Raw genomic sequence first — 461,373 nt, forward strand, 5'->3', positions numbered from 1 at the left:
GAGGGCTGGGTTCGGGCAGCGGATTGAGTGGCAGCGCCGGTTTGAACAGCAGCGGCCAGGTCGGGATGTCCCAAAGCGGGCTTCAAAGCACGGCAACTTCGGACGACGAGCCGGAACAAGACGCGGACGCCAGCAGTGACAGCGGTGCCGAAGACAGCAGCTCATCGGCCACTGCGGCCTCGGGTAATGGGCAGAAAGGCCTCGACTCAACCACCCGCATTTCGGCGCAGAAAAGCAGCAACCAATTGCTGGTGCGTACGCGCCCGGCGCAGTGGAAGGAGATCGAAGCAGCGATCAAGCGCCTGGACAATGCGCCGCTGCAAGTGCAGATCGAAACGCGGATTCTCGAAGTCAAGCTGACCGGCGAGCTGGATCAGGGGGTTCAGTGGTACCTCGGCCGGCTGGCCGGCAACTCCACCAGCACCACCGTCGCCAACACCGCCGGCAGTCAAGGTGCGTTCGGTGGCGGCGGGGCCGGTCTCGGGGCCACTGATTCGCTGTTCTATTCCTTTGTCAGCACCAACCTGCAAGTGGCGATTCATGCCCTGGAAACCAACGGCCGCACCCAGGTGCTGTCGGCGCCGTCGCTGGTGGTGATGAACAACGAAAACGCGCAGATTCAGGTTGGCGACAACATCCCCATCAGTCAGACGACGGTCAACACCGGCGTCTCGAACACCACCCTGAGCAGCGTCGAGTACCTGCAGACCGGCGTGATCCTCAATGTCGTGCCGCGCATCAACCCGGGCGGGCTGGTGTACATGGACATTCAGCAGCAGGTCAGCGACGCCGACGGCACGGTGACGGTGAACGGCAACCCGCGCATTTCGACGCGCTCGGTGTCGACCCAGGTGGCGGCGCAAAGCGGGCAGACCGTGTTGCTCGGCGGGCTGATCAAGCAGGACAACAGTGACAGCGTCAGCGCCGTGCCCTATCTGGGCCGGGTGCCCGGGCTGGGCTGGTTGTTCGGCAATCGCAGCAGATCCAAAGACCGCACCGAGTTGCTGGTGCTGATCACCCCGCGGGTCATCAACAGCAGCAGCCAGGCGCGCCAGGTCACCGACGATTATCGTCAGCAGATGCAGCTGTTGAACGGCGCCGGTGCCCCACAAGCCCTGCGCTAGACGCTTGCAAAGGTGTAACAAAGTTTTCCGGGGCGCGGGGTGTGGGCGTTAATATGGGCGGGAACGCTTGCGAACGGGTGGCTCGGACCTCCCGCTTTCGCCCACTTCCCACCCGGGCGCCATCACCGGCCCCCACACGGAAAACCAACAATGATCTTGAGAGTGACTGGGGTGGTGATGGCGATTTTCGCCATTGCCTTGTTGTACATGGGTGCGCAACTGGTGGCCGCCGGCGGCTCGGCGGCGTACTCGATTATCGCCCTGGCGGTATTGGCCTCGGCGGTGCTGATGATGCTGAAAAAGAAGTCGGCGCTGACGGTGTATGCGCTGCTGATGTGGGCGATTCTGATCTGGATCCTCTACGAGGTCGGCTTCGACAAATGGCAGTGGATTCCGCGCGGCGACCTGTTCGCGCTGCTGGGTCTCTGGCTGGCGCTGCCGTGGGTGGTGCGTCCGCTGTACAGGGCGCAGAACCCGGGCGACACGCGCCGCTTCCACCCGTTTCTGGGTGGCACCGTGGGCGTGATGATGCTGATCGTGCTGGCGGTGATGTTCTACGACCCGTACCCGGTGGCGAGCAAGATCGACACCCCGCAGGCAGCGCGCAGCACGGGCGAAGCCGGCAATGACTGGGTCGCTTACGGCGGCACCAACGACGGTCAGCGTTTCTCCAGCCTCGACCAGATCAATGCGGGCAACGTGAAGAAGCTCTCGGTGGCGTGGGAATACCACACCGGCGATCTGCGCGATGCCGCCAAAGACGCCGGTGAGTACACCTTCGAAGCCACGCCGTTGAAGGTCAACAACCGGGTCTATGTCTGCACCGCACACAACGAAGTGCACGCGCTGAACCCTGAAACCGGCACGCTGGACTGGAAGTGGGCGCCGGAGAAGAACCGCTCCTACCTGCAGCAGCATCAGACCTGCCGTGGGGTCAGTTACTACGCGCCGGCCGCAACGGCTGCGGTCGGTGCCTCGCCGAGCCAGTGCGCCAAACGCATCCTCACCGCCACGACTGACGCGAAGCTGGTAGCCCTCGACGCCGACAGCGGCAAACTGTGCAGCGATTTCGGCAACAACGGCGTGGTCGATCTCAGCGCTAACATGGGCGAGATCCGTCCCCATGCACTGATGCAGACCGCCGCGCCGCTGATCGCCGGCGACTTGGTCATCGTCGGCGGTTCGGTGATGGACAACGGCTACAACGACGGCAACCCGTCGGGTGTGATCCGTGCCTACAACGCCGTGACCGGTAAGCTGGTGTGGAATTTCGATCCGGCCCATCCTGAGGTGACCCAACCGATCGCAGCCGACCAGAACTACCCGCAGGACACGCCAGTGGCATGGGGCACGCTGAGCGCCGACATGAAAAATGGCCTGGTGTTTGTGCCGTTCGGCAACGCCTCGCCGGACGAACTCGGCATCAACCGTGATCCGAACAGCAACACGGAAAAATTCCGTGACACGCTGGTGGCGCTGGACCTGAACACCGGTGCGTTCAAGTGGAAATTCCAGTCCTCGAACAACGACCTCTGGGACCGAGATAACCCGTCGCAGCCGACCTTGATGGACGTGGGCAAGGAGGGCAGCCAGCAACCGGCTCTGCTGTTGCCGACCAAAGTGGGCAACATCTTTGTGCTGAACCGGCTGACCGGCGAACCGATTTTCCCGGTCGATCAGGTCAAGGTGTCGACCCAGGGCGGCGTGCCGGGCGAGCATTTCGCGCCGACCCAGCCGGTGTCGAAGATCAATTTCATCCCGGAACCGCTGAGCGAGAAGTCGATGTGGGGCCTGACGCCGTTCGATCAGATGTCCTGCCGCACGACCTTCAACACGCTGCGCTACGACGGCAATCCATGGACGCCGAGTACCGAGCAGGGGTCGCTGATCTTCCCGGGCAACATCGGGGCGTTCAACTGGGGCTCAGTGGCGGTCGACCCGGATCGGCAGATTCTGATCGCCGCGCCGGTGCGTCTGGCCTACACCTATCACCTGATCAAGCGCACCCCGGAAACCGCCGAGAAACGGCTGTTCACCCAGGACGGCACGCCGTACTGGAACGAGAACTTCAACGGCGACTACGCGATTCGCATCAAGCAGTTCGCCTCGGCGCTGGGCGTACCGTGCATTGCGCCACCGTGGGGCCGCATGGTCGGGGTTGACCTGACCACCGGCAAAACCGAGTGGATGCGCCGGACCGGCACCACTCAGAACCTCAAGACCTCGTTCCTGCCGGGCCGCTTCCCTATCGGCTTCCCGATGGGCATGGTCGCCCACGGCGGTCCGCTGGTGACGGCAGGCGGCGTGGTGTTCCATGGTGCCACGGCGGACAACTTCATCCGCGCGTACGACATCAACACCGGCGACGTGCTCTGGGAGACGGAGCTGCCCGCGGGCGGCCAGGCGACGCCTTCGACCTACCTGGGCAGCGACGGCAAGCAATACGTCGTCATCTCGGCCGGCGGGCACGGCTCGCTCGGTACCACGTTGGGTGACAGCGTGATTGCGTTTCGTCTGGACTGATTTGACTGATGTGTGAGAAAGGCCGTGACGCCGTTGTGCGTCACGGCCTTTTTGTGATGGCATCCCGCAAATTCTTGGGTGCTCACACCGGCCTGTTCCCGGCTGAAGCCGGTCCTACTAGGGATATGCGGTCACCCTGTAGGACTGGCTTTAGCCGGGAACGCGGCGGATGTCACACCGCTGAATATGTGCCGCTCACACTGTCCTGTTCCCGGCTGAAGCCGGTCCTACCAGAGATATTCGGTCCTACCATGCCGCATATGTCGCATCACCAAGCAGCGGCGCTCCCGCAAAGCAACCGCATTCAGCCCTAAAAAACGATGTCCCGGTAGAACGCTTTCAGCGTATCAACGAACTCTTCGGACAATTTTGTCCGCGTCTGGGCCGGGGCCCACATGACGTAGGTGGGGAAGAGTATCTGCGGCACGAACGGGCGGATGACGATATCGCGATGGCGATAATCCCGGGCCACCAGCGGGTGGGCGAGGGTGATGCCCATGCCCAGTGCCACCATCTCGCAATTGATCGCGCTGTACTGCGCCTCCACGGTCATGACCCGTTCCACGCCCGCCTGCTCGAACAGGCCGTCGACCAGCGCACGGGTGCCGTCGCCGTGGCACAGCGAAACGAAGGTTTCGCCCTCCAGGTCGGTGAAGGTGATCTCTTTTTGGCTTGCCAATGGATGAGCCGCCGGCAGCACGCAGACCGCCGCCACTTCGCTGAGCATCTCGATCTGCTGGCTGTCGACATCGCCGGGGTGCACCACAATCCCCACGTCGCAGAACTGGGACTTCACCCACTGCTCCACAGTGGGCGAGGAGTTCACGTGGAGGGACACGGTCAGCTCCGGTCGCGTCTCGGTGAACGCTTTCAGCACCCGGGGAATCATGCTCAGCCCGGTCGACGGCACCGCCGCCACCCGCAAGCGCCCCGTGCCGAGGTTGCGGATGTTCTTCGCCGACAGCTTGAGGCTGTCCAGCCCGACATAGGCGCGCTCGACCTCCTGAAAAAACGCCTGCCCCTCCTGGGTCGGAATCAACCTCACGCCGGCGCGCTTGAACAGGGTCAGCCCGGTGCTCAGTTCCAGCTGGGCGATCAGCCGGCTGATGTTGGGCTGAGAGGTAAACAGCACCTCCGCGGCAGCGGTCATGGAGCCCAGGCGCATGACGCTGCGGAAGGCTTCGATCTGTCTCAGGTTCACGGCGCGCTCCATATCAAATATGAATAACTAAGGCGGATATCCGTATTTGACCATATGGAGGGGCCGTCGCAATACTCGAACCAGCCACCCATAGCGCACATGAAGATGCGCCACCCCGCGATGGATTCGCCGGGAGCATGCACGCTGCATGCACGGCCTCGGTTCACGCCGAAGCGACTGACGCATTGTTCGATCTGCCCCACGCACTTCGGAGATAGTCTGTGAATAGCCTTGACCTTCCCTCAGCAGCACGACCGTTTCGTCCCTTCCATCGCAATGCCGTGGCTATTGCCCTGACGCTCGCAGCAATGGGTAGCACGCCGGCCTTCGCCGAGACCACGCTGTACGTGGCCGGGGTCGGCGGCTCTACCGAGCAGATGTACAAGAACCGCGTCATCCCGGCCTTCGAAAAACAGCACAACGTCAAAGTCGTCTACGTCGCCGGCAACTCCACGGAGACCCTGGCCAAGCTGCAGGCGCAGAAGGGCCGTCAGCAGATCAACGTCGCGATGATGGACGACGGCCCGATGTACCAGGCGTTGCAGATGGGCCTGTGCGAAAAGCTCAGCGACGCGCCGGTCTACAAGGACCTTTATCCGCTGGCCCGGCTGAGCCCCGAAGCCACGGGGATTGGCGTGGTGGCCACCGGCATCGGCTACAACGAAGACGCGTTCAAGAAACGCGGCTGGGCGGCACCGGATTCCTGGGAAAACCTCACCGACCCGCGCTTCAAGCAACTGCTCGGCATGCCGCCGGTGACCAATACCTACGGCCTGCACACGCTGGTGGAAATGGCCCGGCTGAGGGGCGGCGGCGAAAAAACATCGACCCCGGCTTCAAGGCGCTCAAGGATGAAATCGGCCCCAACGTGCTGGCGTGGGTGTCGGCGCCGGGCGAGATGGACGGCATGATGCAGAACGGCGACATCGTCATGGCGGTGTACGGCAGCGGTCGGGCCGTGGCGTTGCAGGGCACCGGCTTCCCGCTCAAATTCATCTACCCGAAGGAAGGCGGCATCGCACTGCAGGTCGCCGCGTGCAGCGTGACCCCCAACGCGCAATCCGAACTGGCCCAGGCGTTCATTCAGTACGTGCTGTCACCTGAAGTGCAGGAAATCCAGGCGCGGGAGAATGGTTTTGCGCCGGTGAACCAGACCGTCAAGCTGCCGGACGACGTCGCCGCGCGCATGCCGTACGGGCCGGAGAAGGTCAACGCGCTGATCAAGGTCGATTGGGAAACCATCAACCAGCAGCGCAGCGAGTGGACCACGCGCTGGAACCGCACCGTCGAGCGATAGCGTCACCGATCCCTTTCGCTGATCGACAGTCGCTGATCGACGCTCGCGCCGATCTTCCCCAGCATCCTTCTGGAGACGCAGGTTCGCCTGCGTGGCACGCCCATGGCATTTCTTACCCTTGAAGGCATCGTCAAGACCTACGGCACGTTCAGGGCCATTGACGGTTTGAACCTGGAAGTCCGGCATGGCGAGTTCATCGCCTTGCTCGGCCCGTCCGGGTGCGGCAAGACCACCACGCTGCAATCCATCGCAGGCTTCGTGCAGCCCACCGAAGGCCGGATCGTTCTCGACGGCCGTGACATCACCCACGTGCGCCCCGAACAGCGCGGGCTGGGCATCGTCTTCCAGAGCTATGCGTTGTTTCCGCACATGACCGTGGCGCAGAACATCAGCTTCGGCCTGGAAATGCGCGGCGTGCCCAAGGCCGAGCGCAGCAAGCGGGTCGACGAGGCACTGGACCTGGTGCGGCTGGCCGGCCTCGGTGAGCGCTACCCGAAAGCGCTTTCGGGCGGCCAGCGCCAGCGGGTGGCGATTGCCCGCGCCCTGGCGATCCGGCCGAACCTGCTGCTGCTCGACGAGCCGATGTCCAACCTTGACGCCAAGCTGCGCGAAGAGATGCACATCGAACTGCGGGCGATTCAGCGCGAGCTGGGCATCACCACCATTCTGGTGACCCACGATCAGGTCGAAGCGATGACCATGAGCGACCGCATCGCGGTCATGCAGAAGGGCCGCATCGTGCAGATCGACACGCCGTTCGAAGCCTACGAGCGGCCCCATTCGCCCTTCGCGTCGGCGTTCCTCGGCAAGACCAACGCCTTTGCCGGCGCGGTGCAATTGCGCAACGACCGATGCTGCCACGTGCAGGTCCACGACACGCTGATGCACGTGCCCCACGAAGACCGCGCCCTGGGCAACGACGTCAACGTCTACATTCGCCCGGAGAAAATCCGTCTGGTGGCGCTGGGCAGCGGGCGGTTTTCCGGGCGCGTCCGGCTGCGGGTGTTCCTCGGCAACCTGTGGTTGATGGCGGTGGAAAGCCGCCTGGGGCTGGTGCACATGACCCTGCCGAACCTCGGCACGCCGCCGCCGGAGGAGGGCAGCGAGGTCGGGCTGGACTGGTCCGACGATGACCTGCGTCTGCTGGACCGGGAGGTCGCCCATGGCCAGGTATGACGCCGAACGGGTGGGCGTGGCGCCCTGGCTACTCAGCGGGCCGGCGTTACTGGTGTTCATCGCGCTGCTGCTGGCGCCCTTGCTGCTGACCGCCGTGCTGTCGTTGAACCTGTTCAGCGACACCGAGGGCGTGGTGCCGAGCTACAGCCTTGGCAATTACCTGGAGGTGTTCAAGGACGATTACTTTCACGAGATTTTCCTGCGCACCGGCGGCATGGCGCTGGCCGTCACGGTTTTGTGCGTGCTGCTGGGCATTCCGGAAACCATCATCATTGCGCGCATGGCACCGCGCTGGCGGTCGCTGTTCCTGCTGGTGGTGCTGGGGCCGCTGCTGATTTCCGTGGTGGTGCGGACCCTGGGCTGGGCGATTCTGCTGGGCAACAACGGCCTGATCAACGATGCCTTGCAAGCCCTGGGCATCACCGATCAACCGGTGAAAATGCTGTTCACCCAGCTCGGTGTAATCATTGCGCTGACCCATGTGCTGGTGCCGTTCATGGTCATTGCGGTCTGGGCAACCCTGCAACGGCTGGACCTTCAGGTCGAATGGGCGGGCCTGTCCCTCGGCGCGTCGCGGCTGACGGTGTTCCGCCGGATCATCCTGCCGCAGATCATGCCCGGCGTTTTGTCCGGCTCGATCATCGTCTTCGCCCTGGCCGCTTCGGCCTTCGCCACCCCGGCGATCATCGGCGGTCGGCGCCTGAAAGTGGTGGCCACGGCCGCTTACGACGAGTTCCTCGGCACCCTCAACTGGCCCCTCGGCGCGGCCATCGCGATGCTCCTGCTGCTGGCGAATCTGATCATCATTCTGGGTTGCAGCAAACTGGCCGAGCGCCGGTTCAAGCAAGTCTTCGAGTAGCCGACCATGCACAAGAACGGATTTTTCTCGCTGCTGTTCCATGCCCTGTTCGTCACCTTCATCGTCGCGCCGCTGGTGGTGGTGATGGCCATGGCGTTCACCAGCAAGGGCTACCTGTCGCTGCCCACTGACGGCCTGTCACTGCGCTGGTTTCGGGCTCTGGCGGACAACCAGGAAATGCTCGACGCCTTCGCCTTGTCGATCAAACTCGGCCTGGCCTCGGCGACCATTGCTGCACTGCTGGCGATTCCGGCGGCGCTGGCCATCAGCCGTTATGACTTTCCCGGCCGCGGCGCGGTGACCGGGTTTCTACTGTCGCCGCTGATGATTCCGTCGGTGGTGCTGGGCATCGCGTTCCTGCGCTTCTTTTCCCTGGCACAGATCGGCGGCTCGTTCTGGGCACTGACCCTGACCCATGTGATTGTCGTGCTGCCCTATGCGCTGCGCCTGACGCTGGCCTCCACCATCGGTCTTGAGCGCGACATCGAGCAAGCGGCGCTGTCCCTGGGCGCCAGTCGCTGGACGGCGTTTTACCGGGTGGTGCTGCCGCGGATTCGCACCGGTGTGGTCGGCGGCTGGATGCTCGCATTCATCCAGAGCTTCGACGAACTGACCATGACCGTGTTCGTCGCAACCCCCGGTACCACCACGCTGCCGGTCGCGATGTACAACCAGATTTCCCAGACCATCGACCCTCTTATCACGGCGGTTTCAACGGTGCTGATCGTCGGCACCTTGCTGCTGATGCTGATATTGGACCGAATGGTCGGATTGGACCGGGTGTTGATCGGAGAAGGCAAATGAGCCAGGGCACACAGAGGGACATTCAGTCGGACGTGATCGTCATCGGCGGAGGGCTGGTGGGCACGGCAGTCGCTTACGGCCTGGCCCGCAGCGGCGCCGACACCGTGGTGCTGGACCAGGGCGACGATGCGTTTCGCGCTTCACGGGGCAATTTCGGGCTGGTCTGGGTCCAGGGCAAAGGCCACGACTTGCCGGACTATTCGCGCTGGACGCAGTCGTCAGCGACCCGCTGGCCTGACTTCGCTCGAGCGCTGATGGCCGACAGCGGCGTGGACGTGCAGCTCCACCAGCCCGGTGGCTTCCATATGTGCTTCAACGACGAGGAGTTGATCGAGCGGCAATCGCGTCTGCAAACCCTGCAGGACGCCCTTGGCGATTACCCGTTCCAGATGCTCGACGCCGCTGAGCTCAAAGCGCGCCTGCCGTTGATCGGCCCGACTGTGGTGGGCGCCAGCTACACCCCACTGGACGGCCACGTCAATCCATTGAAGCTGTTGCGCGCGCTGCACACCTCGGCCCAGGCCAAAGGGGCGCGGTTTTACGGCGGCATTCAGGTGGATGACATCGACGGCGCCACCGGTGAGTTCTGCGTCACCGCCGGCCATCAACGCTTCATCGCGCCAAGAGTGGTGCTCGCTGCCGGACTGGGCAATCCAGGGCTGGCCCGGCAAGTCGGCCTGCACGCGCCGGTGGCGCCCAATCGTGGCCAGGTCCTGGTGAGCGAGCGGGTCCGGCCGTTTCTCGACCACCCGACGGTCCATGTCCGGCAAACCGACGAAGGCACCGTTCAGCTGGGCGATTCCATGGAGGAGGTGGGTTACGACGACAGCACCTCCACCCAGGTGCTCGAAGCCATCGCCCGGCGTGGGGTCGCGACGTTTCCGCTGTTGCGGGAGGTGCGGCTTATCCGTGCCTGGGCGGCGCTGCGCGTCCTGAGCCCAGACGGCTTCCCCATTTATCAGCAATCGGCCAGCCACCCCGGCGCCTTCGTGGTGACCTGCCACAGTGGCGTGACCCTGGCCGCTGCCCACGCCCTGCGCATCGCGCCGTGGGTGATGGGTGGCGCCATGCCTGACGAGCTCGGCGCGTTCGCCGGCGAACGTTTCCTGACTGACAAGGGGTTTTCCCATGCGCACTGATCCGCTGTTTCAACCGGTCACGAGTGAAGTCAGGTCGACGCGAACTGTCAGCCTCAGCTTCAACGATCAAGCCTTTGAGGTGCCGGCGGGCATCAGCGTCGCGGCGGCACTGCTCATGTCGGGCATCAACCGTTTTCGCGCGACACCGGTGAGCGAATCGCCCCGGGCGCCGTATTGCATGATGGGCGTGTGCTTCGAGTGCCTGGTGGACATCGACGGCGTGCCCAATCGCCAGAGCTGCCTGATCGAAGTGGCGGAGGGCATGCGCATCCGCTCCCAGGAAGGCGCACGGGACCTGATTTTTCAGGCCGGCAACGTGCAAACCGGCAATGAGCAAACCGCCAGTGTGCAGACCGTCGAGGTGCAGTCATGAATGATCATTTTGGCGGTGGCGTGGACGCTGTGGACGTGGTCGTCGTGGGCGCAGGTGCCGCCGGCATGGCAGGCGCCGTGGCCCTGGCCGGGCTCGGGTTGCAGGTGGTGTTGCTGGACGAGCAGGGCAGCCCGGGCGGTCAGATCTATCGCGGCATCACCCTCGCGCCGCTGTCCAGACGAGACCTGCTCGGCGCGGATTACGCCCATGGCAACGTGCTGGCTCAGGCCCTGGCGTCCTCATCGGTGCGCTATGAAAAAGGCGCGGCAGTCTGGCAAGTGACCCGGGATCACCAGGTCAGCTACTTGCGTGAAGGACGTCTGCGCACGCTGCAGGCCAAGGCGGTGTTGCTTGCGACCGGGGCGATGGAACGGCCGTTTCCGATTCCGGGCTGGACCTTGCCCGGCGTGATGAGCGCAGGCGCCGCGCAGATTCTGCTGAAAAGCGCAGGGCTCGCCCCGACCGAGCCGGTGGTACTGGCCGGGTGCGGCCCGCTGTTGTACCTGCTGGGCTGGCAATACCTGCGCGCGGGCGTGCCGATCAAGGCCTTGGTCGACACCACGCGCCCCGAAGATTACTGGCGCGCACGGCGGCATCTGTTCGCAGCGTTGCGTGCCTGGCCGTATTTGCGCAAGGGCCTGGAGCTGATGCGCAGTCTGCGCAGCGCGCGCATCCCGCACCACACCGGCGCCGAGCAACTGGCGATCGAGGGTGACGAAGCCGCCACTGCGTTGACCTTCACCGTGGGCGGCCAGGCTCAGCGTATCGCCGCGCGCTGCATACTGCTGCATCAAGGCGTAGTGCCGAACATTCAATTCAGTCAGTCGTTGCGTGCACGGCATCATTGGGATGTGGACCAACTGTGCTTCAGCCCTGTGATCGATCCCTGGGGTGAGCTTGACGTGCCGGGGGTGTTCGTCGCCGGTGACGGTGCCGGCATCGGCGGGGCTCAGGCCGCGGCCCTGCAGGGCGAGTTGGCGGCGCTGGGCATTGCCCGACGGCTGGGCACGCTGGATGCGAGTCAGCGTGATCAGCGAGCCGATGCATTGCGCGAGAAGCTGGCGTTGAACCTGCGCATCCGGCCGTTTCTCGATGCGCTGTATCAGCCGAAGGAAGCCAACCGCATCCCCGCCGATGAGGTCATCGTCTGCCGGTGCGAGGAAGTCACGGCGGGGGACCTGCGCAAGTTTGTCGCCCTGGGCTGCGCCGGCCCCAACCAGGCCAAATCGTTTGGGCGCTGTGGCATGGGTCCCTGTCAGGGCAGGATGTGCGGACTGACGGTGACGGAAGTGATCGCCCAGGCTCGCGGCGTGTCGGCGGCCCAAGTGGGTTACTACCGCATTCGTCCGCCGATCAAGCCCATCACCCTGGGGGAACTGGCCGGTGAGTGAGGCGCGGGCAAGGCACAGCGACGTGCTGGTGATAGGCGGCGGCATCCATGGATTGAGCACCGCACTGCATCTGGCCCAGGGCGGTGTTGAGGTCACGGTGGTCGAGGCTGATTACTGCGGCCGTCATGCCTCCGGGGTCAACGCCGGCGGGGTTCGAACCCTGGGCCGTCACGAGGCGGAAATCCCGCTGGCGCTGTCGTCCCGCGAACTCTGGCACGACCTTGCGCAGACCCTGGGCGATGACGGCGGCTTTGTGCCCAGCGGCCAGCTCAAACTCGCGGAAACCCCCGCCGAACTCGACGAGTGCCGCCAGCGCGTCGAGCACTTGCGGCGACTGGGCTTCACCCACGAAGTGCTGATCGACGCTCAACAGGTGTTCGAGATCATTCCGACTGTCGCCCGGCATGTGGTGGGCGGCATCTGGGTTAAGGATGACGGCTACGCCATTCCCTACAAAACCGTGACGAGCTTTCGGCTGGCCGCAGAGAAGCTCGGCGTGAAAGTGCTTGAAACGACGCCGGCCCAGCGCATCGAGCAACGCGGCAGTGGCTGGCAGGTCACCACGCCCGCTGGAGTTTTCAGTGCCGGGCATCTGGTGATCACCGCCGGCGCCTGGGCGCGGGAGTTGGCAGAACAAGTCGGCGAATCAGTGCCGGCACACCCCGAAGGCCTGATGCTGATGGTGACCCACCGCGTCGCGCCGTTCTGCGCGCCAGTGCTGGGGGCGACCGGTCGCTCTCTGTCGTTCAAGCAATTCGCCAACGGCACGGTGGTGATTGGCGGCAAGCTGATTGGCAGCGTGGATTTCCCGGCGCGCCATGGTGAGGTCGATCTGGCGCGCCTGGGCATCAGCGCGAGGACCGTCACCGACCTGTTTCCCCACCTCAAACACCTGGGCGTCAATCGGGTCTGGGCCGGTGTTGAGGCCTTTACCGCTGACGACTTGCCGGTGATTGGTGCGAGCCGCAAGGCCAGTAACCTCAGTTACTCGTTCGGATTCTGCGGCAGTGGTTTCCAGATGGGCCCCGGTACCGGCAAGCGCCTGGCCCAGCAGATCCTCGGCGAGCACTCGGACATTTCGCTGGAGGCGTTCGACATAGGACGTTTTGATACCGCAAGGCTCGATGAGCCGCGTTCAAGCGGCTCCCACATCCCGACACACTTACCTTTAGTTGCCCGTTAATGCCTCACACCCTCCCAACACATCAGGAGTTCACATGCTGGAAATCAATCGTATCGAAACCAACCAACGCATGAGCCGTGTCGTGCAGTGCAATGGCTTTACCTTCCTCGGCGGCCAGACCGCAACGGACCGCTCCCTCGACATCAAAGGGCAGACAGCGCAAGTGCTGGAGAAAATCGACAACTACCTGGCCAAGGCCGGCCTGGACAAGACGCGGATTCTCACCGCCCAGGTCTGGCTCTCGGACATCGCGGCGAATTTCGCTGGCATGAATGAAGTCTGGGACGCTTGGGCACCGGAAGGGCACGCACCCGCACGGGCCACCGTGGAATCACGTCTGGCAGCGCCGGATTTGCTGGTGGAAATCACGGTGGTTGCGGCGGGCTGAATCAGCTGCTGCAGGAATGAACTGCGCCGGGCCGGGGCTTGCCTCCGACCCGGCGTTGCCGCTCAAGGGCTGACAGACGCTTCGGCGGAGTTGGTGACGAGGTGGTTTTTGGTGGTGCGACGCTGTTGCGTGATCAGCACCTGAGGCACCGATGAACAGTGGTATTTGATGCCTTTCCTCGTCGGCATCAGCGCGACGCTCTCCATGCATTCTGCGCGGGTCGAATACGCCGTCGGCTGGTTCTCGTCCAGACATCCTTCCGCACCGGAACACATACTCATTACAACCACAAAAATGCTCTTCATTGCTCACATTCCTTTCAGGCAATCACGGCGCGGGACAGCGGGTGTGAAGCGATTTTGAGGGGTGGTAATGGCAGAAGGCAATGGCGGTTCAATGCATTTCGTCGGGAATATGACGCTTTTGGACTTTTTGTGGATTAGCACGTCGTTTGGTAGTCGGTAAATTGACGCCACGTTTTTTAAAAGGGTGTTATGTGTTTAAACCTGCAGCCAGTTCTTCGACGGATCCAGAGCATTAAGCACGTCAGATCCCTTCAGAAATCTTTAAACTTCAGCCAGTTTTTACGCCGAGGAAGGGGCTCGCATGCAGCGCATCATGATTGTGGGGCAGCCGGGGTCTGGCAAAAGCACGTTGGCCCGGAGATTGGGCCAGCTGACCGGGATTCCCGTCGTTCACATCGACACCATTCATTGGCAACCTCGGTGGGTCGAGCGGAGCGCGGCGGAGAAGACTCGCCTGTGTCTTGAGGTTGAAGCCCGCGATCAGTGGATTTTTGAAGGGGGACACTCGACCACGTGGGGCCACCGCGTTGGCCGGGCGGATCTATTGGTATGGATTGATCGCTCTACAGCGCTGCGATTCTGGCGCGTGCTGGTCCGCGCCGTGAGGCACCGGGGACGGACTCGGCCAGACCTTCCCGAGGATTGCCCGGAGCAGCTTGGCAAACTTGGGGCGTTATTCCGGTTCATGTGGACGACCCGCAAGGTGTCGCGGGCAAAGATGCAGAAACTCGCAGCAACGGCGCCACCGGGATGCCGAGTAGTCCGACTGCGCTCAAACCGACAGACCCGCAGGTTTCTCGCAACGATAGAGGCAGGGGCTGCTTACTCTCTCAATGGGTTCTGATTTATGCGCGCAGCGGCGGGTATTCAGTGCCGAACCGCGCAGCGAACCACAGGTGCGCACGCGCCTGGTTGTCGCGTAAGGCCAGATCGATGAGGGCGGAGGCGGTCAGGTTCCATTTCCGAACAGGGATTCATGAGCATCGCTCACTGCTGTTTGTCACAGGGCCCTGTAGTACATCGGTAACGCGTGAATTAGGTTGAAGGCTAAACCTCTTTCACCCAGGAGCTCGCCCATGAACGCAGTTGCAGCACTCTCGACACTGGTGATGATGCTGATGGTCGCCAACGCTCAGGCGGACGGCAGCACGCCCGCCATGACCCTCGTCCCGAACGGCTCGCAAGCTTCGATTCTCGGGAGCCCGGCGATGTTTGTCGGCACGGTGCGCATCGATCCATTGGTCTCCGCGAATGAGCCGTCCCGGGTCTCGGCGGCCTATGTCACGTTCGGGCCCGGCGCGCGTTCCGCCTGGCACACGCACCCGTTGGGGCAAACGCTGGTGGTGACCGCAGGCACGGGCTGGGTGCAGCAGCAAGGCGGCGAGAAACAGGTGATTCGTCCGGGGGACGTCATCTGGACGCCGCCGGGCGTCAAGCATTGGCACGGCGCCACGGCACAGACAGGCATGACCCACATGGCGATCCAGGAATTCCTCGATGGCAAGAATGTGGAATGGATGGAGCCCGTTTCCGATGCCCAGTACAAGGCCTCCCGATGATCTTCACCCGACACGCATTGACTGCTGAGCGATGCTCAGCTCACTTATGACCTGCGCTCATCCAAAGAACGCGGCGAACACGGATATACTCCGCTCAATCCGCGTGTTCGGGATCAACCCGTCCCTTGCCGTTCGAGACGCCCTTGCGTAGGTAAATGATGCAACTCACCCGTGCCAACCTCGCCGATTTCATGTACTTCCTGGCCGTCGCCCGGCATTTGAGTTTCAGCCGTGCGGGATTGGAAGTCGGCATCAGCCCGTCGGCCCTTAGTCATGCGATCAAGGCGCTGGAAGCCAGGCTTGGCGTGCGCTTGTTGAACCGGACCACCCGCAATGTCACCTTGACCGCTGCCGGTCAGGAGCTGCTGGCGTCGATTCGTGAACCCATCGACCGCATCGACCAGGCGATGGACGTGCTCAACCGCTATCGGGACGAGCCGACGGGGAGGATCAGGCTGAATGTGTTCAGCGATGCCGCGCTGTTGCTGCTGGCGCCGGTATTACCGCTGTTCGGTGAGCGTTACCCGGACATCGAAGTGGATATTTCGATCTCCAACAGCATGGTCGATGTCGTGGAAGGCGGCTTCGACGCCGGCATGCGCTTTGGCGCAACGGTGCCTGAAGGGATGATCGCGCACCGCCTGTCCCCGGACGTGCGCTGGGTGGTCGCCGGCACGCCCGACTACCTGCGCAAATGGGGCACTCCCGTTCACCCTGAAGACCTGAAGCAACATCGCTGCCTCAAGTTCAAGGTCGGCACCGGCAAGATATACGACTGGGAGTTCGAAAAAGAAGGCGTTCAGCTCGCGGTCCCGGTGTTCGGTGGCGTGATTCTCGACGAGACGCGGATGGCGATTGCACTGGCCTGCGAGGGCAGTGGACTGATATACGCCGCTGAACCTATCCTCGCGCCTTACGTGAAAAGCGGTTCCCTTGAGTTGGTGCTTGAGGACTGGGCGAGCGTGAGTCCGGGGTTCCATATCTACTATTCCAGCTATCGCCAGCAACCGCTGGGGCTGCGCCTCCTGATCGACATGATCCGGGATATTGCCCCGCTGGGGTGATCCGCTACGGCTCAGACCGGGACGCCTGACGCTTTCCCGGCTAAAGCCGGTCCCACAGGGGGCTCCCGATTCTCTTCATTAATGAGCAATGCTCATCACCGCATCACACGCACCCCGATAGGCGAGGGCTGACGTCGCCTGTACCGTGACGCCACTCAATCCATCAAAACCGGCGCTCGTCGCACATCACCCTGGCGTGAGGCGATTGCACGGGCCGGACACGTGTCGAGGGCATCAATGCGTACTGCTGAGCTACAAAGAGCCGAGCCTGAAATAGCCAGGCCTGATCGAGGTGTTTGGAGCGCCGTAGGGGCAATGGCCATGTGTGTGGCCATGCTCATTTCATCCGAATTCATGCCGGTCAGCCTGCTGACACCGATTGCCTCGGACCTCGGCGCGACCCAGGGGATGGCCGGCCAGGCGATCTCGATTTCGGGACTATTTGCCGTCTTCACCAGCCTGTTCATGTCGGTCATCGCCGGGCGCATTGATCGTCGGTACGTGTTGATCGGCTTGACCAGTCTGATGCTGGCCTCGCTGATCCTGATTGCCGAAGCGCCGAGCTTCCTGGTCCTGATGATTGCGCGCGCCGTGCTGGGGATCGCCATCGGCGGGTTCTGGGCACTGTCCACGGCGACCGTCATGCGGCTCGTTCCTTCCGATACCGTGCCCAAGGCCCTCGGCATCATTTTCACCGGCAACGCCATCGCCACGGCATTTGCGGCACCCATCGGCAGCTACCTGGGCGGCATCATCGGCTGGAGAGGCGTGTTCTGGGGGCTGGTCCCGCTGGTGCTGATCAACCTGCTGTGGCAGTGGATCAGCCTTCCGTCGATGCCGCCCAAGTCGGCGGGCTCGGTCCGTCAACTGTTCGCGCTGCTGCGTCGTCGCCACGTGGCGTTCGGCATGATGGCGGTGATGTTGACCTTCGCCGGTGCGTTCTCTGCGTTCACCTACTTTCGCCCGTTCCTTGAAACCTACACGCACGCGACCACCCCGCAGCTGTCGCTGTTCCTGCTCGGGCTCGGTGTCGCGGGTTTTGCCGGCACCTATGCGGGTACGGCGCTGGTGAATGAGCGGATGTATGCGCTGTTGCGCTGGCTGCCATTGCTGCTGGCAACGGTGACGCTGTTGATGCTGCTGTTCGGCCACCTCAAGCCTGGCGTCGCCGTGGCGATGATTTGCTGGGGCGGGCTGAACGCCGCGATTCCAGTGGCCTGGTCGACCTGGCTCAGCAAAAGCGTCAGTGATGACCCGGAAAGTGGCGGCGGCTTGCTGGTTGCGGCGATCCAGCTGTCGATCATGGTCGGTGGCGCTTTGGGTGGCTTGCTGCTGGATCACGTGTCCATTGCCGCGACATTCATTGGCGCCGCCGCATTGCTGGTGCTGGGCGCCTTGATCGTCGGTAACGGCACTCGCTTGCGCGGCTGAATGCGGCTTCGAAGCCCAGCCCGACCGCAGCACAACAGACCTTCACAGACAGGCACATCATGCGCATGGAAAACAGAACAGCCCGACTCTTCAGGCAGGGCGTTGGCGGGTTATTGGCTATTTTGGGTGTCGCCATGACGCTGGGCGGTGCCGTGTTGCTCAGTGACGGCGGATCTGCGTGGTACGGGGTGGCAGGCATCGTCTGGGTCATCTGTGCCATCGGCGTGTGCCGGCGCGACCATCGCGTCATCCCGCTCTACGGCGTTTTATTGGCCGCGACGGTGGCGTGGAGTGTCTGGGAAGCGGGGTTTGACGGTTGGCAGTTACTGCCACGGCTCGGACTGCCTGTGCTGCTGGCCGTTCTGCTGGTCGCCAGCACCGTGGGGCTTCGAGCTCCGCGCCGATCGGCATGGCTCGGCTCGCTGGCGGTGTTACTGGTGAGCGTGGCGGTGGGCGCTGTGCTGCATGGCCAGTCGGTCGAGGCACCTGACCCGCTGCTGCGTGCAGGCGTATCGAGCAGCTATCCCCCGGCAAACGGCATGACCGAGGCGGCCGCTCGCCAGGATTGGCCCGTTTTCGGCAATGATCAGGGCGGCACACGGTTCAGCCCGCTGACGCAGATCACCCCCGACAACGTTCAGCAATTGCAAGTCGCCTGGGAAGCTGAGACAGGCCCTATGGGGCCGGGACCGGAAGGTGGTCTGGAAGTGGTGCCGATCATGGTCGGCGATACGCTTTATGCGTGTAACGATCAGAATCGCGTCACTGCGCTTGATGCGGAAACCGGCAAAGAGCGCTGGCATCAGGACATTTCAGGGGGCACGGCGGCATCCGGCAAACCCTGCCGAGGCGTCGCTTTTTACCAGGTGCCTGATGCCGAAGGACCCTGCGCTCAACGGATCATCGCACCTAATCAGATGCCCGGGCTGGTGGCCCTTGATGCGCGTACCGGCGAGTTCTGCGAGCACTTCGGCGACAAGGGTTTCGTCGACCTGCGAGAGGGCATCAAGGCCTACCCCCACGGCCTGTATTACGTCAGCTCGGCGCCGCAGATCATTCGCGGCAAGGTGGTCGTCGGTGGCGGAATTCCGGACGGTCAGTACTGGGGCGGGCCGTCCGGAGTCATCCGCGCTTTCGATGCAGAGACCGGCCAACTGGCATGGGCCTACGACTCCGAGCAACCTGATCGTAAGGGTGCTCCGCCCAGTGGCGAGGTTTACACACCGTCCTCACCGAACAGCTGGGCACCGATCAGCGCCGATGAAACCCTCGGCCTGGTCTATCTGCCCATGGGCAATGCAACCCCCGACAACTTTGGCGGTTTGCGTCGGCCGGGTGACGATCAGGTCTCCAGCTCGGTCATTGCGCTGGACGCTGAAACCGGTCGGTTGCGCTGGCATTTCCAGACCACCCATCACGACATCTGGGATTACGACGTGCCGGCTCAGCCGACGCTGGTGGATTTGCCCGTGGACGGCGTCATCCGCCATGCGCTGATTCAGGCGACCAAGCGAGGCGAGGTCTTCGTTCTCGATCGAGAGACGGGCACACCGATTGCGCCCGTTCAAGAGCAGCCAGTGCCTCAGGGCGGGATAGCAGAGGGCGAGCGGTTGTCGGCGACTCAGCCTGCGTCGATCGGCCTGCCCGCGTTTCGCCAGCCGACGCTGCAGGAACGTGACATGTGGGGCATTACCCCGCTGGACCAGATGCTGTGCCGGATTCAGTTTCGCCAGTCTCGTTACGAGGGGCACATGACGCCGATTACCCTGGGCAAGCCCGTGCTGATCGCGCCAGGTTCAGCTGGAGGGATCAATTGGGGCGGTGTGTCGGTGGACCTCGACCATGGCGTGATGGTCGTCAACTGGCTGCGAATGGTGGACCGCGTTGAACTGGTCAGCCGGGAGGAGGCGGTTGAGCGCAAGTTCAGGCTGTCGGACGGCCAGAGCCCGGGCGGTGATGCCCAGCGGCCCATGCTCAACACGCCTTACGGCGCCTACGGCACCACTTTCCTGTCCGCACTCGGCACGCCCTGCAATGCGCCACCGTGGGGGCTGATTTCGGCAGTGGACCTGGCCAGCGGCAAACTGCTCTGGTCCAGGCCGCTGGGGACGGCAAGAGACACCGGCCCGTTGGGCATTCCGTCGATGTTGCCCGTGACGGTGGGTACGCCAATGACCGGCGGCTCGGTCAGCACTCGCAGTGGTCTGATCTTCATTGCGGCGACCGCCGAGCGCACGATTCGCGCACTGGATGTGCACAGCGGTGAAGAACTCTGGTCGGCGCGTCTGCCCGGGGCGGCAATGCCACCCCGGTGACCTATATTGGTCCCCACAGCGGCAGGCAGTTCGTGGTGATTGCGGCAGGGGGCAAGAAGTCGCTCAAAACGCGGTTGAGCAACAAGATTGTGGCGTTCGCATTGCCGGCGCCCAAACCCTGAGACGGTAGCGTGGCACCCACACATTTGCTGGGTGCCACGCTCGACGGGTTCAGTTCCTAGTGCCTGCCGGACCGATTGGCTGGATTGGCTGATTAAAGGCAAGGCACCTTGCCGGCTTGAGCCACCGCAACGCCTCGACTGTCCAGCAGCGACACCTTGACCTCTGCATCCGCTCGGCTCTGTACCAATGTGTAGCGCTCATCGGCCGCAAATCCGTCGTAGTCCAGCGTTGCCGTGCAGCGACGATGACTGTTCTGATACCCGATCATCACAATCCCCAGTTCCATCGAATGCCTGCCTGGCGAAACAATGAAGCGATTCAAACTGTTGGCCTGATTTCCGTCGAGACGTCTTGCGATCATGTCGTCTCCTGCATGGGCCTCAATGTCGACGATGGACTTTCCAGGTTCAGCGCGCGGTGTTCCAGTGGTACAGCCGGCTATCGCCGCGACAGACAATAAGGCTGTCGCAAAAGTAAGTAATTTCATGGGGTGCCCGTTCATTAGTTGGTTAATGTCTTTAAATATTTAACGCGCACAACGCTTCGCCCGCGGCGCTCGACATGACGGCAGGCACAGTCACTCAAGAATCGCAACGTGAGTGCTTTGGTTATAAAACCGATATCCACCCGTGGGCCGTCAAAAAGCGCAGCCGTTTGAGCAAAATTGTCTGACGTTATTGTGTTGAAAAAGTGATGCGTACAGCATCGCTGCCAAAGACGCGGGCCAGTTCGGCGGAATTTTCGATGCGGCCCAAACGAGTGTACGAATAGGGCGATGAGAAAGTAGCGTAGAACGCGACCAGCGTGCGTGACCCGTACAGCATCAGATCGCCGCTGTGGATCGTGCCGGGGCGAATCGTACTTGTCGGCAGCGATGTCGGCAGTTCGGCGTGCTTCTCGTTGTTGTTCAGGTCAGGCATGTCGATGGAGAATGGGAGCAGGGCGGCAAATGCCCGTGCCGCTTGTGTATCCGCCAGGGTGATCGCGAAGCGCGTGTCGCGAACCGTCATCCAGATACGGGATTCCGGAAGCTGCGCGGTGGCTGACGTGGCCGCGGGAGCAGGGGCCACGGGGGTCGCAGGCGAGGCATTGCTTTCGCTCAACGCTGTCAGGCCCAACAGAAGTCCGAAGGCCCGCGTCAGTCCCCTTGCGCCCCCGACATGAGCTTGGGTGAAGAGGGCGAATCGTTTGTCGCGCATCCTGTGGGCACCTTATGCAGTGGGGTTATTCGGAGAAAGTTGATCAGCCGTGATGGAGTAAGTGGTCAGCGATCTCAATACTTTCGCGTCCAATCCCCATCGGATACCTGCTGTCACAACACTCTACGTCGAGGTATTGGCCTGAACCATACGGCTCTCCAGAATGCTTTCATGAACAAACTTCACCAATGCCGGAAAGTTGCAGGGCAGAGCGCGCCAGTTGCCCTGGGAGGCGCGTTTCAATCTCCAGACATTTATATAAGTCTTAATCAGGATGTGAACGACGGTCGATCTTTGCCGAGCCTCCATCCCATCATCCTGCCAATGCGATAGCAGGGAGCTCGGGCACTTTGCGCATCGTGCCGCAACAAAAAAGTCTAGGATTTTGCACGTTCGAATTACGCTCAATCGGGTCATCGTGGCCGGCGGTTACAAGCAGCGCAGGCATCTTCAGCGTCACGCGACGGTCATAAACCGGACGGAAGGCAGAGGGGAATGACTCAAGTTGTGACGCACTGGGCAGATAACCGTGATGTCAGTTACATACGCAAGTTTGTTCAAGGATCGAACCCATGACCCAGCGTCAATCCATTCGCATTGCCCCTTCTCTTCATCCGCGTGTTCTCTGGTTCGCTTTGATTCCGGTCGTGCCTGCCGTTGCATGGATACTCGCCCAGTCCACCTCTCTCCCTAACCTCATCGCGTGCGCGGCGCTGGTTCTGATCGGCCTCGGCGCAGGTGCCTGGAGTGCTGCTTCCCAGCGTGACGTGGTGCTGCGAGCCACGGCTCGGGCGCAGGCGGAGCAGTCAGAGGCGGACGCGGCGAGCAACGGCATGACCTCGGGCGTACAACTCAATGAGGTGTTGCTGGGCGCCATGCCGATCTGGGCCCGGCAGGTGGAAAGCTCTCGGTATCAGACCGAAGAAGCGATTGTGAATCTGACCAACCGTTTCATCGGCATCGCCGCGCGATTGCAGGAAACGGTTCAGGCGTCCCAGCGCGCTGCCGGCGAACTCGACGGGCAAACCGCAGACGGGGCGCTTGAAGTGCTGTCACTCAGCGAAAGCGATTTAAGCCAGGTGATCAATTCGCTCAAGGCCGCTCAGACCAGCCGTGACCAGACCCTGGCCCAGGTGCGCGGCCTCACGGCCTACACCGGCGAACTGCGCACCATGGCCGCGGACGTAGCGGCGATCGCCGCGCAAACAAACCTCCTGGCCCTCAACGCAGCCATTGAAGCAGCCCGTGCCGGTGAAGCCGGTCGCGGCTTTGCCGTGGTGGCCGACGCAGTGCGCAGCCTGTCGAGCAAATCCAGTGAAACTGGCCAGCAGATGTCGGCCAAGGTCGACATCATCAATAACGGCATCACGCAGTTGGTGCACGCCGCATCGAGCAGCGCCGATCAGGACAGCCAATCGGTGGCCGCGTCAGAAAACAGCATTCAAGTCGTGCTCGAGCGCTTCCATAACATCACCGGTCGCCTGGCCGAATCGGCGGACCTGCTCAAGCAGGAAAGCCGGGGCATTGGCGATGAGATGACGGAGGTGCTGGTCGACCTGCAATTCCAGGACCGTGTGAGCCAGATCCTCAGCCACGTGCGGGACAACATGGAAGATTTGCATGGCCACCTGCTCCAGGCGAACGAGACCCCGGACCAGGCGACGTCCCTTGATGCCCGCCAATGGCTGGCGCGCATGGACGCCACCTACGCCACTGACGAGCAGCGGCGCACCCATCGTGGCGAGACGCCCGTGCAGCAGAACTCTCAAGACATCACCTTCTTTTAGGAGCTCATCATGGCGAAGAATGTATTAGTGGTCGACGACTCCAGCAGCGTGCGGCAAGTGGTAGGCATTGCCTTGAAAAGCGCCGGTTACGACGTGATCGAGGCGTGCGACGGCAAGGATGCGCTGGGCAAGCTCACCGGGCAGAAAGTGCACCTGATCATCAGCGACGTGAACATGCCCAACATGGACGGCATCACCTTCGTCAAAGAGGTCAAGAAACTGGCGAGCTACAGGTTCACGCCGATCATCATGCTGACCACCGAATCCCAGGAATCGAAAAAGGCCGAGGGGCAGGCGGCGGGCGCCAAAGCGTGGGTGGTGAAGCCGTTTCAGCCCGCACAGATGCTGGCAGCCGTGTCGAAACTGATACTGCCCTGAATCCTTGCGCGGAGGAGGCTGCGATGCCGATCACCCTCGAAACACTCGACGACAGCACCTGCGTCAGCATTGACGGGGAGCTGACGATCTACACCGTCGCCGAGTTGGCGGGCGCGCTGTTGCCGCAGATGGGCGGCGCGCCACGCCTGATGCTGGACCTCTCGCAGGTCACAGAAATGGATGGCGCGGGGCTGCAGTTGCTCGCGGTCATCCAGCGTGAAGCCGAGAACGCTGGCACCGCCTTAAGTGTCACCGGCCAGAGCCTGGCGGTCACGCAGGCCCTTGAGCTGTGTCGCAAAGCGGCCTCATAGCCAGGCCGCCGCGCCAGCCACAGCCACAGCCACGTTCATTGCACGTTCATTGATAGACAAGGAAGGTTCAGGTGAGCATCAATCTCGACCAGGCATTGCAGACATTCATCGTCGAGGCCCACGAACTGTTGCAGGTCATGGAGCAATCCCTGCTGCAACTGGAAACTGAACCTGACGACCAGGATGCCATAGGTGCGATTTTTCGTGCCGCGCACACCATCAAGGGTTCGGCAGGCCTGTTCGGCCTGCACCCGGTGGTCAGCTTCACGCACATTGTCGAGGACGTACTCGACCGACTGCGCGATGGCAGTGTGGCAGTCGACTCTCGGCTGATCGCGGTGCTGCTCAAGTGCGGCGATCATATGCTGGAGCTGATCAACGTTGTCGCCAGTCGCGGAGAGACCCTTGAGCCAGCGGCCCTGGAGCGTGAAGCGGCGTTGCGCGAGGCGTTGAGCCGCTATCAGGCGGCGCACCCTGTCCCCGATGCCAGCGCTCAAAACACTAAAGAAGAGGGCGTTGATGGCGGCGCAGACACGTCCGCCGAGGTGCTCTGGCAGATCTCCCTGCGCTTCGGCGTGGACGTGTTTCGCAATGGGATGGACCCGCTGTCGTTCCTGCGCTACCTGGAAACCCTGGGGCAGATAACACAGGTCACGACCCTCACCGACACTATTCCGGCACTGGACAGCTGGGACCCGGAAAGCTGCTATCTGGGTTTCGAGATCGACCTGCGCTCGACGGCCAGCCACGCCACCCTCAACGAAGTGTTCGACTTTGTGCGGGACGACTGTGAGGTGCGCATCGAGGCGATCGACGAAGCGCCCCACAGCGCTGTGGCCATCGGCAGCGAGCTGGTTGCTCAGGCCGAGCAGGGCCCACTGACTGCTTCGGTGCAGCGTCTGCCGGCGGCCAGTGAGCCGAAAGCCAGGGACGGCAACTACGTGCGCGTCAATGCCGACAAGCTGGACGAACTGATCAACCTGGTTGGCGAACTGGTGATAGCGAGCGCGGGTGCCAGCCTGTTGGCCCGTTCCTGTCACAACGACCCGCTGCAAGAGGCGACGTCAACGGTATCGGGACTGGTGGAGGAGATCCTCGATGGCGCACTGCACCTGCGCATGATTCCCATCGGCGACACGTTCAACCGCTTCCGCCGGGTGGTGCGCGACATCAGTCAGGAGCTGGGCAAGGACATCGAGCTGAGCATCAGCGGTGCCGAAACCGAACTGGACAAGACTGTCGTCGAGAAAATCGGCGACCCGTTGATGCACCTGCTGCGCAACGCCATGGACCACGGCATCGAAAGCGCCGATGCCCGGCGCGCTGCCGGCAAGGCGGGGAAGGGCCATCTGAGCCTGAATGCCTACCACGACTCGGGGAGCATCGTCATTGAAATCGCCGACGACGGCAACGGACTCAACCGCGAACGAATCCTGGAGAAGGCTCAAGAGCGCGGACTGGTCGCCAGCGGTGCAGTGCTCTCCGATCAGGAGATCTACAACCTGATCTTCGAGCCGGGTTTCTCCACCGCCGAGGCGGTGACCAATCTGTCGGGCCGTGGCGTCGGCATGGACGTGGTCAAGCGCAACATCACGCTGCTGCGCGGCACCGTCGATCTGGACAGTCGCCCGGGGCAGGGCACCGTGGTGCGCATTCGTTTGCCCCTGACCCTGGCGATCATCAATGGGTTTCTGGTCGGCATCGATACATCCACCTACGTGATTCCGCTGGACATGGTTCAGGAATGCATCGAACTGGACGAACACCAGCGCCAGTCAAGCCGTGACAAGGGCTATCTGGACCTGCGTGGCGAGGTGCTGCCGCTGGTGGACCTGCGCGACCACTTCAGCCACGAAGGCAGCGCCGGCCGACGCCAGAATGTGGTGGTGGTGCGCTACGCCGAGCACAAGGCCGGGCTGGTCGTCGATGACCTGCACGGAGAGTTTCAGACCGTGATCAAACCGTTGGGCAAGTTGTTTAGCGCACTGCGCGGCATCAGCGGCTCGACCATATTGGGCAGTGGCGCGGTGGCCCTGATCCTCGACATACCGGCATTGCTCAATCAAATCGTACAACTGGAAGCCCGCACGACCCAGGCGCCTTATTCGCCGACCGTTGTCGCTCGCTGACGTATTTGCAACACCATGGAGGTTTCACGATGAAATGGTTCTACGATCTAAAGATTTCCACCAAATTGATCAGCTCATTCCTGGTGGTCCTGGCGCTCACTGCCGCAATGGGCGTCTTCGCCATTCATCAGCTAGGGGGCGTCAACCAGGCTGCTCAGGACATCCGGGGCAACTGGATGCCCTCCATGCGCGCAGCGGCAGGCATGCGTTTTTTTGCCGCCAGCTATCGCCTGAAAGAAAATCGCTCCATCGGTACCGATGTCGCCGAAGAGAAGGCCCAGGCCGAGCGGGAAGCCACCGAAGCCCGCCAGCAGTTTGAAACCCGCATGGGCACCTATGAGAATCTGCTCTCGAACGAGGAAGATCGTCAGCTCCTGGCGGCGGCGAAAGGCGCTTGGGCTACCTACCTCGCAACCAGCAATCAGCTGTTCGAACTGTCCCGGCAGAACCAGGAGGACCAGGCGCGCAGCTTGCTCAGGGGTGAGTCGAAGGTGCGTTTCGAAGACGTGACCAACCGCCTGCAGAAAATGGTCGAGCTCAATGACGCCGGGGCGACGGCTGCCGGTGACAAGGGCTCTGCGCTGTACGAAGGCGCCCGCTGGGCGATCATTGCGGCGCTGATCGCTGCGTTAGTGATCGGCCTGGGCCTGGCCGTGTTCATCGCGCGCATCATCTCGCGTCCGCTGAGACAAGCCGCCACCGCCGCCGAGCAATTGGCTGAAGGTAACCTCAGTACGCCTATCGAACCGGGGACGAAAGATGAAACCGGCATGGTGCTCAACGCCATGCGCAACATGGTCGGCAAGCTGGGACACATCATCGGCGAAGTGCGCAACGCCGCTGACAACCTGGCCAGCGCCTCCGAGCAGGTCAGCGCCACCGCGCAATCGATGAGCCAAGCGACCAGTGAACAGGCCGCCAGCGTTGAGGAAACCAGTGCCTCGATCGAGCAGATGAGCGCCAGCATCAACCAGAACACCGAAAACGCCAAAGTGACCGATGGCATGGCCAGCAAGGCCGCCAAGGAAGCCACCGAAGGTGGCGATTCGGTGCAGCAGACCGTCGTCGCGATGAAGAAAATCGCCCAGCGCATCAGCATCATCGATGATATCGCCTACCAGACCAACCTGCTGGCCCTCAACGCCGCTATCGAGGCCGCTCGGGCCGGTGAGCATGGCAAGGGTTTCGCGGTGGTCGCGGCCGAAGTGCGCAAGCTGGCCGAACGCAGCCAGGTCGCCGCCCAGGAAATCGGCGAGCTGTCTTCCAGCAGTGTCGACATGGCGGAAAAGGCCGGCAAGTTGCTCGGTGAGATGGTGCCGTCCATCAACAAGACCAGCGACCTGGTGCAGGAAATCAGCGCGGCCTCCGAGGAGCAGGCCGCCGGCGTCGCGCAGATCAATACGGCGATGACCCAGCTCAACCAGGTGACTCAGCAGAATGCGTCGAGCAGCGAGGAGCTGGCCGCCACCGCCGAAGAAATGAGCAGTCAGGCCGAACAGCTGCAACAGGCCATGAGTTTCTTCGTGCTTGATTCAACGCCACGGCCCGCCACTCAAAGCAGCAGCGCAGACAACGCCGGCAGCAAGCCGAGCCATCAGCCGCCACGGGTAAAACCGCAGCCGCCGCGCAAAGCGTTTGCGTACAGCATGGCCAGCGCCCCGGACGAATCGGAATTCACCCGCTTCTGATCACAAAGCATCGATGCGGGATTACAGGGAGAACGACATGGGCGCAGTGATGACCACTCGGCACACCGCGGTTGCGGTGGATGAGGACGCGCAGTACCTGACCTTCATGCTCGGCGGCGAAATGTTTGCCATCGGCATTCTGGGCATCAAGGAAATTATCGAATACGGCAGCCTGACCGTGGTGCCCATGATGCCTGCGTTTGTGCGCGGGGTGATCAATCTGCGCGGCGCGGTGGTGCCGGTGGTTGATCTGTCGGCGCGCTTCGGACGGGCCAATTCCGCAATCACCCGGCGCTCCTGCGTCATCATCATTGAGGCGAGCACCGACGAGGGGCAGGCGCAGGACATCGGTTTGCTGGTCGACACCGTGTCTGCGGTGCAGGAGATTCCGTCCACACAGATTGAGCCGCCGCCCAGCTTTGGCGCGCGTATTCGATCCGATTTCATCAGCGGCATGGCCAAGGTCGATGGCAAGTTCGTGATTGTGCTGGACGTGGACAACGTGCTGTCCATCGATGAGATGTCCAGCCTTGCCGAAGCCGGTCAGGCGCCGGCCCTTGATCTCGACCCACGTTGAGGCCCGAACATGGCAGACACCGCTACCATTGATGATCGTGAGTTCGGTCAGTTCCAGAGCTGGCTGTATCGCGCGGCCGGCATCAACCTGTCGCCCGCCAAGAAAGCACTCGTGGCAGGGCGCCTGTTCAAGCGCCTCAAGCATTACGAACTGCAGAGCTATGGCGAGTACTTCAAGCTGATCATGAAGGACGAACGCAAGGGCGAACTGCAGGTTGCCCTTGATTTGCTGACCACCAACGAGACCTATTTCTTTCGCGAGCCCAAGCACTTCGACTTCCTGCGTCAACAGGTGCTGCCCAAAGCCGCGCCGGGCAAGGTGTTTCGGGTATGGAGTGCGGCCAGTTCCTCAGGTGAAGAGCCCTACAGCCTGGCGATGACCCTGGCCGAAGGCCTGGGGACCACGCCCTGGGAAGTGGTCGGCTCGGACATCAGCACCCAAGTGCTGGCAAAAGCGCGCAGCGGCCACTACGCCATGGGCCGTGCCGAGACGTTGCCTCAGCCGCTGCTGGTCAAGTACTGCCTGAAAGGCATCGGTCGCCAGGAGGGCACCTTTCTGGTCGACAAGGCATTGCGCAGCCGCGTCAATTTTGTCCAGGTCAACCTCAACGAAGCGCTGCCCGCCCTGGGTGAGTTCGAGGTGATCTTCTTGCGCAATGTGATGATTTATTTCGACCAGCCAACCAAGACCCAGGTCGTCGCACGCATGCTGCCGCTGCTTAAACCGGGCGGCTACTTGATCATCAGTCACTCGGAAAGCCTCAACGGTGTTAACGACACCTTGAAGCTGGTGGCGCCCTCGATTTATCGCAAGCCATGAAAATGCCTGTCGGCGCCGCCGAAGTGGTATTGGCCCCGGGCCAGGTCAGTTTCGCGACGCGTCCGACGCGCTTGCGCACGCTGCTCGGTTCCTGCGTGGCGATCACCTTCTGGCATCCTCAGCGGCTGATCGGCGGCATGTGTCACTTCATGCTGCCAGGACGCCTGCGTCACGATCAGCCGCTGGACGGCCGATATGGCGACGAGGCGCTGGAGTTGCTGCTCAGACACGCCCTTATCAACGGTACTCAGGTTCAGGATTACCAGATCAAGCTGTTCGGCGGCGGCAGGATGTTTCCCGATCAGCCGCGCGACCTGCGCACGCAAGATGTGGCCAGCCTGAATATTCGCGCAGCGCTGGACCTGGCCGAGCGTTACCACCTGCACCTGACAGCTCAGGACATGGGCAGCACCGGTCACCGCACGATCATGTTCGACCTGTGGAACGGCAACGTCTGGGTTCGGCACCAACCAATGGGAACACTTCAACACGATGCCTACCAAAAAAATCAGCGTTCTGCTGGTCGATGACTCGGCCGTGGTGCGCCAGGTGCTGATGGCCATCCTCAGCGACACACCCGACATCCATGTCATGGGCGCGGCGTCCGACCCGATCTTCGCCATGGACAAGCTCGCCCGGGAATGGCCCGACGTGATCGTGCTGGACGTGGAAATGCCACGGATGGACGGGATCACCTTTCTAAAGAAAATCATGAGCGAGCGGCCGACGCCAGTGGTGATCTGCTCCTCGCTGACTCAGAAAGGCGCTGAAACCTCTCTGCAAGCGCTGTCGGCAGGGGCTGTGGAAATCATCACCAAGCCCACGACCGGATTGAAGAATTTCCTGATCGAATCGGCAGCAGAGCTCGTTGCAGCGATACGTGCTGCTGCACATTCCAACGTCAGAAACCTGGGAAAGCGCAGCGCCAGCCCGGCGCCGTTAGCCGCGCCGACAGGCAAGCTGACTGCCGATGCCATCCTCCCGGCCGCCAGTGGCCACGCCATGGCACAGACCACCGAACGCATCGTCGCCATCGGCACCTCCACCGGCGGAACCCAGGCGCTGGAAGCCGTGCTCAAGGCTCTGCCAAGGGTCTGCCCGGGCATTGTGATCGTGCAGCACATGCCCGAGAAGTTCACGGCCTCCTTTGCCGAGCGGCTCAACAGCATCTGTGCGATCGAGGTGCGCGAAGCACATAACAACGACCGCATCCTGCCCGGCCTGGCGCTGATAGCCCCCGGTGGCAAGCATCTGATGGTCACCCGCAGTGGCGCTTATTATCACGCCCAAGTGATCGACGGGCCGCAGGTGAATCGCCATCGACCTTCAGTGGATGTGCTGTTTCGGTCGGTGGCCAAGTTCGCCGGCAAGAACGCCACCGGGATTATCATGACCGGCATGGGCGACGACGGCGCGCGCGGTCTCAAGGAGATGCTCGACGCCGGCGCCGCCACCGTAGCCCAGGATGAGGCGAGCTGCGTCGTGTTCGGCATGCCCAAGGAGGCCATCAAGCTCAACGCTGCCCAGCGGATCATGCCGCTGGAGCATATTCATCAGGCGATAATGAACGGCTAGCCTGGCCGCCGGCCTTCAGCTTACGGCCAGGCAATGACCAATCACGATCGCTCTTTCATGGGCAGACGCTTGACCGAGTACGCCCGCTTTTCGTCCTCGGAGTTGTAGTAGACGTTCTGCGTCGTGCTGAGGCTGTTATGGCGCAGATCGACTTGCAGATCCTTCATGTCGCGGTGCGGCGCGTCGAAGGTCGCCGAGGTGTGCCGCAGCCAGTGCAAGGATGCCGCGCGCAGGCGGCCGACGTCTTCATCGGGCCAATGCTCGGCTTGCATGCGCTGCAACGCGCGATCAAACACCTCCTGCAGCAGCACGCGGATATGCCGGTCCGACAGCCCGGCGCGACCGCGCTGAGTGGCGATCAGCGGCGTGCTTTCACGGAAGCCGGGCAGGGGAGACAGCCCCTGATGCAGGCGCCAGCGCTTGAGGTAGTTTTCGACATAATCGTCGCGCACGCTGATTTTGCCGGCTTTATTGCCTTTGCCCACCACGTGGTACCACCAGTTGCCGGCGCTGTCCTTGCGTAGATCGCCCATGGTCGGTTTCCAGTTGTCGCGGCCCACCAGATCGGACACCCGCAGGTACATGGCAAAGATCGTCGCCACGATAAACAGCGTGCGCTCGTACTTGGTGTCTTCGGCGGCCAGCAACTCGGCGGTCTCCAGCACGAAATCCCACTGCAGCGAGGTCAGGATGCGCGTGTCCTGATTATCGGTGTTGCGCTCCTTGTATTTGCTCTTTTGCTTCACCGCGCGAAACGGGTTCTGCTCGCAGAAACCTTCGTCGATCGCGTGCTGGAAAAAACTGCCGCATACGGCGAAGATCTGCGCGATAGAGCCTTGGGCCAGCCTGTAGGTGTCTTGAAGGGCGGGCCGGTTCTCTTCCTGCGCGCGCTTGCGTTCTTCCTTGGCGACGGTCTGACTGAACGGCCGCCAGTCGGGGTTGAGCATGTACGTGTCCGTCGCGGTTTTCTTGTGTGCACCCAGGCGGGTGAAGCGGGATTTGACCACCGGACCGACCCAGGCGGGGTCAGGCGCCAGGCAAAATTCCATGAAGCTCTCGGCCTGGGTGCGGCGCATGGCGAGGAGGGGCGTTCTGGATTTGAGCAGGGTCCAGAGCAGCAATCGCTCGACGTGGGTGCGGTAGGAATTAAACGTGGATTCATTGCCGGCGTAGGATTTGAGAAAGCTGCGCACGGCGCGGTAGCCTTCGATGGCCTGAGTCTCGGCGGGGAACTGCTCGAGGTATTCACGGATCGCGGGAAGCTCTTCCTTTAAGGAGCTGAAGTTGAGCTCGCCAAACTTCGCGTAGGTTTCGAACAAGGGATGAGGTGACGAGGGCGCGGGCATGGGAATTCCCTTGATGGCAACGCGGAAGGTGCCGGCATGATCATGCAGGACAGGCCCAGATGCAATATCCGGGTCTGACAGTTATCGGATATTGCATTCGTGGGTTGGGGTGTGTTAGCGGGGTTGCCTGGATCTATCGATGGGTTTGGTGGACTGGTCTGGGGCTTACACGCTAATTCGGGCGATATCTTTGCTCGGGCGGCCTGTGCCACTGCGCGCTTGGGCGAGTTTTAGCCCATAAGCATGGCGATTTTGAGGATTATCAGCCGGTGTTACGAATGCGCCGATGCTCTGCAGGGCTTGATCTACGTGGGTTTCAGGGCAACTTCGGCGTTGGCGACCCCTTGAAGAGCATTGGGGATTTGCCAGTTACCGGGGTTGGGTGGCTGAACACTGGAGGCGTCCTGGTTCAGACCTCGGGCGGCTGCATCTGGTGCGGGGTTCCAGGCACTGGTTTCCAAGGGCTGCTGTTCAAGATTCTGCGGATGAGCTTTAAGTGTCGTTGACATGCAGTCGTAGGTATTGAGATCCGCGCCGCGTGACATGGGATCAGTGGTGCGTGCGTTGGCGCCGCTTAGAGATCGACGCGTGCTGGATGCGCGCACTCGGCCGCATGTTGCTCAAAGCGGATTCAAACGCGTCGTTAACTTTGCGCGGTGTGGTGTGGTGTGCAGGCGAGGCTTGATCACAGTTGTTGGATCAGCAAGCTTGGAGCAAGCGGTGAGCCGCCAGCATTCAAGACGAGCCTTGATGTCAGCATGGCGCATGGCGTCATAAAGACAGGGTCAATGAGATCGACAGCCATAGCATTCAATTCTCGCTCATGCCGCCCCAGCAACGTAATACCCTGTTACGCATAATGTATATTATGTTAAATTATGTGTCAGCGTGTCGATTCTTTGTATGTCAGCGTTTCGTAATTCCTGGACTAAAATTTTTTAACCTTGGACGCTTCATTCGAAAGAAATTTCAAGGGCTTACCCTCGTCTGTCCAATTTGTGCGTCTCTGGATCGTTTTTCTGATTCCGGACGCTTCGTTTGATGAAGCCTGCGATGCTAGTCGATCCTTATCAGACACCATACTCCTTTTAAGATCTGTCAAGCGCCCTCTCATCGGCAACACATCAGCTCCCCCAAATCCAATCCAAACCCAATCTCGTCGGCTAGAAAATCCATACGGATCTCCGCGGCCGATTCCAAAACCATAACCATCACGACCAGCCAGTTTTGACCAACCAGCCGCGAACGAACACACACACAACCGACCCAGCGCCACGAAGTGCGAAATCCAACACCACAGCTCACCGCGGCAATCCCGTTAAGCCGGCCAAATCCTCCCGCTGAACTACGCTGAACCCGAGACCCATCCGAGCCATAAATCCTGAACCTGCGGAACCTCCTGAATCGCCCATGACACAGACGTTGAACCCGTTCCCCATTTTCCCGACGATGTCGGTGTTCGTGCGCTGCATAAACGAAGGCTTGGATTTCCCGGCCAACATCCATGTCCTGCATCGCCTATCCCAAGTGGATCAATCCAGTCGCCCAGTCGAAATGTGCCGTCACGCGGCGGACTTCATCCTGGAGTCTATGCAAACCAGACAAAACCCTTGGGCTGGCCGATACCTCGATTACACGGCCGTGCTCCAGACTGCGCTCAACTGGAGCTTCCTCGTAGACCGGCAGCCCATTAGCGACTGGGATCAGGACACCTTCACGCGCTTTTTGCACTTTATTAAGCTGCCGGACGCTAACTGGATCACCTCACATGCCGCCGGCGACCGATTCCAGTCTCAGGGTCAGCCAGTGCTCATCGAGCAGCCCATAAACCCCAAATGGCGCCCGTGCGTACGGGCCGATCGCGAAACCACAATTGTCAGCACCGTGATGCGCCAGGTTCATCGCATTACCTACCGTTTCCTGGTCTATTTAGCGCGCATCGGCATCCGAAACCAACCTGCGCCTGTCATTAGCAACATGCCTGAAACCCCACCAGATAAAGGCCTGCAAACGGCAAACTTGTCCTCTCAAGAGATGGATTGGCTATTCGCACACCTCGAAAATCAGAATGGGCTGAGCTCTTCACGGGGTCGGGGCATCAATGATTGAGCGTGTAGCTCGTGGAAATCGCATGATGCGGTCTCAGCGGAAGGAATTGCCACCACTCCCCTGCCCTCTAATCGCTGCGGAGCGCCTGCGCGCAACGCAAGCACGACCCAGCAGGATCAGGTGCGACCAGCGATGTTGGAGAAGACACTGGGAAGCCTTGAAGGCCGTGTGATCGTCATCCCGCCAGTGCTGCTGGATTGACCACAGAGAAGTCTCAGCCGGTCAGGGGTTTATCTGCCGGCTGCATATAAGAATGGCGCGACCAACCCTAACTGCGCTGGTGGTGCTGTCGAGCCCAAAGGTCGCTGGGTGTGCGGCCGCTATCGCTCACGGTACTATTGTGACGCACCAGAGCGGCCTTTAGCAGCGTTCGAACCTGCTGAATTTCGAGCGCCATGTGATAGTGGTGCCCACTATGATGGTCAGACCAACTCAATGGTAAACGCCCGTTGAGTGACGCAAAGATACGCTCCACCTGACCTCCTTTCTGGTGCCGAATGGAGGGCTGCAAACTCACATACAACCGCTTACCCATCTCCTTCAGTGAATCGTTCATGTCTCCCCTACCTGGCGTTCTTAGCGTGTGTCGCCAATTGAGCATGGGGGGATCGCGCGCTTGCGTAACCAGCCACCACCGCCCCTATCCACGATAGTGGCGAGATGATACCTTCCGGCCTCAGTTCGCCATCCGACCCAGCGGTTAAAGTGCTTTTGACCTATCGTCCCGTCTTGCTTCTCAACGCTGCACTGTCTTTCGCGCTGTCCAGCGCGTTTGCCAGTGGCGCCGAAGTGTGCCCGTCCCGTCATCCGATCGCGCATCAACTGTTCGCGTCAACGGCATCCTCCGGTGCGGTAGATGCCGGCCAATTCCTCGAGCAACATGTGGCCAGTGCGGTAGTTTTCTGCACGCCGCAGCAAGATGGGGCGAAGGCGGCAGGCCCAGCTTTAAAGCCAGAAGCGCAGCCAGAATCGGATGGCTATGGCTATACAGGTGTCGTTCGTGCAATTGCCATTCTGCTGGATGCATTGGCAAAAATTTTGGCTAGCGTCGCATGGCCGATCGCAGCAGTTGTAGTCGCCTACTATTTCAAAAAAGAGATCGCCTCGCTGCTAGGTCGACTAAAGCGGTTGAAAGCAGGCAATTCCGAGGCAGAGTTCGGGGAGTTGCTGCGTGAAGCTGTAGCCACCGCCGATCCCGCCATCAATCCCGATGCGCCAGATGAACCGGTCAAACCTGCCGATGCTGAAGAGGCCGCTATTCACCCGCGAGGGAGTGTGATAAGTGCCTGGATCAAGGTCGAAAACGCTCTGTTCAGGCTTTACAGGCTCTGCGGCCCTCTAATGCCTGAGACAAAGTGGGCTCACAAAGGGTTGCGCCCGAGCGATCTCATCATGCTCAGTGAGCTGGTGAAGATTGGTGTCTTACCATCGTCACTCAATCAGACCTATAAAACATTGCGCATGATGCGAGCGAAAGCCGCTCACGAAGAAGAGTTTGAAGCGTCACCGGAAGATGTCGTTGGCTTCACGAATCTTGCGCAGCAGCTTGTGACAACATTTGACGAAGCGGGAAGAAGAGCCTAACTCCCCTGCAATCTCGGTCATGCGCCGCCCTTGACTCCATGAGCCCAAACCTGGCGGCAGTTTCTTATCACGACCTCAAGTTTTTGAGTGCTGGATTGTGTAAATCCACTTCCCACTACGCATGCCCTCAAATGATCGATAAGATGAGCAGCATCTCATTTGCGCGAACCAGGTATGGCACGGCCTCCAAGGACTAAGGCAGCAAAAGCTCCCGCTTCGAAATCTGAAATCCGGCAGAAACAGGTCGCGAGTCCTATTTCTACTGGCGGGCGGGGCATTACCTTTGAACACCGTGTTCAAGCAGTGCGGCTGCTTGCGATGTGCCTTGGCGACAACTGCGCAGGGCTGCGTGAGGGTTTCGTCATTGGCGGCTTGCTGTTCCAAGCCAGGTTGTTTGGACACAATACTGACGACTTGGTTATTAATGCAATTTCACCAAGCACGGGCCAGAAAGCAACGATCAGGATGCAGATGAAGCGCTCGCCCAGGGCGATCATCAGCAACGAGGCGTTCAAAGAAGCTATAGGTCTAGCTTGGCTCGATTTCAAAGCGCCCGCATTCCAGCGGGGCATCGACGATAGTCTTATCGTTTATCACGTAGCCAGCTCTTCGCACATGGATAGCGCTGTCGAAGTCGTACGACTCGCGTTCGGTTCGCTTTCACCCGACACTTGGTATACCCGAGTGCACGCTGAGGGCGCCAGCAATGAGCGCAGCAGAGCGGCGTATGCGGCCATCAAGGCGGCGGCCGAATACTACAACAAAGCACCGGTTGCCGGCGAAGACCTGCGACAGTTTGCGCTGCATCTTAAGTTCATCCCTCAAGATCTCGATTCGGATCGTAGCCAAGAGGTTGGATACCAGAGGCAATTTATTGAGCACGCGTTACCCCATAAGGACAGCGGCGCTGTGTGGGCGAAGTTGGTTGCTGTTTGTTCTGAGCTCAATGGCACCGGCGCGGAAATCGACCTGAGCTCCCTGCCCTTGCATCTTGATGGGCTGGCCCAGGAATTCAGCACCGCGCGGCTCATGCGTGAAGCTGTCCGAGACTTGAATCTGGGCGGCGTAAACATCAGTCAAGAACGTAAGAATCAGCTTGCACCGCTTGCGGACTACTTGGCCCCCCTTTTCTCCGGCAGTGCCCGTACCAGCCGAACGCTGCTCGCTGATGAGCTCCCGACGGTCAGTCAGACGTCGGAGAGCACCCTCGCCTCCCGCCAGCTCGACCGTGTCAGCAAATTGCACAACGATCATCGTTACCTTGATGCGCTGGCGCAGTTGGAGCTCATCGAAGAGGATCTCACTACATTTGATGACCACCAAAAGGCCCGGTGGTACTTCCTAAGGGGGATGTGTTTCTGGCATTTAGCTGATGACGATAAAGCCTCGGCAGATCTTGAGATGGCCGCCAGTCTCTATCAGGACGATGAGCGCATCGTTGCTGGGCACGTACGGGCCTACATGCTCAAGGACGATGTGCAGTCCGCGATTGAGGTTGGACAGGCGGCAATCGTGCGCTTTCCGGAGTCCTACTCTGTCTGGGTTGCGCTGACCAACGCAAGGCTTCTGAACAAGGAGCAACTGGCAATTGAAGATCTGCCTGAGGCATTTCGTGACAAGTCTGGGGCTTGGCAGATGCTGGCCAGTTCCATGGCTGGAGCTGGTGATGATGAAGGTGCTATCGCCACTATTCTGAAGGCGATGGAGCAATCTGACAGCTCGATCTTCATACTCGAAAGCTATCTACGGTTCGTCCTTAGATTGGCGACAGACAACCCTTTCCATGTGAACACCCGATCGCAACCCTCAGATCGGCGTGAGCTCATCCTCGACGCTATATCGAGGTTCGACGATCGCGAGGGAGTGCTCTGGGCTGAGCAGAGTCCCAGGACAAAGACTGAAGTCGTCTTTCACCTTGCGTATGCGTACCTGTTGGTAGGACAGCCAGCTGAAGCGCTGAGCATGATCGAAGCTGGCAGACAGCGTGGTGTGACTGAGGACGGGCTTACGGTGCGAGTGGAGCTGGAGGCGCTCTGCGATCTTCAACGCCACGCTGAGGCGGTAGCTAGAGTCGCAGATCGGATCGACCAGCTTCCGGACGATGCAAGAGTGATTTTCGCGCAGGCATGCTTGATCGCGAATAACGTGGACATGCTCACCGCGGCTTACAACGCCCAGCTCAGTCAGCCTGAGACGGACGACTCCCGCAGAGCGATTCGCATCCTCCGGCATATGCACTGGGAGCTGCTGCTACGCAACGACCAGCATGGGGTGATTCGTGGTGAGCTGACACAGCTGGGCATCACCCCCAGACGTGCACTATTTCGGACGGGGTATTTGCAGCACGCGCTTACGCCAACGATGAGGCACTGCGGCTTGCATATGAAAGTCGCGTTGCCCAACTTGCGCCTCAAAACAACGATCTTCTGGATCTGTCCATCGCATCGCAGTGGATGCTGTACGCACGGCGGTACGATGACGCGATCGCCATGCTTGAGCGCATTCTCCCGCTCGACTCCTTTAGCCCGATGCATGTGGATTTGCTCCACTGCTATGCGTTCAGGGATCAACGAGCAAAGGTTCGAGACCTTTTGGAGTCTTTACCGAGTGAATGGCGACACTCTGCAGATGCCCGCCATGTGGCATTGAGTGTGTATGGTGAGGCCGGCGACTGGTCAAAGATGCGCGAGATCGCCGAGTTGCTCGTTGATGAAAGCCCGACCGATGCTGCCGGCTGGCTCTTGTTCATCCAGGTTCTGGCAAACGAAAATCCAGGCTTAATGGAGGATTACGTCGCCAAGCTACCAGTATCGCTCAGCGGTACCGCTTCAGAGCTGTTGAAGCTTGCCAACGTTGAGCTGAGCCTAGGGCTGCTGGAATCCGGTCTCGACCGCGTTTACCGAACCATGCGGTTGCATAGCGGTGATGTTGATGCCGCAGCTGGCCACGTATCTCTCATGGTCATGGCGACGAATACAAGTGAGGGTATTCAAGCACTCCCCCTTTTATTGCGATCGGCACCTCTGCGGAGCTCGAAGACAGCGTTGGCAAGACCGGTTACCTCTCGATCGACTTCAACTCAGAGCTACCACCAGCGGCGTCGGGTGAGTTCATCACCGCGGATTCATCGCGGGCATCTTCGCTGCTTGGTCTGAAAGTCGGTGATACGACGTCAGTTAGCAGCGTAGTGGGTGAACAAACGCTTAGGGTGAAGCGCATTGTTACTATCCACCGGCGCCTGCTTGACCTCTCTTACGAGCGGATCTCGAATTCTGTCGTTCCGAGCAAGACGCTTGTAGCGATGACCATCCCAACCCGAGAAAACGGCGATTTGGATGTTTCTTTCTTCGTCGACCAGATTGAGCAAAAGAAGGCTCAGAGCCTCAGTACCATCAGCTTGTACGACCAGCACCAGGCCACCTTGGGTCTCCTGGCTCGCTTGCTGGGTGTAGATGTTATTGATCTCGTGAGGGGGTGGCCCGATGAGGGATCACTTCTCCACGTTGCGTCGGGGGCGGCTCTCCGGAGATCTTGCCGGTGGATACAACCCAGGGTCAGTCATGGGTCATCGACTTGTCGATGCTGGTCGAGCTTGCGACGCTCGGAGTACTCGATGTTCTGGAGCTATTTCCTCGGCTGTACGTGACCACCGCTACCAAACAACTGCTGGATGCGAAGTTGGAAACTCTAGTCGGCTACCGCAAGAGCGGCACGCTCTTTTCTCGCGACGGGCAGCTCGGCATGCAAGAGCAAACTGAGGAGGCCTGGCGTGAGGAGCGTCAGTTTTTCGAATCAATTGGGGAAACTATCAAAGCCTTCAGCCAGGTGGTACCAGCATACGGGCCACCTGAGCAATCTGAGCAACTGCAGATGCTCAAGGACATCTTGGGCCACGAAGACTATGCAGTCCTGCTCGCGTGCCAGGAGCATGGCGCAGGACTTCTGTCATTGGATGCCAGGCTGCGCGACATTGCGAGCTTGATAGGTGTCGATGGCGCAACAGTTCAGATGGTGCTGCATGAAGCGTTACGGAAGGACAGCTTGGCGCCAGACGAGTACTCACGTGCCGTCATGCGGCTGGTCATGGCAAGGCGCAGCTTTGTTTCGGTTCGAGCTGTAGATCTCATCGTCATGATGAGTCAGGGAGAGGCATTCGCCAACCTCGGCATCAACCGCCTGCGCAACTATCTTGCTGAGTCGCAGTTGGCGTTTCGGACAGCGGTACCAGTCATCGTGGACTTCGTGTGTGGAATGTTCATGCAGCACCGCTGCAGCCTTGGCGTGATGCTTCAGTTGATTGAGTACAGCTTTGAGCCATTATTCAGGCATCCACACCGCCAGGAACATTTCTGCCAATCAGCGCTTAAGCAGATCTTCCTCAAATTCCACAGGTTCAGAATCAGCCCCAGGGCGCGTCGAGCTATTGAGCGAAGTATGCAGGTGGCTGAACAGCGAGCCGAGCGCCCATGCAAACATGTGAAGCTGGACGCGGAAATTATCTATGGCTACGTAGCACCGTTTTGGTCGGCCGTCGCCCCCTCAACACTGGATGCTATCCACGCACTTCCCCAGCGCGCGGTGCCTGCACTGGCTTCAGATGGGCAACAAACAGCCGAGCGTCACCAGGGCGTTTAGCTACGATCGCAAGGGCCCTAACTTAGGTGTAGGCCTGATTCAAAGAAATCAATTGCGATCAGCCGAATCAATGGGAACCCCTAAGCTCAATCGCAATTAGACAGCGGTGACGCCATGACGCAAGATTTTCACCAACGATTTACACAGCAGGGATATGTGCCTAAGGCGGAAGATCGACATCATTTGCTGCGGGCGCTCAGAGCGTTGATTGGGACTGGCGGGCCCTCCTCTCGATTTCGGCGCATTTTCGAATCGCTGATCGATGCAGCCGGTGACGCAAAAGATGAGGTTGTACTGCGGGAAGCCATCGGGTTCGTCGATGCGATTCTACGGGCATGCTCGGAAGACGACGCGTGCCTTGTTCTCTATTCGACTTCGAACGCTTGGGCGGAGCTCAGACGTGCCGAGGCAAAGCCAGAGAATGCAGAAAACCTCGACCACCCTGCTCTACTCAAAGAGCTTTATTTTCTGCATGCGGCGATCCAGCACCCAGGCTTCAAATTGCTGACCCCGGGGCTTCGTGCTCGCGTCTACTGCAACCTCGGCAACGCGCTCAGTGCATGCGGTCGACTCATCGAGGCTTTCGCCGAATGGCGCAATGCTTTGGATGAGATTCCTATCCATGGCATGGCACTTGGTAATCTCGGCATTGGTTTGGTTACTTACGGGCTCGCGCTTTATGATCCTGACCACACCTTTTGGTTTTTCGTTCATGGGCGGCGCAGCTTGGAGTCGGCCATCGCAGGTGGGGTCGGACGTGACGGGGCAACTTATCCCGAGGCCATTGAGTACTTCAAACGGTATCAAGCGTGGGTGGCCGATCAAGTCGACGATGAGAGCGACTCTGAGCTGCTGGAGCACAGTCTTGGACGTTCCAAAGAAGAACGTCGGTATCGTCAGTGGTGCCTGGATGCCCAGCTCTTTCTGAATCCCATGAATGACCTGGGCGCTCTTCCGGTCGCGAGTTACGACGTGTTGAGGCTACCCAACCATAACGCCCAGGTAGGGATCACCTACCTGGGTTTTTACAACCAGCTCAAGCAGGAATACGGCTACGCCCGGCACTGTTTTTACCAAGGAGAACACTCCCAGTCGCTGCATTTAGCTGACAAGGGTATGGCGCTCGCTCTCAATTACGACTACGCCTTGTACGGAATGGGACTGGAGCAAATCAAGACCGCCTTCCGAAGTGCCTACTCGCTTATGGACAAGGTTGCGTACTTCGTCAATTCGTATTGGAAGCTCGGCATACCTGAGCATGCTGTGAACTTCAGGACACTGTGGTTCAAACCTGCCGCGCACGGGACTCCGCGGTTTATCCGGGATGAGCTCAAGACCACCAAAAACACTCCCTTGCGAGCCCTATACTGGGTATCGCAGGACATTCACTCCAAGGTGCTCAAAGACGTCGCTCGACCCGACGCGCAGGCGTTAGATCAACTGAGAAATCACCTCGAACACAAGTACGCCAAGATCGTCGATGAATTCCATTGGATTGGAACGCCATCTGAGCACACGACCGACCATTTGGCGTTTGTGATCGATCGAGAGGACATTGTAGCCAAGACCCTCCTGCTCCTGAAGCTTTCCCGTGCGGCCCTCATCTACCTGTGTCTTGCCATGCATTACCAGGAGAGCCAAGCTGAGAAAGATGTTGAGTCGTTGATTGTCGAGTTGCCAGTGGATGATTATCCAGATGACCTCAAGACATGACACGACGCGAGCACTAGGGCCACAGCGTCATGCTTTCTCGCCCTCACCTTCGCCCGATAGGTCGGTATCGGTATCGGTATCGGTATCGGTATCGGTATTGGCACTCTGCTGTAACGCCTCGCTCTGCGCCAGCTGTCCCCAATAAGACATCGCTACCCACTTAAGCGTGAACCACCATGCGTACACGACGCTCACCGAGTAGAAATCGCCGTCGTCGATCAAGCCGTGGGCGAAGTCATTCCTCAGATTCGGCCCGAAAGAACTGCAAAACAGGGCTTTGAGCTCAAACACGACGTCTTGGCCAAACACCTTGTCTACACCCGCAACATCCAACAACGTGCTGAGGCCGTTCTCGTTCACGACGTCATTGCGATCGGTGTTGGAAGTGTTCAGCCCAGCAGCCTTCATGTGGTACCGAACGATATTTTCCACTTGAGGTATCAGGAAATGTACCGCCATTCCAAACTCACCGACTGTCCCCCAATACAGACCCTTGCCGACCATGGCCACGCGCTCGGGCGGCACAAGTGCGGAAGCCTTGGCCAGGCCAATCAGATCGTGTTCCTTGAAACCGTGCTCACGCTGCAGTAGTCGGAGTCCGGGAAGGATCAAGCCATGAACTGTCAGGTCTCGTATGAACTCGTGGCCCTTCACCATTTCTGCCCAGATTCGTTCTTCGTTCGACTCCGCCGGTATCGAGCCCATGGACATCCTGGCTGCCTTGGCTATAACCCTCCCCGTCCTATCGATATGGGTCAAGCAATCTAAAGCACTCAAGATTCCAGCCTTCAGCGTTCGCATGGCCCCTTCGCGCGCCTCCCTGATGCTTGCGAAAGGATGCAGGGTGGTGAAGGTGCGTAACGCGTCAATGCCATCCTTTCCGGAGATTTGTTCCAAGGCCATGTTGACCATTTTCGTGATGTCCACGGGTGGACTTGAAACCACAACCATCTTTTCGACAGTAAGACTGCCTGCCTCCGCAATCTGATTGCGAAGATGTTCATAGACGCCCGCAATACCTAGCTCGTTGCGAAACTTTTGCGGCACTAGTCGATAGATCTGAAGGGCCTTCGCGAGATGGTTCATCGCGATGAGGGGCTGCGCATTACTACCATCATTCCTGACTTGAGCCTCATTCTCCCAGGTCTGCGCGACGGCAATCACCATGCGAGCTGCCATGATCTGATTCTTGGCAAGGCGGTAGGCGTCCGACGCGAGCTCGAAGCAGTGCCGAGCCCTGAACAGCTCACCGTTGCGCTCGAATGCTTGACCCGCTCGCTCTAGTTTCTCAGGAAGATCCGCAGCCAGGGCATGGGCAAGGCGGTGCTCTAGAACAGTCTCAGCGAGGTGCGCTAGAAGCGAAGATGGCGTTTGGAATTCATGCTCCAGCGCGTTGAAAAGGACGTCAGTAAGCTGCTCGACAGCAGCTCTCCCGCCGTTGCCTAAACTTTTGGCAAGCATGAGGGCTCGCTCCCAACATTCTTGTCCGCCACTGCACCAGAGATCGTCGGTCAGCGAAGCCGTCTGATAACCCTCAATCGCGGACAGCGCATAGTTCACCCTGTTCCTATCGGGATTTAGCCAGAGGATTTCCGCCAGGCGGGCTTTTATCAGACCCGTTTCGAGATCATCGATCAGCAGTTTTGAGAACTCGTACTCGTCGGCCGTCAGGTCAGAAATATCGAACGAGCGCCTGTCAGGAAACACTGCGAACGGCCTCAAGGGTTCCTGATGATTCGAGGGATTGAGCATCATGGAGCAGAGGTCGGACAGGAGCCAGAGCACGCGCGCTTTTTCGTGGTCACTTGCCTGCATCTGTATGCGGGCACCGTCCGCTAGCACGCGCGAGATATCGTGGTAGCTGGGGCGGCTGTCACGCAGCAGCGTGCTCAACTCCAATGACCTGAATGCTTCAATCGTAAGAGGCGTGGCGTCCGGGTACCGATAGTATTCTTCAGGCACTGCAGATCCTCAGGTGGTTCGAAGTTCAGGTGTTAAAGCCGATCATACTAGCCCGCGGAGGTGCATGACTGGCCCCAGTGAGGTGCGCGTCCTGCACCGAGCCGCGCCGGATGCGAGACACCTGCTGATCACCCCGATCCGCCGCCTGCAACCCTTGGCGACAATGCCCGACATTAGGTCTAGCGTTGTGGCAATGTCTACTCTGCACGACCAACCCGCCGACCGCGGGCTCGACCGAAGCAAGCGATGGCGTTGTCCTGCATGTCGAGCAACTATGCGACCTTCAGTCGCCTGCATTCACTACTGGGCCGACGTGCGCCATGTCTTCGTCCTCAGCCTCGGGGGCGGTCGAATCAAAGTACTCTTCGTCCATATTGTCGAACTCGAATTCACTGTCGATCTCATCATCCGAGTCGAAATCAACGGCCTGCGCCGCGTCAACCTTAAGCTGGAATATCGGAGGTAGTCGGGCTTCTTTGTCGTAAAAGCTGATGTCCGCATCCAGCAGTGCCTCGAAGCACGGATCGGCTTTTATGAACGCGACATTTGAATTTCTGAGCCACTTCCGGCGGCCTCCTTCATAGGCCAGCAACCAGTTATTCCCCTTGAGCGCCTGCACTGTGACAGGTAGGCCTGGCAGAGCCGCAAGATTCACGTCACCGTCGACCAAGTCGGAGTGAATCAGATCTAGTGCGATGAGCGAGCAAACCGAGTTCTCCATCTGAAGCACCTCAAGGATCAGCGGTGCATCGAGGTGGATGCCGAGCTCCTTGCAAAGCCACAGGAGCCAGGCGGTCTCACTGTGGTGATTCGCCGCGGCGGCTGACCCCAAAAGGTTTCGGCTGAAGGCGCCCAGTGCGCTCATGTTCAACGGGTAATCGTATAGATGGTAAGTCGCAAGAATTTGGGTAATGACCTGCAGGGTGTTCGGGAATCCATACCCGCATTTAAGGATGTAAGCTTCGGCGATCGCCCAGTTGGATTGCTTTACGATGGTGGAGGACAGCTGCTTGAGGCCATATTTGACCAAGCTCTCGTCCTTGAACCTTGATTCAAGCGAGAACAACATCTCGAAGTAGTGGTGGATGTCGTCTTTCTGTTGACGCTTTCTCGCTGAGACGGTCAGCTTCTTCAGACTGTATTTCCAGGATTCCTGGACGAGCTCTCGCACCTCGACGATCTTCGTCTTGGAGGCATTGATCTGGAGCTCGTAGGCACTGACGCATTTGATGATGATCGCCAGCGCCTTCTCGGCCTCCTCCCGTTTATTGAAGAAGAAAGTGAAGTCGTCGACATAGCGAAATCCCTTCGGCCATTCACCTAACTCGGCGCGGATGGCCTCATCAATCGACACTCCGATGATCTCCGCAATGATGTGGGAGGTGTCGGGGCCGATTGGCAAACCAATCGTTTGGCCATCCTGTGTCCCCATGCAACGGCCATCGAGGATATTGCCAAAAAATTCGGCTGTCTTTTTAGTCTTGTTCGCTTTCGCAACCGGCTTGGTGTGCAACGCCCACGGAATGGTGTGGGTATACACCGTGGGGAAATAGCTCGATATGTCGGTGACCAGCGCGTAGCGCGACCCTGCCGATTGGCACACCCGCGCCTCATACAAGTCGCTGAACTTTGTCAGTTTGATTGCTCTGAGGCTACCGTCGGTGCCGGGGATGCTGCGAGAGATTTTGCTTTTATCGTAATGCGCCTGGATCTGAGGCCAATACTCACAGATGTCCTTGGCCAATGCATAGAAACTGACGGGATTGGGAATCGAGGTGGTTCGCCTGCTGTAGGACGATCTTGCGACCGAGAATTTCTCAGCCTGAGATGCGCCAGCCTGTTTTCCCGTCGCTGCGTCCCATACAGCCTTGATCTGCTCGATCTTGTCGGCGAGTGGCTTGGTGCCGAATCCAACCGGTAGCTGGATCGGGAAATATCCTTTGGCAAGCAGATCCTGCAACTGCATAACGTTCCTTCGCTTTGTATGTGTGGCTGATCATGTGTTCTTGGCGTATGCGGCACACTGACACCGCCGTACTACGGCGCCAAGCCCTGACTAAGCGTATTGAGGTCTAACGAGAGGTGAAGGTGTTGCGTTCAGAACGATGGACAAGCAGTACGTGGCCGTCCTGAGGTTCGCGACCTGGTCGTTGAGTGTTTCGAGCGACTTGAGGCCATGGAAGAGGTTGTTTCGCAGTCTGTAGATAATGATGAGCGTAGCGAGGAGCACATCATTTGGTTCATCGTTCTTCCCCAGCAGAACACTTTCTACCAGAGGCCTGCGATCTCGGGCACGAAACTCCAGCCTGTCGAATCTGGGCAGTATGCCCTCTTCACTCGTATACCGAGATCGCCAGAAGGCCAAGCATCCGCAAACCTTCTGATGTTGCTCGGCACTCGGTCGATAACGATCCGCAACGCTTTCGAAGGCGGGAACATTCCCCTCATTGCGGCACAAATTACCCTCGAAAAAATTCCACATCGTAGTGAAGTCTGCGATGGAATGCTGAGTCTCCGGGGTAAGCCGCGAGCCGCCCGCGGTGTTATCGGAGAACCACTGTGCGGCGTTGAACTCGGCGGGAACAGCCATGGATAAATTCCTTTTAATATCGAACGTGAAATTCGAGTGGTCTCGTAGATCCATCACACGAGCTGCTGTCGTATGCGCCAAATAGCCTGTCGATTGCGCCACTGCCTAGAGAGCAATGCTTAGGGTTTCAGATGTAGCAAGCTACTTGATGTTGTGCTTGCTGACCACCTCGCCAGCCCAATAGTGATACGCATCGTTGCCATCTCCCCTGCTCTGTGCAGCAAGCTTGTTCAGGAACTCCCACACCCGATTGCTGAGGCCTAAGTCACCGGAGCGATCAAGAAACACTCTCGGATCATCCACCTGAATGGTTCCCTTTGGGGTTTTCAGTCGCGCCAAGGGCTCTGCACCACTTTGTGCCCAAAGGACATTCGCCGCCTGGCCCGCAGCTTTCCGGTTTGCCCCCTTGGATTGAGGGTCACCATGTCGGCGAGCCGGTATACCCATCAAATCGTCGTATAGCGCCTGGAATGTGCGGGATGCCATCGTCATCGCGTCCGACTCAAACGAGCACTCTAAGCGCTGGGCAAACAGTTGCAATTCATATAACCGATGCGTTGTCGCAGCCCCCAGTTCGCCCTTTATCTTGAGGTCTGCCAGTGGGCCAGACTTACGGTACGGGCCTTCTGAGAGCGCTTCTTTTTCCCAGCGTGCTGTCGCATCGGCGATGTCGGCATCTTCGACCGGGCTCGCCATTTCCCAGAGAGCGTCAAACCAAGACCAAGCTTTCTTGGCTGCCATATTGCTGGGTTCGAGGAAGACACCGGCTTCCCGCCATTCGCCTATGGAAGTCGTAATCCCAAGGGCTGCTTCTGACAAATTGGATGAGCCCAAGAACGAGCCTTGATCAGACACCACTACCTTGGCGTGCAAGGAATCAAGATAGCGGACGCTGACATTGGCATTCGACCGTATTTTCTCGATCACATGGGGGTTCGTGCCTGGGTGGCCCAGGTTGCAGATGATCTTGCCGCTACCATGTCTGGGAATGAGGGTTTCGGCGCCTTTTCCCCAAAATGCGACTGCAATGCCGTAATCGTCTTCAGCGTTGTGGATCAAGCGCTTGATCGTGTCCAAAATTTCATTGGTATCTGAAAGGAAGGTCGTGCGTTCCATCTACTGAATCCCTTGTTGAACATTCGCTGGGCACAACTCTAGGTGATCAGCCTGCTATGCGTCGCTCAGGTCTGTCCACTCTGCGTGCTAGAAAACCCGTTATGATCACCTCTGAATTCGAGATCGCCGAGTCCAAACGTCGCACCAGCAGGGAGCTGTTCGATCATGCCATCCGCCCACTACTTTCCTCGCAAACTGCACCTCCAACTGAGCGATGGTGAGGATCGTTTGCGGACTTTAGACGAAGACGACCTGCTTGCGATTCAGGGCGCGAAAGTCATTCTCGGTGAGCCTGGAATGGGTAAGAGTCAGCTGATTGAAGAGTTGGGACGGCGTTTGAACGTCAAGGTGATTTCAGCGCGCAGGTTCATGGCTAGCGACAACCCAAGCCGCTTCGTCACCCCAGGAAAACTTCTGATGATCGATGGCTTGGACGAGGCTGCAGCGGTTCGTGATGGCCATGCCGTTGATCTCGTGTTTGGCAAGCTGGACGACGCAGGGTGTCCGGATTTCATCATTTGCTGCCGATCGAGGGAATGGCAATCACGCAGCGAAGTAGCCCTTAAAAAGATCTACGGTGCTGAGCCAAGCATCCTCATACTTGATCCATTCTCACGCTGGGAAGCCGACCAGTTTCTTCGTCAGCGATATCCGCAGATTGATGTGGATCATGTCCTAGAGCACCTCGCTGATCAGGGGCTTACCGAGCTCTATCAGAGCCCCCTCACACTCGATCTCATGGGGCAGGTAGCTAGTGCTGATGCGGCCCTTCCGTCTACCCGGGCAGGATTGTTCGAGCGCGTTTGCACCCTCCTCTGGCCGGAACATGACACGGATCGAGCCCATGAGGCGCTCGGACAGCTGTCGATGGCACAGGCTCTATCGGCTGCCGGTGCGGTCAGTGCCGGATTGATCCTGGCCGGGGCAGATGCGATAAGCCTTGCTAACCCTGGCCAAGTGCTGGATGGCGATATCCGGCTTGCCGAATTGACTGATCTGCCAGAGGCGGGGGCAGCACGAGCCGTATTCTCGTCCAAGTTGTTTTTGACGGTGGGGCCTGGTCGCGCGAAGCCCGTCCACCGAGTATTGGCTGAGTATCTCGGAGCACGATGGCTGGCGGATCGCGCCAGGACGACGCGTATTCAAAAACGGTTGCTTGCCCAGTTCCAACACGGTGACAGCGTACCCGCGAACCTGCGAGGCCTTCATGCTTGGCTAGCCTTCCACAGCGCACCGATGGCAGGAACCATCATCGATGCGGATCCTTACGGCGTCCTGCGCTATGGTGAAACCTCCCAATTTACCGCCGAGCAAGCACACCGGCTTCTCAACGCCCTCGATCAGCTTTCAGCCCGCGACCCCTTTTTCAGATCACGAGACGGTGGCAGCCATCGAGCGGCCGGATTGATGCATGTGGATCTGAAAACCAGGATCGAACAGATCATTGCGGCTGAGAATGGCAACGCGCAGCTGCGCTCGCTCTTGATCGAGGGGCTTGTCGATACCCCGCTAGTAGTAGAGCTGCACCCCGTTCTGGAACAGGTCATTTTCTCACCCAGATACCACTATCGGGATCGAGAAAACGCTGCCCGAGCGATGACGAGAAGCCGTGACCATGACTTCTGGCGCAACACCATCGTGTCGCTGCAGGCAGCATGTACGGAAGCATCGTTTACGTTAGCGCAGTTCGTTATCGAGGAAATTGACTGCGATGTTCCTGACGTCATCCTGGTCAGCAATATCCTTGCATGTTCGGGGCTTTTGGTTTGCCCAGCTAACCAAGATCACCAGCAGCTCAGCATTGCTCTTGATGGCCCTCAGATCCTTCTGCGGCTGGATGCAACCAAGCTTGTCGCGGTGCTCAATCTAATGACCGAACATGTTGTAGATGTGCAGATTGGTGACGGTGTGAACCCCGGGCCTGTCATCGATTTCATCGGGTTACTCATAGCCTCCGCTATCACTGAGAAAATCGTCCAACCTCAAGACGCGGCACTGGTGTGGAGGTGGCTTTCTACGCGAGGACTGCGAGATCAGTACGGCACCGAGGAGCAAAGAATGCTCAGCGAAGTGCTCAATGAGCATCACACGCTGCGTCGAGCTGTTCAGCAGCACGTGCTGTTCGCTATGGACGTGCAGAGATCGGTCTGGGAACGGCATTGTGATCTTGAAGAATGTTTACTCGGCCTTCGAGAGCATAAGGACGATCTGACTTGGTTTCTTGAGCAGCATGCCACCCAAGACATTGCCGACCCGAAAGCCCGAGAAGCATGGCGCGACTTAATGCTTGTTCCAGCAAGCAGGCCTGCGTTCAGCGAAAAAGTGAGAGCTGCCAGCCGCCTCTTTCAGCGTAATGACGCAGAGCTGGAAGCCTACATCTACAACCTGGAACACCCGCCAAAGCCGGACTATCAGGTCAGACGGGAGGAAAAAGATGCGCGGTTGGCCGCAGAATTCCAAGCGCAGTATGCGCGTGAACGTGAGAAGTACCTCCAGAATCTTTCCTCCCTTTTGAGCGGAGAGCTTAGGGAAATATTGCCTGCTGCAAGTTTCTACCTTGGACACCGCTACGTCTACGGCAAGGCTGTCGCCGGCGAAACGGCGCTTGTTCAATGGCTGGGCCAAGACCTTGCCGAAGTCGCACTGCATGGGTTCGAGGCGGTTCTCCATCGCGATAACCTACCGTCACTCGCCGACGTAGCGCAAAGCGTTGCAAAAAGTCCTATCTGGAATTATTGCTTCCCCATCCTGGCTGGCTTGCTGGTCAGGTTGAGAGGCGGACGTGACTTCACCGCCATCCCTGAGCCTGTCATCCAGGTGGGGCTAGCTGTCTGCTTGCACAACCAGCTTAACCTGGCAGTCGACGATCTTGGCTCGCTGCGCCGTCAACTTGAGCTGCGCCTGTTTGGTGCTGAGGATGAGGGCAGCGAGTCATCAGGCGATTCCCGTCGGAGCGCGTTTATCAGCGGCTGCCTTGAGCCCAGTGTCGCCGCAGGCAACGCCCACATTGCTGCCTTGCACATTCTTTTCTCAGAGCTCCCCTGGCGTGCAAGTGCAATGGAGTTGGCTGCCAAGTGGGTGTCAGAGCATACGAGCATGGCGGAAAGCGTGGAGGCTGCCCTTCTCTACCACCTCATTGATTCAGACCAGGCGGGCGAACTGGCCGCTATTGCCCGGGCGCGTGCTGTGGGAGAATTTGGAAGCGAGACCCGGATGCTCAGATGGAGAGCGATTGATTTTCTGATCCGTTTCCAAGAGGTGGAGCATGAGCTGGTCGGCCTCAGCGTTTCGCATCCGCAATTTCTATGGGCAATCATTAACTGCTTGCCTACCAAGCGCCCGGGGCTAACCCCGGTACTCGACACTGAACGCACGAAGTGGATCATCGAGCATTTTCGATGTGCCTGGCCGCGCCACACTATGCCAAGATCGAGCGATGGCAGCCAAGCCCCCTATGAAGCCTCGGCATTCATGTTGTCGATGATCGGTGCGCTCGCCCGTGACACCCGCGCGCCGGCGATTGAAGCCCTGCGAGAGCTGATCGCGCAGCCCGCGGACAGCTACAGCCTGGATCTGTTGCACATGGCTGCAGAGCAGGGTCAGAAACGAATCGAAGAACAATCCGAACCCCTGCAGCCAGAAGCTTTGATGGCGCTGCTCGTCGACGACCCTCCAAGCAGTATCGGTGACCTTCGAGCGCTCGTCCTACACGAACTTTCGGTGATCCAGCAAAGGCTGTCGGGCGATGATCTCGATCTGGTCAGCATGTTCTGGAATGACTCAGGGTTGCCCTACATCGAGAACACATGTCGTGATCGGCTAGCAATGATACTGAGTGCCGAAATGCGTCATTACGGAATTCAGATGTTGACTGAAGTAGACATGCCGAAGTCGAAACGCGCTGACTTCGCATTCATCTGTGGTGACCTGCAGTTGCCCATGGAGGTTAAGGGGCAGTGGCATGACGAAGTTTGGGAAGGAGCCCAGACCCAACTGCAGGAGAAATACCTGATCGACTGGCGCTCCCAAGGCTGTGGGATTTACTGCGTGTTGTGGTTTGGGTCGCTGGCATCCAGTTCGGGTAAAGGACTGCAAGCTCCACCTCCGAGCATCACTACCCCAAGTACAACCTGCGATATGGGCATGGCACTGACTCAATCCCTACCAGAAGCATCCAGACCTCACATTGACGTGGTTGTCATGGATTTCACGGCCGGAAGAACGTTAGCGACTCTTTGCACCTGATGCTCGGGGGTGATCATCCGAGCGACGTGGCAATATCAGTAAAGCTGCTCCGCACGGCACTCAGACGTCATAAGAGCAACCTGTTGCTCTATGGGCTCACCGTCTTTGCAACCGCTGCCACATGCCATACGGGGTTGGGCAGTCCCGCATGACGATCAGGACCGATCAGACATTGAGTGCGGTTGTATGGCCGTCGAAGTGGATGGGTGGACGATCACTTTTTACAAGGAGGCTGGCGGTTTGCGTTTCTGCGAGAGCTGTTACAGTCCAGACGGCCGTGCCTAGACGTTCACATCGAGGCAGCCATACAGCACGAATCCCGTCGAGCTGCTGAGCGTTTGGGAGCATCAAGCGCTTCAGCGATTGCTTGCCGCGGCGTGAAGAGAGCCCGACGCATGTCGGTGTCGGCGGTTATTTCCCGGCTTAGTCCTGCGTGAGATGTCTGCACACAGGTCAACATCCCATTAGACATAGGATTGCTAAAATTGATAAACCAAGCCCAGCGTGCTTTTGATGCCTGGAACGTGTTGGTCGATTGCGCTAGAAATCGTCGCACGATCTCATACGGAGAATTAGCAAGCGCCATTGGAATACACCATCGCCCCATCCGGTGTGTGCTTGGATTGATCCAGGAGCATTGCTTGGTTGAGAAGCTCCAGCCGTTGACGATTCTAGTCACTGACAGGAAAGGGGTCATTGGTGCAGGCTTTTCGGCATATGACCTCAGCCGGCGCCAGGAAGGCCAGGAGGCAGTGTTCGAATTTCCATGGCAGACGATTGATAATCCTTTTACCTTCGCCGCCGACGGAAACCGATATGACAGTCTGATAGTGGATCTTTCGAATGATCCGAGCACTTCCGGCGATGTCATGCGGTTGGTGAAATCGCGGGGCATGGCTCAAGTCATGTTCAGAGATGCGTTGCTGCGGTGTTACGAGTTTAGCTGTGCATTCACCGGAACCACCTTTGTGGAGGCCTTGGAGGCATGCCACATCGTTCCTTGGGCGGTTTGTGAGCCAGAAGAGCGTTTGGATGTGCGAAACGGGATTCTGCTCAACAGCCTCCACCATTCACTCTTCGACAAAGACTGGATCACCATCGATTTAGAATACCGCATCCACTTTTCCGATCCAGAGATGACCGCAGAGCCATACACTGCTTTCGACAAACTGATATCCGTCGAACTGCATGGCCAGAAGATGCGCTTGCCGAAAAATCTGAAATTGGCACCAAGTGCGGACTTCATCCAAAGACACCATAGCGACCGTGGATGGGATCTGCCTTAGCTGCACTGATGACCGCGCCCCATCCATACAAGGCCCGAGCCAGCCTGGCGTTGGCGGCTGGCATCAGGTCGCCGTGTAGCCGGGGGATGTGCTCGGGGCCGATGCCTCCGTTGCCGCCAACGAGGCCTGCGCCCTGCTCCACCCATCGTCGGGCCCAACCCAGACAGGCATCGGAACCGAGATCCTAGCGGTAGTACAACCGCGAGGTAGTTTGGCGCCCCGGATCAAAGGTGAAGCGCGGGTTTGGGCTCGCGATCGCCCTGGACAGAAGGAACGCGAACGCGCAGCGCAATCATCAACGCAGCCAGCAGCATCAGCACGGCTGCCGCGACGAATACGCCTGCACTGCCACCGAGGTTGAACATTGCGCCGCCCGCAGCGGCGCCGGTGGCAATGGCTGACTGCACAGATGCTACGACCATGCCTCCGGCGCTTTCCGCCTGATCAGGGACCGCGCTGGCGACCCAGTTAGACCACGCCACCGGCACACCACCAAAGCCCAAGCCCCAGATCGCCAGCAGTACCGCCTGCCCCGGCACCGAGGCCGGCAACAGTACCAACGCCAGCGCTGCAACGCCGACCAGCGCGGGCATGAGCACCAGGGTGGCCAGTGGGTTTCGTTCCAGCAACTTACCGGCCAACAGCGTGCCGACGAAATTCGCCGCACCGAACCCCAGCAACATCAGTGACAGCCCTTGGGGGCCGATGCCGGTCGTCCCTTCAAGGAACGGCCGCACGTAGGTGAACATCGCGAAGTGCCCGCTGTGCACGAGCACGCAACCGAACATGCCCATGGCGATGCCCGGACGCCGCAACACCTCGTAAATGGTGCGAAGTCTGGCTGGCCGGCGCGGCGCGAGCTGCGGAAGCGTGAACGACTGAAAAGCCAGGGTCACCATGCCTACCGCCGCCGCTGCAAAGAACGCGCTGCGCCAGCCATACAGCCCACCCAGGTAGCTGCCCAGCGGCACCGCCACTACCGTGCCGATGGCAATGCCGCTGAAAATGATCGACAGCGCCCGAGGCAACAACGCACTCGGCACCAGTCGCATCGCCACTGCCGCCGCCATGCTCCAGAACCCGCCAAGGGCGATGCCCAGCAAAATGCGCATCAATAACAGCACCACGAAGCTGGAGGATACGGCGACCAACAAGTTGGAGGCGACCATCAACGTTGAAAAACTCAGCAACACCCAACGTCGGTCGATGCTGCGGGTCAGGCCTGGCACCAGCAGCCCGGCGAACAGCGCCACCACGGCTGTCACTGTTACCGCCTGGCCAGCCAGCGCTTCAGACACGCCCAGGTCGGTCGCCATCAGCGTCAACAAGCTGGCCGGAAGGTACTCGGCGGTCAATAACCCGAACACGCCCATCGCCAACGAGAAGACGGCCATCCACGCGGGTGTCGCAGGCGCCACGTCCGCGCCGATGCCCGGCTGGGGGTCGGATGCGGCGTTACATACACAGTCAGTCATTTGCAGGATCTCCCGATCGTCATTGGGAGACAGAGTCTAGGCGCCGAAAACCGGATGATCTATGATCCTCGGTCTCAACCTTTTGACCGAAACACCTGAATGATGCCTGCAGATCAGTTTGCTCTCTCCTCCGACCTCATCAACGAACTGCTGCGTGGCATGCGCCTGCGCGGCGTCGAGTACCGTCGTATCCAGACGGGTCCTGCCTTCGGTCTGGGTTTCGCGGAAACACCCGGGCACGCCTGGTTCCACTTCCTGGCCGTCGGTCATGCAGTGCTGCAAATGGAGGACGGCAGCACCTACGCGCTGTCTGCCGGCAACGCCGTGTTCATCTCCCATGGCGCGGCCCATCGGCTGCTTTCCCATACGGACGCGCCTGTTCAAGACATCGATCGTCTGGATGGTGCTCCCTTGGGTGACACCGTCAGTGCAGTGGATACCGGAACCGATGCCAGCGCCACGCCGAGCACCCTTTTGTTCAGTGGTTGCATGGAGTTCGAACTGGGCAGCATCCATGGCCTTGGCCGGCTGATGCCGGGCCTGATGGTGATTGATGCCGGCGGCCAGCGTTACCCCGGGCTGGTGCCGATACTGAGCACCATGGAGCGCGAGGTCAGTGCGGCCCGTGTCGGCTTCGCCGGTATCCTCGCACGCTTGGCTGACGTGGTGGCTGCCATGATCGTCCGCGGCTGGGTCGAGTGCGCCTGCGGAAATGCCTCTGGCCTCGTTGCCGCCTTGCGTGATCCACGCGTGGCCGGTGCACTGCTGGCGGTTCATCAACAACCGGGACGCGAGTGGACCGTCGCGCAGTTGGCAGAGCGCTGCAATACCTCGCGCTCGGTTTTCGCGGACCGCTTCCAGGTCACGATCGGCATGACGCCGCTGCGCTACGTCACTGAATTGCGAATGCGCCTGGCGAGCCAGTGGCTGAGCCTCGAAGGGCTGCCGATTGAAGAGGTGGCACAACGTCTGGGCTACACCTCCCAGGCTGCGTTCAGTCGTGCGTTCAAGCGCGTTACGGGCAAAACACCTGGATTGAGTCGCAAGGTGAAACGGCCCGCGATGGCTTGAACCCCGAGCGCCCATTGCGGCGCCGCGCTGGCCACACAATCAATTACGCCTGATCTGATTCAACAAGGTGACGAGTCCCCTTCCCTCTGATGCGTAACGTTCCGCTGCTACATATGAAGCAACGGAATTTCCTGGCAAGCCTTTCTGAAGGTCAACCTGACCGGCGCATCTAGAAGCGGTACGACACGCCAGTGGTCACGTTGATCGGATCGCCCGGATAGAAGTTTGCCGAGTCCTCGCCCTTGGCATCGTAGGCCGTGTTGGACGCCGTCGCGTAACGCTCGTTGGTCAGGTTGCGGGCGTCGACGAAGACCTCCCACTGGCGGTTCGGCGCCTCGTAACCGAATTTGGCGCCCCACAGGGTGTACGACGGTGCGCCCAGCGAGTTGGCAAAGTCGACGTAGTAACTCGATGCCGAGCGCGCATTCAACTGCGCATAGAAGCCTGCGGCCTGGCGGTATTCAAGCTCGGCCTGATAGACCTGACGCGGCAGGCCGGGCAGCTCGTTGTCACCAAAGGTGGCGTCGTGGCGGTAGTGGAAATCGTTGTAGGTGAAGGCCTGGCGCAGGGTCACGGTGTCGCCGCCCTGTCCTTCCCACAACAACGCGTTGAGTCCCGCTTCGATCCCTTGGTGAAGGGTTGCGCTGCCGTTGGAGGTCGCCACCAGCTGATCCTGGGTGGCGGTGGCCTGGCGCACCACGACAGAGAGCAATTCTTTCTGCACCCACGACCGGTACAGCGTCAGGCTGCCATCGAAAATCCCATGGCCACCGCGAATCCCGAACTCTACGGTGTTGGCTTTTTGCGGGCGTACGTCGCGCAGGTAAGGTGTGCCGGTGCTGCCCAGTTGCCAGGTAACCGGCGGATCGATGGAGCGGCTGACGTTGCCGAACAGCTCGAATTCCGGTGTCAGCGCGTAGCGCAGGCCGATACGGGGCGCGACGTCACGCTCTTCGTATTCCACGCTATTGGGAAACGCCGTGGTGTTGACCCCGGTGGTGTATTCGATGTCGGCTTTGCGCTTGATGTCGATGAACGACAGCCCCGAGGACAGCCACAGGTCATCGGTCAGCTGCAGCTCGTTGCCCAGGGAGAACACGGTGTCGCGCGAGCCGGTGTAGTTGGCTTCCTGCTGCTTGATTTTCGTCGCCTTGCTATGGGATTTCACGTCGGCGAGGTAAGCGCGCGTGGTGCTGAAGGTCACGGTGCTGTCGCTGTTCAGGCCCAGAAAAGTGTCGCCGGTGCGCAGGTAGCGCAGGGTCAGGTTGATGTCCTTGGAGCGCCAGTCCTGGGGCGTAGCCGAGTAACGCCAGCCGTTGTAGAGCGGATAGTCGTTGTAGCCCAGTCCGACTTCAAGCCTGGCGTTGTCGTCGAAGGTGTAAGTGGTCTTGCTGCCCAGCAGTGTGGTGCCGTCCTTCTTGCGACCGAACGGTACAGCGTTGCTGGTGGGGTCGTGCTTGATCTGGTACTTGGTCAGCGTGTTGCCCTGGCTCAGGGTCTCCTCCCGGTAACGCAGAAAGAAACGCGTCTCCAGTTTCGGATTAAAGACATAGCCGAAGTTGGCGACGATGCCCTGCCCTTTGTTTGCAGTATCGTCCTGATAACCGTCCCGTTCGTTGTGCTGCAGGCTGACGTAATAATCGGCATTGCCCTCGACGCCTCCGGTACTCAACACCTGTTTGCGATAGCCGTAACTCCCGGCTTCGAAGCGCGCGTAATTGCCGGGATCGGTGCGTCCGGTCTTGCTGACAAAGTTGATCGCGCCGCCCAGGGACAACGCCGAATAGTTAAACGCATTGGCGCCGTACAGCACTTCCGTGTGATCGACCCCGGCCATGTCGAGCATGTCTTCCTGCGTACCGCCGGGCCCGGTGAGCGGCAAACCGTCGAAGAGGAATTTTATGCCCAGTACATAGCCTTGATAAAACGTGTTCAGGCCTGAACCACGAATCGAAATCTTGTTGGCGGCTGAACCGCTGGTGGCCTGGGCAAAGACACCCGGTTGCAGCGCCAGTACATCCTCGGCATTGGAGGCACGGCCTTTTTCAATTTCGTGGTTGTCGATGACCGCCGTCTTGCCCGGCACCTTCGCCAATTGTCTTTCGGCTTTCTGCGCCTCACTGGCCTGAGTGCCGGTCACGGTCACGGTGGAAAGTCGAGGGGCCTGGGCATTCGGGTCATCAGCGGCGAGTGAAGTGCCGTGGACCAGCATCAGCAATACGCCCAGGCTGGAAGCCGTGGCCAGTGAATCAAAACGCAGAGCGCTTACATCAAACTTCTGCAGCATCGGGATACTTGCTCCAATGGGTCATAGACAGGGGAGCATCTATTCGTATAGTTGCGCTCTCGAGACACTTAGCAGAGTTCGTGCCACCGGTTATTTGGCTGTTTTCAGTGCGGCTTTATTAAGTAACCCCGTAACGCAACGGGCATTTTGTGTTTCCACTGTCGGATCAACAACAGTTGCCAGGAAGCGCGCATCCCCCCACAACCCTCTGAATAGACACCTGCCCTGTTTCTGATATAGCTGAAAAGCAGCTGCTCATAACAGCGACTGTTTGCCTGCCAACAGCTCAACGACAAAACGTGTATTCCTCATACTTTCATGCCAGCCCGCCGTGGAAAAAATGCCCGGTTTGCAGGTGTTCACTAATTGGTATGGCTCTTGCTCTAGTCTCGGGTGTGACATCAAAGGCATGCGGAGAATCTCTTCCGTCACCTGCCGTTAATAACGGAACCCGAGTTCCGGTTTTGTTAAACATCCAGGAGTAAATCAATGGCCAATGCCCAAACAGCGAGCGCACTGGATGTGCTCTGGCGCCAGGCGCCGGGCGGCGAGTTGCTCGACCTGGGTCGGGTCTATCGAGGGCCTTTGGCGCTGTCGAGGCTGCACACCACGCCCGGGCGCATCCTGAGTCGCCGCGAAGCGGTACTGCTCGGTGTCTTCGCGCTGGTGCTGCATGGTGCTGTCATCTATTGGGTCAACAGTTCATCGACGCCGCCGTTGCCTGTCGTGCCGCCGGAAATCCCGCCGATGACCATCGAGTTTTCCCAGCCCGCGCCGCCGGTTGTTGAACCACCACCGCCCGCCCCCATCCCTGAGCCCGCCGTTGAGCCGCCACCGCCGGTCGAGGACGAGCTGGCCGTGAAGCCGGCGCCGCCCAAGCCGGTCCCGAAGCCGACCCCTAAGCCAAAACCAGTGGTCAAGCCGGTGCCCAGGCCGGTGGCCAAACCTGTGGAGCCGTCGCCGCCACTTGCGCCACCACCGCCGGTCGCTGCCCCGGCTCCGCCTGCACCACCGGCGCCCGCCCCCGTGACACCGGCCTCGGCCAACGCCGGCTATCTGCACAATCCGGCCCCGGAATACCCGGCCCTGGCCATGCGCCGCAATTGGCAAGGTACCGTTTTGCTGCGCGTGCACGTGCTGGCCACCGGCAAGCCCGGCGAGATCCAGATTCAGAAAAGCAGCGGTCGCGATCAGCTCGACGACGCGGCGCTGGCCGCCGTCAAGCGCTGGAGTTTTGCGCCAGCCAAACAGGGCAACAACCCGGTCGATGGCTGGGTCAGCGTGCCGATCGATTTCAAATTGCAATAAACCCTGATTTCGCTTCACCACACTGCGGGCTACCTGACCAAAGGCGCATCGCTACACGATTTGAACGCCTTGTTGGAGTACTCACATGAACCTTATCGCTTCGCCTTTCGAATCCATTGAACACGCGGTCATCTGGCTGCTGATCGTTTTTTCCGTTGCCACCTGGGGACTGGCCCTGCTCAAGGGTGTTCAGTTCGCCCGGCTCAAGGGGCAAGACAAGAAATTCCACAAGCAGTTCTGGGCCGCATCCAGCCTGGATTCCGCGGCGGAACTGGCACAGACCCAACCAGGCGCGGCAGCCCGTGTCGCCCTGGCAGGCTACGCCGCAATTCAGGTGGCGGAAGGCGGTCAGGCCGCTGACCTGAGCCAGGCGATCAATCATCAGGACCGTCTGGAACGCGCGCTGCGCCAGCAGATTGTCCGTGAACGCCGCTCGCTGGAAACCGGCCTTGCGATTCTGGCCAGTATCGGCAGCACCTCGCCCTTCATCGGCCTGTTCGGTACGGTCTGGGGCATCATGTCGGCGCTCAAGGGCATTAGCGCTGCAGGTTCGGCAAGCCTTGAAACAGTCGCCGGGCCGATCGGTGCCGCGCTGGTGGCCACAGGCGTGGGTATCGCCGTGGCCGTGCCGGCGGTGCTGGTTTACAACTATTACCTGCGCCGCCTGAAGCTGACCGCCGCTGACCTGGACGACTTCGCCCATGACTTCTACAGCCTGGCGCAGAAACATGCGTTCCGCGTGCTGCTGCATCCGGTGCTGAACAAGTCGGGCGCTACTGCCACAGCCCAGAAAGTGAAGGAGGCGTCCTGAAATGGCTTTCTCAACCCAGGATAGCGATGAAGTGCTGAGCGAGATCAACGTCACGCCGTTGGTGGACGTGATGCTGGTGCTGTTGGTGGTGTTCATCGTCACAGCGCCCCTGTTGACCAACTCGATCCCGATCAACCTGCCCAAGACCGAATCCGTCGCACCGGTGGAGCAGAAGGATCCATTGGTGGTGAGCATCGACGACAAGGGCAAGCTGTTCATCAACAAAGACGAGATCCAGCCGGATCTGCTGGAAACCAACCTCAAGGCCGCCAAGGACAAGAACGTCGACGTGCGCGTGCAACTGCAAGCCGACAACGGCGTGAATTACGGCGAAGTGGCGCGAGCGATGGCATCGATTGAAAAGGCCGGGATTACCAAGTTGTCAGTGATCACCGCGAAATAGATGATCGGACCCTGGATGGACCTGTGCGAGTGAGCTCGCTCACAAAAGCGCCAGTACAGACGATGCTATAGATCGCCTGTACTGGCGCACTGGTGAGCACACTCACTCCCATCAAACAAAAAATAGTTCTCTGATTTCGTTACACCATTCAACAAACCTTTACCAAGTCCAGCCCGGTTCTGAGGCAACGATGCGGTGTGCGTTACCCACCGCATCGCTGCAACCGCCCCCGTCAGACCGCCTCCTGCTGCAATGCATCGCTGAACTGGCGATTCCACAACCGCGCATATTGCCCGCCCAGCAGCAAGAGCTGTTGATGGTTGCCGTCCTCGATCACCCTGCCCTTGTCGAACACCAGAATCCGGTCCAGATGCGCGACCGTCGAGAGACGGTGCGCCACCACCAACACGGTTTTGTCTTCCATGATTTCGTCCAGCTTGTCCTGAATGAAGCGTTCGGTAATCGAGTCCAGACTCGACGTGGCTTCATCCATCACCAGGATCGGTGCGTTCTTGAGCAGTACCCGTGCGATGGCGATGCGCTGACGCTGGCCACCCGAGAGCTTGACCCCGCGTTCGCCCACCAGCGACTCGTCACCGTGTTCCATGCTGTCGATGAACTCGCTGGCGCCCGCGCGATGAATCGCTTCGGCCACCTCCTCCATCGACGCATCCAGACGACCGTAGTGAATGTTTTCGCGAATGCTGCGGTGGAAGAGCCCCGGCTCCTGGGGAATCAGGCCGATTTGCTGATGCAACGAGTGCTGCGTGACATTGCGCACGTCCACGCCATCGATCAGCACCCCGCCCTTCTGCACGTCGTACAGCCGCAGCAGCAGACTCAACAGGGTTGATTTGCCCGAACCCGAAGCGCCCACCAGACCGACTTTCTGCCCCGCCGGAATGACGATGTTCAAGTGCTCGAAGATCGGCTGGTCGGTGCCATAGCTGAAACCGACGTCACGAAATTCGAGATCTCCGCGCTTGACCTGCAGCGCCTTGGCACCCGGTCGGTCGATGACCTCATGGGGCCGAATCAAGGTGTGCACCCCGTTCGAAATGTTGCCGGTGGCTTCGAAAAATTCGAGAAAGCGACGGGACAGATTGCCCACATCGCTGATGATCAGCAGCGACAGGCTGGTGGCCATGACGAACGCGGCAATGTCGATGCGATGACTGCGCCACAGGTACAGCGCCAGCATCAACAGGCCCAGTTTCAGCAACACCCCGCAGCTGGTCTGGAACCACCGGATCTTCTCCATGTAGCCCAGCGAGCGATAGGCCGCGGCGACCTCCTTGTCCAGAAACGTGCCCAGGTAGTTGTGCTCGAACGCGTGCCGGGCGAACAGGCGGATGTTGGCCAGGTTCGACACCGCATCCACCACCTTGCCGGAACTGATGCTGCGCGCGGCCGAGTACTGCTGAGCCAGCGGGTGGCTGCGACGCGCCAGCAGGTAACACACGGCGATGAACAACGCCGACCAACCCGCCATGAACACCGCCAGCAGGGGTGAGGCCGTCCACAACAGCACCGTCGCCAGGCTCAGCGTCACCAGCAAGGGAATCAGATCAAACAGCAAGATGCTCAGCGTCTGGTTTACTCCCATCGCGACCTCGGAGACGCGGTGCGCCAGGGCGCCGGCAAACTCGTTGCTGATGAACCGATGGGAGTGCTGCTGCAAGTAGGCAAACACCACGTGGGTCACCGTCCGGCGCTGCAACGGCAGTACGTGAATGTGGCACCCGGCCGCCGCGCGGGTGAACAGCACCTCGCACACCAGCAGCAAGGCAAAGGCCGTCAACGGCCAGCGCAACACCTCGAAGGCGTGTTCGGCGTCCAGCCCGTTACTGACCGTGCGAGTGATTTGCCCCAGCCCCCATGGAATCAGGATCGAGCACACCACTGCCGCGATTTGCAGCAGCAGAATCGCGACGTACCAGCCCTTGAAGTTGCCAATGAAAAATCGGACGAAGGCCGCCGGCGTGGACGGCAGATGTTCCACCCTCCAGCTGAGTAACCGGCGATCACGGGGTGCAAAGGGTGAGAAAGATGAGCTCATGACAGATAGCATTCCTGAATGACGCCTGTGGCCGCGCAGCTTTCAGGCAAAAATGGGTGATGGCCGCTGGATCCTCGGGGAAGATCACCGGCTGCGTGCTGCATAAACCGAAGCGCCCGCCTGGGGCGCCAGTTTGCGGTAGACCAGACCCGACACGGCGCACAGCAACCCCGCCAGGCCCATCACCAGCGCCACGTCGCCTTCAGCAACCGTCGCGTGCCCGCGAACCGACATGATCAGGCCGAGCAAGGCTGCGGCGATGCCCACTGACAGGCTCATGGTCAGTTGAATGGTCATGGCCGACAGGCTGCTGGCGGCGCTCGATTGCCCGGGCGGCACGTCGGCATAGGTCAGTGCGCCGAGGGTACTGAATTGCAACGAGCGAATGATGCCGCTGGTGAACAGCACCGCAACGACGATCCAGTACGGGGTGGAAATGCTGAACATGCCGCAGGCGGCCAGCGTCAGTCCCGTCAATACGGCGTTGCCGATCAGGGTTCGCCGGAAGCCCAAGCGGCTGACGATACGCACCGCCAGCAGTTTCATCAGGAATGCCCCCGCGCCACCGACAAAGCTCAATAATCCGGCCTCCAGCGGGTTGAGTCCGAAGCACAGCTGAAACAGCAGCACCAGCAGAAAAGGCTGGGACGCGCTGCCGATGCGCATCAGATTGCCGCCCCAGAAGGTCACGCCGAATGTGGGGATTCGCAGCAGGGAAAGGTCAATCAACGGGTGGGCCGCGCGCCGGGCATGCCAGACGTACAAACAGGCGGCAACGACGCCAAAGCCGATCAATAGCAGCGCCCCGTTGCGTGGCAGCAAGCCATGGCCCAACGCCTCGAAACCGAACACCAGCCCACCCAGTCCCGCCGCGCTGAGCAGCAGACCCGGGACGTCCAGTACCTCTCCCGGCGTGCCGGGGTAATCCGGGATATAGCGCAGGACGAGCGCCACACCGAGAACGCCGATGGGCAGGTTGATCAGAAAAATCCAGTGCCACGACAGGAACGTGACCAGCACGCCACCCAGGGGCGGCCCCAGGATCGGCCCGATCAATGCCGGGATCGTCAGGTACGACATGGCGCGCAGCAGATTTTCCCGGGCCGACCAGCGCAGCAGGATCACCTGCCCCACCGGCACCATCATCGCCCCTGCCGCGCCTTGGGCCATGCGCGCCATCGACAGCTGAAACAGCGAGCTCGAACAGGCACAGCCGACCGACGCCAGCGTGAACAGCACGATGGCGCTGATGAACACCCGCCTGGGCCCGAAACGATCGGCCGCCCATCCGCTGACTGGTACGAACAGCGCCACCGCCAGCAGATACAGCGACACCACCAGGTTCATGCGCACACTGGGCTCACCGAAATCCCGCGCCATCTGCGGCAATGCCGTGAGCACCGCAGTCGCGTCGATCAGCTCCATGAACAGCGCGCAGCCGATGATCATGGGGATGCGGCGCAGGTTGGAGGGGTCGGGCATTCGCTGACGCGTCGGATCAGACCCGCAGAGTCGCGGTTGACGGAGCTGATGCCTTGATCAATGCCCATGGCCTGCCCGAGGTCTCGTCTGGATAAACATGTGCACTCACGCTGCTTTCGCGGCCCCCTTCAAAACAACCCGGACTTCGGCGGTGGCGTGCCCTTGAGTTGCCAGGCGCCGACCGCTGCAGCTTTCCAGTGCCGAGGATTGTGGTTGGCAACCGTGCGCGCATTGCGCCAGTGCCGATCCAGGTTATGGGCGCGACCGGTCGTCGAGGCGCCGCCGACATCAAAGATCAATTCTGCGGCTTTCAGCGCGGATTCCGCTGCGATGTATTGCGCCTGCGCCACATCGACAGCGGCCTGATCCACTGCGTCGGCATCAAGATCGGCAGCCCATGCCCGATCAATGGATTCGGCAGCTCGCAGCACCACCGCTTCGGCGGTAAACGCCCGGGCAGAAATATCGCCCACACTGAGTTCGACATACGGGTCGTCAACCGAGCGGCTGGCTGTGCTGTGCTTGATCGGGCGGGCGTGCTGATTGGCGAACGTCACGGCATCGTTCAAGGCGTTGCGCGCGATGCCTGCCTGCACCGAAGCCAGGAACACCTGCAGGAACGGCGTCACAATCGTGCGCTTCCCTCCTCGACCGTGCGCGTGCGGATTTCTTCGGGCCTGACCAGCACGTCGTGCAGGTGCGTGGTACCGCTCGCCGTCAGGCGCTGGCCCATGGCGTCGAAGTCATCCAGCAGCTCAAGCCCCTTGCGATCACGGGGCAAAATGAACGAGACCGGCTGGTCGTCTTCGTCCAGTGCCACCGCACTGACCCAGTCGGCGTACAACGAACCGGTGCTGTAGTACTTGCTGCCGGAGGCCCGGTAGTTCTCGCCATCACGCACGATGCGCGCGCTGATCGATCCGTTGGCGCCGCCGACTTCCCAACCCGCATTGCCCACGACGGCGCCTTGCAGATAGCGCTCGAACCAGCGTTCACGCTCGCCTTCCGCGCCCTCGGCACGAGAGGCCAGCAGCCCCTCGATGAAGCCAAAACCGGGCCGCAGCGCCTGGGCCACGTTGGAGTCCGCCGAGGCGATGCGAATCAACAGCGCGATCACGTCCTTGACCGAGCCGCCCGCTCCGCCGTATCGGGTCGGAATCCGGGTGGTGAACAGCCCGGCGCTGGCGATCTGCGCCACGGCGTCATAAGGCAATTGCCGGTCGCGCTCGCGCTGTGCGGCGCCGGCCGCGATCTGCGGCAGCAACGCGTCGGCGCGGCGATTGAGTTCTTCCACCGAAGTGACAGGCGTTTTGGGTACAGCAGACAACGTGCTCATGGCAGTTCCTTGTTCAGCATCGAACTTAAATGGCGATTTTCCACAGCCGGGATTCATCAAACAGCAGCACCGCGCTTTCCGGTTCCAGTGGCGGCACCACCAGCTCGCTGCCCGCGCCCGGCAAACGCGGTACCGCACCCAGCAAGCGTTGGGTGTATTCGTGTTGCGGGAGCTCAAAGAGGGTCTCGACCTCAGCGCTTTCCACTACCTTGCCGTGACGCATCACCAGCACCTCGTCGCTGACGTGGCGAATCACCCCCAGATCATGGGAAATGAACAGATACGCCAGCCCCAGCGAGGCTTGTAGATCGGCCAGCAAGTCGAGGACCTGGGCCTGGACCGACACGTCCAGCGCCGACACCGGTTCGTCGCAGATGATGACTTTCGGGTTGCTGGCAATTGCCCGGGCGATGGCCACCCGCTGGCGTTGTCCACCCGACAGCTGCAACGGCCGACGGCTCGCCAGATCAGCCGGCAGGCGGACCTGCTGCAACAGCTGGGCAATACGCGGGCGCTGCTGCTCGAACGCAATGCCGGCAACGTCCAGGGCGTCGGCGAGAATCTGTCCGACACTCCAGCGCGGATCAAAGGAGCTCAACGGGTCCTGATAAATCACACTGATGTCGCGACGGTGCAGGCGCCGCGTCTTCTCCGCCACCCGTGCGTGGCCGGCGCCGGTCCAGGGGACGTCGAGGAACTGCACGTCACCGGCGTCGGGCTCCAGCAGGCCGAGTGCAATCCGCGCCACAGTCGTCTTGCCCGAACCGGATTCACCGACAATGCCCAGCGTGCGGCCGGCGCGCAGCTCGAAGCTGACACCATCGACCACCTGACGCGACTGCTGGTCCGGACCGACATAACGCTTGCCCAGCCCGGAGGCCTTGAGCAGCACCGGCGAATCGGCACCGGGACGTGGTTGCGCAACCAGGGTGCTGCGCTCGGGAGAAAGCCGTGTACCGCGAGCGTGCTCGGCGGGTACGGCGTCGAGCAGCGAACGGGTGTAGGCGTGTCGAGGATGGCGCAGGACCTGTTCCATCGGCCCCTGCTCGACCACTTCGCCCCGGTGCAGCACCAGCACCTCGTCGGCCAGTTGCGCAACGACCGCCAGATCATGGCTGATGATCAGCAGTGAATCGCCGCGGGCCTTGATCTGCTGCAACACCTCAAGAATCTGCGCCTGCACGGTGGCGTCCAGTGCGGTGGTCGGCTCATCGGCGATGACCAGACCGGGATCAAGCGCCAGGGCGCTGGCGATCAACGCGCGCTGACGCAAGCCGCCGGAGAGCTGATCAGGCCGCTGGCGGGCACGTAATGCCGGTTCCGGCACACCCACGGTCTGCAACAGCTCGATCACCCGTTCGTTGCGACTGCGCCGGTCACCCCAGCGGTGGGTTTCCAGCACCTCAAGAATCTCCTTGCCCACAGGGCGCAACGGGTCCAGCGAAACCAGCGCGTCCTGCAACACGAATCCGATGTCCTTGCCGCGCAGGTCGCGCCAGCCGCGCTCCGACAGACTCAACAAGTCCTGTCCCGCGTAACTCAACCTGCGCGCCGTCACCCGGGCGCCTTCACCGGCCAGGCCGATCAAGCTGCGGGCCGTGACGCTTTTGCCGGAACCGGATTCGCCCACCAGCGCCAGGGTCTTGCCCGGCTCCAGGGTGAATGACAGGTTACGCACCACCGACTGCCCGGCGAACTCGACGGACAGCCCTTCAACGATCAAGCGTTTCTGGTCGCTCATGAAAGACGCCCCTCCAGACGTTGTTGCAGGTAACGGCCCGCGACCGTGGTGGACAGTGTGGTGAGGACGATGAACAGCCCGGGGAAGAACGTCAGCCACCAGGCGTTGGCGATGAAGTCACGTCCCATGGACAACATGGTTCCCCACTCGGGCGCCGGCGGACGTGCGCCGAGACCGAGAAAGCTCAGGGCCGACGCCCAGACGATGGCCTGGCCGACGCCCATGGTCAGGGTCACGATCAGCGGGCGCATGGCATTGGGCAGCAGCTGACGAGTGATGATGCGCAATGGCGGATGTCCCAGCGCCCTGGCTGACTCGATGTAGCCGGCGTTGCGCACCGCCAGCACTTGGCCGCGCACCATCCGCGCATAGCCCGGCGCGCCCCCAAGACCTGTGGCGACGATCAACGGCCCGATGCCGCTGCCGAAGATCGCGACGAACAGCAGCGCCAGAATCAGACTGGGAAACGCGAACAGCACTTCCAGCAACCAGCCGACGCCTCGATCCATACGCGCACCGCCCAGGCCACCGAGCAGGCCGAGGACGATGGCGATGCTCATGGCAATGGCGGTTGCCGCCAGGCCGATGAACAGCGATTGCCGCGTGCCGTAAATCACGCGGGAAAAGATGTCGCGCCCCGACTGGTCGGTGCCGAACCAGTGGCTCCAACTGGGCGGATGAAACGCGTCGCGGGGGACGATGGCCAGCGGGTCGCTGTGGGCGAACAGCTGCGGGACCAATGCCGCAATGATCACCAGCAGCAGAAAAGTGACCGCCAGCAGCGGCCCGGGACGCAGTGTGCTGCGCGTACGCTGAACCCTGCGCGCAGCCAACGGGGCTTCCAGTGTCAGTTCACTCATACCGAATTCCCTTGTTGACGAGGGTCGACCCACAGGTACAGCAGGTCGACGAGCATGTTGGCCAGTACGTAACCGGCGGCGACCACCAGGCTGATGCCGATGGTCAGCGGCAAGTCCTGAGCCTGCACGGCCTGGAACAGTTGGCGACCCAGACCCTTGCGGGAAAAGATCACCTCGATCACCACCGCCCCGCTGATCAACGCGCCGATGGCCCAGCCCGACAACGAAATCCCCGGCAGCACGGCGTGACGCAACGCGTGCTTGAAGCGCACATTGAAATCGCTGAGGCCTCGGGTTCTGGCGGTCAGTACAAAAGGTTGCTCAAGGGTCAGTTCAAGGGATTCGCGGGTGACCTGGGCGATGAATCCCGCCAGCGGAATGGCCAGGGCAAACGACGGCAACACCAGCGTTCGCCAGCCATCGCTGCCCGCAGGCGGGAACAGCCGCAGGCCGAAGGCGAACACCGCCAGCAGCAGGATGCCGAGCCAGAAGTGCGGCAACGCGGCAGACAGGGTTTCCGCCAGCGAGGCCAGGCTGCCGACCCAGCGTCGACGGCCGGCCGTCAGCACAGTCAGCGCCAATACCAGAATCCAGGCCAGCGCCAGAGACGTGAGGGTCAGTTGAAGGGTCGGCCAGGATTGCTCGGCGAGCACCCGCGTCACCGGCAGATGCTGGGAATAGGAAACCCCCAGGTCGCCCTGCACAAGACGCCCCAGATACAAGGCGTATTGCACCGGCAGTGGCTTGTCCAGACCGTACTCTCGGGTGGCTTCAGCGATGGTTTCAGGCGTGGGGTTGCCACTGGGTCCGCCGAGGATCGCTTGCACCGGATCGCCCGGCATCAGCCGCAAGGCAAAGAAGGTCAGCGTGGCGACGGCCCATAGCACCAGAATGCCGCCGCCCAGACGCCACAGTGCGCGCCTCCCCTGTTGCTGCAAACGCTCGCGCCGTGGATGGACCAGTTCGCGGGCAACTGTCGGATTCGTCATTTGTTCACCCATGCGTCATAGAGGTAAGTCACGGCCAACGAAGGCTCCAGGCGCACGCCCTGAGTGGTTTTGTAGATCCCCAGCCGCGTGCTCTGCGGGTACGTGGTCAGTTGCAGGTACTGGCTCGACGCGATCTGCTGCGCCTTGTAGTACAGGGCACGGCGCTGCTCGGCGTCCTGAGTGGCCAGTGCCTGCTGAATCAGGCTGTCGAACGCCGGATCACTGAAGCCTGCGGTGTTCTGGTGATAGCCGCCGACGCCTGCCGGACGAATGAACTCACTGCCAAAAATGATCCGTAGCACGTCGGCGGTGTTGGTGTTCCAGTAGCCCAGGCGAATGTCATAGTCCCAATCCGCCTGGCGTTTGGTCGCCAGCACATCGCTCATCTGGTCGACGATCAAGTCGAACCCGGCCTGCCGGGTGGTCGCCTGCACCTGTTCCCACAGTGTGTATTCGGAAGGTGGCGTGCGGTTGCCCATGACCACGTGAACCTGCAGGCGCTTGCCGTTTTTGGTGCGGTAGCCGTCACTGTCACGCTGGGTCCAGCCCGCCTGATCAAGCAATTGCGCGGCCTTGGCCGGGTCGTAATCCTGGGCGTGCTGGAAGTCCGGGCTGTAGAAGCGTGTCGCCGGGCTCAGCGGCCCGCCTGCTCTAGGAAACTCGTTGAAGTACACGCTCTTCAATGCGCCGTCGATGTCGGCGCTGCGGACGAAGGCTTCGCGCACCTTTATGTCGTCGAAAGGCGCTCGCGTAATGTTCAGCGTGCCGTTGGTGGGGTTGCCCGGGCGCTGGGCGATGATCAGTGTCAGATCTGGATTACGTCGCGCGGCCTCATGGGATTCGGGCGGCAGCGCCTCGATCACGTCCACCTCGCCTGCCTGCAGCGAGGCAAAACGCACGGACGGCTCCTGAATGAATTTCCAGACAATACGGTCGAGCCACGCGGGCCCCTGATGCCTGGCGGTAGGCGGCGCCGAGTTGTAATCGGGATTGCGCACCAGCTCGACCTGACTCTGCCGATCCCAACGCACGACCTTGAACGGGCCAGTGCCCACCGGGCTTTCACAGTTCACATCGCGAGGCCGCTGCAAGGCAGTGGGTGATTCGATGCCGAGAAAACCCTGGGCCAGCACTTCGAGAAACGCAGCATACGGGCTGGCCAGATGGACCACCGCTGTGTCGTCGTCGATCACGTCCGTGCTGCGGTACTGGCGAATGTAGCCGCCTGCGGTGCTGGACTGGGTTTTCGGATTGGCCATGTGATCGAGGTTGGCCTTGACCGCCGCCGCGTTGAACGGCGTGCCATCGGTAAAATGCACGTCGTTGCGCAGATGGAAGGTGTACGTCAGGCCGTCGTCGGACACCTCCCAGCGTTTGGCCAGCCAGGGACCGATGCGCCCGTCAGCGTCCATCGACACCAGCGAATCGAGATACTGTTGCGCGACGAACACTTGGGGCATGTCACCACCGACATGGGGGTCCAGGCAGGTCGGCTCGCGGTCAGTGGCGTACACCAGCGTACCGCCACTGACGGGCTGATCGCTGTGGGCAACCGTCGATGTGCTCTGGCCGCAGCCAACCAGTACGCCACACAGTGCAGCGAGACCGACTATAGAGCTGTGGGTGAGCAACGATCGCGATCGTGTGCCGGGAAGTCGCAAATACGGGGCGGGTTCTCGCATGGGTCCTGATGCCTTTAGTCCGGGAACAGGGCTATTGCACAAGGCATGCCGGGTTTTCCGGCGAATAAACACGGGTTCAAACGGGGAGTCGCAGGTGTTGGAAACGACAATCTGTGCAGTCACTGTTGGCGAGCCAACAGTCATCCTGGAAACCTCAGCGGTCTGGCCGGCTGACTCAGGGCTGCCGGGTCGCGATAGCGAGCACCGAAGTGGTCGTTCGGCAAGCGCGCCTGGCCCTCGCCAAAGAGACGTTCGCGCAGGGTCTCGCCGTCGTTGTAGCGTTCGCGGAAACGGCCGCGGCGGCGCAGTTCGGGGATCACCAGTTCTATGAAATCCCGCGCGGTTTCGAACGACAGGTACTGCCGCAGGTTGATGCCGTCGATGCCATCGACATCCAGCCATTTCTCGATTTCATCGGCGACCACGCTCGGCGTCCCCGCGACGAAGAAGCGCTCGCGGTTGAAGCCTTCGAGCTGGGCCAGCACCGAACCGACAGTGGACTGCGGTTTGAAACGCGCCAGACTCTGCCAGCCTTTGATCTGTCGTTCGATCAGATCACTGATCAGCACATCCCGAGGGTACGCGGTCAGGTCGACGGCTGACTGCGCGTGAGCCAGGGACGCCTCGACGCTCATCAGCTTGCGGTAGCTGTCGAGCTTGTTGCTGACCTCATCATCGGTCCGGCCCACGATGACCCCGGCCATGACGATGAATTTTAGCCCCGCCGGATCACGCTCGTGAGCAATCGCCTTCTGCCGCATGGCCCGGATATTGGCCTGCACCGCTGCCGTATCCATGCCGCCGGTAAACACCACCTCCGCATGGCGCCCCGCAAACTCGATGCCGGCGGGCGAGCCGGTAGCCTGAAACAGCACCGGCGTGCGCTGGCGCGAAGGCTGGCACAGGTGCGGCCCGGCCACCTTGAAGTGCTCGCCGACGTGATCGATGTAGCGCACTTTTTCCGGATCGGTGAAGACCCGCCGCTCGCGGTCCTGAATCACCGCATCATCGTCCCACGAGCCTTCCCACAGCTTGTACAGCACGTCCAGGTACTCGTCGGCGATCTCATAGCGGTGATCGTGAACCACCTCGGTGTCATGACCGAAATTGCGCGCGGCGTTGGGCAGATACGAAGTCACGATGTTCCAGCCCACTCGCCCCTTGGTCAGGTGGTCAAGGGTGCTCATGCGCCGGGCAAATGCGAACGGCGGCTCGTAAGTAGTCGAAAACGTAGCGCCGAATCCGAGGTTTTTCGTCACGGCCGCCATCGCCGGGATCACCAGCAGCGGGTCATTGCTGGGAATCTGCATGCCTTCGCGCAATGACGTTTCCGGGCCATCGCGGAACGTGTCGTAGGTGCCAATCACATCAGCCAGAAACACACCGTCGAACGTCCCGTATTCGAGCAACTGCGCAAGCTCGGTCCAGTAATCCAGGTCGTTGAAGCGATGACGATTGTTCTCCGGGTGTACCCACAGGCCATGGACGATGTGGCTGACACAATTCATCTCGAACAGGTTGACGTGCAACTGCTTGGTCACCGCGGGCACTCCTCTCTAAACACACTTCTTAAACACTCAGGCCACGGCCTCGGATGGCAATTTGCAGATAGACCTCGGCGCGCTCGCGCTGCTCTTCCAGCGTAGGAATCGCATTGATCAGCGCGCGGGTGTAGGCATGGGCCGGGCGATCGAACACTGCACGCACGGGGCCAGACTCCACGACCTCGCCATCCTTCATCACCAGGACTCGCTCGCTGACATGATTGATCACGCCCAGATCGTGGGAGATGAACAGGCAGGCGAGCCCCAGACGCCGCTTCAGATCGTCGAGCAGCTCAAGGATCTGCGCTTGCACGGAGACGTCCAGCGCCGACACCGGCTCATCACAAATGAGGATTTCAGGGGCCGATGCCAGGGCTCTGGCAATCGCAATACGTTGACGCTGGCCACCGGAGAGTTCGATGGGGCGACGTGTGAGCGCGCTGGCGTCAAGTCGCACCAGCTCCAGCAGTTGCAGCGCCCTGCTCCGCCATTCACCTCGGGGCAAACCCGCCACCGAGAGCGCCTCGAACAACACCCGCTGCACCGTGTAACGCGGATCGAACGAGTTCAGCGGGTCCTGAAACACCACCTGAACCGCTCGGCGTGCCTGACGTTTTTGCCCGGCATCCAGTGTCGACCATTGCTGCCCGGCCACCCACACGTCGCCCGCATCGGCGCTTTCCAGGCCAAGAATCAGTCGGGTCAAGGTGGTCTTGCCCGAACCGGACTCGCCCACGACACCCAGTGTTTCGCCGCGGCGCAATTGCAACCACACCTGGTTGAGCACGGTACGACGGCGACCGTCCGGGCCGACGAAGGATTTGCTCAGGGAGCGAGCCTCCAGCAGGACCTCGCCCTGAGCGTGGGGCTCGGGTTCGACGGCCGCCAGCGGCCGGCGCTGGGGTCTGAAATGCACCGCACGAGCCGCCCGCAGCAGCAACTGCGTGTAAGGATGCTGCGGGTCCTGCAGCACTTGCTCGCTGGTGCCTTGCTCGACGATCACGCCATGGCGCATCACGGCAACCCGGTCGGCCAGGCGCGACACCACCGACAGGTCGTGGCTGACCATCAACAGCGCGTTGTCCTCCCCTCGCAGGCTTTCCAGCAGCGTGATCACTTGGGCCTGAACCGTGGCGTCGAGCGCCGTGGTGGGTTCGTCGGCGATGATCAGGCGCGGGTTGCAGGCAATGGCCGACGCAATCAGTGCCCGCTGCCGCAGTCCGCCGGACAGTTGCCACGGGTACTGGCTGGCGCGCAGTTCGGGCTCGGGAATGCCGACGTCGCGCAGCAGCTCAAGCACGCGAACGCGCCGGGCTTCAGCCGCCAGACCGGTGTGCAACTGCAGCGGCTCTTCGACCTCGGCACCGACCCGACGCAATGGGTCCAGCGCGCCGAGGGCATCCTGCATGACAAAACCGATACTGGCGCCACGCAAGCGCTGCCAGGAGCGCTCGTCCAGACGCCGCAGATCGATGCCCTGAAACGCCAGCCTGGCCGCCTGAACCTGCGCGCCCTTGCCTGTCAGCCCGGCCAGGGTTCGCGCCGTCACGCTTTTACCGGACCCGGATTCACCCACCAGTGCGAGGCATTCGCCACGATGGATTTGCAGGCTGACCCCGTGCAGCACGGGCTCGGCGGTGCCAAAGCGTACGGTCAGGTCGCGGATATCAACTAATGGCCCCGGTGACGGGATGTTCGCACTCATAGGGGTTTTCCTTCGCTGCGCCGTAGCAGTTCACGGCCGATGGCACTGATGGAAACGACGGTCAAGGTGATGCTCAGGGCGGGCCAGGCCACCAGCCATGGCGCGTTGGCCAGAAAGCTGCGACCGATGGCCATCATGCCGCCCCACTCCGGCGCCGGAGGTGGCGCGCCGAAACCCAGAAAGCTCAATGCGGCGCCTGCCGTGATGGTGCCACCAATGCCGATGGTGGCCAGAATCAACACCGGTTTGAACGCATTGGGCAGGATGTGCCGGAGCACCATCGCCAGATACGACTGCCCCAGCGTGATGGCCGCTTCGACGTAGCCGGCGTTGCGCACGTTCAGCGTCTGCGCCCTCACCAGGCGCGCGTATCGGGGCACACCGGCGATGCCCACGGCGAGAATCAGGTTGGCCGCGCCCTGTCCGAAGAAGGTGATGATGACCAGCGCCAGTAACAGGTCAGGGAAAGCCAGCAGCACGTCGACGCCACGCATGACGCCGGCATCCAGCCAGCGAGGGCCGAGGCCTGAAACCAGCCCCAGCAGTGTGCCCCAGGCCAGGCCCAGCCCCGTGGCGGCCAGCCCCATGAACAGCGATGAGCGCACGCCGTAGATCAATCGGCTCAAGACATCGCGACCGTTTTCATCGGTGCCGAGCCAGTGCAGCGCGTTGGGCTGCTGGAAAGCCAGCCGTGCCGAGGCGTCCAGCGGATCGTAAGGTGCGATCAAGTGCGGCAGGGCCGCCGCCAGCAGCAACAGCGCAACAAAAATCCCGCCGCCCACAGCCCCGGACGCAACCGCGTGAGACCGGCAAGGCCCAATGGACGCGACCCGCCGACGCCCGTCGCAGGGCCTACGATGACCGTTTCAATTGCCTGAGACATTCACAGCCTCCTTGCGGCTGACCCTCTGATTGATAACCGGCTGCACTTCACGGCGCCGGATTCGGCACACGCTGATGAACCGCCTGGATCTGCGCCTTGATCTCATCGCTGAGGGTCACGTCCAGCGCGCCGAGGTTTTCGCGCAGTTGCGCCAGGGTGGTCTGGCCGGTCAACGCGCTCGCTACAAACGGCTTGTCGATGACGCAGGCCAGCGCCAGTTGCGCCGGGGCCAGGCCATGCTGTCGAGCGATCTGCACGTAACCGGCAATGGCTTCCTGGGCCGACGCGCTGTCGTAGCGATTGAAGGTGCGGTACACCGCTGACAGCCGCGAACCTTCCGGCAATGCGCCGTTGAGGTACTTGCCGGTCAGTGCACCAAACGCCAGTGGCGAATAAGCCAGCAGCGAGACGCCTTCGCGGTGGCTGAACTCCGACAGACCGCCCTCGAACAATCTGTTCAACAGGCTGTAGGGGTTCTGCACGCTGACAATGCGAGGCAGGCCCAGACGCTCGCTCTGCTTGAGAAATTCGGCCACGCCCCACGGGGTTTCGTTGGACACACCGATGTGACGCACCTTGCCTGCCTTGACCTGATCGGCCAGCACCGACAGCGTTTCTTCGATGGCGACGGCGTCCGCGTCCTCCTGATAGGGGTATTCACGCTGGCCAAAAATGTTGGTTTTGCGATCCGGCCAGTGCAGTTGATACAGGTCCAGATAATCGGTTTTCAGCCGCGTCAGGCTGCCGTCCAGTGCTTCGACGATGTTGCGTCGATCGTGGTGACTCAAACCGTCGCGAATGTGTGCCTGCCCCTTCGGATCCCGCGCAGGCCCGGCGATCTTGCTGGCGAGTACCACGTCAGCCCGCCTACCGCTGCCGGCAAGCCATGTGCCGATGTAACGCTCGGTGGTACGCCAGGTTTCGGCCCTGGTGGGCGTGGGGTACATCTCGGCGGTGTCGATGAGGTTGATGCCTTGGGCCAGCGCCAGATCCAGTTGCTGATGCGCATCGCGCTCGCTGTTCTGATGCCCCCAGGTCATGGTGCCCAGTCCCAGAACGCTGACCTCGATATCGCTGTTGCCCAGCTTGCGGTAACGCATGATCGATCCTTTTTCAAGACGGCAACGCCACGGGTCAGGCCCGCAGCGCGTACTGATTGGCCGGAAACGGCAGGCCTAGGTGCTCGCGCAAGGTGCTGCCGGTGTACGCATGACGGAACACGCCGCGCTTCTGCAGCAGCGGCACGACTTCGTCGACGAAGATCTCGACGCCGGACGGAAACATGTCCGGCATGATGTTGAAGCCGTCGGCGGCATGGGCCAGGAACCAGTGGGTCAGCGTGTCGGCGACCTGCTCCGGTGTGCCGACCAGCAGCCGATGACCGACCAGGATGCGCCGCGACAGCTGGCGGATGCTGAGGTTTTCCCGGCGAGCCAGATTCAGCTGCGCTTCCAGAAAGCCTTGGGATCCGCGCTCAAAATCAGCGACCGAACCGATGCGCTCCCACGGCAACGGCGCATCAGGGTCCAACTCGCTGGCGGAGATCCCGATGCGCCCCGCGACCTGCTCCAGCAGGCCGTGCTCGCCGTTCCAGGCGTTGAGCGCATCAAATCGCGCATGGGCCTCGGCCTCAGTGCTGCCGATGACGGTGGACAGGCCCGGCATGATCTTCAGGTGTTCGGGATTGCGTCCCCAGCCGGCAGCGCGCTCTTTCATCTCCTGATAGAACAGCTGGCCGTCCTCAAGCGTGGTCTGGGTGGTGAAAATCGCATCGGCGTAACGTGAGCCCAAGGCCTTGCCGCCCTCCGAAGAACCGGCCTGAACCAGCACCGGACGTCCCTGGGGTGAACGCGGCACGTTGAGCGGCCCTTTGACCGAGAAGTGCTTGCCGACGAAGTCAATGGTGTGGACCTTTGTCGGTTCGGCAAACCGCCCCGAGCGAGCGTCGCCAATGATGGCGTCATCCTCCCAGCTGTCCCACAGCTTGACCGTGACGTCGATGAACTCGTCGGCCCGGGCATAACGATCAACGTGCAACGGCGCACCGGCCAGTCCGAAGTTCTGCGCCGCCGCATCCCCCGCGTTGGTGACGACGTTCCAGGCTGCGCGCCCGCCGCTGATATGGTCCAGCGACGCAAAACGGCGGGCGAGGTTGAACGGATCGTTGTACGTGCTGGACGCCGTGGCGATCACGCCGATGTGTTGGGTAGCCAGAGCGACTGCGGTCAGCAACACGGTCGGCTCAAGGCGTCCAGCCGGCTGTTTTGAGACATCGCCTGCCAGCGCCGGGCCGTCTGCGAGAAAAATCGCGTCCAGACAGCCACGTTCGGAAATGCGCGCGATATTGCGGTAGTACTCCACGTCCAGATAAGCGTTGGCAGGCACCTCGGCGCTGCGCCACGCACCCGAGTGCGCGCCGAAGCCCAGGATGTTCATGCCGATGCTCATCTGCCCTTCGCGGCTGTTTTTGCCCGTGGCGGTACTCATACGGCACTCGCTTCGTCACGGGCACCGCTGGCCTGCGTGTCGGCGTCGGCCGCGTGCAGGCTGCGCCACGCGGCGTTAGGGGTGATGTCGTTGAGGTAGAAATTGCCCAGCGCACGTTCGCGGAAAATCGCCGGATTGTGTGATGCCAGCGTACGGGCATTGCGCCAGTGGCGGTCAAAACGGCGGGTCTCGCTGGTGGCCGAAGCACCGCCCACCTCGAACAACAGCGTGGTCGCCTCCAGAACCTGTTCAAGCACGATCTGCTGCGCCTGATAGGTCCGAATCTCGGCTTCGGTGTAATGCTGCTCAATGGCGTAACCCCCTGCTCCGCCTCGTACACGTCCTGAAGCACCTGCGCGACAGCCAGCACCTGTGTACGGGCTGAGTAAGCCAGGCTCGACAGACGGCCGATCACCCGCTGCACCAGCGGGTCGTCCTTGGGGCTGGATTGCCCCGGAATCCCGAAGGCACGCGTGCGGCCTCTGACAAACTCGGTGGCGTCGCGCAGGACGGCGTCGGCGATGCCGGTCAGGGTCGCCAGATGAAACAGTTGGTAGAACGCAGTGAGGTAGGACTCGGCGCGTAATTCGTCTTTCTTGAAGCGGCGCAGGATGTGTTGCTCCGGCACCTTCACCTCGCTGAAGCGCGTGGTGCCACTGCCCGTGAGGCGCTGGCCGAAACCATCCCAGTCGTCCTCGACCGTCACGCCGGTCGTATCAGTGGGCACCGAGACGCTGACGAAGTCATCGCCATCCAGGGCCACGGCGGCGATCCAGTCGGCGTACAACGTGCCGGTGCAGTAATACTTCTCGCCATTGAGCCGCCAGCCCGCTGCACGGTTACCCGGTTCAATCGCCGTGAGTGTCACCGAGTTGCGGGTGGTGTCGCTGCGCTCGGCCATGGCGGCGCCCCACAGCTGGCCGTCGGCAACCTTGGCCAGCCAGTCATCCTGAGACTTCTCATTGCGCGCAGACAGCCGGCCTTCGACGAAACCGAAGTGCGCACGCACGATCTGCGGCAAGTTGGAGTCGGCCTTACCCAACGCGATCACCAGCTCGAACAACTGCGGGAGGCTTGCGCCCAGGCCGCCCTGCGCAAGCGGCACCCGCAGCGCACCGAAGCCGGCGTCACGCAACCACTGCACGGCTTCGAAGGCGAGTTCGCGCGTCTGTTCACGGGCGACAGCGGTCTCGGCAATACGGGCAAACACGTCGGCAAAACGCTGATGCAGGGAGTGAAACGTCACATCAGGGGGTATCGAGGAACTCATGGTTTTTCCTTCTTCGTTAACGCTTGCACTGGATCGGCCACCTCCCGGTAACGCGCTCATTCCTGAGCCGCCCGGGGGTCGATCCAGCGGTTGATCAGATCCACGGCCAGGTTGACCACCACGTACACCGCAGCGGCCAGCAAAGTCACACCGAGCACCATCGGAACGTCTTTGTTGCTCGTGGCATCGAGCATCAGGCGACCGATGCCTTGCCGGGCGAACAGCAGCTCGATGACCACCGCCCCGCCCAGCAGGCTGGCGAAGATGAACCCGGCCAGCGTCACCAGCGGCACCAGGGCATGACGCAAGGCGTGACGCAGGCGCACAGCGATGTCGGAGAGGCCGCGTGCCCGGGCCATGGCGATGAAAGGTTGCTCAAGGGTGTCTTCCAGCGATTGACGCAGCAGTTGAGTCAGCACCGCCGCCACCGGCAATGCGAGCGCCACCGATGGCAGAATCAGCGAGCGCCAGCCCACCGATCCGGAAGGCGGCAGCCAGTGCCAATGGAACGAAAACACCAGCAACAGCAGGATGCCGATCACGAAGGACGGCGCTGAGGAGATCACCAGTTCGCTGCCCGACGCGACCGAGCGAACCCAGCGTGAGCGATGGGCAGTGAGGATCGCGCAGACCAGTGCCAACACCACCGCAAGTACGGCGGCGCTGATCGACAACTGAATGGTCGCGCCGATCTGCTCCGAGATCGCCTGCAACACCGGAATACGCAAGCGGTAGGACTCACCCAGATCACCATGGGCCAGACGCGCGATGTAATGGCCGTACTGCACGATCAATGGATCATCCAGCCCGTACTCGGCACGCACCCTGGCCAGCAGTTCCGGAGTGGGCAGCGCTTCCGGGCCACCCAGAATCGCCAGCGCCGTGTCGCCGCCGCTGAAGTTGACCGCCAGAAAAGTCAGCGTCGCAGCGCCCCACAGCACGCCGACGCCTGCCAGCAGCCGCAGGGAAATACGTTTGAGCGTGCTCATGGTTGACCCCTGTCCAGCCAGAGGCTGGTGAATAACGGCACGTTGTGGGAAGTGTCGAAAATCACGCCCTTGACCTGACGCCCGTAGGCGGTCAGCACCTGACTCTCCACCGAAGGCACGGCTGGCACGGTTTCGGTCAGGCGTTTCTGCGCCTCGGCATACAGCGCCTGCAACTCAACCGGGTCCCGTGAGCGGCGTGCCGCACTGAGCACCCGGTCCAGCTCGGCATCGCGGAACTTGCCCGCGTTCTGGCCGATTAACGTTGGGGTACTGATCGATTGGCTGTGATAGAGCACAAACAGACCGTCCGGCGTGTTGGTGTGCCAGTAACCGGCTGCCAGCGCCTGAAACTTGCCGGCGTACCGGCGTTCAGTCACCCGGGACAGCGGCAGCATCTCGATCGGCATAGCAAAGCCGATCTTTTTCAGGTCCGCCTGAATGGCCACCGACACGCTGGCCGGGAACGCCGGGTTGTCGTAGGTCAGTAACGTGGCGCTGAGGCGCTGCCCGTCTCGAGTCCGGTAACCCTGGGCATCGCGTCCGGTCCAGCCAGCCTGATCGAGCAGCGCATTGGCGGCATTGACGTCATAGGCCAGCGCGTCGTTGTTCGGTTGATAGAAACGTGTGTTGGCGGCGAGGAAATCAGCCTTGCCGATGAACTCGCCGAAGCCCGAGATCCATGCCAGTCCTTCGCGGTCGATGGCTTTGGCGACGGCGCGACGCACCAGCACGTCATTGAACGGCGCCTGCTCGACGTTGAAGGTCATGCTGCGGCTCGGGTTGCCCTTGCGAATGCGGCTGCGCATGACCAATTCGGGATTGGCGCGAATGGCCGCAGCGTTCTGCGCCGGGGCATCCAGAGCAAAATCCGACTGCCCGGACTCAAGCGCGGTGAACCGAATCATCGCCTCGGGGACATAGCTCAGCTCGATGCGATCCAGATAAGCCTCGCCCTGATGGCGCGTAACCGGCGGCGCCCAGTGATAACCGGAGCGTTTAACGAAGACCGCGCCCTGATCGCGCTTGTAGCTTTCCAACAAGAACGGGCCACTGCCGACAGGATGCTCGGCGATCGTCCTGGGCGCTTCGCGAATCTGTTTAGGCGAGACCATTCCCAGCCAGGACTGCGCCAGTACGTCGAGGAACGGCGTGTAGGGCTCACGCAGATGGGCTTCGAACGTGTATTTGTCGATGACCTTGCCGTCGAGATACGGCGCGATGTACGCAGCGGCCAACGGTGATTTGGTTGCCGGATCGCGCATATGCTCCAGGTTGGTCTGCAGCGCGACGGCATTGAATTTCTCGCCGTCACTGAAGGTCACGTCGTCGCGCAGATGAAAGGTGTAGGTTTTGCCGTCCTCGGACACCTCCCAGGACTTCGCCAGCCATGGACTGATGTTGCCCTGCTCGTCCTGATACACCAGGCAGTCGAACAGGATTCGGCCCATCCACTGGATGTTGCCGTTGGACAAGGCATGAATATCGAAACTGCCGGCGTCCGAGGCTGCCGACACGCGCAATGTTCCGCCGCTGCGACCTGGCGATTGCTCATGAAAGTCGGAAGCCGAATAGGTGATGACACCGTTATTCACGTTGCCGTCGGCGTGGGGGGCGCCAGGTTGCGGAGCTGTCGGGGGCGAACAGGCGGCGATCGCCATATATAAGCAAATAATGCCCGTCAGTTTAAAAATGGCTGTCAATGAAGCTTCCTTGAAAGAACTCACTTGAAAAAGTTAGCGAACGCGAAGACGGTGTAACTTCATCAACGGTTATGCAGTGAACATGCCAGCGCTAGTAAATACACCCATTAAGTCGTTAGCCAGGCATCGCACAACCCAGGCCGGACAGGACAATTAAGGGTGCGCAATGCCGCCAGCCGGCCAATACAGTTCCAGTCTCGGAGTCCCCTTACCAAGCCCGCACCTGCAGGAAGCCTGAACATTAATGACACATGCTTATAACCTTATATCGGTACCGACGCTGCTCATTGTCCGCGCACTAACAGACTGCTCATTCGCTGTTGCTTTTCAAACACACAGGGATAAATACCCCGGAGAACAGCACAACTAACCGGCCCTGTTGAAAATCCAACACCTGTTCAGAACTAAGTTCACCCATGCACAGCGCAATGACCGAAGCCCGCCGCGCAACTGCCTGTTTTATGGAATAAAAACATTGGCACAGAAACTGCTGAGAGCGAATCAGGCATGACTATACGAATAGAAAGCTGGCACACATTTATCTATTCATAAGGAAACACATTAGATGCATTCGGTATTTCGGGGAGAGTTACACACGTTGCCGCTGGCGATCCGCCGTGCAACGTTGCTGACCACAGTGGGGCTGGGGTCGGCATTACTGTGGTCAGGGGCCGCGCTGGCAGACGATGTGGTGCAGTCAACGTCTGCCGATCCCGCCCAGACGCCACGCCTGAATACCGTGACGGTTCAGGGCGCGAAGATCACGCCGGCAGAAGCCGCGAAAAGTCAGCTCGATGAGGTGCCGGGCGGCACCAGCGTTGTTGACAGCGAGCAGGTCGCCAAGGGACGTACCGCGACGTTGCAGGACACTCTGGCGTATCAGCCCGGTGTATTCGTGCAGTCCACCGGCGGCAACGACGCGGCGAAGATTTCCATCCGTGGCTCCGGCGCCAATACCTCGCCGGGCTATTTCCGCGAGGGCATCAAGTTTCTCTTCAACGGCCTGCCAATCACAGGGCCTGGCGGTACGCCGTACGAGTTCCTCAACGGCTCCGGCGTCAACTACACCGAGATCCTGCGTGGCGCCAACGCCTTCCAGTACGGCGCATTGAGCCTGGGTGGTGCGATCAACTTCGTCAACCAGACCGGCTACACAGCGCCCGGCCTGCGCGTGCGCGCCGAAACCGGCAGCTATGGCTACAACAAGCAGAGCGTCAGCGTGGGCGGCGTAGAAGGCGACTTCGATTACTACCTCAACGCCGACAACTATCGTAGCGACGGTTACCGCGATTACAGCCTGTCGAAGAGCCAGGGCATCGTCGCCAACTTCGGTTATAAATTCAGCCCCAAGCTTGAAACCGAGCTGATGCTGCGTTACCGAGACGAGTACCACAACGACCCGAGCGCCACCACGCTCGATGCGGTCAAGCACCACACCCGCGACGCCAGCGCCACCGCGGCCAGCAGCGGCGCCGGCAGCCGTCGCCCAGGCAGCGTCTGGGCCGGGAGCAAGACCACCTACACCTTCGATGACGACTCCAGACTGTCGGTCGGCCTCTCCTACTATGAGTACGCCCACAACAACAGCCCGAACAGCCCGAGCAATCCGAGCTACTGGGACTGGCATGACCTGAGCTTCGTGCTTGGCTATGACCGCATCGACAAACTCTTCGGCCATGAAAGCCGCACCAGCCTGGCGTTCACGTCCACCGAACACCTCAAGGGCGAGGTCAACTCCGCCTTCGCCAACAAGCAGACCCGCAAGTTCGTCGACTACGGCTCTTCGTTCGATCACGTGTTCTCGTTCGGCAATGACCTGGAGCTGGTCGACGGCCTCTGGCTTACCAGCGGTGTGTCGGCCATCAACGTGCGTCGCCACGCGAACGTGAAAGAGACGCTGGTGGCGAACACCACCGCCTATCCCACCGATGTGACCTACGACAACTGGAGTCTGGCACCGCGCATCGGCGTGCGCTACGAGTTCACCCCTGAGCTGCAAGTGTTCGCCAACTTCAGCCGATCCATCGATCCGCCAGCTTCATGGGAATACTCAGGTTCAGGGCCGACATCGCCTTACGTGCGGCCGCTGGTTGAGCAGAAAGCCAATACCGTGGAAATCGGCGTCAAAGGCTCATCCGGCATCTTTGACGGCAGTCTGGCGATCTACCGTTCGTGGGTCCGCGACGAATTGCTCAACGTTCAGTTGATTCCTGCGACCTCCACGGCGGCGGCGGTCACAGGCGCCTTCAACGCCACACCTACCATCCACCAGGGCATCGAGGCCGGCCTGAATACCCGGTTGTGGGAAAGTGAGTCCGGTGAAAAAGTCACCTGGCGTCAGGTCTACACCTACAACGACTTCTACTACCGCCACGACCCGACCTTTGGCGACAACCAACTGCCGGGAATCCCTAAGCACATCTACCAAGGCGAAGTGCAATACCAGCACCCTCAAGGTTTCTACACCGGCGTGAACGTGCAGTCCGCCTCCCGCACCGCAGTTGATTACGCCAATACGTTCTATGCGCCTTCCTACACCATCTTCGGCGCGAACGTTGGCTACGAAACGCCGAAGAAAGACTGGAAAGTGTCGCTGGACTTGAAAAACCTGGCGAACAAGAAGTACGTCACCGCCGTCCAGCCGCTCTACAACGCTGCGGGTCAGGACACCGCTTCGCTGTATCCGGGCGACGGCATCGGCGCTTACGTGGGCGTGGAGTTCCGCTACTAGCCGTCTGATCCTGGACGACGACAGGGCCTGCGTGGTCCTGTCCGTCTTTTAAGGCAATACCTGAATACTGATTGCAGGAGAGATGATTCGTGACACAGAACATCTACGACACCGCCCGATTCTTCGAGGGCTACAGCCAGTTACCGCGCTCGGTGGAGGGGCTGAAGGGCGCTCCGGAGTGGCCTGCCGTACGCGCGTTGCTGCCAGGCGTGAGCGAAAAAAGCTGGTCGATCTGGGCTGCGGGTATGGCTGGTTTGCCCGCTGGGCTGTGGAGCACGGCGCCCGGCACGTGCTGGGGCTCGACGTCTCCGAAAAGATGCTGCAACGCGCCGCTGCCGATGGCGACGATCCGCGCATCACCTACCGCCGGGCCGATCTGGAACAGCTGCAACTGCCCAGCGCAGGCTTCGACCTCGCGTACAGTTCCCTTGCCTTCCATTACATCGTCGACCTGCCCGGCTTGCTGCGCACTCTGCACGACGCCCTAGTCCCTGGCGGCAAACTGGTGTTCTCCATCGAACACCCGATCTTCATGGCCTCGCTGCACCCGGGCTGGGTCGTTGATGATCAAGGCCACACCTCCTGGCGTCTCGACCACTATCAGGTTGAAGGCCCTCGCACCACCCACTGGCTTGCCGAAGGTGTCATCAAACAGCACCGCACGTTGGGAACATTGCTGAACCTGCTGATCAAGACCGGCTTCACCCTCGACCATGTCAATGAGTGGGGACCTTCGGCCGAGGATCTTCAGCAACGTCCGACCCTGGCCGATGAACTGCACCGCCCGATGATGCTGATCATTGCGGCCAGTCGCTGAGTTATTCGACGTCCAGCGCGCTCAGTTGCTCGATCTGCTCGTACAGTTCAAAGCTGTCCCGTCCACCCGCTCCCTTTCGAATCATCCGCGCAAGGTTGGTCAGGCGGCGTTGATCAGGGTTTCAGCTGAGGTTCGGAAGGATTCACGTCGCGCCGCGCAGATAAACCAGTGTGTCGCACACGCCGTACCGCCCCGAGGTTCGTGCATCAGGAATCGTCTGAATGAGCTCGAAACCGACCGCCTCGGCCAGTCGCTGACTCGCCAGGTTGGCCGAGGACGTGGTCAGCCGCAGCGTGTGCCCGGAAAGCTTCGATACCAACGCCCTCAGTGCCTCTTTCATCAACCCCTGATTGGCGTGTACCTGACTGACCCAGTAACCGATTTCGTAGCCCGCAGCCCCACCGGCCATGGGCCGGAGTCCGACACATCCGACAACCGCGGGCGCTTCGCCTCGGTCCAGCAGAAAGTACTTTTTTCCGCGGTGGCGTCAGCGAAATCATCACGGGCGCGCTGTAGGGTTGCCTGTGTATCGAGCAAGGTCCAGTGAGGTTTGGCCCAGAGCAGAAAGTCCCGATGCAATTCGTAACTGGCATTAAACGTTATGAAGAATTCATCAGCGCATCTCAATACTGCCAGACGCGTCGGACACTTTTACAACCCTCCAGAGCATTTCATCCTCAAGGTGGAAACGGTAGAACTTCCGACTCTTGTGGTAATGAACCCTGAAACGCTGATTGAAGATTTACGCGACTGAGTCGCGAATAACACATACTGATGAATTGCTGTTTGAATCAAGACAGTTGCACGGATAGGCACAAAGTTTCGCCCCCTCCGCGAGACCACCTTGCAGCCAACTGAAGTGACGCTCGTGAACCTCCGCCGGGCGGATTTTCGCCTCCGGGTCACCGGCCAGGCCCGCCCTTGAGCCTCTGCCCTGATCAGGGGAGCACCCACTGGATATGCCAAAACGGCAGTTCTTTATGCAATTACAGAAGTTGCAGCGGATTTTATATTGCGTTTCAATCTAAGCAATTCTTCCTTGCGACAGATCTTTGGATGCATTTATGACCGTTGCTGAAGTGGGTGGATTACATCGTCACTTGCTGCTCAGTGCGCGGCGTGCAAAAGCCGCTCCCCTGCAATCATTATTCCCCGCGCCTGAACAGGACGTAAGTTACGTTGACCTTCTGGAAATAAACGGGGAAGCGTTGCACCTGCTTCAGGGGGACGAGCAAACGATGCGACCTTAGTTGTGCATTAAATAATCAAGAATTCTGGTGAATACAATGGCAAAACATATTCAAATTCTGGACGGCGGCATGGGCAGGGAACTGTCGCGCAACGGTGCGCCGTTCCGCCAGCCGGAGTGGTCGGCGCTGGCGCTGATTGAGGCCCCGGAATATGTGCGGCAGGCCCATGACGCGTTTATTCACGCCGGCGCCCACGTCATTTCTACCAACAGCTATGCCGTGGTGCCGTTTCACATTGGCGAGCCACGCTTTCAAGAAAACGGTGCTTCGCTGGCACGTCTGGCAGGATCGATAGCACGGGCTGCGGCTGCCGCCAGCGTCAATCCCGTGCGCGTCGCGGGCTCTCTCCCTCCCCGCTCGGTTCCTACCGTCCTGATCTCTTCGAGCCCGTAGAGGCAGCCAGGATCCTGCGCGTACTGATTGAGGCCCTGAGTGAACATGTCGATCTGTGGTTGGCCGAAACGCAAAGCTCCATCGCTGAAGTGCGGCTGGTGGCTGAGTTGTTGAAGGATGATCCGCGACCGCGCTGGTTCTCCTTCACCCTCGACGATGCCCTTGATACAGAGGGCAAGGCCCGGCTGAGATCCGGTGAGCGCATCCGGGATGCCGTGGTCGCTGCGAGCGAACTCAACGCAGCCGCCGTCCTCTTCAACTGCAGCCCGCCGGAAGTCATGAGCGCGGCCCTGCTTGAAGCGGCGGCCCACAGCGAACTGCCGCTGGGGGTTTACGCCAATGCCTTCGAGCCATCGGACAACAAGCGCGGTGCCAATGAGGGGATCAGTGAACTGCGTCGGGATACTCAGCCACCCAACTATCTACGCTGGGCAAAAGAATGGGTTGATCAGGGCGCCAGTCTCGTAGGCGGCTGCTGCGGCATAGGCCCTGAACACATTGCAGCGCTGTCGGCTGCCTTTGACCTCGCTGACTCTTCAACCGAATCACTGGATGCCCGGCATGATTGATCGTCGTTCTTTTATCAAGGGCACTGGGGCGATCGCCATGACCGCCGCGATGACTTCTTCGTGGTCACTGTCGAGCGCCTTTGCCGACGAGCCTTCACCTCCCAAAAAGGGCGGACACCTGATTATCGGACTGGACAACGCCTCCACCACCGATCGGCTGGACCCGGCGTTCTGGTTTGAAAGCTGGATGTATTTCACCGGGAGCCAGCTATTCAACGCTCTGGTCGAGATCGACGACAAGGGCGAAATCGTACCGTCACTCGCCGAGTCCTGGTCGAGCAGCGAGGGCGGCCGCAAATGGGTGCTCAACATCCGCAAAAGCGTGCAGTTCCATGACGGCCGCTCTTTGAGCGCGAAAGACGTGATCTGGTCGCTCAACCATCATCGCGACGAAAAATCGTCCTCCCCGGTCAAGGGTTATCTGGAGCCTGTCACCGGCCTTGCGGCCACCGGCGAGCATGAGGTCACGATCACGCTGGGAGAGCCCAACGTCGAGTTTATTTCCCTGCTGTCGGCGGTGCATTTTGTCATCACCGCAGAGAACGAAGCGTTTGAAAAAGGCATCGGCACCGGCGCTTTTATCCTCGAGAGTTTCCAGCCCGGCGTTCGCATGCTGGTCAAGCGCAACCCCAATCACTGGAACCCCGAGCGCGGCCATGTGGACTCGGTCGAGACGTTGGCCATGAACGATTCGACAGCCAGGGTGGCTGCGTTGATCAGCGGCTCGGTGCAGATCATCAATCGGGTCAATCCACGCATCGTCGGACGAATCGAGAAAATGCCTTCGATCCAGCTGGTTCGCGACAAGGACAGCCAGATATTCACGTTGCCCGGGCTGGCCAACCTTGCGCCCTTCACTTCGCTGGATGGGCGTCTCGCACTGAAATACGCCGTTGATCGACAGCAGATGATCGACACGGTGCTGGGAGGCTATGCCTCGCTGGGCAACGACAATCCGGTCTTTCCTTCAAGCAAGTATTTCTCTAGGGACATTCCTCAGCGGCCTTACGACCCTGACCGAGCGCGGTTCCATTGGCAAAAGGCAGGCTTCGATGGCCCGCTGGTGCTCTCTGCTGCAGATGCCGGTTTCCCCGGCGCGGTGGACGCTGCCCAGCTGTATCAGCAATCGGCGAAAAAAGCGGGCATTGTGCTTAACGTCGAGCGGGTGCCAGACGACGCTTTCTGGACCGACACCTGGCTGAAAAAACCGTTTTGCACGTCCAACTGGGGTGCCCGCCCTACCGCCGATGCGCTGCTGTCTCTGGTGTTTACCAGTAACGCCCCATGGAATGAATCGGCCTGGCGAGTGCCCGCCTTCGACCAGTTGGTGAAGGCGGCGCGTGGGGAAACCGACGAGGTCAAGCGCCGACAGATCTACCACGACGTCCAGGTGATGCTGGTCGATCAAGGCAGCGAAATCATTCCGCTGTACGCCGATGCGCTTTCAGCAACGCGCAAAAACGTGCGGGGCTTTACGTCGGTGCCGGGCGTGCCGCTTAGCGGCAACCGTGCCGCCGAGAAAGTCTGGCTGGAAGGATAATGTTCATGGCGTTGACACTGCCGTTTTTCGGTCGCGCAACCGGGCGAAACCGTTTGACCAGCATGATTGCCCGGCGTCTGGTCGCCGGGCTGCTGATGCTGTTGGCGATCTCGTTGTTGATCTTCGCGGGCCTGAACTTGCTGCCCGGTGACACCGCCACGGCGATTCTTGGCCAGTCCGCCACACCCGCGGCGGTCCAGGCGCTGAAATTGCAACTGGGCCTGGACCAACCCGCAGGTTGGCGTTATCTGCATTGGCTCGGCGGCGTGGTGCAGGGAGATTTCGGCGTCAGCCTGACGTCCCGTGAAAACATCTCCGTCGCCTTGTGGGAGCGGCTGAAAAACACCCTGTTACTGGCCGGCAGTACCGCGCTTGTGGCAGTACCTGTGGCCTTGACCATTGGCTTCGTTTCTGTCCGTTTTCACGGTGGCTGGGTCGATAACCTGCTGAATCTGCTCACCCGCGCAGCCGTGGCCTTGCCTGAGTTCTTCTCGGGCTATCTGCTGATTTTCATTTTTTCGATGAGCCTCGCCTGGCTGCCCAGCAACAGCAGCGTGCAAGTGGATATGCCGCTGTCTGCGCGGCTGATGGCGATCACCCTGCCGGTGCTGACGCTGGTTCTGGCAGTGTTGGGCCACATGAGCAACATGACCCGTGCCGCGCTGCTCAGTGCCCAGCGCAGCAGTTATATCGATACCGCGATCCTCAAGGGGCTCTCGCCCATGCGGGTGCTGTGGCGCCACGTATTGCCCAATGCCTGGGGACCGATCATCAACGTGATCGTGCTCAACATGGCGTACCTGATGGTGGGCGTGGTGATCGTGGAAAACGTCTTTGTCTACCCGGGCCTGGGTCAATACATGGTCGACAGCATCAGCAAGCGTGACATTCCCGTCGTGCAGGGGTGCGCGCTGGTGCTGTCAGCCGTTTACATCCTGCTCAATCTTTTCGCCGATGCAGTCGCCCTTCTGACCAATCCGCGCATCCGCCACGGAACATAGTCCATGCCCGCGTTAAAAATTTCCCATCTGCCCGGCATTGTCGGTCTGATCCTGTTCATGGCCATCGGACTTTTTGCGCCCTGGCTTTCTCCCCACGCGCCTGACCAAGTGATCGGTATGGCCTGGGATGTGCCGTCGGCCCTCGCGCCGTTGGGCACCGACAATCTTGGTCGAGATTTGCTTTCCCGGCTGATCTGGGGCACCCGCACGTCGCTGTCGGTGACGGCCGTGGCGGCGCTTATCGCGTTCCTCGCAGGTACCACATTGGGATTCATCGCCGGCGTATGCGGTGGCTGGATCGACCAATTGATCTCTCGTGTCAACGATGTACTGATGGCGATCCCGACGCTGATACTGGCGCTGGTCATTCTGGCGACGCTGCCCAAGACCCTCGGGGTGATCATTCTTGTGCTCGGGGTGCTGGAAGCCACCCGCATTCTTCGGGTGGCCCGCGCACTCGCGGCAGACATCGGCGCCATGGAATTCATCGAGGTGGCGCGCCTGCGTGGCGAAGGGCTGGTCTGGATCCTGCTGCGGGAGATTTTGCCCAATGCACTGCCAATATTGATCGCCGAATTCGCCATGCGATTTGTCTTCATTCTGCTGTTTCTTTCTGCGTTGTCTTTCCTGGGGCTGGGCATTCAACCGCCTACCGCGGACTGGGGCGGGCTGGCGCGCGATAACAAAGATGGCATTCTGTTCGGGATCTGGGCTGCGCTCATACCGGGCGCCGCTATCGCCATACTGGCGCTGTGTATCAATACGCTGGCTGACTGGCTGCTCGGCGCTAATACCCGTGCCTGGGGAGCCCGCCATCATGCTTGACTCTCCAGGCACCATTGCGCCGCCGCTGCTGGCTGTTGAGGAGCTCCATATCGTCGCCATCGGCAAGCCACAACGGACACTGGTCGAGGGTATTTCCTTCACCCTCAACGCCGGCGAAGTGCTCGGTTTGATTGGTGAGTCCGGAGCAGGAAAGTCCACCATCGGGCAGGCGATACTGGGTCATCAGCGCGAAGGCATGGCCGTCACCGGTGGACGGATTCTGTTCGCGGGCCAGGACCTGCTGCGCTTGTCTGAAGCGCAACTGCGCCGGATTCGCGGCAAGCGTATTGCCTACGTCGCACAGTCTGCCGGCGCGGCCTTCAACCCGGCGCTCACCCTCGGCGAGCAAGTGGTCGAAGCCGCCAGGGTGCACGGACTGATGGATGCACAGGCCGCCAGGGAAAAAGCACTGGAATTGTTCCGACGGTTCTCTCTGCCCGATCCTGAACAGTTTTTTCTGCGCTATCCCCATCAGGTGTCAGGGGGCAGTTGCAACGTGCGATGATCGCCATGGCATTGTGCAGCGGGCCTGATCTGATTGTGTTCGATGAGCCCACGACCGCGCTGGACGTCATCACGCAGTTGGGGATTCTTCAGGCCATCGCCGGGGTGATTCGCGAGGCCGGCGTCGCGGCAATCTACATCAGTCACGATCTGGCGGTGGTCGCTCAGTTGGCTGACCACATCATGGTGTTGCGCCATGGACGACGGGTGGAGTACGGCACGACCGGCCAGATTCTGCATGCTCCCGATCACGCCTACACCCGTGACTTGCTCGGCGCCGAGCGTGCAGGCAATCGCCCGCAGACAGTGCAATCCGAGACAGCTACGCTGTTGACGATTCAGTCCCTCAACGCCAAGTATCACCATCAACCGGTTTTGCACGGTATCTGCCTGGATCTGGCGAAGGGTCGTACATTGGCGCTCATTGGAGAGTCGGGATCCGGCAAGTCCACGCTCGGCAAAGTGGTCTGCGGGTTACTGGCGGCTGACGCAGGCTCGATGAAGCTTGACGGCATGACGCTGCCCTCCACGCTGCGCCAGCGCACCCGAGACCATCTGCAGCGAATACAGATGATTCATCAGATACCCGATAACGCGCTCAATCCCAAACTGCTGATTGGTGACCAGGTGGACCGCGCACTGCGCACTTTCACCACGCTGAACCGAGATCAGCGCCAACGACGTGTCATGGCGCTGCTGGACCGGGTCGGGCTGGACGGGACAATTGCGCAACGTTATCCCCACGCGCTTTCCGGCGGGCAGAAACAGCGCGTCTGCATCGCGCGAGCGCTCGCAGCGGAGCCCGAGTTGATCGTCTGTGATGAGCCGACCTCGGCGCTGGACCCTCTAGTTGCGCGCGACGTATTGGCTCTGTTGCGGCAACTGCAACAGGATACGGGCGTGTCGTATCTGTTCATCACCCACGACCTTCACGTTGTGAAAGAGATTGCCCATGATGTGGCGGTGTTGTGCGAGGGGCGCATCATCCGCCAGGGCCGGGTTGATGAAGCGCTCAGTGCCCCGCTCGATGACTACACCCGGCGCTTGATCGAGGCGGTACCGCAACTAAGGCAGGACTGGCTGGCCGAGATGGCCGGCTAAACGGCGTCGTCCGTGTCGAAGGCTGCCTCCCTCCCCGCTGCGCGCGTATTGACTCAGCCATGCCATCCGACGGGCGCGCAGGGTCGTCGCTGATCCGGCGTGTGCACACGCGAACCTTCCCGCGCGATGTGCGGGAATAACGCCGCTTTTGCAAGGCGCGCGCTGCGTCGAAATATGCGAAAGACCCGTCAGGCAGTTCTCCTGACTGACAGCGTCGGAGGCAGGCAGATCCAGACTTAAAAGGGACGCCCCTATCGGAACGTCCCTTTCTCCTCACTCAACGGCGAAAGAGACGGTCTAGAATCAGCAAAGCAATCCCACCAATTGCCACTGCAGCGACTGGTTTTTCTTTAACAAACGCAGAGACGCTGTCCATGGCATCGCCATAGGCCTGGGTCAACTGACCGGAAGCCTGGCGACCGGTACCTTCCGCCTCCAGCGTCGAATCACCAAACAGTTTCCCTACTGCGCTCTGTGCTTTGCCGGCCACCTGCTCTACAACGCCTTCTACCTGTTCGCTCTTCATGATTCACCAAACCTTCGTGTGTGAGTGACCCAGGATCAGCCTGGGAATGGGGCAACGTGCGCAGAATTAGGGGCCAGGGGCAGTGATTAGTTCAGCGACGATCAGCCTCCGGGCTCCTGCGCATGACGGCTAACCGATTCTGCGCCTGTAACCGCCATGGGCTTAGACGTCCCAAGTGCTCGCCTCGCCAGACGATCAAGCCAACGCTGACAACCATTTAGAACCACGGTGCGCCACAAGAGTCTGTCCTTACACACCCTTAAGCCTCATCGAGAATTTCATGATCATCGTTCATCATCTCAATAACTCCCGTTCGCAGCGCATCCTCTGGTTACTGGAAGAACTCGCCCTTCCCTACGAGATCAAGCACTACCAACGAGACCCCAAAACCAACCTGGCGCCCCCAGAGCTGAAAGCCATAAACCCGCTGGGGAAATCCCCGGTGATTCAGGATGGCCCTCATGTACTGATCGAGTCCGGCGCTATCGTCGATTATCTGATCCGCCGCCACGGCAACGGCCGTTTGCAACCTGATCCGGCCACCGCAACCTACGACGAATACGTGCAGTGGCTTCATTTCGCAGAAGGGTCGGCCATGCTGCCGCTGATGCTCCACCTGTATGTCGGGCGTCTTGGGGAAGCCGGCAAGCCGCTGCACCCGCGAATCGAATCTGAACTGGCCAACTATCTGGGGTATCTGGAAACCGCATTGAAACTTACCCCGTACTTGTTGGGCGAAGAAATCAGCGGCGCGGACATCCAGATGAGCTTTATTGGTGAGTTTGCGAAGTCCCAAGGCATGCTTCAGGACTACCCTGGCCTCTCCGCGTGGATCGACCGGTTCCAGGCGCGGCCGGCCTATATCAGTGCGATCGAAAAAGGCGGTGATTACAAGTTCGCAAGCTGAGTACTAAACACGCAGGCTTGCTAGCCCCGCCCTGGAAAGCGTCTCCAGACGCTTCATGGCTCACGTCAGGGCGCAATCGCAGTCATAAAAAAGCCGTCTCACGACGGCTGTTTCAGCTTCACCGGGTCATTTAACCAACCAGTTCTCAACCTCGTCGCCGAACTGGCCTTTCCAGGCTTTCAAAAGCTTGTGGTTGCCGCCTTTGGTTTCTACGACCTCACCTGTCAACGGGTTTTTATAAACCTTCATCGCTCGGGCCTTACGTGTTTTTTCTCGGCAGCCACTGGAGCAGACTGCCGACCGCTGGATCCCTGAGGATCGAGAATGCCGACTATCTCTTTCAAGCTGAAGCCGTACTCATCGAGGAGGTCACGCAGTTTGGTTTCAAATTCGATTTCTTTCTTCAAGCCGCTATCATTTTTCAGGGTTTCAAGTTCGGCGAGCTGGGCGGCGAGCTGCTGTTCAAGTTTGCGGAATTCAGCAAGGCGGGACATTTAAATCTCCAAGGTCGTTTTGATATGGCCGATGTTAGCCGAACGCCGGTCATCAGTCATTCGCCTGGTTTCCTTAATCACTCCGCCGAACGGCGGGCGCCGCAACAGTGATATCGCCCGGCTGGCTGCCACGACTGTTTTCTCAGCGCGGCATCGCTAAACCGGTGGGCGATGGTTTGAATGCCTGCAACTCCGTTGCGGCAGCTGTGGCTAGCGACGCAGCACGCACACCTGAATCAGACTCTGCAAACCTGCTCCTCTCAAGGATTCACATGACCGACGTGACTATTACGCAAAGCGAGGATGGGAGTATCTAGCGTCATTTCATGCCTGGGGCAAAGAGCATTCGCCCATGCAGCGCTTGCTTTAGGCTTTCCCTGCAACAATGTTTTCCCGTCACAGGCATCGGTCATTCAGGTCATTGGGGCGATCTGAATCGCCCCGGATTTAATAGACACCTCGAATGAGATTGAAGATGTGTCTAAGTGTTATCCCTTCGGGTAAAGTGTCGCCGCCCGATAATTGGATTCGGGCTTTAGTCAATGGAGTTTTACGTGAAGTCCTTTAGCAAAATCATCGCTTCTGCAGTGTGTGGTCTGGTTCTGGCGGGTTGCACCGGCACCGCCATGAAGACTCAGCAATATGACAGGAGCCAGTACACCGTCGTTGGCCATAGTGAGGCAAGCGCCACTGGCCTGATGCTTTTCGGCCTGATCCCGATTCGTCAGAACGACCGTTTTGTCCGCGCTCAGAGTTACGCCATCCAGGCCAAAGGTGGCGATGCGCTGATCAATACTCAAGTGCAGGAAAAGTGGTTCTGGGCCTGGGTTCTGAATGGCTACACCACGACTGTATCCGGTGACGTGATCAAACTGAAAGCCGCTCAATAAGTAGCCTTCGGTTCAAGAGAGCCCGGTTCGCCGGGCTTTTCTGTTTCCAGCGTCTGGAATGTCTCTCGCTCATCAACGTATCAGGCGCTTTGAGCAATAGAAGCAGTGTGATTGAAAGCTTCCAGCTCACGTACAAGTGGCAGTACCTGTTTACCGAAATAAGCGACTTCCTCCTGAAAGTGCAGAAATGCGGAGAGCACCAGGTCCACGCCCACGGCTTTCAACGCCACAATGCGCTCGGCAATCTGCCTGGGCGTTCCAATCAGGTTTGTTTTAAACCCGTCGTTATATTGAATCAGGTCTTCAAAGGTGGACTTGGCCCAGTTCCCCTCGCCTTCAGGACTGGCCTTGCCGGCCTGTTTTGCCGCATCGCCAAACGCATTCACGGCTTCAGGGTCGGCCTGATCGATGATTTCCTGTAGCACCGCGCGTGCTTGCTCTTCGGTTTCGCGAGCGATGATGAACGCGTTGACGCCGATCTTCACTGAATGCCCGTTGGCCGCTGCCTTAGCGCGAATATCATCCACCTGGGCCTTGATGCCTTCTAGCGTATTGCCGTTGGTGAAGTACCAGTCGGACACCCGCGCAGCCATGTCGCGGGCGGCGCGGGAGCTGCCGCCCTGAAAGATTTCAGGATGGGGTTGCTGGATGGGCTTCGGGCGCAGTGTGTAATTGTGGAAGCGGTAGAAATCACCTTTGAAGGTGAAATTATCTGTTGTCCAGATGCCTTTCAACGCCTGGATGAACTCTTCCGAACGACGGTAGCGCTCGTCATGCTCCAGCCATGGCTCACCAATGGCTTGAAATTCACCCTTGAACCAGCCACTGACGATGTTGATCGCCACGCGGCCTGCCGTCAGTTGGTCTATTGTCGCCAGCTGCTTGGCGACAACGGCGGGCGTCCAGGGACCGGGAAGGATGGCCGCGATCACCTTGAGTTTCTCGGTCGCCGCCAACAACGCATGACTGAACGCGACGGACTCGTGTTGGTTATCGGCGCCGTATCCGGCCGTGAAACGGATTTGCGTGAGCCCGTACTCGAAGCCCGACTGCTCGGCAATTTGTGCCAGCTTGCGGTTGTACTCGATGCCCCAGTCGGTGCGCTGCTCGATTTTACTGACGATCAAGCCACCGCTGACGTTAGGTACCCAGTAAGCGAATTTAATTGCGTTCTGACTCATCTACCGATCTCCAGACAGAGCAAGGGAGCCGCCTGGCGTGGTCGCCAGGTACGGTTTGAACACCTTCCTGAAGTGGAAATAGCAGCAACTGTGCCAGCTAATAATTCACATAAATTTCAGCGAGTTAACCCGCCGGCAAAGTATTTATCGAAAGCCTGGCAAACAACGTTTTGCTGGATACGTGTTGCCAGGCAAACAGTTGGACAGTCCATCCAATAGCAGCGACCAGGCTGTTCAGTGGGCTTGGGGGCCATCATCTGTTGCTCAGCCGGCGCGGCGTTGGGTGTCTTCCTGAGCCTCGGCCTTTTCCAGCCCTTTGACGACGTTGCTCAAATTGATCAGCGTCATCCAGCGGACCTGATCGCCCTTGCCGATGCTCACCAGGCTGCGCATGCGGTCATTGACCGACCCCCTGATGCTCGCGCTTCGCTCCCACCCTTCGGGATGCTCGGAGGCCGGGTGGGTGAAGGTTTCAATGGAGTCAGTACGGTTGACCACCAGCCCGAAGTTATTAACCTCGCCTTTAACCAATAGCACCCGTTCCAGGGCATTGCCGGGAGGCGTGGTGCCTTCTACCAGACTGCTCAGGCAGACCAGCGGAATTTGCTCGCCGCGCAAATTGAAACTGCCCAGCAAATGGGTGTCCGGTTGCGCAAACCGGACAAAGTGCTCGGGCATATCAAGGATTTCCAACACTTGATCAAGCGGCACCACAAACTGCTGCGCCGCCTGGAATAGCAGGCACGTCTGGTTCATCTGCGCGAGGCGATCGCCTAGCGCGTCCTGCTTGGCGGGCCGGTCTGATAGATCCTGGCGAAACTGAGCGTCTCCGAGCGTTCCAGCAAATCGCAATGTTCAAGCAACAATGCCTGGTCTCCGTTCTCCAGCCCGACAACACCGGCAAACATCCCGGGCTCTCGTAATCCATAGCGGGGCAGCGGCAGGATTTCATGGGCACGCTTGCGCACGATCGAGATCATTCGGTCATAGACCAGACCGATGCGATAGCCTTCTACCGAGGTCAACACCAGCAATTGATTCTGGGGCTGCGCCATTGCCGGACGATCAATGCCCAATATCCGGTTCAGGCTCAAGGCAGGCACATCAACCCCGCGCCGGTTCACGACGCCCAGGCAATAATCGCCCCCAGCTTGCTCGGCAGCATGTCCGGGCGGTCGACCAGTTCGGTAATGGCTTTCGCGTCCACGGCGTAGCGCTTTCCTTCGCACTCGAACAACAGCAAGTGACGCAGCGCCTGGGATTGGTCCTGCACTTGTACTGGATGGGCGACATCGCCCGAGTGCGCAGTCAACACCTGCGGCAAGCCACACAACGCGTTCAGGTCGAGCCGGTAAATCATTCGTTCATGTTCCAGCATCACGAGTTCTGGCAGCAGCGCAACCGCGGTGCCCTCCCCGCCAAGACGGCACAGGTTTCGCGCCTCGACTTTCATCACGTCACTGACGCCGCTGACCGCAATGCCCAGGCGTCGGCCTTGATGATTGACGATGGCAACCATCTCCAGCGGATCGTGCCGGGACGCATCGTGCTCGCCGAGCAGCGAGCGCAGCTCGATCAGTGGCAGCGCCTTCCCGCGCAGGCTGAACATGCCGAGCAATGCCCCGCCTTGCAGCGGATGGGGCTGCAGCCGGGTGGGCCAGTTGATCACCTGCTCCAGTGCCTGAGCTTCAATCGCAACTTCCAGAGCGCCCAGCTTGATTACCCCAAACGCCACGGCGTCGCTCATAGCGTTTCAACCTGGCCTGGGGCGCTCAAGCCCTTGCCCAACCCGGTCGCCAGCTTGATACGGTTGAGCTCGCCGATCAGTTCAGCGACCCGCTCAGCCAGATGATGCTGTTCTTGCGTCGCCGCGCCGATGGTCGTCATCGCGCCATTGGTCTTTTCCACCCCGGCAACGATGCGCTCGAACGCGCTCCCTGCGCTGCGGGAGATCTCGCTGCCGGAGTTAATGCGGCGGACCGTCTCCTGGATCAATTTGTTGATCTTGGTGGTGGCTTGCGAAGACTTTTCAGCGAGCTTGCGCACTTCGTCGGCTACCACTGAAAAGCCCAGGCCATGCTCACCCGCCCTCGCCGCTTCAATCGCGGCGTTGAACGCGAGCATGTTGGTCTGACCGGCGATCGTGCTGATCACCTCGATGATTTCCTGAATGTCTTCTGCCGATTTGCCGATGGTGTCCATCGCCGCAGACGCCTCGCTGAGGGTCTGGGAACCGCGCTGGGCTTCATCCTGGGTGATGCGCGCCTGATCGTTGGCGTCGCCAGTGGTTTTGACCACTTCGTCGATGGCCTGCATCAGACGCGTGACGGACTCATCCATCGCCTGGGTCTTGGCTTCAATAGCTTCTTCCAGCTCGACCTGAGCGGTAATGTCGGTGGCGAATTTGACCACCTTGTAGGGTTGCCCCACCGCATTGAACACTGGGTTGTACGTCGCCTGAATCCAGATTTTCTGACCGTACTTGCTGATGCGCATGAAGCGCCCGGTGAAAAACTTGCCGCTGCTCAGCGCGCCCCAGAATTCACGATAAGGCGTGGTCTTGACGTACTCGGGTTCGCAAAACAGCGAGTGATGGCGGTTCTTCAATTCCTCCATCCGGTAACCGACCAGATCAAGGAAGTTGGCGTTGGCCGAGAGGATATTGCCGCTCAGGTCGAACTCGATCACGCCCTGGGCGCGGTTAATGGCGTTGACCTTGCCTTCGTGCTCCATTGTGCGAACTTTGGTATCCGTTACGTCGGTGGCGAACTTGACGATCTTGTAGGCCTGGCCCTGGGCATCAAGGATCGGATTATAGGACGCCTGAATCCAGACATCCCGACCGTCCTTGCTCAGCCGCTTGTACTCGTTGGCGTCGTACTCGCCCTTGCTCAGCTTCTCCCAGAATTCGCGGTATGCCAAAGACGCGGCGTATTCGGGTTCACAAAACATCCGGTGGTGCTGGCCCACGACTTCGTCCAGCGTGTAGCCCAAGGCCGAGAGGAACTTGCTGTTGGCGGTCAACACATAGCCTTCAGGGCTGAATTCGATCAACGCCTGTGAACGCTCGATCGCCTCGATTTTGCTTTCCCATTCGGCATTGCGATTGCGCACTTCGGTGACATCGCTGGCAAATTTCACGATTTTGAAAGGCTTGCCATTGTTGTCCATCACCGGGTTGTAGGTAGCCTGCAGCCAGATCTGCCGTCCGTCCTTGGCCTGACGCTGGTACTGGCCGGCATCGAACTTGCCGGTGCCCAGCTTCTCCCAAAACATCAGGTATTCCTTGCTGGTCGCATAGTCGGGCATGCAAAACAGCCGGTGATGGCGCCCACGAATTTCTTCGAGGTCGTAACCCATGCACTCGAGAAAGTTCTGGTTGGCATACAGCACGTTCCCTTGCAGATCGAATTCGATCACGGCCTGGGAACGGTCGATAGCGCTGAGGAGGGAGTTCAGGTCTGCGCCGGTCTGGGCAAGTTCGGCAGTCGAATTGGAGTTATTGTTCATGGGGCAGGTCCGCAAAAAATGATGTTGAGTGGGCGGGGCTCCTTCCCTGAAAAGCGTTCGGCGACCGCGGTTCACTGTTCGTGAGACGCCTCATACAGAGGCGCGCTCGGGCCGGGCGCAAGTGTTCTCGTCTTGTAATGGTGACGTTTCAGATAATCAATCGGCAGCCGCTGCGATAAACTTTAGGCAAGGTTGTACATTTATTTAATCTTGTACAATTTTGAACCTTCGGTGCGAAATCAAGTCCCTGCTGAAGACCTTCGGTTTGCCCGTTCAGCCCGTGGTAGTGTCGTCGCTACCGCCGCGCCTTTGAGCGACATTCCCTGCGGGTCGGCGCACTGCCAGGGCATGGCGAGACCATGGGAAAGCCTGCCTTGGTGATCGCCGTCTGACGCGCAAATCGTTCCCACATTGCCCTGTTGAACTTCGTCGACACGCCGATACCGAAAGTGCTACCGGCTTGCAGGTGCAGCAGTTCTCCCACCTAGCCGCTCCAGGTTCACGATGGTTACGCGTGTCGAATAACCCCCTGGCACTTCGTCCCCTTTTTTCAGGTAATGCACATGGCCGCCAAGGCTCACCTCGGTTTGAAGAATCATGAAGTTTTGGGTCATTTTCTCGACGCTGCTTCCCACCTGACCGGGGCGACGGGCGCCATCCTGATAGTGCGAGACGAAGAGCAGTGGTGCACGGTGGCCACCTACGGTACTGCGCCGGAGGTGCGCGCAGACGACATCACCGGCGGCTGGTTAAAGATGGTGTTGTCCTACGGTGACGTCGTCGACGTTGGCGAGGCCATGCCCGCTGACGCTGCGCTGCCTGCCGGGCTGGATCGAGTGGTCAACGAGTCGCTGGTCTGCGTCGCCATTCGGGATGGAGACGCTGCCCTGACCGGTGCGGTCTTGATGACGATCCCGCTCCCCCACAAGCGACTAAGCGCCGCGCATATCTATGGCGTGCAAACCCATGCAGCCGACCTCTATGACTCCCTCAAGAGGGACCCCACACCTGCGGCCAGCGGATCAGCCGTCATCGAGCGCCTGCGCTTGCTGGAGTCGGTGGTGGTCAACGCGAAGGACGCCATCCTGATCACCGAAGCAGAACCGATCGATTTGCCCGGACCGCGCATCGTGTATTGCAATCCGGCGTTTCTCACCACTACCGGTTTCAGCCTCGAAGAAGTCATGGGAAAGACGCCGCGGATCCTGCAATGCCCTGAGACTGACCGTGCCACGCTGCAGCAAATCAGGGACGCGCTGCAGCGCTGGGATCCCGTCGAGGTCGAACTGATCAACACGCGTCGTGACGGGACCAAGTTCTGGGTGCAGCTCAGTATCGTGCCGGTGGCCAACGAGAAAGGCTGGTTCACTCATTGGGTTTCAGTACAGCGCGACATCACAGAGCGTAAAGACGCAGAACAGAATTTTCGCCAGGCCCAGCTTGATCGCGAGGAGCGCGTGGCGCTTGAGTCGCGGCTGATCGAGCGGGAGCGTATTCAGGACGAACTCTCCTACGCGGCATTCCACGACGAGTTGACGAGGCTCAAGAATCGCGGGTATTTCATGGCTCGCATCCATTCGGCGTTGAGCAGAGGGAACGCCGGTAATCCCGGTGCGGCCACGGTGTTGTACCTGGACCTGGACCGATTCAAGTATGTCAACGACGGCATGGGGCATCATGCGGGCGACAGCTTGCTCAAAAGCGTGGCAGAGCGCCTGAGCGAGTGCATTGAGCCCACGGCGGTGATCGCCCGCATCGGGGGCGACGAGTTCGCGATATTGCTGACCGACGAAGGCCATCAGGCGCAGGCGATCGAGACCGCCAAGCGCGTGACCCACGCCCTCAGCTTGCCGACCGCCATCGACGGGCAACAGCTTTTTATCTCCTGCAGCATCGGGATCGCGACGCTGGACGTTCAGCACACCACCGCCGAAGACCTGATCCGGGATGCGGACGTGGCCATGTACGCCGCGAAAAAGAAAGGCCGTGGCAGCTGGGCCGTCTTCGACCTCTCCATGCGCCAGGCATCCATCGACCTGCTGGTGATGCAGAATGCGCTCAAGCACGCGATCACTCGCGATGAGTTCTACCTGGTGTATCAGCCGATATTCTCCATCACCACTGAAGCGGTGGTGGGCGTGGAAGCATTGGTAAGGTGGCGCCACCCGACCCTGGGGATCGTCGCACCTGATGTGTTCATCAGCGTGGCTGAAGACATTGGCGTCATTTGCGATCTGGGTCAGTGGGTCATGCGCAACGCCTGTCGCGAGGTCAAGCGGTGGGGTGACGCTACCGGTCCGGCCGGTATCAAGCTGAACGTGAATGTGTCAGGGGTCGAGCTCAACCGCAAAGACTTCGCCCTTCAGGTCGCCGGGATTATTGCAGAGACCGGATTCGATGCCCGCGCCTTGCAGATCGAAATCACCGAGTCAGTATTCCTGCATGAGCCGGAAATCGTTGCCAAGACCCTCGAAGACCTTCGCGCCCAGGGTATCCGGATTGCGCTGGACGACTTCGGAACGGGCTACAGCTCCCTCGGCTACATCGACCGCTACCCCATTGACGCCATCAAGATAGATCGGTCTTTTGTCACCCGCATGATGAAACATGAACGCAGCGTCGCCATCGTCAAAAGTATCCTGTCCCTTGGCGAAGCGCTGGATCTGGCGATTGTCGCCGAGGGCGTCGAGACCCCTGGCCAGATGGACCAGCTCAGGGAATTGGGCTGTCCTTATGCTCAAGGCTTTCTGCTCAGCCCGCCAGTACTGGCCGAGGATGTTCTGACACTGCTGGTTACGAACAGGCGATGACAAGCCGCCTGGCAATCGCAGAACCGATGCCGCCGGTCGACGCGGTGACCCGTGCGCGTTTTATATTCGGTTGAATGTTCATTTCCACTCCGTCACATCAGGTTGATGAGACGCAAGTCACCCTGGTGGAGCTGCCACGAATTGCACAGTTGGGGTGGAGCTTCTCATCATCAGCGGGCGATAAGGCCCGTTCCAGAGCCTTTTGCCAGCATCTACCGTTCGTCACTCGCGGCAAATCTCTTTGAACGGCAGGTCGGTACGGTCGTACTAAAACTGGCGAACTATCCGTATCTGCATCTCAATGTTCTGGAGAACCCATGAAAGCGATTATTTACAACGGTCCTTATGACGTCAGCGTTCAGAACGTTCCCGATGCCAAAATCGAAAAAGCAACCGATGTCCTGGTCCGCATCACCACGACCAACATTTGTGGTTCCGACCTGCACATGTACGAAGGCCGCACCAGCTTTGAAACAGGCCGGATTCTGGGTCACGAAAACATGGGCGAAGTCATCGAAGTCGGTGCCGGAGTCGATCGCGTGAAAGTGGGCGATATGGTCTGCCTGCCGTTCAACATCGGTTGCGGCTTCTGCGATAACTGCGAGCGCGGCCTGACCGGTTACTGCCTGACCGTCAACCCTGGCAGTGCCGGTGGCGCCTATGGTTTTGCCGAGATGGGGCCTTACGAGGGCGGCCAGGCCGAACTGTTGCGCGTGCCGTATGGCGACTTCAACTGCCTGGTGCTGCCTGAAGATGCCAAGGAAAAAGAAGACGATTACGTCATGCTGTCGGACATTCTTCCCACCGGCTGGCACGCGACAGAATTGTCCGGCCTGCTGCCGGGTGAAAGCATCGCGATCTACGGCGCAGGCCCGGTCGGCCTGATGGCTGCCCATTCGGCGATGATCAAAGGCGCCTCGCAAGTCTTCGTGGTCGACAACCATCCAGACCGTCTGGCCCTGGCGGCCAAGCTGGGCGCCACGCCGATCAACACGGCGCAGAGCCAGGCCGTGGAGCAGATCATGAACCTGACCCACGGCAAAGGCACGGACCGTGGCTGCGAATGCGTGGGTTATCAGTGCTGCGACAAGCACGGCCACGAAGCCAATCACGAGACCATGAATAACCTCGTTGCCTCCACCAAGCCAACCGGCGGTATCGGTGTCGTGGGTGTCTTTGTGCCACAGGATCCGAACGCCGCCAGCGATCTGGCGAAAGAAGGCAAGATGGCCTTCGACTTCGGCTCTTTCTGGTTCAAGGGTCAGCAGATTCGTACCGGCCAGGCCAACGTCAAGGCGTATAACCGTCGCCTCGCTGAGCTGATTCACCATGACCGTGCCAAGCCATCGCAGATCATTTCCCACAGCCTGAAGTTGTCCGAAGGTCCGGACGCCTACAAGCACTTCGATCAGCGCGACGACGGCTGGACCAAAGTCGTGCTCAAGCCATCGGCGTAACGCTGCCGGGTAATACGTCAACGCAGCGCGTAGACAGGCCATCGGGACTGGAGGGGATTTTCCCCTTCGGTCCCGAACTGCGTTTATGGGTATAGAAACTGCCGTATTCGAGTCATTCACCTCGGTGCCTGCTACGGCAAAGCGACTTCACGCACTTTGTCGATCTCTGCGATCACCTGCCTCGTTGCATGTTCGATCAGCCCTTCGTTTCGGCACAGCACCCAGCCGTTATCCGATATCGCCCGCTCAAACGCTTCAGTGCAAGCGGTGTGCTCCTCCAGCGTATGGATCACCGTACTGCTTAACCCACGCCGGCGTGCGGCTGCCCTCGCCCATGAAATCCCGGCCGCAGTGACGACACCGACATGCACGTCCGGCACTCGCACGTCCTGGTCAATGTTCAACTGCAGGATCTCTGCGAACGGGACCATCCGGCGAAACGCGGCGTCAGACGGGTACCAGCGATCGATCAGGATGATGCTGTCGGCTGGCTGTTGAGTCAGCACATGCCGGGAGATCCAGCCACGGCTGGCCGCCAGACGCTCACACACCTCCCATTCCAGATCGCGATCGGGCTGTCTGGCCAGCCGGTTAACGAGGGCCATTGTTTCACCCCGCTGGGGATCACGTTTGCTCTCACACAACCGGATTACTTTCTGGCCGTCAGCCCTCAGTGACTGGGTGACGGCCTCCAGCAGCGTCGTCTTACCGACACCCTTTGGCCCATCCAGAGACACAAACAGCGGACGACTCATGCGTCAAACAGCGAGGGCTTCGTCAACGGCCGCAGTCAGCCGTGGATCATCGGCAGTCACATCCGGGGCAAAGCGACCAATCACCGTGCCATTGCGCCCGATCAGGAACTTCTCGAAATTCCACAGGACCTCGGTGCCTGCGCCGCTTTCGATACCGTAGCCCTTGAGGCGTTCACGGAACGGGCCGTCGCCGGTGGCAGCGGGCTGGGCGGCCGTCAGTTCACGGTAGAGGGGATGGGTGTCGTCGCCGGCGACGGAGATTTTCGAGAACAGCGGGAAGTGCACGTCATAGGTAGTCGAGCAAAAGGACTGGATGTCGCTGTCGCTGCCCGGCTCCTGTTCCTTGAAGTTGTTGGCCGGAAAACCCAGCACCTCGAGCCCGGCGTCCTTCTTGCTCTGGTAAAGGCTTTCGAGCCCCTCGTATTGCGGCGTCAGACCGCATTTGGAGGCCACATTCACCACCAGCAGCACTTTACCCTTGTACTGGCCCAGGCTGGCTGGCGAGCCATCGATTTGCTTGAGGGGAATGTCGTACAGAGAATCGGTCATGGTGGGCTCCTTCGTTACTGAGTTGGCTATCGCCGGGTGAGTGGTCCGTGATCGAGGATCAGTGGTCGGACTGCACGGACACCTTAAAGCATGCGGCCAATGATTCGGTCATGATTTCCGCTTTCGTCCCAAGACAGTGGCCTCCAAGGGATCATCACAGTGCGGCCTTTACCCTTGTTCGATTACACGCAGACCACCGTTCGGCGTCCAGGCAAGATTCTTCGATCAACGGTACGAACCTATGTGCGAAGATGGCAGTCTGACATCACAATTCCCTTTCTGGCCCAGTGAGGCCTGACATGAATGACCTGCACCGCCGCAACCCTTGTCGCCTGCCTGTATTGCTAATGATCGCAGTGTCCACTGTGATTGGCCTGTCCGTCCTGTGGGAATTCAAGCTCGAAGGCTGGGTCATGCACTGGCTCGCCCTGCCCTACGACGCTGACTTTGAAGACGCCGAAAGGTGGCGTTTCGTCCTGACCTCGACCGGATTTTCGCTGCTTTCACTGATCGTCCCGACCATTCTGCTCAGACGCCTGATTGCCAACGCCCAGTCGAGCTTCCGTCGACTGAAGCAGGCGCAGGCGCAGACAGAAACCCTGGCCACCTATGACTCGTTGAGCGGTCTGGTCAATCGACGTATTTTCATGAACATGGTGCGCAATCAGCTCGGTTTGCGGCGGCCTGCGGCGGTCATGCTCATCGATCTTGACCATTTCAAGGCCGTCAATGATCAGCACGGTCACGCAGCCGGCGACCTTGTGCTATTCGAGATAGCCCGCAGGCTGGAATCCATCGCCGACGATAACGGCGGGGTGGCGGTGCGTCTGGGCGGTGATGAGTTTTGCCTGCTGTTTCTCAACTTCAAACACCAGACTGAGCTGTGCCAGATCGCAGAGGCCGTGGTCGTTCAGCTCAGTGCGCCGTTGTCTTCCGCGGTCGAGCCCTCGGCACTGGGCGCCACCATCGGCATTTCGAGGTCATGGACAGATGCGCAAGAGGCGTCAGCCTTGCTGCACTGCGCTGATACGGCAATGTACCGGGGCAAGAAAAGCGGGCGCTCGACCTTCAACTTCTATGACAGCGAATACGAACGGCAGCGCCAGGCCCAGGCCGACCTCGAACTGGCGCTGAAGCGGGCGGTTGAAGAAGACGAAATCGTGCCCTACTTTCAGCCGATCGTGGCGCTCCCTTCGCAGGAGGTCGTGGGTTTCGAGGTGCTCGCACGCTGGCTGAAACCCGACGGCAGCACCAGCACGCCGGCGGAGTTCATCCCTGTGCTCGAGCGCCTGGGGCTGATCCCCGTCATGACCCGCTCGCTGATCAGGCAAGCCTGTTGCGCCGCCAACCGCTGGGACGACCGCTTGCGCCTCTCAATGAATGTCAGCGCGACCATGGTCACCGACGTGCTGTTTCCCGATCAGTTGCTGAACCAGCTGCGGGAAGAACATTTTGCGTTTCATCGCTTCGAAGTCGAAATCACCGAGGAGGCCCTTGTCGGCAATCTCGACGCGGCACAGCGGAACCTGAGCAAGTTGCATGATCACGGCATCACGGTCGCGCTGGATGACTTCGGCATCGGCTACTCGAGTCTTTATCACCTGACCCGCCTCTCGATCGACAAGATCAAAATAGACCGGTCGTTCTTTGAACCCGGGCAGACCGATCACTTGCCCATGGTCGAAGCGATTCTGGGCATGGCCCGCAGCCTGAAAATGCAAGTGACGGCCGAAGGGGTCGAGGAATTTCACCTGCCTCATCTGCCGTCGTGGCTGGCGAACAGCGGATGCAATTACGCCCAGGGCTACCTTTATGGCCGTCCGAAGCCGGCCTCGAGCCTGTTCTGCTACACGCATTCGTCTTTTGTGCAGCAAGCATGCTGAGGGTTCGCCAGCATTTCCCGTGTCGACATCGTCCGCCCGCGCGACCGGGTCATGGGGCTCAGTCATCGCGGCTTGAAATGCACTGAACGCTGAACCCGGCACTGACTCCAAACCTTGTCCCGACGCCCACGGCCACCGTGCCGCGTCGGCAGGCATTCGAATCATCTGCCCACCCAAGGAATTCCCATGACCGATCCACGTAACGTCGCCCACGACAAAAAAGTGCAGCAAGAGAAAAAGAACCATGGCGAAGAAGTCGCGCCGGATGCCGTGCACGCCCCCAGCCAGGCATGAAGCCTGCGCTCAAGCACGACGACGATGAGACCGAGCAAGACGAACAGGCGTGAATCAGGCACTGACCTGAGCTGAGATCCAGCGTCTGGCGGCGCTGACGAACGTCAGCCGCCGCCGCACAGACCCCCGCCGGCCCAATCCTGCGAATTCCGTACCGCCCAAGCCACGTGAATCCGCGTCCCTGCAAGCCGTCACGTCAATTTGCGGCAGGTCAGATTCCCGCAGGCAGGCCCGCTCAACTGCTCGCCCGTTTCCAGACTGAACACCGAAAAGTGCAGCGGACAGGCGATCGTCCGTCGGTTGTGATTGACGGTCCCGTGCTCCAGCCAGCCCTCGCGGTGCGGGCACAGACTGGGCACTTCGTAGAGGTCGTCCCCGGCCTGAATCACGAAGGTCGCCGGCCTCACTGCCACTTCCCCTTCGTCAAGCATGGGCAACGCCCTCGCCGATTTTGATCGACTGAGCCTTGTACACCGCCTGATCGAATGCATGGTTGGTGATCAACCGCCCCATGCAGATGCCTTGCCAGGCATTGGCGTGGTTCAGTTGCTTGTCGTTGTCCATCGCTTTGAGCAGCCGCTGACCTTCAAGGGCATGGAAGACGTCGATGTGCACATGTTCGCTGTAATAGGTATGGGCTTTGATCCCGAGTCTGTCACACAGCGTGGTGTAGCAACCGAAGAAGAACGGCACCACCGTCTCGAAGTAAGTGATGACGCCAGCGAAATACGACGGATCCTGGGCACGCATGGTCAGCCAGCAGAACATGTTGGGAAACGTGCAGCCTGCCTCGGCGTTCGCTTGAATATTGCTTTCCAGATCCGTCGGCATGCCCAGCTCATCCAGCAGCACCTGATAGAGCGTGGTGTGCGAACGCTTGATGTTCCCCGAGCCGAATTCGTCGATCATCATCCGCAGCATGGGCATCTGTGCCTCAAGGCTCAGACGCGGCATGAGGTGATAAAACACCTGGGCTTCGGTGAGACCGTCGAGGGCGAACTCCTGCACGAGGATCTTGAATTCGTCCAGGCTCATATGTTCGGCCACGTAGCGCGCCGTCTCAGGCTCCTCTGCCTTGTCCTGATCCACCAGCGCCGCGAGCATGGCGCGCAGTTCGCCCAGATTGGCCGGCTGCTGCTCGGTCATGCTGTCGCGGATCGCAGCGTCAAGCCATTGCTGCTCGAACTGCAGCAGCTCGGCGGGGATGGGCTGAAGCTTCTCGATCAGTGCCCGGTTTGCGCGAAACAGCGATTTCTGGGAAACGGTCATCTGGCGTACTCCGCACTGACTGACTCGAAAGCAACGCGCTCGTGAGCACTCTGTTTCTGCGTCGTGAGCGACGAACGCAGGACACCGCGAGCCGCCAGTTCGCGCTTCACGTGTGCGTACCAGTCATCCTCACCCAGGCAGAATGTGTCATTCAGCCGGGCCACGATGGCTGCAACGTCTGGCTGCTGTGCGAGGCAGGCCACCCGGCACAGGGCCGGCTCGAGGTTGGCAAGGGAGACAACGTTTCCATCGCTGATCAACGCGCCGGCCAGCTCCCGCTCCCAACCGATGAAGTAATCCACGCCCTCCCCCGAATCCGGTCGATCTGCGCCTGCGTCCGCGCCTGGCTCGGCGAGTCCTTGAGGCCGGTCACACGCTCCAGCCGAGCAATTTTCAACAGCGTGTCGAAGCTCTTTTCATTACCCGACAGCGCCGATTCGTTGTAGACCAACAGGTCCAGCGGGGTGCGGCTGTGAATGGCCTGGTAGTGGGCCAGAATGTGCGCCTGACTGATGCCTTCGGCAAAGGGTGACGTCACGATGATTTCCCTGGCGCCAAGCTCCCCCGCGAGTTCGGCCCGTTCAATCACCTCCTCAGTGGTGGGAAGCTCGATACCGACCACGACCCGATGGGTGTGGCCGGCAAACTCGAGGGTGTATCTGAGCATGTCCGTCCACTGCGCGGCGGACAGGTTCCAGCCTTCGCCCGAGGTCAGACACGGGATGAACCCGTCAACCACCGGCGCGCAGGCACGAACGAGCTGCTTCACGCTTTGCCGGCAGACATTGGCGTGTGCGTCGAGCGGCGTCACCAGGGGCACCAGCACTTGATGTCTAGACATGCTGGTAATCCTCTTCGGCAATGACCAGGTCAAGGGACGCGTCATACAGCCGCTGCAAACCCTCCGGAAATACATTGGCGGCGGACGCGGCATCGAATGCAGCCAGGTGCGGTTTCAGCGCCGCGCAGTCCTGGTAATCGCGGTCATGGGTGTAAAACAGACAGTTGGCCTCAAGCACCTGCGCCGCTTGCAGGCGCTTTTCCGCAGGCAGCCCTGACAGCTCCGGGCTGCTCGCCGCCCGGGTGAGCGCCGCGTTGCTGTAACCCGCGCGCAGAATATTCATGTCGGAGTGCAGGACGTCCATGAAGGGGTAGTACACGTCCTGAAGCTCGCGGGCTTTCTTCCAGATAATGGCATCGCAGACGCCAATCTGGCTGAAGCTCATGCGCACTTCGCTGTGATAGCGCCGGGTGAAGAACCCCAGCGACTTGGCGCGGATGTCGGCATTTTGGTGATGCATGCCCATGAATACCGTCGCATCAATCATCGGCGCCTCTTCAAGCATCGTAAGCCTCCAGCGCCTGGCGGATAACCTGCAGAGCCGCTTCAAAAGCGTCAGGGTCACGGGCCAGGGCCAGGCGCACAAAAGAGCGGCCTTGCTCCGGATGACTCCAGAAGAAATAGCGACCGGGCAAGACGTAGGCCTGATGGGTCAGCAGGTAGGCTTGCAGGTCATCGCCCGAGAGGTCATCGCGCTGGATTTCAAACCAGGCGACGCTGGTTTCAATGGCCGGCTCGATGTAACGCAGCATCGTGCCCTCAAGGTATTCCCGTGCCACGCTGCGGTTGGTCTGCAGCACGTCGCGAACGGAGGCAAAGCCATCGGCTTCGCTGTCGTTGATGTACTCGGTGACGACTTGAAGAATGAAGGGCGAAACGTTGAGCAGCACGCTGGTGACGATGCTGTAGATCTCCGGGTTCAAGCGGCGACTGCTCATCAATGTCGCGCATTTGGTGTCCTGCAGCGGCCAGGTTTTGCCGGTGTCTTCCATCACCAGGTAATCGGTGCCGATCTCATCGAGGATGGCGTAGGCGTCGACACGTTGACCGCCGGCCACCTTCAGAAACGAGGCGAAGCAGAAGTCCAGAATCAGGATCTTGTCGTGATCGCGGCAGTATTTTGCGACTTCGATGAAGGTTTCCGGGCCCTCGGCGAACATGGACGTGCCGGTCGGATTGTTCGGGTCGACCAGAAAAATCGCGTCGACCGACGATGCGGTTTTCTCCAGCAGCCGGTAGACCTGGGTAGGGTCAGCCAGGATCGCCTCCGGCAGCGGGGTCATCGGCACTTCCATGTGCTTGAGCAGATCGTGCAGGTTGTCGAAGCAGGGTTCGATCAGGGCGACGCTCATGTCGTGCTTGCGCAGAAAGGTGGCGGTGATGTGCATCGCCACCGAGGCGGCGTACACCAGGTAAATCTCATCGCTGCGCTTGAGCGCATGGTGCTGACCGTGAAACTGAAAAAATGCCTTGATGAACGCTTGCTCACTCTCGTATTGGGTCAGCGTCTGCGCGCGTTGCCACAACTGGGGGAGCTTTCGGACGATGTCGGCCTGGGTGCGGCTCTGGTTCTGGTGGGTGTGGGCATCGGCAAGGTTGTGCCGGGTTTTGAGGGCGGTAATTTCGTGCTGAGTAATGTCTTCCAGGACACGTGCTTCATGCGTACTGACGGGCTGGGCAGAGAACGTCATGAGGGATCCCTCTCATTGTGGGTGTGTTATCAGGGCTGCCCGGCAATCATTCTGTATTCCTTTTCGCCCCGAAACTGTACCTAGGTACAGGCAACGCTTGCCCGCGCAGCCTTGCCCGGTGCACCGATGCCAGTGCGCCAGTGCAGAAGGCGCACCGGCACCCCGTCACGCGAATCCCAGGCGGGACGCCGCAAAGACCGCCTGCTTGGCGGTGTCGACCTCAAGCTTGCGCACGATGTTGGCCATGTGGAACTTGACCGTGCGCACACGGATGTCACAGATGCAGGCGATCTCGCTGTAGGACTTGCCGAGGGATACCCAGCCGAGAATCGTGTGCTCGCGGACAGTGAGTGGCGGCTCTGCGGTGTTCTGCGACATCGCGCCCGGGTTCATGTCGCTGTGAAACGCCACCAATGCCAGTTGCAGCGTGCCTTTGATGTGCTGGATCTGGTGGTGGAAGTGCGGACTCTGCTCGCGGTTGACCAGACTCAACAGCCCCATGCGCTGTTGCGGATCGTGGACGACGAAGGTGTAGCCGTCCTGCATCGAGAACTCTCGGGTGAGCTGCTCGAATGCGCCCTGCCCTTGCACGGGCTTGCGCCGGTAGGCTTCGGTCCAGTGAAAAGGCGCGACGCTTTGCACGCCGTGGGAAATGATCGGATCGACGCGGTGCAGTGCCTCGCCGCAGTATTTGCGCTGCCAGGCAATGGAGAAGCTGGACAGGAAGTTCGACAGGCCAAAGGTGCGCTTGTCGATGGTGGCGTAGGTGAACGGGCAGTCTATTTCAGAGGGCAGATGCTCGATCAGGGTGGCCAGGTTTGGATCCTGGCCCGGCCTGACGAAAAGCGGAGCGTTGAAATGCATGATCAGCATCTTCTTTTTGTTGGCATCAGGCGGATGGGGTTCAGCGTTCCTGGCGAGAGGCTGCCAGCCCTCGCTTGACGGCCGGGCGCTGCTCGATGGTTTGCAACCAGGCGCGCACCGCCGGGAACAGCGAAATGTCCAGGTCCAGTTCTTCATAGGTGCGCAGCCAGGTGAACAGGGCAATGTCGGCAATGGTGTAGCGCTGGCCGGCAATGTACTCGCGATCGGCAAGTTGACTGTTCACCAGCGCGTAGAGCCGCAGCGACTCTTTACGGTAGCGATCCAGCGCCTGGTCGTTGGCGATCGTGCTGGCATGGCGGAACCACCACAGCTGTCCGAGCATCGGCCCCACGCTTGCGATCTGGAAACTCAGCCATTGCTGGACCTGAAGGCGTTCTGCCGGGGTCTCGCCACCCAGTGCAGCGTGCTGATCTGCCAGATAGGTCAGGATCACTGCCGATTCAAACAGCGTCACGCGTTTTTCGTTATCGATCAGGACCGGGATTTTTCCGTTCGGGTTGAGGGCCAGGAAGCCAGAGGCTTTCTGCTCGCCCTTGTTCAGATCGACATGGGTCAGGGTGTAGTCGAGGCCGAGTTCTTCGAGGGCGATGGGGATTTTCTGACCGTTGGGAGTGTCGGCCGTGTACAGGTGCAGCGAGGCAGTATTCATCAAAGGTTCCGTCCTTGTGGTTGCATTTGCAATGAGTCTGCATTATTCCTTTAGCACCCCGCAAGACAGTCACAGGAGTTTCATCTTCATGGATAGCCTTCGTTTACAGCGCACCGCCAGGACCGAATCGGCGGCCCAGGCGTGCATCGAGCTCATTGAGCACAGCCACCTGTCGGGAGTGGTCACCCAGAGTTCTCCGCTCTTTACCGTTGTCGATCTGATCAAGCGCCTTGAGAGCGATCAGCGCACCCGCGGCCAATTCTGGAAGGTCAACGACCGTGCCCACGAGCCATCCACCGGCACGGCGATCAGTGCGTGGCCGCTGTGGTTCAGCGAACCGGCGCGCAACGATGAGCGGCCGTTGTTCTACATGACTCAGTCAGCCACCTCCGCGCACCTCTCGATGCTCACGTCCCAGACCGGGCAGCGGGGTATTGTGCTCAATGACATTGAGTCTTCCCCCTCGCGCTGGGCAAAAGGTGCTCACCCGTGGTTGCCGTTGTGGCTGGCCTCCAATCGGCACTGCATCCCTTTCGACCCCGCCAGTGGCGATGAAGCCAGGGCAATACTTATCGGCGCGCTTGACGAACTCTATGTGCAAGGGGCGCCCGGCTTCTGCTACATGACGCTGCACGATGAAAGCGGCGATGGGCTGGCGTGTGATCGGACCCAGGCGTTTATGGGGATGTACCGGCTGGACAACCCGACCCCTGCGGCACAGCACGTTCGGTTGCTTGGCGCAGGACTCATGCTGCGGGAGGTGCAAGCCGCCGCGCAGATCCTGCACGATGACTGGGGCATCGCCGCCGAAGTGTGGAGCTGCCCCAGCTACACCAAGCTGGCGCGGGACGCGGAACGCCAGTCCCGGCATAAACGCCTTCTGCGCGGCGAGGCACCGAGGACCAGCCATCTGCAGGACTGCCTCGGCAGCTCGCAAACACCGGTGGTTGCCGTGACCGGGTACGCGGAGTTCGTCGCGGCACAACTGGCGGCCCATGTGCGGGGACCTTTCACCGCGCTGGGCGCCGACAGCCTGGAACCCCATCAACGCCTGGACCGGCACTGGATCGCGATGACGGCCCTGCGCGAACTGGCGAATCTCGAGCAGATCAGCACTGCGCTTGTCAGCAAGGCGCTGGAACGTTACCGGCTGGTCTGAGAGATTTTTCGGGACTCGCGGGCGTTGCGGCTGGCATTTTCCAGCGCGTCCGCAAACAGGCGTTTCTGATCGTCATCGAACTCCACCAGAAACAGTTCTTCGACGGCCTGCTTGTAGACCTGCCAGATCCGCTTGCGCAGAACCCGGCCGGCGTCGGTGATCCGGGCGATGGCGCCGCGCCCGTCCTCGAGGGACTTCTCCCGGGTGACCAACCCTTCCTTCTCCAGACGGTCAACCAGCCGGGTGAGGTTGTAGCGTTCGATGGCCATGACGTCAGCGAGTTCGTGCATCCTCCTGGCGCCGTCCTGCCCGCTTTCGATACCCCAGAGCGCGTCATACCAGTCGTACGGCGGCAGCTGTTCTTCGGCCAGCCGCCGCTCGATTTCCTTGATCAGGCAGCGGTGCGCCCGAATGAAGTTGTACCAGAGGTCTGGCGATGGGGTGGCCATGGTATCTCCAAATCCTAGGGTTGATTGCAGTTGCAATCATAGCGGCAATGACGCTAGATTCAATTGCAATTGCAACGATGAGCGGGTTGAACAACGGCCCGCTGATGCCATTTTCAGGAGATGTAATGATGGAACAGAGCTACCTGCTTCGCGACGAGGATCCACAAGAAACCCGCGAATGGATTGACTCGATCGCATCCGTCGTCGAGGCAGAAGGCCGCCCCAGGGCCCACTTCCTGATCGACCAATTGCTCGATTTCGACGTTTCTGTTCATGGTGACTTCCATGGACGCGTCACCACGCCGTACGTGAACACCATTCCCCCCGAGCGCGAGTTGCCTTACCCGGGCGACCTCGGCATCGAAAAGCGCCTCAACGCCTTCATCCGCTGGAACGCCCTGACCATGGTCCTGCGGGCCGGCAAGCATTCCGGCGTGGGTGGTCACATCGCCACGTACGCATCGGCGGCAGTGCTCTACGACGTCGGCTTCGATCATTTTTTCCGCGGCCGGACAGACACCTTCGCCGGCGATCTGGTGTATATCCAGGGCCACTCGGCGCCGGGCATCTACGGCCGGGCCTTTACCGAGGGCCGTCTCACCGAGGCGCAGCTCGATAACTTCCGCCGGGAAACCGATCGCGACGGTGTGTCGTCCTATCCCCACCCCCGCCTGATGCCCGACTTCTGGCAATTCCCGACCGTGTCCATGGGCCTGGGCCCGATCACGGCTGCCTACCAGGCGCGCTTCATGCGTTATCTGGAAAACCGTGGCCTCAAGGAGCATCAGGGCCGCAAGGTCTGGGCGTTTCTGGGCGACGGCGAAATGGACCAGCCGGAATCCCTGGCCGCCATCTCCCTCGCCGGGCGCGAAAAGCTCGACAACATCATTTTCGTCGTCAACTGCAACCTGCAACGTCTTGACGGACCGGTGCGCGGGAACAGCAAAGTCATCCAGGAATTTGAAAGCCTGTACCGGGCCGCCGGCTGGAACGTGATCAAGGTGATCTGGGGGGTGGCTGGGACGAACTGCTGGCCAAGGACAAATCGGGCCTGTTGCGCCAGCGCATGATGGAATGCGTCGACGGCGAGTACCAGACGTACAAGTCACAGAACGGCGCTTATGTGCGCGAGCACTTCTTCGGCAAATACCCCGAGCTTGTGGAACTGGTCAGCGACATGACCGACGACCAGATCTGGAAACTCACTCGTGGCGGCCACGACCCGGTCAAGGTTTACAACGCCTATGCCGCGGCATCCCGCAAGACCGGCCGGCCCACGGTGATCCTCGCCAAAACGGTGAAGGGCTTCGGCATGGGCGAAGCGGGCGAAGGCCAGAACATCAACCATCAACTGAAAAAAATGGGCGGCGACGCGGTCAAGGCATTCCGCGACCGTTTCGGGCTTGAGCTGAGCGATGACCTGCTGGGCGAAATGCCTTACCTGCGACCGGACGAAGACAGCGTCGAAGCCCGGTATCTTCGCGCCCGACGCGCGAGCCTCGGGGGCAGATTCCCGCCCGGCACGCCCAGGTCGAGCCGTTGCAGATCCCGCCGTTGGCGGCGCTGGAGGTGCAACTGAAAAGCACCGGTGACCGTTCCATCTCCACCACCATGGCCTTCGTGCGGATCCTCGCCACGCTGCTGAAGGACCCGAACATCGGCAAGCTCATCGTCCCCATCGTGCCTGACGAGTCGCGCACCTTCGGCATGGAAAACCTGTTCCGCCAGATCGGCATTCATTCCCACGTCGGCCAGCTCTACACGCCGCAGGATGCCGGCACGCTGTCCTACTACAAGGAAAGCACTGACGGGCAAATCATGCAGGAAGGTCTGAACGAGTCCGGGGCGACGTCATCCTGGATCGCGGCCAGTACCTCCTACGCCAACCATGGCGTAATGACCCTGCCGTTCTACATCTTCTATTCGATGTTCGGCTTCCAGCGGGTCGGTGATCTGCTCTGGGCCGCAGGGGACGCGCGGGCTCGGGGCTTTTTGCTCGGCGCAACCTCCGGGCGTACCACCCTGATGGGTGAAGGCTTGCAGCACGACGACGGTCACAGCCACGTGATGTCGGCCACCGTGCCGTGCTGCGTTTCCTACGACCCGACGTATGCCTACGAATTGGCGGTCATCGTCCACGACGGCATGCGCCGGATGTACGTCGATCAGGAGGACATCTACTACTACATCACCCTGCTCAACGAGAACTACCCGCACCCCGAACTGCCCGAAGGCGCCGAACAAGGCATTCTCAAGGGCCTGTATCGACTGCCGATCGAACACGAGGCCCAGTCCGGTCGCCACGTTCAGCTGATGGGCAGTGGCTCGATCCTCCCCGAAGTCATCGCAGCGGCGGAGATCCTTGCCAGCGAGTACCAGGTGAGCAGCGACGTCTGGTCGGCAACCAGCCTCACCGAGGTTCGCCGTGAAGCGCAGCAGGCCGAACGCTGGAACCTGCTGCATCCGCTGGAAGAGCCGAAAGTGCCGTATCTGACCGAGGTGCTTGAGGGGCACCCCGGCCCGGTGGTGGTCGCGACGGACTACATGAAAATCCACGCAGACCAGATCCGTCCGTGGATCGGCAACCGTCGCTTCGTGGCACTGGGCACCGATGGTTTCGGGCAGTCGGACACCCGCGAAGCGCTGCGCCGGCACTTCGAAGTGGACCGTCAGTTTGTCGTGCTGGCAGCGCTGAAAGCCTTGGCTGACGAGGGCGCAATCGACCGGCAAGTGGTCGCCCGCGCGCTGGCCGAGATGCAGATTGACGTTGAGAAAGTCGATCCGATTACCGTGTGATTCGACACCGCGATAGACAAAGAGCCAGGCCATCCGCCTGGCTTTTCGTCGCATGCACAGGCCGCCTCCTTGACCCCGTGCATCAGTCAGCCCGGCCTTGAATAAGTCGACCTCAGCTGACCTTGATCACCACCTTGCCAAACGGCCCGCGCGCCAGATGTTCGTACGCCTCACGGGCCTGCTCGAACGGGTAGACATGGTCGATGACCGGACGAATATGGTGGGTGTCGAGGAAAGCATTCATGCGGTCGAACGAAGAACGTGGCGCCACGGCAATCCCGCGAAGGGTGGTCTGACGGAAGATCAGCGGCATCAGGTTCAGCGCGGTGGTTTGCCCGGTCAGGAAACCGATCTGGGCAATCTTGCCACCCACTTTTGTCGCCTGAACGGACGCGTTGACGCCCTCCCCGCCGGCCACATCCAGCAGCAGGTCCACGCCTTTGCCGTCGGTGAGTTTCAGCACTTCTGCCGCCCAGTCCGGGGTCTTGCGGTAGTTCACGCCCGCCATTGCGCCGAGCTTGATAACCGCGTCCAGATTGTCGTCGCGGCTGGAAGTGACGATGACCTTGGCGCCCAGTGCCATGGCGATCTGTGCGGCGAAGATCGACACGCCGCCGGTGCCTTGCACCAACACCGTCTGGCCAGGCTCGATCTGGCCGTAATCCACCAGCGAGTACCAGGCGGTCAACGCGGCGATAGGCAGTGTCGACGCCTCTTCGTCGGTCATGTCATCCGGCGCACGCACCGCGCTGTCTTCGTGAATGATCATGAATTCCGCCAGCCCGCCGGGCAGTGGCGAGCCAAAGCAGTAGTCGGGTTCGTCGGAGGCGGGCATGCCGTCGAGCCAGCGCGAGTACAGGTGCGAATTGACCCGGTCGCCGACCGCAAAGCGGCTGACGCCCTCGCCCACGGCGACCACCGTGCCGACAGCGTCGCTCACCGGAATCAGGGGCTTGGGCACCGTGTGCGGTTCGTAGATTCCGTCAACGATGGCTTTGTCGCGGAAGTTCAGGGACACCGCGCCCACCTTGACCAGCAGCTCGCCGGCCTTGGGGGTTGGCGTTGCGGTTTCACCCTGCTGCAGGTGGTCGAGGCCGAAATCTTTCAGAAGCCAGGCTTTCATGGTGTATCTCCGTTGAAGTGTTTCCCAGAAGGCCGGGGTCGGCCGTTTGTGTGCTGGGGGCATTGTTTCTGTTATGAGCGCAGGGATAAATGCCCGGCAACGCACAGGATTGTTATCCTGATGCGCAACAATCATCGCGATTTCCAAGGAGCGAACCGATGGACCTTTTGCAGTCGATGCAGGTGTTCGCGAGGCTGGCGGAGCTCGGCAGCTTCACCAAAGTGGCCGAAGCCACTCAGTTGGGCCGCCCGCACATCACCCGATCGATTCAGACGCTGGAGGCTTCCCTCGGCGTGCGCCTATTTCAACGCACCACGCGCACGGTGAAGCTGACGGCCGAAGGCGAGCAGTTTTACGAACGGGTCAAAGGCATCCTCGCCGACATCTCGGACACCACGTCAATGTTCGACCGCAGCGGCGTCACCCTGCAAGGGCGACTTCGGGTGGACATCCCCACGGCGTTCTCCCAACGCAGTTTCATCGAAAGCCTGAAGGGATTCACGGGCGCGTTTCCCGCCATCGAACTGGTGGTGGGCGTCACGGATCGAGCGGTAGATCTGGTGGCTGAGGGCGTTGATTGTGTGTTGCGGATTGGCGAGTTGCGGGACTCAAGCATGGTTGCCCGACAGATCGGTACGGTAGAAATGGTCACCTGCGCGGCGCCTTCCTATCTCGACACATGGGGTAGGCCTACAACGCTCGGCGATCTGACCCAGCATCAGGGCGTCGATTTTCTCTCGGGACAGAGCAACCGGCCCCTGCCCTGGTATTTCCAGGACGGCGGCGAGGATCGGCCTTACCCGAGTCGCGGGGCCATTACGGTCAACGAGTCCAACGCCTATGTTCACTGCGGCCTGGCAGGCTTCGGCATCATCCAGGCGCCCGGCATCACCGTGGATGCGTTTCTCGCCAGCGGTGAACTGATCGAAGTACTGCAGCCTTTTCGTCCGGCCCGGCGCAAGGTGTCAGTGCTTTATCCCAGCCGGACGCACCTCGCGCCCCAGGTGCATGCCTTTGCCGACTGGTTGCGTGAACACTTTCCCGCGTTGCATCCCAAATGGTTCAAGGCTGACTGACACAACCTACACGCCGGGTACGCCGTCGGGCGTGGCCTTGGGTTCATGGCCGCGCGGTAAGGGTCGAGGGAGAGAACGACTAAGACGCCTTCGACGTATTCAAGTTGAACAACGTCGCCGCCGTGCCGCTTCGATAGTCCGACGGCGTCTGCTTCATCTCGTAACGGAAGTGTCGATTGAAGTTCGACAGGTTGATGTAGCCCACTTCAAAGCAGACATCGGCGATGGACATCCGCGTCTGCAGCAACAAGCGGCAGGCCCTCTGGATGCGCAGCTTGCGCATCAGGTCGATGAACCCATGCCCGGTGGCGCGCTTGAAGAATCGTGAAAACCCCGGCTCGCTCATGTGCAGGCGCTCGGCAATCACTGAGAGCCGGATATCGCCGGTGAGCTCCCGCTGCAGGTAGTCGAATGCCCGGTGGACCCGCTCGGCGCTTTTCGCATCGAGGGTCGGTGCGTAACACGAACTCGCCAACGTCCGGGCTTCCCTGTCACACGCTCCGCTCAGGGTATGGAGCAGCTCAAGAAACAGCAGCAAGCGCTGTAATCCGTTCGCCGAGCCTATGCGTTCAAGCAGGTCGGCGGCCCGCAGCGCGGTCTCGCCGGTGAATTCCAGCCCACGGCGGGCACGATCAAACAAACCCTGCAATTCACCCAGCTCAGGCATCGTCTCGCGCAGCGCCAGCAAGGTGGCACCGTCGAACTGAAGTACGACGTCACGGCCTTGCAGGTGCTCCCCGGCGCCAGATCGCCCATCCAGTCATGGGGTAAATCGGGACCAATGAGCGCCACATGGCCGGGGCCGAAGGCGCCGATGTAATCGCCCGCCACCAGTTTGCCGCTGCCTTTGCGGATCAGATGAATTTCGTATTCAGGGTGATGATTCCAGCGCGCGAGCGCATAGGGATAGTCGTGTTCGTACCAGCGAAAACTCTGCTGGGGCGCCGGCAGGATGATCTCCAGTTCGGCAGGCAACTGCTCGAATAAGGCGGTTCGGCTTTCAGGCATGGTCTGCCCCTTTTTTGTCGTTGTTGGCGCGTGCATCGACGCACCATACGCCCATTGCATCATCCTGCTCCACCTCGCCTGTCGCTGCGCGATGATACTTTTAGCCGGACGCAGGGCTGGGCTGCACGGTTAAAAAAGCATCAGTGGGACATCCTCAGCGTGTTTGTTGCAGCGCGTGCGAGCTGCTGTAATCGGCACGCCACTGCCCCGAAGTGAGACGTCAGAGGGACCGGCAGTGCTGAAAAACAACAATAACGATTCCGCGCCACCGGCGTGGAGTGGAGATCACCATGAAGATCACCCATCACGCGCTGCTGCTGGCTGCCGGCCTGTCTCTGGCTGGGGTCAGCCATGCTGCCGAGACCATCACCATCGCGACGGTCAACAACAACGACATGATCCGCATGCAGCGGCTCTCCAGGGTATTCGAAGAGCAGCACCCCGACATCAAACTCAACTGGGTGGTGCTCGAAGAAAACGTCCTGCGCCAGCGGCTGACGACTGACATCGCAACCCAGGGCGGCCAGTTCGATGTGTTGACCATCGGCACCTACGAGACGCCATTGTGGGGCGCAAAAAACTGGTTGGAGCCGATGAAGGACCTGCCCGCCAGCTACGACCTCGACGACATCATCCCCTCCGTGCGCCAGGGCCTGTCGGTCAACGACACGCTCTATGCGTTGCCCTTCTACGGCGAGAGCACGGTGACCTACTACCGGACCGACCTGTTCAAACAAGCCGGGCTGAGCATGCCCGAGCACCCGACCTGGACCCAACTCGGGGCGTTTGCCGCCAAACTGCATCACCCGGATCAGGGTCAGTACGGCATGTGCCTGCGAGGCAAGGCCGGCTGGGGCGAGAACATGGCCTTGCTGACAACGATGGCCAACGCCTTCGGCGCCCGCTGGTTCGACGAGCAATGGCGACCCGAGCTGACCAGCCCCGAGTGGAAGGCCGCTGCCGATTTCTACGTCAACACGCTGAAAAACTATGGGCCGCCCGGCGTCTCAAGTAACGGTTTCAACGAAACCCTCGCCCTGTTCAACAGCGGCAAATGCGCGATCTGGGTCGATGCCAGCGTGGCGGGCTCGTTCACCACCGACAAGGAACAGAGCCGGGTCGTGGACAGCGTGGGCTTCGCGCCAGCACCCGTTGAAGTGACCGACAAGGGTTCGTCCTGGCTGTACGCCTGGTCTCTGGCAATCCCGGCAACCTCCCAACACAAAGACGCCGCCAAGGCCTTCACCACCTGGGCGACCTCCAAGGAATACATCCAGCTCGTGGCGCAAAAAGACGGCATCACCAACGTGCCGCCCGGCACTCGCACCTCCACCTACAGCGACGCCTACCTCAAGGCTGCGCCGTTCGCCAAAGTGACACTGGAGATGATGAAGCACGCCGATCCGACGCACCCGTCGGCCAAGCCTGTGCCCTATGTTGGCATTCAGTACGTGACCATCCCGGAATTCCAGGCCATCGGCACGTCGGTGGGCAAGCTCTTCTCCGCCGCACTCACCGGCCAGACCTCCGTCGAGCAGGCACTGGCTGCCGCGCAGTCGACGACGGAGCGGGAAATGAAGCGCGCTGGCTACCCAAAGAAATAAACCCACCGCCGACGGATGTCGGCCGGTTCTCACCGCATAACGGATGACTCTTCCCATGAAACGACTCGAAGGTAAAAGCGCGCTGATCACCGGCTCGGCCCGCGGTATCGGGCGGGCCTACGCCGAAGCCTACATTCGCGAGGGCGCGACGGTCGCCATCGCCGACATCAACCTGGAGCGCGCGACCCAGACGGCCACCGAACTGGGGGCCAGTGCCTACGCGGTGAGGATGGATGTCACCGATCAATCGTCCATTGACGCGGCCATGGCGGCCGTCATCGCCACCACCGGTAAGCTGGATATTTTGGTCAACAACGCCGCGCTGTTTGATCTCGCGCCCATTACGGACATCACCCGCGAGAGCTACGAGCGGCTGTTCTCCATCAATGTGGCCGGCACGTTGTTCACCCTTCAGGCGGCGGCGAAGCAGATGATCGCCCAGGGTCATGGCGGCAAGATCATCAACATGGCGAGCCAGGCCGGGCGGCGCGGCGAGGCACTGGTGGGCGTCTACTGCGCGACCAAGGCCGCAGTCATCAGCCTGACCCAGTCCGCCGGGTTGAACCTGATCAAACACCGGATCAACGTCAACGCGATCGCACCGGGCGTGGTTGATGGCGAGCATTGGGACGGCGTCGACGCGCTGTTTGCCAGACACGAGAACCGGCCGCTGGGGGAGAAGAAAAGGCTCGTCGGCGAAGAAGTGCCCTACGGTCGCATGGGCACCGCCGAGGACCTGACCGGCATGGCGATCTTTCTCGCGTCAGCGGAGAGCGATTATGTCGTCGCCCAGACCTACAACGTCGACGGTGGCAACTGGATGAGTTGAGGCCGGGGAAAACGTGGGTCGCTGATCCATCGGGTCAGTCAGTGGGAACGGCTCGCCCCACTGATGGGCCGCACACGGGACTAACCGGATTGAGCTAACCGCCGTATGATTCCCGTTCAACGAATAGCGGCGCAGGCGACCTAACCATCAACGATTCAACGATTCCCTCAACAGCCAACCCTCCGAACGTAGGCCCCGACGTGCGCTTCGAGTGCGTCGGCTGCGGCGCCTGCTGCCGCGGCCGCTTCGTCCCCTTGACCCTGAGTGAAGCAGTGACCTGGCTAAAACGCGGCCATTCTGTCGGGGTTTTGCTTGAGGCGTTTGATGAGTCGCTCTGGCCGGTCGGATCGCCCGAGTACGCCTACAACGCCGGGCGATCCGCGCCGGTCACCGGCGGTTCGGGCACCCTGCGGGTAACGGTGATTCTGGCGGCTAATGCCTTGCCTGAGTGCCCGAACCTTCAGCAGAACGGGCTCTGTTCGGTGTACCTGGAGCGTCCGCTGGTGTGCCGGATCTACCCGATGGAGATCAGTCCTTTCATTGAGCTGAAACCCCAAGCCAAAGACTGCCCGCCCGAAGCCTGGCAGCAGGGTAGCCTGCTGGCGTCGGATCAGGGGCTGGCGATGCTGGTCCAGCAATCGCGCCAGTCCGACCGCGAGGATGCCCGGCGCAAGGTGGCGATATGCGAAAGCCTTGGTCTGACCGTCGCCGGCTGGAAAGGCAACGGTCTGGTGACTCACCAGCCTTCGGTCGAGACCTTGCTTGCTGCGTGCGAAGGTGCCGAAGTCAATGCTGGCGCTGCTGCGCAGCCGTGGCAGATCAAGGCAGAAGAGCCGGCGTTGAGGGATTATCTCCATACCCAGTCCGTGCCCCTGGCTGACTCACCGACCGACGATTACATCTTCCACCCACTACCCCGCTGAACGGCCGCCGCTGAACCGCTTGCAGCTTGCCGCTGGCCGCTTCAGCCTATCACCCGCGCATACACCGACCGGTCCACATTCCCGCCGGACAGGATCACCCCGACCTTCTTTCCTGCCATGGCCTGGCGTTCCTGAATGAGCGCCGCCAGTGCAGCGGCGCCTGCACCCTCCGCGAGGTTATGGGTGTCGGTGTAATAGACGCGCATGGCCTCGGCGATTTCTTCCTCGCTGACAGCAACGATGCGCTCTGCACCTGCTCGATAGATCGCGAAGGCGGCAGGAATGGGCTGGCGCACGGCAAGGCCGTCGGCAAAGGTGTTCGCCGACGAGGTCTGCAAAAGGGTGCCTTCTTCGAACGACCACTTGGCAGCCGCTGCTTCGGTGGACACCACGCCGACCACCTTTGTCTGCAGGCCCAACGCGTCGCGGGCCGCAATAACGCCGCAAATCCCCGACCCGCAGCCGATCGGCACGTAAACCGTGTCCAGCTCCGGCACAGCCATGAACAACTCCAGCGCATACGTGGCCACGCCCTTGAGCAACTCGATGTGGAAAGGCGGGACCAGATAGTGCCCATGCACGTCCGCCAGCCGCGCGGCCTCTTCCCGGGCTTCGTCGAAATCCCGGCCGCACTCGATCACGGTGCCGCCGAGGGCGCGCATGGCGTGGTTCTTTTCCGGCGAATTGCCTTCCGGCACCACGATCGACGCACTCAAGCCCAATGCCGTGGCGGCCAGCGCCAGACTCTGACCATGATTGCCGCGCGTCGCGGTGACGATGCCTTTGACGGCCGGGTAAGTGCGCTTGAGCCAGTGCATGAAGGTAATCCCGCCGCGCACTTTGAAGGCGCCGGTGGGCGTGTGGTTTTCATGTTTGACCCAGACCGTGATGTTCAGCCGCTCGGCCAGTAACGGCCAGGCATATTGAGCGGTCGGCGGCATGACCGCATACACCTGGCGAGCGGCCTGTTCGATATCGTCGCGTGTCAGTCCGTGCATGGCCGTATCCTCGAAAATTTGGCTCAGTTTAGGCTGAGCCCCACCGCGCCGGCTTTCAAAAAACTGACCTGACTTTTTGCCGCCCACTTCATTAGTATCAATGCCATGAACCTGACAACACGCCCACCTCGCCCGCTCCCCCTGAACCGGTTCGCCGTGTCGAGGCAGGCCCGTGGATGATTGAATTGCTCCCCGCCGCCGGTTACGCCACTCGTTACGTGGCGGCTCAGGCAGCGATTGGTTTCGCCTTCGAAAGCCAGCGCGGGCTGCACGCCATCGGCAGCGATCGGGTGCAGCCTTTCGACGCGCTGCCCAACGGCCTCGCGTTCGTGCCCGCCGGTTGCGACGTGTTGTCCCAGTCACCCACGGGCGGTGAATACCTGCGGCTGCTGCGCACGGACGAGCTTGCGCTGACGGGCGACCATGCGTTTAACAACCGCATCGATGCACAGGCGATTCCCTTGGCGATGAAGCTGCGCGCCGCGTTGCTGCAGTCCTCGCCTGCGGACGACTGGGAGGGTTGGGCGCTGGCGCTGGCTGAACGGGTCGGTGACCGAAGCCCCTACGACACGCCGCTGCAAGGCTCGATCAACGGCAGCCGGATGCGCAGGCTGGATGAGTTCATCGACGCGGGCATCGACGGGCCGCTGGGGGTGCACGCCATGGCGGATATGCTGGGGTTGTCCGAGGGGTATTTCATTCGGGCCTTCAAAAACACCACGGGCAAAAGTCCGCACAGTTACCTGATCGACAGGCGCCTGGCCAAGGCACGAACCCTGATGCGCGACTCAAACGCGAGACTGGCAGAGATCGCCCCTGCCTGCGGCTTCAGCTCCCAGGCCCATATGGCGACCGCTTTCCGGCTCCGTTTGGGCACGAGCCCGGCGAAATTGCGCAGTCAGTGGGGGTGATGACTCATCTTCCAGTCACCAGCCGTACCGCTGCAGAACCGCACTGACAACGGGATGGCGGTCAACCGTCGCTAAAGACGAGTGAAATCCGGGCCGAGCCCTCTGCAAATGATCCCGCGTCCCGCTCCACTGGCTGACTACGACAGCCAGCATTTCAACCGCGCCAGGTGCCTGTGGATGCCAGGTCACCGGGTTGTCAAACACATCGCTGAAAACCTCCCACTGACTGTGCAATTTGCCCCGGGCGCCTGCGACCAAGCTGTCCAGTTGATCGGGATCGGCGTCAGGCAGCCACCGTTCCGGGTAGTCGATCAGGCCAATGGAGGCATAGCAGTTGGTGGTGATGTACGCCAGCGCACGGAGTTGTTGGGCACGTTCAAGAACGTCGTGAGCCAAAAGGCCGGACAACGGAAATGCCAGGCCGAGATGGGTGAGGATGGCCGCGCTCTCCGTCAGCACGCCACCGCCGGGGATGACCAGGGTCGGCACCTGCATCAACGGATTCAAGCGTTTCAACTCGTCCTGCCCGGCGCCCGCTTCCCACGAACTGGCGGGCACCAGGCGGTATTCGGCGCCGCACAGGGTAAGTGCCATCTCGATGGCGGCCGAGCCGGATCTCTCGGCCCCAAATAACGTGAACATGCGTTTCCCTCTGTCATCAGGCTTTATGGGCATGCCGGCGCTGCCATTCATCAGCCACATCGCCCAGGGTTTTGCGGGTGTCGTTGCGTATCCAGGCCATGAAGTCGCGGTCGAATTTAAAGGCCGGTCCGCACTGCCCGGTCATGAAGCGGCGCACGTTCTGGGTGTTGCGGTAATCCTGAGTCACAGGGGTGTTTCGGGAAAGCGGATCGCTGTGCCAGTCGAAAGCCATGGGATAAGTCCGAAAGGGTTGTCCTACGCATTCTAGCGGCGAAACCTGAGTTGCCATGACCGTCCATAAGTGCGCAGGAAGAAACCGTCACGGGATGGCAACAATCTGGTATTAAAGTGCCATCACCTTCTGCCGGAAGCACCCATTGATCCCTCGATCGTTGTCCTCGCTCCGTTTCATTCAATCGCTATTGGTACTTCTCTGCGCGGCGACCTTGCTGTTCCTGTGGGGACTGCATTACCAGCAAAAAGCCTCGTCTCGCGAGGAGGCGCTGGCAGCCAAGGCGGCCGAGCATTTGAACCTGGCCACCATCGCTGCCGAAAACCTGCGTCAGTTGGTCGACAGGGCCCAGGCCATCGGCGGGGTTGCCCGCAGCGATATGCAGGCGTTGGGCGTGCAGCATCAAGGCCTGGTGCGGATGTTGGCTGAGGACCCGGTTTTCAAACGCATGAGCCTGTATGCCGTCGACGGCCAGTTGATCTCTGCCAGCCACAGCGATGAGCCCGCCCAATTACCTTCTCTGTGGCTCACCCAGTTGCAGGATCACTCGGCCCGGTACGGTTTCAAGGCGCTTCTACCCTCTTCCCTCGGCCCACAGACAACGTCCCTTGGCCCCAGCTGGCGTCTGCCATTCCTCTTGCCGCTTACCGATCCGTTCACCGGCAGGCTGGATAACGTCCTCTTGATCCAACTGGACATCGGCTACCTCGCGGCCCTGTTCGAGCATATCGATCTGGGCCAGAGCGGGATGATGCGGCTGATCGATAACATCGGCCGAGAGCGCGTGCGGATCAGCAGCAGCGGCGTGGTGTTCTCCGGGGCGCCGATGACGCCCGAGCTGCCGGGTGACGGCCCGGTGGCGGGAATGCTGCCTCAACATTCCCCGGCCGGGCTTTTTCAAAGCCTGTACCTCCGCGTGCCACAGCGGGGTTTCAGCGTTGTCGTGAGCCAGGCGGAGGACGAAATCCTTGCGTCCTCCCTGCTCGCCTCGCGGCAGCAATTCTGGCTGAACCTGTCCATGACCGTGCTGATTCTGGGCGCCCTGTTCTGGACCTTGCGGGTGCTGCGCAAGCGTCAGGAAGCCTTCACCGCCCTTGAAGACGCCCAGCTCATCAATCAGCAACTGATCAGCCGGCTGGAGGACGAACATCGGCGCAGCAGCCATGCCGCTGCGACGGATCACCTGAGTGGCCTGCACAACCGTCGCCAGTTCATGGAGCTGACCACGCAAGTTCTCGCCAGACAGCGCGGCAGGCGGCGCTTGCTGGCCATCCTGTTCATCGACATGGATCGCTTCAAATCAATCAACGACTCGCTGGGGCACAAGGTCGGCGACATGTTGCTTCAGGCTGTCGCGGGGCGCATCTCCCGCATGCTTGAACCCGGCGATGAAGCGGCGAGGTTCGGCGGTGACGAATTCGTCATCCTGCTGGCCGGCGAGCGCAGTGAAGAACAGATTGATGGCTGGGCGCGGGCGCTGGTCGACAAGTTGTCGGCGGTGTACTCACTCAACGACCATGAAGTCACGACCAGCCCCAGCGTCGGCGTCAGCATTTGCCCCCGGGACGGTCAGGACGTCGAAGAGCTCATTCGCGGCGCGGACGCGGCGATGTACTCCGCCAAGCGCGCCGGTCGCGGCCAGTACCGCTTCTTTGACCCGTCGCTGAACGTCGTCGACGTCGAGGAATTCATGTTGGAACAGGCCTTCAGCCATGCGTTTAGCCATCACCAGTTCGTTCTGCACTATCAGCCGCAGATCAGGCTCGACACCCTGCAGGTCGAGGGTTATGAAGCGCTGGTGCGATGGCAGCATCCAGAGTTCGGGCTGCTGTATCCGGACCGCTTCATTTCGATGGCGGAGCGCAACGGTTTCATCGTCGGCCTCGGCTGGGAAGTGTTGCGCCTGAGCTGCGAGGACCTGATGCGCTGGCACGCCGAGGGCCGGGCGCTGAAGATCGCCGTCAACGTTTCCGCGATCCAGCTGCATCAGGCGGACTACAGCGACAGGTTCCTGCGGGAGCTGGCAATACGGGGCATTGCCCCGCAGTTTCTGGAGGTGGAGATCACCGAAACCTCCCTGCTCGACCCCGAAGGCCTGGCCGTTGAGCACCTCCAGCGGCTGCGCCTGGCGGGCGTGCGCATCAGCCTCGATGATTTCGGCAGCGGCTACGCAGGCTTCGCGCATCTGCAACTGTTGCCGTTGAACAAGCTGAAGATCGACCGCGCGTTGATCGCCCCACTGTCCAACAGTCCCGATGACAACCCGATCGTTTCCTCCACCATCATCCTGGCCAAGCGTCTGGGGCTTGAAGTGGTGGCCGAGGGCGTGGAAACCCGGGAGCAAGTCGTGTGCCTGAAGCTGGCCGGCTGTGACATCGTCCAGGGCTACCATTTCAGCCGGCCCCTCAGCGTCGCACAGTTGCAAGAGTACCCACCCTTCATGAACCTGGTAGGCGAAGCATGCGTGCAGTGAAAATTCTGGCGGTTCTGCTGGCGAGCGTGATGCTGATCGAGCCGGCGTATGGCCAATGTTCGCAGCAGAGCCTGCGCATCGCCGTGATTCCTAAGAAAAGCATGGAGGTGCTGCTGCGCGAGCAGCGACCGCTGATAGAACACCTGCGTCGGGCGACGGGCATCCCGGTGGAGATCGTGCCCTCGTCTTCTTACGAAAGCGTGGTCGATGCCATCGTATCGGGCGGGGTGGACCTGGCCTGGCTCGGGCCGGCTTCCTACATCCTGGCGTATCAACGTGATCCGCGCATCGAACCGTTCGCCAGCCTGACCATCGCCAAAGGCTTCTTCACCCCTGCCGGTCAGCATTATCAGGCCTTGCTCGTGGCCCGCCAGGACGTGGCCCGGCAAACCGAAGGTCTGCGCGGCAAGCGGGTGGCGCTCACGGACCCCGCCAGTACCTCGGGCAGCATCATCCCCAACGCGGAGTTCTCCGCGCGGATCGGCATGCCCCTGCCGCAGTTTTTCAGCTCGGTGGTGTACTCCGGCTCACACGACAAGTCGCTGGACGCAGTGCTGGACCGCAAGGTCGAGGCCGCCTTCGTGTCCAGTGTCCGGGTGGATGAATACCTCAACAGAGGCGTGATCAGCCGCGAAACCCTGAGCGTGTTGTGGCACTCGGAGCCCATCTACTATGACCCGTTCGTCTTCCGTGGCGCGCTCTGCGCCGACATCAAGGCCAGGATACGCGACGCGATGCTGGTGAATAACCAAGGCTTGCGCGGCTTTCTTGATTCCCAGGAAGCCTCGGGAATCGTCCCGGTCGGCCACGCGCAATACGCTCCGTTGCTGCAGAAGATGCAGCAGATCGCGCCGGCGCAGTGATGGACTTCGCCGGGTACAGACTGTTTATCGTGTAATGCTCACCCTTCACGCCCTGACCAGAATCGCGCTCGAAATCAAATCGAAAAGATGGTCGGCCCGGGCCGCGAGGGCGGGCTGATCGTTCACCTAGGTCAGCGCCCCGACAAGGGCGAACAGGTCGGCACCGCCGCGTGCAGTCAGCGGGATCAACGCGAATGTGGGACTGGCTTTAGCCGGGAAGGCGTCGGTGGTTCCACTGCAAGATTTAGGGTGTTAGCGCTGGCCTCTTCCCGGCTGAAGCCGGTCCTACTGTGCGTGGCATTTGAGTGAGGAGGATTTATCGGTTGAAAGGGTGTCCAAGCCCGTAAGCGCAAATTGATCATATAAAAAGCCCCGCGCCGATACAGTACGCAACCGATCTGTCCCCCTGGAGGCCCAATGAATCCGGACACGACCCTGAGCGACGACGCGGGATCCCCGCCCCAGCAGGACTGGTTTTCCAACGAGCACCGCGGGCGCATCGACGAGCTGATCGCCAAGCTCAAAACCAGTGACACCAAAGAAAGCGTCTCGCGCTACCACGCCATGGCCGAAGGCTATTTGCTGGGCCTGCTGGACAGCTACCACGTCAGCACAGAGCACCACGATGCCGTTCGCCAATACCTGCACAACCTGGCGATAGCGCGGTTGAAGGCCGTGAAACCCAGGCTGCGCAAATGATCCGGCGTGAGCAGCCTGGGCGAATGAGCCTGCGCCGCTCAACCGATGATGATCGTCCCCGCCGCAATGACCACGCACGACAGGATCTTCCGCGCCGTGAGCGACTCGCCCAAAAACAGATACCCCAGCAATGCCGCAAACAGCACGCTGGTTTCACGAAGGGCCGACACCGCCCCCATGGGCGCCAGGGTCATGGCATAGATGACGATGCCGTAAGCCAGCAGCGACACCACGCCCCCGCCTAACGACGTCACCAGTCCAGGCCGGACGCTCACCAGACTGCGAACGTCGCGCAGACAAACGTACGTGATCGGCATCAACACCCCCACAACGCGCACATCCAGGCGGTGTAGGCCATCGGCGCACCGGACAGGCGCCCGCCAATCCCGTCCGTCACGCTATAGGCGGCGATGAAACATCCGGTGCCCAAGGCATACGGCAGGTTAGCGACGTGCAGCTTTCGGCCTTTGAAGGCGAGGGAAATAATGCCTGCGGAGACCAGCGCGATGCCGATCATCGTGCCGGTCTGCACCACCTCCCCGCAAAGATCGACGCGCACAGGGTGATCAGCACCGGCGAAGAGCCCCGTGAGATCGGGTAAGTCTGGCCGAGGTCGCCGCTGCGGTAGGTGCGCACCAGAAACAGGTTGTAACCCACATGCAGGAGCGCCGAGAGGCCAGCGTAGAACCAGCTTTCCTGCGCCGGTGCCGGCATGAAGAAAGCCCCGATCGTGCTGACGATGGCCACCGCCACGCACATGATGGTCATCGACCAGAGCTTGTCGGTGCCGCCACGCAACAAGGCGTTCCAGCTGGCGTGCAGCAAGGCAGCGAAGAGGATCAACAGGATGATGTAAGTAGGCATGTCGGATTCTAGGCAGTGGCTCATTCGAAATTAAAGCGAAGGCTTTTCATCCGATCATGAATAAATCCTCATGGGTCAATCGTAGGAAATTCCGGCTGCGGTTGATTCTTCGAGCAGCCAGTCGCGGAAACTGGCCACGTGGGGCTGGGTTTCCACCCCCTTCGGGCACACGAAGTAATAGGCAACCGGCGAGGGAAACGGCACCTCGAACAACCTGATCAAACTGCCGTCGCGCAGCTCTTTTTCCACGTGCCCGCTGCGAACGAGGGCAATGCCCTGCCCCAGCAAAGCCGCTTCCACGGTCATGTTGGTGTCGGGAAAACGCACGCTTTCCTTCAGCGAGGTCACGCCAAGGCCTATGTTTTGAAACCACACTTCCCAATTCGGCACTAGGTCGGAGCCGTCCCGCGCCAGCAGCGGATAGCGCAACAGCTCCGCCGGTTCCCGGGGTAGGCCGAAGCGCTTGAGCAGGTCAGGGCTCGCCACCGGAAAAATGTGCTCTCTGAACATGAATTCCGAATGCAGCGCGGGGTAATTGCCGCCGCCCAGACGGATCGCGACGTCCGCCTCGCCACTGGCGAAGTTGATCGTGGTGTCTGTACCGTCCAGGGAGACGAGGATTTCCGGGTGGCGTTCGGCCAGAGTGGGCAAGCGCGGCAACAGCCATTTCAGCGCGAAGGAGTAGGTCGTGCTGACCTTGAGCCTGACGCGGCCGTTCTCTTCGCGAAGGTCTGCAAGCGTCGCCTCCAGGTTCATGAAAAACGTCCTGACGATCGGCGCCAGCGCCGCTCCGGCGGGCGTCAGTCTCAGCGTCTTGCCGCGCTGAAACAGCTGCACGCCCCAGATGTCTTCGAGATTTTTCAATTGGTGACTCACCGCACTTTGGGTCACGTGCAGCTCCTCGGACGCCGAGGTAAATGTCCCGTGACGGGTGGCGACTTCGAAGGCACGCAAGGTAGCGGTGGGTGGCAGGTCTCTCATTTAACCGAGCCTCTACAAGCAGAGCGGCAGCCGCTCCGATCATGAATGACGGCTCATGGTAGAGGATTTGTTCAGCGAGTGGGTGCAGTGCATCAGCCTACCTGCCCTGCTCCGCTTTGAGGCTTGATCGCAGGCGAGCGCACCACCAGGGAGCAACCGCAGACAGGCCAAAGCCGGTAAAGGCCGACACCGCAGGGGAGCGTTCTCTTGGCACGCTTATTTCATGGTTAAAACAAACGGCAAGCCGGACCCCGGTCCTTAAGTCTCGTCCACATACGCGCCTCGAATGCGCCAGGTATCGAAGCCTGATCGACCCCTACCGGGTTGATCGGGCTTTTTTATGGATGCTGTTCATGCCGAACCTTTTGACCCCCGACCTGCGCCCCACCGTTCACGTTGGCTTCCTGCTCTCGACCGAAGGCACCTATCGGCGCATGGGCCGCAGTGCCCTGCTCGGGTTGCAGGACGCGCTGGCCGAGGTCAACGCCGACGGCCAGCGCAACGTGAAACTGGAAGCCATTTACGTCGACCCCCAAGGCGATCCGGCACGCTACAGCAGTGGCATCGCGCAGCTGCTGGGTGCGGGCATCAGACACATCTTCGGCACCACGCTGTCGGCCAGCCGCAAGGAAATCATCCCGGACCTGGACCAGCACGGCGCGCTGCTCTGGTATTCAAGCCCGTACGAAGGCTACGAAAGCAGCGAGAACGCGCTGTACCTCGGCGGATGCCCGAACCAGACGCTGCTCCCGCTGTTGCGCTACGCCCTCGGCCAGTTTGGTCGGCGGGCTTTTTTGCTCGGCTCTAACTATGTGTGGGGCTGGGAAAGCAACCGTATCGCCCGGGAAGTGCTGGAAGCCAACGGCGCTGAGGTGCTCGGGGAAAAATACTGGCACCTGGGCGCGACCGGCTTCGACACGCTGATTGAGGGGCTCATTCAAGACCCGCCAGCGTTTGTGCTGAACAACCTGGTGGGCGAGTCGTCCTACGCCTTTTTGCAGCAACTGGACCGTGCGTGCCAGCGCGAAGGCCTGCGCCTGCCGGTGCTCAGTTGCAACCTGACCGAAGCGGAGCTCGATGGCGTGGGCCCGATGCAGGCATTGCGCCTGCTGTCCTGCGGGCCGTTTTTCGAAACCCTCAACCCGGCGTTTTGCGAGGGCCAGCAGCGCCATGGCCCGCGCACCTGTTCGCATTACTACACCAGCGCCTACACGGCGTTGAGGGTGTTCGCCGATGCCTTGCACGCCAGCGATGATGCATCGCCCAAGGCGATTTGCGAGCACCTTTACCGACACCCGGTTGCCAGCGTCCTCGGCACTGTCAGCCTGTCGGCGCGCAATCATCACAGCGCGCTGGCCAGTCATATTGCCGAACTGCGCGGGGGACGCTTCGAAGTCGTGCACTCGGCGCCCCACCCGATCGCCGCCGACCCCTATCTCACTGTTACGGATGTACACGCCGACGTGGTCGACCGACACGCCACCGCGGCGCCGCGCTTGAGGATCGTCAAATGAACACACGCGCCTTTCCTGCTTTCGACCAGGGACACCTGCTGCTGATCGACTGCGATGAACGCAGTCAGGCCAACCTGGGCAAGAGCCTGCACCGCCTGGGGATTCACTCGCAGGTGCTCGCTCACGACGGACCGTGCGACACCCAAGGCTGTTTCGCCGCCATTCTCGAAATCGAGCATTTCGCCAGTCCGCTGGCCGTCGAGGCGCTGAATGAGGCCAGCATTCCCATCGTTGCGCTGACGGCTCACGAAACCCTGTCGCAGATCCAGCGCGCACTGCAGCTCGGCGCCACGGCGTTGCTCAACAAACCCATCAGCCAGGGCTCGGTCTACACCACGCTGATGATGGCGGTGGGACTGCGCGACCGTCAGCGCGCCGATGCCGAACAGCTCAACGAGCTGCAGCAGCGGCTGGCACTGCGTCCGCTCATGGCCCAGGCCCTGGCGCGCTTGATGGTAAGTCAGCGTGTCAACGAGGCGACGGCGTACGAGCGTTTGCGCAGCCTGTCGATGCAGCTCAACCGGCCGATCGAAACACTGTGCGTCGACCTCCTCGCGGCGCGGGACGAGGACCGCGCATGACCACCCTCAAGGCCCTGTTGCGTCGGCCGGCGGTGGCGGTTTCGCTGCTGTTTATCGTCACCGTGGTGCTGCTCGCGGCGCTGGCCCCGTGGATAAGCCCCTTCGATCCCGATGAGCAATTCGTCGAAGGCCTGACCCTGGAAGGCGCGCCCATGGCTCCGGCGACGCCGTACTGGATGGGCACCGACCTGCTCGGCCGTGACCTGCTGTCGCGGTTGATCTTCGGCGCGCGCACCTCGCTGTTCATCGGTGTGCTGGCCAACGGGCTGGCGGTGCTGATCGGCACGCTGGTGGGCCTGACCGCCGGCTTTGTGCGCGGCTGGCTGGGCAGCGTGTTGATGCGCCTGACCGACCTGATGATGGCCTTCCCGGCTTTGCTGCTGGCAATTGCCCTCTCGGCGATTTTCCAGCCCAGCGTGTGGATCGTTGCCATGGTCATCGCGATGGTCAACTGGGTGCAGATCGCCCGGGTGATCTATGCCGAAACCGTGGCGCTCAGTGCGCGTGATTTCGTTGCCGTGGAGCGCACCCTGGGCGCCAGCTCCCTGCGCATTCTGTTCTCGCACCTGTTGCCCCATCTGCTGCCGACCATTCTGGTGTGGGCGACGCTGGGGATTTCCACCACCGTTTTGCTGGAAGCCACCTTGTCGTACCTGGGCGTGGGGGTACAACCGCCGACGCCGAGCTGGGGCAACATCATTTTTGAAAGCCAGACCTACTTCACCTCGGCGCCGTGGCTGGTATTCATTCCGGGGCAGCGATCATCCTGCTGTCCCTGGCGTTCAACCTGGTCGGTGACGCCCTGCGCGACGAACTCGACCCCACACTCAAGGGGCGTCGCTGATGCTGCCGTTCATTTGCCGCCGGGTGGGTTACGCGCTGCTGATTCTGCTCGGCGTGACCTTCATCACCTACCTGTTGCTGTTCCTGCTGCCGGCCGACCCCGCGCGGCAGATCGCCGGGCGCAGCGCCACGCCTGAGGTGGTCGCGGCGATTCGGGCGCAACTGGGGCTGGACCTGCCCTTCTATCAGCAATACCTGGGTTACCTGGGCAACCTGCTCCACGGCGACCTCGGTCGCTCCTATATCCAGCGCACCGCCGTGAGTGAACTGATCGGCGCGCGACTGCGCCCGTCCCTGGAACTCATGGCGGCGGGCATCGGCTTCGAGCTGTTGATCGGCATCAGCTTGGGCATGCTCGCGGCGCTCAAGCGCGACAGCTTCGCTGACAAATTGCTCATGGCGTTTTCCTTCGTCGGTGTGTCGGCGCCGCAGTTCATCGCCGCCATGCTGTTTCTGTACTTCTTCGCCGTGCAACTGGGCTGGTTCCCGCTGGGGGCTATGGCGGCGCTACCCACCTGATGCTGCCGGCGCTGACCCTCGGACTGCTCGGCAGTGGCTGGTACTCGCGCATGGTTCGCTCTTCGATGATCGAAGTGCTGCACCAGGATTTCATCCGCACGGCGCGGGCCAAGGGCCTGAGCCGGGCGCGGATCGTGTTCGTGCACGTACTGCCCAACGCGATCGTCCCGGTGATCCCGATGATCGGCATCGACATCGGGGTGTTCATGGGCGGGCTGGTGGTGGTCGAGTCGGTGTTCGGCTGGCCGGGCATCGGTCAGCTCGCCTGGCAGTCGATCCAGCAAGTCGACATTCCGGTCATCGTCGGCGTCACCACACTGTCGGCGGTGGCCATCGTGCTGGGCAACCTGCTGGCGGATCTGGCGATCCCGCTGGTGGACCCGCGCATCGACATCAAGCAGCACTGAATCCATCAACACAACGGGGCACAACAATGAAGATCAACGCGCTGACCCTGGCCGTGGCGGCCACGCTGTTTACCACGCCACTGTGGGCCGACACGCCGAAAAGCGGCGGCGATGTGGTGGTGACCTACCAGAACGATGTCGCGACGCTGGACCCGGCGATTGGCTACGACTGGCAGAACTGGTCGATGATCAAAAGCCTGTTCGGCCGTCTGATGGACTACAAGCCTGGCACCACCGAGCTGGTGAAAAGCCTGGCCGAGGACTACAGCATTTCCCCGGACGGGCTGGTCTACAGCTTCACTTTGGTCGAGGGCGTGAAATTCCAGAACGGCCGTGAACTGGTCGCCAATGACGTCAAGTACTCCCTGGAGCGCACCGTCAACCCGAAAACCCAGAGCCCGGGCGCCGGTTTCTTCAGCTCCATCGTCGGTTACGAAGACGTGACCGGCGGCAAAAGCACGACCCTCAGCGGCATCAAGGTGGTCGACGACCAACACCTGACCATCACCCTGAGCGCACCGAACGCCACCTTCCTGCACATCATGGCGATCAACTTTGCCTCGGTCGTGCCCAAGGAAGCGGTGGAGCAATGGGGCGCCGACTTCGGCAAGCACCCGGTGGGCAGCGGCGCGTTCAGCCTGGCCGAGTGGAAACTGGGGCAGAAGCTCGAGCTGGTGAAAAACCCGAATTACTTCCAGAAGGGCCTGCCCTACGTCGACAAGATCACTTTCGAGATTGGCCAGGACCCGACCGTTGCGCTGCTGCGCCTGAACAAGGGTGAAGTGGACATTGCCGGCGACGGCGTGCCGCCCGCGCAATTCCTGCAGTTCAAGAACGACCCGGCCTCCAAACAATTGCTGGTCACCGGCAATCAGCTGCAGACCGGCTACGTGACGCTGAAAACCACCCTGCCGCCGTTCGACAACCTCAAGGTGCGCCAGGCCATCAACATGGCCATCAGCAAGGAACGCATCGTGCGCATCATCAACGGCCGCGCGGTCCCGGCGAACCAGCCGTTGCCACCGGCGATGCCCGGTTATGACACCCAGTACAAGGGACTGCCCTACGACGTCGAAGGCGCGAAAAAGCTGCTGGCCGATGCCGGTCTGGCCAAGGGTTTCGACACCGAGCTGTACGTGATGAACACCGACCCGCAGCCGCGCATTGCCCAGTCGATCCAGCAAGACCTGGCCAAGGTCGGCATCCGCGTGCAGATCAAGTCCCTGGCCCAAGCCAACGTGATTGCCGCCGGCAGCTCCAAGGATCAGGCGCCGATGGTGTGGTCCGGCGGCATGGCCTGGATCGCCGACTTCCCGGACCCGTCGAACTTCTACGGCCCGATTCTCGGTTGCACCGGCGCGGTCGAAGGCGGCTGGAACTGGTCGTTGTACTGCAACAAGGCGCTGGACGAACGCGCCGCCAAAGCCGACGCCATGGCCCGCCCGGAACAGCAGGCCGAGCGCACCGAAGCGTGGAAGAAGATCTTCACCGACGCCATGGCCGACGCGCCGTGGGTGCCGATCTTTAACGAGCAACGCTTCACCGTGCGCTCCAAGCGCATGGGCGGCGACGACGCGCTGTACGTCGATCCGGTCCACGTGCCGGTCAACTATGACTACATCTGGGTGAAGTGATTTGCGCTGGCCTGTGCCGGATCACGAGCATGGAACGGGCCATTGCGTCTTACCCCTTAAACGAGGACCGCATCCATGTGCCAGAACTGCCTGGTCAAGACCATCCACAGCGTCAACAGCCACTTCGGCTGGGACCACAGCTTCACCCCCGTCGAGCGCGTGGCGCCCGGCACCACCTTGCAGATGAACTGCCGGGATTCGTCCAACGGCTATTTCACTGCGCAATCGCAAGTGGCCGACGTCAGCGTGATGCCCTTTGACCAGATCAACCCGGTCACCGGGCCAATCTACGTGGAAGGCGCAGAGCCTGGCGACATCCTGAAGATCACCCTGGACAGCTTCAAGCCCGGGGGCTTCGGCTGGACCGCCAACATCCCCGGCTTCGGCCTGCTCGCCGACCAGTTTCAGGCGCCCGCCCTGGCCCTGTGGCATTACGACACGCAAACCCTCGCCCCCGCCGCCTTCGGTGATTTCGCCAAGGTGCCGCTCAAGCCGTTCGCCGGTACGGTCGGCGTAGCGCCGGCCGAAGCAGGCCTGCATTCCATCGTGCCGCCGCGTCGGGTCGGCGGCAATCTGGACATCCGCGACCTCGCGGCCGGCAGCGTCTTGTACCTGCCGGTGGAAGTGGCCGGCGCGCTGTTTTCCATCGGCGATACCCACGCGGCCCAAGGCGATGGCGAGGTCTGTGGCACCGCCATCGAAAGCGCCATGGACGTGGTGGTCAAGCTCGACCTGATCAAGCAAACGCCCTTGGCCACGCCGCGTTTCAGCACCCCCGGCCCAGTGACGGGGCACCTCGACAGCGCCGGGTACGAGGCCTTCACCGGCATCGGTCCGGACCTGATGCAGGCCGCGCGCCAAGCCGTCGCCAACACCATCGACTGGCTGTGCCGCGAGCACCGCATGCCGGCGGAGCAGGCTTACATGCTGTGCTCGGTGTGCGGGGATTTGCGCATCAGCGAAATCGTCGACCTGCCCAACTGGGTGGTGTCGTTCTACTTCCCGAAAGTGGTGTTCCAGTGAAACCAGACGATCAGCCGAGTCTCTCGGTGGAGCGGCTGAGCATCGACGTCGGCGGCGGTGCCTCACGGCGTCGGGTGGTCGAGGAGCTGAGCTTCGCGCTTTACCCGCGCCGTACCCTGTGCATCGCGGGTGAATCCGGCAGCGGCAAATCGCTGTCGTCTCTGGCGATCATGGGGCTGTTGCCCAAGGCGGCCAGCGTCCCCAGCGGCGCCATTCTCTTCGACGACCGCGACCTGCTGAGCCTGCCGGAGCGCGAGCTGCAACGCCTGCGCGGCAAGCGCATCGGTATGATTTTTCAGGAGCCGATGACATCGCTGAATCCGCTGCTGACCGTTGGCCAGCAACTGGCGGAAACCCTGCGCCGGCATGAAGCACTGAATCGCAGCGAGATTCGGCAGCGCTGCCGGGCCATGCTCGACGCCGTGCGCATGCCCCAAGTGGACAAGCGCCTGACCCAGTACCCCCATGAGCTGTCCGGCGGCATGCGCCAGCGGGTGATGATCGCCATGGCGATGCTCTGCCAGCCGGAAATCCTCATCGCCGACGAGCCGACCACTGCGCTGGACGTGACCATTCAGGCGCAGATCCTTGAGCTGATGCGCGAGTTGCAGCAGCAGTTCGCGACCAGCCTGTTGCTGATCACCCACGACATGGGCGTGGTCGCCGAAATGGCCGATGAAGTGGTGGTGATGAATCAGGGCCGCATGGAAGAGCGCGGCTCCCTGCATCAGGTCTTCACTGATGCGCAGGCGCCGTATACCCGCAAACTGCTGGCCGCCGTGCCGGTGCTGGGCAGTGCGCCGCCGCCTGATGTAATGACCGAACAGCCAGTGGTGCTCGCGGTCAAGGACCTCAGCGTGCGCTTCCCTCTGCGCCACGGCTGGTTCGAAGCGCCGCGCACGGTGCACGCGGTCGAGGGCGTGAGCTTCGAGCTGCGTCAGGGCGAAACACTGGGGCTGGTGGGCGAAAGCGGCTGCGGCAAGTCCACCACCGGCAAAGCCTTGATGAACATGCTCAGCTATCAGGGCAGCGTGAAATTGCTGGGGCAGGAACTCAACGGTTTGCAGGGTGACGCATTGCAGCGGGTGCGCCGCGACGTGCAGATGGTGTTTCAGGACCCGTACGCGGCGCTCAATCCGCGCAAGACCGTCTTCGATCTGGTGGGCGAGCCGTTGCTGATTCACGACAAGATGCCCGAGCCCCAGCGGCGCGAGCGTGTCGCGCAATTGCTGCAACAGGTCGACCTCCCCGGGACACCCTGGAACGCTATCCCCATCAGTTTTCCGGCGGGCAACGCCAACGCATCTGCATTGCCCGGGCGCTGGCGTTGAATCCCAAAGTGATCATCGCGGATGAATCGGTCTCGGCGCTGGACGTGTCGGTTCAGGCTCAAGTGCTGGAGCTGCTGGAACGGCTGCGCGCCGAGCATGGATTGAGCTACCTGTTCATCTCCCACGACATGGCCGTGGTCGAGCGCATCTGCCATCGCGTGGCGGTGATGTATGGCGGCCGCATCGTTGAAATCGGTGCGCGCGATCAGGTACTGCACAACCCGCAACACCCCTACACCCGACGTTTGCTGGCTGCAGTGCCTGTTCCCGAAGTGGGCCGGCGAAGGGATTTCAAGAGCCTGCTCAAGGAGCTGGAACGGCCTGACCCGATCAAGGCAGCGGATTTTGTTGCGCCGGTGCAGAGTTTTTCGGCGGTGTCCGCGGATCACTGGGTCGCGGTGGAGTGAGCGCCGGGCAGCACGCGCCAGCAGGAGTCGGCTTGCTGCCAATCCGGATGTTTGTGTGGCCATCCCTAGCCCATGCCTTGATCGGTGTCAGAACTTGAAGCGTCCCACCAATCCATTGAGCTGACCGGAAATGTCGGTCAAACGACCCGAGCCCGCCTGCGCCGTGTGGGCGAATTCTTCGACCAGTTGCGCGTCAGTGTGGATCTGGGCGATGTGGCGGTTGATCTCTTCGGCCACCTGATGCTGCTCCTCGGCAGCGGTGGCGATCTGGGTGTTTTGATCACGGATGGAGTCCACGGACGTGCGGATCTTGTCGAAGCTGTCCCGGGCCTGCTGGATGCACTCGACGCTGCTGTTGGAGACCTCCAGACTGCCGCGCATCTGCACCGTCACCTCTTGGGTACGCCTGGCCAAGTCGCCGAGCAGGCTGTCGATCTCGCCGGTGGAATCGGCGGTGCGTCTTGCGAGGGCGCGAACTTCGTCGGCGACCACCGCGAAACCCCGGCCCTGATCCCCGGCACGCGCTGCTTCGATCGCCGCGTTGAGTGCCAACAGGTTGGTCTGCTCAGCGATCGAGCGGATGGTGTCGAGAATGCCGTTGATGTTCTTGCTGTCCTGCTCAAGCAGCTGCATGGTCTCGGTGGACTGTTGCAGCTCCTTGCTCAGTTTCAAGACGCTGCCGTTGGCTTCGCTGATGTGTTGCTGCCCGGCGTGTACGTCGCGATAACCTGCGTCGGCGCTGGACGCTGCCTGGCTGCAGGAACGCGCCACTTCGTTCGCCGTGGCGACCATTTCGTTGAACGCGGTGCTCACCAGTTCAACCGCCTCGCGTTGACGCCCGGCCGCCTCGTCCATGTTGCGCGCGACTTCGCGGGTGTCCGCCGCTGCGCTCTGCAGGTCCGAGGAGGCGCCGCCAATGCGCTGCATCAGTTGCGCGATCATGCCGAGAAACTGGTTGAACCACCCCGCCAATGTGGCCGTTTCATCCTTGCCGTGAACCTTGAGCTGGCGCGTCAGATCGCCCTCGCCTTCGGCGATTTCCTGCAAGCCATCGGCCACACCCCGGATCGGGCGCACGATCACCCCGGCGAAGGTGGCACCGACGATGGCGAAAATGATTGCCAGCGCGGCGGCGATCCCGGCGATCAACCAGGTCAGGCTGGAGGCCTTCGCCATCACTTCGTCGCGCTCGATCAGACCGATGAAGCGCCAGCCAAGCCCTTTCGAACTGATCACGTTAGCCATATAGACCTTGCCGTCTATTTCAATCTGCGTCGCGCCATCGTCGGCCTTGGCAAGCTCGGCATAGTTGCCGCCCAGACCGGTCAGCGGCTTGAAGTTATGCCCGGCGTTGCTCGGGTCGACCAGCACGTTGCCGTTGGCCTCCACCAGCATCAGGTAGCCGCTGTCCCCCAGTTTGATGTTCTTGACCAGCTCGGTGAGTTGCTTGAGGGACACGTCCAGACCGACTACCCCAACGACGGCGCCGCTGGTATCGGAAACCGTGTGAACGGTGCCGATCAGCGACACGTCGTCCGGCGCCCAGTAATAGGCGCCGGTGCGCACGGTGGTGCCCGGTGCGGCGATGGCGGCCTTGTACCACGGGCGCTCGCGGGGATCATACTTGCTGATCTTGGGATCATCCGGCCAGCTGGCGTAGCCGCCGTCACTCAAGCCCAACGACAGGTACGCCGTGGTCGGATGGGTTTTGGCGAAGCCGTCGAAAATTTCCAGCAGGCGGCGGTTGTTGTCGGTGAGTGGAAGCTGCGCAGCGTCGGCGCCCGAGTAATTTTTGAGGTCCTTGGCCGACACGATCCGCGGATCTTTCGCCAGGTAATCGACGTTCTGGCTGATGGCGTCGAAGAACTGCGTCATGCCGTTATCAATCTGCCGGATCTCGCGGCCACTGCTGTCCACGAAATTCGCTTCGGCGGCTTCGCGCGCGTTAAACACCACCAACCCCGCCACCACCAGCACCGGAACACAGGCGATGGCTGCGAAGCCCCACGTCAGCTTCTGTTTGATGTTCATGAGACCTTCCGCATCGGTTTTAAGCGTTATTGGGCAGAAATGAAGGCGAGCGTGGTGTTTTAGTTATGCAAGTGTTCCACGGTTACTTGAGTTCTATCGGCTGTTCGCCGGTGAACCTGAGGCGCGAACACCAAGAAGCGCTGTACGACCGCTATGACTGTGTTGCTTACTGGCGAATCCGGGCGGTCATTGCCTCCGGCGGGTCAGCACCCGCCAAGCGCGCCTGCAACAACGGGACTCAGTCATGGCGATCAGATACATCCGCAGCCTGACCGGCCGAAGACGCACCGTCGTCGCGAACCGGCACCTTGGTTTCGTCTTGGCCTTTGTGGCCGGGGCCATCAACGCCGGGGGTTTTCTGGCCGTGCAGCAGTACACGTCGCACATGACCGGGATCGTCTCGGCAATGGCTGACAATACGGTTCTGGGTGCGTATGACCTGTTGCTGCGTGGCGCCAGCGCCCTGCTCTCTTTCATCGCCGGCGCGGCCTGTTCGGCCATTATGGTCAATTATTCCCGTCGTAGACGTCTGCACAGCGCCTTCGCGCTGCCCCTGTTGTTCGAGGCATTTTTACTGCTCTGCTTCGGTTTTCTGGGCGCCAGGCTGGCGGCAGTGGACGGATTGATCGTGTCGCTGACGGTCATGCTGCTGTGTTTCATCATGGGCCTGCAAAACGCTTTGATCACCAAGGTTTCCAAGGCTGAAATCAGAACCACGCACATTACCGGTATCGTCACCGACATCGGTATTGAGCTCGGCAAGCTCTTCTACTGGAATGGCGCCACACCGTCGAAGCAGCCGCGAGTGCTTGCCAACCGGCCGCGCCTCACGTTATTGACCGTACTGGCACTGAGCTTTTTCGTCGGCGGTGTGGCAGGTGCGTACGGGTTCAAACTCGTCGGGTACATCGCTACTGTGCCGCTCTCGCTGGTGCTTGGCGTGTTGGCCGTTGTACCCGCGCTGGACGATGTGCGCCGGTATGTCCGCCGTGCGTTGCGCGAGTGATCCGTTGTTGATCATGATTGAGCACCTCCGCCCTACTCCAAAGGAAATTGCGATGCCACCCGGCAAACGTGAACTGGCGCGAATTGAACGCCGGCTAATCGCCACGCTGACCGAAGCGTGCGAAACAGCAAAAGGTGAAATCAAAGGCTTCACCTGGCTGACCCATAGGGCTGACCTGGACGCATTGGCTAAAACCCTGAAAGTGATCTGGGTGTTCGACACGCTGGCGGACAGACAGCTTGCCGAGGTTGAATCGAAGGCGCGCATTTTTGAGCTGACAGCCACCGCGTTGAATGAAGCCTGCATTGATCTGACGCTCTCGGATCGTAATGTCCGCTTTGACTCCGAGGAAGAATGCCAGCGCGCTCAGGATGGCCATTGGCAGAAGCGACTGGCTAAGGATCACTGACGGGACGAAGGATATCGAAAATCCGCGCACCGCTGTGTGCCAGCTCGGCAGCGATCTTGCGCACGGGAATAGGCTGAAGGGCGTGATCGTTGCGAAATTCATTAGCTCAAATCTACGTCACGCTATATCCCTGCTTGACCTTAAGCCTTCTCGACCTGAGACCGCAGATCAATCGCTGGGCGCTTTTACGAAGCTGACCCTTTCCCACAGTAAACTGACCACTGCGCACACCGTGAACGCGCACAGCACGCTTTACCTCGGGTGAAAGCTTGGTCATCCCGTTCGCCCAGCTAGGTATAACGACAAGGTATCAGGTGCCTGACTTGATCTTGGTCCAGGCCCGCGTGCGCGCGCGTTCGGCGTCACGCCCCAGAGGCTTGAGCGTATAGAGCGTGGCCATCGCAGCCTCGGTGGGGTACAGGTTGGGATTGTTGCGAATGGCCGGATCAACCTGTTCGGTAGCGTCTTTGTTGGGATTGGGGTAGCCGACAAAATCGCTGATTGGCGCAATCACCTGCGGCTGCAGCAGGTAGTTGATAAATGTGTAGGCGTCTTGTGGGTTCTTGGCACCCTTGGGAATGGCGAGCATGTCAAACCAGATAGGTGCGCCTTCCTTGGGCAGGCGCATGTCCACGGTCACGCCGTTCTTGGCCTCTTTGGCGCGGTTGGCGGCCTGGGAAAAGCTGCCGGAGTATCCGACCGCGACGCAGATGTCACCGTTGGCGATATCCGCCATATATTTGGAGGAATGGAAGTAGGTGATATAGGGGCGGATTTTCATCAACAGCGCTTCGGCCTTCACATAGTCCTTGGGGTTCATGCTGTTGGGGTCCAGGCCCAAGTGCTGCAAAGCCAGGGGCAGGATTTCGGAGGGCGAGTCCAGCAGCGCTACACCGCAGGACTTGAGCTTGCTGATGTTTTCTTCCTTGAAAATCAGGTCCCAGCTGTCCACTGGGGCATCGGCACCCAGCGCGGCCTTGACTTTGTCCGGGTTGAAGCCGATTAGGATGGTGCCGTACATGTAAGGCACGGCGAATTTATTGCCCGGATCGTTGGCCTCGATCAGCCTCATCAGCTTGGGATCAAGGTGGTTCCAGTTCGGCAATTGGCTGCGGTCCAGCGGCTGGAATATACCGGCTTCGATCTGCTTGGCCAGGAACACGTTGGATGGCACTACCACGTCATACCCTGAGTTGCCGGTGAGCAGCTTGGCTTCCAGAGCTTCGTTAGTGTCGAAGATGTCGTACACCAATTTGAGGCCGGGATTCTGCGCCTTGAAGTCCTCCAGCGCCTTTGGGGTGATGTAGTCGAACCAGTTGTAGACCCGCAGGGTTCTCTCTTCGGCATGAGCCATGCCGCTGATAACGGCAGCGCAGAGGATAAGTGACTTGAACATGTTCATTGGCCGGCCCCTTCAAAACCTTCGAGAACGTTGACGGCATTGATGCCGATTTCTTCCACCGCGTAGCCGCCTTCCATCACGAACAGCGTAGGTTTACCCAAGCGGGAGATGCGTGCGCCCATCGCCAGATAATCCTTGCTGTCGAGTTTGAATTTTGAGATCGGATCGTCCTTGAATGTATCCACGCCCAAGGAGACGACGATAACGTCGGCGCCATAACGATCAATTTCTGTGCAGGCTTGCTCGAGCGCCGCGCTCCAGGTTTCCCAGCCGGAACCGGCCGGCAGTGGGTAGTTGAAGTTAAAGCCGGCACCTGCGCCCTCACCCGACTCGTCGGCATAGCCCAGGAAAAACGGAAACTCCGCTTCTGGGTGGCCGTGGATCGAGGTAAACAGCACATCGCTGCGCCCATAGAAAATCGACTGAGTGCCGTTGCCGTGGTGGTAGTCCACGTCCAGAATCGCGACCTTTTTGTGGTCCTGATCAAGAAAGGCCTGGGCGGCAATAGCGGCGTTGTTCAGGTAGCAATAACCGCCCATCAAGTCGCCCGCTGCGTGGTGTCCCGGCGGACGGCACAGGGCGAAAGCACTGTGGGCACCTTGCTGAATCGCTTGTTGGGCGCTAAGCGCGACCTGCGCCGCCGAGTAGGCTGCCTGCCACGTGCCGGCGGTGATTGGCGCTCCGCCGTCGAAGCTGTAATAACCGAGTTGACCATGCAGGCTTTCGGGTAATACGCGGCGCAGGGTGCGGGCGGGCCACGTGTAGGGCAGGAGGTCGCCTTCCTGACCGAATTCGGTCCAGCGCGCCCAGGCACCCTTGAAGAAATCGAGGTACTCACGGCTATGAACGCGTTGCAGCGGTTCCAGACCAAAGTCCTGCGGCGCCTGTACCTCGCCAAGTTGACGGTCCTTGACCCGTTGTAATACATGATCGGCGCGTGAGGGCATTTCGAAGCAGGGCATCAACTGCCCGTCCATCAGCTCACAGCGGCCGTGGTGCAGGTGGTGATCATCCGAGTAGATTGTCAGCATTTTTTGTTCTCCGCAGGCTGTATCGGTGAATACAGTCTTGCGCCGGGCGCGGTTTATGAGAACGGCAAGTGCGGCCAAAAGGGGATAAATATGGCCAGATTCTCTGTCCGTAATTCGCCCCTTAATGAGGCGTCATGCGCGAAATTGGCTCGGCGCCACGCCACTCCAGCGCACAAAGGCGTGCCGAAAACTTGCGGTCTCGCTGAAACCCAGAGCCTCGGCGATCCGGTAGATGGGCCACCGGTCTTCGGCCAGCAGTTGCTTGGCGCGTTCGAAACGAAGTTCGTCGAGCAGTTCCTGATAGCTGCAGCCCAGGTCGTGCAGGTGTCGACGCAAGGTGCGCGCCGAGCAGTTCATCTCTCGGGCCAGCATTTCCAGCCCGGGCGCGGCATGCAGTTGTGCAGCCAGCAATAGCCGGATTCGCCCCAGCCAGGCCTCGCGCCCGGTGAATTCAGTGTTCTGTTTTCGGCAGCGCTCGGTCATGGCCTGATGTGTTACCGCGTCAGCCAGCGGTAAAGGCTGGGCGAGCCAGCGTTTATCAAAAGCAAATGCATTGACGGTAGCCTGGAACTGCAACGGACAATCGAAACATTCGGCGTAGCGAGTCTGATAGTCCGGCGCATCGTGCTCAAAGCGAGCGCCCAGCAAGGGCAGTGGGTGGCCGAGCAGGTCGTCGCAAATGACCTTCAGCGACCCCAGGCACAGCTCGACATTGAAGGCGATCAGTGCCGGATTCTCGCGATAATCGCCCGCAGTGAACCATATACGTTCGCCGTCCTCCTCCAGACTCAGCTCGAACAGTGTTCCCAGCAACGCGGGATAACGCAGGGCCAGCCGTAACGCGTCACCGAAAGTGGCACTGGTAAGCAAGGCATAGCCGAGCATGCCGTAGGACGAGACATGCATACGCTGCCCCACGATCAGGCCAATGTCGCGCTGCAGAGCCACGGCATTGGCGCACACCTGCATCTCCTGATGCGTGGCAATGCGCGTGTCGGCGCGGTTCAAGTCTGCTGCGCCTATGCCACTGCCGGCCAGCAGCGCCTCGGCCGACCAGCCTTGCGCCTTGAACGTGCTCAGGACCAGCGAGACAGCATTGAGGGTGGTGAGATGTGAGTGCAGCATGGGGACTTCCTGCAAGGCGAGGAATACGAGAAGGGCAAGTTATGTGCCGGGATCCAGCCCAGTTAATTTTGCTTCGGTGACCGGCTGTTCGACCCTGTGCCGGCTCGACATCCCTCGCCCGTTCCGGCCTGCAATAGCTCGGCGCTCTGCCATGCCGCCTGGACGCTGACCCCGTCCATCGCAGCTCAGGCATGCTACCTTCACCCCGCCATTGATCACCGTGTCCTCCATGGAGAATGTCCCGTGCTGATTGCCCACCTTTCCGATTTGCATATCAGGCCGCAAGGCATGCTTTATCAGGGGCTGGTTGATTCAAACACGATGTGCGAACAGGCCATTGCACACCTGAACAGGCTTTTGCCGCGACCCGATGTCGTGATTATCACCGGCGACCTGGTGGATGAGGGACTACCGCAAGAGTATGCAATGGCGCGTGAACTGCTGGCCGGGATCGAGCAGCCGTTGTTGATGATTCCCGGGAACCATGATGACCGAACATTAATGGGTTCTACCTTTTCCCAGCCGTATCTCTCTTCAACGGCAGGCCCGTGGCACTTCGTCGCCGATGACCTCGGACCGGTACGGATCATTGGTGTCGATGTGACCGTACCCCTGGAACACCACGGCGACATGACCGAGGCGGCTGGGGCCTGGCTCGATGCGGCACTTGCCCAGGAGCCGACGCGCCCGACTCTGGTCATGCTGCACCAGCCACCGTTCCTCAGTGGCATTCCTTACATCGATACGTATGCCTGCCGGAACTCGGAGCGGCTGCGCGAAGTGGTGCAACGCTATCCGGCGATCGAACGGGTGGTGTGCGGACACATTCACCGCTCGATGCAATTACGTTTTGGCGGCACAGTCCTCTGCACTGCGCCCAGCACAACGACTGCCATCGGGTTGGCCCTGGATGCAGAGGCTAAAGAGGCGTCGTATGTGGAGCCGCCGGCGTTACTCCTGCATCACTGGAAGGTGGATACCGGTCTGATTACCCACTGGGTGCCCATCGGCACATTCCGCGGGCCACTGTCGTTTGCTTGAGCGCAGGAGTGTGGCGGGAAATAGATGGGGTGAGTGCCTGCATCGGGTTGGTGCGGGTGACGGGGAGCTATCGACCCATTGCAGCCTCTCGCGAAAGGCAGCAATCGGCCAGAAGCGGGCCTTAACTGACGTAGCCTTGGTGGTGTGACTTGCAGTGCCGGGTCAGATCGAAGCGTAGATGCCTGGCATTGTGACAAATGGACGTTCAAACAGACCTGGAGTGACAGTAGTGCTCAATCATCTTTATAGGTTTCGCCCTGTCAGTAGCCTGCTTGGCGGTAACAGAGAAAGCGAGCTGGAGGGGTGCTATATCTATTTCTCGCCACCGGAAAAGCTCAACGACCCACTGGAAGGACACCGAGAGGTCATATGGAAAGGGGATTCGGTCGTATGGGAGAATTTCTTCCAGCATTTCATGGATTGCTTACTCATTCGAAATACTCAGTACTTTACTGGTGAGTTTGAAGCTTTAGATTTTCCGATATATCCAAATTATGAAGTTCAAGCAGTGCCACCTGAAAATTACAAAGAGATTGCCGATCTTGTATCAAGATTTTTTGACTACCCAAATGTAAAGAGACATATCGCAGTTTTGGCATTTAAGGAGCGAGAAGTGAATCAAAATGAGCTAATGCTGCACCTGCGGTCGATTCAGTCCTTTGCAATGCATATTATTTCTGAAGTATTAGTGTCCTACAATCTTGTTGAAAAAGGCTACGGTATAAATGGCGCATCGCATGAAGAGCTGCTGACAGTTTCAACCAATCTTTTAAACTATTTCGAAGGCCTAGGTGATGAGCTGTTAGAAGCTGAATTCGATAGTTCTGCATTGGCATTTTTAAGAAGTGATGATCTGGTAAAAGGTTATGCTAGGTCGAAAATAGGCGAGTCAAAAAATTGGACAAGGCTTTGCATAGATTTTCCGGAAGAGTTTTTGGCCTCAAGGATCAGACTCACAACTTCTGAATGGTTTGTAAGCTGTTTCATGGAGAATTGTGAGAACTCGGCAATCTGGGGTACGTATGGCAATAACCATCAGGGTGTTTGTCTTAAATTTAAAGTGAACAATGATGAAGGGCAGCCTGGAATCTCGCTCATGAAGCCCGGATTAAAGCAGGGCATAAAGTGGTGGACTCAAACCAAATTTCACTTCAGTAAAGTCTCCCATACAGAAAAAAGCCCTGATCTTGATTTCTTTTGCAGCCTAGCTGGATATGGCGCTCAAGAAGTTATAGATAAATGGTATACCGACAAAAGCGGAAATTTAAGTTCGCGAAAAATAGATGTTTTCGAGAATCAAGTGCAATGGCATGCTAATTATCACAGAGACAATTTTAAAAGCCTTACGGTAAAAACAAGGCACTGGTCGAATGAGCAAGAGTACAGGCTAATTTTAAAATCTCAGTTTAACTCCTATATTAACGAAGATGATAGAAAGCTTCGTTATACCTTTGATGATCTGGACGGTATTATATTCGGGATAAAAACCGCTGATTCAGACAAGTATAAGCTTATCGAAATGATAGAGAGGATGTGTCAGACAAGAAACCGTGAAGAATTCACATTTTACCAGTCTTTCTATGATTCTTCCGCTGATGCCATTCTTTATCGGCCAGTTGCTCACGTTGGCAAACACGGTGTTAGAACGCATAGGGACTGAGCACCGGTCCAGGCTGACCCCGGTTTGATGAGAAACGGCGATTGCTCAGAGCGATCTCATCGAGGCTGGAACAAGATCTAAAAACCTCTCGTCTTTCGATCTTCCATTCCCTTTCCAATCGCCACCCCAACGAACGTTGACCCCTACTTTCAGGACGGGCCGGAGTCGGCCATTAGCGGACACTAAGGCCGTACGTGAAACCTGAGACGACTCATACAACGCCTTAGATCAGCCAAAGCAGAGAGTTTCTAGCACCCTAGATTAAACCCGTTGACTTGGCGGTATTGATTTCGACCCATGCAGCAAAGGCGTCAATGAATTTTTTCAAGAACTGAGTAGTTCCGTCGTCATTCAAATTTCCGCCTGGCCCCAGTAGCCTTGTCGCCCCACCGATATACGCTTCCGGCTGCTGCAAAAGTGGCATGTCCAGAAATACCATAGACTGACGTAAATGATGGTTAGCACCGAAGCCGCCGCTGGCACCGGGCGATACGCTTACGATAGCTGCGGGTTTGCCTGCCCACACAGACTCGCCGTAAGGGCGAGAACCAATATCAATGGCGTTCTTCAATACACCAGGAACTGACCTGTTGTATTCGGGAGTGAAAAACAGTACTCCATCTTTCGACGCCATATTTTGGCGAAAACGAGTCCAGGCTTCAGGGGCACTCTTACCGTTTTCTTCCAAGTCTTGGTTAAACAGATTCAGTTCATTGATCTCGACTATTTCTAATAAAAGGCTCGGTGGCGCAAGCGCGATTACTTCTTGAGCAAATAGGCGGTTCAACGACTCTTTGCGCAGGCTGCCGACAATGACGGCAATCTTTTTAGGCGACATGATGGGACCTTGATTTAAGTGGCTTTAAAGGGGGTAATCAATTTGAAAAGAACAAAAAAACGGACGTCGAACGGTGGCCGAACGATGAGGACTGCCCCACCGCCTGGTCATGTGGGTCTGCCCTATACTTTGGCGGCGCCGTTGACAACCAGGTGATGACCGGAAATCCAAGCTGCATCGTCACTTGCCAGGAAAAGCACGGCGCCTTCGACATCGGCGACAGAGCCCAAGCGCGCAAATGGCGACAACTGTGCCAATGCCTGATAGTCATTTTCCTGAAGGTTTGCGATGACACCGGCGTCACGTAGCGGCCCCGGTACCACACCGTTCACCGTGACGTTACGCTTGCCCATTTCCTGCGCGAGACATTCAACGTAAAGCCGGCCGGCGGCTTTGCTTCCGGCATACGCGGTGAAGCCTGCGTTCGGTACGATCGTCGTAGTGGACGAAATCACGATGATGCGTCCACCATCGGTAACATGGCGCGCACTTTCGCGTAGCGTATAGAAGGTGCCAAACACATTGGTTTTGGTGACAGCCTCGAACATCGCGTTATCGATTTCCGTGATCGGTGTGTCGATAAGCTCCCGCCCGGCATTGGCCACGACAATATCGATGCGCCCAAATCGAGCCAGCACTGCTGCGAATATGGCTTTGACAGCGTCCGGGTCGCTGATGTCTCCCCCGATGGCCATTGCTTGAGCGCCCTCAGCAACGAGAGCCTCGACGTTTCGGTCGGCTGCGGCAGCGTCAGTGTTGTACGTCAACGCAACGGAAGCCCCCTCTCTGGCAAAACGACGTGCCAGGGATAATCCGAGCCCGCGCGATGCGCCGGTAATCAGTACAACTTTGTTGGTCATTCGCATGATCAGATTCCGTTGATGCTGCGTTCTGTAGAGGTTGCGTTGCCCTGCCACTGGACAAGTTCCTGCTCGACTTTGGCCATTTTTGCACGCATTCCGCCCATCGCATCGGCACCCAAGGCCGCGTGTACGGGTGGATGATCCGCCTCCATCAGGTTGATAATCGCCAAAGCCCCTTTTCCTGGAACATTCGGCTGCTTACCTTGCAGACCACCTATAGCTACACGGAACTTACCGACGGGTGTGCCTTCATAGTCATCGATTTTTTGCTCGACGTAAGCCAGTGAGCGACCCGCAAATTGGGTCTCGAATACACCGATGGTCAACACAGTCGTGGCGATGTTAAAGGGTGCAAGTTCACCTGCCAGTGCTTCCCCCAGGATGTCAGTAGCGCCCTTAGCGGCCGAGTACACGCCCATGCCCGGGTAGCCAATGAAGCCACCGATTGCGGAGAATTGAATGATGTGCCCGCTGCGCTGCTTGCGCATCGCAGGGGTTACAGCGCGAATGATGTTCAGGCCGCCAAAGAAATTCAGATCGAATACACGCCGCGCTTCTCGATCCGTCATTTCTTCAACTGCACCCACTGTGCCAGCACCCGCACAGTTGGCGACAATGTCGATACGTCCAAAGTGGTCCAGCACCTGGGCCACACCCGTTTTGACCGCCACATCGTCTGTCACGTCTACCAAAACGCCCATGCCCTGCGCAGCATGTTTACCGTTATAGAAATCCACTTCTTCTTGCTTGCGAAAGGTGGCTGCGACTAGCGCACCTTTTTCCAGCAGTTGATGCACTAACTCGCGCCCCAATCCCGATGAGGCACCAGTAACGAGGACGACTTTGCCATTTATTGATTTCATTCTCTGCTCCGGGGTTTGGCTATTCACCGGATGTTAGGTATTGGGCCTCCCCCAACAAGCCGGTTTGGCCAGATTCAACTTCCCGCTCATTGGACGCTCCTTCCCAGCGAAACATTGCCAAATAACCACATAGTTCTAGACGGTACCCTTGGAACTCTTCAAGATTAAAAATTGCCTTCCTATGATTGGGCCATACGTGAATCGGCTGGACCTGAACGATCTATTTATTTTTGTCAATGTGGTCGATCGCGGTGGGTTTACTGCCGCAGTTGCAAGTACCGGTATGCCCAAGTCAACGCTTAGCCACCGCATGCAACAATTGGAGGGCGAATTAGGTGTGCGTTTGCTCAGCCGAACGTCGCGTCGCTTCGGTATGACCGAGGCAGGAGAAGAGTTTTACCAGCACGCGCTGGCCGCGCTGCGAGAAGCGGAGATGGCAGAAATGTCAGTGCGTCAGCGGTTGTTGGAGCCCGTCGGGACCATCCGGTGTACCGCTGGAGTCGCGACCATGAATTTCGCCATGGCGGGCATGATCGCTGACTTCCTTCGTGTCTATCCCAAGATCAATATGGTCGCTCATGCAGCCGATCGAACCATCGATATTGTTGGCGAAAATTACGACGTCGCCATCCGGGCGCATGAGGCTCCATTGCCGGACTCCGATCTTGTCCAGCGCATGCTCGGGGTCGCTCCCTGGTTTCTGTTCGCCGGATCAAGCTATCTGGCCGAACATGGCGCACCGGCCACGCCAGCGGAGCTAAGCAGCCACGCCTCGATTTTCTTTGCGCGAGCTAATGCCCCCATGAACTGGCGGTTGCGCCATGTCACTTTATCGATCGAAGAAATTGCTGTGCCCATCATGCCGCGGCTGCAAAGCGAGGACATGCTCAGCCTGCAACATGCAGCTATCAGCGGGCTTGGGATTGTGGCCCTGCCGAGTTACATCGCGCGGGCGGCCGTTGCGCGTGGTGAGCTTCATCGAGTTCTGCCCGAATGGATAGCTGGCGATGCCAGGATCACTGCACTGGTACCTTCCCGCAAAGGATTACTGCCGTCAGTACGTGTTTTCTTGGATCACTTGGCTTCGGAGTTTCCCAAGATCCTCTAGCTGTAAAGCCATCCTTAATACGCTGGGCAAATCGTTGCAGCGGCTTCTCCGTGAATACAGCACATTTTTTTACCGAATACAGCAACTACGGCGGCACTACCGAGCGGTTAGGCGCCGAAGATAGGGGAGTTCTCGACGTCCATTCCACCGGACACAGATTCCAGAAACCCCGTCTTGCTGGGTCAGGTACGCGTTCCTACCATGGTTTCTTGCCTCTCATCCTCGACGGCACTAACGATACCTGATCTGGAATCTATGACTTTGACAATCACACGACGCGGCGCGATAGCTTTGGGAGCACAGGCAGTGCTGGTTGCAATGACGGCAGGCGCTGCTACGTTTGCCTCTAGTGCAACGCGCAGCTCCAGTAAAACTAAAGAGACCCCTCGGACTGGCAAGCAGTTTGACGTGGTGATCGTCGGTGGTGGATCTGCCGGTGCCGTCCTTGCAGCACGTCTCAGTGCCGACCCGCTGCGCAGTGTGCTGCTGCTCGACGCAGGTCCCGACTTTGCGCCCGACCGGTATCCAGCAGTGCTGACGAACGCCGACCTAGTTGCCGCCTCTCCCGAATACGACTGGCATTACCATAGTGACGACTCAGCTCGGATAGGTCACGACATAGCCATCCCACGCGGCCGAGTGATCGGTGGTAGCTCCGCGGTCAATGCTGCTGTGGCGATGCGTGCGCGTCCTGCCGACTTTGCGCGCTGGGCCGGACGCGGAATCGAAGGTTGGGCTTGGCCGGAAGTTCTGTCCGCCTACCGAGCGATGGAAAACACGCCAACTGGCGAAGATGCATGGCATGGCCGTACCGGCCCATTTCCAGTGCGTCAGCGCACTGCTGCGCAGAATACTATCTCAATGCGTGCTTTCGTGGCGGCTGCCGAGTCAGTTGGACTGCCGCTCGTGGATGACTTCAACGGCGCGCGCCAGCACGGCGTAGGTCCCTACCCGTTGAATGTCATCAACGGCACCCGAATCAATACCGGCATGGCTTACCTGAGTGCAGACGTGCGGGCTCGCGCCAACCTCACTATCCGCGGCCACGCTGAAGCCGACCGCGTCCTGATAGAACGAGAACGCGCCATAGGTGTATTGCTAGTAGACGGCGAGATAGTTCCAGCCGGCGAAGTAATCTTGTCGGCCGGTGCCATAGGCAGCCCCGCTATCCTGCTACGCTCCGGTATCGGCCCACAAGGCCATCTTCGCGAGATGGGAATCGCCACCGTCGCTGATCTACCGGTAGGTGAACGGTTGCAAGAACATCCGTTTTTCTTCAACGTCTACGCGCTGAAGACCTCCGCAATTGCTATGACCCCAGCCGGCGGCGCCATCGCCTGGACTCGTTCGCAACACGCCGCACCGGACGATCTGGACTTACATATCTCCGGTACACACCTGATCGACCCAAAGGCAAGCCCTACCGGCGGTGCGATAGTGCTGGCATGCGCCGTCACATTACCTAAATCCAACGGTAGCGTACGCTTGACCAGCCGTGACCCCCGAGTTGCGCCGAACATTCGGTACAACTTTTTTGAACAGGAAAATGACTTGGATCGCATGGTCGAAGCTGTAGAACTGTCTCGCAAGATTGGCCGCAGTGTACCGTTTGCTGACTTGGTTGACCATGAAATGACACCGGGTAGCAGCGTACTTGAAGGCAAGGCTTTGCGACAAAACATCGTAAACAATGTCGCCGGCTATCAGCACCCCACGTCGAGCGTGCCGATGGGCGCGGACGGTGACAAGGCCGCCGTAGTCAACAATTGGGGCGCGGTGCGAGGTATCGCGGCACTGCGTGTTGTGGATGCCTCTATCATCCCGGATATCCCATCGGTGGCGACAAATCTTACTACTATCATGCTAGCCGAACGCATTGGTGCCCACCTGACTCGATAATTTCGCCGAACGCAGCGTAAAACTGGAGCATCAATGATTGGATCGCTAAAGCCGAACTCTGCAATAAGAACCATAATCTGAAATTGAATAAAATATACGGAGACCGTTGAGCAAACGCCGTCAATAGACGATAAATTGCAAATTAGAAGTTTGGCCGAAACAGCGCCGCAACTGCGGCGCGAGCCAAGAATGGTTTATTTTTATGTCGGACATATCTATTGCTTATAAAAAAGAGCCAAACTACAGAAAGACTATTTATAATTACCCTAAGTATCACACATATAGCTATAACCATTAAATAAGATAAATAAAGCCAGGAAGTTAATGCCTTACATTAAGAGAATTGAAATCTTAGAGAACTATAGAGAAGAGAATAATTTCCCCTTCTATTTGCCTTCAATTCAATCAATTGGCAAAATCGAGCTTCATCCCGTGATAAATTTTTTCGTTGGAGAAAACGGTAGCGGTAAGTCAACCCTCTTAGAGGCTATTGCAGTTTCATGTGGCTTTAATCATGAGGGAGGCAGTAAGAATTTCAAGTTTTCTTCCAGCGATGAAAAATCCCTACTGTCCAAGGCATTGCGCTTGTCACGCACAGCAAAGCGACCTCGAGATGGCTATTTTTATCGCGCAGAAAGTTTTTATAATGTAATTACAGAGATGAATAAGTTGGATTGCGGACCTGGCGGGCCAGCTATTAAGGACTCATACGGGGGAAACGATCTTCATACGAGGTCTCATGGGGAGGCTTTTATGGATCTGATTTTACATCGATTCGGAGGAAACGGATTGTATTTACTAGACGAGCCTGAATCTGCGCTATCTCCCCAACGCCAATTATCTCTGCTGGTACGTATAGCGGAACTCGCAAAACAAAATTCGCAGTTCATAATTGCAACTCACTCACCAATTTTAATTGCTTACCCGGGCGCCAGAATTTGGGAGTTTACCAATAGTGGATTGGTAGAGAAGGAATATTCAGAAACTGAAAACTACCTAATTATGAAAAGTTACTTTGCTAACCCTGAAAGCTTTATGAGCAAACTATTTGATGAAAAGCATGATTTTTAGTTGGTTCAGGCACTGAAGAACATCGATGGCTAGAGCGTTTATCAAGATCGCTGGCGCAAAAAAATGAATTGTTGCCGATCGCGGCTTAATAAGTACGACGGCATTATTGCCTTGTTTAGCGTAGATCGAGATGCCGCCGATTTGAGGAGAATGGCCACTTCTTGCCGAAAGCGGTAGCCTGGTACGGCAGGTTTCGGCTAGAAGCGCACTCGACAGTTAGCCGCTGATGTCTCTACGCTGATCGATCTGGTGAAAGCACACCACTAAAAGGAGCAGTCATGTTGGTAGTTGCCGTTGATCGAGATAGCGTTCATGCGGGAGATGATCTGGAAAGTCATGCAATATCGATCACATTCGATCAATCAGCAACACTGCGCACCTTGATCGAAGTGATACAAGATATGGACTACCTACCTCGTATCAGTGGAGGCAAGGCCACTTGGGTTGTTTATTCATCTGGCAAACCATTAGGTGTTTTAGCCCAGCAATGGCCAGAACCTAAATTGGTCGTGCGCCCCGAGAGCATCGTGGATCAATATTTCGGAAATATCGAGCCTCGCCTACTTTTCAGATATTGGTGTCAGGCAGATCCAGATGAGGTCTTTTCGGATGCCCAGGCCGGAAATGAACTGCCATCACGATTTTAGGATGGGCAGGAGGCATTGCTTTAAATCAATGCGAGATTACTGCTGTGGGTCGAGAGCCGCCTCCCGTGAACGACTGCTTCTGGCCGTTAGCAGCCAGTCGCACCCCTTCGCCTTCGAGCCGAAGCTGACATTAACGACAGCAGCACCAGCCAAAGCCCGGGGACCGCCCTGTAGCGTGCCGCCTGGTCGAAGCCCATCAGCAGTTGTACTCGCCCAAGTAGGTGATAGTGCCAGTGCTTTCCGGCAAGCGCGTTACGGGCTCAACCTGGGATGAACGCGAACGACGGTCGTGCCACATAGCGTCCCGATTCGTGCCAATCATTATGAAATGGGTGAACGGGGCACACTTGGCGATCGCCTCGGCCCGCTCAGCCGGGCTGCTTATGTGAGAAACGACTCTTTCGAGCCCACCTGGCAGCTCCACGAAGTCGGAATCTATATTGAACTCAAGCTCGTCGGCCATTCGCCAAGTTGGGTTGCGATCTTCCCAGTCACTGTATTCGGCGGCGGAGGCCGTTGCGGGAGGCTTTGGCTCCCATTGCTCGAAGGCGTATAACTTGGCCTCTTCATCACTGGCAAAATTCGCACCGAACAGGTGAAAGCCCCAAGGCTTTTTATCCATGAACCACGTCTCGCCACGAAGAAAATCGGAACACTACACGTTGCCAAGCCCAATGGCATCACTCTCCTGCGCCAGGCTACTTACCCCAAAGCCTCTGATACTGGGCAAATGGCATTGAGGTCTACTTACTTAAAAACGAATTGGCGATTCCGGTACGCGTTACTCAAGCAAGTAGCGAAGGAAGCCCCATGGCAGCTGGGAATGAACTCAGATTCGAGCGCTTCCTCCACCAAGCGCACGCCGCTATCGACCGATAACCGTCTCTCGCGAACCACTGCCATTGACCCAACACAGACGTCACCGAGTCCCTTTTTTAGGATTTGAATAGCGACTTAACCTTAAGCCAGCTCACTGTTTTTGATGTTTGCGATAGGCCCGAGCAGTGAGAAGTCAAACTCCTTCATGGGCTGATTCATCAACAGCCGGTTCGGGTAATCAGGATTAGCCAGCGCGCTTTTTCCCAGTGCAACGATGTCAGCGCCGTCATTGAGAACGTGCTCGGCATGCTGAGGGTTGTCCAGCCCGCCATTGGCGACTATGGCGACCCCTGGAGCATATCGACGGGCCAGGCTGACCAGGCTGGGGCCGCTCTCGCTGAACGCAGGCTCCCACGCTTTGTGTTCTGTGACATGAATGTACTGGATACCTGCGTCTTCCAGTGATCCAAAAATGGTCTCGGCGGCAGCTTCGCCTTCAGCCCATTTGTGTGCGTAATCGTTGACCTTGCCCTGTGAAATTCGAACACCCACGCGAGCGCCCCCTACCACTGCTCTTACGGCCTTGATCACCTCAAGAGTCAGGGCAATTCGATTGCGCACGCTTGCGCCCCAGCGGTCTGTTCGCAGGTTCGTATAGTCAGTGAGGAATTGATCAAGCAGATAGCCGTTGGCGCCATGAATTTCTACGCCATCGAACCCTGCGCTTCCGACTGCCAATCTTGCGGCATTGGCGAATCCTTCAATCGCATCGGCGATGTCTTCATCGGTCATGACCCTGGGTACGGCGTATTGGCCCTCGCCATAGTAGAACTTCATCTGCTCACCTTTGGGACGTATGGCAGAAGGGCCGACCTTCTCGCTCAGGAAACGGTTTCCCTGACTCAAGGCCCCCGCGTGCATGAGTTGCGCGAAGATCAGGCCTTGATGGCGATGTACCCGACTGGTAACGGCTCGCCAGGCCAAGGCTTGTTCAGCATCAGTGATACCAGGTTGAAACCGATAGCCTTGAGCGAATTTCTGGTCGGTGTAGATCCCTTCAGTGATCACCAGCCCAAAACCGCCTTTGGCAAAGCGTTCGTAGTATCGTCCCATCGTCTCCGAGGCACTGCCATGTTCAGTTGCGCTGACGCGAGTCATGGGTGCAACAGCGAGCCGGTTCTTTAATTTCAAGTCGCCGATGTCGAACGTGTCCAGGATCTTCTTGCCGGGCGTGTTCATTGATTGGACCTTCGTTGGCCAGAGATTCATTTCCAAGGCCTTATGCTGGGTGACGATATCCCTGATCAGGTGAAGGTATAAGACGGCCAGGGAGATAAGGCGGCGTAACGCTGAGAGATATAATCGATGCAGATTCAGGATGTTGAAGTGTTCGCTGCGGTGGCAACCGCCAGCAGCCTTTCAGGGGCGGCGAGACGACTTGGGCTGTCAGCCATGACAGTGTCCCGACGACTTGCCTCTCTGGAAAAAGAATTAGGGGTGCGGCTTGTTCAAAGAACGACCCGCTCTGCGTCCCTCACGCCCGAGGGAGAAGTATTGTTACCGTTCGCCAGAAGCATGCTGGAGGCTAACGAGGCAGCGCGCGCCACATTGAAAGCGAATGCCGGAGCGGCCAGCGGCCTACTGAGAGTCACCGCTCCCACCGTGTTCGGCCAGGAGATGATCATGCCGTTGATCCCCCGGCTGCTTGCAGAAAACCCGGCGCTGCAGGTTGACCTGACACTCTCTGATCGCATCGTAGACATCGTGGGCCTGGGTATCGACGTCGCGATCCGCATAGCGACACTCAGCGATTCCGGGTTGGTAGCCCGCGCGCTTGCTCCGAACCCACGGGTCATCTGCGCCAGTCCTGGCTATCTCGCCAGGCAGGGTACGCCAACCCACCTTGAAGACCTTAAGCGTCATCAATGCATCGGCCTGCATGGCATGCCTTATTGGCCATTTGTCCATCAGGGAGAAGAGGTATCCATCCGTGCCGAAGCATCGTTCTCGGCCAATAGTGTCGAGTCCGTCAGAGCGGCCAGCAAATTGGGACTCGGTCTGGCCATGCTGACTTACTGGGACGTACGCACCGCCCTCGCGGAGGGCAGTCTGGTCCTCGTCGAGCTGGAAGATGGGGTGCCTGAGCAACTGTCCATAGCAGCAGTACTTCCTACTCGTCAGTACGTACCCAACCGGGTGCGCGTGCTGCTTGAACATCTTGAACAGGCGCTGAAGTCTGGGTGACTCAAGACGATCTGCACCGAATGCGATCATGGTGCTTTGTATCCATTGGGCCTATGCGGCTTAGTGGATCCAATGAAGTTAACTATTTATTTATGCAGACGGTGCTTTAGATCCTCGCTCTTCAGCCGATTGATTTAGATTGCCGAGCTTAATCTGGCTTGAAAGGCCTTTGAGTGAAAAGTCAGTCACCATCTGGAGTGCACCCGTGACGTTACGCCTAACCTGCAAAGCCATTATTATTGCGCTGTCTTTTGGGCTGTCAAATGTGGCTGTCTCTGAAGATCTTAAGGTCTACAATTTTTCGCCTGTCAATCAATACAATCTTAATCTCTCAGCCAGTTTCTGGAACCCGATCATACGGTATGTGTCCGAAAAAAGTGGCGTGAATCTCACGCTGAAATTAGGGCGTACATCCTCTGACACAACCAGTTATGTGCTCGCACAAGAAGTTGATTTCGCTTTCACCAATCATCTCTTTAGCCCTGAGCGCGACAAAATGGGCTGGAAGGTATTTGGTCGCCGTGACGCGCCTCCCCTTGAAGGACAAATCGTGGTCCCTGCCGATTCGCCCATCCATAGCCTTTCTGAACTGGAAGGCAAAGAGGTTGTGTACCCCGGGCCCGAAGCGTTCATTGCTTATAAAGTCACCAGCTCGGAATTGGTAAAGAAAGGAATACATACGTCTACGGTATTTGCAGGAAACATGGACGGCGCCTTCAGCCAGCTGCTCAGCGGCAAGGCACAGGCGATGGGGGTCAACTCACAGCTTGTCAGCGGCTACACGGAGCGAGAAGGTAGGTCGTTCCGCGTATTGTGGAATTCGTCCTCGTTCAATGATTTAGCCCTCATGGTCTCCCCTCGTATTTCACAAAAAGAGCTTGATGCGGTAGCCAACGCATTTTTCAACATGCAGTACGACAAAGACGGCAGCAAGATTCTTCATGAGGCGACCGAGTTGGTCCATGCACCCGCACCGATTACCTTTATTCCTGCTACGGCAGCGGATTACGCTTCCTATCGTGATTTTTACAGCGGCTTGCCGGCAAACCTCAAGTAAATAATCTGACATTAGCTGAAGAGGCTATTAATGACTTTCTTTAAAAGCCTGCTGCCCAAATCACTGACGTCGCAAATATTGGGGATGCTGTCTATTCTGATAGTGGTGTTCCTTACGGCCGGGCTGGGTCTTTTTTATAAAAATCAGCTTCTTCAGCATATCGAGGAAATCCAAGACACCGCCAACATGCTGATAGAGGTTGCCGCACAGGCCGTGGAGGAAAGTGTCGTCATCGGCGATTACGACACCATCAAAAGAACCCTTGAAAAGACCCTGGCTCGCTCGCCGTTTCAATCCGCCATGTTTATTGACCTGTCGGGTGGCGTCATTCGCCTGCAGGCGCCCAGTGCGCCGGTTGGCAGAGCCCCCGCGTGGATAGAGGCCGAGGTTGCTGCACGATTATTCGATGTCAACCGACCGATAACGATCGGTGGAAAAGATTATGGCGTGATGCGCCTGTCATTCAACGCCGAGAAAATAGCGACCGAACTTTGTAATTTGGTGGTGCAAGCTACCGTGCTGGCAGTGCTTTTTTTGCTCACAAGTTTGTTGTTGATGGGATGGGTGATCAAGCGTTCGCTCGCCCACCTGGACAAGCTTCACTCCTATGAAGCGGAAATCGCGTCCGGCGCAGTGGCAGCAGAAGCCATGCTGGTCGCGGATGCGCCCGTCGAAATACAGGAGGCAATCAAAGCGGTAAACCGTACTGCGGCGAATATGCGTAATCACTTTGGTCAGCGCATCGAATCGTTGATGAACACCCTGGTGCAGCATAAAAACGCCCTGGACGAGGTTTCAATCGTCTGCGAATGTTCGCCCTCCGGTCGCATCACCTATGTCAACGAACGATTCGTAACCAGCTCACAGCGTTCCCGCGCCGAGCTTTTAGAGTTGACGATTGATCAAGTCTGGAACGGCATGTCTTCAGCCACTCAGCCGTGGCAGTGGGCGCCTGAACGTGAAGTGTGGAACGGTGAGGTCAGGCTTACAGGTCAGGCCGGTACTGAGCAATGGCATCAACGCACCATCATCCCTATTCTCGATGACAGGGGCGGCGTTGAAAAATATATCTGCATCGACATCGATATCACCGATCGAAAAGAGTTTGAGGTAGCGATTCTGGATAACGCCAGAAGGCAACACCTGATCGCCTTGTTTGGCCAGCAGGCATTGACAGAGGAAAACGTCAGCGCCCTGGGTGAACTGGCCGCACTGACAGCGGCGCAAGGGTTGAGCATGAGTAAGGCCGCTTTATTAGTCGTTGATCGCGTGAGTCACGGGGTCATCCTCAACGCCGAGACGGGCTTGACCAACATTGATACCCGCGATAGCGAGACGAATGAGTTCTTGAGCGGTATGGGTTCTTCTGCCGGGCTCGATATTTCCGATACGCCGGATGCGAAATACAAATTGCTGTCGGTTGACACAGTGGGAGCTGAGCCCATCAGAAGCCGTGTTGAGGTCGATATACCTTGCGGGGATGCTTCTAAAGGTGTGCTCGGGGTTTACGCCACCACAGGGCACGCCTTTACACCTGAAGACGTTAGCTACCTCCAAACGTTGGCAAACCTGCTGGCAGCTGCGCTTGAACGGGATGACGCAAAGAAAAGGCTTACCTATCTGGCCGAAAATGATTCGCTTACACATCTGCCCAATCGCTGGTTCCTGAATAATTACCTGCACGCTGCAATCAGCCGCTCTGCATCCGCGCCCTCTGCAATAAGCGTCATGTTCATCGATTTGGACAGATTCAAAACCGTAAACGACACCATGGGGCATTCCGTAGGGGATGAGTTGCTCATCCAGGCGAGCCGGCGCCTGGAAGAATACCTCGATGACGACAGCCTGGTTGCGCGGCTGGGGGGCGATGAATTTTCGGTTGTGGTGACACAGCCTGTTTATTCGGCAAGCTCCATCAAATCGCTTGCGACCCATGTTGTCGACGCTTTGGCAAAACCCTTTAATCTTCGTGGCCAGGATATATTCGTCTCAGCGAGCGTTGGCATCGCTACTTATCCCTTTGACGGGGATGACGCTGGCGTCATCCTCAAGCACGCTGATACCGCCATGTACCATGCAAAAAAGAGCGGTCGTAATAATTTCAAGTTTTACACTGCCGAGATGAATCAAAGTGCCGTCAAGCGTTTGCAAACTGAAACGCTGTTGCGGGGCGCGCTTGATCGCGACGAGTTCATTCTGCACTTTCAGCCCAAGGTCAGCCTCACCGATGGCAGCATCAGTGGTCTGGAAGCTTTACTGAGGTGGGATCATCCAGAGCTCGGCCTGGTTTCTCCCGCTGATTTTATCCCTATGCTTGAAGACACCGGCCTGATCATTCCCGTGGGCGAATGGGTCATCCGGAAAGTCTGTGAAATCCTGAAAGGTTGGGAAGATAACAATCTCGGGGTGGTCCCGATCGCCATCAACCTTTCAGCCAGGCAGCTTCAGGTAAAAGGGCTGGCTAAAATCGTCAGGCATATCCTGGAAGAATACGGTATCAACCCCGCTCTTTTAGAGTTCGAGCTCACGGAATCCGTGCTGATGATTGAACCCGAGTCGGCAGTTGAAATACTTCGAGAGATAAAGTCATATGGCATAGGGCTTTCGGTGGATGATTTCGGAACGGGTTATTCCAGCTTGGCCTACTTGAAGCGATTCCCTATCGACACGCTCAAAATCGATAGAATGTTTATAAAAGACATCACAAGCAATCATGAAGACGCGGCGATCACCCGAGCGGTCATCGTATTGGCACACGAATTGGATTTAAACGTCATTGCGGAAGGTGTCGAAACATTCGACCAGCTAGAGCTGCTTGTGAAACATGGTTGCGATCAAATTCAGGGTTACCTTTTCAGTAAGCCCGTCACGAGTGATGAGTGTGCCGCCATGATTAAATCTTCACGCACGTTGGCTATAACATTTTCAGAACCTGATTTTGCCTGAGTCAGTCTCTGCCGCATTTGCACGGGCACCAAGGACGGGCAGCGGCGCTTGAACCCAGGGTGAATCTCTTCCCCGGCGCCTCCCCCTCTAGAACCATCGCAGCGCTGGCGAACACCATTGGGGTCGCGACGCGGCCCGGTTATTGGCACACTGTGCGGCATTCGCCTGAACACACAGCGCCTAACCTCTATCCGGACGTCACATGACACCCAACGCAGAACTCTATAACCCTTCCACTGAATACGCCGACAAGCTGATTTCGCGGATTGGCCAAACACCTTCGTGGATCGCCAAGCGTATCGGGGTCACTGACAAGCGCATCCGCTACATCCTGGATGGCGAAAGAACCGTCAAGGGCGAAACGACGCCCATTCAGATGACCTACACCGAGCAGTTCGCCCTTGAGTGCCTTGTCCAGGAGGCCATCGCCCTCAAGCGGTAACCATTCCGGGCTGCCGCGAGGCTACAAGCCTTCCAGCAGCCCGTCGGCGCGAAGCAGATCAACGATCACGTGCTCATCCACCGCATAGACACCCCGCGAAGCCTTCCACACCAGGTTCTTTTCCTGCAGGGCAATCAGCGCTTGCTGCACGCCCGGCACTTCAACCTTGATGTCGCTTTCCGGGATGCCCGCCTGCTTCATGGCTGTGGCGTACAACGCCATGGTGGGCGCCTCGAACGGGGCGAAGTTATCGCCCATGCTGCCCATGACGCGAATCACGGCCGACTGGATCGGGGTGAGGCTGTGGATCACCTTCTTGAGGTTCGCATTCAATTCATCCGCCTGTGCCCGAACAAGCTCGGCAAACCGCTCACGTACGTTTTCAGGGTCGATGAAAAAATCGAAGCGAATGGCATCAGCCGCTGCGCCAAGCAATTCGGGACGATAGCCGCTTTCTTTGAACAGCTGGAACACTTCTGCCGGATCGAGCGGGGATGGCAGATCGATATTGGCGCACAGCCAGTCGATGTAGTTCTGATCGAGCGTCGGAAACGGCACCATTGATGCCCCGAAGAACGCCTGGTCCTTGCTGTTGCGCAGCATGGCCAGCTTGTCCCGGTTCGAGCCGGTGCAAACGATTCGCAGGCCGTGGTGCCGGGAGCTGTTGAGTTCGTCCCTCGCCGCTTTGAGCGCGAACAGCGCCGCCACACCCGCCTCGGTGGTAATCGCGTGCTGCGCTTCATCGATCATCAGAACGATGAGCTTCTGCGATTCGTCGGAGAGCGCCACCAGCGCTGTGGTGAGGTCGATGTCCTTGCCGAGGCCGATTTTATCCAGACTGAAATTCAAGCCGCCAACAGCCACCTTGTCTATCCCGGAAGCCTTGGCCAGCCGTGTGATGAAGCCATCGTTTCGACCAACCGCTTCGCGGATGGCTTCCACGATGACAAGGCCGGGGTCTTTGGTCAGGTCTTGCCAGAGGTCGGCGTACAGCACGATCGCGCCCGCTTTTTCCAGCGCAGGGCGCAGGTCTTCGCGGGCGAAGGTGGATTTTCCTGTACGCCGGGGCGCTGCCAGGAAGACGCCGGAGCTGGCCGAGCTGCCCACGGATATCTGCATGATCAGCTTGGAAAGTCGGGTGGCCAACTCGGGGCGGTGATAGAAGATTTCAGGCATTTGTAGACCTCAAGCACAGCTCTATAGGCAATTATAGAGCGACTATAGTCCAATTATAGATATGGGTGAAATATACGTTTATAGGTGATTATAGATCGACTATAGAGTGATTATAGGAAACCGCGTTTCAGTCGGGCGCCGCCGGGCGAAAGCGTTGGGACAAGCCAAGGGATCAGGCGTGCCTAATCGATCAACCCCTGCGCGTCATAAAACGGGTACGGCCCCGGATAATCACCGAACACGCCGTTGTGGGTAACAAGGCCCTCCTCCGCATCCCAGCGATGCAGCAGGTAGCCTGCCGGTTCGAGGTTGAAATGCGCCGGAGCGTCATCGCGCAGGTCGAGCACAATCTGGTGCGAGGTGCCCGGGCAGGTGCAACTGATGCTACCGGCGAAGCGTCGTTGCATCGGTCGATGCAGATGCCCGCACAAGACCCGCTCGACCTGCGGGTGGCGTCCAACGACTTCTTCCAGCGCAGCACCGTTGATGAACGCTTCGCGGTCCATGTGGCCGATGCCGGTGACAAAGGGCGGGTGGTGCATGATCAGCAGGGTCGGCACGGCGGGACGTCGACCGAGCACTTCATCCAGCCAGGCCATCTGACTGTCCAGCACTTGCCCGCCGTGGGCGCCGGGGATCGTCGAGTCCAGACCGATCAGCCTCACCGGATGGGCTTCGATCACCCAGTCCAGTGGTGCTTCGGCCGAGATCGGCAGGTACACGTGGTCGGCAAATTCGGCCAGCAGGTGCTCGCGGACGTCGTGATTACCGGGCACCAGATAGTACGGCATGCTCAGGCGCGCCAGCTCGGGGTGCAGGACGGCGTATTCATCCGGGCGACCGAAGTCCACCAGATCGCCACTGATTACCACGATGTCCGGGCGCGGCTGACTGGCGTTCAAATGATCGACTGCGCGGCGCAAGGCGCCGAGGGTGTCGACCACGCCATAGGTCAGTTTGTTGCCAGCCTTGAGGTGCAGATCGCTGATCTGTGCGATGAGAAACGGGGCTTTCGACATTCAACTTATCCAGACAAAAATTACGGGTGCAGGGCGAATAGCGCCCGCGGCTCGATGGCCAAGGCAATGTGATCGCCCGGCGCGTGAATGACGCTGTCGGCGCTGTCCACCAGCAACGGTTGCGCCGCGCCGACCTCAATCAACAAGCGGCTTTGCGCCCCCTGAAAGAACTGCCCCAGCAGACGCCCGTGCAGGTGCCCTTCGCTGCTCACCACCCGCAGATGCTCGGGCCGGCAATACACCATTGTTGGCTCGCCCGCCTCCCCCCATGGGAGTACGCCGCCGCTTACCTTAAGGCCGCTGGCGGTACGCCCGGCCACTGTGAATGCGTTGAGATTGCCAACGAAACCGGCCACGAACGGATTCGCCGGTTGCTGATAGATTTCCCGCGGGGTGCCGAGCTGGGCGATGCGCCCTTGCTGCATGACCAGAATCCGGTCCCCCAGGGCCATGGCTTCGCCCTGATCGTGGGTGACGAACACCGAGGTGATGCCCAATCCGCGCAACAGCTGATCGAGTTCGCTGCGCAAGCGTTCACGCAGTTGCGCGTCCAGTGCGGCAAGGGGCTCGTCGAGCAGCAGGACTTTTGGCCGTGGGGCCAGGGCTCGGGCCAATGCCACCCGCTGACGCTGCCCGCCCGACAGCTCATGAATGCCGCGTTTGGCGTGTTCCTGCAGGCCGACCAGTTCCAGCAGTTCGGCGCAGCGCTTGTTGCGCTCGGCGACGGCCATACCGCGCACCTTCAGGCCATACGCGATGTTGCCTTCCACCGTGAGGTTGGGGAACAGTGCGTAGTTCTGAAAAACCATGCCGACATCACGACGCTCAATGGGCAGACGAGTGACGTCCTGATCGCCGAAGAACACCTGGCCGACGTCCGGCCGCTCCAGTCCGGCGATCATCCGCAGCGTGGTGGTTTTCCCGCAACCGGACGGGCCGAGGATGGCCAGGGTCTCCCCGCCTCGATGGTCAGGTTGAGGTCGTGAACGGCGACAGTGCCGTCGGCGAAAGCCTTGCGGCAGCCGATCAGGCGCAGCGTGGTTCCAGTCATCTTTGCTCTCCACGGGAAAGGCGTGCGCTGATGGCCTGCAACGCCACCAGCAGCGGCACGATCATCAACAGAAATATCAGGGTGTAGGCACTGGCGACTTCCAGCCGCGCCGAGGCGTAACTGTCCGCCAGACCCACCGGCAGGGTTTTGGTCATGGGCGTGTGCAGCATCCACGTCAGGTTGAATTCGCCCAGGGACAGCGTGACCACCATCAGCACGCCGGCAAGAATCCCCGCCCGGCAGTTCGGCACCACGACGCTGAAAAAACGGCCAAAAGGCCCGGCACCCAGGCTGGCGGCGGCCTCCTCCAGCGTCGGCAGGTGTTGACGCTGCATCACTGCCATCACCGGCCGCACCAGAAACGGCAGGGTGAACAGCACGTGGCCGACGAGGATGAACAGCCAACTGCTGCGGAGACTGCCGAACTGGCCGTAGGTCAGCAACAGGGCCAGGGCACTGGCGAGGCCGGGCATGGCGACGGGCAAGACCATCAATTCCTCGAAGGCGCGACTGAAGCGGTTGTTCATCCGCACCAGCGCATAGGCTGCCGGGACGCCGATCACACAGACGCACACCGCGCAGGCCAGGGCTAGTTGCAGGGACAGCCACACCGTCGGCGAGTACGCCTGCCAGACCTGGACGATCCAGTCGAAGGTCAGTCCGCTGGACACGCCCTGAAAATAATTGCGGGTCAGCCCGGCCACCAGCGACATCAGCACCGGCACCAACATGAAGGCGCAGACCAGCAGCGTGAACAGCAGCTGCGCGACGAACAGCGAAGAACGCTTCACAGGACCGTCCTCGATGGCTTGACCATGCGCCGCGCCAGCAGCAACACCGCCCAGGTCAGCGCGCCGAGCACCACCGACAGCGCAGCGGCGACGGTGAAGTTGGCGTAGTTGGTGAACACGTTGTAGATCGCCACGGGGGTGACATTCAGCTGGGTGCCGAGGGTGAACGCCGTGCCGAACGCGCCCATGGACGTGGCGAAACAGATCGCGCCACAGGACACCAGCGCCGGCGCCAGCCCGGGAATAATCACGTCACACACCACCCGCCAGTGCCCGGCGCCGAGGGAATGGGCGGCTTCTTCCAGGCTGCGGTCGAGGCTTTCGCAGGCCGCCATCACCGTGAGAATCACCCGCGGAATCGAGAAATACAGGTAACCGAGGAACAGCCCCGCCAGGGAATAGGCAAACACCCAACGCTCACTGGCCAGTTTCAGGCCCAGCATCGCAAAGAGCCCCTGCCGCCCTGCCAGCAAAATCACCAGAAAGCCCACCACCACGCCGGGAAACGCCAGCGGAAAAGTCAGCAGCGCCACCAGTGTCGAGCGTCCGAAAAAGCGCTGACGGGCGAGAAACACGCCGGTAATGCCGCCGACCAGCAGCGCGGCGAAAGTGACCACCGCGGCAAGCACGCAGGTTTGCGCCAGGCTGCCGAGGTATTGCGGGCTGCTGAGCACTTGCCAATAACCGCTGCCGGCGCCGTCCCGCTGCTGCCCGCCGAGCACTATCAGGTGCGCCAACGGCAACAGCCAGAACGCTGCCAACACGGCCGCCGCGGGTGCCAGGGCCCAGGCGGCCGTTGGGCGCAGACGCCATTTCGGCGCCCCGCGGGCGGCGGCGTCCTGTGCCTTCAAAACCGTGCTGCTCACTTATTCGACCTCGCTCAAGTAACGCGCGGCGAAGGCTTCCTGCACGGCGGCCATGTGCTGGTAATCCACCACGCCGGCGCGGGCGTAATCGCTGTCCGGCAGAAACTGCGCGGCGACGTCTGCCGGCATCTTCATGGCGCGCACAGGGCGCAGATACGCCTTCGCCCACAGCGCCTGGCCCTGCTCGGAGAGCACGAAATCCAGCACCTTCTCGGCGTTGGCTTGATGGGGGGCGTTGGCGACCAGGCTCATCACGTAAGGGACGCTGATGCTGCCCTCTTTCGGGATGACGAAGGCGACGTTAGCTTTGTCCTTGTAGCGGGCGCGGTAGGCGTTGAAGTCGTAGTCCACCAAAATCGGCAATTCGCCGGAGAGCACCCGCGCGTAAGCGGTTTGCTTGGGGACGATCGGGGCGTTCTTCGCCAGTTTCTGGAAGTAGTCGATGGCCGGCGCGAAGTTATCCAGGGTGCCGCCCATGGCCTGGTTGATCGCCACGGCGGAGACGTAGCCGACGAACGCGCTGGACGGGTCGAGGTAACCGACCATGCCTTTGTATTCGGGTTTGAGCAGATCAGCCCAGCTCTGCGGGACCGGCAAGCCGCCCAGTGCATCGACGTTGACCATGATGCCGAGGGTGCCGGAGTGGATCGCGAACCAGTGGCCTTCCGGGTCTTTCAGGCCTGCGGAAATCTGCTCCCAGCCTTTGGGTTTGTAGGTGCCGACGACGCCGGCTTTCTGCGCCTGCAAACCGAAGGTCACGCCGTAATACACCACGTCCGCCACCGGAGCGGCTTTTTCCGCTACGAGCTGCGCCAGGGACTGGCCGGAGTTCTTGTTGTCCAGCGGCACCTGCACGCCGGTGCTGTCGGCGATGGCCTTGAGCTGGGTGCCCCAGTCCGCCCATTCCGGCGGGCAGTTGTAGCAGATCGCGGTTTCGGCGGCCTGGGTCAGGCTGGCTACGCCACACAGCAGCAATGCCGCCAGGGTTTTACTAAAGCGGATCATGGAGCGTCTCCTTGTGAGGCTGAGTACTTTCGCCCGGCCGGATGTGGCACGGCAGGCAATGGGAAGTCGGGGCGGCACCGGCAATCTGCGCCAGCAATTGATCGATGACAGTGGTCGCCAGCGCGGCGATGGGCTGGACCACGCTGCACAAGGTCGGGTGCATCTGGGTGCCGATGGCAATTCCGTCGAAACCGATGATCGACAGTTGCTGCGGGACAGCCCATCCGTGGCGGCGCAGCTCGGCGATCAGACTGATCGCCAGCAAATCGTTGGAGCAGACCAGTGCCGTCAGCGCCTGAGGGCCGCTCAACAACGGCGCGAGGGCGCTGAAATCAGCCTCGGTGTGGCTGGGCATCTCGATGATGGCCATGGCGTTCAAGCGGTGTTCAGCCATGGCGTCGCAGTAGCCCGCGTAACGCTGCCGCGCCCGGTCGGACTGCAGCGTCGGCCCCGCCACCATGCCGATGCGGCGATGACCGGCGTCCAGCAGATAACGCGTGGCGAGGGCCATGCCGGCACGGTTGTCTACCGAGACCGCGCTGTATTCAGTGCTGCCGGGCTGGTGATAAGCGAGGACAAAGGGCGTGTCTTCGGTGCTGAGGCTTTGCAGGACGCGATTGCTGTGGGCGTCGGTGACCGTCAGCACCAGACCGTCGACCCGTTGGCGCAGCAACTCTTCGACCACCGCGCTTTCCCGTTCGGCGCTGTAATCGGTGGTCGCCAGCAGCAGGTTGTAGCCGCGCAACCGCGCGGCGCGCTCCATGGCTTGGAATTGTTCGGCGAACACCGGGTTCAGCAGGCTCGGTACGACCACCCCAATGAGCTGGGTGGTTTGCAGGCGCAGCTGGCGGCCCAGCAGATTGGGGCGAAAACCCAGTTCCCGCGCGGCGGCGAATACTTGGTCTCGGGTGGTGGGACGCACTACGTCGGGGGAGGCGAAACACCGGGCGGCGGTCGCACGGGACACCCCGGCCACCCGTGCTACGTCTTTTAAGTCGCTCATGTTCACTCGCTTGAGATCGATCTCATTGGCGAGGACATTACGGCGTCAATGTGGCATTTCAGGGGCTGGGGTGTGACAGATTGGAGTCAGTGGGTGCGGCGGCATTGACTGTACCCACTTGCATGGGACTGGCTGCGGACCCGTTGTGGGACCGGCTTTAGCCGGGAAGGTGTCAGGTGTCACACCGCAAATCCACGGGTGTTTGGACTGGCCTCTTCCCGGCTGAAGCCGGTCCCACTAATAGAAAGCATGCATCCCGTGAAATCAGGCGTCGGACAACACCACATGGTCCATCGGCGCCGCCACACCCACGACTTTGATCTCAGCCGCATTGGGTGCCGCACTGAACGCAAAGTCGTCGGCGTGCAGGCTGTGGCTGTAATCCCCCGCCAGGGTGACCTGGAATTTCTGGCCCGCGCTGTCCGCTTCATTACTGCGCACGTAGGTGCGGTCGCTGTTGGCGTTGTAGCTGACCTGCAAGGAGCCGTCGCGACCGTTGCCCAGGCCGGTGAAACCCAGCGCGGAGACGTCCAGGATGTCGTGGCCGGTGGTGAAGTCGGTGATCAGGTCTGCCGCGCCAACGTAGCTGTCGCTGATGTGATCGAAGCGGAAAGTATCCGCCCCGGAACCGCCAGTGAGTCGGTCGCTGCCAGCACCGCCGACCAGCAAATCATCGCCGACGCTGCCAGCGAGCACGTCATTGCCCGCCATGCCGAACAAGGTGTCGTTGCCCCAGTCGCCATACAGCGTATCGGCGCCCGCCGTGCCGGTGGCGTTCACCGAAGTCAGCGGTTGGGAGGAATCGACACGGGTGTCGTCCGGGTTGGCGAACAGCACATTGCTGGCGGTCAGGTCGTAGAGGTGATTCCCGTTGATCAGAATTTCGAAGCGGTTGCCGTCGGCATCAGGCTCCAGCGACTTCAGCGCCGTTTGATCGCCTGCCAGATTCAGCACGACTTTAAGCGTGCCGTCGTAACCGTTGCCCAGCCCTTTGAAACCCAGCGCCGTGAGATCGAGGCGATCATGGCCGTTGCTGTTGAAATCCGTGATCACATCACGTTGGGCGTAGCTGCCGCTGGCGTCGTTGCGCAGGCTGTCGCTGACGCGGGTGTAGACGAAGGTATCGGCGCCGGCCCCACCCGTCAGCGTGTCACCACCGCTGCCACCGAGCAGGCGATCTGCGCCACCGTCGCCGGACAGGTTGTCGCGCCCTGCGCCGCCGATCAGCACATCATCGGCGGCCGTGCCGAGAAGCTTGTCGTCACTGGACGTGCCGGTAATCGACGAGAAGAAATTCGCCGCGCCCAACGTGCTCAGGTGGTTGCCGTCGAGTGCCAACTGGAAGCGGTTGCCAGCAGCGTCCGCGTCCAGGCTGGAGAGATAGGTGATGTCGGTGCCAGCGTTATAGGTCGCCTTGAGCGTACCGTTGTGGCCATTGCCCAAGCCGGACAATCCCAACAGTGTCAGGTCGAGACGGTCACTGGCATCGTCGAAGTCGGTGATGCGATCAGTGAACGACGTCGTCGCTGTGCGGTAGCTGTCACTGACCGAGCTGAACCGGAACACGTCGCTGCCCGTGCCACCGCTGAGGCGGTCCGCGCCTGCGCCGCCATGAATCACGTCGTCACCTGCGCCGCCATCGATGCGATCGCGGCCTGCGCCGCCGCTGATGAGTTCGTCCGAGCGGCTGCCGATCAATGTGTCCGCGCCGGCACTGCCGCGTACGATCAGCACATCGCTGTTGTTATAGACCTGGCTTTGGTTTCCCGCCGCACTGATGTCCCCGGCATGGGTGCCATTGATGACATTACCGAAGATCACACTGCCCTCGACGCTCGCCGCGTCAGACGGCACCTCGGCCACGCCAAAGGTCGATCCGGCGCTGCCAGTGATCAGGTTGTCGTAGACGAAATTCTGCGTGCCGTTCTCGCTGCCCAGGTTGCGGATCGCCACTTCCGGCACGTCGTTGCTCTGCGCGTTGGCGTGGATGACGTTGTCGGACACTTCGATGTGCGTGGTGCCTTGCAGATTGACGCCCGACCCGCCGTTGTCATGGATGTCGAGGCGATACACGCCGCCGTATTCGATGCCGCGCATGTGCACGCCATCGCCGCCGTTGCCATAGACGTCGCCGCCGATGACGCTGAAAAAGCCCGTATCGACGCCACTTTCTTCATGGACGTGAATGCCGTCGCCAGCGTTTCCGGAAGCGAGGCTGTCGGTCAGCGACAGCGCCACGCCGCCCAGGCCTACATTGATGCCGTTGCCGCCATTGTCCAGCGCGCGGTTGTCCTGGAAGGTCAATGCGGGGAGCGACCCGCCCAGTGCGAAACCGTCGGAACTGTTGCCCGTGGCCGTGCTGTTGCGCACCGTCAAATGCACCGACGCGCCGGTCAGGTCGAAACCGCTGCCGCTGAAGTTGGTGGCGGTGACGCCATCGATCACCAAGTTGGTGCTGCTCGCCCCTGACTGCGACCAGCCACTGACCTGCCCGCCGCCGCTGACCTGATTGCCATCCAGCGAGAGATTGCTGACGGTCGCGTCTCGAACGGTGCTGCCTGCTACCACGCCCAGCAGAGAGGCGGTATTCAACCCGGCGCCATCGGCCAGCTTGAGCACGCTGTCACCGGCACCATCCCCGGTGAGCGTGACGTTGCTTTTCAGCGCCAGGGCGTTGCCCGAACCATCGCTGTCCGACACAAGCCAGGTGCCGCCAGGGATGTAAACCTTGCCCCCACCCGCAGCGCTTGCGGCATCAATTGCCTTCTGGATGGCGACCGTATCGTCAGTGACGGAGTCGCCCTTGGCGCCATAATTACGGATATCAAAAGTGGGGCTGATGCTCATGCGCTGCTCCTGCCTGGAATACTGACGACCTGTGAACCCGTTGTCGCAACCGGTTCGGCGAACAGGTTGGACCGGCGGATTTCCTGATTGTTAGTACCTTTCCATGGGCTTTCGTCGGATGGACAGCACGATCGGCGATAACGAGGGTTGTTCAGCCCGCCGGCCCCATTAATGCAACTGCATCTGTGCCAGCGGCAATACGCATCGGCGACGCAGGCTCATTCGCTGCACGCCAGATCGCCTCGGCGACGTCCTGGGCCTCGGTTACCAGGGTCGAGTGCGACCATTCGCTGAACACGTGTTGAGCCAGATCGGCGTAGGCGTCCGGAATGCTGCCCTGCATGCGCGGCTGTGCATTTTTGCCGAAATCGGTCCCCGGTGCGCGGCCCGGCAATACCAGATGGACACGAACGTTAAACGGCTCAAGCTCCAGCGCCAGGGATTCGGTGAACGCATTCACCGCCGCCTTGCTCGCCGTGTACACGCTAAGCAATGGCAGGGATTTGAGGGTCACGCTGGAGGTGACGTTGATGACGACCCCCGCGTTGCGCCCGCGGAACTGCGGCAGCACGGCCTGAGTCATCGCCATGGTGCCAAAGGTATTGGTCTCGAACATGCTGCGGACCTTGTCCATCGAGCAGCCTTCAAGAGCGCCCAGCAGTCCGATGCCGGCGTTATTGACCAGCACATTGATCGGCCCTGCAGCGTCGATCGCCTTCTGGATGCTGTCTGGGTCGGTGACGTCTAGCGCAAGCACGCGCAGATGCTCGGACGCTTTGAAAAGCGCTGCATCGGCCGTGCGCATGGTCGCGATCACCTTCCAGTTTCGGTCGAGGAAATATTGGGCGGTAACCAGGCCGAAGCCCGATGAGCAGCCGGTGATCAGAATGGTTTTCATGGGTGTGTCTCCATCGCGTGATTGACAGTGACGCCACGATAAGCTGTGGTAACCGGACTTAATATCATCCCCCGTCCGCTTTTCTTTAGCAGGAGTCCGGCATGTTCGATCCGCTCGCTGAGGTCGTCACCCTGCTGCAACCCAGTGCCTCGCTGTCCAAAATCGTGAGCGGCGCAGGGGCATGGCGGGTCCAGCGCTCGGTGCACGGCCAGCCGTTTTACTGCGCGATCCTGCAAGGGGGATCTCGGCTTTCGGCGGCCGGACATTCGCCGATCACCCTGCAGGCGGGCGACTTTGTGTTGATCCCGGCAGCTTACGATTTCGAGATGATGAGCCTTCAGCCGCTGGCAGACGGCGACGGCGAGCGCGCTCCTCTCGAGGTCCGTCCTCGGGACATACGTGTCGGCCCGCTGGACGTGCCCGTCGACGTTCAGTTGTTGGTCGGTCACTGCACATTCGGATCGCCGGACGCTGCTTTATTGGTCTCGCTGCTCCCGCAACTGATTCATGTGCGCGGCGAGCCCCGGCTTACGACGCTGGTGGAGTTGGTGACCGAGGAAGCCCGCGTTCAGCGGCCAGCGAGGGACGTGATCCTCGCCCATTTGCTGGAAGTGCTGTTCATAGAGGCGCTGCGCTGCACCGCCACCGAAGCTGCGCCACCGGGGTTGCTGCGCGGGCTGAGTGACGAGCGCGTCGCGATGGCGCTAAGGCAGATGCACGAGCACCCGGGCAGGCCGTGGACCGTGGAAGAACTGGCCAGGGAATCTGCCCTTTCACGCTCGACGTTCTTTGAGCGTTTTCAGAACGCATTGGGCATGCCACCCATGGCGTATCTGTTAGCGTGGAGGATGGCGCTGGCGAAGAAACTGCTGCGTGAGCGCGTGGAGGACATTGCCGGGATTGCACAGCGCGTGGGTTACGGCTCGGTAAGTGCGTTCAGCGTGGCATTCACCCGCTACACAGGGCGCGCGCGGGGGCGGTATTCGCGGGAAGGCAACGTGGGATGACTGACCCTGCGCGAACTTACTAACATTCGTCACTCCAGCCACTTAATGCGGGCACTCTCCGATGAACAGCTATCTGGCGCAGGCACACAATAATCGATGGTCGAACCGGCGCCTGCTCTCGGCATGCCTGGGGTTGAGCAATGAAGAATACCTGGCGCCGCGAACAGGTTTTTTCCCTCAATTGAGCTGACGCTGCGGCACATACTGGATGTCGATCAGTTCTACCTGGCCGCGCTGACGTTTGATCTGGAAGGTCAACGAAAGGATCTGCCCGGGCATCTGTCGCTGCAGGAAATCGTCCAGCTCCAAACGGAAACGGACGACCGACTTGTTACGTATTGCGAAGGTCTGGATGAGCACGCGCTTTGTCGTCGAGCGGGTGTGGTGCGGGCGACGGGCATTATTCCGGGACGCGTGGATCGCCTGTTGCTACATCTGTTCCAGCACCAGATTCACCATCGTGGGCAGGTTCACACCATGCTGTCCGGTACCCGCGTACCGCCGCCACAACTGGACGAGTTTTATCTGGATGGGGATTTGCCCTTGAGGGCATGGGACAAGCCACTTCCCGGCTGAAGCCGGTCCCACATGTTCACTGCGTACATTCAGTGACACTGGCGATGGACGCATTGTAGGACCGGCTTCAGCCGGGAAGGCGTGAGCCGGCGCGCCATCATGTGATGGCCAAACAAGCCGCTCCTGTCGCCAACTTACTTATGTCCCTTAGCCGGGACCATCTGTTTGATCGTGCCGGTGGGAATGTCGATCAGGGCATATTTGTCCTCAAGCTGCACCCATTGCTGGTTTTTGTCCGGCGCGCTCAAATGACGTGCTTTCCAGTCTTTCAGCGCCAGGCTCGGACGTTGGTACTGGTCAGGGGCGTTGTCGCCTTCCTTAATTTCCTTGACCCCTGCACCTGGGCGATCCATCGTCACGCTTGGCTGTTCGGCAGCGTAGGAAAAGCTGCTGACTGCGCAGACTGCGGTGAACAGCAGATGAGGGAGGTATTTCTTTCCGAGCATGATCAGGTCCTCTGGCAAACGAGTGCCGCTAATTGAGTAGAGATTGACGGTGCATCCGTCATGCTCTGACCGGGGCTGATTCCCAGGAGTTCGATCGGATCACCGGCCCATACGCTCGCAACGGCTTTCGTGGCGCTGCCCAGCGGGGCAACAGCAGATGCCAAAAGCTGACGATCAACAATATCCGGGAGCCAGTGGCAGGGCGCTTGTTCTCTGCCCACTGTATGTGGCATCAATATCGCTGCACTGCTTGCACGGAAAACCCGCATGGACAGCCCCACGTTCCAGACTCCCCGACTGACACTCGCCCCGCTGCGGTTAACCGATGCGCCCGTCATTCAACAGTTGTTTCCCCAGTGGGAGGTGGTCCGGTATCTGGACAGCCATGTGCCATGGCCCTATCCCGACGACGGCGCGCTGACCTACCTCCGCGACATTGCGCTTCCTGCCATTATAGAGGGGCGCGAATGGCACTGGACCCTACGCCTGACACCAGAGCCGGCGCGGGTGATCGGCTGCATCAGCCTGCACGATCAGCCCGAGAACCATCGGGGTTTCAGGCTGGCGCCGCCATGGAGAGGTCACGGTTATATGCAGGAGGCGTGCGAAGTGATCAACGCCTTCTGGTTCGAAACCCTGCAGCGGCCAGTCATGCAGGTGCCCAAAGCCGCTGACAACGCGGCGTCGAGAAAGATCTCCGAGCGCGAGGGCATGCGCATGATCAACCGCCGGGACGGCCACTTTGTGTCTGGCCCGATGGTTCAGGAGCTCTGGGAGTTGACGCGCGATGAGTGGCTGGCGATCAAAGCACGGACCTCGGGATGATGCAGCAGGGACTGATTTTCAGGGACAGTTCCTTGATTGCCTGTTGACCTGCCCCGTCTCAATCCCTAGGGTAGCCGGCCTTCTTCGCCCCCTCAGGAACCCCATGTCCAACCGCAGCAAACTCCCGTCCACCGTCTACCTTCTGGGCCTGACGATCTTCTCGCTGGTGACGGCCGAATTCATGGTCGCTGGCATGATGCCGGCGCTGGCCGATGCGTTTTCGGTCAGCCTCGCCCAGGTCGGCAACCTCATCGCCTTCTACGCCCTGGGCATGGCCATCGGCGGTCCGCTCGTGACCGTCCTGCTGCTGTCCAGAGGCATCAGCAACAAACGCTCGTTGATCGCGCTGCTTATCTGTTACGTGGTGGCCGGCGCCATTGCAGCCGCCGCCCAAACTTATCTGGTGCTTGCCGCTGCTCGCGTGGTCATGGGCATCTCCAGTGCCGTGTGCATTGGTCTGTGCATGACGGTGTGCGCAGCCCTCGTCACACCGGAACGACGCGGTCGCGCGGTTTCAGTCGTCCTTGCGGGGCTGATGCTGTCCCCCGTCGTGGGCGTGCCGCTGACCACTTGGGTCGAGCAACACTTCGGCTGGCGTGCGAGCGCCTGGCTTGTGGTAGTGCTGGCGATGCTCTGCACGGTGCTGGCGAGCAAACGCCTGCCCGCGAGCGCCAATGGCAGCGAACCGCCCCTGCGCCAACAAGTCGCGGACATGAAGAATTCGCCCCTCTGGGCGGCGTACGTCACCAGCGGGCTGATCATCGGCGCGACCTTTGCCGCATTCAGCTACTGCACGCCCATCCTGATTCAGGAAGTCGGCGTCGCGCCGAAATTCGTTGCGCCGTTGCTGGCGCTGTATGGCGTCGCGAACGTGTTGGGCAACTGGGTGGTGGGCCGACTGGCGGATCGCTACATGATGGCGATCGTCGGTTGGGGCCTGGCAATCATGGTGCTGGCGTTGTCGGGCTTTGCCCTGGCCGGGCATCACCTGTGGCTGAACCTGATGTGCTTCCTCGCCCTCGGGCTGACCGGTGTGGCGCTGAACCCTGCGATGGTCGCGCGGGTCATGAAAGCGGCCGAGCCCGGCGCGCTGGTCAACATCATGCACACCTCGGTCATCACCGCCGGACTGGCGTTCGGCAGCTGGGCGGGCGGTGTGACAATCGATGCGGGCCTGGGATTGCGATCGCCGCTCTGGGTCGGTGCGGCCATGGCCCTGGCAGGCTTGCTGAGCCTGGTGCGGCCGATAGCGATGCGTCGCAGCCAGGCGTTGTGCGACTGAAGGCGTCATCACTGACGTCGGTGTATTGCGAGGTGACGTGTCCTTCAGGGCACGTCACCAGCGCCAATGCCCAACAGCGGGCAGACTTGCGCGGCCCGCTCGGCCAACAGATTGCGCAGTGCGTGCATTTGCCCAATCCGCTCGTCCAGCAACGCGATTTTCTCGGCGAATAATCGCGCCAGCAGGTCGCTGGAGACCTGCTCGCTGTTCCATAGTAGCGGCAGGTTTTCGCCGATTTCCTTGAGCGAAAACCCCAGCTGTTGCGCCAGCTTGATGTACCCCACCAGCTGCAGCGTCTCCTGCGGATAATGCCGATAGCCATTGGCACTGCGTTGAGGCTTGATCAGGCCTTTCTCTTCATAAAACCGCAATGCATCCACGGACACCCCCGCACGCACTGCCACTTCGCCTATTTTCATGACGTTCAATGCTCACGTTGACTCTGGACCTAAGACCAGGCTTTAGCCTGCGGGCTCAACTGTGAGGGAAGATCATGATCAGCGCAAAGACCAACAGACGCATCGTCAGAAGCAGCGCCTTTTACGATTTGATAATGACGACGGGGTTCATGACGCCCTGGACGGCCGCGTGGGTTTTCAGTGCCTTATCCGCGCTGTCGACCGTTTTGGCACTGGAGCGGCCGGTGCCTGTGCTGGACATCAGTGCGATGCTGTTCGCCAACCTACTCGGCAGCGTGGTCGTGGTCTGGTCGCTCTGGCGCCTGGCGCAACCGAGCCGCCGGGTGGGTTTGTATGACGCGCTGGCGCGAACGCTGTTCGCCACCTGGCAGCTTTACGCGGTTGCCCAGGGCGCAAGTGCTCTGATTCTCGGGTTTACGGTGTTTGAGGTGCTGTTCGCCGTCGCGCAAGTGTGGCCGATCAGCGCTGTTCGGCAGGTTCATCCAAGGGCAGGTCAAGCGGCATCGGGCGCAGGCTAAGGCGCCAGCGTCGCTGCAATGATCTGCCCCACCGCTTGCAATCGCTCACTGACACCTCCCCGGCAGCGAGCCGACAATAAAACGATGTCCACAGTGGGCAGCGCGGGCAGATTGAGACCGGTGACCTCCAGCATGTCGGCCTCGATGATCGCGGAGGCATTGAGGCATGCCACGCCCAGCCCCGCCACCACCGCAGCCTGAAGCCCGGCCACACCGGAGGCCATATGAGCGACGACGTGGGCAATGCCGTGTGCGTCCAATGCGTTGCGTGCCAGCCTGTGCAGCGAGCAGGTTTCAGGCAGCAGCGCGAGTTCGATAATTCTGTCTTTAGGCGGAAGTGGCTTGCTGCGGGCGGCCACCCACATCAACGATTCCGTGCGCAGCACTTGGGCTTCTTCGGATGATGAGGAAGGCGACCCCGTCGTGCGCAGGATGATCGCCAGATCCAGCGCGCCGCTACCGTGGGCATCGGCGATGACGTCGCTTTTGTCGATCTGGGTGCGCATCCGCAAACCGGGGTATTGCTCAGCGATGCGCGCCAATAAAGTCGCCAGCTGGCTCGGCCGGACGTAATCGGAAATACCGATGTGGACCTCGCCCTCAAGGGGCACGCGGTGCATGTCTCGCCAGGCCGCATCCGACAACGCCAGTATCTGGCGAGCATGGCCAATCAGGCGCTGACCTGCCGCGGTGGGGCGTACCCCTGCTTGCTGCGCACCAGAAGCTGTTCACCCGCGGCTTCCTCCAGCTTGTTGAGCTGTTCGCTCAGCGCCGACTGCGATCGATACCGGAGGGGCACCGCTGCCGTAAGACTGCCCGCATCCACCGCAGCGACGAGGGTCTTCAACTGTTCGATGTCAAATCCGTGCATGTCGATCTACCGGAATACCTGATGATATCCGACGGATCTTACTGCTATTCCGATATGAACAGAGCGAGCAATCTCAATGCTCGCACTCACATAGAGGAACGCTGCCGTGCCATTCGTAAGAATATCGCTGCTCAAAGGCAAAACCCCTGCCCAACTTCGCGCCATCGCTGATGGGGTTCACCACGCGCTTGTCGAGACCTACAGCGTGCCGCCAGACGACCGATTTCAGGTCATCGATCAATACGAGAAAGGCCTGTTTTTCTATGACCCTGGTTTTCTAAACGTCAAGCGCACAGATGACGTGGTGTTCATACACATCCTCGCCAACCGATGGCGCGACACGCCGACAAGGCAGGCGCTTTACCGCGCCATCGCCGATCAACTCACTGCCCGCCCCGGCATGCGCCGCGAGGACATCCAGGTGTTCATCTCGAATAACGATAAGCATGACTGGTCATTCGGCAACGGCATCGCTTCCTATGTGCCGGAGGCTGATGCCTGAGATCACGCAGGATCAGTCTTCGCCAATGATCTGCCCGGCAAGCTCCGCAAATGCGCGAAGCCGGTCCATCTGCCGCATGTCGTGGTGGTAACCCATCCAGATGTCACGCCCGGGCGGCGCCTGTCCAACGTCCAGCCGCCTGAGCGCGGGGCTCTGATCTCCCAGGGCGCGCGGCAGTACGCAAATGCCAAGGCCAAGGGCGCACATCCGGGCTTGCACGGTTCGGCTGCTGCTGGTGAACACGACCGGCGCCTGCGGGTACAAACCTCGCAGCCAGACGACGTCCGGGTAATGGGATTGCGCGGTGTCCATGGTGATTAGCCCGACGCCTTCGCCATGCATGCCCGGAGAGAACGGCTGCTGGGCGCCCACGTATAGACCGTAGTTCAGCGTGGTCAAGCGACGCTGGACGATGTCCGGCTCGGTGAAAGGGACGATCCGAAACGCGATGTCCGCTTCCCTGCGTGTCAGGTCGGACAGCCGTTGTCCGGCAATCAGTTCGGGCACGATCAGGGGGTGGCGCCGGAGCAGCTCGGCCAGCACAGGCCCGAGCACGTAGCCGGCAAACCAGTCCGCCGAGGAGATCCGCAGCAGGCCTTCGAACTGTTCGCTTTCGCCGGCGATGCGCCGTTCGATCGTCAGCGCGCTGCGCTCCATCTCCTGGGCCAGCTCGAAGATGCGCTCACCGCTGTCGGTCAACACCAGGCCGGTTGACGTACGACGAAAAAACACCTCGCCACTGCTCTGTTCCAGCACATGCAGGCGCCGCCCGACGGTGGGGTGGCTGACGCCCAACAGCTTTGCAGCAGCCCCCAGTGAACCGCCGCGGGCGACCGCCAGAAAGACGCGCAGGTCATTCCAGTCCATGGCGTACCTCGTACAAAAGTGAACGCCGAAGATGCAGCAATGGCAGTCCCTAAGCAACTGCACGACTCGCACAATGGCGCCTCGAGCAAAACCGCCATAGGCAGAGGGGCATTGATGAACATCGGGTTTATCGGAGTGGGAACCATGGGTCGGGTGATGATCCTGCGGCTGATGGCGGCAGGTCATCTCGTGAGTGCCTGGAACCGTAGCCCTCAGGCGCTGGCAGATCTTGAGGGCGTGATCGCACTGACTGACCCCGCGCTGGCTTTTGAGCAGGAAGTGGTCATCAGCATGCTCGCCGATGATCGGGCGGTGCGGCAGGTGCTGCAGTCTTCCGATGCGCTGGCGCGTGGCGGCAAGGGCTGCATTCACATTGTGATGTCAACGCTGTCACCTGCCTTGATCAACGAACTGCAAGCCAGTCACGAGCAGGCAGGCATCGAGTTGGTCGCGGCCCCGATGTTCGGCGTGCCGGCGGCCGTGGCTCAGGGTGAGGCGAACATCCTCGCGTCCGGCGCCGCTGACGCAATCGAGAAGATCCAGCCGCTGCTGGATGTGCTCGGAAAAAGACCTGGCGGATGGGCGACCGGCCTGTGCAGGCCTGCATCGCCAAGATCGCCGGCAACATGATGATCACCCAGGCCATTGAATCCCTGGGCGAAGCGACACGCCTGGTAGAGGCCTACGGTCTACCCCTTCGGCGTTCGTTGAAACCGTCACTCAAACCCTGTTCGCCTGCCCGAGTTACCAGCGCTATGGGCATTACGTCGCCAACCGCGTGCACGAGCCCGGCTTCAAGCTGTCCCTGGGCCTGAAAGATGTGGACTTGGCGCTGAGGGCCGCCGAAGCCGTTGCCCTGGAGCTGCCTGCCGCAAGGGTGGTACGCGCGGGCATGTCAGCGGCGATCACCCAGGGCCTGGGCGATCGAGACTGGTCCGCCTTCGCCACCATCGAGCAACCCCGCCCGTTGGGCACCCAACCGATACGCTACCGAGGAAACACCATGACCATTGAAATGCTCGCTGCGCGGCTTGAAGCGCTGGAAAGCCGCGCGGCGATCGAATCGCTCATTTCCGGCTACGCCAACGCCTACGACCTGATGGACATCGACCTGTTGCGCAGCCTCTGGCACGCCGACGCGACGCTGGAACTGCCGGATTTCGGCGTTGGACGAAACCTTGAAGAGATCGCCGCCATGGCGCACACCAGTTGGATCAAGTTGCCGCATATGCATCACTGGATGTCCAATCCCATGATTCAGATTCAGGGGACGATGGCGACCGCAACAGTCGCAGCAGACTGCCTGTTTCATGATCGCGAAAAGGGTCCGGTACAGGTCAGCGGCCTTTACCACGACCGCTTCGAGCGGCGCGACGATCAGTGGCGATTCAGCGCCCGTCGTTTCGAATTGCACTTCCTGACGCCGCTGCTCAACTGGACGCCGATCGCGGGTTCGGAGACGTTCGAGCGCGTCTGAAACCGCTCTGCCTGAACAGCGCATCACGCCTTGCAGCGGCGATGCGCTCCTCGATTGATTGACCTCTTTTTATCCGATCGCAGCGCCGCCGTTGCGTATGGAGGTTTGCCCATGTTCGTGAAGAATACGTTGTCGCCTGATCCGCGCCGCTGGGCGATGTTTTTGATTCTGCTGGTCGGTGCCTTTCTGCCGCCGCTGGATTTTTTATCGTCAACGTCGCGCTGCCATCGATCAGGCAGGACTTGAGTGCCGGCGCTCCCGCTGAGCAACTGGTCATCTCCGCCTATGCCGGGCTCTATGCGGTGACCCTGATCACCGGTGGAAGGCTCGGTGACATCTATGGCCGTGGCCGGGTGTTTTTCATCGGTCTGACTGGCTTCGCGGGGGCGTCATTGTTGTGCGGGCTGGCCTGGTCGCCCTGGTCGCTGATCGCAGGACGCGTATTGCAGGGCATAACAGCCGCTGTGATGGCGCCACAGGCACTGGCATCGGTGCAGGCCATCTTCCCGGATTCGGAAAAGCCCCTTGCGCTCAGTCTGTACGGTGCGGTGTTCGGACTGGCGTCTGTCATCGGGCAGGCTTTGGGCGGGATTCTGATTTCGCTGAACCTGTTCGACCTGGGCTGGCGGGTGATTTTCCTCGTTAACCTGCCAGTTGCCGCGCTGGTTGTGCTGTTCGGCATACCCGTACTCAAAGAGATCCGCGCACGAAACCCCATCAAACTGGATCTGGGTGGCGTGGCCCTTTCGATCCTGACCCTGGCCGCGCTGATCGTGCCGCTGATCGAAGGGCGAGAAGCAGGATGGCCGCTGTGGGCCTGGGTTTCATTGTTGGCAGTGCCGCTGTTGGCGTGGATGTTCTGGCGCTACGAAGCGCGACTGAGTGATGCTGGCGGCTCGCCACTGCTGGACCCCCACGCTTTGAATGTTCCGGGATTGGGTCGCGCACTCGTCATCGCGCTGCTGTTTTACACGATCGCCCCGTTTTTCCTGCTGTTCTCGATCTACCTGCAAGGCGCGCTCGGCACATCGGCACTGAGCGCGGGGCTGGTGTTTCTGCCTTTCGGCGCCGGATTTCTGCTCGGGCCGCTCTTGGCGCCCGCTTGCAAACGGGCGCTCGGCGTGTACGTCAATGCAACGGGTATGGGCATGGAGTCGGCCGGCTTTATCGGCATGATGTGGCTGCTCAGTGCGACGCCGGCCGGCGTGTACCCGGTGCCGGCACTGCTTGCCGCCCTTCTGTTCACGATCGGCTTTGGACAGGGGCTCGCGCTGCCTACGCTCATGCGCATGGTGACGGGCCGCGTGGCACCGGCGTATTCGGGCATGATCGCCGGGGTCGCCAGCTCGACGTTGCAAATCAGCACAGCGTTGAGCGTTGCAGTGATCGGCGGGGTGTTCTACACGATCCTGGATGGACGCACTGACCCGGCAGCCATCACCCACGCCTTCATCATCGCGCTATCGTGCATCGCGCTCTGCCTGGGCGCCGGGGTGCTGCTGAGTATCACGCTGGTGCGCGAGCCGGCGTTGCCCGACGGGAAGACCGCCCCCGGTCAACCGGTTAAGCGGTGCAAATCTTAATGAGCCCCAACCACTTGCCCGGCAACCCTCTCACCCTGCACAAACCCATGGGCCCGCGCACGAAACGCAATCGCCAGACTGATCAGCAGCACCAGCACCATCACCCACGCGAAGGCCCCCGCGCCCCAGTGACCGAGCAGCACGCCACCCAGAAGCCCGCCGCCGGCAATCGCGCTGTTCCAGACGACCACGTTCATCGACAGGGCCACGTCGGCGCCCTCGCCAGCGGCGTCAGCCAGCGCGGTTTGCAGCAGTGTGGCGGCGCCGCCGAAGGTCAGGCCCCAGACGAAGACACCGAGGTAAATCGCCGGGGCAGAGGCCGAGAACATCCCGAAGAACACCGAAACCCCGGCGAAGGTGGCGAGGCTCAGCAACACCGCAGTGCGAAGATGACGATCGACCAGACGCCCTCCGACCCAGATGCCCATCAGTGCGGCAATGCCGAACACCAGCAGCACCAGATCGACATGGGCACCCAACCCGGCCAGGGAAACAAAAGGCGCGACGTAGGTGTAGAGAATGTTGTGGGCGAGCATCCAGGTCAGCACCACGCCGAGCACGGGACGCACGCCCGGCGTGAACAGGACCTGACGCAGCGGCATGCGCTGGGAGGACGATTGACCCGGATAGTCTGGCACTTTGACCAGCACCCAGGCGATCAACACCAGGGTCAGTCCGGACATCACGGCAAACGACATCCGCCAGCCGATCGCTCCGCCCAGCCAGGTGCCGAGGGGTACGCCCAGTGACAATGCGATTGGCGTCCCCACCATCGCCACTGCCATGGCGCGGCCCTGTGAAGCGGGCTCGACCATGCGCCGCGCGTAGCCGCCAATGAGGCTCCAGGCCAGTCCCGCTGAAACCCCTGCGAAAAATCGCGCAATCAGGGTCAGCCAGTACACCGAAGACAGCGCCGTGATGGAATTGAACAGCAGAAACCCGATGACGGTGAGCAGCAGCACCGTTCTGCGCCGCCAACTGCGCGTGGCAATGGTCAGCGGGATGGCGGCCAGCAACGATCCCAGGGCATACACCGTGACCATCTGCCCTGCCAGTGACGCCGATATGCCAAGGCCCTCGCCTATCTCCGGCAACAACCCCGCCGGCAGCGTCTCCGTGACGATGCAGATAAAGCCGGTCATCGCCAGCGCCAGCAGCGCCCCGTACGGCAGTTTTGTGGCCTTTCCCTCATGGGACATCGTTCGATCCTCCGACTAATATACTGATCGGTAGCAATCTAAAGAGCCCAAGCCGGGTAGTCAATCACTTATGTATCGACTAGTATTTATCTCACTTGAAAGGAGGGTCATATGGCTCAGATGGGACGACCGCGCACGTTCGACCGTGACGTGGCAATCACCCAGGCGCTGCATCTGTTTTGGGAACATGGCTATGACGCAACGTCACTCAGCCAGCTCAAGGCGAGCATCGGCGGCGGCATTACCGCGCCGAGCTTCTACGCGGCATTTGGCTCAAAGCAGGCGCTGTTCAATGAAGTCATGCAGCGCTACCTGAACACCCACGGACGCGTGACCGACAGTTTGTTCGACACCGCTCTTGCCCCCAGGGAAGCGATCGAGCGCACGCTGCGGTGCTCGGCAAAAATGCAGTGCGAGGCGGGTCATCCCAAGGGCTGCCTGGTGTCACTGGGTTTTCTGAGCGCATCCACCGAAGAAAGCAAAACCATTTCCCAGCCGCTGGCGGATGCTCGAGCCTTGAACCGCGCGGCCATTGTCGCGTGCATCGAACGAGCCATCGCCGCGGGAGAACTGCCCGCAACGGTGGCGCCAGCCGCGCTGGCCACGGTGTTCGACAGCTTCATGCTGGGCATGTCGGTATTGGCCCGCGACGGCGCGACGTTTGAAACACTGGACGCTGCAATTACGCACGTCATGGGCGTATGGGACGGGCTGCGCATCGACGCTCCGATGAAAGACCCGGCTGCGATTTGATCCCTGGCAATCCTGGGTTTGCTCTCCCGCTCAGGGTTAACCGAAACGCGCCAGTGCCGCATCAATGAATCGGCGCAGCTTGGCCGTTCGCTGCCGGCTGCCGGTGTACAGCATATGCAGGGGCCGACTCGGCGCCTCATAGTCAGGCAACACTCGAACCAGCTCGCCGCTGCGCAAGGCGGGCTCCAGGAATATCAGCGGGCCGAGCACGATGCCGAAACCGTCCAGCGCGGCCGAAAGCAGCGCGCGGCTCTCGTTGACCCTCAATCGACTCACCACCTGAACCCGCTCCACCTTTGACCCTTTGCAGAAGACCCACTCGCGGTCAGTCGGCCGCGACCACCAGGCATACCCCAGACACTCATGATTGCTCAGGTCCTGCGGACATTGCGGCACGCCGCGTTCTGCCAGATAGCCAGGCGCTGCGCAAGCGACCAGTTGATAAGGCGCCAACGGCCGGGCGGTGAGGCTGGACACGTCCAGCGGGCCGATCCTGAACGCGATGTCGAACCCCTCCTCCACCAGATCCACGAAGCGATCGGTCAGCTGCAGATCGATTTCAATCTCGGGGTGCAGCCGCAGGAATGTCGTGACGAATGGCATCAGGCGAGAGGAGCCGAAGGTGATGGGCGCGCTGATTTTCAGCTTGCCGCGCGGGGTGTCATTCATCATCTCCCCGAGAGAGTCGGCCGCCTTTGCTTCACTGAGAATGTGTCTGCAACGCTCCAGATACGCCTGGCCCAGTTCGGTCAGGCTCTGGCGCCGCGTGGTGCGGTTCAGCAGTCGCGCGCCGAGTCGATGCTCGAGCGCGGCAACGTGCTTTGCGACCATCTGCGGCGACAACTCCAGACGCTCGGCCGCTTTGACGTAGGAGCCGCATTCCGCCGCTGTGACAAAGGCCTCCATGCTGCTGAGACGGTCCATGATTCAACACTCCTGGTGGCGAGACTAAGCGCCTGATGATTATTTATCTGCGGCTGGTTCGCAATCATCATGGCCGCTTCCAGCACACCATCGGAGTCATCACATGCGCATTGGCATCATCGGAGCAGGCTTTATCGGGCAGGCAGTGGCGCAACGGTTCATCGCGGCAGGCCATGAAGTCATGCTCAGCAATTCACGTGGCCCACAGACCCTGAACGACCTGCTCGTCCAGATACCCGGCGTTCAGGTCGGCACGATCGAAGACGCTGCTGCCTTCGGCGATGTGGTCCTCGTGGCCATTCCCTTCAACCGCTACCCAACCCTGCCGGCCGAATGGCTTGCGGGCAAAACGGTGCTGGACGCCAACAACTACTACCCCGACCGAGACGGCCCTGTCCCGGCGCTGGACAGGTTTGAGACCACCACCAGCAGGCTGATCGCCGAGCATTTGCCTGGCGCCAGAGTGGTCAAGGTGTTCAACGCGATCCTGGCCGATGACCTTGACCGCGATGCTCGCCCGAATACGGCACACGACCGACGCGCACTGCCGGTGGCCGCCGATGACGCTGGGGCGAAGACGCTGGCCATACAGCTGCTGGATGAGGTGGGATTCGACGCGGTTGACGCCGGTAATCTTGACGACAGCTGGCGATTCGAACGGGCCAAACCGGCTTACTGCATTCCGTTGAACAAGGAGGCGCTGAAGACCGCACTGGCCACGGCTGAAAGGCACATTGAATTGCCCCATGGGTCGTGGCGCCATTGAGTGGCGTCATCCCGCAAAGGCCCTCCAGAAACGCGCCACCGTCCGGTAACATGCGTGCCTGGACTCGCCGTTTATTGCCTCGGGAAGGGACGTGATGATTGATCTCTCGGTTTGGCCTGCCGGCTGGCACTGGTTTCGGGAAGATAAGGTGGCGATTGCCCGCGCAGAAAATCCCATGGGCCATTCCGCTGAATAAGGAGCCTCACCATGGCTGCCATTATCGACTATTCGGACACACTTCATCGCCAGGCCGTGATCGAACTCTGGGACGCCGTATTCGGCTACGAAACCGCCCATAACTCGCCCGGCCTTGCCATCGACAAAAAGCTGGCTGTACCGGACGGCCTCTTTTTTGTTGCCCTGACGGACAATGAGGTGGTGGGGACCGTTCTGGCCGGCTACGACGGTCATCGCGGATGGCTGTATGCGGTGGCGGTGCACCCCGCTCATCGCAGAAAAAGCGTAGGCATGCAGTTGGTTCGTCATGCAGAGGAGGCCCTGACAGTGCGGGGGTGCATGAAAATCAACCTGCAGATCGTCAGCACCAATGCAAGCGTCCAGGCGTTCTATGAGTCCATGGGTTACTCAACCGAACCGCGTATCAGCATGGGCAAGAAAATCGACTCGAATATCACCCATTGATGCGTTCGACGCAGCGGCGTCCTTGCCCTGCCCCGTTGTCTGCGCGCCTGGTCGGGAGCGCAGAGCTTAGCGACCTTACTGAGCCGGATGCGCCTTCAGCCAATTCTTCATCTGCGTAATTTCCGCCGCCTGGGCCGCCACAATCTTGCGCGCCAGCTCCAGCATCTCTGGATCCTTGCCGTATTTCAGCTCTATCTTGGCCATCTCCACCGCGCCTTCGTGGTGCGGCAGCATGCCGGCCGCAAACGCCACGTCGGGGTCGTCGCTCATCATGCCGTGGTGCATGTCGTTTTTCATGGCGCCCATCGATTGCTGGTAAGCCTCATGCATCTGTTTGACGTCTTCCGCCTGGTCGGCCCTGACGGCGGTGACGGAAAGCAGAGCAATGACGCTGACAACGGCGGCAATCTTTTTCATGACGAAGCATCCTGGATGAGGGTAGAGACGAAGGCGTCAGGCTAGACCTTTCCATTGCGGCAAGGTCAAGCGCATTCTCCAATGCCGTTTTACGCTGTCCGCTCAAAGCCCGAATGCGTCCTTGAGCAGCGCCGAAAGCTGTTTGGGTTTACGCCCCAGAACGTCTTCGAGGTCGGTGCTGGTCTGGTCGAAGGCGCCGCCTTCGATGGCCGAGTACCAGCCGGCGATAAATCGGGCGACGTGTGGCGGCCAGCCTTCACGCTCACGGGCCTGGACGAAGGCGGCCGATGAGATCGGTTCATAGGCGATCATCTTGCCGGTCAGCCCGGACAACGCTTCGGCGATCTCAGTGAAGGACCAGGGACTGCCGCTGTTCAGCAGATAACTGCGATTGCCATGGGCGCTCTGCCTGAGCAGGACGGCACCGGCTTCAGCCAGCTCCTGATAACAGGCCAGCGCAATTCGGCCGTTGCCGGCGGGGGCTGCGAAGCCGGTATTGGCCGCAGTGGCGCCGATGAACATCGGCAAATCGTTGGCATACAACGGATGCCGCAGCACGGTGTACGCCAGGCCTGACTGCATCAGCAATTGCTCAGTGGCGATGTCGCTGTCGGTGACGCCCTCGATCGGAAACCGCACGTCGTCCAACCGCTGGATGGCGGTGTACATCATGTGGTCGACGCCGGCGCGGCGTGCGGCATCAATGACGTTCTTGTGCTGCGCGACGCGGTCGGTGAAGGCCACGGCCGAAACCATGTAAACCTTTTCGATACCCTGGAAGGCGTTTACCAAAGCGCCGTAATCCGTGTAATCGCCGTAACGCACCTCGACGCCCCGCGCGGTCAAAGCCTGCGCTTTGCCCGGATCCCGTGCCAGCCCCACGACGTCGCCGGCCTCACCCCGTTGCAAAAGCGCATTCACGACTGCGTTGCCCAGTCGGCCCGTAGCCCCTGTTACCAGAATCTTGCCCATTGGAATTCACCTTTTGGCGTTGAGAGAGCGCTCACTGTGCACGCTCACAGGCGGATGAGTTAGTCCGGTATGGGTAGAATCAGCTTCAACCAAACGTTGGAGACCCTCATGGAAACCTTGGGCAATCTGGAGTCGTTCGTGCGTGCTGCACAGTTCGGGAGTTTCTCCGAGGCCGCCCGGCGCATGGGCGTTTCTGCGGCAGCGGTGAGCAAGAATGTGGCGCGTCTTGAAAGCAACCTGGGCGCCCGACTCTTTCAGCGCAACACCCGCAGCCTGACGCTGACCGAAGCCGGCGAAGCCTTCTACGCGCAAATCGGCGACAGCCTGGAGACCATTCAGGCGGCGGTCGCGCAGGTGGGTGACACTCGCAACGTCCCGGCCGGTCGCCTGCGGATCAACGTGGCGCCCTCCTTCGCCTACGATTACTTGTTGCCGTTGCTCAAGCCCTTCAAGGAAAAATACCCGGCCGTCATCCCCGACTGGCACCTGACGCTGGCCCGCGCTGACTTGGTCGGCGACGGATTCGACGTGGCCATCGGCGGCGGCATGGAGCTGTCCCCCGGCGTTGTCGCGCGGGAACTGGCGAAGCTGCATCTGGTGGCCGTGGCCTCACCCGACTGGCTTGAAGGCCGCAAGCTGCCACAAACCCCGGCGGATCTGCAGGGGCAACCGGGGGTGGTCACGCGCTCGACCGACACCGGCAGATTGCGCGCCTGGACCCTGAGAAATACTGCGGGTGAAACCTTTGACCTGACACTCGACCCGGCTGCGATCATGAACGACCCCGAAGCCCTGTGCGGTTGCGCGCGAATGGGCATGGGCGCAGCGCTGGTGCCGATGGAGCGCGCCTGGCCCTGGCTGCAGACCGGTGAACTGGTGCGGCTGCTGCCTGAGTGGTACGTGGAGCTGGGTGCGGTCTCTGTCTACTTTTCCGCCCGTAAAGCCTTGCCCGCCAAGACGCGGGTGTTCGTGGACTTTCTGGTCGAGCATTTTCGCACCACGATGGGCAGCCGATTTCGAGGCGACTGAGCCGGATTAGCGCCCCCGGCCCTGACTCGGCAGAGGTCACCGCCGCCGACTGCATTGCGTCGCGGAACTGATTGATTCCATCGAATCCCAACCGCTCGGTTCCCGATCCCGCTGGCAGAACAATGGCAAACGTCCTCGTATGGGGAACTGAAAGAGGGTTACCAAGTGACGCCCGGGGCTGCTACCCCTCATTGGTAATTATCCAGTTTCAGACGGTCCATTACCCCGCGCTTTAGCACGCTGGTCGTCTGCATTTCACACTTTACGGTCCTGAACAAATAGCCTTTCGCAGTCTGTTCCGCCAAGACCGCATGACAGTCGTCGATCCGAGCCACCCAGGCATCGCGAGTCCAACCGGGTATTGCACAATCTCTGGGATGGAGGTGGAAGGATGAGAAAAACAGGGTTTCCTGAAGCGCTCCCTCCCCATGGCGCACGTTATATTCAAGAAAATACATCGCAATAGTGGCGGTGAGGGTGGACCCCGCGAAGATAACTGAGCAAATGCCCCCTACCCGCCTGGCGAATCGTTCCCGGTGCCGGAACCTTTATCTTGCCGTCCGAGTCTTTTCTGGAAGCCGAATTGCATTCTGCCAGCATGCAGCGTAAAACGCTGGCCGCCGATACTGCTGGATCAGCCGGCCCGCGCAGTACCGGATGGCGCATGACGCCCCTCCGACCTCAGGTCATCACGTTTACGTTTGCAGGTGGACACTTGAAGCATTTGACCCGGGAAGCCCTTGAGGCTGAAGTCATGCAGTTGCGGTCGGCATTAAAGATAAGTGAAGCCCTGAGGTTGGCAAGCCATGACACCGGCACGCCATTGAACACCGTCGCGGATGCCCTCGACCCTACGGCCGAGCGCGCAGCCGAAGAGGTGGCCGAGCAGGCGATCAAAGACGCGCAAACGCGCTACCGCCTCGCGGTCAAAGCCACCAACGATGCGATCTGGGACTGGGACCTCAAAGAAAACCACGTCCTGTGGAATGACGCGCTGGAACGGGTCTACGGGCATCCGCTCGCCACGGGTGCTACGACCGGCGACTGGTGGATCGCACAGATTCATCCCGATGACAGGCACCGCATCGTCACCTCGATCCATGACGTGATAGACGGCAGGCAGACCGGCTGGAGTGACGAGTACCGATTTCGCCGGGTGGACGGCTCCTACGCCCAGGTCCTCGACCGCGGGCACGTCATCCGCGACGTTCAAGGCAACGCCGTGCGCATGATCGGCGCGATGCTGGACCTCACGCCGATCCGCGACACCGAGGCGGCACTGCGTCAAAGCGAGGAGCGTTTCAGGACCATTCTGGAAACCATCGAAGCCGCGTTCGCCATTGTTCAGGTCAAGTTCGATGAAAATGACTACCCCGTCGACTATCGCTTCGTTGAAGCCAACCCGGCGTTCGAGCGTGAGGCTGGCGTCAACTTGCGCGGGAAATGGGTCAGGGAATTTGCCCCGGACCTGGAGCAATTCTGGTTCGACACCTACGGACGCGTTGCCAAGACCCGTGTGCCGGCCACCTTCGAAAGCTACGCCAAGGCCTTTCAACGCTGGTTTGACGTGCGCGCCGTGCCCGTCGGCGATCCCGACGAATGTCAGATTGCAATCATTTTCAACGACGTGACCGGGCGGCGTGATGCCGAAGAGCGTCTGCGCCAGAGCGAAGCCGTCGCCCGCGCGAACGTGGAGCGGGTGCAACTGGCCCTGGCCGCCGGGGCCATTTTCGGCACCTGGCACTGGGACTTGCCCAGCGACAGCTTCACCGTCGACGACGCGTTCGCCCGAGCGTTTGGCCTTGACCCGCTGCTGGGCCACGAAGGGCTTTGCCTGGAGCAGGTGGTTGAAACCGTGCACCCTGATGACCGCGAGGGTCTGATGACGGCGATCGACGAAGCCATTCGTCGCGGCGGGGCCTACGCCCATCAATACCGGGTCCGTCGGGCGGACGGCAAATACTACTGGATCGAGGCCAACGGGCGCGTCAACTTCAGCGATGAAGGCGTTCCCCTCAGTTTTCCGGGCGTGCTGATTGATGTCGAGGAGCGGCGTTCGGTCGAAGCCCAGCGCGACCTGGCCACCGCCGCCCTGCGGACCCTCAATGAAACCCTTGAACAGCGCGTGGCGGAACGCACCGCGGCGTTGATGCAGACCGAGGAAAAGCTGCGCCAGTCACAAAAAATGGAAGCCGTGGGGCAACTCACGGGCGGCCTCGCCCACGATTTCAATAACTTGCTTGCGGGCATCTCGGGCTCGCTGGAATTGTTGAGTGCGCGGTTTGCTCAAGGCCGCCTCACGGATGTCGATCGCTACCTGGCGACCGCCCAAAGCGCGACCCGGCGGGCGGCTGCCCTGACTCACCGCCTGCTGGCGTTCTCCCGTCGCCAGACGCTGGATCCTCGGCCCACCGAGGTGAATGCGCTGGTAGAAGGCATGACCGAGCTGATCCAGCGTACCGTCGGCCCCAGCATTGACGTGCAGACCATTGCCTCGCCTGATCGCTGTGTTGCGCTGGTCGATGCGAGTCAGCTTGAGAACGCACTGCTGAATCTTTGCATCAACTCCCGGGATGCGATGCACGAGGGCGGCAGTATTACCATCGAAACCGGTCATCAAGTCGTGGAGACCGGGGACGCCGCAACGCTGGAAGTGACTGAGGGCGAATACCTGACCCTTAGCGTGACCGACACCGGAACCGGTATGCCTGCGAGCATCGTGGCGAAGGCGTTCGACCCCTTCTTCACCACCAAACCCATCGGCCAGGGGACGGGGCTGGGGCTGTCAATGATTTACGGTTTCGCCAAGCAATCCGGCGGGCAGGTTCGCATCACGTCTGTGGTCGGACAAGGGGCGACGCTGTGCATCTATCTCCCGCGCTACCACGGGAATGCCGGCTGCCATGAAGCGCACCTGCCGGATGCCGCCACTCAGACTGCAAGCATTGGTGAAACGATCCTGGTTGTGGACGATGAACCCGCGGTGCGCATGCTGGTGACTGAGGTGCTAAGCGAGCTTGGCTATTCCGTCATGGAGGCAGCGGACAGTGCCAGCGGACTGAAACTGCTTCGCTCGGACGTGCGAGTGGACATGCTCGTCACCGATGTCGGTTTGCCCGGCGGGATGAACGGCCGTCAGATGGCGGATGCGGCGCGCGAACTGCGCCCGGGATTGAGGACGCTGTTCATCACCGGCTACGCGGAAAGCGCAGCCATCGGTGCCAATCAGCTGGCGCCCGGCATGCATGTGCTGACCAAGCCCTTTGCCATTGACACACTGGCGGCGCGTGTCCGCGAGCTGATCAACACGCCGGTCTGATATTCAGTCCGGCGGCATTACCCCTCGATGACCCGAAGACGGCCACACCTCGCTGTTTTTCCGAGACGCGGCCCATGCCCGTGGTCAGATTTGAAACCTGGCGCGGCATGGGACGGATTTGTTTCGCTTCCAGAGATTGACAGCCTGCTAAAACGCTCGCTATACCTACAGCGTTGTACGACAACAGACGATCACAACCGATAACCCCAATAATAAAAAGTGATGCCATGATCCCGAACGAGTCTACCCACCCGCAGAGCATTACCCAGGCGGCCACCCGGTCCGTGGGCAAATACCGCTGGACAATCTGCGCGCTGCTGTTTTTCGCAACCACAGTCAATTACCTCGACCGTCAGGTGCTCAGCCTGCTGGCACCGGAGCTGTCCACGACGTTTGGCTGGAGCAACACCGACTATGCCAACATCGCCTCGGTGTTCCAGTTCGTCTATGCCATCTCGATGATTTTCGCCGGTCGTCTGGTCGACAGGATTGGCACCAAAACCGCTTTCGTGGTGGCCATCAGTATCTGGTCCACCGGCGCGGTCATGCACGCGTTTGCGGTGCCACTGGGACAAGGCATTGCCGCGATCACCACCGCTCTGGGATTCGCCGCCATTCCGGTGTCGATCGCAGGCTTCATGCTGGCGCGCGCCGTGCTGGCGGTTGGCGAGGCCGGCAACTTTCCGATTGCGATCAAAGCGGTCGCCGAATACTTCCCGAAAAAGAGCGCTCGTTCGCCACCGGCATCTTCAACTCCGGCGCCAACGTTGGCGCGATCACGGCGCCCATTTGCGTGCCCCTTATCGCGGCATTCTGGGGCTGGGAATCAGCGTTCATCGTGGTCGGCCTGCTGGGTTTCGTCTGGCTGGGCGTGTGGATTTCGCTGTATGAAAAACCAAGTCAGCAAAAACGCCTGACGGCCGAGGAACTGGCCTACATCCGCAGCGATGAGGTCGAGCCAGTCAAGGCGACCACCCTGCCGGGCGCGCCTGCCGCCAAGGTCTCCTGGTTCAAATTACTCACCTATCGCCAGACGTGGGCCTTCGCCTTCGGCAAGTTCATGACCGACGGCGTGTGGTGGTTTTTCCTGTTCTGGCTGCCGACCTACCTGTCGGCGCAGTACGGGATGAAAGGCCAGGCCATCGTGCTGCCGCTGTTCGTGCTGTACAGCATGACCATGGTCGGCAGCATTGGCGGCGGCTGGTTCCCGAGCTACTTCATGGCGCGCGGTGACAAGCCCTATGACGGCCGCATGAAAGCCATGCTGGTGATTGCGCTCTTCCCGCTGGTGGTGCTGCTGGCGCAACCGTTCGGCTACATCAGCTTTTGGGTGCCCGTCCTGTTGATCGGCATCGGCGCGTCCGCGCACCAGGCGTGGTCCTGCAACATCTTCACCACCGTCTCCGACATGTTTCCGCAGAAAACCGTGGCGTCGGTGGTCGGCATCGGTGGCATGGCGGGCGGGCTGGGCGGCGTGGTCATGACCAAGATCGGCGGCTGGGTGTTCGACTACTACAAGTCGATCAACGACATTCACACCGGCTACATGATCATGTTCGCGATCTGCGCCCTCGCCTACCTGGTGGCGTGGAGTGTGATGAAGACGCTGGTACCGCGCCACAAAGAGATCACTGACCTTTAACCTGCCGGAAGAAGCCAGGCCCCGGCATCAGCCGGGGTTGAGGCATCAGCCGGGGTTGAGGCAATAATGAGGTACCGGTTTTAGCCGGAAAAGCGTCAGACGTCACACCGCAACAGTGATGGCGCTTGCACTGGCCTCTTCCCGGCTGAAGCCGGTCCTACGAAACCGCGTGAGGTCAGTGAGATCGAGCGTGTACTCGACTGTGGGACCGGCTTCAGCCGGGAAAGCGTCAGGCGCCACACCGCAAAAATGCGGGTGATTTCACTGGCCTCTTCCCGGCTGAAGCCGGTCCTACGAAACCGCATGAGGTCAGTGAGATTGAGCGTGAACTCGACTGTGGGACCGGCGTTAGACGGGAAAGCGTCAGGCGCCACACTGCAAAAGTGATGGCGCTTGTACTGGCCTGTTCCCGGCTGAAGCCGGTCCTACGAAACCGCGTGAGGTCAGTGAGACTAAGCGTGAACTTGAATGTGGGACCGGCTTTAGCCGGGAAAGCGTCAGGCGCCACGCCGCAAAAATGCGGGTGATTTCACTGGCCTCTTCCCGGCTAAAGCCGCTCCCACTGGCCTGGTGCAGGCCGAACGATCTCAGGGTCATCCCCCATCAAAAAATACTGTCAACCACCCCGCCATCCACCCGCAGCGCTGCGCCGGTGGTGGACGACGCCTGCTCGGAGCTGACGTAGATAATCATGTTGGCGATTTCGTCTACATGGGAGGCGCGCCGGATGATCGAGGAACCGCGATGGGCCACGACGAAATCCGCCGCCACTTGCTCCAGACTTTTTCCGGAGCTCTCTACTTCAGGCTTGAGCATCTCGGCGACGCCTTCTGACAGCGTCGGCCCGGGCAGGACCGAGTTCACCGTCACGCCGGTGCCGGCCAGGCGCTTGGCCAGGCCTCGGGAGATCGCCAGTTGCGCGGTTTTGCTGAAGCCGTAATGGATCATGTCTGACGGAATGTTGATCGCCGACTCCGACGAGATGAACACGATCCGCCCCCATTTGCGCTCTACCATTCCGGGCGCGTAGGCCCGGGAGATGCGCACGCCGGACATCACGTTGGTGTCGAAGAACCGCTGCCATTCGCTGTCGGGGATCTCGAAGAAGTCCTGAGGGTTGAAGATGCCCATGTTGTTGATGACGACGTCGAAGTCAGGATGGTGCGCCAGCAGCTGCTGACAGGCGCCCTCCTCGCTTAGATCGCCGGCAAAACCGGTGGCGTTCTCTGCCAACGGGCCCAGCCGCTGCAACGCCGCGTCGACAGTGCCCTGGCTTCGCCCGTTGATTACCACGTGTCCACCGTCTTCAAGAAAGCCCTTGGCTGCAGCGAAGCCGATGCCGCTGGTTGAACCGGTGACCAGAACGTGACGGCCCGTAAAATCGATTTTCATCTCATTAACCTCTGCAGTGCACTGAGTGGAAAGGACGTTTCTGTACAACGTATGAACCCGCAGTAAAGAGGCAAATGACGACAACCGCGAGCCATTGTCATTTTTCGCGTCGGACGGGTCAGCTGCCCACGACCAGCTGCCCCTCATCGCCCTGTTCGACAGCGACGTCCTGTCGGGACTGATCAAGCAAATCGTTCAGCGCAGCGTGCAGCTTTTGCAGAGCCCCTTCCTTATCCACCCACCAGTCGGTGGACCACAGCCTCAGCAGGTTCCAGCCCAGACCGGTGAGTATCGCCCCGCGGACTTTGTCCCGATCCCGAGCAGTGGCCGCGCTGTGATACGTGGCGCCGTCGCACTCGACACCCGCCAGGTAATCGCCGGGGCGATCCGGGTGAACGATGCCCAGATCGATGCGGAACCGTGACACGCCGATCTGCGGAACCACCTGCCAGCCTAGACGCCTCAGCCCTTCGGCGACGGCTTCTTCAAACGGCGAGTCATAACCGCCGACCGAGCCTTGAATCGCCTCGGCCAGCGCCTTCGGCCCACGCTGGGCGAACTCGATGAAATGCTTCAAATCGCGCACGGCGCGCGCATTGGTGCGGTTGAGGTCGATCATCGACGGCTCGAACGAGGTGAACACCAGCATTTCCCGCCGCGAACGGGTGATGGCGACGTTGAGCCTGCGCCAGCCGCCGTCCTTGTTGAGCGGCCCGAAGTTCATCGACATCACCGGCGCACCCGGTTCAGTGGGGCCGTATCCGATGCCGAGCATGATCAGGTCACGCTCGTCGCCCTGGACCGTTTCCAGATTCTTGACCACCACCGGCTCGGTCTGGGTGTCCTGGAAGAACGGCTCGATCTGCGGGTATTGCTTGCGGGCCGCGTCCAGCAGGTCGTTGATCAGCTTCTGCTGATCCGAGTTGAGTGTGATGATGCCGATGGAATACCCCGCTGCCACGAACGCAGGGTCGGTGAGGCGCTTGACGGTTTCATCGACGATGGCCTGGGCTTCGGCCTGGTTGTAACGCCCCTTGCCTTTCGCATACACGCCCTCGACCTTGCGCCATTCGACCGCACTGGCGCGGGTTTCCGCCGCCGGGAAAGTGATCAGGTTGCTGTCGTAGTAACGGTGGTTGGAGAAGGCAATCAGGCTTTCATGGCGACTGCGGTAGTGCCAGCTCAGACTGTGGCTCGGCACCCCTGCCCCCAGGCATTCGTCGAGGATGCTTTCCATGTCTTCGGCGGTGTCGTCGTCACCCGCGTTCGGGCCACGGTTAAAGAAGTTGGTCGGCGGCATTTGCCGAGGGTCACCGGCGATGATCACCTGCCTGCCCCGGGCAATCGAACCGATGGCGTCCCACGGCGCGATCTGTGAGGCCTCGTCGAAGATCACCAGATCGAACGGCGGCTGATCGGCGGGCAGAAACTGCGCAATCGACAACGGGCTCATGAGCATGCACGGCGCCAGGCAATTCAGCGCATCGCCCATCTCGATCGCCAGCTGGCGGACCGGTTTGTGTCGCCGAGACTTCTGCAACTCATGCTTGAGAATCGCAAAGCCGCTGCTTTTGGGGATGTCGTTCTTGGACGGAATCAGGCCGCAGAGTCTGGCGCGGATATAGCGCACCGTCAGCTTCGCCAGTTCGTCGTCCAGGCGCACGAAGGTGCTGATGTCGCTCATGTGCTCGGCCGTGACGAAATTACGCAGCAACGGTTCGCCGTCGATGCCTTGGGTCGCGAACCAATGGGCATAGGCCGTGACGAAGGTCTGCTCGGTGGCAGACGGCAACAGGCTGCCGATTTCCAGCGCCTCAGCCAGACGGGCAAGGCCTGCTTGCGCCGCCTGTTGGCGCACCCGGCACCAGTCGCACCACGCCTTGAGCTGTTCTTCCTGCTGCTGGATGGCGAGTGACGTCGCCCTAAGTGTCGCCACGCTCGGGGGCACTTCAGTACTTGTGCGCGCCAGCCCGGTGAACAACCCCGTGGCCGCCTCAACACGGGACAACGCCTGTTGCAAGGTTAAGCAGGCGGAAGCGAGTGGTCCATTCGACGCCAACATGTCGTTCGCGTCGATCACCAGACGCGCAACGGCGCCGCGCAAGGCAACCAGGTGTTCGGGGGATTCGGCCAACCCGATCAGCGTTTTGCGCAAATGCTCGGCCAGTGCCACGGCCTGCAGCGTGCGCACCGGGTCGCTCTTCAGGCCTTGCCAGCCAGGGATCGACTGCATGTCGCTGGCCAACCTGTCCAGCTCCACGAGCTGAGCCTGGAGGCGCTCAAAAATGGCGAGGTCGCCGACGGTGTCCGGCAGGCCCGCCGCGCCCCCAGGGAGGCGAGTGTCTTCGCGACCTTTTTCTTGGCGATCGTCCCCAGGAACCAAAACTTGCCCTCGGCTTCCTGCCATTCATTGCGCATTTGCGCGACCGGTACACGACGGCACGCCTCGTCGGCGTAATCCAGTGACAGGGTTTCTTCCAGCTCCCGATAGCTCTCGAGCAACTGGCAACTGCGCCGGGCCGCTTCGATACGTGCGGCAGCATCGGGGGCAAAGGCAAATGACAGGTTCAGGCCATGGGTTTCAAGGGTCAGGGCGATCAGCTCATTCAGTTGCCGAACCTGATCCACTTCAGCCACAGGCAGCGGCACGTGAGTCAGTGCCAGCAGCCGTTCGCTGGCCGCATCCAACTCATCAAGGGCCTGGGGCACCTCGCGGGCAACGCTGGCGATTTGAGCCTGCCAGGCGTTCGACCATTGGGTCTGCGCGAGAGCGCCAAACGCGCCGGACAGCTCGCGAGCGGCAGTGCCATTGAGGCCAAGGCGACGGGCGAGATCCAGCAAGCCGGCGTACTCGGCTCCATCGTGTTGCGTGCCGGTTTGCCAGGCCAGCCTTGGCGTCTGCGCACTGTGGTCGCGCACCACCCGACCGATCGACTGGTGCAGGGTCAAGCCGTTATCCCAACGTCGGTGAAGCACATCGACCAACTGATTGAGCCGTGAGCGCAGGGTCTGCAAGCGCGCGGCTTCCCGCTCCCATTCCTCGGCGCTCAACGCCTCACTCACGTCCCAGGCGCGGTCCAGTTGCTTGAGCACTTCAACCTTCGACGCCTTGCTGGAATGCAGCTCCAGACAGAATTCGCCAAGGCCCTTTTCCGCCAGGCGCCGAAACACCACGTCAAGGGCCGCGCGTTTCTCGGCCACGAACAGCACACGGCGGCCCAGGGCCAGGTTATGGGCAATCATGTTGGCGATGGTCTGGGATTTGCCGGTGCCGGGCGGGCCGTCCATGACAAAGCTGTGGGTGTTGGCCGATGCCACGACCGCCGCCACTTGCGAAGAGTCAGCTGGCAACGGCGCGAACAGCTGCGCAGGCGTGACGGTCGCATCCAGACGGTCGGGCCGGGGAATTCGGCGGAACCGGCAAAGCCTTCTCCTGCGGCGTCCGGGTCTAGCAGATGCTTGACCAAGGGGCTCTGCAGCAGCTGCGCCGTGTTGGCGTTCAGGTCTTTCCACATCAGGTATTTGGCGAACGAAAAGGTGCCCAGCACCAGTTCGGTGCTCACCTCGAAACCGGGAATATCGCGCACAGCCCGGCGCACCGTGTTCCAGATGCCGGCCACATCAATGCCGCTGCCATCGCTGGGCAGCTCACCGTCCAGCCCGGGGATCACCAGTTCGAAATCGTGGCGCAGCAATTCAAGCAAGGTCAGATTGAAACGCGGCTCCTCGTCGAGGAGGCTCAGCGTGACCCCGGACATGGCGCTTTTGCGCTCGAGTTTCACCGGCAGCAAAACCAGCGGGGCGGAATAGGTTTTCGGGTCGTCGGCGCTTTTCTTCCATTTCAGGAAGCCGATGGCCAGGAACAGCGTGTTGGCGCCGCCCTCCTCCAGATCGCTGCGGGCCTTGCGGAACAGATCAATCAGTGTGGCTTCCAGCTTGACCTTCTCCAGACTGGCAAGGACCTCGCCGCGTGCCAGCGCCTGACGGGCCACTTCGTCGACCAGACTTTCGTTGTTCTGCTGTTCATACAGGGCCTCATCGCGGCCGCTGCTTTTCAGATCAGGGACGGCCAGCACGCGGATGCGCTGGCCGCTGGAGAGCAGGTCTTCAAGGGCTGCCGGATCTGGGCACAGCAGACGCACACCCTTGGCGCTGTCCGGCAGGTGCAGCAGACGGTTGCGCGTGGTCAGGTCGAGCAACTTGCGCTGCCAAAGCGTCAGCTTTCCCGCAGGGCCCTCGGCGTCTTCATTGATCTCGACATCGAAGCCCGGCAGCGACGGCGCTTCCTCCAGCCCTTCCGCCACGGGCGGTGCTTCGTCCATCCCATCGACTGCACCGACGGCTGACACCAGCGCCATCGGACGAATCTTCTGCATCCGGGCGCGATGCACATCGATGGCCATGATGAACTGCTCATCGTTGAGCTCCCGTTCAGCGGCGGCCACCGCCCGGGAAAAACTCGGCGCGGGCATCTGGGTCGCCAGGGTCGTCTCGAACACCAGCATTTCTTTCAGATCGAGACGCTTGCGCACGGCCGATGCTTCATCGGTCAGCAACTGGGAAAACTCCTGAGGCTGCAACCAGACGCCGGCGAACGCGTGCCCCTTGGTCATGACCAGCAGGGCATTGAGTCCAGCCTGCTCCAGCGCGGCCGCAAACAGCAGCGCGGTATCGAGACAGGTCGCCACGCCGTTTTCCAGCACCACGCTCGGCGGTCTGATCTTCTGGCCTTGCTGCTCGAAGCTCGCCGGTGGCAACGCATAACTCAGTTGAAAGCTACACACCGCCGACCAGATGGCCGAAGCCAGCTCCCAGGTGCGCGTGCGCGATTTGCTTTCGTAGCCGTCGATGCCGTCTTTCTTGCCGGCACGGCGCAGCACTTGAGACGCGGCTTTGAGCACCCGGTCCACCGCAGGGTCATTGGGCATGCAAAACGCGGCGAGCAGTTCCGGCATGGCGCTCAAGCCGCCCCATTCGGTCCGGGCAAGCAGCTCGGTGGGGACGCGTTGCTCGACGAGGACGTTCTCGCCCTGGGACACGCGCATCACCACGTCGGCGTTGAGGCTTTCCGTCAGGCCGGCCAGGTAAGCGGCGTTCAGCTTGATGTCGCGATCGGAAATGCTGAGGCGATCACCGGGGTGGATACGGTCAATGTTCCAGCTTCGGCTTTCTACAAAATCCGGGTCGGTGCTCAGCGTCAGCACCAGGTCTTCGAGGGTGGTTTCTTCCTGGTTCCAGAGGCTCAATTCGCGGACAAGAGGAACGGCATTCTGGTGGGAGGCGAAGCCGATCTTGCGGGCGATCAGCGCGTCAATCTTGATGTTCATTCACAGGATCCTGAAACTACGAGCGCCGGCCCCATGCGGAGCGCGCCAAATGGCGCCTATAGTCCACGAGTAAGCGATGGTTGTGAATGTGTTTATCGATGTATCGGACCACCCGGCGCACGCTGGCGCCTTGCGGAAGGCCGAGCGCGGACTGGCAGCACGGCTTTAACCGGGAAGGCGTAGGTGGTCACTGCGCAAATCGATGGCGCCCGCAACGCCCTCTTCCTGGATGAAGCCGGTCCTGCCGACATCATGCGTCGTCGCACCGCACTTACTCCGCGAGCATGACCCTATTGCGCCCCTCCTGCTTGCCTTCATACAAGCGCTGATCCGCCCGGTTCAGCGCATCCCGGAAGGCCTCGCCATCCTTGAGAATGGCCACCGCAAGGGTCGCCGTCAGGGTCAGGCTCACCTGCCTGATCTCGCCGGCTTGCTCGCTGATGCGCATGAGTATCCGCTCGGCGATCAGCCGGGCTTCTTCGAAGGTGGTGTTGGGCATCAGCACCAGAAACTCTTCGCCGCCCCAGCGCGCGGCGATGTCGGTGGTACGCACGCACCCGGCGATGACGTCGGCCACCTGCTGCAACACCACGTCGCCCATGTCGTGGCCGTGCTGGTCGTTGATCTGTTTGAAATGATCTATGTCAATCAGCACCAGTGCCGTAGGGACCTCGCGTCGCCCGCCGCCCAGCTGGCGCAGGCGCTGCAGCACGCGCCGCCGGGTATAGAGGTTGGTCAGGCTGTCGCGGTGGGCGGAGTGGTAAAGGTTCATGTGCATCGACAGGTTGAAGCGCACCGACAATGCCGTGGCGTGCAGCAACAACGCCGTCGCGGTCAGCGCGTTGGCCGCACCGAACAGGTCCTGGACGTTTTCGCTGATGCTGACGACGGGCACTTTGTTGCGCATGAGGTACCCGCCCACCGTCACGACAAGCACCGCAGCGCTCAGGCAGCCGCGGCGCACCGGTGATGAATGAAAGCCGAAGGCAATGATCGGGACAATGCAGAACACATAGAGGTGGAAGTTGCTGTCCCAGCCGAGCCTCCAGGTGGCGATGGCGGCGTGGGCGATGATTTCGATGCAGATGAGCATGCCGGCGCATCGATACAGCCGGCGCTTGATTGCCAGCAGACACGAAATGTAGGCCATGACGCTCGCCGCGTTGGTGACCCACATCACGGGCAGGTCCACGATCAGGAACAACCCCAGCAGCAGCACGTGTATCGCGAACGCGATCTGCACGATCGGGATGATGTGTTTCCAGTATTCAACGGTGGCTTCGCGAGTGACCTGAGTGCGGTCATCGGCGGTAAGGGTATTCATCAGGCTGTCTCGGAAAAAATAAGTACGGTGGTATAGAAGGTAGCTAAGGACAGCGTCCGGGGTGACGCCATATCGCGACTGGGAATAGCGTTGATTCCAATTTAATCTGCTTGCAGACCTTTGAATCTTCAGCATTTTTAAAATTTAGGCATTTTGCCATCATTTTATTTTTCGCCCGTATAAAACTAATTAAAAAGCGCGAAGGTCATTGAAGTAAGCGCAAGGATTCTTGCGTTCAGTCAATGACTAAAGGAACTGCCGCCATGATTCGCGATGACCGAGTAACACCCGCTGGCTACGACGATCCCGTCTACCGAGGCACTGCTGTTGCCCCTTTGCTCAAACGTATTTCCTGGGGCGCCATTCTGGCCGGTGTGGTTCTCGCGCTCGTGGTCTCGCTGATGCTCAGCTTGCTGGGCACCGCCATCGGCAGCGCCAGCATTGATCCGCTGCAGGAAGCCGACCCGCTGGCGGGCATGGGCAAAGGCACCGGCATCTGGCTGGGTGTGAGTATGGTCATTTCCCTGTTCGTTGGGGGCTGGGCCGCCGGCCGGCTGGCCCATCGTGAGGGCGCCTTCCACGGTATTCTGGTGTGGGCCAGTGTTTCGCTGATCAGCGTTTACCTGGTGTCCAGCGCCGTGACCGGCGTCGTGCGAGGCGGTTTGAATCTGGCCGGCAGCGGCCTGTCGGCGGTGGGCAACGGTATCGCGCAAGTGGCCCCGGCCGTCGGCGGCAAGATTCAGGAGCAGCTGCGCGCTCAGGGCATCGACTTCAATCTGGACGATATCCAGGGTGAAATCGAACAAGCCATGCGTCAGACCGGCAAGCCCGAGCTGGACCCTAACCAGGTCAAGCAGGACGTCGCCACCACCCAGCAAGACGCTAAAAACACTGCACAACGCAGCGCGCAAGACCCACAACAGGCCGACGAGCAGCTGAGCGGCCTGCTCGACCGTCTGAAAGCCAAGGGCGACCAGGCGTGGGACGCCGCTGACCGTCAGGCGTTCGTCAACCTGATCAAGGCCCGTGGCAACAAGACCGACGCCGAAGCCAACCAGATCGTCGATCAGGCCCAGGCCAGCTACCGCCAGGCGTATGCCAAATATCAAGAGCTGAAAACCCAGGCCGAACAGAAAGCCCGTGAGGCGGCTGACGTCGCGGCGAAAAACATTTCCCGCGCCGCCTGGATCCTGCTGATCACTCTTGTGGTTTCTGCCCTGGTGGCAGCCGGTGCCGGTGCAATGGGTCGTCGTACCCAACCGGCAGCGAAAATCGTCGGCGCGGTCTAAGCGTCGCGCGTCACGCAAAAATGGCCCGATCCTGTGATCGGGCCATTTTCGTTGCGCGGGCCACTCTCCCCGTCCATCGGCAATTGCGAGGCTCAATCCTGAGACAGAATGCACCGCAGCAACCCCGGGAAGCGGATATCCAGCTCATCGGTGCGCAGGGAATTCATGTGCGTGGTGCCGACGTTGCGCGTGTGCACCAGGCCGGCGTCGCGCAAGACCCGGAAGTGATGGGACATGCTGGACTTCGGCCGACCGCCGTCGAGCTCGCCGCATGTGGCCTCGGCCACCGAGGAAAGACAGCGAACGATTTCGAGGCGTACGGGGTCACTTAATGCGTAAAGCAAACGCTCAAGTGTGAGTTCGGTCGGTAACGGATGTTTGAAGGCGCGCATGCCGCGCATCATAGCGAGGGGTTTCATTCTTCGCCATATTTCGAATACTATCGAACAAGCGAATTCAATCATCAGGAGTATTTCATGTCTGCATTGTTCGAACCCTTCACGCTGAAGGACGTGACCCTGCGTAACCGCATTGCCATCCCTCCAATGTGCCAGTACACGGCGGACGACGGCGTCATCAACGAGTGGCACCACGTTCACCTCGCGAGCATGGCCCGCGGTGGTGCGGGCCTGGTGGTCGTCGAAGCCACTGCCGTATCCCCTGAAGGCCGCATCACCCCGGGTTGCGCCGGCATCTGGAGCGACGAGCACGCCAAGGCGTTCATTCCTGCGGTGCAGGCGATCAAGGCAGCCGGCTCGGTTCCGGGCATCCAGATCGCCCACGCCGGCCGCAAAGCCAGCGCCAATCGCCCATGGGAAGGTGACGACCACATGGCCGCCGATGATGCCCGTGGCTGGCAGACCATCGCGCCCTCGGCCATCGCCTTCGGCGCCAACCTGCCGAAAGTCCCGCAGGAAATGACCCTGGACGACATCGCCCGGGTCAAGCAGGACTTCGTCGACGCTGCACGCCGTGCCCGTGAAGTCGGCTTTGAGTGGATCGAACTGCACTTCGCCCACGGTTACCTGGGCCAGAGTTTCTTTTCCGAACACTCCAATCAGCGCACCGATGCTTACGGTGGCAGCTTCGACAACCGCAGCCGCTTCCTGCTGGAAACCCTCGCCGCCGTGCGTGAAGTCTGGCCGGAAAACCTGCCGTTGACCGCGCGCTTCGGTGTGATCGAATACGACGGCCGTGACGAGCAAACCCTCACCGAATCCATCGAACTGGCGCGGCGCTTCAAGGCCGGCGGTCTTGATCTGCTGAGCGTCAGCGTCGGTTTCACCATCCCGGAAACCAACATCCCATGGGGCCCGGCCTTCATGGGCCCGATCGCCGAACGCGTACGCCGTGAAGCCGATATCCCGGTGACCTCGGCATGGGGCTTTGGTGATCCGAAGCTGGCTCAAGCCGCCGTGCAGAACGGTCAGCTGGACCTGGTGTCGATTGGCCGTGCTCATCTGGCAGATCCGCATTGGGCTTATTTCGCCGCCAAAGAACTGGGCGTCGAGAAAGCCTCGTGGACCCTGCCCGCGCCTTACGCGCACTGGCTGGAACGCTACCGTTAAGCGTGACGCGATACAAAATGCCGCCCATTGAGGCGGCATTTTTATTTGTCGGCGGCACTGGGTACTATCCGCTGCCGGCCGCCCGTGGGTGCGCCCTGCCCGATTTGAATTTCCTGCCAGGACCTGACGATGATCAGAGAGTTGAAAACCTTCGTCTGCGTCGCGCGCCGAGGCACCTTCGCGGCGGCCGGACGTGAGGTCGGGCTGACGCAATCGGCGGTCAGCGCGCAAATCAAGAACCTCGAGGATACCTTGGGCGTCGCCCTCTTCGATCGCACCGGCCGCGCCGCCAACCTCAACGCTGCCGGGCAACGCGCCGTGGCACTGGCCGACGAAATACTGCAGTTGTTCGGGCGCATGGGCAGCCCCGACAGCGCCAATGATTTCCGCGGCGCGCTGCGCATCGGTGCCATTAGCACGGCGCAGACCGGCATTCTTCCGCAAGCCCTGGTATTGCTGCGCAGCAAAGCGCCGTACATCGAAGCCAGCCTGGTGCCGGGGGTGTCGCTGAACCTGCTCAGTCAAGTGGACGCCGGCGAGCTCGACCTGGCGATCATGATCAAGCCGCCGTTCTCCCTGCCTAAAGAGCTGCACGCCGAGGTCATCGCCAAAGAACCCTTTGTGCTGATCATGCCGGCGAACACACAAGGCGACGACCCGCGGCAGATACTCAGCGACAACCCCTTCATTCGCTACGACCAGCGCTCGTTCGGCGGGCGCCGGGTCACGCAGTTTCTGCGCGAGCGCAAGCTTGAGGTGCAGCAAACCCTGGAGCTCGACGAACTGGACGCTATCGTCAAGATGGTCCGCGCCGGGCTCGGCGTGTCGCTGGTGCCCATGGCCGGGTTATGGCTGGAGCATGCGGAAGACGTGCGGATCATCGATCTGGGCGAGATGACGTTCTTCCGCGAAATCGTGCTGGTGAGCAAGTACCTGCAGCGGGACACGCCGCTGCTGGATCTGTTTCGCCGTTGCGTCATCGATGCCCTGGAACACCCGGCGGGCTGACCGCCACCTGGCAGCCGCTTATTTGGCGAAAAGCTGGCTCATGTCTTTGAACGCCTTGAATTCCAGCGCGTTGCCGCACGGGTCGAACAGAAACATGGTGGCCTGCTCGCCCACCTGGCCCTGAAAGCGGATGTAGGGTTCGATCACGAACTTCGTTTCGCGGGTGCGCAGACGCTCCGCCAGCGCCTCCCATTCTGCCCAATGCAGGATGATGCCGAAATGCGGGACCGGCACGTCGTGGCCGTCCACTGCATTGGAATGCACGGATTCCTGAGAGGTGGTTTTCGGGTGCTCGTGGATGACCAGTTGATGGCCGTAGAAGTCGAAATCGACCCATTGCTCGCTGGAGCGGCCTTCCGAGAGACCGAACACGTCGCCGTAGAAGTGGCGCGCGGCGGCGAGGTCATAGACAGGAATGGCGAGGTGAAATGGCGAGAGGCTCATGTGCGGGTCCTTGGTCTGGAGGAATACGGGTGGATTGTTGACTTAAACCACCCAAGGCTAAAGCGGATATTTTATCTGCTGAGCCCCGGGAATTTTGATCAATCGCGTCCGCCCTCGAGCGTTTCCGACACCTCGCTTCGGCCTTGATAACTGTCTCCAACTTATTGGGGCGCTTCTGAGGCTCACGCGAGTGAACGGAGCAATTCTCGACCGATTGTCTGATTCCATTCATATAAGGCCTCTTTTTGCCGCAAAGGCATCCATCTATCGCAGCGCCCGCCGATAGACCGGCAGACACAGCGTAATTCTTTCCCCGCAATTGCTTGAAGGCCCGTACGGCATGACAAAATCCCTGAAATTCAGCCACAAGATTCTGCTAGCGGCCTCGCTGGTGGTAATCGCCGCATTTACCTTGTTCACCCTCTACAACGATTATCTGCAACGTAATGCCATCCGGGATCAGTTAAGGGAAAGTCTGAACCAGATGGGCGAAAGTACGGCCGGTAATATTCAGAACTGGATGTCGGGACGCATCCTGCTCGTGGAAAACGTCGCCGAGGGCGCTGCCGTCTCGCCGTCGCCTGAAGTATTCAACCGCCTGCTCGGTCAGCCGACGCTGATCTCGACGTTCATGAGCATCTATCTGGGCAAGGCCGATGGCTCGTTCGTGACGCAGCCGCCCGACGACATGCCCGGCGATTACGACCCGCGCACCCGTCCGTGGTACACCGATGCACTGAAAGCCGGCAAGACCACGTTGACCGAACCCTACCTGGACGCCGTGACCAAGGGCCTGATCGTGACGATCGCCACGCCGGTCAAAGGCGCTTCCGGCATCGCCGGGGTCGCGGGCGGCGACCTGAGTCTGGACGTGTTGGTGAAAATGATTGGCGCGCTGCGCCTGCAGAACGACGGCCATGCCTTCCTGGTCGATGCCAATGGCCGCATTCTGGTGCATCCGGACACCTCGCTGGTGATGAAAACCCTGGCCGAGGTCTACCCGAGCGCGACGCCGCGTTTGTCCAGGGACATCAGCGAAAGCGAGCACGCCGGCAGGACCGAAATCATTACCTTTGCCCACGTTGACGGTCTGCCGTCGGTCAACTGGTACGTCGGCATCGCCGTGGACAAAAGCCAGGCCTACGCGGCACTGGGGGATTTCCGTAACTCGGCCATCGTCGCCACGATCATCGCCGTGGTCCTGATCATCCTGCTGCTGGGCGTGCTGCTCAACGTGCTGATGCGTCCGCTGAACACAATGGGCCGCGCCATGCACGACATCGCGGCAGGCGAAGGCGATCTGACCAAACGCCTGGAAATCCTCAGCCAGGACGAGTTTGGTTACCTGGGCAACGGCTTCAACCTGTTCGTGGAGCGGATCCATGACTCGATGCGCGAAGTGGCCTCCTCCACCGTGCAACTCAACGAAGTCGCGCTGCGCGTGGTCAGCGCGTCGAACTCTTCGATGCTCAACTCTGACCAGCAAGCCAACCGCACCAGCAGCGTCGCGGCGGCCATTAATGAACTGGGTGCTGCGGCCCAGGAGATCGCGCAGAACGCCGCCATGGCGTCCGGGCATTCCAGCGACGCGCGCAATATGGCGTCCAGTGGTCAGGCCGTGGTCGGTCAGAACATTCAGGCAATGAATCGCTTGTCGACCCGCATCAGCGGCGCCAGCGAGCAGATCGAACAGCTCAACACCAAGACCGCCAACATCGGCCAGATCCTTGAAGTGATCACGGGCATCTCCCAGCAGACCAATCTGCTGGCGCTCAACGCGGCCATCGAAGCGGCGCGCGCCGGGGAAGCGGGACGCGGGTTTGCCGTGGTCGCTGACGAGGTCCGCAGTCTGGCCCACCGCACCCAAGAGTCAGCGAGCCAGGTTCAGAAAATGATCGAAGAGCTGCAGCACGGCGCCCGGGAAGCGGTGGCGATCATGAATGACAGTCAGCGTGAGAGCCATGAAAGCGTGAGCATTGCCAATCAGGCCGGCACCAGCCTTGAAAGCGTGACGGTGCGGATCGGCGAGATCGACGCGATGAACCAGTCGGTCGCCACGGCCACCGAGGAACAGACCTCAGTGGTCGAAGCAATCAACGTGGACATCACCGAGATCAACACGCTGAACCAGGAAGGTGTGGAAAACCTGCAAGCCACCTTGCGCGCCTGTTCCGACCTGGAACGTCAGTCGGTGCGCTTGACGCAGCTGGTGGGCAGTTTCCGTATCTGAGGTCCGACGGGGCGCAGTTCATCGCAAATCCGACGCTTGATCGGGCAGTCCTTGCGAAAACAGCGCTCCGACGAAATGATGGCACTAAGACATCACTTGCGATGTCATAGTCCGGTCACCCCACCCTTTTGGTGCAACATGCTTTCCTTTGTCATTGATCGACCCGGTCCCAACGACGCGCAACTTCTCGCCGAGGTCGATCGCACCATCCTGTCGCGTTTCCGCAGTCTGCGGTTCAGTACCGAACTGGAGAGCCGTTACGAAGTCGAGACGCTCGAGCAACGCCGCCAATTTCTGACCGCCGTGGGCATCGGCGGCATCCTCATCTACAACCTGTTCATGGTCAGCGACTGGCTGAGCCTGAACGACATGTTTACCTACGTGGCGCTGGGCCGTGTCTGCCTGATGACGCCGATCTTTATGATTCTGCTGATCATCGCGCGGCGCGCCACTACCCGACAGGTCGTCGAGATAACGGCAGCCATCGGCACCGTGACGTGTTCGGTGATGCCGCTGGTGGCAATGATTTACAGCGAAAGCCCGTTCCGCTTGCACTACCAGCTGGGGATGCTGCTGATCATGGTGTATTGCACGGTGATCCAGCAGGTGCCAGTGCGCTGCGCAGCGGTGGCCATGGCCTGCATGCTGGTCATCCAGTTGGTAACGACTTATCTCGCAGACTTCGCCGACTACAAAATCTGGCAGGCCAACGCGCTGCTGTTCTTCTCTGCTGGCGCGCTGCTGATGATGGCGTCGTGGTTTCTGGAGCACGGCAGTCGGTTGAGCTACCTGTTTGCATTACGCGGGCGGCTGCTGCGCGCGCAGCTGGTGGAACTGGCGCGCATCGATTCACTGACGCAATTGTTCAACCGGCGTTTTCAGGGCGAGGTGCTGGCGTCACTGTGGAGCCGCGCGGCGCAGACGCCCATGAACGTCGCGGTCATCCTGCTGGACATTGATCACTTCAAATCCTACAACGACAACTACGGGCACCTGCAGGGCGACACTTGCCTGCGGCTGCTCAGTGGCGTAATCCAGCGCACCGCGCAGAAAGCCGAGGCCCTGACCTTCCGCTTTGGCGGCGAAGAAATCCTCGTGCTCATGACCCACGCCCACCCGGCCCAGGCCAGGGCGCTGGCGGAAAACCTCCGTGCAGCGGTCGCCGCGCTGAACGTTCCCCACCCGGTGCTGGGCGATGGAGCCAGGGTCACCATCAGCCTCGGTCTCGCCATTGCCAGCGCAACGCACACCAGCGCCGAAGTGCTCATCGCCATGGCCGACAAGGCGCTCTATGCCGCCAAAGGCGAAGGCCGTGACTGCCTGCGCTGCGCTCCTGCTGAAGTAGCCTAACGAGCCCTGCCAGCAAACCGCGGTCCCGACTGAACGACTGCGAACACCCTGTGGGACCGGCTTTAGCCGGGAAGACGTCGGGATTCATTTCGCTAAATCTGCGGTGCGCACCCGGGCCTCTTCCCGGCTGAAGCCGGTCCCACTAAAAAGCACCGCGTGCATCCAGAGTCACTGGCTGAACGCGAACGCTGTGGGGCCGAGATCCACCCTCATGCTCGCCAAAGTGCCAGAAAACCACAACCCTCCAAACGTCAAATAGGTGACACCACAAACAACCCAAATGTGCCGACCGTCACAAAACGACGGTTTCCCGACGTACGGCTACAACTTTTCCGTTCCGCTAGGTCATACCTGCGTGCACGCCGATTGGAAATTGGCACGCAGCGAGACCCCAGCCTGTGACCGGAGATAAGTACATGATTTTTAACGTCCAAAATTTTGGCGCCAAAGGAGATGGCGTTTCTGACGACACCGCGGCCATTCAACAAGCGATTGATGCGGCGGCGGCTGCCGGCGGAGGACAGGTTTATGTACCCCCGGGACCTACATCGTGTCAGGCGGAGAGGAACCTTCGGACGGTTGCCTCATGCTCAAGAGCAACGTCTACATGTACGGCGACGGCATGGGCGTCTCGAACATCAAGGTGGCCGACGGTTCGGATACCAAAATCACCGGCATCATCCGTTCCGCCTATGGCGAAGAAACCCACGACTTCGGCCTGAGCAACCTGACCCTCGACGGCAACCGGGATAACACCACAGGCAAGATCGACGGCTGGTTCAACGGCTACATCCCCGGCAAGGAGGGCTACGACTCCAACGTCACCCTTGACGGCGTGGAGATCAAGGACTGCTCCGGTTACGGCTTCGACCCCCACGAACAGACCGTCAACATGGTCATCAAGAACAGCGTGTCCCATGGCAACGGCCTGGACGGCTTCGTCGCTGACTTCCTGAGCGACAGCACCTTCGAAAACAACATCGCCTACGACAACGATCGCCACGGCTTCAACGTGGTCACCAGCAGCCACGATTTCACCCTGAGCAACAACGTAGCCTATGGCAATGGCGGCGGCGGCATCGTGGTGCAGCGCGGCAGCGAGAATATCCCTTCGCCGAACAACATCACCATCACCGGCGGCGAGGTCTACGGCAATGGCGCCGAAGGTGTGCTGATCAAGCTGTCCAGCGAGGTCACCATGACCGGCGTCGATATCCACGACAACGCCAGCGCCGGTGTGCGCATCTACGGCAGCAACAACGTCGACGTGATCAACAACACGTTGAGCAACAACGCACTGGGCGGCGGCGTACCGGAAATCATCATTCAATCCTACGACGACACCAACGGCGTTTCGGGCAAGTATTTCAACGGCAGCGACAACACCATCCAGGGCAACACCATCAACGGCAGCGCCCTGTCGACCTATGGCGTGGCCGAGCGCAACGAAGACGGCACCGACCGTAACGCCATCATCGGCAACACCATCAGCCACACCACCAAGGGCGACACCCTGTTGTATGGCGATGGCAGCTACGTCAGCGCGACCGTGCCCGTGGTGGCGGTTCAAGGCACCGACGGCAATGACACCCTGACGGGCGGCGACGCCAACGAGATTTTCTACGCCGGCGCGGGCAATGACACCGTCAACGGCGGTGGCGGCAGCGACATCCTCATCGGCGGGGCCGGGATCGACAAGCTGACCGGCGGCGCAGGCGCGGACATTTTCCGCTTCACCAGCGAAACCGACAGCTACCGCACCGCGACCACCAGCTTTGATGACACCATCACCGACTTCGACCCGACCCAGGACAAGATCGACCTCGCCGGTCTGGGCTTCACCGGCCTGGGCAACGGCCGTGGCGGCACCTTGCAGATCAGCTACAGCGCCAGCAACGACCGCACCTACATCAAGGATTACGATGCCGACGCCAACGGCAATCGCTTCGAACTGATCCTCGCGGGCAATCTGGTCAGCGCCCTGACCGCCGACAACTTCATCTTCAATCGAACCCTTACGGGCACGACCGGCAATGATTCGCTGCAGGGCACTGACGGGGCCGACACACTGTTGGGCCTTGCCGGCACTGACAGCCTGGCCGGCGGCGGTGGTGACGATCGTCTCGACGGTGGCGCCGGGCAAGACACCCTGAGTGGTGGCGCCGGCGCTGACACCTTCGTGTTCTCCAGCCGCACCGACAGCTACCGCAACTACAACGCCGGCGGCGCGAATCTGGGCGACGTGATCACCGACTTCGACGTCACCGCCGACAAGATCGACCTGTCCAAGCTGGGCTTCACCGGCCTTGCCGACGGCATGAACAACACCGTGTACGCGGTGCTCAACGACGCCGGCGACAAGACCTACATCAAGTCGTTGACCGCCGATGCCGAGGGCAATCGTTTTGAAGTCGCGCTCGTGGGCAACTACCTCGACAAACTGACCAGCGCCAACTTCGTGTTCGCCACTGCGCCGACGGTGAATCAGGCGCCCGTGGTGGCCAATCCGTTGTTGGACCAGAACGCCACCGAAAACACGCCGTTCAGCTACGTCGTGCCCGGCACCAGCTTCACCGACCCGGACAACGACACCCTCAGCTACACCGCGACCCTGGCCGACGGAACGGCCCTGCCGGCCTGGCTGATCTTCGACGCCGCAACCCGCACCTTCAGCGGCACCCCGGGCAACACCGCCTCGGGCACCTACGCGATCAAAATCACTGCAAGCGATGGGAGCAACGCCACTGTCAGCGACAGCTTCACCCTCGCCGTGCAGGACGTCCCTGTGACGCCGGGCGTCATCAACGGCACGCCGAACAACGACACGCTGACCGGCACCACCGGCAACGACCAACTCTTCGGCGGCGCGGGCAACGACACCCTGAATGGCGGCGACGGCAACGACGTCCTCATCGGTGGCGCCGGCGCCGACAAACTCACCGGCGGCGCAGGGTCGGACGTGTTCCGCTTCACCTCCACCCAGGACAGCTATCGCACGGCGACCACCAGCGCCAGCGACCAGATCCTCGATTTCGACGTGGCCGCCGACAAGATCGACCTCTCGGGTCTGGGTTACACAGGGCTGGGCAACGGCCTGAATGGCACGCTGCAAGTGACCTACAACGCCAGCACCAACCGCACCTACGTCAAAGACAACGTGGCGGACGCCAGCGGCAACCGTTTCGAGCTGTCGCTTGCGGGCAACCTGGCCGGCAGCCTCAACGCCAGCCATTTCGTCTTCGCCAATCAAAACGTGCCCAGCAACGTGGCGCCGGTGGTGGTGATTCCGCTGCTGGACCAGAACGCGACGGAAAACTCGCCATTTACCTACGCGGTCACCAGCAACAGCTTCTCCGACGGTAACAACGACACGCTGACTTACACCGCGACCCTGGCCGACGGCAGCGCCCTGCCCGACTGGCTCACCTTCGACAGCACCCTCCTGACCTTCAGCGGCACGCCCACCGGCACCGCCTCCGGCAATTACACACTGCTGATCAAAGCGACTGATCCGTCGGGCGCGTCAGTCAGTGACAGCTTTGCCCTGGCCGTGGCCGACGCCCCGGCCAGCACCATCACCGGCACTGACAATGCAGAAACCATCGCCGGCACGGTGGGCGCGGACCTGATCCTCGGCCTGGGCGGCAACGACACCATTCGCGCCGGCGCAGGCCCGGACATCGTCGACGGCGGCGCAGGACGCGACTCGCTGTACGGCGGCGACGGTGCCGACACCTTCCGCTACACCAGCGTGCAGGACAGCTACCGGGACTACAACACCGGCGGCGTCACGGCCACCGACACGATCTACGACTTTACCCACGGCGTGGACAAGATCGACGTATCGACCCTGGGGTTCCTCGGGCTGGGCGACGGCAGCAACGGCACGCTTTACCTGAGCCTGAATGCCGCCGGCGACAAGACGTACATCAAATCAAGCGTGCCCGACGCTGACGGTCACCGCTTCGAGATCGCCCTGAGCGGCAACTACCTGAACACCCTCACGGCCGACGACTTCGTGTTCGGCTCGCGGGCTGACCAGGACATTCTGTTCCTGCCGACCCTCGGTCAATCCAACGCACGTCTGCTGCGCATGACCGAAGACGATAGCCAGTCCGGCACCACCATGCTGGTCGACGGCCTGAGCAAGTACACCACGTACGACGTGCGCAGCCAGTTCAACGATGCGGACGGCAATGGCATCGACATCGCGGTGGGCGGCAGCACGGTCAACGGCATGTCGACCCTCGGCGCCGAAGAATTGAAGCTGTGCTGGTGGCTGACCGACATCGACCAACCGGGCCCGGCCCTGTTGCGCGCCGTGGCCCTGTTGAACGACCAACTCACCGAGCTTAAGTCGATCGACAACGTGACCATGGGCATCATCTGGGGCCAGGGCGAGGAAGCGGCGCAGGAAATCGCCCGCGCTTCGGACAAGGAAGCGGCCGCGGCGGCGTATAAGGCGGCGACCTTGTCGGTGTTCGATTACCTGCACGCACAGTTCGGCAACTTCAACGTGTACATGATGGAAACCGGTCACTACGACCAGGACGCAGCCCGCGCCCGCGGCTTCTCGGAAGAGAAGATCGCCGGCATCGTCGAGGGCGTCGGCTATGTTCGCGCCACCCAGGAAGCGATTGCCGCCCAGCGTGACGACGTGAAGATTGCGGTGGATTACACCGACCTGCCCCTGCGCCACGAAGTCGACCCGCTGGTCTACCCCGATGACGTCTGGCACCTGCACGAAGAATCTGCCGAGATCGTCGGTCAGCGTCTGGCCGACTACATCGCCGACGACCTGGGCTTCAAGGGTGACCCGAGCGACAACAACAGCGTGCAGGCGATCTTCGACGGTGCGCAGAACGAAGGCGGCATGATCTTCGGCACCGACCAGGCCGACACCCTGGTGGGCTCGTCCGGCAATGACACGCTGGACGGCGACCTCGGCGCCGACAGCATGAGCGGTGGCGACGGCAACGACATTTACATCGTCGATAACGCCTTCGACAGCGTCACTGAAAGCAGCGACTCGCCGTCGCAGATCGACACCGTGCAGGCGTCGGTCAGCTGGACCCTTGGCGCGAATCTGGAAAACCTGGTGCTCACCGGCGTTTCAGCCATCGACGGCAATGGCAACGAGCTGCGCAACTTCATCACCGGCAACGCGGCGGCCAACGTGATCGACGGCGCAGGCGGTGCCGACAGCATGAGCGGCGGCAATGGCAACGACACGTACTACGTCGACAACAGCGGCGACAGTGTGATCGAAACCAACGCTGATCGCGTCTCGGGCGGCATCGACAGCGTGCACAGCACTCTGGCGACGTTCACCCTGGGCGCCAACGTCGAAAACCTGTACATCGACAGTGCCGATGCGGCCAATGGCATCGGTAACGCGCTGGACAACGTACTGTTCGCCGGCATCGGCAACAACGTGCTGGACGGTCGCGACGGCAACGATACGGTGTCCTACTTCAGCGCGCAGGCCGGTATCACCGCCACCCTGTCGACCTCGGCCCAACAGAACACCGGCGGCTCGGGCCTGGACACGCTGAAGAGCGTCGAAAACCTGATCGGCAGCGCATTCGCCGACAGCCTGACGGGCAACAGCGGCGCCAACGTGCTCAACGGCGGTGCGGGCAACGACACGCTGATCGGCGGTTCGGGCAACGACCGTTTGATCGGCGGTGCAGGCACCGATTCGCTGACCGGCGGCACCGGCGCAGACACCTATGTCTTCGACTCCGTTGCCGACATGGGCGTCGGTGCGTTGCGCGACGTGATCAATGGCTTCAAGAGCGCCGAGGGCGATCTGCTCGACTTCAGCGCCCTGGACGCCAACCCGCAGACACCGGGCATCGACGCATTTACCTTCATCGGCAGCAACGCCTTTGACAGCAACGACGCGACCGGGCAACTGCGCTTCGCCGACGGGATCCTCTACGGCAGCGTCAACGCCGATGCGACCCCGGACTTCGAAATCCAGCTGGTCGGCGTCAAAGAGCTGCACGTGACTGACTTCGTTGCCTGATTGATCGCCTGAAAACCAGACGGCCTCCGCAATGGAGGCCTTTTTTTATTGATAGCGCACCTACCGGCCTCTTCCCGGCTAAACCTGGTCCCACTGAAAGCATCGCGTGCATCCAACCTAAATGGCTGAAACTCGGACGCTGGGTCAGCATTTACCGTGTAGGACCGGCTTCAGCCGGGAAAGCGTCAGCACGCACACCGCAAAATGGAGGGTGTACACACCGGCCCCTTCCCGGCTAAAACCGGTCCCACCCACGGCATCGCGTGCATCCAACATGACTCGCTGAACCCTGCCCCACTCACAGCATCGCGGGCATCAACCGCCTTTTTTGCGCTGTTGCCAGGCAGCTGCCAGCCCGCTGAGGCAGATGATTGCGATGCCGGCCTGGGCGGCAAGTGATGGCGAGTGGTTGAAGACGATGTAGCCCCACAGCCCGGCGAAGACGATCTGACAGTAGCCGAACGGCGCCAGCATGGCCGGCGCGGCGAAGCGGAACGCTTGGGTCAGCATCAGGTGCGCGACCATGCCGCAGGTGCCCAGCGCCAGCATGAACGGAATGTGCTTCCACTCCGGTGACTGCCAGAAGAACGGCACGATCGCGCTCATCAACAGGCTGTTGAACAGGCCGGCGAAAAAGTTGCTGGTGGTCGGGCTGTCGTGGGCCGCGACCAGACGGGTCAGCAACTGGTAGCAGGCGAAACAGAACGCCGAGCCCAACGGCAGCAGCACCGCTGGCCGGAACAGCTCGCCCCCGGGGTGGACGATGACCAGCACCCCGCTGAAGCCCACCAGCACGGCGATCCATTGCCCGCGGCTGACCGTCTCCTTGAGCAGTGGCACCGACAGCGCCGTGACCAGCAGCGGCGCGAGGAAGTTGACCGCCGTCGCTTCGGCAATCGGAATGAACATCAGGCCGCTGGTGAACAGCAGGCTCGTGCCCAGCAGGCACACCGCGCGCAACGCCTGCAAACCCGGGCGCTTGGTGCGCAACACACGCAACCCCGATGACGGCATGAAAATGCACGCCATCAGCCCGGTGTGCACCACGTAGCGCACCCAGACCACCATCATGATCGGGTAGATACCGGAGAGGTACTTGGACAGGGTGTCGTGACTGGAAAACAGAAAGGTCGCAAACAGAATCAGTGCGATGCCTTTCAACGGCTGGTTGACGCCGGAGAGCGGCGTGCTGGTGGTGCTCATCTGCGTTCCTTTGGCCTTGCGTGAATGCGGGTCTGTCCCTTGCCGTGTCGAGCGCCGGCTTTCGTTCGAGGAGCCCAGCCTCAGCAAGAATATAGAACCCGTCGCCGGAGCACCAAGCAAACATGACCAGGCAGGTGTTTTTCTGACTGCCTGGGTCAGGCCTTTCCGCTTGCCCGGATTTGCCGCAGACTGCCGCTCTCGTTGGCTCGGAAACGGACGCTCAGTGGACCGCATTCAGGAAATGACCCTTTTCGCCGCCGTCGCCGAAGGCCCCAGCTTCGCGGCCGTGTCGCGCAACCTGAACGTGTCCACGGCGACGGTGACCCGCGCCGTCGCGCAGCTGGAGGCTCGGCTCGGCACCTTGCTGATCGTGCGCACCACCCGCCAGTTGCGCCTGACCGAAGCCGGCGTGCGCTTCGCCGACGATTGCCGGCGCCTGCTGGCCGATCTGCACGAAGCCGAAAACGCCGCCGCCGGCATTCATGGGACGCCGCGCGGGTTACTGACCGTTACCGCGCCGCAGGTCTTCGGCGACCTGCACGTCACGCCGATCATGACCGACTACTTGACTCAGCACCCTCAGGTGCAGATCCGGGGCCTGTTGATGGACCGGATCGCCGGGCAACTGGAGGAAGGCATTGACGTGTCCGTGCGCATCGGCGACCTACCCGATTCGTCGATGACCGCCATTCAGGTCGGCACCGTCCGCCGCATGGTCTGCGCCTCCCCGCCTATATCGCCGTCCATGGCTCGCCGCAGCATCCCGGCGACCTCATCGAGCGCGAAACCGTTTCCGTGATGATCACCGGCCGCAGCCCCGACTGGACCTTCCGGATCGAAGGCCAGCATCAGGAAGTGAAAGTCAGGTCGCGGTTGTCGATGACGTCCTTCACCGCCTCCATTCATGCGGCGGTCGATGGCTGGGGCCTGACCCAGGTGCCCTCCTATCAGATCCGCCGACACTTGCAGGCGGGCACGTTGTGCGCCGTGCTCGAAGATTTCGAGGTCAGGCCGATGCCGGTGTACGTGGTCTACGTCGAAGGGCGACGGGGGTCATCCAAAGTGCGCTCGTTCGTTGATTTCTGCGTCCAGCGGTTGCGCGCTGATCTGGAGTACAGCGCCGGGCCGGGCTGATGATTCCTGGACCGAGGGCCGACTGAGGCGCCATCAGCTCCGATGATGGGCGCTATCGACAGCCACCATTTCTGCCGCTGAACACCGCTGCCTAAGATGGCCCCATCAGCGAGCCTCTCCCCCGCGCTCGCACTTCACCTGGATGCGAGCACGCCATCATGAAATTTCCCCTGTTTGTTGCCCTTTCCCTGGTCAGCCTTTTTGCGTCTGCCAATGAACCCGTCACATCCGCTGCGCCCGCTGTAACGGCCGAGCAAAGCGCTCAGTACGATTACAGCGAAGACCTCGACATCGCCAAAGTGGTGCGTATCACCAGCGCCAGCAACCCTGCCAACCCCTGCGCTCCGGTCAAGGCGCAGATGGAATACGTCGACAGCAAAGGCGTCACCCACAAGCTGGAATACACCCGCCTGGGCGATGCCTGCGAGCACAGCTGATGGATGGCGGCACGAACCCCACCTCTGCCGACTTGTTGAAATAGGTTTAGAGTGGTCGCGCTGGCTCCGTCATCCTTCGCCACAGAAACATAAGGAACGGGGCGCTTTCCATCAATGACCTGAAGGAAGACTCGCGTGAATCCATCGTCTCACCCAGCGAACATTGCCGAACTGATCGTCGCCGCCATGGGCGCCGGTCAGAAAATCACTGACATTCTCCCTGAATACGTCCCCGCCGATGCGGCCAGTGCCTACGCGCTCCAGCGCGAGATTCTGCGTCTGCGCGACACCACTGTGGGCGGGTGGAAGGTCGGCGCCAAATCGCCGACCGGGCCCATCAACGGTGCGCTGCTGCCGGACGACGGTATTTTCGCCAGCGGCAGTCAGGTCGAGTGCGTCGACTACCCTTCGCCGATTCTGGAGCTGGAAATCGCTTTTCGTCTTGGCCGCGAATTCACCCCTCGCGAAGAGGCGTATTCGGATGAAGAAGTGCTGAACAGCATCGCGACGATGGGCGCGACCATTGAAGTGGTGTCGAGCCGTTTCGCGGCCTGGCCGAAGATCGAGCCGTTGCTGGCTTTGGGCGACCTGCTCAACCATGGCGCGCTGATCATCGGCGAATTCATCCCATACGACGCCAGCTTCCCTTTCGTTGAGCCGGCGCTGAGCTTCACGTATGGCGATGAAGACATCGTGCCGGGCGACGGCGCAAATCCGGCCGGCGACCCGCGGCGTTTGCTGCCGTGGCTGGTCAATCACCACACACAGAATGGCTTGAGCGTGACGCCGGAGATGGTGGTCACCACCGGTTCCTACACCGGGATGTACAAGACCAGCGGGCCGGGCCTGGCGGTCGGGCAGATTCGCGGACTGCCGGCGGTGTCGGTGGAGTTGATTTAGGTTTCTCGCTCACCATTGGTGGGACCGGCTTTAGCCGGGAAGACGTCGGTGCATCCAACCTACCTTCAGCGCCAGTTACGGCCCCTTCCCGGCTAAAGCCGGTCCCACTAAATGCATCGTGTGCTTTCTGGGCTGTTCCCGGCAGAAGCCGGTCCTACCGACCGCGACGACGTGTGGGACCGGCTTTAGCCGGGAAGCTTTTGGGTCGAGCGCAGGGATCACGGCTCACCCCTGCCGCCAGTACCCCGGCCGGTTGTACACCTCCTTCAGAAACGCGATAAAGAACCGGACTTTCGCCGGCAGGTAATGCTGTTGCGGGTACACGCCCTGGATGTCGTAACTGGGCAAGGCGAACTCATCCAGCACGGTGAGCAGCGCGCCGCTTTCAATCTCGTTCTGAATCTCCCACGTCGAACGCCAGCTCAGGCCCAGCCCGCGCTTGGCCCAGTCATACAGCAGCTCGCCATCGTTGCAGTACAGATTGCCTGCCACCTTGATCGCCACCGGCTTGCCCTCGCGCTGAAACGTCCAGCCGCGATGCTGGCCGCCCTGCAGGTTGAACGACAGGCAATTGTGCTGCGCCAGATCCTCAAGCACCTGGGGAAATCCATGCTCGGCGAAATACGCCGGCGAGCCACAGACCACGCGTTTGTTGGCGTACAGCCTGATAGCGACGTAGTTCGGGTCCAGCACCTCGCCGATGCGGATGCTCATGTCATAGCCCTCGCGCACCAGATCCACCACGTTGTCGGTGAGGTTGAACGAGAGCTGCAAGTCCGGGAACCGCGCCTGGAATTCCGGCGCATGGGGCGCGACGTGCTGACGGCCGAACCCGGCCGGTGCCGACACCACCAAGTGCCCACGCACGCTGCTTTCGTTCTCGCTGATGCTGGCGTCCAGTTCCTCGAACGACTGCAGCACCAGCTTGGCGTTTTCCAGATACGACTCCCCCGCATCGGTCAGGGTCAGGCCCCGCGTCGAGCGATGGATCAGCTTCACCCCCAGCCGATCTTCCAGCGCACTCAGTCGCCGGCCCATGATCACTGGCGTCACGCCCTCCACCAGCGCCGCGGCGGCAAAACTGCCACGGGTGGCCACCAGGACGTAACTGCGCAATTCCGTATAGCGATCCATTCGATACTCCAGATACCGATAGAACGGATAAAAACAGCCATTCACAAAAGATCGGATTCAAATCAGGCTGTTTACGTACAAAAACTATCGAGTTCAGGAGACTAACAAATGACCGTCATGAGAGCCATCGAAGCCGCCGTTCTGGTGATGCGTCGCGAAGGCGTCGACACCGCCTTCGGTATTCCGGGCGCTGCGATCAACCCGCTGTACGCCGCCTTCAAGAAAATCGGCGGCGTCGATCACGTGCTGGCGCGCCACGTCGAAGGCGCTTCGCACATGGCCGAGGGTTACACCCGCGCCATCGCCGGCAACATCGGCGTGTGCATCGGCACCTCGGGCCCGGCCGGCACCGACATGATCACCGGTCTCTACTCAGCCTCCGCCGACTCGATTCCGATTCTGTGCATCACCGGCCAGGCGCCGCGCGCTCGGATGCACAAGGAAGACTTCCAGGCCGTGGACATCGCCAGCATCGCCGCGCCGGTGGCCAAGTGGGCGACCACGGTCATGGAGCCGGGCCAGGTGCCGTATGTGTTCCAGAAAGCCTTTCAGTTGATGCGCAGCGGTCGACCCGGTCCGGTACTGATCGACCTGCCGTTCGATGTGCAGATGGCCGAGATCGAATTCGACATCGACGCCTACGAACCGCTGCCGGTGGTCAAGCCCCAGGCGAGCCGCAAGCAAATCGAAAAAGCCCTGGCGATGCTCAACGCCTCGGAACGTCCGCTGATCGTCGCCGGTGGCGGCATCATCAATGCCGATGCCTCGGACGCGCTGGTTGAATTCGCCGAGCTGACCGGTATTCCGGTGATTCCGACGCTGATGGGCTGGGGCACGATCCCCGATGACCACCCACAAATGGCCGGCATGGTCGGGCTGCAGACCTCTCACCGCTACGGCAACGCGACCATGCTGGAGTCCGATCTGGTCCTCGGCATCGGCAATCGCTGGGCCAACCGCCACACCGGCACGGTGTCGGTGTACAGCGAAGGGCGCACCTTCATCCACGTCGACATCGAACCGACGCAGATCGGCCGTGTGCTGACGCCGGATCTGGGCATCGTTTCCGACGCCGGCGCCGCGCTGGCGATGTTCATTGAAGTGGCACGCGAGTGGCACACCGCCGGCAAGCTGAAGGACCGCAGCCACTGGCTTGCGAGCTGCCAGAAACGCAAGCGCACGCTGCAGCGCAAGACCCACTACGAGAACATCCCGGTCAAGCCGCAGCGGGTGTACGAAGAAATGAATCAGTACTTCGGCAAGGACACCTGCTACATCAGCACCATCGGCCTGTCGCAGATCGCCGGCGCGCAATTCCTCCACGTCTACAAGCCGCGGCACTGGATCAATTGCGGTCAGGCCGGGCCGCTGGGCTGGACCATTCCGGCGGCACTGGGCGTGGTCAAGGCGGACCCGAACCGCCAGGTTGTCGCGCTGTCAGGGGATTACGATTTCCAGTTCATGATCGAAGAGCTCGCCGTCGGTGCGCAGTTCAAGCTGCCGTACATCCACGTGGTGGTGAACAACTCCTACCTCGGGCTTATCCGTCAGGCCCAGCGCAATTTCGACATCGACTACTGCGTGCAGCTCGCGTTCGACAACATCAATGCGCCTGAGCTGGAAGGCTATGGGGTCGATCACGTCGCGGTTGCCGAAGGCCTGGGCTGCAAGGCCATCCGCGTGCTTGACCCGGCGCACCTGCAGGCCGCCTTCGCCGAAGCATCGAGCCTTATGCAGCAGTACCGCGTGCCAGTGGTGGTGGAGATCATTCTCGAGCGCGTCACCAACATTGCTATGGGCACCGAGATCAACGCCATCAACGAGTTCGAGTCCCTGGCCGAGAGCCGCGCCGACGCTCCCACCGCCATCAGCCTGCTGGACTGATCGCCCCCGGTTATCCGAGAAAAAGAGCCCAGAACAAGAAGGAGTACGTCATGCCACGTTTATGCGCCAACCTGTCGATGCTGTTCACTGAACTGGAATTTCTGCAACGTTTCGAAGCCGCCGCCGACGCCGGGTTCAGTGGCGTCGAGTACCTGTTCCCCTATGACTTCAGCTCAGCGCAGATCAAGGCCGAGCTGGACCGCAACCGGCTGACTCAGGTGCTGTTCAACCTGCCAGCCGGGGACTGGGCCAAGGGCGAGCGCGGCATCGCCTGTCACCCCGATCGGGTCGAGGAGTTCTATGCCGGCGTTGACCTGGCCATCGCCTACGCCAAGGTCCTGGGCAACACCCAGATCAATTGCCTGGCGGGGATCAAGCCCCAGGGGTTCGACGACGGGCTGATCGAGAAGACCTTCGTCGACAACCTCAAATACGCCGCCGACCGCCTGCAAGCCCAGGGCATCGATCTGGTCATGGAAATGATCAACACCCTGGACATTCCCCGGTTCTATCTGAACACCACCGCCCAGGCGCTGGCGATTCGCGAGAAGGTCGGCAGCCGCAATCTGTCGCTGCAATACGACATCTACCACATGCAAATCATGGAAGGCGACCTGGCCCGCACCCTTGAAAACCACCTGCCGGCGATCCGTCACGTGCAACTGGCCGACAACCCCGGCCGGCACGAACCGGGCACGGGCGAAATCAACTACGGCTTTCTGTTCAAGCACCTGGACCGGCTGGGTTACCGCGGTTGGGTCGGCTGTGAGTATAAGCCGCTGACCACCACCGAAGCGGGGCTTGGGTGGCTGAAAACCCATAATTTGATCTGACACCGATTCTTGTAGGAGTGAGCTTGCTCGCGATGCTGTGGGCTGTTGACGATGCGCTGGCTGATAAATCGCAATCGCGAGCAAGCTCACTCCTACAGGAAGAAATATTGAGGCATGTACACAACCCGTCTGCCTCCTCCAAACAAGGGAAAAAATCTCATGGCTAACATCGGATTCATCGGCACCGGCATCATGGGTCTGCCCATGGCAGAAAACCTGCAGAAAGCAGGTCATCAACTGATTCTCTCCCGGCACTTCATTGCCCCGCCCGCGTCCCTGGTGGACGGCGGCGCGACCGTGCTGGCCAACCCGCGGGAAGTGGCACAGGAAGCGGAATTCGTCATCGTCATGCTGCCGGACACCCCTCAGGTCAACGACGTGCTGTTCGGCGAAAACGGTCTGAGCGAAGGCACCGGTGCCGGCAAAGTGGTCATCGACATGAGTTCGATCTCCCCTTCGGCAACCAAAGCCTTCGCTGAGAAGATCAACGCCACCGGCGCGCAGTACCTCGACGCGCCGGTATCGGGCGGCGAAGTGGGTGCCAAGGCCGCTACGCTGAGCATCATGGTCGGCGGCGAACAGGCCACTTTCGAGCGCGCCCTGCCGCTGTTCCAGACCATGGGCAAGAACATCACCCTGGTCGGCGGCAACGGTGACGGCCAGACCGCCAAGGTCGCCAACCAGATCATCGTCGCGCTGAACATCCAGGCCGTGGCTGAAGCCCTGCTGTTTGCGTCGAAAAACGGCGCCGACCCGGCCAAGGTGCGAGAGGCATTGATGGGCGGGTTTGCTTCGTCGAAGATTCTCGAGGTGCATGGCGAGCGGATGATCAAGGGGACGTTCAACCCGGGCTTTCGGATCGCGCTGCATCAGAAGGATTTGAATCTGGCGCTTGAAGGCGCGCGGGAGTTGGGGTTGAACCTGCCCAACACGGCCAACGCCCAGCAAGTGTTCAGCACCTGCGCGGCCTTGGGCGGGAGTGGCTGGGATCACTCTGGGCTGATCAAGGGGCTGGAACACATGGCGAATTTTTCGATTCGCGGGGATCACAGGCCTGACTGACTGGCACTGAAAGGTGTGTTGTACGTACCGGCCCCTTCCCGGCTGAAGCCGGTCCTACACGTGGACGCGATACGTTTGTAGGACCGGCTTTAGCCGGGAAGAGGCCATCCGATCAGAAAATATTGATCGGGTAATCCGCAATCAAACGAAATTCCTTCACGTCGCCATCAGGCTGATCGCCGTTGGCGGTGTGCCAGGCCTGACGCATGCGCAGGGACAAGTCCTTGGCCGGGCCGGACTGCACCACATACTTCGCTTCGAGGTTGGTTTCGTGATGGTCGCCGTCATCGCCATAACCGGTGTAAGTGCTGTTCGACGGGATATGGGATCCATCGATGTCGTCACCGTGGATATAACGGACCATGAAACTCAAACCCGGCGCGCCGTAACTCGCCATGTTCAGGTCATACCGTGCCTGCCATGATTTTTCGCCCGGACCGTTGAAGTCGGAATACTGAACCGAGTTGGCCAGCAGTATCGAATCACCGGTGTCGCCCGCGCCGTTATTACCGAAGGCCACATAATCGAACGGCGTGTCGCCATGCACTTTTTGATACGCCAAAGTCACCGTGTGGGCGGTCAGGAAAGAATACGCAGCGGCCAGCGACCAGGTCGTGTTGCTGATATCGCCCGCCTTGGCGGCACCGCTGTCGTTGGTGCGATAGATATTGAAATCGAAGTTCAACGACTGCTGATCAGAGATCGGCAAGGTGTAGTTGGCATTGCCGTAGTACTGATGCCAGACATCTTTGAGGTCCGAGCCGTAAAGGCTGACCGACAGATTATCGGTGAGTGCGTATTTACCGCCGGCGTAGTCAATGCTGCTGGCTTCGACGTTGGCATACGCCGCCCAGATGCCGTGATCATTGTTGGTGGTGACCGGGCCGTTGCTGCCGGTGAAGTGGCCGCCGTCGAGTTCCAGATTGGCAATGTCGCTGCTCAGCAGGTTGAAGCCGGTCGCGGTTTGCGGAAACAGTCGGGAACCGCCCGCACCAAACACCGGCGCCTGGGGCTGCAGATTGCCGTAACGCAATTCGGTTTTCGAGATGCGCATCTTCAGCGCCCCGCCGGCCGTGCCGTATTCATCCTGCGGATTGCCATGGCTGTCCACCGGCAGGTTGCCAGTGCCGGTGGTCCCGCCGCCGCCATCAAGCTTCAGGCCCCAATAACCGTAAGCATCAACGCCAAAACCCACGGTGCCCTGGGTGAAGCCGGAGCTGAAATTACCCAGCACACCCTGGGTCCAGTCCTTGCTGTCGTCCTTGCTGTTCTTGTTGTCCCGGTTGAAATAGTAGTTCTTCAGGTGAACGGTCAGACTGCTGTCGTCGACGAAGCCCTTGGCCTCCGATTGATCACTGACAACCCCTGCCGTTGCCAATTGACTGACACCCAGCGAAACCGCCAGCGTCATCAGATTCCATTTCACGAAAGTCATTGCTATCCCCTGTCTCGATTAAGGCCCAGCGCGCGCGCCCCTTGAATACGGGGCACTGGTTCAAACTCACACGATGATTCAGCACTGGAGCGGGCGTTGCGGCAGATGGAAAAGAAACACACATGCCAGTGACTGGACGGCTGTTCCAGCCAAAGGAGCACATTGATTATTGTTGATGACCGCTCTGCTCAGGGTATACCACGCACTTGAGGGCCGAAAATCTTGTAGCACTATCCGACCGACGGGATTCCCAACACGTCTTGATAGTCACTATCAATTTTCGTAATAGTTGAAAACTTTACGCCGGTGTTACCGTCGTCGGCGATGAAGAACACGAATCAATTGCCGGATGACTCCGCAGCGTCTTGCAATCGAATCATGCTCCGCTTCATCATTCCTTTGGTAAGACTTTTAGCCACCTCACGTCAGTGCGGTGGCTTTTTTCGTCCCTTCACCATGCGCGGGTCCACCGACTTCGAATGAACGCGCAATCGGGTAAAAATTCCATCGAAAAGTACCGGCGGGCGCTATTGCGTTCATAGTAAAAATAACTCACCGGTCTCAATAAAACTCCGATATAAAGCGCACCAAGTAATAGCGTTCTAATATCACGAACGCTTTCATTTCAGGTGCATGCCATGTTTAAAAACCTATCAATTGCCAAGCGCCTGGGATTGGGCTTTGGGCTTGTTCTCGCGCTGATGATCCTCGTCACACTGGTCGGCGTTAACCGGGTTCATTTGATGGAATCCGCCCTGACTGACGTCAGTGAGGACGCCACCGTCAAACAGCGTTACGCGATCAATTTCCGCGGCAGCGTGCACGACAGGGCCATTGCCCTGCGCGATGCCGTGCTGGTGCGCAACGACGCCGGCCTCGCCACTCACCTGCGTGACATCGAGCGCCTTGACGGCCTGTATCAGGCCTCCGCCGCGCCCATGGACCGCATCTACCAGGCCAAGGGCGCGTCGCCCCGTGAGCAAGAGCTGCTGGCCAACATCAAGACGGCCGAACGCACTGCGCTGAGCGCGACCGAAAAACTGCTGAAGCTGCGCCAGCAAGGCGAGATCGATCAGGCCCAGACGCTGCTGATGGAGCAGGTGTCCGGCGCCTACAAGGATTGGCTCGCCCGCATCAACGCATTGATCGACCTTGAAGAAGCGTCCATTGGCGGGCACATCACTTCGGTGCGGGTCACCGCCGCGCAATTCGCTTCACTGATGTTGCTGTCCACCGGCATCGCCGTGGTGTTGGGCATCATCGCCTCGTTGCTGATCATCCGCAGCCTCAAGTCGACTCTCGGCGCCGAACCTCACCAGGTTGCGGCCTCGATCCGTCGTCTGGCGGCCGGTGAGCTGACGGACAAGATCGAAACGGCCTACCCCGACAGCGTGATGGGCGCGTTGAAAGCGACCAACCTGCACTTGTCGGCCACCATCACCGAAGTGCGCTCGGCCGCTGCGGCGTTGACCCACTCCTCCGCCCAGCTGTTGTCCAGTTCCGACAGCAACAGCGAGCAGATGCGCCTGCAGGCCAGCGAAACCCAACAGATGGCGACGGCGATCAATCAGATGGCCGCCACCGTGAAAGAAGTGGCGGGCTACGCTGATCAGGCGGCGAATGCCACCCAGACGGCCGACAACGAAGTTGAAAACGGCAAGCGCGTGGTTGAAGGCACCGCCCAGGCGATGGACCAGCTGGCGCGCAAACTGGAAAGCGCCGCTGACTCGGTGGGCCAGGTGTCCAGCGACAGCCGCGCCATCGAAAACGTGGTGGCGGTGATCAACTCCATCGCTGAACGCACCAACCTGCTGGCGCTCAACGCTGCCATCGAAGCCGCCCGTGCCGGTGAAGCAGGCCGCGGTTTCGCGGTGGTCGCCGACGAGGTTCGATCCCTGGCCAACCGCACCCAGGAGTCGACCCAGGAAATCCGTGACATGGTCGGTCAGTTGCAGACCGGTGCGGTGAAGACCGCCGACCTGATGCGGGAAAGCCGTGAAATGGCCCAGCGCACCGTCGAGCAGACCCACGAAGCGCAAACCGCGCTGGTGAAAATCCGCCACGAGGTCGGCGCGCTCAACGACATGAACGCGCAGATCGCCAGCGCCGCCGCGCAGCAACGGGCGGTGGCCGATGACGTCAGCGTCAACATCAACCGCATCCACGAATCGGCGCTGGAAACCGCCGTCGGCTCCAATCAGGTGGCGCGTTCAAGCCGCGAGCTGTCGTCCCTGGCCGACGTGCTGACCGACCGCGTGAGCTTCTTCAAGGTCTGACCCTGCAGGGCCGCGTCGCGCAGGCGGCGTGGCCCTTTACGCCATCCCCCGCGCCTTGTTTTCCGCGTTCAAGACGTCTTGATTCTGACGCCGCACCCGGCTTAATCGCTGGAGTCCCTCTGCACTTTCTGGTCTAGTAGTGATCCGATCATCGCAAGTCGACCGTCGTCGATGCCGTCATCCATTCGCTGCAACTGCCGCCCAAGCAAAGGTCCCGCCGATGTCTGCCCAACGTTTCAAACACGCCCTCTCCTGCCTGTCCCTGCTGGCCTGTCTGACCTCCACGGCTGCCTTCGCCCACGCCCATCTTGAAAGCCAGCAGCCCGCTGCCGACAGCGAAGTAAGCGCGCCCAAAGAGCTGCGCCTGGTCTTCTCCGAAGGCGTCGAAGACACATTCACCAAAGTCGTGATCAGCCTGGACGCGCCTGATACGCCGACTGAAATCATCCAGACGCGCAGCGTCGAAACCGATCCCAACGACAAGAAAGTCCTGATCGTGACCCCGGCCACGCCGATGGCGGCGGGCAAATACAAGGTGGAATGGCACGCCGTGTCGGTGGACACCCACAAGAGTGAAGGCACCTACCGCTTTCAGGTGACGCCATAACCCCATGCACGAAGGAATGATCCTGTGCCGCTTCCTCCACTTCGGCGCAGTGCTGTTGCTGTTCGGGGTCGGCGCGTTTCGCAGCCTGTTGTTCGTCCCGTACCTGCTGGCTATTGAGGCCAGCCCAGGAGGACCTCGGCTGAGTCGGCTGCTCGTCTGGCTCGCCGCTGTTGCGCTGGCGAGCGCGCTGGCCTGGCTGATGCTGACGGCTGCTTACCTGAGCAGCGACTGGGACGGCGCGATCAATCCGTCCACCGTCGGGGGGTGCTGGGCAACACCTGGTTCGGGCACGTGTGGGTTATTCATCTGCTGCTGAACGCGCTGGTGGTCATCCTCCACCTCCGGGTCAAGCCAGGCATTTTGCTGGTCCTCAACACGCTGTTGCTGCTGACCCTGGCGCCGGTCGGCCACGGCGCGGTGTTCGATGGGCTGAAAGGCCAACTGTTGATCCTCAACCAGATGCTGCATTTGCTCGGCGTCGGCACCTGGCTCGGCGGATTACTGATGCTGGCCGTGCTGCTGAAGGATGATCATTGCGTCGACCTCGCAGCCGTATTGCGGCGTTTCAGCGGCATCGGCTACGGGCTGGTGGCGGTCATCATCGCCACGGGCCTGATCAACGTTCGTGCCCTCAGCGGCGGGTTCTGGCCTGAGCCTGCATTTGCCGGGTTTGGCCTGGTGCTCGCCGTGAAAGTAACGATGGTGTTGGGCATGCTGGTGCTGGCGGCACTGAACCGGCAATTGGCCAAGGCGGATAATCTTCCGGTGAGGCGCCTGAGGCTGAGCGTGTTGCTGGAAGGCCTGCTCGGCGCAGGTGCGCTGGCGGCGGTCTCGTTGCTCGGCACCTTGCCGCCGATGCTGGGCTGACGTTCAAAGCAAGAGTTTGAGCGCAAGACTCGGAGTGTCGTCCGCCATCGACGCCGCTACCCTACAGGCCATTGAACCGTCAGAGAGCCGCCGAAAATGAGCCGTCAGCCGAGCCGTCCGTCCGCCGAAAACGTCGAGCTCGATCCGCGCTGGAACGCCGTGTTGTCACGGGACGCCAACGCTGACGGGGAGTTCGTCTACGGCGTTCGCACCACGGGCGTTTACTGCCGGCCGAGCAGCAGCGCACGCTTGCCCCGCCCGGAAAACGTGGTGTTCTTTGCGACCGCCACCGAGGCCGAAGCCGCCGGGTTCCGCCCGAGCAAGCGCGCCACCGCCGATCGCACCGGTCTGGCCGAGCAGCATGCAGCCGTGGTCGCCGGGGCCTGCCGACTGATCGCCGAAGCAGAGTTGCTGCCGACCCTCACCGAGCTGGCCGCCCACGCCGACATGAGCCCCTGGCATTTCCACCGCGTCTTCAAAGCCGTCACCGGCCTGACACCCAAGGGCTACGCCAACGCGCACCGCGCTGGCAAGGTGCGCAGCAAACTGAAGGACAGCGGGCGCATCACCGACGCGATGTATGACGCCGGTTTCAATTCCAACAGCCGTTTTTACGAAGCCAGTGCCGGACTGCTGGGCATGAAGCCAACGGATTACCGCAGGGGCGGCGCCACGCTGGAGATCCGTTTTGCCGTCGGCGAGTGCTTTCTCGGTGCGATTCTGGTGGCCCAGAGTCCGTGCGGCGTGTGCGCCATTCTGCTCGGCGATGACCCCAACCGATTGGTGCAAGACCTGCAGGATCAGTTTCACAGCGCCACGCTGATTGGCGGCGATGCCGAGTTCGAGCGGCTGATGGCTGAGGTGGTGGGGTTTATCGAGGCGCCGAAGCTGGGCCTGAACCTGCCCCTGGATTTGCAGGGCACGGCGTTTCAGCAGCGGGTGTGGCAGGCCCTGGCGCAGATCCCGCCGGGCACGACCGCGAGCTACGCACAAATCGCCCAACGGATCGGTGCGCCGACGGCCAGTCGTGCGGTCGCCCTGGCCTGCGGGGCAAACCGCATTGCCGTGGCCATTCCCTGTCACCGGGTGGTGCGCAGCGACGGCGCGTTGTCGGGTTATCGTTGGGGTGTCGAACGCAAGCGCGCGTTGCTCACGCGTGAAGGTCAAGAAACGGAACCACAGCATTCACGCTGAGCTATTTTGATCGGTTTCAGCCCAGCTCAAACTTCAGTTCCGCTGCTTTCACGATCCTATCGATCCTCGCGGGTGTGCCACAGACGCAGCAGATAGATTGTGGAATTGGCTATCTCGTAGCGCATCTCGTAGTGGCCGATCTGGATTCTGCGCACATCCCTCGGTTCAAATTCTTCAAGGCGTTCGCCGATGCGTGGATTGACGAGCAGCGTAGTCGGTGCCGCCGTGAGTTGCTGCACGGTTCGTGCGGCGGCAGGCTGATTGGCCGCTGCCAGAAACTCATAGAGCCGGGCAATGTCGGAAAGCGCCTTGCTCGTCCACTTCAGTTCCATCAGCGTGGAACCGGCAACGGCGTGTCGGTGCTAAGGCTATCGGCCCAGGCCTGAACGGTCTGGTGGTCAATTACGTGACCAGCATCAACATCAGCCAATGCCTCCCGAGTCAGGCGACTGCGCTCTTCTTCCTGATCTATCCAGGCGGACAGGGCCTGTTTGACGATCCAGTTTTTGGAGCGTTCCAGCCGCTCCGCCATCAAATCGACTTTTTGTGCCAACGCCTCAGGAACGTGAGCCGTCACCGATCGGGTCTTTGCGGAAGTTGCCATGATAGGAAGGTCCTGACTGGAGACTGATTTAAAGTTAATCATAGTGAGTCATTAAAAATCGTCAAGAACAGGGTCAGCTGTCGGATTGCGCTGCACGCCATCCGTTAGTCGTTTCCGGCTAAAGCCGGCCCACCAGAGAAGCAAAGCATGCAAACGCCGGTAACAGCTTCTCGCTTGAGAAACCCTGACAGCGGCGTAAGGTCCCTGCACCGGACCTCACAAGGAGCATGGACGTGCCTTCGACTCTTCAAGCAGCGATAACCGACACCGCCCCCTCATTCTGGTTGATCGCCGACCAGCTCAACGCACGCAACGAAACCGAACGGCTGGACTACATACGCTCGGGCTTCCCGCCCGGCTGGGTCAAGGTGCTGCGTAACGCCTTCCACCTGAGCAACAGCCAGCTTGAGGCGCTGCTCGCGACCTCGCTCTCCACCCTGGAACGCCGCCAGCGTCAGCAACGGCCGCTGGACATTGTCGGCTCCGAACGCCTCGATCGGGTTGCCGCGCTCGCCACCCACGCCGCCGAACTCTTCGAAGACCAGAACACCGCCCGCCGCTGGATGGTGGCGCCAAACCGCGCGCTCAACGGGCAGACGCCGATTGCCCTGTGCGAAACCGAAATCGGCGCGCGGCAGGCACGCCGGGTGCTCAGCGCCCTGCAGCACGGCGGGGTCGTCTGATGCAGGCCTGGAGGATCAGCAAAGACAGTGCCGCGAACGATCTGTCCGGCCTGGGTGCCGCGCAGTTCGGCGGGCGCTGGAATCATGCCGACCAGCCTGCCGTCTACCTGGCGCTGAGCGCATCAGGCTGCGCGCTGGACACGCTCATTCAGTGCGCGAGCCTGCCGCAGCCGGGTTTCCAGCTCGTTCACCTGCAGTTGCCGGATGACCCGGCGCTGTATTGGCAGCCGGCCCTCGCCCAATTGCCGCCTGGGTGGGACGTCACGCCGGCGGACCGAACCAGCATGGACTTCGGCAGCGTCTGGCTGGAACGGCGCGAGCAGCTCGGACTCATCGTGCCCTCCGCGATCATCACCCACACGCGCAACCTGCTGCTCAATCCCCGTCACCCTGCCATGGCGCAGGTCAGGGTGCTCGACGTGCGCCCTTTCACCTGCGGCTGATCAGCGCTGGGTGTCGACCACGATTCTGCCGCGCACCTGCCCATCCATGAGCTGGTGCGCGGTTTCAACGACTTCACTCAAACCGATCTCTCGGCTGATCAACGGCAGCAGCGAGACATCGAGATCCCGGGCCAGACGCGCCCAGGCATCGATGCGGCCCTGGCGCGGGCGCATGACACTGTCGATACCGGCCAGCGTCACGCCGCGCAGTATGAACGGCGCCACCGACGCCGGAAAATCCATCCCCTGGGCCAGGCCGCAGGTTGCCACCGTGCCCCAATACCGTGTGCTGGCGCAGATATTGGCGAGCGTGTGACTGCCCACCGAATCGATCGCCCCGGCCCAGCGCTCTTTGGCCAGCGGGCGGCCCGGCTCGGCAAGGGTCGCGCGGTCGATGATTTCAGCGGCACCGAGGGACGTCAGGTATTCCCTCTCGCTCACGCGGCCGGTGGAGGCCACGACGCGATAACCGAGCTTGGCCAGCAACGCGATGGCGAAACTGCCGACACCGCCGTTGGCCCCGGTCACCAGCACCTCGCCCTTGTCCGGCGTCACGCCGTTTTTCTCCAGCGCCATGATCGCCAGCATCGCGGTGTACCCGGCCGTGCCGATGGCCATGGCCTGCGCTGGCGTAAAGGCGCTCGGCAGCGGGATCAGCCATTTGCCCTTCACCCGCGCCCGTTGCGCCAGGCCACCCCAATGGCCCTCGCCAACGCCCCAGCCGTTAAGCACTACTTGATCGCCTGGCTTGAAGTCCGGATCGCTGCTGTCCTCGACCGTGCCGGCCAGGTCCACCCCGGGCACCATCGGAAACTGTCGTACGATCGGCCCTTTGCCGGTGATCGCCAAGCCGTCCTTGTAATTCAGCGTGCTGTGACTGACACGCACCGTAACGTTGCCTTCGGGCAACTGAGCGTCGTCTATGTCCGTCAGCTCGGCGCGGTAGCCATTGTCGTCTTTGTTGATCAGGATGCCTTTGAACATGTCACTCACTCCTATTTAGACCGCTCGTCTATAAACAGATCTGAAGACATCAGCGCGGCAAGCCGCGCAGAAATCCGATAATGAAGGTGTTGAGCGGTTGCTCGTTCTGCACCAGTCGAGCCCGCAGCACAGCGCCCTCCCAGCCGATCCAGAAATACGCCGCCAGCTCTGAACAATCAGTGCGCGCAGGCAGTTCGCCTGCTGTGATGGCCGCCTTGAAGCACACCGTCAGGCGCGCCTGCCAGTCGAGGAAAACCTTTTCCAGCGCCTCGCGGAAGCCCGCTGGCAGGACGCTCACTTCCTGGCCCATGTTGCCGACCAGGCAGCCGCGGCGGAAATCGTGGCGGGCGATATTGACCTTCGACTCCTGAACGAACCCGGCCAGCCGTTCCAGCGGCGACAAGGTTTCATCCAGCAGCCAGCGATCCAGGCGCCGGGCGAAATAGCCGGCGTAGCTGTCGAGCACCGCGAGGCCGAAGACCTCTTTGCTGGCGAAGTAATGATAGAAAGAGCCTTTGGGCACGCCGACGCGCTTGAGGATGCCGTCAATGCCCGTGGCCATGAAGCCCTGCTCGGTCAGCACCTCGACCCCGCAGCGGATCAGCGCTTCGCGGGTGTCGAAGTCATCGGGGCGTGCCACTTTGGGTGGGCGGCCGGGGCGTCTGGGTTTTGCAATGATGTCGTTCATGGGGTTGCATATTAGACCGAGCGTCTATTAAATCAACCGCAACTTTTCAAGTGCTGCTATTCAGCAGCCTTTTCGCTATGGAGACTCTGCCGATGATCGCCTGGCCCGACACCCGCCTGCTCAAACTGCTGGACATTGAACTGCCCATCCTGCAAGCACCCATGGCCGGTGCGTCCGGCTCAGCCATGGCCGTTGCGGTGGGTAAAGCCGGCGGCCTGCCCTCGCTGCCGTGCGCCATGCTGACCCGGGCGCAGATTCGAGAAGAAGTGGCGCGAATACGCGCGGGCACCCATGCGCCGCTGAACCTGAATTTCTTCTGTCACTCGACGCCGCCCGCCGACCCGCAGGCGGATGCAGACTGGAAAAACCTGCTCAAGCCCTACTACGACGAATGGGGCGCCGACTTCGATGCTCCCACCCCCACCTCCAACCGCGCGCCGTTTGATGAGACGGCGTGCGCCTTGATCGAAGAGCTGCGCCCTGAAGTGGTCAGCTTTCATTTCGGCCTCCCGGATGCCGCGTTGCTGGCGCGAGTGAAGGCAACTGGCGCGAAGGTACTTTCCTCGGCGACCACCGTGGAAGAAGCCGTGTGGCTCGAAGCACGGGGGTGCGATGCGATCATCGCGATGGGCTACGAGGCCGGCGGCCATCGCGGCATGTTCCTCAGCGATCAGTTGCACACCCAGGTCGGAACGATGGCGCTGGTGCCGCAGATCGTCGATGCCGTGACGGTGCCGGTTATCGCCGCCGGTGGCATTGCCGACAGTCGCGGTATTGCCGCGGCGTTCATGCTGGGCGCGTCAGCGGTTCAAATCGGTACCGCCTACCTGTTCGCTCCGGAAGCCAAGACGTCGATGCTGCATCAGGCGGCACTGAGCCGCGCCCGGGACAGCCAGACCGCCATCACCAATATTTTCACCGGCCGCCCGGCCCGGGGTATTGTCAACCGCATCATGCGGGAGATAGGGCCCATGTCCGATACCGCGCCAGCGTTTCCACGGCGGGCGGCGCGCTGATGCCGTTGCGCAGCAAGGCTGAAGCCCGGGGTGACGACGGTTTCATGAATCTTTGGGCGGGTCAGGCAGTGGGCATCAAACACACGCTGTCGGCCGAAGAACTCACCCGAACGCTGGCCATCGGCGCCCTTGAGCGGCTGGCCGGGCGCTGAGCCAGCGATTCAAAACCCTGACGCGGCAAGTTCCGGCTATCGCACGGAGAAAAGTCGCTATATATTTCGCTGCATAGCGTTTGACCGGAGCACGGTTGGCGTTCCTTCCTTATTTCGTTCGCTAGCCCGGAGCCGTTCCATGCGCGCCGTTTCAAACCGCTTCACCCTCACCTCACTGGCCGTCGCCTTTGTCGCGCTGTCCTCGGGCACAGCGTTTGCCGATGAAGTCCAGGTGGCTGTCGCCGCCAATTTCACCGCGCCGATCCAGGCCATCGCCACGGATTTTGAAAAGGATACGGGCCATAAACTCGTGGCCTCGTTCGGCGCCACCGGCCAGTTCTACACCCAGATCAAAAATGGTGCGCCGTTCGAAGTGTTCCTCGCCGCCGATGACACCACCCCGGCCAAACTGGAAAGCGAAAACGAGACCGTGAAAGGCTCGCGCTTCACCTACGCGGTGGGCACCCTGGCGCTGTGGTCGGCGGAAGACGGCTATGTCGATGACAAGGGCCAAGTGCTGAAAGACGGCAAATTCCAACATCTGTCCATTGCCAACCCGAAAGCTGCTCCGTATGGCCTCGCCGCCACCCAGACCCTCGACAAACTGGGCCTGACCGACGCAACCAAAAGCAAGATCGTCGAAGGCCAAAGCATCGCCCAGGCCTACCAATTCGTGCAGACCGGCAACGCCGAACTGGGTTTCGTCGCCCTCTCCCAGGTGTTCAAGGATGGCAAGCTGACCGGTGGCTCGGCGTGGATCGTGCCGGCCAACCTGCATGAGCCCATCAAGCAGGACGCCGTGATCCTCAACAAAGGCAAAGACAACGCCGCCGCCAAGGCGCTGATGGAATACCTCAAGGGCCCGAAAGCCGCCGCGATCATCAAGTCCTACGGGTATCAGCTGTAAATGCTGCTGGGCAGCGCCGACCTCGCGGCCATCTGGCTGACGCTGAAACTGGCGTCCCTGACCACTGTGATTCTGCTGATCGTCGGCACGCCCATCGCGCTGTGGCTGGCTCACACCCGCTCATGGCTCAAAGGCCCTATCGGCGCGGTGGTGGCGCTGCCTCTGGTGCTGCCACCCACGGTGATCGGCTTTTATCTGTTGCTGCTACTCGGGCCGAACGGCGCGATCGGGCAGCTGACCCAAAGCCTCGGGCTCGGCACCCTGACCTTCAGTTTCACAGGGTTGGTGATCGGCTCGGTGCTGTATTCCCTGCCGTTCGTGGTGCAGCCCTTGCAGAACGCTTTCGCCGCCATCGGCCCTCGCCCCCTTGAAGTGGCGGCGACGCTGCGCGCAGGCCCGTGGGACACCTTCTTCTCGGTGATCCTGCCGCTGGCCCGTCCGGGTTTCATCACCGGGGCGATTCTGGGTTTCGCTCACACCGTGGGTGAGTTTGGCGTGGTGCTGATGATCGGCGGCAACATCCCGGAGAGAACCCGCGTCGTGTCCACGCAAATCTACAACCACGTTGAAGCGATGGAATATGCCCAAGCCCACTGGCTCGCCGGGGCGATGCTGGTGTTTTCCTTTGTGGTGCTGCTGGCGCTGTACTCCAGCGGCAAGGCCCGCTCGGCGTGGAGCGGCGCATGAGTTCGATGATCGATGTCCGACTGAAGGTGGATTACGCCGAGTTCGCCCTCGACGTCGACCTCAATCTGCCCGGTCGCGGGGTCACGGCGCTGTATGGCCATTCCGGTTCCGGCAAGACCACCTGCCTGCGTTGCATCGCAGGACTGGAAAAGGCGGCCGACGGGTATATCCGTGTCAACGGCGAGGTCTGGCAGGACAGCGCCAACAACGTCTTTCTTCCCCCACACAAACGCTCTCTGGGATACGTGTTCCAGGAAGCCAGCCTGTTTCCGCACCTCGACGTCGAGGGCAATCTGCGCTTCGGCCTCAAGCGCATTCCTGAACGGGACAGGCGCATTACGTTGCAGCAGGCGACCTCGCTGTTGGGCATCGATCATCTGCTCCAACGCGCGCCCGACAAACTGTCCGGCGGCGAGCGTCAGCGGGTCGGCATCGCCCGCGCGTTGCTGACCAGCCCGCGCCTGCTGCTGATGGACGAACCCCTGGCGGCGCTGGACGCGCAGCGCAAAAGCGAAATCCTGCCGTACCTCGAACGCCTCCACGACGAGCTGGATATTCCGCTGATCTACGTGAGTCACGCCCAGGATGAAGTGGCCAGGCTGGCCGACCATCTGGTATTGCTCAGCGACGGCAAAGCGCTGGCCAGCGGCCCCATCGGCGAAACACTGGCGCGGCTGGATCTGCCGCTGGCGATGGGCGACGACGCGGGCGTGGTGATCGAGGGAAGCGTGCAGGCTTACGACGCGGCCTATCAACTCATCACCGTCCGTTTGCCGCGCAGCGACCTGGAGTATCCGCGTCGCCCACTCCGCGTTGCTGCCTGGCAAGCCGCTTCGGCTCAAGGTGCAGGCGCGGGATGTGAGCCTCAGCCTGCAGCCGGACGCGCAAAGCAGCATACTCAATCGCCTGCCGGTGACGGTCATCGATGAGGTCGCCGCCGACAACACCGCCCATGTGCTGGTGCGCCTGGATGCCGACGGCTCGCCGCTGCTGGCGCGGATCACCCGGTATTCAAGGGATCAGCTGCAACTGGCGCCCGGGCAACGGCTCTGGGCGCAGATCAAGTCGGTGGCGCTGCTGGCGTAGTCCCGGCCCATCACCCATCGCACCCATCAGGCACACATTTATTCGGCACGACTGCGCAGCGCAACGGTCAATGCAAAAAGACCCGCATTCAGGACTGCCTTTCATGCCGGACACAATCCACAGCGAAGACCTGCCCAAAGATCTGCATTACGTCGACGACAGCCAGCCCGGATTTACCCGCAAGATCCTGCGCCGCAAGTTCGCCTACTTCGACACCGACGGCCAGCGCATCCGCGACGAAGACGAGATCAAGCGCATCAATGCGCTGGTCATCCCGCCGGCGTACACCGACGTGTGGATCTGTGCTGATCGCCAAGGCCATCTGCAAGCCACCGGCCGCGACGCGCGCGGGCGCAAGCAGTACCGCTACCACCCGCGCTGGCGCGAGATTCGCGACGAGAACAAATATTCGCGGATGATCGCCTTCGGCAAGGCCCTGCCCAAAGTGCGCAAACAGCTGGAAACCCAGCTGGCGAAACCTGGCATGGGCCGCGAGAAGGTCATGGCGGCGGTGCTGTCGTTGCTGGACCAGACGCTGATCCGGATCGGCAACAGCCAGTACGCCCGGGACAACCGCTCCTACGGCCTGACCACGCTGCGCAATAAGCACGTCGACGTGAAGGGCAGCAAGATCTTCTTCGAGTTTCGCGGCAAGAGTGGTGTCGAGCACCGCCTCAGCGTCACCGACCGGCGCCTGGCGAACATCATCAAGCGCTGCATGGAATTGCCAGGCCAGAATCTTTTTCAATATCTGGACGACGACGGCCAACGGCACACCGTTTCCTCCCACGACATCAACCAGTACCTGCACACACTGACCGGCGCCGACTTCACCGCCAAGGACTACCGGACCTGGGCCGGCAGCGCGATGGCGCTGGCGACCCTGCGCAAGTTGCACTGGGAACCGGAAGCGGACGCGAAGAAACACGTCGTGTCCATGGTCAAGGAAGTCGCTCGATTGCTGGGCAACACGCCGGCCGTCTGCCGCAAGTGCTACATCCACCCCGCCGTGCTGGAAGCCTTTGCGATGGGCGAACTGGCCAAGCTGCCGCGCATCCGCCAGCGCAAGGGTCTGCGTCTGGAGGAAGTGGCGCTGGCCGGTTTCCTTCAGGGCCTGCAGGCCGCCGAGGTCATTCGTGAAGCATCCGAAGAATTGACAGGAGAAACAGCATGACCGCACACGACGCTCATATCCCCGGCGAAAAACTCAACGACCCGGACGCGCGCCCTGCCGACGTGGCCGACGACCGCGACCGCACCGACGACGTACGTGAAGACGAGCCGCTGACCGGCGGCGACAACGATGACGCCGGGCACACCCCCAAGGTGCCTCTCGCCGAGTAAACCCGTTCTTGCATTTCAGGATTCAAAGGCCTCACCCATGACCACACCGCCGTACCTGCCAGACGACACCCGCCCTTCTTCCTTCACCGTAGATGCCAACCGCCCCGGATTCGTCCGGGTCCGCGGTGCCCGTGAGCACAACCTCAAGGACGTGGACGTCGACATCCCCCGCGATGCACTGGTGGTGTTCACCGGCGTCTCGGGGTCCGGCAAATCCTCGCTGGCGTTTTCCACTCTGTACGCCGAAGCCCAACGCCGGTACTTCGAATCCGTCGCACCCTACGCCCGGCGCCTCATCGATCAAGTCGGCGTGCCCGACGTCGACTCGATCGAAGGTCTGCCGCCCGCCGTCGCGCTGCAGCAACAACGCGGCACGCCGAGCACGCGCTCCTCCGTCGGCAGCGTGACGACCCTGTCCAGCCTGATCCGCATGCTCTATTCCCGCGCGGGAACTTATCCGCCGGGCCAGCCCATGCTCTACGCCGAAGACTTTTCGCCCAACCTGCCCCAGGGCGCCTGCCCCGAGTGCCACGGCCTGGGCCGGGTCTATGAGATTCCCGAAGAGCTGATGGTGCCGGACGATTCCCTGACCATCCGCCAGCGCGCCATTGCTGCCTGGCCCTCGGCATGGGGCGGCCAGAACCAGCGCGACATCCTGGTCACCCTGGGCTACGACGTCGATAGGCCTTGGCGCGACCTGCCGAAAAAAGACCGGGACTGGATTCTGTTCACCGACGAACAGCCCAACGTGCCGGTCTACGCCGGCCTGACGCCTGAAGAGACGCGTCTGGCGATCAAGCGCAAGCTCGAGCCCAGCTACCAGGGCACCTTCACCGGCGCCCGTCGCTACGTGCAGCACACCTTTGCCACTACCCAAAGCGCGCTGATGAAAAAGCGCGTCTCGCGGTTCATGCGCGGCAGCCCGTGCCCGCTGTGCGACGGCAAACGCCTGAAGCGCGAAGCACTGTCGGTGACGTTTGCTGGCCTGGATATCGGCGAGTTGTCGCAGATGCCGCTGCTGCGGTTGGCGGAAGTCCTGCGCCCGGTGGCTGCGGGCGTCTTCGCGGATGAAGATCGCGACACCGCCGTGCTGGATCGCGAACAGCGGGCGAAAGCGAAAAACAAGCGGGTCAGCAAAGGCGGCTCGGCCCACGATGCCGCACCCGACGTGCGCGCCACGCCGAACCTGTCCGTCGAGAAGCGCCTCGCCGCTCAGCGCATCGCTCAGGATTTGCTGGCACGGGTCAGCACCCTCACCGAACTGGGGCTCGGTTACCTGGCGCTGGATCGCAGCACGCCGTCGCTGTCGTCCGGTGAACTGCAGCGTCTGCGCCTGGCGACACAATTGGGCTCGCAGCTGTTTGGTGTGATCTACGTGCTGGACGAGCCCTCTGCAGGCCTGCACCCGGCGGACAGCGAAGCGCTGTTCACGGCGTTGCAGCAACTCAAGGCGTCCGGAAACTCGCTGTTCGTTGTCGAGCACGATCTTGAAACCATGCGCCGCGCCGACTGGCTGATCGACGTCGGCCCTGCCGCCGGCGAGCATGGCGGACATGTGCTGTACAGCGGCCCTCCCGCAGGTCTGGCCGAAATCGAAGCCTCGCAAACGGGTCGTCATCTTTTCGCCGAGCATTCCGCACTGAGTTCGACAAGAAGGCAGCCGACCGACTGGCTGCGCCTGGAAGGCATCACCCGCAACAACCTCAATGAGCTGAGCGCTGAATTCCCGCTGGGCTGCTTCACCTCGGTGACCGGCATCTCCGGCTCGGGCAAGTCCAGCCTAGTCAGCCAGGCATTGCTGGAGCTGGTGGGCGCAGAGTTGGGGCGCCCGGTCGCGGAAGTCGAAGCGGAAGAATCCAGCCTGGAAGACGACGCACCGCAACCCACCGGCGGCCACATCGCCGGTGGCATGAGCGTGGTCAAGCGGCTGGTGCAGGTTGACCAGAAACCCATCGGCCGCACCCCGCGCTCCAATCTGGCGACCTACACCGGGCTGTTCGACAACGTGCGCAAACTGTTCGCCGCGACGCCCGACGCGCAGAAGGCCGGCTACGACGCCGGGCAGTTCTCGTTCAACGTCGCCAAAGGCCGCTGCCCGGTGTGCGAAGGCGAAGGGTTCGTCAGCGTGGAATTGCTCTTCATGCCCAGCGTCTACGCGCCCTGCCCGACCTGCCATGGTGCGCGCTATAACCCTGACACCTTGGCGATCAAGTGGAATGGGTTGAATATCGCCGACGTGTTGCATCTGACGGTTGAACAAGCGGTGGACGTCTTCGCCGAACAACCCGGCGTGCTGCGCTCGCTGACTGTGCTGCGTGATATTGGTCTGGGCTATCTGCGCCTCGGTCAGCCTGCGACTGAACTGTCCGGCGGTGAGGCCCAACGCATCAAACTGGCAACGGAGCTACAGCGCAGTCAACGCGGCGCCACGTTGTACGTGCTCGACGAGCCGACCACGGGGCTGCACCCCACTGATGTGGATCGGCTGCTGACGCAGTTGAATGCGTTGGTGGATGCGGGGCACAGCGTGATTGTGGTGGAGCATGAAATGCGCGTGGTTGCCCAGAGTGACTGGGTGATCGACATCGGCCCGGGCGCTGGGGACAAGGGCGGGAATGTGGTGGCGTGCGGTACGCCTGAGGTGGTTGCCGAGGTGGCAGAGAGCCGGACGGCGCCGTTTTTGCGAAAGGTGTTGGGTGGTGAGGCTTGAGGGCCGGCACTGTCCATTGCCCGCGCACGGCAATCAATAGATGAGGAAATTTATGGACAACCCAGAAATTGGTGCCTTTGTCGCCGGTTGGTCCGCGACGGGCTCTCAAGGCTCATTTGCCTGGCTTGTCACCCAGGACTGCGAACATCAGGTGCAGGCGTTGATGCCGAACCTGGGACCCGGCTTCCGACGCGTCGGCGACAGCGTCATCCACGAAACCGCCGTGGTGGAGACAGGTGCGGTGCTCAAAGGCCCGGTCATCATCGGAGAACGATCGTTCGTAGCGGCGGGGGCTTACTTGCGTGGCGGCGTTTACCTCGGCAACGACTGCATTGTTGGCCCAAGCTGCGAAATCAAAAGCAGTTTCATGCTGGCCGCGAGCAAGCTGGCCCACTTCAACTTTGTCGGCGACTCCATCATCGGTGAGCGGGTGAATATCGAGGCAGGTGCAATCGTCGCCAATTACCGTAACGAACTGGACGGTGCCCCGATCAGAATTCTCTATGAAGACTGGGTCATCGAGACCGGCGTGAGGAAATTCGGCGCATTGATTGGTGACGGCTGCAAGATTGGCGCGAACGCAGTGATTGCTCCCGGAGCGATACTCCGGCCAGGCACCTTGGTGCCGCGTCTGGCCCTGATTGATCAGTACGCCGCCCTGTAGGAGCCGGCTTGCTGGCGAACACGGTGGTTGAGATCAACCCCCGTGGCATCTAAATGGGGGACTAGATTTGAAAACGCCTAGTTCGGCCTCGCGGGGGAGCGGTGTTGCCACTAAGTTAGGCGAAGGGATTGCGGCAATTTTTGGAGGTTGAGGAAACATAAACACAAAAAAGGCGCTTCGGATTGCTCCGCAAGCGCCTGCTTTAAAATGGTGCCCCGTGCTGGAGTCGAACCGATCGGCCAAGAACCAGTGTTTTAAAGACCACCCCACGTATCCACTCGGCCAGATGAAAAAAGGAACAGTGACGGCCGCCACTGCAAACAAGGGGATTGAAGTGATTTCAACCCAGCAACTCGAGGCTCAAAAGTCCCTCAAGTGGCTCTGCCAAAATAAGAAGCTCTTTGCTCGAAGGGCTTTGTGCTGAGGGTGCTGAAATTTGTAGTCAATTCACAGTCCGGGCAAAAAAATACCCGCACAGGGCGGGCATAATTAATTAAGTGGTGTTAAGTCCGGATTACCGACCTCTGCATGCGATGTCGCAGCTTTTCAAGCGGACTTTCAATCAGATAAAACATTAACGCACCAACAGCTATGGACACCAGTATGGAAACAACCGTCCACGGAATGCTGTCGGCGCGCCCTACAACAATGACGTAAAAAACAAATATATGAATCAAGTATATAGAATAGCTCCATGCGCCGAGCTTTTTGAGAAACACACTTCGCAAAAGTGAACCGATAAAACCTTTACCATCAGCAAGGGCTATCACAAATACCGCCCACAACAACGAGTAAATGACAAACTTATTCATCAGCCAGTTATCTATGGGCATGCCGAAGATGACGTTTCTTGGAACCGGAAAACTCAAAGTAATAAGCAGAATCACCGCACCACCTAAAATCGTGGATAACCTACCAATAATTTTATCTCTAAATTCAGAGTGAGCAATGGCGCAGGACGAGCCTATGGTGAAGCTTGAGATATACCATCGCGTATCCAAACTATTCTCAGGGGTAAGCCAAAAAGGCCAGATGGCTTGCTCGCCAGCGATAAGCGCTAATGTGACAACCATGCATATCGCCAACCCGAATCTCTGGTAGAGAAATATTAGCAGTGATGCGATAAAAGGAAGTGCGAGGTAGAATTTGAACTCGACTGGTATAGTCCATAGATGCCCAGCCATAGACTGAAAGCTTACCACCCGAAAAACGTCATGCATTGAAGTAATGCCAAGCATTCCCGCGGAATAATATATGAGAACCGAGATCAGGAACAAAGGTAGAATCCTGAGCACCCTCCCAAGCGCATATTCAAATAATGACCTTACGCTGAAGCCCGACCTCGCAAATTTAGCAGTGAGCAGAAATGCACTCAGAACAAAGAATAACCAGACACCTATCTTCCCCGTCCCTGACAAATACACACCAACCGAACTGTGGAATATCTGTACGCTATGGATAACTATTACAATGAGACATGCGAGGCCTCTTATGCCATCGGCTCCTTCAAATCGTTTCTGCATTGCCACCCCTCTAGTCCGGAGCGCACAAACTACCATTATGCAGAACGAAACTCTCGCATTATCGTAATTTGGCTAAAGTGTCGCGTTCAGCGTTGATAGAGGCCACGGCTGCTGGCGCGGCGGCGATTTCAGGCATTGCTGGCGTGATGGGCCAGGTCGGCGACGATGGCCAGGAAGCCTGCGTAGCGACCTTCCCGAGCGCGCGATACGAGCCGGATGCCGAACTGAGGGATCAGATGATCCAACACACCATTGATGTAACTGAGGGCCACATCAAGGCGTGTGAGGCGGAACACTTCCAGTCCGAACCGTGTCCATCCTCTGGTACATCTCAGCACTGACGTTTTCGTCGAGGTAATAATTTAGGTCAATCCGACAGGAAGCCCGCGTTTAGGCAAGGTTTTCAAGCGCTGCCTTAACCATCGGCTCAGTGGCTAGATTGGACGGTGCCGTCATGTTTTATCCTCGGCGTAGATGCTCGCGCTGATGATCGCCCCTCCCCAGCACCGCCGGCCGATGCAGATCCGCACTGGGTTACCGTTGGGGGGCGTGTTGTTGGCGGACCCGAAGGCATAGGCAGTCAGGTTTTCGGGGGCACCGCTTTGCTTTACTCCGGACAATCGGGGGCTGAGCAGCTGAATCACACCGCTCCCTGACACTATCGGGACGATGCGAAGCTCGCGGGTGCCACCGAGCTCATAGCTGTTAGCAGATTCGTTTTTGCGGTTGCGAAAGATGGCGAAGCGCATGCCTATACGGTCAAGGCGTTTGATTTCCTGATAGAACCCTTCAAGCGTGGCCTTCAAAGCTCTGAAAGCCTCCCATACCTAGCCGGAGTCGATCTGCCTGAGGTGCCCCGGCCAAATTTCCCGGCACGCACCGTGGCCATGACGGAAAATTACATCAGGAACCGGAAAGGCAAGAAAATCACCTCCACAAAGTGAATTGCGGAAAGAATGCTCGATTGCGGAAATTCAGAAACAAAAAAGGCGCTTCGGATTACTCCGTAAGCGCCTGATTCTAATTGGTGCCCCGAGCCGGAGTCGAACCGGCACATCCTTTCGGACGACGGATTTTAAGTCCGGTGTGTCTACCAATTTCACCATCAGGGCGGTAGCACATATCAACCTTGACCTTCGCGCGTCGTATCGCGAGGCCAGCCGACAAGAGTGGGGAATATATACACCCCGGGGCCTGGAGGCAAGTTCAAAGCTTTCGGATTCAATTGGTTACGTTTGTTTGTCGTCGCAAACTCGATAGGTTGTCTATGCTCTCTCCCCACACAGGGCGACCCGCTGTGCGGCTGTCTTGCTACTTTCTTCGAAGAATCAAATGAGGTGTCTATGAAATCCGCTTTGTGGCTTGGCCTGATTGGAGCATTTACGGTGAGCGCTCAGGCGGCGTCGCTCAATGTCCCGATGAACCTGGTGAGCGCTGACGGCGCCCCACAGCCTGTTGGCGAGGTGACCATCAGCGAGACCGCTTACGGGTTGGTGTTTACCCCCGAGCTAAAATCGCTGCCCGCCGGGATTCATGGTTTTCATGTGCACGAAAAGGCGAGTTGCGATTCGGGCATGAAAGACGGCAAAAAAGTCGCGGCACTCGCAGCAGGCGGCCATTTTGACCCGGCCAGCACCGGCAAGCATCTGGGGCCATACGGCGAGGGCCACCTGGGTGATCTGCCGGCGGTCTACGTCAACGCCGATGGGGTGGCCAACTATCCAGTGCTCGCACCCCGCCTGAAGAAGATTTCCGAGATCAAAGGTCACGCGCTCATGATCCATGTCGGCGGCGACAACCACTCCGACAAGCCTATGCCATTGGGCGGTGGCGGTGATCGCATGGCGTGCGGCGTCATCTGATCGAGCTCACGCGCCCTTGGCGGCAACTGACCGGGTGGCGAAGAAGAGTGGATGGGATGCGGGCTATCGTTTCTCAACGTGTTGCGGAAGCGATGGTTGGAGTTGCGGAAGTGATTCACCAAACGCCACCCACAAAAAAACCCGTAAGACGTTGATCTTACGGGCTTTAAATGTGGAGGCCGAGGTCGGAATCGAACCGGCGTAAGCGGATTTGCAATCCGCGGCATAACCATTTTGCTACTCGGCCTCAAACGCTCAACGATCCAACCACTACCGCTAAACGCATACAAACTGGAGCGGGAAACGAGACTCGAACTCGCGACCCCGACCTTGGCAAGGTCGTGCTCTACCAACTGAGCTATTCCCGCTTTGTGTGGGCGCCATTCTATACACTCAAATGACCCCGTCAACCCCTTGATTTAAAAATACTTATTTTTCATCGGTGGTCGTGCGCAGATGCGGCCATGCGGCCCGCAGGTACTGCACCATCGACCACAGCGTCAGGCCCGCCGCGATCATCAATAGCACGTAACCCAACACAACCCAAAAGGTGAACGCAGGCGGATTGGCCAGCAGAATGACCAGCGCGAGCATCTGCGCAGCGGTTTTCCATTTGCCTAGATTCGATACGGCCACTTGTGCCCGAGCACCCAGTTCAGCCATCCACTCGCGCAAGGCGGAGATGACGATCTCGCGCCCGATGATCACGGCAGCTGGCAGGGTCAGCCAGAGGTTGGCGTGAGCTTGCACCAGCAATACCAGCGCAACGGCCACCATCAGTTTGTCGGCCACCGGATCGAGAAAGGCCCCGAACGGCGTGCTTTGCTCCAGGCGTCTGGCCAGGTATCCGTCCAGCCAATCGGTCGCGGCTGCCAGTGCGAATACCGAACTGGCGGCCATGTAGCTCCAGTGGTACGGCAGATAGAACAACAGAATGAAGATCGGAATCAGCAGGACACGTAATACGGTGATCAGATTAGGGATATTCATCGGCACAACTGGCTACGAGGTGAGCGAGCATTCTACTCGCTGTGCAGGTTTGCATAAATCGACTCTGCGAGCTTTTTGCTGATTCCCGGCGCCTTGGCGATTTCTTCGATGCTGGCCCGGGACAACTCCTGGAGTCCTCCGAAGTGCTTGAGCAGATCGCGACGACGGGTCGGGCCTACGCCTGCCACCCCTTCCAGGGTTGAAGTGCGACGGGTTTTGCCACGCCGCGCACGGTGCCCGGTGATCGCGAACCGGTGCGCCTCGTCGCGGATTTGCTGGATCAGGTGCAGCGCGGGGGAATCGCCCTTGAGGGTGAACTCATGGGCCGCGTCATTCAAGTACAGCGTCTCGAAACCGGCTTTGCGCGTAGCGCCCTTGGCAACACCCAATAAAATGAGATCGGGTATGGCCAGCTCGTTCATCACGTCACGGGCCATGCTCAACTGGCCCTTGCCGCCATCCACCAGCAGGATGTCCGGCAATTTGCCTTCGCCGTCCTTGATTCTGCTGAAGCGACGGGTGAGCGCCTGGTGCATGGCGGCGTAGTCATCTCCCGCCGTAACGCCTTCGATGTTGTAGCGGCGGTAATCAGATTTGATCGGACCCTCGGGACCGAATACCACGCACGACGCTACCGTTGCTTCGCCACTGGAATGGCTGATGTCATAGCATTCCAGGCGCTGCGGCGGCTCATCCAGCTTAAGCACTTGAGCCAATGCTTCAAAGCGTGCGGTGACGTGCTGACGATTAGCGAGCCGCGCCATCAGCGCTTGCTCCGCATTGGTCACGGCCAGTTGCTGCCAGCGCGCGCGGGTGCCACGCACCCGGTGGCTGATAACGATTTCACGGCCGCGCGAAGCATCGATCGCGTCGATCAGCGCCGGAAAATCCTCGCTGACCACGTTGACGATGACTTCGCCCGGCAATTCGCGCTCGCCGCCGCCCAGGAAATACTGGGCCAGGAAGGCAGACATGACTTCGCCCACCTCCTCCTCGATCCCGACCTGGGGAAGAAATTCTTGCTGCCCAGCACTCGCCCGCCACGCACGCTGATCAAGTGCACGCAGGCGCCGCCCGGATTGACGAACGCCGCCACCACGTCAACGTCGCCGGTGCCGCCGTCCATGCTCTGCTGGTCCTGCACACGACGCAGCAGACCAATCTGGTCACGCAGCTCGGCGGCGTGCTCGAAATCCAGATTCATCGCCGACTTTTCCATCAGCGCGTTCAGCTCGTCGGTGAGGGCGTTGCTGCGCCCCTCAAGAAACATCACCGAGTGACGCACGTCCTCGTTGTAGACCTGAGGCTCGACGAGGTTCACGCAGGGCGCCTTGCAGCGCTTGATCTGATACTGCAGGCAAGGCCGGTTGCGGTTCTTGTAGAAGCTGTCTTCGCACTGACGAACATGGAAGGTCTTCTGCAGAATGCTCAGGCTTTCGCGAATCGCACCGGCGCTAGGGTAAGGCCCGAAGTAGCGGCCCTTGGCCTTTTTGGCACCACGATGAATGCTCAGCCGGGGAAATTCGCCGTCGGACAGGTGCACATACGGGTAGGACTTGTCGTCGCGCAACAGGATGTTGTACGGCGGACGCGACTCCTTGATCAGGGTTTGTTCCAGCAGCAACGCCTCGGTTTCGTTGGCGGTGATGGTGGTTTCAACCTGAGCGATCCGCGCGACCAGCGCCCCGGTTTTCGGGGCATGGCCGGTCTTGCGGAAATAGCTGGCGAGGCGTTTCTTTAAATTCTTGGCCTTGCCGACGTACAGCAGTTTGCCGTCGATATCGAACATTCGATATACGCCGGGGCGGCCACTGCAGGTGGACAGAAAAGCACTGGGATCAAACGGTTGAGTCATTTATGCGCTGGCGTCGACCATGCCGTGACGAACGGCCAGCAGGGCCAGCTCAACGTCACTGCTGATCGACAGCTTCTCGAATATGCGGTACCGGTAGGTATTCACGGTTTTGGGAGACAGGCAGAGCTTGTCGGAAATTGTCTGCACTTTCTGGCAGCCGACAATCATAAGGGCAATCTGGATTTCCCGCTCGGACAAGAGGTCGAACGGCGAATTGCTGGTCTGCGGCTGGAACGACTTGAGCGCCAGTTGCTGGGCGATCTGCGGGCTGATGTAGCGCTGCCCCGCGAACACCAGGCGAATGGCCTGAACCATTTCGGTCAGACCAGCGCCTTTGGTCATGTATCCCGCCGCGCCGGCTTGCAGCAGCCGTGTGGGAAACGGGTCTTCTTCGCACACCGTCACCGCCACCACCTTCATGTCGGGGTGGCTGCGGATGAGTTTGCGCGTGGCTTCCAGCCCGCCGATGCCGGGCATCTTGACGTCCATCAGCACGACATCGGGTTTCAGCTCGCGGGCCTTCTGCAACGACTCTTCGCCGGACTCGGCCTGTCCCACCACCTGCAAGCCTTCAATGTCGGCCAGCATGCGCGTGATACCTGTCCGAACCAGATCGTGGTCATCGACAACCAGCACCCTAATCAAGCAGACACCTCACCGAGCAATTCATGACAACTACCCGCCACGTTAACAAAAAGAAAGTAAGCGACCTGCTCTGGAGCACTGCTTGTGCATGTGTGCCAGATGATCTGTAACAGTGCCGACAAACTATCATCATCGACCCGAAAACTTGATAAAAATCTTCAAACGCCTGACCGCTGCATCGCTCGAATTGCCCTATGATTTTTTGTCTGGGGCGTAGCTGCTCTGGTATTCCGCCAGGGTGGTAGTCAACCGGCAGATGGCATCCTGCTCTTCCTTGCCCAGCGTGCGATAACTGCCCACCATCCACTCCTCGTTTTCGCTCAGACCGACGATGGGCACCGGCGTACGGGAACCCGTCAGCACGTACAACACGTCAACACCGCGAGGGGCGACGCGGGCAAGATAATCGGCCTTGGGGGTGCGTTCACCGTTTTCGTACTTGCCCTGAGCGTTGGCTTCCACGCCACCTATTTCACCGAATGCGCGCTGTGAGAGCCCCAAGCGCTCGCGCTCTTCCCTAATTCGGGCACCTATTCCACTCATTTGAATGCATAGCCTTGTTGACACCACTCTTTTGAGCGATAGAATCGAAATAATTTGAACGAACTTGAACGGTTTTGAACTATGCCCGGAATCCGTACCGCCGCACAAGCCAAGGCATGGCTGGAACAGCAAGGCAAATCCGTTCAAGAGTTTGCCAGGGAGCACAACGTGGACCCGGCGACAACCTATCAAGTGTTATCCGGGCGCAAGAAGGGGCGCCGGGGCGAGTCGCACAAAGTCGCGGTGCTGCTGGGCATGAAGATCGGCGTGATACCCCATGAAGCCGGGTCTTCGGAAGTGCCCGAGGACTGAATTGGCTTGTTGCCGCTTTAAGCATTGCTTCTTATAGGGCCCCGATCGCTACCATTGCAATTTCCAATTGAAGAACCCGACGGGTCTGAAGTAAGCTCGGCGGCATTCCACGGAGACAGACCATGTTGCCTTCCTTTTCCACCCAGCTGTTCAGCGCCGCCGACGGTTCACGTCTGGCTGAGCGTGCGGCTGCCTGGAATGCGACGACGTCTAACGCTCCTGCTTCTTATTTTTATGGGTATTGGTTTAGCCACTGGCGCGCCTGATACCCACACGGCGCCCTGAACTTCGGGACGCCCACCAGAGATAACTCTCACCCCCGGTCGGCTTCCCGACCGGGGGTTTTGTTTTTCTGGGCCACACGTTTTTGACTGATTGATTCGAGGAGCAACACATGAACCGCAACCACTATTACCGCAACGACACCGATTTCGCCTGGCGATTTAGCAACCTCCGTTCGGGACAGCCTGCCGCCTCCGATCGGTTACTGACAGGTGGCATCGCCCTGCTCACAGCCAATCCGGCCAATTGTCGAACACCCCAGTAGGTCCGCGCGGGAATACCCGCCGACCAGGAAGCCAGCACATGAATTCGCCCGTCGTCAGCAATACCCTCATCGATCTGCCGTCCGGCGCCGTCATCCTGGATGACCGCCGCCCTGCCCCGAAACGCCTGCCCACTCCGTTCGCGCTGAAACATCAGCTGCCGCTGGATGCTGCCCAGACCGCCCAGGTCGCGGCCCACCGCCAGTCGATCCGCGCCATTCTCAATGGTGAAGATTCGCGCCTGCTGGTCGTTGTCGGGCCGTGCTCGATCCACGATCCCTTGGCCGCCCTCGAATACGCCGAGCGCCTGGCGCGCCTGGCCGCCGAAGTCAGCGACCAGATGCTGCTGGTGATGCGCGCTTATGTCGAGAAGCCCCGCACCACGGTTGGCTGGAAAGGCCTCGCATACGACCCCGCGCTGGATGGCAGTGACGACATGGCCGAGGGCCTGGCCCTGTCGCGGCAACTGATGCGTGAAATGGTCCGGCTCGGCCTGCCGATCGCCACAGAGCTGCTGCAGCCGATGGCGGCGGGTTACTTCGATGACGTCCTGAGTTGGGTGGCGATTGGCGCAAGGACAACCGAATCGCAGATCCATCGGGAAATGGCCAGCGGCCTCGGCGTGCCCACGGGCTTCAAGAATGGCACCGACGGCGGCATTTCCGTCGCGTGCGACGCCATTCGCTCGGCGGCCCACGCCCACCGCCATTTCGGCATGGACTCCCAGGGCCACCCGGCGATTGTCGAGACGTCGGGCAATCCAGACACCCACATCGTGCTGCGCGGCGGTCACGGCGGTCCCAACTACGACGCGGCGAGCGTTGCAGCGGTGAATGCCAGCCTGGCGAAGCACCGCATGGCCGCCCGCATCATGGTCGATTGCAGTCACGCCAACAGTGGCAAGGATCCGCTGCGTCAACCGGCCGTGTTCAACGACGTGCTGCAGCAGCGACTGGCCGGCGAGCGAACGCTGATCGGCATGATGCTGGAGAGCCATCTGTTCGAAGGCTGCCAGCCGCTGAGTGCTTCCCTTAAATACGGTGTGTCGGTGACGGACGCGTGCCTGGGTTGGGCGTCCACCGAGCACCTGCTGCGCGATGCCGTGAACAAACTGCGCTACAGGTAACTCATGCAGTCACGTGTCCAGCCGCTTTTCCAGTAACGTCTGCAAACAGGAAGCCGGTGCCGGCCATGTCGCCGGCTTCCCGCCTAATCGTCGTCGCCATCAGCGGCGGCCCGTGGCAGCGAAGACGCCCGTCGTGGGAAAGCGCCCGGCGCGTCGGGTGTATTTGCACCGCAGCGCCAGCGCCTTTTCCAGCCTCTCCGGAACATAAGGCCTGGAGCGTTGCAACGCTCCCCACAGCCTGCAGTCACCGGCGCAGGGCCACACCCGCTACCCTCCCTCCGCGCAAGACTTTCGCTGGTTAAGCTCGATCCTTCTTTTCTATCCAAGGAGTGATCGACATGTACAAGGAAGTCACCACCAAGTACCCCCTCTTGCTGGTCCACGGTTTGTTCGGTTTCGACCGGATCGGCAACGCTGAAATGTTCCATGCCATCCCCCAGGCATTGGAGAAAGCTGGCTGCAGGGTTCACGTGCCGGCGTTGTCTGGCGTCCACGACAACGAAACCCGCGGCGAGCAGTTGATTGATCAAATCGAACGCTTCCTACGCCGCACCGGTTATCTTAAGGTCAACCTGATCGGACACAGCCAGGGCGCATTGACCTCACGTTATGCTGCCGCGCTGCGCCCCGACATCGTGGCGTCGGTCACTTCCGTGAGCGGCCCCAATCACGGCTCGGAGGTAGCAGATCGGGTGCGCCGGGCGCTGACGCCCGGGGAGATGCCTGAAGCCGTGGCTTCGCGGATGACCGCAGGTTTCGCTCACTTCCTTGCGCTGCTGAGCGGCAACCCGGACCTTCCCCAAGACCCGGTTCAGGCGCTGGATGCGCTGACGACCGAGGGCGTCGCGGCGTTCAACCGCAAGTATCCCCAAGGGCTGCCATCGACGTGGGGCGGCGAAGGCGCTGAACGGGTCAACGGCGTTCACTATTACTCGTGGAGCGGCTGCATCGACGGCTCATTGTTTTCCGAAGGCCGCAATGCCTTAGACCCGCTGCACCTGGCGTTGCGCAGTTACGCGCTGCTGTTTGAGAAGGAGGCTGCATCCAATGACGGTCTGGTCGGCCGTTTCAGCTCCCACTTGGGAAAGGTGATCCGCTCCGACTACCCGATGGATCATGTGGACTCAATCAACCAGAGCGCGGGCCTGGTGCGCAAGCAGGTCGATCCGGTGAAGCTGTACGTGGACCACGCCGCTCTGCTGTTCAGCAAAGGTCTTTAACCGACGATGTCATCTGTCACGACCGGACAAAGGCGCCTGAACTTTCTCGGGAAACGTGGCCCTTATTCCGGTACGCTCGTTTCTTTTTTCACAGGAGTCACCCAAAATGGCCAAAGCCACTGCCCGCCACATCCTCGTATCCAGCGAAGAGAAGTGCAACGAACTCAAAGCGCAGATCGAAGGCGGCGCTGATTTCGCCGAAGTCGCAAAATCCAACTCCAGCTGCCCGTCCAGCCGTCAAGGTGGCGACCTGGGCTCCTTCGGCCCGGGTCAAATGGTCAAGGAATTCGACACCGTGGTGTTCAGCGCACCGGTGAACGTGGTCCAGGGCCCGGTGAAAACCCAGTTCGGTTATCACCTGCTGGAAGTGACCAGCCGCCAGGACTGATCCTGCGCGCTGCTGCACCAACGGCCCGCCCTTGAAAGCGGGCCGTTTGTTTATCGAATCCTTGCTCCAGAGCTGTATTGTCCGGTTACAAAGACTCCGGCTTTGCGGTACCTTGCCACCGGGGTAATCAATAAAAAACCGGACCGGCCACCCGCGCCGTCATGACCTTCAACCCTGATATCGCTCGCCAATATCAGTCAGGATTCGTGCAATGCGTTTTGTTTTGTCATCGCTGATGGTCGCAACACTCGTCTTCGTTTCTGGTTTTCAGGTTTTGTCCGCCGCCCCGCAACACGCGCTGACCGTTTACGGTGAGGCGCCGCGCTATCCGGCGAATTTCGGACACTTCGATTACGTCAATGCCGACGCCCCGAAAGGCGGCAGCATGCGCCGCTCTGCCCAGGAGATCGGCCAGTTCGATCACATCATGCCCTACCTCGACAAAGGCACCGGCGTCGCTCAAGTCAATGGCTTGCTGTACTCGCCACTGGCGGTGAAGTCGCTGGACGAGCCGTACACCGTTTACGGCTTGATCGCAGAAAAGATGGAGCGCGCCCCCGACGGCCTGTCATTGCGTTTCTATCTGAGCCCTAAAGCAAAATTCTCCGACGGCTCGGCCATCACCGCCGAAGACGTGCGTTTCACCTATAACCTGCTGATGACCCAAGGCAGCCTGTCGTACCGCACCGAGTTTCAGGACGTCAAAGGCGTCGAAGTCGAGTCGCCGACGCAAATCCGGTTTGATTTCAAGAGCAACGAAAGCCGCACCCTGCCGCTGGATCTCGCCTCGCTGCCGGTGTTCCCCGAGCATTGGTGGAAGGATCGCGACTTCGCCAACGGCGGCGGCTTCGAGATCCCGGTGGGCAGCGGCCCGTATCGCATCGGCAAGGTCGACCCGGGTCGCAGCATCACCTTCGAACGCAACCCTGACTGGTGGGGCAAGGACCTCCCCGTCAATCGCGGCCAGTACAACTTCGATCATTTCAGCGTCGAGTATTTCGGCGACACCGATGTCGCCCGTCAGGTGCTGCGCGGTGGCGGTTACGACTACAACCGCGAGTATTCCGCCACCGGTTATTCCATCGGTTACGACAGCCCGGCCTTGACCGAGGGCCGCCTGCAGCGGGCGCACCTGGCCAAGGGCGCGGTGCAGAGTTCTCAGGGTTTCATCTTCAATCTCGACCGTCCAAAGTTTCAGGACCGTCGCGTGCGTCAGGCGCTGGCAATGCTGTGGGACTTCGAATGGACCAACAAACAGATGATGCGCAACGTCTATGTGCGTCAGAACAGCTACTTCTCCAACAGTGATCTGGCGGCCACGGCGTTGCCGACCGAGTCCGAGTTGAAGATCCTTGAACCGCTGCGCGGTCAGGTGCCGCCCGAAGTCTTCACGACCGTATTCAAAACCCCGAAAACAGATGGCAGCGGTTTCATTCGCGACAAACAGCTGCAGGCCCTGGCGCTGCTCGAAGAGGCAGGCTGGATGCCCCAGGGCGACAAGCTGGTCAACGCCCAGGGCGAGCCGTTGAGCTTTACCTTTCTCAACGGCCAGAGCGGCTTCGAGAAAATCCTGCTGCCGTACAAGCGCAATCTGGCGCAGATCGGCATCGATTTCGAAATTCGCCGCATAGACTCGGCGCAGTACCTGAACCGGGTCATGGCCCGCGATTACGACATGATCGTCACCGGCTACGGCGTCTCGACCTCCCCCGGCATGGAGCTGTACAACAACTTCGGCTCGAAAGTCGCCACCGATTCCGGCTCCAGCAACTACATGGTCCTGCGCGACCCGGCCGTCGACACGCTGATCGAGGGCCTGGCCAAAGCCGACAGCAAACCCGCGATGGTCGATTACGCCCATGCCCTCGACCGGGTGCTGCAGTGGGGTTTCTACTGGATTCCCAACTATTACCCACCCGGCTCGTCCACCGTGTGGTGGAATCGCTTCGGCATTCCCAAGGTACAAGCCAGCAATAGCGAGGCCATCGACACTTGGTGGGAAGTCAGCCCCCAGGCGCTTACCAACGAAGCGTTCGCCCAACAACGGGGCGCTTCGGCCATTCCTTCGGAGGTCAAGTAATGCTCGGCTACCTGATGAGGCGCCTGCTGCTGATCATTCCGACGCTGCTGTGCATTCTGCTGGTCAACTTCTTCATCGTGCAGGCCGCGCCGGGCGGGCCGGTCGAGCAAGCCATCGCCAAGCTGCAAGGCGTGGCCGGCGGCACCATCGGCGCCGGCCATACCGAAACCATGAATGCGGGTCAGTCCCGGGCCAGCCGCGGCCTCGACCCCAAGCTGATCAAGGAAATCGAGCGCCAGTACGGCTTCGACAAGCCCCTGCATGAGCGCTTGTGGCTGATGCTGAAGAATTACGCGCAACTGGATTTCGGCAACAGCTTCTTTCGCGGCGCCAAGGTCACGGACCTGATCCTGCAAAAGATGCCCGTCTCCATTTCGTTGGGGCTGTGGGCAACGTTGATTACCTACCTGGTGTCGATCCCCCTGGGCATCCGCAAGGCGGTCAAGCACGGCAGCCACTTCGACATCTGGAGCAGCACGGCCATCATCATCGGCTACGCGATGCCGGCTTTTCTGTTCGCCATGCTGTTGGTGGTGCTGTTCGCCGGCGGCACGTCGCTGAGCTGGTTCCCGGTGCGCGGGCTGGTGTCCGAGAACTTCGATCAACTGAGCACCCTGGGCAAGATCGCCGACTACTTCTGGCACCTGGTGTTGCCGGTGACCTCCCTGGTGATTGGCGGCTTCGCGACGCTGACCATTCTGACCAAAAACTCCTTCTTGAACGAAGTCACCCGCCAGTACGTGGTGACCGCCCGGGCCAAGGGATTGAGTGAGCGACGGGTGCTTTACGGCCACGTGTTCCGCAACGCCATGTTGCTGATCGTGGCGGGCATTCCCCAGGCGTTCATCAGCGTGTTCTTTGCCGGTTCGTTGATGATCGAAGTGATCTTCTCCCTCGATGGTCTCGGCCGCATGAGTTACGAAGCCGCGGTGTCCCGGGACTACCCGGTGGTGTTCGGTTCGCTGTTCATCTTCACGCTGTTCGGGTTGCTGATTAAGCTGGTCGGGGACATCTGCTACACCCTGGTCGACCCCCGGATCGACTTCAGCGCGAGGAATGCGTGATGCGCAGACTGTCTCCCGTGGCACGCCGTCGCTTCGAGCGCTTTCGCAATAACCGCCGGGGCTGGTGGTCCTTGTGGCTGTTCTGCGGGCTGTTCGTCCTCAGCCTGTGCGGCGAGCTGATTGCCAACGACAAACCCTTGGTGCTGAGTTATCAGCACGAGCTGTACTTCCCCGCCTTCAAGCGCCACACCGAGCAGGAATTCGGCGGCCAGCTGCCGTTTCAGCCGGATTACCGCAGCGATTACGTGCGCCAGCTGATCAGCAAGGGCGACGGCTGGATGCTGTTTCCGCCGATCCCGTTCAGCGATGACACGCCCAACTATGACCTGAACAAACCCGCACCAAGCCCGCCCTCCTCGATCAACTGGCTGGGCACCGACGATCAGGCTCGGGACGTGCTCGCCCGGGTCATTTTCGGCGCGCGGGTGTCGATTCTGTTTGCCCTGGCGCTGACCTTCATCAGTGCGCTTATCGGCATCGCCGCCGGCGCATTGCAGGGCTACTACGGCGGCTGGGTGGATTTGATCGGTCAGCGTCTGCTGGAAGTCTGGTCCGGTCTGCCGGTGCTGTACCTCCTGATCATTCTGTCGGGCTTCGTCGAGCCTAACTTCTGGTGGCTGCTGGGGATCATGGCGCTGTTTTCATGGCTGGCGCTGGTGGACGTGGTGCGCGCCGAATTCCTGCGCGGGCGCAATCTGGAATACGTCAAAGCGGCGCGGGCGCTGGGACTGAGTGATCGCAAGGTGATCCTGCGGCACATCCTGCCCAACGCGATGAACGCCACCCTGAGTTACCTGCCGTTCATCCTCACCGGGGCGATTTCCACGCTCACCGCGCTGGATTTCCTCGGCTTCGGCATGCCCGCCGGCAGCGCGTCACTGGGCGAGCTGATCGCCCAGGGCAAGCAGAACCTGCAGGCGCCATGGCTCGGTTTCACGGCATTTTTCACACTGGCGCTGATTCTGTCGCTGCTGGTGTTTATTGGCGAGGCCCTGCGGGATGCCTTCGACCCGAGGTCCTGACATGTCCGAAAACCTGATCGAAATCCGCGACCTCTCGGTGTCGTTCAACGGCCACACCGTGGTCAAGCACCTGAGCCTGGACATCCCGGCCGGCGAGTGCCTGGCGTTGGTTGGTGAATCGGGCTCGGGCAAATCGGTGACCGCCCACTCGATTCTGCAACTGCTGCCCCAGGCCGGCACACTGAGCACCGGCAGCATTCGTTATCGCGGCAAAGAGTTGCTTGGGGCCGATGGCAACGTCATGCGCGAGCTGCGCGGCAATCAGATCGCGATGATCTTTCAGGAGCCGATGACCTCGCTGAACCCGTTGCACACAGTGTCCCGGCAGATCGGCGAAACCTTGCTGCTGCACAAGGGGCTGGCGGGCAAGGCGGCCCAGGCGCGGATCATCGAGCTGCTGGAGCTGGTCGGCATTCAACACCCGAAAAAGCGCCTGAAAGCCTACCCCCACGAGTTGTCCGGTGGCCAGCGCCAGCGGGTAATGATCGCCATGGCCCTGGCCTGCGAGCCGGAACTGCTGATTGCCGATGAGCCCACCACGGCGCTGGACGTGACCGTGCAGCGCAAGATCCTGCTGCTGCTCAAACAGCTGCAGCAACGGTTGAACATGTCGCTGCTGCTGATCAGCCACGACCTGAATCTGGTGCACAGCATCGCCCAGCGGGTGTGCGTCATGCGCGCCGGGGAGATCGTCGAGCAGTCCAATTGCCAGCTGTTGTTCAAGAACCCGCAACACCCTTACAGCCGCCTGCTGCTGGACGCGGAACCGGCGGGCGAACCGTTGCCCCGCGACACTCGCGAGAAGGTGCTGGAGGTCGATAACCTGCGGGTCTGGTTCTCCCTCGGCGGCGGGATTTTCAACCGGCACCACGAATACCTGAAAGCCGTCGACGACATCAGCCTGAGCATCGAGCGCGGCAAAACCCTGGGAATCGTCGGCGAATCCGGCTCGGGCAAGTCGACACTTGGTCAGGCCATCCTGCGCTTGCTGGAGTCCCGTGGCAGTATCCGCTTCAAGGGTCATGCGCTGGACAGCCTCAATCAGAAGCAGATGCGCCCGTGGCGCAAGCAGATGCAGGTGGTTTTTCAGGACCCTTACGGCAGCCTCAGCCCGCGTATGTCGGTGGCGCAGATCATCAGCGAGGGCCTGGAAGTTCACAGCGACCTGGACAAGGCCAGCTGTGAGGCCGAAGTGATTCGCGCGCTGGAGGAAGTCGGCATCGACCCGTCGAGCCGGCACCGCTATCCCCACGAATTCTCCGGTGGCCAGCGTCAACGTATCGCCATTGCCCGCGCCCTTGTGCTCAAACCTGCCTTGATATTGCTCGACGAACCGACCTCTGCACTGGATCGCACCGTGCAGAAACAGGTTGTCGCGTTGTTGCGTCAGTTGCAGGAACGTCATGGCCTGACTTATCTGTTCATCAGCCACGACCTGGCCGTGGTTAAGGCGCTGGCCCATGACCTGATCGTGGTCAAGGACGGCAAGGTGGTCGAGCGCGGCGCGAGCCACGACGTATTCGATGCGCCGCAGCACCCCTACACCCGGGAATTGCTGGCGGCGGCGCATCCCGGTTTCAATTGAAGCTCGTCCGAACCAGTAGTCTGTGCGGCCAGATGCCGAGAAACAGGATTGACGGAACCGCTCATGAAAGACAGTGAGAGCCTGAAGGACTACCGACGCGTTCGGCGACTGGCGATCCGTTCGCTCTTCGAGATCATCGAGCAGTCCAGCGAAGGCACGGTCATCGTCGACCGGGACGCCCGCATCGTCTGGATCAACGAGCGTTACGCACGCCGCTTTGGCCTCGAAGACCCGGGCCGAGCGGTGGGCCAGCCCTGTGAGCAGGTGATTCCCGGCAGCCTGCTGCGGCAGGTGGCGAGCAACGGCCAGCCTATTCTGCTGGACATGATGGACACGGCGAAGGACCCGCTGGTGGTCATGCGCCTGCCAATCCACGACGACGGCGGCGCGGTGATCGGCGCCATCGGTTTCGCGCTGTTCGATGAGTTGCAGGCCTTGTCGCCGCTGCTCAAGCGCTATTCCAGCATGCAGCAGGAACTGGCTTCGACTCGCTCGCTGCTGCGCGCACGCCAGGCCAAATACAGCTTCGCCCACTTCATCGGCACCAGTGCCGCCAGCCTGGAAGTCAAACGCCGCGCACGGCGTAGCGCCAGCACCGATTCCCCGGTGTTGCTGCTGGGTGAGACCGGCACCGGCAAAGAGCTGCTCGCCCACGCGGTGCACAACAGCTCGCCGCGGGCACACAAACCCTTTATCAGCATCAACAGCGCGGCGATTCCCGAGGCGTTGCTGGAGGCGGAGTTCTTCGGCACGGCCCCGGGTGCGTTCACCGGCGCCGACCGCAAGGGGCGCAACGGCAAATTGCACCTGGCCGAGGGCGGCACGCTGTTCCTCGACGAAATCGGCGACATGCCCCTCCCGCTGCAGAGCAAGCTGCTGCGGGTGCTGCAGGAAAAGGAATACGAGCCGGTGGGCTCCAACGAGATGGTCAAAAGCGATGTGCGGCTGATCGCGGCGACCTCCACGGACCTCGAAGCGGCGATCAAACGGGGCGAGTTTCGCGCCGACCTGTATTACCGACTGAGCGTGCTGCCGATCCGTGTACCACCGCTGCGCGAGCGGCTGGATGATATTCCGGCGCTGACGGAGGCGATTCTCGAAGACCTTCACAGCCAGCACGAACTGGCGCCTTCAGCCATGGCCGCCCTCGCGCAACATGCCTGGCCGGGCAACATTCGCGAGCTGCGCAATGTGCTCGAACGCGCGGCGCTGCTCAGCGACGATCTGCAACTCAACCCCGACGACATTCTCGTTGCCATCGGCACGCTGGTGCCGGTGACCAGTCCGCCGGCAACCGGACCTTCGGCATCCAATGATCAGACCTACAGCGAGGCACGGCAGCATTTCGACCGGGAGCTCATTCAGGCGAAGCTGGCGCAGTGTGCGGGTAACGTGATCCTCGCGGCCCGGCAATTGGGGCTGGGCCGTTCGACGCTGTACAAAAAGATGGCGGCATTGGGGATCGCCGAGTCTCAATAGAGAGAATGCCTGTCTACGAATCTGGAATGAACCTCAGCTAGCCCGATCCAGAGCGGTTGCGAGGCAGGGCAACTGGTGTTTCATACGCCCGATTGCACAGGAGTGGTCTCATTTTCTGGACAGAGCAGACGCTTCGCTCCCACACCAACAACCAAATGCGTTAAGAATCAGGCAGTTAGCGTAATGGCATGAAACTGGCTATACCTCCTGTTGCGCGGCCTCGCCGCACCCAAAATAAAAACAACAGGAGACACTCGATGAGTGTGATCATCGCTTTAGCGGCGCTTACGCTGCTGATGCTGGCTGCCTACCGGGGTTACAGCGTCATCCTCTTTGCCCCCATCGCGGCCCTCGGCGCCGTGCTGCTCACCGACCCATCAGCCGTGGCGCCCGCCTTCACCGGCGTGTTCATGGACAAGATGGTCGGCTTCGTCAAACTCTACTTTCCGGTGTTTCTGCTGGGTGCCGTGTTCGGCAAGCTGATTGAGCTGTCGGGCTTCTCGCGCTCCATCGTGGCGGCTGCCATTCGCTTGCTTGGCACCCGCCAGGCGATGCTGGTGATCGTGCTGGTCTGCGCGCTGCTGACCTACGGCGGCGTGTCGCTATTCGTGGTGGTGTTTGCGGTCTACCCGTTCGCCGCCGAGATGTTCCGTCAAAGCAACATCCCCAAACGGCTGATTCCGGCGACCATCGCCCTGGGCGCGTTTTCGTTCACCATGGACGCCCTGCCCGGCACACCGCAGATCCAGAACATCATCCCCTCAACTTTCTTCAACACCACGGCGTGGGCGGCGCCTTGGCTGGGGCTGATCGGCACAGCGTTCGTGTTCAGCGTCGGCATGCTGTTTCTGCAGCGCCAGCGCAACCGGGCCCAGCGTGCCGGCGAAGGTTATGGCACCGAACTGCGCAACGAACCGGACACTCCGGACGATATCGCACTGCCCAACCCGTGGATCGCGTTGGCGCCGCTGTTGCTGGTCGGGATCATGAACCTGCTGTTCACCCAGTGGATTCCCCAGTGGTATGGCAAGACCCACACCCTCGCGCTGCCGGGTATGGCGACGCCGGTGCAGACCGACATCGCCAAAATTACCGCGATCTGGGCCGTGGAGGCGGCGTTGCTGGTGGGCATTCTCTTCGTGCTGCTGTTCGCCTTCCGCACGGTGAAATCGAAGCTGGCCGAGGGTAGCAAAGGTGCGGTCAGCGGTGCCCTGCTGGCGGCGATGAACACCGCGTCGGAATACGGTTTTGGCGCTGTGATTGCTTCGTTGCCCGGATTTCTGGTGCTGGCGGACGGTCTGAAAAGCATTCCCAACCCGCTGGTCAACGAAGCGATTACCGTGACGCTGCTCGCCGGGATCACCGGCTCGGCGTCCGGGGGCATGAGCATTGCCCTGGCGGCGATGTCCGACAGCTTTATCGCGGCGGCCCACGCGGCGAACATTCCGCTGGAGGTGTTGCACCGGGTCGCGGCCATGGCCAGCGGCGGCATGGACACGCTGCCGCACAACGGCGCGGTCATCACCTTGCTGGCGGTCACCGGCCTGACTCACCGGGAGGCCTACAAGGACATCTTCGGCATCACCATTATCAAGACCCTGGCGGTGTTCGTGGTGATCGGGGTTTTCTATGCAACCGGCATCGTATGAGGAAATGAACATGAGTCTGCAAGGCAAAACGGCACTGGTCACCGGCTCCACCAGCGGCATCGGCCTGGGCATCGCGCTGACGCTGGCCAAGGCCGGCGCAAATCTGCTGCTCAACGGTTTCGGCGATGCGTCGGCGGTGATCGAGCAGATCAAGCAGTACGGCGGCAAAGTCGGCCACCACCCGGCGGACGTCAGCGATGTCGCGCAGATCGCCGACATGATGGCCTACGCCGAACGTGAATTCGGCGGCGTCGACATTCTGGTGAACAACGCCGGGATTCAGCACGTCGACGCGGTGGAGGATTTCCCCGTCGAGAGCTGGGACAAGATCATTGCCATCAACCTGTCGTCGGTGTTCCACAGCACACGGTTGTGCCTGCCGGGCATGCGTGCCAAGGGATGGGGGCGAATCGTGAACATTGCGTCTGTGCATGGCCTGGTGGGGTCGACGGGCAAGGCGGCGTATGTGGCGGCCAAGCATGGCGTCATTGGTCTAACCAAGGTGGTCGGGCTTGAGACGGCCGGCAGTAATGTCACCTGCAATGCCATCTGCCCGGGCTGGGTGCTGACGCCACTGGTGCAGAAGCAGATCGATGATCGGGCTGCGCAGACGGGCGACGTGGAGCAGGCAAAACATGACTTGCTGGCGGAGAAGCAGCCATCGCTGGAATTCGTGACGCCTTCGCAGCTGGGTGAGCTGACCCTGTTTCTGTGCAGCGAAGCCGGGGCGCAGGTGCGTGGCGCGGCGTGGAATATTGATGGGGGTGGCTGGCGCGGTAGGTCCAGTAGGACCGGCTTTAGCCGGGAAAGCGTCGGTCGCTACACCCCGAAATGTGTGTTGCTCAAACCGGCCCCTTCCCGGCTGAAGCCGGTCCCACCATGGTGCGCGGACATTTTGTGGGACTGGCTTTAGCCGGGAAGGCGTCGGTTGTTACACCTCAAAGTGTGTGGTGTTCATAACGGCCTCTTCCCGGCTGAAGCCGGTCCTACAAGGGTAAGCAGGTATCTGTAGGACTGGCTTTAGCCGGGAAGGCGTCGGTTGTTACACCTCAAGTGTGTGGTGTTCATAACGGCCTCTTCCCGGCTGAAGCCGGTCCTACATGGGAAAGCGTCGGTGATGACACCGCAAGTCATCGCCTCGGAGACCTCAACTCCCCGGCTCGTCCCGCTCGTCCACCAGCCCCCAATCCTTGACGTCCACCTGCGCGGCCGGCTGGGGCGCGCGCGGCGCCGTAGCGATGGTGGATGGCCCGTCCTCGCTGTGCAATTTCAAACGCAGGCGCACATTGTTGGCCGAGTCGGCGTTCTTGAGGGCTTCGTCTTCGGTGATCGCGCCTTCGACCGCCAGGTCATACAGCGCGTTGTCGAAGGTCTGCATGCCGAGGTTGGTGGACTTCTCCATGATGCCCTTGAGCTCGGTCAGCTCGTTGCGGTGGATCAAATCACGAATCGTCGGCGTGCCCAGCATCACCTCCACTGCCGCACGGCGTTTACCGTCGGTGGTCTTGACCAGCCGCTGGGAGACGAACGCCTTGAGGTTGTTGCCCAGGTCATGCAGCAACTGCGGGCGGCGCTCTTCAGGGAAGAAATTGATGATGCGGTCCAGCGCCTGGTTGGCGTTGTTGGCGTGCAATGTCGAGATCGCCAGGTGGCCGGTGTCGGCAAACGCCAGGGCGTGCTCCATGGTCTCGCGGTCGCGGATCTCGCCGATCAGGATCACGTCCGGCGCCTGACGCAAGGTGTTCTTCAGGGCCGCGTGAAAGCTCCGGGTGTCGACGCCCACTTCGCGCTGATTGATGATCGATCGCTTGTGTTTGTGGATGAACTCCACCGGGTCTTCGATGGTGATGATGTGGCCGCTGGCGTGGCGGTTGCGATGATCGATCAAAGCCGCCAGCGAGGTGGACTTACCTGAACCGGTGGCGCCGACGAACAGCACCAGACCGTGCTTCTCCATGATCACGTCGAGCAGGATCGGCGGCAGGTGCAGGTCTTCGAATTTGGGGATGTCGAGCTTGATGTTGCGCGCCACGATCGACACTTCGTTGCGCTGCTTGAAGATGTTGATCCGGAAACGCCCGACGCCGGACAGGGAAAAGGCCAGGTTCATCTCCAGCTCGCGTTCGAAATCCACGCGCTGCTCGGCGTCCATGATGCCGTTGGCAATCACCGCGACGTCACCGGGCTTGAACGCTTCGGTGCCCAGCGGCTTGAGCACGCCATTGAACTTGGCGCAGGGGGCGCGCCCGTGGACAGGTAAAGGTCCGATCCATCCTGGGTGGCAAGCACCTTCAACAACGCCGGAAAATCCATAAGGCAACACCGCACAAGAGGTTTGAGGAGACTGCAGGCCTACAGTGTGTCGACCTTCGGCCGGTTTCAACGTTCGGGCTGTTTGACTGGCCGGGTCGGGCGTGTCTCAGTGCCGATTTACACGTTCGTCCGGCCAAGGTGTGGGAAATTACCCGAAATCGCGTAGCAAAGGCATAATGCGCGGCTTTTTTATCGAGACGTCCGGACCATCATGAAAGCCCAAGCCCGCCATATTCTGGTCAAGACCGCTGAAGAAGCCGAGCAACTGAAGCAGCGCATTGCCAAAGGCGAGGCCTTTGACGTGCTGGCGAAGAAGTATTCGACCTGCCCGAGCGGCAAGCGCGGCGGCGATCTGGGTGAGGTGCGCCCGGGCCAGATGGTCGGCGCGATTGACCAGGTGATCTTCAAAAAGCCGCTGCGGACCGTGCACGGGCCGGTCAAGAGCAAATTCGGGTATCACCTGGTGCAGGTGTTTTATCGGGATTAATCAGTATTCGCTGGAATTTTGTGGTGGTCACACTGGCCCCTTCCCGGCTGAAGCCGGTCCCACAAGGGGTCCGCATTCCTTCAGTCAATCCCACTGAACGCGCGCGATTCTTTAGTGGGACCGGCTTTAGCCGGGAAGAGGCCGGTGGGCTCGCCATCAATGTCCCGCTCAAACCGGCATCACACTCCTCGGGATCAATGCCCCCGGGTGCTGAATCACCAGGCTCGCCAACTGGTGTCCGGCGTCGGCCGCATCTTTTGGACTGCCGCCGCGCAAACGCCGAGCCAGATACGCCGCGCTGAACGAATCCCCCGCCGCCGTGGTGTCGATGACTTTCTGCACGGTATGCGCAGGCACCTCATAACGCCGGTCGTCGACACTCACGAGACAGCTCTGCGCCCCGCGCTTGACCACCACCTCGCTGACGCCCATGGCCCGATAGGTCTGCAGAATCTGATCGCCGTCGCTGTAGTCGAACAGCGCCTGCTCGTCCTCCTCGGTCAACAGCGCCAGGTCCACTTCGTGCATCACCGCGCGATACGCCTGGCGCGCCTGCTCGATGCTGCGCCACAAGCGCGGGCGGTAGTTGTTGTCGAATACCACCCGGGCGCCACGGTCGCGGGCATCGCCGAGGGTCGACAACAACCGCCCCCTGCCCACCTCACCCAGAACCGCCAGGGTAATGCCGCTGAAATACAGCACGTCGTAATCCGGCAACGCGGCCAGCACCGGCTCGGCCGCCGGCGTGGTGAAGCATTCGCGCACCGCCGCCTCGTTGCGCCAATACAGGAATCGCCGCTCGCCGCTGGCATCGGTCTGAATGCAATACAGCCCCGGCAGCCGCCCCGGCAGACGCTGTACCCGACTCAGACCAATGCCCTCATCGGTCCAGACCTGGCACATGGCGTCGCTGAAACTGTCGTCGCCCAGCGCCGTGACGTAATCCACCTGCGCAGCCGAACCCAATAGCCGCGACAGGTACACCGCCGTGTTCAGCGTGTCGCCGCCGAAGCTCTGCTTAAGCGTGCCATTGGCGTGCTGTTGCAACTCGATCATGCATTCGCCGATCAAGGCGACGCGCGGGTAGCTGTGACTGACCATTTCACTCATCGCAGACTCCTGTCAGAAGCAGGTATCAAAGGATTCGATGACGCACAGATCATCGCCTACCAGGCACCCCGTGCGCCATTTGTCGAAGGTCAGGCACGGGTGCGAGGTGCCGAACGAGATGATATCGCCGACCTTCAACTCGCAGCCCGGCGCAACGGTCATGAACGCGTGCTGGTCCATCACCGCCGTGACGGTGCAAGCGCTGACGTCCTCGCCACTGGCCGGCACCACGCCGGGCGCGTAGCGTTTGATCGGTTTCGGCATGCCGGCGTCGAACGCCACGTCGCGCTTGCCCATGGCGATCACCGCAAAACCCGGCTCCGGCATCGATTGCACGTGGGCCCAGACCTCCATCGCCGGACGCAAACCTTCGCTCAGGTCGTGGCGTCGGTCGAGCACGCAGCACTGCGCGTCTTTGTAGATGCCGTGGTCGTGGACCACGTAACTGCCGGGGCGCAACACGCTCAGAAACCGTTCGCGCACCTGTTGCTTGTCGAACTCTTCGGCGATCAGGTCGTACCAGGCCGAACCCGAGGCGGTGACGATCGGGCGATCCAGGGCAAACGCGCCCTTGTCCTGCAGCGTCACGGCCAGCCGCACCAGCGACGTGGCGAACGCACGAATGCCGCTCACCGCCTGGTCGCCATGAATCACGCCCTCGTAGCCCTCGATGCCGGTCAGCTTCAGCGCCGGTTGTGCAGCAATCGAGTCGGCCAGGGCCATGACCTCGGCTTCGCTGCGGCAACCGCAACGTCCACCGACCACGCCGTACTCGATCATCACATTCAGGCTCAGGCCCTTGGCGGCGAAGAACTCGCCCAGCGCCTTGACGTTGTCCGGGTGATCGACCATGCAGTGAAAGTCGAACATGGAGTCAGTGAGCATCTCGGCGATGATCGCCATGTTCGGCGCGCCGACCAGTTGATTGGCCATCAGCACCCGACGCACGCCATGGGCGTAGGCCGCACGGGTCTGCACCGCAGTCGCCAGGGTCATGCCCCACGCGCCGTGCTGCAACTGCCGCAGAAACAACGCCGGGACCATGCTGGTCTTGCCATGGGGCGCCAGTTCGGCGCCGCTGTCGCTGACGAACTTCTGCATCCAGCGCAGGTTGTGCTCCAGCGCCGTGTCGTGGATCACCAGCGCGGGCAGGCTGACGTCGCGCACCAGGTGGTGGCCCGGTTGGGTGGCGCCTTTTTCAATCGCGGCAATGCTCATGGTTTTCTCCTTAATTTCTTGTTCGTGTGCATGACACGTGTGCAGGTTCGGCGATGCTATTCAATGACGCGCCGGGCCAGGCCGTTGGCGCTGTCGGTCAATACGCGCCGGTAATGATCGTAATGGGCAGTGGCGTCGGCGCGTGGGGCGACGATGCACAGGGTTGCGATGCAGATGCCCTGTCTGTCCCGCACCGGCGCAGCGAAGCAATGGGTGAAGGTGTCGGCAATGCTGTCGAAGGAAAAGAAGCCTTCGTCGTGGGCCTTGCGGATCTCGGCGAGAAAGGTCTCGATCGGCAGGCGCTTGCCATCTGGAAGGATGAAATCCTCGTCGTCGATCAGGTCGATGATCGCCTGATCGGTGAGGTGCCCGAGCAGCAGACGCCCCGAGGCCGTCCACGGAATCGGCGCGTCCTCGCCGATGTCGGACGAAATGCGAAAATGCCGTGCGCCCTCCTTCATCAGCGCGACGGTGTATTTGCGGCCGTTGAGCAGGCACATCTGCGCGGTTTCCCGGGTCTGCTCGACGATCTCCCCAGGCTGACTTCGGCCTCGCGGGTGAAATCGAAATGACGCAGATGCGCCTGCCCGAGGAAGTACAGCTGCCGGCCCAGGTACACGTGGCCGTCCTTGCCGACGGTTTCGAGGATGCGCCGCTCCAGCAGCGAACTGACCAGCTCATACACCGTCGATTTCGGGCTGCCGATGCCGCTGGCGATCTCGTTGGGCCGCATCGGCGTGCCGGTTTCCTTGAGAAAATCGAGAATATCGAACGCTCGGTCTAAACCACGGGCCCGGCGTTTGATGTCTTCGGTCATAAGAGCGGCTCCAGGCTATAAGGAAGTTTCAAGCGGCAAGCTTCAAGCGGCAAGCGTTCGATCACCGCTGTATCGACTTGCAGCTTGCAGCTTAAAGCTTACCGCTCGCCTCACTTGCGCTTATAGGCAATGCAATCGATTTCGACCTTGCAGTCGACCATCATGTTGGCCTGCACGCAGGCACGGGCCGGTGCGTGTTCCGGGGAGAAGTACTCGCCGAAAACTTTGTTGAAGCTCCAGAAATCACGCGGGTCTTCCAGCCACACGCCCACGCGCACGACGTCTTCCAGGCCGTAGCCGGCTTCGGTCAGGATGGCCACCAGGTTCTGCATGGCCTTGTGGGTCTGCTCGATGATCCCGCCGTTGATGATCTCACCGTTTTCGGCCGGCACCTGACCCGACACATGCAGCCAGCCATCGGCTTCAACGGCGCGGGCGAAAGGACGTGGCTGACCGCCACCTGCGGTACTGCCGGCACCGTAACGAGTAATGCTCATGAAAATCTCCTTTGATTGAGCGTCTTAAAAACGAATGTTCTTGAGGAATTCAGCCAGACGCGCTGACTTGGGTTGTTCGAATAATGCCTTGGGCGGGCCCTGCTCTTCGATGCGGCCCTGGTTCATGAAGACGATTTGATCGGATACCTCGTAGGCGAAGCGCATCTCGTGGGTCACCAGCAACATGGTCATGCCCTCTTCGGCCAGGCCCTTGATCACGCTGAGCACCTCACCGACCAGCTCGGGGTCCAGCGCCGACGTGACCTCGTCGAACAGCATCAGGCTCGGGTTCATGGCAATGGCCCGGGCAATCGCCACGCGCTGCTGCTGGCCGCCGGACAACTGACCGGGAAAGTGATTGCGCCGCTCCAGCAGGCCGACGCGCTCCAGCCACTTTTCGGCCAGCGCGATGGCTTGATCCTTGGGCAGCTTCTTCACCTTGAGCAAACCGAGGGTAACGTTCTGCAGCGCGGTCAGGTGCGGGAACAGGTTGAACTGCTGAAACGCCATCCCGGTCATCGCCCGATGCTGGGCGATGAGCTTTTCCGGATGACGCACGCGCTTGCCACTGACGTCGCTGTAGCCGATGTCCTGACCTTCGAGACGAATGTGACCGCCCTGAAACTCTTCCAGCAGGTTGACGCAACGAAGCAGCGTGGTCTTGCCCGAGCCACTGGAGCCGATCAACGTGACCACGTTGCCTTTGTTCATCTTCAGGTCGACGCCCTTGAGGACTTCAACCGGGCCATAGGATTTGTGCAGCCCTTCGATGCTCAACAGAGCCGGGGCGGCAGGTGCGGTTTGAGTCTGTGTCATGGCAAGGCCACCCGTTTTTCGATTTGCCGCCCAAGAAGCTCGATGGCGTAGTTGATGACGAAGAAAAGAAAGCCGGCGAACAGGTAAAACTCGAGGGTCATGAAGTTGCGCGCGATGACCTGCTGGGTGCTGAGCAGCAACTCGGCCACGCCGATCACCGAGAGCAGGGTCGAGGCCTTGACGATCTCCGTCGACGAATTGACCCAGGTCGGCAATATCTGCCGCAGCGCTTGAGGCAACAGTACATAACTGAGGGATTGACGGAACGTCAGGCCGATGGCCTTACCGGCTTCAAGCTGCCCGCGCGGGATGGCCTGCAGGGCACCGCGCACGATCTCGGCGACGTGGGAACCGCAAAACAGTGTCAGCCCCAGCGCACCGGCCTGGAACGCGCCGATCTGCCAGCCCAGCGCTGGCGCCATATAGAAGCAGGCCAGCACCAGGACAAACACGGGGGTGCCGCGAATCAGGTCGACGTAGGCGCGAAACGGCAGGCGTGCCCACCATTTGCCGTAGGTCAGGATCAGCCCGGCAAACACGCCTATCACCGTGCCGAACACGATCGCAAGGCCGGCGCACTGCACGCTGGTGAGAAACCCCGCCCACAGCGCTTCCCGGGCAATCCACAATTCATGCAACCAACTGGGTTGTTCGTACATGGTCCGGGCCTCCTAGCGGCGAATCGCCAGACGCTGCTCGAGGTAACGCAGCAGCATGGCAATGAGGTAACAGGCCGCGACGTACAGCGCCGTGGTGACCAGCCAGGTTTCAATCACCCGGTAGCTCTCGACGTTGATCTTGCGCGCATAATAGGTCAGTTCCGGCACCGCGATGGCGGCGGCCAGGGACGTGTCCTTGAACAGCGAAATGAAGTTGTTCGACAGCGCCGGCAGCACGTTGCGCAACATGACCGGAACGACGATGTACGCACGCACCTGCCATTCGCCGAGGCCGATCGCCAGCCCTGCTTCGCGCTGGCCCTTGTGAATGCTCAAGAGACCTGCGCGGAACACCTCGGTCAGGTACGCCCCTGCATACAGCGACAGGGTGATGATGAACGACGGGATCTTGTCCAGACGAATACCCAGCCCTGGCAAGGCGAAGTAGATGAGCAGGATCAGCACCAGAATCGGCGTGTTGCGCACCACGGTGACGTAAATCGACGCCACGATACGCAGGGCGCGGTAGCGGGACAGCATCGCGAATGCGGCCAGCATGCCGATGACGCAACCGATGGCGATGGAGATCAGAGCCAGTTCCAGGCCGAGCCCCAGCCCTGCCAGCAGACTGGGGAAATCCCGCCAGACTGCTGCAAAATTCAGCTGATAATTCATGGTCAGCAGTACCTGGGGCGGGACGGCGCCACGGCCGCCCTCGCCCCCTTCAGTGAGCGTCGCACGCGGCGCGGATTATTTGTATTCCATCGGGAAACCGATCGCAGGTGTCGGCAGGTCCACGCCGAACCACTTCTTGAACGACTCGGCATACATCGGGAATTCAACCCCGGTCATGGCTTCATGGAGCGCGGTGTTGACGAAGTTCAGCCAGTCCTGATCGCCACGCTTGACGGCGCACGCGTAAGTTTGCGGGCTCCAGGCGAACGCGGGCGAACGATAACGACCCGGGTTCTGCACCATCAGGTAGTTCACTGATGACTGATCGGTGGCGGCCGCATCGGCACGACCGGAATTGATAGCCTGGTACATCAGATCGACGCTGTCGTACTGGTCGACTTTCGCCTTGGGCAGCGCCTGATGCACCAGCTCTTCGGCGTAGACGTTCTGCAGCACCGCCACAGTGACACCGTCGCCGGCGCCTTTCAGGTCGTCGATCTCCTTGTACTTGCTGTTGGTCGGCAGGAGCAGCGCCACGCCTTCGCGGTAGTAAGGCAGGGTGAAGGCCACCTGCTGGGCGCGGCTGGCAGTAACGGTGATGAACTGGCAGCTCATGTCGACTTTGTCGGTGAGCAAGTTCGGAATCCGCGCGTCCGAAGACTGCACGACGAACTCGACCTTGCTTGGGTCGTTGAACAGTCCCTTGGCGACGATGCGCCCGATGTCGATATCAAAACCCTGCAACTTGCCGTCTGCACCCTGGAAGTGCCAGGGCGCATTGGTGCTCCCTGTGCCCACGATCAAATGGCCACGTTGCAGAACGCTGTCGAGCTTGCTGTCAGCGGCGTAAGCCGTCGTTGTAAACGTCGCTGCCGTTATCAAGGCCAATGCACAAGCTTTCAAAGAAAGGGATCCGCGCCGCATGAGAGAAACTCCGCCGGTTGTGTTTATTCCGCTATAGCGGAACGCTGTGTGCCACACCGGAATAGACAGCAGAAAGTGTGCCACAGAGTCAGGCATTAAAAGAAGGCGGAAAAAATCCCGGTATTTTCAGTCACATGGGCTCGGGGCAGGTGTGTACGGGTTGAAGCCGCACGCGAGGCAACAGGATTCAGCGCTACGGATCACCCCACGGATTGAGAATTGGGCCCCATCGACGGGCACCCTGCGCCAAGAGCGCGCATTACGGTCTACATCGCGTGACCGTTCATCGTGCCAACGGCACGATTCCCTTGAAAGCAACCCTAAGCACCGCATCAGCTCAGTAGTGGCACTTTGGATCAATCCGGGACACCGCCCAGCGTGACGCGGCATGCCGTTGGGCCGGTTACTCCGAAACTCCACCTATACCCGCTATGGTTTTCCTATGACCGGCCGATTTATCTGGGGTCAAGGGAACATTGGCACCGTTACTGCTTCAAACGTCTTTATGAAAGTTTTATGACAACCGTATGAACATGCACGGACGGCAGGCGCTTTTACGAGTTGTAGGGTGGAGGAACGCCAATGAAAGAACGAGCCACAGTCATCTGCCGCAGAGACAACCAGATTCTCTACGTGCGCAAACCCAAATCTCGCTGGAATCTGCCGGGTGGCAAGGTCGAGGCCGACGAGTCACCTGCGCAAGCTGCGGCACGCGAGCTACGTGAAGAAACGGGGCTGATCCTGGAAGACCTGGCGTACATCAGCCGGTTTGAGGGCGGCGCGGTGATGCATCACGTCTTCGAAGTCTCAGTGACAATGATCGCCACTCCCGCACCGCACAATGAAATCGCCGACTGCAAATGGTTTACCACTGAGGAGTTGGGCGGCCAAAAGTCAGGCCGTCAGCGAAGTCGATCGTGAAGGCGTTTTTGACCAACGCAATTTATTAAGTGTTGTTGAGAGGCGTTCACAGGTTTTTCACATCGGGGGCGGTAATCTTCACTTGCTCCTCCAAGACTGACTTTAAGCCCGCACCCCCATCGCGGGCTTTTTCTTGTCCAGAATTCCTCGATCTGCCCCTCTTTCTGCGCGACGTGATCTATAAAGAATTCTGACGGTCGGACTTAATTTCGGGATCCAAACGCCGACATCAAGTCATGGGCCTATTCACGGAGCGGCAGATGTTTAATTCCAAAATCAAAAAGCAGGTGACCACTCTGAGTTCAGAGCTCGTCACGCTCAAAAATTTCCATGACGCCCTCATGCAGGAAATGCTGTCGCTGACGGTGGATTCCGACCTGCGCATCACGGATGCGAACGGCAAGTTCTGCGCAGCCATCGGTTACTCCCAGGATGAACTGGTCGGCCACCCCATGGCCGCGTTTGTCCCTTCCTATGTAGCGACCATGCCATGCTTTCGCAACTTCAGGGCGGCAGCGACCAGCGGCACGGCAGTGACCGACGACTACCGCTTCGTCAGCAAAAGCGGTTCGCTGATCTGGATTCACGCCACGTGGTCGCCGTTGAAAGATGAGCAAGGTCGCCTCGTCGCCCTCAAATGCCTGGCAACCAACGTCACCACCGAAATCAACAAGGCGCGGGAAAACGAGTCGTTCATCAATGCCCTGCTGCGCTCGACCGCAGTCATTGAGTTCGACCTTGGCGGTCACGTGCTTAAAGCCAACCAATCCTTTCTCAAGGAAATGGGCTATAGCCAGGATCAGATCCTCGGCAAACACCACAGCCTGTTCTGTGACCCGAAGTTTGCAGGCACCGATGAGTACAAAACCTTCTGGAAACGCCTGAACAACGGCGAGTTCGTCGCCGACCGCTTCAAGCGCATCAACAGCCGCGGCGAAGAGGTCTGGCTCGAAGCGACCTACAACCCGGTGCACGACACCCAGGGCGAGCTTTATAAGGTGGTCAAATTTGCCACCGTGATCACGGATCAAGTCCACCGCGAGGCGGAAATCAACGTGGCGGCTGGCACTGCCTTCGAGATTTCCCAGCGCACTGACGTCTCGGCACAGCGCGGGGCAGCGGTGATCAACAACACTGTCGAAACCATGAACGGCATCGCCGACCAGATGCTCTCCGCCTCCCACGGCATGGAAGCCCTGGGCAAACAGTCGTTGCTGATCAGCACCATCGTGCAAACCATCGGCGGCATCGCCCAACAGACCAACCTCCTGGCCCTCAATGCCGCCATCGAAGCCGCCCGGGCCGGTGAACAAGGCCGTGGCTTTGCCGTCGTGGCCGATGAAGTGCGTCAGCTGGCAGGGCGCACCAGCACGGCGACCGAGGAGATCGTCGCGGTGGTGCAGCAAAACCAGAAACTGGTGGATGAGGTGGTCAAGGACATGGGCAGCACGCGGGCTCAGGCCGAACAGGGCCTGTCGCTGGCGAACCAGGCCGGTAGCGTGATCGTGGAAATTCAGGAAGGGGCGCGGCAGGTCGTAGGGGCGGTACAGCGATTTAGCCACCAGCTCTGACGTCGGCCGCCCTCGCCTCGTGCCCGGGTGCCCCATGGCAAATGGTCGCAGCGCGCTGAGCGGGAGATACGCTTGCCCTACAAAATGCTAATCTGCGCGACAGATGTGGCCCCATCCGGTATGCCACCCCACGTTGACATGGAGCCGACAATGGCTTTGGATTCCCTGCTCTGCCCGGATTTGCTGACCATTGCAGAGCGTTCGGCGATTGCCGAGGTTGAAGCGACCACAAACATCCTCAAGCTGGTGACGCGGCTGACCGGCATGCGCTTTGCGGGCATCGCCAAGTTCACCGACTCCGAATGGGTCGCTTGCGCGGTCTATGACGAGATTCACATCGGTATCCAGGAGGGCGAAGTCCTGGAGCTGGAAACGACCCTGTGCAACGAGCTGATCGAAAACCCGCAGGCGCTGATCATCCCCAGCATCAGCAGAAGCGAGCGCTATGCAGGTCGCCCGGTGGTCAAGAAATACGCCATCGAAAGCTATATCGGCGTGCCGATCAGCCTGCCGGACGGCCAGCTGTTCGGGGCGCTGTGCCTGCTGGATTCCAAAGCCAGCTCTTTCGACAACCCGGACCTCGTCGAGACACTGGGTCTGTTCTCCCGTCTCATCGGCTGCATCGTGTTCTCCCATCATTCAACGGTGAACAAAGTCAGGACTCAGGTCGAGCACGCCTGATCAGGTGATGCTCACCGGGCGAGCGGCGGTTAGGTGGATAACCAAGACGGTGTTACACTGCCGCGCCTTGAATTAGCCTGCGCTGCTTGAGCCTTTCGTGGGGTCGCGGCGCGCGGCCAGACCTTTCCGTCTTCCGGCGCACAGCAAGCGTGGCCGATGCATGTCGGTCACCCGCTGAACCCTATCGGACGCTGCTCCCGTTCACCCATCTTCATCAGGTCATGTCCCCGTCACCGGTGACGTGCAGGCTGCTGGTTGGATCACGAGCAATCGCCACCAGGCGTCGAAGGCCATCGCCAGTCAGCCCTTTGTAAACAATCCAGGATAAGCAATTGATTTCCACAGCTAACATCACCATGCAGTTTGGCGCCAAGCCGCTGTTCGAGAACGTTTCGGTCAAATTCGGCGGTGGCAATCGCTACGGCCTCATCGGCGCCAATGGCTGTGGCAAGTCCACCTTCATGAAGATCCTGGGCGGCGATCTGGAGCCGTCCGGCGGCCAGGTGATGCTCGAGCCGAACGTGCGTCTGGGTAAATTGCGCCAGGACCAGTTCGCCTACGAAGACTTCACCGTCATCGACACCGTGATCATGGGTCACGAAGAGCTGTGGAAGGTCAAGGCCGAGCGCGATCGCATTTACTCGCTGCCGGAAATGACCGAAGAAGACGGCATGGCCGTGGCTGAGCTGGAAACCGAATTCGCTGAAATGGACGGCTACACTGCCGAGTCCCGTGCCGGCGAGCTGTTGCTCGGTCTGGGCATCGGCATCGAGCAGCACTTCGGCCCGATGAGCGAAGTCTCCCTGGCTGGAAGTTGCGCGTCTTGCTGGCCCAGGCGCTGTTCTCCGATCCTGAAGTGTTGTTGCTCGACGAACCGACCAACCACCTGGACATCAACACCATTCGCTGGCTGGAAAACATCCTGACCCAGCGCTCCAGCCTGATGATCATCATTTCCCACGACCGTCACTTCCTCAACAGCGTGTGCACCCACATGGCTGACCTGGATTATGGCGAGCTGCGCCTGTTCCCGGGCAACTACGACGAGTACATGACCGTGGCAACCCAGTCCCGCGAGCAGTTGCTGTCGGACAACGCCAAGAAGAAAGCCCAGATTTCCGAGCTGCAGTCGTTCGTCAGCCGCTTTTCGGCCAACGCCTCCAAAGCCAAGCAGGCCACTTCCCGCGCCAAGGCGATCGACAAGATTCAGCTGGCCGAGGTCAAGCCTTCGAGCCGCGTGAGCCCGTTCATCCGCTTTGATCAGAACAAGAAGCTGCACCGCCAGGCGGTCATCATTGACCAAATGGCCAAAGGCTTCGACGGCAAGCCGCTGTTCAAGAACTTCAGCTTCCAGGTTGAAGCGGGCGAGCGCGTTGCGATCATCGGCCCGAACGGTATCGGTAAAACCACCCTGCTGCGCACCCTGGTCAATGAACTGACCCCGGACGCCGGCACCATCAAGTGGACCGATGCGGCAGAACTGGGTTACTACGCCCAGGACCACGCCCACGACTTCGAAGACGATGTCACCCTGTTCGACTGGATGGGGCAATGGACTCAAGGTGAGCAGGTCATTCGTGGCACCCTGGGCCGCATGCTGTTTTCCAACGACGAGATCCTGAAATCGGTCAAAGTCATTTCCGGTGGTGAGCAAGGTCGCATGCTGTTCGGCAAGCTGATCCTGCAGAAGCCGAACGTGCTGATCATGGACGAACCGACCAACCACCTGGACATGGAGTCGATCGAGGCGCTGAACCTGGCGCTGGAGAACTACCCGGGCACGCTGATCTTCGTCAGCCACGACCGCGAGTTCGTATCGTCCCTGGCCACCCGCATCATCGAGCTGAGCCCAAGTGGCGTGACCGACTTCAGCGGCACCTACGACGATTACCTGCGCAGCCAGGGCGTCGCGTTCTGATCAGGGCAATCCGCTGACAGAGTGAAGCTGACACCAGGGAGCCCCGTCCACCGTGACGGGGCTTTTTTGTGACAGTGGGACATGCTTTGGCCGGGAAGACGCCAGGCCAGGCGCCGCCAATCCTGCGGTGTGACCTCCGACGCTTTCCCGGCTGAAGCCAGTCCTACGAAGGCAAATGCGAACACTCGTAGGACAGGCTTCAGCCGGGAACGGGCAAGTCCGGCCGCCGTCCGACCCCGGATAAAAACCGTTAGCCAGCTTTCATTTCCCGACCCCACGGGTGATGATGCGGCACTCCCACCGCTCCAGCGAAGAGTCCCCATGTCTGCCGCCCTGCCGCCCGATACGCCTGCCAACTCGCCTGTCAGCGACGCCAGTTCGATGGCGATCACGCTGCAAATCGTCTCCATCGTCATCTATACCTTCATCGCCTTCCTGTGCATTGGTTTGCCCATCGCAGTGATGCCCGGCTACGTGCACAACCAGTTGGGCTTCAGCGCGGTGGTCGCGGGGCTGGTAATCGGCGCGCAGTACCTCGCGACGCTGCTGAGCCGTCCGGTGGCCGGACGCATCTGCGACACCATCGGCACCAAGCGCGCCATCGTGTACGGGCTGTCCGGCATCGCGCTGAGCGGCGTGCTCACCCTGGCGGCGATCCTGCTGGAACGCTTCGCCGGGGTCAGCCTGACGATTCTGATCATCGCTCGCCTGTTCCTCGGTGCGTCCCAAGGCTTGATCGGCGTGGGCACCATCAGTTGGTGCATCGGCCAGGTCGGTTCGGAACACACCGCCCGTTCGATCTCATGGAACGGCATCGCTTCCTACGGCGCCATTGCGATTGGCGCACCGCTGGGGGTGGTGATGGTCGGCGCGCTGGGGTTTGCCAGCCTGGGCGTGGTGCTGTTTTTGCTGGCAGCCGGGGCGCTGCTGTTGATCCGCAAGAAACCGGCGATCCCGGTCGTGCGAGGCGAGCGTATGCCGTTCTTCTCGGTGTTTGGTCGAGTGGCGCCGTTTGGCCTGAGCCTGACCCTGTCCTCCATCGGCTACGGCACGCTGACTACGTTCATCACGTTGTTTTACGTGGCCCGCGGCTGGGAAGGCGCGGCCTGGTGCCTGACGGTATTCGGCATCTGCTTCATCGTCGCGCGCCTGCTGTTCATCAACGCAATCAACCGTTTTGGCGGCTTTCGCTCGGCGATCGTCTGCATCACGGTCGAAACCCTGGGTCTGTTGCTGCTGTGGCTGGCGCCTGACACCACCTTCGCCTTGATCGGCGCAGGCCTGACCGGGTTTGGTCTGTCGCTGGTCTATCCGGCGCTGGGCGTCGAAGCCATCAAGCAAGTGCCCAACAGCAGTCGCGGTGCCGGCCTCAGTGCCTATGCGGTGTTCTTCGACCTGGCGCTGGCCATTGCCGGCCCGCTGATGGGTGCGGTGGCGTTGGGCATGGGGTATGGCTGGATTTTCTTCTTCGCGGCGTTGCTTTCGGTGGCAGCATTGACGCTGGCGGTGGTGCTGTCGCGCTGGGCACCGGTCGACACGCGGGTCTAGCGAGCGCAGCGCCTCAAAGCTTCCCGGCTGAAGCCGGTCCTACAGAGGGAAGAGGCCGGCGATCCTGCAGCAGGTCTCAATGCCCGGACATCCCCCGGCCAGAGCGCGTCCACCTAAAAGCTGAACTGCCGCCTCGCCTCCCGGTCGGAATATCACATCCCCCGAACAGGAGTGAGGGCGTGACCCCCGATCCCGCTGGCTCGAACGCTACCCCTCCGGACTCGGCCACGTTGCGCGAAGTCCACAAACTGCGCGTGCTGACCGTGAACACCCACAAGGGCTTCACCGCACTGAACCGGCGTTTTATCCTGCCGGAGTTGCGTGAAGCCGTGCGCAGCACCGGTGCCGACCTGGTGTTTCTCCAGGAAGTCCTCGGCGGCCACGACCGCCACGCCGCCAAGTACGAAGACTGGCCCGACACGCCGCACTACGAGTTTCTCGCCGACAGCATGTGGACGGACTTCGCCTATGGGCGCAACGCGGTCTACCCTGACGGCCATCACGGCAATGCGTTGTTGTCCAAGTATCCGATCCTGCATTACCGCAACCTGGACATATCGATCACCGGGCCGGAACGTCGTGGCTTGCTGCACTGTGTGTTGCAGGTGCCAGGGCATGCGGAAGTCCACGCGATCTGCGTGCACCTCAGCCTGCTGGAAAGCCACCGCCAGTTGCAGCTGAATCTGCTGTGCGACCTGCTCGACTCATTGCCCGAAGACGCTCCGGTGGTCATTGCCGGTGACTTCAACGATTGGCAGTTGCAGGGCAACAAGCGTCTTCAGCGCTGCGGCTACCTGCACGAGGTCTTCGAGCGCAGTCAGGGGCGGTTGGCCAAGACCTACCCGGCGCGCTTCCCGATGCTGCGCCTGGACCGCATTTACCTGCGCAACGCCACCAGCCACCATCCGAAAATTCTCGGCACGCGCCCGTGGACGCATTTGTCGGATCACCTGCCGCTGGCGGTGGAAGTGCATCTGTAGCAGCGCGCGCTTGTCACCACCGCCGTTGGTCTGCAGGCGGACCTTTGGGTTAAACCATTGCATGAACGACCCATCACATTTAAGGCGAGGCACAGGCTTCGCCTTCTCAATAACAAGAGGTCTGCGATCATGGCTAACACCGGAAAGTCGAACCCTGGCAATTTTGCGAACGATAAAGAAAAAGCGTCCGAAGCCGGCAAGAAAGGCGGACAGGCTTCAGGCAGTGGCAATGCCGGAAGCGATATGAAGAGAGAATCGGGTGCAGGCGCGAGCGGCACTGGCAAGAAAGGCGGCTCAGGCGGCAAGTCGTAGTGGGGTGCAGGTGAGTCAAGCGAGCGAGGGCCTGGGCTCTCGCTCCTTTGTTTGATCAGCGGTTAAACAAGCGACGTGCGCCTCATGGCAGGCGCACATTGCCAGCGATACCCTCCCCTCATTTATCCGGATTGATCAGCGGCACCGTTGCGTCCCGATCAAACTGGGAACCGGGATCTTCATTGCCCGGATCCAGGTCGGCGTCGAATCCTGTCTCTTCTTCACCCGGCTGAGGCGCGGGGCGCGGCGGAACGGGTGCAGCGTCAGGCGTATGGGATTGCATGGCTGTTACCTCTCGTTTCAATGGGGCCAACACTAGAATCAGAGGGCTCAACAACGACCCGGTTCAATGGATCGAGCTTAGCTGGCGCTGACGGTCCAGTGCACGGCATCCTCGGCAAACTGAAGTTGCTCGACACGGTGGGCAATGCCGCAGGCCAGCGAATCTTCGGCACGGATCACTTTCTCCTCCGCCGACAGGCAGCGCCCGATGTCCAGCGGGTGCACGGCGCTCACGGTCTCGCTTTCGTAAATATTCACGTAGCGCTGCAGGTCGTTGTCCAGGCTGCGCAGGTATTCGCGCATGCGTGAGTGATCCACCGAGCTCTGGTTGAAGTACCAGCTCATGGGATGGATCAGAAAACGCGAGTGGGGGCAGACGATCCGCTCTTGAGCCGCCAGGTAGATAACAATGCCCATGGATTCGATGTTGCCGCTGTTCAGTGCGCGGATCGGCACTTTCAGGGACTTCAGGAAGTTGTACAGGGTGAATCCCAGCGCAGTGCTGCCGCCGGCGGTCGACAGATTCAGCAGCAACCCGGTCGCGCCCTTGCCGAGGGCTTCGAGGCAGCGATCACGAAAATGCTCGGTGCTGGCCTGATCGACCCCGCAGTGGAAATGAATGATGTGCTCGCTCATCGGCGGCCTCGCTGTGCAGTCACCCTGAAACATGGCGCCGCTGAAGATGAATGGTCGATATTCGGGCCTCTTCCCGGCTGAAGCCGGTCCTAGCAAGAACCCCGGCGCCTTCGTAGGACCGGCTTCAGCCGGGAAGGCGTGGGACGCCACTCCGCAAATACAGGCTCTGGGCAACCCTCAAATCTGTGCCCTCGACGTATCTATCTGAAATGTTGAAATTCGCACGCGTGGCTAACGTTGCATGGGCTGAGGATAGCCGCTCGCCGTGCATGTGAAAGTAAGACACCGCCCATGACCAAGAACCCCTGGGGCAATCAACAGTCAGTAAAGAAGCTTCGCCGGTTTCATCATGCTCGATGAGGGTCATGAACCGCGCGCCATCCAACACGCCCCACCGCACAGGACACCCCCATGAGTCTGCACGACAAGATCATCGGCCGCCTCGGCTTCGGCTCCGCGCCGCTGGGCAACATGTTCCGCACCATCGACGAAGAGGAAGCGGCGGCCACCGTTCAATCGGCCTGGGACCAGGGCATTCGTTATTTTGACACCGCACCGATCTACGGCGCCGGCCTGTCCGAACAGCGTCTGGGCAAGGCCCTCGCCGGCGTTGCCCGCGACCAGTACACCCTGAGCACCAAAGTCGGCCGGCTGATTTCCGACGAGATCGACACCGAGACCCGCAGCGGTCCGTTCGCTGAAGGCCTGAAAAACAAGATCGTCACTGATTACTCCGCTGATGCCACGCTGCGTTCCATTGAAGCGAGCCTGAAACGCCTGAACACCGATCGGCTGGACATCGTGTTTGTTCACGACGTCGCCCAGGACGCCCACGGCGATGCCTGGATCGAGCATTTCAACATCGCTCGCACCGGCGCTTTCCGTGCCCTCACCCGACTGCGCGAAGAAGGCGTGATCAAGGCCTGGGGCCTTGGCGTCAACCGCGTCGAGCCGTGCGAACTGACCCTGGACCTGGAAGAAGCCCAGCCCGATGGTTTCCTGCTCGCCGGCCGTTATTCGCTGCTCGACCATGACCAGCCGCTGCAACGGCTGTTCGACAAGGCCCGTCAGCACAACGCCGAATTCGTCGTCGGCGGGCCTTACAGCTCCGGCGTGTTGGTGGGCGGCAAGCATTTCGAGTATCAGGAAGCGTCGCCGGCGATGCTCGACAAGGTGGCGCACATTCAGGAGATCGCCCGGCAGTATCAAGTGGACATCAAGTCGGCGGCGTTGCAGTTCGTCCTCGCCAACCCGCTGGTGGCAGCGGTGATTCCGGGTGCCAGCCGGCCATCACGGATCATCGAAGACGTCACCGCGCTCAACGCCCAGGTGCCGGATGGTTTCTGGCAGGCCATGCGCGATCAGGGCTTCATTGCCCTGCAGGCGCCAGTCCCGGGCAAAGACTGATATCGTGGGCAACGACGCCGGGCCAGACGCCCGGCCTTGTTTCCCGCGCGAGATCTGTCCATGCGAATTCTGATCGTCAACGTCAACACCACCGAATCCATGACCGAGACCATCGCCGAGCAGGCCCGCAGCGTGGCCTCGCTTGGCACCGAGATCATCGGCCTGACCCCGCGCTTCGGCGCCGAGTCGGTGGAAGGCAATTTCGAAAGTTACCTGGCGGCCATTGCGGTGATGGACCGGGTGATGTCCTACGAAGGGCCTTACGATGCGGTGATTCAAGCCGGCTACGGCGAGCACGGCCGCGAGGGCTTGCAGGAATTGCTCGACGTGCCGGTGGTGGACATTACCGAAGCCGCGGCGAGCCTGGCGATGCTGCTGGGGCATAAATACGCCGTGGTCACGACGCTGGACCGCACCGTGCCGCTGATCGAAGACCGTTTGAAGCTGGCCGGCGTGTACGAGCGCTGCGCGTCGGTGCGGGCCAGTGGCATGAGCGTGCTGGAGCTGGAAGAATCGCCCGAGCGTGCGGTCGAAGCCATCGTTGAGCAGGCCATCGAAGCGGTGACCCGCGACAAGGGCGAAGTGATCTGCCTGGGCTGCGGCGGCATGGCCGGGCTGGATCAACTCATCCGCGACCGCGCCGGCGTGCCCGTGGTGGATGGCGTGACCGCCGCGGTGGCGCTGGCGGAATCGCTGGTGCGTCTGGGGTTGAAGACCTCGAAAGTGCGGACCTACGCCACGCCTCGGCCGAAGAAGATCGTCGGTTGGCCGTTTAAGCTGTAGGCAGCCCCTCTGGACTTACGAAGAGCGCGCAGACAACACGAACCCTTGTAGGAGTGAGCTTGCTCGCGAAGACTGCATCCCGGCCACTGAAGATTTAGCGGATGTGCCGGCCTCTTCGCGAGCAAGCTCACTCCCACAGGTATTAGCCTCTGCCACACCACCGCCGCATTCGCCTCCACCCGCCGAATCGTTTAGTATCCCCGCCGCCGGTTTCCACTCGGAATTAATAGGGAATCCCCAGGCGCGCTGCGCGCTGAAACGGAACTGTCCCCGCAACTGTAGGCGCTGAGCCCTGCTTCCTGTTTGCCACTGGGTGACCCCGGGAAGGCCGAAGCATGGCGATGATGCGCCAGTCAGGAGACCTGCCGGCCAGCATATTCATTCACCGGCGGGGTGTCCGGGGAAGGACTCCCGTTCGCGCGTCGCTCGCGCACGCTGTGCTCGCCCTCATCTTAGGGCGCCCGTCGGGTGGACTTTCCAGCGCCTGCTTCGCCAAGCACTCAGGCTTTCTGGAGATCGCTGTTCATGCCGCTGCGCCGCCTCGCTGCCCTGCTCGTCACGCTGACCTTGCCCACCGCCGGTGTCGCGGCGTCGACGGCCTACCCTTTGACCGTGGACAATTGCGGCGAACCGCTGACCTTCACCCACGCCCCGCAGAAAACCGTCACCATCGGCCAGGCCGCCACCGAGATGCTCTACGCCCTCGGCCTGGGCCCCAACGTGATCGGCACTTCGCTGTGGTTCAATCCCGTGCTGCCCCAGTACCAAACCCTCAACGACGGCATCGAGCGCCTGGCCGACAACGCGCCGAGTTTTGAATCAGTGATCGGCAAACGCCCGGATTTCGTCCCGGTGCAGTTTGAATGGATGGTCGGGCCTCAGGGCGCCGTCGGCACCCGCGAGCAGTTTCGCGATCTGGGCATCCCGACCTACATCCTGCCGTCCGATTGCGAGGGCAAGAACAACCGGGTGGGCGCCGACGGCACGCGCCTCGAAGCCTTCCGCATCGACACCCTGTACAAAAGCCTGCGTCAGCTGGCGCAGATCTTCGATGTGCAGGACCGTGGCGAGCACTTGATCACGGGTTACCAAACCCGGCTGGCCCAGGCGGTGACGCAGGCGAAAGCCCATGCCAATCCGCCCGTCTCGGCGGTGTTCTGGTTTTCCAGCCCGGACATCAACGTCGACCCTTATGTCGCCGGGCGCAAGGGCATCCCCAACTTCATGCTCGACACCCTCGGCATGCGCAACGTCATCGACTCCGATGAGGAATGGCCGACCGTGGGCTGGGAAACCATCGCCAAGGCCAACCCGACGGTGCTGGTCATCGCGCGCATGGACCGCCGCCGCTTCCCGGCCGACGATCACGAGAAGAAGCTGGCGTTTCTCCGCTCTGACCCGGTCACCCGCAATATGGACGCGGTGAAAAACAATCGCATCGTGATCATGGACGCCAGCGCCATGGAGTCCAGCGTGCGGCTGTTTGACGGCATCGAGCAACTGGCTCAGGCCACTCAAGCGCAATGACGTCATTCAGCATGCCCCGGTCGAGCGTCGTCCGAATCTTCGGCCACGGTGCCTGGGCCCTCGCGTTGATGGCGTTGGCGGTGCTGGCGGGCGTGGCGATCGGCGAGACGTCGATCAGCCTGCCGGTGATCGTCCAGGTGCTGGCCAACAAGCTGTGGTCCGCGGGTTTTCCTCTCGACCCGATCGACGAGGGCATCGTCTGGAATTACCGTCTGACTCGGGCCATCGTTGCCGCCACCTGCGGCGCAGGGCTGGCGGTGTCGGGCGTGGTCTTGCAATCGCTTCTACGCAATCCGCTGGCCGATCCCTACTTGCTGGGCATTTCCGCCGGCGCGTCGACCGGCGCAGTGTTGGTGGCGATCATCGGCATCGGCGCCGGTACGATTTCTCTCTCGACCGGCGCGTTTGCCGGTGCGATCGCCGCGTTCGCGCTGGTCGCCCTGCTCGCCCGCTCCTCCCGTGGTCAGACCGCTGCCGGCCAGATCATTCTGGCGGGTATCGCCGGGTCGCAGCTGTTCAACGCCCTGACGTCTTTCCTGATCACCAAGTCGGCCAATGCCGAACAGGCGCGCGGGATCATGTTCTGGTTGCTGGGCAATCTCAGCGGCGTGCGCTGGTCGTCGGTGGCGCTGTCAGTGCCGGTCGTGTTGCTCGGCTTGCTGGTGTGCCTGTGGCATCGGCGCGCGCTGGATGCGTTCACCTTTGGCACCGATTCAGCCGCATCGCTGGGCATTCCGGTGCGCCGGGTGCAGGCCGTGCTGATCCTCACTGCCGCGCTGATGACGGCGGTGATGGTGTCGATTGTCGGCTCCATCGGCTTCGTCGGTTTGGTGATTCCCCATGCGGTGCGCCTGGTGGCCGGCGTGCGCCATGCACGGTTGCTGCCCTTGAGCGCCCTGATCGGCGCGCTGTTCATGATCGCCGCCGATGTGCTGTCGCGCACGCTGATCAAGGGTCAGGTGTTGCCGATCGGGGTGATCACTGCGCTGGTGGGCGCGCCGGTGTTTGCCATGATTCTGGTCCGCGGGAATCGTCCTCGATGAATGCCCGTCAGGAGGTGCCCGGCGCCATGCTCGAAGGCAGTGACCTGAGTTATTGGGTCAAGGGCGCGCCACTGCTCAGTGGCGTGAGCCTGGCGATTCGGCCGGGGAAAACCTGGGGATCGTCGGGCCGAATGGCTCGGGGAAGTCAACGCTGTTGAAGTTGCTGGCGGGGATTCAGACGCCGTCTCAGGGCGAAGTTCGCCTGGGCGGGAAGCGCTTGTCGGCGCTGAGCCGGCGGGACATTGCGCGGCAGGTGGCGGTGGTGGAGCAGCACGCGCAGACCGGCGATTCGATCAGTCTGTTGCAGGCGGTTGAGCTGGGGCGTACGCCGTGGCTGTCGGCGCTGGCGCCGTGGGGCGAGATGGATGACGGGATTGTGGCGAAGGCAATTGCGGATGTGAGTTTGCAGCCTCTGGTGCATCGGTCGTGGCATACGTTGTCGGGTGGGGAGCAGCAGCGCGGGCATATTGCGCGGGCTTTGGCGCAGCGGCCGCAGGTGTTGTTGCTGGATGAGCCGACGAATCATCTGGATATCCAGCAGCAGTTGTCGATTTTGCAGTTGGTGCAGGATTTGCCGGTGACGACGGTGGTGGCGTTGCATGATTTGAATCAGGCGTTGGGCTGTGATCGTCTGGCGGTGATGGATGGCGGGCGGTTGGTGGCGCTGGGTTCGCCGTTTGAGGTGTTGTCGCCGGAGCTGTTGGGTGACGTTTTTGGGGTGCGGGGGCATTGGTTGGTTGATCCGTTTGACGGGGCTCGTATGTTGCGGCTGCGGGCGCCAGGATCAACGGCGTCGGCCTAACGGCCTCGTTTTCGCCTTCGGCGAGTTACTTGGAAAAGCACCCCAAGTAACCAAGGGTGCTTGCTCTCGGTTTGGCCCGACTCCGTCGGGTTCCCTCACTCCGACGACGCTCCGTGGGCCCGCGCCGAACGGACATCCATGTCCTGACGGCGCTCTCGCCGCATCCATGCGGCTCGGCCCACTCCGCGTCGTCTACGATCGGCCTGCACCAAAGTCGCGATTGGCGGTGTCTGGACCTTCTGCGCATGAAGATCAACAGCAGATCAAGAGCAGATCAAGAGCTTCCCGACTGAAGCCGGTCCCACTGACTGCACGCGTTGCTTTTTAGTGGGACCGGCTTTAGCCGGGAAGAGGCCGGTTCAGGCGCTCGAGGATTTCCGGCCTGAACGGTATTTGTGGGAGCGAGCTTGCTCGCGAATGCGGTATCTCAAACACCCCCGATCATGCAGCCCCACCCCCAACCTCAATACCGCGGCTTCACCGCCTTCCACTCCGGTTTGTATTTCTGCATCTGCCGCACATCGTCCCGCTGGCGAATGCCGCACGTTAGAAACTGGTCGTTGAGTTTGCCCAGCTGGTCGTAGTCCAGTTCCAGCCCCAGCCCGGGCTCGCGGGTGAGGTGGACGCAGCCGTCGACGATGGGAAGTTTGCCGCCTTTGATGACTTCTTCGTCCGGTTCTTGCCATGGGTAGTGGGTGTCGCAGGCGAAGTCGAGATTGGGGACGGCGGCGGCGACGTGGGTCATGGCCATGAGGCTGATGCCCAGGTGGGAGTTGGAGTGCATGGAGACGCCGAGGCCGAAGGTGTCGCACATTTTTGCCAGCGCCTGGGTGTCGCGCAGGCCGCCCCAGTAATGGTGGTCGGCGAGGACGATTTGCACGCTGTTCAGCGCGACGCTGCGGCGGAATTCGTCGAAGTCGGTGACGACCATGTTGGTGGCCAGCGGCAGGCCGGTGCGTTTGTGCAGTTCGGCCATGCCTTCCAGCCCGGGGGTCGGGTCTTCGTAGTATTGCAGGTCGTCGCCGAGCAGTTCGGCCATGCGGATCGAGGTCTCCAGCGACCAGTTGCCGTTGGGGTCGATGCGCAGCGGATACCCCGGGAATGCCTTTTTCAACGCCTTGATGCACGCCACTTCGTGCTCCGGGTCCAGCGCGCCGGCTTTCAGTTTGATGCTTTTGAAGCCGTAGGCTTCGATCATCCGCCGTGCCTGGGCGACGATCTGTTCTTCGCTCAGCGCTTCTCCCCAGCTGTCCGGCGCGTAGGGCGAGTCGGCGTGTTGGGCGTATTTGAAGAACAGGTACGCACTGAACGGCACGCGGTCGCGAACGGCACCGCCGAGCAAATCAACCAGCGGCAGGTTCATCGAGCGCGCCTGCACATCCAGGAACGCGACTTCGAACGCCGAATAGGCATTGCTCACCGCTTTGCTGGCGTGGGAGCCCGGCGCCAATTCGGCCCCGGCGACAGACGCAGGCTTGCTGGCCGCCACGGTCGCTTTGACCACCGCGCGCAGGTGGTTGAGGTTGAACGGGTCCATGCCGATCAACTGGCTCTGCAACTGCTGCTGGATCGCCAGCGCAGGTGCATCGCCGTAGCTTTCGCCCAGGCCGAGGTAGCCGTTGTCGGTTTCCACTTCAATGATCGAGCGCAGGGCAAAGGGCTCGTGGATGCCGCTGGCGTTGAGCAACGGCGGATCGCGGAAGGCAATCGGGGTAACGGTGACGCGTGTGATTTTCAAATGACTTCTCCCGGTCAATCAGGGTGTGAGCTTAGGGTTTCAGGCTTGGAGTTGAGCTGAGCGAGGTCGCTGTACGAAGGGTTGCAGCGTCTTCAGGCTTGGGGCGGTGCGGGTCGCCTTTGGGCGTGGTGCGGGCGAAAAGATCACCACCGCCGCCACCAGCGAGGTCAGCGCCAGACCGTACATGCCGCCTTGAATGGAGCCGGTTTTCTGCTCCAGAAAACCGAACGCCGTGGGCGCCACGAAGCCGCCGAGGTTGCCGATGGAGTTAATCAGCGCGATGACAGCCGCGGCGATGCGCGCGTCCAGATACCCCTGGGGAATCGGCCAGAACAGCGCCGAAGCTGCCTTGAAACCGATGGCCGCAAAACAGATGGCGACGAAGGCAAAGATCGGCCCGCCGACGGTGGACATGAACATCCCGCAAGCGGCAATCACCAGGGTGACCGCGACCCACGCCTGTTGATGCTTGAAGCGAGCGGCCAGCGCGGCGAAGCCGTACATGGCGATGATCGAGATGATCCACGGGATCGAGTTGAACAGGCCGACTTCGAAATCGGTGAGGCTGCCCATCTTCTTGATCATGCTCGGCAGCCAGAACGTCGCGCCGTAGATGGTCAGGGCCACGGAAAAGTAGATGAAGCAAAAGAGCATGATCTGTCGGTCGGCGAGCAGCTTGAAGATGGACGGTTTGATCACCTGAGCCGCTTCACGGGCGCGTTGTTCCGCGTCGATCGCGCTGATCAGTGCGCCCTTCTCTTCTTCGCTCAGCCATTTGGCTTCGCGGGGATGGGACTGCAGCCAGAACCAGACGAATCCGCACAGGGCGATGGAAGCAAAGCCTTCAATGATGAACATCCACTGCCAGCCGTGCAGGTTCATGCCGCTGACGCCGAGCAACGCACCGGACACCGGCCCGGAGATCACCGACGCAATTGCCGAGCCGCTGAGAAAGATGGCCATGGCCTTGCCGCGTTCGCTCGAAGGCAGCCACTGGGTGAAGTAATAAATGATGCCCGGGAAAAACCCCGCTTCCGCCGCGCCGAGGATGAAGCGCAGCACATAGAAACTGGTTTCACCGCGCACGAAGGCCATGGCCATCGCCGCAGCGCCCCAGGTGAACATGATGCGCGTCAGCCAGGCGCGAGCGCCGAAGCGTTGCAGGAGCATGTTCGACGGGACTTCGAACAGCGCGTAGCCGACGAAAAACAACCCGGCACCGAGACCGTACGCCGCAGCGCCGATGCCCAGATCGGTTTCCATGTGGCTACGGACGAAGCCGATGTTGACCCGGTCGATGTAGTTGACGATGAACATGATGACGAACAACGGCAACACATGACGGTTTACTTTTGTGGCCGCGCGGGCCAGTACGGTGGGATCGGCGCCGCCGATGGGTTCAGAGGTGGGAACTGTGCGATTCAAGGTGCGACTCCCGGTCTTTGTATTTTTTGTGGGATAGCGAGGAATGAGCCGATCATGGACCGTGGCATTGTTCCCGTCTAATCTAGATTGACTGTTGATTGATACCCGGAATAGATCAATGTTCGAGCTTGCCCAGCTGCGCTGCTTCACCACCGTCGCCACCGAACTTAACTTTCGCCGCGCCGCCGAACGCCTGAACATGACCCAGCCGCCGCTCAGTCGGCAGATCCAGTTGCTTGAGCATTCGCTGGGCGTTCAGCTGTTCAACCGCAACACCCGCAGCGTCGCGTTGACCGCGGCGGGCCGGGCGTTTTTTATCGAAGCGCAGACGCTGCTGGAACGTGCACATCAGGCGGCCATCGCGGCGCGACGCTTTGCCGAGGGTGACATCGGCTCGGTGACCATCAGTTTCGTCGGCAGCGCGGTGTACGAGTTTTTGCCGCGGGTCATCGCCGAAGCCCGGCAGAACCAGCCCCACGTAAAAATCTCCCTGACTGAACTCAATACCTACCAGCAGCACGAAGCCCTGCGCGCCCGGCGCATCGATCTGGGCATCGTGCGGGCGCCGCTGCTGCAGCCCGGTTATGAGACCGAATGCCTGGTCCGCGAGCCGTTCGTGCTGGCGGTGCCCAGCAGTCACCCGCTGGCCAGCGCACAGAACATCAGCGTGCAAGACCTCGACGCGCAGCCCTTCCTGATGTACTCGCACTCGGCGTACCCGCCGTTCAACGAACTGCTCACCGGCATGTTTCGCTCGGCGCAAGTGGCGCCCGAGTACGTGCAGTGGCTGGGGTCGTCGCTGACCATTCTGGCGCTGGTGAATGCCGGCATGGGCCTGGCGCTGGTGCCGCGCTGCGCCGCCAATGTGGTGTTCAAGGGCGTGACGTTCCGCGATATCGATCTGGGTGAAGGGGTGCAGAGCGAGCTGCACCTGGTCTGGCGCTCAGACAACGACAACCCGGCGTGTCAGATGCTGCTGGAGGCGATTCGCGCGGCGGTGAAAGCCGAAGCGCGCGCCGCACAGTAGGACCGGCTTTAGCCGGGAAGGCGTCAGTGGTTACACCGCGCCTCACCCGACTCAACCCTCAGGTGCGCTGGGCGGCTGCCGACACATCCAGCGGCGCTGCATCCTCCGGCGTGGTCGAAAACGGCTCGATCTTGCCGACGATGAACAGGTAGCTGAACGCCCCCAGCAGGGCAAATGCTCCGGCGGTCAGCAGCGGCGCGGTGAACGAACCGTTGCCGATCACCAGCATGAAGCCGGTGAAGGTGGTGATGAAAATGCCGGCGGTGTTCGACGCGAAGTTCTGTATCCCGCCGATCGACGCAACGTGGGCCGGAGACGGCGCCACATCAGCCGGCAGGCACCAGATGCTCGCGCCGGCAAACGCAAGGCTGGCATAGGCCAGGCTGAAAAAGCCGAGCATCGCCCAGGTACTGTCGACAAACACCGACAGGGAAATACTCGACGACATCAGCATGCCGCCGACGATGCAGGTCTTGCGCGCTGCGGTCAGGCTCCAGCCCCGGCGATACAGCGCGTCGGAAGTCAGCCCGCCGATCCAGCCGCCGACGATGGACGCCACCGCCGGGATAGTGCCCAGCGTGCCCAGTGATTTCAGCGAGAACCCGCGTTCGGTGACCAGGTAAGTCGGAAACCAGGTGATGAAGAAATAGATCACAAAGTTCAGGCAGAAGAAGCCCAGCATCATTCCCCACAAGGTGCGATGACGAAACAGCGACGCCCATCTGACCTTCGGCCGCGCAGCCAGAGTCGCTGCCTTGCCCGCTTCATGCTGCTCGATGGCGGCCACGGCCTGTGGCTCTTTGTAGATCAGGAACCACCCCACGACCCAGATCAGGCCCACCGCGCCGGTGATGATGAACGATGCCCGCCAGCCCCAGAATTCGATGATCAACGCCACCAGCGGAATGGACAGCGCCGAACCGACCCGCGAGCCGCTGTCGAAAATACTGGTGGCAAAGCCGCGCTCTTTGATGTCGAACCACTGGCTGACGATTTTCGCGCAGGACGGATACGCCCCCGCCTCTCCCACGCCGAGCATCAGCCGGCAACCGAACATCGACGCCAGGCTGCTGGCCGCCGCCGTGGCCGCCGTGAACAGCGACCACCAGGCGACCGCGAGGGGCAGCGCGATGCGGGCACCGACCTTGTCGACGAACCAGCCAAAGGGCATTTGCATGAGTGCGTAGGTCCAGAAGAAACCGCTGAGCAGCAGGCCCATTTGCCCTGAGCCAAGACCGAGTTCTTTCTGGATATAGGGGGCGGCAACCGCGAGGTTGGCCCTGTCGATGTAGTTGATGGCCACCGCGAGGAAGCACAGAAAAATTACCAACCAGCGCCCTTTCTGCATGGCGAGTCCTCCTAATTATTTTTATGAGTAAGACGTCGTTAGAGCTTCGTCTAGCGCCCAGTCCCTGATCTGCGCGCTGTTCACTGATGGATTGAGCATCCCTCAAAGACCGCAGAATTGGCCTGACCAAATATCCGAATGCAGCGGATACTAGACCCGCAAATCGGGTTAGGGAAATCGAAAAAGCGATTTATTTGCCGAAATACGGCTCGACGGTCGGGATTTGCATAATTTGGCCTGACCAATCTATGCTGCTGCGCACGCCACCCGGGGCCGCCTCTAGTGAAGCACTGCCGCCCTGGAGCGGCCCGCTCCCCATAACAACAAGGACTGCGCAATGAAAATGACCTTCCGTTGGTACGGCGACAGCGATCCCGTCACCCTGCCCTACATCCGCCAGATCCCCGGTATGACCGGCGTGGTCTCGGCCATCTACGACATCCCGGTGGGCGAGGTCTGGCCGCTGGAGAAGATCGCCGCCCTCAAGGCTACGGTGAATGCCCACGGGCTTGAGCTGGAGGTCATCGAGAGCGTGCCGGTCCACGAGGACATCAAACGCGGTTTGCCTTCCCGCGATCAGTTGATCGACAACTATGGCCAGACCCTGCGCAACTTGGCGGCCTGCGGGATCAAGGTGGTCTGCTACAACTTCATGCCAGTGTTCGACTGGACCCGCTCGACTCTGGCCATGGAGCTGCCGGACGGTTCGACCACCCTGGCGTTCGACGTGGCGGTGATCGAGCAGGCCAATCTCGATAACGGCATCAGCCTGCCCGGCTGGGACGTCAGCTATGAGCCGGACGTCCTGCGCGCGCTGATCAACGAATACGCGCAGGTCGATGAAGCCACGCTGCGAGAACGGCTGGCGTACTTTCTCGAGCGGATCATTCCGGTGGCCAAGGATGCGGGCATCAAGATGGCCCTGCATCCGGATGACCCGCCGCGCTCGATGTTCGGCATGCCGCGGGTGGTGAAGAACCGCGAAGACCTGGCGCGCATTCTGGCGATGGTCGATGACCCGGCCAATGGCTTGACCCTGTGTTCAGGTTCACTTGGCGCGGATCTGGGTAACGATATCCCGTCGCTGGTCCGGGAATTCGGGGGTCAGGGACGCATTCACTTCGCCCATCTGCGCAATGTGAAGGTCAACGAAGCCGGTGATTTTTTGAGACCGCACACCGCTCCGAAGACGGCTCGCTGGACATGGCCGAGATCGTCAAGGCCTACGTCGAGACCGGCTTCGAGGGTTATTACCGTCCCGACCACGGACGGATGATCTGGGGCGAAACCGGCAAACCGGGCTACGGCCTGTACGACCGCGCGCTGGGGGCAGTGTATTTGAACGGGTTGTGGGAAGGGATTCGCAAGACGATGGTGTGAGGCTGAGGACCTTTGAACAGCACCGTCTTGCGGCGGCCGACTGTTAACGCAACTCCGCTTCCATGCCATCGAGCCACCGCGCTTCTGAACGTCGCAGGTGTTCGCGCATGGCGGTCTGGGCGCCGATCAGGTCACGGGTCTGGACGGCGTGCAGAATGGCTTCGTGCTCGGCCACCGCCATGGCCCAGGTTTCGCGGGTTTCGGAGTGTTCGCTGACGTGGGCGGTGAGCGGGCTGTAACGCTCTTCGAACAGGGAGGTGATGATGCGCACCAAGGTCGAGTTGCCGCTCATTTTCGCCAACCGCTGGTGGAATTTGCGGTCGTCGTCCAGCGCCGGCACTCCTTTAAGCGCACCCTCGCGCATCTTGTCGATGCACCCCTGCAGGTAGCGAAAGTCAGCCTTGCTGCCGTGCAGGCAAGCCAGCATCACGCTCTCACCTTCGATCAACGCCCGGGCCTGCATCAACTCTGACGGGCTTTCTCCCAACGTACGGGTTTTGCCTTTGACGCCGAGCAGGTGCTCACAGACGTAGATCCCGGAGCCCATGCGGATTTCGACGCTGCCTTCGATTTCGAGAGCGATGAGGGCTTCGCGCAGAGACGGACGAGAGACGCCGAGCAACTGGGCCAGATCGCGCTCCGGGGGCAGCCGCGCGCCGGGGGCGATGCCATGCTTGCGGATGTGCTCGCGCAATCGGTCGGCAGTGATCTGGTACAGGCGGCGTTCGGGTGCTGGATTTGGCGCGGTCATCAATCACGTTCCATCAAGATGCGCCGGAGGATATCACAGGCGTTGGGGCGCCTTGTGGCGTGGCCAGAGATGCGGTCATGACTGAATGCACGCGAGCGTTTAGTGGGACCGGCTTCAGCCGGGAAGAGGCCAGTGCGTCCACCCTCGATTTTGCGGTGTGACCACCGACGCCTTCCCGGCTAAAGCCGGTCCCACTATTTAGGGCGCGGTGTGTCAGTTTGATGGACGCAGATCTTCGCGCGCGGCGCTCAACTGGATGCAAGCGGTCCCACTATGGATTCTCGGTGTGTCAGCTGGGGATCAATCGACCAACGCTCCGCCAAGCTGCGGCTGCTCAAACCCCGCAATTAAACGTCCCATCTCCACTACCGGCAAAAACCTGCGGCGTTTCTTCTCCTCGTGGTTCTGCGCAATGTCGGCAATCCGGTGCTGCAAAAACGGGTTGAGAAACCGATCGCGAACGATGGTTAGATAATCCCGCGCCTGATCCAGCTGGCCCTTCGCTGCAAACACCGGCAGCACCTCCCGCTCCCACAGTTCCTCCAGGCTCTCACGCAGCCCTGGGTCGTTCATCGCTTGGAACACCGTCTCGTCCGCCGGCCGGCCATCCTTCAACCAGCGCTCGGCCAGCCAGGTGTGCCCGAGGTTGAGCATGAACAATTTGAACTGCTCGTACTGTTCCAGTTGATCCGTCACCACCACGCAAGGGTGCGTACACGGCAGCACCAGCCCCGGCTGCCGCTCAATCGCCCAGATCGCGTACGGCTCGGCAATGGCGCCAACCGGTTGAATGGGCTGCGAGACGATGCGATCAACCAGGGAATTCGCCCAGCGGCAGGTGCCTCGCAGATAGTGGGCAAAGCCGACGTCGATGCCCCACTCCGCCGCCAGTTGACTGATAAGGTCGCGCAGCACGTCGCCATTGCGCGACACCAGCTCACAGGGGAACAGCGACAACGCTGCATCAGGATCCACCTGCCAGCGGTCATGGAGCAACACCAGCAGTTTCGCCGGAAAACTCCGGGGCGTCAGGGCATCAGCGGCCAGGCAAGACGCCGTGTCCGCCGCGTCCAGCACGTAACCGTTGTCGCCGGTGTTGGAAATCACCACCTTCACGTCGTGCCGCATCGCCTGACGAATCACTGACCAATCGGGGTCGGCGTGCAGCGCCCCGGCAATCGAGGTCGACCAATACTCTTCATCTACTGTTCGGCCGTCTTCCATGCCCTGAATGCGCACCGGATACCCCAAGCCGCTGGCCAGCGCCTGCACCCGCCGGGCACTGTCCGCGCTGGATGTGGTTTGCACGACAGTCATTCTGCCCAGCGCTTCGCCCTTTTCAAGCGCCTGGGAAATGAACAGATCGACGTGGGCCTGAAGAAAACGGCTGGTGCCAAATTGCAAGATCGGGGTAAACGGGGTCGCACGCATGCCCGCGCCTCCTAGCATTCGACGATGGCTTTGACGACCCGCTGCGCCGGGTCGAGCAGCGTGGTGAAGCGTTCGGTCACTTCGCTCAGGGCCATGCGATGAGTGTTGAGCGCTGCGTCGGGGATCAGGCCGTCGCGCAGGCATTGCTCGACGTAGCGGAAGTCCTCGACCGTGGCGTTACGGCTGCCCATCAGTGTCGCTTCGCGCTTGTGAAATTCAGGGTCGGAGAAGCTGATGGTGTCGCGAACGATGGACACCAGCACGTATTTGCCGCCGTGGGCGATGAACTCGAAACCGCGCTCCATGGCCTTGGCGTTGCCGGTGGCGTCGTACACCACATCGAAGAACTCGCCCTGGGTCAGTTGCTCCAGTTGCTGCTTGTCGTCCGCGCCGATCAGCACGGCCGAGTCGATCTGCAGGTGCTGCTTGCAGAACGTCAGACGGTCCTCACGGGTGTCGAGCACGGTGACTTTCGCCCCGCGCAGGCGGGAGAAAATCGCCACCGCCATGCCGATCGGGCCGGTGCCAACCACCAGCGCGCGCTGGCCGGATTGCACGTCCGAGCGACGCACCGCGTGGGCGCCAATGGACAGAAATTCGATCATGGCCGCCTGATCCAGCGTCACACCGTCGGCCTTGAGCACGAAGCCGTGGGGCAAGCTCAGGTATTCAGTGAACGCGCCGTCGCGGTGGACGCCCAGCACTTGAATGCGCACGCAGCAATTGGTCTTGCCCTGGCGACAGGCGATGCAGTCGCCACAGGACAGATACGGCATCACATACACCACGTCGCCAGGCTCAAGCCCGCTGCCCGCCTCGCTTTGCTCGACGATGCCGGAGAACTCGTGGCCCATGACCCGGGGGTATTCGAGGAACGGCTGGTTGCCGTTGAAGATATGCAGGTCGGTGCCGCAGACGCCTACCCGCTTGATGCGGACCAGGGTTTCGCCAGGGGCGCGTTCGGGTTTCGGACGGTCAAGGGCCAGGAGGGATCCGGGTTTTTCGCAGACGACGGTGAGCATCTTCTTTCTCCAGACCAGGCACGCCGGCGCAACTGGGAGGGCCGAAGCCGTTTGTTGCCGGGCAATGATCTTGTTGTTGTGAGGTGGCTGATGAATGCTGAAAGCGCGGGCCGCAGCTGAATGGCTCGCCCTGCGGCTCAGGAAAAACTACACAGCCGCCCGATCATTGGCAAGACCAATCAACGAATCAAGCTATTGGCCTTACCAGATTCATGATTCGATGTTCCGGCGCGAACGCCCGTGCTACCGCTGTAAATCCCTACAGCCGATGGTTATGATCGGAGCCCATGACCTCCCCATTGCCGATCCGCTCGCCCTGCCCGCCCGGCGCCTGTCAATGCGACCGCGACCAACTGTTGGCGCTGGACGGAGCAGATGTGCGCATCCTTCGCCTGACCCGCCAGGAAGAGAAACGCCTGCTCGATCGCCTGGAAAATATCGCCAGCCTGGAAGATCTGCAGCGCCTGCAAACGCGAATGTTCGACCAACTCGGCATCCGCCTGGACATCGCTCCCGGCTTCAATGAGGTGCGCAGCATGCGCGGCATGGTCATCGACATCGCCGCACTGCCCGGCATGTGCCGCAAGACCCGCGCCGCCATCCCCGCCGCCATCCGCCGCGGGCTGGAAAAGAACCCCGAAATCGCCTGGCGCTTGCTCAACGCCCACGACTTGTTGCGGGATGCCTGATCGCGGTGACCTGCCCGCAGGCTCTCTCACTGCAGAACCTGCATCACTACGGCCTTACTTCTCCCAGTCCGCCTTTTCGATCTTCAACCCGTGCAGACCGTTGTAGACAGCGCGTTTGGGCTGCTCCCAACCTTGCAGCAACGCCGCATCAAGGTCGTAAACCTCGACACCCAGCGGCCGGCAAACGGTCAGCGGGTCCTGGGCATCCGGGCCCCACATTGGCAGTGAAAGGTCACCGCCGGGGCACGTTGACAACGCGCACAGCAGGTCGATCTCGGCGAAAAATTCCAGGTAATCCCCCTGTTTGGCCGGGCAGGCTTTCATGAAATACAGGTCGTCGTGATTCAAGCCGGTGCACTGGAAGATGTTCAGCACGTCGTGGACGTCAAATTCGGTCAGGCCATGGGGCAGAACTGCCCGAGTCAGATTCGAATGGCAGTGATGGTGAAAGTCTTCGCCGGTGAGCATTTTGTTCACATAGGGATCGCAGCGGGTGCCGAGCAAGTCATGCAGCCGCCCGCCGTGCTCGTCGATGCCATAGCTGGCGAGGCTGTCGTCGGTGATGGTGACCATCGGCCGCAGGAACGGCAGGTTCGACCACAGACGGTCGTGGGTCGTGACATGGGCGCCCTGCAGTTGCCGGGTGCGCGCGGCCCACATGCGTTCGCGCGGATCATCGGCGCTCCAGACGTTGAAGTCGCCCACTTGTGGGCCCACCGGGGTGGTCACGCGGAACACCTGTCCGGCCTTGACCTTCCACGCCCGGCCAGTGCGGATAGGCACTTCGAATTGCTCGACCAGGGTGCGGCTGTCCTGCGCGTCGCGAATGCGTTGATAAAAGGCGGTGTCGACCTGCAGGGCCGAGCCTTTGCTGACCTGATAAGCAGCGGGATAGTCTTTGTACATGGGGGCTCCGGGCGAGTAGGTTTTCAGCTGAAGCATTGAGCACAGCACAGCCCGTGCCAAGGGATGTGTGGCATTCAACACGCACAGTCACGAGCCGTTATTTGGAATTTAATTTCCATCTGTACAAGTAATAGAACTGCGACTAGCATTGCGACAGCCTGACAGAGGCCCCGAATCGACCTCAACAAGACCTCATCCAGAGGCGCCAGGGGATTCACATGCTCGACCGCGCCAGACGTTTTTCCATCAAGCAGATCGCGACTCAGGCCGGCGTGAGCAAAGCGACGGTCGATCGCGTCCTGCACCAGCGCGGCAGCGTGCATTACCAAACCCACCGCCGCATTCATCAAGCCCTCGAAGAACTCGAAGCCCAGGAAAAGTCAGGGCCTGCGGTGGGCCGCACCTTTCATATCGATGTCATCCTCCACACACCCAAGCGCTTCAGCGATGCAGTGCAGGAGGCGATTCTCGCGCAGCTCGGCAATCTGGCGCCGTTTCGTGTCTTTCCGCGTTTTCACCTGTATCAGGCCATCAGCACGCAGCAGATGCACGACCTGATCCTGCGTTGCGTCGGCAAAGGCAGTCAGGGCCTGATCATCAAGGCCGCAGATGAGTTACCGATCAACGAGGCAGTGAATCAGGCCACGGCAGCGGGTGTGCCGGTGGTGACATTTGTTTCCGACCTGCCCCAGAGTGAGCGCATCGGTTACATCGGTATGGACAATCGCACCGCCGGGCAAACGGCGGCGTACCTGATGTCGCGCTGGTTGGCCGAGGAAGCGCAAGACGTGGCCGTGGTGATCAGCAGTGAGCTGTTTCGGGGCGAGGAAGAACGGGAAATGGGTTTCCGCACCTGGCTGCGCAGCCGTGCGGCGCACCTGCGCGTGGTCGACGTCACCGGAGGGTTTGGGGTGCATGAGCCGACCTTTGAAAACGTGACTCGGGCGCTGCGGGACAATCCGGCGATCAAGGCCATTTACAGCGTCGGCGGCGGCAACCGAGCCATCGTCGAAGCCTTCGCCGCACTCGATCGGCCCCTGGAGGTGTTCATCGGTCACGACCTCGATCAGGAAAACCGGCAACTGCTGGCGGAAGAAAAGATGGCCGCGATCATCGATCACAACCTCCACGTGGACGCCCGCAACGCGTTTCTGCACATCCTGCAGTTTCATCGCCTGTGGAAGGCGATGCCGATTCCCGTGTCCCACGTGCAGGTGGTGACACCGTTCAACTTGACCCACTGACGCGCAGTCGCGCCTTTACGCCGATCACCCCATAACAACAATCCCGGAGATCCACCCATGCTACGCATTGCTGTCCTCGGCGCAGGCCGTATCGCCAACATTCACGCGGCCAACGTGGCTGCCAACCCCGACGTGCAACTCGTGCTGATCGCTGATCCATGGCGCGAAGGCGTCGACACCCTGGCCAAGAGGTTGGGTTGCGCGGCGGCCTACGATTGCGCCGAGGCCATTGCCCGGGACGATGTGGACGCGATTGTCATCGGCACGCCGACCGACACCCACATCGACCTGATGCTGCGGGCGGTTAAGCTGGGCAAACCGGTGCTGTGCGAGAAACCCATTGACCTGGATTTCGCCAAAGCCGCCCGCGCAGTGGAAGAGATCGAGCGCCTGAACGGCAAAGTGATGCTGGGTTTCAACCGCCGTTTCGACCCGGACACCTTGCAGATGCGCAAAGCCATTACACGGGGGACATCGGCGAGGTGCGCCAGGTGATCATTACCAGCCGTGATCCGGGGCTGGCGCCGGTGGAATACCTGACCCACTCCGGCGGCATCTTCCGCGACATGACCATCCATGATTTCGACACCGCACGCACACTGCTCGGCGAAGAACCCATCGAAGTGATCGCCATCGCCAGCCGACTGGTGGAGCCCGCGCTCGCCCAGATCGACGACTACGACAGCGTGATGGTCCTGCTGCGCACCGCCTCAGGCAAACAGTGCCACATCAATTGCTGCCGCGAGGCCGTGTACGGCTACGATCAGCGCCTGGAAGTGTTCGGTTCCAAGGGGATGATCCTCAACGACAACCATCGCCCGAGCACGGTGCGCAGCTACAGCGCCACGCAAACCGAAGTGCGCGAGCCGCTGGAGAACTTCTTCCTCGAGCGTTATGCCGCTTCGTATCGCATCGAGCTGAACCAGTTCATTGACGCGGTACGCGGCAACCAGCCCCTGCCGACCAACGCCCGCGATGGCTTGAAAGCTTTGCATCTGGCGAACTGCGCCATTGAGTCGATCAAGACTGGGCGGGCGGTGAAGGTGGAAATCTGAGTCGCGGAGGCACTTGTCGCCCGAACTCAGGATCGGGCAGGTGAACATTCTGTAGAGGATTGCCCGTCGTCAAGACGCCACGGTATCGCGGAGCAGATGCAGTCCATGTGGGCGTGAGCTTGCTCACGAAGAGAGCATTCCAGTCGCTAAAGATTCTGCGGATGGACTGCCCTTTTCGCGAGCAAGCTCGCGCCCACACTGTTTATCACCGGTAGCTCGGCGATAACGTCATGTTCGATGTGTCCCTGCCCATCACTTGAAATCCCGACTGCGCACGTCGAGCCCGGTGAGCATCGGCGTGAGGTCGAACAATCGCTGGGCGATGACGTGGCGCACGCCCTTCTGGTATTCGAACTTGCCGAACACCTGCATCAACTGCGACCCCACCAACACCTTGCGCTGACGCTCGGCCAGATCACGCCAGACCACGACGTTGATCATGCCGTGTTCGTCTTCCAGGGTGACAAAGGTCACGCCGCTGGCGGTACCGGGCCGTTGTCGACCGACGACAAGACCGGCGACGCTGAAGCTCCGACCATGTTCTTCATCCAGCAAATCCTTAGAACTGCGAAAACGCTTCGCGGCGAGTTTATGGCGCAGCAGGGCCAACGGGTGTGGGCCGAGGGTGGTGCCGAGGGTGTCGTAATCGGCTGCAAGGTCCTGGGCGACACTCGGCAACGGCAGCGCGACCTGGGCCTCTTCGCCAAAACAGTCATCGCCGAACAACGGCCGTTGCATCTCGACGCCGGCGATCTCCCAGCGCGCCCGATGCCGATGCCCCACCAGGCCTCGCAATGCACCGGAATCCGCCAGCGCAGCACGGGCCCGATTGTCCAGTTCGGCGCGAATGCACAGGTCGGTTACGTCTTTGAAATCCCGTACGCCGCGCGCCTGTTCGATGCGTCTGGCATCCTCCTCGCGGAAGCCGCGAATCATGCGCAGGCCCATGCGGATCGCCAGGTTCTGGTTGTACTCCCGGCCAGCCACCGGCTCCAGCGAACAGTCCCAGTCGCTGTAACGCACGTCCACCGGATGCACGTCGATGTGGTGGCGCCGGGCGTCTTGCAGCAATTGATCAGGGCTGTAAAAGCCCATCGGCCAGCTGTTGATCAGCGCACAGGTAAACGCCGCCGGCTCGTGGCACTTGAGCCAGCAACTGGCGTAGGTCAACAGCGCGAAACTGGCGGCGTGGGATTCCGGGAAGCCATAGCTGCCGAAGCCCTTGATCTGTTCGAAAATCCGCTGGATGAACTCGTCGGGGTAGCCCTTTTCCTTCATGCGCTCGCTGAGGCGAATGCGATGGGGCTCGAGACCGCCGTGGCGTTTCCAGGCGGCCATGGAACGGCGCAGTTGATCCGCCTCCCCGGGGAATAATCGGCAGCGACGATCGCCAGCTGCATGACCTGCTCCTGAAACAGCGGCACGCCCAACGTGCGCTCGAACACCACTTTCAGTTCTTCGGACGGGTACGTCACTGCCTCTTCGCCGTTCTTGCGGCGCAGGTACGGATGCACCATGCCGCCCTGAATGGGCCCGGGGCGGACGATGGCCACTTCGATCACCAAGTCATAGAAGGTATTGGGCTTCAAGCGTGGCAGCATGGACATCTGCGCCCGCGACTCGATCTGGAAGACGCCGATGGTGTCGGCGCGGGTGATCATGTCGTAGGTCGGTTTGTCCTCGGAAGGAATGGTCGCGATGGTCAGATCGTAACCACGATAGCCCCTGACCAGATCGAAGGTCCGGCGCAGCGCGCTGAGCATGCCCAAGGCCAGGATATCGACCTTGAGCAGGCCCACCAGATCGAGGTCGTCCTTGTCCCATTGAATAATGGTGCGGTCCGCCATGGCGGCGTTTTCCACCGGCACCAGGGTTTCCAGCGGGTGCTCGGAAATCACGAAACCGCCGGGGTGCTGGGACAAATGCCGCGGGAAGCCGATGAGTTCGCCGGTCAGCGTCAGCACCCGCCGCAGGATCTGACTGTCGGGTTCGAAACCGCATTCGCGCAGGCGTTCGGCGGGCGGCATGCTGTCGCTCCAGCGGCTGAAACAGTCGGCCAAAGCGTTGATCTGATCGGGGGCAAACCGAGGACGCGCGCCACATCGCGGACCGCTCCCGCACCGTGGTAGGTACTGGCAACGGCGGTCAGCGCCGCCCTGCCCCTTCCGTATCGACGGAACACGTATTGCAGGACTTCCTCCCGCCGTTCGTGCTCGAAATCGACGTCGATGTCCGGGGGCTCGTCGCGCTCTTCGGAGATGAAACGCTCGAACAGCAGATTGCTTTTTGACGGGTCCAGTTCGGTGATGCCCAGGGCGAAACACACTGTGGAGTTGGCCGCCGAGCCTCGGCCCTGGCAAAGAATGTGCTGGTCGCGGGCGAAGCTGACGATGTCATGCACCGTAAGGAAGTAACTCTCGTAGCGCTTGGCCGCAATCACCTTCAGCTCTTTTTCGATGTTGCTGCGGGCGACCTCCGGCACGCCTTGAGGCCAGCGACGGCTTGCGCCCTGCTCGGTCAGATGCCGCAGCCAAGTGCTGGGGGACTGGTCAGGCGGTACCAGTTCATGGGGGTATTCGTAGCGCAATTCACTGAGGTCGAAGGTGCAGCGCCGGGCGATGTTTACGGTTTCGATCAGCAGGCTTGCCGGATACACCTCGCCGAGCACCGACAGCGGCCGCAGATGCCGCTCACCGTTGGCAAACAGCCGATGCCCTGCCTCGGCCACGGTGGTGTGGTGGCGAACGGCGCTCATGGTGTCCTGCAAGGCCCGACGACCGCGAGCGTGCATGTGCACGTCGCCGCTTGCGACGGCTGGAATCGCCAGGGCCCGTGCCATACCGAGCAGAGTGTTAAGGCGCTTTCGATCATCCGGACCGCAATGCAACTCGACGCTCAGCCACAGATTCTGCTGAAAAATCCCACGCAGCCATGCGCCTTGTTCCCGCCGCGTCGGAACGTCCTGATCAAGATCCGGCAGCCAGAGCGCCAAAAGCCCCGAGAGCGGCGGCTGGAAGTCCTCGCGCAGCAAACGGTATTCGCCTTTCTTGCTTCGACGCCGACCCTGGGTGATCAAGCGACACAAGGCTTGGTAACCGGCAAGATTCTCCACCAGCAAGACGATTTTCGGCCCGTTCTCGACAGTGATTTCGCTGCCGATGATCAGCGGCAGTTCACATTCCTTCGCCGCCTGCCACGCCCGCACAATGCCCGCCAGGGTGCATTCATCGGTAATCGCCAGCGCTTGATAGCCGTGCAGCCTGGCGCGCTCGAACAGCTCCTTCGCACTCGACGCCCCGCGCTGAAAGCTGAAGTTCGATAGGCAATGCAGCTCGGCGTATCCCCGCTCATGCGAACCAGCCGTGCAGCAACAGGTTGCTGTCACCGACGCTGCGGTACGCCCAGCCGCGCTGGCCATTGCGGGTTTCGACGAGGTAGTAGTCGCGGCGCACGTCGCCGCCGTCCCACCAGCCCGACTCGATGCGCTCCGGCCCGGCCAACACGCGCAGGCCGGGCTCGGTCAGTAACTCCGGCTCAGGCAACAGCCAGCCGGGGCGTGGCACTTTAAGGGTCAGCGCCAGCGGTTTGCTGGGGGATGCTGACAGCGAGGCGTGTTCCGGGCGATGGTCGGCATTGAAACCCAGCCCTGCGACCGCTTCATCTCCAAGCCGGGCACGCAGGCGTTCGCGCAGCTGCTCCCAGGGCATGGTCTGCTGCGGACGGTCGTCGAACAGCTCGCGGTGAGTGGGCACAAACGCCGGCAGGTCCTTGGCCTGCAATCTGAGTGCGCGCACCGGCGAAGGCACTTCGACTTGCTCCAGACGGCCACGCGCCAGCTCGAACAGCATGTTGGCTTCGCGCTCGGCGCTGAGCAGGCCGACGGGAATCTGCGTGTCCGGCGCAACGCTGCCAACGCTCGGCACGTGCTCCAGATGAATCACGAAACGCTGAACGCCGCTGTCGCGCCCGGCCAGAAACACCGCCAGATCGGCAATCATGCGCTTGAGCGGAAACAACAGCGCCTGATGGGATTCGACGTCGAAATTCAGCTCGATGCGGGTATCGAAACGGTCCGGCGGCACATAGCACTCCAGCCCCATGGGCCTGCGCCCAAACAGCGTGTCGAGGTGTTGCAGCACGGCCGCCGGGAAACGCCGGGCCAGGGTGTCGCGGGGCAACGCCTCAACCTGTCGCACGCGGTGCAGCCCCATGCGCGCCAGTGCAGTGGCGACTTCGGTTGGCAGGCCGATACGGTTGACCGGCATCTGTGCCAGCACCTCGTGCAGCGTGTCGCCCTCGGTCACGGCAAGCCCATCATGGGCGTTGGCGAGCATGCGGGCCGCCAACGGGTTGGGCGCCGCAACGATGCGGTGGGTGAAGCCCAGTTCGGTCAGTTCCTGACGCAGACGCGCTTCGAACACCGGCCATGGCCCGAACAGGCCGAAGCTGGATTCGACCTCCATCAACAGCACGCGCGGGTACTTGAGGCTGACGTGGGAACTGAAACGGTAGGCCCAGGCCGCCAGCAAACGATGCCAGCGCTCGGTTTCGTCCGGGTCGTATTCGACCGTGGCGAATTCACGGGTCATGGCATGGGCTGCGGTCAACGACTGGCCGGCACGCAGGCCTATGGTTCGGGCCGCCGGGTTGACCGTTTGCAGCACCCGGCGCTGGGCCGTGCCGCTGATCAGTGCCAGCGGTTCTGCAGGGTTTTCGCGACGACGCATGACGCCGTCCAGCGCCAGCTGCGGGAGGAGGACACAAGCCCAGAGCATGGCAACCTCAGGCGTCAGCAGTGAACGGAACGGGGGAAGACGGCGCCAGCCCGCCGCGACACTTCAGCACCCGCAACTGACTGGGGCGTGCATCGATCGCAATGCGCAGCGCGGCCGGTGACGGATTGGCCGCCGCCTCATGCCCGCGGCAGGCAAAGGCCAGGGTTTCACCGGTTTCGGCGGCCACCTGCAACCGCCGCAAGGCGCGGTCGTCGACTTTGGTGGGCCAGCACAACACAGCGCCGCAACTGCCCGAACGCAGGCATTGCTCCACCGCCCACAAGGCATCGCGCTCGTTGGCATGAATGATCGACAACTGCTTCAGGTCGATGCCCGCCATCTGCCAGGCCTGGGCATAGGGCAAAAAAGGAGGCGCAACCAGCACGATGCGCTCGCCGCTGTCAGCGAGCCGCGCCAGGGTTGGCCACATCAGCCGCAACTCGCCACTGCCGTTGGCCGCCACCAGCACTTCGGTCATCGCTGCAGGTGGCCAGCCGCCCAAAGGCAACGCTGCATCGAGTGCCGCGTGGCCGGTGGGCTGCGCGGCCACCGAAGCAACCTGCTGACGCCCCTTCCAGACGCGACGCTCGTCCAGCAGCGCGTCGAGGCTGACCACCGCGCCCATCATTCCCGGCGTACCAGGCCACAGAACACGCCTTCTATGGCGAAGTCCTGGTCTGGCCGAACAATGATGGGTTGATACGCAGGGTTGCGCGGCAGCAGGCGCAGCTGATCATCGCCGCGCTCAAGGCGCTTGATGGTCACTTCGCCATCCAGTCGGGCGACGATGATCTGCCCGTCGCGGGCCTCGGCGCTTTGCAGGATGCCCACCAGATCGCCGTCGAAGATGCCGTCGTCGATCATCGAGTCACCGTTCACCCGCAACAGGTAATCCGGGACGCGCATGAAGGTGCGGCTGTCCAGCGTGAAGGTGTCGTGGTGATCGAGATCGGGCCCGATGGGCGCACCGGCGGCCACTCGGCCGAGCACGGGTATGTCGAGCATCTGCGGACGTGGGCGAGTGTCCAGCAGGCGGATACCGCGGGCCTGATTGGCGACGACTTCGATCAAGCCGGCGTCGGTCAGGGCCACGATATGCTTGCGCGCAACACTGCGGGACGCAAATCCGAAGGCCTCGGAAATTTCAGCCAGGCTGGGAGGCTGGCCATTCTGGGCGATGCGATCTCGAATGAACGTGAGGATGGCAGCGCGTTTGGAGGATAGGGTCGTCATGGAGCACATTTGTACTCTTTTCGATTAACCCTGACCAGCGCCTCTTGTCGATCCGGCCGCCATTTTTGTAACAGAGCGGCGAATCCGGGGAATCCCCACCCTGCTCAAAAGCCCTGCCTAGCGCTCAAACAGCGCCTGAATCTGCGGATATGCGAGGCTGGTGTCGGTGACTGTCTCTGAGCGGCCCTCCTGCAGAAAATCCCGCGCCAGTTGTTCAGCCTGTCCCCACAGCGTCTGGGCAATGCTCGACCCGGCGCTCAAACGGCGCACGCCCAACTCGGCCAGTACGTCGGCGGCGGGCAGTCCCTGTCGCGCCAGTAGATTGATGGGCAGACCGATGCCTGCAACGACGGCTTTGATCTGCTCGACATCCACCAGGGCCGCGACGAACAGGCCGTCCGCGCCCGCCTCCCTGTACAGCTGGCCGCGCTTCAGGGTTTCTTCCAGACGCAGCTCATCAGGGACCAGACTCGCCAGGTACACGTCGGTGCGGGCATTGATAAAGACGTCCAGGCCGTTGCGGGCCGCCATGTTTTTGATCGCCTCGATCTTGCGGGCGAGAAGCGCCGGCGCGTCGGAACCATCTTCGATATTGATCCCGACCGCGCCGACGTCCAGCACCCGATTGACGTTTTCCGCGACGGTTTGCGGGTCGTCCGCGTAACCGTTTTCGATGTCGACCGACAGTGGCACCTTGATCAGCCGGGCGATGCCGGCCGCAACGCTGACGGCAATGTCGACCGGAAACACCCGGCCATCGGCATAGCCCTGGGCCCAGGCGACCCCGGCGCTGGTGGTCGCGATGGCGGTGGCGCCGAGGCTTTCGAACAGTCGAGCGCTGCCCGCATCCCAGGCATTGGGCAGGCGCAAAACGGTGGATTGGTGATGCAACGAGCGAAACGTCTGAGCGGAACCGGGCATGATCATCTCCATTGATTCGGTTTCGGGGCGGGTGCTTACTTTTACGGTGTGCGTGTGCGTGATTGCGTGGGCCAGTCTAGAACAGTGACGCCTGGGTCGAAGCCACTGCCTTGACGCGCTTTTCCCGGAGTGCGGGCTGATAACCCTCCAGGGTCAGCAGCAGATGCTTGGCGTCGAGGCCACCGGCAAAACCAGTGAGCGCTCCGGAGCTGCCGATCACGCGGTGGCAGGGGGCGATGATGGAAATCGGGTTCTTGCCGTTGGCGGCACCGACCGCGCGCACGGCCGCCGGGTTGCCGATCTGCAGGGCAACGTCGAGATAACTGCGGGTTTCACCGAAGGGAATGCTCAACAAGGCCTGCCAGACTGTCTGCTGAAAGGCTGTGCCATGGAATTCGAGCTCAAGGTCGAAGCGCTGACGCTGCCCGGCGAAGTATTCGGCGAGCTGGCGCTCAGTCCGGTCAAGGATATCGCTGCCGGTGTCTTCGCTCATCGCCCCCAGCAGCACGCGATTCGGGCGGTCGTTTTCCCACAGCACGGCGGCCAGGCGCGGGCCTTTGGCGATCAGTTTCAGCTGACCGACCGGGGAATCGATGAAACGGTAGGTGAAGATCATCTTCTGGCTCCTGCTCTGGTTTTTTGCTCTCGATACGGGCGCGCGGGGGTTATCTGGAATCTTCCGGGCATGGGCCGTACGCCGTCATACTACTCGCGCGCCCATCCCGAACCACCCGGTTCTTGCGCTCAAACTCCCCGGTCAGCCGCCCTTCTGCTTGCCCGCCGCATCCGCTGCGGAATTCCAGATGTGAATCGCGGCGTAGGCGCGCCAGGGTTTCCAGGCTTCGGCCCGCGCCTTGTGCTGCGGCAAACGGAGCAGCGATGGCTCTTGCTGGGTCATCAGGTTCATCAGCACCAGGTCGGCGGCGGGCCAGGCGTCCGGGTCACGCCAGGCGCGCATGGCGATGTATTCCACGGTCCAGGGGCCGATGCCGGGCATGGCCAGCAGCTGTCGGCGCACATCGCCGAGGTCGCCATGGCGAACGTCAAGGGACAGCTCGCCACTGGCCACCGCTGCGGCGAGACGCTGCAGGGTGTCGACGCGCTTGCCGGGCATGCCGATCTTGTCCAGGTTGGCCTGCGCCAAGGCCTCAGGCGTCGGGAAGCGCCAGGCCAATTGTGGATGCAACCCCTCGTTGACCTGAACCCCGGCGCGCTGCACCAGGCGACCGACAATCGTCGTCGCCCCCTTCACGCTGACCTGCTGCCCGACGATCGTGCGCACCGCCAGCTCGAACCCGGAAAAGGCCCCCGGCACGCGCAGCCCAGGACGACGCTGCACCAGCGATGCCAGCCACGGGTCTTGCGAGAGGGATTGGTCGATGGTGTGCGGTTCGGCGTACAGATCGAACATGTGTGAAACCGGCACGATCAGCTCATCAATGTACTGACTCACCTCGCCGTTGGCGGTCGCCAGCAGTTGCTTACCGCCCGGCGCCAGTTCCACCGTCAAGGCACCCTGGCTGCCCTTGAACTCTATATTGCGCAGGTAAACGCCCCCGACCACCGCTTCCACACCCGCCGTCATCCGCGCCGCGAAGAAATCGAGCATGCGCTGCCAGTTGAACGGCGGATTAAAGGAGATCAGGCGCGAGGCATGGGGCTGGAGAGCTTGAAGCATGGGGAGGCGCCGGCAGTCAGGGTCGGCTGACGCTAGCGGAATCGATGGAGGGGCACAAATTTTTCGGGCTGAAACCCATGATTGAGGGTGAGCAAACCGGCCTCTTCCCGGCTGAAGCCGGTCCCACCAAGAGATCGCGTGCACTCAGCAAAACTGGATGTCGCCTCGACTGTGGGGCCGGCTTTAGCCGGGAAAGCGTCAGGTGCCACGCTACAGAATCCAGGGTGATCATACTGGCCTCTTCCCGGCTGAAGCCGGTCCCACTAAGAGATCCGATGGATCCCCGTCAGCTCGGGCAGCCCACGGCCCCGCCATCAAGGTTCTGCTTGTAGTTTTCATACTGCAGGGTGGCCTTGCCGTCGTTCCACTTGAGGGTCAGGACCAGCACGGAGTCGAAGTCCTCGGCGACCCAGTCGTCGACCAGTTTGAGTTTCTCGCCCGATGCCTCCTGAGCAACTTTGTTGATCAGCTCCGGCAGATAACCGTGGGACCAGGCGGTGTAAATGGTGGCGTCGTGGTATTTGTCGCGCATCAGCTCATCGGCCAGATCGCCGGTGTCATTGGCGGCGAAGTCGATATTGACCGGCAGGCCCAGTTTGATCGCACTGGGTCCCACGGTCATGAGCGGGCGCAGGTAGCTGTAGGAATGATCGTGCTCGCCCTCTTCCACATGTCGGCTGGGGTTCGCGGCGAAGATGAAATCGGCCTTGCCGAAAGTGTTCGGCAGCACGGTAGACAGGTCGATGGCGCGGTTCAGGCCCTGGCAGTTCAGCTGGCCCAAGCCGGTTTCGGGCTTCTCGGCGTGGCGCAGAAACACCAGGGTCTGGGTGCCGTTCTTGGGCTCGGCATGCACACCCTTGCCCGCTGCGAACCAGAAAATGGCGGAAGCGATGAGCAGGGTCGGCAATAGAAAATAGGTCATGCGCTGCATCGCGCGGGACAACAGTGGTGGCGTTGAAAAGCTCATATGGGCATGAATTTCTGATGGCTCGTGATGGGCATGATGCCCGATGCAACGTCCTTGTCAGCGTGCGGCTCGGTGCAGTATGGCGAGCGAATATTTCCGTATAACGAATGCCAATCAGATCAGAAAATGCTCAAGAGGTTGCACGCAACCGCCTGATTTGCCGAATTAATCGCCCAACGGTCCTGGCCGTGTGTTTCGCAGGGAGTTAACCCAGAGCGTAAATAGCCCGGCGCAACTGTTTGCCCAGCAACACCTGATCATCAGACTGCTGTGCCATACGCAGCATTAAAAGCCATGAATTCCCGTAAATCCGGGCCTTCACCGACCCAACGTCCATGGCACAAAGCCTGCAATCTTCCAATCAAGCTAACCGATTCGCTCCGACTGTCGATTTCGTCTCAAGCAGCCGTACGCAGCTTCCGCCCTTTGATTGGACACTCACCATGACTTCGTTTCCTCGCCTCCCGACCTCGTTAAAAGTACTCGCCGGCGCGCTTGCACTGACCTTGCAATCGCTGGCCCAGGCTGCCGAGGCGCCACCCGCCGAGGTACATCTGGATTACGCTTACTATTCACCGGTCAGTCTGGTGCTCAAGCATTTTGGCTGGCTGGAAAAAGCGCTGCCAACGAGCAAAATCAGCTGGGTGTTCAGCCAGGGCAGCAACCGCTCGCTGGAATACCTGAACAGCGGCGGCGTCGACTTCGCCTCCTCTGCCAGTCTCTCGGCGGTGCTGGCGCGGGCCAACGGCAGCCCGATCAAATCGGTTTATGTCTACAGCCGCGCGGAATGGACAGCGCTGGTGGTGCGCAAGGATTCGACGCTGCAGAGCGTTGCCGATCTGAAGGGCAAGAAAATCGCCGCCACCAAAGGCACCGACCCTTACCTATTTACCCTGCGCGCCTTGCAGCAGGCGAAGCTGACCAAGGACGACGTCGAGCTGCTGCATCTGCAACACCCGGACGGCCGTATTGCGTTGGAAAAAGGTGACGTCGACGCTTGGGCCGGGCTCGATCCGCACATGGCGGCGAGCGAAATACAGGCCGGCTCGCGCTTGCTCTACCGCAACAAGGACTTCAACAGCTTCGGCGTGGTCAGCGTGACCGAGCGTTATGCGAAGGAACACCCTGAAGCGATCAAAACCGTCCTCGGCGCGTACGAAAAAGCCCGGGAATGGTCGCTGAAAAATCCGGACGAGCTGGCGCAATTGCTCGCCACGGAGTCAGGTCTGCCGCTGGATGTCGCCAAACTGCAATTGACGCGTACTGACCTTGGCAGCCCGCTGCTGACCGACAAGGACATCACCGCTTCGAAGGCCGCCGCGCCGATTCTGGTTTCCGAAGAGCTGGTGCGCAAAGGCACGAACGTCGACCAGGTCATCGACCGCTTGATCGACCCAGGCTTCGGCAACGCGGTCATCGCCAAGCCATGAGCAGCGCGCGGGGTCGCGAAGCCGGTGGCGGCGGTATCGAAAGCAGCGTCAGCCCCCAAGCGCAGAGGTTGGAGCGCGAGGCACCTGATGCCCAACCGACTGTGCGGCGAGCACGTGGGAATGGGCGGACCCGCTTGAAGGGTTTTGCCGTGCCGGTGGTCATTTTACTGTTGCTGGAAATCGCCGTGCGGGTGGGTTGGGTGCAGTCCTACCAGATGCCGGCGCCCAGTGAGATCGCCTCGACACTGATGGACCTGGCCGACGGCGCGCTATGGAAGCACATCGGCGCCAGCCTGACGCGAGTGCTGTCGGGGTTCGTCATTGGGGCGGGACTGGCGCTGGTGTTTGCGGCGTGGGTCGGACTCAGCCGCGAGGCGGAAGCGTATCTGGAGCCGACGTTCGCCGGCCTGCGCTCTATCCCGAGCCTGGCCTGGGTGCCGCTGTTGCTGTTGTGGCTGGGGATCGGGGAGACGTCCAAGATTGTGCTGATTGCCATCGGGGCTTTCTTTCCGGTGTACCTGAACGGTGTCGCGGCCATCCGCAACATCGATCGCAAGCTGGTGGAGGTGGGACAGATGTATCGCTTCAGTCGGTGGCAGATGGTTGTGCATGTGTTTTGGCCCGCCGCCTTGCCCGGCGTGTTCACTGGCTTGCGCTCGGGGTTGAGTCTGGCGTGGATGTTTCTGGTGGCGGCGGAGTTGATCGCCGCGACGAAGGGGTTGGGGTATTTGCTCAGTGATGGGCGCGAGACGTCGCGGCCGGATATTGTGCTGACGGCGATCATTGTGTTGGCGGTGTTGGGCAAGTTGACCGATGGGGTGCTGGCGATGCTCGAACGGCGGTGTTTGGCCTGGCGGGATGCTTTTACAGGCTGAGATCAAGATCAAGATCAAGATCAAAATCAAAATCGTCGGCCTAACGGCCTCGGTTTCGCCTTCGGCGAGTTACTTGGAAAAGCACCCCAAGTAACCAAAGGTGCCTGCTCTCGGTTTGGCCCGACTTCGTCGGGTTCCCTCACTCCGACGACGCTCCGTGGGCCCGCGCCGAACGGACATCCATGTCCTAGCGGCGCTCTCGCGGCATCCATGCCGCTCGGCCCACTGCGCGTCGTCTACGTTCGGCCTGCACCAAAGTCGCGTTTTGCGGTGTTTGAACTATCTCGGTTGAAGATCAAGATCCAAGGCTTCCCGGCTGAAGCCGGTCCTACAATTGGACCGCATGCTCTCGCGTGATGATCGTGCCCACGCTCCGCGTGGGTATGCATCCCAGGACGCTCCGCGTCACGTCACCCAGGCCTGAATGCGCGCTGTATTCGAGACGCGGAGCGTTCGGGGCGGCGTTACCACGCGGAGCGTGGGAACAATCAGAAATAGTGGCGGCGACCTCGACTGTAGGACCGGCTTCAGCTGGGAAGCCCTTGATCTGCTTTTGATCTGCTTTTGATCTGCTTTTGATCTTCGTACACAAAATGCCCAGACACCGCCCATCGCGACTTGGGTGCAGGCTGAACGCAGGTCTCGTGGAGTGGGCCGAGCCGCATGGATGCGGCGAGAGCGCCGTCAGGACATGGATGTCCGTTCGGCGCGGGCCCACGGAGCGAGACCGGAGTGAAGGAACCCCGACGCAGGAGGGGCCAAACCAGGAGCAAGCACCCTTGGTTACTTGGGGTGCTTTTCCAAGTAACTCGCCGAAGGCGAAATATCTGCCGTTAGGCAGATGCCTTCAAACCGATATTGACGCCCTTAAAGATCTGGTGTCTCCTGAAACCGGTTTCAGAGCCAAAGAGCTCCCCCATAAGCCTGCTGATAAATCCAATAAGGTCCAGGCCGTGAACAGCATATCCACCCCGACGCCGCGCACCCGCGTCACCATGAACGACGTCGCCGACCTCGCCGGCGTCTCCAAGGCCAGCGTCTCGCGCTTCATCGGCGATGACCGCCAACTGCTGTCCGACGCCATCGCCAAACGCATCGAACAGGCCATCGACACCCTCGGCTATCGCCCCAACCAAATGGCCCGCGGCCTCAAACGCGGGCGCACCCGTCTGATCGGCATGCTCGTCGCCGACATCCGCAACCCCTACTCCATCGCCGTCATGCACGGCGTCGAAACCGCCTGCCGCAAACACGGCTACAGCCTCGTCGTGTGCAACACCGACCGCGACGACGAACAGGAACGGCTGCACCTGGCCGCCCTGCGCTCCTACAACATCGAAGGCCTGATCGTGAACACCCTCGGCCATCACCTCGACGAACTGCGCGAACTGCACCGCGAACTGCCGATGGTGCTGGTGGACCGCAAGGTGGATGAACTGCACAGCGACCTCGTCGGCCTCGACAACGTCGCGGCGATCCGGCAAGCGCTGGATCATCTGCACGACGCCGGCTATCGCGATGTGCTGATGGTCACCGAACCCCAGGACGGCACCAGTTCGCGGATCGAGCGGGTCGACGCTTTCAAACACCAGATTGCCCAGCGCGCCGACATGCATGGCCAGGTCTGCGAAACCGGCGAGGCGTTGCGCGATCGGTTGCGCCACTTCCTCGCTCAGCAAGGCCCCGGCCCCAAAGCGCTGTTCACTGCCAACGGCGTCGCGACCCTGATCACCACCCGCCAGCTGCATGAGCTGGGCTGCCACCTGTTCAACGACGTCGGCCTGATCGCCCTTGACGAACTGGACTGGTACCCGCTGGTCGGCAGCGGCATCACCTCCCTCGCCCAACCCACCCATGAAATGGGCATCACCGCTTTCGAGTGCCTGCTCAATCGCCTGCGCGGCGATCTGGAGCCGGTGCGGCTGTACGACTTCCCTGCGCAATTGATCACGCGCGGCTCGACCCGACGACAGACCTGACATCCCACACAGATACCGCAGGTCAGGCCCTGCACACTGACGCGAACTTTTTCTCGGTTCGCTCGTTCGAACAAAAATGTAACCGGTTTCAGAGGACAATAATAATGACCCTACCATCCGTTGCCATCAGCCTCGGCGCCTTCGGTGCAGACCTTGTACGCGAGCAAGGCCAGGCCAGTTTCATACCTCTACTCGTCGATGCCGGCGTCAAGCGCATCGAGCTGCGCGAAGAGCTGTTCAGCCCCAGCGTGGATGCCCAGGACTTTCCTGCCCTTGCCCGGGCCATTCAGGCTCAAGGCCTGGAGTGCCTGTACTCGGCGCCCCTTGAGTTGTGGCTCGAAGGCGACACGCAACCGAACCCCGAATTGAAACCGACCCTGGAGCGCGCCACCGCGTGCGGTGCGTTCTGGCTCAAAGTGTCGCTGGGGCATTTTGGCGAGCACTGCGACGTCGCCGCGCTGGCCGATCGCCTGGCGCCCTACGACGTTCACGTGCTGGTGGAAAACGACCAGACCGAGCAAGGCGGCCGCATCGAGCCCTTCGTGCAGTTCTTCGCGCAGATCACCGCGCTGCAAATGCCCATCGGCATGACTTTCGACATCGGCAATTGGCGCTGGCAGGAACAGGCCGCCAGCGACGCCGCGCAGCAGTTGGGTCGTTACGTTGAGTACCTGCATTGCAAAGCGATCAGGGTAAATGCAGCGGGCAAGCTCATTGCCGTGCCGCCAGCGCCCGCCGATCTGCAAGCGTGGGAGCAGCTCATCATGCACATGCCGGTTAACCTGCCCCGCGCCATCGAATACCCGCTGCAAGGCGATGACCTGCTGCAGGTGACGCGCCAGCAGGTTGCCCTGCTCGCCCGCCTTGGCCAGTCGCGATTTACTCAATCCAACGCGACCGACGCGGAGGCGCTGAGCCATGTCTGAGATCGATATTCTCTCGTTCGGCGAAACCATGACCATGCTGGTGGCCGAGCAAACCGGGGACTTGGCGCAGGTTCGCCACTTCGAGAAACGCATCGCCGGCGCTGACAGCAACGTGGCGATCGGTCTGTCGCGGCTGGGCTTCAAGGTCGCGTGGCTGAGCCGGGTCGGCAACGACTCCATGGGCCGCTTCGTCACCGACAGCCTGCAGCAGGAAGGCGTCGATTGCGCTCACGTCACCGTGGACGCCGCGCACCCCACCGGTTTTCAGTTCAAGTCCCTGGAGCTGGAAGGCGCCGACCCGGTGGTCGAGTACTTCCGTCGCGGCTCGGCGGCCAGTCACCTGTCGGTCAACGACATCGTCCCGGAGCTGCTCAAGGCGCGGCATTTGCACGCCACGGGAATTCCGGCGGCGCTGTCCGACACCTGCCGGGAGCTTTCCCACGTGCTGATGACGCAGATGCGCGAGGCCGGTCGCAGCGTGTCGTTCGACCCCAATCTGCGGCCTTCGCTGTGGTCGAGCCAGGCAACGATGATCCGCGAAGTGAATCACCTCGCCAGCCACGCCCACTGGGTCATGCCGGGCCTGGCCGAAGGTGAGTTGCTCACCGGGTTCGACACCCCGGCGGACATCGCCCGCTTTTATCTGGACATGGGCGTCGAGGCAGTGATCATCAAACTCGGCGCCAAGGGCGCGTATTACCGCACCCAACTCAATGAGGCGTTCTTGCCCGGCGTGCCGGTGGCCGAGGTCGTGGACACGGTAGGCGCAGGCGACGGTTTTGCGGTGGGCGTGATCAGCGCGCTGCTGGAAAACCTCGGCTTCGAACAGGCCACTGCCCGGGGCAACTGGGTCGGCAGCCAGGCTGTGCAAAGCCGTGGCGACATGGAGGGCCTGCCCACCCGCGCCGCACTCGACGCCGCAGACGTCTCGGCAGGCGTGCGACGACAGAGCGCCTGAACGCTCGCTTTCACACACACCGAACCTGCATCACCTGCTGCGACAAAAACAACATGCTCAGGGAGCCTGAAATGGAAAAGCTGCTCGAATCCGTCAAACACGCCGGCCTCAAACGTCGCTGGCTTTTGATCATGCCCATCGTCTTCATCACCTACAGCCTGGCGTACCTGGACCGCGCCAATTACGGCTTCGCCGCTGCGTCGGGGATGGCCGAAGACTTGAATATCACCCCGGGCATGTCGTCATTGCTCGGTGCGTTGTTCTTCCTCGGTTACTTTTTCTTTCAGGTGCCCGGCGCCATCTATGCGCAGAAAAAGAGTGTCAAGAAACTCATCTTCGTCAGCCTGATTCTGTGGGGCGGCCTGGCCACCCTGACCGGCATCGTCTCCAATGCCTACATGCTGATCGGTATCCGCTTCATGCTCGGTGTGGTCGAAGCGGCCGTCATGCCGGCCATGCTGGTGTACCTCTGCTACTGGTTCACCAAGGCCGAACGCTCGCGCGCCAATACCGTGCTGATCCTCGGCAACCCGGTGACGATGCTGTGGATGTCGGTGGTGTCCGGCTATCTGGTGGCGCACTTCAGCTGGCGCTGGATGTTTATCGTCGAAGGTTTGCCGGCGGTGATCTGGGCATTTATCTGGTGGCGTCTGGTGGACGAGCGTCCGGCCCAGGCCAAATGGCTGACCGCTGAAGAAAAGACCGAACTGCAATCGCGCCTCGACGCCGAGCAGGTCGGCATCAAGCCGGTGAAAAACTACGCCGAGGCCTTCCGCTCGCCGCGCGTGCTGCTGCTGGCCGCGCAGTATTTCTGCTGGAGCATTGGCGTTTACGGCTTCGTGCTGTGGCTGCCGACCATCATCAAGAAAGGCATGCAGATGGACATGGTCGAAGCCGGCTGGCTCTCGGCCCTGCCCTACCTGGCGGCGGTGATCGGCATGGTGCTGGTGTCGTGGGCGTCGGATAAAACCCAGAAGCGCAAAGCCTTTGTCTGGCCACCGCTGCTGCTGGCTGCCGTCGCGTTCTACGGCTCGTACGCACTGGGCACTGAGCATTTCTGGTGGTCGTACTCGCTGCTGGTCATTGCCGGCGCCTGCATGTACGCACCCTATGGTCCGTTCTTCGCCATCGTCCCGGAAATTCTGCCGGCCAACGTTGCGGGCGGCGCCATGGCATTGATCAACAGCCTCGGGGCGCTGGGCTCGTTTGCCGGCTCCTACCTGGTCGGTTATCTCAACGGCGTCACCGGCACCTTGAGCGCTTCATACCTGTTCATGAGCGGCGCGCTGCTGGTGTCGGTGGTGCTGACGCTGCTGCTCAAACCGGACAGCAAGGCCCGGCCCCTGAGCGACAAGCCCGGCGTCGGTTCTGCGCCTGCCCATTCTTGATCGGAAACTCTTTTGATGACTCAGCATGTTGTGCTCTACAAGAAACTCTCGGCGCCGCTGATGCAGCGCCTGCAAGCCCAGGCCGAGGTCACGCTGATCGATGATCCGAAATCCAGCGACGGCCTCGCCCGTCTGCGCGACGCCCTGCCCCATGCCGACGCCTTGCTGGGCGCGAGCGTGAAACTGGACGCCGAACTGCTGGACCTGGCGCCGAAGCTCAAGGCGGTGTCCAGCGTTTCGGTGGGCGTCGATAACTACGACATCGAGTACCTCACGCGGCGCGGCATTCTGCTCACCAACACCCCGGATGTGCTGACCGAAACCACCGCCGACACCGGCTTCGCGCTGATCATGGCGACGGCCCGTCGGGTGGTGGAGCTGGCCACTCTGGTCCGCGACGGCCAGTGGCAGCAGAACATCGGGCCGAAGCATTTCGGGTCCGATGTGCATGGCAAGATCCTGGGCATCATCGGCATGGGCCGGATTGGCGAGGCGGTCGCCCAGCGGGGCCATTTCGGCTTCGGGATGCCGGTGATCTATCACAGCCATTCACCGAAGCCGGCCGTGGAGGCGCGATTTGATGCCCGTTATCGCAGCCTGGAAGACGTGCTGCGCGAGGCGGATTTCGTCTGCCTGACCGTGCCGTTGACCGCTGAAACCGAGGGGTTGATCGGTGCCGAGCAGTTCGCGCAGATGCGCCCCGAGACGATCTTCATCAACATCGCCCGGGGCAAGGTGGTGGACGAGCGGGCGCTGATTGCCGCGCTGCAGAACGGCCAGATTCGCGCGGCGGGGCTGGATGTGTTTGAGCAGGAGCCGGTGAGTCCGGACTCGCCGCTGCTGAAGATGGATAACGTGGTGGCGACGCCGCACATGGGCTCGGCGACCCACGAGACCCGCGAGGCGATGGCCCGCTGTGCCGTGGATAATCTGCTGACGGCCCTGGCCGGGGAGCGACCGAAGGATCTGGTCAACCCCGCTGCGTGGAATGGCTGATAGATACTCTGTGGGATATGGGAATGCTTGCGATATCACCCAGTTCGCAGGACCTCTGGGGGGACCGGGGTGAACTCAGGATCTTGGGCACGCCGCAGGACGTGTAGGAGTGAGCTTGCTCGCGAAGACTGAGGTTCGTCCGCTGGAGATCTAGCGGCTTTGCCACTCTATCCGCGAGCAAGCTCGCTCCCACAAGATTGCGCCGGTCCTTCAGGCTTGCGCGCCCCGAACAGACCGCGCGGCTTAAATCACAAACCGCGCCACCATCGCTTTCAGGTCCACCGCCAGTCTCGACAGCTCATGGCTGGCGGCGCTGGTCTGGTTCGCCCCGGCCGCCGTTTGCGCGGCGAGGTCGCGGATGTTGACCAGATTGCGGTCCACCTCCCTCGACACCTGTGCCTGTTCTTCTGATGCACTGGCGATGACCAGGTTGCGTTCGTTGATCTGCGCAATGGCTTCTGTGATCAGCTCCAGCGCATCGCCCGCCGAATTGGCCAGGCTCAGCGTGGTGCGAGTACTGTCGGTGTTGCGTGACATGGATTGCACGGCATCGCCGGTGCGCGTCTGAATGCCGGCAACCATCTGCTCGATTTCCGTGGTCGATTGCGCGGTCCGGTGAGCCAGCGCGCGAACCTCGTCGGCAACCACGGCGAACCCGCGACCGGCTTCTCCTGCACGGGCGGCTTCGATGGCGGCGTTGAGTGCCAACAGATTTGTCTGCTCGGCAATCGAGCGAATCACGTCAAGCACCTTGCCGATGTCACGGCCCTGGGCAGCCAGCCCTTCGACCAATCCGGAAGTAGCCTGGAGCTGCTGGGTCATGTCCTGAATCGACTTCACCGTGTCGACCACCCGATCACGGCCCTGACGGGCGGTCTGGTTGGATTGCTGTGACGCTTCGGAGGTCGACACCGCGTTACGCGCGACTTCCTCGACCGCCGCGGTCATCTCGTTGACTGCCGTCGCCGCCTGCTCGATCTCGTTGTTCTGCTGCTGCAGACCGCGGGACGACTCTTCGGTCACCGCGCTCAGCTCTTCGGCGGCCGACGCCAGCTGCGTGGACGAGCCGGAAATCAGCTCGATGGTCTGGCGCAAGTTGCGCTGCATCGTTACCAGGGCGAGCAAGAGCTGCGCCGCTTCGTCCTTGCCGTCGACGTCGATGGGGCGGGTCAGATCACCGGCGGCAATCTCTTCTGCCGCGCGCACCGCCCGTGAGAGCGGGTTGACGATACTGCGTGTCAACAACCACGCCAGCAGGATCGTCAGCAGCACGGCGACAACGGAAACACCAATAATGCCCAGATTGGCACTGTCGTACTCCTGGCGGGATAGCGCCGCTGCATCAGTTGCGCTCTTGGTGTTCATGAGAATCAATTGATTGATCTGCGCGCCCATGAGATCGGTGGCTTCTTTCATGCGGGTGTTGATCAACACGCGCATGTCTTCAATCTTGTCTTGACCTGACAGTTCCAGCACCTTGGCCTGAATTTCAAGGAACGTTGAAAGCGTCGCTTCGAACTGTTTGAACACCGCCAACTCTTCCGCCCCGGTCGGCAAAGCGGCGTAGGCTTTTTGGCAGTCTGCAATTTACCGATCAGTTCGGCGATACGCGCATCGGTCTCGCGCAGCGAAGCCGATTCGCGGTTAACGAGGGTTCGGAACGAGGTGATGCGTAAGCGCAGACTGTTTTCCAGCATCACACTCAACGTGGCGATACTGGGCAGCTGGTTGAATTCCATGTCGATGGTGGCCTGGCGTATCAACGCCATCCGGTTGACCGAGAACACGCTTAAACCAATCACCAGTGCGGCAATAAAAGCGAACCCGAGGAACGCGCGAGGCGCGATGTTCATGTTTCTTATCGACATGGATGATCTCTCTGGAAGGCCGTTGCTGCGCCGAGTCTTATTATTGACGTTCGCCTCGCTATCGGCCGCACGTTAACTTTCATGCGGGCGCTTTAAGCGTTTTGAGATATATATTTCTGCCAACCCGGTTTTACACAGAGGTATTAGATCGCTATAACGATTCAGCACTTTGTTGAACGATGACCCTGTAATAAGCGATTCATGACAAAGATCATCACAAAATGAAATTCTCGGTTCTGTAGGATTTATTTCCCGACACTGTCAGAACTCGGTGCTACCTTTACCTGACTCGTGGTCTGCGGGTCAGGCTTCATCACGCGACGTGTCGATCGCTGAAGCCTGAACAGACCTGCCGTTTTCCTACCCTGCGGAGCTTGTGAAGTGCTCGATTGAACGAGGTGGGTCCATGAATAAAGTGACATTCCCGAACGCCTGCCAGCTGATGCGCTGGCATTTTCATCCGGTGGGCTTCGAAGCCAACATGGATGCGCCCGGCAGCATGGTGGCCCGCCTGTTCGACAGGGCCAGCGGCGAGACAGTGATCGCGATCGCCGCCATCCCCTGCGCCACGGTGATGAATGCCACAGATGTCGAACGCATCATCGAAGCCATTGAGCTTGAAGTGGAAACCTTCATCCCGAGGCGCTCGCTGTACCTCAATCGGGCCTGAGCGCCTGTGCGTTTCAACTTATTCAACTGAAGTGCTGAGAGATTCGCCGGATGAAGTGCCAGGGGAAGAGGCCCCTCGGCGATCATCGAAAAACGCCTTGTCCCCCGCCACCCGGGCCGACGCACGTGGGATGTTCCCATCGTCATTGCCAGCAGACTCAACGAACCAGTAGCAGTGGCGAACGGCGCGCGTGATGGCCACGTACGCCAGACGCAAGACCTCATCTTTCTGCGCGTTGTCGAACGCTTCCAGATCCCCTTCCCGGCCCAGCCCCGTCAGCCGATAGACCTGATTCTTGTACGGCGATTGCGTCAGATGCTGGCAATCCCCAAGCAGAAACACCGCGTCGGCCTGTAGGCCTTTGGCGCTGTGATAGGTCAGTTGCTTGAGGCGACGGTCCTGGGGTGGCAGCCTGAAGTCGGCATCGGCGAGGGCCTGCAAGGCTTCCGGCAAGCGGCTGCGTTCACTGCCTTTGCGGTACAACAGCAGCACCGAGTCGCCGGCGTGGTAGTGCTCGGTCAGGCTGGCCAGCAGCCGGTCGTCGTCGCGGTCGAGCACGGTCACCGGCAGCAGCTCCTGCACCGGGCCGCTGGCGCGGGCCTTCTTGCCGCTGATTGCCGGCGCGGCACGGACGATGTGTTCGGCGGCGTCGATGATGTGCTGATGGCTGCGGAAGTTGTCGCTGAGCATGACCTTGGTGGTCGCGGGCGACGAAAACTCCTTGGGGAACTCCATGAAGAACTTTGGCGAACTGCCGCGCCAGCCGTAGATCGATTGCCAGTCATCGCCGACGCAGAGCAGTGATGAACGCTGGGCACCGCGCCCCACATGCAGCGCCGGGCCACGACTGCGGATCTCCCGCAGACTGGCGCGGATCCACGAGACGATCTGCGGCGAGACGTCCTGAAACTCGTCGATCATCAAATGCGACAACGGGCGCAGCCCTGCATCGCTGACCAGCTTGAGGTTTTCCGGCGAGTTTTCGCCAAACAGCGAAAACATCCGGTTGTAGGTCATCACCGGCGGCGATTGATCCAGCAGGTGGTTCTCGAACGCTTTCCAGAACAGGCTCAGCGCCTCGAAGAAAAACCGGTCAGGGTCCTGCTCGGAAAAGCTCATCTGCGCCACGGCGCTCGGCACATCCAGCCCGAGGTTTTCGATGAAACTGGTGGCTGCCACGAAACAATCCAGCAGTGGCGCCGCGCTCAGCTCGCCTTTGACCTTGTAATCGAAGCCCGGCCCCGCCACGGCCGTGCCAGACAATGACTGCATCATGCCCCGCGAGGCCTGGTAGTTTTCCAGCCAGATCACCGGCTTTCGGCAGAACGCCTGGAACAGCGTGCGCTTGATCACCCACTCCGCCCACACCGGCAGCTTGGCATCCGGGCGGCGCAGGTGCTGGTCTTCGCCGGGGTCGAAGCCGAGGACGATCCAGGCATCCAGCTCGGCGGCATACCCGTGGACGTGGAAGCTCAGGCCGCTGACCTCGACGGTCTGGCGCATCGGCTCGACACCCTGAATCGGCCAGGCGCCAGCGCGAATCCACAAGTCTTCGATGATGTCGCACAGCTCCTCGTCGCGCTTGGACGACAGGCCAATCACGGTGATGCGTTTCTGCACGTCCGGGTGATCGCGGTCCAGCTCCTTCAGTTGCAGGGACTGCCGGTACAAGGGCGCCATGACCTCGCGAAAACGCGGGCTGGCGGCGTATAGATCGCGGTAGCAGAGGTTCAACTGATGGCGCTGGGCGTCATTGATGCGCAGGTCGAAAGGGTTGCTGTCGGCGCTGTCGTCGATCAGCTGGCCCGACTGGCTGCTGAGGTTCTCGAAGGCCTGCAATTGCTCGAAACCCGGCAGGCTGCGCACCAACGGCAGAATGCGCGAATGGAACGTGCGCACCACCTCGCGGGCCTGACGCAGGGTTAGCTCATGGCCCCACAGCGTCATGATCTCGACCAGCTTGTTGATGAAGTCCTTGCGCGACTCGCGGGTGAAGGTCACCACAGTCATCGAGTCCAGCTCGAAGCCCAGGTAGTGGTTCAGCAACAGCACGCGCAGAACCAGCGACGTCGACTTGCCAGCCCCGGCGCCGGCAATCACGTAGGTCGAGGGTGTGTCGCTGAAAATCATCTTCCATTGCGCGGCGGTCGGTTGCGCGTGAGCAGGCAGTTTCTCGGCGACGTCCGCCTTGATGCGCTTTTTCAGCTCGTTGGTGAGGGGCAGGCGCCAGTCGTCGAACAGGTGATCGTCAACCCTCGGGCCGCGGTGCTCCAATGGCCGCGTGTCGCGGATCACCAGCACTTGCCGACCTTCTTCGATGCCATCGAAGCGGCCCTCGTTGTAGCCCTCGTTCACGCCTTCGGCATGGCCGTTGAGATAACCATCGGCATGACCCTGCTGCCACGACGGGACGTGCTGCGCCTGCATGCGCGACAAGCCGCCTCCGATCATGCGAGCCATTAGCCGTTTGAAGAACGGCAGACGTTCGGGGACGTTCAGGTCAGGCGGCAGCTGGTGGGAGGGCTGGCTGGAAGATTGAGGGGTAGCTCGGCGGAAAAATCGTGAGGCACGCGGGCTCCGGGTTTCGGCGTTATCGACAGGGCGCCTATGGTCGCCCCATTCGTCATTCAGCTCCAGTGAAATGCTTTCACGTCAGGGAGTTAGCCGATCAAGGGCAGAGGGTTTGTAGCCCGCACCAACGTGTAAGCATCGAATTAACCGATTGTAATCATGCAGAACTTACGCTTTTTATCGATGATACGTTGATAGATCATTGCCCCATCGACTGACAAGTCATCACCAGCGGCGCCCTGCCACAGGCCCGGCCCTGCTACGGAGGAACTGATCATGCTGCAACTTCGACCTTTCAAATCCCTTGGCGGCGCAGACCACGGCTGGCTGAATGCCCATCACCATTTCTCGTTCGCCAGTTACTACGACGAGCGCCGGATGAACTGGGGCCAACTGCGGGTCTGGAACGATGACGTGATCGAGGCCGGCACGGGCTTCCCGCGTCACCCTCACCGGGACATGGAGATCATTACCTATGTGCGTGAGGGCGCCATCACTCACGAGGACAGTCTGGGTAACCGCGGCCGTACCGAAGCGGGCGATGTGCAGGTGATGAGTGCCGGCACGGGTGTGGCGCACAGTGAATACAATCTGGAGTCGAAGGAGACGCGGATTTTCCAGATCTGGATCATGCCGGACGAGGTCAGTGCTCCGCCGTCCTGGGGTGCCAAGCCGTTTCCGAAAGGCGACCGCGAAGGCTTCGTGACGCTGGCGAGCGGCAAGGCGGACGATGACATCGAGCTGCGGATTCGGGCCAATGCCCGGTTGGTGGCGGCGAATCTGAAGGCCGGTGAGACGGCTGAATATGTCTTGGACGCTGGCCGCCGTGCGTATCTGGTGCCTGCCACTGGTGTCATCGAGATCAACGGTCTCCGTGCCGAGGCACGGGATGGTGTGGCGGTTGAGGATGAGCGTGTGTTGCGGGTGACGGCCATCGAAGACAGCGAGATCGTCCTGGTGGATGTCGCCTGATCTTTAAGAGCAGTAAATCAAGAGCGTCTGCCTGGGGGCAGACGTTTCGCCTGCGGCGACTTACTTTTGAAAAGCACCAAAAGTAAGCAAAAGTGCCTGCTCCTGGTTCGGCCCCTCGTTCCTCGGGGTTCCCTCACTTCGGTCCCGCTCCGTGGGCCCGCGCCGAACGGGCATCCATGCCCTGACGGCGCTCTCGCCGCATCCATGCGGCTCGACCCACTCCGCAAAACCTCCGTTCAGCCTGCACCCAAGTCGCGATAGGTGTCGTCTGAACTTCTTGTGTACCAAGATCAACAGCGCATCAAAGGCAGATCAAGGGCTTCCCGGCTGAAGCCAGTCCTACAAGACACCGCGTGCTTTCAGTGGGAACGGCTTTAGCCGGGAAAGCGTTAGTGGGCACGCCGCGAATTGATGGTGAATGAACCGGCCCCTTCCCGGCTAAAGACGGCCCCACAAAAGCGCCGCGTTTTGTCAGTGGGATTGGCGCGGACTGTAGGACAGGCTTTAGCCGGGAAGCTTTTGCTTTTGCTTTGCTTTGATTTGCTTTTGATGTTCTACGCGGTAGTCCAGACACCGCAAATCGCGACTTGGGTGCAGGCTGAACGCAGACGACGCGCAGTGGGCCGAGCCGCATGGATGCGGCGAGAGCGCCGTCAGGACAGGGATGTCCGTTCGGCGCGGGCCCACGGAGCGTCGTCGGAGTGAGGGTACCCTGACGAAGGAAGGGCCAAACCAGGAGCAAGCACCCTTGGTTACTTGGGGTACTTTTCCAAGTAACTCGCCGAAGGCGAAATGTCTGCCCTTAGGCAGACGCTCTTGATCTTCGTACCTTCAAGGCGCTATCGCGCCATCCACGAGCACTTGTGCCTCAGCCACCAGACGCTTGAGGTGATCCTCGCCCTTGAAGCTCTCGGCATAGATCTTGTAAATATCCTCAGTGCCCGACGGCCGCGCCGCGAACCAGCCGTTCTCGGTGATGACCTTCAAACCACCAATTGCCTGATCATTGCCAGGCGCCTTGCTCAGGATGCTTTCGATCTTCTCCCCGCCAGCTCCGTCGACGTCACCTGCTCCGGCGACAGCTTGCTCAACAGCGCCTTCTGCTCGAAGTTAGCCTTTGCCTCGACGCGGGTCGACACCGGCTCGCCCAACTCATCGGTCAACGCCTTGTACATCTCGCTCGGGTCGCGGCCTTTGCGTGCGCGGATTTCCGCTGCCAGCAATGCCGGAATCAAACCATCCTTGTCCGTGGTCCAGACGGTCCCGTCGCGACGCAAGAACGACGCACCGGCACTTTCCTCACCACCAAAGCCCAGCGAACCCTCGTACAGGCCTTCGGCGAAAAACTTGAAGCCCACCGGCACTTCGTACAGGCGGCGGCCCAGACGCTGGGTCACGCGGTCGATCATCCCGCTGCTCACCACGGTCTTGCCGACCGCGGCATCGGCGCGCCAATCCGGACGGTTCTGGAACAGGTAATCGATCGACACCGCCAGATAATTGTTCGGCGCCAGCAATCCACCGGTTGGCGTCACGATGCCGTGACGGTCGTGGTCCGGGTCGCAGGCGAAGGCCACCTGGAAGCGGTCCTTCAAACCGATCAGGCTCTGCATCGCGAAATTGGACGACGGGTCCATGCGGATCTTGCCGTCCCAGTCCACGCTCATGAAGCGGAAGGTCGGATCGACGAACTTGTTCACCACTTCCAGATTCAGCCCGTAGTGCTCACCGATGGCAGACCAGTACCGCACGCCTGCCCCGCCCAACGGATCAACGCCCAGATGCAGACTGGCACCACGGATGGCGTCCATGTCGATGACGTTTTTCAAGTCCGCGACGTAAGTATTGATGTAATCGTGGCGATGGGTGGTGTCGGCGCGCAGGGCTTTTTCGTGGGTGATGCGCTGGACGTTGACGATGCGCTCGGCCAGCAATTCGTTGGCTTTGTTCTCGATCCACTTGGTGATGTGCGAGTCAGCCGGGCCGCCGTTGGTAGGGTTGTACTTGAAGCCGCCGCTTTCCGGCGGGTTGTGGGACGGCGTGATGACGATGCCGTCGGCCAGGCCCGAGGTGCGACCGCGGTTGTAGCAGATGATGGCGTGGGAGATCGCCGGCGTCGGGGTGTACTCGTCACCCTCGGAAATCATCACGTTGACGCCGTTGGCTGCCAGCACTTCCAGCGCTGAAGCGGCCGCCGGGGTCGACAGCGCGTGGGTGTCGGCGCCGAGGAACAGCGGGCCATCGATGCCGTTGGCCTGCCGGTACAGGCAGATCGCCTGACTGATGGCCAGCACGTGCCACTCGTTGAAGCTCAATTCGAAAGAGCTGCCGCGGTGCCCGGAGGTACCGAAGGCAACACGCTGGGTCGCCACCGATGCGTCGGGCTGGCCGGTGTAATAGGCCGTCACCAGACGAGGAAGATCGACCAGCAATTCTGCAGGCGCCAGTTTGCCCGCGAATGGACTGATACTCATGCGAAACCTCCGTGGATGAAAAATAGGAAAAGACAAAAAGAAAAGGTCCCGACCCAGCGGGAAACAACCTTAAAAGCCGCCTGAAATGACAGTGCCGCGGCAGTTTACTGGCAGTTGGACCGTGGCGCTCGGCTATCGATCCGTAACGCCTTGAGACAATTAGCTGGACCACATCATAGCTGCCACCACGCCGGCAACAGCTGTTGAATCTTGCGCTCAGCAAAGCGATCGTCGATCAGCACTACGACACCGCGATCGTCCAGGCCGCGAATCACTCGGCCGGCGGCCTGTACCACTTTCTGCATGCCGGGGTAGAGATAGGTGTAGTCGTAACCGGCGCCGAACAACAGGCTCATGCGCTGCTTGAGTTGCTCGTTGACCGGGTTGATCTGCGCCAGCCCCAAGGTGGCGATGAACGCGCCGATCAACCGCGCTCCCGGCAGGTCAATGCCCTCGCCGAATGCTCCGCCCAGCACGGCAAAACCGATGCCCTGACTGCCCGGCGTAAACCGCTCGAGAAAGGCCTGCCGTTCCGCCTCGGCCATGCCCCGGGATTGCTTCCAGACAGGCACGGCCGGGTGGCTGCGCTCCATTAGATCTGCCACTTGCTGGAGGTAGTCGAAGCTGCTGAAGAACGCCAGATAATTCCCCGGCCGCGCCTCGAACTGCCGCGCCATCAGCTCGACGATGGGCGCCAGCGAGGCCTGCCGATGGGTGTAGCGGGTGGAAATGCGGCTGACGATTTCCACATCCAGCTGCGAGCGTTGGAACGGCGACTCGACGTCGACCCACGCCGTGGTATCGGGCAGGCCCAGCAGGTCACGGTAGAAATGCCGTGGATTGAGGGTCGCGGAAAACAGTACTGCGCTGATCGCCGCGGTCAGGCGCGGACGCACAAAACCCGCTGGGACAACGTTGCGCAGGCACAGGCGCGACAGCGACTTGCTGCCCAGCTCACGCTTGCTGATGTCGAACAGAAAGTGCTCGTCGAACAACTCCGCGATGCGACCGAACTGGATGGCCTCGAAATAGAAGCTCTGCAGCTCACCGTTGGCCGCATGGGGGTGCTCGTTGAAGTAGTCGCCGAACGCCGTGATGCACAAATTGAGGCTGTTGAGAAATTTGGCCGGCGTGGCGGCATAGGCCTGATAGGGCGCGACTTGCTCCTTGTGCAGGGCGTTCCAGTCGCGATTGAGCCGCTGCAAGGCTTTTTCACCGGCTCCGGCGCGCTCTGCCGCACCTGATTCATGCTGTACTGATCGAGGGTTGCGCTGTACATCGACCGCGTCCGCTCGACCATGTTATGCGCCTCGTCCACCAGCACCGCGACGCGCCACTGATTGAACTGACTGAGCCCGAACAGCATGCCGCTGAGGTCGAAATAGTAGTTGTAGTCGGCGATCACCACGTCCGACCAGCGCGCCAGCTCCTGGCTCAAATAGTACGGGCAAACCTGATGGCCCAGCGCAACCTCACGCACGCCTGCCTGATCGAGCCACGGCTTGATCGTTGCCTCACTGCGCGCCGCCGGCAGCCGGTCGTAAAAACCTTTGGCGAGCGGGCATGAATCGCCGTTGCAGGCCTTGTCCGGGTATTCGCAGGCCTTGTCCCGCGCCACCATCTCCAGCACCCGAAGGCTCAGCTCCGGGGCACTTCGCCCAATCACGCTAAGCGCATCCAGCGCCAGCTTGCGTCCCGGCGTCTTTGCAGTGAGAAAGAACACTTTGTCCAGTTTGCGCGTCGGCGCGGCCTTGAGCATCGGGAACACCGTGCCGATGGTCTTGCCAATCCCGGTGGGCGCCTGGGCCATCAAACAGCGTCCGGTGCTGACCGCCTTGTACACCGACTCGGCCAACACCCGCTGCCCGGTACGAAAACCGGCATGGGGGAACTTAAGAGCGCTAAGCCCACGGTCTCGGGTGTCGCGATGAGCCAGTTCCTGCCGCGCCCACTGCAGGAAAATTCCCGCCTGAATTTCGAAAAACGCCTGTAACTCGGCGGCCGTGAAACGCTGCTGAATGAGGGTTTCCTGCTCGCTGATGATGTTGAAATACACCAGCGCCAGATTGACCTCGGCCAGCTGCATTTGCTGGCAGAGCAACCAGCCGTACACCTTTGCCTGGGCCCAGTGCAGCTGCCGATGGTTGGCGGGCAGGCTGCTCAGGTCGCCGCGATAGGTCTTGATCTCCTCGAGCTGGTTCAGCGCCGCATCGTAGCCATCCGCCCTGCCCCGAATCCTCAGCTCATGAAACACCCCGCTCAACGCCACCTCAGCCTGATACTGCGGCCCCCGCCGCGCCGCCACCGTCCGATGCCCGGCAATCCCCTCCTGCGCCGTGGGCGACGGGGTAAACCGCAAATCGAGATCCCCCGCCTTCGCCGTGAACTCACACAACTCCCGCACCGCGACCCGATAACCCGTTTCAGGATCGACAGCCGCAACCGCCACAGTCTCGACAGAAACTGCGCGGTTATCGGGGGAAATAGTGGAAATGGAAGTCACTGAAAAGGCTGGCCGTCAATCGGAACACTGGACGGACGTACAGATAACAGCTCAATGCGGTCGAGGCAAACGGAAATGGATTGGCGGCCGGATTTCGGCGCAGAGCGCCAGGGAATGCATTCCCACGCAGAGCGTGGGAACGATCAATCAAGCCGGTCAGGACCAACCTTGATGGCGCATGAACCGGCCTCTTCCCGGCTAAAGCCGGTCCAACCAGGGAAGCCGTTGATCTGCTTTTGATATTCATACACAAAAGGCTCAGTCACCGCCAATCGCGACTTGGGTGCAGGCTGAACGTAGACGACGCGTAGTGGGCCGAGCCGCATGGATGCGGCGAGAGCGCCGTCAGGACAGGGATGTCCGTTCGGCGCGGGCCCACGGAGCGTCGTCGGAGTGAGGGTATTCCGACGAAGGAGGAACCCAACCGAGAGCAAGCACCCTTGGTTACTTGGGGTGCTTTTCCAAGTAACTCGCCGAAGGCGAAACAGTCTGCCCCCAGGCAGACGCCCTTGATCTTGATCTTGATCTTGATCTGAAAAAACCCTACCCCAACCGCTCCTGCACCAAAGCATTCCGAACAATCACTAGCATCGACTCAATATTCTGCCCCCAATCCACCGACCCGCTGATCCGCAAACACTGCTGATGCAACCCCCGCACACTAAACAACTCCCCCGGCGCCACCACGATTCTCTGCTCCAGCAACCGATTGAACACCCGCGCCGTATCCACCCGATGCACACTCTCCAGCCAGATCGACGCCCCGCCTCGGGGCAGCTCAAACTGCACCTCATCCCCCAGATACTGCTCCACCCCGCTCGCCAACTCACCGACCCGCTGCTCGAGACAACCACGCAACTCCCGCAAGTGCCGGTCGAACTGCCCCGAAGCGTACAACCGCGCAATCGCCTTCTGCCGGACGGGCGGCAGGCGAAACGACCGCAACACCCACTGCTGATGCAACAGCGCCCGTGAATGCCGACTCAACAGATACCCGAATGGCGCCTCCAGCCCGATCATCTTGTCAAAAGCACCCACCACCAACAGCCGCTCCGGATCAATCAAATCCCGGAACGGCGAACTGTCGTCCTCGAAACACAAAGCGCCATGGGTATCGTTCTCCAGCACCCACACACCCTGCAGGTTCAGCACCTCCGCCATCCGCGCACGCTGGGCGGAAGGCATCCTCTGCCCGCGAACGGGGTCCATCCGCGACGACACAATCGCCAGTTTCACATCCTCGCGCTGGATCAACGCCCCCAGCTCATCGAGGTTGATACCGCCCTGCGCATCCGTGCAGACCTCAATCACCCGGATTCCGTAGGTCTGCAGCGTACGCAGAATGCTCCAGCCACACGGCGACTCCACCAGCACGGCACAGTCGCGTAGCTGCAGCGCTTCGATGACGGTCTTCAAGACGCCGGTCTTGTCCGGACCGATGAACACATTGTCCGGGTGCCAGCAATGCTCGGTCGATGAGGTGTAGTGGCCGGCCAGTGCCGTGCGCAACTCGATATCGCCGAAGGGTTCAAAGCGCGGATCGGGCTGGCAGGGATAGTGACGCATGAGGTCGCGTTCAACGCTGAGCAGCGCGCCGTGCAGGGACACCAGCAGGGTGGGCTCATCGGCGCCGAAGACAAACATGTCCGGACGCCGGGCACTGGCATGAAAACGCGTGAACACGTCATCACCTTCCAGGGGCATGTCGTTGCAAGGGTTGGGCAGCGCGAAATAGCCGGATTTGGGCACGGAGCAGATTCGCCCTTCCTTCTCAAGAAGGCTATAGGCGTTCTGCACCGTGGAAATCGACACCCGCAGCCGTCGTGCCAGGAGCCGCAACGAGGGCATGCGCGCGGCGGGCCCGGCGGACAGTTCATTGGTCAACCTGAGCAGGTAGCGATACACCATCTGGTAGGCAAAGTCAGTTTTGTTGTTATTCATCGAATACCCCATCCGTGCGCCAGGCGCAGGGTCATTGAGAAAGCGCCGCGTGGACCGCACGAGGCTCAGCGCATCACTGCGCGTCAGTTCACCTCACGGCGTTCAACGCCCCGAAATCAGTTCCGTCGTCAAGGCGCCGGTGTGCGGATCGACCGTCGTCACCCGGCGTTTGTCGGGGTCGCTTGCGCGAACCCTGGCGATGATCGAGCGCTCGTCGTTGAAGTCCACGTGGCGCTTGGCGTAAAGCGATTGCAGCCCCTTCAGGCTCAGACCGCTGACCTCCACCAGCCAATGCGGCACCAGGTCCGGGGCCAACTGCCCGGCAAGGGTCTTGTGCAGATCGCTCAGCCCGACCAGCATGCCGGGGTGATAGCGACGCAGGAAATCCTCGAGCCTCGCGCCGGTGTCGACAAACGGCGAGAACAGCAGGCAAACCCACTGCGTCTCGCTCAGGCCAAATGCCTCTTGGCCATAACCCTCGGCAAGCTGACGGCGATCGGCGATTTTCTCCGGGCTGTCGTAGGCTGCCAGCGCCTGCTTGATCAGGCGTACAGGCATGCGTTTGCGGCGCATCATGGCGGCTGCCAGTTCCAGGTACTCTGCGATGCCGTCGGCGTAGGTCCGACCTTCGATGAATTCGGCTTTAAGCCCGCGCAGGTGGGCCATCAGTAAGGGATTGGCGCAGTCTGACTCGCTGAAGCTGAACGCCAGGTCATCAAACCGGAAGCCCAGAAAGTCAGTCAGCAGCCCCCAGTGTTCCTCCGCGCGGTAGCCGATGAGGTCCGCAGCGGTCAGCAAGGTCGGGACGATAGTTCGGTTCGGGTACACCGGTGGCCGGCTGTAGCCCGACGGTTCTGCGGATTCGCCGTACAGCTCTTCGTAATAGGCGCGCCCAAGGCTGTCGATGACGCTCAATGCCCCACTGAAACCCAGGGTGTGCCAAGGCTCCATTTTCTGCCCCCCGTGCCGCGCCAGACGCATGATCCAGGTCGCGTATTGCTTCTGCTCCTTGAGCGAGTCGCCACTGATCACGGCATTGACGCCGCCCCCAGCAGGCGGCACGGACCAGAAAATCCGCCATGCCCAGATAACAGCTGTTGCAGAAAGTGGTGCGCGCATCGCCAGCCGTCAGATGCCCGCCCAGCAGCACGTCGGAGCGATTCTGCTCACGACCCGCCGTCGAAAACGGTAAGTCGGGCTCGAAAATCTGTACGTACTGATGATCGATCACCAGCAGCTCGACCCTCGGGTCGTCGTGCAGAAACAGCGCCGAATAGCAGCGATCAATGTTGCCCATCACCGCCGACGTAATACCCGCATGACGCATATTCGCGATCCGTAGTCTGAACGTTGCCGGTCCACGTGCGGCGATACTCAGTTGAGCAGCACGCAACATGGCCACGGTATAGGCGCTGTCCTTACCGCCGCTGAACGGGACCAGCACTTTGTAGCCGCCGATCCTTTCAATACCGCCCGCTGCAACGATCAAGCGCTGGATCAACAACTGCAACGCTGTTCGTTCGTTTCGATTCAAATAACCCGAAAGCCGCTGCAGCACTTGCTGGTAGACATAGTTCATCGCTTGTTCATGCATTGAACTCATGGCTTCAATACCTGACTGATCAGCCTGGTGACACTGTTCTCTGTAAAAGGCTTATTGGATAGAAACGCGGCAGGCCCAACAACAACGGACGTGCCGGATCGATTATCAGGCGACGCAGACGGCGGCAGATCAACAAGCATCTTCTCGTTCCTTGAGTCTCTAATTATTGAAACTATTATCGACGCTTGAAGCACAATTACAAGCCAGCCATCGCCGACACGTAAAGGTTCTCCTTTCGACAAATCCATTTAGGAATTAAACAAGGATGTTTAAATCAGCGTTTATTAAAAGCGAACAGTGCATTGATTCAATTACTTAGGGGATTCATCAACATCGTTCACTTAGCGTGTCGATCAATGAATTAAACACCCTATAAACAAAAAAGCCCTCCGGAATTTCCAGGAAGGCTTCAGTGGTACAACGTGACCCGTCACTGACAGGGCGGATAACTTTCAAATCGGTCTCCGGCACCTCAATCCCGACGCCAGGTCAAAAGCGTCGAGCGTTCAATGAGCGCGATGGTCTGCGCTCAGGATGGATCAACCTCAACCACTACACGACCACCTACCGGGCAACCGTCCATCAAACGGTGGGCTTCGACCAACTGATCGAACGGGAACACTTTAGTGATCTGCGGTAACAGCATGCCGTCCGCCGTCATCTGGTTGATGTCGCGCAAGGCACGCTTGATCGCTTCTTCGTCCTGCTTGATGCCCAGCTCCGGCTTACCGGTGAAGTTACCCACGCAGTGCACAAAGAACTGGATGTTCTTCTGAAACGCTGCACACGCCGGGAACGGCGTCTGGTTACCACCCTGCAGGCCATAAAGAATCAGACTGCCACGGGGTGCCAACACATCACCCAGAATTGACATCTGCGGACCACCCAGACCGTCGAGGACAATGTCCACGCCGCGGTTGTCGGTGTAACGGTTGATCGTCAGAAGCAAATCCTCTTCTTCGGTAACGATCACTTTGTCCGCACCCATTTTCAGCAGGTAATCGCGGCACGCTTCGGTCTTGGTCGCGGCAATCACCTTGATGCCGAGCGCCTTGCCCAATTGCAGGAACGCAGGGCCCGCGCAATGGCTTGCATCGGTGACCAGTGCCGTTTGCCCAGGTTTTGCCCGCGCCAGTTCAACGAACGCAAAGTACGCCACCAGCATCGGTGTGTAGTGAACGGCCGCCTCATTGGGCGTGAGCACGTCTGGATAGCGGGTCACGGAAGTCTGGGGCAGCAGAATCAGCTCGCCGTAGACCGGGTATACATTGACGTCCGCCGAAGGGAAGCTGGCAACCTTGTCGCCCACTTTCAGATCGGTCACGCCATCGCCAATAGCCGTAATGACGCCCGCCATTTCGGAACCCAGACCGGCCGGCAGGCGAGCCTGGGATGAAGCCAGATTTTGTCGCCACAGCACGTCGTACCAGGTAACGCCGATCGCCTGAACGCGCACTTGCACCTCACCGGGTGCAGGCAACGCGACCGGCAGCTCTTCTACTTTGAGCACCTCGGCCGGACCGAACTGATGAAAACGGATCGTGCGGGACATTTCGAACCTCGCCTTATGAACCTTGATGCCATGAACTCTATCCGGGCGCCGCCGGTAACACTATCAGTGGCTATTAATAGTCGACATGCCTGCCATCGATTCTGATGGCTCAGGCAGCTGCTGAATCTTGCGCGGCCGTCCCGGGCCTGCTGGGCGCACATTGTTGGGTGCTCACCGCGACATTGCAACCCGAAGCCTGAAGATCGATGCATCCCGTGCTCCGCGCTGGCTGCGACGCACCGGATTACAAAGGGCCAGCACGTTGCCATTGGTGTGTTTTTGCGGGTCAAGGTTTCATCGGCAACCACCATTGGGTGCGCCTCGGAGCACATTTACAGCGTTGCAGGAAAATTCAACAATGCAGACAACCGGTATTTACCCGTAATATCCCTGCCTGAGCTGAACACGTGGCGCGCGTCTGGGCCGCCAATGTATCGACCAATGCCCCCGAGACCCCCGTCATGAATCGCAACGACCTGCGTCGCGTCGACCTCAATCTGCTCATCGTTTTCGAAACTCTGATGCACGAACGCAGCGTCACCCGCGCGGCGGAGAAGCTGTTCCTCGGACAACCGGCGATCAGTGCGGCGTTGTCGCGATTGCGCGGGCTGTTCGACGATCCGCTGTTCGTGCGCACCGGACGCAGCATGGAGCCCACTGCGCGGGCCATCGAGATCTTCGGCCTGCTGTCCCCTGCCCTGGACTCCATCTCCACCGCCGTCAGCCGCGCCGCGGACTTCGACCCGGCCACCAGCACCGCCGTGTTCCGCATTGGCCTGTCCGACGAAGTCGAGTTCGCCCTGCTGCCGTCACTGCTCAAGCGCCTGCGTTCGGAGGCACCGGGAATCGTGCTGGTGGTGCGCCGCACCAACTACATCCTGATGCCGGCGCTGCTCTCCTCCGGTGAAATCTCCATCGGCGTCAGCTACACCGACGACCTCCCGGCCAATGCCAAGCGCAAAGTGCTGCGCCGCAGCAAACCCAAACTGCTGCGCGCCGACACCATGCCGGGACCGATCACCCTGGATGATTTCTGCGCCCGCCCCCACGCCCTGGTGTCCTTCGCCGGCGACCTCGGCGGCTTCATCGACGAACACCTGGAAAAAATCGGCCGCAAACGCCACGTCGTGCTGGCGGTTCCGCAGTTCAACGGTCTGGCCACGCTGATTGCCGGGACCGACATCGTCGCGACCGTGCCTGACTACGCCGCTGCCGTGCTGACGGCTGCGGGTGGTGTGCGCTCGGAGGAGCTGCCGATTGAATCGCGTACGTTCGAACTGCACATGGCCTGGCGGGGGTCGCAGGATAATGATCCAGGGGAGAGATGGTTAAGGTCGCGGATTCAGATGTTTTTGGGGATCCGGATAGCCTGTAGGGGCTAGCGCAGGCCCGGCACCGCACGGGCTACTGCGCAGACTCAAGCCAGAGATTCGAGCTTGTCAACATCGACTGCAGATCGCCGCAGTTCCAGAATCGTGCGCTCATGCACAGCTCCCCACTCGCGCATGGCACTCACCAGAGGCACGAGAGAGTTGCCCAGTTGCGTGAGCGAATACTCAACTTTAGGCGGCACTTCGCGATAGATCTCGCGATGAATCACCCCGTCAGTTTCCAGCTCTCTCAACTGCAATGTCAGCATCCTCTGCGTGATGTCAGGTATCGAGCGCCGCAGCTCATTAAACCGTTGGGTTCCTGACATCAGGTGGAAGAGGATGAGCGACTTCCACTTTCCGCCAATGACATCGACGGTAAACGCGACGGGGCACGCGAACGCTTCGAGTTCATCCTGGGGATTACATTTCTTCACGGTGATCACCACGGTATAAAAAGTGTGCCTACAGCACATTATTGTGCGTACTTACTCGCCAGTGCTGCGTACGCTAGCATCATTCCATATTAACCACTATGGAATCCGCCAGATGAGCTTGTTGCTGTCCCCCCACACAATCAAAGGCCTCACACTGAAAAACCGCGTTGTCATGTCCCCGATGTGCATGCACATGGCAGCGGACGATGGCTTCGTCACTGACTGGCATCGCGTTCATTACGGCGCTCGCGCGTTGGGTCAGGCAGGGCTGATTTTTCCAGAAACATTGGCTGTCCACGCTGACGGCCGTATCGGCCCAGGTGACCTCGGCATCTGGAGCGATGAACACGTTGTTGGCTTGAAAGCGCTGGTTGAGCTGCTTCATGGCTTTGGCGCAAAAGCAGGCGCACAGATCGGCCATGCTGGGCGCAACGCTGATCTGCCCAATCTGATTCACATCGCGCCGTCCGCCATACCCTTCACGGATACCAGCCCTGTTCCACGCGCACTCGCGGCGGATGAAATTCCGGGGCTGGTCAAACTTTACGGCGATGCCGCACGACGTGCCCGCGACGCCGGTTTCGATGTCCTCGAGATTCATGCCGCCCACGGCTACTTGTTGAGCGAGTTTCTCTCGCCGCTGGCCAATACCCGCGACGACGAATATGGCGGCGATCCCAAGCGACGCTATCGCTTCCTTCGGGAAGTGCTGGAGGAAGTCAAAATCCATTGGGGGGATCGCCCACTGTTTGTCCGCATATCCAGCTCTGATTACGCGCAAGGCGGCAACACGCCCGAGTCGTTCCTTGAGTACGGTCGCTGGATGAAAGAGCAAGGTGTTGACCTGATCGACTGCAGTTCCGGCGGTATCAAAATGGTCAAGATCCAGACCTACCCGGGTTACCAGGTACCGGCCGCTGAATTGCTGCGCAAAGAACTGCATATCGCGACAGGTGCTGTCGGTGTGATTCAGAACGGACGTCAGGCCGAAGAAATTTTGCAAAACGGCCAGGCTGATTTGGTGTTTGTAGGCCGGCAAATGCTGCGAGATCCATTTTGGGTTCGTAGCGCTGCAGATGATCTAAAAGAAATGATCGAGATTCCTGTCGCCTACACTCGTTATGGATCTGTCTGGCTGGATACCACTGCTAATTGATAAGAGTTGAGACATGAAAATGACTTCCATGAAGCGTTGGCTTTTGGTCGCCCTGATTTCCAGTTTGGGCACGATTGCCCAGGCAGATACCCAACCCCATGACAAACAAGTGAGTCATACCATCGTGAATAAACCTACCTACGTAGATGAATACCAAGCCATCACCGACGTGCTGAATAAATACATCGAGGGCTGCAGGCAGGCCGACAGTAGCATCATGAAACCCGCGTTCAACGAACATGCGACGATGTACAGCGTCGGCGCCGATGGCAAACTCGCAGGCGGCGCGATTTCAATTCTGTTCAAGGGAATCGACGAAGACTTTCGTCCGTCACCGAACGCCCAGGCCGCTATAACCCGTATCGAAATCGTCGGTACTGCCGCCAGCGCACGGATAGATGCAAATGACATGTCGGGCCTCTCTTTCACTGACTTCTTTCAACTGCTGAAAGTGGAAGGCAAGTGGGCGGTGGTCAGCAAAATCTTCCAGCCGCATACGGAGTCTTGATGGAGGCTTGGGCAGACTGACATTCGAAGAACGAGAATCGGGCCGCAGCGAAGAGTGATCTTCAACCTGATGTCTCGGTCTTTTAAAACGCCAGGTGCCGGTCCATTAGGCTGATCGACTCAACCCGCCCGTCCGCCTAATGCCAGCCCGACGTCACCGCCCGCCTCATCCCAAAACGCCTCCGCCGCCTGACTCAGCTGCGCCTTCGGCCGAGTCAGGTGAATTTCCAGCGGAATGTCCCAGCTTTCATCCAGCGCTCTGACCAGGCGCCCTTCCAGCACTTCCTGCTCGGTCAGGCTTTTCGGCAGCCACGCCACGCCTTTGCTTTCCAGGGCCATGGACATGAGTACGGCTGCAAGGTGGCTGCTGAAGAGCGGTTTGAGGTGAAGGTAATCTTCCTTGCCCCGCAGTCGGTGGGCGACGATGCGCCCCAGCCCGGATTCATGGGTGTACGCCAGATACGGCAACGCCGCCGGCGTGGTGCCAAAGCGGGTCGATGTGCTCGCCAGGGGCACCAGCACGTCCTCACCGACCTTCTTGCTGATGAACTGATCAGGCGCCAGCAGCGGCGGCACGTCGGGGTGGCGATGGCAGAGCATGAACTGCACCTGGCCGTGGATCAGCATCTGCTCGCAGACCGCCATGCTGTCGGAGTGCAGCTGCACGGCCTCGATGAGCGCGGCATTTTCCGAGCTTCGCAGCCACTTGGGAAAGAAAGTGAACGACAGGGAATGCGTGGCCGCGAACTTGAGTGAGCGCGCCGCCATCCCGGCCACTTCCTGGGCCTCATTACGCATCCGGTACAGGTGCCGGGCCGCCTCCTGAGCCCTCGGCAGAATTTGCCTTCCCGCCTCCGTCAGCGTGGCGCCCTGAGGCGTGCGCACGAATAACTCCACGCCCATCCAGTTCTCCAGCGAGCGAACCCGGCGGCTAAAGGCCGGCTGGGTAACGTGCCGTGCTTCGGCGGCACGGACAAAGCTGCCGTACTCCGCAAGCGCCGAGAGATCTTCAAGCCAGACGAGTTCCAAGGGGCCATGCCTCCTGTGCATAGGGTGCGGCATTAATAGCATTGGGCGGGTGTCGTCGCAAAGCCTAACGTGGGGCCACGAACAACAAGAGGAACCCGTCATGCGCATCGTCGACATCCGAGAAAAAACCGTTTCCATTGCCTCGCCCATCGCCAACGCCTACATCGATTTTTCCAAGATGACCTGCTCGGTCGTGGCGGTGATCACCGATGTGATCCGCGACGGCAAACCTGTTATCGGCTATGGCTTCAACTCCAACGGTCGCTACGGCCAAGGCGCGCTGATGCGTGATCGCTTCCTGGCGCGCGTCACCGAAGCCGACCCCGACACCCTTGTCGATCATGAAAACAACAACCTCGATCCGTTCGCCATCTGGAAAACCCTGATGACCAACGAAAAGCCAGGCGGTCACGGTGAGCGCTCGGTCGCCGTCGGCACCCTTGACATGGCGGTCTGGGACGCCGTCGCCAAGATCGAAGGCAAGCCGCTGTATCGCCTGCTGGCTGATCGTTACCGCAACGGCGTGGCCGATGACAAAGTCTGGGTCTATGCCGCGGGCGGCTATTACTACCCAGGCAAGGACCAGACCAAGCTCAAGGCGGAAATGCAGAGCTACCTGGATCGCGGTTATGACGTGGTCAAAATGAAGATCGGCGCCGTGCCCCTGGACGAAGACATCCGCCGCATCGAGGCAGTGCTAGAGGTGGTCGGGGACGGACGTCGTCTGGCGGTGGATGCCAACGGCCGTTTCGATCTGGAAACCGGCATTGCTTACGCCGAAGCCATCAAGAAGTACAACCTCTTCTGGTACGAAGAAGTCGGGGACCCGCTGGACTACGCGCTTCAAGCCGAGCTTGCCAATCACTACGAGCTGCCCATGGCCACCGGTGAAAACCTGTTTTCCCATCAGGACGCCCGCAACCTGCTGCGCCACGGCGGCATGCGCCCTGATCGCGACTTTCTGCAGTTCGACTGCGCGCTGTCCTACGGGCTGGTGGAATACATGCGCACGCTGAAGGTGATGGAAGACATGGGCTGGTCGTCCCGCCGCGTGGTGCCCCACGGTGGTCACCAAATGTCCTTGAACATCGCCGCCGGCCTGCACCTGGGCGGCAACGAATCCTACCCGGACGTGTTCCAGCCCTTCGGCGGTTTTGCCGACGGGATCAAGGTGGAAAACAGCTACGTCGGATTACCGGATATTCCAGGTGTCGGGTTTGAAGCGAAGTCCGCCTTGTACGCCGTCATGCGCGAGTTGGGTGAAGGCTGATCAAACCCCGTCTGCGGCCCTTTTTGAAAGAGGCCGCAGACACACGCGTCATTCCTGACGCCACGCCACATGCCCATCACAACAATAAAATGAGGTGCTTCCGTGGAAACGTCCCAATCACGCTGGTATAGCCAGCTGTATGTGCAAGTGCTGATCGGCATCGTGATCGGCGCCGCCATCGGTTACTTCTTGCCAGACATCGGTGCCAAGCTCCAGCCCTTCGCCGATGGTTTCATCAAACTGATCAAGATGCTGTTGGCGCCGATCATTTTCGGGACCGTCGTCGTGGGTATCGCGAAGATGGGCAGCATCAAAGAGGTGGGCCGAATCGGTGTGAAGGCCCTGCTCTATTTCGAGATTCTGTCCACCATCGCGCTGGTCATCGGCCTGATCGTCGTTAACATCGTCAAGCCGGGGGTCGGCATGAATATCAACGTCAGCGCCCTTGATGGCAGTGCTATCAGCAAGTACAGCCAGGCCGCCAGTGAACAGGGCGGGACCATTGATTTCTTTCTCAATATCATCCCTCACACGTTCCTCGGCGCCTTTTCCAACGGGGTCATGCTTCAGGTCATCCTGCTATCTGTATTGATGGGCATTGCGTTGGTGCAAATGGGCGAAACCAGCAAACCGCTGATCAACACCATTGATCTGTTCCTGCAAGGCCTGTTCAAGATCGTTGCCATGGTCATGCGACTGGCGCCGATCGGTGCGGGTGCAGGCATGGCCTTCACCATCGGCAAGTACGGCATCGGCACCCTGCTCTCGCTCGGTCAGTTGCTGATCGCCCTGTACCTCACCACGCTGATCTTCATCGTCGTCGTGCTGGGTTCCGTGGCACGGTGGTCGGGCATGCCGCTCATGCAATTTCTGCGTTATTTCAAGGATGAAATTCTCATCACGCTGGGCACCTGCTCGACCGAAGCGGTGCTGCCACGCATGATGGTAAAACTGGAAAAACTGGGCTGCAAAAAATCGGTGGTGGGCATGGTGCTGCCGACCGGTTACACGTTCAACGCCGACGGCACCTGCATCTACCTCACCATGGCCGCCATTTTCATTGCCCAGGCGACCAATACTCCGCTGACCTTTGCCGATCAGTTGATTTTGCTCGGAGTGTTCCTGCTGACGTCCAAAGGCTCGGCAGGCGTGGCAGGTGCGGGGTTCGTGACGCTGGCGGCGACCCTGACCACCATTCACTCCATTCCTCTAGTCGGGCTTGTTTTGCTGCTGGGCATTGACCGGTTCCTGAACGAAGCGCGGGCCGTGACCAATTTGATCGGCAATGGAATCGGCACCATCGCCATCGCCAAGTGGGACAACTCCTTCGACGTCGCGGCCTGCGAGCGTGAGATCGCCGCGATGAAAACTGAAAAATCCCAAAGGAAAGCCTTGGCGGCGCAGAAGTAATCCGCCGGGACCTCCGTTGATTGCGCGTGAGACACGGCATCGTCGGCAGCCGCTTCAAGGCTCATCCAGTCAGGTAAACGGCGTTGTCACCGCTGCAGCTTCCGTGACAGGAAGTCCCGGATGTACTGCGCAATCTCGGGCGCATGGGTCTCCAGCGCGAAGTGCCCGGCATCCAAGAGATGCACCTCGGCACTCGGGATGTCCTTGCGAAACGCTTGCGCGCCCGGCGGAATGAAGGCCGGGTCGTGCTGGCCCCAGACCGCGAGCAAGGGCGGCTGGTGCTTGCGCAAGTACGCCTGAAACGCGGGATAGGCGGCGACGTTGCTGCGGTAGTCAAGAATCAGGTCCAGCTGTATTTCCTCCGCGCCGGGCCGGGTCATGTAAAAAATGTCGAGGTTGTAGCCGTCCGGCGAGAGCTTCTCGGGATCCGCACCGGTGCCGTATTGCCAGTCGCGGATGGTCTTGGGCGACAGCGACGGTCGACAGGCTTCACGGTTGGTCGGCGAAGGATCACGCCAATAGGCCTGCCACGGGTCCCACTGATCACTGAAACCTTCAAGGTAGGCGTTGCCGTTCTGGCTGATGATGGCTGTCACCTTTTCCGGGTTGGCGGCGGCGAGGCGCAGGCCGGTGGGCGCCCCGTAGTCGAAGATGTACAGCGCGTATCGGGTCAGCCCCAATGCTTCGGTGAACCCCTCGACCACTTTGTAGAGGTTGTCGAAGGTGTAATCGAACTGGCCCCGCGGCGGCGCCAAGGTATTGCCGAAACCGGGCAAGTCCGGCGCGATCAGGCGGTACTGGCTGGCCAGCAGCGGCATCAGGGTGCGGAACATGTGGCTTGCGCTCGGGAAGCCGTGGAGCAGCAACAGTACTGGCGCATCCTTCGCACCGACTTCGCGGTAGAACACCTCGACGTCGCCGACCTTTTGCGTGTGGAACCTGACACGGAAGGCATCGTCGAACTCGGCGCTGCTGTGCCGGCCGGAAGGAGGTGAGCTGGCTGAGGCCGTGCTGGCAAATGACCCGGCCACGGCAGACGCTGCTCCCACCGCGGACGCCTGCAAGATACCGCGGCGGCTGAAGCCGGGCTTACTGTTCGATGAATTGACCGAATCGGAACGAGTCATTGGGAGACCTTCATGAGTGGGTTCAGGCTGAATGCTATTGGCCGCAGCGAAGGCCGTGAATCACCAGGAAACTCAACTCACCATTTCTGATTGTGCAACGTTGCTGAAGATCTTGAGGCGTATGAACCGGCCTCTTCCCGGCTGAAGCCGGTCCCACTAAAAGCACCGTGCCTCCCAGTTGGACCGGATTCGATTGAAGGACGTCTCTGCGCAATAGCTCAAAGGCACGTGGATTTATGAACAGATGCCACATGACGGTGCAGGGTATTGATTGCAGACCTTTTATTACGCTGAACATCATTACGACTGATAGTTACCTTCGCGTCATTCGATTCGTGCAATAACACCCCCGAGAACATTATCCGCCCATCTCAATAACATCGGCGGATTCTCCCATGCTTCAGTCTTTAACTCCTTTGCGCTATCCCCTCGCCGCGTTGACCCTTGTGGTCCTCAGCGCGTGTGGCCGGACGCCTGAGGCGACGGTTGCGCCGGCGGCGGCGAAAGTCAACGTGGCCAAGGTGATCGAGCAACCGGTCAACGAGTGGGACGAAGTCACCGCCCGCCTCGAATCGCCGGAAACCGTTCAGGTTCGCCCGCGTGTTTCCGGCCAGATCGACTCGGTTGCGTTCACTGACGGCGAGCTGGTGAAAAAGGCGACCTGCTGTTCCAGATCGACCCGCGCCCGTTCGAAGCCGAAGTCCACCGTCTGGAAGCGCAACTGCAGCAGTCCAAGGCCGCTGCCCAGCGCAGCACCAATGAAGCCCAACGCGGCGAACGTCTGCGCACCAACAATGCGATCTCCGCCGAACTCGCCGACTCTCGTACCACCACCGCCCAGGAATCCAAAGCTGCCGTTGCCGCCATCCAGGCACAGCTTGATCTGGCGCGCCTGAACCTGAGCTTTACCCGCGTCACGGCGCCGATCACCGGCCGCGTCAGTCGTGCGGAAATCACCGCCGGCAACATCGTCACCGCCGACCAGACCATCCTCACCAGCCTGGTATCCACCGATAAGGTCTACGCCTACTTCGACGCCGACGAGCGCGTGTTCCTCAAGTACAACCAACTGGCTCGCGACGGCAAACGCGGCGCGACCACGCCGGTGTACATGGGCCTGTCCAACGAAGCGGAAAACCCGCACCTGGGTCAGATGAACTTCGTCGACAACCAGGTCAATCCGCGCACCGGCACCATCCGTGGCCGCGCCGTGTTCGACAACAGCAAGGGCGAATACACCCCGGGCCTGTATGCGCGCCTGAAGCTGGTCGGCAGCGGCACCTACTCAGCCATGCTGATCAAGGACGAAGCGGTGGGCACCGATCTGGGCAAGAAATTCGTGCTGGTAGTCGACAAGGACAACAAGGCGATCTACCGCAGCGTCGATCTGGGGCCGAAGCTTGAAGGCTTGCGCATCGTGCGCAGCGGCCTGAGCAAAGACGACCGCATCGTCGTCACCGGCCTGCAACGCGTGCGTCCGGGCTCACCGGTTGACCCGCAGGACACGCCGATGGCCAGCCCCGAAACACTCTCCGCATTGCAACAACAACGCCAGGCGCTCGAAGCCAGCAACCAGTCCAAGGCGCAGTCCAAGCTGGACGCCAAGGTTGCTGCTTCCGCCACGCCACGCGGTTAAGGGACACACTCGATGAATTTCTCCAAGTTCTTTATCACGCGACCGATCTTCGCGGCGGTGCTTTCGCTGCTGATCCTGATCGCCGGCGCGATCTCCCTGTTCCAGCTGCCGATCAGTGAATACCCCGAAGTCGTGCCGCCGACCGTTGTCGTGCGCGCCAACTTCCCCGGCGCCAACCCGAAAGTGATCGGCGAGACCGTCGCCGCGCCGCTGGAACAGGCGATCACGGGCGTCGAGAACATGCTCTACATGTCTTCTCAGGCGACCGCCGACGGCAAGCTGACCCTGACCATCACCTTCGCGCTGGGGACCAACCTCGACACCGCGCAGGTGCAGGTACAGAACCGGGTCACCCGGACCGAGCCAAAGCTGCCGGAAGAAGTGACGCGCATCGGTATTACCGTGGACAAGGCCTCGCCTGACCTGACGATGGTGGTCCACTTGACCTCGCCGGATCAGCGTTACGACATGCTGTACCTGTCCAACTATGCGGTGCTGAACATCAAGGATGAGCTGGCACGCCTGGGCGGTGTCGGCGACGTGCAGCTGTTCGGCATGGGCGACTACTCGCTGAGGGTCTGGCTCGATCCAAACAAGACCGCATCGCGCAACATCACGGCGACCGACGTGGTCAACGCCATTCGCGAGCAGAACCGTCAAGTGGCAGCCGGTCAACTGGGCGCACCGCCCTCCCCGAGCGCCACCAGCTTCCAGATGTCGATCAACACCCAGGGCCGTCTGGTTTCTGAGGAAGAGTTCGAGAACATCATCGTTCGCGCCGGCGACAACGGCGAAATCACCCGGGTCAAAGACATCGCTCGCGTCGAACTGGGCTCCAGCCAGTACGCCTTGCGGTCGTTGCTGAACAACCAGCCAGCGGTGGCGATCCCGATCTTCCAGCGCCCAGGCTCCAACGCCATCGACATTTCCAACGAAGTGCGCGGCGAGATGGAACTGCTGAAGAAAAACTTCCCGGAAGGCATGGACTACAGCATCGTCTATGACCCGACGATCTTCGTGCGCGGCTCCATCGAGGCGGTGGTTCATACCCTGTTCGAAGCGCTGATCCTCGTCGTACTCGTCGTGATTCTGTTCCTGCAGACCTGGCGCGCCTCGATCATCCCGCTGGTCGCCGTACCGGTGTCGCTGATCGGTACGTTTGCGGTCATGCACCTGTTCGGCTTCTCCCTCAACGCGCTGTCGCTGTTCGGGCTCGTACTGGCGATCGGTATCGTTGTGGACGACGCCATCGTGGTGGTGGAGAACGTCGAGCGGAACATCGAGCTTGGCCATCCGCCGATGGAGGCCACGCAAATTGCGATGCGAGAAGTGACCGGCCCGATCATTGCCACGGCCCTGGTGCTGTGTGCGGTGTTCATTCCGGCGGCGTTCATCTCCGGCCTGACCGGGCAGTTCTACAAACAGTTCGCGCTGACCATCGCCATTTCGACGGTGATCTCGGCCTTCAACTCGCTGACCCTGTCGCCTGCGCTGGCCGCTGTTCTGCTGCGCGCCCACGATGCACCGAAGGACGGCTTCTCGCGGTTCCTCGACAAGCTGTTTGGCGCCTGGCTGTTCCGCCCCTTCAACCGTTTCTTCGTCAAGGCCAGTAACGGCTATGTGAGCACGGTTGGCCGAGTGATCCGCGTCAGCGGCGTGGCACTGGTGGTGTACGCCGGCCTGATCGTGATGACCTGGCTGGGTTTCTCCAACACCCCGACCGGCTTCGTACCGGCACAGGACAAACAGTACCTGGTCGCCTTCGCGCAACTGCCGGATGCCGCGAGCCTGGATCGCACCGAGGACGTGATCAAGAAGATGTCGGCCATGGCCCTGGAACAACCGGGTGTGGAAAACGCCATTGCCTTCCCTGGCCTGTCGATCAACGGGTTCACCAACAGCCCGAACTCCGGCATTGTCTTCGTCGCCCTCAAGTCCTTCGATGAGCGCAAGCAGGCCAGTGAGTCTGCGGGCGCCATCGCCGGTGCCCTCAACGCCAAGTATGCCGGGATTGAGGAAGCCTACATGGCGATCTTCCCGCCCCCGCCGGTACAAGGCCTGGGCACGATCGGCGGTTTCCGTCTGCAGATCGAAGACCGTGGCAACCTGGGTTACGACGAGCTGTACAAAGAGACGATGAACGTCATCGGCAAGAGCCGCAGCGTGCCGGAACTGGCGGCGCTGTTCACCAGCTACACGGTGAACGTGCCCCAGGTCGATGCCGCCATCGACCGTGAAAAAGCCAAGACCCTCGGCGTGCCGATCAGCGACATCTTCGACACCCTGCAGGTCTACCTGGGCTCGCTGTACGCCAACGACTTCAACCGTTTCGGCCGGACCTATCAGGTCAACGTGCAGGCTGAGCAGCAGTTCCGCCAGGACGCTGAACAGATCGGTCAGTTGAAAGTGCGCAACAACCGCGGCGAAATGATCCCGTTGGCGACGCTGTTGAAAGTCACCAACACCTCGGGCCCGGACCGCGTCATGCACTACAACGGCTTCATCACCGCCGAGATCAACGGCGCAGCGGGGCCGGGTTACAGCTCGGGTCAGGCGCAGACAGCGATGGAAAAACTGCTCAAGGAAGAACTGCCCAACGGCATGACCTACGAGTGGACCGACCTGACCTACCAACAGATCCTGTCGGGCAACACCGCCTTGCTGGTCTTCCCGCTCTGCGTATTGCTGGCGTTCCTGGTACTGGCCGCGCTGTATGAAAGCTGGAGCCTGCCGCTGGCGGTGATCTTGATCGTGCCGATGACCCTGCTGTCGGCCATTGCCGGTGTGATCATTGCCGGGAGCGACAACAACATCTTCACCCAGATCGGCCTGATCGTACTGGTGGGCCTGGCGTGCAAGAACGCGATTCTGATCGTCGAGTTCGCCAAGGATGAGCAGGACAAGGGCAAGACCCCGCTGGAAGCTGTGCTTGAAGCCTGCCGCCTGCGTCTGCGGCCGATCCTGATGACCTCCTTCGCGTTCATCATGGGTGTGGTGCCACTGGTGCTGTCCAGCGGTGCCGGTGCCGAAATGCGTCATGCCATGGGCGTGGCGGTGTTCTCCGGGATGCTCGGTGTGACCTTCTTCGGTCTGCTGTTGACGCCGGTCTTCTATGTACTGATTCGGAACTACGTTGGACGCAAAGAGGCACGCAAGGCGGCCAAGGCTCAACGCATTCAGACCACCGCCCCGGAGGCTCATTGATGAAAGCTGCAAAACTCTTTCTGCCGAGCCTGCTGGTGCTGGCGCTGGCGGCCTGCGCCGTCGGCCCGGACTACAAGAAGCCGGAAACCGCGGCGGCCAACATCCAGGCCGCCACCCAGCGGGCCTATGACCGCAGCCACATCGAGACCGTCTGGTGGCAGCAGTTCGACGACCCGACCCTGAATAACCTGGTTGCCGAATCGCTACAGGGCAACCGCGAGTTGCGCGTCGCCTTCGCCCGGCTGAAAGCGTCCCGCGCGATTCGTGACGACATCAGCAACGACGCGATGCCTGTCGTGACCAGCCGCGCCAGCAGCCAGATCGGCCGCTCGCAGGTACCGGGTGAAACCGAACACAGGGTCAATCAGGAACGTTACGACCTCGGCCTGGACATGGCCTGGGAACTGGACCTGTTCGGCCGCATCCAGCGGGAGCTGGAAGCCAGTGACGCCGACCAGCAGGCTGCCGAAGCCAACCTCTATCAGCTGCAGGTGACGATGATCGCCGAACTGGTCGACGCCTACGGTCAGCTGCGCGGCGCCCAATTGCGCGAGAACATCGCCCGGGACAACCTGAAAAATCAGCAGGAATCCCGCAGCGTCACCGCTCAGTTGCGTGATGAAGGCGTGGGCAATGAGCTTGATGTCGTGCGTTCCGACGCGCGTCTGGCGGCGGTGGAAGCCACCATTCCGCAGCTTCAGGCCGAGCAGGTGCGCCAACGCAATCGCATCGCCACCCTGCTCGGCGAGCGTCCGGACGCCATGACCGTGACCCTCGCTCCGGCCAAGCTGCCGGCGATCTCCAAGGCTCTGCCGATCGGTGATCCGACCAAGCTGCTGGAAAACCGTCCGGACGTACGCAGCGCCGAGCGACAACTGGCGGCGCAAACCGCGCGAATCGGCGTGCAGACCGCCGACCTGTTCCCGCGGGTCAGCCTGAGCGGTTTCCTGGGTTTCACCGCCAGCCGTGGATCGCAGATCGGGTCCGGCGCAGCGCAAGCGTGGGGCCTCGGCCCGAACATCACCTGGGCGGCATTTGACCTGGGCAGCGTCAGGGCGCGGATTCGCGGCGCCAACGCCGATGCCGAAAGCGCGCTGGCCAATTACGAGCAGCAAGTGCTGCTGGCCCTGGAAGAAACCGAAAATGCGTTCAGCGACTACGACAAGCGTCAGCAGCGTCTGGTGTCGCTGGTGCGGCAGAGTGAAGCCAGCCGTTCGGCGGCGAATCTGGCGAACATTCAGTACCGCGAAGGCACGGCCGACTTCCTCGTCCTGCTGGACGCCGAACGTGAGCGTCTGGCCGCCGAAGACAGCCAGGCCTTGGCCGAAATCGATCTGTATCGCGGCATCGTCGCCATCTACAAAGCCCTTGGCGGTGGCTGGCAGCCGAACGCCTGACGTCATAGGTTGAGCAGCGGGATCGCTCAACCGGCGGCGGATCTGCAGCGCTGATCTGCGGCCACCCTCCGCCGCTCTCCAAGGCCCCGGACCCACAAGGTTCGGGGCTTTTTTCTGAACCGTTGATAAACAACCCGCGAGCGCCCGAGGGGGCCATCACTCCCCACAGCGTTTGACACTCGGCGGTCTCTCCCCGAAGCTGCTGCACACGCCCACACGGAAACCGATATGTCTGAGTCGTCTTCCCGGCGCACACCCGCCCAGCTCAAGGCTCGACGTCGCTGGCAGGTGGCAATTGCGCTGGCGCTGTTGCTGCTGATCATCGCCATGGCGATGCTGGTGCGAAACTGGCACGCGCCGCCGGCCGCACCGCAGGTCAATCACAGCTATGCCGAAGCACTGGAGCAGGCCCACGGTGGCAAGCCCGGCGCCGCGCGCGTGCTCTATCAGCAATTCACCCGCACTGACCTGTCGGACATTCGCCGCGCCGGCCTGCTGGCTGAGCTGGTCAATTACCCGGGCCCCCAGGCCCTGAAAATTCTGCGCGGCGATCTCAAGCGCCCCGCGCCGCTGGTTCAGCAGGCGGCTATCCAGGCAGTCACCGCCATGCTGCCGGAAGATCAACGCAGCACGCTGATCGGCCCCCTGCTGGACGATGCCGACGATGAGGTGCGCTTCAGCGCGGTGCGGGCGTTGCTGCCGTTAAGCCCGGATGAACTGGGCCTGTATTACGGCGCGCTGCAAGAGGCCGCTCAGCAGTATGAGCAGGCGCTGACCGCCCAGCCGCCGAGCGCGCAACGCCAGCTCGCGCTGGCGCAGCTCTACCTCAACAACGGTACCCCGCAAAAGGCGATCGATGCGCTGGAACTGGCCGCAAAGCTGGAACCGGACAACCTCGAGACCGGGCTGGCGCTGGTGCAGTTGCTCGACGGTCAGGGTCAGGCCGATCGTTCGCGTCAGTTGCTCGCCCAATGGCTGGAGAAACAGCCCCAGTCGTCCCTGGCGCAACACGCACTCGGCCAATGGCTGCTGCGTCACAAACAGAACGAATACGCCCTGCTCCCGCTGACTCGGGCCATTGAGCTGGACCCTGAGAATACCGGCTACCGTTACGACCTTGCCGTGGCGCTTCACGACCTCGACCAGCTTGAAGCCGCGCAGCGTCAGCTGGAGGATATCCTGCAGCGCGCACCCGCCGACCGCCGCGCGCGGATTTTGCTGATTCGTTACTGGACCGAGACCGGGCAGCTGCAGAAAGTGCAGGTGCTGCTCGCGGAACTGGAGCAGCTCAACGCCGATGATCCTGCCCTGCAGCAAGGCCTCTAAAACGGGACTGTTTCCAACGGCGCTAAAGTATAAGAAATTACTTACAACGCTTTGCGCCTATTATTGTTTTTTTGTCAGACCTGCTTATCGTCTCCGAGGTGTTTCACTTAGCGATTAGTAATCCGCTATTTTACAATGCGTAAAAAACGTGCATTATTTACTCGCGCCACAACTGAACTACCCCGTCTTGATACCAACGCTCATCCTCAGAAGTTAGTGTCGACGGCTGATCCTGATGTCAAGGACACGGTAGAACGTGGTGAAACCAAAAGCAGCAGAACCCGATGCGTATCGTAGTGCGTGCCAGGTTGCTTGCATTGAGCTGACAACAGCCATTAATTGCCGGAGTATCATTTTGTCCAGACTTGCCGAATATCGCGCAGCAGAAAAAGCCCTTCAGGAGCAGCTGGCCCAGCTGGAGTACCTGAAGAACGACGACGGATTGAAGAAGGAAATCGAGTTCGAGCAGCAGTTGCAGGCCCTGATGAGCAAGTACGACAAGACCTTGCGCGACATCATTGCCATCCTCGACCCCCACACCGGCGCCTCCACCTCCGCACCAGCAGCTCCGAAACGCCGCCGTCCGCGTGTCGTCAAGGTTTATCAAAATCCGCACACCGGCGAAGTGATCGAGACCAAAGGCGGCAATCATCGCGGTTTGAAAAACTGGAAAATACAATACGGCGCCGAAACCGTTGATTCGTGGTTGCGCGGCCGCTAGTCCACTGCTCCCTTAAACATTGGCCTGCAACATTGAGAGGAAGCTCTGCTCGCGGGGCTTCTCTGCAAGTCGGTCTGTATGGCAATGAAACATGTGCGCTCAGCGCTGATAACAGCCAGCCAACGGTGAGGTATTTTAAATAATGCAAGCCGGCGCAGGCACGCTTTGAATATCAAACCTGACAATTAGCTGAACAGATTCGTATTAAAGGGAAATACCGCTTTCAATAAACGGCTGGCTTATAGCATGCTTGATCGTCGAGTTTCACCCGCGTTATTTATCACGCTAAATGTGGACGTGAGGGGCGTTGAGGCTGGCCATGAGCCTTCATGCATCGACAGACGAATTTTCCCTCCGCGGCTGAACGGCTCGTGAGCTTCACATTTTTTCACACCGGGTTGTAGAGGATGGAGGCTACTAAAGGATTAGTGCCCCAATGCCCGCTTCGGCGGGCTTCTTTATGCCCGCGATTTGTGTATACCCTGCCTCAACCCTACTGCGCCGATCCGAGGCGCAGACTGTCCCTGATTCGCAGCACTTCGTCTTTATGGGCTGCATAGCCCTGCGCCGAGCCGGCATACGACAACGACCACGCCAATTGCGGACTCGCCGCTGCTACCAGTGTCTGTGTCATGACGTGGTTGCCGTTCTGGGTGATCGTGCACGTGGTCTCCATTGCCGGTATGTCGCTCAGCGTGCTGTCTTTCATCCGCGTGCAAACGCTCTGAAAACCGCCGCGGGCGAAATTGACCTGCACCGCCTTGCGCATCTCCAGGAGCACGCTCTGCACATTGACCGAGTGACCGGGCTGCAGCTGCGTCTGAGTCAGCTCCACCACCATGGCCGGATCGCCGTTCTGATCGTTTTTAACCGCACGCTGTCGTATTTGCACCGCGGGCTGACCTTCGCTCGGCGGTGGCTGGGGCAGCGCTTCCACTTCCCAGCCTTCGGGCCAGATGATCGTGGCGTCTGCCGAAGACGCGACGCCTGGAATCATCAGCACGAGACAGAAAGCAACACGGGCGCATGAGCGCAATGAGAGATGCATGGGCGGTACCTGGATCTAGAGCCGCGAAGTGTGAGCCGGTCATCCATTGCCCACAAGCCGAAAGCCGCGATTTATGCGCCTTCGGTTTGGCGAGTCGTTCATGAGTCCGTATCATTACGCAACATTTTAGCGTTAACCCGGAGACAACCATGAGTCTGCACGACCTGAACACCTTCCCCGGCGTCACGGCCACCCCGGACGCATCGACTGCAAAATTCGTCTTCAACCACACCATGTTGCGGGTCAAGGACATCACTGCTTCCCTGGATTTCTACACCCGCGTGCTGGGTTTCAGCCTGGTGGAAAAACGCGACTTCCCGGAAGCCGAATTCAGCCTTTACTTCCTGGCGCTGGTGGACAAGGCGCAGATTCCACAGGACGACGCCGCGCGCAACGTCTGGATGAAAGGCATCCCCGGCGTGCTCGAACTGACCCACAACCACGGCACCGAGAAGGACCCTGCGGTTTCCTACCACAATGGCAACACCGACCCGCGTGGCTTTGGCCACATCTGCATTTCGGTGCCCGACGTGAAGGCCGCCTGCGCGCGCTTTGAGGAACTGGGCGTGGACTTCCAGAAACGCCTGACAGACGGCCGCATGAAAAGCCTGGCCTTCATCAAGGACCCGGATGGCTACTGGGTCGAAATCATCCAGCCGACGCCGGTATCGGGCGAGTAATCGCGCTCGATCAGTAGGACTTGCCTTGATCGGGACAGGACCGGCATTGACCCCGACCGTGGGACCGGCTTTGACGTCTTCTGTAGGACCGGCTTTAGCCGGGAACGCGTTAGGCGTCACGCCGCAGGAATGCGGGTGTTCACACCGGCCTCTTCCCGGCTAAAGCCGGTCCCACTAAAAGCAGCGGGTGCACCCAGCGATATTAAGGATGACCTCGACTATTCGCGTGTGACCTCGACCGTAGGACCGGCTTTAGCCGGGAAGGCGTTGGTGCTTACACCGCAGGATTACGGGTGTTCACACCGGCCTCTTCCCGGCTGAAGCCGGTCCCACTCTGGAACCCGGCAAGGGTCACGCTGCTTCTATCACCTGATCCGTATCAGCCAGATCCGCATAAAGCTGCGCGTTCGACGGCTCAGGGGTGAACGTCAGCGCAATGTTCTGGCACTGCTCTCTGAGCTGTTGCAGCTTCAGCGGCCGGCTGAGGAAATACCCCTGCGCTTCCTCGCAGCCGAACTCACGCACCAGGCTCATGCAACGGAACGTTTCGACGCCTTCTGCGACGGTGCGATAGCCCAGCTCGCTGGCCAGGTGCAGCACGGATCGGGCAATGATGCGGTTGCGCGGGTTGCTCTCGAGGTCCGTGACCAGGGATTTGTCGAGCTTGAGGATATTGGCCGGGATTTCGTGCAAGTAGGCAAAGTTGCTGTATCCCGCGCCAAAATCGTCGATGGCCACGTCAACGCCCAACTCGCGAATACGAGTGAGCTGGGCAATGACGCGCTTGTCCGCTCGAATCCACTCGCCTTCGGTGATCTCGACTTCCAGCCGAGCCGGTTTCACGCCGTGCCGGTCGCAGGCGCTTTGCAGCGTCAAAGCGATGTCCAGATCGGCGAAGTCCAGCGGCGACAGGTTGAGCGAGAGACGCACCTCTTCGTCGATCCAGCCGCTGAGGTCGCTCAGCGCCCGATCAATGACCCATCGGGTCACCGTGCTGATCCTGCCGGCGCTCTCGATCAACGGAATGAATTCGCTTGGCCAGATCTTGCCCAGCATCGGATGGGTCCAGCGAATCAACGCCTCGACGCTGAGCAGACGGCCATCCTGCAGGCTGAAACGTGGCTGGTACTCCAGATAGATGTCGCCACTGACCAGCGACTCGGCGAGTTCGTTGAGCAGGGTCAAGGCGCGCCGCTGGGCGCAATCCTCCGCTTCGTCATACGCCGCCCACGGCACCTGTCGATAGACCGCTCTCCCCGCCGCGTGAGTCGCTTTGCCCATGAGCGCAGCGGCGGAGTTCTGACCGTCGTCACAGCAGGCCAGCCCCACGGCAATCTGCTGATGAGTAAAAGGCTCTGTGATCAGAGCCAACAGCATGCGAACCAGGTCGTCGCGGCGAGACCGGTCGCAGCTCATCTGCACACAGAAATCCTGGTCGCTGACGTGGTACAGCTCGGCGATGCCATCCAGGCGACGACGCAGGCAGTGAGCCATGTCGCGACGCGTCTGCTGCGCATCCAGATTGCTGCTCACGCTGATATCCGCAACGCTCATCACCGGCTGGGTGCGGATTACCACCATGAGTCTCACCTGGCTTGCGGTCACCTCAACGCCCTGGGTGTCCAGCAGGAACTGCTGCAAGTTGGGCAGGCGGCTGACAGGGTGGCGGTAACGCATCGCCTGGCACTGTTCGACCTGCCCCATGACCAGTTGCGCAAAATCTTCGAGGACAGCCACTTCGTCGGGCAGGAGCTCGCGGGGAACTGTGTCGATCAGGCAAAAGCTGCCGAGCACATCGCCGTGCTGATTGCACAACGGCGCCCCGGCGTAGAAACGGATGCCATCAGGTCGGGTAACCAGCGCGTTGTCGGCGAAGCGCACGTCAAGCGTGGCGTCATTGACCACCATGACGCCGGAATTCTGAATGGTGTAGCGGCAGAATGACTGCTCGATAGGCGTCTGACTCGCGTCGAAACCTACCCGACCGGGGAACCACTGGCGGTCTTTTTCCACCAGCGATACCAACACCGTCGGTACGCGAAAGTGCGCAGCAGCCAGGCGACACAGGCGGTCGAAATCCTCATTGTGTGCGGTTTCCAGCCATTGCAAAGCATGAACCGCGGACAGGCGCTTCTGCTCAATTTGCAGCGAACAGTTCATGGCCTGCGCCCTCGGTTCTAAAAATACGGATTGAATGATATCTCATGGCCACTACTGCTAACACTGCTTCATGACGGAAGGTGCGAAGCGGTGATAACAGCCTTAAAACAGACTTCGGCCGAGTTGAGAAAACTGATGTCACAAAGACATCAGTTAATCGTTTCAGTTCCAAAACTATACAGAAATAAAGTTTTGTACAAGTTTTAATAAAGTTAATACGATCGGCGCCGACAGATGGATCAGAGCGACCCGCAGGCAGCCATAACGCTTCCTGCAGAAAAGTCGTCAGCGCCACTGACTTCCGAGAAAAAGGACCGTTCTCACCGACAAAATCCTAATCGCCCCACTTAGGGGCTGTGAGAGCCCCATGAATATTCTTGCCCCTGCCGTGTACCTGACCAACCGCCTGCGCTTTCCCGCCAAGTTCGCGGTGCTTGCCATCATCGTTCTGCTGCCGCTGACCCTGTTGGGGGCGCGCTTGCTCAATCAACTCAACGCCAGCATCGATAACATCCATTCCGAACAAGTCGGCCAGCGCTATCTGACGGACGTTACCCCCGTGCTGCGCCTGTCGATGCTTCAACGCGCTCTGACCAACCGCTTGCTCAGCGGGGATCAGACCGCCCAACCTGACCTCGCCGCCAACCAGGCCAAACTGCTGGAGGCGTACACCAGACTCGAGACCACCGACCGACAGCTGGGTGCGGGGCTTGAAACCGGAGATCGGGTGCAGCGCTTGCGCTCCGGTGCCGAAGGGCTGATCAGCCAGACTAAAACCGGGGCCGATCAGGCGACCCTGTTTGACGCATGGAGCGATCAGATGACCCAGACGCTGAATTTTATCTACTTCGTCTCCGCCACCTCCGGGATGGTGCTCGACGAAGACTACGCCTCGCTGTTCCTGATCGATCAAAGCACCCTGCGTCTGCCTCGCCAGATCAACGTGGTCGGACAGTTGCGCGGCTTGGCCAGCGGTCTGCACGAGGGTCAGCCGCTCACGGACACCCTACGTGGCACGATCAAATCGCTGCTCAAGCAAGAAGCGCAGATTCGCCAGGAGCTGCTGCAGAGTCTCAGCCTGCTACGGCGTCAGGAACCGACCCTTACTGATCGCATTCAGTCTCCTGTGAGCAGCGGGCTCTCCAGCCTCGACAGCTTTCGCAGCGACTTGCAAACCCTGATCACCTCACCGGAAACCACCATCACCGGCATGCAGGGGCTGCCAGCGAAAGGCAATGCCGTGGTCGCCGAGCTGTATAAGGCACAGGACGCCTTGCAGGCAGTGCTGTCCGCAGAGCTTGAACAGCGCGTTCAGGACAAATCGGCTGACCGCGCCGCCATGCTGGCCATGTTCGCCATCGCCGGGCTGTTGCTGATCTACGCCTTCAGCGGGATCTACAGCGCCATGCGCCGGGCCATGGAAGACATGTTGAGCGCCACCCGCCGCATCGCTCAGGGCGATCTCACTGCCCGTGTCAATGTGGTCGGCAAAGACGAAATGGCCGACATCGGCACCGGCTTGAATCACATGGTCCAGGCCTTTGGTGAATCCCTGGCTCAGGTCGAGCGCAGCTCGAGTTCGGTGTCCGACGCAGCCACTCGCCTGACTGCGTCCATCGACCGCGCCAAAGTGTCGATGAACGCCCAGCAAGGCGAAACCGAACAGGTCGCCACCGCCATCAACGAAATGACCGCCAGTGTCGCCGACGTGGCCCAGAACACAGAAGGCGCAGCGCGTGCAGCGGAACAGGCCAGTCAGGCGTCCGGCAAAGGCCTGGTCGTCATGCAGCAGACCCGCCAGACCATCGAGGCACTGGCCGGCGAAGTCGACCTCAGCGCGCAAAGGTCGCAGCGCTCGCGCTGCACAGTCAGGAGATCGGCGGGGTCATTGAAGTGATCCGTAACATCGCCGACCAGACCAACCTGCTCGCCCTCAACGCCGCCATCGAAGCCGCCCGCGCCGGTGAGCAAGGCCGTGGCTTTGCCGTGGTCGCCGACGAAGTGAGGACCCTGGCTTCACGCACGCAGAACTCCACCGCCGAAATCCAGCGGATCATCCAGCAGTTGCAACTGGCGACCAGCGCTGCCGTGGAGCAGATGAAAGCGGGCAAGGACCGGGCGCAGGATTGCCTGACGTCGGCCGATCAGACGTCCTCAAGCCTGAACGCGATCAACGAAGGTGTGGAGTCGATCGTCGGCATGAACACCCAGATTGCCAGCGCTGCCGTTCAGCAGCACGCCGTGTCCGAAGACATCAACCGCAATGTCACCGAGATCCGCAATGGCACCTTCATGTTGATGGAAGGCATCGAGGACAACGCGGTAACGGCGGACGAACTGTCGCTGTTGGCCGGCGAACTGCGCACTGTGGTCGGTCGTTTCAAGCTTTGAGCACCGGGGCGCGTTCCGTCAAACGACACGCGCCCTGCCCTGCATCGCTCAAGGGACCTGAGCCCCCGCCACCGCCACGTACACCGAGTACAACGATGTGTTGGCGGTGATGAACAAGCGGTTACGGCGCGGGCCGCCAAAGGTCAGGTTGGCGACCTTCTCCGGCAGGCGAATCTTGCCCAGTAACGTACCGTCGGCGGCGAAACACTGAACGCCGTCGCCGGCACTGGTCCATACATTCCCTTGCACGTCCACGCGCATGCCGTCCGGCACGCCCGGCTCGATCACCGCAAACACCCGCGACTGCGCCAACTCACGTCCATTGACGACCTCGAACGCGCGGATGTGATGGGGCCCGTCGGGATCGTGGGAGCGACCGGAATCGGCGATGTACAAGGTCTGCCCGTCCGGGGAGAACGCCAGGCCGTTGGGCTGGACGAAATCGTTGGCCATGCAGGCGACCTCGCCGCTGTCCGGGTCGATGCGATAAACATGGCGGCCCGCCTGCTCTTCCTCAGCCTGATAGCCCTCGTAATCGGTGAGGATGCCGTAACTCGGATCGGTGAACCACACCGCGCCGTCGCGGTGCACTACCACGTCATTCGGCGAATTCAGGCGCTTGCCTTCAAAGCGCTCGGCCAGCACGGTGATCGACCCGTCCGGTTCAGTGCGGGTGACGCTGCGGGTGCCGTGCTCGCAGGTGATCAGCCGGCCCAGGAGGTCGCGGGTGTTGCCGTTGGCGAAATTCGACGGGGTGCGGAACGTCGACACGCCCTGCTCCGGGGTCCAGCGCAACATGCGCTGATTGGGGATGTCGCTCCACAGCAGATAGCCGCCATCGTTGAACCACACCGGCCCCTCGGCCCAGCGGCACTGATCGTACAGGCGCTCAAGCTGGGTGTTGGGCAGGATCAGGCGGTGGAAACGCTTGTCATGGCATTCATAGAGGTCGTCGGACACAGGTTCGATCCTTAATTCAGGCGCGGGCATGTTTGCGGCCGCTGACAGCGGTAATCACCGCGATGATGATCAGGCCGGTGAGGATCAGCCGCACCCCGGCACTGGCGCCGAAGGTGTTGAGCATGCTCACCAGCAGGTAGAGAAACAGCGACGCGCCCCAGATCCCCGGTACGTTGGAAAACCCGCCGGCCACCGAGGTGCCGCCGATTACCACCACGGCGATGGACGCCAGCAGGTATTCCTCGCCCATGCCCAGGGACGCACCGCCGGAAAACCCGGCCAGGGTCAGGCCGCACAAGCTGCCGAACACCGCGCAGAGCACGTAGGTGGCGAAACGCATGCGCCCGACACGAATCCCGGCCAGTTCGGCGGCGCGGGCATTCTGCCCGATGGCCAGCACCGAGCGCCCGTAGCGGGTGCGGGTCAGCACATAACCCATGAGCACCGCCACGGCGATCACCACGAGGGCCAGATACGGCACGCCGAACACGCGGCCGGTGGCGAAGGTGTAGAAACCCTCCGGCGGCGGCACCCGCACGCTGCGGCCATAGGCGATGGCCAGGGATTGCAGGATAAAACTCGCCGACAACGTGGCGATGATCGGCGGAATGCGCAGCAGGCGGATCAGCGCGAAATTGCCGCAGCCCACCAGCACGCCGATGCCGAGCACGCCGAGCACGCCCAGCCAGATGTTCGCGTCCTGACCGTCCATGAGCTTCATCCCCAGCGCGCCGCTCAGGGCAATGTTGGCCGGGATAGACAGGTCGATGTTGCCCGGCCCGGTGCTGATCACGAACATCTGGCCGATGCCGACAATCGCGAAGAACGTCGAGAACGCCAGCGCGCCAGACAGTAACGCGCCTGCGCCCTGCCCGCCGGTAAACACCAGCGTCGCTACCCAGATCAATAAGGCGGCGAGGAAGGACCACAGCCACGGCTTGCCGCGCAGCGCTGCGACAGTTGAAGTGCTCATAGCGGGCGTACCTCCAGACGATTGACCGCCGCACGCAGCGCCAGCACGAAAATCAGAATCGCGCCCTGGGCGCCGATCTGCCAGTCAGGCGAGATGCGGATGAACGACAGCAGCGAACCGGCCAGCACCAGGGTCAGCGCGCCGAGCACTGCGCCCATGGGTGACACGCGCCCGCCGACGAATTCGCCGCCGCCGAGAATCACCCCGGCGATGGACAACAGGGTGTAACGCAGCGCCACGTTGGCGTCGGCCGAGGTGGTCAGCCCCACCAGAAACAGCCCCGACAGCACGCCGAAACTGCCGGCCATGGCGTACATTGCCACCTTGATGCGCAGCAGCGACCAGCCGGCCTTGGCGATCGCCAGCGGATTGCCGCCGGCGCCGCGCAACACCACGCCGACGGTGGAGCGCATCAGGAAAAAGTGCATCGCCAGCCCGAGCACGAGGCACACGATGATCGCCAGCGGAATCAGCGGCGGCTTGATTCGCACCAACGCTTGCAGCCACTGCGGCGCCGTCCCGCCCGGCGACGGCAGCAGCAGAATCGCACCGCCGACCCAGATGAACGACATGCCCAGGGTGACGACAATCGACGGCAGATTGCGGCTATGGATCAAGGCACCCAGCAGCGCATACACGCCCACGCATCCGGCCAGCGCCAGCCAGCCGAGGAACGGGTGTTGATCGAGCAGCGTCACGGCCACGCAGGCGACGAAGCTGATGAAACTGCCCATCGAGAGATCGAGGTCGTTGACGCTGATGATCAGCATCTGCGCGATGGTTGCCAGGGCAATCGGCACCGCCAGGTTGAGCATCAGGTTCAGGCCCATGTAGCTCATGGCCCGGGGTTGCATGATGAAAATGGTCGCCAGCAAGACCACCAGCGACACCGCCGGCAAGGCGGCGCGGAGCATGCGGGCACGGCGAGCGGCGTTGTTGCGCGTCGCGACGGGTGCGCGGGCAACGGAATTCAACGGGGCATTCATGGGGTTTCCTCGGCGAAGGAGCTGCGCAGGATGCGCTCCTCGCTCAATTCACTGCGCGGCATGTCGAGCACGGCCTGACCGTCGCGGAAGACATACACGTGATCGCAATAGGTCAGCTCTTCCAGTTCCGTGGTGTACCAGATGAACGTGCGGCCGCGGGCGGCCTCCTCCATCAGAATCGAATACACCTCGCGCTTGGTGCCGACGTCGACGCCGCGCATGGGGTCGTCCATCAGAATGATCTGGCTGTCGGACGCCAGCGCCCGGGCAAACAAGGCTTTTTGCTGGTTGCCACCGGACAAAGAGAGGATCGGATTGCCCATGTCCGGGGTGCGGATGCTCATGCGCTTCATCCAGTCATTGGCCATCGCTTGCTCGGCATCAGGGTCCAGCAGCAGGCCGCGCTTGAGCTGGTTGAGGGAGCCGATGGTGATGTTCTCGCCGATGGACCACAGCGCAAACACGCCGTCGGTCTGGCGGTCACCGGCCACGAAACTGGCGCCGGTGCCGTGCTTGACACAGTCGCGCAGCACCTGGGTCAGCAGTTGGCTTTGACCATGGCCCGCCAAGCCGGAGAGCCCGACGATCTCGCCGGCAAAGGCCTGCACCGAGCGGCCATCCGCCTGACGCGCCGGGCGCTGCTGTACGCGAGGGCTGCCTTGCTCACGGCGGGACGCAAATGCCTGTGTGGCTTGTTGCTGTTCGCGGGCCGTGCCGCCCATGACTTCCACCAGCGAATCATGGGTGAAGTCCCGCGCGGCGCGGGTTTCGACGATTCTGCCGTCCCGCATCACCGCGATGCGGTCACAGGTGCCGAGCATTTCGCCGAGGATGTGACTGATCAGCACGATGCTGCCGCCGCCCTCGACGAACCGCCGCACATGCCGCAGCAACTGCTCGGCGACGCGGGCGTCGAGGGATGAGGTGGGTTCGTCGAGGATGATCAGGTCAAGGCGCTCGTCGACGTTGATGAACGCCCGGGCGATCTCCACCATCTGCCGCTTGCCGATGGACAGGTCAGCGACGATGTCATCGGCGTCGATGCCGTGGCCGGGGAAAATCTGCTCCAGCATCGCTTCGATCAGCGCACCGGCCCGACGCCGCCAGCCGAAGCCGCGCAGAGCCGGAGACATCAGCCGGGTGTTTTCCGCGACGTTCAAGTTCGGGCACAGCGACAGCTCCTGAAACACGCAGCGAATGCCATGCTGACGCGCCACTTGCACTGAATAGCCTTCACGCAGGTCGCGGCCCTCAATCAGCAACTGGCCACAGTCGGCGGCCAGGGTGCCGGCGAGCACTTGCATCAGGGTCGATTTGCCCGCGCCGTTGTGGCCGATCAGGCCAAGGCATTCGCCGGCGCGCACGCTCAGGTCGACGTCTCTCAGGGCACGCACGGCGCCGAACGATTTGCCGGCGCCAGCGAAGGCCACCCGCACAGGTCCATTTGCGTTCATGGTCGAAATTCCTTGGCGGGCCGCAGGCAGCGCGGCCCACGGTGCTCAAATGGAAAAGCTCACAGGGAAGCGGCGGGCTTGAGCTTGGCGACGTCGTCGACGCTGTAGGTCTCGCTGACGATCCCGCCCTTGGGCAGGTCCTTCAGGCTGGCGTCGAGGGTCTGCTGGGTGACGATGACCGCTGGCGACAGCAGGTCATGGGGCATCTGCTTGCCGTCGAGCAACTGCTGTGCGACATAGAACGCCAGGCTGGAGATGCTCGGCCCGCTGCTGATCGAGAAGCTCTGATAGCCCTGGGTGTCGCTTTGCTTTTTCCACCAGCTCAGCTCTTCTTCGCGGTTGCCGAAGATGATCGCCGGCAACGGACGGCCCGCCGCGACAAAGGCCTGGGCAATGCCGACGCCTTCGCCGCCCTGGGTCACCACGGCGTCGACTTTCGGCAGGCTCGGCAACACACCGGAAACGGCTTTCTGCGCCACGGTCGGTGACCAGTTGCCGTTCACTTCGCCGATCACTTTCAGGTTCGGGTGCTTCTGCGCGCCGGCGGTGATGCCGGAGTGAATGCGCTCGTCCACCGACACGCCGGCCAGGCCGCGCACTTCCAGCACATTGGCGCCCTGGGGAAAGCGCCCGGCCAGATAATCCATCTGCTCGATGCCGGTCTGTTTGAAGTCCATGGAGATGCGATAGGCGCAGGGTTCGGAGACGGTGCCGTCGAAGGAGACAACGATGATGCCGGCGTCGCAGGCCTGCTTCACCGCACCGTTGAGCGCCGTCGGCGATGAGGCGTTGATGACGATGGCGTCATAACCCTGAAGGATCAGGTTCTGGATTTGCGCGGCTTGCTCGGTGGCCTGGTTTTCCGCCGTGGTGAAGCTGTCGGCCGCCGCGATCACGCCATCCTTGACGGCTTTGTCGGTGGTCTGCTGCCAGCTGGCGAGCATCAGTTGGCGCCAGGAGTTGCCGGCGTAATTGTTCGAGAGCGCGATCTTCTTGTCGGCTGTATCGGCGTGGGAAGCGACGGGCAGAGCAATCAGGGGCGCCACGGCCAGTGCGGCACAGAGCAACGAACGGCGTAGCGGGTGACGACGACTTTTCATAGTTGAACCCTTGTTATTTTTATGGGGGCTGCAGGGTGGCCGACGGCGTCGGTCGCACCTTATTACGAACAGTACGCGGCGAGTCTGCACTGGCCGGTGCGGAGCGTCAGTGGTCAATCGTGCAGACCTGATGCGGGATCCCGCAAGCGACCTGCTGGAACATGCGTTCTTTTTGCCACGCAGGGGCCATAATGACCCGACTGCTCCCTGCAGTTTCAAAAAGTGTTCCGTTCGAAAAGTGTTCGATCCCAAAAATAAAAACAGGTTGGAGCCCATGGCACAGCGACCGCACACCCTCGCCGAAGACGTGCTGCATCACTTTCTCGGCATTTCCCGCGCCCTCGCCGGCCAGCTGGATTTCCAGTCGATGATCGATGCCGTCTCCCGGGAAATCAGCCCGATCCTGCCCCACGATCACCTCGACGTGTGCCTGTTCGTCCTCGACAGACGCGAGCACATTACCTATGAAAGCGGCGTACACACCTTATGGGGCGACGTGGCCCAGCCGATGCCGGTGCACACCAGCCCCATTCGCACGGTGCTGCTGGGCGAGCAGCCTTTTCTGCTGACCCACGACGCCATGAACGACGCACGCTTCGCCTTCCCCGGCGCCATCAACCACCCGATTTTCGACGCCCGTTTGCGCAGCCGCCTGCACGTGCCCTTGCGCGCCCGTGGCGAAATCATCGGTGCGCTGAGCTGTTCCAAACACACCGAGCATTTCTACACCCTGGATGACGTTCGCCACACCCAGCACGTCGCCGACCTGCTGGCCTCGTACGTGTACGCCCTGCGCCAGACCGAACAGGCCAAACAACTGGCAATCGCCGAAGCCCAAGTGCGTGCGCGAGAAGAAGGCCTGCGCCAGGGCGCGCTACGCCTGACCGAGGAACTGGAGCGTGAACGGCAACGGGTCGGCATGGATTTGCACGACCAGACCCTCGCCGACATGACCCGCCTGCACCGGCGCATCGCCCGCCTGCAAACCCTGCCCAGCGTGCCGGGCGAGGACCTGCGCGGAATTGCCCGCGCCCTCAAGGACAGCATGCAGGAGTTGCGTCAGCTCATTGATGCGGTCAAGCCGACGGTGCTGCAGTTGTTCGGCTTTGAAGAAGGCGTCGAAGACCTGTTGCGGCGCAGCGTGCGCGACAGCGGCCTGAGCATCGAAACGCGGTTGCAGGACAGCACCGATGGGATGGGTGATCGCTTGCCGGAGTCGGTGAAGGTCGCGGTGTTCCGCATTATTCAGGAAGCGGTGAACAACGCGATCAAGCACGCCATGCCGGACAGCATCGTCATCCACATCAGCCACACCTGCGGTCTTTTGCAACTGACCATCGACGATGACGGCCTTGGGCTGGACGTGGGGCATCGGTTCAACAGCGGCGGCATTCAGAACATGCAGGTGCGCGCGCAACTGATGGCGGCGCAGCTGACCATCGAACGCGGTCCACACGAGCGGGGCACCCGGGTAAGGGTATGCCTGCCGCTGGCTGATCTCGCTGTTGTGGGTGAGGCAACGTGTGTTTCCGGGCCTGCGCTTTTAACGGAGACGCCATGCACGTCCTGCTGATTGAAGACGACCCGGTGCACCGGGCGTTCCTGCGCGAAGTGATCGAAGTGGCCCTGCCGGAATGCACCCGTTTGCTGGAGGCCGAAGACGGCCAGATCGGCGAGCGGCTGTTCAGTGAGAGCCCGGTGGATGCCGTGGTGATGGACCTGCAGATGCCCTGCCGCACCGGCGTCGAAGCGGCCAAGACGATTTGGCGGCAACAGCCGGACACGTCGATTCTGTTCTGGTCGAATTACTCGGATGAGGCCTATGTGCGGGGCATCGCGCGCATCGTGCCCCAGGGGGCCGCTTACGGTTACATCCTCAAAACCGCCTCGGAAGAGCGCTTGCGTCTGGCCTTGCGGGGGCTCTTCATCGAGCAGCAGTGCGTGATCGACCGCGAGATTCGTGGCGTGCAACTGAAGGCCCACGATCAGTTGTCCGGGCTGAGCGACGGCGAATACGAAGTGCTGCAGGACATCGCCCTGGGTCTGACCGACCGCACCATCGCTACCCGCCGCAACCTGTCGCTGCGCAGCGTGCAGAACCGGCTGCAGCAGCTTTACGAAAAACTCGGCGTCTACCAGCCCGATGCGGCTGGCGAGCGCAGCACCGCCTTCAACCTCCGCGCCCGCGCGGTCAACGTCGCCCTGCTCCGCCGCCTCCTCAACCGCACCGCGCTGGAACAGGCCGAGGCCGAACTGCAACTGTGGCTGAAAAACCCTGCGCGGCATTTGTTTAAAGGGGACTGATTTATTTACAGCGCTTCACCGTAAATTAATCTGTCCCCGGAGTGCGCGGTGCGGCTGAGGGAAGATCAAGAGCGTCTGCCTGGGGGCAGACTGTTTCGCCTTCGGCGACTTACTTTTGAAAAGCACCAAAAGTAAGCAAAAGTGCCTGCTCCTGGTTTGGCCCCTCGTGCCTCGGGGTTCCTTCACTCCGGTCTCGCTCCGTGGGCCCGCGCCGAACGGACATCCATGTCCTGACGGCGCTCTCGCCGCATCCATGCGGCTCGGCCCACTGCGCGAGACCTGCGTTCAGCCTGCACCCAAGTCGCGTTTGGAGGCGTCTGGGCGTTATGTGTCTGAAGATCAAGATCAAAGGCTTCCCGGCTGAAGCCGGTCCTACGATTGGACCGCGTGCTCTTGCATGATGATCGTTCCTCCGCTCCGCGTGGGAATGCATCCTGTGACGCTCCGCGTCACCTCCCCAGGCCTGAATGCGCGTCGTCTTCGGGACGCGGAGCGTCCGGGGCTGCGTTACCACGCGGAGCGTGGGCACGATCAATGTTCTGCGGTGTGGCGCATGACGCCTTCCCGGCTAAAGCCGGTCCCACTAAAAAGCCGCGTGCAGTCTGTAAAATGCGTGTTGATCAAACCGCCCTCTTCCCGGCTAAAGCCAGTCCTACAGTGGCCGCGATAGGTCTGTAGGACCGGCTTCAGCCGGGAAGCTTTTGATCTGTGCTTTAAAGGCGCTTTTGATCTGCTTTTGATCTTTATGCGCAGAAAGCTCAGACACCGCCAATCGCGACTTGGGTGCAGGCCGAACGCAGACGACGCGCAGTGGGTCGAGCCGCATGGATGCGGCGAGAGCGGCGTCAGGGCATGGATGCCCGTTCGGCGCGGGCCCACGGAGCGTCGTCGGAGTGAGGGTATTCCGACGAAGGAGGAACCCAACCAGGAGCAAGCACCCTTGGTTACTTGGGGTGCTTTTCCAAGTAACTCGCCGAAGGCGAAACAGTCTGCCCCCAGGCAGACGCTTTTGACCTTGGGGAACGCACGATCCCTCTGGCTTGTCGATTAAAACGAGACCGCGACGCGTCGCTCAACTGAACGACGCCACCCTGGAGTATTGCCTATGTGCAGGAACCACACGCGTAACCCCATCCTCTGCCTCATCCCGCCGTACCTGCTGGATCAAATCGCCCGCAACGGCAACAAGGCCCAGCGCGAAGCCGCCCTGCGCACCCGGGCCAAGGACAACACCTTTCGCTCCCTGCGCCTCAGCGCACAACCCGACCGACGCGTCGTGAACCTGGCCGCTGCAGCACCCACCGGCAAACGCCGTTCGATCTACACCGCCGACGGCGGCGAAACCCTGCCCGGCACCCTCGTCCGCGGCGAAGGCCAGCCCGTCAGCGGCGACATCGCTGTCGACGAAGCCTACGACGGCCTCGGCGCCACCTTCGACTTCTTCTTCGACGTCTTCGACCGCAACTCCATCGACGACGCAGGCATGGCCCTCGACGCCACCGTGCACTTCGGCAAGGGCTACAACAACGCCTTCTGGAACTCCGCCCAGATGGTCTTTGGCGACGGCGACCAGTCACTGTTCAACCGCTTCACCATTGCCTTGGACGTGATCGGCCACGAACTGGCCCACGGCGTCACCGAAGACGAAGCGGGCCTGGTCTACTTCAACCAGGCCGGCGCCCTGAACGAATCAATGTCCGACGTGTTCGGCTCACTGATCAAGCAGTACGCCCTGAAACAAACCGCCAAGCAGGCCAGCTGGCTGATCGGTGAAGGGCTGTTCACCGACCAGATCACCGGCAGCGCCCTGCGCTCGATGAAAGCCCCCGGCACCGCCTTTGACGACAAAGTGCTGGGCAAGGACCCGCAACCCGGGCACATGGACGACTTCGTCCACACCTACGACGACAACGGCGGCGTGCATATCAACTCAGGCATCCCCAACCATGCGTTCTATCAAGTGGCGACGCGCATTGGCGGTCATGCCTGGGAAAAGGCCGGGCGCATCTGGTATGACGCGCTGCGCGATTCACGTCTGCGCCCCAATGCCGGCTTCGTACGCTTTGCGCGGATCACCCACGATGTGGCCGGCCGGCTGTACGGTGTAGGCGAAGCAGCCCAAATCGCGGTACAAGAAGGCTGGGCGGCCGTGGGCATCAACGCGCAATGATCCGCCATGGCCATCTGGCAAAAGAAGGAGCCACGAACATGCGTATCTCATTCAGCGAAAGCGGCGGGGTCGCCTTTTTTCCCGGGCTGAGCAAGCCCAACACCATTGAAGTGGACGCCCTGCCCGAACCCGATCAGCAAGAGCTGCGGCAACTGGTCGACGCGTCCAGGTTCTTCGCGCTGCCCGAAGGTCGCCGCCCCGCCCGTGCGCTGCGCGGCATGCAGCATTACACGCTGACCATCAGCGAAGGCGACCGGGAGCGCACGGTATGCGTCCCGGCCCCTGTGGAATCCGGTCCGCTGCAGGGCCTGATGCAATGCGTCAGGCGCCACGTGTCCGGCTAGACCCATGACCGCGCGCCGGGCAAACCGCTAGCTCGGCGCCATCATTCCTTCTCATCAGGAATCCCGTGACCCACCTTCTCTCCTCTGTCCTCCGTCATTTCACGCTAACCGCCTGCAGTGCCGACGCGTCATACGGTGCCGATCAATGATGCCTGTCCGCCGCCTGTGCCTGGTCCTGGGCGACCAGTTGTCCTTCGACCTGGCCTCCCTTGCCGACCTCGACCCCCAGCGCGACGCCGTGCTGATGGTCGAGGTCATGGAAGAAGCCACCTACGTCGCCCATCACCCGCAGAAAATCGCCCTGATCTTCAGCGCCATGCGCCATTTCGCCCAGGCGCTGCAGGCGCGCGGCATCATCGTTCAGTACGTAGCGCTGGACGACCCGCTGAACACCGGCTCGGTGCCGACCGAGTTGCAGCGCTGGCACGCCTCGTTGCAGGCCGGAGAAGTCCACGCCACCGAGTGCGGCGACTGGCGTCTGGAGCACTCGGTCAGGGAATGCGGACTGCCGCTGATCTGGCACAGCGACACGCGGTTTCTTTGCTCCCGGGAGGAATTTGCCCAGTGGGCCAGCGGCAAGGTTCAGCTGCGCATGGAATTCTTCTACCGCGAGATGCGCCGCAAGCAACGCCTGCTGCTCAACAGCGACGGCACGCCAGTGGGCGGCGCCTGGAACTTCGACGCCGACAACCGCAAGGCGCTGCCGAAGAAGGTCTCGGCGCCCTACCCGGCGCGTTTCGCACCGGACGCCATCACCCGCGATGTGCTGGCGCTGGTGGGTGAGCGGTTCGCCAGTCACTACGGTTCGCTGGACAATTTCGACTACCCGGTGACCCACGCCGACGCCCAGGCCCTGTGGCAGTACTTTCTCGATTACGGGCTGGGCGCGTTCGGTGATTATCAGGACGCCATGGCGATGGATGAGCCCTTCCTCTTCCATGCGCGGATCAGTGCGGCGTTGAACATCGGGCTGCTGGACCTGCGCCAGCTGTGCAGCGACGTCGAGTCAGCCTACTGGTCGGGCGGCGTCGCGCTGAACGCCGCCGAGGGCTTCATCCGCCAACTGATCGGCTGGCGGGAGTACGTGCGCGGCGTTTACTGGCTGAAGATGCCGGACTACGCCGAAGGCAATTCATTCGGCAACATCCGGGCTCTGCCGGAGTTCTACTGGACCGGGCAAACCAACATGAACTGCATGCGCCAGGCCATCGGCCAGAGCCTTGAGCACGCCTACGCCCACCATATTCAGCGGCTGATGGTCACCGGCAACTTCGCCCTGCTCGCCGGCATCGCGCCTAAGCAGATCTGCGAGTGGTACCTGGCAATCTATATGGACGCCTTCGAGTGGGTTGAGCTGCCCAACACCCTCGGCATGGTCATGCACGCCGACGGCGGCTATCTCGGTTCCAAGCCCTATTGCGCCAGCGGCCAGTACATCAAGCGCATGTCCGACTACTGCGGCAGCTGCGCGTACAAGGTCAAGGAGAGCACGACGGAGGATGCCTGCCCGTTCAATTCGCTGTACTGGCATTTCGTGATGCGCCACAGCAACCTGCTGCGCGCCAATCAACGCATGGGCATGGTCTACAAGAATCTTGATCGGATGACCGAGGCGAAACAGGACGCGCTGTGGCAAAGGGGCGAGTCGCTGCTGAGCAAGCTCGACGCCGGAGAGGCGATTTGAAGAAGAGCGAACTGCCGGTGAAAACCTGCGCCGTCTGCAAGCTGCCGTTCACATGGCGGAAGAAATGGGCGCGCTGCTGGGATGAGGTGCGTTACTGCTCGGAGCGTTGCCGACGGGGCAAGGGCTCCGAGTCGTGAAAGGGTTTATTCAGCATCGGTGGGCACACATGGGGTGCGACGACTGATCAGTGGAGCTGCGCGCGGCTGGCTCTGCCAATCAGTCTGATCAACAACTGCTGCTTGGGGCCTGCCGTGGTCTCGCGGGCCACCTTGATCAAATATTCCTGAGGAATAAGCCCGCCCGCTTCGGCCAAGGCTTCGTAAATGGCAAACAGCCGGGAATCAATCGTCGTCTCCTCGGCGCATTCGATCAGATAGGCAATTCCGGGACTGGCTTGTTCGTTCACAATGGATCCTCCTTGTAGGTCAGTTACTTCAAAGGAGAGGCAGGCGCGGCGGGAGTTCCCATTTTCTGGACCGGGCTCCCCGAACGGTGGAACCCTTATGCCGGCGCGCCTGAATATCAGTTTTCGCTTGCCAAAATCCGGTTGCCCCCTTAAACAGAGCGTGCCGTTTCAGCACCTGCGACGACGTGCCACGCGCTTTCTGCCCATTGCGTCCTCGCAATCCGGCTTCGCAGGCCTGCCGAAACGCCCAGACACCTGCAAAGCATGGAGACGCCAGGTAAACCCGATGACAGGAAATACGTCAGACACACTCCCCCGCACCCGTCGCGCACCCAAGGGTGAGAAGCGCCGCGAAGAACTGCTCGACGCCGCGCTGCAACTGTTTTCGCTGGAGGGCTACACCGGCGCCTCCATTGCCCGCATCGCCGACATCGTCGGCATCTCGGTGGCAGGCGTGCTGCATCACTTCCCGAACAAGGTCGCCCTGCTGATGGGCGTGCTCGCGCGCCGCGACGAGGTCAATCACAAAGTGATCAGCAGCTTGCACAGCGAGCCGACGCTGCAGGGCTTCGTCAGCGGCCTGCGGCAGATCAACCGTTCCAACGCAACAGCGCCCGGCGTGATTCGCGCGTTCAGCATGCTCAATGCCGAAAGCCTGGTGGACAGTCACCCGGGGTGGGAGTGGTTTCAGTCCCGCTACGTAACGATTCACGGGCGCATGCGCGCACGGCTCGACCATCTGGTGGTGACCGGCGAAGTGCGGGGGGATGTGGATCTGGACGCGATCGTTCACCAGATTCTGGCGATGATGGACGGGCTGCAGCTGCAATGGCTGCGCTTCCCGGAGACGGTGGATCTGGTGCAGCGTTTCGACAGTTACATGGCTCAGGTCGAGCGCGACATCCGCGCATAAAAATGAGGCGATCCGGGCTGGCCGGATCGCCTCATTCTCTGTTACTCAAGCTCGGATGGTCACTCGGGGTCCGGGCCTGGCCAGCGCCGGGGAAACGCCCGACGCCAGCCCACTGCTCAGCCCTTTCCCGCTGTGATCAATCAGTACTCGGTGTTGCCGTCGTAGTCCGTGTTGCCATTGGCTGCGTCGGTGTCTTTGGCCTGATCAAGCACGCCGCCGGTCTTCACCGCTGGCAGGGTCACTTTGACCGAGTTCAGCGCCGAACGTGGCAGCGGGTTGCTGGTGGTGGTCGACAGTTCCTGACGGAACGAGTTGACCAGCTTGGCATTCAGACGGATGTCGTCCGAGGCCGCGCCCAGGCTGATGTTGAAGGTGTCGGCATCGATCACCCACTGCTTGCTCGCCTCGTCGAAGTACGCCAGCGAACGGTCGTTCAGTTCGATGGTGACGTGACGGGTTTCGCCTGGCTGCAGGAAGACCTTCTTGTAGCCTTTCAGCTCTTTGACGGCACGTTCGACTTTCGGGTTCTGCTGGCCGACGTACAGCTCGGCGACTTCGGAACCGGCACGCTTGCCGCTGTTGGTCAGGTCGAACGAGACCTTGATCGGCGTGTTGCCCACTGCAACGCCCGGGGTGACCGAGATGTTGTTGTAGGTGAACTGGGTGTACGACAGGCCGTGACCGAACGCGAACAGCGGTTTGGTGTTGGTCTTGTCGTAGCCACGGTAGCCGAGCATGGTCAGGTCGTTGGCGTAGCTGATTTCCTTGACCTTGGTGCGTGTGTTATCGAAGTTCGGGAAATCCTTGTACAGCGGATTGTCTTCGATGTTGCGCTCGATACTGATCGGCAGCTTGCCCGACGGGTTGACCTTGCCGAACAGGATCTCGGCCAGGGCCTGACCACCGTTCTGACCCGGGTAGAAGGCGTGCAGCGCAGCCGGCACCTGGTCGATCCAGTCACTCATTTTCAGCGCGGTACCGCCGTGCATGGTCACCACGGTGTTCGGGTTGGCCTTGGCGATGTTCTGGATCAGCTCGTTCTGGTACTCAGGCAAATCGAAGCTGTGGTCGAAACCTTCACCTTCGTATTCAGCGCTGTTACCCACGGCAACCACGACCGCGTCGTATTGCGACAGGTCGGACGGTGCGGTCAGCGAAGCGGTCGACATCTGCACGCCCACCAGGCCGCCCATGGTCGACAGGTAACCGTCACGGCGCGAGTACTCAAGCTTCACGTCGTAAGCCTTGCCGGCTTCCAGCTTGATCTTGCCGGAAACAGGAATGGTCGGCGGAATGCTCTTGTTGGTGATGTTCTCACCGTCGCCGTTGTCGATGACCTTCTCGCCGTTGACCCACAGACGCACGGCGCCGTCGGCACGGACTTTGAAGACCTGGTCGCCGCTGATGGTCGGGGTAACCTGACCGCTCCAGCGAATCGAGGTGTTGGCGGTGTCGCCGTTGCTCGGCACTTTGTCGCTGGACCAGTCCAGGTTGACGTAAGTGTCGATCTGGGTGGCCGCCGGGTCGCCGGACCAAGTGGCGTTGTTGAAGTACTCGGTCTTCATGCCAGCGACGCTGTTGCCTTTGCTGTCGGTGGTGGTCCAGTGCATGGCTGTCGGGTCGAGGGACAGGGTGTCAAGGAACTCGACCTGAGCGCCCGGGGCGATCTGGCGCAGACCGCTCAGTTCGCTGATGTAACGGGTAGCGTCAACGTGAGCACTGCCGAAACCGGTCGGTGGTGCGTACTTGGCCAGGTCGCCAACGACGGCGATGCGCTTGACCTTGTTCTTGTCCAGAGGCAGCACGTCGCCCTGGTTTTTCAGCAGCACGATACCTTCGCGAGCGATGTTCAGGGCGACCTTGTTGCTGGTGGCGCTGTTCATGTTGTGCGTGGTCAGCGGTGCAAACTTGTCGAACTGGTACAGGTAGATGTTCTTCAGGATGCGGCGGACCTTGTCGTCGATGGTCGCCATGTCCAGCTCGCCACTGTCCAGGTACGGCTTGAGCACCGAACTGTTCATCTGGCCGCCCATCATGTCCAGGTCGGTGCCGGCCTGTGCTGCTGGCAGACCGTGGACGACGGCGTTGTAGTCGCTCTGTACCAGGCCCTTGAAGCCCCATTCCTTCTTCAGGATGTCAGCGATCAGGTGCTTGTTCTCGCACGCGTACTCGCCGTTCACTTTCTGGAACGAGCACATCATCATCGCCACGGCGCTGTTCTTGGTGGCGGATTCGAACGGCGGCAGGGTCATCTCGCGCAGGACGCGCTCAGGCATGACCTGATTGAGGATGAAGCGGTTGGTTTCCTGATCGTTACCGGCGTAGTGCTTGGCTTCCGCCCAGACGCGACGCTGCTGGATACCGTTGATCACCGCAGGGCCCAGGCTGGCGCCGAGGAACGGGTCTTCACCGGAGAGGTATTCGAAGGCACGACCACTCCACGGCATGCGGTACAGGTTCATGCCGGGGCCGGTGACGAACTGGTAGCCGCCGCTGGCAGTGTCGTAGCCCAGGGCGCGACCGAAGTCGATGGCGCGTCGCGGGTTGAAGGTGGCCGCCAGGTTCGGGCCGGACGGATAGACCACGCCCGGATCGTTGCCTTCGCTGGTGTAACGGATGCCTGCGCCGCCGTCGGCGCCGTGGATCTGTGGCACGCCGTACTGGCTAAGGGGTTTGACGTCCCAGCCGCCGATGCCGCCGATGTAGGCCAGCTTTTCTTCCTGAGTCATCTTCGCCAGGGTTTTTTCTGCCGCTTTGTCAGCGCGCAGTTCCTTGGCCGCCAGTTGCTCTTGGGTCGTGGTGTCGGCTGCGTTGGCGTGGCAGATGGCCAGGCTCAACAAAGCCAGTGCCGAGTGGGCACCGAAAGTTTTACGGTTTCGCATAGGGGACGCTCTCCAAGTATCACCCGCGCTCATTTGTCGCAGTTGACACGCCACAAGCCTTTGTTTCAGGCATGACTCGGCCTATACCGAAGTTCTCGAAAGAACATCGGTGAACGGGAAAGTGGCGTTACAACGTGACGATGAGTGTGGGCAATTTGATCTTCTGTAACTAACGTTAATGGCGATGAGCCACCGAACTGCACGAGCGTTGCCCGAGACGTTTAAATTAAGGCAATTGTTTTCAAGTGATGTCAAACAAAAAATCAATCTCGAACAAACTCGACATTTTTTGATACATCATCTGAACTCTTGCTAAACCTACAGGTCTGTAGGTTTAGCAATTTTCACCGCTGGACCCTTTAAACCCCGTAAATGCAGGGTTTCAGTCATGGGGAAGGCGGTGATCCAGCGCTGGACACCGGCGTCGGGATCATTTCAAACACATGACAAACATTGGAGAAACATCACATGAAACTGCCAGCACTGGGCGCCATCGCTGCACTGACTCTGTCGTTTGCAACTGCAACTATGGCCGCTGACTCCGACACTCAGGAAACTATTTCTGGCGCAGCAGATTCCACTGTCATGACCCAGACACAAGACACAAAAGCCGTAAAGAAAGCCACCAAACAGAATCAGGCCGATGAAAACAAGCGTGGTCGTCCAACCGCCAACACTTCGTCTGCGACAAACTAACGCACTGCCGTTTAGTTGCTGTTAAGCAGCATACTGTTATTGCACATTATGTATTCACCCCAGAGGTCTCGTCAGAGGCCTCTCTTATTTGAACCGGTGCTGTGTCCATTCATTTGTCCCCTATCAATAGCCAACAACTCACCGCGCACTCGGCCGAAGCGCTGTGTGCCTGGCTGTTGGCCAATGCCGGGCTGAAGACAGGTGATCTGGAGCGGGCACAGCGACTGGCCCAGGAATCGGAAGGCAGTTCGCTGACGGAATTGCTGACGCGCCTGGGCCTGGTCTCTGAACTGGACCTGGCAAAGGCATGGGCTTCGACGCTGCAGGCGCCGTTGCTGCTGGCGGAAAACGTGACGCTGTCCGGCGATCCTTTGCCGGAGTTGAGCGAGCGCTTCCTGCGGCACTATCGCCTGCTGCCCATCGGCACCCATGCCGATGGCGTGCATGTCTTGGCGGCCAATCCGGGCAATGCCTATGGGCTGGACGCCGTGGCCTACGCCTGCCAGGCGCCGGTGTATGTGTCGGTCGGTGCGGGCAGTGAGGTCGACGGGCTGATCGAGCGCTATTACGGCCAGGGCCGTTCGGCCATGGGCTCCCTGATCGAGACCCTCGACGAACACGGCGGCGCCGAAGAAGACATCGAGCACCTCAAGGACCTCGCGTCCGAGGCGCCGGTCATTCGACTGGTCAACCTGATCCTGCAACGGGCCGTCGAGCAACGCGCCTCCGACATTCATATAGAGCCTTTTGAAAGCCAGCTGAAAGTGCGTTACCGCATCGACGGAGTGCTCCACGAAGCCGAAGCGCCGCCGTCCAGTTCATCGGCAGCGATCATTTCGCGACTGAAGATCATGGCGCGGCTGGACATCGCCGAGCGTCGCCTGCCTCAGGATGGCCGCATCATGCTGCGCATTCAGGGTAAGGAGCTGGACTTGCGGGTGAGCACGGTGCCCACCAGCTTCGGCGAGTCGGTGGTGATGCGTCTGCTGGATCGGCAGACCGTCAGCTTCGACTTCCCCAGCCTGGGCATGGACGGCGAGCGCCTGCAGAACTTCCTTGACGTGCTGGAGAACCCCCACGGCATTCTGCTGGTCACCGGCCCCACCGGTTCCGGCAAAACCACCACGCTGTACACCGCGCTGTCACGGCTCAACACCGCCGAGCGCAAGATCATCACGGTTGAAGACCCGGTCGAGTACCAGCTCGAGGGCATCAACCAGATTCAGGTCAAGCCGTCCATTGGACTGGACTTCGCCGGCGCCCTGCGCTCCATCGTCCGCCAAGACCCGGACGTGATCATGATCGGCGAGATGCGTGACCTGGAAACCTGCCGCATCGCCATTCAATCGTCCCTGACCGGCCACCTGGTGCTCTCGACCCTGCACACCAACAGTGCCGCCGCGAGTATCACGCGGTTGCTGGACATGGGCGTCGAAAGCTACCTGATCGCCTCCACCGTCAAAGGCATTCTGGCCCAGCGCCTGGTGCGCCGGCTCGATCCGCTCACGCGCATCGCCTTCGAAGCGCCCCGGAACTGGTCGCCGAACACGGTCTGGAGCGCTTCACCGATCAGCGCCCGATCACCCTTTATCGTCCCGCCAGCGAGATGCCCGGCGGCGGTTATCACGGCCGCAGCGCCATCACCGAATTGCTGGTGATGAATGAAGAACTGCGCGGCCTGCTGATGCGCCAGGCCGACGCGGCAACGCTGGAGCAAGCCGCCCGTCGCGGTGGCCTGCGCACCTTATATGAGGAAGGCCTGCGCCAGGCGGTGGCCGGCGTGACCTCCCTTGAAGAGGTGCTGCGCGTGACGCGCGGCGACTGACCATGGCCCATTTCAAATACCGTGCGCTGGATGCCGACGGCGTCGCCCAACACGGCACCCTCGAAGCTGCCGATCAAAACGCGGCGACATCGGCCCTGCACAAGCGTGGTCTGTTGCTGCTCAGCCTTGAAGCCAGTGCCAACAGCGGCCTGCGCGCGGCCATGCGCCGGGGTGCCATGAACGGCGCGGCGCTGGTGAGTTTCACCCAGCAACTGGCGACCCTGCTCGGTGCCGGCCAGCCGCTGGAACGCGCCCTGACCATCCTGCTCAAGCAGACCCACGAGCCCAAGCGCCAGGCGCTGCTTGAACGGATTCGTGAACAGGTCAAGGCCGGTAAGCCGTTGAGTCAGGCGCTGGAAGAAGAGCACGGCCAGTTTTCCAGCCTGTACATCAGCATGGTTCGCGCAGGCGAAGCCGGCGGCTCCCTGGAAAACACCCTGCGTCAACTCAGCGAATACCTGGAACGCAGTCAGATGCTGCGCGGCGAAGTCATTAACGCGCTGATCTACCCGATCTTTCTGGTGGTCGGCGTGCTCGGTTCGCTGGCCTTGCTGCTGGCCTACGTGGTGCCGCAGTTCGTGCCGATTTTTCGTGACCTGGGCGTGCCGATTCCCTTCATTACGCAGGCGATCCTGTGGCTGGGGGAATTCCTCAGCGCCTATGGATTGCTGCTGCTCGGTGCGATCGTCGGGCTGATCTGGACCGTCGCGGTCCTGCGCCGCGATCCCCAGCGACGCCAGCGTCATGACCGGCGCCTGCTGTTTATCAAAGTCATCGGCCCGCTGTTGCAGCGGATCGAAGCCGCGCGTCTGGCGCGGACCCTCGGCACCCTGCTGAGCAACGGCGTTGCGCTGTTGCAGGCGATGACCATCGTCCGTCAGGTCTGCGGCAACTACGCCCTGCGCGCCCAGGTCGAGCAGGCCACCGAGTGGGTCAAGGGTGGCGGCACGCTGGCCCAGGCGTTCGGCGAGCAACCGCTGCTGCCGGAACTGGCCCTGCAGATGATCGAAGTCGGCGAACAGGCCGGCAACCTGGACGGCATGCTGCTCAAGGTCGCCGACGTGTTCGATGTCGAGGCCAAGCGCGGCATCGACCGTCTGCTCGCCGCGCTGGTGCCGAGCCTGACCGTTGTCATGGCGGTGATGGTGGCGGTGATCATGCTCGCCATCATGCTGCCGCTGATGAGCCTTACCAGTAACATTTGAGGAAATACACATGTCCCGATTCAACGCTGCCCAAGGCCGTCGCCAGGGCGGTTTCACCCTGCTGGAAATGCTCGCCGTGATCGTGCTGCTGGGCATCGTTGCCACCATCGTTGTGCGTCAAGTGGGCGGCAACGTCGACAAGGGCAAATACGGCGCAGGCAAGGCGCAACTCGCCAGCCTCGGCATGAAGGTCGAAAGCTACGGCCTGGACGTCGGCACGCCGCCGGCCAATCTGCAGCAGCTGGTGACCAAGCCGGCCAATGCCACCGGTTGGGCCGGCCCGTACGCCAAGCCGTCGGACCTGAAAGACCCGTTCGGCCACGCGTTCGGCTACCGCTACCCGGGCGAGCACGGCAGCTTTGACCTGATCTTCTTCGGTCAGGACGGCCAGCCTGGCGGTGACGGCTACAAGGCCGACATCGGTAACTGGGAATAACATGCACGCCCTGCCCCGCGCCCGCGGCTTCACCCTGTTCGAATTGCTGGTGGTGATCGTTCTGATCGGCATCAGCGTCGGCCTGGTGAGCTTTGGCGTGGGTCGGGGTTTGCACGCCGCCAGTGAACGCCGGGCGTTAAGCGAAGTGGTGCAGTCCCTGCGCGCCGCGCGGGTGCAGGCGATCGTCACCGGGCAACCGGCCCAGACGCGCTTTGATCTGCGCAACGGTCGGCTTCAAGGCCCGCACCTGAAACCGGTGCAGCTGCCCACCGACATGCGCGTGCAACTGCAGACCGCTGACGGCCTGGGCCCGGCGTTCGAGTTCTACCCGGACGGCGGTTCCAGCGGCGGCCATCTGTTACTGGCCCGGGGCGACAAACATTGGCGCGTCGACATCAACTGGCTGACCGGCAACGTTCAGTTGCGCACGCTCAATTGAGGCGTCAGCGCGGTTTCACACTGCTGGAGATGCTGGCCGCTCTCGCCGTGCTGGCGGTGTGCAGCAGCGTGCTGGTGGTGGCGTTCGGGCAGAGCGCGCGGGCCTTGCAGCAGGCGCAACGCAGTGACCGGCTGAGTCTGGCCGCGCGTTCGCTGATCGATGAAGCCAGCGCCGGCCGCTTGCAGCCGGGTCGCACCGAGGGCAAGTGGAGCGGCGTCACCTGGCAGATGGAGGTCAGCGCGCTGCCTCGTGGCAATGCGCCGGCCACGGCGTGGCGGCTGGACCTTGAGGTGAGCGACGGAGCGCGCCGCGCCCATTACAGCAGCCTGCAAGTGCGCAGCGCGGGCTCCGGAGCCGGGCAATGACGCGCCGAAGCCAGGGTTTCACGCTGCTCGAAGTTTTGGTGGTGCTGAGTTTGCTCGGCGTGCTGCTGACCATGGTCGGCACGGCGATCACCGGGGCCAACCGCGCCATGGCCAAGGCCGAGCGCTACAGCACGCGGCTCGACGAAATACGATCGACGCAGAATTTTCTGCGCAGCGCCATCGCGCAGGCGCTGCCCCTGGCGGCCAGCGGTGCCGAGCCCGGTCAGGCGCCGGTGTTTGAGGGCGACGCCCAGGCCATGAGCTTTTATGCGCCGCTGCCCGCGACGTTGGGCGGCGGTTTGTACCGGCACAGCGTGACGCTGGCGGCCGGTCAGCGTTTGCAGATCAGCCTGGAGCGCTTGCGCGGTCAGGCCTTGCTGCCGGCCGAAGAGCCCCAGGTGTTGTTGCATGAGGTGCGCGCGCTGCAACTGAGTTATCGCGGCGTGTCGCCCACCGGCGAATCAACCGCGTGGCTGGACCACTGGCCGTGGCCGGGACGATTGCCCATCAGCGTGCGCATCGACGCGCAACTGGGCGGCCCCGTGCCCTGGCCGTTACAAAGCATCAATCTGCGCCTGGACCTGTCCGGCGAGGCGCACACGTTATGAACGAGCGTCGGCAAAAAGGCGTGGCATTGCTGCTGGTGTTGTGGGTGCTGGCGCTGCTGAGCACGCTGCTCGGCGGTTTGCTCGGGTGGGTGCATTTGCAGAACCGCCAGGCCCTGTGGCAGCGCCAGCACACCCAGGCGGTGCTCGCCGCAGAAGCCGGCATCGGCATGGCGGTGCTGGCGCAGCTGGATCGCGACCCGCAGCAACACTGGAAAGCCGACAACCAGCCCCACGGATTGCGTTTCGACGAGGCCGCGCTGGCGGTGAGTCTGGGCAGCGAGACCGGCAAGCTCGACCTCAACGCAGCGCCGGCTGAATCCTTCGCCCGCCTGCTGGTGGCGTGCGGGGCGAATCCGGACCTGGCGCGGCAAGTGGCCCAGGGCCTGGAACAGCGTCGCGGCGGCGGTCGAGCGCCGCTGCGGATGGTCGAAGAAGTGCGCGAGCTGCCGGGCATCGGCCAGCCGCTTTACCAGTGCGTCAGCTCACACGTCACGTTATGGAGCGGCATGAGCGCGCCCGATCCGCGCATGGCCTCGCCCTGGCTGCGGCAAGCGCTGGGTTTGCCTCAGGCCGGGCCCGCGACCGAAGAAGCAGGCCCGGTCATCAGTATTCGAAGCCAGGCGACATTGCCCGGTGGTTACACCACGACGCTCAACGTCACGTTGTTATTGAACCCATCGAAGGAGGGAGCGCGACCGTATCGCGTTCTGCGTTGGCAAGAATGAAGCAATCACTTTTACAGCAGCTGGCGCCCTTGCAGGCCCGGGTGCGCAGTCAGTGGCGCGACAGCCCGGCGCAGCATCTCTGGCAGGCCTGGCTCGAGGAGTTGCAGGCGCTGCTGCCCGCCGGCGTCCGCGCACGGCTGATGCCCCAGGTGCGCGAGCGACTGATCGAATGGCCCTTGCCCGAGCACATTGCCCACGAGACCGGCGAGCGGCTGATCCTGATGCTCCCCGCCGGCATGGTCCTGGCGCAGCCGCTGCAATTGCCGCTGGCGGCGCTGCGCGATCTGCACAGCGTGGTGGGTTTCGAGCTCGACAAGTACACGCCCTACCCCCGCGAGCAGATGCAGTACGTCGCGCGCGTCACCGCCAAGGGCAAAACCCAGGCGCAGGTGCTGCTGGTGGCGGTGCTGCGCGAGCGTTTGCAGCCGGTCATCGACACCTGCACGGCACGCGGCCTGCCGCTGTACGCCGTGGATGCGCGCAACGCCAAGGGCGAGCGGCTGAATGTCGATCTGCTGCCCGCCCAGCTGAAGCCAGCGGTGGCAGGCTCCGCACGCTTGCCGCGTTTCCTTGCCGTGATCTGCGGCGCCTTGCTGCTGACCTGCATGGTGCTGTGGCTGGACGCGCGCACGGCACAGGTCGAGGCGATGCAACAGCACGTCGACGAGCAACGCAGCCAGGTGCAGGCCGTGCAGAACCTGCGCCGCGAACTGATCAACACCCAGGGCGCCGCGCGTTACCTCGCTCAGCAAAAGGCCGCGCAGCCGACCACCTCCAGCGTGCTCGCCGATCTCACTGGCTGCCTGGGCGCCGACACCTGGGTCGAGCAGTTGGAGATTGCCGAGGGCGGCAGCGTGTCGATCACCGGCCAGAGCGCCAAGGCCAGCGCCCTCATCAGCCGCATGAAAGACTGCCGCACCCTCACCGACGCGCAGTTCCAGGGGATCATTCAGCCCGACGCACAAACCGGCAAAGAGCGCTTTTCCCTGCGCGCCCAATTGCGCAAGGAGGCCGCCGATGCGCCGTGAACTGACACCCCGTGAACGTCGCGGCGCCGCGCTGATTGCCCTGGCCCTGGTGCTGTGGGCGGCCTGGTGGCTGCTGGTGCAAAGCTGGTTTCTCGACCCGTTGAGCGACTTGCAGGACCAGGCCGACACCCTGCGCCACCAGGAGCAGCGCTATGCCGGCGCCCTGGCCCAGCGCGACAGCCTTGAGCAGCAGTTGCAGGCGGCCCGCCGCGACCCGTCGAGCCGCAGCAGCCTGTTACCCGGCGAAGACCCCAGCGCCGTGGCCGCCGATCTGATGCAACGCAGCCTCGATCTGGTCAAGGCCCACGCCGATCAAGGCCCCGGCTGCCAGGTCACCCAGCGCATGCCGATCACCCCCGAGCGCGACAGTGCCGAGCCGTATCGTCAGGTCAAAGTCAGCCTGACCCTGGACTGCGCCATGGAGCCGCTGGTGGCTTTGCTGCACGAACTGGAATACGGCCAGCCGTTTCTGTTCATCGACAACCTGAGCATTCGCCGCGCCACCTCGGCGCCCGCCACTGGCGGCGCCGGACGCTTGCAGGTTCATCTGCTGTTGCGCGGGTATCTGCAACAGGCCGCGCCGCACAAGTCGCAGCCGTCCAACCCCGCCGCCGAGCCAGAGACCGAATCCCGGCAGCCACCTGATCCCGCCGAGCAAGCCGATCTGGATGAGCAACCTGAACCACCGACACCGTCCGAGGAGCCTGACGCATGAAGTTCGACGCCCTCACTCTCGCGCTCGGCGCGGCCACGGTTGCCCTCGCCGCCGTCGCCGTCAGCCTGAGCATGGGCGCCGGTCAGGACATCGACTGGTTGCCGCCCGGCGAAGCCCGTGAAGCCGCGCCAACCGCCAGGCCCGCCGCATTGCCGGCGCTGCCGGCTCAGGCGCTCACGCTAACCTGGCAGCAATCGATGTTCAGCCCGGACCGCAAGCCTGATCTGGTCACCGGTAAATCCCAGGCCTCGTCCCTGGATGGCATCAGCCTGAACGGCGTGATCATCGACGGCGCTTCGCGCTGGGTGCTGCTGCAACTGCCGCAGAAGCGTCGCCTGAAGCTGGCCGTCGGCAGCACGCTGGACAACGGCTGGACCTTGGAGTCGGTCACGCCGCAAAACGCCACTTTCAGCCATCAGGGCCAGACCCGCGAATTGCGACTGCCCCTGCTGCGCCTTCCGCCGCCGTCGAAAGTCCCCCTATTACTCTTCCAAACGTACCCACACCATGAACAATCGCACCTCTGAGTTTTTCCGTTTACGCAGCCCGTTGTTGTGCCTGGCCACCGCCGTGGCCCTGGCCGGATGCGCGTCCACTCCGGAACGTTTTGAAAACGATCCGGCCCTGATGCAGGAAGCACTCAATGGCACCGGCTCGCAGCGCGGCCCGGTCAGCGATCCGGTCGAAACGCCGAGCCCGAACAACCCTGGCGCCAGGCCTGCGCCTGCGCGCCAACAGATCATTCGCGGCAACCAGACGTTCGTGCGCGGTGCGGGACCGGCGCAGACTGGCGCGGGTGCGAAAGGCGCGTCGGCCGCCGCCGGTGACATCACCTTCAACTTCGCCAATCAGCCGATCGAAGCGGTGATCAACACCGTGCTCGGCGATTTGCTGCACGAGAACTACAGCATCAACCAGGGCGTGAAAGGCGACGTCAGCTTCTCCACCTCGCAACCGGTGAACAAGCAGCAGGCGCTGTCGATTCTGGAAACGCTGCTGTCGTGGACCGACAACGCGATGATCCGCCAGGGCGACCGTTATGTGATCCTCCCGGCCAACCAGGCCGTGGCCGGCAAGCTGGTGCCGGAAATGCCGGTGGCGCGACCGTCCACCGGGCTGTCGGCGCGACTGTTCCCGCTGCACTTTATCTCGGCCACCGAGATGCAGAAGCTGCTCAAGCCTTTTGCCCGTGACAACGCGTTCCTGCTGGTCGATCCGGCGCGCAACGTGTTGAGCCTGGCCGGTACGCCGGATGAACTGGCCAACTACCAGGACACCATCGACACCTTCGACGTCGACTGGCTCAAGGGCATGTCCATCGCCGTGTATGGCCTGCAACGCGCCAGCGTCGGCGAGCTGATGCCCGAACTTCAGAAGATGTTCGGCCCGGACAGCGGCATGCCGTTGGCCGGCATGGTCAAGTTTCTGCCCATTGAGCGGACCAATTCGGTGGTGGCGATTTCTTCCCAGCCGCGCTACTTGAGCGAAGTCGGTGACTGGATTCACACCATCGACGAAGGCGGCGGCAACGAGCCGCAGATGTACGTCTACGACGTGCGCAACATGAAAGCCTCGGACTTGGCCAAATACCTGCGTCAGATCTACGGCAACGGCCAGATCAAAGACGACAGCGCCGCCAAGGTGGCGCCGGGCCTGCGCACGCGCTCGCTGTCATCGCTCAACGGCAGTGGCACCGGCAGCAGCGGCGGCATGGGCGTGGGCGGTCAGGGCCTCAACGGCAGCTCGGGGATGGGCGGCGGCATGGGCTCGGGCATGGGTGGCGCCAACGGCGGTTTGCAGAACGGCTCTCAGCAAGGTGAAGAAGAGCAGGACGGCGAAACCTCCGAGGACAGCGCTGACAGCAGCACTCAGGGCGACAGTTCGGATGCCGCAGCCAGCGGCTCGGGCGCGAGCAAGCGTCTTGATGACAGCACGCGGATCACCGCGCAGCAGAGCAGCAACCAGTTGCTGATCCGCACGCGCCCGGCCCAGTGGGCCGAGATCGAATCCGCCATCAAGCGGCTGGACAACGCACCGATGCAGGTGCAGATCGAGACGCGGATTCTGGAAGTCAACCTCACCGGCGAGCTGGACCTTGGGGTGCAGTGGTACCTCGGCCGGCTGGCCGGCAATTCCACCAGCACTACCGTCGCCAACGCCCCTGGCAGTCAGGGCGCTCTGGGCGGTGGCGGCGCAAGCCTTGGTGCCGAGTCGCTGTTTTATTCGTTTGTCAGCAACAACCTGCAGGTCGCCCTTCACGCCCTGGAGACCAGCGGCCGCACGCAGGTGCTGTCGGCGCCGTCGCTGGTGGTGATGAACAACCAGCAGGCGCAGATTCAGGTCGGCGACAACATCCCGATCAGCCAGACCACGGTCAACACTTCGGCCACCACCGCCACCCTGAGCAGCGTTGAATACGTGCAGACCGGGGTCATCCTCGACGTCACGCCGCGCATCAATCCGGGCGGTCTGGTGTACATGGACATTCAGCAGCAGGTCAGCGACGCCAACGACACGTCCACAGACGCCAACGGCAATCCGCGGATCTCGACGCGTTCCGTCTCAACCCAGGTGGCGGTGCAAAGTGGCCAGACGGTGTTGCTGGGCGGCCTGATCAAACAGGACAACGCCGACACCGTGTCTGCCGTGCCTTACCTGGGCGCCATTCCCGGCCTGCGCTGGCTGTTCGGCAACACCACCAAGAGCAAGAAACGCACCGAACTGGTCGTGCTGATCACCCCACGGGTCATCACCAGCAACAGCCAGGCGCGACAAGTGACCGATGACTATCGCCAGCAGTTGCAGTTGATCAAACCCACGCCGCCGATGAGTGCCCGGTAGTGTGTTGATCGTTCCCGCGCTCCGCGTGGGAATGCCGCCCCGGACGCTCCGCGTTCCCCCTCACTCGGTAATAGAATTGCGGGCGAGGCGACGCGGAGCGTCACGGGATGCGTGCCCCCGCAGAGCGTGGGCACGATCAGATACACAGTGGGCATGCACGATCGCGCGGTTGCTTACGCCACGGCCGGCCTCAAATGGCTTTACTCGCGCACGTGAAACTCTGAGCCTTGGACGCACACCAAGACAGTACCCCTGACTGGCGGGTATGAGCCCGAGAGAGAGCATGCAATTGGACAGCAACGACGGTTTGCATTTTCATGACGATGAGCTGGCGCAGGCGCGGCGCTTTAACAAGAAGCTGGCCTGGCTGCCGCGATTTCGTATCCGCAACCGCTTCACCCCTCTTTTGATTCAGTCGCTGCTGCGCGTCGGTCAGCTCAATGGCGCGGCCAGGCTGGCCCGCCATGGCCTGCACGCTGAAACCACCACGGCAAATGTCGACGGTCATCGTGTGCCGGTGCGGATCATCCGGCCCAAGGGCAAGGCCAAAGGCGTGGTGCTGGACATTCATGGCGGCGGCTGGGTGATCGGCAACGCGCAGATGAACGACGACCTGAACATGTCCATGGTCCGGGCGTGCGATGTGGCCGTTGTTTCGGTGGATTACCGGCTCGCCGGGTCGACGCCGGTGCAAGGGCTGATGGAGGATTGTCTGGTTGCAGCGCGCTGGCTGCTGGGTGACAGTTGCCCGGAGTTTGCCGGGCTGCCGGTGATCGTCGTCGGCGAATCGGCAGGCGGGCATCTGGCCGGGGCGACGCTGTTGCAGCTCAAGGCCTGGCCGGAGCTGTTCAAGCGCGTGTGCGGCGCCCTCCTGTATTACGGGGTTTACGATTTGACCGGCACACCGAGCGTGCGTACGGCGGGGCCCGATACGCTGGTACTGGACGGCCCGGGCATGGTCGACGCCCTGCGCATGCTGACGCCGGACATCAGCGACGTGCAGCGTCAGGCGCCGCCGCTGTCACCGCTGTATGGCGATTTCACAGGCTTCCCGCCGGCACTCATGTGGGTCGGCGCGCTGGACCCGCTGCGCGATGACACGCTGCAACTGGCCGATCGCTGGGCGAAGACCGACGGGGTCGAAGTGCACCTGTTGCCCGAGGCCCCCACGGCTTCATCCATTTCCCCACCATGATGGCCGACCGCGTGCTGGAGCACAGCCGCGCCTGGATTCGTCAGCGCATTCAATCTGCTGCGGATTGACCGAATTCGACTGACTGCACATGGCTCTCTAGTGGGACCGGCTTTAGCCGGGAAGGCGTCGGTAGCCACACCGCAAAATGGATTGATGATCGTCCACACGCTCCGCGTGGGGATGCCGCCCCGGACGCTCCGCGTCCATCGCTGCGACGCGGAGCGTCGGCGGATGCATTACCACGCGGAGCGTGGGAACGATCATGGTGTATGCACCGGCCTCTTCCCGGCTGAAGCCGGTCCCACTAAAAGCAATCGCGTGCATTCCGCGCAGTCTGGCCGTGACGCGAACCTGTAGGACCGGCTTTAGCCGGGAAGGCGTCAGCAGCCATACCTCTGATCGTTCCCACGCTCCGCGTGGGGATGCCGCCCCGGAAGCTCTGCGTCCATCGCTGCGACGCGGAGCATCGGCGGATGCATTACCACGCGGAGCGTGGGAACGATCAAGCATCCCAGGGCCCTACTGGCGAACCCGATCGAACCCCGCGCGTCGTCTCGGGTCTGCTGATCTATTGCTTAACCGGAGAACACTCGATGTCGCCGCATCACACCCTTGTCCTGCTCGCCCGTTCGGGTTACGCCGCCCGCGGCGTTCTGTACCTGATCATCGGCATTTTCGCCTTGCTGGCTGCCCGTGATTCATCACGCCCCAAAGACAGCCACAGCAGCCTCGAAGCCCTGTTCAGCCAGCCCTTCGGCCACTTTCTGGTCGGTCTGGTGGTCGCGGGCCTTCTTGCATTCGCCGCCTGGCGCGTGTTGCAGGCAACGCGGGACGTCGACCATCACGGCAGGGAGTTCAAAGGCCTGGTCATTCGCGGCGGGTTGCTGGCGGGCGGGCTGGTCAACGGTGCGCTGGCGTTTTTTGCGCTGGGCCTGCTGATTGATGGCCTGAGCAGTTCCGATGGCTCCGGCGGCGGTCAGACCCAAGACCTGCTCGCGCAACTGCTGTCGTGGGAACACTCCAACCTGGTCGTCTACCTCGTTGCGCTGGTGCCGCTCGGCGTCGGTATCGCGCACTTCTTCAAGGGCTGGAAAGCCTCGTTCGAGAAGTATTTCGAGGCCGACGAAGAGGTCATGAGATACGTGACCCCGGTGTCCCGCTTCGGCCTGATCGCGCGCGGCGTGGCGTTCGTCGAAATGGGCGTGCTGCTGGCCATCAGTGGTTCGAGTTATCAGGCCATGCACCCGCCCGGTCTGAAAGACGCGCTCAACGCCCTGCAAAACCTGCCCGCCGGCGGCGTGGTGCTGATGGTCATGGCGCTCGGCCTGATCGCGTTTTCGGTGTACAGCTTCGCCGAGGCGGCGTGGCGCCGGATCAACATGGACGTACCCGGCATGGCCCGCGCCTGAGTCTCAACAGACGGCGCTCTGGTCAGAGCGCTGCTGAATCGGCAGCTCCACACGAAACGTCGTACCCACCCCTTCCAGGCTGCGCACGCTGATCGTACCGCGATGCTTTTGCACGATCCCGTACGACAGCGACAGCCCCAGCCCGGTCCCTTGGCCCACCGGTTTGGTGGTGAAGAACGGATCGAAAATCTTCGGCAGCACCTCCGGGGCAATGCCGGCCCCGGTGTCGCTGATCTCAAGCCACACGCTGTCCCCTTGCACGCCGTTGCGCAGCGTAATGGTGCCGCGCTCCGGGCCGATGGCCTGGGCGGCATTGACCAGTAGATTCATGATCACCTGATTGAGCTGCGCGGGCAGGCATTCGATATCGGGCAGTGGCTGGTAATGCGTAACGATGTCGGCCTTGTACTTGACCGCATTGGTCGCGATGTTCAGCGTCGAATCGATGCCACGCTGCAGGCTTGCCCATTGCCATTGCGGGTTGGGGTCGGCCCGGGAGAACTCCTTGAGGTCCTTGATGATCTGCGCGGCGCGGGCCACCCCGTCCCGTGACTCCTGTATAAGCAACGGGATTTCTGTCTCGACGAAGGCCAGGTCCAGCCGGCTTTTCAGGGCATTGAGCGAGAGAAGAACCTCAGGCGATCCAAGCTGACACTCGGCCGCCCTGTAGGCTTCCAATAGCGCTTGAAGCTTGGCGAAGTAGACCGCCAGCGTGCCAAGGTTCGACGAGATGAATCCGATGGGGTTGTTGATCTCGTGAGCGATGCCCGCCGCCATCTGCCCCAGTGAGGCGAGCTTTTCAGCGCCGATCAACTGGCTCTCCAGCTGCTTGCGCTCGTCGATCTCGACCTGCAATGCATGACTGGCCTGTCTGAATGCCCGGGTGCGCTCCTCGACACGCTGTTCGAGACTTTCATTGGCCGCCTTCAGGTCCTCGTTGACCCGGTTGATGACCTGATAACTGTGCAGCAGCCAACGGCCCAGCAGCACCAGCAGGCAGACGGAAAGGATCGAGAATATCTGCAGAAGCAACATGATCAACCCAGCGCCTCGATCCGTGGACTCATGCCCCTATGTCGGCCTGCCAGAGGTGAAGTTGAGGGCTGGATTTATATTGCGCAAAAGCCGCGAGGTCTCGTCATATCTCAACTAACCTTGCGGCATTCAGCTGTCCTGTCGGCAATCATGCCAGTCGGCATGGCAGTCACGACGCGGGTCACGATGTCGGTACGAGCGAGGGTCGATCATGGAAGCCTCAGCCAGTGTTTCAGTGCAGCAACGCCCCACCCTCCTGTTGGTGGACGACGAAGAATCGATTCTCAACAGCCTGCGCCGCCTGCTCCGCGAGCAACCCTACGATGTGTTGCTGGCCACCAGTGGCGAACAGGCCCTGGCGATCATGGCGCAGCGGCCGGTCGATCTGATCGTCAGCGACGCGCGCATGCCGGGCATGGACGGCGCGGCGCTGCTGGCGCGGGTCTACAGCCTGTACCCGGACACCACGCGCATCCTGCTGACCGGTTACGCCGACCTCGAAACCATCGTCAAAGCCATCAACCAAGGCCATGTGCATCGCTACATCGCCAAACCCTGGACCGACGAAGAGCTGCTGCTGACCCTGCGTCAGTCCCTGGCATTCCAGTTCTCCGAACGCGAAAGACAGCGCCTCGAACAGCTCACCCAGCGGCAGAACGATGAGCTGAAAAGCCTCAACGCCACCCTGGAAAAACGTGTACTGGCGCGCACCGCCGAATTGCAGCAGACCGCCGATATGCTCGATCTGGCCTACGAGGAGCTCAAGCACAGTTACGCCACCGGCACCGAGGTGTTCTCGATGCTGGTCAACCAGCGCCTGCCTGCGGACAAGCAGACCAATCGCCAGGTGATCGACCTGATCAATGCGTGCAGCAACCACCTCGATCTGGACGAGTCGACCCGCCGCGACCTGTGCATGGCCGCCGCGCTGTACAACATCGGCAAACTGGGCTGGAGCGACGCGCTGATCAATACCCCGTCGGACATGGTCAGCCACGCCGACCGCGAGACCTGGCGCACTTACCCGCGGCAGAGCCAGTCCTTGCTGATGACCCTTGAACCGATTCAGGACGCCGCCAGCCTGATCCTTCATCACCAGGAGCGCTGGGACGGCAGCGGCTTTCCGGCGCACCTCAAGGGCGAGGCAATTCCGTTCGGCGCACGTTTGCTCAAGCTGGCGGTAGACTTCATCGAACTGCAGCGCGGGCTGATCCTGGAACGGCACCTGAGCAGCGGCGAGGCGTTGCTGTTCATCCGCCGCTACGCCGGGAAGCTCTACGACCCGGGGCTGATCGAAGACTTCGCCAAGGCCTGCGCCGCGTACCTGGACGACGCGGTGCTCAACGACCCTACCGTCAAGGCCGTCACCACCCGAGAGCTGGTGCCGGGCATGACGCTGGTGCGCAACTTGAACGCGGACAACGGCATGCTGCTGCTCAATGCGGGCAAAGTGGTCAACGCCGCGCTGATCGAAAAGCTGGCGGCTTTCGAGGCCATCGACAACAAAGCCCACTACAGCATTTTCGTGCGGCTGCCCGAGCCTGTTCCCGGTTCGGAGCCGCCGAAAACCCACTGGACTCAGGTCGGGTGAAAGCTGCCGTTTGAAGGCAGCCCCTCGTTTTATTTTTTTGCAACGTTCACGGGATCGAAAACTGTGGGTGTCACGCTGGTCGTGACGAGGGCGCCGAACCTCAGGCTCCGGCGCCTTTCCAGCACTCCTCCACAGGGCTTTTCCCCAATGAAAATCAGCGTTTTCGGTAGCGGGTATGTCGGTCTGGTGCAAGCCACCGTGCTTGCAGAAGTGGGCCACGACGTGGTCTGCATGGATATCGATCAGGCCAAGGTCGAGCAGTTGCGCCAGGGCCAGGTGCATATTTTCGAGCCGGGGCTGGCCGGCCTGGTACGCGAGAACCTGGAGAACAAGCGTCTGCAGTTCACCACCGACACCCAGCTTGCCGTCGAGCACGCCGAGGTCTTGTTCATCGCCGTCGGCACCCCGTCCCGCGATGACGGCTCGGCGGACCTCAATGGCTTTTTGCGGTCGGCGACGCGATTGCGACCTACCGCGCCGAACCGCTGATCATCGTCGAAAAGTCCACGGTCCCCGTCGGCAGCGGCGACGCCCTGCGTGCACACATCGACAAAGCCCTGCGCCAGGCCGGGCGCTTGTTGCAGTTCGATATCGTCTCCAACCCGGAGTTTCTCAAGGAAGGCTCGGCGGTCAACGACTGCCGGCGCCCGGACCGGATCGTCATCGGCTGCGACAACGACGCCGTGCGCAAGGTCATGCGTGAGCTGTACGCGCCGTTCAACCGCAACCACGACCGGATCATGTTCATGGACCTGCGCAGTGCCGAGCTGACCAAATACGCGGCCAACTGCATGCTGGCGACCAAGATCAGCTTCATCAACCAGATCGCCGAACTGGCCGAGCACCTGGGCGCAGACGTCGAGTCGGTGAGGCTGGGCATCGGCGCGGATTCGCGGATCGGCTACGACTTCATCTACCCCGGCTGCGGCTATGGCGGCTCGTGTTTCGGCAAGGACATTCGCGCCTTGATCCACAGCGCTCGGGAGGCTCATTGCTCCAACGACCTGTTAGCGGTGGTTGAGGCCATCAACGAGCGGCAGAAGAACAAACTCTTTGAACGGGTAAATGCGTTTTACCAGGGGGATCTGCGCGGAAAGACATTCGCCTTGTGGGGCCTGGCGTTCAAACCGAACACCGATGACATGCGCGACGCGCCGAGTCGGGTGCTGATGGAAGCCTTGTGGGAGGCAGGCGCCACCGTGCGCGCGTTCGACCCCGAGGCCATGCAGGAGACGCAGCGCCTTTACGGCAACCGGAAGGATTTGATTCTGATGGGCACCCCCGAATCGGCGTTGAACGACGCTGACGCGTTGATCATCTGCACCGAATGGCAGCAGTTCAAGGCCCCGGATTTCGAGCTGATCCAGCAACGCCTCGCCGCGCCGGTGATCTTCGACGGCCGCAACCTGTATGACACAGAACGGCTGGGACGCAGCGGGTTTCATTACTACCCGATCGGGCGCGGGGAGTCCTGTGAATTGCCGATCCCGCAGAAACAATGGCTGCCGTACAAAAGCGTGGCAGGGGGTTCGATGGTGTAGCCGCTGGCCCCTTCCCGGCTAAAGCCGGTCCCGCAATTGCTTGCGGCGCCAGTCCACTGGATGCAAGGGATGCTTTTAGTGGGACCGGCTTCAGCCGGGAAGAGGCCCGCATGCGCGCCATGAGTTTTGCGGTATGACGCCTGCACCCGTACCACGAGTTCTTCACACCCCTCAAACCAATTTTTGACAATCGCAGCCCTACTATCCCGCCACTGTCGCGAGGGTGGGATCATTTATATGCTGGTTGTTGAAGATCTGGTGCTGGATACCGGGAAGTACCGGGCGTTCCGCGCGGACAAACACCTGAAACTCAACCCGACCAACATCGACATCCTGGCGCTGCTGATGCTGAGAAGTCCGGCTATTGTCAGCAAGGAAGAGATCGCCAAAATGCTCTGGGGCGAACAAGGCACTCACAAAAGCACCGGCCTCGGCACCCGCGTGCATCAAATCAGAAAAGTAGTCGACGACGGTTTTGCCTTCCCGCTGGTACATACGGTGTATGGCGTCGGCTATCAACTGTGTAAATAGCCGCACACGTCGGCTTACATACCGTCCTTTATCGCCAATTGCTTCCAGTCCTCGGGATTAAGCACACCTCGGATAACAGGCTGACTGCGCTTATCCAGCGATATAAATACCGCACTGTCGTATTCGCTCATTTCGGCATGGGGATAACCCTGCTGACTTTCTATCTGGCCGATACAACCGCTGTGGGTCACCACCACCAGATTACGGTCGTTTGCCTTGTGCGCCATGACCTGACCGAGGTTCATCTTCTCGCAATCAAACAGCCAGTCCTGTGACGCCACCGGATGGCCGAACAAGGCTGCGGCGGTTTGCACCGTGCGCGTGGACGGGCTGGCGATGACATCGGTCTGGCCCAGCCCGAGCTGGCCTAATGATCGTCCCACCTCGGCAGACACCTGGTTGCCGTTGCGCGTGATCCCGTCTTCTGGCCCTAGGCATTCATTGTCAGAGCGGTCGCAGCGCTCGCCGTGGCGCACCAGCACAACCACCTCGCCCTTCTTCCAGCTCGCGTAAAGCCCCGCCCTGCTCATGTTTTGCCCGCTGGCGAGTTCAATGGGCGAACGGGGCCAGTACGTGTAACCCGTCAACAACAGGAGCGAAACGCCGATGGCCGCAGCGGTCAGCAGCACCCTAAATGTGTGACGGTTTCGAGGTAACGTGCCCGCCCTGACTGCAAGCAGGACAGTGGAATGATCGCGCATCGTTTTGCTCCGACTATGAGCCCATCGGCAGATGGAAGTCTGTGTCATTGAATAACAACAAGCGTAAACAGCGATGCATGGTTATTTGGTAAACGGTGCGTGAAAAAAACAGTGACGGTGACTGTCATTCATTCTCGCCGGATGCGTAACGCTTCATATATTTCACCCTGCAAAAAGACACGCCTCGATAAACAACTAACAACAATCACTTCAAATAGAGTTTTCACATGGTCTTCACTGCCGCTTAACCTGGGCCTGTCTAAGTTCCGTCAGCGCCCGGCCACAGCCCGGCGAAGTTGATAATTCATGCCTATCGGGACACGCCAACGTGCTAAGCGAACGATCACGATTTTATGCCTGGAACCTGGGTTTGCCGCTGGCGATTGCGCTGGCCATCTTCGTGGTCTTTGACGTTACGACCCTGGACGAGATGATCAGCAACTGGCTGTACTACCCTGACCACGCGTTTCCCTACGGCCACAATCGTCTGTTCGAAAACCTGACCCACCGCTGGCCTCGGATCATTCCTGACCTGACCGGGGAAGCGGCCATCACCGGATCAATCCTGTCGTTTGCCTGGCCGCTGTTGAAACCGGGGCAACACGACCGTCTTATCAGGTCGCTGGAGACGTTGCGCATCGCCCCGCTGCTGCGCTTCACGACTCGCCACCGGCGGGACTTCCTGTATCTCGTCGTGTCCTTTGCGGTCATCACCGGCATGATCCATTTCTTCAAAAGCCACACCAGCATCTATTGCCCGGTCGAAACCACGCTGTACGGCGGGACCCTGGAGAAAAAGGAGTGGTTCGAGAATTTCAGCCTCTTCCATGAAGCCGGCGCCGGTCGCTGCTGGCCGGGTGGGCATGCCTCGGGCGGCTTCACCATGGTCGCGCTTTACTTCGTCGCGCGGCGTCATCAGTGGCGCCACGCCCGGGCGATCCTCTACGCTTCGATGGTCCTGGGTGCCATTTACGGTACGACGCGCGTCCTGCAGGGCTGGCATTTCATGTCGCACACGTTCTGGGCCGGCGTCATTGTGTGGATGGGCGCACTGGTCACCGCGCTTGCTTTTTATGGCTGGCGGCAACTGGCACCCTCCGCCAAAGCAATCCCTGGCGCATTCGCGGCCGTCACTCGATAGGTCACACATCCCCTCGCATTACTGTCACACTGGCGACCGCCGAGCAAAATGATGGCTTCGGGCTATATATCCGTTTAGCTTAGGCGGGTAATGGATCTGCCATACGCTGCCGACGCGGCAGCAATGCTGCGTACTCCCTGCCGTTCGTCCCGTCGCGGAAATCTATTCCATCGCCCCAAGTCCATCCTTTTTCGAATGACAGCGTCGAGAAGTCGCCCATGATGTCGGACAACGTACAAACCTGCCCCCTGGACTTCCTCCTTGGCGGGGGCGAAATGGGGCAGCTGATCCGGGACTTCGACTGGGCGTCGACGGCTCTGGGTGAACCGGCATCGTGGCCGCAGTCGCTGCGCTCAGCGATCAGCATTTGCCTGCATTCGAGTTTTCCGACGGCCATCTACTGGGGCGCGGATTTCTGCCTGCTGTACAACGACGCCTGGGCGCCGATTCCGGCAGACCGGCATCCGGCAGTGCTTGGGCGCCCGGCGCGGGAAGTCTGGTCTGCCATCTGGGACGTCGTCGGGCCGCAACTTGAAGCGGCGGTCAGGAATGCAGAAGGCTTCTCGGCGTTCGACCAGCTGTTGATGATGGAGCGCGGCGGAAGGCTGCACGAGACCTGGTGGAACTACAGTTTCACGCCGATCCGAGGCGAAGACGGGCGCATTGCGGGGATCCTCAACCAGGGTCACGAAGTCACCGAACGGGTCCTCTCGGAGCAGCGCAAGGCGCAGGAGCTGGTCCGCCAACGCAAGATGTTTGAACAGGCGCCCGGTTTCATCACCATCCTCGCCGGCCCCGAGCACCGCTTTGAATTCGTCAACCAGTCCTACACTCGGCTGTTCGGCGAACGTGACTACATCGGCAAAACTATTTACGAGGCGTTCCCGGAGCTGGGCGGCCAGGGGTTTTACGAATGGCTCGATGCGGTCTACACCACCGGCGAGCGCCTGGTGCATCAGAGCACGCCGATCCAGCTCAGTCATCCCGACGCCCCGTGCGAAGTGCGATATCTGGATTTCATCTACGAGCCGCTGCTCGATGAGACGGGACAGGTCACGGGGATTTTCTGCGAAGGCTACGACGTCACCGAGCCGCATCTCTCCCGTGCAGCACTGGAAGCCAGCGAGGCCGCGTTGCGCGAGGAAACCCGCACCCTGGAAACGCTGAACCGGGTCAATGCGGAGCTGGCCCTGGAGCTGGACCTCAAGCGGCTGGTGCAAACGGTGACCGATGCCGGCCGCGAGATGACCGGCGCCGAGATCGGCGGGTATTTTCACAACGCCGCGAGCGATCATTTTGAGCTGTTCATACTGTCTGGTGCCCAGTCGCCGGAACTGGCGCGGCTGCCGGGCCCGCGCGCCAGCCCGGTGTTCTCGCCGGCATTCCTGACCGCCGGCGTCATGCGTTCCGACGACCTACTGCTGGACCCGCGTTATGGGGGAATTTCCCCGCATTTCGGCCTGCCGACAGGGCATGTACCGCTGCGCAGTTATCTGGCGGTGTCGGTTGTGTCTCGCTCCGGCGACGTGCTGGGGGGCCTGTTTTACGGCCATCCCGAGGCCGGCCAATTCACCCCGCGCCATGAAAAATTGATGTCGGCCCTGGCCGCGCAGGCTGCCATCGCCATCGATAACGCCACGTTGTTTCAACAGGTTCAGAGCGCTAACGAAACCCTGGAACAGCGGGTGCTGGCCCGTTCCCAGGAATTGTCCGAAGCCCATTCGGCCCTGCGTCAGGCGCACAAGATGGAAGCCGTGGGACAGCTCACCGGCGGCATCGCCCATGACTTCAACAACCTGCTCGCCGGTATCATCGGCAGCCTCGAAATGATCGAACGACGTATCGCCAACGGCCGGGTCGATGGCCTTGACCGCTACGTCAACGCTGCCCACGACTCGGCCAGTCGCGCCGCCACCCTCACCCAACGGCTGCTGGCGTTCTCCCGTCGTCAGACCCTTGATGCCAAGCCTACCGACGTCAATCGGCTGGTGGCAGGCATGGGTCAGCTCATCGCCTCCACCATCGGCCCTTCCATCAGCATAAGGACCATCGCCAGCGGCGACCTGTGGCTCAGCAAGATCGACGCACCGCAGCTCGAAAGCGCGCTGGTCAATCTGACGCTCAACGCCCGCGACGCCATGCCCAACGGCGGCGAACTCACCGTGCAGACCCGCAACGTTTCGGCTGACAGCGTCCCGGGGGTCGCGGCGCAGCTGCCCGCTGGCGACTTCGTCGAAATCAGCGTCAGCGACACTGGCACCGGCATTCCCCGAGCATCCTCGAACGGATCTTCGACCCGTTCTTCACCACCAAACCCATCGGCCAGGGCACAGGCCTGGGGCTGTCGATGATCCACGGGTTCGTTCACCAGTCCGGTGGCACTATTCAGGTGCGCTCGACTCAAGGCGCCGGCACGATGATCTCGCTTTACCTGCCGCGCTACCTGGGTGACCGCCAGCAGACCCCGGCGCGCTGCCCGTCGCAGACCCGCAGCCGCGGCGAAACGGTGCTGGTCGTTGACGACGAGCCCCACGTGCGCATGTTGATGTGCGACGCCCTTCGCGAACGCGGATACCAGGTCAGCGAAGCCATGGACGGGCCATCGGGCTTGCACATGCTCCGCTCGATGGCATCGATTGATCTGCTGGTGACCGATGTCGGCCTGCCCGGCGGCATGAATGGCCGACAGGTCGCCGACGCGGCCCGCGCCCTGCTGCCTTCCCTCGATGTGCTGTTTGTCACCGGTTACGCGGAAAATTCGGCGGTGGGCGGCGATCAACTGGAGTCCGGCATGGCCGTGTTGCTCAAGCCGTTCGGGATGGACAGGTTCGCGCAAAAGGTCGGCGAAATCCTCGCAGCAGCGGCGCCCCGGGACACCACCCAAGCCACCTGCGATGTCGTGGACGGCTGCTGAATCCGGTCGGCCCCGGGCAAGGTCATCCGATAGCGCCCGTCGCCCGGAGAATGCAGGGCTTTGGCCCGGCGTATCCGCCCCCGACCAATCAGTCAGTTTTTTCGCCTTGCCACGGAACTCACAGGGCCGGCATGCCCCTAACCACGACGTCAGCGAACCGGCAAAACGCCGGTTCCACGAGAGGTTTAGGTTTCCATGTCTTCCAGCACCCCATCCGCCGCCATAGGCCAACCAGACGAGCAGCGCACGTCGCCGCGTCGTCTGATTTTCATCTCGGTCCTTGTCGCCACCATGGGCGCACTCGCTTTCGGTTACGACACGGGGATCATCGCGGGCGCCCTGCCCTTCATGACCTTGCCCCTCGACCAGGGCGGTCTAGGCCTGAACCCGGTCAGCGAAGGGCTGATCACTGCATCGCTGATCGTCGGCGCCGCCTTCGGCTCACTGGCCAGCGGCTACCTCTCCGACCGCTTCGGCCGGCGCGTGACCCTGCGCATGCTGTCGCTGTTGTTCATCGTCGGCGCCCTCGGTACGGCAACCGCGCCTTCGGTGCCGTTCATGGTCGCCGCGCGTTTTCTGCTGGGTATCGCCGTTGGCGGTGGCTCGGCGACGGTGCCGGTGTTCATCGCCGAAATCGCAGGCCCTTCACGCCGGGCGCGGCTGGTCAGCCGCAACGAGCTGATGATCGTCAGCGGCCAGTTGCTGGCCTACGTGCTGAGCGCCGTGCTCGCTGCGTTGCTGCACACCCCCGGCATCTGGCGCTACATGCTGGCCATCGCCATGGTGCCGGGCGTGTTGCTGCTGATCGGTACGTTCTTCGTGCCGCCGTCGCCGCGCTGGCTGGCCTCCAAAGGCCGCTTCGATGAAGCGCAGCACGTGCTCGAGCAACTGCGTGACACCAAAGACGCCGCCAAGCGCGAAGTCGAGGAAATGAAAACCCAGGAAAAACAGGCCCACAAGCACGTCGCCGCTCGCGAGTTGCTGCGCCAGCCATGGGTGTTGAAGCTGTTGCTGATCGGTGTCGGGCTGGGCTTTACCGCACAGTTCACCGGCGTCAACGCGTTCATGTACTACACGCCAATCATCCTCAAACACACCGGCATGGGCACCAACGCTGCGCTGACCGCGACCATCGGCAACGGCATCGTCTCGGTCATCGCGACCTTGCTGGGGATCTGGGCCATCGGCCGTTACGGGCGTCGTCACCTGCTGATGACCGGTCTGGTCATCGTGATCATGATGCAGGCGGCGCTGGGTAGCGTGCTGATGTTCATGCCGCAGAATCTGACCCAGAGCTATGCCGCACTGGCCTGCATTCTGGTGTTCCTGCTGTTCATGCAGATGTGCATCTCGCCGGTGTACTGGCTGCTGATGTCCGAGCTGTTCCCGATGCAGGTCCGCGGCTTGCTGACCGGCACGGCGGTGTCGATGCAGTGGCTGTTCAACGCGACCGTCGCGTTCCTGTTCCCGATCGCGGTGGACACCCTCGGCAACCCGACCTTCTTCGTGTTTGCGGCGATCAACATCGGCTCGCTGATCTTCGTGTTCCTGTGCCTGCCGGAAACCAAGGGCAAGTCCCTGGAGCAGATCGAGAAGCACATGAAGAAGGAGCTGTGAGACGAGGTTTCAGGTTCCGGGCCTTGCGTTCGGGACATTAGGACCGAAGGGCTTATACCGCGCACATTCAGCCGAGCAATTCGGTGATCCAGCGCACTTGCTGCGCGGTGTCGCGAAGCTTGTCTTCCGGCACCGCCTGCCGCGCACGTTGCAAGTTGGCCAACGTGCGCTGCCTGAAACGCAGCAGGCGCCGCCATTTGTCGAGGAACGCCGGACTGCGTTCGAGCATCAACAGCGGCCCGAAGTACAGCGCTTCAGGGCTGTACACCACTGGCCCGCTGCGTTCGGCAACGATGATTTCGTAGTCGAACCGGTTCTCCCGCAGGATTTCTTCATGGACGATGCGGTAACCGTTGTCCATCAACCACTGGCGCAGCTCAGGCTCGCCGCCGTTGGGCTGCAGGATCAGGCGCTCGCTTCCATTGAGACGCGATTTGCCCTTCTCGAAGATGTCGCGAATCGTCTCGCCGCCCATGCCGCAGATACTGATCGCGCTGATGCCGTCTTCCGTCTCAATCGCTCCCAGGCCATCGGCCAGACGCACACGGATTCGCGCCTCGAAGCCGTTCTCGCGAACGGTACGCTCCGCCGCCCTGAACGGCGTCGCCGCCACCTCCCCCGCTACTGCCATCGCAATGAGCCCACGGCGTATCAACGCCACCGGCAGATAGGCATGATCGGAGCCGATGTCGGCCAGTCGCGCGTCGGCCGGCACCAGTGCCGCCACCCGCTCCAGTCGCCTGGACAATGTGTGTTCGTTCAACCTTGCCGCCCCTTCTCTCGCCACCGCCCGGCACGACCTGCCGAAACGGGGCGTGAGTCTGTCGGGCTGTGGCGAGGATTTCAACTGCATTGGCGAGTGGCTGGCGGATGGCGCTGCGGGTATCAAGGCAGCTTGGCGATGACCTTGATCTCGAAGTCGAAGCCATACAGCCAGGTCACGCCGACGGCCGTGATGGTCGGGTGCGGTGCTTCGCCCCAGAACTCCGGCACCACTTCCCAGGCCTTTTCGAACGTCGACTGCGGATCGACCATGAACACGGTGACGTCAATCACGTCATCGAAGGTGCAGCCGGCGGCATTGAGAATGGCATTCAGATTCGTAAATGCCAGCCGGACCTGGGCGCGCAGATCAGGCTCGGGCGAGCCGTCTTCGCGGCTCCCGACCTGGCCCGAGACAAACAGCAGGCCATCGGATTTTATCGCTGGCGAGTAGCGATTGCGCTCATACAACGCGTGGCGGCCGGGCGGGAATACAACGTCACGAACAGTCATGTCCTTCTCCTTCAGCGGAGCTGGATGCTCCGTGGTTTCGATGGGCAGACTGTAGGGCGACGGATTCGCTGGATAAACCAGCAGCACTGATCAAGACTGTTTGAATTCCCCAAACAATCAGGTGACGCGATGGACCGTTTCGACGCGATGCAGGCGTTCGTCCGAGTCGTGGAAACCGGCAGTTTCACCAAGGCCGCCGGTACGTTACACATGAGCAAAACCACGGTGACGCAACTGGTGCAGCAGCTTGAAGCGCGGCTGCGGGTCAAGCTGCTCAACCGCACAACACGCAAGGTCAATGTCACGGCCGACGGCGCGGTGTTTTACGAACGTGCGCTGCGCGTGCTGGCGGACCTGGACGATGCCGAAACCGGTCTGTCCGCCGCCTCCGCCGCGCCCCGAGGGCGCTTGCGCGTCGACGTGCCGAGCCCGTTCGCACGCATGGTGCTGATCCCGGCGCTGCCAGACTTCAACGCGCGCTACCCCGACATCCAGATCGACCTGGGCGTAAGCGACCGGATGATCGACCTCATCGGCGAGAACGTCGACTGCGTGGTCCGCGGCGGCGAGCTGACCGACCAATCGCTGATGGCGCGGCACATCACCGACCTGAAGCTGGGCGTTTACGCGGCGCCGGGCTATCTGCAGCGCGCGGGGACGCCGGATCATCCCCGCGACCTCGAAGCCCCGCAGCACCGCATCGTCGGCTACCGCTGGGCGCGCACCGGGCAACTGTTCCCGATGGTGCTGCAGCGGGACGGCGAACGGGTTCAGGTGCAAAGCCGCTACCTGCTCACGGTCGACGACGGCAATGCGTACCTCGCGGCAGGTCTCGCCGGCATGGGCGCACTCTGGCTGCCGCAGTACATGGCCGAGCCGTCCGTGCGCAGTGGTGAATTCGTGTCGATGTTCGAAGACTGGCAGCTGGAATCGATGCCGATGTACGTGGCCTTCCCGCCCAACCGGCACATCAGCATCAAGCTGCGGGTGTTCATTGACTGGGTTGTGGAGTTGATGAGTGACGGGTACAAAAGCCCATCTCCCGTGACGATCAAACAAGGATAAAGACACGATGGACCAAGTGATCAGCTACCGAGAAGCCACGGTCGAGGATGTGGCGACGATCTGCGAATTGGGGCAGCTACTCAACGCCATTCACCACGCCGAGCGGCCCGATATTTATGCGGCTGAGACACTGGATTACACGCGCGACGCCCCTCACTGGGTGGGCTTTCTGAACAATCCGGAGCAGGTTATTTTCCTGGCGTTTGTCGGGGACCGGGCGGCAGGGTTTGTCAGCGCGGGAATGTTTTCAGCGGGCGGGCCGTTGCTGCAGCCCATGGCGTTCGCGCGAATCGGCTCGGTGTGCGTGGCCCAGGTTTACTGGGGGAAAGGCTTGGGGCGCGGGCTGATTGAGCGAGTGCAAGGGTGGGCGCAGGAGCGCGGCGCCCAGGATATTCGGCTATCGGTGTGGGGCTTCAATACACACGCGCGGCGGTTGTATGAAGAGCTCGGGTTTGAGACACGGGCTTATGAAATGGGGAGGCGGTTGATGTGACTGCCGTTCATCGCACCTGACAGAGACCTTGTAGACGACCGGTCAGTTTTGTCTTAAGGTGCTGCGCATTATGAAGAAACCCAACCTGGAAATGCGCCAACACATCATCGACGTCGCCAAGTCGCTGATGACCCACAAGGGCTACACTGCCGTGGGCCTGGCAGAAGTGGTGAGCGCGGCGGGCGTGCCCAAGGGCTCGTTTTACTATTACTTCAAATCGAAGGAAGAGTTCGGCGCCGCGTTGCTCGATGAGTACTTCTCCGAGTACCTGGGCCGCGTCGACACCGTCATGACGCGATCAGGCAGCGGCGCTGAAAAGCTGCTGGCCTACTTCGATTACTGGATCGAGACCCAGGGCACCGATCATCCGGAAGGCAAATGCCTGGTGGTCAAGCTGGGTCCGGAAGTCTGCGACCTGTCCGAAGACATGCGCAGGGTGCTGGAAGCTGGCACGGCGAAGATCATCAAGCGCATCACCGCCTGCGTGGACATGGGCGTGGCAGACGGCAGTCTGCACATCGAAGAAGGCAGCGAAGCCTTCGCCGAAACCTTGTATCAACTGTGGTTGGGCGCTTCCCTTCTGGTGAAGGTCAACAAGTCCACCTCGTCGTTCGACACGGCCATGAGCCTGACCCAACGCCTGCTCCGGTAGCAGGCGCTTTTTTTCAAAGATTGGTAGACGACCGGTCAAATATGCGAGTAGTTCTCAATGATTGATATCAGTAACAGCACCGACTTGTTTTCCCCCGTGCAAATGGGCGCCATCGAAATGGCCAACCGCATCGTCATGGCCCCCGTCACCCGCAGCCGCTACGAAGAAGACGGCGTGCCCGGTGAACTGCACGCTACCTATTACGCCCAGCGCGCCACCGCCGGATTGATCGTGGCCGAAGCCACCAACATCTCGGCTCAGGGACGCGGCTATGCCGCGACGCCCGGGATCTGGAGCGAAGCGCAGGTCGCCGGCTGGCGCACAGTCACCGACGCCGTGCACGCGGCCGGCGGCAAGATCGTCAGCCAGCTCTGGCATGTGGGGCGGTTCTCAAGCGTCGACCTGCAGCCCAACGGCGAAGCCCCGGTCGCGCCGTCCGCGATTCAGGCCGAGGGCAACACGTACACGGCCGACGGCTTTGTCCCGGTGTCGATGCCCCGGGCGCTGGAAACCGACGAAATCCCCGGCATCATCGAGCAGTACAAACACGCTGCCGAGAACGCCAAGCGCGCAGGATTTGACGGTGTTGAGGTTCACTCGGCCAACAGCTACCTGCTCGACCAGTTCCTGCGCGACTCCACCAACCAGCGCACCGACCAGTACGGTGGCTCGATTGAAAACCGTGCCCGGCTGACGCTGGAAGTCACCCAGGCCATCGTCGACATCTGGGGCCATGACCGCGTGGGCATTCGGCTGTCGCCGGTGACACCGGATGCGGGTAACACACCGCCGGACAGCAACGTCATGGCGTTGCACGGTTACCTGATTCAGCAGTTGAACCGCTTCAATCTGGCGTACCTGCACTTCGTCGAAGGCGCGACCGCCACCTCCCGCGACGTGCCGGAAGGCGTCGACATGGATGCCTTGAGCGCACAGTTCAACGGCCCGTTCATTGGCAACAACAATTACGACCTGGACATGGCCATCGAGCGCCGCGCCCAGGGCAAGATCGACGCCGTCGCGTTCGGTCGCCTGTTCATCTCCAACCCGGACCTGGTTGCGCGTCTGCGCCATGGCGCCGAACTCACCATCGCCCCGCGCGAAAGCTATTACGGCGGCGGCGCCAAGGGCTACACCGACTGGCCGCTGGGCACTTACTAACAGCGCTGGCAACCGCAACGCTTTGAAGCACCGCATTCAATAACGGCTGAACGGCAAGGCTTTCCCAGGAAGGCCGACGCTGCCCGCACGCCTTGAATTTGAGGAAACATGAAGATGAACTACCTGGAAAAGAAAACCGCCATCGTCACCGGCGCGTCGTCAGGGATCGGCGCCGCGACGGCCAAAGCATTGGCGGCTCAAGGGGTCAACGTCGTGGCTGCTGCGCTGGATGAGAAAGGCCTCGCAGCCCTTGTCAGCGAACTCCGCTCGGCCGGTTACGAGGCGTCCAGCTTCGTCACCGACGTGACCGACGCTGAACAAACCCGCGCCCTCGCGCAGTTCGCCAAGGACACCTACGGCTCGGTCGACATCCTGGTCAACAACGCCGGCCTGATGCTGTTCTCCCACTGGGTCGACCTCGTGACCCAGGACTGGAACGCCATGATCGACGTCAACATCAAGGGCTACCTGAACACCATCGCCGCCGCCCTGCCCTTCATGCTCGAACAGAAATCCGGGCAGATCCTCAACATGGATTCGGTGGCCGGCCACCAGGTCGGCCCCGGCGCCGGCGTCTACAGCGCAACCAAATTCTTCGTGCAGGCCATGACCGAATCCATGCGCAAAGAACTGGGCGTCCACCACGGCATCCGCGTCAACACCGTCAGCCCCGGCGTGATCAATACCGGCTGGGCCGACAAAGTCACCGACCCCGCCGGCCGCAAAGCGGCACAAGCGCTGAACGAAATTGCCATCGCGCCAGAAGACATCAGCCGCGCCGTCATCTACGCGCTGAATCAGCCGGCCAACGTCACCGTCAACGACCTGATCATTTCACCCACCCGACAGGACTGGTGAGTGCGCGGCTGTTGCTGCTCGACGCTTTGCCCTATCGAACTCAAAACCTGGAGTACACAGACATGAACAAGAACATCAAAGCCGTTGCCACCCACGACTACAACGCCGTGATCGACACCGCCAGCCGCTACGTTGAAGGGCTGCGGGAAGGCAGTGTTACGACGATCAAGCAGGCCTTTCATGAAGAGGCGGTGATGTACGGTTTCACCAACGGCCAATTGCTGGGCGGGCCCATCAGCAACTTGTATGACTTTGTCGAGAGCAACGGTAAAGCAGCGGACATCACGACTCGGCTGGATGTGTTGGCGATTACGCCGACCACGGCCGTGGTGCGGGTGGACATGGAGAAGGACGCCATTGGGGCGGATTACAACGACTACCTGACGTTGATCAAGATCAATGGCGACTGGAAGGTGATTGCCAAGGTTTATCACCAGTTTGAGGGGTAGGTTTTACAGCGATTGTTTTGGACGTAGGCCTCGGGGTTTCGATCTCGGGCTTGCGTGCCGGGTTCTAGCGGCTTGGTAGTGAGCGATTTTTTTGATCGATTCTTTGAGTCGCGGCGTTAGTTATTTGGGAGACAGCAGAGATGATTTCAGTTGAGTACAGCGCAGGTTTGCCGTGCAGTGCGGATGAGGCGTGGAAGGTGCTGCGGGGTTTGGCGGAATCGCGGACTGGCATCCGGCGATTGTGAAGAGCGGGATCGAGGGTGAAGCCGAGATTTTGCAGGTGGGTGCGGTCAGGCGGCTGGCGCTCGCGGACGGTGCCTTATTGCGGGAGCGTTTGACTGAGTTTGACGATGGGCTTAGGGCGTTGGCTTATGTGTTTGAGGAGTCGCCGTTGCCGGTAGATGGGTATCGGGCGCAGATTCGAGTGGATGAGGTTGCAGGGTTGGTCGATCGTTGCGTGGTGCGCTGGAGTGCTGGGTTCGAAGTGCGGGAAGCCGGGACTGAGGCGGAATTTGAGGTATTGGTCAGGGAATTGATTGTGCAGGGGCATGAGGGTCTGGAGGGGATGGTTCGGGGTTGATTGTGTCTGGACTGGCAGAACTGATACAAAAGCGATGCATCCCTAATTAGCAAACACCCACTTCAGGAGCGAAACGCTTGACGTCAACCGACCTGCAGCGCCTTTACAACAAAGCCTGGCTATTCGCCTCCCACGCCCACGTCGGGCAGACGATGAAGGGGGCAGATCTGCCGTACACGACCCATGTCGCGATGGTGGCGAACGAATTGATTTTCGCGGATCGGGAAAGTGACATTGGTGACCTGACCATCGCGATGCCCGCCGCGCTTCTGCACGACGTAATCGAGGATACGGGGACCTCGGAAGAGGCACTGGCTGAGGTGTTCGGCGCCGCTGTCGCCTCGACCGTCGCCTGCCTGAGCAAGAACCTGATCGTGCCCTTCTCGGACGAGGGCTATTTCCAGGCGATCGCGGCGCATTCCCGGGAAGCGGCGGCGATCAAGTTGTGTGACCGGATCACCAACCTCCAGTCCGCGCCATCGACGTGGTCCCTGGAAAAGCGCGCGTCTTATTACGAGGAATCTGCGCAGATTCTGGCGGCGCTCGGGCCTACCAATGACTATTTGAATCGCCGGCTTACCGATGCGATGGCGCGCTACAAATCTTTGCACGTGGATCAGCAGCGGGAAATCTGATGTCCTTTCCGTGTGCAAGGTGAAGCGCTACCCCGGTCACTCATCAAACATGCCGGCACTGCAGCTGTTACAGGCGAACGAGGTAGTTGTGGGAGCGAGCTTGCTCGCGAAGACTCCGGTCCATCCGCATGTCTTCAGCGGCAGGAATACTGTCACCGCAGCTCTGAAATCTCGATCAGATTTAAATCGGGATCACGCACGTAAACCGACCGAATCGGCCCCGTCGCGCCGGTGCGCCCAACCGGCCCTTCCACGATCGGCCACGCCTCGGCCTGCAAATGCGCGATCACCGCGTCAAGGCTCTGGCTGGCAATGAAGCACAGGTCCAGCGCGCCCGGCACCGGGAGGTGGGCCTTGGGCTCGAATTCGTGACCGCGCTCGTGAACGTTGATCTTCTGGTTGCCATAGCGAAACGCCAGACGACCGCTGCCGAAGGTTTGCAATTCCATGCCCATCACGCGCACGTAGAAGTCTTTACAGGCCTCAATATCGATGGTGGTCAGGACCAGATGGTCGAGGTGATCAATCATTGCAAGTGCTCCGTGGGCTAATGAGGTCGACCGTCAGGCAGTCTTTCGGCACCGACCTCAGTGTTCGTTCTTGTCCAGCGTTCTCAATTTCTGCGGCAATGCCCACATTAACAGGCCAGCCGCGATCAGGCTGCTGACGCCGATGACGTACAGCGCAGGCGTCGTCGTGCCGGTGAGGTCCTTGATCCCGCCGACCATCACCGGGCTGACGATGCCGCCGAATTGCCCCAACGTGTTGATCAGCGCAATACCGCCCGCCGCGCCGGCACCTGCGCCCGCCAACAGCTTGGGCGGGAGCGTCCAAAAGGCCGGAATGGCGGCGACAATCCCGCCACCGAGCATGGCCAGGGAGACGATCAACAGGCTGGTGTGCTGGGCAAAAAATCCGGCGCTGAAGAAACCGATGGCCCCAAGCACCATCAGCCCGCAGACGAATTTGCGGCGTTCGCCGCTGGCATCCGAGAGACGCCCGACAACGATCATGCTGATGGCGCCGAAGATATACGGAATGGCCGTGAGCAGCCCGATGATCACCGGGCTTTCGACACCCGCGCTGCGAATCAGCTGCGGCGCCCAGAAGTTCAGGCCGTAGGACGCCACTTGAATCAGGAAATAAATCAGCCCGAGCATCAGGAAACCCGGCATTTTCAGCGCGGTCAGCAGCGAGCCCCCATGCTTGTTCGGCTCATGCTGAGCGATGCGGCTCGACAGATACGTCTTCTCGGCGTCGGTCAGCCAGTGCGCGTCCGCAACACGGTCTTTGAGGATCTTCAGCACCGCGAAACCCAAGGCAATGCATGGCAGGCCGCCGAGCAGGAACAGCCAGTGCCAGCCACGCAGCTGCATCACGCCGTCCATATGGCCGAGCACCAGTCCCGAGATCGGTGCGCCCAGCAGCCCGGCGAAGGCCGAGGCCAGGAACAGAATCGAGGTGATGCGACCCCGGTAGGTCTGCGGGAACCAGAGCGTCAGGTAAAACAGCACGCCCGGTGCGAAACCCGCTTCCATGGCGCCGATGATGAAACGCAGCACATAGAACTGCCATTCGGCGGTGACGAAAACCATCAGCGCCGTAGCGACGCCCCACGACATCATGATGCGGGCAATCCAGCGCCGCGCCCCCACCTTGTACAGCATGATGTTGCTCGGCACCTCGAACAGCACGTAGCCGATGACGAACAGGCTCGCCCCCAACCCGTACGCGGTGTCGCTCAGACTCAGATCCGTCTGCAGCTGAAACTTGGCGAAGCTGATGTTGATGCGATCAAAAAACGCGAACAGGTAGCAAACCATGATCAACGGCATCAAGCGCCACGCAACCTTGCGGATCAGTGCCTTTTCGGCGCTCACAACCTCGGCGAGGCTGCTGTTCGGGGTCAGAACAGAGACGGTCATTGCGATACTCCAGATGGACTCCCTGAGAGAGCCCTATTGTTTTTGTTGTCTGGACGCGCACGCAGCGGAGTGCACGCGTTTGTGTGGGGAAAACCGGGACGGGCGCCGCGTTAGCCGGGCAGATTTTCCGGCGCCGGGTGAAGATCACGGTTGCGTCCGGCCTTGGCCACCTGCCCCGGCATTTCATGGCCCAGCAGCCCCGGTAAACCGCGCGACAGGACGAGCAGATGCTCCAGGTCAATGCCCGTCTCGATACCCATCTCATCGCACATATTCACCAGGTCCTCGGTGCAGATATTGCCCGAGGCGCCCGGCGCGAACGGGCAGCCACCGAGCCCGCCCAGCGAGGCATCAAAGCGCCGCGCCCCCGCTTCGTAAGCAGCGAGCACATTGCTCAGCCCCAGGCCGCGGGTGTTGTGAAAATGCAGCGTCAGCGCCGATGCCGGGACACGGGTCAGCACGCGCTGCACCAGCGAAAACACCTGGCGGGGGTTGGCCATGCCAGTGGTGTCGGCCAGGGAAATGCCGTGCATGCCCAACGCCAGATAGTCATCGACGATCCGCAGCACACGGTCTTCATCGATGCGGCCCTCGAACGGGCAACCGAACGTGGTGGCAATGGAGCCGTTCAGGCTAAGCCCAGTGCCCGAGGCCAGCGAGACCACCTCGGCGAAGCCCGCCAGGGACTGCTCGCAACCCATGCGCATGTTCGCCAGGTTGTGGGTCTGGCTGGCGGACATCACCAGATTCAACTCATCGGCCCCCGCCTCGATGGCCCGCTGGGCACCGCGCAGGTTGGGAATCAGGGCGACGTAGGTCACACCGGGCTGGCGCCGGATGCCGCGAAACACCTCATCCCCGTCACGCAAGGCCGGAATGGCTTTGGGAGAAACAAAAGAACCGGCTTCAATGCGGCTGAAACCGGCAAGAGAAAGTTGGTCGATCAAGGCGATCTTGTCAGCGGTGTCCACCCAGGTCGGCTCGATCTGCAAGCCGTCGCGCGGGGACACTTCCTGCACGATCAGGCGCTGGGAGAAGTCGGTGATCATTGCACCACCCCACTGTGCTTGAGCTGCGCAATGTCGGCGGCGCTCATGCCGAGCTCGCCGAGCACGCTTTCGGTGTGCTGACCCAGCGCGGGTCCTTGCCAGTTCACGGAGCCTGGGGTTTCCGAGAGTTTCGGCACGATGCCCGGCATCTTCACCGTGGCACCGCCCGGCAGATCGGCATCGAGAATCATCCCGCGCGCCTGGTAGTGAGGATCGGCAACGATGTCCGCGACGTTGTAGATCCGTCCCGCCGGTACCTCGGCCGCTTCAAGCGCCTTGAGCACGTCGTCAATGGGCAAGGCCGACGACCACGCGCTTATCGCCCCGTCGAGCATATCGCTCTGGGCGGCGCGGCCATCGTTGTGAGCGAACTCGGGATCCTCGGCCAGATCGGCGCGGCCAATGGTCTGCATCAGGCGCTTGAAGATCGGGTCGCTGTTGCCGGCGATGACCACGTAGGCACCATCGGCAGTCGGGTAAGTGTTGGACGGCGCAATGCCCGGCAGCGCGCCGCCGCTGCGCTCACGGACGTGGCCGAGCATGTCGTACTCCGGCACCAGGCTTTCCATGACGTTGAACACGCTTTCGGCCAGTGACACATCGACCACCTGACCATCGCCCTGGCCGGTCTTGACCCGCAACAGCGACATCAGCGCGCCCATCACCGCGTGCATCGACGCCAGCGAATCGCCCAGGCTGACGCCGACCCGCGCCGGGGGCGAACCCGGCGTGCCGGTGGTGTAGCGGATGCCACCCATGGCTTCGCCAATGGCGCCAAACCCGGGACGGTCGCGGTATGGACCGGACTGACCGTAGCCGGAAATGCGCACGAGGGTGAGTTTGGGGTTCAGCGCGTGGAGCACCTCCCAGCCAAGACCCAGCTTTTCCAGGGCTCCGGGCCGCAGGTTCTCGATCAGCACGTCCGCGCTTTCAGCCAGCCGCTTGACGATGTCGATACCTTCGGGAGATTTGAGGTTCAGGGAGAGGGACTTCTTGTTGCGCGACTGCAGGTACCACCACAGCGAGGTGCCTTCGTGCAGCTTTCGCCATTTACGAAGCGGATCGCCCTGCCCCATGGATTCGATTTTGATCACCTCGGCACCGAACTCGCCCAGCAGGCGGGCGGCAAAGGGTGCAGCGATCAGCGTGCCGATTTCAATGACGCGCACGCCTTGAAGGGGGCCTGTCATAGCGGTTACCTCGAGTCTTTCTTGGAATTTGTCGCCAAGACTAGAGGAACGGGGTTCGGCAAATCCAACCGTCAGTTGGCAACGACCGTTCGCGAAACGCGAAGGCTCAGCCCTCGTGACTCTGCAGATGCTCGAACAGCAACTGGCTGACCGGCGACAGTGCCGCGGTGTCGCGAACCACCAGAATCAGCGTGCGCCGGGCCCACTCATCGCTCAAGCCTACGGCCCTGAGGCCCAGCGACGGGCCGAGCAGATCGAACGCCTTGCGTGGCAGCACGCCGATGCCCATGTCGGCCTGGACCATCCGGCACATGGCATCGAAACCCGGCACGTGGATGCGCACCCGCAGCGGCCTGCCGTGGGCGCGGGCGGCGTTCTGGGTACGCATGTTGATGGAGCTGGCGGCGTGCAGGCCAATGTAGTCACTGCCGAGGGTGTCTTCGAACGCCACCTGCTGATGCCCGGCGAGCGGGTGATCGTCACGCATCACGACGACCAGTTCGTCGCGGCGATAGGGTGCGCTGTGAAGGCCCTGAGTGTCGGTGTCTTCAGAGCAGATGCCGATGTCCGCGACACCGTCGACCAGGCCCTGCACGACGCCGTTGCTGGGCCGCTCTTCGAGATCGACTTTGACCAACTCATGAGTGGCGACGAAGGCGTGCAGGTCTTCCGGCAAGAACTGAATGATGGCCGAGAGGTTCGCCAGCATGCGCACATAACCGCGCATGCCCTGCAGGTGCTCGTCGAGCTCAAGGCCCATTTTTTCCAGATCGGAAAGCATCCGCCGGGCATGGTGCAGCATCGTCTCGCCTGCTGCGGTCAACAGCATGCCCTTGGCATTGCGCAGGAACAGGCCGATGCCGAGCACTTCTTCCAGCTCCATCAGCCGCTTGCTCGCAGCCGACACCGCAATCGCCTCCCGCGCCGCCGCCCGGGTCAGGGTGCCTTCTTCGTACACCGCCACGAACAGCTTGAGGGTAATCAGGTCGAGTCGGCGGATGAGGTTTTTGTGCAGCATGGGACGTACTCGATCAGGGCGCGGCCGAAAGCATACACGTGCTGCTGTTGTGTGGAACCGGCTTTGACCGGGAACAGGCCAGCGCAAACACTCTCAATTTTGCGGCGTGACGTCCGACGCCTTCCCGGCCAAAGCCAGTCCCACTATCAATACGCGCAGTGCTAGTGGGACCGGCTTTAGCCGGGAAGAGGCCAGCGTGTGCACCCTCAATTTCGCAGCGTGCCATCCGACGCCTTCCCGGCTAAAGCCGGTCCTACCAAGCATGCGCAGTCCAACTGATGGCATCACACCGGCACGGTCAGTCCCGTCCATTGTTCAGACAGCACCCACAGGCGTTCAGCGAGTCCGGCATCGCTCGCCCAGCTCGCGACACCCGTGCGGCCCCCTTGCGCGTCATGCGGGGCGGCGATGTTGCAGTCTTCGCAATACACGCCGCCCTTGCCGTCCAGCGCGGGACTGGTCGCGCACCACAATCCCGTCGCGGCGCCCTGCTCTATTGTTTTGAGCCCCGCGTCAGGGTCCAGCCGTTGGTTGCCCTGCTCGTCCAACACGCCGAACGCTGCGATCTCCTCGGTGCTGAGGTGGCGGCCCAAGTTAGTCAGTATCTGCCCCGGATGCAGCGAAAACCCGCGCACGCCGTGATCTTTCCCACGGGCATCAAGGGCAACGGCAAACAGCGCATTGGCGGTTTTCGACTGACCGTAGGCCATCCATTTGTCGTAGGGTCGGCGCTGAAAGTCGATGTCATCGAAATCCATCCCGGCAATCTGGTGCCCCCGTGACGACACCGAAATCACCCGCGCGCCGCCGGTGGCCACCAGCACTGGCCACAGCCCACAGGTCAACCGGTAGTGACCAAGGTGATTGGTCGCGAACTGGCTTTCGTGGCCGTCAACGTCCCGTGACAGAGGCGACGCCATCACGCCGGCGCAGTTGATCAACAGCGCGACTGGCTGGCCTTCTTTAACGATTCGGCCGCTGAAGGCGCTCACCGAATCGGGGTGAAGCAGGTCCATGTCGCGAACGTCGATCCTGTCGGCGCCGGCAACCCCGGCCAGCGCGGCACGGGCGCGCTGCGGGTCTCTGGCCGGAACGATGACCCGAGCGCCAGCGGCGACCAGACGTTCGGTGGTAACAAGGCCCAGACCGGAATGACCGCCGGTGACGATGGCGAGCTGGCCCGTGAGGTCGATGCCCGCCATGACTTCGTCGGCGGTGCTGGCGGCATTGAAGGGTGTGTCGATGGGTTGCTGAGGCGTGGACATGCTGTTCTCCCGGATGGGTATCGCGAGAGGGAATTCTTGGCTAAGCTCGCAGGACGAACCAGTCACCTGAATCCGGTTTTCTGTCGTGATCATCCAAAACCCTGAATCTGATCCTCTTTCCGACGTACTGGCATTGGCCGGTTTGCGCGCGGCATGTTCCGTTCGGCTTCAGGCCGGTGGCGCCTGGGCGCTGCGCTTCAGGCCTATTGAGCTGAAGTTCAACGTCGTGCGCCGGGGCGAATGCTGGCTGCGCATGGACGGCGCGCCACCCCGACGGCTGCGCACCGGCGACTGCTTCGTGGTGTCCCGTACGCCCTTCGTCCTGGCGAGCGGGCCGGAGGTGGAGGCGCTGGACGCCGCCGAGGTGTTTTCGGCGTCGGGCGAGTCGGCGCGCTTCGGTGTCGGTGATGAGGTGGAGCTGCTCGGTGGCAGCGTCTCGCTGGTCAGCCCCGGCGCGGTCGAATTGCTCGACATCCTGCCGCCCGTCTTGATCATTCACGCCGAAAATGGCGCCGCGACCTCGTTTGGCTGGCTGCTCGACGAGCTGGACCGGGAATGGCAATCAGGGTTGGCGGGCGCCCAGGCCATGTGCAACGACCTGCTCCGACTGATCTTCATCCATGCGCTGCGTCACCACATCTCGACGGCCAACGCAGCCGAGCTGAAATGGCTAGGCGGGCTGCGCCACCCGTCGATCGCCCCAGTGCTGCGGGCGATTCACCGCGCGCCGGAAAGGTCATGGACTCTGGTTGAACTGGCGAGCCTGGCGTGCCTGTCACGCTCCAGCTTCGCGGCCCTGTTCAAAAACGTGGTGGGCCAGGCACCGGTGGAATACGCCACGCGCTGGCGCATGCAGGTCGCGGCCACACGCTTGCTCGACAGCGTGGACAGTGTCGCGACAGTCGCTGCGTCGCTGGGCTATTTGTCCGATGCGGCGTTTGGTGTGGCCTTCCGCCGCGTGCACGGCCAATCGCCAGGACGTTACCGGCGCGAGACCGTCGGGATCAGCCCGGCGTCGCGGTAGTCCTGAATCAGCGCATCAAACAGCTCGATGTCCGAACGCGTGCGGGCAATCAACTGCGCCCCGGCCACCGCGGTGTATATCGCCAGCGCCCGCCGCTCGCACTGCTCTGCGCTGCCTACTCCCGCCTCCATCAGCCTGTCGGTCAGCCAGGCCACGCTGGCATCGGCGTAGGCTTTTACCTCGCGGCGGATTTCTTCCGGCAGGTCCTCGTGCTCAGCCGCCATGAAGCTGGACAGGCACAGCCGGTTGCCGTTTTGCAGGGAGTCGCGAAAGATCGACGGATACAGTTCCAGGCAGCGCAGCGGGTCCGGGTTCACCTCGCGGATCGCATCAAGCGCGCTGGCGGTGTCCTGCCAGTAACGTGCTGCCACCGCAGCGCCCAGCTCGGCCTTGCTCGGGAAGTGGTAGTAGATGCTGGCATTTTTGATGCCGACCGTTTCGCCGATGCTGCGGAAATTGATGCCGCTGTACCCGTGCAACTGCGCCGCCGTCTTCGCAGCGGCCAGAATGGCCTCGCGCGCATTTTCGCTCACGCTAAACTCCTCCAAGGTCGATTGATGGGACGCATCCTACTCCTAAACGCTTCAACCTGCCAATTGACAGGTAGGGCTTGACAGCATTGTCAAACACGCCCAAAGTTTTGCCTACCAACTGACAGGCAGACACATTATGACCTCCTCCATACCGCAATCCGATACCTCCGCTCTTCCCCTGATGAAAATCCACGACTGGTTCAATGGCCCTTATCCGGCCAGAGTGCGCATCGCTCTGGCAGAGAAAAACCTGCTCCCGCGAATCGAATTCGTATCGGTGAACCTGTGGAAAGGCGAGCACAAGAAACCCGAGTTCCTCGCCATCAATTACTCCGGCACGTTGCCCGTGCTTGAGCTGCAAGACGGCACGCTGATCGCCGAATGCACCGCCATCACTCAGTACCTGGACGCCCTCGTTGGCAGCCCCGACCTCACCGGCGCAACGCCGGTGGAGAAAGGCCGCATTCACATGATGACCAAGCGCGCAGAGATCGAGTTTCTCGACGCGGTCAGCACCTATTTCCATCACGGCACGCCCGGTCTTGGCCCCGAGGTCGAGCTGTACCAGAACGCCGAATGGGGCAACCGCATGCGCGACAAGGCGGTCCGGGGCATGCGCTATTTCGACAGCGTGCTGAAGGCGCAGCTCTTTGTAGCCGGCGATTCGTTTTCGATGGCCGATATCGCGGTCTTTGGCGGAATGATCTTCGCCTCGCTGGTGTATCTCGCGGTGCCCGCAGAATGCACGGCGCTGCTGGCCTGGCACGCACGGATGAAAGAACGTCCCAGCGTCCAGACCTGGCAGGCGATGGTCGCAGCGGGCGAGGCCCAAGGCTAAATCCCTGACGTTGGCACCCTGAATCCGGGGTGCCAACCGAGGCAAGTCGACCTCACCCAAACGTCGAGCAGTGCATTTCCGCCAAGAAAGAGGTTAATTCGTCATCAAGCTGAACCGATTCAGGTCGATATCCCGGTGATCTCTCTTCCTATGGACAGCCCTGACATGAACCTTAGACGCCTCAACATCGCCCCCGCTCGCTGATCTGCTTCGGCTTTTTTGCCGTGTTGATCGCTGCCGTCGGCCTGTTCTCACTGATGCAGTCCTCCCGCCTCAAAGACGCCCGGGACGCCCTGCAGGACAACGTGCTCCCCACCCTCCTCGCCATCGCCGACATCAAAAACGACCTGCTGACCATCCGTCTCGGCAACACCAGCCTGCGAGCTGCGCAAAGTGCCGCAAGTAACGAGTCCGCCATGAAGCGCGTCAGCCAGGGCCGCGGTGATCTCGAGAATGATGTAAAGCGCCTCAAATCACTGCTGATCAGCGAGCGAGGCTTGAATGCCTACGCGCAGATGGAGCGCGACATGCAGGCTTACCTCGCCGTGCACACGCGCTTTCTCGACGCCGTGACGCAGAAGCGCGATGACATTATCGCTTCATTGACCGAGCCGTCCGGCGAACAGACCCGCGCGGCCGATACGCTCGCGAAAGACATCGCCACCATCGCCGAGTTGGCCAACGAGAAAATGCACGCCTCGGATGTCGCGGCAGAGGAAAGTTACGATCAAGCCCGCAATGTGATCATCGCTGCCATCGTGGTGGCGCTGGCCGCTACCCTCGCCCTGGCCGCGCTGTTCACCCGCAGCTTGGTGGCGCCCATCGCCAAAGCGTTGGCCGTGGCCGAAAACATTGCCGCCAACGACCTGAGCAAGCCGATTCAAGTGGACGGCTCCGATGAGCCAGGCCGCCTGCTGCACGCGCTGTCGGTGATGCAACAGAACCTGCGCCAGACCCTTTCCGAGCTCGGCCACTCGTCCAATCAACTGGCCTCGACCTCCGAAGAAATGACCGCCGTGACCGAGGAATCCCTGCGCGGGGTTCAGCGTCAGAACGACGAAATCAATCAGGCCGCCACGGCCATCAATCAGATGAGCGCCGCGGTGGAGGAAGTCGCCCATAACGCCTCTCTGGCCTCGACGGCCGCGCGGGATTCCAGCGATTCGGCGGAACAGGGTCGTCTGCGGGTCAACGAAACCATTTCGGCGATCAACGAGTTGCACGACTCGGTCGGCGCCACCGCGGATGAAATCAACGGGCTGGCCGGCCAGGTGCAAAACATCAGCGGCGTGCTGGACGTGATTCGCGGCATCGCCGATCAGACCAACCTGCTCGCGCTCAACGCTGCCATCGAAGCCGCTCGCGCGGGCGAAGCCGGACGCGGCTTTGCGGTGGTGGCCGACGAAGTGCGCGCCCTGGCGCACCGCACCCAGCAGTCCACCGCCGAGATCGAAAAGATGATCGCCTCGATTCAGGGCGGCACCCACAAGGCGGTCACGGCCATGGGCCAGAGCAGCGAACGCGCGCGGGTCAGCCTGGACGTTGCCGGTGCCGCCGGGCGTGCCCTCGCCGATATCAAAACCGCCATCGTGCTGATCAACGAGCGCAACGTCAGCATCGCCACGGCCACGGAAGAACAGGCCCAGGTCGCGCGGGAAGTGGATCGCAACCTGACCAGCATTCGCGACCTGTCGCTGCAGACGTCTGCCGGTGCCAATCAGACTTCCGCAGCGAGCAACGAGCTGTCACAACTGGCGGTGGGCCTGAACGGTCTGGTGATGCAATTCAGAACTTAATCGGACGGGAGTGATCGCACCTCTGAGCCGTCTGTTTGCGGCATCAAACGATTTCGGAGGTGAAAGCATGAAGTTTGTGAAGCTGGGTTCCACGGGGCTGGACGTGTCGAGGCTGTGCCTGGGGTGCATGACGTTTGGCGACCCGGACGCCGGCACGCACCCGTGGACGCTGGATGAGGACGCCAGCCGTCCGATCATCAGGCACGCGGTCGAGCAAGGCATCAACTTCTTCGACACGGCCAACAGCTACTCGGCGGGCACCTCGGAAGTCATCGTCGGCAAGCTGCTGAAGGAATTCACCCGTCGCGAAGAGACCGTCATCGCGACCAAGGTGTTTTTTCCGGCCAACATGTGGGAAGGCTCGAAGCGACCCAACGAGCAGGGCTTGTCGAGGAAAGCCATCATGGCCAACATCGACGCCAGCCTGACGCGGCTGGGCACCGATTACGTCGACCTGTACCAAATTCATCGCTGGGATTATCACACCCCCATCGAAGAAACCATGGAAGCGCTGAACGACGTAGTACGGGCCGGCAAGGCGCGCTACATCGGCGCGTCGTCGATGTTCGCCTGGCAGTTCGCCAAGGCTCAGCAGGTCGCGGCAGCCAACGGCTGGAGCCGCTTTGTGTCCATGCAGAACTACCTCAATCTGGTGTACCGCGAAGAACAGCGCGAAATGATTCCGCTGTGCCTGGATCAGGGCGTCGGCCTGATGCCATGGAGCCCGATGGCCCGTGGCAGACTCACCCGGCCCCATGGCCAACAGACCGAACGCACCAAGACCGACATCTCTGGCCAGTCGTTTTACGAGGGGACGGAAGCCGAGGATGGTCGCGTCATCGACGTCGTCGAGCAGATTGCCGGCGAGCGTGGTGTGCCCATGGCGCAGGTCGCGCTGGCGTGGGTACTGGCCCAGCGTGGCGTGTCGGCGCCAATAGTCGGGGCTTCCAAGCCGCACCATCTGGACGATGCGATCGCGGCGCTGGAGCTGGTCCTCAGCGATGACGAAGTGAAACGCCTTGAGGCGCCCTACGTTCCCCACGCCGTGACGGGCTTCGCGTGAAGCCCAACGGTCATTCCGGGCTTGCCACCGGCCGGGCCGTCGTGTTGTTCGACGGCACCTGCAAGCTCTGCAATGGCTGGGCGACTTTCATCATCAGCCAAGACCGCGAGCACCGGCTGACGCTGGCCGCCGTGCAGTCGCCCGAGGGTCAGGCGCTGCTGAAATGGGCGGGATTGCCCCAGGATCAGTTCAACACCATCGTGCTGGTGGAGAACGACCGCTTCTATGTGCGCTCGGACGCGATGTTCAAGATCCTTGCCCACCTGCCCGCGCGATGGCACTGGCTGCTTCTGGCACGGGTATTTCCGAGGGTGCTACGGGACTGGCTGTACGACAAGATCGCGCTGAACCGCTACCAGCTGTTTGGCCGTTACGACACGTGTCGCTTGCCCGCTGCGGATCACCCCGATCGCTTCCTGGGCAAAAACGCCCTCAACAACCGCTAAATCTTCAGCGGCTGAAATGCCGTCTTCGTGAGCAAGCTCACTCCCACACGTCCTGCGCATTGCTTAAAATCTCAAGCCGTCCCGCGATCCCGTCGGAGCACTCCCGCACCTCTTGCCCATGACTCGAAAGCTCAAGCCGTTCCGCGATCCCGTGGAAGCACTCCCACACGCCTTGCCCATCACTCGAAATCTCGAGCCGTTCCTCGATCCCGTGGGAGCGAGCTTGCTCGCGAAGGCCATCTTCAGTCCGCGGAGAAAGTGGCCAAATGTCCCGGCACCTTCGTGAGCAAGCTCACTCCCACAGTTCCTGCGCATTGCTCGAGATCTCGGATCAGCCTCAACTCGAGAGATCCCACTATATGGGACTGATAATCACATATTGAGGTATCTGGACATGTCGTCTATGGTGGACGTCAGTGCTCCCTATCAGCTCCCTTTATAAAAACAACAGGAAGTCCCATGCCCACGCCATCTCTGGATTCGGGCCTGCACGCCAGCACCATGAAGCGCCTCAACCTCAAGTTGATCCCCTTCCTGATGCTGCTGTACATGGTCGCGTACATCGACAAGTCGAACATTTCCGTTGCCGCATTGCAGATGAATGCCGAGCTGGGCCTGACCGCCCGCATGTACGGCATCGGCGTGGGGCTTTTCTTTCTGACCTACATCCTTCTTGAAGTCCCCAGCAGCGTCATTCTCACGCGGGTCGGCGCGCGGCGCTGGATTGCGCGGATCATGATCACCTGGGGCATTGTTGCCGCGGGCATGGCGTTCGTGCAGAGCGCGAATCAGCTGTACGGCATGCGCCTGCTGCTGGGCGCCGCCGAGGCAGGTTTTACCCCGGGCATCATTTATTACCTGTCGCAGTGGTACCCGAAGACCGATCGGGCCAAAGCCATGTCGTTCTTCTATATCGGCGCCGCCCTGGCGTCAGTGATTGGCTTGCCGCTGTCGGGGGCGTTTCTGCACCTGGACGGGTATTTCGGCGTCAGCGGCTGGCGCTGGCTGTTTCTGCTGGAAGGCCTGCCGGCGGTGATCCTCGGCATCGTCGTGTTGCGCTACCTGCCGGATTCGCCGCAAAGCACACACTGGCTGCAGGCTGATCAGAAGGAGTGGCTGAGCCGCACCATCGCGGCTGAACAGGCGAACTCGCCGATTTCCCACCATGCCGCCTGGCAGACTGCGTTTCGCAGCCGTCAGGTCTGGCTGTTGAGCCTGTTCTGGCTGCTGCAAGCGTTCGGCACCATTGGCATCACGCTGTTTTTGCCGCTGATCGTCAAATCGGTGTCCGGCCAGGAATCGTTCACCGTCAGCGTGCTGTCGGCGCTGCCGTTCCTGTTTGCCTGCGTATTCATGTATTTCAACGGCATCCATTCCGACCGCAAGGGCGAGCGTGGCTGGCACCTGGCGCTGCCGCTGATGGCGGCCGGAGTGCTGCTGGCGCTGGCGGTGTGGACCAGCAATCCGTGGCTGGCCTACGGATTGCTGGTGGTGGCGGTCGGCCTGAACTGGGCGGCCACGCCGGTGTTCTGGGCGACGACGACCGAATACCTTTCGGGCGCTGCGGCCGCGGCGTCCATTGCGCTGATCAACTCCATCGCCAACATCGCCGGCCTTGGCCTGCCGCCCGTCATGGGCTGGATCAAGGACGCCACGCAGAGTTACGACTATGCGTTGCTGTTGGTTTCCGCCGCTCTGTTGGTGGGCGGTGTGCTGGGACTGTTCCTGGCTCGCGCGCCACGTGCAGCGCCTGTCGCTGCCACCGCAACTGCTGCCGCTGCTCCTGCCACTCACATCACCCGAGGTCTAGATGAAGCCAAGGCTCCTTAAAATCGCCCGCTTGCCGGCCATGCTCGATGACGCGCTGTACGCGACCTACGAAGTGGTGGAAGCCGATCAGGACGGCACTGGCGTCGGCCAATCCACCGCCGACATCCGCGCCATGGTCGCCAATGGTGAATCCACGGTCAGCCGTCAGTTGATCGACAGCCTGCCTGCGCTGGAAGTCATCGTCGTGTTCGGCGTGGGCTACGACGGCGTGGACATGGCGGCGGCCCGTCATAGGGGCATTCGTGTCACCCACACCCCCGACGTACTCACCGAGGACGTGGCGGATTTCGCCATGGCCTTGATGCTGGGCATCGCCCGCAACCTGCGCAAGGCCGACCGTTTCACTCGCTCGGGCGCCTGGGCAAGCGGCCCCATCGCCTTCAGTCGCAAAGTCAGCCGGGCGCGATTGGGCATCATTGGTCTGGGCCGTATTGGGGCCGCCATCGCCCGCCGGGCCCAGGGTTTTGACATGTCGATCGCCTACACCGGGCGACGGCCGCAGGACGTCGAGTTCACCTATTACGCGTCGGCGGTAGAACTGGCAGCAGCGGTGGATTTCCTCGTGGTGGCGGTCGGCGGCGGCGCCAGCACCCACCATCTGGTGGGCGCGGAGGTGCTCGAAGCCTTGGGCCCCAAGGGCTATCTGATCAATGTCGGCCGTGGCAGCGTGGTTGATGAAAATGCCCTCGCCCAAGCCCTCGCCGAGGGTCGTTTGGCGGGCGCGGCACTGGACGTCTACGAAAACGAGCCGCACCCCGCCGCTGCGCTGCTTGATCTGGACAACGTCTTGCTCACCCCGCACATGGCCAGCGCCACGTGGGACACCCGGCAGGCGATGTCCGATCTGGTCATGGCCAACCTCCACGCCTGGCACAGCGGCGCAGACTTGCCCACGCCCGTTCCGGAATAGTCTGACGTGGCCTGCGGCTCGCCGAATTGATCACGGTGCCGCAGGAGCCCTGATTCGTTGCCTGTCTGAAAGCAGGGTTTGGCGGTATGGTGTGGCATCCCCTACTCAAGGAAGATCCATGGCCGCTCATACCGCCAGCCACGCTCAAAAGCACCTCGCCGTTCTCATTGATGCGGACAACGCCCCCGCCGCCATCGTCGAAGGCTTGTTCGAAGAAATCGCCAAATATGGCGTCGCCAGCGTCAAGCGCATCTATGGCGACTGGACCGGGCCGCAGCTCGGCGGCTGGAAGAAGGTCCTGCTGGACCACTCGATCCAGCCCATCCAGCAGTTCGCTTACACCAAGGGCAAGAACGCCACCGACAGCTCGCTGATCATCGACGCCATGGACCTGCTGTACACGCGGCGCTTCGACGGCTTTTGTCTGGTCTCCAGCGACAGCGATTTCACCCGCCTGGCCTCGCGATTGCGCGAAGAGGGCCTGACCGTGATCGGCTTTGGAGAAGAGAAAACACCCCGGCCGTTCGTGGCGGCGTGCGACAAATTCATCTACATCGAACTGCTGCGCGAAGAGGTGATCGCCGCCGCCAGCGCAGAGCAAACCCTCGATGCCCCCGCGCAGTCAGATGTGGCGAAGCCCGCAGCGGCAGAAACCCCGAAACGTCCCAAAGCACCTATCGGGTTTATCGCGAAAATCCTCGACGACATCGCCGATGAAGACGGATGGGTCCAGCTCGGCGCCCTGGGCACCAACATCACCAAGCTGCGGCCGGAATTCGACCCGCGCACCCACGGCTACAGAAAGCTCAGCGACCTGATCAAGGGCTACCCACAAGCCTTCGAGTTGCAGGCCAGACCCGCGTCCAGTGGCACGGCGGTGATGTACGTCAGGCACAGACAAAACGGTAAATAACCCAATCCGCGTTTTTCATTTATGGAGACTTCCATGCCCCTCTTCTCAGTCGACTATCGCTTCAAAGACCAGCCCCGCCACCACCGCTTCGAGCTGAATCAGCCTGAGCTGTCGGTGAGCGAAGCCGCGATGCACCTGCTTGAGCTGCATTTCGGCGACAGCGAAAACAGCCTGATCATGCCCAATGCGGATGCCCTGCCGGATGAGATCACCGAACAGGCCGGCCAGCTCGGGCTGACGGACATTCACATCACGCAAACGGCGAACGACGTCGCCGTGTAGAAACGTTGAACCCTGCAGCGGCACCTGCATCCGATCACTACGACTGAACATTTCCCGACTGACAGGTGCCCCATGATCGAGATCAACAGCTACACCACCGTGAAACGCCGGGAGCGCGTGCCCCATGATGTATTCGCTCACTACTGGCGCGATGTCCATGGCCCGCTGTGCTCGCGACTGCCTGGCTTGGGCTTGTACATCCAGCACCATTTCTCCCGGCAGCAGGACGCGCACCTCTGGCCCCTCGCTGATGGCATCAACGAGATTCAGGATTACGAACTGGACGGTGGGGTGGAGATCGGTTTTGAATCCGCTGCAGATCAGAAGCAGTTTCAGCAGGCCAGCCCGATCCTGTTTTCGGACGAGCAGAACATGTTCGACGAAACCCTGGCGTACGCCCTGCCCCAAGGCTCGCTGACCCTGACCAACGCGCTGGCGGATGAGCGCTTCAACGGCACCGACACCTTCGACCGCATTCACGTGCACTTCAGCCCCCGCGAAACACTGCCGCAGTTGCATGCCTACTTGAAGTCGAACCTGGGCCCGCTGCTGGCAAGCGCTGAAGGGGTGGTTAAAGTCTGTCTGCACCTGTGCGAGCCATTCGAAAACGACGGCCAGCACCCACCTGCGCCCAACGTTGCGCACTTCGCCAACCCGGCGCGCGCGGAATTGGCCGTGCTGGAAATCGCGTTCACCTCGCCGCTGGCGCGTCGTGGTTTTTTCCAGAGTGACGTGTTCCAGAACACCTTGCCTGAGCAGTCAAAGCACATTGCCCAGCTCAAGACGTTCGCCGTTTCCGGGCTCTACACCTACGTGCGCGACAAGTCCCTGACCACCGCAGGATTGCGCGGCAGTCGGGCAGCCGAGCTGATTGAATACCTCGGCGCGGTGAACCAGGTTCAGCCCGATGTCGAGGCGCTGATGCTGAAAGGCACCCAGGCCAGCTAGTGGTTCTGTCGGTGGCCGTGGCTCACGGCTGCCGACAATTGCATGACTTGGGAGCACCCCCTGCCGCCTCAGGATTGATCTGATCCATGCATCAAAGGATGAAAAAATAACGATTATCGTCGTCTGAAAATTGCCACAGAATCTCCAGTTACAAGCGCTTACAAACTCAAAAAAAACGCTGGAGAACAACATGCATCAACCGCCAAGCCAGACCTCCTCCGGGAAGTCCAGGGCAGGAATGGTCTTCCGGGTCACCTCCGGAAACTTTCTTGAACAGTTCGACTTTTTCCTCTTCGGCTTCTACGCCACCCAGATCGCCTCCGCCTTCTTTCCCGCCGGCAACGAGTTCGCCTCGTTGATGATGACCTTCGCTGTCTTCGGCGCAGGTTTTCTGATGCGGCCACTGGGCGCTGTGCTGCTGGGCGCGTACATCGACGATGTCGGGCGCCGCCGCGGCCTGATCGTGACGCTGGCAATCATGGCCAGTGGCACGCTGCTGATTGTCCTGGTGCCGGGTTACGCCACGATCGGCCTGTGGGCACCGGCACTGGTCTTGCTCGGGAGGCTGCTGCAGGGATTCTCCGCAGGCGCAGAGATGGGCGGCGTGTCCGTCTATCTCGCCGAAATGGCAACGCCGGGGCGCAAAGGTTTCTACGCCAGTTGGCAATCAGCCAGTCAGCAGGTGGCCATCGTTGTCGCCGCCGCCCTGGGTTACGGCCTCAATCAATGGCTGGCCCCGGCCGAGCTGTCGGCGTGGGGCTGGCGCATTCCATTTGCCGTCGGCTGCCTGATCATTCCGTTCATCTTCCTGCTGCGCCGCAGCCTCGAAGAAACCGCTGAGTTCACCACGCGCAAACATCGCCCGACGATGAAGGAAGTGTTCGCAACACTGCTCGGCAATGCCAGTGTGGTCATCCTCGGCATGTTGATGGTGGCAATGACCACCACCGCCTTTTACATGATCACCGTCTACGCCCCGACCTTCGGCCGCTCGGTGCTGCAGCTGAGCACCAGCGATGCGCTGATCGTGACACTGCTGGTGGGGGTGTCGAACTTCTGCTGGCTGCCCATCGGCGGCGCGCTGAGCGACCGACTGGGGCGCAAGCCGCTGCTGCTGGCGATGTCATTGCTGACGCTGGTCACGGCGTATCCGGCGCTGTCATTCCTGGCCCAGGCGCCGACCTTTGCCCACATGCTCGAAGTGCTGCTGTGGTTTTCATTTCTCTACGGCATTTACAACGGCGCGATGATTCCCGCCCTCACCGAAATGATGCCCGTCGAAGTGCGCGTCGCCGGTTTCTCCCTCGCCTACAGCCTGGCGACGGCGATCTTCGGCGGCTTCACGCCGGCTGTTTCCACCTGGCTCATTCACCTGACCGGCGACAAGGCAGCGCCGGCCTACTGGATGATCTTCGCCGCTCTGTGCGCCTTTACCGCGACGCTGGTGCTGTACCGCCGTCTCGCCACTCAGTCACTTGCCACTGCTTGAAGGACCCTGTCATGAACGCTGTACTAAAACCCCTCTGCGTGATCGCGCTGGCCAGCTGCGCCTACGGCAATCTTGCCTACGCCGAAGAGCTGACCGTCATGACCTCCGGCGGCTTCACTGCCGCCTATCAACACTTGGGACCGCAATACGCCGAGCACAGCGGCAACACACTGAAAACGGTGCTCGGCCCGTCGATGGGCAAAGCGGCGGAAGCCATCCCCAACCGGTTGAGCCGCGGCGAGCACGCGGACGTGGTGATCATGGTGGGCTACGCCCTGGATGACTTGATCAAGCAAGGCAAGGTTGACGCCGCCTCGCGTGTCGAACTCGCGGACTCGCGCATCGGCATGGTGGTGAAGGCCGGCGCAGACAAACCTGCCATCACCACGGATGCGGAGCTGAAAGACACCTTGCTGGCGGCCAGTTCAGTGGCCTATTCAGACAGCGCAAGCGGCGTCTACATCGAGAAAGAGTTGTTCAGGAAACTCGGCGTTCAGCCGCAGATGGCGACCAAAAGCAAGATGATCGAACGCATTCCGGTGGCCTCCGTTGTGGCCAAGGGTGACTACCAGCTCGGCTTCCAGCAGGTCGCCGAATTGTTGCCGATCCCCGGCGTGACCTTCGTCGGCAAGATTCCGGAAGACGTGCAATCGGTGACCCGCTATGCGGCGGGTATTCCGAAAAATGCCGATCACCCCGTTGAAGCGAAGGAGCTGCTGAAGTTTCTCTCTTCCCCGACGCCCAGGCCAGCATTCGCGAGACCGGCCTGGACTCAGTCCCGCGGTAACGTCCCGGGCAGCGCGCGAATCCGCTGTTCCAGCTCCAGTGCCGCGGGCGTCAATGTGCGTCCGCGGCGTTTTAGCACCCCCATCTGCCTGACCACCTCCGGCTCCACCAGCCTCACTTTCGCCAGGATCGGGTGGGCAGAAATCGGCATGGCAATGGACGGCACCACCGCAATGCCGAGCCCCGCCTCGACCAGGCCAAGCACCGTCGTCACGTGGCGTGCTTCGCAAACGCTGTTCCTGCCCGGCTGAAAACCGGAAAGCGCGCGATCCAGCACCAGACGATTGCCCGAAGATTTATCCAGCGTGATGCAGTCGTGTTCGCACGCCTGGGCCCAGGTGACAGTGTCGAGGACGGCCAGCGGATGGTCGCGGCGGCAGGCAATCACGTAGTGCTCTTCGAGCAGCGGACTGAACTCGATTTCCGGCGCGAGGTTGCCGGTGAAACTCACTCCGAAATCGGCCTCGCCAGCAGCCACCGCCGCACTCACCTCATTGGCCGACACGTCGATGAGTCTGATCTTCATCAGCGGGTATTGCCCGTGAAAGCTGCGTATCGCATGGGGCAAGAAGTAGTAGGCCGCTGAAGGCACGCAGGCCACGGTCAGCGTGCCCCTGCGGTTGGCGCCGCCGTCGCCGATGCTGAGCAGCGCCAGATCCAGGTCATCCAGGAGACGTTCGACCTGGGGCAGAAACGCTCGCCCCACGTTGGTCAACGAAACCTTTCGCGTGGTCCGCTCAAACAGCTTGACCCCCAGGGCGGACTCCAGCTTTTCGATGCGGCGGCTCAGCGCCGACTGGGTGATGCGGATGGACTCGGCGGCCCGGCGAAATCCCTGGTTTTCAACCACTGCGCGAAAAGCCTGGAGGTCATTGAGGTCGAAGTTGATGTTCACGGCACGGCGTCGCTTTGATCGAAGACGGGCATCAATGGTAAGGCGCAATCCATTCGCGAGCCATCCCCGGGCAAGTCTCATGGCGCGCCGCGGGTGTGGATCGGATCGGATTGGTTAGTACAGCGTGTCGGCGATCCTGCCCGGCAGCGCCTTGTCATATGCTTCGCCGTCGATGGCCGCTTGGGACACCTCTTTGAGAATCTGCCCCGCCGTCGGCAGTGTGCTGCGCGGTACCTGCTTTGACGCATCCCACAGCCCTGCCCTGATCACCGCCCGGCTGCACTGGAAATACACGCTGGTGACGTTGATGCGCAGCACCGATTTCGGCGCTTTCCCCTCGACCGCAAAACGCGCCAGCAGATCGGGCGCGATGGATATCTGTGCCGTGCCGTTGACGCGCAGGGTTTCGCCGACGCCCGGGACCAGAAACAGCAGCGCGACCCGCGGGTCTTCAACGATATTGCGCAGGGCGTCGACGCGGTTGTTGCCGCGTCGGTCCGGCAGATACAGCGTCTGGCTGTCTTCGATGTGCACAAAGCCCGGCTGATCGCCCCGGGGCGAAGCATCCAGTCCCCCAGGCCCTGACGAGGCGAGAATCAGAAAGGACGCCGCTTCGATGAACGGCCGGTAAACCGAGTGAATGTGGTCGACTTCTTTGACCAGCGACGGTGGCGCGATCGGGCCATAAATGGCTTCCAGCGCCTGCACGGTTGTCACGTTCGAGCTGTCTTCAAGATCCATCGTGGTTCTCTGCGGTTTCTTCTTGAATGAAAAGGGTCGGAATGCAATGACGCTTCATGCCCGTTCGGGGCAATAGTGCCTGATGCATGTGGCAGATCGAGCGGCGATCTGATTCACTGCCTGCCTTTTCACCGTCCAGCCTCTGCACACCGGGTAAACAGGCATGAATCGTCGTAAGAAACTCAACCAGATACTCAGAGCCAACGCAAAAAAGGCGAGTGCCAAACTGGCGCCGAAGAACAAAGACACCTACGTCAGCAAGGCCGATCGGTTGAAGCTGGCTGAGGCCAGTGCTGAAGCCACGACCGAATCCACCCCTGAAGCGGTCCACCCTTCCGAGACGGTTTGAACACCCTCCATTTGCGATGCGCCGCCTACCCCTGGTAGGACCGGCTTCAGCGGGGAAGAGGCCAGTGCGTACGCCATCAATTTTTCAGTGTGATTACCGAAGCCTTCCCGGCTAATACCGGTCCCACAGGGCGCGCGCGGTATCAGTGGGACCGGCTTCAGCCGGGAAGAGGCCAGTCCATACGCCATCAATCTTGCAGCGTGACTTGCGACGCCTTCCCGGCTGAAGCCGGTCCTACAGGACGCGCACGGTGTCAACAGGCGTCTCGGCTTACGTCGATGAAGGCCGGAATCGCTGGTCCGCCGCGCACATTTCAGACACTGCTCGGCTGTACCGGCTCGCGCTGGAAAAACACCAACCCGGCGCTCGTTATCACGCAGCCGCCGAAAGCCACGTCCCCTTCCACCTCATCGCCGAAGCCCTGGGTGAAGGCCTGGGACTGCCCGTTGTGTCGGTGCCGGCGGACGAGGCGATGGCTAGGTTCGGCTGGCTGTCGAGCTTTGTCGGGCGAGACATGGCGAGCCATAGCAGCAAAACCCGCGAACGGTTGGGCTGGGTGCCGACCGGGCCGGGTTTGATTAAGGATCTCAAAGGGTGTTTTGAACGAAGGTGAATGATCCGTAGAGACGCCGAGCTGCCGCTTCTAACGAAAGGCCCGTGCGCGAAACGGGCCTAGAGCGCGTCGGAACCCCATGAGAAGCGATAAACGCGCACAGGCGCCGGCGGCTGGCAGCGACCATTGTCCGCATCGGCCCCGACAATCAACCATTCGGCCCTGGACGTCGAGCCCAACCGGCGAGCCTTCTCCACCACGAAGCACCGCTCAAGCTCGCCGGCGGGCACCAGGGCAAAGGCAGATGGATGGTTGCGCAGCCAGAGCGCCGCGTGCTCAAGGGCCGATTGATCGGCGAACCCGAAATGCACCACCGGCTGGCGGCCGAACAGCCAGTGGCCTTCCCGCCAGCCGACCAGCACCAGTTCGGCGCCGTCAGTCAGCCGGGCCGCTTCCCCCATCAGCAGCTTGTGGGGATTGGGGCCGTCGGTAAACGGCTCGACGAACCCACGGCCGAACCACAGGCAAAACCACGCCACCACCGCCACGCCAAACACGGCGCGGGCCTTCGGACGATGGCCAAACCAGCGTCGAAGCAACCAGGGAATCAAAGGCGCCGCGGCCAGCACCAGGCCGGGCAGCGCAGGGAAGATATAGATCTTGCGCTTGCCGGTGCTCAGGCAGAAAAACAGCACCACCAGGACCACCCAGCCCAGCAACAGCAAGATCCGCGCGTCGTGCTTTCGCAGCTGGCGGCGCCAGGCGGGTACCAGCCACGGAAGCGCCAGCACCAGCGGCAGCCAGTACTGGGGAACGACGGTCAGGAAATACCAGAACGGTTCGCGGTGATCCCAGGCCGACGCGTAGCGGCCACCGGTCTGGTGAAACAGGATTTCCTTCAGGTACGCCACTTCGTCAGGGCCACCCTTGAGCCAGACGGTGGCGAGCAGCGGGACAACCCAGACCGCGCAGCCCGCCAGCACCACCAGAAAGCCGGCCGCCCAGCGTCTCCCCTGCCCCGGCATAACGGCCACGCCCGGCCATCCCTTGCGCACGGCATAGGCGTAGGGCACCAGCATCAATGCCGGCAGAAAACCCACCCCTTTGCTGATGATGCCCAGGCCCATGGCCAGACACCCAAGGTAGAACCAGCCCCACGCCGGGCCCAGCAACAGATGCCGGACCATGCCGTAGAAACCAAGCGCGACCCATAGACAGAGGAAGCTGTCGATCTGGCCGGTGCGCAGGATGCTGTAGGTCTGGTAAGTCGCCAGAAACAGCAGCGCGGCAATGCGACCCACCCGACGGCACCACAACCGCCGCCCCAAGTCGTACAACACCGCTGTAGCAGTCGCTGCCGAGAGCAGGCCCGGGATGAAGAGTGCCAGTGACGACGAGCCGGTCAGCCAGGTGAAGAACGCCACCGTCCACATGAACAACGGCGGCTTGTCGCCGTAGATTTCACCGGCCCGATGGGGGATCAGCCAACTGCCGCTGTGCAGCATCTCCAGGGCGACGCCCAGAAAGCGTTCTTCGTCGACATTGAGCGGCTGCCGGATGCCAAAGCCGGCGCCGACCAGAATCAGCGCAAGCGCAACCAGCGCCAGGCACTGCAACGCGGGAGATTGGAAACGTCCCACGGGCTATTCCTTCAGGTCTTTGTGTTTGGCAATGAGTTGCAGGTTGCGCAGATAAACCACGAAGCCAAATGACTGGCCGATGATGAATACCGGGTCTTCGCGGTAGATCGCATACGCCAGCAACAGCGCGCTACCCACCATGCTCAGGTACCAGAAACCCACCGGAATCACGCTGCGTTTCTTGATTTCGCTGTACAGCCACTGCAACACGAAGCGGCCGGTAAAGACCGCCTGACCGAGAAATCCCACCGTGAGCCAAAGCGCTTCGCGCGTGAAATTCATCCGTTCATCTCCTCGGGCTGCGTATTGAGTCGGGTGCGGCGCACCAGCCACCAGACGCCGAACAGGTCGAGAATGCCGACAAGCGCGCGGTCCAGATTGCCGTAGTTGGAAACGCCCGCCTGGCGATGACGGTGGTGGACCGGGTGGACGATCATTCGGCCGTGATGGCGCTGGATCAACGCGGGAATGAAGCGGTGCATGTGGTCGAAGTAAGGCAGTTGCAGAAACGCCGTTCGCTGGATCAGTTTCAGCCCGCAACCGGTATCGGGCGTGGCATCTTTGAGCATGCGGCTGCGCAAGGCATTGGCGAAGCGGGACGCCCAGCGCTTGCTCGCGGTGTCTCGGCGGTTGACGCGGTGCCCTGCGACCAAGGTCATCGGCTGGCCCGGGGTCCGGTCGTTGACCTGCCCCGTATTGCGCACCAGCGCCAGCATGCCGGGCAGGTCCGCGGGGTCGTTCTGGCCGTCGCCGTCCAGCGTCGCCAGCCATTCACCGCGTGCAGCGCGGGCGGCATGCCAGATCGAGGTGCTCTGCCCGAGGGACACCCCGTGGTGCAGGATTCGCAGGGGCTCAAAACCTGAAGCCTTGATCTGCTGCAGAACCCGCAACGTGTCGTCGGTGCTGCCGTCGTCGACCACCAACACCTCGTATCGCTCTCCGGCCAGCGCGGTGCGTACTTCATTCAGCAAAGAAGGCAGGTTTTGCGCTTCGTTTTTTGCCGGGATCAACACCGACACGAACACCGATTCACTCATCACGCCCACCGCTTCTCTTGTTTTGATTGACTGGCCTGTTTCGCTTGTGTGCCCGGGTAGAAATCGCCATACCAGCGCACGAATTCAGCCACGCCCTGCTCCAGCCCCACCTGGGGGCTGAAGTCGATCCATTTCGCCAGGCCGGAGACATCCGCCCAGGTTTGCAGCACGTCGCCCGGCTGAAGCGGCAGGTAGTTGCGCCTGGCCTGAATCCCCAGCGCTGACTCCAGGCACTGGACGAAGTCGAGCAGCTTCACCGGCTCGCCTCGCCCGATGTTGAACAGCTGACACGGCGCAACACCGTCCATAAGCGGCGGCGGCAGCGGCAACAGCCGGGTCATCGACTCGATGATGTCGTCCACGTAGGTGAAATCCCGCGCCATCTCGCCGTCGTTGTAGATATCGATGGGCTCGCCTTGGAGGATGGCCTGGGTAAATTTGAACAGCGCCATGTCCGGCCGTCCCCATGGACCGTACACGGTAAAAAACCGCAGCCCCGTGGCCGGAATCCGGTACAGATGCGAATAGCTGTAGGCCATGAGCTCGTTGGCGCGCTTGGTCGCGGCGTACAGGGAAACGGGCTGTTCAACGGCGTCTTCCACGGCAAACGGCATCTTGGTGTTGGCGCCGTAGACCGAACTGCTCGACGCATAAATGAGGTGCTTCACGGGGTACGCCCGGCAGGCTTCCAGGACGTTGAGAAACCCGACCAGGTTGGCATTGGCGTACACGCCCGGGTGGTCGATGGAATACCGAACACCGGCCTGGGCCGCCAGGTGAATAACCTCGTTGAAGCCGGACGCGCTGAACAGCCCGAGCAAGGCGTGTGGGTCGACGATGTCGATGGGCTGAAACTGAAAAGAGGGGAAGTGTTCGAGCTGCGCCAGTCGGGCACGCTTGAGGTCGACACTGTAGTAATCGTTCAGGTTGTCGATGCCGACCACTTGAACGCTCAGGCTGCACAACCGCCTGGCCATGTGAAAGCCGATAAACCCCGCTACCCCGGTGATCAGCACCGTCATTGCGCGAGTGCCGGCCGGCGGCGAGCAGCCTGATTGAGTCCTGCATACCCTGAGCGTGAGACCGTGACGTTCATTTCATGAGTCCTTGTTACAGAACCCGCCAACCGCCCGGAGCTCAGGGCTGCACAGCTGATTCTGTCGGATGCTTGATCAAGCGACGTGAAACTGTGTCACAGCAATATTTAAGCAATGTGAACAGGGTTGAAGTCACATCGCGTCAGGCCCGTCAGACGTTCGACCAGCGCAATGCAGGTCTGTCGAGCGATCCCTCTAGCACAGCCTTGATGGCTTTCTGCCGACGGGAAAATCGTTGGCATTTTTGGATGCCGTCACGGTCAACCCCCAGGGTGTCACGCCTTCAAACCCTTCATCCTCCATGTCAAAAGGAAAATGTCATGGCTTCAACCGACAGCAAGCCCACCATCGATTACACCGTACGCACCGGTCCGGGCACCGTGCAGGTGGACCCCTCCACCGGGGGTGATCAAACCTGGAGCATCGTTCTCCAGCCTGACGGCAAGATCATCGTCGGCGGCGAAAGCTTCCAGACCGCCATTGGCTATCCGGGCTCGCCGGGCGATGAAAGCTATGGCACACGCGGCAGCTTTACGGCGGTGCGCCTCAACAGCGATGGCAGCCTGGACAACAGTTTCGGCCAGGACGGGATCGCCCTCGTGCCTGCCAGCCTGGATCCGGAAGACGAGGCTTACTACGTTATGGCCGTGCAGGCCGACGGAAAAGTGCTGTCGGCGCAGCCAGGGCTTGGGGGTTTGAAAGTCGAACGCTTCAACCTCGATGGCACCTTGGACACCACGTTCGGCAAAGGCGGCGCCGCTGCCCTTGATGTACCGATCAGCACCGATGGCATGGCGATTTACGCCACAGCAGATGGCTCGATATACGTCAGCCTCCGCGGCACCTCGCAAGCGGTGGTGTTCAAGCTGGACAGCAGCGGTACGCCGGCGGAAAACTTCGGTGTCGACGGCACACTCGTCCTCAACCCGACCGGGCACTACGGCACCGGCAATATCGCCACTGTTGTGCAGCCCGACGGCAGCGTATTGCTCGGCAGCTGGCTGTACGTGGGCTCCGACGGGCCCCACGACCCGGGCGATCCGGTTTATGCCGTTCAGCGACTTGCCGCAGATGGCAACCTGGATACCGCGTTTGGGGTGGACGGCGTGGTGTACTTCGATGCCGCGCTGGGGCTGGACTACCGCGCTGCGGTAACCGTGCAAGCCGATGGCAAGATCATCATTGCCGGCGAGAGTTCTGACAACACCGCCTTCAACGTACTGCGGCTGAATGCCGATGGTTCCTTCGATACCTCCTTTAGCGAGGACGGCAAACTCACGATTCAGGTGCCTCAAGGCGAGAAGAATTATGCCCACTCGGCGATCGTTCAGCCCGATGGCAAAATCCTCATCGCTGGCGACGTGATCACCCGCCTGAACGCCGATGGCAGCCTGGACACCACCTTCGGCAGCCAGGACGGCCAATACCACCTAGACGGCTCCAGCGAGGCCAATCACCTGATTGGCAACGACACGGCCGAGATCATCCGCGGCCTGGGCGGTGACGATGTATTGCAAGGCGCCGGTGGCCGTGACGTGCTGACAGGTGGGGACGGCGCAGACATTTTCCGTTTCAGCCAGATCAGCGACAGCTATCGCACCGCTACCGAAACCGGCAGCGACCGGATTCTGGACTTCGACGCCTCCCAGGACCGTGTAGACCTGATTTCACTGGGTTTCACCGGCCTTGGCGACGGCCACAACGGCACGCTGGCGATCCAGGCCAATGCTGACGGCACCCGCACCTATCTGAAAAGCTTCGATGCCGACGTTGACGGGCAGCGTTTTGAACTGGCGTTCGAAGGCAATCTGACGGGGCAATTGAACAGCAACAACCTGGTGTTCACCGCCCCCACCGTCGAAGGAACGGCCGGCAAGGATGTGGTCACGGGGAGCGCAATGTCGGAAGTCATCTATGGCCTGGCCGGTAACGACCGTATCGACGGCGGCAGAGGCTCGGATGTGATCATCGGGGGCGCGGGTGCCGACCAGTTGAGCGGTGGCGACGACCCGAACCTCTCGGTCTATGGCCGTAACGGCATCAATGACGCTGACGTGTTCCGCTACACGGCGGCCACGGACAGCTACCGCACGGACAGCCAGAGTTTTGTGGACCTCATTGTCCGGTTCGCCAACAACAACGACAAAATCGACGTGTCGGCGTTGGGTTACACGGGTTTCGGTGACGGTACCGGGGATACGCTGAAGCTGGTCTATAACCACGACCTGGACCGCACCTACCTCAAGGATGTGGAACCGGACGCTCAGGGCCATCGGTTCGAGATCGCCCTCACCGGCGACTGGACCCAGGACCTGGGCAATACTGAAATGATCTTCGCGCAGGCGGAGGAAGTGACCCTGGTGGGCATGGCCAGCGAGGCTGCCCTCGGCTAACAGGCGGGGTGCGACGAGGGGAACGGCTCATGCGCGTTCCCCTCGTTCAACGCTTAGAGCCGGTGACCCGCATCAACCCACTCGTTATAGGACTTCAAGATCCGCATCGGTGTACCTGCAACCATCCAGCCGCCACTCCCGTCTACAGCCTTCGATTTCATGACCCCATGCTTTGGCTGCGCGTGCCCGCGAACATCAAATCTACGAGCCATCGGCGTGTCGTGACATGGATGACGCCACTGAATCAATGGGCCGTACGGATAATGACCTTACCGGAGGCATGCCCGGTGGCGACTTTCTCCAGTGCGGCGCGGGTCTCGTCCAGGGTGAAGATCGAGTCGGTCACAACCTGCAGTTGCCCTGCACTGAACTGCCGCACCGCCTCCTGGAGATACGGCGTGGCGCTGGCAAAGAACACGGCTTCGCCGGCATGGTCTTCGCGGGATTCGATGTCGAACTCCACGAGGGTCGCAATCCGTCCACCCTTGCCGAGTACCGACCAGGAGCTTTCCAGTGTCGAGCCGCCCACCGTGTCGAGCACCAGGTCGATGTCACGCAGCCTGGTGAAATCCTGAGTGCGGTAATCGATCACTTCGTCCGCGCCCAGGCTGTTCACCCGTTCGATGTTGCGTGCGGAAGCCGTGGCAATGACGTAAGCGCCCGCCAGATGCGCCAGCTGCACCGCCATGCTGCCTACACCGCCCGCTCCCCCATGTATCAAGACGCGTTGGCCGGGCTTTAATTGCCCCACCTCAAACAACGCCTGCTGCGCGGTGCCGAACGACGTCGGCAACGCCGCCGCCTGCTCGAAACTCATGGAATCCGGGATCAGACACAGCTCGGTGGCGGCAATTATCAGCTGCCGGGCAAAGGCGCCTCCCGCAGTGGGCGTGCTGCGGCCGAACACGGGATCACCGGGTTTCAGCTGCGTCACCCGCTCACCGACGCTGCTGACGATGCCGCTGAAATCGGTGCCCGGGATGTATGGCAGCTCAACGGGAAAGACCGGCTGCATGTACCCGGCGATGATCTTCAGATCCAGCGGGTTGACGCTCGCCGCCTCGACCCTCACGAGGACGTCGTCCGCGCCTGGCTTGCTCAGATCGAGGTTGTGCAGCGTGACGACCTCAGGGCCGCCGAATACAGAAATGGACGCTGATTTCATGATGGCTTTCTCGCGGTCTTCAGGCTTGAGGGAATTGACCGAGTTGCAGGAACAGGCCGAACCAGTCCTCCATGTGCCACGTGGTGACCACGCGGCCGTTCTCCAGCGCATGGAACTCATGCAGTCGGAAGCTCACCTGTTTGCCGGTGGCGGCAATGCCAAATAATTCGCCGAGGTGGGTACCGGTTATTTCAGCGCGCACGGCGATCTGGCCGGGGGCCTGAACCATGTCGTGGATGACGATACGCACATCCGGAAACGCGTCGGCAAGGCTGCGGATAATCGGTTTGATGCCCTCGGGGCCTGGGCCTTGCCCGGGTGCCAGGGGGATGTCATCCCAGTCGGCAGCCAGCACGCTGTCGACGAGGTCGGGATTGTTCTCGCTGAACGCGCGGTAGAGGGTTTCAACGGCCTGGCGTTCGGTGTGCAGGCGGGTGGCAAGTTCTGCGTTTGTCATGAGGCTGCTCTCGTCGTGGGGTGTGGCGAGAGTGTGAGCGCAGGGCTACCATCCGTATAACAAATGGCTCGTATATAGGTTTATTTGATTTATGGATTTTCATGGCATCGATCTGAACCTGCTTGCCGCATTCAATGCTCTGATGGACGAGCGCAACGTCACGCGCGCCGCCACCCAGGTCGGCGTCAGCCAACCGGCCATGAGTGCGGCGCTTTCGCGCTTGCGCAAGCTGTTGGGCGATCCGCTTTTTTGCGCAGCCCTGACGGCCTCCTTCCAACGCCCCGTGCCCGTGAGTTGGCCCAACCCGTCGCCGAGGCGCTGAGCCAGATAAAAGCCGCGCTGTTGAAAATGCCTGACTTTGTCCCGGCCGATGCCGTACTCACAATGAACCTCGGCTTGTCGGACTATCCCGCCTTCGTGCTGCTCCCCACGCTGCTGCAGACCTTGAGCGAACACGCGCCACACCTGTCGATCAATGTTCACGCAGTGAATGACCGCGACCATGCCGTGGACATGCTGGATGCGGGAGTGATTGATGCGGCAATCGGTGTATTGCCGAGCCATCAAGACGGTCGCATTTTCACGCGACCCATTCTGCGTGACGTGTTCGTCACCCTCATCGCCCATGGCCATCCGGCAGCCCGGAGCGGCATGGACATGGACACTTACCTCTCGCTGCCCCATGTACTGGTTTCGCCCGAGGGTGAACGACACGGCTTGGTGGATCAGGCGCTGGCTCAGTTGGGCAAACAGCGCACCCTGGCACTGACGCTGCCACAGATGTTTGCAGTGCCGGCGATCGTCGCCTCCTCCCGCATGACCGCCACCGTCCTGAGGCGCATTGCCCTCAGCTCGCCAACGGGAGGAAAACTGATCCTGTTCCCGCCGCCGGTAGCCCTGCCGGAGATCACCTTTCATCTCATCTGGCATCGTCGTGGCAACGGGAACCCGGCTCAGGAATGGTTGCGGGGCATGATCGAATCGGTGGCCGCAGGGCTTTAGAAAACCGTTGTTCGGTCCAGAGCGCCCGCAGGAAGATCCGCAATCGCCGCTTAGATCTGGAACTGCCTGGTCAACCGGTTTAACCCGGAAGCGAGTTTGGTGAGCTCTGCCGTGGCAAGCGCCGTCTGGCTTGCCCCTACGGAGGTTTCGCTGGAAAGATCGCGAATGCTCACCAGATTTCGATCCACTTCACGGGCCACCTGCGCCTGCTCTTCCGAGGCCGTGGCAATCATGAGATTGCGCTCGTTGATCTGGTTCAACGAGGCGGTGATTGCCGCCAGCACTGCACCCGCCCCGCTGGCCATTTCCAGGGTTTTATTGGCCTGCACACTGGTCTGGTTCATCGAGGACACCGCACCGCTGGTGCCCGTCTGGATCGAGCCCACCATTTTCTCGATCTCCTGGGTCGATTGCTGAGTGCGATGGGCCAAGGCTCTGACTTCATCCGCCACGACCGCGAAACCGCGACCCGCCTCTCCTGCCCGGGCCGCTTCGATGGCTGCGTTGAGTGCGAGCAAATTGGTCTGCTCGGCGATGGCTCGAATCACATCCAGTACCTTGCTGATGTCGGTGGCCATGACGGCCAAAGATCTCACCTCGGCGGAGCTGGCCTGCACATTGGCGACCATCACGTTGATCGCCGACACGGTCTCTTCAACTTGCGTGCGTCCGGCGTTCGCCGCAGAGCTCGACTGGGCGGTCAGCTCGGACGTAGAGGTCGCGTTGCTGGCAACCTCCTCCACCGCGGCGCTCATTTCGGTCACCGCGGTGGCGGCCATTTCAATCTCGTGGCTCTGGCGCTGGATGGTCCGCGAAGCACCCTCTGTCACGGCGTGCATTTCTTCACAGGTCGCCGCGAGCTGCGTGGAGGAGTCACCAATCAGGCTCAGCGCCTGGCGCAGGTTTCCCTGCATGACCGCCAACGCCTTGATCAGCCGGGCCGCTTCGTCGGTACCATCGGATTTGATGTCCTTGCTCAAATCATTTGCCGCAATACGCTCGGCAATTTCCAGCGACTCGCCGATGGGTCGGGTAAGACTGCGGGTGTACATCAGCGCGAGCAGCAACGACGTCGCCACGGCAACGGCGATGAAAAGGCCCACAATCAGCAGGGTTTGCTGATAAGCAGCGTCGGCGTCAGCGCCGGCTTTCAAGGCTTTGCCATCGTTGACCTCAATCAAACGGGCTATCGACTGTTCCACTGCCTGGGCGGCGTCTCTCATTTGGTTATTGGAGAGGGCCACGGCGGCATCAAGCTGCCCGGCCGCAATGGATGCCAGATACTGATCCTGCGCGGCGGTATAGCCACGTTGAGCTTCTTCAAAGGTCTGGTACGCCTCTCGGCCCTTGGTGGTCACGATCAGGGCGCCCAGTGATTTCAAGTGGGTAGCGATCAATTGCCGCGACTGCTGAATATCGCCGAGGGCCTTGGCTTTGCGATCCTGGGGTTCGAGGGGGTTGCGCAAACGAGCGTTGTTACCCCTGATGCTCACAAACTCTCGATCCAGTTGACCGAGCAATTTGACGCTGGGCAGGACGTTGGTCTCCACGTACTTCTCTGCTGAATTGAGAAGATCGGCCTGGCGCAGGGCGAGCAACCCGATTGCGATGATCATCGCGCAAAAGAAACCGAAGCACAGGGCAGAACGTGGGGCGAGGTTCAGTTTTCTGAGGATCATGGCGGGGGTAATCTGAAGGATGTATACCGTTATCGCCTTGATTTTCCGACGCTTGAACATCAAGCGCCCCAAGCGGTGCTTATCGGACCAACAGCAGGTTTCTCACCTCGAATGGGTGGGTTTGTCCGTATGATGTTGCGTTTTGCCCCCTCTGCACACGGCGATAGTGCTTGGGATCAACCCACGCGTGGCTGACGGCTCCCGACAGCGCCCCGACCACCGACAGGCCGGTGCTCTTGCGGGGCGACGGGTCACAGCGCATGATGCGCGATCCCTTTTTTCTCCACGCAGATTATCAATGTCCCATCATCCCGCCCCCTTTCCTTTCAACGAGGAAGAGCGCGCCCTGTCCCTCGAGCACCTGGATGTGCTGGACTCCGGCAGCGAGAAGGCATTCGACGACATCGTTCTACTGGCCACCACCCTGTGCGACGCGCCCATTGCGCTGGTGTCCCTGGTGGATCGAGATCGCCAGTGGTTCAAGGCCTGCATCGGCCTCGGAGTGCAGGAGACCCATCGGGATCTGGCCTTCTGCGGCCATGCGATTCTCGACCCCGCGCAGGTGCTGGTGGTTGAAGACGCCGCCCTGGACCCTCGCTTCGCTTCCAGCGCGCTGGTGCTCGGCCCGCCCTACATTCGTTTCTACGCAGGCGCCCCTATCGTTACGGAAAGCGGTGTCGCCCTCGGCACTGTCTGCGTAATCGATACCCAGACCCGGCAGCTGAGCGAACGTCAATCCCTTGCGTTGCAGGCCTTGGCCCGGCAAGCCGCTGCCTTGCTGGAAGCCCGGTTGCTGGGCAAGCAGCGCGCACGGCAGCTCGCGCAGTTTGAGGAACAGTTCAAGCAAGCCGAGCAGAACCCCAGCGAAGTGACCCCGCTGCTGCAGAACTCGCGCTGCATTTCATCGCTGGGCATGCTCACCGCAAGCATTGCCCATGACTTCAACAACTTGCTGCAGAGCGTCAGCGCTGCGTTTCAAATGACCCGCCTGCGCTCCCGCCGGCCTACCGACGTCGAGCGTTTCGCCGAGACCGGTCTGCAAGCCGTGGAGCAAGGCCGGCAGCTCATCAGTTATTTGATGTCGAGCGTACGCGGTGACGGGCCTGAACTCATCTGTATCGACGTGACCGCACGCCTTCACGCGGCGCAGTCGCTGATGCGCCACTCGATGAGCGAACGCATCGATCTGAGCTTCGATTTCGCTGAGTGGGGTTGGGGTGTGCTGTGCATGGAGGCCCAACTCCACGCCGTGGTCATGAACCTGCTCACCAATGCGCGCGATGCGCTGAAGGGTACCGGTCAGGTCCATGTGTCGACCCGATGGGTGCACGTGGAAGATGATCTGTCGCTCCAGCAGGGCGACTATCTGGTCGTCAGTGTCCGGGACAACGGCCCCGGCATGACTGCCGAGGTCGCGCACCAGGTGTTCGAGCCCTTTTTACGACCAAGGCGGTTGGCGAAGGAACGGGGCTGGGGTTGGCCCAAGCCAGGGATTTTGCGATCAAATCTGGCGGCGATGCGCGCATCGACACAGCGCCCGGCGCCGGTACGACCGTGAGCCTGTATCTCAGAATCCTGGGCTGTATCGCGACATCGGAAGCGGTTTAGCCGCCATCACATCGCATGCGCAAGCGTGCCGCTTCGGCCCGTAACGATTTTTCCTGTACGTGGCGGTGCACAGGTCGGCCCCCTGCCCGGCCGAAGCAAAATCATACGCGACGACATTTCTTTTACATTCAAGCGCTATAGTGGCGGCCCTTGTTGGGGAGTAGCCTGCTCTGGACTCATTGTCCCAGAGCGTTCGTGTCAACATTCTCGGCGGCCTGCCGTGGCACGAACACCTTCGGGTTGGCGAGACCAACGATGCATCCATGCCTAAAGTCGGGCGTGTGGTAGCGTCGTTGACTCACAGCCCGACTGGAACATAGCCGTGAACCCGATTTCCCTCATCCTTCTTGCTCTGGCCATGTCCACGGACGCTTTCGCAGCGGCCATCGGTAAAGGCGCGAGCCTGCATAAGCCTCGTTTTATCGAAGCGCTGCGCACCGGTCTTATCTTTGGCGTCATCGAAGGCATCACGCCCCTGATCGGCTGGGTGATCGGCCAGGCCGCCACGTCCTACGTCCAGAACTGGGATCACTGGATCGCCTTCACCCTGCTGGTGGTCCTCGGCGTGCACATGATCTACAACGGCCTCAAGCACGAAGAGGCCGAAGAAGAAAAGCCCAAACAGCATTCCTTCCTGATCTTGGCCGTGACCGCGTTCGCCACCAGCATCGATGCGCTGGCCGTGGGCGTTGGCCTGGCCTTCGTCAACGTGAATATCCTGGTGGCTGCCGCCGCCATTGGTGTCGCCACGACGGTGATGGTCACGATTGGCGTGATGCTGGGCCGCGTGCTGGGGACCGTGGTGGGCAAACGCGCGGAAATCATTGGAGGCATCGTGCTGATGCTGGTCGGGGCGACGATCCTTTACGAGCACTTGTCCGCAGCGTAACCGCAGGGGCCAGGTGCGCCCTCCCTTCATCCGACGCCGCTAATGGGTATGCCGGTGATGGATATCCGGAAAGTGAGGATGACTGTGGCGCACCTGCGCATGGTCGTGAACATGGCTGTGTGGGCCCGTCCCCTTCCACTCAAAAGCGTGTTCATGCTGGTGGTGCTCATCGTGAACATGCCGGTGTGCATGGGTCATCGGCACGTGCTGATGCTCATGTCCGTGACGTTCGGTGAGGTGAAGCCACACGCCAACACCCATCAGGACAGCGGCCACCCAGAAAGCTCCCGACACAGGCTCGCCGAGGAGGAGGATCGCAATGGCGGCGCCGAGAAAGGGGCAGTTGAAAAATACGCCCCTGTCCGCGCGGAGCCCAGACCACGAAGGGCGAGAACAAAGAGCACCAAGCTGACGCCGTAGCCGAGAAACCCGAGCGCCAGTGTCTGCCCGAGCACCAGGGCATCGGGAAGTCGGGCGCCCAACAGAAACGCCAGCGAACAATTGACCAACCCCGCCACCAAGCCTTTGAACCCAGCCAGAAAAAGCGCATCGGACGCGGACACCTTGCGTGTCAGGTTGTTGTCGATGGCCCAGCACAGACAGGCAGCGCCGACGGCGAGCGGCCCGAGCCAGTCATGGGCTTGCAGGCTTTCATGGGGCCAGGCCAGCACCACGCCACCAGCAATGATCGCGATCATGCCCCAGACAATTCGCCGGTCAGCACTTTCCTTGAACACCACCCACGCCAACAGTGCTGTCAGCACCGCTTCGAGATTGAGCATCAACGAGGCAGTTGCGCCAGAGGTCGTGGTGAGTCCAAACATCAGCGCCACCGGCCCGAGCACGCCCCCGAACATAATCGCGCCCAGCAACCAAGGCCACTCGGACGGCGTCAGGCCGACGTTTTTCCAGCCACGGTCACGCACCAACCGGACAAGGGTCAGACCCAGACCACTGCCCAGATAGAGCAAGCCTGCGAGCAACACAGGGGGCACATCGAGCCCGAGAAGTTTGGCAAGCGGGGTGCTGGCACCGAACAACGCGGCGGCGGCCAATGCGTGGAAAATACTGGTATTCATGGATGACACCGGGCCAAGAGGGGTGGATAGCCATGTAAGCATCGGCGTCATTCGTCTTCAAGAGACTCGGCGCGGTTCGATTCGAGGTCGGGTCTGGCGCGGGCCATATTAGCCTCCAGCGCGTCCAGCGCCTGCGGGTGCTCCTCTCCCCAGCGGTAGAGCATCTCGACCGCCTGAGCAAATGTTTTGCCCAACGGCGTCAATTCATATTCCACCTTGGGCGGCACGACGCTGTGGACGTGGCGCGCGACCAGACCGCGCGCCTCAACGTCGTGAAGCGTCTGCACCAGCATCTTCTTGGAAATGCCAGGCAACGCCCGCTGCAGTTGTCCGGTACGGCAGCGTCCGCCGGGCCATCGATCCAGGGCGTGCAGCACCAGGCTGACCCACTTTACGGTGAACAGGCCCATCACCCTGCGCGGTGCGCAACGGGCATCAAACACTAACGGCGCGGCATCGGTTTCAGGCATGTCATGGTTACCAAAAGGTGTCTATGTCCCCGGATGGTACCTAATTTCCAATCCGGATCTACGGCTCTAGTATCCCTCATCGACCACGCACCACCATCGAGAGGGACTGTTCATGCCAGCTGCCATTTGGGCACTCGCCATCGCCACCTTCGGCATTGGCACCACCGAGTTCGTCATCGCCGGGCTGTTGCCAGGGATTGCGACCGAGTTCGGCATTTCGTTTTCAGAAGCCGGTTATATGGCGACGAGCTACGCGCTAGGGGTATTTGTAGGCGCACCGCTGCTCATTATTCTGGGCGCTCGCGTGCGACAGAAAACCATGCTGGTGTCGCTGATGGGCGAGCTGTCCGCTTTCGTCGATGTGCACGTGCTGCTGGCCATGGGCATTACGGTGCTGGGGCCGGCGGCATTCTTCACAGCGATCACCTACATCTCACCGATGATGACGGAGCTGACGGGGTACTCGAACAACGGGGTGACCGGCATCCTTTTCCTGTTTGGCCTGGGCTTGTTCATCGGCAATCTGCTGGGTGGCAAGCTGGCAGATTGCGCGCTGATGCCCCTGCTGTACGTCACCCTGGCGGGACAGGCACTGGTGCTGTTCGCGTTCTTCTTCGTGGTAGAAAGTCGTGTGGCATCGGCCATTTGTGTGCTGCTGATGGCGGGTTTCGGCTTTGCCAGCGTGTCGCCCATCCAGCGGCTGGTGATGGACAAGGCTCGTGCGGCAGGCGCACCCAACCTGGCTGCGCCCGTCAATATCGGCCTGTTCAACCAGGGCAACGCGATCGGCGCCTGGCTCGGCGGCTGGGTCATCGCCCTGGGGTTTGGTTTCGCCGCCCCCAACTGGGTGGGTGGCATTCTCTCGACGTTCGCTTTGCTGCTGGCCATCGCCTCGGGCTGGCTCACGGTCACTCATGGGGTCAAACGAAAAGCGGCAATGGCCTGTGTGGCGAACTGAGCGACGCTCGATCAGCCTAGCGCGACGTTGACCACCCTCACTTGAGTAAAGTCTTTCATCCCCTCGATTCCGCCTTGCTGACCGATCCCTGACTGCTTGGCTCCACCGAACGGAATATCAAATGGCAAATGCAGGTGGCCGTTGACCCAAACCGTTCCAGAGTCAATCCGCGAGGCGACAGCGATGCCCCGTTGAGTGTTCGAGGTCCAGACAGAGGCGCCTAACCCGTAATCCGAGTCGTTCACCCGGCGGATCATGTCTTCAACATTGCTATAACCCAGCACCGGCAACACGGGGCCAAACTGCTCCTCGCGCACCAACCGCGCATCGTCCGCAAGCCCCGTCACAATCGTGGGCGCAATGAAGTAACCCTGAACCGGCACGGTCTGCTGGCCACTGATGACGGTGCCGTGTTCCCTCGCCTCGTCGATGAACGCCCGGACCTTGTCATATTGGGCTTTGTTCTGGACAGGGCCCAGTGTTGTCGTGCTCTCCAGCCCATCGCCAAGCCGTGACGCGTTAGCCAGGTTGACCAACGCCTCGACGAAGGCTGCCAGCATCGAATCGGGGACATAGACGCGCTTGGTCGCAAAACAGATCTGGCCTGCGTTCATGAACGCAGCCGAATACACCCTGGCAGCGACGGCGCTGATGTCCGCGTCGTCGAGAACAATGGCGGCGTCATTACCGCCCAACTCCAGGGTCGAACGCTTCAACGTGGCCACGGTACTACTCAATACCTTTTTCCCGGTCACGGTGGAGCCGGTAAAACTGACATAAGCGACGTCAGGGTGACGGGTCAACACCGCCCCCAGATCGTTCATGTCGGTCAACGTCTGGAAGACGCCGCGAGGGAAGATACGCGCCGCCAATTCGCCCAGCATCAAGGTGGTGACCGGGGTGGTCGGTGCCGGCTTGGCAATGGCGGTGTTACCGGTCATTAAGGCCGCACCCAGTTTGGAAATCAGCACCCACACCGGGAAGTTCCACGGCGCGATCGCCACGACCACTCCATGGGGGACGCGCTGTTCGATGATCTGTTCCCCGGCGTTCTCCCGAATGACCTTCGCTGTCAGTTCCTGCGCGGCGTGATACCTGAGGTTGGCGATCGACAGTTCAATTTCGAACTGCGCTTCGCCCAAGGGTTTGCCTTGCTCGCGGGTCAACATAGTGATCAGGTCTTGCGCGCTCGCCGCCATGACGTCGGCGAACCGGAGCACGTAAGCAGCACGCTCCGCATATGTCAGTGCTGCCCATTGCGGGAACGCCAATCTGGCCGCCGCCACGGCCTTAAATGCCTGCGCCTGGTCGGCTCTGGGGACGGCAATAAACACCTTCGCGGTGGCGGGGTTGATCACTTCCAGAAGGCTGGGGCCCGGTACCAGCGCGCCGTCGATCAACAGCTTGTATGCATGTTCCATGGGGGGTCCTTTCAGGGGTGCAGAACGCGAGCGCGGCACGCCGCCTCGCTGATGGGTGAACGTGGCGAAGCGAGGCGTCAAGGCCGGCCGGTGAGCAGGGCGCCCAAGCGCTCGCCGATGATGACGCAAGGGGCCATCGTGTTACCGGTGGTCACGCGCGGCATGATTGAGGCGTCCGCGATTCGCAGCCCCGTCACGCCGTAGACGCGCAATTGCGAGTCCACAACCGATACTTCATCCCGCCCCATTTTGGCCGTACAGGACTGGTGCCAGACGGTCGATGCGGCGTTTCTTACAAAGTGTTCCAGCTCGCGACCGTTCAGGGCGCCCGGCATGATTTCCCGGCGAGCAAAGGGCCGCATGGGCGCGCTGTTGCCGATGTCGCGACACAGTTCGACGGCACGCACCAGCGCCTGCAAGTCATCGGGGTCAGCCAGCGCGGCGCTGTCGATGTTGAGCGGGTCCATGGGGTAGGCGCCCGTGAGGGTGATCGAACCGCGGCTTTTTGGCCGGACCAGACCCGGAAGTAGCGTCCAGGTGTCCGCTGGCGGTTGGAAAAGGGCCTGGGTTTCAGGGGAGGCAATGGGAATTTGCGCGAGGAAGGTCTGAATATCCGGCACCTCCAGCGCAGGGTCGCTTTTCCAGAAGAAGGTGGATTCGCCCGCGTTATTGCGTGGCGCCTGCGCTTGCTCGTATTGCCAGATACACCCTGAAACCATGATGTGGTCCTGGTAATTTTGCCCGACACCCGGGAGGTGCTGAACCAGCCCGATCCCGTGGGCCGTCAGCTGCCGTGCATCGCCGATGCCGGACAACATCAACACCTTGGGCGTGTGTATCGCGCCCAGTGACAGCACCACCTCCTGCGTGGCTTTGAAGTTTCTGACCTGGCCGTCGCGGAGCACCTGTACGCCCACGGCACGTTTGCCTTCCAGCAGCACCCGCAACACGTGAGTGTGGGTCAGGACGGTCAGGTTCGGTTGGTCCATCAGCGGATACACGTAGCTGCGAAAGATAGAACGCCGCTGACCCTCCTCCACGCACAGGTTGGCCAAGGCAGCGCCGCCCTCACCTTCCATCATCTCGCCGTTCTGATCCTCAAAAACCGTGATGCCCCGGCGTGCTGCAGCCTTCAGCATGGCCAACGCGACGGGATTGGGGTCTTGCGGCGGCTGCACGAACACCAGTCCGTCGGTGCCGCGGCGCTGCGGATCGCGCGGGCCCTTCCAGGCTTCGATGCGCCGGTAAGTGGCCAGGGTGGAGGCGTAATTCCAGGCCGGGTCGCCCGACTCGCTGGCGAAAAAATCCCAGTCACTGCGGTGACCCCGCGCCCAGACCATCGCGTTGACAGACCCGCCCCCACCCAGCACCTTGCCCATCGAAAGGCCTAAGGTGCGACCGTTGAGATGCCGATTGGGCTGCGCAGTGAATTGCCAGTCGCGCTCGCTGCCAAGATTGGTGAACCAGACGCTGGCGTCGTTGACGGCGGGCACGTTATCGCAGCCGCCGGCATCAATGAGCAGCACGTTGATGTCGGGGTTTTCGGCGAGACGTCTGGCTACCACTGAGCCGGATGTGCCGCTGCCGCAGATGATGTAGTCGTAGGTATCGCGCAGGGAAGCTTTCAAGCGCTGTTGATTGTCCGTTACACGACGCGAAAACGCGGCGTCCGAGAAACTGTTCATAAATGACCTTGCAGGCTTTGCCCGGGATCACGACAAGAAGCAGCCGTGACCTGAACGCAGGAAGTGATTGGCGAGGGTCTTGACTGAGCGAACTCGCTGCAGTCTTCAAAGTTAATCCGCCAGTGGATGACGTGATTGATTCTAAGACGCGCGCACTCTGCGGCCGTTATCTGCAAGGCGCCTGATGCATGTCCGCAGGGCGCATTTGATTGGAGGCACCTGTGGAGCATCCTTCGGATGCGACGGACACAGAATCAGCGGGTGTAGGATTCCAGGTGCGAAGGACGAACGCCGAATTGGGCGTGGTAGGCGCGACTAAAGTGCGCGGCGGTGGAAAATCCACATCGCCAAGCGACTTCCTGAACGGTCGCCCGGGGTACTCGCGTCGGACTGAGCAGGCTTCGCGCGTGGTGAAGGCGCACTGACCAGACATGCCGCATCACACTGGTGCCCTGGTCCCGGAACAAGCGCTGCAGGTGTTTGACTGACACATGGGCCGCTGCCGCGATCGCCGTCGAGTCAAGGCTGGTATCGCTCAACGCGCCATGAATGTAACGCTTGGCCCGAAGGACCACCACTTCGGTACTGCGAGAGATTGCCCGGTCGCCAGGGTGCCCCAGCATGGCGTCGATCAAATCGAGCAGCTGGCGCCCCATCAGTTCGCGGATCACCGGACCGGGTTCAAAGCGCTGCTGCGCAATGCAGTGAATCAACGCGCGGGTGGCGCGCATGTCCGCCGAATTCATGTTCGCGACTTGCGGTGCGGGCAGCGACGACCTAAGCCCCCGATCACGCAAAACAGCCTTGGGAATACGCAACACGGTCATTTGCCCGCGCGCGGTGAAAGCCTCTGTGAACGCGCGTTCAGGGTCGATAAAAAACATGTGGCCAGTGGTGAAACGCTGACGATGACCGCAGGCTTCGATATCAACCTGGCCCCCTGTCATGAGTTTCAGGTAAAGCCACTCGCCCTGCCAGGAAGCGCGTTCCTCGCCAACGGGCATCAGTATCACCGACGACAGATCCGCCAGAGTCAGCCCGACGTCACCCAGACTCCAGCTGTGCGCTGTTGACGCGGCCGAGAGCGACGCATCTAGCTGGCAGTGCATTCCGTGGTGCTCAAGCATCACTTCGGACCAGTTGTTCGCGCTCGTGGGGCCAAGGTCAAAATGAAGGCTGTGGGTATCGATCGTCTGCGACGTCATTTCAGGTGTTCTCGCGTCACGCAAGCGCATTGAGTGCGCTGACACCAGACATTGCCGGTGGGTTGACAAGCAGCGTAAGACTACGCCGTTTGCCCAGCGGTGTCCGTAAAGCGGACAGTTCACCGGAAACAGAAGATCGCCAAGGGCTCGGTGCCTCCATCGAGCAACCGATTGACACGGGCCACGGTCCGAAGCGTATTCGTCCCGCCGACACACCAGGGCCAGGGCGCCGGGCGGGCGTTGATGGCGGCGGTTGAGTCAGCCGCCGCCACCCACGGCGTCCGTCGGTTGCGCGTGCCCTCTTCCATCACGGCAGAGGGCTTCTACCGTTCACTGGGCTACTCGACCGTTCGGGATGAATACCACGGCGAGGAGCGGACGATCATCATGGAGAAGTCGCTGATATCTCCGGCTTAGTCAGCGACGCCACACCCGGCCTTCTGCGCTGACCACCCAGGGCGAGCGATCGGCAACAATCTGCACCCCACCGACCCAGCGCTCCGCCGGCCCGAGCTCAAGCCAGTTCAACTCGCCGCGCACCACGCGCTCACCCAGCGCGGTCAACCGGACAAGGCGTCTGGGCCATTCACTGCCCGGCTGTTCGTGAATCAGCGGCTGGGGCGCCTCGATGAGAGGCCTGAGCAGTGCGTTGAACATCATGTCGCCCAGATACGGCAGCGGCTCATAGGTCAGCATCAAATGGCCGAAGACCTTGCCGGCCGCCATCTCGCCTTTCTCCGCGAGGATGCGCAGGGTCAGTCGCTGAGTCAGGCCCAGGCCATCCTCTGCGCCGGGCAGTTCTTGCAGTTGTCTCGCCAACGCGGGACCAAGCAGCGGCAGCGCGCAATGGTGCTGTGCCGCGAGCTCGGCCCAGCGCGTCGGGTCCGCTGCGGTGTAGGCGGCCCATACCTGCCGGGCCAGTGCCAGAGCGTCTTCACCGATGGCGCGCCGCTGGGGCCATAGCCAGGCGAGCACGTCCGGGTTCAGTTGCCCGATGCCGATGAATCGCTCGACGCCGGGCACGCGATTGATCTCGATCAGTTCCAGCCTGCGCGGCATGCTGGGCAGACTCGCCAGCAGACGCACCAGAAACAGCTGATCGTACGCATCGGCCTCGCACCACAGCACCAGTTCACTGTTAGCGTTCAGACGGGCCAATGCCTCACGCTGAATCGCCTGGCGTTGCTGAACGTCACGGGGTGACAGTCCAAACGCCTGCTCGGCAAACGCGGCACGTATCGCCCAATACTCATCGTCGGGCAGTGCGGGAACCGGTCCCATGACCATCGGGTCGTCGAACATCTGGAACGAGCCTGCGAAGCCGACAACGCGCAGGCTGCGCTCGATGTCGTTGCCGCAGCGCCAGTGCTGAACCTGTGCTTCCCCCGTCGCCGCAAAATCCGGATGGCGGGCGGCAAATGCGACAGCGTCGGCATGGGCGATCAATTTGGGCCAACTGGCGAAACCCGCCTCGCGGGCCACCAGCCAGTGGGTGTCGGCGAGCCGGTAGTCGGGTCCGGGCAGGCCCATTGCGCGCAGTTGCGCCCGGGCGTCATCGGCTTCGCCGGTTTTAAGTGATTTAAGCAGACGTTTTGCGTGCTTACGCAGCGCAGGCAGGTCGAGCAGACCGTGTTGACGGGACGCATTAATGGCAGGCATGCCAACTCCTTACAGGGCTCGGTCCGCCGACAAGCCGGGAGCTGGAATGAATGATTGGGGAAACGCTTGCCTTGGGGAACCCCTTCGCGCGGACCGCAGGCGCAGCAGACGCCCGGAGGCCGACTTTAGCGGGAAGGTCTTGAGGATGCAAAGGTTGGCGCGGAAATTGGGTGCCAGAATTGAACGGCATCGCGCCGTGAGTATTGCCCCACGGCGCGTGCAACCCTCGGTTCACCGCCCGTGCTCGCGCAGGGGCAAGGACGGTCCTGACGTTACGTCAAACCAGCCCCATCTCCGGATGATCCTGAGCCACGCCTACCAGCTCCACTGACACGGCATCCGCTGCCGTTGATGTGTTGGCCAGCAACGCTGGGGCGTCGGCAAATACCATGGCTTTTGAAGGCAGACCGCCGTTGAAATCACCGTCCAGCACCAGTTCGAAGCGATGCCCTTGCACATCAGGATCAAGGTCTTTCAGGTAGACCCGGGTGTGCTCGGCGTTGGTGGTGAACTTCAGGGTGCCGTCATGGCCGTCGCCGAATCCGGTGAAGCCGAGGCCCGAGACGTCGATGGTGTCGTGGGCGGCATCGAAGTCGCCGATGCGGTCTGCATGGCCGGCGGTGGCCGTTCTGTAGCTGTCGGACACAGAGGTAAACAGAAACAGATCAGAACCTGCGCCCCCGAACAGCACGTCGGCATCGGCGCCGCCGATCAGGGTGTCGTTGCCGCTGCCGCCGAGCAAGCGGTCATGGCCGGCGCCGCCCCAGAGCAGATCCGCCCCCGACCCACCGTTCAATGTGTCTGCTCCGTCCTTGCCGTTGAGCGAGTCGGCCTTGGCCGTTCCGACGAGGACATCGCTGCCATTCCCGCCGTCGATGGCGTTCAGCATCGGGTTGGTCCCGACGTGGTCACCCGCGCCTTGCAGCGATACGGCACCCTGCTGCAGATGAGCGAAGGTGTTGCCGTAAACGGAGTTGCTGCCTGACTGGCCGCTCTCCTCCGCCACGCCGAAGGTGCTTTTGTCGCCGCCTGTGATGATGTTGTCCGCGAAGGTGTTGTGGTCCGCCGGATGAAGCTTCCCGGAAACGCCGCCGCGATCGTCGAATGGCTGGATCAGCACTTCAGGGATGCCGGCTTTCTGCGCGTTCTCGTGAATCAGATTGCCGCGCACTTCAACGTCCGTGCTGCCATACACACGCACGCCGGAGGTGCCGTTGTGGTGGATGTCCACGCCGCTGATATCGACGCCGTTGGACAGTTTCACCAACACCCCTTCCGCCGCATTGCCGTACACCTCGCCACCCTCGATGGTGATGTGATGCGGCGAGGGGATGTTTTCGCTGCCGCGCTGGACGACGATGCCGCCGCCGCCATTGTCGTGGGAGACGTTGCTCAGCAGCGCCAGGTCGTGGGTGGTCGTGACAACGTTGAAACCGTGGCGGTCATTGTCGTACGCCAGGTTGTTGCGAAAGGTGCTGTCGATCAGGTAGTCGGCAACGAACCCGTCGAGCCCGTTGCCATGGGACACGCTGTTTTCGATGAGCATGTTGGCCGTGCGCTCGTGGGGATCGAACCCGTAGCCGGAGCAGTCGCGGATCTCGACGCCGGAGAGCGTGACGTTGCTGTCCTGACCCGGCTGGCCTGGCAGAAACCCGTTGTACCAGCCATCCACCTTGCCTGTGGTCGAATCCCGGTTGCCGTCGAGGGTGAGATTGCTGACGCCGAAATCGTGGGTCGCCTCGCCGCTCGCCGAGCGGATGAGGCCGGTGACCGCCTGGTCGGTGCCATCGGCCAGCTTGAGCACCGTGGCGCCCATGCCCTCGCCCTTGATGAACACATTGCTTTTGAGCATCAGCGCGCCGTCGGCAGGCTTTCCGGCCGGGGTCAGGGTCCAGGTGCCCGCGGGAATATACACATCGCCGCCGCCGGCTTTCGCCGCAGCATCGATGGCGGCTTGAATGGCTGCGGTGTCAGACGTATGTCCGTCACCCACAGCGCCGAAATCCCGGACATTGAATTGCAGTGTCATAACGTGCTCCGTTTTCAACTGAAAAGACGGGGGAAGTATGGGGATGTCGTGTGAAAAGCGGGTTATCTGACGAGATATAAGACAGGCGGTGGGCAATCACGCCTCGATTTTGCCTGTGTCCCTCCGCCGCAGGATCAAGGCGCTTCCCGGCCAAACCCGGTCCTACTGACTGCATGCAGGTTGCAGGACCGGGTTAGCCGGGAAGGCGTCAGCGAGACTTTACTGCGCCGAGTGCCGTTGTCAGGTGTGGATTCAACGCCCCAGCAACACCGCCTGCATGCGTGTCTGCGCTTCCTGAACCACCTTGGCCTTGGCATTCAGGTCCTGCAACAGCGTGTTCAACTCGGCCTGCACCTTGGGGTCCGTCACTTGAACCACCGAGCCATTGATCTGGATCTGCGCCTTGTGAGCGTCGACGTAGTCCGCCACTTTCAGGCCCGATTCGAAGGTGCCGTTGACTTGCGGCATGACGGTCAGGAGCGTGTTGGCCGGTACGCTGACGGTGCGATCATAGGCGCTGTCATACACGGCTTTCAGATCGTCCGGCTGCTTGAGCTGGGCATGGGCTGCATCAGCTTTCGCCAACGTTTGCTTGAGTTGCACGACGAGGTCGTTCACGCCGGCTTGCACCGTCTTGAGATCATCGCGGCGCGCGATCACATCGCCCAATGAGCGGAACGCGCCTTTCTGAACGAAACCGTTCAGGGGTTTGGTGCTGGCGTCCATGCCACTGTTGAAGTCAGTGATCACGGCATAGTGCTGGGTGTAATCACCGAAGGACTTCGATTCATCCGGTGTCAGTTTGGGCACGTGGACGCCGGGCTTGTCGATGATGCGGGTTTGCAGGAACTGCTTGAATGCGGCGCGCTGGTCAGGCTCGCTGCTGCCGCAGGCGGTCAGGAGCAGCGGCAGTGCGAGGGCGAGTAACCAGTGGCGGCTGAATGAGACGGTCATTGTCGGTGGATCTCCAGGAAGTGAAAAAAGACGTTGGCAGAGAAATCGTGCTTCAAGGCGGTACGGCGTGCGGGTTCAGTCGGCAGCTTGCCGATGCCGATGCCGCTGTACCGTCTGTACGCGTGATGCTAGATACCCGACGCGCCCATAAATTCCGTTTGGATCCCGTTATTTTGTGGTTTTTGCGCGGTACCGCTCACTCGCCGTCGGGATCAGGCCGGGCCAGAGGGTGATGCCCAGGCTCGGCGCGGAGCCTTGGCGTCATGGGCTTAGAGACGAATATCCTCGGGCCGCTGAATCAGCGCCTCGATCCGTGTGCCGGTGATCTGTTCTTCATTGGAGAAACCGTCATACCGCGCCAATTCCCCGAAGCTGATGCCCGTGAGCGTCTCAATCTGCGTGACGCTGCGTCGATACGTCCTTAACGCGCCAAACACCAGCTCCAGCTTGCCCAGCTCGCGGGTCTGGTCGATCACGTACGCGCTGGCCGAAGGTTTGCCGTCATCGCCGAGAAACGCGACAACTTTCCAGAAGGCTCTGGGGATTTGCACCCCTCGGTACAGCGGGTCGTCACTGCGCAGCACCGGTCCGGTGAACACCGTTGCGCGCTCTTTCCAGCGGCGGGTGTTTTCCAGGATGAAGTCTTCGAGCTCCAGCCAGGTTTTCTGATTGAAGGCGGACATCTGCGGCGAGCAATTGGTGAAATGAAACGTGTCCTGATTGGCGGTCTGCGCCTCGTCGCCCCAGTTAGGGTCCTGCCGCCGCACCAGATGACCGCGATCGAGCAAGTTGTCGCGGTACAAATCCTCGCCAAGCTGCGCCTCGATCGGCAGGCGGCCGTCATAGGCCCAGGTGTCCTGACGCCGCACGATCTCGACGCTGCTGCCACCCTCGATGTTCACGCCGACGTACAACGCAATGCGCCGACTCCGGGACATGCTGATGGAGAAATGGGTGTAGTCCAGACGGTTGCCGGGATTCCCCACGGGGAATACGTCATCCGGCGTCGAGGTGGTCGGCCAGGGCACGACGAATTCCCCGAGAAAATCACCGTTGTAGCCCGATCGACCTTCCAGTTGCGCTGCCGGCGTGATCCGCGCCTGCGGGGCTGACCGCAGGGCGGTGGCATGGGATGACTGTTCGGTCGTGACGGGATGAAGATCAGCCAGACGGGGGCGATGGTCGAGATCCACCTGAGGGTTATGTGTCGGCATCCTGCTACCTCTTGATTGAAGAAGGCCCTTCGCGGGCCCTATTGATACAACGAACACGATCATGTGCCGCTGAGTGTGAATATCACATGACCTGAGAGCATGGTGGGTATCGGTGAGCGGTGGTGCTCGAGAAGGTCCCTCCCCGGTTGAAGCCGGTCCCACACTTTGAAGCGCGCGCGTTCAGTGAGACCGGCTTCAGCCGGGAATGGACGCGGAGCGTCCTAAGATGCATACCCACGCGGAGCGTAGGCACGATCGGAAATAGCAGACCGCGTACGCCCCGTAGGCCCGGCTGCGATTGTAGGACTGGCTTTAGCCGGGAAGCCTTTGATCTGATCTAAATACGCTTTTGATCTTGATCTTCATACACTGCGAGTGCAGACGACACCAGTCGCGACTTGGGTGCAGCGAAACAGTGTGCCCCCAGGCAAACGCCCTTGATCTCCCATCAGCCCCACCACCGTCGGCTGCGCACAACGAGCGTAAGTTGTCCCGACCCAATCCTTGCTATCATCCGCCCCCGCGCGCACGAAGGGTCGAGCCCCCGCCTGTCTTTCGACGACTGCGCCACATGATCAGGTCGCAAAACCGGTTAACGCCCCCAAAGGAACCCGAATGCAGCACGCTACGTTGAACCGTTTCCATGCTGGACTGCTGGCCCTGTTGCTGCTGTGCGTGACCCTGCCAGCGTTTGCTCAGGCCGCGCCGGCCCCAAAGGCCGCGCCGCAGGCCGCCAGCCAAAGCGATGCGGCGCCTGAAGTCGAGGCACCGAGCCTGGATGATCTGAACGAGCAGCTTGACCAGATCCGGCAAAAAGTTACCGTCAGTGCCAATGACGACTTGCTGTCGAGCCTGCGTCAGGCCGCGTTGCAGGTGCAGAAGCAAGCCGATGAGCTCATCGCCAAACAGGCCGTTGACATCGAGCACCTCAACGATCAGCTGAACATCCTTGGCCCGGTGCAACCCGACGAAGCGCCTGCCCTGACCAGCCAGCGCAAGGCGTTGACGGCCCAGAAAAACGCGCTGGTCAGCGACGAGCGGCAGACCAATACATTGAGTCAGTCGGCACGGGACCTGGCCACCCAGATCTTCAGCCTGCGTCGCAGCCTGTTCGATTCCCAGATCAGCACTCGTACGGCAAGCCCGTTGAGTTCGGCGTTCTGGTCGACCCTGATTCGCCCGACCGATGACGACCTCCGGCGCATGAACGGGCTGCTGGACGACGTCCGCAGCGTGTTCGTCAGCGCACTGGCGCCCGGCAACCGCATGCTGTTTGCCAGCGTGGTGATCGGCGCGCTGCTGATCTGGGTGGTGGTGCGCCGCCTGTTGGAGAGCCTGCTGATCCGCCTGATGGTCCGTTGGTTGCCCGAAGGCCGTCTGCGTCGCAGCGCCCTGGCACTGGCCGTCGGGCTGTCGACGGTGGTCACCATCACCGCCGCCACGTCCTTGCTGCGTTGGGGCATCGTCAGCAATGCGGTGCTCAGCAACGACGTGGTCAACCTGCTCGACCAACTGCAGACGCTGATCACCTTCTGCGCCTTCATCGTCGGCCTGGGCCGCGCGCTGCTGATGCTGCCACACCCTTCGTGGCGCCTGCCGAAGATTCCTGACGAAATTGCCACCGCCATGGGCCGATTCCCGCCCGTGCTGGCTTTGGCGCTGATGGTCATCGGCACCCAGGAACGCATCAACAGCGTCATCGCCAGCAGCCTGGCACTGACCGTCGCCGTCAACGGCCTGACCGCACTGGCCGTTTCGCTGATGTTTTTCTTCGGCCTGGTGCGCTACCGCCGCACCCGCCGCCGCTTCGCCATTGAACGTCCCGGCGGCCTCGCCGGGTTGATCCCCTTCGTCGTCGCGGTCTGGGTCGGATTAAGCCTGCTGGCGTTGTTGAGCGGCTACCTGACGCTGGCCTACTTCCTCGCCGTCAAGCTGCTGTGGATGAGCGTGGTGGCCTCGACCGCCTATCTGCTGGTGGCGTTCTTTGGCGACGTCTGCGAAACCCTCCTGTCGCCCAAGCAACCGGGTGGCATGGCACTGGGTTCGGCACTCGGCCTGTCGCCGCGCCATCAGGCCCAGGCGAGCACGATTCTGGCGGGCGTTGGCCGCAGTTTGCTGCTGCTGGCCGCCGTGCTGCTGGCCTTTCTGCCCTCGGGTTCAAGCCCGGGCGAGTTGCTCGAAAGCTTCACCCGGATGGAAGTGACCGACAAATCCCTGGGCGCCCTGAACATCGTTCCAAGCGACATCCTCATGGCGCTGGGTTGTTTGGTACTTGGCATGCTGGGCGTGCGCGTGCTCAAGGAATGGTTCGGCGAGCGCCTGCTGCCGGAAACCAACATGGACGCCGGCATGCAGGCGTCCCTGGTGACCCTGATCGGCTACATCGGGTTTGTGCTGGTGATTGCGGTGGTGATGTCCACGCTGCACATCAGCCTGACCAACCTGACCTGGGTAGTGAGCGCCCTGTCGGTGGGGATCGGTTTTGGTTTGCAGGCCATCGTGCAGAACTTTATCTCCGGCCTGATCCTGCTGACCGAGCGGCCAGTCAAGGTGGGAGACTGGGTGAGTCTGGCGGGGGTCGAGGGCGATATTCGCCGGATCAACGTGCGTGCCACCGAGATCCAGATGTCCGACCGCTCCACGGTGATTGTGCCGAACTCACAGTTCATTACCCAGAACGTGCGCAACGTGACCATGGGCAACGCACTCGGCGTGGTCGGGATTTCCCTGACGTTGCCGCTGGAAACGGATGTCTTGCAGATCCGCGAACTGCTGTTGCAGGCGTTTACCGAGCACGAAGCCGTCCTCGATACGCCAGCGCCCTCGGTCACCTTCAAAGACCTGACCAACACCGGCCTTATCATCAGCGCCACGGGTTACGTCAACAGCCCGCGCTCGGTGGGCGGTGCGCGAAGCGATCTGTTGTTCACCGTGTTGGGTCGCCTGCGGGAAATGGGCATCGCCCTGTCGGCACCGCAGAGCATGGTGTTGATCAACGACGGGCTGGGCAAGGAACAGCCGCCGGCGGCAGCGGAGTGATCACCCCGCCCCGTTGAGACACGCGGCGCGGCAGTCGACCGTTGCATGACTGTCGCGCCGCGCGACCACCGGAATCAGCTTACGTTTTTCTTTGGGTCCTCGGCATGGGCCCAACGATAATCCAGACGCGGCGCGAACACTTTGATCCGGCGCTTGATCTTGATCAGGATCGGGTCATGCACGGGCTCCGGATCTTTCAGGAAGACGGTCAGCACGGCACTCAGCGCGTACAGCCCGCAAAAGGCCCAGACCACGCCTTCAATCCCGTAACTGTCATTGAAGATCGCGACCACCGCAGGGCCCACCCATGTCGACGCCCCTGCCCCGAGGCTCAACACCGACAATGCAGCGGCCTTGTTGTTCGGCGCCAGTGCGGGTGCGAGCGCCGAAAGCGGCACGAAACACGCCAATGTCAGGCCGTAGAAGGCGCCGAAGATCGAGGCGATCAGGAAGTCGTGGGGAAACGCCTGGGGCATGAAGAAGAACAACGGGGTGCTGATCGTGCTGCCCACCGCGCCAAACCACAGGATCGTGTTGCGATAACCGATCTTCGTGCTGATCACGCTAGAGCCCAGATTACCGATGATGTTGAACACGAAGACGATGGTCAGCAGGCGCAGCCATTCTTCGAGGGTGAAGCCGACGGTGTGCATAAAGAATCCAGGCATGACCACCAGAAAACCGAACATCGACGAGGTGTTGATCACCCGAACGATCCCGGCCAGCGACACTTTGGGGCGCGTCCACATGATGGTGATGTTCTTGGCCATCGACACGAGCGGCCGTTCACCCTCGGGCGCCAGCCGACGCATGCCATGGGCTTCACGCATCCCGATCAGACCAATCGCGCCGCCGACGACCACCAGTGCAAAGGACAGCCAGAAGGTCTGCAATGCGCCGATCAGCGGGATAGCGACACTTGCCACCAGAGAGCCCAGCATCGGCAGGCCCGCCGCGTAAGCCACCCAGAACCAGCCCACGGCCATGCCCATCTTGCGAGAGGGCGTGGACGCGGCGATCCATACCAGAAAGCCGTAAGCGAACAACGGGTAGCCGAAGCCGCGCAGGCCGTAGGTCAGCAGAATCATTGAGTAGCTCAGGTCCTGCAGTCCGTAGATCAGGAAGAGCACCTCAAACACGCTCCAGATGACCAAGCCCAGGAACATCACCCGTTTCGGGCCCCAGATGTTGGAGAGTGCGCCGGCGAGCCAGGAGGAAATCCCGACCGTGACGCCGTAGAGGGTGAAGATCATGGCGACTTCATCGCCGGGCATGCCGCG

Annotated in this window: 364 protein-coding genes, 3 tRNA genes, 43 pseudogenes and 1 riboswitch (2 of these 411 cut by a window edge); of the genes and pseudogenes, 233 read left to right on the plus strand and 177 right to left on the minus strand. The window is 61.1% G+C overall.

Annotated features, from left to right (window positions below; all coding sequences use genetic code 11):
- Both gspD (JN403_RS17115) and JN403_RS17120 read left to right on the plus strand, forming a co-directional pair.
- Positions 1-1,124, plus strand: partial view of a type II secretion system secretin GspD gene (gene gspD / locus JN403_RS17115; protein ID WP_205483383.1) — the final stretch only. Its footprint begins 1,231 nt before the window's first position; the window shows 1,124 of its 2,355 coding nt (coding positions 1,232-2,355); its start codon lies off the left edge, out of view; the stop codon is at positions 1,122-1,124.
- A 150-nt stretch (positions 1,125-1,274) separates the two neighbouring features.
- Positions 1,275-3,647, plus strand: a complete 2,373-nt coding sequence (locus tag JN403_RS17120; RefSeq protein WP_205483384.1) for a membrane-bound PQQ-dependent dehydrogenase, glucose/quinate/shikimate family — start codon at positions 1,275-1,277, stop codon at positions 3,645-3,647.
- Between the two features lie 310 nt (positions 3,648-3,957).
- On the opposite strand, the gene JN403_RS17125 is transcribed toward JN403_RS17120, so the two are convergent.
- Positions 3,958-4,848 carry a LysR substrate-binding domain-containing protein gene (locus JN403_RS17125; protein WP_205483385.1) on the minus strand — a complete coding sequence of 297 codons (891 nt, stop codon included), beginning with the start codon at positions 4,846-4,848 and terminating at the stop codon, positions 3,958-3,960.
- 281 nt (positions 4,849-5,129) lie between these two features.
- Here JN403_RS17125 and JN403_RS25805 point away from each other — a divergent pair, with 281 nt between their 5' ends.
- From JN403_RS25805 to JN403_RS17170, 10 genes are all read left to right on the plus strand, one after another.
- The gene (locus JN403_RS25805) at positions 5,130-5,759 is read left to right on the plus strand and encodes an extracellular solute-binding protein (RefSeq protein ID WP_275900165.1); all 630 of its coding nucleotides are present in this window, start codon (positions 5,130-5,132) and stop codon (positions 5,757-5,759) included.
- The gene (locus tag JN403_RS25810; RefSeq protein WP_275900166.1) at positions 5,717-6,145 is read left to right on the plus strand and encodes an extracellular solute-binding protein; all 429 of its coding nucleotides are present in this window, start codon (positions 5,717-5,719) and stop codon (positions 6,143-6,145) included. Before JN403_RS25805 ends, JN403_RS25810 begins: the two co-directional genes overlap by 43 nt.
- Before the next feature lie 102 nt (positions 6,146-6,247).
- The gene (locus tag JN403_RS17135) at positions 6,248-7,321 is read left to right on the plus strand and encodes an ABC transporter ATP-binding protein (RefSeq protein ID WP_205483387.1); all 1,074 of its coding nucleotides are present in this window, start codon (positions 6,248-6,250) and stop codon (positions 7,319-7,321) included.
- Complete coding sequence (locus tag JN403_RS17140; protein WP_205483389.1) at positions 7,308-8,180, plus strand: ABC transporter permease; 873 nt, start codon at positions 7,308-7,310, stop codon at positions 8,178-8,180. The genes JN403_RS17135 and JN403_RS17140 overlap by 14 nt, the downstream gene beginning before the upstream one ends.
- Before the next feature lie 6 nt (positions 8,181-8,186).
- Positions 8,187-8,984: an ABC transporter permease gene (locus JN403_RS17145; RefSeq protein ID WP_122537028.1), complete on the plus strand. Its 798-nt coding sequence runs from the start codon at positions 8,187-8,189 to the stop codon at positions 8,982-8,984.
- Complete coding sequence (locus JN403_RS17150) at positions 8,981-10,123, plus strand: FAD-dependent oxidoreductase (RefSeq protein ID WP_205483391.1); 1,143 nt, start codon at positions 8,981-8,983, stop codon at positions 10,121-10,123. The genes JN403_RS17145 and JN403_RS17150 overlap by 4 nt, the downstream gene beginning before the upstream one ends.
- The gene (locus tag JN403_RS17155; RefSeq protein ID WP_205483393.1) at positions 10,113-10,496 is read left to right on the plus strand and encodes a (2Fe-2S)-binding protein; all 384 of its coding nucleotides are present in this window, start codon (positions 10,113-10,115) and stop codon (positions 10,494-10,496) included. Before JN403_RS17150 ends, JN403_RS17155 begins: the two co-directional genes overlap by 11 nt.
- Complete coding sequence (locus tag JN403_RS17160; protein ID WP_205483395.1) at positions 10,493-11,887, plus strand: NAD(P)/FAD-dependent oxidoreductase; 1,395 nt, start codon at positions 10,493-10,495, stop codon at positions 11,885-11,887. The genes JN403_RS17155 and JN403_RS17160 overlap by 4 nt, the downstream gene beginning before the upstream one ends.
- A gap of 22 nt (positions 11,888-11,909) precedes the next feature.
- A complete protein-coding gene (locus JN403_RS17165; RefSeq protein WP_240356619.1) occupies positions 11,910-13,070 on the plus strand; it encodes an FAD-binding oxidoreductase in 1,161 nt (386 codons plus the stop codon).
- Between the two features lie 34 nt (positions 13,071-13,104).
- Positions 13,105-13,458 (plus strand): RidA family protein, encoded by a 354-nt coding sequence (locus JN403_RS17170; protein ID WP_122624994.1) that lies wholly within the window; start codon positions 13,105-13,107, stop codon positions 13,456-13,458.
- Between the two features lie 62 nt (positions 13,459-13,520).
- Here JN403_RS17170 and JN403_RS17175 read toward each other — a convergent pair whose 3' ends face one another.
- Positions 13,521-13,763: a hypothetical protein gene (locus JN403_RS17175; RefSeq protein WP_122537034.1), complete on the minus strand. Its 243-nt coding sequence runs from the start codon at positions 13,761-13,763 to the stop codon at positions 13,521-13,523.
- A 301-nt stretch (positions 13,764-14,064) separates the two neighbouring features.
- Here JN403_RS17175 and JN403_RS25590 point away from each other — a divergent pair, with 301 nt between their 5' ends.
- The 5 genes from JN403_RS25590 to JN403_RS17195 all read left to right on the plus strand — a co-directional run bounded on the left by JN403_RS25590 (position 14,065) and on the right by JN403_RS17195 (position 20,132).
- The gene (locus JN403_RS25590) at positions 14,065-14,607 is read left to right on the plus strand and encodes an AAA family ATPase (protein ID WP_240356621.1); all 543 of its coding nucleotides are present in this window, start codon (positions 14,065-14,067) and stop codon (positions 14,605-14,607) included.
- A gap of 232 nt (positions 14,608-14,839) precedes the next feature.
- Positions 14,840-15,322: a cupin domain-containing protein gene (locus JN403_RS17180; protein ID WP_205483398.1), complete on the plus strand. Its 483-nt coding sequence runs from the start codon at positions 14,840-14,842 to the stop codon at positions 15,320-15,322.
- A gap of 158 nt (positions 15,323-15,480) precedes the next feature.
- Positions 15,481-16,386, plus strand: coding sequence for a LysR family transcriptional regulator (locus JN403_RS17185; protein WP_205487452.1), 906 nt, complete (start codon positions 15,481-15,483; stop codon positions 16,384-16,386).
- A gap of 321 nt (positions 16,387-16,707) precedes the next feature.
- A complete protein-coding gene (locus JN403_RS17190; protein ID WP_345945819.1) occupies positions 16,708-17,817 on the plus strand; it encodes an MFS transporter in 1,110 nt (369 codons plus the stop codon).
- 65 nt (positions 17,818-17,882) lie between these two features.
- Positions 17,883-20,132: a pyrroloquinoline quinone-dependent dehydrogenase gene (locus tag JN403_RS17195; RefSeq protein WP_205483400.1), complete on the plus strand. Its 2,250-nt coding sequence runs from the start codon at positions 17,883-17,885 to the stop codon at positions 20,130-20,132.
- Between the two features lie 214 nt (positions 20,133-20,346).
- Here the strand turns inward: JN403_RS17195 and JN403_RS17200 are convergent, their stop codons facing one another.
- Together JN403_RS17200 and JN403_RS17205 are read right to left on the minus strand one after the other, a co-directional pair.
- Positions 20,347-20,742, minus strand: coding sequence for a hypothetical protein (locus JN403_RS17200; protein ID WP_240356625.1), 396 nt, complete (start codon positions 20,740-20,742; stop codon positions 20,347-20,349).
- Between the two features lie 187 nt (positions 20,743-20,929).
- Complete coding sequence (locus JN403_RS17205; protein ID WP_205483401.1) at positions 20,930-21,454, minus strand: cyclophilin-like fold protein; 525 nt, start codon at positions 21,452-21,454, stop codon at positions 20,930-20,932.
- A gap of 572 nt (positions 21,455-22,026) precedes the next feature.
- Between JN403_RS17205 and JN403_RS17210 the strand changes: the two genes are divergently transcribed.
- The 9 genes from JN403_RS17210 (at position 22,027) to JN403_RS17250 (ending at position 30,718) form a co-directional block, all read left to right on the plus strand.
- Positions 22,027-23,241: a methyl-accepting chemotaxis protein gene (locus tag JN403_RS17210; protein WP_205483402.1), complete on the plus strand. Its 1,215-nt coding sequence runs from the start codon at positions 22,027-22,029 to the stop codon at positions 23,239-23,241.
- Between the two features lie 9 nt (positions 23,242-23,250).
- Positions 23,251-23,619 carry a response regulator gene (locus JN403_RS17215; protein ID WP_122537040.1) on the plus strand — a complete coding sequence of 123 codons (369 nt, stop codon included), beginning with the start codon at positions 23,251-23,253 and terminating at the stop codon, positions 23,617-23,619.
- Between the two features lie 23 nt (positions 23,620-23,642).
- Positions 23,643-23,930 (plus strand): STAS domain-containing protein, encoded by a 288-nt coding sequence (locus JN403_RS17220; RefSeq protein WP_205483403.1) that lies wholly within the window; start codon positions 23,643-23,645, stop codon positions 23,928-23,930.
- A gap of 71 nt (positions 23,931-24,001) precedes the next feature.
- The gene (locus JN403_RS17225) at positions 24,002-26,059 is read left to right on the plus strand and encodes a chemotaxis protein CheA (protein ID WP_205483404.1); all 2,058 of its coding nucleotides are present in this window, start codon (positions 24,002-24,004) and stop codon (positions 26,057-26,059) included.
- Positions 26,060-26,088: 29 nt separating this feature from the next.
- Entirely contained in the window at positions 26,089-27,747 is a 1,659-nt protein-coding gene (locus JN403_RS17230) for a methyl-accepting chemotaxis protein (RefSeq protein ID WP_205483405.1), read from the plus strand.
- 37 nt (positions 27,748-27,784) lie between these two features.
- Positions 27,785-28,324 (plus strand): chemotaxis protein CheW, encoded by a 540-nt coding sequence (locus JN403_RS17235; protein ID WP_122625003.1) that lies wholly within the window; start codon positions 27,785-27,787, stop codon positions 28,322-28,324.
- Positions 28,325-28,333: 9 nt separating this feature from the next.
- Positions 28,334-29,143, plus strand: a complete 810-nt coding sequence (locus tag JN403_RS17240) for a CheR family methyltransferase (protein ID WP_205483407.1) — start codon at positions 28,334-28,336, stop codon at positions 29,141-29,143.
- Positions 29,140-29,673 (plus strand): chemoreceptor glutamine deamidase CheD, encoded by a 534-nt coding sequence (cheD, locus tag JN403_RS17245; protein WP_205483409.1) that lies wholly within the window; start codon positions 29,140-29,142, stop codon positions 29,671-29,673. The genes JN403_RS17240 and cheD overlap by 4 nt, the downstream gene beginning before the upstream one ends.
- Complete coding sequence (locus JN403_RS17250) at positions 29,636-30,718, plus strand: chemotaxis response regulator protein-glutamate methylesterase (RefSeq protein ID WP_205483411.1); 1,083 nt, start codon at positions 29,636-29,638, stop codon at positions 30,716-30,718. Before cheD ends, JN403_RS17250 begins: the two co-directional genes overlap by 38 nt.
- A gap of 41 nt (positions 30,719-30,759) precedes the next feature.
- Here JN403_RS17250 and JN403_RS17255 read toward each other — a convergent pair whose 3' ends face one another.
- Positions 30,760-32,064, minus strand: coding sequence for a site-specific integrase (locus JN403_RS17255; protein ID WP_205483413.1), 1,305 nt, complete (start codon positions 32,062-32,064; stop codon positions 30,760-30,762).
- A 1,410-nt stretch (positions 32,065-33,474) separates the two neighbouring features.
- Between JN403_RS17255 and JN403_RS17260 the strand changes: the two genes are divergently transcribed.
- The 4 genes from JN403_RS17260 to JN403_RS17275 all read left to right on the plus strand — a co-directional run bounded on the left by JN403_RS17260 (position 33,475) and on the right by JN403_RS17275 (position 38,912).
- A complete protein-coding gene (locus JN403_RS17260; RefSeq protein WP_205483415.1) occupies positions 33,475-34,173 on the plus strand; it encodes a hypothetical protein in 699 nt (232 codons plus the stop codon).
- A gap of 660 nt (positions 34,174-34,833) precedes the next feature.
- Positions 34,834-35,757, plus strand: coding sequence for a hypothetical protein (locus JN403_RS17265; protein ID WP_205483417.1), 924 nt, complete (start codon positions 34,834-34,836; stop codon positions 35,755-35,757).
- Positions 35,758-35,931: 174 nt separating this feature from the next.
- Positions 35,932-38,406: a hypothetical protein gene (locus JN403_RS17270; protein ID WP_205483419.1), complete on the plus strand. Its 2,475-nt coding sequence runs from the start codon at positions 35,932-35,934 to the stop codon at positions 38,404-38,406.
- Positions 38,407-38,438: 32 nt separating this feature from the next.
- Positions 38,439-38,912 (plus strand): hypothetical protein, encoded by a 474-nt coding sequence (locus JN403_RS17275; protein WP_205483421.1) that lies wholly within the window; start codon positions 38,439-38,441, stop codon positions 38,910-38,912.
- Positions 38,913-38,929: 17 nt separating this feature from the next.
- Here the strand turns inward: JN403_RS17275 and JN403_RS17280 are convergent, their stop codons facing one another.
- Positions 38,930-39,169 carry a hypothetical protein gene (locus JN403_RS17280; protein ID WP_205483423.1) on the minus strand — a complete coding sequence of 80 codons (240 nt, stop codon included), beginning with the start codon at positions 39,167-39,169 and terminating at the stop codon, positions 38,930-38,932.
- A gap of 125 nt (positions 39,170-39,294) precedes the next feature.
- Here JN403_RS17280 and JN403_RS17285 point away from each other — a divergent pair, with 125 nt between their 5' ends.
- Together JN403_RS17285 and JN403_RS17290 are read left to right on the plus strand one after the other, a co-directional pair.
- Positions 39,295-40,392, plus strand: a complete 1,098-nt coding sequence (locus tag JN403_RS17285) for a hypothetical protein (RefSeq protein ID WP_205483425.1) — start codon at positions 39,295-39,297, stop codon at positions 40,390-40,392.
- 114 nt (positions 40,393-40,506) lie between these two features.
- Positions 40,507-42,105, plus strand: a complete 1,599-nt coding sequence (locus JN403_RS17290) for an LA2681 family HEPN domain-containing protein (RefSeq protein WP_205483427.1) — start codon at positions 40,507-40,509, stop codon at positions 42,103-42,105.
- Positions 42,106-42,132: 27 nt separating this feature from the next.
- On the opposite strand, the gene JN403_RS17295 is transcribed toward JN403_RS17290, so the two are convergent.
- From JN403_RS17295 to JN403_RS17310, 4 genes are all read right to left on the minus strand, one after another.
- Positions 42,133-44,067, minus strand: coding sequence for a DUF4209 domain-containing protein (locus tag JN403_RS17295; protein WP_205483428.1), 1,935 nt, complete (start codon positions 44,065-44,067; stop codon positions 42,133-42,135).
- Between the two features lie 283 nt (positions 44,068-44,350).
- Positions 44,351-46,033 carry an RNA-directed DNA polymerase gene (locus JN403_RS17300; protein ID WP_205483429.1) on the minus strand — a complete coding sequence of 561 codons (1,683 nt, stop codon included), beginning with the start codon at positions 46,031-46,033 and terminating at the stop codon, positions 44,351-44,353.
- 90 nt (positions 46,034-46,123) lie between these two features.
- Entirely contained in the window at positions 46,124-46,657 is a 534-nt protein-coding gene (locus JN403_RS17305) for a hypothetical protein (protein WP_205483430.1), read from the minus strand.
- A gap of 141 nt (positions 46,658-46,798) precedes the next feature.
- Positions 46,799-47,773: a phospholipase D family protein gene (locus tag JN403_RS17310; RefSeq protein ID WP_205483431.1), complete on the minus strand. Its 975-nt coding sequence runs from the start codon at positions 47,771-47,773 to the stop codon at positions 46,799-46,801.
- 165 nt (positions 47,774-47,938) lie between these two features.
- Between JN403_RS17310 and JN403_RS17315 the strand changes: the two genes are divergently transcribed.
- The gene (locus JN403_RS17315) at positions 47,939-52,018 is read left to right on the plus strand and encodes a hypothetical protein (RefSeq protein ID WP_240356627.1); all 4,080 of its coding nucleotides are present in this window, start codon (positions 47,939-47,941) and stop codon (positions 52,016-52,018) included.
- 641 nt (positions 52,019-52,659) lie between these two features.
- A complete protein-coding gene (locus JN403_RS17320) occupies positions 52,660-53,304 on the plus strand; it encodes an HNH endonuclease (protein ID WP_205483432.1) in 645 nt (214 codons plus the stop codon).
- Between the two features lie 224 nt (positions 53,305-53,528).
- Here the strand turns inward: JN403_RS17320 and JN403_RS17325 are convergent, their stop codons facing one another.
- Positions 53,529-54,779 (minus strand): MFS transporter, encoded by a 1,251-nt coding sequence (locus JN403_RS17325; protein ID WP_205483433.1) that lies wholly within the window; start codon positions 54,777-54,779, stop codon positions 53,529-53,531.
- Between the two features lie 102 nt (positions 54,780-54,881).
- On the opposite strand from JN403_RS17325, the gene JN403_RS17330 reads away from it, so the two are divergent.
- The gene (locus JN403_RS17330) at positions 54,882-55,850 is read left to right on the plus strand and encodes an AraC family transcriptional regulator (RefSeq protein ID WP_205487460.1); all 969 of its coding nucleotides are present in this window, start codon (positions 54,882-54,884) and stop codon (positions 55,848-55,850) included.
- Between the two features lie 169 nt (positions 55,851-56,019).
- On the opposite strand, the gene JN403_RS17335 is transcribed toward JN403_RS17330, so the two are convergent.
- Entirely contained in the window at positions 56,020-58,137 is a 2,118-nt protein-coding gene (locus tag JN403_RS17335; protein ID WP_205483434.1) for a TonB-dependent receptor, read from the minus strand.
- A gap of 489 nt (positions 58,138-58,626) precedes the next feature.
- On the opposite strand from JN403_RS17335, the gene JN403_RS17340 reads away from it, so the two are divergent.
- From JN403_RS17340 to JN403_RS17350, 3 genes are all read left to right on the plus strand, one after another.
- Positions 58,627-59,445 (plus strand): energy transducer TonB, encoded by an 819-nt coding sequence (locus JN403_RS17340; RefSeq protein ID WP_205483436.1) that lies wholly within the window; start codon positions 58,627-58,629, stop codon positions 59,443-59,445.
- An 85-nt stretch (positions 59,446-59,530) separates the two neighbouring features.
- Complete coding sequence (locus tag JN403_RS17345) at positions 59,531-60,256, plus strand: MotA/TolQ/ExbB proton channel family protein (RefSeq protein ID WP_205483438.1); 726 nt, start codon at positions 59,531-59,533, stop codon at positions 60,254-60,256.
- Between the two features lies 1 nt (position 60,257).
- Entirely contained in the window at positions 60,258-60,659 is a 402-nt protein-coding gene (locus JN403_RS17350; protein ID WP_205483440.1) for a biopolymer transporter ExbD, read from the plus strand.
- A gap of 232 nt (positions 60,660-60,891) precedes the next feature.
- Here JN403_RS17350 and JN403_RS17355 read toward each other — a convergent pair whose 3' ends face one another.
- The 15 genes and pseudogenes from JN403_RS17355 to JN403_RS17425 form a co-directional block, all read right to left on the minus strand.
- Positions 60,892-62,718, minus strand: coding sequence for an ABC transporter ATP-binding protein (locus JN403_RS17355; RefSeq protein ID WP_122537055.1), 1,827 nt, complete (start codon positions 62,716-62,718; stop codon positions 60,892-60,894).
- 84 nt (positions 62,719-62,802) lie between these two features.
- On the minus strand, positions 62,803-64,200 hold the full coding sequence (locus JN403_RS17360) for an MFS transporter (protein ID WP_240356629.1): 1,398 nt from the start codon (positions 64,198-64,200) through the stop codon (positions 62,803-62,805).
- 128 nt (positions 64,201-64,328) lie between these two features.
- Positions 64,329-65,536, minus strand: a pseudogene (locus JN403_RS25925) (acyl-CoA dehydrogenase family protein).
- 25 nt (positions 65,537-65,561) lie between these two features.
- Positions 65,562-67,277, minus strand: a complete 1,716-nt coding sequence (locus JN403_RS17370; protein WP_205483442.1) for an ABC transporter ATP-binding protein — start codon at positions 67,275-67,277, stop codon at positions 65,562-65,564.
- On the minus strand, positions 67,274-68,137 hold the full coding sequence (locus tag JN403_RS17375; protein ID WP_205483444.1) for an ABC transporter permease: 864 nt from the start codon (positions 68,135-68,137) through the stop codon (positions 67,274-67,276). The genes JN403_RS17370 and JN403_RS17375 overlap by 4 nt, the downstream gene beginning before the upstream one ends.
- Positions 68,134-69,126, minus strand: coding sequence for an ABC transporter permease (locus JN403_RS17380; RefSeq protein WP_205483446.1), 993 nt, complete (start codon positions 69,124-69,126; stop codon positions 68,134-68,136). Before JN403_RS17380 ends, JN403_RS17375 begins: the two co-directional genes overlap by 4 nt.
- Complete coding sequence (locus JN403_RS17385) at positions 69,123-70,808, minus strand: ABC transporter substrate-binding protein (RefSeq protein ID WP_205483448.1); 1,686 nt, start codon at positions 70,806-70,808, stop codon at positions 69,123-69,125. Before JN403_RS17385 ends, JN403_RS17380 begins: the two co-directional genes overlap by 4 nt.
- A 140-nt stretch (positions 70,809-70,948) precedes the next feature.
- A complete protein-coding gene (locus JN403_RS17390; RefSeq protein ID WP_205483450.1) occupies positions 70,949-72,349 on the minus strand; it encodes an LLM class flavin-dependent oxidoreductase in 1,401 nt (466 codons plus the stop codon).
- Between the two features lie 28 nt (positions 72,350-72,377).
- Positions 72,378-74,057 (minus strand): ABC transporter ATP-binding protein, encoded by a 1,680-nt coding sequence (locus JN403_RS17395; protein WP_205483452.1) that lies wholly within the window; start codon positions 74,055-74,057, stop codon positions 72,378-72,380.
- Entirely contained in the window at positions 74,054-74,839 is a 786-nt protein-coding gene (locus JN403_RS17400; RefSeq protein ID WP_240356635.1) for an ABC transporter permease, read from the minus strand. Before JN403_RS17400 ends, JN403_RS17395 begins: the two co-directional genes overlap by 4 nt.
- 148 nt (positions 74,840-74,987) lie before the next feature.
- Positions 74,988-76,040, minus strand: a complete 1,053-nt coding sequence (locus JN403_RS17405) for an NADP(H)-dependent aldo-keto reductase (protein ID WP_205483454.1) — start codon at positions 76,038-76,040, stop codon at positions 74,988-74,990.
- Positions 76,041-76,074: 34 nt separating this feature from the next.
- The gene (locus JN403_RS17410; protein WP_205483456.1) at positions 76,075-77,427 is read right to left on the minus strand and encodes an LLM class flavin-dependent oxidoreductase; all 1,353 of its coding nucleotides are present in this window, start codon (positions 77,425-77,427) and stop codon (positions 76,075-76,077) included.
- Positions 77,424-78,697: pseudogene (locus JN403_RS25930) on the minus strand (acyl-CoA dehydrogenase family protein). Before JN403_RS25930 ends, JN403_RS17410 begins: the two are co-directional and overlap by 4 nt.
- A 56-nt stretch (positions 78,698-78,753) precedes the next feature.
- Positions 78,754-79,686: an ABC transporter permease gene (locus tag JN403_RS17420; RefSeq protein WP_205483458.1), complete on the minus strand. Its 933-nt coding sequence runs from the start codon at positions 79,684-79,686 to the stop codon at positions 78,754-78,756.
- Positions 79,683-81,344, minus strand: a complete 1,662-nt coding sequence (locus JN403_RS17425; RefSeq protein ID WP_205487465.1) for an ABC transporter substrate-binding protein — start codon at positions 81,342-81,344, stop codon at positions 79,683-79,685. The genes JN403_RS17420 and JN403_RS17425 overlap by 4 nt, the downstream gene beginning before the upstream one ends.
- Before the next feature lie 607 nt (positions 81,345-81,951).
- On the opposite strand from JN403_RS17425, the gene JN403_RS17430 reads away from it, so the two are divergent.
- A complete protein-coding gene (locus tag JN403_RS17430) occupies positions 81,952-84,117 on the plus strand; it encodes a TonB-dependent receptor (RefSeq protein ID WP_205483460.1) in 2,166 nt (721 codons plus the stop codon).
- An 89-nt stretch (positions 84,118-84,206) separates the two neighbouring features.
- Positions 84,207-84,934 (plus strand): annotated as a pseudogene (locus JN403_RS17435) (class I SAM-dependent methyltransferase).
- 142 nt (positions 84,935-85,076) lie between these two features.
- Here JN403_RS17435 and JN403_RS25615 read toward each other — a convergent pair.
- Complete coding sequence (locus JN403_RS25615; RefSeq protein ID WP_240356641.1) at positions 85,077-85,343, minus strand: GNAT family protein; 267 nt, start codon at positions 85,341-85,343, stop codon at positions 85,077-85,079.
- An 877-nt stretch (positions 85,344-86,220) separates the two neighbouring features.
- Between JN403_RS25615 and JN403_RS17445 the strand changes: the two are divergent.
- The 6 genes and pseudogenes from JN403_RS17445 to JN403_RS17470 all read left to right on the plus strand — a co-directional run bounded on the left by JN403_RS17445 (position 86,221) and on the right by JN403_RS17470 (position 92,117).
- A pseudogene (locus JN403_RS17445) lies at positions 86,221-87,146 on the plus strand (homocysteine S-methyltransferase family protein).
- Positions 87,139-88,686, plus strand: coding sequence for an ABC transporter substrate-binding protein (locus tag JN403_RS17450; protein WP_205483461.1), 1,548 nt, complete (start codon positions 87,139-87,141; stop codon positions 88,684-88,686). Before JN403_RS17445 ends, JN403_RS17450 begins: the two are co-directional and overlap by 8 nt.
- Positions 88,687-88,691: 5 nt before the next feature.
- Positions 88,692-89,687 (plus strand): ABC transporter permease, encoded by a 996-nt coding sequence (locus JN403_RS17455; protein WP_240356643.1) that lies wholly within the window; start codon positions 88,692-88,694, stop codon positions 89,685-89,687.
- A gap of 3 nt (positions 89,688-89,690) precedes the next feature.
- A complete protein-coding gene (locus JN403_RS17460; protein WP_205483462.1) occupies positions 89,691-90,512 on the plus strand; it encodes an ABC transporter permease in 822 nt (273 codons plus the stop codon).
- Complete coding sequence (locus JN403_RS17465; RefSeq protein ID WP_205483463.1) at positions 90,505-91,017, plus strand: ATP-binding cassette domain-containing protein; 513 nt, start codon at positions 90,505-90,507, stop codon at positions 91,015-91,017. The genes JN403_RS17460 and JN403_RS17465 overlap by 8 nt, the downstream gene beginning before the upstream one ends.
- Entirely contained in the window at positions 91,002-92,117 is a 1,116-nt protein-coding gene (locus tag JN403_RS17470; RefSeq protein ID WP_205483464.1) for an ATP-binding cassette domain-containing protein, read from the plus strand. Before JN403_RS17465 ends, JN403_RS17470 begins: the two co-directional genes overlap by 16 nt.
- 277 nt (positions 92,118-92,394) lie before the next feature.
- Here JN403_RS17470 and JN403_RS17475 read toward each other — a convergent pair whose 3' ends face one another.
- Positions 92,395-92,643, minus strand: coding sequence for a CsbD family protein (locus JN403_RS17475; RefSeq protein ID WP_122537075.1), 249 nt, complete (start codon positions 92,641-92,643; stop codon positions 92,395-92,397).
- A 280-nt stretch (positions 92,644-92,923) separates the two neighbouring features.
- Here JN403_RS17475 and JN403_RS17480 point away from each other — a divergent pair, with 280 nt between their 5' ends.
- Complete coding sequence (locus JN403_RS17480) at positions 92,924-93,550, plus strand: glutathione S-transferase (RefSeq protein ID WP_205483465.1); 627 nt, start codon at positions 92,924-92,926, stop codon at positions 93,548-93,550.
- Positions 93,551-93,676: 126 nt separating this feature from the next.
- On the opposite strand, the pseudogene JN403_RS17485 reads toward JN403_RS17480, so the two are convergent.
- Positions 93,677-94,044: pseudogene (locus JN403_RS17485) on the minus strand (histone-like nucleoid-structuring protein, MvaT/MvaU family).
- Positions 94,045-94,598: 554 nt separating this feature from the next.
- Between JN403_RS17485 and JN403_RS17490 the strand changes: the two are divergent.
- Complete coding sequence (locus JN403_RS17490; protein WP_122537078.1) at positions 94,599-94,934, plus strand: hypothetical protein; 336 nt, start codon at positions 94,599-94,601, stop codon at positions 94,932-94,934.
- 80 nt (positions 94,935-95,014) lie between these two features.
- Here JN403_RS17490 and sfnG read toward each other — a convergent pair whose 3' ends face one another.
- From sfnG to JN403_RS17515, 5 genes are all read right to left on the minus strand, one after another.
- Positions 95,015-96,115, minus strand: a complete 1,101-nt coding sequence (gene sfnG, locus JN403_RS17495) for a dimethylsulfone monooxygenase SfnG (RefSeq protein WP_205483466.1) — start codon at positions 96,113-96,115, stop codon at positions 95,015-95,017.
- 264 nt (positions 96,116-96,379) lie between these two features.
- Positions 96,380-96,871 (minus strand): chemotaxis protein CheW, encoded by a 492-nt coding sequence (locus JN403_RS17500; RefSeq protein ID WP_205483467.1) that lies wholly within the window; start codon positions 96,869-96,871, stop codon positions 96,380-96,382.
- 17 nt (positions 96,872-96,888) lie between these two features.
- Positions 96,889-97,209, minus strand: a complete 321-nt coding sequence (locus tag JN403_RS17505) for a chemotaxis protein CheW (RefSeq protein WP_240356645.1) — start codon at positions 97,207-97,209, stop codon at positions 96,889-96,891.
- Between the two features lie 26 nt (positions 97,210-97,235).
- Positions 97,236-97,862, minus strand: coding sequence for a chemotaxis protein CheW (locus JN403_RS17510; RefSeq protein WP_205483470.1), 627 nt, complete (start codon positions 97,860-97,862; stop codon positions 97,236-97,238).
- Positions 97,859-99,625 (minus strand): PAS domain-containing methyl-accepting chemotaxis protein, encoded by a 1,767-nt coding sequence (locus JN403_RS17515; protein WP_205483471.1) that lies wholly within the window; start codon positions 99,623-99,625, stop codon positions 97,859-97,861. Before JN403_RS17515 ends, JN403_RS17510 begins: the two co-directional genes overlap by 4 nt.
- 563 nt (positions 99,626-100,188) lie before the next feature.
- Here JN403_RS17515 and JN403_RS17520 point away from each other — a divergent pair.
- Together JN403_RS17520 and JN403_RS17525 are read left to right on the plus strand one after the other, a co-directional pair.
- Positions 100,189-102,435, plus strand: coding sequence for an EAL domain-containing protein (locus JN403_RS17520; RefSeq protein ID WP_205483472.1), 2,247 nt, complete (start codon positions 100,189-100,191; stop codon positions 102,433-102,435).
- 317 nt (positions 102,436-102,752) lie between these two features.
- On the plus strand, positions 102,753-103,892 hold the full coding sequence (locus JN403_RS17525) for a glutathione-independent formaldehyde dehydrogenase (RefSeq protein WP_205483473.1): 1,140 nt from the start codon (positions 102,753-102,755) through the stop codon (positions 103,890-103,892).
- Positions 103,893-104,023: 131 nt separating this feature from the next.
- Here JN403_RS17525 and JN403_RS17530 read toward each other — a convergent pair whose 3' ends face one another.
- A complete protein-coding gene (locus JN403_RS17530; RefSeq protein ID WP_205483474.1) occupies positions 104,024-104,647 on the minus strand; it encodes a dTMP kinase in 624 nt (207 codons plus the stop codon).
- 3 nt (positions 104,648-104,650) lie between these two features.
- Positions 104,651-105,196 (minus strand): glutathione peroxidase, encoded by a 546-nt coding sequence (locus JN403_RS17535; protein ID WP_205483475.1) that lies wholly within the window; start codon positions 105,194-105,196, stop codon positions 104,651-104,653.
- Between the two features lie 299 nt (positions 105,197-105,495).
- Here JN403_RS17535 and JN403_RS17540 point away from each other — a divergent pair, with 299 nt between their 5' ends.
- Positions 105,496-107,079, plus strand: a complete 1,584-nt coding sequence (locus tag JN403_RS17540) for an EAL domain-containing protein (RefSeq protein WP_205483476.1) — start codon at positions 105,496-105,498, stop codon at positions 107,077-107,079.
- 485 nt (positions 107,080-107,564) lie between these two features.
- Here JN403_RS17540 and JN403_RS17545 read toward each other — a convergent pair whose 3' ends face one another.
- The 8 genes from JN403_RS17545 to JN403_RS17575 all read right to left on the minus strand — a co-directional run bounded on the left by JN403_RS17545 (position 107,565) and on the right by JN403_RS17575 (position 112,708).
- Positions 107,565-107,804: a Rieske 2Fe-2S domain-containing protein gene (locus JN403_RS17545; protein WP_205483477.1), complete on the minus strand. Its 240-nt coding sequence runs from the start codon at positions 107,802-107,804 to the stop codon at positions 107,565-107,567.
- A complete protein-coding gene (locus JN403_RS17550) occupies positions 107,797-108,642 on the minus strand; it encodes an iron-containing redox enzyme family protein (protein ID WP_205483478.1) in 846 nt (281 codons plus the stop codon). Before JN403_RS17550 ends, JN403_RS17545 begins: the two co-directional genes overlap by 8 nt.
- Positions 108,639-108,944 (minus strand): hypothetical protein, encoded by a 306-nt coding sequence (locus tag JN403_RS25620; RefSeq protein ID WP_240356647.1) that lies wholly within the window; start codon positions 108,942-108,944, stop codon positions 108,639-108,641. Before JN403_RS25620 ends, JN403_RS17550 begins: the two co-directional genes overlap by 4 nt.
- The gene (locus tag JN403_RS17555; protein ID WP_240356649.1) at positions 108,899-109,483 is read right to left on the minus strand and encodes a dihydrodipicolinate synthase family protein; all 585 of its coding nucleotides are present in this window, start codon (positions 109,481-109,483) and stop codon (positions 108,899-108,901) included. The genes JN403_RS25620 and JN403_RS17555 overlap by 46 nt, the downstream gene beginning before the upstream one ends.
- The gene (locus JN403_RS17560) at positions 109,476-109,988 is read right to left on the minus strand and encodes a DUF6190 family protein (RefSeq protein WP_205483480.1); all 513 of its coding nucleotides are present in this window, start codon (positions 109,986-109,988) and stop codon (positions 109,476-109,478) included. Before JN403_RS17560 ends, JN403_RS17555 begins: the two co-directional genes overlap by 8 nt.
- Positions 109,981-111,174 carry a pyridoxal phosphate-dependent aminotransferase gene (locus JN403_RS17565; protein WP_205483482.1) on the minus strand — a complete coding sequence of 398 codons (1,194 nt, stop codon included), beginning with the start codon at positions 111,172-111,174 and terminating at the stop codon, positions 109,981-109,983. Before JN403_RS17565 ends, JN403_RS17560 begins: the two co-directional genes overlap by 8 nt.
- 165 nt (positions 111,175-111,339) lie before the next feature.
- Positions 111,340-112,038, minus strand: coding sequence for a LuxR family transcriptional regulator (locus JN403_RS17570; protein ID WP_240356650.1), 699 nt, complete (start codon positions 112,036-112,038; stop codon positions 111,340-111,342).
- A 40-nt stretch (positions 112,039-112,078) separates the two neighbouring features.
- Positions 112,079-112,708, minus strand: coding sequence for a glutathione binding-like protein (locus JN403_RS17575; protein ID WP_205483486.1), 630 nt, complete (start codon positions 112,706-112,708; stop codon positions 112,079-112,081).
- Between the two features lie 88 nt (positions 112,709-112,796).
- Between JN403_RS17575 and JN403_RS17580 the strand changes: the two genes are divergently transcribed.
- Entirely contained in the window at positions 112,797-113,867 is a 1,071-nt protein-coding gene (locus tag JN403_RS17580; protein WP_205483488.1) for a pyruvate dehydrogenase, read from the plus strand.
- Here JN403_RS17580 and JN403_RS17585 read toward each other — a convergent pair.
- On the minus strand, positions 113,852-114,316 hold the full coding sequence (locus tag JN403_RS17585) for a MarR family transcriptional regulator (protein ID WP_205483490.1): 465 nt from the start codon (positions 114,314-114,316) through the stop codon (positions 113,852-113,854). The two genes, JN403_RS17580 and JN403_RS17585, sit on opposite strands and share 16 nt — an antisense overlap.
- Positions 114,317-114,444: 128 nt before the next feature.
- Between JN403_RS17585 and aceE the strand changes: the two are divergent.
- Positions 114,445-117,112, plus strand: a pseudogene (gene aceE / locus JN403_RS17590) (pyruvate dehydrogenase (acetyl-transferring), homodimeric type).
- A gap of 112 nt (positions 117,113-117,224) precedes the next feature.
- Here the strand turns inward: aceE and JN403_RS17595 are convergent.
- Positions 117,225-118,235, minus strand: coding sequence for an NAD(P)-dependent alcohol dehydrogenase (locus JN403_RS17595; RefSeq protein ID WP_205483492.1), 1,011 nt, complete (start codon positions 118,233-118,235; stop codon positions 117,225-117,227).
- A gap of 176 nt (positions 118,236-118,411) precedes the next feature.
- On the opposite strand from JN403_RS17595, the gene JN403_RS17600 reads away from it, so the two are divergent.
- Positions 118,412-119,311: a LysR family transcriptional regulator gene (locus tag JN403_RS17600; protein ID WP_205487468.1), complete on the plus strand. Its 900-nt coding sequence runs from the start codon at positions 118,412-118,414 to the stop codon at positions 119,309-119,311.
- A gap of 79 nt (positions 119,312-119,390) precedes the next feature.
- Here the strand turns inward: JN403_RS17600 and JN403_RS17605 are convergent.
- A pseudogene (locus JN403_RS17605) lies at positions 119,391-120,319 on the minus strand (AraC family transcriptional regulator).
- Between the two features lie 290 nt (positions 120,320-120,609).
- Between JN403_RS17605 and JN403_RS17610 the strand changes: the two are divergent.
- The 3 genes from JN403_RS17610 (at position 120,610) to JN403_RS17620 (ending at position 123,675) form a co-directional block, all read left to right on the plus strand.
- Positions 120,610-121,923: a sugar ABC transporter substrate-binding protein gene (locus JN403_RS17610; RefSeq protein ID WP_205483494.1), complete on the plus strand. Its 1,314-nt coding sequence runs from the start codon at positions 120,610-120,612 to the stop codon at positions 121,921-121,923.
- Between the two features lie 55 nt (positions 121,924-121,978).
- Positions 121,979-122,752, plus strand: a complete 774-nt coding sequence (locus JN403_RS17615) for an L-iditol 2-dehydrogenase (RefSeq protein ID WP_122537100.1) — start codon at positions 121,979-121,981, stop codon at positions 122,750-122,752.
- Positions 122,753-122,952: 200 nt separating this feature from the next.
- A complete protein-coding gene (locus JN403_RS17620) occupies positions 122,953-123,675 on the plus strand; it encodes a YkgJ family cysteine cluster protein (RefSeq protein ID WP_205483496.1) in 723 nt (240 codons plus the stop codon).
- Between the two features lie 41 nt (positions 123,676-123,716).
- Here JN403_RS17620 and JN403_RS17625 read toward each other — a convergent pair whose 3' ends face one another.
- Complete coding sequence (locus tag JN403_RS17625) at positions 123,717-124,673, minus strand: threonine dehydratase (protein ID WP_205483498.1); 957 nt, start codon at positions 124,671-124,673, stop codon at positions 123,717-123,719.
- A gap of 176 nt (positions 124,674-124,849) precedes the next feature.
- Between JN403_RS17625 and JN403_RS17630 the strand changes: the two genes are divergently transcribed.
- Positions 124,850-125,584, plus strand: coding sequence for an AraC family transcriptional regulator (locus JN403_RS17630; RefSeq protein WP_205483501.1), 735 nt, complete (start codon positions 124,850-124,852; stop codon positions 125,582-125,584).
- A 15-nt stretch (positions 125,585-125,599) separates the two neighbouring features.
- Here the strand turns inward: JN403_RS17630 and JN403_RS17635 are convergent, their stop codons facing one another.
- Complete coding sequence (locus JN403_RS17635) at positions 125,600-126,226, minus strand: glutathione S-transferase (RefSeq protein ID WP_205483502.1); 627 nt, start codon at positions 126,224-126,226, stop codon at positions 125,600-125,602.
- Between the two features lie 16 nt (positions 126,227-126,242).
- Positions 126,243-126,458, minus strand: a complete 216-nt coding sequence (locus JN403_RS17640) for a DUF6434 domain-containing protein (protein ID WP_122537105.1) — start codon at positions 126,456-126,458, stop codon at positions 126,243-126,245.
- Between the two features lie 145 nt (positions 126,459-126,603).
- Here JN403_RS17640 and JN403_RS17645 point away from each other — a divergent pair, with 145 nt between their 5' ends.
- From JN403_RS17645 to JN403_RS17655, 3 genes are all read left to right on the plus strand, one after another.
- Positions 126,604-128,931: an EAL domain-containing protein gene (locus JN403_RS17645; protein WP_205483503.1), complete on the plus strand. Its 2,328-nt coding sequence runs from the start codon at positions 126,604-126,606 to the stop codon at positions 128,929-128,931.
- Complete coding sequence (locus tag JN403_RS17650) at positions 128,919-129,794, plus strand: phosphate/phosphite/phosphonate ABC transporter substrate-binding protein (RefSeq protein ID WP_205483504.1); 876 nt, start codon at positions 128,919-128,921, stop codon at positions 129,792-129,794. The genes JN403_RS17645 and JN403_RS17650 overlap by 13 nt, the downstream gene beginning before the upstream one ends.
- A 417-nt stretch (positions 129,795-130,211) precedes the next feature.
- Positions 130,212-130,493 carry a hypothetical protein gene (locus tag JN403_RS17655; protein WP_172612145.1) on the plus strand — a complete coding sequence of 94 codons (282 nt, stop codon included), beginning with the start codon at positions 130,212-130,214 and terminating at the stop codon, positions 130,491-130,493.
- Positions 130,494-130,531: 38 nt separating this feature from the next.
- Here the strand turns inward: JN403_RS17655 and JN403_RS17660 are convergent.
- Together JN403_RS17660 and gcvA are read right to left on the minus strand one after the other, a co-directional pair.
- Positions 130,532-131,357 (minus strand): annotated as a pseudogene (locus tag JN403_RS17660) (DMT family transporter).
- Positions 131,358-131,432: 75 nt separating this feature from the next.
- Positions 131,433-132,338, minus strand: a complete 906-nt coding sequence (gene gcvA / locus JN403_RS17665) for a transcriptional regulator GcvA (RefSeq protein ID WP_205483505.1) — start codon at positions 132,336-132,338, stop codon at positions 131,433-131,435.
- A gap of 353 nt (positions 132,339-132,691) precedes the next feature.
- Here gcvA and JN403_RS17670 point away from each other — a divergent pair, with 353 nt between their 5' ends.
- The 8 genes and pseudogenes from JN403_RS17670 to JN403_RS17700 all read left to right on the plus strand — a co-directional run bounded on the left by JN403_RS17670 (position 132,692) and on the right by JN403_RS17700 (position 140,597).
- Positions 132,692-133,852, plus strand: coding sequence for a transporter substrate-binding protein (locus tag JN403_RS17670; protein ID WP_205483506.1), 1,161 nt, complete (start codon positions 132,692-132,694; stop codon positions 133,850-133,852).
- Positions 133,849-134,433, plus strand: coding sequence for an ANTAR domain-containing protein (locus JN403_RS17675; protein ID WP_205483507.1), 585 nt, complete (start codon positions 133,849-133,851; stop codon positions 134,431-134,433). Before JN403_RS17670 ends, JN403_RS17675 begins: the two co-directional genes overlap by 4 nt.
- On the plus strand, positions 134,430-135,413 hold the full coding sequence (locus tag JN403_RS17680) for an ABC transporter permease (protein ID WP_345945820.1): 984 nt from the start codon (positions 134,430-134,432) through the stop codon (positions 135,411-135,413). Before JN403_RS17675 ends, JN403_RS17680 begins: the two co-directional genes overlap by 4 nt.
- Positions 135,331-135,795: an ABC transporter permease gene (locus JN403_RS25625; RefSeq protein WP_345945853.1), complete on the plus strand. Its 465-nt coding sequence runs from the start codon at positions 135,331-135,333 to the stop codon at positions 135,793-135,795. Before JN403_RS17680 ends, JN403_RS25625 begins: the two co-directional genes overlap by 83 nt.
- Positions 135,795-136,202, plus strand: a complete 408-nt coding sequence (locus tag JN403_RS25630; protein ID WP_240356652.1) for an ABC transporter permease — start codon at positions 135,795-135,797, stop codon at positions 136,200-136,202. The genes JN403_RS25625 and JN403_RS25630 overlap by 1 nt, the downstream gene beginning before the upstream one ends.
- A gap of 26 nt (positions 136,203-136,228) precedes the next feature.
- Entirely contained in the window at positions 136,229-137,836 is a 1,608-nt protein-coding gene (locus JN403_RS17690) for an ABC transporter substrate-binding protein (RefSeq protein ID WP_205483509.1), read from the plus strand.
- Positions 137,837-137,911: 75 nt separating this feature from the next.
- On the plus strand, positions 137,912-138,859 hold the full coding sequence (locus JN403_RS17695) for an acetamidase/formamidase family protein (RefSeq protein ID WP_205483511.1): 948 nt from the start codon (positions 137,912-137,914) through the stop codon (positions 138,857-138,859).
- Positions 138,856-140,597 (plus strand): annotated as a pseudogene (locus JN403_RS17700) (ABC transporter ATP-binding protein). Before JN403_RS17695 ends, JN403_RS17700 begins: the two are co-directional and overlap by 4 nt.
- Before the next feature lie 87 nt (positions 140,598-140,684).
- On the opposite strand, the gene JN403_RS17705 reads toward JN403_RS17700, so the two are convergent.
- Positions 140,685-142,628, minus strand: coding sequence for a methyl-accepting chemotaxis protein (locus JN403_RS17705; protein WP_205483514.1), 1,944 nt, complete (start codon positions 142,626-142,628; stop codon positions 140,685-140,687).
- A 244-nt stretch (positions 142,629-142,872) separates the two neighbouring features.
- On the opposite strand from JN403_RS17705, the gene JN403_RS17710 reads away from it, so the two are divergent.
- Positions 142,873-143,634, plus strand: a complete 762-nt coding sequence (locus tag JN403_RS17710; protein WP_205483515.1) for a YoaK family protein — start codon at positions 142,873-142,875, stop codon at positions 143,632-143,634.
- A 52-nt stretch (positions 143,635-143,686) separates the two neighbouring features.
- A complete protein-coding gene (locus JN403_RS17715) occupies positions 143,687-144,043 on the plus strand; it encodes a hypothetical protein (protein ID WP_205487470.1) in 357 nt (118 codons plus the stop codon).
- Between the two features lie 310 nt (positions 144,044-144,353).
- Here JN403_RS17715 and JN403_RS17720 read toward each other — a convergent pair whose 3' ends face one another.
- The 3 genes from JN403_RS17720 to JN403_RS17730 all read right to left on the minus strand — a co-directional run bounded on the left by JN403_RS17720 (position 144,354) and on the right by JN403_RS17730 (position 147,601).
- Positions 144,354-145,445: a polyamine ABC transporter substrate-binding protein gene (locus tag JN403_RS17720; RefSeq protein ID WP_205483516.1), complete on the minus strand. Its 1,092-nt coding sequence runs from the start codon at positions 145,443-145,445 to the stop codon at positions 144,354-144,356.
- Positions 145,442-146,476: a histone deacetylase family protein gene (locus JN403_RS17725; protein WP_205487472.1), complete on the minus strand. Its 1,035-nt coding sequence runs from the start codon at positions 146,474-146,476 to the stop codon at positions 145,442-145,444. The genes JN403_RS17720 and JN403_RS17725 overlap by 4 nt, the downstream gene beginning before the upstream one ends.
- A 132-nt stretch (positions 146,477-146,608) precedes the next feature.
- Entirely contained in the window at positions 146,609-147,601 is a 993-nt protein-coding gene (locus JN403_RS17730) for an AraC family transcriptional regulator (protein ID WP_205483517.1), read from the minus strand.
- A gap of 243 nt (positions 147,602-147,844) precedes the next feature.
- Here JN403_RS17730 and JN403_RS17735 point away from each other — a divergent pair, with 243 nt between their 5' ends.
- Complete coding sequence (locus JN403_RS17735; protein ID WP_205483518.1) at positions 147,845-148,642, plus strand: phosphodiesterase; 798 nt, start codon at positions 147,845-147,847, stop codon at positions 148,640-148,642.
- A 229-nt stretch (positions 148,643-148,871) separates the two neighbouring features.
- A complete protein-coding gene (locus JN403_RS17740; protein WP_205483519.1) occupies positions 148,872-150,302 on the plus strand; it encodes a DUF2971 domain-containing protein in 1,431 nt (476 codons plus the stop codon).
- A 256-nt stretch (positions 150,303-150,558) separates the two neighbouring features.
- On the opposite strand, the gene JN403_RS17745 is transcribed toward JN403_RS17740, so the two are convergent.
- From JN403_RS17745 to JN403_RS17755, 3 genes are all read right to left on the minus strand, one after another.
- The gene (locus JN403_RS17745) at positions 150,559-151,140 is read right to left on the minus strand and encodes an NAD(P)H-dependent oxidoreductase (protein WP_065883890.1); all 582 of its coding nucleotides are present in this window, start codon (positions 151,138-151,140) and stop codon (positions 150,559-150,561) included.
- A gap of 122 nt (positions 151,141-151,262) precedes the next feature.
- Positions 151,263-152,006 (minus strand): SDR family oxidoreductase, encoded by a 744-nt coding sequence (locus JN403_RS17750; protein WP_056861412.1) that lies wholly within the window; start codon positions 152,004-152,006, stop codon positions 151,263-151,265.
- Positions 152,007-152,008: 2 nt separating this feature from the next.
- Positions 152,009-152,866: an SDR family NAD(P)-dependent oxidoreductase gene (locus tag JN403_RS17755; RefSeq protein WP_056861411.1), complete on the minus strand. Its 858-nt coding sequence runs from the start codon at positions 152,864-152,866 to the stop codon at positions 152,009-152,011.
- Positions 152,867-153,014: 148 nt separating this feature from the next.
- Between JN403_RS17755 and JN403_RS17760 the strand changes: the two genes are divergently transcribed.
- The 4 genes from JN403_RS17760 to JN403_RS17775 all read left to right on the plus strand — a co-directional run bounded on the left by JN403_RS17760 (position 153,015) and on the right by JN403_RS17775 (position 157,591).
- Positions 153,015-153,974, plus strand: a complete 960-nt coding sequence (locus tag JN403_RS17760; protein WP_234010441.1) for a LysR substrate-binding domain-containing protein — start codon at positions 153,015-153,017, stop codon at positions 153,972-153,974.
- A 408-nt stretch (positions 153,975-154,382) separates the two neighbouring features.
- Positions 154,383-155,873: a GMC family oxidoreductase N-terminal domain-containing protein gene (locus JN403_RS17765; RefSeq protein ID WP_240356655.1), complete on the plus strand. Its 1,491-nt coding sequence runs from the start codon at positions 154,383-154,385 to the stop codon at positions 155,871-155,873.
- A gap of 324 nt (positions 155,874-156,197) precedes the next feature.
- Positions 156,198-156,944, plus strand: a complete 747-nt coding sequence (locus tag JN403_RS17770; protein WP_205483521.1) for an AAA family ATPase — start codon at positions 156,198-156,200, stop codon at positions 156,942-156,944.
- A gap of 278 nt (positions 156,945-157,222) precedes the next feature.
- A complete protein-coding gene (locus tag JN403_RS17775; protein WP_082463679.1) occupies positions 157,223-157,591 on the plus strand; it encodes a hypothetical protein in 369 nt (122 codons plus the stop codon).
- Between the two features lie 196 nt (positions 157,592-157,787).
- Here JN403_RS17775 and JN403_RS17780 read toward each other — a convergent pair whose 3' ends face one another.
- Together JN403_RS17780 and JN403_RS17785 are read right to left on the minus strand one after the other, a co-directional pair.
- A complete protein-coding gene (locus tag JN403_RS17780) occupies positions 157,788-158,213 on the minus strand; it encodes a hypothetical protein (RefSeq protein WP_205483523.1) in 426 nt (141 codons plus the stop codon).
- A 338-nt stretch (positions 158,214-158,551) separates the two neighbouring features.
- A complete protein-coding gene (locus JN403_RS17785) occupies positions 158,552-159,649 on the minus strand; it encodes an NADH:flavin oxidoreductase (protein WP_205487474.1) in 1,098 nt (365 codons plus the stop codon).
- Between the two features lie 126 nt (positions 159,650-159,775).
- Between JN403_RS17785 and JN403_RS17790 the strand changes: the two genes are divergently transcribed.
- From JN403_RS17790 to JN403_RS17805, 4 genes are all read left to right on the plus strand, one after another.
- Positions 159,776-160,654 carry a LysR family transcriptional regulator gene (locus JN403_RS17790; RefSeq protein ID WP_205483525.1) on the plus strand — a complete coding sequence of 293 codons (879 nt, stop codon included), beginning with the start codon at positions 159,776-159,778 and terminating at the stop codon, positions 160,652-160,654.
- A 205-nt stretch (positions 160,655-160,859) separates the two neighbouring features.
- Positions 160,860-161,711 (plus strand): phosphate/phosphite/phosphonate ABC transporter substrate-binding protein, encoded by an 852-nt coding sequence (locus tag JN403_RS17795; RefSeq protein WP_205483527.1) that lies wholly within the window; start codon positions 160,860-160,862, stop codon positions 161,709-161,711.
- Between the two features lie 30 nt (positions 161,712-161,741).
- The gene (locus JN403_RS17800) at positions 161,742-164,657 is read left to right on the plus strand and encodes a GGDEF and EAL domain-containing protein (RefSeq protein WP_205483529.1); all 2,916 of its coding nucleotides are present in this window, start codon (positions 161,742-161,744) and stop codon (positions 164,655-164,657) included.
- Positions 164,658-164,859: 202 nt separating this feature from the next.
- Complete coding sequence (locus JN403_RS17805) at positions 164,860-165,099, plus strand: hypothetical protein (protein ID WP_065988840.1); 240 nt, start codon at positions 164,860-164,862, stop codon at positions 165,097-165,099.
- A gap of 21 nt (positions 165,100-165,120) precedes the next feature.
- Here JN403_RS17805 and JN403_RS17810 read toward each other — a convergent pair whose 3' ends face one another.
- The 9 genes and pseudogenes from JN403_RS17810 to JN403_RS17850 form a co-directional block, all read right to left on the minus strand.
- Positions 165,121-166,275, minus strand: coding sequence for an ATP-binding protein (locus JN403_RS17810; RefSeq protein WP_205483531.1), 1,155 nt, complete (start codon positions 166,273-166,275; stop codon positions 165,121-165,123).
- A 182-nt stretch (positions 166,276-166,457) separates the two neighbouring features.
- Positions 166,458-167,294, minus strand: coding sequence for a phosphodiesterase (locus JN403_RS17815; protein WP_205483532.1), 837 nt, complete (start codon positions 167,292-167,294; stop codon positions 166,458-166,460).
- Between the two features lie 20 nt (positions 167,295-167,314).
- Positions 167,315-168,345: pseudogene (locus JN403_RS17820) on the minus strand (ABC transporter ATP-binding protein).
- On the minus strand, positions 168,342-169,136 hold the full coding sequence (locus JN403_RS17825) for an ABC transporter permease subunit (protein ID WP_205483534.1): 795 nt from the start codon (positions 169,134-169,136) through the stop codon (positions 168,342-168,344). The pseudogene JN403_RS17820 and the gene JN403_RS17825 overlap by 4 nt, the downstream one beginning before the upstream one ends.
- A complete protein-coding gene (locus JN403_RS17830; protein WP_205487476.1) occupies positions 169,133-169,987 on the minus strand; it encodes an ABC transporter permease in 855 nt (284 codons plus the stop codon). Before JN403_RS17830 ends, JN403_RS17825 begins: the two co-directional genes overlap by 4 nt.
- Positions 169,988-170,002: 15 nt before the next feature.
- On the minus strand, positions 170,003-171,007 hold the full coding sequence (locus JN403_RS17835; RefSeq protein ID WP_205483535.1) for an ABC transporter substrate-binding protein: 1,005 nt from the start codon (positions 171,005-171,007) through the stop codon (positions 170,003-170,005).
- Positions 170,994-172,010: a LacI family DNA-binding transcriptional regulator gene (locus tag JN403_RS17840; protein ID WP_205483536.1), complete on the minus strand. Its 1,017-nt coding sequence runs from the start codon at positions 172,008-172,010 to the stop codon at positions 170,994-170,996. Before JN403_RS17840 ends, JN403_RS17835 begins: the two co-directional genes overlap by 14 nt.
- Before the next feature lie 264 nt (positions 172,011-172,274).
- The gene (locus JN403_RS17845; protein ID WP_205483537.1) at positions 172,275-174,857 is read right to left on the minus strand and encodes a glycosyl hydrolase family 28-related protein; all 2,583 of its coding nucleotides are present in this window, start codon (positions 174,855-174,857) and stop codon (positions 172,275-172,277) included.
- Positions 174,858-175,008: 151 nt separating this feature from the next.
- Entirely contained in the window at positions 175,009-175,755 is a 747-nt protein-coding gene (locus tag JN403_RS17850; protein ID WP_205483538.1) for an SDR family oxidoreductase, read from the minus strand.
- 101 nt (positions 175,756-175,856) lie between these two features.
- On the opposite strand from JN403_RS17850, the gene JN403_RS17855 reads away from it, so the two are divergent.
- Together JN403_RS17855 and JN403_RS17860 are read left to right on the plus strand one after the other, a co-directional pair.
- Entirely contained in the window at positions 175,857-176,762 is a 906-nt protein-coding gene (locus JN403_RS17855) for an AraC family transcriptional regulator (protein WP_205483539.1), read from the plus strand.
- A gap of 225 nt (positions 176,763-176,987) precedes the next feature.
- Positions 176,988-177,338: a DinB family protein gene (locus JN403_RS17860; RefSeq protein WP_240357004.1), complete on the plus strand. Its 351-nt coding sequence runs from the start codon at positions 176,988-176,990 to the stop codon at positions 177,336-177,338.
- 134 nt (positions 177,339-177,472) lie between these two features.
- Here the strand turns inward: JN403_RS17860 and JN403_RS17865 are convergent, their stop codons facing one another.
- Entirely contained in the window at positions 177,473-177,784 is a 312-nt protein-coding gene (locus JN403_RS17865; RefSeq protein WP_122537145.1) for an RcnB family protein, read from the minus strand.
- 267 nt (positions 177,785-178,051) lie between these two features.
- On the opposite strand from JN403_RS17865, the gene JN403_RS17870 reads away from it, so the two are divergent.
- Both JN403_RS17870 and JN403_RS17875 read left to right on the plus strand, forming a co-directional pair.
- Positions 178,052-178,609: a GNAT family N-acetyltransferase gene (locus tag JN403_RS17870; protein WP_205483541.1), complete on the plus strand. Its 558-nt coding sequence runs from the start codon at positions 178,052-178,054 to the stop codon at positions 178,607-178,609.
- A gap of 103 nt (positions 178,610-178,712) precedes the next feature.
- Positions 178,713-179,891, plus strand: a complete 1,179-nt coding sequence (locus tag JN403_RS17875) for an MFS transporter (protein ID WP_205483543.1) — start codon at positions 178,713-178,715, stop codon at positions 179,889-179,891.
- Positions 179,892-179,935: 44 nt separating this feature from the next.
- Here the strand turns inward: JN403_RS17875 and JN403_RS17880 are convergent, their stop codons facing one another.
- Positions 179,936-180,310 carry a MerR family transcriptional regulator gene (locus tag JN403_RS17880; protein WP_205483544.1) on the minus strand — a complete coding sequence of 125 codons (375 nt, stop codon included), beginning with the start codon at positions 180,308-180,310 and terminating at the stop codon, positions 179,936-179,938.
- A gap of 149 nt (positions 180,311-180,459) precedes the next feature.
- Here JN403_RS17880 and JN403_RS17885 point away from each other — a divergent pair, with 149 nt between their 5' ends.
- The gene (locus JN403_RS17885; protein WP_240356657.1) at positions 180,460-180,828 is read left to right on the plus strand and encodes a hypothetical protein; all 369 of its coding nucleotides are present in this window, start codon (positions 180,460-180,462) and stop codon (positions 180,826-180,828) included.
- On the opposite strand, the gene JN403_RS17890 is transcribed toward JN403_RS17885, so the two are convergent.
- Positions 180,825-181,448, minus strand: coding sequence for a LysR substrate-binding domain-containing protein (locus JN403_RS17890; RefSeq protein WP_205483547.1), 624 nt, complete (start codon positions 181,446-181,448; stop codon positions 180,825-180,827). The two genes, JN403_RS17885 and JN403_RS17890, sit on opposite strands and share 4 nt — an antisense overlap.
- A gap of 50 nt (positions 181,449-181,498) precedes the next feature.
- Entirely contained in the window at positions 181,499-181,699 is a 201-nt protein-coding gene (locus tag JN403_RS17895; RefSeq protein ID WP_205483548.1) for a LysR family transcriptional regulator, read from the minus strand.
- 106 nt (positions 181,700-181,805) lie between these two features.
- Between JN403_RS17895 and JN403_RS17900 the strand changes: the two genes are divergently transcribed.
- Positions 181,806-182,201: a tautomerase family protein gene (locus JN403_RS17900; protein WP_205483550.1), complete on the plus strand. Its 396-nt coding sequence runs from the start codon at positions 181,806-181,808 to the stop codon at positions 182,199-182,201.
- 12 nt (positions 182,202-182,213) lie between these two features.
- Here the strand turns inward: JN403_RS17900 and JN403_RS17905 are convergent, their stop codons facing one another.
- Positions 182,214-183,068 (minus strand): LysR family transcriptional regulator, encoded by an 855-nt coding sequence (locus JN403_RS17905; protein ID WP_205483552.1) that lies wholly within the window; start codon positions 183,066-183,068, stop codon positions 182,214-182,216.
- A gap of 18 nt (positions 183,069-183,086) precedes the next feature.
- Between JN403_RS17905 and JN403_RS25635 the strand changes: the two genes are divergently transcribed.
- The 3 genes from JN403_RS25635 (at position 183,087) to JN403_RS17920 (ending at position 186,128) form a co-directional block, all read left to right on the plus strand.
- Positions 183,087-183,698 (plus strand): NAD(P)-binding domain-containing protein, encoded by a 612-nt coding sequence (locus JN403_RS25635; protein WP_240356659.1) that lies wholly within the window; start codon positions 183,087-183,089, stop codon positions 183,696-183,698.
- Positions 183,699-183,795: 97 nt separating this feature from the next.
- A complete protein-coding gene (locus JN403_RS25640; protein WP_240357006.1) occupies positions 183,796-184,545 on the plus strand; it encodes a nuclear transport factor 2 family protein in 750 nt (249 codons plus the stop codon).
- 242 nt (positions 184,546-184,787) lie between these two features.
- On the plus strand, positions 184,788-186,128 hold the full coding sequence (locus tag JN403_RS17920) for an MFS transporter (protein ID WP_240356661.1): 1,341 nt from the start codon (positions 184,788-184,790) through the stop codon (positions 186,126-186,128).
- Here the strand turns inward: JN403_RS17920 and JN403_RS17925 are convergent.
- The gene (locus JN403_RS17925) at positions 186,125-187,327 is read right to left on the minus strand and encodes an MFS transporter (protein WP_205483553.1); all 1,203 of its coding nucleotides are present in this window, start codon (positions 187,325-187,327) and stop codon (positions 186,125-186,127) included. The two genes, JN403_RS17920 and JN403_RS17925, sit on opposite strands and share 4 nt — an antisense overlap.
- Before the next feature lie 111 nt (positions 187,328-187,438).
- Here JN403_RS17925 and JN403_RS17930 point away from each other — a divergent pair, with 111 nt between their 5' ends.
- A complete protein-coding gene (locus JN403_RS17930; RefSeq protein WP_122625127.1) occupies positions 187,439-188,080 on the plus strand; it encodes a TetR/AcrR family transcriptional regulator in 642 nt (213 codons plus the stop codon).
- Positions 188,081-188,116: 36 nt separating this feature from the next.
- Here JN403_RS17930 and JN403_RS17935 read toward each other — a convergent pair whose 3' ends face one another.
- Positions 188,117-189,004 (minus strand): LysR family transcriptional regulator, encoded by an 888-nt coding sequence (locus JN403_RS17935; RefSeq protein WP_205483554.1) that lies wholly within the window; start codon positions 189,002-189,004, stop codon positions 188,117-188,119.
- 103 nt (positions 189,005-189,107) lie between these two features.
- Between JN403_RS17935 and JN403_RS17940 the strand changes: the two genes are divergently transcribed.
- Both JN403_RS17940 and JN403_RS17945 read left to right on the plus strand, forming a co-directional pair.
- Entirely contained in the window at positions 189,108-189,770 is a 663-nt protein-coding gene (locus tag JN403_RS17940; protein WP_205483555.1) for an NAD(P)-binding domain-containing protein, read from the plus strand.
- A gap of 207 nt (positions 189,771-189,977) precedes the next feature.
- A complete protein-coding gene (locus JN403_RS17945) occupies positions 189,978-190,412 on the plus strand; it encodes a GNAT family acetyltransferase (protein WP_205483556.1) in 435 nt (144 codons plus the stop codon).
- 75 nt (positions 190,413-190,487) lie between these two features.
- Here JN403_RS17945 and JN403_RS17950 read toward each other — a convergent pair whose 3' ends face one another.
- Together JN403_RS17950 and JN403_RS17955 are read right to left on the minus strand one after the other, a co-directional pair.
- Complete coding sequence (locus JN403_RS17950) at positions 190,488-190,829, minus strand: DUF305 domain-containing protein (RefSeq protein WP_205483557.1); 342 nt, start codon at positions 190,827-190,829, stop codon at positions 190,488-190,490.
- Positions 190,830-190,931: 102 nt separating this feature from the next.
- Positions 190,932-191,801, minus strand: coding sequence for an SDR family oxidoreductase (locus JN403_RS17955; RefSeq protein ID WP_205483558.1), 870 nt, complete (start codon positions 191,799-191,801; stop codon positions 190,932-190,934).
- 108 nt (positions 191,802-191,909) lie between these two features.
- Between JN403_RS17955 and JN403_RS17960 the strand changes: the two genes are divergently transcribed.
- From JN403_RS17960 to JN403_RS17970, 3 genes and pseudogenes are all read left to right on the plus strand, one after another.
- Complete coding sequence (locus tag JN403_RS17960; protein WP_205483560.1) at positions 191,910-192,830, plus strand: LysR family transcriptional regulator; 921 nt, start codon at positions 191,910-191,912, stop codon at positions 192,828-192,830.
- 715 nt (positions 192,831-193,545) lie between these two features.
- Positions 193,546-196,149 carry a hybrid sensor histidine kinase/response regulator gene (locus tag JN403_RS17965; RefSeq protein ID WP_240356663.1) on the plus strand — a complete coding sequence of 868 codons (2,604 nt, stop codon included), beginning with the start codon at positions 193,546-193,548 and terminating at the stop codon, positions 196,147-196,149.
- 227 nt (positions 196,150-196,376) lie between these two features.
- Positions 196,377-197,791 (plus strand): annotated as a pseudogene (locus JN403_RS17970) (MFS transporter).
- Positions 197,792-198,394: 603 nt separating this feature from the next.
- Here JN403_RS17970 and JN403_RS17975 read toward each other — a convergent pair.
- The 3 genes and pseudogenes from JN403_RS17975 to JN403_RS17985 form a co-directional block, all read right to left on the minus strand.
- Positions 198,395-199,183: an SDR family oxidoreductase gene (locus JN403_RS17975; protein ID WP_205483562.1), complete on the minus strand. Its 789-nt coding sequence runs from the start codon at positions 199,181-199,183 to the stop codon at positions 198,395-198,397.
- A 118-nt stretch (positions 199,184-199,301) separates the two neighbouring features.
- A pseudogene (locus tag JN403_RS17980) lies at positions 199,302-204,510 on the minus strand (DUF4011 domain-containing protein).
- 271 nt (positions 204,511-204,781) lie between these two features.
- Complete coding sequence (locus tag JN403_RS17985; RefSeq protein WP_205483563.1) at positions 204,782-205,834, minus strand: GGDEF domain-containing protein; 1,053 nt, start codon at positions 205,832-205,834, stop codon at positions 204,782-204,784.
- 263 nt (positions 205,835-206,097) lie between these two features.
- On the opposite strand from JN403_RS17985, the gene JN403_RS17990 reads away from it, so the two are divergent.
- Complete coding sequence (locus JN403_RS17990; protein WP_205483565.1) at positions 206,098-207,123, plus strand: hypothetical protein; 1,026 nt, start codon at positions 206,098-206,100, stop codon at positions 207,121-207,123.
- A 92-nt stretch (positions 207,124-207,215) separates the two neighbouring features.
- On the opposite strand, the gene JN403_RS17995 is transcribed toward JN403_RS17990, so the two are convergent.
- Positions 207,216-207,515, minus strand: coding sequence for a helix-turn-helix domain-containing protein (locus JN403_RS17995; RefSeq protein ID WP_205487495.1), 300 nt, complete (start codon positions 207,513-207,515; stop codon positions 207,216-207,218).
- An 84-nt stretch (positions 207,516-207,599) separates the two neighbouring features.
- On the opposite strand from JN403_RS17995, the gene JN403_RS18000 reads away from it, so the two are divergent.
- Positions 207,600-208,691 carry an NADH:flavin oxidoreductase/NADH oxidase gene (locus tag JN403_RS18000; protein ID WP_122537170.1) on the plus strand — a complete coding sequence of 364 codons (1,092 nt, stop codon included), beginning with the start codon at positions 207,600-207,602 and terminating at the stop codon, positions 208,689-208,691.
- A gap of 129 nt (positions 208,692-208,820) precedes the next feature.
- A complete protein-coding gene (locus tag JN403_RS18005) occupies positions 208,821-209,699 on the plus strand; it encodes a LysR family transcriptional regulator (protein WP_205483567.1) in 879 nt (292 codons plus the stop codon).
- An 18-nt stretch (positions 209,700-209,717) separates the two neighbouring features.
- On the opposite strand, the gene JN403_RS18010 is transcribed toward JN403_RS18005, so the two are convergent.
- Entirely contained in the window at positions 209,718-210,143 is a 426-nt protein-coding gene (locus JN403_RS18010; protein ID WP_122537172.1) for a VOC family protein, read from the minus strand.
- A 340-nt stretch (positions 210,144-210,483) separates the two neighbouring features.
- On the opposite strand from JN403_RS18010, the gene JN403_RS18015 reads away from it, so the two are divergent.
- From JN403_RS18015 to JN403_RS18025, 4 genes are all read left to right on the plus strand, one after another.
- Entirely contained in the window at positions 210,484-212,373 is a 1,890-nt protein-coding gene (locus JN403_RS18015) for a methyl-accepting chemotaxis protein (RefSeq protein ID WP_122625140.1), read from the plus strand.
- A 138-nt stretch (positions 212,374-212,511) separates the two neighbouring features.
- Positions 212,512-213,723, plus strand: coding sequence for a GGDEF domain-containing protein (locus JN403_RS18020; RefSeq protein ID WP_205483569.1), 1,212 nt, complete (start codon positions 212,512-212,514; stop codon positions 213,721-213,723).
- A 416-nt stretch (positions 213,724-214,139) separates the two neighbouring features.
- Entirely contained in the window at positions 214,140-214,445 is a 306-nt protein-coding gene (locus tag JN403_RS25815) for a glycosyl hydrolase family 28-related protein (protein WP_275900167.1), read from the plus strand.
- Positions 214,346-219,754: a putative Ig domain-containing protein gene (locus JN403_RS18025; protein ID WP_240357008.1), complete on the plus strand. Its 5,409-nt coding sequence runs from the start codon at positions 214,346-214,348 to the stop codon at positions 219,752-219,754. Before JN403_RS25815 ends, JN403_RS18025 begins: the two co-directional genes overlap by 100 nt.
- A gap of 315 nt (positions 219,755-220,069) precedes the next feature.
- Here the strand turns inward: JN403_RS18025 and JN403_RS18030 are convergent, their stop codons facing one another.
- Complete coding sequence (locus JN403_RS18030) at positions 220,070-220,957, minus strand: DMT family transporter (protein WP_122537176.1); 888 nt, start codon at positions 220,955-220,957, stop codon at positions 220,070-220,072.
- Between the two features lie 223 nt (positions 220,958-221,180).
- Here JN403_RS18030 and JN403_RS18035 point away from each other — a divergent pair.
- The 3 genes and pseudogenes from JN403_RS18035 (at position 221,181) to JN403_RS18045 (ending at position 223,428) form a co-directional block, all read left to right on the plus strand.
- A pseudogene (locus JN403_RS18035) lies at positions 221,181-222,091 on the plus strand (LysR family transcriptional regulator).
- A gap of 158 nt (positions 222,092-222,249) precedes the next feature.
- Entirely contained in the window at positions 222,250-222,528 is a 279-nt protein-coding gene (locus tag JN403_RS18040; RefSeq protein WP_205483571.1) for a DUF2790 domain-containing protein, read from the plus strand.
- Positions 222,529-222,663: 135 nt separating this feature from the next.
- Complete coding sequence (locus JN403_RS18045; protein ID WP_205483573.1) at positions 222,664-223,428, plus strand: 2-keto-4-pentenoate hydratase; 765 nt, start codon at positions 222,664-222,666, stop codon at positions 223,426-223,428.
- Positions 223,429-223,653: 225 nt separating this feature from the next.
- Here JN403_RS18045 and JN403_RS18050 read toward each other — a convergent pair whose 3' ends face one another.
- Positions 223,654-224,562: a LysR family transcriptional regulator gene (locus JN403_RS18050; RefSeq protein WP_205483574.1), complete on the minus strand. Its 909-nt coding sequence runs from the start codon at positions 224,560-224,562 to the stop codon at positions 223,654-223,656.
- A gap of 108 nt (positions 224,563-224,670) precedes the next feature.
- On the opposite strand from JN403_RS18050, the gene gcl reads away from it, so the two are divergent.
- The 3 genes from gcl (at position 224,671) to JN403_RS18065 (ending at position 228,341) form a co-directional block, all read left to right on the plus strand.
- Positions 224,671-226,446, plus strand: a complete 1,776-nt coding sequence (gene gcl, locus JN403_RS18055; RefSeq protein WP_205483576.1) for a glyoxylate carboligase — start codon at positions 224,671-224,673, stop codon at positions 226,444-226,446.
- Positions 226,447-226,496: 50 nt separating this feature from the next.
- Positions 226,497-227,279: a hydroxypyruvate isomerase gene (hyi, locus tag JN403_RS18060; RefSeq protein WP_205483578.1), complete on the plus strand. Its 783-nt coding sequence runs from the start codon at positions 226,497-226,499 to the stop codon at positions 227,277-227,279.
- Between the two features lie 159 nt (positions 227,280-227,438).
- Positions 227,439-228,341 carry a 2-hydroxy-3-oxopropionate reductase gene (locus tag JN403_RS18065; RefSeq protein WP_122537181.1) on the plus strand — a complete coding sequence of 301 codons (903 nt, stop codon included), beginning with the start codon at positions 227,439-227,441 and terminating at the stop codon, positions 228,339-228,341.
- 112 nt (positions 228,342-228,453) lie between these two features.
- Here JN403_RS18065 and JN403_RS18070 read toward each other — a convergent pair whose 3' ends face one another.
- Positions 228,454-229,776 (minus strand): OprD family porin, encoded by a 1,323-nt coding sequence (locus JN403_RS18070; RefSeq protein WP_205483579.1) that lies wholly within the window; start codon positions 229,774-229,776, stop codon positions 228,454-228,456.
- A gap of 638 nt (positions 229,777-230,414) precedes the next feature.
- Between JN403_RS18070 and JN403_RS18075 the strand changes: the two genes are divergently transcribed.
- From JN403_RS18075 to ada, 4 genes and pseudogenes are all read left to right on the plus strand, one after another.
- On the plus strand, positions 230,415-232,052 hold the full coding sequence (locus tag JN403_RS18075) for a methyl-accepting chemotaxis protein (protein ID WP_205483582.1): 1,638 nt from the start codon (positions 230,415-230,417) through the stop codon (positions 232,050-232,052).
- Between the two features lie 220 nt (positions 232,053-232,272).
- Entirely contained in the window at positions 232,273-232,659 is a 387-nt protein-coding gene (gene copC / locus JN403_RS18080; RefSeq protein WP_205483583.1) for a copper homeostasis periplasmic binding protein CopC, read from the plus strand.
- A gap of 4 nt (positions 232,660-232,663) precedes the next feature.
- A pseudogene (gene copD, locus JN403_RS18085) lies at positions 232,664-233,526 on the plus strand (copper homeostasis membrane protein CopD).
- Positions 233,527-233,622: 96 nt separating this feature from the next.
- The gene (gene ada, locus JN403_RS18090) at positions 233,623-234,720 is read left to right on the plus strand and encodes a bifunctional DNA-binding transcriptional regulator/O6-methylguanine-DNA methyltransferase Ada (RefSeq protein ID WP_205483585.1); all 1,098 of its coding nucleotides are present in this window, start codon (positions 233,623-233,625) and stop codon (positions 234,718-234,720) included.
- Between the two features lie 56 nt (positions 234,721-234,776).
- Here the strand turns inward: ada and JN403_RS18095 are convergent, their stop codons facing one another.
- Complete coding sequence (locus tag JN403_RS18095; RefSeq protein ID WP_122537187.1) at positions 234,777-235,052, minus strand: type II toxin-antitoxin system RelE/ParE family toxin; 276 nt, start codon at positions 235,050-235,052, stop codon at positions 234,777-234,779.
- The gene (locus JN403_RS18100; protein WP_122537276.1) at positions 235,052-235,324 is read right to left on the minus strand and encodes a ribbon-helix-helix domain-containing protein; all 273 of its coding nucleotides are present in this window, start codon (positions 235,322-235,324) and stop codon (positions 235,052-235,054) included. The genes JN403_RS18095 and JN403_RS18100 overlap by 1 nt, the downstream gene beginning before the upstream one ends.
- Before the next feature lie 233 nt (positions 235,325-235,557).
- Between JN403_RS18100 and JN403_RS18105 the strand changes: the two genes are divergently transcribed.
- Positions 235,558-236,007 carry an antitoxin Xre/MbcA/ParS toxin-binding domain-containing protein gene (locus JN403_RS18105; RefSeq protein WP_240356665.1) on the plus strand — a complete coding sequence of 150 codons (450 nt, stop codon included), beginning with the start codon at positions 235,558-235,560 and terminating at the stop codon, positions 236,005-236,007.
- On the plus strand, positions 236,007-236,450 hold the full coding sequence (locus tag JN403_RS18110) for an RES family NAD+ phosphorylase (protein ID WP_205483586.1): 444 nt from the start codon (positions 236,007-236,009) through the stop codon (positions 236,448-236,450). Before JN403_RS18105 ends, JN403_RS18110 begins: the two co-directional genes overlap by 1 nt.
- Here JN403_RS18110 and JN403_RS18115 read toward each other — a convergent pair whose 3' ends face one another.
- On the minus strand, positions 236,451-237,434 hold the full coding sequence (locus JN403_RS18115; protein ID WP_205483588.1) for an MDR family oxidoreductase: 984 nt from the start codon (positions 237,432-237,434) through the stop codon (positions 236,451-236,453).
- Between the two features lie 49 nt (positions 237,435-237,483).
- Complete coding sequence (locus JN403_RS18120; protein ID WP_172612077.1) at positions 237,484-238,122, minus strand: TetR/AcrR family transcriptional regulator; 639 nt, start codon at positions 238,120-238,122, stop codon at positions 237,484-237,486.
- 92 nt (positions 238,123-238,214) lie between these two features.
- Here JN403_RS18120 and JN403_RS18125 point away from each other — a divergent pair.
- The 8 genes and pseudogenes from JN403_RS18125 to JN403_RS18160 all read left to right on the plus strand — a co-directional run bounded on the left by JN403_RS18125 (position 238,215) and on the right by JN403_RS18160 (position 246,688).
- Positions 238,215-239,290: pseudogene (locus JN403_RS18125) on the plus strand (nitronate monooxygenase family protein).
- A gap of 139 nt (positions 239,291-239,429) precedes the next feature.
- Positions 239,430-240,197 (plus strand): molybdate ABC transporter substrate-binding protein, encoded by a 768-nt coding sequence (gene modA / locus JN403_RS18130; RefSeq protein WP_205483590.1) that lies wholly within the window; start codon positions 239,430-239,432, stop codon positions 240,195-240,197.
- On the plus strand, positions 240,198-240,884 hold the full coding sequence (modB, locus tag JN403_RS18135) for a molybdate ABC transporter permease subunit (RefSeq protein WP_205483592.1): 687 nt from the start codon (positions 240,198-240,200) through the stop codon (positions 240,882-240,884).
- Between the two features lie 5 nt (positions 240,885-240,889).
- Positions 240,890-241,970: pseudogene (modC, locus tag JN403_RS18140) on the plus strand (molybdenum ABC transporter ATP-binding protein).
- A gap of 103 nt (positions 241,971-242,073) precedes the next feature.
- Positions 242,074-243,144, plus strand: coding sequence for a DNA topoisomerase IB (locus tag JN403_RS18145; protein ID WP_205483594.1), 1,071 nt, complete (start codon positions 242,074-242,076; stop codon positions 243,142-243,144).
- On the plus strand, positions 243,141-243,314 hold the full coding sequence (locus JN403_RS18150) for a hypothetical protein (protein WP_205483596.1): 174 nt from the start codon (positions 243,141-243,143) through the stop codon (positions 243,312-243,314). The genes JN403_RS18145 and JN403_RS18150 overlap by 4 nt, the downstream gene beginning before the upstream one ends.
- A 37-nt stretch (positions 243,315-243,351) precedes the next feature.
- Positions 243,352-246,024: an excinuclease ABC subunit UvrA gene (locus JN403_RS18155; protein WP_205483597.1), complete on the plus strand. Its 2,673-nt coding sequence runs from the start codon at positions 243,352-243,354 to the stop codon at positions 246,022-246,024.
- 52 nt (positions 246,025-246,076) lie between these two features.
- Positions 246,077-246,688: a DapH/DapD/GlmU-related protein gene (locus JN403_RS18160; RefSeq protein WP_205483600.1), complete on the plus strand. Its 612-nt coding sequence runs from the start codon at positions 246,077-246,079 to the stop codon at positions 246,686-246,688.
- Between the two features lie 503 nt (positions 246,689-247,191).
- On the opposite strand, the gene JN403_RS18165 is transcribed toward JN403_RS18160, so the two are convergent.
- From JN403_RS18165 to JN403_RS18180, 4 genes are all read right to left on the minus strand, one after another.
- Complete coding sequence (locus tag JN403_RS18165) at positions 247,192-248,247, minus strand: acyltransferase (protein ID WP_345945821.1); 1,056 nt, start codon at positions 248,245-248,247, stop codon at positions 247,192-247,194.
- A gap of 92 nt (positions 248,248-248,339) precedes the next feature.
- On the minus strand, positions 248,340-248,507 hold the full coding sequence (locus JN403_RS18170; protein WP_205483604.1) for a hypothetical protein: 168 nt from the start codon (positions 248,505-248,507) through the stop codon (positions 248,340-248,342).
- Between the two features lie 156 nt (positions 248,508-248,663).
- Complete coding sequence (locus tag JN403_RS18175; protein WP_345945822.1) at positions 248,664-249,017, minus strand: hypothetical protein; 354 nt, start codon at positions 249,015-249,017, stop codon at positions 248,664-248,666.
- A 219-nt stretch (positions 249,018-249,236) separates the two neighbouring features.
- Positions 249,237-249,323: transfer RNA gene (locus JN403_RS18180), tRNA-Leu, on the minus strand.
- Between the two features lie 231 nt (positions 249,324-249,554).
- On the opposite strand from JN403_RS18180, the gene sodC reads away from it, so the two are divergent.
- Positions 249,555-250,073: a superoxide dismutase family protein gene (gene sodC / locus JN403_RS18185; protein WP_205483606.1), complete on the plus strand. Its 519-nt coding sequence runs from the start codon at positions 249,555-249,557 to the stop codon at positions 250,071-250,073.
- A gap of 173 nt (positions 250,074-250,246) precedes the next feature.
- On the opposite strand, the gene JN403_RS18190 is transcribed toward sodC, so the two are convergent.
- The 6 genes and pseudogenes from JN403_RS18190 to JN403_RS18215 all read right to left on the minus strand — a co-directional run bounded on the left by JN403_RS18190 (position 250,247) and on the right by JN403_RS18215 (position 254,106).
- A tRNA-Cys gene (locus tag JN403_RS18190) sits at positions 250,247-250,320 on the minus strand.
- Between the two features lie 45 nt (positions 250,321-250,365).
- Positions 250,366-250,441 (minus strand) — tRNA-Gly (locus JN403_RS18195).
- Positions 250,442-250,502: 61 nt separating this feature from the next.
- Positions 250,503-251,063, minus strand: a complete 561-nt coding sequence (pgsA, locus tag JN403_RS18200) for a CDP-diacylglycerol--glycerol-3-phosphate 3-phosphatidyltransferase (RefSeq protein ID WP_065990459.1) — start codon at positions 251,061-251,063, stop codon at positions 250,503-250,505.
- A 32-nt stretch (positions 251,064-251,095) separates the two neighbouring features.
- Positions 251,096-252,918: pseudogene (gene uvrC, locus JN403_RS18205) on the minus strand (excinuclease ABC subunit UvrC).
- Entirely contained in the window at positions 252,919-253,563 is a 645-nt protein-coding gene (uvrY, locus tag JN403_RS18210) for a UvrY/SirA/GacA family response regulator transcription factor (protein ID WP_065990451.1), read from the minus strand.
- A 192-nt stretch (positions 253,564-253,755) separates the two neighbouring features.
- A complete protein-coding gene (locus JN403_RS18215; RefSeq protein WP_122537199.1) occupies positions 253,756-254,106 on the minus strand; it encodes a helix-turn-helix domain-containing protein in 351 nt (116 codons plus the stop codon).
- An 81-nt stretch (positions 254,107-254,187) separates the two neighbouring features.
- On the opposite strand from JN403_RS18215, the gene JN403_RS18220 reads away from it, so the two are divergent.
- From JN403_RS18220 to JN403_RS18275, 12 genes and pseudogenes are all read left to right on the plus strand, one after another.
- Positions 254,188-254,418, plus strand: a complete 231-nt coding sequence (locus JN403_RS18220) for a DNA-binding protein (protein WP_122537200.1) — start codon at positions 254,188-254,190, stop codon at positions 254,416-254,418.
- 394 nt (positions 254,419-254,812) lie between these two features.
- Positions 254,813-254,965: a hypothetical protein gene (locus JN403_RS18225; protein WP_163022134.1), complete on the plus strand. Its 153-nt coding sequence runs from the start codon at positions 254,813-254,815 to the stop codon at positions 254,963-254,965.
- Between the two features lie 38 nt (positions 254,966-255,003).
- Positions 255,004-256,089 carry a 3-deoxy-7-phosphoheptulonate synthase gene (locus JN403_RS18230; protein WP_205483607.1) on the plus strand — a complete coding sequence of 362 codons (1,086 nt, stop codon included), beginning with the start codon at positions 255,004-255,006 and terminating at the stop codon, positions 256,087-256,089.
- 338 nt (positions 256,090-256,427) lie between these two features.
- Positions 256,428-257,309 (plus strand): triacylglycerol lipase, encoded by an 882-nt coding sequence (locus JN403_RS18235; RefSeq protein WP_122537202.1) that lies wholly within the window; start codon positions 256,428-256,430, stop codon positions 257,307-257,309.
- 106 nt (positions 257,310-257,415) lie between these two features.
- Positions 257,416-257,697, plus strand: coding sequence for a peptidylprolyl isomerase (locus tag JN403_RS18240; protein ID WP_027898593.1), 282 nt, complete (start codon positions 257,416-257,418; stop codon positions 257,695-257,697).
- Between the two features lie 211 nt (positions 257,698-257,908).
- Entirely contained in the window at positions 257,909-259,777 is a 1,869-nt protein-coding gene (locus JN403_RS18245; RefSeq protein ID WP_205483609.1) for an extracellular solute-binding protein, read from the plus strand.
- Complete coding sequence (locus tag JN403_RS18250; protein ID WP_122537204.1) at positions 259,777-260,841, plus strand: microcin C ABC transporter permease YejB; 1,065 nt, start codon at positions 259,777-259,779, stop codon at positions 260,839-260,841. The genes JN403_RS18245 and JN403_RS18250 overlap by 1 nt, the downstream gene beginning before the upstream one ends.
- Positions 260,841-261,863 (plus strand): ABC transporter permease, encoded by a 1,023-nt coding sequence (locus JN403_RS18255; protein ID WP_065990436.1) that lies wholly within the window; start codon positions 260,841-260,843, stop codon positions 261,861-261,863. Before JN403_RS18250 ends, JN403_RS18255 begins: the two co-directional genes overlap by 1 nt.
- 1 nt (position 261,864) lies before the next feature.
- A complete protein-coding gene (locus tag JN403_RS18260) occupies positions 261,865-263,448 on the plus strand; it encodes an ABC transporter ATP-binding protein (RefSeq protein WP_122624573.1) in 1,584 nt (527 codons plus the stop codon).
- Between the two features lie 63 nt (positions 263,449-263,511).
- Positions 263,512-264,927: a sigma 54-interacting transcriptional regulator gene (locus JN403_RS18265; protein ID WP_205483612.1), complete on the plus strand. Its 1,416-nt coding sequence runs from the start codon at positions 263,512-263,514 to the stop codon at positions 264,925-264,927.
- A 257-nt stretch (positions 264,928-265,184) separates the two neighbouring features.
- The gene (locus tag JN403_RS18270; protein ID WP_205483614.1) at positions 265,185-266,576 is read left to right on the plus strand and encodes a GntP family permease; all 1,392 of its coding nucleotides are present in this window, start codon (positions 265,185-265,187) and stop codon (positions 266,574-266,576) included.
- A 10-nt stretch (positions 266,577-266,586) separates the two neighbouring features.
- Positions 266,587-267,357 (plus strand): annotated as a pseudogene (locus JN403_RS18275) (3-hydroxybutyrate dehydrogenase); the annotation flags it as partial.
- A gap of 366 nt (positions 267,358-267,723) precedes the next feature.
- Here JN403_RS18275 and JN403_RS18280 read toward each other — a convergent pair.
- Positions 267,724-268,889, minus strand: a pseudogene (locus JN403_RS18280) (PilT/PilU family type 4a pilus ATPase).
- A 211-nt stretch (positions 268,890-269,100) separates the two neighbouring features.
- Between JN403_RS18280 and JN403_RS18285 the strand changes: the two are divergent.
- On the plus strand, positions 269,101-269,376 hold the full coding sequence (locus JN403_RS18285) for a peptidylprolyl isomerase (protein WP_037009819.1): 276 nt from the start codon (positions 269,101-269,103) through the stop codon (positions 269,374-269,376).
- A gap of 168 nt (positions 269,377-269,544) precedes the next feature.
- On the opposite strand, the gene JN403_RS18290 is transcribed toward JN403_RS18285, so the two are convergent.
- The 8 genes and pseudogenes from JN403_RS18290 to JN403_RS18325 form a co-directional block, all read right to left on the minus strand.
- The gene (locus tag JN403_RS18290) at positions 269,545-270,486 is read right to left on the minus strand and encodes a sugar kinase (protein WP_205483618.1); all 942 of its coding nucleotides are present in this window, start codon (positions 270,484-270,486) and stop codon (positions 269,545-269,547) included.
- Positions 270,487-270,498: 12 nt separating this feature from the next.
- Complete coding sequence (locus JN403_RS18295; protein WP_205483620.1) at positions 270,499-271,704, minus strand: amino acid deaminase; 1,206 nt, start codon at positions 271,702-271,704, stop codon at positions 270,499-270,501.
- Positions 271,705-271,760: 56 nt separating this feature from the next.
- Positions 271,761-272,521, minus strand: a pseudogene (locus JN403_RS18300) (IclR family transcriptional regulator).
- Between the two features lie 110 nt (positions 272,522-272,631).
- Positions 272,632-273,018: a RidA family protein gene (locus tag JN403_RS18305; protein WP_205483622.1), complete on the minus strand. Its 387-nt coding sequence runs from the start codon at positions 273,016-273,018 to the stop codon at positions 272,632-272,634.
- A gap of 24 nt (positions 273,019-273,042) precedes the next feature.
- On the minus strand, positions 273,043-273,834 hold the full coding sequence (locus JN403_RS18310) for an amino acid ABC transporter ATP-binding protein (RefSeq protein ID WP_108119374.1): 792 nt from the start codon (positions 273,832-273,834) through the stop codon (positions 273,043-273,045).
- Positions 273,831-274,493, minus strand: coding sequence for an amino acid ABC transporter permease (locus JN403_RS18315; RefSeq protein WP_122624566.1), 663 nt, complete (start codon positions 274,491-274,493; stop codon positions 273,831-273,833). Before JN403_RS18315 ends, JN403_RS18310 begins: the two co-directional genes overlap by 4 nt.
- 12 nt (positions 274,494-274,505) lie before the next feature.
- The gene (locus tag JN403_RS18320; RefSeq protein ID WP_122537215.1) at positions 274,506-275,168 is read right to left on the minus strand and encodes an amino acid ABC transporter permease; all 663 of its coding nucleotides are present in this window, start codon (positions 275,166-275,168) and stop codon (positions 274,506-274,508) included.
- 75 nt (positions 275,169-275,243) lie between these two features.
- Positions 275,244-276,092 (minus strand): transporter substrate-binding domain-containing protein, encoded by an 849-nt coding sequence (locus tag JN403_RS18325; protein ID WP_205483624.1) that lies wholly within the window; start codon positions 276,090-276,092, stop codon positions 275,244-275,246.
- Positions 276,093-276,674: 582 nt separating this feature from the next.
- Between JN403_RS18325 and JN403_RS18330 the strand changes: the two are divergent.
- The 7 genes and pseudogenes from JN403_RS18330 (at position 276,675) to JN403_RS18360 (ending at position 284,023) form a co-directional block, all read left to right on the plus strand.
- Positions 276,675-277,042 (plus strand): annotated as a pseudogene (locus tag JN403_RS18330) (NUDIX hydrolase).
- A gap of 231 nt (positions 277,043-277,273) precedes the next feature.
- Positions 277,274-278,584, plus strand: a complete 1,311-nt coding sequence (locus JN403_RS18335) for a PAS domain-containing methyl-accepting chemotaxis protein (protein WP_122537218.1) — start codon at positions 277,274-277,276, stop codon at positions 278,582-278,584.
- Between the two features lie 150 nt (positions 278,585-278,734).
- On the plus strand, positions 278,735-279,265 hold the full coding sequence (locus tag JN403_RS18340; RefSeq protein ID WP_122537219.1) for a GAF domain-containing protein: 531 nt from the start codon (positions 278,735-278,737) through the stop codon (positions 279,263-279,265).
- 332 nt (positions 279,266-279,597) lie between these two features.
- Positions 279,598-281,183, plus strand: a pseudogene (locus JN403_RS18345) (ABC-F family ATPase).
- A 321-nt stretch (positions 281,184-281,504) separates the two neighbouring features.
- Positions 281,505-282,731 (plus strand): MFS transporter, encoded by a 1,227-nt coding sequence (locus tag JN403_RS18350; protein WP_205483628.1) that lies wholly within the window; start codon positions 281,505-281,507, stop codon positions 282,729-282,731.
- A gap of 179 nt (positions 282,732-282,910) precedes the next feature.
- The gene (locus JN403_RS18355) at positions 282,911-283,711 is read left to right on the plus strand and encodes an endonuclease/exonuclease/phosphatase family protein (RefSeq protein ID WP_205483630.1); all 801 of its coding nucleotides are present in this window, start codon (positions 282,911-282,913) and stop codon (positions 283,709-283,711) included.
- A gap of 129 nt (positions 283,712-283,840) precedes the next feature.
- Positions 283,841-284,023 carry a KGG domain-containing protein gene (locus JN403_RS18360; protein ID WP_122537223.1) on the plus strand — a complete coding sequence of 61 codons (183 nt, stop codon included), beginning with the start codon at positions 283,841-283,843 and terminating at the stop codon, positions 284,021-284,023.
- Positions 284,024-284,141: 118 nt separating this feature from the next.
- On the opposite strand, the gene JN403_RS18365 is transcribed toward JN403_RS18360, so the two are convergent.
- Both JN403_RS18365 and JN403_RS18370 read right to left on the minus strand, forming a co-directional pair.
- Positions 284,142-284,306 (minus strand): hypothetical protein, encoded by a 165-nt coding sequence (locus JN403_RS18365; protein WP_205487706.1) that lies wholly within the window; start codon positions 284,304-284,306, stop codon positions 284,142-284,144.
- Positions 284,307-284,383: 77 nt separating this feature from the next.
- A complete protein-coding gene (locus JN403_RS18370; RefSeq protein WP_122537224.1) occupies positions 284,384-284,941 on the minus strand; it encodes an ATP-dependent Clp protease proteolytic subunit in 558 nt (185 codons plus the stop codon).
- A 411-nt stretch (positions 284,942-285,352) separates the two neighbouring features.
- Between JN403_RS18370 and JN403_RS18375 the strand changes: the two genes are divergently transcribed.
- The 5 genes and pseudogenes from JN403_RS18375 to JN403_RS18395 all read left to right on the plus strand — a co-directional run bounded on the left by JN403_RS18375 (position 285,353) and on the right by JN403_RS18395 (position 290,503).
- Positions 285,353-286,348 (plus strand): aldo/keto reductase, encoded by a 996-nt coding sequence (locus JN403_RS18375; RefSeq protein WP_205483631.1) that lies wholly within the window; start codon positions 285,353-285,355, stop codon positions 286,346-286,348.
- Between the two features lie 60 nt (positions 286,349-286,408).
- Positions 286,409-287,131: an aspartate/glutamate racemase family protein gene (locus JN403_RS18380; RefSeq protein ID WP_205483633.1), complete on the plus strand. Its 723-nt coding sequence runs from the start codon at positions 286,409-286,411 to the stop codon at positions 287,129-287,131.
- A 190-nt stretch (positions 287,132-287,321) separates the two neighbouring features.
- Positions 287,322-287,516: riboswitch (cobalamin riboswitch) on the plus strand.
- Positions 287,517-287,656: 140 nt separating this feature from the next.
- Positions 287,657-288,658: an ABC transporter substrate-binding protein gene (locus JN403_RS18385; protein ID WP_205483635.1), complete on the plus strand. Its 1,002-nt coding sequence runs from the start codon at positions 287,657-287,659 to the stop codon at positions 288,656-288,658.
- An 11-nt stretch (positions 288,659-288,669) separates the two neighbouring features.
- Positions 288,670-289,701: an iron chelate uptake ABC transporter family permease subunit gene (locus tag JN403_RS18390; protein ID WP_205487498.1), complete on the plus strand. Its 1,032-nt coding sequence runs from the start codon at positions 288,670-288,672 to the stop codon at positions 289,699-289,701.
- Positions 289,698-290,503: pseudogene (locus tag JN403_RS18395) on the plus strand (ABC transporter ATP-binding protein). Before JN403_RS18390 ends, JN403_RS18395 begins: the two are co-directional and overlap by 4 nt.
- 463 nt (positions 290,504-290,966) lie before the next feature.
- Here JN403_RS18395 and JN403_RS18400 read toward each other — a convergent pair.
- The gene (locus tag JN403_RS18400; protein ID WP_205483637.1) at positions 290,967-292,241 is read right to left on the minus strand and encodes a glucarate dehydratase family protein; all 1,275 of its coding nucleotides are present in this window, start codon (positions 292,239-292,241) and stop codon (positions 290,967-290,969) included.
- Between the two features lie 31 nt (positions 292,242-292,272).
- Positions 292,273-293,579, minus strand: a pseudogene (locus JN403_RS18405) (MFS transporter).
- Between the two features lie 205 nt (positions 293,580-293,784).
- On the opposite strand from JN403_RS18405, the gene JN403_RS18410 reads away from it, so the two are divergent.
- Entirely contained in the window at positions 293,785-294,693 is a 909-nt protein-coding gene (locus JN403_RS18410) for a LysR substrate-binding domain-containing protein (RefSeq protein WP_205483638.1), read from the plus strand.
- A 58-nt stretch (positions 294,694-294,751) separates the two neighbouring features.
- Here JN403_RS18410 and JN403_RS18415 read toward each other — a convergent pair whose 3' ends face one another.
- Entirely contained in the window at positions 294,752-296,041 is a 1,290-nt protein-coding gene (locus JN403_RS18415; protein ID WP_122537232.1) for an MFS transporter, read from the minus strand.
- Between the two features lie 343 nt (positions 296,042-296,384).
- Here JN403_RS18415 and uxuA point away from each other — a divergent pair.
- Positions 296,385-297,421, plus strand: a pseudogene (gene uxuA / locus JN403_RS18420) (mannonate dehydratase).
- A 43-nt stretch (positions 297,422-297,464) separates the two neighbouring features.
- Here the strand turns inward: uxuA and JN403_RS18425 are convergent.
- From JN403_RS18425 to JN403_RS18435, 3 genes are all read right to left on the minus strand, one after another.
- Positions 297,465-298,172 (minus strand): FadR/GntR family transcriptional regulator, encoded by a 708-nt coding sequence (locus tag JN403_RS18425; RefSeq protein ID WP_172611965.1) that lies wholly within the window; start codon positions 298,170-298,172, stop codon positions 297,465-297,467.
- Between the two features lie 300 nt (positions 298,173-298,472).
- Positions 298,473-299,603 (minus strand): mannitol dehydrogenase family protein, encoded by a 1,131-nt coding sequence (locus tag JN403_RS18430; protein ID WP_205483640.1) that lies wholly within the window; start codon positions 299,601-299,603, stop codon positions 298,473-298,475.
- Between the two features lie 11 nt (positions 299,604-299,614).
- Positions 299,615-300,625 carry a zinc-binding alcohol dehydrogenase family protein gene (locus JN403_RS18435; protein ID WP_172611963.1) on the minus strand — a complete coding sequence of 337 codons (1,011 nt, stop codon included), beginning with the start codon at positions 300,623-300,625 and terminating at the stop codon, positions 299,615-299,617.
- Between the two features lie 287 nt (positions 300,626-300,912).
- Here JN403_RS18435 and JN403_RS18440 point away from each other — a divergent pair, with 287 nt between their 5' ends.
- Entirely contained in the window at positions 300,913-301,314 is a 402-nt protein-coding gene (locus tag JN403_RS18440) for a hypothetical protein (RefSeq protein ID WP_172611962.1), read from the plus strand.
- Between the two features lie 54 nt (positions 301,315-301,368).
- On the opposite strand, the gene JN403_RS18445 is transcribed toward JN403_RS18440, so the two are convergent.
- Positions 301,369-302,220, minus strand: a complete 852-nt coding sequence (locus JN403_RS18445; RefSeq protein ID WP_205483642.1) for a DUF1989 domain-containing protein — start codon at positions 302,218-302,220, stop codon at positions 301,369-301,371.
- 218 nt (positions 302,221-302,438) lie between these two features.
- Between JN403_RS18445 and JN403_RS18450 the strand changes: the two genes are divergently transcribed.
- Both JN403_RS18450 and iolG read left to right on the plus strand, forming a co-directional pair.
- The gene (locus JN403_RS18450) at positions 302,439-303,464 is read left to right on the plus strand and encodes a LacI family DNA-binding transcriptional regulator (protein WP_205483644.1); all 1,026 of its coding nucleotides are present in this window, start codon (positions 302,439-302,441) and stop codon (positions 303,462-303,464) included.
- A gap of 57 nt (positions 303,465-303,521) precedes the next feature.
- Positions 303,522-304,519: pseudogene (gene iolG / locus JN403_RS18455) on the plus strand (inositol 2-dehydrogenase).
- Positions 304,520-304,771: 252 nt separating this feature from the next.
- On the opposite strand, the pseudogene JN403_RS18460 reads toward iolG, so the two are convergent.
- The 8 genes and pseudogenes from JN403_RS18460 to JN403_RS18495 all read right to left on the minus strand — a co-directional run bounded on the left by JN403_RS18460 (position 304,772) and on the right by JN403_RS18495 (position 314,093).
- A pseudogene (locus JN403_RS18460) lies at positions 304,772-307,870 on the minus strand (error-prone DNA polymerase).
- Positions 307,867-309,294 carry a DNA polymerase Y family protein gene (locus tag JN403_RS18465; RefSeq protein WP_205483646.1) on the minus strand — a complete coding sequence of 476 codons (1,428 nt, stop codon included), beginning with the start codon at positions 309,292-309,294 and terminating at the stop codon, positions 307,867-307,869. Before JN403_RS18465 ends, JN403_RS18460 begins: the two are co-directional and overlap by 4 nt.
- 7 nt (positions 309,295-309,301) lie before the next feature.
- On the minus strand, positions 309,302-309,919 hold the full coding sequence (gene imuA, locus JN403_RS18470; RefSeq protein WP_205487507.1) for a translesion DNA synthesis-associated protein ImuA: 618 nt from the start codon (positions 309,917-309,919) through the stop codon (positions 309,302-309,304).
- Positions 309,919-310,536, minus strand: a complete 618-nt coding sequence (lexA, locus tag JN403_RS18475; RefSeq protein ID WP_205483648.1) for a transcriptional repressor LexA — start codon at positions 310,534-310,536, stop codon at positions 309,919-309,921. Before lexA ends, imuA begins: the two co-directional genes overlap by 1 nt.
- Positions 310,537-310,644: 108 nt before the next feature.
- Positions 310,645-311,448, minus strand: coding sequence for an isocitrate lyase/phosphoenolpyruvate mutase family protein (locus JN403_RS18480; protein WP_205483650.1), 804 nt, complete (start codon positions 311,446-311,448; stop codon positions 310,645-310,647).
- 76 nt (positions 311,449-311,524) lie between these two features.
- Positions 311,525-312,064, minus strand: a complete 540-nt coding sequence (locus JN403_RS18485; RefSeq protein ID WP_122537246.1) for a methylated-DNA--[protein]-cysteine S-methyltransferase — start codon at positions 312,062-312,064, stop codon at positions 311,525-311,527.
- Between the two features lie 141 nt (positions 312,065-312,205).
- On the minus strand, positions 312,206-313,126 hold the full coding sequence (locus JN403_RS18490) for a DNA-3-methyladenine glycosylase (protein WP_205483651.1): 921 nt from the start codon (positions 313,124-313,126) through the stop codon (positions 312,206-312,208).
- A gap of 286 nt (positions 313,127-313,412) precedes the next feature.
- A complete protein-coding gene (locus JN403_RS18495) occupies positions 313,413-314,093 on the minus strand; it encodes a hypothetical protein (RefSeq protein ID WP_172611952.1) in 681 nt (226 codons plus the stop codon).
- 443 nt (positions 314,094-314,536) lie between these two features.
- On the opposite strand from JN403_RS18495, the gene JN403_RS18500 reads away from it, so the two are divergent.
- The 7 genes from JN403_RS18500 (at position 314,537) to JN403_RS18530 (ending at position 322,645) form a co-directional block, all read left to right on the plus strand.
- Entirely contained in the window at positions 314,537-315,523 is a 987-nt protein-coding gene (locus JN403_RS18500) for an aliphatic sulfonate ABC transporter substrate-binding protein (protein ID WP_205483653.1), read from the plus strand.
- A 101-nt stretch (positions 315,524-315,624) separates the two neighbouring features.
- Positions 315,625-316,398: an ABC transporter permease gene (locus JN403_RS18505; protein WP_240357010.1), complete on the plus strand. Its 774-nt coding sequence runs from the start codon at positions 315,625-315,627 to the stop codon at positions 316,396-316,398.
- Between the two features lie 995 nt (positions 316,399-317,393).
- Positions 317,394-318,377 carry a LacI family DNA-binding transcriptional regulator gene (locus tag JN403_RS18510; RefSeq protein WP_122625499.1) on the plus strand — a complete coding sequence of 328 codons (984 nt, stop codon included), beginning with the start codon at positions 317,394-317,396 and terminating at the stop codon, positions 318,375-318,377.
- A gap of 104 nt (positions 318,378-318,481) precedes the next feature.
- Positions 318,482-319,303 carry an AP endonuclease gene (locus tag JN403_RS18515; protein WP_205483657.1) on the plus strand — a complete coding sequence of 274 codons (822 nt, stop codon included), beginning with the start codon at positions 318,482-318,484 and terminating at the stop codon, positions 319,301-319,303.
- On the plus strand, positions 319,296-320,261 hold the full coding sequence (locus tag JN403_RS18520) for a sugar kinase (protein ID WP_205483659.1): 966 nt from the start codon (positions 319,296-319,298) through the stop codon (positions 320,259-320,261). The genes JN403_RS18515 and JN403_RS18520 overlap by 8 nt, the downstream gene beginning before the upstream one ends.
- A gap of 71 nt (positions 320,262-320,332) precedes the next feature.
- The gene (locus JN403_RS18525; RefSeq protein ID WP_205483661.1) at positions 320,333-321,649 is read left to right on the plus strand and encodes an MFS transporter; all 1,317 of its coding nucleotides are present in this window, start codon (positions 320,333-320,335) and stop codon (positions 321,647-321,649) included.
- A gap of 15 nt (positions 321,650-321,664) precedes the next feature.
- Positions 321,665-322,645: a D-glycerate dehydrogenase gene (locus JN403_RS18530; RefSeq protein ID WP_205483663.1), complete on the plus strand. Its 981-nt coding sequence runs from the start codon at positions 321,665-321,667 to the stop codon at positions 322,643-322,645.
- A gap of 243 nt (positions 322,646-322,888) precedes the next feature.
- On the opposite strand, the pseudogene JN403_RS18535 reads toward JN403_RS18530, so the two are convergent.
- A pseudogene (locus JN403_RS18535) lies at positions 322,889-324,513 on the minus strand (methyl-accepting chemotaxis protein).
- A gap of 388 nt (positions 324,514-324,901) precedes the next feature.
- On the opposite strand from JN403_RS18535, the gene JN403_RS18540 reads away from it, so the two are divergent.
- On the plus strand, positions 324,902-325,183 hold the full coding sequence (locus JN403_RS18540) for a DUF1652 domain-containing protein (protein ID WP_122534818.1): 282 nt from the start codon (positions 324,902-324,904) through the stop codon (positions 325,181-325,183).
- Positions 325,184-325,201: 18 nt separating this feature from the next.
- Here the strand turns inward: JN403_RS18540 and JN403_RS18545 are convergent, their stop codons facing one another.
- Positions 325,202-327,643, minus strand: a complete 2,442-nt coding sequence (locus JN403_RS18545) for a UvrD-helicase domain-containing protein (RefSeq protein WP_205483665.1) — start codon at positions 327,641-327,643, stop codon at positions 325,202-325,204.
- 387 nt (positions 327,644-328,030) lie between these two features.
- On the opposite strand from JN403_RS18545, the gene JN403_RS18550 reads away from it, so the two are divergent.
- Positions 328,031-328,726 carry a pirin family protein gene (locus tag JN403_RS18550; RefSeq protein WP_205483667.1) on the plus strand — a complete coding sequence of 232 codons (696 nt, stop codon included), beginning with the start codon at positions 328,031-328,033 and terminating at the stop codon, positions 328,724-328,726.
- A gap of 831 nt (positions 328,727-329,557) precedes the next feature.
- Here JN403_RS18550 and pgm read toward each other — a convergent pair.
- The 5 genes and pseudogenes from pgm to JN403_RS18575 form a co-directional block, all read right to left on the minus strand.
- Positions 329,558-331,200 (minus strand): annotated as a pseudogene (gene pgm, locus JN403_RS18555) (phosphoglucomutase (alpha-D-glucose-1,6-bisphosphate-dependent)).
- A gap of 173 nt (positions 331,201-331,373) precedes the next feature.
- Positions 331,374-333,649 (minus strand): annotated as a pseudogene (locus tag JN403_RS18560) (ATP-dependent DNA helicase).
- Positions 333,650-334,246: 597 nt separating this feature from the next.
- The gene (locus tag JN403_RS18565; protein ID WP_172611942.1) at positions 334,247-335,644 is read right to left on the minus strand and encodes a PLP-dependent aminotransferase family protein; all 1,398 of its coding nucleotides are present in this window, start codon (positions 335,642-335,644) and stop codon (positions 334,247-334,249) included.
- 102 nt (positions 335,645-335,746) lie between these two features.
- Positions 335,747-337,247 (minus strand): annotated as a pseudogene (locus tag JN403_RS18570) (hypothetical protein).
- A 529-nt stretch (positions 337,248-337,776) separates the two neighbouring features.
- The gene (locus JN403_RS18575; protein ID WP_122625243.1) at positions 337,777-338,799 is read right to left on the minus strand and encodes a zinc-dependent alcohol dehydrogenase family protein; all 1,023 of its coding nucleotides are present in this window, start codon (positions 338,797-338,799) and stop codon (positions 337,777-337,779) included.
- Between the two features lie 461 nt (positions 338,800-339,260).
- Here JN403_RS18575 and JN403_RS18580 point away from each other — a divergent pair.
- Positions 339,261-340,174, plus strand: a pseudogene (locus JN403_RS18580) (LysR family transcriptional regulator).
- Between the two features lie 42 nt (positions 340,175-340,216).
- Here JN403_RS18580 and JN403_RS18585 read toward each other — a convergent pair.
- Positions 340,217-340,606 carry a helix-turn-helix domain-containing protein gene (locus tag JN403_RS18585; protein ID WP_122534816.1) on the minus strand — a complete coding sequence of 130 codons (390 nt, stop codon included), beginning with the start codon at positions 340,604-340,606 and terminating at the stop codon, positions 340,217-340,219.
- 112 nt (positions 340,607-340,718) lie between these two features.
- Between JN403_RS18585 and namA the strand changes: the two genes are divergently transcribed.
- Positions 340,719-341,762 carry an NADPH dehydrogenase NamA gene (gene namA / locus JN403_RS18590; RefSeq protein WP_205483669.1) on the plus strand — a complete coding sequence of 348 codons (1,044 nt, stop codon included), beginning with the start codon at positions 340,719-340,721 and terminating at the stop codon, positions 341,760-341,762.
- A 124-nt stretch (positions 341,763-341,886) separates the two neighbouring features.
- A complete protein-coding gene (locus JN403_RS18595; protein ID WP_122625258.1) occupies positions 341,887-342,270 on the plus strand; it encodes a nuclear transport factor 2 family protein in 384 nt (127 codons plus the stop codon).
- Positions 342,271-342,389: 119 nt separating this feature from the next.
- On the opposite strand, the gene JN403_RS18600 is transcribed toward JN403_RS18595, so the two are convergent.
- Positions 342,390-343,298 (minus strand): LysR substrate-binding domain-containing protein, encoded by a 909-nt coding sequence (locus tag JN403_RS18600; RefSeq protein WP_205483671.1) that lies wholly within the window; start codon positions 343,296-343,298, stop codon positions 342,390-342,392.
- A gap of 100 nt (positions 343,299-343,398) precedes the next feature.
- Between JN403_RS18600 and JN403_RS18605 the strand changes: the two genes are divergently transcribed.
- Together JN403_RS18605 and dctA are read left to right on the plus strand one after the other, a co-directional pair.
- Positions 343,399-344,568, plus strand: a complete 1,170-nt coding sequence (locus JN403_RS18605) for a mandelate racemase/muconate lactonizing enzyme family protein (protein WP_205483673.1) — start codon at positions 343,399-343,401, stop codon at positions 344,566-344,568.
- A 102-nt stretch (positions 344,569-344,670) separates the two neighbouring features.
- Positions 344,671-345,978: a C4-dicarboxylate transporter DctA gene (gene dctA, locus JN403_RS18610; protein WP_172611920.1), complete on the plus strand. Its 1,308-nt coding sequence runs from the start codon at positions 344,671-344,673 to the stop codon at positions 345,976-345,978.
- 86 nt (positions 345,979-346,064) lie between these two features.
- On the opposite strand, the gene JN403_RS18615 is transcribed toward dctA, so the two are convergent.
- Positions 346,065-347,105: an alpha/beta hydrolase gene (locus JN403_RS18615; RefSeq protein WP_205483675.1), complete on the minus strand. Its 1,041-nt coding sequence runs from the start codon at positions 347,103-347,105 to the stop codon at positions 346,065-346,067.
- Positions 347,106-347,500: 395 nt separating this feature from the next.
- Here JN403_RS18615 and mexE point away from each other — a divergent pair.
- The 5 genes and pseudogenes from mexE to JN403_RS18640 all read left to right on the plus strand — a co-directional run bounded on the left by mexE (position 347,501) and on the right by JN403_RS18640 (position 355,389).
- Positions 347,501-348,741 (plus strand): annotated as a pseudogene (gene mexE, locus JN403_RS18620) (multidrug efflux RND transporter periplasmic adaptor subunit MexE).
- A 12-nt stretch (positions 348,742-348,753) separates the two neighbouring features.
- Entirely contained in the window at positions 348,754-351,945 is a 3,192-nt protein-coding gene (locus JN403_RS18625) for an efflux RND transporter permease subunit (protein WP_205483677.1), read from the plus strand.
- Complete coding sequence (locus JN403_RS18630) at positions 351,945-353,342, plus strand: TolC family protein (RefSeq protein ID WP_205483679.1); 1,398 nt, start codon at positions 351,945-351,947, stop codon at positions 353,340-353,342. The genes JN403_RS18625 and JN403_RS18630 overlap by 1 nt, the downstream gene beginning before the upstream one ends.
- A 327-nt stretch (positions 353,343-353,669) precedes the next feature.
- Complete coding sequence (locus JN403_RS18635; protein WP_345945854.1) at positions 353,670-354,668, plus strand: tetratricopeptide repeat protein; 999 nt, start codon at positions 353,670-353,672, stop codon at positions 354,666-354,668.
- Positions 354,669-355,023: 355 nt separating this feature from the next.
- Entirely contained in the window at positions 355,024-355,389 is a 366-nt protein-coding gene (locus JN403_RS18640; RefSeq protein ID WP_122534759.1) for a histone-like nucleoid-structuring protein, MvaT/MvaU family, read from the plus strand.
- A gap of 493 nt (positions 355,390-355,882) precedes the next feature.
- Here JN403_RS18640 and JN403_RS18645 read toward each other — a convergent pair whose 3' ends face one another.
- The gene (locus tag JN403_RS18645) at positions 355,883-356,386 is read right to left on the minus strand and encodes a DUF4946 domain-containing protein (protein ID WP_240357012.1); all 504 of its coding nucleotides are present in this window, start codon (positions 356,384-356,386) and stop codon (positions 355,883-355,885) included.
- Positions 356,387-356,586: 200 nt separating this feature from the next.
- Here JN403_RS18645 and gloA point away from each other — a divergent pair, with 200 nt between their 5' ends.
- Positions 356,587-357,117, plus strand: coding sequence for a lactoylglutathione lyase (gloA, locus tag JN403_RS18650; RefSeq protein WP_205483683.1), 531 nt, complete (start codon positions 356,587-356,589; stop codon positions 357,115-357,117).
- 351 nt (positions 357,118-357,468) lie between these two features.
- Here the strand turns inward: gloA and JN403_RS18655 are convergent, their stop codons facing one another.
- A complete protein-coding gene (locus JN403_RS18655) occupies positions 357,469-359,277 on the minus strand; it encodes an EAL domain-containing protein (protein ID WP_205483685.1) in 1,809 nt (602 codons plus the stop codon).
- Between the two features lie 367 nt (positions 359,278-359,644).
- Between JN403_RS18655 and JN403_RS18660 the strand changes: the two are divergent.
- Positions 359,645-361,668, plus strand: a pseudogene (locus tag JN403_RS18660) (methyl-accepting chemotaxis protein).
- Positions 361,669-361,716: 48 nt separating this feature from the next.
- Here the strand turns inward: JN403_RS18660 and JN403_RS18665 are convergent.
- Genes JN403_RS18665 through JN403_RS18685 form a run of 5 tightly spaced genes read right to left on the minus strand, consistent with a single transcriptional unit; the run spans position 361,717 to position 367,141 of the window.
- A complete protein-coding gene (locus tag JN403_RS18665; protein WP_205483687.1) occupies positions 361,717-362,628 on the minus strand; it encodes an SMP-30/gluconolactonase/LRE family protein in 912 nt (303 codons plus the stop codon).
- A gap of 16 nt (positions 362,629-362,644) precedes the next feature.
- Positions 362,645-363,601, minus strand: a complete 957-nt coding sequence (locus JN403_RS18670) for an ABC transporter permease (RefSeq protein ID WP_205483688.1) — start codon at positions 363,599-363,601, stop codon at positions 362,645-362,647.
- Positions 363,598-364,587 carry an ABC transporter permease gene (locus tag JN403_RS18675; RefSeq protein WP_205483690.1) on the minus strand — a complete coding sequence of 330 codons (990 nt, stop codon included), beginning with the start codon at positions 364,585-364,587 and terminating at the stop codon, positions 363,598-363,600. Before JN403_RS18675 ends, JN403_RS18670 begins: the two co-directional genes overlap by 4 nt.
- Positions 364,584-366,041, minus strand: coding sequence for a sugar ABC transporter ATP-binding protein (locus JN403_RS18680; RefSeq protein WP_205483692.1), 1,458 nt, complete (start codon positions 366,039-366,041; stop codon positions 364,584-364,586). The genes JN403_RS18675 and JN403_RS18680 overlap by 4 nt, the downstream gene beginning before the upstream one ends.
- Before the next feature lie 59 nt (positions 366,042-366,100).
- Positions 366,101-367,141: an ABC transporter substrate-binding protein gene (locus JN403_RS18685; RefSeq protein WP_205483694.1), complete on the minus strand. Its 1,041-nt coding sequence runs from the start codon at positions 367,139-367,141 to the stop codon at positions 366,101-366,103.
- Between the two features lie 274 nt (positions 367,142-367,415).
- Between JN403_RS18685 and JN403_RS18690 the strand changes: the two genes are divergently transcribed.
- The 6 genes from JN403_RS18690 (at position 367,416) to JN403_RS18715 (ending at position 373,780) form a co-directional block, all read left to right on the plus strand.
- Entirely contained in the window at positions 367,416-368,714 is a 1,299-nt protein-coding gene (locus tag JN403_RS18690; protein WP_205483696.1) for a GAF domain-containing sensor histidine kinase, read from the plus strand.
- A complete protein-coding gene (locus JN403_RS18695; protein WP_205483698.1) occupies positions 368,699-369,445 on the plus strand; it encodes a response regulator transcription factor in 747 nt (248 codons plus the stop codon). The genes JN403_RS18690 and JN403_RS18695 overlap by 16 nt, the downstream gene beginning before the upstream one ends.
- 1,105 nt (positions 369,446-370,550) lie before the next feature.
- A complete protein-coding gene (locus JN403_RS18700) occupies positions 370,551-371,615 on the plus strand; it encodes a M4 family metallopeptidase (protein ID WP_205483700.1) in 1,065 nt (354 codons plus the stop codon).
- Positions 371,616-371,653: 38 nt separating this feature from the next.
- Positions 371,654-371,959, plus strand: coding sequence for a protealysin inhibitor emfourin (locus tag JN403_RS18705; protein WP_122534746.1), 306 nt, complete (start codon positions 371,654-371,656; stop codon positions 371,957-371,959).
- A 145-nt stretch (positions 371,960-372,104) separates the two neighbouring features.
- Positions 372,105-373,643: a cryptochrome/photolyase family protein gene (locus tag JN403_RS18710; protein ID WP_205483702.1), complete on the plus strand. Its 1,539-nt coding sequence runs from the start codon at positions 372,105-372,107 to the stop codon at positions 373,641-373,643.
- Positions 373,640-373,780: a DUF2256 domain-containing protein gene (locus JN403_RS18715; RefSeq protein ID WP_205483704.1), complete on the plus strand. Its 141-nt coding sequence runs from the start codon at positions 373,640-373,642 to the stop codon at positions 373,778-373,780. Before JN403_RS18710 ends, JN403_RS18715 begins: the two co-directional genes overlap by 4 nt.
- 47 nt (positions 373,781-373,827) lie before the next feature.
- On the opposite strand, the gene JN403_RS18720 is transcribed toward JN403_RS18715, so the two are convergent.
- A complete protein-coding gene (locus JN403_RS18720; RefSeq protein ID WP_205483706.1) occupies positions 373,828-374,049 on the minus strand; it encodes a hypothetical protein in 222 nt (73 codons plus the stop codon).
- A 286-nt stretch (positions 374,050-374,335) separates the two neighbouring features.
- Between JN403_RS18720 and JN403_RS18725 the strand changes: the two genes are divergently transcribed.
- Positions 374,336-374,962, plus strand: a complete 627-nt coding sequence (locus JN403_RS18725) for a TetR/AcrR family transcriptional regulator (protein WP_122534742.1) — start codon at positions 374,336-374,338, stop codon at positions 374,960-374,962.
- 140 nt (positions 374,963-375,102) lie between these two features.
- On the opposite strand, the gene JN403_RS18730 is transcribed toward JN403_RS18725, so the two are convergent.
- Positions 375,103-377,844 carry a glycoside hydrolase family 3 C-terminal domain-containing protein gene (locus tag JN403_RS18730; RefSeq protein WP_205483708.1) on the minus strand — a complete coding sequence of 914 codons (2,742 nt, stop codon included), beginning with the start codon at positions 377,842-377,844 and terminating at the stop codon, positions 375,103-375,105.
- Between the two features lie 468 nt (positions 377,845-378,312).
- Here JN403_RS18730 and JN403_RS18735 point away from each other — a divergent pair, with 468 nt between their 5' ends.
- From JN403_RS18735 to JN403_RS18800, 14 genes and pseudogenes are all read left to right on the plus strand, one after another.
- Positions 378,313-378,540 (plus strand): hypothetical protein, encoded by a 228-nt coding sequence (locus JN403_RS18735; protein ID WP_122534740.1) that lies wholly within the window; start codon positions 378,313-378,315, stop codon positions 378,538-378,540.
- A 107-nt stretch (positions 378,541-378,647) separates the two neighbouring features.
- A pseudogene (gene gspE / locus JN403_RS18740) lies at positions 378,648-380,365 on the plus strand (type II secretion system ATPase GspE).
- 2 nt (positions 380,366-380,367) lie between these two features.
- Positions 380,368-381,570 carry a type II secretion system inner membrane protein GspF gene (gene gspF, locus JN403_RS18745; RefSeq protein WP_205483710.1) on the plus strand — a complete coding sequence of 401 codons (1,203 nt, stop codon included), beginning with the start codon at positions 380,368-380,370 and terminating at the stop codon, positions 381,568-381,570.
- A gap of 10 nt (positions 381,571-381,580) precedes the next feature.
- Positions 381,581-382,006 (plus strand): type II secretion system major pseudopilin GspG, encoded by a 426-nt coding sequence (gene gspG / locus JN403_RS18750; RefSeq protein ID WP_065989019.1) that lies wholly within the window; start codon positions 381,581-381,583, stop codon positions 382,004-382,006.
- Position 382,007: 1 nt separating this feature from the next.
- The gene (locus JN403_RS18755; RefSeq protein ID WP_122534738.1) at positions 382,008-382,445 is read left to right on the plus strand and encodes a GspH/FimT family pseudopilin; all 438 of its coding nucleotides are present in this window, start codon (positions 382,008-382,010) and stop codon (positions 382,443-382,445) included.
- Positions 382,442-382,810, plus strand: a complete 369-nt coding sequence (locus JN403_RS18760; protein WP_122534737.1) for a type II secretion system protein — start codon at positions 382,442-382,444, stop codon at positions 382,808-382,810. Before JN403_RS18755 ends, JN403_RS18760 begins: the two co-directional genes overlap by 4 nt.
- Positions 382,807-383,418 (plus strand): prepilin-type N-terminal cleavage/methylation domain-containing protein, encoded by a 612-nt coding sequence (locus JN403_RS18765; RefSeq protein ID WP_205483712.1) that lies wholly within the window; start codon positions 382,807-382,809, stop codon positions 383,416-383,418. The genes JN403_RS18760 and JN403_RS18765 overlap by 4 nt, the downstream gene beginning before the upstream one ends.
- Positions 383,415-384,143, plus strand: a complete 729-nt coding sequence (locus JN403_RS18770) for a type II secretion system protein GspK (RefSeq protein ID WP_205483714.1) — start codon at positions 383,415-383,417, stop codon at positions 384,141-384,143. The genes JN403_RS18765 and JN403_RS18770 overlap by 4 nt, the downstream gene beginning before the upstream one ends.
- Positions 384,140-385,171, plus strand: a complete 1,032-nt coding sequence (locus tag JN403_RS18775; RefSeq protein WP_205483716.1) for a PilN domain-containing protein — start codon at positions 384,140-384,142, stop codon at positions 385,169-385,171. The genes JN403_RS18770 and JN403_RS18775 overlap by 4 nt, the downstream gene beginning before the upstream one ends.
- Positions 385,161-385,751 (plus strand): annotated as a pseudogene (gene gspM / locus JN403_RS18780) (type II secretion system protein GspM); the annotation flags it as partial. The gene JN403_RS18775 and the pseudogene gspM, both read left to right, overlap by 11 nt.
- A gap of 131 nt (positions 385,752-385,882) precedes the next feature.
- Positions 385,883-386,413 (plus strand): general secretion pathway protein GspN, encoded by a 531-nt coding sequence (locus JN403_RS18785; RefSeq protein WP_205483720.1) that lies wholly within the window; start codon positions 385,883-385,885, stop codon positions 386,411-386,413.
- Positions 386,394-388,727 (plus strand): type II secretion system secretin GspD, encoded by a 2,334-nt coding sequence (gspD, locus tag JN403_RS18790; protein ID WP_205483722.1) that lies wholly within the window; start codon positions 386,394-386,396, stop codon positions 388,725-388,727. Before JN403_RS18785 ends, gspD (JN403_RS18790) begins: the two co-directional genes overlap by 20 nt.
- A 283-nt stretch (positions 388,728-389,010) precedes the next feature.
- Positions 389,011-389,990 (plus strand): annotated as a pseudogene (locus JN403_RS18795) (alpha/beta hydrolase).
- Between the two features lie 525 nt (positions 389,991-390,515).
- A complete protein-coding gene (locus tag JN403_RS18800) occupies positions 390,516-391,331 on the plus strand; it encodes a DUF1206 domain-containing protein (protein ID WP_205483724.1) in 816 nt (271 codons plus the stop codon).
- A 3-nt stretch (positions 391,332-391,334) separates the two neighbouring features.
- Here JN403_RS18800 and JN403_RS18805 read toward each other — a convergent pair.
- Positions 391,335-392,228 (minus strand): annotated as a pseudogene (locus tag JN403_RS18805) (ATP-binding protein); the annotation flags it as partial.
- 349 nt (positions 392,229-392,577) lie between these two features.
- Between JN403_RS18805 and JN403_RS18810 the strand changes: the two are divergent.
- The 3 genes and pseudogenes from JN403_RS18810 (at position 392,578) to JN403_RS18820 (ending at position 396,029) form a co-directional block, all read left to right on the plus strand.
- Positions 392,578-393,957, plus strand: coding sequence for an HD domain-containing phosphohydrolase (locus JN403_RS18810; protein WP_205483728.1), 1,380 nt, complete (start codon positions 392,578-392,580; stop codon positions 393,955-393,957).
- A gap of 147 nt (positions 393,958-394,104) precedes the next feature.
- Positions 394,105-395,498 (plus strand): annotated as a pseudogene (locus JN403_RS18815) (UDP-glucose/GDP-mannose dehydrogenase family protein).
- 237 nt (positions 395,499-395,735) lie between these two features.
- The gene (locus JN403_RS18820) at positions 395,736-396,029 is read left to right on the plus strand and encodes a winged helix-turn-helix domain-containing protein (RefSeq protein WP_205483730.1); all 294 of its coding nucleotides are present in this window, start codon (positions 395,736-395,738) and stop codon (positions 396,027-396,029) included.
- Between the two features lie 14 nt (positions 396,030-396,043).
- Here JN403_RS18820 and JN403_RS18825 read toward each other — a convergent pair whose 3' ends face one another.
- Positions 396,044-396,730, minus strand: coding sequence for a histidine phosphatase family protein (locus tag JN403_RS18825; RefSeq protein WP_205483732.1), 687 nt, complete (start codon positions 396,728-396,730; stop codon positions 396,044-396,046).
- Between the two features lie 328 nt (positions 396,731-397,058).
- Here JN403_RS18825 and JN403_RS18830 point away from each other — a divergent pair, with 328 nt between their 5' ends.
- From JN403_RS18830 to JN403_RS18840, 4 genes are all read left to right on the plus strand, one after another.
- A complete protein-coding gene (locus JN403_RS18830; protein WP_205483734.1) occupies positions 397,059-397,871 on the plus strand; it encodes a phosphatase PAP2 family protein in 813 nt (270 codons plus the stop codon).
- A 218-nt stretch (positions 397,872-398,089) separates the two neighbouring features.
- Positions 398,090-400,222: a PAS domain-containing protein gene (locus tag JN403_RS18835; RefSeq protein WP_240356667.1), complete on the plus strand. Its 2,133-nt coding sequence runs from the start codon at positions 398,090-398,092 to the stop codon at positions 400,220-400,222.
- On the plus strand, positions 400,189-400,785 hold the full coding sequence (locus tag JN403_RS25650; protein WP_240357014.1) for a response regulator: 597 nt from the start codon (positions 400,189-400,191) through the stop codon (positions 400,783-400,785). The genes JN403_RS18835 and JN403_RS25650 overlap by 34 nt, the downstream gene beginning before the upstream one ends.
- A 195-nt stretch (positions 400,786-400,980) precedes the next feature.
- Positions 400,981-402,402, plus strand: coding sequence for a sugar porter family MFS transporter (locus JN403_RS18840; RefSeq protein ID WP_122534716.1), 1,422 nt, complete (start codon positions 400,981-400,983; stop codon positions 402,400-402,402).
- A gap of 67 nt (positions 402,403-402,469) precedes the next feature.
- Here the strand turns inward: JN403_RS18840 and JN403_RS18845 are convergent, their stop codons facing one another.
- Both JN403_RS18845 and JN403_RS18850 read right to left on the minus strand, forming a co-directional pair.
- The gene (locus tag JN403_RS18845; protein ID WP_240356668.1) at positions 402,470-403,165 is read right to left on the minus strand and encodes a tRNA (adenine(22)-N(1))-methyltransferase TrmK; all 696 of its coding nucleotides are present in this window, start codon (positions 403,163-403,165) and stop codon (positions 402,470-402,472) included.
- Positions 403,166-403,287: 122 nt separating this feature from the next.
- Entirely contained in the window at positions 403,288-403,677 is a 390-nt protein-coding gene (locus tag JN403_RS18850) for a RidA family protein (protein ID WP_205483738.1), read from the minus strand.
- A 129-nt stretch (positions 403,678-403,806) separates the two neighbouring features.
- Here JN403_RS18850 and JN403_RS18855 point away from each other — a divergent pair, with 129 nt between their 5' ends.
- The 8 genes from JN403_RS18855 (at position 403,807) to JN403_RS18890 (ending at position 409,570) form a co-directional block, all read left to right on the plus strand.
- A complete protein-coding gene (locus JN403_RS18855; protein WP_205483740.1) occupies positions 403,807-404,742 on the plus strand; it encodes a LysR family transcriptional regulator in 936 nt (311 codons plus the stop codon).
- Between the two features lie 7 nt (positions 404,743-404,749).
- Positions 404,750-405,235 carry a GNAT family N-acetyltransferase gene (locus JN403_RS18860; RefSeq protein ID WP_205483742.1) on the plus strand — a complete coding sequence of 162 codons (486 nt, stop codon included), beginning with the start codon at positions 404,750-404,752 and terminating at the stop codon, positions 405,233-405,235.
- A 70-nt stretch (positions 405,236-405,305) separates the two neighbouring features.
- A complete protein-coding gene (locus JN403_RS18865; RefSeq protein WP_205483744.1) occupies positions 405,306-405,887 on the plus strand; it encodes a TetR/AcrR family transcriptional regulator in 582 nt (193 codons plus the stop codon).
- 57 nt (positions 405,888-405,944) lie between these two features.
- Positions 405,945-407,048, plus strand: coding sequence for an alkene reductase (locus tag JN403_RS18870; protein WP_205483746.1), 1,104 nt, complete (start codon positions 405,945-405,947; stop codon positions 407,046-407,048).
- Positions 407,049-407,162: 114 nt separating this feature from the next.
- The gene (locus tag JN403_RS18875) at positions 407,163-407,906 is read left to right on the plus strand and encodes an SDR family oxidoreductase (RefSeq protein WP_205483748.1); all 744 of its coding nucleotides are present in this window, start codon (positions 407,163-407,165) and stop codon (positions 407,904-407,906) included.
- Between the two features lie 62 nt (positions 407,907-407,968).
- Positions 407,969-408,355: a nuclear transport factor 2 family protein gene (locus tag JN403_RS18880; RefSeq protein ID WP_205483750.1), complete on the plus strand. Its 387-nt coding sequence runs from the start codon at positions 407,969-407,971 to the stop codon at positions 408,353-408,355.
- 190 nt (positions 408,356-408,545) lie between these two features.
- The gene (locus JN403_RS18885; RefSeq protein WP_205483752.1) at positions 408,546-408,935 is read left to right on the plus strand and encodes an SRPBCC family protein; all 390 of its coding nucleotides are present in this window, start codon (positions 408,546-408,548) and stop codon (positions 408,933-408,935) included.
- Between the two features lie 77 nt (positions 408,936-409,012).
- Positions 409,013-409,570, plus strand: coding sequence for an HD domain-containing protein (locus JN403_RS18890; protein ID WP_205483754.1), 558 nt, complete (start codon positions 409,013-409,015; stop codon positions 409,568-409,570).
- 152 nt (positions 409,571-409,722) lie between these two features.
- Here JN403_RS18890 and JN403_RS18895 read toward each other — a convergent pair whose 3' ends face one another.
- The 6 genes from JN403_RS18895 to JN403_RS18920 all read right to left on the minus strand — a co-directional run bounded on the left by JN403_RS18895 (position 409,723) and on the right by JN403_RS18920 (position 416,017).
- Complete coding sequence (locus JN403_RS18895) at positions 409,723-410,100, minus strand: VOC family protein (protein WP_205483756.1); 378 nt, start codon at positions 410,098-410,100, stop codon at positions 409,723-409,725.
- A 57-nt stretch (positions 410,101-410,157) separates the two neighbouring features.
- On the minus strand, positions 410,158-411,495 hold the full coding sequence (locus JN403_RS18900; protein WP_205483758.1) for an MFS transporter: 1,338 nt from the start codon (positions 411,493-411,495) through the stop codon (positions 410,158-410,160).
- A gap of 110 nt (positions 411,496-411,605) precedes the next feature.
- Positions 411,606-412,544 (minus strand): hydroxymethylglutaryl-CoA lyase, encoded by a 939-nt coding sequence (locus JN403_RS18905; RefSeq protein ID WP_205483760.1) that lies wholly within the window; start codon positions 412,542-412,544, stop codon positions 411,606-411,608.
- A complete protein-coding gene (locus tag JN403_RS18910) occupies positions 412,541-413,734 on the minus strand; it encodes a CaiB/BaiF CoA-transferase family protein (RefSeq protein WP_205483762.1) in 1,194 nt (397 codons plus the stop codon). The genes JN403_RS18905 and JN403_RS18910 overlap by 4 nt, the downstream gene beginning before the upstream one ends.
- Positions 413,735-413,840: 106 nt before the next feature.
- Positions 413,841-414,752 carry a LysR family transcriptional regulator gene (locus JN403_RS18915; RefSeq protein WP_205483764.1) on the minus strand — a complete coding sequence of 304 codons (912 nt, stop codon included), beginning with the start codon at positions 414,750-414,752 and terminating at the stop codon, positions 413,841-413,843.
- Between the two features lie 284 nt (positions 414,753-415,036).
- Entirely contained in the window at positions 415,037-416,017 is a 981-nt protein-coding gene (locus JN403_RS18920) for an oxidoreductase (protein WP_205483766.1), read from the minus strand.
- 85 nt (positions 416,018-416,102) lie between these two features.
- Between JN403_RS18920 and JN403_RS18925 the strand changes: the two genes are divergently transcribed.
- Positions 416,103-417,041 (plus strand): AraC family transcriptional regulator, encoded by a 939-nt coding sequence (locus JN403_RS18925; protein ID WP_240356669.1) that lies wholly within the window; start codon positions 416,103-416,105, stop codon positions 417,039-417,041.
- On the opposite strand, the gene JN403_RS18930 is transcribed toward JN403_RS18925, so the two are convergent.
- Entirely contained in the window at positions 416,999-417,574 is a 576-nt protein-coding gene (locus JN403_RS18930; RefSeq protein ID WP_205483768.1) for a TetR/AcrR family transcriptional regulator, read from the minus strand. The genes JN403_RS18925 and JN403_RS18930 overlap by 43 nt on opposite strands.
- Before the next feature lie 181 nt (positions 417,575-417,755).
- Between JN403_RS18930 and JN403_RS18935 the strand changes: the two genes are divergently transcribed.
- The 11 genes and pseudogenes from JN403_RS18935 (at position 417,756) to JN403_RS18985 (ending at position 428,876) form a co-directional block, all read left to right on the plus strand.
- Complete coding sequence (locus JN403_RS18935) at positions 417,756-418,412, plus strand: glutathione S-transferase (RefSeq protein WP_205487514.1); 657 nt, start codon at positions 417,756-417,758, stop codon at positions 418,410-418,412.
- A gap of 224 nt (positions 418,413-418,636) precedes the next feature.
- Positions 418,637-420,208: a methyl-accepting chemotaxis protein gene (locus JN403_RS18940; RefSeq protein WP_345945823.1), complete on the plus strand. Its 1,572-nt coding sequence runs from the start codon at positions 418,637-418,639 to the stop codon at positions 420,206-420,208.
- Positions 420,209-420,275: 67 nt separating this feature from the next.
- Entirely contained in the window at positions 420,276-421,271 is a 996-nt protein-coding gene (locus JN403_RS18945; protein WP_172611855.1) for an aldo/keto reductase, read from the plus strand.
- A complete protein-coding gene (locus tag JN403_RS18950) occupies positions 421,268-421,717 on the plus strand; it encodes a thiol-disulfide oxidoreductase DCC family protein (protein WP_205483770.1) in 450 nt (149 codons plus the stop codon). Before JN403_RS18945 ends, JN403_RS18950 begins: the two co-directional genes overlap by 4 nt.
- 459 nt (positions 421,718-422,176) lie before the next feature.
- On the plus strand, positions 422,177-423,547 hold the full coding sequence (locus JN403_RS18955) for an MFS transporter (RefSeq protein ID WP_205483772.1): 1,371 nt from the start codon (positions 422,177-422,179) through the stop codon (positions 423,545-423,547).
- Entirely contained in the window at positions 423,528-424,457 is a 930-nt protein-coding gene (locus JN403_RS18960; RefSeq protein ID WP_205483774.1) for a 2-hydroxyacid dehydrogenase, read from the plus strand. Before JN403_RS18955 ends, JN403_RS18960 begins: the two co-directional genes overlap by 20 nt.
- 118 nt (positions 424,458-424,575) lie before the next feature.
- Positions 424,576-425,370: an NYN domain-containing protein gene (locus JN403_RS18965; protein WP_205483776.1), complete on the plus strand. Its 795-nt coding sequence runs from the start codon at positions 424,576-424,578 to the stop codon at positions 425,368-425,370.
- A 33-nt stretch (positions 425,371-425,403) separates the two neighbouring features.
- On the plus strand, positions 425,404-425,652 hold the full coding sequence (locus JN403_RS18970; protein ID WP_205483778.1) for a hypothetical protein: 249 nt from the start codon (positions 425,404-425,406) through the stop codon (positions 425,650-425,652).
- 72 nt (positions 425,653-425,724) lie between these two features.
- Positions 425,725-426,600 (plus strand): EthD domain-containing protein, encoded by an 876-nt coding sequence (locus JN403_RS18975; RefSeq protein WP_205483780.1) that lies wholly within the window; start codon positions 425,725-425,727, stop codon positions 426,598-426,600.
- A gap of 190 nt (positions 426,601-426,790) precedes the next feature.
- On the plus strand, positions 426,791-428,089 hold the full coding sequence (locus JN403_RS18980; protein ID WP_122623863.1) for an MFS transporter: 1,299 nt from the start codon (positions 426,791-426,793) through the stop codon (positions 428,087-428,089).
- Positions 428,090-428,100: 11 nt separating this feature from the next.
- A pseudogene (locus JN403_RS18985) lies at positions 428,101-428,876 on the plus strand (substrate-binding domain-containing protein).
- Here JN403_RS18985 and JN403_RS18990 read toward each other — a convergent pair.
- Together JN403_RS18990 and JN403_RS18995 are read right to left on the minus strand one after the other, a co-directional pair.
- Positions 428,862-429,770: a LysR family transcriptional regulator gene (locus tag JN403_RS18990; protein WP_205483782.1), complete on the minus strand. Its 909-nt coding sequence runs from the start codon at positions 429,768-429,770 to the stop codon at positions 428,862-428,864. The pseudogene JN403_RS18985 and the gene JN403_RS18990 sit on opposite strands and share 15 nt — an antisense overlap.
- A gap of 114 nt (positions 429,771-429,884) precedes the next feature.
- On the minus strand, positions 429,885-430,511 hold the full coding sequence (locus tag JN403_RS18995) for a pyridoxamine 5'-phosphate oxidase family protein (RefSeq protein WP_205483784.1): 627 nt from the start codon (positions 430,509-430,511) through the stop codon (positions 429,885-429,887).
- 163 nt (positions 430,512-430,674) lie between these two features.
- Here JN403_RS18995 and JN403_RS19000 point away from each other — a divergent pair, with 163 nt between their 5' ends.
- Positions 430,675-430,860, plus strand: a complete 186-nt coding sequence (locus JN403_RS19000) for a DUF2986 domain-containing protein (RefSeq protein WP_205483786.1) — start codon at positions 430,675-430,677, stop codon at positions 430,858-430,860.
- 250 nt (positions 430,861-431,110) lie between these two features.
- The gene (locus tag JN403_RS19005; RefSeq protein ID WP_240356670.1) at positions 431,111-431,473 is read left to right on the plus strand and encodes a hypothetical protein; all 363 of its coding nucleotides are present in this window, start codon (positions 431,111-431,113) and stop codon (positions 431,471-431,473) included.
- A 59-nt stretch (positions 431,474-431,532) separates the two neighbouring features.
- Here the strand turns inward: JN403_RS19005 and JN403_RS19010 are convergent, their stop codons facing one another.
- From JN403_RS19010 to JN403_RS19025, 4 genes are read right to left on the minus strand one after another with little or no spacing between them, the layout of a single operon-like run.
- Positions 431,533-433,053, minus strand: a complete 1,521-nt coding sequence (locus JN403_RS19010) for a glycosyltransferase family 39 protein (protein ID WP_205483788.1) — start codon at positions 433,051-433,053, stop codon at positions 431,533-431,535.
- Between the two features lie 3 nt (positions 433,054-433,056).
- Entirely contained in the window at positions 433,057-433,335 is a 279-nt protein-coding gene (locus tag JN403_RS19015; protein WP_122534684.1) for a lipid-A-disaccharide synthase N-terminal domain-containing protein, read from the minus strand.
- A complete protein-coding gene (locus JN403_RS19020; protein ID WP_205483790.1) occupies positions 433,332-434,090 on the minus strand; it encodes a glycosyltransferase family 2 protein in 759 nt (252 codons plus the stop codon). Before JN403_RS19020 ends, JN403_RS19015 begins: the two co-directional genes overlap by 4 nt.
- Positions 434,090-435,112, minus strand: a complete 1,023-nt coding sequence (locus JN403_RS19025) for an NAD-dependent epimerase/dehydratase family protein (RefSeq protein WP_205483792.1) — start codon at positions 435,110-435,112, stop codon at positions 434,090-434,092. The genes JN403_RS19020 and JN403_RS19025 overlap by 1 nt, the downstream gene beginning before the upstream one ends.
- Positions 435,113-435,507: 395 nt before the next feature.
- Here JN403_RS19025 and JN403_RS19030 point away from each other — a divergent pair, with 395 nt between their 5' ends.
- Positions 435,508-437,580 (plus strand): calcium-binding protein, encoded by a 2,073-nt coding sequence (locus JN403_RS19030; RefSeq protein WP_205483794.1) that lies wholly within the window; start codon positions 435,508-435,510, stop codon positions 437,578-437,580.
- Positions 437,581-437,824: 244 nt separating this feature from the next.
- On the opposite strand, the gene JN403_RS19035 is transcribed toward JN403_RS19030, so the two are convergent.
- On the minus strand, positions 437,825-438,745 hold the full coding sequence (locus JN403_RS19035; protein WP_205483797.1) for an NADP-dependent oxidoreductase: 921 nt from the start codon (positions 438,743-438,745) through the stop codon (positions 437,825-437,827).
- Positions 438,746-438,764: 19 nt separating this feature from the next.
- Entirely contained in the window at positions 438,765-439,202 is a 438-nt protein-coding gene (locus tag JN403_RS19040) for an ester cyclase (protein ID WP_205483799.1), read from the minus strand.
- A 91-nt stretch (positions 439,203-439,293) separates the two neighbouring features.
- Here JN403_RS19040 and JN403_RS19045 point away from each other — a divergent pair, with 91 nt between their 5' ends.
- Positions 439,294-439,524, plus strand: a complete 231-nt coding sequence (locus tag JN403_RS19045; RefSeq protein WP_240356671.1) for a LysR family transcriptional regulator — start codon at positions 439,294-439,296, stop codon at positions 439,522-439,524.
- Positions 439,497-440,204 carry a LysR substrate-binding domain-containing protein gene (locus JN403_RS19050; protein WP_240356673.1) on the plus strand — a complete coding sequence of 236 codons (708 nt, stop codon included), beginning with the start codon at positions 439,497-439,499 and terminating at the stop codon, positions 440,202-440,204. The genes JN403_RS19045 and JN403_RS19050 overlap by 28 nt, the downstream gene beginning before the upstream one ends.
- Positions 440,205-440,254: 50 nt before the next feature.
- On the opposite strand, the gene JN403_RS19055 is transcribed toward JN403_RS19050, so the two are convergent.
- On the minus strand, positions 440,255-441,883 hold the full coding sequence (locus JN403_RS19055) for a methyl-accepting chemotaxis protein (protein WP_205483801.1): 1,629 nt from the start codon (positions 441,881-441,883) through the stop codon (positions 440,255-440,257).
- A gap of 298 nt (positions 441,884-442,181) precedes the next feature.
- Here JN403_RS19055 and JN403_RS19060 point away from each other — a divergent pair.
- Positions 442,182-443,491 (plus strand): annotated as a pseudogene (locus tag JN403_RS19060) (ATP-binding protein).
- 322 nt (positions 443,492-443,813) lie between these two features.
- Positions 443,814-444,380: a manganese efflux pump MntP gene (gene mntP / locus JN403_RS19065; RefSeq protein ID WP_205483803.1), complete on the plus strand. Its 567-nt coding sequence runs from the start codon at positions 443,814-443,816 to the stop codon at positions 444,378-444,380.
- A gap of 39 nt (positions 444,381-444,419) precedes the next feature.
- On the opposite strand, the pseudogene JN403_RS19070 reads toward mntP, so the two are convergent.
- A pseudogene (locus JN403_RS19070) lies at positions 444,420-445,459 on the minus strand (EamA family transporter).
- A 47-nt stretch (positions 445,460-445,506) separates the two neighbouring features.
- Positions 445,507-445,929: a helix-turn-helix domain-containing protein gene (locus JN403_RS19075; protein WP_205483805.1), complete on the minus strand. Its 423-nt coding sequence runs from the start codon at positions 445,927-445,929 to the stop codon at positions 445,507-445,509.
- Positions 445,930-446,041: 112 nt separating this feature from the next.
- On the opposite strand from JN403_RS19075, the gene JN403_RS19080 reads away from it, so the two are divergent.
- A complete protein-coding gene (locus JN403_RS19080) occupies positions 446,042-446,887 on the plus strand; it encodes an MFS transporter (protein ID WP_205483807.1) in 846 nt (281 codons plus the stop codon).
- An 11-nt stretch (positions 446,888-446,898) separates the two neighbouring features.
- Here JN403_RS19080 and JN403_RS19085 read toward each other — a convergent pair whose 3' ends face one another.
- The 3 genes from JN403_RS19085 to JN403_RS19095 form a co-directional block, all read right to left on the minus strand.
- The gene (locus JN403_RS19085; protein WP_205483810.1) at positions 446,899-448,308 is read right to left on the minus strand and encodes an aldehyde dehydrogenase family protein; all 1,410 of its coding nucleotides are present in this window, start codon (positions 448,306-448,308) and stop codon (positions 446,899-446,901) included.
- Positions 448,309-448,385: 77 nt separating this feature from the next.
- A complete protein-coding gene (locus JN403_RS19090) occupies positions 448,386-449,993 on the minus strand; it encodes a GMC family oxidoreductase N-terminal domain-containing protein (RefSeq protein WP_205483813.1) in 1,608 nt (535 codons plus the stop codon).
- Positions 449,994-450,247: 254 nt separating this feature from the next.
- Positions 450,248-451,102: an AraC family transcriptional regulator gene (locus JN403_RS19095; RefSeq protein WP_240356675.1), complete on the minus strand. Its 855-nt coding sequence runs from the start codon at positions 451,100-451,102 to the stop codon at positions 450,248-450,250.
- Between the two features lie 255 nt (positions 451,103-451,357).
- Between JN403_RS19095 and JN403_RS19100 the strand changes: the two are divergent.
- Positions 451,358-451,615: pseudogene (locus JN403_RS19100) on the plus strand (GNAT family N-acetyltransferase); the annotation flags it as partial.
- On the opposite strand, the gene JN403_RS19105 reads toward JN403_RS19100, so the two are convergent.
- From JN403_RS19105 to JN403_RS19120, 4 genes are all read right to left on the minus strand, one after another.
- A complete protein-coding gene (locus JN403_RS19105; RefSeq protein ID WP_205483821.1) occupies positions 451,616-452,857 on the minus strand; it encodes a DUF1835 domain-containing protein in 1,242 nt (413 codons plus the stop codon). It abuts the pseudogene before it with no gap.
- Positions 452,858-453,134: 277 nt separating this feature from the next.
- Entirely contained in the window at positions 453,135-454,886 is a 1,752-nt protein-coding gene (locus tag JN403_RS19110) for a right-handed parallel beta-helix repeat-containing protein (protein WP_240356677.1), read from the minus strand.
- Between the two features lie 252 nt (positions 454,887-455,138).
- Positions 455,139-455,840 carry a DUF3053 domain-containing protein gene (locus JN403_RS19115; protein WP_205483823.1) on the minus strand — a complete coding sequence of 234 codons (702 nt, stop codon included), beginning with the start codon at positions 455,838-455,840 and terminating at the stop codon, positions 455,139-455,141.
- Positions 455,841-456,109: 269 nt separating this feature from the next.
- Positions 456,110-457,054 (minus strand): DNA/RNA non-specific endonuclease, encoded by a 945-nt coding sequence (locus JN403_RS19120; protein WP_205483825.1) that lies wholly within the window; start codon positions 457,052-457,054, stop codon positions 456,110-456,112.
- Positions 457,055-457,669: 615 nt separating this feature from the next.
- Here JN403_RS19120 and JN403_RS19125 point away from each other — a divergent pair.
- Positions 457,670-460,093 (plus strand): DUF3772 domain-containing protein, encoded by a 2,424-nt coding sequence (locus JN403_RS19125; RefSeq protein ID WP_122623846.1) that lies wholly within the window; start codon positions 457,670-457,672, stop codon positions 460,091-460,093.
- Between the two features lie 74 nt (positions 460,094-460,167).
- Here the strand turns inward: JN403_RS19125 and JN403_RS19130 are convergent, their stop codons facing one another.
- Positions 460,168-461,373: the 3' portion of an MFS transporter gene (locus JN403_RS19130; RefSeq protein WP_240356679.1), read on the minus strand. Its footprint extends 153 nt past the window's final position; the window shows 1,206 of its 1,359 coding nt (coding positions 154-1,359); its start codon lies beyond the right edge, outside the window — the gene reads right to left on this strand; it ends in the stop codon at positions 460,168-460,170.

The sequence above is a fragment of the Pseudomonas sp. 15A4 genome (assembly GCF_016925575.1).
Lineage (GTDB): Bacteria > Pseudomonadota > Gammaproteobacteria > Pseudomonadales > Pseudomonadaceae > Aquipseudomonas.

Excerpts from the sequence above, each read along its gene's own strand:
- JN403_RS17120 (WP_205483384.1), top strand. The coding sequence starts at position 1,275 with ATGATCTTGAGAGTGACTGGGGTGGTGATGGCGATTTTCGCCATTGCC.
- JN403_RS17135 (WP_205483387.1), top strand. The coding sequence starts at position 6,248 with ATGGCATTTCTTACCCTTGAAGGCATCGTCAAGACCTACGGCACGTTC.
- JN403_RS17140 (WP_205483389.1), top strand. The coding sequence starts at position 7,308 with ATGGCCAGGTATGACGCCGAACGGGTGGGCGTGGCGCCCTGGCTACTC.
- JN403_RS17145 (WP_122537028.1), top strand. The coding sequence starts at position 8,187 with ATGCACAAGAACGGATTTTTCTCGCTGCTGTTCCATGCCCTGTTCGTC.
- JN403_RS17150 (WP_205483391.1), top strand. The coding sequence starts at position 8,981 with ATGAGCCAGGGCACACAGAGGGACATTCAGTCGGACGTGATCGTCATC.
- JN403_RS17155 (WP_205483393.1), top strand. The coding sequence starts at position 10,113 with ATGCGCACTGATCCGCTGTTTCAACCGGTCACGAGTGAAGTCAGGTCG.
- JN403_RS17160 (WP_205483395.1), top strand. The coding sequence starts at position 10,493 with ATGAATGATCATTTTGGCGGTGGCGTGGACGCTGTGGACGTGGTCGTC.
- JN403_RS17170 (WP_122624994.1), top strand. The coding sequence starts at position 13,105 with ATGCTGGAAATCAATCGTATCGAAACCAACCAACGCATGAGCCGTGTC.
- JN403_RS17175 (WP_122537034.1), bottom strand. The coding sequence starts at position 13,763 with ATGAAGAGCATTTTTGTGGTTGTAATGAGTATGTGTTCCGGTGCGGAA.
- JN403_RS25590 (WP_240356621.1), top strand. The coding sequence starts at position 14,065 with ATGCAGCGCATCATGATTGTGGGGCAGCCGGGGTCTGGCAAAAGCACG.
- JN403_RS17180 (WP_205483398.1), top strand. The coding sequence starts at position 14,840 with ATGAACGCAGTTGCAGCACTCTCGACACTGGTGATGATGCTGATGGTC.
- JN403_RS17185 (WP_205487452.1), top strand. The coding sequence starts at position 15,481 with ATGCAACTCACCCGTGCCAACCTCGCCGATTTCATGTACTTCCTGGCC.
- JN403_RS17190 (WP_345945819.1), top strand. The coding sequence starts at position 16,708 with ATGTGTGTGGCCATGCTCATTTCATCCGAATTCATGCCGGTCAGCCTG.
- JN403_RS17195 (WP_205483400.1), top strand. The coding sequence starts at position 17,883 with ATGGAAAACAGAACAGCCCGACTCTTCAGGCAGGGCGTTGGCGGGTTA.
- JN403_RS17200 (WP_240356625.1), bottom strand. The coding sequence starts at position 20,742 with ATGAAATTACTTACTTTTGCGACAGCCTTATTGTCTGTCGCGGCGATA.
- JN403_RS17205 (WP_205483401.1), bottom strand. The coding sequence starts at position 21,454 with ATGCGCGACAAACGATTCGCCCTCTTCACCCAAGCTCATGTCGGGGGC.
- JN403_RS17210 (WP_205483402.1), top strand. The coding sequence starts at position 22,027 with ATGACCCAGCGTCAATCCATTCGCATTGCCCCTTCTCTTCATCCGCGT.
- JN403_RS17215 (WP_122537040.1), top strand. The coding sequence starts at position 23,251 with ATGGCGAAGAATGTATTAGTGGTCGACGACTCCAGCAGCGTGCGGCAA.
- JN403_RS17220 (WP_205483403.1), top strand. The coding sequence starts at position 23,643 with ATGCCGATCACCCTCGAAACACTCGACGACAGCACCTGCGTCAGCATT.
- JN403_RS17230 (WP_205483405.1), top strand. The coding sequence starts at position 26,089 with ATGAAATGGTTCTACGATCTAAAGATTTCCACCAAATTGATCAGCTCA.
- JN403_RS17235 (WP_122625003.1), top strand. The coding sequence starts at position 27,785 with ATGGGCGCAGTGATGACCACTCGGCACACCGCGGTTGCGGTGGATGAG.
- JN403_RS17240 (WP_205483407.1), top strand. The coding sequence starts at position 28,334 with ATGGCAGACACCGCTACCATTGATGATCGTGAGTTCGGTCAGTTCCAG.
- cheD (WP_205483409.1), top strand. The coding sequence starts at position 29,140 with ATGAAAATGCCTGTCGGCGCCGCCGAAGTGGTATTGGCCCCGGGCCAG.
- JN403_RS17250 (WP_205483411.1), top strand. The coding sequence starts at position 29,636 with ATGCCTACCAAAAAAATCAGCGTTCTGCTGGTCGATGACTCGGCCGTG.
- JN403_RS17255 (WP_205483413.1), bottom strand. The coding sequence starts at position 32,064 with ATGCCCGCGCCCTCGTCACCTCATCCCTTGTTCGAAACCTACGCGAAG.
- JN403_RS17260 (WP_205483415.1), top strand. The coding sequence starts at position 33,475 with ATGACACAGACGTTGAACCCGTTCCCCATTTTCCCGACGATGTCGGTG.
- JN403_RS17265 (WP_205483417.1), top strand. The coding sequence starts at position 34,834 with ATGATACCTTCCGGCCTCAGTTCGCCATCCGACCCAGCGGTTAAAGTG.
- JN403_RS17270 (WP_205483419.1), top strand. The coding sequence starts at position 35,932 with ATGGCACGGCCTCCAAGGACTAAGGCAGCAAAAGCTCCCGCTTCGAAA.
- JN403_RS17275 (WP_205483421.1), top strand. The coding sequence starts at position 38,439 with ATGCGCGAGATCGCCGAGTTGCTCGTTGATGAAAGCCCGACCGATGCT.
- JN403_RS17290 (WP_205483427.1), top strand. The coding sequence starts at position 40,507 with ATGACGCAAGATTTTCACCAACGATTTACACAGCAGGGATATGTGCCT.
- JN403_RS17300 (WP_205483429.1), bottom strand. The coding sequence starts at position 46,033 with ATGCAGTTGCAGGATCTGCTTGCCAAAGGATATTTCCCGATCCAGCTA.
- JN403_RS17305 (WP_205483430.1), bottom strand. The coding sequence starts at position 46,657 with ATGGCTGTTCCCGCCGAGTTCAACGCCGCACAGTGGTTCTCCGATAAC.
- JN403_RS17310 (WP_205483431.1), bottom strand. The coding sequence starts at position 47,773 with ATGGAACGCACGACCTTCCTTTCAGATACCAATGAAATTTTGGACACG.
- JN403_RS17315 (WP_240356627.1), top strand. The coding sequence starts at position 47,939 with ATGCCATCCGCCCACTACTTTCCTCGCAAACTGCACCTCCAACTGAGC.
- JN403_RS17325 (WP_205483433.1), bottom strand. The coding sequence starts at position 54,779 with ATGACTGACTGTGTATGTAACGCCGCATCCGACCCCCAGCCGGGCATC.
- JN403_RS17330 (WP_205487460.1), top strand. The coding sequence starts at position 54,882 with ATGCCTGCAGATCAGTTTGCTCTCTCCTCCGACCTCATCAACGAACTG.
- JN403_RS17335 (WP_205483434.1), bottom strand. The coding sequence starts at position 58,137 with ATGCTGCAGAAGTTTGATGTAAGCGCTCTGCGTTTTGATTCACTGGCC.
- JN403_RS17340 (WP_205483436.1), top strand. The coding sequence starts at position 58,627 with ATGGCCAATGCCCAAACAGCGAGCGCACTGGATGTGCTCTGGCGCCAG.
- JN403_RS17345 (WP_205483438.1), top strand. The coding sequence starts at position 59,531 with ATGAACCTTATCGCTTCGCCTTTCGAATCCATTGAACACGCGGTCATC.
- JN403_RS17350 (WP_205483440.1), top strand. The coding sequence starts at position 60,258 with ATGGCTTTCTCAACCCAGGATAGCGATGAAGTGCTGAGCGAGATCAAC.
- JN403_RS17355 (WP_122537055.1), bottom strand. The coding sequence starts at position 62,718 with ATGAGCTCATCTTTCTCACCCTTTGCACCCCGTGATCGCCGGTTACTC.
- JN403_RS17360 (WP_240356629.1), bottom strand. The coding sequence starts at position 64,200 with ATGCCCGACCCCTCCAACCTGCGCCGCATCCCCATGATCATCGGCTGC.
- JN403_RS17370 (WP_205483442.1), bottom strand. The coding sequence starts at position 67,277 with ATGAGCGACCAGAAACGCTTGATCGTTGAAGGGCTGTCCGTCGAGTTC.
- JN403_RS17375 (WP_205483444.1), bottom strand. The coding sequence starts at position 68,137 with ATGAGTGAACTGACACTGGAAGCCCCGTTGGCTGCGCGCAGGGTTCAG.
- JN403_RS17380 (WP_205483446.1), bottom strand. The coding sequence starts at position 69,126 with ATGACGAATCCGACAGTTGCCCGCGAACTGGTCCATCCACGGCGCGAG.
- JN403_RS17385 (WP_205483448.1), bottom strand. The coding sequence starts at position 70,808 with ATGCGAGAACCCGCCCCGTATTTGCGACTTCCCGGCACACGATCGCGA.
- JN403_RS17395 (WP_205483452.1), bottom strand. The coding sequence starts at position 74,057 with ATGAGTGCGAACATCCCGTCACCGGGGCCATTAGTTGATATCCGCGAC.
- JN403_RS17405 (WP_205483454.1), bottom strand. The coding sequence starts at position 76,040 with ATGCGTTACCGCAAGCTGGGCAACAGCGATATCGAGGTCAGCGTTCTG.
- JN403_RS17410 (WP_205483456.1), bottom strand. The coding sequence starts at position 77,427 with ATGAGTACCGCCACGGGCAAAAACAGCCGCGAAGGGCAGATGAGCATC.
- JN403_RS17420 (WP_205483458.1), bottom strand. The coding sequence starts at position 79,686 with ATGAGCACGCTCAAACGTATTTCCCTGCGGCTGCTGGCAGGCGTCGGC.
- JN403_RS17425 (WP_205487465.1), bottom strand. The coding sequence starts at position 81,344 with ATGGCGATCGCCGCCTGTTCGCCCCCGACAGCTCCGCAACCTGGCGCC.
- JN403_RS17430 (WP_205483460.1), top strand. The coding sequence starts at position 81,952 with ATGCATTCGGTATTTCGGGGAGAGTTACACACGTTGCCGCTGGCGATC.
- JN403_RS25615 (WP_240356641.1), bottom strand. The coding sequence starts at position 85,343 with ATGGCCGGTGGGGCTGCGGGCTACGAAATCGGTTACTGGGTCAGTCAG.
- JN403_RS17450 (WP_205483461.1), top strand. The coding sequence starts at position 87,139 with ATGATTGATCGTCGTTCTTTTATCAAGGGCACTGGGGCGATCGCCATG.
- JN403_RS17455 (WP_240356643.1), top strand. The coding sequence starts at position 88,692 with ATGGCGTTGACACTGCCGTTTTTCGGTCGCGCAACCGGGCGAAACCGT.
- JN403_RS17460 (WP_205483462.1), top strand. The coding sequence starts at position 89,691 with ATGCCCGCGTTAAAAATTTCCCATCTGCCCGGCATTGTCGGTCTGATC.
- JN403_RS17465 (WP_205483463.1), top strand. The coding sequence starts at position 90,505 with ATGCTTGACTCTCCAGGCACCATTGCGCCGCCGCTGCTGGCTGTTGAG.
- JN403_RS17475 (WP_122537075.1), bottom strand. The coding sequence starts at position 92,643 with ATGAAGAGCGAACAGGTAGAAGGCGTTGTAGAGCAGGTGGCCGGCAAA.
- JN403_RS17480 (WP_205483465.1), top strand. The coding sequence starts at position 92,924 with ATGATCATCGTTCATCATCTCAATAACTCCCGTTCGCAGCGCATCCTC.
- sfnG (WP_205483466.1), bottom strand. The coding sequence starts at position 96,115 with ATGAGTCAGAACGCAATTAAATTCGCTTACTGGGTACCTAACGTCAGC.
- JN403_RS17500 (WP_205483467.1), bottom strand. The coding sequence starts at position 96,871 with ATGAACCAGACGTGCCTGCTATTCCAGGCGGCGCAGCAGTTTGTGGTG.
- JN403_RS17510 (WP_205483470.1), bottom strand. The coding sequence starts at position 97,862 with ATGAGCGACGCCGTGGCGTTTGGGGTAATCAAGCTGGGCGCTCTGGAA.
- JN403_RS17515 (WP_205483471.1), bottom strand. The coding sequence starts at position 99,625 with ATGAACAATAACTCCAATTCGACTGCCGAACTTGCCCAGACCGGCGCA.
- JN403_RS17520 (WP_205483472.1), top strand. The coding sequence starts at position 100,189 with ATGGCCGCCAAGGCTCACCTCGGTTTGAAGAATCATGAAGTTTTGGGT.
- JN403_RS17525 (WP_205483473.1), top strand. The coding sequence starts at position 102,753 with ATGAAAGCGATTATTTACAACGGTCCTTATGACGTCAGCGTTCAGAAC.
- JN403_RS17530 (WP_205483474.1), bottom strand. The coding sequence starts at position 104,647 with ATGAGTCGTCCGCTGTTTGTGTCTCTGGATGGGCCAAAGGGTGTCGGT.
- JN403_RS17535 (WP_205483475.1), bottom strand. The coding sequence starts at position 105,196 with ATGACCGATTCTCTGTACGACATTCCCCTCAAGCAAATCGATGGCTCG.
- JN403_RS17540 (WP_205483476.1), top strand. The coding sequence starts at position 105,496 with ATGAATGACCTGCACCGCCGCAACCCTTGTCGCCTGCCTGTATTGCTA.
- JN403_RS17545 (WP_205483477.1), bottom strand. The coding sequence starts at position 107,804 with ATGCTTGACGAAGGGGAAGTGGCAGTGAGGCCGGCGACCTTCGTGATT.
- JN403_RS17550 (WP_205483478.1), bottom strand. The coding sequence starts at position 108,642 with ATGACCGTTTCCCAGAAATCGCTGTTTCGCGCAAACCGGGCACTGATC.
- JN403_RS17555 (WP_240356649.1), bottom strand. The coding sequence starts at position 109,483 with ATGTCTAGACATCAAGTGCTGGTGCCCCTGGTGACGCCGCTCGACGCA.
- JN403_RS17560 (WP_205483480.1), bottom strand. The coding sequence starts at position 109,988 with ATGCTTGAAGAGGCGCCGATGATTGATGCGACGGTATTCATGGGCATG.
- JN403_RS17565 (WP_205483482.1), bottom strand. The coding sequence starts at position 111,174 with ATGACGTTCTCTGCCCAGCCCGTCAGTACGCATGAAGCACGTGTCCTG.
- JN403_RS17570 (WP_240356650.1), bottom strand. The coding sequence starts at position 112,038 with ATGCATTTCAACGCTCCGCTTTTCGTCAGGCCGGGCCAGGATCCAAAC.
- JN403_RS17575 (WP_205483486.1), bottom strand. The coding sequence starts at position 112,708 with ATGAATACTGCCTCGCTGCACCTGTACACGGCCGACACTCCCAACGGT.
- JN403_RS17580 (WP_205483488.1), top strand. The coding sequence starts at position 112,797 with ATGGATAGCCTTCGTTTACAGCGCACCGCCAGGACCGAATCGGCGGCC.
- JN403_RS17585 (WP_205483490.1), bottom strand. The coding sequence starts at position 114,316 with ATGGCCACCCCATCGCCAGACCTCTGGTACAACTTCATTCGGGCGCAC.
- JN403_RS17595 (WP_205483492.1), bottom strand. The coding sequence starts at position 118,235 with ATGAAAGCCTGGCTTCTGAAAGATTTCGGCCTCGACCACCTGCAGCAG.
- JN403_RS17600 (WP_205487468.1), top strand. The coding sequence starts at position 118,412 with ATGCAGGTGTTCGCGAGGCTGGCGGAGCTCGGCAGCTTCACCAAAGTG.
- JN403_RS17610 (WP_205483494.1), top strand. The coding sequence starts at position 120,610 with ATGAAGATCACCCATCACGCGCTGCTGCTGGCTGCCGGCCTGTCTCTG.
- JN403_RS17615 (WP_122537100.1), top strand. The coding sequence starts at position 121,979 with ATGAAACGACTCGAAGGTAAAAGCGCGCTGATCACCGGCTCGGCCCGC.
- JN403_RS17625 (WP_205483498.1), bottom strand. The coding sequence starts at position 124,673 with ATGCACGGACTGACACGCGACGATATCGAACAGGCCGCTCGCCAGGTG.
- JN403_RS17630 (WP_205483501.1), top strand. The coding sequence starts at position 124,850 with ATGATTGAATTGCTCCCCGCCGCCGGTTACGCCACTCGTTACGTGGCG.
- JN403_RS17635 (WP_205483502.1), bottom strand. The coding sequence starts at position 126,226 with ATGTTCACGTTATTTGGGGCCGAGAGATCCGGCTCGGCCGCCATCGAG.
- JN403_RS17640 (WP_122537105.1), bottom strand. The coding sequence starts at position 126,458 with ATGGCTTTCGACTGGCACAGCGATCCGCTTTCCCGAAACACCCCTGTG.
- JN403_RS17650 (WP_205483504.1), top strand. The coding sequence starts at position 128,919 with ATGCGTGCAGTGAAAATTCTGGCGGTTCTGCTGGCGAGCGTGATGCTG.
- JN403_RS17655 (WP_172612145.1), top strand. The coding sequence starts at position 130,212 with ATGAATCCGGACACGACCCTGAGCGACGACGCGGGATCCCCGCCCCAG.
- gcvA (WP_205483505.1), bottom strand. The coding sequence starts at position 132,338 with ATGAGAGACCTGCCACCCACCGCTACCTTGCGTGCCTTCGAAGTCGCC.
- JN403_RS17670 (WP_205483506.1), top strand. The coding sequence starts at position 132,692 with ATGCCGAACCTTTTGACCCCCGACCTGCGCCCCACCGTTCACGTTGGC.
- JN403_RS17675 (WP_205483507.1), top strand. The coding sequence starts at position 133,849 with ATGAACACACGCGCCTTTCCTGCTTTCGACCAGGGACACCTGCTGCTG.
- JN403_RS17680 (WP_345945820.1), top strand. The coding sequence starts at position 134,430 with ATGACCACCCTCAAGGCCCTGTTGCGTCGGCCGGCGGTGGCGGTTTCG.
- JN403_RS25630 (WP_240356652.1), top strand. The coding sequence starts at position 135,795 with ATGCTGCCGGCGCTGACCCTCGGACTGCTCGGCAGTGGCTGGTACTCG.
- JN403_RS17690 (WP_205483509.1), top strand. The coding sequence starts at position 136,229 with ATGAAGATCAACGCGCTGACCCTGGCCGTGGCGGCCACGCTGTTTACC.
- JN403_RS17695 (WP_205483511.1), top strand. The coding sequence starts at position 137,912 with ATGTGCCAGAACTGCCTGGTCAAGACCATCCACAGCGTCAACAGCCAC.
- JN403_RS17705 (WP_205483514.1), bottom strand. The coding sequence starts at position 142,628 with ATGAACATCAAACAGAAGCTGACGTGGGGCTTCGCAGCCATCGCCTGT.
- JN403_RS17710 (WP_205483515.1), top strand. The coding sequence starts at position 142,873 with ATGGCGATCAGATACATCCGCAGCCTGACCGGCCGAAGACGCACCGTC.
- JN403_RS17715 (WP_205487470.1), top strand. The coding sequence starts at position 143,687 with ATGCCACCCGGCAAACGTGAACTGGCGCGAATTGAACGCCGGCTAATC.
- JN403_RS17720 (WP_205483516.1), bottom strand. The coding sequence starts at position 145,445 with ATGAACATGTTCAAGTCACTTATCCTCTGCGCTGCCGTTATCAGCGGC.
- JN403_RS17725 (WP_205487472.1), bottom strand. The coding sequence starts at position 146,476 with ATGCTGACAATCTACTCGGATGATCACCACCTGCACCACGGCCGCTGT.
- JN403_RS17730 (WP_205483517.1), bottom strand. The coding sequence starts at position 147,601 with ATGCTGCACTCACATCTCACCACCCTCAATGCTGTCTCGCTGGTCCTG.
- JN403_RS17745 (WP_065883890.1), bottom strand. The coding sequence starts at position 151,140 with ATGTCGCCTAAAAAGATTGCCGTCATTGTCGGCAGCCTGCGCAAAGAG.
- JN403_RS17750 (WP_056861412.1), bottom strand. The coding sequence starts at position 152,006 with ATGCGAATGACCAACAAAGTTGTACTGATTACCGGCGCATCGCGCGGG.
- JN403_RS17755 (WP_056861411.1), bottom strand. The coding sequence starts at position 152,866 with ATGAAATCAATAAATGGCAAAGTCGTCCTCGTTACTGGTGCCTCATCG.
- JN403_RS17770 (WP_205483521.1), top strand. The coding sequence starts at position 156,198 with ATGCCTTACATTAAGAGAATTGAAATCTTAGAGAACTATAGAGAAGAG.
- JN403_RS17775 (WP_082463679.1), top strand. The coding sequence starts at position 157,223 with ATGTTGGTAGTTGCCGTTGATCGAGATAGCGTTCATGCGGGAGATGAT.
- JN403_RS17780 (WP_205483523.1), bottom strand. The coding sequence starts at position 158,213 with ATGGATAAAAAGCCTTGGGGCTTTCACCTGTTCGGTGCGAATTTTGCC.
- JN403_RS17785 (WP_205487474.1), bottom strand. The coding sequence starts at position 159,649 with ATGAACACGCCCGGCAAGAAGATCCTGGACACGTTCGACATCGGCGAC.
- JN403_RS17790 (WP_205483525.1), top strand. The coding sequence starts at position 159,776 with ATGCAGATTCAGGATGTTGAAGTGTTCGCTGCGGTGGCAACCGCCAGC.
- JN403_RS17800 (WP_205483529.1), top strand. The coding sequence starts at position 161,742 with ATGACTTTCTTTAAAAGCCTGCTGCCCAAATCACTGACGTCGCAAATA.
- JN403_RS17805 (WP_065988840.1), top strand. The coding sequence starts at position 164,860 with ATGACACCCAACGCAGAACTCTATAACCCTTCCACTGAATACGCCGAC.
- JN403_RS17810 (WP_205483531.1), bottom strand. The coding sequence starts at position 166,275 with ATGCCTGAAATCTTCTATCACCGCCCCGAGTTGGCCACCCGACTTTCC.
- JN403_RS17815 (WP_205483532.1), bottom strand. The coding sequence starts at position 167,294 with ATGTCGAAAGCCCCGTTTCTCATCGCACAGATCAGCGATCTGCACCTC.
- JN403_RS17835 (WP_205483535.1), bottom strand. The coding sequence starts at position 171,007 with ATGATCCGCTTTAGTAAAACCCTGGCGGCATTGCTGCTGTGTGGCGTA.
- JN403_RS17840 (WP_205483536.1), bottom strand. The coding sequence starts at position 172,010 with ATGAGCGACTTAAAAGACGTAGCACGGGTGGCCGGGGTGTCCCGTGCG.
- JN403_RS17845 (WP_205483537.1), bottom strand. The coding sequence starts at position 174,857 with ATGAGCATCAGCCCCACTTTTGATATCCGTAATTATGGCGCCAAGGGC.
- JN403_RS17850 (WP_205483538.1), bottom strand. The coding sequence starts at position 175,755 with ATGAAAACCATTCTGATCACCGGCTGCTCATCGGGCTTCGGCCTGGTT.
- JN403_RS17855 (WP_205483539.1), top strand. The coding sequence starts at position 175,857 with ATGTTCGATCCGCTCGCTGAGGTCGTCACCCTGCTGCAACCCAGTGCC.
- JN403_RS17865 (WP_122537145.1), bottom strand. The coding sequence starts at position 177,784 with ATGCTCGGAAAGAAATACCTCCCTCATCTGCTGTTCACCGCAGTCTGC.
- JN403_RS17870 (WP_205483541.1), top strand. The coding sequence starts at position 178,052 with ATGGACAGCCCCACGTTCCAGACTCCCCGACTGACACTCGCCCCGCTG.
- JN403_RS17875 (WP_205483543.1), top strand. The coding sequence starts at position 178,713 with ATGTCCAACCGCAGCAAACTCCCGTCCACCGTCTACCTTCTGGGCCTG.
- JN403_RS17880 (WP_205483544.1), bottom strand. The coding sequence starts at position 180,310 with ATGAAAATAGGCGAAGTGGCAGTGCGTGCGGGGGTGTCCGTGGATGCA.
- JN403_RS17885 (WP_240356657.1), top strand. The coding sequence starts at position 180,460 with ATGACGCCCTGGACGGCCGCGTGGGTTTTCAGTGCCTTATCCGCGCTG.
- JN403_RS17890 (WP_205483547.1), bottom strand. The coding sequence starts at position 181,448 with ATGCACCGCGTGCCCCTTGAGGGCGAGGTCCACATCGGTATTTCCGAT.
- JN403_RS17895 (WP_205483548.1), bottom strand. The coding sequence starts at position 181,699 with ATGCACGGATTTGACATCGAACAGTTGAAGACCCTCGTCGCTGCGGTG.
- JN403_RS17905 (WP_205483552.1), bottom strand. The coding sequence starts at position 183,068 with ATGGACTGGAATGACCTGCGCGTCTTTCTGGCGGTCGCCCGCGGCGGT.
- JN403_RS17925 (WP_205483553.1), bottom strand. The coding sequence starts at position 187,327 with ATGTCCCATGAGGGAAAGGCCACAAAACTGCCGTACGGGGCGCTGCTG.
- JN403_RS17930 (WP_122625127.1), top strand. The coding sequence starts at position 187,439 with ATGGCTCAGATGGGACGACCGCGCACGTTCGACCGTGACGTGGCAATC.
- JN403_RS17935 (WP_205483554.1), bottom strand. The coding sequence starts at position 189,004 with ATGGACCGTCTCAGCAGCATGGAGGCCTTTGTCACAGCGGCGGAATGC.
- JN403_RS17940 (WP_205483555.1), top strand. The coding sequence starts at position 189,108 with ATGCGCATTGGCATCATCGGAGCAGGCTTTATCGGGCAGGCAGTGGCG.
- JN403_RS17945 (WP_205483556.1), top strand. The coding sequence starts at position 189,978 with ATGGCTGCCATTATCGACTATTCGGACACACTTCATCGCCAGGCCGTG.
- JN403_RS17950 (WP_205483557.1), bottom strand. The coding sequence starts at position 190,829 with ATGAAAAAGATTGCCGCCGTTGTCAGCGTCATTGCTCTGCTTTCCGTC.
- JN403_RS17955 (WP_205483558.1), bottom strand. The coding sequence starts at position 191,801 with ATGGGCAAGATTCTGGTAACAGGGGCTACGGGCCGACTGGGCAACGCA.
- JN403_RS17960 (WP_205483560.1), top strand. The coding sequence starts at position 191,910 with ATGGAAACCTTGGGCAATCTGGAGTCGTTCGTGCGTGCTGCACAGTTC.
- JN403_RS17975 (WP_205483562.1), bottom strand. The coding sequence starts at position 199,183 with ATGAAAATCGATTTTACGGGCCGTCACGTTCTGGTCACCGGTTCAACC.
- JN403_RS17985 (WP_205483563.1), bottom strand. The coding sequence starts at position 205,834 with ATGAATACCCTTACCGCCGATGACCGCACTCAGGTCACTCGCGAAGCC.
- JN403_RS17990 (WP_205483565.1), top strand. The coding sequence starts at position 206,098 with ATGATTCGCGATGACCGAGTAACACCCGCTGGCTACGACGATCCCGTC.
- JN403_RS17995 (WP_205487495.1), bottom strand. The coding sequence starts at position 207,515 with ATGCGCGCCTTCAAACATCCGTTACCGACCGAACTCACACTTGAGCGT.
- JN403_RS18000 (WP_122537170.1), top strand. The coding sequence starts at position 207,600 with ATGTCTGCATTGTTCGAACCCTTCACGCTGAAGGACGTGACCCTGCGT.
- JN403_RS18005 (WP_205483567.1), top strand. The coding sequence starts at position 208,821 with ATGATCAGAGAGTTGAAAACCTTCGTCTGCGTCGCGCGCCGAGGCACC.
- JN403_RS18010 (WP_122537172.1), bottom strand. The coding sequence starts at position 210,143 with ATGAGCCTCTCGCCATTTCACCTCGCCATTCCTGTCTATGACCTCGCC.
- JN403_RS18015 (WP_122625140.1), top strand. The coding sequence starts at position 210,484 with ATGACAAAATCCCTGAAATTCAGCCACAAGATTCTGCTAGCGGCCTCG.
- JN403_RS18020 (WP_205483569.1), top strand. The coding sequence starts at position 212,512 with ATGCTTTCCTTTGTCATTGATCGACCCGGTCCCAACGACGCGCAACTT.
- JN403_RS25815 (WP_275900167.1), top strand. The coding sequence starts at position 214,140 with ATGATTTTTAACGTCCAAAATTTTGGCGCCAAAGGAGATGGCGTTTCT.
- JN403_RS18025 (WP_240357008.1), top strand. The coding sequence starts at position 214,346 with ATGGGCGTCTCGAACATCAAGGTGGCCGACGGTTCGGATACCAAAATC.
- JN403_RS18030 (WP_122537176.1), bottom strand. The coding sequence starts at position 220,957 with ATGAGCACCACCAGCACGCCGCTCTCCGGCGTCAACCAGCCGTTGAAA.
- JN403_RS18040 (WP_205483571.1), top strand. The coding sequence starts at position 222,250 with ATGAAATTTCCCCTGTTTGTTGCCCTTTCCCTGGTCAGCCTTTTTGCG.
- JN403_RS18050 (WP_205483574.1), bottom strand. The coding sequence starts at position 224,562 with ATGGATCGCTATACGGAATTGCGCAGTTACGTCCTGGTGGCCACCCGT.
- gcl (WP_205483576.1), top strand. The coding sequence starts at position 224,671 with ATGACCGTCATGAGAGCCATCGAAGCCGCCGTTCTGGTGATGCGTCGC.
- hyi (WP_205483578.1), top strand. The coding sequence starts at position 226,497 with ATGCCACGTTTATGCGCCAACCTGTCGATGCTGTTCACTGAACTGGAA.
- JN403_RS18065 (WP_122537181.1), top strand. The coding sequence starts at position 227,439 with ATGGCTAACATCGGATTCATCGGCACCGGCATCATGGGTCTGCCCATG.
- JN403_RS18070 (WP_205483579.1), bottom strand. The coding sequence starts at position 229,776 with ATGACTTTCGTGAAATGGAATCTGATGACGCTGGCGGTTTCGCTGGGT.
- JN403_RS18075 (WP_205483582.1), top strand. The coding sequence starts at position 230,415 with ATGTTTAAAAACCTATCAATTGCCAAGCGCCTGGGATTGGGCTTTGGG.
- copC (WP_205483583.1), top strand. The coding sequence starts at position 232,273 with ATGTCTGCCCAACGTTTCAAACACGCCCTCTCCTGCCTGTCCCTGCTG.
- ada (WP_205483585.1), top strand. The coding sequence starts at position 233,623 with ATGAGCCGTCAGCCGAGCCGTCCGTCCGCCGAAAACGTCGAGCTCGAT.
- JN403_RS18095 (WP_122537187.1), bottom strand. The coding sequence starts at position 235,052 with ATGGAACTGAAGTGGACGAGCAAGGCGCTTTCCGACATTGCCCGGCTC.
- JN403_RS18100 (WP_122537276.1), bottom strand. The coding sequence starts at position 235,324 with ATGGCAACTTCCGCAAAGACCCGATCGGTGACGGCTCACGTTCCTGAG.
- JN403_RS18110 (WP_205483586.1), top strand. The coding sequence starts at position 236,007 with ATGCAGGCCTGGAGGATCAGCAAAGACAGTGCCGCGAACGATCTGTCC.
- JN403_RS18115 (WP_205483588.1), bottom strand. The coding sequence starts at position 237,434 with ATGTTCAAAGGCATCCTGATCAACAAAGACGACAATGGCTACCGCGCC.
- JN403_RS18120 (WP_172612077.1), bottom strand. The coding sequence starts at position 238,122 with ATGAACGACATCATTGCAAAACCCAGACGCCCCGGCCGCCCACCCAAA.
- modA (WP_205483590.1), top strand. The coding sequence starts at position 239,430 with ATGCGCGCCGTTTCAAACCGCTTCACCCTCACCTCACTGGCCGTCGCC.
- modB (WP_205483592.1), top strand. The coding sequence starts at position 240,198 with ATGCTGCTGGGCAGCGCCGACCTCGCGGCCATCTGGCTGACGCTGAAA.
- JN403_RS18145 (WP_205483594.1), top strand. The coding sequence starts at position 242,074 with ATGCCGGACACAATCCACAGCGAAGACCTGCCCAAAGATCTGCATTAC.
- JN403_RS18150 (WP_205483596.1), top strand. The coding sequence starts at position 243,141 with ATGACCGCACACGACGCTCATATCCCCGGCGAAAAACTCAACGACCCG.
- JN403_RS18155 (WP_205483597.1), top strand. The coding sequence starts at position 243,352 with ATGACCACACCGCCGTACCTGCCAGACGACACCCGCCCTTCTTCCTTC.
- JN403_RS18160 (WP_205483600.1), top strand. The coding sequence starts at position 246,077 with ATGGACAACCCAGAAATTGGTGCCTTTGTCGCCGGTTGGTCCGCGACG.
- JN403_RS18165 (WP_345945821.1), bottom strand. The coding sequence starts at position 248,247 with ATGGTAGTTTGTGCGCTCCGGACTAGAGGGGTGGCAATGCAGAAACGA.
- sodC (WP_205483606.1), top strand. The coding sequence starts at position 249,555 with ATGAAATCCGCTTTGTGGCTTGGCCTGATTGGAGCATTTACGGTGAGC.
- pgsA (WP_065990459.1), bottom strand. The coding sequence starts at position 251,063 with ATGAATATCCCTAATCTGATCACCGTATTACGTGTCCTGCTGATTCCG.
- JN403_RS18215 (WP_122537199.1), bottom strand. The coding sequence starts at position 254,106 with ATGAGTGGAATAGGTGCCCGAATTAGGGAAGAGCGCGAGCGCTTGGGG.
- JN403_RS18220 (WP_122537200.1), top strand. The coding sequence starts at position 254,188 with ATGCCCGGAATCCGTACCGCCGCACAAGCCAAGGCATGGCTGGAACAG.
- JN403_RS18225 (WP_163022134.1), top strand. The coding sequence starts at position 254,813 with ATGAACCGCAACCACTATTACCGCAACGACACCGATTTCGCCTGGCGA.
- JN403_RS18230 (WP_205483607.1), top strand. The coding sequence starts at position 255,004 with ATGAATTCGCCCGTCGTCAGCAATACCCTCATCGATCTGCCGTCCGGC.
- JN403_RS18235 (WP_122537202.1), top strand. The coding sequence starts at position 256,428 with ATGTACAAGGAAGTCACCACCAAGTACCCCCTCTTGCTGGTCCACGGT.
- JN403_RS18240 (WP_027898593.1), top strand. The coding sequence starts at position 257,416 with ATGGCCAAAGCCACTGCCCGCCACATCCTCGTATCCAGCGAAGAGAAG.
- JN403_RS18245 (WP_205483609.1), top strand. The coding sequence starts at position 257,909 with ATGCGTTTTGTTTTGTCATCGCTGATGGTCGCAACACTCGTCTTCGTT.
- JN403_RS18250 (WP_122537204.1), top strand. The coding sequence starts at position 259,777 with ATGCTCGGCTACCTGATGAGGCGCCTGCTGCTGATCATTCCGACGCTG.
- JN403_RS18255 (WP_065990436.1), top strand. The coding sequence starts at position 260,841 with ATGCGCAGACTGTCTCCCGTGGCACGCCGTCGCTTCGAGCGCTTTCGC.
- JN403_RS18260 (WP_122624573.1), top strand. The coding sequence starts at position 261,865 with ATGTCCGAAAACCTGATCGAAATCCGCGACCTCTCGGTGTCGTTCAAC.
- JN403_RS18265 (WP_205483612.1), top strand. The coding sequence starts at position 263,512 with ATGAAAGACAGTGAGAGCCTGAAGGACTACCGACGCGTTCGGCGACTG.
- JN403_RS18270 (WP_205483614.1), top strand. The coding sequence starts at position 265,185 with ATGAGTGTGATCATCGCTTTAGCGGCGCTTACGCTGCTGATGCTGGCT.
- JN403_RS18285 (WP_037009819.1), top strand. The coding sequence starts at position 269,101 with ATGAAAGCCCAAGCCCGCCATATTCTGGTCAAGACCGCTGAAGAAGCC.
- JN403_RS18290 (WP_205483618.1), bottom strand. The coding sequence starts at position 270,486 with ATGAGTGAAATGGTCAGTCACAGCTACCCGCGCGTCGCCTTGATCGGC.
- JN403_RS18295 (WP_205483620.1), bottom strand. The coding sequence starts at position 271,704 with ATGAGCATTGCCGCGATTGAAAAAGGCGCCACCCAACCGGGCCACCAC.
- JN403_RS18305 (WP_205483622.1), bottom strand. The coding sequence starts at position 273,018 with ATGAGCATTACTCGTTACGGTGCCGGCAGTACCGCAGGTGGCGGTCAG.
- JN403_RS18310 (WP_108119374.1), bottom strand. The coding sequence starts at position 273,834 with ATGACACAGACTCAAACCGCACCTGCCGCCCCGGCTCTGTTGAGCATC.
- JN403_RS18315 (WP_122624566.1), bottom strand. The coding sequence starts at position 274,493 with ATGTACGAACAACCCAGTTGGTTGCATGAATTGTGGATTGCCCGGGAA.
- JN403_RS18320 (WP_122537215.1), bottom strand. The coding sequence starts at position 275,168 with ATGAATTATCAGCTGAATTTTGCAGCAGTCTGGCGGGATTTCCCCAGT.
- JN403_RS18325 (WP_205483624.1), bottom strand. The coding sequence starts at position 276,092 with ATGCGGCGCGGATCCCTTTCTTTGAAAGCTTGTGCATTGGCCTTGATA.
- JN403_RS18335 (WP_122537218.1), top strand. The coding sequence starts at position 277,274 with ATGTTTAATTCCAAAATCAAAAAGCAGGTGACCACTCTGAGTTCAGAG.
- JN403_RS18340 (WP_122537219.1), top strand. The coding sequence starts at position 278,735 with ATGGCTTTGGATTCCCTGCTCTGCCCGGATTTGCTGACCATTGCAGAG.
- JN403_RS18350 (WP_205483628.1), top strand. The coding sequence starts at position 281,505 with ATGTCTGCCGCCCTGCCGCCCGATACGCCTGCCAACTCGCCTGTCAGC.
- JN403_RS18360 (WP_122537223.1), top strand. The coding sequence starts at position 283,841 with ATGGCTAACACCGGAAAGTCGAACCCTGGCAATTTTGCGAACGATAAA.
- JN403_RS18365 (WP_205487706.1), bottom strand. The coding sequence starts at position 284,306 with ATGCAATCCCATACGCCTGACGCTGCACCCGTTCCGCCGCGCCCCGCG.
- JN403_RS18370 (WP_122537224.1), bottom strand. The coding sequence starts at position 284,941 with ATGAGCGAGCACATCATTCATTTCCACTGCGGGGTCGATCAGGCCAGC.
- JN403_RS18375 (WP_205483631.1), top strand. The coding sequence starts at position 285,353 with ATGAGTCTGCACGACAAGATCATCGGCCGCCTCGGCTTCGGCTCCGCG.
- JN403_RS18380 (WP_205483633.1), top strand. The coding sequence starts at position 286,409 with ATGCGAATTCTGATCGTCAACGTCAACACCACCGAATCCATGACCGAG.
- JN403_RS18385 (WP_205483635.1), top strand. The coding sequence starts at position 287,657 with ATGCCGCTGCGCCGCCTCGCTGCCCTGCTCGTCACGCTGACCTTGCCC.
- JN403_RS18390 (WP_205487498.1), top strand. The coding sequence starts at position 288,670 with ATGCCCCGGTCGAGCGTCGTCCGAATCTTCGGCCACGGTGCCTGGGCC.
- JN403_RS18410 (WP_205483638.1), top strand. The coding sequence starts at position 293,785 with ATGTTCGAGCTTGCCCAGCTGCGCTGCTTCACCACCGTCGCCACCGAA.
- JN403_RS18415 (WP_122537232.1), bottom strand. The coding sequence starts at position 296,041 with ATGCAGAAAGGGCGCTGGTTGGTAATTTTTCTGTGCTTCCTCGCGGTG.
- JN403_RS18425 (WP_172611965.1), bottom strand. The coding sequence starts at position 298,172 with ATGACCGCGCCAAATCCAGCACCCGAACGCCGCCTGTACCAGATCACT.
- JN403_RS18430 (WP_205483640.1), bottom strand. The coding sequence starts at position 299,603 with ATGCGTGCGACCCCGTTTACCCCGATCTTGCAATTTGGCACCAGCCGT.
- JN403_RS18435 (WP_172611963.1), bottom strand. The coding sequence starts at position 300,625 with ATGCTCACCGTCGTCTGCGAAAAACCCGGATCCCTCCTGGCCCTTGAC.
- JN403_RS18440 (WP_172611962.1), top strand. The coding sequence starts at position 300,913 with ATGACCTCCCCATTGCCGATCCGCTCGCCCTGCCCGCCCGGCGCCTGT.
- JN403_RS18445 (WP_205483642.1), bottom strand. The coding sequence starts at position 302,220 with ATGTACAAAGACTATCCCGCTGCTTATCAGGTCAGCAAAGGCTCGGCC.
- JN403_RS18450 (WP_205483644.1), top strand. The coding sequence starts at position 302,439 with ATGCTCGACCGCGCCAGACGTTTTTCCATCAAGCAGATCGCGACTCAG.
- JN403_RS18465 (WP_205483646.1), bottom strand. The coding sequence starts at position 309,294 with ATGCTCTGGGCTTGTGTCCTCCTCCCGCAGCTGGCGCTGGACGGCGTC.
- imuA (WP_205487507.1), bottom strand. The coding sequence starts at position 309,919 with ATGGGCGCGGTGGTCAGCCTCGACGCGCTGCTGGACGAGCGTCGCGTC.
- lexA (WP_205483648.1), bottom strand. The coding sequence starts at position 310,536 with ATGTGCTCCATGACGACCCTATCCTCCAAACGCGCTGCCATCCTCACG.
- JN403_RS18480 (WP_205483650.1), bottom strand. The coding sequence starts at position 311,448 with ATGCCCGGTTCCGCTCAGACGTTTCGCTCGTTGCATCACCAATCCACC.
- JN403_RS18485 (WP_122537246.1), bottom strand. The coding sequence starts at position 312,064 with ATGATCTTCACCTACCGTTTCATCGATTCCCCGGTCGGTCAGCTGAAA.
- JN403_RS18490 (WP_205483651.1), bottom strand. The coding sequence starts at position 313,126 with ATGCTTCAAGCTCTCCAGCCCCATGCCTCGCGCCTGATCTCCTTTAAT.
- JN403_RS18495 (WP_172611952.1), bottom strand. The coding sequence starts at position 314,093 with ATGAGCTTTTCAACGCCACCACTGTTGTCCCGCGCGATGCAGCGCATG.
- JN403_RS18500 (WP_205483653.1), top strand. The coding sequence starts at position 314,537 with ATGACTTCGTTTCCTCGCCTCCCGACCTCGTTAAAAGTACTCGCCGGC.
- JN403_RS18510 (WP_122625499.1), top strand. The coding sequence starts at position 317,394 with ATGAACGACGTCGCCGACCTCGCCGGCGTCTCCAAGGCCAGCGTCTCG.
- JN403_RS18515 (WP_205483657.1), top strand. The coding sequence starts at position 318,482 with ATGACCCTACCATCCGTTGCCATCAGCCTCGGCGCCTTCGGTGCAGAC.
- JN403_RS18520 (WP_205483659.1), top strand. The coding sequence starts at position 319,296 with ATGTCTGAGATCGATATTCTCTCGTTCGGCGAAACCATGACCATGCTG.
- JN403_RS18525 (WP_205483661.1), top strand. The coding sequence starts at position 320,333 with ATGGAAAAGCTGCTCGAATCCGTCAAACACGCCGGCCTCAAACGTCGC.
- JN403_RS18530 (WP_205483663.1), top strand. The coding sequence starts at position 321,665 with ATGACTCAGCATGTTGTGCTCTACAAGAAACTCTCGGCGCCGCTGATG.
- JN403_RS18545 (WP_205483665.1), bottom strand. The coding sequence starts at position 327,643 with ATGGCTCGCATGATCGGAGGCGGCTTGTCGCGCATGCAGGCGCAGCAC.
- JN403_RS18550 (WP_205483667.1), top strand. The coding sequence starts at position 328,031 with ATGCTGCAACTTCGACCTTTCAAATCCCTTGGCGGCGCAGACCACGGC.
- JN403_RS18565 (WP_172611942.1), bottom strand. The coding sequence starts at position 335,644 with ATGAATAACAACAAAACTGACTTTGCCTACCAGATGGTGTATCGCTAC.
- JN403_RS18575 (WP_122625243.1), bottom strand. The coding sequence starts at position 338,799 with ATGTCCCGCACGATCCGTTTTCATCAGTTCGGTCCGGCCGAGGTGCTC.
- namA (WP_205483669.1), top strand. The coding sequence starts at position 340,719 with ATGAGCTTGTTGCTGTCCCCCCACACAATCAAAGGCCTCACACTGAAA.
- JN403_RS18605 (WP_205483673.1), top strand. The coding sequence starts at position 343,399 with ATGCGCATCGTCGACATCCGAGAAAAAACCGTTTCCATTGCCTCGCCC.
- JN403_RS18615 (WP_205483675.1), bottom strand. The coding sequence starts at position 347,105 with ATGACTCGTTCCGATTCGGTCAATTCATCGAACAGTAAGCCCGGCTTC.
- JN403_RS18625 (WP_205483677.1), top strand. The coding sequence starts at position 348,754 with ATGAATTTCTCCAAGTTCTTTATCACGCGACCGATCTTCGCGGCGGTG.
- JN403_RS18630 (WP_205483679.1), top strand. The coding sequence starts at position 351,945 with ATGAAAGCTGCAAAACTCTTTCTGCCGAGCCTGCTGGTGCTGGCGCTG.
- JN403_RS18635 (WP_345945854.1), top strand. The coding sequence starts at position 353,670 with ATGGCGATGCTGGTGCGAAACTGGCACGCGCCGCCGGCCGCACCGCAG.
- JN403_RS18645 (WP_240357012.1), bottom strand. The coding sequence starts at position 356,386 with ATGATTCCAGGCGTCGCGTCTTCGGCAGACGCCACGATCATCTGGCCC.
- gloA (WP_205483683.1), top strand. The coding sequence starts at position 356,587 with ATGAGTCTGCACGACCTGAACACCTTCCCCGGCGTCACGGCCACCCCG.
- JN403_RS18655 (WP_205483685.1), bottom strand. The coding sequence starts at position 359,277 with ATGAACTGTTCGCTGCAAATTGAGCAGAAGCGCCTGTCCGCGGTTCAT.
- JN403_RS18670 (WP_205483688.1), bottom strand. The coding sequence starts at position 363,601 with ATGAGCACTTCAACTGTCGCAGCGCTGCGCGGCAAGCCGTGGCTGTGG.
- JN403_RS18675 (WP_205483690.1), bottom strand. The coding sequence starts at position 364,587 with ATGAATGCCCCGTTGAATTCCGTTGCCCGCGCACCCGTCGCGACGCGC.
- JN403_RS18680 (WP_205483692.1), bottom strand. The coding sequence starts at position 366,041 with ATGAACGCAAATGGACCTGTGCGGGTGGCCTTCGCTGGCGCCGGCAAA.
- JN403_RS18685 (WP_205483694.1), bottom strand. The coding sequence starts at position 367,141 with ATGAAAAGTCGTCGTCACCCGCTACGCCGTTCGTTGCTCTGTGCCGCA.
- JN403_RS18690 (WP_205483696.1), top strand. The coding sequence starts at position 367,416 with ATGGCACAGCGACCGCACACCCTCGCCGAAGACGTGCTGCATCACTTT.
- JN403_RS18695 (WP_205483698.1), top strand. The coding sequence starts at position 368,699 with ATGCACGTCCTGCTGATTGAAGACGACCCGGTGCACCGGGCGTTCCTG.
- JN403_RS18700 (WP_205483700.1), top strand. The coding sequence starts at position 370,551 with ATGTGCAGGAACCACACGCGTAACCCCATCCTCTGCCTCATCCCGCCG.
- JN403_RS18705 (WP_122534746.1), top strand. The coding sequence starts at position 371,654 with ATGCGTATCTCATTCAGCGAAAGCGGCGGGGTCGCCTTTTTTCCCGGG.
- JN403_RS18710 (WP_205483702.1), top strand. The coding sequence starts at position 372,105 with ATGATGCCTGTCCGCCGCCTGTGCCTGGTCCTGGGCGACCAGTTGTCC.
- JN403_RS18725 (WP_122534742.1), top strand. The coding sequence starts at position 374,336 with ATGACAGGAAATACGTCAGACACACTCCCCCGCACCCGTCGCGCACCC.
- JN403_RS18730 (WP_205483708.1), bottom strand. The coding sequence starts at position 377,844 with ATGCGAAACCGTAAAACTTTCGGTGCCCACTCGGCACTGGCTTTGTTG.
- JN403_RS18735 (WP_122534740.1), top strand. The coding sequence starts at position 378,313 with ATGAAACTGCCAGCACTGGGCGCCATCGCTGCACTGACTCTGTCGTTT.
- gspF (WP_205483710.1), top strand. The coding sequence starts at position 380,368 with ATGGCCCATTTCAAATACCGTGCGCTGGATGCCGACGGCGTCGCCCAA.
- gspG (WP_065989019.1), top strand. The coding sequence starts at position 381,581 with ATGTCCCGATTCAACGCTGCCCAAGGCCGTCGCCAGGGCGGTTTCACC.
- JN403_RS18755 (WP_122534738.1), top strand. The coding sequence starts at position 382,008 with ATGCACGCCCTGCCCCGCGCCCGCGGCTTCACCCTGTTCGAATTGCTG.
- JN403_RS18765 (WP_205483712.1), top strand. The coding sequence starts at position 382,807 with ATGACGCGCCGAAGCCAGGGTTTCACGCTGCTCGAAGTTTTGGTGGTG.
- JN403_RS18770 (WP_205483714.1), top strand. The coding sequence starts at position 383,415 with ATGAACGAGCGTCGGCAAAAAGGCGTGGCATTGCTGCTGGTGTTGTGG.
- JN403_RS18775 (WP_205483716.1), top strand. The coding sequence starts at position 384,140 with ATGAAGCAATCACTTTTACAGCAGCTGGCGCCCTTGCAGGCCCGGGTG.
- JN403_RS18785 (WP_205483720.1), top strand. The coding sequence starts at position 385,883 with ATGAAGTTCGACGCCCTCACTCTCGCGCTCGGCGCGGCCACGGTTGCC.
- gspD (WP_205483722.1), top strand. The coding sequence starts at position 386,394 with ATGAACAATCGCACCTCTGAGTTTTTCCGTTTACGCAGCCCGTTGTTG.
- JN403_RS18800 (WP_205483724.1), top strand. The coding sequence starts at position 390,516 with ATGTCGCCGCATCACACCCTTGTCCTGCTCGCCCGTTCGGGTTACGCC.
- JN403_RS18810 (WP_205483728.1), top strand. The coding sequence starts at position 392,578 with ATGGAAGCCTCAGCCAGTGTTTCAGTGCAGCAACGCCCCACCCTCCTG.
- JN403_RS18820 (WP_205483730.1), top strand. The coding sequence starts at position 395,736 with ATGCTGGTTGTTGAAGATCTGGTGCTGGATACCGGGAAGTACCGGGCG.
- JN403_RS18825 (WP_205483732.1), bottom strand. The coding sequence starts at position 396,730 with ATGCGCGATCATTCCACTGTCCTGCTTGCAGTCAGGGCGGGCACGTTA.
- JN403_RS18835 (WP_240356667.1), top strand. The coding sequence starts at position 398,090 with ATGATGTCGGACAACGTACAAACCTGCCCCCTGGACTTCCTCCTTGGC.
- JN403_RS18840 (WP_122534716.1), top strand. The coding sequence starts at position 400,981 with ATGTCTTCCAGCACCCCATCCGCCGCCATAGGCCAACCAGACGAGCAG.
- JN403_RS18850 (WP_205483738.1), bottom strand. The coding sequence starts at position 403,677 with ATGACTGTTCGTGACGTTGTATTCCCGCCCGGCCGCCACGCGTTGTAT.
- JN403_RS18855 (WP_205483740.1), top strand. The coding sequence starts at position 403,807 with ATGGACCGTTTCGACGCGATGCAGGCGTTCGTCCGAGTCGTGGAAACC.
- JN403_RS18860 (WP_205483742.1), top strand. The coding sequence starts at position 404,750 with ATGGACCAAGTGATCAGCTACCGAGAAGCCACGGTCGAGGATGTGGCG.
- JN403_RS18865 (WP_205483744.1), top strand. The coding sequence starts at position 405,306 with ATGAAGAAACCCAACCTGGAAATGCGCCAACACATCATCGACGTCGCC.
- JN403_RS18870 (WP_205483746.1), top strand. The coding sequence starts at position 405,945 with ATGATTGATATCAGTAACAGCACCGACTTGTTTTCCCCCGTGCAAATG.
- JN403_RS18875 (WP_205483748.1), top strand. The coding sequence starts at position 407,163 with ATGAACTACCTGGAAAAGAAAACCGCCATCGTCACCGGCGCGTCGTCA.
- JN403_RS18880 (WP_205483750.1), top strand. The coding sequence starts at position 407,969 with ATGAACAAGAACATCAAAGCCGTTGCCACCCACGACTACAACGCCGTG.
- JN403_RS18895 (WP_205483756.1), bottom strand. The coding sequence starts at position 410,100 with ATGATTGATCACCTCGACCATCTGGTCCTGACCACCATCGATATTGAG.
- JN403_RS18900 (WP_205483758.1), bottom strand. The coding sequence starts at position 411,495 with ATGACCGTCTCTGTTCTGACCCCGAACAGCAGCCTCGCCGAGGTTGTG.
- JN403_RS18905 (WP_205483760.1), bottom strand. The coding sequence starts at position 412,544 with ATGATCACCGACTTCTCCCAGCGCCTGATCGTGCAGGAAGTGTCCCCG.
- JN403_RS18910 (WP_205483762.1), bottom strand. The coding sequence starts at position 413,734 with ATGACAGGCCCCCTTCAAGGCGTGCGCGTCATTGAAATCGGCACGCTG.
- JN403_RS18915 (WP_205483764.1), bottom strand. The coding sequence starts at position 414,752 with ATGCTGCACAAAAACCTCATCCGCCGACTCGACCTGATTACCCTCAAG.
- JN403_RS18920 (WP_205483766.1), bottom strand. The coding sequence starts at position 416,017 with ATGTCCACGCCTCAGCAACCCATCGACACACCCTTCAATGCCGCCAGC.
- JN403_RS18935 (WP_205487514.1), top strand. The coding sequence starts at position 417,756 with ATGAAAATCCACGACTGGTTCAATGGCCCTTATCCGGCCAGAGTGCGC.
- JN403_RS18945 (WP_172611855.1), top strand. The coding sequence starts at position 420,276 with ATGAAGTTTGTGAAGCTGGGTTCCACGGGGCTGGACGTGTCGAGGCTG.
- JN403_RS18955 (WP_205483772.1), top strand. The coding sequence starts at position 422,177 with ATGCCCACGCCATCTCTGGATTCGGGCCTGCACGCCAGCACCATGAAG.
- JN403_RS18960 (WP_205483774.1), top strand. The coding sequence starts at position 423,528 with ATGAAGCCAAGGCTCCTTAAAATCGCCCGCTTGCCGGCCATGCTCGAT.
- JN403_RS18965 (WP_205483776.1), top strand. The coding sequence starts at position 424,576 with ATGGCCGCTCATACCGCCAGCCACGCTCAAAAGCACCTCGCCGTTCTC.
- JN403_RS18970 (WP_205483778.1), top strand. The coding sequence starts at position 425,404 with ATGCCCCTCTTCTCAGTCGACTATCGCTTCAAAGACCAGCCCCGCCAC.
- JN403_RS18975 (WP_205483780.1), top strand. The coding sequence starts at position 425,725 with ATGATCGAGATCAACAGCTACACCACCGTGAAACGCCGGGAGCGCGTG.
- JN403_RS18980 (WP_122623863.1), top strand. The coding sequence starts at position 426,791 with ATGCATCAACCGCCAAGCCAGACCTCCTCCGGGAAGTCCAGGGCAGGA.
- JN403_RS18995 (WP_205483784.1), bottom strand. The coding sequence starts at position 430,511 with ATGGATCTTGAAGACAGCTCGAACGTGACAACCGTGCAGGCGCTGGAA.
- JN403_RS19000 (WP_205483786.1), top strand. The coding sequence starts at position 430,675 with ATGAATCGTCGTAAGAAACTCAACCAGATACTCAGAGCCAACGCAAAA.
- JN403_RS19015 (WP_122534684.1), bottom strand. The coding sequence starts at position 433,335 with ATGAATTTCACGCGCGAAGCGCTTTGGCTCACGGTGGGATTTCTCGGT.
- JN403_RS19020 (WP_205483790.1), bottom strand. The coding sequence starts at position 434,090 with ATGAGTGAATCGGTGTTCGTGTCGGTGTTGATCCCGGCAAAAAACGAA.
- JN403_RS19025 (WP_205483792.1), bottom strand. The coding sequence starts at position 435,112 with ATGACGGTGCTGATCACCGGGGTAGCGGGGTTTATCGGCTTTCACATG.
- JN403_RS19030 (WP_205483794.1), top strand. The coding sequence starts at position 435,508 with ATGGCTTCAACCGACAGCAAGCCCACCATCGATTACACCGTACGCACC.
- JN403_RS19035 (WP_205483797.1), bottom strand. The coding sequence starts at position 438,745 with ATGAAATCAGCGTCCATTTCTGTATTCGGCGGCCCTGAGGTCGTCACG.
- JN403_RS19040 (WP_205483799.1), bottom strand. The coding sequence starts at position 439,202 with ATGACAAACGCAGAACTTGCCACCCGCCTGCACACCGAACGCCAGGCC.
- JN403_RS19045 (WP_240356671.1), top strand. The coding sequence starts at position 439,294 with ATGGATTTTCATGGCATCGATCTGAACCTGCTTGCCGCATTCAATGCT.
- JN403_RS19055 (WP_205483801.1), bottom strand. The coding sequence starts at position 441,883 with ATGATCCTCAGAAAACTGAACCTCGCCCCACGTTCTGCCCTGTGCTTC.
- JN403_RS19075 (WP_205483805.1), bottom strand. The coding sequence starts at position 445,929 with ATGCCTGAAACCGATGCCGCGCCGTTAGTGTTTGATGCCCGTTGCGCA.
- JN403_RS19080 (WP_205483807.1), top strand. The coding sequence starts at position 446,042 with ATGCCAGCTGCCATTTGGGCACTCGCCATCGCCACCTTCGGCATTGGC.
- JN403_RS19085 (WP_205483810.1), bottom strand. The coding sequence starts at position 448,308 with ATGGAACATGCATACAAGCTGTTGATCGACGGCGCGCTGGTACCGGGC.
- JN403_RS19090 (WP_205483813.1), bottom strand. The coding sequence starts at position 449,993 with ATGAACAGTTTCTCGGACGCCGCGTTTTCGCGTCGTGTAACGGACAAT.
- JN403_RS19095 (WP_240356675.1), bottom strand. The coding sequence starts at position 451,102 with ATGCACTGCCAGCTAGATGCGTCGCTCTCGGCCGCGTCAACAGCGCAC.
- JN403_RS19105 (WP_205483821.1), bottom strand. The coding sequence starts at position 452,857 with ATGCCTGCCATTAATGCGTCCCGTCAACACGGTCTGCTCGACCTGCCT.
- JN403_RS19110 (WP_240356677.1), bottom strand. The coding sequence starts at position 454,886 with ATGACACTGCAATTCAATGTCCGGGATTTCGGCGCTGTGGGTGACGGA.
- JN403_RS19115 (WP_205483823.1), bottom strand. The coding sequence starts at position 455,840 with ATGACCGTCTCATTCAGCCGCCACTGGTTACTCGCCCTCGCACTGCCG.
- JN403_RS19120 (WP_205483825.1), bottom strand. The coding sequence starts at position 457,054 with ATGCCGACACATAACCCTCAGGTGGATCTCGACCATCGCCCCCGTCTG.
- JN403_RS19125 (WP_122623846.1), top strand. The coding sequence starts at position 457,670 with ATGCAGCACGCTACGTTGAACCGTTTCCATGCTGGACTGCTGGCCCTG.